At 55.3% G+C, this 461,373-nt stretch carries 431 protein-coding genes and 1 pseudogene (2 of these 432 running past the window's edge); 206 read left to right on the top strand and 226 right to left on the bottom strand.

Going from position 1 to position 461,373, the window contains the following annotated elements:
* Nucleotides 1–580, top strand: the 3' portion of a protein-coding gene (locus SIB88_RS15875; RefSeq protein ID WP_412558516.1) for a proline racemase family protein. It extends 491 nt beyond the left edge of the window; 580 of the gene's 1,071 nt are visible here — the last part of the coding sequence; its start codon lies beyond the left edge, outside the window; the stop codon is at nt 578–580.
* Nucleotides 581–704: 124 nt separating this feature from the next.
* Here SIB88_RS15875 and SIB88_RS15880 read toward each other — a convergent pair whose 3' ends face one another.
* The 5 genes from SIB88_RS15880 to SIB88_RS15900 all read right to left on the bottom strand — a co-directional run bounded on the left by SIB88_RS15880 (nt 705) and on the right by SIB88_RS15900 (nt 7,575).
* The gene (locus SIB88_RS15880; RefSeq protein WP_068518476.1) at nt 705–1,373 is read right to left on the bottom strand and encodes a GntR family transcriptional regulator; all 669 of its coding nucleotides are present in this window, start codon (nt 1,371–1,373) and stop codon (nt 705–707) included.
* Nucleotides 1,374–1,578: 205 nt separating this feature from the next.
* Nucleotides 1,579–2,580 carry a 4-hydroxyproline epimerase gene (locus tag SIB88_RS15885; RefSeq protein ID WP_101247366.1) on the bottom strand — a complete coding sequence of 334 codons (1,002 nt, stop codon included), beginning with the start codon at nt 2,578–2,580 and terminating at the stop codon, nt 1,579–1,581.
* Between the two features lie 14 nt (nt 2,581–2,594).
* A complete protein-coding gene (locus SIB88_RS15890; RefSeq protein ID WP_412558517.1) occupies nt 2,595–3,878 on the bottom strand; it encodes an NAD(P)/FAD-dependent oxidoreductase in 1,284 nt (427 codons plus the stop codon).
* Between the two features lie 190 nt (nt 3,879–4,068).
* Nucleotides 4,069–4,965 (bottom strand): dihydrodipicolinate synthase family protein, encoded by an 897-nt coding sequence (locus SIB88_RS15895; protein WP_068518479.1) that lies wholly within the window; start codon nt 4,963–4,965, stop codon nt 4,069–4,071.
* A 195-nt stretch (nt 4,966–5,160) separates the two neighbouring features.
* Complete coding sequence (locus tag SIB88_RS15900; RefSeq protein ID WP_412558518.1) at nt 5,161–7,575, bottom strand: glycosyltransferase; 2,415 nt, start codon at nt 7,573–7,575, stop codon at nt 5,161–5,163.
* 138 nt (nt 7,576–7,713) lie between these two features.
* On the opposite strand from SIB88_RS15900, the gene SIB88_RS15905 reads away from it, so the two are divergent.
* Both SIB88_RS15905 and SIB88_RS15910 read left to right on the top strand, forming a co-directional pair.
* On the top strand, nt 7,714–8,445 hold the full coding sequence (locus SIB88_RS15905) for a hypothetical protein (RefSeq protein WP_412558519.1): 732 nt from the start codon (nt 7,714–7,716) through the stop codon (nt 8,443–8,445).
* Between the two features lie 230 nt (nt 8,446–8,675).
* Nucleotides 8,676–9,827: a Gfo/Idh/MocA family protein gene (locus SIB88_RS15910; protein ID WP_412559384.1), complete on the top strand. Its 1,152-nt coding sequence runs from the start codon at nt 8,676–8,678 to the stop codon at nt 9,825–9,827.
* On the opposite strand, the gene SIB88_RS15915 is transcribed toward SIB88_RS15910, so the two are convergent.
* Both SIB88_RS15915 and glpK read right to left on the bottom strand, forming a co-directional pair.
* Nucleotides 9,828–10,772 carry an AEC family transporter gene (locus SIB88_RS15915; protein ID WP_068518001.1) on the bottom strand — a complete coding sequence of 315 codons (945 nt, stop codon included), beginning with the start codon at nt 10,770–10,772 and terminating at the stop codon, nt 9,828–9,830. It abuts the gene before it with no gap.
* Between the two features lie 166 nt (nt 10,773–10,938).
* The gene (gene glpK / locus SIB88_RS15920; RefSeq protein ID WP_412558520.1) at nt 10,939–12,435 is read right to left on the bottom strand and encodes a glycerol kinase GlpK; all 1,497 of its coding nucleotides are present in this window, start codon (nt 12,433–12,435) and stop codon (nt 10,939–10,941) included.
* 298 nt (nt 12,436–12,733) lie between these two features.
* Here glpK and SIB88_RS15925 point away from each other — a divergent pair, with 298 nt between their 5' ends.
* Nucleotides 12,734–13,276, top strand: coding sequence for a hypothetical protein (locus tag SIB88_RS15925; protein WP_068517986.1), 543 nt, complete (start codon nt 12,734–12,736; stop codon nt 13,274–13,276).
* A gap of 87 nt (nt 13,277–13,363) precedes the next feature.
* Here SIB88_RS15925 and SIB88_RS15930 read toward each other — a convergent pair whose 3' ends face one another.
* The 6 genes from SIB88_RS15930 to SIB88_RS15955 form a co-directional block, all read right to left on the bottom strand.
* On the bottom strand, nt 13,364–14,824 hold the full coding sequence (locus tag SIB88_RS15930) for an NAD-dependent succinate-semialdehyde dehydrogenase (RefSeq protein ID WP_287465855.1): 1,461 nt from the start codon (nt 14,822–14,824) through the stop codon (nt 13,364–13,366).
* Nucleotides 14,825–15,175: 351 nt separating this feature from the next.
* On the bottom strand, nt 15,176–16,306 hold the full coding sequence (locus SIB88_RS15935) for an ABC transporter substrate-binding protein (RefSeq protein WP_412558521.1): 1,131 nt from the start codon (nt 16,304–16,306) through the stop codon (nt 15,176–15,178).
* Between the two features lies 1 nt (nt 16,307).
* Entirely contained in the window at nt 16,308–17,531 is a 1,224-nt protein-coding gene (locus SIB88_RS15940; protein WP_412558522.1) for an MFS transporter, read from the bottom strand.
* Between the two features lies 1 nt (nt 17,532).
* Complete coding sequence (locus SIB88_RS15945) at nt 17,533–19,944, bottom strand: TonB-dependent receptor (RefSeq protein WP_412558523.1); 2,412 nt, start codon at nt 19,942–19,944, stop codon at nt 17,533–17,535.
* A gap of 186 nt (nt 19,945–20,130) precedes the next feature.
* Nucleotides 20,131–21,099, bottom strand: coding sequence for a FecR family protein (locus SIB88_RS15950; RefSeq protein WP_412558524.1), 969 nt, complete (start codon nt 21,097–21,099; stop codon nt 20,131–20,133).
* A 117-nt stretch (nt 21,100–21,216) separates the two neighbouring features.
* Complete coding sequence (locus SIB88_RS15955) at nt 21,217–21,768, bottom strand: RNA polymerase sigma factor (protein WP_233433115.1); 552 nt, start codon at nt 21,766–21,768, stop codon at nt 21,217–21,219.
* Nucleotides 21,769–22,240: 472 nt separating this feature from the next.
* Between SIB88_RS15955 and glpD the strand changes: the two genes are divergently transcribed.
* The 9 genes from glpD (at nt 22,241) to SIB88_RS16000 (ending at nt 31,941) form a co-directional block, all read left to right on the top strand.
* Nucleotides 22,241–23,797, top strand: a complete 1,557-nt coding sequence (glpD, locus tag SIB88_RS15960; RefSeq protein ID WP_412558525.1) for a glycerol-3-phosphate dehydrogenase — start codon at nt 22,241–22,243, stop codon at nt 23,795–23,797.
* Nucleotides 23,794–24,894, top strand: coding sequence for an ABC transporter ATP-binding protein (locus tag SIB88_RS15965; protein ID WP_206927818.1), 1,101 nt, complete (start codon nt 23,794–23,796; stop codon nt 24,892–24,894). Before glpD ends, SIB88_RS15965 begins: the two co-directional genes overlap by 4 nt.
* 14 nt (nt 24,895–24,908) lie before the next feature.
* Nucleotides 24,909–26,003 (top strand): ABC transporter ATP-binding protein, encoded by a 1,095-nt coding sequence (locus tag SIB88_RS15970; RefSeq protein WP_412558526.1) that lies wholly within the window; start codon nt 24,909–24,911, stop codon nt 26,001–26,003.
* A gap of 15 nt (nt 26,004–26,018) precedes the next feature.
* Nucleotides 26,019–26,891 (top strand): carbohydrate ABC transporter permease, encoded by an 873-nt coding sequence (locus tag SIB88_RS15975; RefSeq protein WP_068517981.1) that lies wholly within the window; start codon nt 26,019–26,021, stop codon nt 26,889–26,891.
* A 1-nt stretch (nt 26,892) separates the two neighbouring features.
* Entirely contained in the window at nt 26,893–27,696 is an 804-nt protein-coding gene (locus SIB88_RS15980; RefSeq protein WP_068517980.1) for a carbohydrate ABC transporter permease, read from the top strand.
* Between the two features lie 24 nt (nt 27,697–27,720).
* Nucleotides 27,721–27,993, top strand: coding sequence for a DUF2160 domain-containing protein (locus SIB88_RS15985; RefSeq protein ID WP_068517979.1), 273 nt, complete (start codon nt 27,721–27,723; stop codon nt 27,991–27,993).
* 139 nt (nt 27,994–28,132) lie between these two features.
* Complete coding sequence (locus tag SIB88_RS15990; protein ID WP_101247579.1) at nt 28,133–29,887, top strand: ABC transporter substrate-binding protein; 1,755 nt, start codon at nt 28,133–28,135, stop codon at nt 29,885–29,887.
* 232 nt (nt 29,888–30,119) lie between these two features.
* Nucleotides 30,120–31,004 (top strand): tetratricopeptide repeat protein, encoded by an 885-nt coding sequence (locus tag SIB88_RS15995; protein WP_412558527.1) that lies wholly within the window; start codon nt 30,120–30,122, stop codon nt 31,002–31,004.
* An 85-nt stretch (nt 31,005–31,089) separates the two neighbouring features.
* Nucleotides 31,090–31,941, top strand: a complete 852-nt coding sequence (locus SIB88_RS16000) for a hypothetical protein (RefSeq protein WP_287465851.1) — start codon at nt 31,090–31,092, stop codon at nt 31,939–31,941.
* Between the two features lie 2 nt (nt 31,942–31,943).
* On the opposite strand, the gene SIB88_RS16005 is transcribed toward SIB88_RS16000, so the two are convergent.
* Nucleotides 31,944–32,591, bottom strand: a complete 648-nt coding sequence (locus tag SIB88_RS16005) for a molybdenum cofactor guanylyltransferase (protein WP_412565920.1) — start codon at nt 32,589–32,591, stop codon at nt 31,944–31,946.
* A gap of 260 nt (nt 32,592–32,851) precedes the next feature.
* Between SIB88_RS16005 and sugE the strand changes: the two genes are divergently transcribed.
* On the top strand, nt 32,852–33,172 hold the full coding sequence (gene sugE / locus SIB88_RS16010) for a quaternary ammonium compound efflux SMR transporter SugE (protein ID WP_068517976.1): 321 nt from the start codon (nt 32,852–32,854) through the stop codon (nt 33,170–33,172).
* A gap of 93 nt (nt 33,173–33,265) precedes the next feature.
* Here the strand turns inward: sugE and hydA are convergent, their stop codons facing one another.
* From hydA to SIB88_RS16045, 7 genes are all read right to left on the bottom strand, one after another.
* On the bottom strand, nt 33,266–34,717 hold the full coding sequence (gene hydA / locus SIB88_RS16015; RefSeq protein WP_412558529.1) for a dihydropyrimidinase: 1,452 nt from the start codon (nt 34,715–34,717) through the stop codon (nt 33,266–33,268).
* Nucleotides 34,718–34,868: 151 nt separating this feature from the next.
* Nucleotides 34,869–35,855, bottom strand: coding sequence for an ABC transporter substrate-binding protein (locus SIB88_RS16020; RefSeq protein ID WP_068517975.1), 987 nt, complete (start codon nt 35,853–35,855; stop codon nt 34,869–34,871).
* Nucleotides 35,856–35,916: 61 nt separating this feature from the next.
* A complete protein-coding gene (locus SIB88_RS16025) occupies nt 35,917–37,074 on the bottom strand; it encodes an ABC transporter permease (protein ID WP_068517974.1) in 1,158 nt (385 codons plus the stop codon).
* Nucleotides 37,071–38,000, bottom strand: a complete 930-nt coding sequence (locus tag SIB88_RS16030; protein ID WP_068517973.1) for an ABC transporter permease — start codon at nt 37,998–38,000, stop codon at nt 37,071–37,073. Before SIB88_RS16030 ends, SIB88_RS16025 begins: the two co-directional genes overlap by 4 nt.
* A complete protein-coding gene (locus tag SIB88_RS16035) occupies nt 37,990–38,781 on the bottom strand; it encodes an ABC transporter ATP-binding protein (protein WP_068517997.1) in 792 nt (263 codons plus the stop codon). The genes SIB88_RS16030 and SIB88_RS16035 overlap by 11 nt, the downstream gene beginning before the upstream one ends.
* Nucleotides 38,782–39,040: 259 nt before the next feature.
* Nucleotides 39,041–39,907 carry a nitrilase-related carbon-nitrogen hydrolase gene (locus SIB88_RS16040; RefSeq protein WP_068517972.1) on the bottom strand — a complete coding sequence of 289 codons (867 nt, stop codon included), beginning with the start codon at nt 39,905–39,907 and terminating at the stop codon, nt 39,041–39,043.
* Between the two features lie 242 nt (nt 39,908–40,149).
* Nucleotides 40,150–41,481 (bottom strand): aspartate aminotransferase family protein, encoded by a 1,332-nt coding sequence (locus SIB88_RS16045; protein WP_228194129.1) that lies wholly within the window; start codon nt 41,479–41,481, stop codon nt 40,150–40,152.
* Between the two features lie 455 nt (nt 41,482–41,936).
* Here SIB88_RS16045 and SIB88_RS16050 point away from each other — a divergent pair, with 455 nt between their 5' ends.
* Nucleotides 41,937–42,614, top strand: coding sequence for a TetR/AcrR family transcriptional regulator (locus tag SIB88_RS16050; protein ID WP_101247382.1), 678 nt, complete (start codon nt 41,937–41,939; stop codon nt 42,612–42,614).
* Nucleotides 42,615–42,701: 87 nt separating this feature from the next.
* Nucleotides 42,702–43,541 carry a substrate-binding periplasmic protein gene (locus SIB88_RS16055; protein WP_412558530.1) on the top strand — a complete coding sequence of 280 codons (840 nt, stop codon included), beginning with the start codon at nt 42,702–42,704 and terminating at the stop codon, nt 43,539–43,541.
* Nucleotides 43,542–43,713: 172 nt separating this feature from the next.
* On the opposite strand, the gene SIB88_RS16060 is transcribed toward SIB88_RS16055, so the two are convergent.
* Genes SIB88_RS16060 through SIB88_RS16070 form a run of 3 tightly spaced genes read right to left on the bottom strand, consistent with a single transcriptional unit; the run spans nt 43,714 to nt 47,682 of the window.
* Nucleotides 43,714–44,991, bottom strand: coding sequence for a Zn-dependent hydrolase (locus SIB88_RS16060; RefSeq protein ID WP_287465845.1), 1,278 nt, complete (start codon nt 44,989–44,991; stop codon nt 43,714–43,716).
* Between the two features lie 24 nt (nt 44,992–45,015).
* The gene (gene preA, locus SIB88_RS16065) at nt 45,016–46,293 is read right to left on the bottom strand and encodes an NAD-dependent dihydropyrimidine dehydrogenase subunit PreA (RefSeq protein ID WP_412558531.1); all 1,278 of its coding nucleotides are present in this window, start codon (nt 46,291–46,293) and stop codon (nt 45,016–45,018) included.
* Nucleotides 46,294–46,317: 24 nt separating this feature from the next.
* On the bottom strand, nt 46,318–47,682 hold the full coding sequence (locus SIB88_RS16070; RefSeq protein WP_068517966.1) for an NAD(P)-dependent oxidoreductase: 1,365 nt from the start codon (nt 47,680–47,682) through the stop codon (nt 46,318–46,320).
* A 529-nt stretch (nt 47,683–48,211) separates the two neighbouring features.
* Here SIB88_RS16070 and SIB88_RS16075 point away from each other — a divergent pair.
* On the top strand, nt 48,212–48,631 hold the full coding sequence (locus SIB88_RS16075) for an acyl-CoA thioesterase (RefSeq protein ID WP_412558532.1): 420 nt from the start codon (nt 48,212–48,214) through the stop codon (nt 48,629–48,631).
* A 71-nt stretch (nt 48,632–48,702) separates the two neighbouring features.
* On the opposite strand, the gene SIB88_RS16080 is transcribed toward SIB88_RS16075, so the two are convergent.
* From SIB88_RS16080 to SIB88_RS16090, 3 genes are all read right to left on the bottom strand, one after another.
* Nucleotides 48,703–50,256: a DHA2 family efflux MFS transporter permease subunit gene (locus SIB88_RS16080; RefSeq protein ID WP_412558533.1), complete on the bottom strand. Its 1,554-nt coding sequence runs from the start codon at nt 50,254–50,256 to the stop codon at nt 48,703–48,705.
* On the bottom strand, nt 50,253–51,371 hold the full coding sequence (locus tag SIB88_RS16085; RefSeq protein ID WP_412558534.1) for an HlyD family secretion protein: 1,119 nt from the start codon (nt 51,369–51,371) through the stop codon (nt 50,253–50,255). Before SIB88_RS16085 ends, SIB88_RS16080 begins: the two co-directional genes overlap by 4 nt.
* Nucleotides 51,372–51,440: 69 nt before the next feature.
* The gene (locus tag SIB88_RS16090) at nt 51,441–51,962 is read right to left on the bottom strand and encodes a MarR family winged helix-turn-helix transcriptional regulator (protein ID WP_412558535.1); all 522 of its coding nucleotides are present in this window, start codon (nt 51,960–51,962) and stop codon (nt 51,441–51,443) included.
* A gap of 245 nt (nt 51,963–52,207) precedes the next feature.
* Here SIB88_RS16090 and SIB88_RS16095 point away from each other — a divergent pair, with 245 nt between their 5' ends.
* Nucleotides 52,208–53,854 (top strand): U32 family peptidase C-terminal domain-containing protein, encoded by a 1,647-nt coding sequence (locus tag SIB88_RS16095; RefSeq protein ID WP_068517961.1) that lies wholly within the window; start codon nt 52,208–52,210, stop codon nt 53,852–53,854.
* A 60-nt stretch (nt 53,855–53,914) separates the two neighbouring features.
* Here SIB88_RS16095 and SIB88_RS16100 read toward each other — a convergent pair whose 3' ends face one another.
* The 3 genes from SIB88_RS16100 to SIB88_RS16110 all read right to left on the bottom strand — a co-directional run bounded on the left by SIB88_RS16100 (nt 53,915) and on the right by SIB88_RS16110 (nt 56,242).
* Complete coding sequence (locus SIB88_RS16100; RefSeq protein ID WP_068517960.1) at nt 53,915–54,508, bottom strand: DedA family protein; 594 nt, start codon at nt 54,506–54,508, stop codon at nt 53,915–53,917.
* Nucleotides 54,509–54,593: 85 nt separating this feature from the next.
* Entirely contained in the window at nt 54,594–55,007 is a 414-nt protein-coding gene (locus SIB88_RS16105; RefSeq protein WP_068517959.1) for a DUF3830 family protein, read from the bottom strand.
* 8 nt (nt 55,008–55,015) lie between these two features.
* Nucleotides 55,016–56,242, bottom strand: coding sequence for an SLC13 family permease (locus tag SIB88_RS16110; RefSeq protein WP_412558536.1), 1,227 nt, complete (start codon nt 56,240–56,242; stop codon nt 55,016–55,018).
* A 597-nt stretch (nt 56,243–56,839) separates the two neighbouring features.
* On the opposite strand from SIB88_RS16110, the gene SIB88_RS16115 reads away from it, so the two are divergent.
* The 3 genes from SIB88_RS16115 to SIB88_RS16125 all read left to right on the top strand — a co-directional run bounded on the left by SIB88_RS16115 (nt 56,840) and on the right by SIB88_RS16125 (nt 61,785).
* Nucleotides 56,840–57,973, top strand: a complete 1,134-nt coding sequence (locus tag SIB88_RS16115; RefSeq protein WP_101247393.1) for a type III PLP-dependent enzyme — start codon at nt 56,840–56,842, stop codon at nt 57,971–57,973.
* A 23-nt stretch (nt 57,974–57,996) separates the two neighbouring features.
* The gene (locus tag SIB88_RS16120; protein WP_082817733.1) at nt 57,997–58,503 is read left to right on the top strand and encodes a GNAT family N-acetyltransferase; all 507 of its coding nucleotides are present in this window, start codon (nt 57,997–57,999) and stop codon (nt 58,501–58,503) included.
* 258 nt (nt 58,504–58,761) lie between these two features.
* Nucleotides 58,762–61,785 carry a response regulator gene (locus tag SIB88_RS16125; RefSeq protein ID WP_412558537.1) on the top strand — a complete coding sequence of 1,008 codons (3,024 nt, stop codon included), beginning with the start codon at nt 58,762–58,764 and terminating at the stop codon, nt 61,783–61,785.
* A gap of 86 nt (nt 61,786–61,871) precedes the next feature.
* Here the strand turns inward: SIB88_RS16125 and SIB88_RS16130 are convergent, their stop codons facing one another.
* The 7 genes from SIB88_RS16130 to SIB88_RS16160 form a co-directional block, all read right to left on the bottom strand.
* On the bottom strand, nt 61,872–64,454 hold the full coding sequence (locus SIB88_RS16130) for a response regulator (protein ID WP_412558538.1): 2,583 nt from the start codon (nt 64,452–64,454) through the stop codon (nt 61,872–61,874).
* A gap of 217 nt (nt 64,455–64,671) precedes the next feature.
* Nucleotides 64,672–66,240 carry a YbaY family lipoprotein gene (locus tag SIB88_RS16135; protein ID WP_412558539.1) on the bottom strand — a complete coding sequence of 523 codons (1,569 nt, stop codon included), beginning with the start codon at nt 66,238–66,240 and terminating at the stop codon, nt 64,672–64,674.
* A gap of 121 nt (nt 66,241–66,361) precedes the next feature.
* Nucleotides 66,362–67,459, bottom strand: a complete 1,098-nt coding sequence (locus SIB88_RS16140) for an ABC transporter ATP-binding protein (RefSeq protein ID WP_412558540.1) — start codon at nt 67,457–67,459, stop codon at nt 66,362–66,364.
* Between the two features lies 1 nt (nt 67,460).
* Nucleotides 67,461–68,510 carry a carbohydrate kinase family protein gene (locus SIB88_RS16145; RefSeq protein WP_412558541.1) on the bottom strand — a complete coding sequence of 350 codons (1,050 nt, stop codon included), beginning with the start codon at nt 68,508–68,510 and terminating at the stop codon, nt 67,461–67,463.
* 5 nt (nt 68,511–68,515) lie between these two features.
* Nucleotides 68,516–69,364 (bottom strand): carbohydrate ABC transporter permease, encoded by an 849-nt coding sequence (locus tag SIB88_RS16150; protein WP_068517950.1) that lies wholly within the window; start codon nt 69,362–69,364, stop codon nt 68,516–68,518.
* 2 nt (nt 69,365–69,366) lie between these two features.
* Nucleotides 69,367–70,251 carry a carbohydrate ABC transporter permease gene (locus tag SIB88_RS16155; RefSeq protein WP_068517949.1) on the bottom strand — a complete coding sequence of 295 codons (885 nt, stop codon included), beginning with the start codon at nt 70,249–70,251 and terminating at the stop codon, nt 69,367–69,369.
* A 92-nt stretch (nt 70,252–70,343) separates the two neighbouring features.
* A complete protein-coding gene (locus SIB88_RS16160) occupies nt 70,344–71,582 on the bottom strand; it encodes an extracellular solute-binding protein (RefSeq protein ID WP_412558542.1) in 1,239 nt (412 codons plus the stop codon).
* A gap of 128 nt (nt 71,583–71,710) precedes the next feature.
* On the opposite strand from SIB88_RS16160, the gene SIB88_RS16165 reads away from it, so the two are divergent.
* Nucleotides 71,711–72,925, top strand: a complete 1,215-nt coding sequence (locus SIB88_RS16165; protein WP_170310243.1) for an ROK family transcriptional regulator — start codon at nt 71,711–71,713, stop codon at nt 72,923–72,925.
* A 25-nt stretch (nt 72,926–72,950) separates the two neighbouring features.
* On the opposite strand, the gene SIB88_RS16170 is transcribed toward SIB88_RS16165, so the two are convergent.
* Nucleotides 72,951–73,862, bottom strand: coding sequence for an SMP-30/gluconolactonase/LRE family protein (locus SIB88_RS16170; protein WP_412558543.1), 912 nt, complete (start codon nt 73,860–73,862; stop codon nt 72,951–72,953).
* 299 nt (nt 73,863–74,161) lie between these two features.
* Between SIB88_RS16170 and SIB88_RS16175 the strand changes: the two genes are divergently transcribed.
* The 4 genes from SIB88_RS16175 to fhuB are packed head-to-tail and all read left to right on the top strand — an operon-like array spanning nt 74,162 to nt 78,860.
* Nucleotides 74,162–74,938, top strand: coding sequence for an ABC transporter ATP-binding protein (locus SIB88_RS16175; RefSeq protein WP_228194149.1), 777 nt, complete (start codon nt 74,162–74,164; stop codon nt 74,936–74,938).
* Nucleotides 74,939–74,991: 53 nt separating this feature from the next.
* Entirely contained in the window at nt 74,992–75,939 is a 948-nt protein-coding gene (locus SIB88_RS16180; RefSeq protein WP_412558544.1) for an iron-siderophore ABC transporter substrate-binding protein, read from the top strand.
* Nucleotides 75,940–75,942: 3 nt separating this feature from the next.
* Complete coding sequence (locus SIB88_RS16185) at nt 75,943–76,878, top strand: ABC transporter substrate-binding protein (RefSeq protein ID WP_412558545.1); 936 nt, start codon at nt 75,943–75,945, stop codon at nt 76,876–76,878.
* Complete coding sequence (fhuB, locus tag SIB88_RS16190) at nt 76,875–78,860, top strand: Fe(3+)-hydroxamate ABC transporter permease FhuB (protein WP_206927845.1); 1,986 nt, start codon at nt 76,875–76,877, stop codon at nt 78,858–78,860. The genes SIB88_RS16185 and fhuB overlap by 4 nt, the downstream gene beginning before the upstream one ends.
* A 35-nt stretch (nt 78,861–78,895) precedes the next feature.
* On the opposite strand, the gene SIB88_RS16195 is transcribed toward fhuB, so the two are convergent.
* The 9 genes from SIB88_RS16195 to kdgD all read right to left on the bottom strand — a co-directional run bounded on the left by SIB88_RS16195 (nt 78,896) and on the right by kdgD (nt 88,646).
* Nucleotides 78,896–79,306: a hypothetical protein gene (locus SIB88_RS16195; protein WP_068517942.1), complete on the bottom strand. Its 411-nt coding sequence runs from the start codon at nt 79,304–79,306 to the stop codon at nt 78,896–78,898.
* 79 nt (nt 79,307–79,385) lie between these two features.
* Nucleotides 79,386–81,785 carry a TonB-dependent receptor gene (locus SIB88_RS16200; RefSeq protein ID WP_412558546.1) on the bottom strand — a complete coding sequence of 800 codons (2,400 nt, stop codon included), beginning with the start codon at nt 81,783–81,785 and terminating at the stop codon, nt 79,386–79,388.
* A gap of 108 nt (nt 81,786–81,893) precedes the next feature.
* On the bottom strand, nt 81,894–82,961 hold the full coding sequence (locus SIB88_RS16205; RefSeq protein WP_412558547.1) for a FecR family protein: 1,068 nt from the start codon (nt 82,959–82,961) through the stop codon (nt 81,894–81,896).
* A 75-nt stretch (nt 82,962–83,036) separates the two neighbouring features.
* On the bottom strand, nt 83,037–83,561 hold the full coding sequence (locus SIB88_RS16210) for an RNA polymerase sigma factor (RefSeq protein ID WP_068517939.1): 525 nt from the start codon (nt 83,559–83,561) through the stop codon (nt 83,037–83,039).
* 148 nt (nt 83,562–83,709) lie between these two features.
* Nucleotides 83,710–84,504 carry an NAD-dependent epimerase/dehydratase family protein gene (locus SIB88_RS16215; protein WP_068517938.1) on the bottom strand — a complete coding sequence of 265 codons (795 nt, stop codon included), beginning with the start codon at nt 84,502–84,504 and terminating at the stop codon, nt 83,710–83,712.
* A 34-nt stretch (nt 84,505–84,538) separates the two neighbouring features.
* Nucleotides 84,539–85,828, bottom strand: coding sequence for a TRAP transporter large permease (locus SIB88_RS16220; RefSeq protein WP_068517937.1), 1,290 nt, complete (start codon nt 85,826–85,828; stop codon nt 84,539–84,541).
* Nucleotides 85,829–86,374 (bottom strand): TRAP transporter small permease, encoded by a 546-nt coding sequence (locus SIB88_RS16225; protein WP_101247403.1) that lies wholly within the window; start codon nt 86,372–86,374, stop codon nt 85,829–85,831.
* A 108-nt stretch (nt 86,375–86,482) separates the two neighbouring features.
* Nucleotides 86,483–87,475 (bottom strand): TRAP transporter substrate-binding protein, encoded by a 993-nt coding sequence (locus SIB88_RS16230; RefSeq protein ID WP_068517935.1) that lies wholly within the window; start codon nt 87,473–87,475, stop codon nt 86,483–86,485.
* A gap of 244 nt (nt 87,476–87,719) precedes the next feature.
* The gene (gene kdgD, locus SIB88_RS16235) at nt 87,720–88,646 is read right to left on the bottom strand and encodes a 5-dehydro-4-deoxyglucarate dehydratase (RefSeq protein WP_068517934.1); all 927 of its coding nucleotides are present in this window, start codon (nt 88,644–88,646) and stop codon (nt 87,720–87,722) included.
* A 281-nt stretch (nt 88,647–88,927) separates the two neighbouring features.
* On the opposite strand from kdgD, the gene SIB88_RS16240 reads away from it, so the two are divergent.
* On the top strand, nt 88,928–89,692 hold the full coding sequence (locus SIB88_RS16240) for a 2-keto-4-pentenoate hydratase (protein ID WP_412558548.1): 765 nt from the start codon (nt 88,928–88,930) through the stop codon (nt 89,690–89,692).
* Nucleotides 89,693–89,782: 90 nt separating this feature from the next.
* On the opposite strand, the gene SIB88_RS16245 is transcribed toward SIB88_RS16240, so the two are convergent.
* From SIB88_RS16245 to SIB88_RS16255, 3 genes are all read right to left on the bottom strand, one after another.
* The gene (locus SIB88_RS16245; protein WP_412558549.1) at nt 89,783–90,682 is read right to left on the bottom strand and encodes an SMP-30/gluconolactonase/LRE family protein; all 900 of its coding nucleotides are present in this window, start codon (nt 90,680–90,682) and stop codon (nt 89,783–89,785) included.
* Nucleotides 90,683–90,873: 191 nt separating this feature from the next.
* Nucleotides 90,874–91,590: a FadR/GntR family transcriptional regulator gene (locus SIB88_RS16250; protein WP_068517931.1), complete on the bottom strand. Its 717-nt coding sequence runs from the start codon at nt 91,588–91,590 to the stop codon at nt 90,874–90,876.
* A gap of 134 nt (nt 91,591–91,724) precedes the next feature.
* Nucleotides 91,725–92,711 (bottom strand): aldose 1-epimerase, encoded by a 987-nt coding sequence (locus SIB88_RS16255; protein ID WP_289078292.1) that lies wholly within the window; start codon nt 92,709–92,711, stop codon nt 91,725–91,727.
* A 219-nt stretch (nt 92,712–92,930) separates the two neighbouring features.
* Here SIB88_RS16255 and SIB88_RS16260 point away from each other — a divergent pair, with 219 nt between their 5' ends.
* Nucleotides 92,931–93,662 (top strand): FadR/GntR family transcriptional regulator, encoded by a 732-nt coding sequence (locus SIB88_RS16260; protein WP_068517929.1) that lies wholly within the window; start codon nt 92,931–92,933, stop codon nt 93,660–93,662.
* Nucleotides 93,663–94,054: 392 nt separating this feature from the next.
* On the opposite strand, the gene SIB88_RS16265 is transcribed toward SIB88_RS16260, so the two are convergent.
* Nucleotides 94,055–94,864, bottom strand: a complete 810-nt coding sequence (locus SIB88_RS16265) for an HAD family hydrolase (RefSeq protein ID WP_412558550.1) — start codon at nt 94,862–94,864, stop codon at nt 94,055–94,057.
* A gap of 193 nt (nt 94,865–95,057) precedes the next feature.
* Here SIB88_RS16265 and SIB88_RS16270 point away from each other — a divergent pair, with 193 nt between their 5' ends.
* Nucleotides 95,058–96,662: an FGGY-family carbohydrate kinase gene (locus tag SIB88_RS16270; RefSeq protein ID WP_114114253.1), complete on the top strand. Its 1,605-nt coding sequence runs from the start codon at nt 95,058–95,060 to the stop codon at nt 96,660–96,662.
* Between the two features lie 228 nt (nt 96,663–96,890).
* Here the strand turns inward: SIB88_RS16270 and SIB88_RS16275 are convergent, their stop codons facing one another.
* Together SIB88_RS16275 and SIB88_RS16280 are read right to left on the bottom strand one after the other, a co-directional pair.
* Entirely contained in the window at nt 96,891–100,037 is a 3,147-nt protein-coding gene (locus SIB88_RS16275; RefSeq protein ID WP_068517927.1) for an efflux RND transporter permease subunit, read from the bottom strand.
* A gap of 11 nt (nt 100,038–100,048) precedes the next feature.
* The gene (locus tag SIB88_RS16280) at nt 100,049–101,215 is read right to left on the bottom strand and encodes an efflux RND transporter periplasmic adaptor subunit (RefSeq protein WP_068517926.1); all 1,167 of its coding nucleotides are present in this window, start codon (nt 101,213–101,215) and stop codon (nt 100,049–100,051) included.
* A 136-nt stretch (nt 101,216–101,351) separates the two neighbouring features.
* Between SIB88_RS16280 and SIB88_RS16285 the strand changes: the two genes are divergently transcribed.
* From SIB88_RS16285 to SIB88_RS16310, 6 genes are all read left to right on the top strand, one after another.
* Nucleotides 101,352–102,020: a TetR/AcrR family transcriptional regulator gene (locus SIB88_RS16285; RefSeq protein ID WP_114113504.1), complete on the top strand. Its 669-nt coding sequence runs from the start codon at nt 101,352–101,354 to the stop codon at nt 102,018–102,020.
* Nucleotides 102,021–102,378: 358 nt separating this feature from the next.
* Nucleotides 102,379–103,542, top strand: coding sequence for a hypothetical protein (locus SIB88_RS16290; RefSeq protein WP_412558551.1), 1,164 nt, complete (start codon nt 102,379–102,381; stop codon nt 103,540–103,542).
* A gap of 3 nt (nt 103,543–103,545) precedes the next feature.
* On the top strand, nt 103,546–103,947 hold the full coding sequence (locus SIB88_RS16295; RefSeq protein ID WP_206927855.1) for a VOC family protein: 402 nt from the start codon (nt 103,546–103,548) through the stop codon (nt 103,945–103,947).
* A 229-nt stretch (nt 103,948–104,176) separates the two neighbouring features.
* Nucleotides 104,177–105,163, top strand: coding sequence for an ABC transporter substrate-binding protein (locus SIB88_RS16300; protein WP_068517920.1), 987 nt, complete (start codon nt 104,177–104,179; stop codon nt 105,161–105,163).
* A gap of 99 nt (nt 105,164–105,262) precedes the next feature.
* Nucleotides 105,263–106,042, top strand: a complete 780-nt coding sequence (locus SIB88_RS16305; RefSeq protein WP_228194167.1) for an ABC transporter ATP-binding protein — start codon at nt 105,263–105,265, stop codon at nt 106,040–106,042.
* Between the two features lie 7 nt (nt 106,043–106,049).
* The gene (locus SIB88_RS16310; RefSeq protein WP_412558552.1) at nt 106,050–106,973 is read left to right on the top strand and encodes an ABC transporter permease; all 924 of its coding nucleotides are present in this window, start codon (nt 106,050–106,052) and stop codon (nt 106,971–106,973) included.
* A gap of 106 nt (nt 106,974–107,079) precedes the next feature.
* Here SIB88_RS16310 and SIB88_RS16315 read toward each other — a convergent pair whose 3' ends face one another.
* From SIB88_RS16315 to SIB88_RS16335, 5 genes are all read right to left on the bottom strand, one after another.
* Nucleotides 107,080–107,667 carry a HupE/UreJ family protein gene (locus SIB88_RS16315; RefSeq protein ID WP_412558553.1) on the bottom strand — a complete coding sequence of 196 codons (588 nt, stop codon included), beginning with the start codon at nt 107,665–107,667 and terminating at the stop codon, nt 107,080–107,082.
* Between the two features lie 143 nt (nt 107,668–107,810).
* On the bottom strand, nt 107,811–110,225 hold the full coding sequence (locus tag SIB88_RS16320) for a TonB-dependent siderophore receptor (protein WP_412558554.1): 2,415 nt from the start codon (nt 110,223–110,225) through the stop codon (nt 107,811–107,813).
* Between the two features lie 190 nt (nt 110,226–110,415).
* On the bottom strand, nt 110,416–111,522 hold the full coding sequence (locus tag SIB88_RS16325; protein ID WP_412558555.1) for a FecR family protein: 1,107 nt from the start codon (nt 111,520–111,522) through the stop codon (nt 110,416–110,418).
* Entirely contained in the window at nt 111,522–111,668 is a 147-nt protein-coding gene (locus SIB88_RS16330; RefSeq protein WP_170310244.1) for a hypothetical protein, read from the bottom strand. Before SIB88_RS16330 ends, SIB88_RS16325 begins: the two co-directional genes overlap by 1 nt.
* Nucleotides 111,665–112,252, bottom strand: coding sequence for a sigma-70 family RNA polymerase sigma factor (locus SIB88_RS16335; protein WP_412558556.1), 588 nt, complete (start codon nt 112,250–112,252; stop codon nt 111,665–111,667). The genes SIB88_RS16330 and SIB88_RS16335 overlap by 4 nt, the downstream gene beginning before the upstream one ends.
* A 300-nt stretch (nt 112,253–112,552) precedes the next feature.
* On the opposite strand from SIB88_RS16335, the gene SIB88_RS16340 reads away from it, so the two are divergent.
* From SIB88_RS16340 to SIB88_RS16360, 5 genes are all read left to right on the top strand, one after another.
* Nucleotides 112,553–114,430 (top strand): autotransporter outer membrane beta-barrel domain-containing protein, encoded by a 1,878-nt coding sequence (locus tag SIB88_RS16340; RefSeq protein ID WP_412558557.1) that lies wholly within the window; start codon nt 112,553–112,555, stop codon nt 114,428–114,430.
* A 268-nt stretch (nt 114,431–114,698) separates the two neighbouring features.
* A complete protein-coding gene (locus SIB88_RS16345) occupies nt 114,699–115,085 on the top strand; it encodes a c-type cytochrome (RefSeq protein WP_412558558.1) in 387 nt (128 codons plus the stop codon).
* A 391-nt stretch (nt 115,086–115,476) separates the two neighbouring features.
* Nucleotides 115,477–116,199, top strand: a complete 723-nt coding sequence (locus SIB88_RS16350; RefSeq protein ID WP_068517911.1) for a FadR/GntR family transcriptional regulator — start codon at nt 115,477–115,479, stop codon at nt 116,197–116,199.
* A complete protein-coding gene (locus tag SIB88_RS16355) occupies nt 116,183–117,370 on the top strand; it encodes a PLP-dependent transferase (protein ID WP_412558559.1) in 1,188 nt (395 codons plus the stop codon). Before SIB88_RS16350 ends, SIB88_RS16355 begins: the two co-directional genes overlap by 17 nt.
* 32 nt (nt 117,371–117,402) lie before the next feature.
* The gene (locus SIB88_RS16360) at nt 117,403–117,816 is read left to right on the top strand and encodes an extracellular solute-binding protein (protein ID WP_412558560.1); all 414 of its coding nucleotides are present in this window, start codon (nt 117,403–117,405) and stop codon (nt 117,814–117,816) included.
* Between the two features lie 166 nt (nt 117,817–117,982).
* On the opposite strand, the gene SIB88_RS16365 is transcribed toward SIB88_RS16360, so the two are convergent.
* The 6 genes from SIB88_RS16365 to SIB88_RS16390 all read right to left on the bottom strand — a co-directional run bounded on the left by SIB88_RS16365 (nt 117,983) and on the right by SIB88_RS16390 (nt 123,171).
* The gene (locus SIB88_RS16365; protein WP_062956556.1) at nt 117,983–118,957 is read right to left on the bottom strand and encodes an ExeA family protein; all 975 of its coding nucleotides are present in this window, start codon (nt 118,955–118,957) and stop codon (nt 117,983–117,985) included.
* A 12-nt stretch (nt 118,958–118,969) separates the two neighbouring features.
* Nucleotides 118,970–120,586: a DDE-type integrase/transposase/recombinase gene (locus SIB88_RS16370; RefSeq protein ID WP_082923407.1), complete on the bottom strand. Its 1,617-nt coding sequence runs from the start codon at nt 120,584–120,586 to the stop codon at nt 118,970–118,972.
* 10 nt (nt 120,587–120,596) lie between these two features.
* On the bottom strand, nt 120,597–121,184 hold the full coding sequence (locus tag SIB88_RS16375) for a recombinase family protein (protein ID WP_062956558.1): 588 nt from the start codon (nt 121,182–121,184) through the stop codon (nt 120,597–120,599).
* A 198-nt stretch (nt 121,185–121,382) separates the two neighbouring features.
* Nucleotides 121,383–122,351: an arsenic resistance protein gene (locus tag SIB88_RS16380; RefSeq protein WP_062956559.1), complete on the bottom strand. Its 969-nt coding sequence runs from the start codon at nt 122,349–122,351 to the stop codon at nt 121,383–121,385.
* 107 nt (nt 122,352–122,458) lie between these two features.
* Complete coding sequence (locus tag SIB88_RS16385) at nt 122,459–122,902, bottom strand: hypothetical protein (protein WP_062956560.1); 444 nt, start codon at nt 122,900–122,902, stop codon at nt 122,459–122,461.
* Nucleotides 122,899–123,171 (bottom strand): hypothetical protein, encoded by a 273-nt coding sequence (locus SIB88_RS16390; protein ID WP_062956561.1) that lies wholly within the window; start codon nt 123,169–123,171, stop codon nt 122,899–122,901. Before SIB88_RS16390 ends, SIB88_RS16385 begins: the two co-directional genes overlap by 4 nt.
* A gap of 91 nt (nt 123,172–123,262) precedes the next feature.
* On the opposite strand from SIB88_RS16390, the gene SIB88_RS16395 reads away from it, so the two are divergent.
* Nucleotides 123,263–123,703, top strand: a complete 441-nt coding sequence (locus tag SIB88_RS16395; RefSeq protein ID WP_082923384.1) for a MerR family transcriptional regulator — start codon at nt 123,263–123,265, stop codon at nt 123,701–123,703.
* Between the two features lie 99 nt (nt 123,704–123,802).
* On the opposite strand, the gene merA is transcribed toward SIB88_RS16395, so the two are convergent.
* Genes merA through SIB88_RS16415 form a run of 4 tightly spaced genes read right to left on the bottom strand, consistent with a single transcriptional unit; the run spans nt 123,803 to nt 126,211 of the window.
* Nucleotides 123,803–125,224: a mercury(II) reductase gene (gene merA, locus SIB88_RS16400; RefSeq protein WP_062956563.1), complete on the bottom strand. Its 1,422-nt coding sequence runs from the start codon at nt 125,222–125,224 to the stop codon at nt 123,803–123,805.
* A gap of 1 nt (nt 125,225) precedes the next feature.
* A complete protein-coding gene (merF, locus tag SIB88_RS16405; RefSeq protein ID WP_062956564.1) occupies nt 125,226–125,477 on the bottom strand; it encodes a mercury resistance system transport protein MerF in 252 nt (83 codons plus the stop codon).
* Between the two features lie 3 nt (nt 125,478–125,480).
* Nucleotides 125,481–125,843, bottom strand: a complete 363-nt coding sequence (locus SIB88_RS16410; protein WP_341364458.1) for a heavy-metal-associated domain-containing protein — start codon at nt 125,841–125,843, stop codon at nt 125,481–125,483.
* Nucleotides 125,822–126,211, bottom strand: coding sequence for a mercuric transporter MerT family protein (locus SIB88_RS16415; RefSeq protein WP_062956566.1), 390 nt, complete (start codon nt 126,209–126,211; stop codon nt 125,822–125,824). Before SIB88_RS16415 ends, SIB88_RS16410 begins: the two co-directional genes overlap by 22 nt.
* A 75-nt stretch (nt 126,212–126,286) precedes the next feature.
* On the opposite strand from SIB88_RS16415, the gene SIB88_RS16420 reads away from it, so the two are divergent.
* Nucleotides 126,287–126,703 carry a MerR family transcriptional regulator gene (locus tag SIB88_RS16420; RefSeq protein ID WP_062956567.1) on the top strand — a complete coding sequence of 139 codons (417 nt, stop codon included), beginning with the start codon at nt 126,287–126,289 and terminating at the stop codon, nt 126,701–126,703.
* Nucleotides 126,704–126,995: 292 nt separating this feature from the next.
* On the opposite strand, the gene cadR is transcribed toward SIB88_RS16420, so the two are convergent.
* A complete protein-coding gene (cadR, locus tag SIB88_RS16425) occupies nt 126,996–127,403 on the bottom strand; it encodes a Cd(II)/Pb(II)-responsive transcriptional regulator (protein WP_412558561.1) in 408 nt (135 codons plus the stop codon).
* An 80-nt stretch (nt 127,404–127,483) separates the two neighbouring features.
* Here cadR and SIB88_RS16430 point away from each other — a divergent pair, with 80 nt between their 5' ends.
* Nucleotides 127,484–128,380 (top strand): cation transporter, encoded by an 897-nt coding sequence (locus tag SIB88_RS16430; RefSeq protein WP_062956568.1) that lies wholly within the window; start codon nt 127,484–127,486, stop codon nt 128,378–128,380.
* A 317-nt stretch (nt 128,381–128,697) separates the two neighbouring features.
* Here SIB88_RS16430 and SIB88_RS16435 read toward each other — a convergent pair whose 3' ends face one another.
* The 14 genes from SIB88_RS16435 to mntR all read right to left on the bottom strand — a co-directional run bounded on the left by SIB88_RS16435 (nt 128,698) and on the right by mntR (nt 139,639).
* Entirely contained in the window at nt 128,698–128,907 is a 210-nt protein-coding gene (locus SIB88_RS16435; protein WP_062956569.1) for a hypothetical protein, read from the bottom strand.
* Between the two features lie 126 nt (nt 128,908–129,033).
* Nucleotides 129,034–131,490 carry a heavy metal translocating P-type ATPase gene (locus SIB88_RS16440; protein WP_062956570.1) on the bottom strand — a complete coding sequence of 819 codons (2,457 nt, stop codon included), beginning with the start codon at nt 131,488–131,490 and terminating at the stop codon, nt 129,034–129,036.
* 188 nt (nt 131,491–131,678) lie between these two features.
* Nucleotides 131,679–132,419 (bottom strand): cytochrome c biogenesis CcdA family protein, encoded by a 741-nt coding sequence (locus SIB88_RS16445; protein WP_062956571.1) that lies wholly within the window; start codon nt 132,417–132,419, stop codon nt 131,679–131,681.
* A gap of 84 nt (nt 132,420–132,503) precedes the next feature.
* Nucleotides 132,504–133,151, bottom strand: coding sequence for a hypothetical protein (locus SIB88_RS16450; protein WP_062956572.1), 648 nt, complete (start codon nt 133,149–133,151; stop codon nt 132,504–132,506).
* Nucleotides 133,148–133,597, bottom strand: coding sequence for a copper chaperone PCu(A)C (locus SIB88_RS16455; RefSeq protein ID WP_062956573.1), 450 nt, complete (start codon nt 133,595–133,597; stop codon nt 133,148–133,150). The genes SIB88_RS16450 and SIB88_RS16455 overlap by 4 nt, the downstream gene beginning before the upstream one ends.
* Entirely contained in the window at nt 133,594–134,244 is a 651-nt protein-coding gene (locus SIB88_RS16460; protein ID WP_064788068.1) for an SCO family protein, read from the bottom strand. The genes SIB88_RS16455 and SIB88_RS16460 overlap by 4 nt, the downstream gene beginning before the upstream one ends.
* 62 nt (nt 134,245–134,306) lie before the next feature.
* Nucleotides 134,307–134,567: a hypothetical protein gene (locus SIB88_RS16465; RefSeq protein WP_062959163.1), complete on the bottom strand. Its 261-nt coding sequence runs from the start codon at nt 134,565–134,567 to the stop codon at nt 134,307–134,309.
* Entirely contained in the window at nt 134,560–134,976 is a 417-nt protein-coding gene (locus SIB88_RS16470) for a hypothetical protein (RefSeq protein ID WP_197482551.1), read from the bottom strand. The genes SIB88_RS16465 and SIB88_RS16470 overlap by 8 nt, the downstream gene beginning before the upstream one ends.
* A gap of 13 nt (nt 134,977–134,989) precedes the next feature.
* Nucleotides 134,990–135,592, bottom strand: coding sequence for a TlpA family protein disulfide reductase (locus tag SIB88_RS16475; protein WP_062956576.1), 603 nt, complete (start codon nt 135,590–135,592; stop codon nt 134,990–134,992).
* Complete coding sequence (locus SIB88_RS16480) at nt 135,589–136,194, bottom strand: DsbE family thiol:disulfide interchange protein (RefSeq protein WP_062956577.1); 606 nt, start codon at nt 136,192–136,194, stop codon at nt 135,589–135,591. The genes SIB88_RS16475 and SIB88_RS16480 overlap by 4 nt, the downstream gene beginning before the upstream one ends.
* Nucleotides 136,191–136,676: a c-type cytochrome gene (locus SIB88_RS16485; protein ID WP_062956578.1), complete on the bottom strand. Its 486-nt coding sequence runs from the start codon at nt 136,674–136,676 to the stop codon at nt 136,191–136,193. Before SIB88_RS16485 ends, SIB88_RS16480 begins: the two co-directional genes overlap by 4 nt.
* A gap of 147 nt (nt 136,677–136,823) precedes the next feature.
* Nucleotides 136,824–137,330 (bottom strand): DUF411 domain-containing protein, encoded by a 507-nt coding sequence (locus SIB88_RS16490; protein ID WP_336107752.1) that lies wholly within the window; start codon nt 137,328–137,330, stop codon nt 136,824–136,826.
* Entirely contained in the window at nt 137,327–138,268 is a 942-nt protein-coding gene (locus tag SIB88_RS16495; protein WP_197482552.1) for a WD40/YVTN/BNR-like repeat-containing protein, read from the bottom strand. Before SIB88_RS16495 ends, SIB88_RS16490 begins: the two co-directional genes overlap by 4 nt.
* Nucleotides 138,269–139,183: 915 nt before the next feature.
* Entirely contained in the window at nt 139,184–139,639 is a 456-nt protein-coding gene (gene mntR / locus SIB88_RS16500; RefSeq protein WP_062956581.1) for a manganese-binding transcriptional regulator MntR, read from the bottom strand.
* Nucleotides 139,640–139,818: 179 nt separating this feature from the next.
* Between mntR and SIB88_RS16505 the strand changes: the two genes are divergently transcribed.
* Both SIB88_RS16505 and SIB88_RS16510 read left to right on the top strand, forming a co-directional pair.
* Nucleotides 139,819–140,958 carry a multicopper oxidase domain-containing protein gene (locus tag SIB88_RS16505; protein ID WP_114129784.1) on the top strand — a complete coding sequence of 380 codons (1,140 nt, stop codon included), beginning with the start codon at nt 139,819–139,821 and terminating at the stop codon, nt 140,956–140,958.
* A complete protein-coding gene (locus SIB88_RS16510) occupies nt 140,955–142,163 on the top strand; it encodes a ZIP family metal transporter (protein ID WP_062956583.1) in 1,209 nt (402 codons plus the stop codon). The genes SIB88_RS16505 and SIB88_RS16510 overlap by 4 nt, the downstream gene beginning before the upstream one ends.
* Before the next feature lie 229 nt (nt 142,164–142,392).
* Here the strand turns inward: SIB88_RS16510 and SIB88_RS16515 are convergent.
* The 9 genes from SIB88_RS16515 to SIB88_RS16555 all read right to left on the bottom strand — a co-directional run bounded on the left by SIB88_RS16515 (nt 142,393) and on the right by SIB88_RS16555 (nt 149,354).
* A protein-coding gene (locus SIB88_RS16515; RefSeq protein WP_369813471.1) for an IS5 family transposase occupies nt 142,393–143,150 on the bottom strand; the annotation gives its coding sequence in 2 pieces (ribosomal slippage) (nt 142,393–142,814 and nt 142,814–143,150; 759 coding nt in all).
* A 421-nt stretch (nt 143,151–143,571) separates the two neighbouring features.
* On the bottom strand, nt 143,572–144,327 hold the full coding sequence (locus SIB88_RS16520) for a ZIP family metal transporter (protein ID WP_197482553.1): 756 nt from the start codon (nt 144,325–144,327) through the stop codon (nt 143,572–143,574).
* Between the two features lie 349 nt (nt 144,328–144,676).
* Nucleotides 144,677–145,240 (bottom strand): SCO family protein, encoded by a 564-nt coding sequence (locus SIB88_RS16525; RefSeq protein WP_231959657.1) that lies wholly within the window; start codon nt 145,238–145,240, stop codon nt 144,677–144,679.
* A 97-nt stretch (nt 145,241–145,337) separates the two neighbouring features.
* Nucleotides 145,338–145,856: a signal peptidase II gene (gene lspA, locus SIB88_RS16530; RefSeq protein WP_158586145.1), complete on the bottom strand. Its 519-nt coding sequence runs from the start codon at nt 145,854–145,856 to the stop codon at nt 145,338–145,340.
* Nucleotides 145,857–145,860: 4 nt separating this feature from the next.
* Nucleotides 145,861–147,210 (bottom strand): M23 family metallopeptidase, encoded by a 1,350-nt coding sequence (locus SIB88_RS16535; RefSeq protein ID WP_062956588.1) that lies wholly within the window; start codon nt 147,208–147,210, stop codon nt 145,861–145,863.
* Complete coding sequence (locus tag SIB88_RS16540; protein ID WP_062957281.1) at nt 147,207–147,674, bottom strand: copper chaperone PCu(A)C; 468 nt, start codon at nt 147,672–147,674, stop codon at nt 147,207–147,209. Before SIB88_RS16540 ends, SIB88_RS16535 begins: the two co-directional genes overlap by 4 nt.
* Before the next feature lie 8 nt (nt 147,675–147,682).
* Nucleotides 147,683–148,285 carry an SCO family protein gene (locus SIB88_RS16545; RefSeq protein WP_062956589.1) on the bottom strand — a complete coding sequence of 201 codons (603 nt, stop codon included), beginning with the start codon at nt 148,283–148,285 and terminating at the stop codon, nt 147,683–147,685.
* Nucleotides 148,282–148,929, bottom strand: a complete 648-nt coding sequence (locus SIB88_RS16550) for a DsbA family protein (RefSeq protein WP_412558562.1) — start codon at nt 148,927–148,929, stop codon at nt 148,282–148,284. The genes SIB88_RS16545 and SIB88_RS16550 overlap by 4 nt, the downstream gene beginning before the upstream one ends.
* Nucleotides 148,926–149,354: a disulfide bond formation protein B gene (locus SIB88_RS16555; RefSeq protein WP_062956591.1), complete on the bottom strand. Its 429-nt coding sequence runs from the start codon at nt 149,352–149,354 to the stop codon at nt 148,926–148,928. Before SIB88_RS16555 ends, SIB88_RS16550 begins: the two co-directional genes overlap by 4 nt.
* A gap of 350 nt (nt 149,355–149,704) precedes the next feature.
* Between SIB88_RS16555 and SIB88_RS16560 the strand changes: the two genes are divergently transcribed.
* The 5 genes from SIB88_RS16560 to SIB88_RS16580 all read left to right on the top strand — a co-directional run bounded on the left by SIB88_RS16560 (nt 149,705) and on the right by SIB88_RS16580 (nt 154,260).
* Nucleotides 149,705–150,136, top strand: a complete 432-nt coding sequence (locus tag SIB88_RS16560) for a MerR family transcriptional regulator (RefSeq protein WP_062957282.1) — start codon at nt 149,705–149,707, stop codon at nt 150,134–150,136.
* A gap of 293 nt (nt 150,137–150,429) precedes the next feature.
* Nucleotides 150,430–151,332 (top strand): ABC transporter substrate-binding protein, encoded by a 903-nt coding sequence (locus SIB88_RS16565; RefSeq protein WP_412558563.1) that lies wholly within the window; start codon nt 150,430–150,432, stop codon nt 151,330–151,332.
* The gene (locus SIB88_RS16570; protein ID WP_068517908.1) at nt 151,329–152,270 is read left to right on the top strand and encodes a carbohydrate ABC transporter permease; all 942 of its coding nucleotides are present in this window, start codon (nt 151,329–151,331) and stop codon (nt 152,268–152,270) included. The genes SIB88_RS16565 and SIB88_RS16570 overlap by 4 nt, the downstream gene beginning before the upstream one ends.
* Nucleotides 152,271–152,282: 12 nt before the next feature.
* Nucleotides 152,283–153,134 (top strand): carbohydrate ABC transporter permease, encoded by an 852-nt coding sequence (locus SIB88_RS16575; RefSeq protein ID WP_101247420.1) that lies wholly within the window; start codon nt 152,283–152,285, stop codon nt 153,132–153,134.
* Nucleotides 153,135–153,147: 13 nt separating this feature from the next.
* Nucleotides 153,148–154,260, top strand: a complete 1,113-nt coding sequence (locus SIB88_RS16580) for an ABC transporter ATP-binding protein (protein ID WP_068517906.1) — start codon at nt 153,148–153,150, stop codon at nt 154,258–154,260.
* Nucleotides 154,261–154,353: 93 nt separating this feature from the next.
* On the opposite strand, the gene SIB88_RS16585 is transcribed toward SIB88_RS16580, so the two are convergent.
* Nucleotides 154,354–155,271 carry an arylamine N-acetyltransferase family protein gene (locus SIB88_RS16585; protein ID WP_412558564.1) on the bottom strand — a complete coding sequence of 306 codons (918 nt, stop codon included), beginning with the start codon at nt 155,269–155,271 and terminating at the stop codon, nt 154,354–154,356.
* Between the two features lie 392 nt (nt 155,272–155,663).
* On the opposite strand from SIB88_RS16585, the gene SIB88_RS16590 reads away from it, so the two are divergent.
* The 4 genes from SIB88_RS16590 to SIB88_RS16605 all read left to right on the top strand — a co-directional run bounded on the left by SIB88_RS16590 (nt 155,664) and on the right by SIB88_RS16605 (nt 159,000).
* Nucleotides 155,664–156,518 carry a D-amino-acid transaminase gene (locus SIB88_RS16590; RefSeq protein WP_114113490.1) on the top strand — a complete coding sequence of 285 codons (855 nt, stop codon included), beginning with the start codon at nt 155,664–155,666 and terminating at the stop codon, nt 156,516–156,518.
* Nucleotides 156,519–156,671: 153 nt separating this feature from the next.
* Nucleotides 156,672–157,544: a DMT family transporter gene (locus tag SIB88_RS16595; protein ID WP_412558565.1), complete on the top strand. Its 873-nt coding sequence runs from the start codon at nt 156,672–156,674 to the stop codon at nt 157,542–157,544.
* Nucleotides 157,545–157,583: 39 nt separating this feature from the next.
* Nucleotides 157,584–158,351 (top strand): hypothetical protein, encoded by a 768-nt coding sequence (locus tag SIB88_RS16600; protein ID WP_412565921.1) that lies wholly within the window; start codon nt 157,584–157,586, stop codon nt 158,349–158,351.
* A 1-nt stretch (nt 158,352) separates the two neighbouring features.
* A complete protein-coding gene (locus SIB88_RS16605) occupies nt 158,353–159,000 on the top strand; it encodes a hypothetical protein (protein ID WP_412558567.1) in 648 nt (215 codons plus the stop codon).
* Here the strand turns inward: SIB88_RS16605 and SIB88_RS16610 are convergent.
* The 5 genes from SIB88_RS16610 to SIB88_RS16630 form a co-directional block, all read right to left on the bottom strand.
* Nucleotides 158,997–159,455, bottom strand: a complete 459-nt coding sequence (locus SIB88_RS16610; RefSeq protein ID WP_412558568.1) for a pyridoxamine 5'-phosphate oxidase family protein — start codon at nt 159,453–159,455, stop codon at nt 158,997–158,999. The genes SIB88_RS16605 and SIB88_RS16610 overlap by 4 nt on opposite strands.
* A gap of 129 nt (nt 159,456–159,584) precedes the next feature.
* Nucleotides 159,585–159,779: a hypothetical protein gene (locus SIB88_RS16615; RefSeq protein ID WP_412558569.1), complete on the bottom strand. Its 195-nt coding sequence runs from the start codon at nt 159,777–159,779 to the stop codon at nt 159,585–159,587.
* Between the two features lie 320 nt (nt 159,780–160,099).
* Nucleotides 160,100–160,984 carry a TIGR01459 family HAD-type hydrolase gene (locus SIB88_RS16620; protein WP_412558570.1) on the bottom strand — a complete coding sequence of 295 codons (885 nt, stop codon included), beginning with the start codon at nt 160,982–160,984 and terminating at the stop codon, nt 160,100–160,102.
* 5 nt (nt 160,985–160,989) lie between these two features.
* Entirely contained in the window at nt 160,990–162,153 is a 1,164-nt protein-coding gene (locus tag SIB88_RS16625; protein WP_412558571.1) for a quinone-dependent dihydroorotate dehydrogenase, read from the bottom strand.
* Between the two features lie 101 nt (nt 162,154–162,254).
* Nucleotides 162,255–162,638: a winged helix-turn-helix transcriptional regulator gene (locus tag SIB88_RS16630; protein WP_412558572.1), complete on the bottom strand. Its 384-nt coding sequence runs from the start codon at nt 162,636–162,638 to the stop codon at nt 162,255–162,257.
* A gap of 207 nt (nt 162,639–162,845) precedes the next feature.
* On the opposite strand from SIB88_RS16630, the gene SIB88_RS16635 reads away from it, so the two are divergent.
* Both SIB88_RS16635 and SIB88_RS16640 read left to right on the top strand, forming a co-directional pair.
* A complete protein-coding gene (locus tag SIB88_RS16635) occupies nt 162,846–163,958 on the top strand; it encodes an NADH:flavin oxidoreductase (protein WP_412558573.1) in 1,113 nt (370 codons plus the stop codon).
* 367 nt (nt 163,959–164,325) lie between these two features.
* Nucleotides 164,326–164,601, top strand: a complete 276-nt coding sequence (locus tag SIB88_RS16640) for a hypothetical protein (protein ID WP_412565922.1) — start codon at nt 164,326–164,328, stop codon at nt 164,599–164,601.
* Between the two features lie 132 nt (nt 164,602–164,733).
* Here SIB88_RS16640 and SIB88_RS16645 read toward each other — a convergent pair whose 3' ends face one another.
* Entirely contained in the window at nt 164,734–165,102 is a 369-nt protein-coding gene (locus tag SIB88_RS16645; RefSeq protein ID WP_206927873.1) for a DUF952 domain-containing protein, read from the bottom strand.
* Between the two features lie 37 nt (nt 165,103–165,139).
* Nucleotides 165,140–166,057, bottom strand: a complete 918-nt coding sequence (locus SIB88_RS16650; RefSeq protein ID WP_412558574.1) for a LysR family transcriptional regulator — start codon at nt 166,055–166,057, stop codon at nt 165,140–165,142.
* Nucleotides 166,058–166,130: 73 nt separating this feature from the next.
* Between SIB88_RS16650 and SIB88_RS16655 the strand changes: the two genes are divergently transcribed.
* Nucleotides 166,131–167,042: a PhzF family phenazine biosynthesis protein gene (locus tag SIB88_RS16655; RefSeq protein ID WP_412558575.1), complete on the top strand. Its 912-nt coding sequence runs from the start codon at nt 166,131–166,133 to the stop codon at nt 167,040–167,042.
* Between the two features lie 209 nt (nt 167,043–167,251).
* Nucleotides 167,252–167,641, top strand: coding sequence for a hypothetical protein (locus SIB88_RS16660; protein ID WP_412558576.1), 390 nt, complete (start codon nt 167,252–167,254; stop codon nt 167,639–167,641).
* A gap of 12 nt (nt 167,642–167,653) precedes the next feature.
* On the opposite strand, the gene SIB88_RS16665 is transcribed toward SIB88_RS16660, so the two are convergent.
* From SIB88_RS16665 to SIB88_RS16700, 8 genes are all read right to left on the bottom strand, one after another.
* On the bottom strand, nt 167,654–168,229 hold the full coding sequence (locus SIB88_RS16665) for a PIN domain-containing protein (RefSeq protein WP_250284347.1): 576 nt from the start codon (nt 168,227–168,229) through the stop codon (nt 167,654–167,656).
* 6 nt (nt 168,230–168,235) lie between these two features.
* Nucleotides 168,236–168,706, bottom strand: a complete 471-nt coding sequence (locus tag SIB88_RS16670; RefSeq protein ID WP_412558577.1) for a helix-turn-helix domain-containing protein — start codon at nt 168,704–168,706, stop codon at nt 168,236–168,238.
* 117 nt (nt 168,707–168,823) lie between these two features.
* A complete protein-coding gene (locus SIB88_RS16675; RefSeq protein WP_412558578.1) occupies nt 168,824–169,312 on the bottom strand; it encodes a 3TM-type holin in 489 nt (162 codons plus the stop codon).
* A 12-nt stretch (nt 169,313–169,324) separates the two neighbouring features.
* Complete coding sequence (locus SIB88_RS16680; protein ID WP_412558579.1) at nt 169,325–169,789, bottom strand: cell wall hydrolase; 465 nt, start codon at nt 169,787–169,789, stop codon at nt 169,325–169,327.
* Nucleotides 169,782–170,096 (bottom strand): hypothetical protein, encoded by a 315-nt coding sequence (locus SIB88_RS16685; RefSeq protein WP_068517888.1) that lies wholly within the window; start codon nt 170,094–170,096, stop codon nt 169,782–169,784. The genes SIB88_RS16680 and SIB88_RS16685 overlap by 8 nt, the downstream gene beginning before the upstream one ends.
* A gap of 339 nt (nt 170,097–170,435) precedes the next feature.
* Nucleotides 170,436–170,741, bottom strand: coding sequence for a hypothetical protein (locus SIB88_RS16690; protein WP_068517887.1), 306 nt, complete (start codon nt 170,739–170,741; stop codon nt 170,436–170,438).
* Between the two features lie 291 nt (nt 170,742–171,032).
* A complete protein-coding gene (terL, locus tag SIB88_RS16695; protein ID WP_412558580.1) occupies nt 171,033–172,592 on the bottom strand; it encodes a phage terminase large subunit in 1,560 nt (519 codons plus the stop codon).
* 56 nt (nt 172,593–172,648) lie between these two features.
* The gene (locus tag SIB88_RS16700) at nt 172,649–172,966 is read right to left on the bottom strand and encodes a hypothetical protein (RefSeq protein ID WP_412558581.1); all 318 of its coding nucleotides are present in this window, start codon (nt 172,964–172,966) and stop codon (nt 172,649–172,651) included.
* Between the two features lie 373 nt (nt 172,967–173,339).
* On the opposite strand from SIB88_RS16700, the gene SIB88_RS16705 reads away from it, so the two are divergent.
* Nucleotides 173,340–173,792, top strand: coding sequence for a hypothetical protein (locus SIB88_RS16705; protein ID WP_412558582.1), 453 nt, complete (start codon nt 173,340–173,342; stop codon nt 173,790–173,792).
* A 256-nt stretch (nt 173,793–174,048) separates the two neighbouring features.
* On the opposite strand, the gene SIB88_RS16710 is transcribed toward SIB88_RS16705, so the two are convergent.
* The 15 genes from SIB88_RS16710 to SIB88_RS16780 all read right to left on the bottom strand — a co-directional run bounded on the left by SIB88_RS16710 (nt 174,049) and on the right by SIB88_RS16780 (nt 186,606).
* On the bottom strand, nt 174,049–175,146 hold the full coding sequence (locus tag SIB88_RS16710; RefSeq protein WP_412558583.1) for a hypothetical protein: 1,098 nt from the start codon (nt 175,144–175,146) through the stop codon (nt 174,049–174,051).
* A gap of 100 nt (nt 175,147–175,246) precedes the next feature.
* Nucleotides 175,247–176,683, bottom strand: a complete 1,437-nt coding sequence (locus tag SIB88_RS16715) for a hypothetical protein (RefSeq protein ID WP_412558584.1) — start codon at nt 176,681–176,683, stop codon at nt 175,247–175,249.
* 4 nt (nt 176,684–176,687) lie between these two features.
* Entirely contained in the window at nt 176,688–177,137 is a 450-nt protein-coding gene (locus SIB88_RS16720; protein WP_412558585.1) for a hypothetical protein, read from the bottom strand.
* The gene (locus SIB88_RS16725) at nt 177,137–179,059 is read right to left on the bottom strand and encodes a hypothetical protein (protein ID WP_412558586.1); all 1,923 of its coding nucleotides are present in this window, start codon (nt 179,057–179,059) and stop codon (nt 177,137–177,139) included. Before SIB88_RS16725 ends, SIB88_RS16720 begins: the two co-directional genes overlap by 1 nt.
* 156 nt (nt 179,060–179,215) lie before the next feature.
* Nucleotides 179,216–179,794 carry a hypothetical protein gene (locus SIB88_RS16730; protein WP_412558587.1) on the bottom strand — a complete coding sequence of 193 codons (579 nt, stop codon included), beginning with the start codon at nt 179,792–179,794 and terminating at the stop codon, nt 179,216–179,218.
* A gap of 73 nt (nt 179,795–179,867) precedes the next feature.
* Nucleotides 179,868–180,461 (bottom strand): phage tail protein, encoded by a 594-nt coding sequence (locus SIB88_RS16735; RefSeq protein WP_412558588.1) that lies wholly within the window; start codon nt 180,459–180,461, stop codon nt 179,868–179,870.
* Between the two features lie 78 nt (nt 180,462–180,539).
* A complete protein-coding gene (locus SIB88_RS16740; protein ID WP_412558589.1) occupies nt 180,540–181,157 on the bottom strand; it encodes a phage tail protein in 618 nt (205 codons plus the stop codon).
* A gap of 89 nt (nt 181,158–181,246) precedes the next feature.
* Nucleotides 181,247–181,522 carry a hypothetical protein gene (locus tag SIB88_RS16745; RefSeq protein ID WP_101247451.1) on the bottom strand — a complete coding sequence of 92 codons (276 nt, stop codon included), beginning with the start codon at nt 181,520–181,522 and terminating at the stop codon, nt 181,247–181,249.
* A gap of 61 nt (nt 181,523–181,583) precedes the next feature.
* On the bottom strand, nt 181,584–182,399 hold the full coding sequence (locus tag SIB88_RS16750) for a phage capsid protein (RefSeq protein WP_068517872.1): 816 nt from the start codon (nt 182,397–182,399) through the stop codon (nt 181,584–181,586).
* A 138-nt stretch (nt 182,400–182,537) separates the two neighbouring features.
* Nucleotides 182,538–183,239 carry a capsid assembly protein gene (locus tag SIB88_RS16755; RefSeq protein WP_412558590.1) on the bottom strand — a complete coding sequence of 234 codons (702 nt, stop codon included), beginning with the start codon at nt 183,237–183,239 and terminating at the stop codon, nt 182,538–182,540.
* The gene (locus SIB88_RS16760) at nt 183,232–183,495 is read right to left on the bottom strand and encodes a hypothetical protein (protein ID WP_412558591.1); all 264 of its coding nucleotides are present in this window, start codon (nt 183,493–183,495) and stop codon (nt 183,232–183,234) included. The genes SIB88_RS16755 and SIB88_RS16760 overlap by 8 nt, the downstream gene beginning before the upstream one ends.
* The gene (locus SIB88_RS16765) at nt 183,492–185,087 is read right to left on the bottom strand and encodes a portal protein (RefSeq protein ID WP_412558592.1); all 1,596 of its coding nucleotides are present in this window, start codon (nt 185,085–185,087) and stop codon (nt 183,492–183,494) included. Before SIB88_RS16765 ends, SIB88_RS16760 begins: the two co-directional genes overlap by 4 nt.
* A 44-nt stretch (nt 185,088–185,131) precedes the next feature.
* Nucleotides 185,132–185,371 (bottom strand): hypothetical protein, encoded by a 240-nt coding sequence (locus tag SIB88_RS16770; RefSeq protein ID WP_101247589.1) that lies wholly within the window; start codon nt 185,369–185,371, stop codon nt 185,132–185,134.
* 270 nt (nt 185,372–185,641) lie between these two features.
* Nucleotides 185,642–186,178, bottom strand: coding sequence for a hypothetical protein (locus tag SIB88_RS16775; RefSeq protein WP_412558593.1), 537 nt, complete (start codon nt 186,176–186,178; stop codon nt 185,642–185,644).
* Nucleotides 186,166–186,606, bottom strand: a complete 441-nt coding sequence (locus SIB88_RS16780) for a hypothetical protein (protein WP_101247590.1) — start codon at nt 186,604–186,606, stop codon at nt 186,166–186,168. Before SIB88_RS16780 ends, SIB88_RS16775 begins: the two co-directional genes overlap by 13 nt.
* 626 nt (nt 186,607–187,232) lie before the next feature.
* On the opposite strand from SIB88_RS16780, the gene SIB88_RS16785 reads away from it, so the two are divergent.
* The gene (locus tag SIB88_RS16785; protein ID WP_206927893.1) at nt 187,233–187,547 is read left to right on the top strand and encodes a hypothetical protein; all 315 of its coding nucleotides are present in this window, start codon (nt 187,233–187,235) and stop codon (nt 187,545–187,547) included.
* A 35-nt stretch (nt 187,548–187,582) separates the two neighbouring features.
* On the opposite strand, the gene SIB88_RS16790 is transcribed toward SIB88_RS16785, so the two are convergent.
* The gene (locus SIB88_RS16790; protein WP_412558594.1) at nt 187,583–188,617 is read right to left on the bottom strand and encodes a LacI family DNA-binding transcriptional regulator; all 1,035 of its coding nucleotides are present in this window, start codon (nt 188,615–188,617) and stop codon (nt 187,583–187,585) included.
* Nucleotides 188,618–188,766: 149 nt separating this feature from the next.
* On the opposite strand from SIB88_RS16790, the gene SIB88_RS16795 reads away from it, so the two are divergent.
* From SIB88_RS16795 to SIB88_RS16835, 9 genes are all read left to right on the top strand, one after another.
* Nucleotides 188,767–189,777, top strand: coding sequence for a TRAP transporter substrate-binding protein (locus SIB88_RS16795; RefSeq protein ID WP_412558595.1), 1,011 nt, complete (start codon nt 188,767–188,769; stop codon nt 189,775–189,777).
* A 132-nt stretch (nt 189,778–189,909) separates the two neighbouring features.
* Nucleotides 189,910–190,446, top strand: a complete 537-nt coding sequence (locus tag SIB88_RS16800; RefSeq protein ID WP_228194216.1) for a TRAP transporter small permease — start codon at nt 189,910–189,912, stop codon at nt 190,444–190,446.
* Entirely contained in the window at nt 190,443–191,720 is a 1,278-nt protein-coding gene (locus SIB88_RS16805) for a TRAP transporter large permease (RefSeq protein ID WP_412558596.1), read from the top strand. Before SIB88_RS16800 ends, SIB88_RS16805 begins: the two co-directional genes overlap by 4 nt.
* A 10-nt stretch (nt 191,721–191,730) precedes the next feature.
* Complete coding sequence (locus tag SIB88_RS16810) at nt 191,731–192,270, top strand: VOC family protein (RefSeq protein WP_101247457.1); 540 nt, start codon at nt 191,731–191,733, stop codon at nt 192,268–192,270.
* 3 nt (nt 192,271–192,273) lie between these two features.
* Nucleotides 192,274–193,545: a ribulose-bisphosphate carboxylase large subunit family protein gene (locus tag SIB88_RS16815; protein WP_412558597.1), complete on the top strand. Its 1,272-nt coding sequence runs from the start codon at nt 192,274–192,276 to the stop codon at nt 193,543–193,545.
* 2 nt (nt 193,546–193,547) lie between these two features.
* Nucleotides 193,548–194,858 carry a four-carbon acid sugar kinase family protein gene (locus SIB88_RS16820; protein ID WP_412558598.1) on the top strand — a complete coding sequence of 437 codons (1,311 nt, stop codon included), beginning with the start codon at nt 193,548–193,550 and terminating at the stop codon, nt 194,856–194,858.
* A 69-nt stretch (nt 194,859–194,927) separates the two neighbouring features.
* Nucleotides 194,928–195,548, top strand: a complete 621-nt coding sequence (locus SIB88_RS16825) for a helix-turn-helix transcriptional regulator (protein WP_068518747.1) — start codon at nt 194,928–194,930, stop codon at nt 195,546–195,548.
* A 207-nt stretch (nt 195,549–195,755) separates the two neighbouring features.
* Nucleotides 195,756–198,962, top strand: a complete 3,207-nt coding sequence (locus SIB88_RS16830; RefSeq protein WP_412558599.1) for a CHASE domain-containing protein — start codon at nt 195,756–195,758, stop codon at nt 198,960–198,962.
* Nucleotides 198,963–199,095: 133 nt separating this feature from the next.
* Complete coding sequence (locus tag SIB88_RS16835) at nt 199,096–199,971, top strand: branched-chain amino acid aminotransferase (RefSeq protein WP_412558600.1); 876 nt, start codon at nt 199,096–199,098, stop codon at nt 199,969–199,971.
* 109 nt (nt 199,972–200,080) lie between these two features.
* Here the strand turns inward: SIB88_RS16835 and SIB88_RS16840 are convergent, their stop codons facing one another.
* Both SIB88_RS16840 and SIB88_RS16845 read right to left on the bottom strand, forming a co-directional pair.
* Nucleotides 200,081–200,671, bottom strand: coding sequence for a DUF4136 domain-containing protein (locus tag SIB88_RS16840; protein ID WP_412558601.1), 591 nt, complete (start codon nt 200,669–200,671; stop codon nt 200,081–200,083).
* A gap of 619 nt (nt 200,672–201,290) precedes the next feature.
* Nucleotides 201,291–201,881, bottom strand: coding sequence for a TetR/AcrR family transcriptional regulator (locus tag SIB88_RS16845; protein WP_412558602.1), 591 nt, complete (start codon nt 201,879–201,881; stop codon nt 201,291–201,293).
* A 434-nt stretch (nt 201,882–202,315) separates the two neighbouring features.
* Here SIB88_RS16845 and SIB88_RS16850 point away from each other — a divergent pair, with 434 nt between their 5' ends.
* Nucleotides 202,316–203,371: a hypothetical protein gene (locus tag SIB88_RS16850; protein ID WP_412558603.1), complete on the top strand. Its 1,056-nt coding sequence runs from the start codon at nt 202,316–202,318 to the stop codon at nt 203,369–203,371.
* A gap of 82 nt (nt 203,372–203,453) precedes the next feature.
* Here SIB88_RS16850 and SIB88_RS16855 read toward each other — a convergent pair whose 3' ends face one another.
* Nucleotides 203,454–204,215 (bottom strand): hypothetical protein, encoded by a 762-nt coding sequence (locus SIB88_RS16855; protein WP_412558604.1) that lies wholly within the window; start codon nt 204,213–204,215, stop codon nt 203,454–203,456.
* A gap of 167 nt (nt 204,216–204,382) precedes the next feature.
* On the opposite strand from SIB88_RS16855, the gene SIB88_RS16860 reads away from it, so the two are divergent.
* Complete coding sequence (locus SIB88_RS16860; RefSeq protein WP_412558605.1) at nt 204,383–205,249, top strand: LysR family transcriptional regulator; 867 nt, start codon at nt 204,383–204,385, stop codon at nt 205,247–205,249.
* Nucleotides 205,250–205,376: 127 nt separating this feature from the next.
* Here the strand turns inward: SIB88_RS16860 and SIB88_RS16865 are convergent, their stop codons facing one another.
* The gene (locus SIB88_RS16865; RefSeq protein WP_101247465.1) at nt 205,377–206,969 is read right to left on the bottom strand and encodes a lysine--tRNA ligase; all 1,593 of its coding nucleotides are present in this window, start codon (nt 206,967–206,969) and stop codon (nt 205,377–205,379) included.
* Between the two features lie 421 nt (nt 206,970–207,390).
* Between SIB88_RS16865 and SIB88_RS16870 the strand changes: the two genes are divergently transcribed.
* The 3 genes from SIB88_RS16870 to SIB88_RS16880 all read left to right on the top strand — a co-directional run bounded on the left by SIB88_RS16870 (nt 207,391) and on the right by SIB88_RS16880 (nt 210,514).
* Nucleotides 207,391–207,804, top strand: coding sequence for an MAPEG family protein (locus SIB88_RS16870; RefSeq protein WP_068517618.1), 414 nt, complete (start codon nt 207,391–207,393; stop codon nt 207,802–207,804).
* The gene (locus tag SIB88_RS16875; protein WP_412558606.1) at nt 207,804–208,223 is read left to right on the top strand and encodes a DUF1801 domain-containing protein; all 420 of its coding nucleotides are present in this window, start codon (nt 207,804–207,806) and stop codon (nt 208,221–208,223) included. Before SIB88_RS16870 ends, SIB88_RS16875 begins: the two co-directional genes overlap by 1 nt.
* Nucleotides 208,224–208,450: 227 nt before the next feature.
* Nucleotides 208,451–210,514, top strand: coding sequence for a methyl-accepting chemotaxis protein (locus SIB88_RS16880; protein WP_412558607.1), 2,064 nt, complete (start codon nt 208,451–208,453; stop codon nt 210,512–210,514).
* Between the two features lie 88 nt (nt 210,515–210,602).
* On the opposite strand, the gene SIB88_RS16885 is transcribed toward SIB88_RS16880, so the two are convergent.
* Nucleotides 210,603–211,058 (bottom strand): MarR family winged helix-turn-helix transcriptional regulator, encoded by a 456-nt coding sequence (locus SIB88_RS16885; RefSeq protein ID WP_082817715.1) that lies wholly within the window; start codon nt 211,056–211,058, stop codon nt 210,603–210,605.
* A 418-nt stretch (nt 211,059–211,476) separates the two neighbouring features.
* Here SIB88_RS16885 and SIB88_RS16890 point away from each other — a divergent pair, with 418 nt between their 5' ends.
* Both SIB88_RS16890 and SIB88_RS16895 read left to right on the top strand, forming a co-directional pair.
* A complete protein-coding gene (locus tag SIB88_RS16890; RefSeq protein ID WP_206927906.1) occupies nt 211,477–212,520 on the top strand; it encodes an alpha/beta hydrolase in 1,044 nt (347 codons plus the stop codon).
* Nucleotides 212,521–212,668: 148 nt separating this feature from the next.
* Nucleotides 212,669–213,094: an organic hydroperoxide resistance protein gene (locus SIB88_RS16895; RefSeq protein ID WP_068517610.1), complete on the top strand. Its 426-nt coding sequence runs from the start codon at nt 212,669–212,671 to the stop codon at nt 213,092–213,094.
* Between the two features lie 97 nt (nt 213,095–213,191).
* Here the strand turns inward: SIB88_RS16895 and SIB88_RS16900 are convergent, their stop codons facing one another.
* Complete coding sequence (locus tag SIB88_RS16900) at nt 213,192–214,229, bottom strand: four-carbon acid sugar kinase family protein (RefSeq protein WP_412558608.1); 1,038 nt, start codon at nt 214,227–214,229, stop codon at nt 213,192–213,194.
* Entirely contained in the window at nt 214,222–215,010 is a 789-nt protein-coding gene (locus SIB88_RS16905; protein ID WP_068517607.1) for a DeoR/GlpR family DNA-binding transcription regulator, read from the bottom strand. Before SIB88_RS16905 ends, SIB88_RS16900 begins: the two co-directional genes overlap by 8 nt.
* Nucleotides 215,011–215,220: 210 nt before the next feature.
* On the opposite strand from SIB88_RS16905, the gene SIB88_RS16910 reads away from it, so the two are divergent.
* From SIB88_RS16910 to SIB88_RS16925, 4 genes are all read left to right on the top strand, one after another.
* Nucleotides 215,221–216,225, top strand: coding sequence for a 2-keto-3-deoxygluconate permease (locus SIB88_RS16910; protein WP_412558609.1), 1,005 nt, complete (start codon nt 215,221–215,223; stop codon nt 216,223–216,225).
* 33 nt (nt 216,226–216,258) lie between these two features.
* Nucleotides 216,259–217,281, top strand: coding sequence for a 4-hydroxythreonine-4-phosphate dehydrogenase PdxA (pdxA, locus tag SIB88_RS16915; RefSeq protein ID WP_114113446.1), 1,023 nt, complete (start codon nt 216,259–216,261; stop codon nt 217,279–217,281).
* Between the two features lie 118 nt (nt 217,282–217,399).
* The gene (locus SIB88_RS16920) at nt 217,400–217,852 is read left to right on the top strand and encodes a YqaA family protein (RefSeq protein ID WP_412558610.1); all 453 of its coding nucleotides are present in this window, start codon (nt 217,400–217,402) and stop codon (nt 217,850–217,852) included.
* A gap of 259 nt (nt 217,853–218,111) precedes the next feature.
* Nucleotides 218,112–218,708 (top strand): LysE family translocator, encoded by a 597-nt coding sequence (locus SIB88_RS16925; RefSeq protein ID WP_412558611.1) that lies wholly within the window; start codon nt 218,112–218,114, stop codon nt 218,706–218,708.
* 13 nt (nt 218,709–218,721) lie between these two features.
* Here SIB88_RS16925 and SIB88_RS16930 read toward each other — a convergent pair whose 3' ends face one another.
* Nucleotides 218,722–219,753, bottom strand: coding sequence for a substrate-binding domain-containing protein (locus SIB88_RS16930; RefSeq protein ID WP_412558612.1), 1,032 nt, complete (start codon nt 219,751–219,753; stop codon nt 218,722–218,724).
* Nucleotides 219,754–220,109: 356 nt separating this feature from the next.
* Nucleotides 220,110–220,973, bottom strand: a complete 864-nt coding sequence (locus SIB88_RS16935) for an AraC family transcriptional regulator (protein WP_412558613.1) — start codon at nt 220,971–220,973, stop codon at nt 220,110–220,112.
* A gap of 101 nt (nt 220,974–221,074) precedes the next feature.
* Between SIB88_RS16935 and SIB88_RS16940 the strand changes: the two genes are divergently transcribed.
* From SIB88_RS16940 to SIB88_RS16950, 3 genes are all read left to right on the top strand, one after another.
* Complete coding sequence (locus tag SIB88_RS16940) at nt 221,075–223,849, top strand: ATP-dependent DNA helicase (protein ID WP_412558614.1); 2,775 nt, start codon at nt 221,075–221,077, stop codon at nt 223,847–223,849.
* 127 nt (nt 223,850–223,976) lie between these two features.
* Complete coding sequence (locus SIB88_RS16945) at nt 223,977–224,396, top strand: hypothetical protein (protein WP_412558615.1); 420 nt, start codon at nt 223,977–223,979, stop codon at nt 224,394–224,396.
* Between the two features lie 127 nt (nt 224,397–224,523).
* Nucleotides 224,524–225,900, top strand: a complete 1,377-nt coding sequence (locus SIB88_RS16950) for a PepSY-associated TM helix domain-containing protein (protein ID WP_412558616.1) — start codon at nt 224,524–224,526, stop codon at nt 225,898–225,900.
* Nucleotides 225,901–225,954: 54 nt separating this feature from the next.
* On the opposite strand, the gene SIB88_RS16955 is transcribed toward SIB88_RS16950, so the two are convergent.
* Together SIB88_RS16955 and SIB88_RS16960 are read right to left on the bottom strand one after the other, a co-directional pair.
* Nucleotides 225,955–227,877 carry a heavy metal translocating P-type ATPase gene (locus SIB88_RS16955; RefSeq protein WP_412558617.1) on the bottom strand — a complete coding sequence of 641 codons (1,923 nt, stop codon included), beginning with the start codon at nt 227,875–227,877 and terminating at the stop codon, nt 225,955–225,957.
* A gap of 112 nt (nt 227,878–227,989) precedes the next feature.
* The gene (locus SIB88_RS16960) at nt 227,990–228,559 is read right to left on the bottom strand and encodes an HdeD family acid-resistance protein (RefSeq protein WP_068517590.1); all 570 of its coding nucleotides are present in this window, start codon (nt 228,557–228,559) and stop codon (nt 227,990–227,992) included.
* Between the two features lie 388 nt (nt 228,560–228,947).
* Between SIB88_RS16960 and SIB88_RS16965 the strand changes: the two genes are divergently transcribed.
* Together SIB88_RS16965 and SIB88_RS16970 are read left to right on the top strand one after the other, a co-directional pair.
* The gene (locus SIB88_RS16965; RefSeq protein ID WP_068517587.1) at nt 228,948–229,394 is read left to right on the top strand and encodes a DUF2946 family protein; all 447 of its coding nucleotides are present in this window, start codon (nt 228,948–228,950) and stop codon (nt 229,392–229,394) included.
* 189 nt (nt 229,395–229,583) lie between these two features.
* Nucleotides 229,584–230,228, top strand: a complete 645-nt coding sequence (locus SIB88_RS16970) for a Crp/Fnr family transcriptional regulator (RefSeq protein ID WP_101247479.1) — start codon at nt 229,584–229,586, stop codon at nt 230,226–230,228.
* A gap of 126 nt (nt 230,229–230,354) precedes the next feature.
* On the opposite strand, the gene SIB88_RS16975 is transcribed toward SIB88_RS16970, so the two are convergent.
* Nucleotides 230,355–233,492 (bottom strand): EAL domain-containing protein, encoded by a 3,138-nt coding sequence (locus SIB88_RS16975; RefSeq protein ID WP_412558618.1) that lies wholly within the window; start codon nt 233,490–233,492, stop codon nt 230,355–230,357.
* A gap of 365 nt (nt 233,493–233,857) precedes the next feature.
* On the opposite strand from SIB88_RS16975, the gene SIB88_RS16980 reads away from it, so the two are divergent.
* The 3 genes from SIB88_RS16980 to SIB88_RS16990 all read left to right on the top strand — a co-directional run bounded on the left by SIB88_RS16980 (nt 233,858) and on the right by SIB88_RS16990 (nt 235,744).
* A complete protein-coding gene (locus SIB88_RS16980) occupies nt 233,858–234,271 on the top strand; it encodes a tellurite resistance TerB family protein (RefSeq protein ID WP_082817709.1) in 414 nt (137 codons plus the stop codon).
* A gap of 245 nt (nt 234,272–234,516) precedes the next feature.
* The gene (locus SIB88_RS16985) at nt 234,517–235,491 is read left to right on the top strand and encodes an NAD(P)-dependent oxidoreductase (protein WP_082817708.1); all 975 of its coding nucleotides are present in this window, start codon (nt 234,517–234,519) and stop codon (nt 235,489–235,491) included.
* The gene (locus tag SIB88_RS16990; protein WP_412558619.1) at nt 235,478–235,744 is read left to right on the top strand and encodes a GDCCVxC domain-containing (seleno)protein; all 267 of its coding nucleotides are present in this window, start codon (nt 235,478–235,480) and stop codon (nt 235,742–235,744) included. The genes SIB88_RS16985 and SIB88_RS16990 overlap by 14 nt, the downstream gene beginning before the upstream one ends.
* Nucleotides 235,745–235,771: 27 nt before the next feature.
* On the opposite strand, the gene SIB88_RS16995 is transcribed toward SIB88_RS16990, so the two are convergent.
* A complete protein-coding gene (locus SIB88_RS16995; protein ID WP_412558620.1) occupies nt 235,772–236,338 on the bottom strand; it encodes an SAM-dependent methyltransferase in 567 nt (188 codons plus the stop codon).
* 66 nt (nt 236,339–236,404) lie between these two features.
* Here SIB88_RS16995 and SIB88_RS17000 point away from each other — a divergent pair, with 66 nt between their 5' ends.
* The 14 genes from SIB88_RS17000 (at nt 236,405) to SIB88_RS17065 (ending at nt 249,297) form a co-directional block, all read left to right on the top strand.
* A complete protein-coding gene (locus tag SIB88_RS17000; RefSeq protein ID WP_068517582.1) occupies nt 236,405–236,623 on the top strand; it encodes a SlyX family protein in 219 nt (72 codons plus the stop codon).
* Nucleotides 236,624–236,700: 77 nt separating this feature from the next.
* Nucleotides 236,701–237,867, top strand: coding sequence for a DUF3095 domain-containing protein (locus SIB88_RS17005; RefSeq protein ID WP_412558621.1), 1,167 nt, complete (start codon nt 236,701–236,703; stop codon nt 237,865–237,867).
* A 102-nt stretch (nt 237,868–237,969) separates the two neighbouring features.
* On the top strand, nt 237,970–238,917 hold the full coding sequence (locus tag SIB88_RS17010; RefSeq protein WP_228194243.1) for a LysR family transcriptional regulator: 948 nt from the start codon (nt 237,970–237,972) through the stop codon (nt 238,915–238,917).
* A gap of 78 nt (nt 238,918–238,995) precedes the next feature.
* Nucleotides 238,996–240,261, top strand: a complete 1,266-nt coding sequence (locus tag SIB88_RS17015; protein WP_412558622.1) for an MFS transporter — start codon at nt 238,996–238,998, stop codon at nt 240,259–240,261.
* A gap of 99 nt (nt 240,262–240,360) precedes the next feature.
* Nucleotides 240,361–240,840 carry a transcription elongation factor GreB gene (greB, locus tag SIB88_RS17020; RefSeq protein ID WP_412558623.1) on the top strand — a complete coding sequence of 160 codons (480 nt, stop codon included), beginning with the start codon at nt 240,361–240,363 and terminating at the stop codon, nt 240,838–240,840.
* Between the two features lie 39 nt (nt 240,841–240,879).
* Nucleotides 240,880–241,077: a hypothetical protein gene (locus SIB88_RS17025; RefSeq protein ID WP_412558624.1), complete on the top strand. Its 198-nt coding sequence runs from the start codon at nt 240,880–240,882 to the stop codon at nt 241,075–241,077.
* Between the two features lie 103 nt (nt 241,078–241,180).
* Entirely contained in the window at nt 241,181–241,744 is a 564-nt protein-coding gene (locus tag SIB88_RS17030; RefSeq protein ID WP_197460770.1) for a cupin domain-containing protein, read from the top strand.
* A 246-nt stretch (nt 241,745–241,990) separates the two neighbouring features.
* On the top strand, nt 241,991–243,163 hold the full coding sequence (locus tag SIB88_RS17035; protein ID WP_412558625.1) for a branched-chain amino acid ABC transporter substrate-binding protein: 1,173 nt from the start codon (nt 241,991–241,993) through the stop codon (nt 243,161–243,163).
* A gap of 106 nt (nt 243,164–243,269) precedes the next feature.
* Entirely contained in the window at nt 243,270–244,190 is a 921-nt protein-coding gene (locus SIB88_RS17040) for a branched-chain amino acid ABC transporter permease (protein WP_068517571.1), read from the top strand.
* A 3-nt stretch (nt 244,191–244,193) separates the two neighbouring features.
* The gene (locus SIB88_RS17045; protein WP_412558626.1) at nt 244,194–245,345 is read left to right on the top strand and encodes a branched-chain amino acid ABC transporter permease; all 1,152 of its coding nucleotides are present in this window, start codon (nt 244,194–244,196) and stop codon (nt 245,343–245,345) included.
* A gap of 1 nt (nt 245,346) precedes the next feature.
* Nucleotides 245,347–246,132: an ABC transporter ATP-binding protein gene (locus SIB88_RS17050; RefSeq protein WP_412558627.1), complete on the top strand. Its 786-nt coding sequence runs from the start codon at nt 245,347–245,349 to the stop codon at nt 246,130–246,132.
* 2 nt (nt 246,133–246,134) lie between these two features.
* The gene (locus tag SIB88_RS17055; RefSeq protein ID WP_412558628.1) at nt 246,135–246,851 is read left to right on the top strand and encodes an ABC transporter ATP-binding protein; all 717 of its coding nucleotides are present in this window, start codon (nt 246,135–246,137) and stop codon (nt 246,849–246,851) included.
* Nucleotides 246,852–246,895: 44 nt separating this feature from the next.
* On the top strand, nt 246,896–248,029 hold the full coding sequence (locus SIB88_RS17060) for a M20 family metallopeptidase (protein ID WP_412558629.1): 1,134 nt from the start codon (nt 246,896–246,898) through the stop codon (nt 248,027–248,029).
* A complete protein-coding gene (locus SIB88_RS17065; protein ID WP_412558630.1) occupies nt 248,026–249,297 on the top strand; it encodes an amidase in 1,272 nt (423 codons plus the stop codon). Before SIB88_RS17060 ends, SIB88_RS17065 begins: the two co-directional genes overlap by 4 nt.
* Nucleotides 249,298–249,311: 14 nt before the next feature.
* On the opposite strand, the gene hrpB is transcribed toward SIB88_RS17065, so the two are convergent.
* The 4 genes from hrpB to SIB88_RS17085 form a co-directional block, all read right to left on the bottom strand.
* Nucleotides 249,312–251,816 (bottom strand): ATP-dependent helicase HrpB, encoded by a 2,505-nt coding sequence (hrpB, locus tag SIB88_RS17070; protein WP_412558631.1) that lies wholly within the window; start codon nt 251,814–251,816, stop codon nt 249,312–249,314.
* Nucleotides 251,817–251,893: 77 nt separating this feature from the next.
* Nucleotides 251,894–252,235 carry a hypothetical protein gene (locus tag SIB88_RS17075; RefSeq protein WP_412558632.1) on the bottom strand — a complete coding sequence of 114 codons (342 nt, stop codon included), beginning with the start codon at nt 252,233–252,235 and terminating at the stop codon, nt 251,894–251,896.
* 3 nt (nt 252,236–252,238) lie between these two features.
* Nucleotides 252,239–253,318, bottom strand: a complete 1,080-nt coding sequence (locus SIB88_RS17080) for a hypothetical protein (protein ID WP_412558633.1) — start codon at nt 253,316–253,318, stop codon at nt 252,239–252,241.
* Nucleotides 253,293–254,447 carry an O-antigen ligase family protein gene (locus tag SIB88_RS17085; protein WP_412558634.1) on the bottom strand — a complete coding sequence of 385 codons (1,155 nt, stop codon included), beginning with the start codon at nt 254,445–254,447 and terminating at the stop codon, nt 253,293–253,295. Before SIB88_RS17085 ends, SIB88_RS17080 begins: the two co-directional genes overlap by 26 nt.
* 136 nt (nt 254,448–254,583) lie before the next feature.
* Here SIB88_RS17085 and SIB88_RS17090 point away from each other — a divergent pair, with 136 nt between their 5' ends.
* Complete coding sequence (locus SIB88_RS17090) at nt 254,584–255,960, top strand: O-antigen ligase family protein (RefSeq protein WP_412558635.1); 1,377 nt, start codon at nt 254,584–254,586, stop codon at nt 255,958–255,960.
* Between the two features lie 270 nt (nt 255,961–256,230).
* Here the strand turns inward: SIB88_RS17090 and SIB88_RS17095 are convergent, their stop codons facing one another.
* Both SIB88_RS17095 and SIB88_RS17100 read right to left on the bottom strand, forming a co-directional pair.
* Entirely contained in the window at nt 256,231–258,357 is a 2,127-nt protein-coding gene (locus SIB88_RS17095; protein WP_412558636.1) for a GumC family protein, read from the bottom strand.
* Nucleotides 258,354–259,871 carry a WecB/TagA/CpsF family glycosyltransferase gene (locus tag SIB88_RS17100; protein ID WP_412558637.1) on the bottom strand — a complete coding sequence of 506 codons (1,518 nt, stop codon included), beginning with the start codon at nt 259,869–259,871 and terminating at the stop codon, nt 258,354–258,356. The genes SIB88_RS17095 and SIB88_RS17100 overlap by 4 nt, the downstream gene beginning before the upstream one ends.
* 168 nt (nt 259,872–260,039) lie before the next feature.
* Here SIB88_RS17100 and SIB88_RS17105 point away from each other — a divergent pair, with 168 nt between their 5' ends.
* From SIB88_RS17105 to SIB88_RS17140, 8 genes are read left to right on the top strand one after another with little or no spacing between them, the layout of a single operon-like run.
* Entirely contained in the window at nt 260,040–261,173 is a 1,134-nt protein-coding gene (locus SIB88_RS17105; RefSeq protein ID WP_412558638.1) for a glycosyltransferase family 4 protein, read from the top strand.
* Nucleotides 261,164–262,375 carry a glycosyltransferase family 4 protein gene (locus tag SIB88_RS17110; protein ID WP_412558639.1) on the top strand — a complete coding sequence of 404 codons (1,212 nt, stop codon included), beginning with the start codon at nt 261,164–261,166 and terminating at the stop codon, nt 262,373–262,375. Before SIB88_RS17105 ends, SIB88_RS17110 begins: the two co-directional genes overlap by 10 nt.
* On the top strand, nt 262,368–263,555 hold the full coding sequence (locus SIB88_RS17115) for a hypothetical protein (protein ID WP_412558640.1): 1,188 nt from the start codon (nt 262,368–262,370) through the stop codon (nt 263,553–263,555). Before SIB88_RS17110 ends, SIB88_RS17115 begins: the two co-directional genes overlap by 8 nt.
* Nucleotides 263,552–264,295: a hypothetical protein gene (locus SIB88_RS17120; RefSeq protein WP_412558641.1), complete on the top strand. Its 744-nt coding sequence runs from the start codon at nt 263,552–263,554 to the stop codon at nt 264,293–264,295. Before SIB88_RS17115 ends, SIB88_RS17120 begins: the two co-directional genes overlap by 4 nt.
* On the top strand, nt 264,280–265,794 hold the full coding sequence (locus SIB88_RS17125; RefSeq protein ID WP_412558642.1) for a hypothetical protein: 1,515 nt from the start codon (nt 264,280–264,282) through the stop codon (nt 265,792–265,794). The genes SIB88_RS17120 and SIB88_RS17125 overlap by 16 nt, the downstream gene beginning before the upstream one ends.
* Complete coding sequence (locus SIB88_RS17130) at nt 265,787–266,536, top strand: glycosyltransferase family 2 protein (RefSeq protein ID WP_412558643.1); 750 nt, start codon at nt 265,787–265,789, stop codon at nt 266,534–266,536. The genes SIB88_RS17125 and SIB88_RS17130 overlap by 8 nt, the downstream gene beginning before the upstream one ends.
* Nucleotides 266,533–267,696, top strand: a complete 1,164-nt coding sequence (locus SIB88_RS17135) for a glycosyltransferase family 4 protein (protein ID WP_412558644.1) — start codon at nt 266,533–266,535, stop codon at nt 267,694–267,696. Before SIB88_RS17130 ends, SIB88_RS17135 begins: the two co-directional genes overlap by 4 nt.
* A complete protein-coding gene (locus tag SIB88_RS17140) occupies nt 267,693–268,067 on the top strand; it encodes an MmcQ/YjbR family DNA-binding protein (RefSeq protein ID WP_250284512.1) in 375 nt (124 codons plus the stop codon). Before SIB88_RS17135 ends, SIB88_RS17140 begins: the two co-directional genes overlap by 4 nt.
* Before the next feature lie 8 nt (nt 268,068–268,075).
* Here the strand turns inward: SIB88_RS17140 and SIB88_RS17145 are convergent, their stop codons facing one another.
* Nucleotides 268,076–269,365 (bottom strand): nucleotide sugar dehydrogenase, encoded by a 1,290-nt coding sequence (locus SIB88_RS17145; protein ID WP_287465686.1) that lies wholly within the window; start codon nt 269,363–269,365, stop codon nt 268,076–268,078.
* A 134-nt stretch (nt 269,366–269,499) separates the two neighbouring features.
* The gene (locus SIB88_RS17150; protein ID WP_412558645.1) at nt 269,500–272,502 is read right to left on the bottom strand and encodes a leucine--tRNA ligase; all 3,003 of its coding nucleotides are present in this window, start codon (nt 272,500–272,502) and stop codon (nt 269,500–269,502) included.
* A gap of 452 nt (nt 272,503–272,954) precedes the next feature.
* On the opposite strand from SIB88_RS17150, the gene SIB88_RS17155 reads away from it, so the two are divergent.
* The 5 genes from SIB88_RS17155 (at nt 272,955) to SIB88_RS17175 (ending at nt 279,297) form a co-directional block, all read left to right on the top strand.
* Nucleotides 272,955–273,638, top strand: a complete 684-nt coding sequence (locus tag SIB88_RS17155) for a DUF5610 domain-containing protein (RefSeq protein WP_206927943.1) — start codon at nt 272,955–272,957, stop codon at nt 273,636–273,638.
* A gap of 551 nt (nt 273,639–274,189) precedes the next feature.
* Nucleotides 274,190–275,713: a hypothetical protein gene (locus SIB88_RS17160; RefSeq protein WP_412558646.1), complete on the top strand. Its 1,524-nt coding sequence runs from the start codon at nt 274,190–274,192 to the stop codon at nt 275,711–275,713.
* Nucleotides 275,714–275,716: 3 nt separating this feature from the next.
* Complete coding sequence (locus SIB88_RS17165; protein WP_101247504.1) at nt 275,717–276,427, top strand: flagellar motor protein MotB; 711 nt, start codon at nt 275,717–275,719, stop codon at nt 276,425–276,427.
* The gene (locus SIB88_RS17170; RefSeq protein ID WP_412558647.1) at nt 276,424–277,599 is read left to right on the top strand and encodes an HNH endonuclease; all 1,176 of its coding nucleotides are present in this window, start codon (nt 276,424–276,426) and stop codon (nt 277,597–277,599) included. The genes SIB88_RS17165 and SIB88_RS17170 overlap by 4 nt, the downstream gene beginning before the upstream one ends.
* Before the next feature lie 345 nt (nt 277,600–277,944).
* Nucleotides 277,945–279,297, top strand: coding sequence for a flagellin (locus SIB88_RS17175; protein WP_412558648.1), 1,353 nt, complete (start codon nt 277,945–277,947; stop codon nt 279,295–279,297).
* A gap of 100 nt (nt 279,298–279,397) precedes the next feature.
* On the opposite strand, the gene SIB88_RS17180 is transcribed toward SIB88_RS17175, so the two are convergent.
* A complete protein-coding gene (locus SIB88_RS17180; protein WP_412558649.1) occupies nt 279,398–280,951 on the bottom strand; it encodes a hypothetical protein in 1,554 nt (517 codons plus the stop codon).
* A gap of 142 nt (nt 280,952–281,093) precedes the next feature.
* On the opposite strand from SIB88_RS17180, the gene SIB88_RS17185 reads away from it, so the two are divergent.
* The 5 genes from SIB88_RS17185 to SIB88_RS17205 all read left to right on the top strand — a co-directional run bounded on the left by SIB88_RS17185 (nt 281,094) and on the right by SIB88_RS17205 (nt 285,121).
* Nucleotides 281,094–282,029: a class I SAM-dependent methyltransferase gene (locus tag SIB88_RS17185; protein ID WP_412558650.1), complete on the top strand. Its 936-nt coding sequence runs from the start codon at nt 281,094–281,096 to the stop codon at nt 282,027–282,029.
* A gap of 180 nt (nt 282,030–282,209) precedes the next feature.
* Nucleotides 282,210–282,962, top strand: a complete 753-nt coding sequence (queC, locus tag SIB88_RS17190; RefSeq protein WP_286889429.1) for a 7-cyano-7-deazaguanine synthase QueC — start codon at nt 282,210–282,212, stop codon at nt 282,960–282,962.
* Nucleotides 282,963–283,051: 89 nt separating this feature from the next.
* The gene (gene queD, locus SIB88_RS17195) at nt 283,052–283,408 is read left to right on the top strand and encodes a 6-carboxytetrahydropterin synthase QueD (protein WP_412558651.1); all 357 of its coding nucleotides are present in this window, start codon (nt 283,052–283,054) and stop codon (nt 283,406–283,408) included.
* Nucleotides 283,405–284,196 carry a 7-carboxy-7-deazaguanine synthase QueE gene (queE, locus tag SIB88_RS17200; RefSeq protein ID WP_412558652.1) on the top strand — a complete coding sequence of 264 codons (792 nt, stop codon included), beginning with the start codon at nt 283,405–283,407 and terminating at the stop codon, nt 284,194–284,196. Before queD ends, queE begins: the two co-directional genes overlap by 4 nt.
* Before the next feature lie 577 nt (nt 284,197–284,773).
* Nucleotides 284,774–285,121: a hypothetical protein gene (locus SIB88_RS17205; RefSeq protein WP_412558653.1), complete on the top strand. Its 348-nt coding sequence runs from the start codon at nt 284,774–284,776 to the stop codon at nt 285,119–285,121.
* Nucleotides 285,122–285,266: 145 nt separating this feature from the next.
* Here the strand turns inward: SIB88_RS17205 and SIB88_RS17210 are convergent, their stop codons facing one another.
* The 3 genes from SIB88_RS17210 to SIB88_RS17220 form a co-directional block, all read right to left on the bottom strand.
* Nucleotides 285,267–286,028 carry a methyltransferase family protein gene (locus tag SIB88_RS17210; RefSeq protein ID WP_412558654.1) on the bottom strand — a complete coding sequence of 254 codons (762 nt, stop codon included), beginning with the start codon at nt 286,026–286,028 and terminating at the stop codon, nt 285,267–285,269.
* Nucleotides 286,029–286,200: 172 nt separating this feature from the next.
* Nucleotides 286,201–287,532, bottom strand: coding sequence for a helix-turn-helix domain-containing protein (locus SIB88_RS17215; protein WP_412558655.1), 1,332 nt, complete (start codon nt 287,530–287,532; stop codon nt 286,201–286,203).
* A complete protein-coding gene (locus tag SIB88_RS17220; RefSeq protein WP_412558656.1) occupies nt 287,529–288,986 on the bottom strand; it encodes a helix-turn-helix domain-containing protein in 1,458 nt (485 codons plus the stop codon). The genes SIB88_RS17215 and SIB88_RS17220 overlap by 4 nt, the downstream gene beginning before the upstream one ends.
* 397 nt (nt 288,987–289,383) lie before the next feature.
* Between SIB88_RS17220 and SIB88_RS17225 the strand changes: the two genes are divergently transcribed.
* The 5 genes from SIB88_RS17225 (at nt 289,384) to SIB88_RS17245 (ending at nt 296,767) form a co-directional block, all read left to right on the top strand.
* Nucleotides 289,384–289,968, top strand: a complete 585-nt coding sequence (locus SIB88_RS17225; RefSeq protein WP_068517533.1) for a PadR family transcriptional regulator — start codon at nt 289,384–289,386, stop codon at nt 289,966–289,968.
* Between the two features lie 113 nt (nt 289,969–290,081).
* Entirely contained in the window at nt 290,082–291,254 is a 1,173-nt protein-coding gene (locus SIB88_RS17230; protein WP_101247510.1) for an efflux RND transporter periplasmic adaptor subunit, read from the top strand.
* Nucleotides 291,255–291,277: 23 nt separating this feature from the next.
* Nucleotides 291,278–294,481 (top strand): efflux RND transporter permease subunit, encoded by a 3,204-nt coding sequence (locus SIB88_RS17235; RefSeq protein ID WP_412558657.1) that lies wholly within the window; start codon nt 291,278–291,280, stop codon nt 294,479–294,481.
* 340 nt (nt 294,482–294,821) lie between these two features.
* Entirely contained in the window at nt 294,822–295,748 is a 927-nt protein-coding gene (locus SIB88_RS17240; RefSeq protein WP_412558658.1) for a TIGR02285 family protein, read from the top strand.
* A gap of 89 nt (nt 295,749–295,837) precedes the next feature.
* On the top strand, nt 295,838–296,767 hold the full coding sequence (locus SIB88_RS17245) for a hypothetical protein (protein WP_412558659.1): 930 nt from the start codon (nt 295,838–295,840) through the stop codon (nt 296,765–296,767).
* A gap of 122 nt (nt 296,768–296,889) precedes the next feature.
* Here the strand turns inward: SIB88_RS17245 and pssA are convergent, their stop codons facing one another.
* The 4 genes from pssA to SIB88_RS17265 form a co-directional block, all read right to left on the bottom strand.
* The gene (gene pssA / locus SIB88_RS17250) at nt 296,890–297,750 is read right to left on the bottom strand and encodes a CDP-diacylglycerol--serine O-phosphatidyltransferase (RefSeq protein WP_068517528.1); all 861 of its coding nucleotides are present in this window, start codon (nt 297,748–297,750) and stop codon (nt 296,890–296,892) included.
* The gene (locus tag SIB88_RS17255) at nt 297,750–298,448 is read right to left on the bottom strand and encodes a phosphatidylserine decarboxylase (protein WP_068517643.1); all 699 of its coding nucleotides are present in this window, start codon (nt 298,446–298,448) and stop codon (nt 297,750–297,752) included. The genes pssA and SIB88_RS17255 overlap by 1 nt, the downstream gene beginning before the upstream one ends.
* A 177-nt stretch (nt 298,449–298,625) precedes the next feature.
* Complete coding sequence (locus tag SIB88_RS17260; protein WP_206927958.1) at nt 298,626–299,744, bottom strand: Ig-like domain-containing protein; 1,119 nt, start codon at nt 299,742–299,744, stop codon at nt 298,626–298,628.
* Between the two features lie 295 nt (nt 299,745–300,039).
* Nucleotides 300,040–301,017 (bottom strand): hypothetical protein, encoded by a 978-nt coding sequence (locus tag SIB88_RS17265; protein WP_412558660.1) that lies wholly within the window; start codon nt 301,015–301,017, stop codon nt 300,040–300,042.
* Nucleotides 301,018–301,414: 397 nt separating this feature from the next.
* Between SIB88_RS17265 and SIB88_RS17270 the strand changes: the two genes are divergently transcribed.
* The 8 genes from SIB88_RS17270 (at nt 301,415) to SIB88_RS17305 (ending at nt 309,741) form a co-directional block, all read left to right on the top strand.
* Nucleotides 301,415–301,999 carry a TIGR00730 family Rossman fold protein gene (locus SIB88_RS17270; protein ID WP_068517525.1) on the top strand — a complete coding sequence of 195 codons (585 nt, stop codon included), beginning with the start codon at nt 301,415–301,417 and terminating at the stop codon, nt 301,997–301,999.
* Nucleotides 302,000–302,252: 253 nt separating this feature from the next.
* Entirely contained in the window at nt 302,253–303,266 is a 1,014-nt protein-coding gene (locus tag SIB88_RS17275; protein WP_412559385.1) for a cytochrome-c peroxidase, read from the top strand.
* 260 nt (nt 303,267–303,526) lie between these two features.
* Nucleotides 303,527–304,312: a DeoR/GlpR family DNA-binding transcription regulator gene (locus SIB88_RS17280; RefSeq protein ID WP_068517523.1), complete on the top strand. Its 786-nt coding sequence runs from the start codon at nt 303,527–303,529 to the stop codon at nt 304,310–304,312.
* On the top strand, nt 304,309–305,430 hold the full coding sequence (locus tag SIB88_RS17285; RefSeq protein WP_412558661.1) for an ABC transporter ATP-binding protein: 1,122 nt from the start codon (nt 304,309–304,311) through the stop codon (nt 305,428–305,430). Before SIB88_RS17280 ends, SIB88_RS17285 begins: the two co-directional genes overlap by 4 nt.
* A gap of 16 nt (nt 305,431–305,446) precedes the next feature.
* Nucleotides 305,447–306,712 (top strand): ABC transporter substrate-binding protein, encoded by a 1,266-nt coding sequence (locus SIB88_RS17290; RefSeq protein WP_068517521.1) that lies wholly within the window; start codon nt 305,447–305,449, stop codon nt 306,710–306,712.
* 101 nt (nt 306,713–306,813) lie between these two features.
* The gene (locus tag SIB88_RS17295; protein ID WP_412558662.1) at nt 306,814–307,698 is read left to right on the top strand and encodes a carbohydrate ABC transporter permease; all 885 of its coding nucleotides are present in this window, start codon (nt 306,814–306,816) and stop codon (nt 307,696–307,698) included.
* Entirely contained in the window at nt 307,695–308,543 is an 849-nt protein-coding gene (locus tag SIB88_RS17300; RefSeq protein WP_412558663.1) for a carbohydrate ABC transporter permease, read from the top strand. Before SIB88_RS17295 ends, SIB88_RS17300 begins: the two co-directional genes overlap by 4 nt.
* Before the next feature lie 217 nt (nt 308,544–308,760).
* Entirely contained in the window at nt 308,761–309,741 is a 981-nt protein-coding gene (locus SIB88_RS17305; protein ID WP_412558664.1) for an EamA family transporter, read from the top strand.
* Nucleotides 309,742–310,101: 360 nt separating this feature from the next.
* Here SIB88_RS17305 and SIB88_RS17310 read toward each other — a convergent pair whose 3' ends face one another.
* Together SIB88_RS17310 and SIB88_RS17315 are read right to left on the bottom strand one after the other, a co-directional pair.
* Nucleotides 310,102–311,703, bottom strand: coding sequence for a DHA2 family efflux MFS transporter permease subunit (locus SIB88_RS17310; RefSeq protein ID WP_412558665.1), 1,602 nt, complete (start codon nt 311,701–311,703; stop codon nt 310,102–310,104).
* Nucleotides 311,703–312,806, bottom strand: a complete 1,104-nt coding sequence (locus SIB88_RS17315) for an HlyD family secretion protein (RefSeq protein WP_289078089.1) — start codon at nt 312,804–312,806, stop codon at nt 311,703–311,705. The genes SIB88_RS17310 and SIB88_RS17315 overlap by 1 nt, the downstream gene beginning before the upstream one ends.
* Before the next feature lie 95 nt (nt 312,807–312,901).
* On the opposite strand from SIB88_RS17315, the gene SIB88_RS17320 reads away from it, so the two are divergent.
* On the top strand, nt 312,902–313,540 hold the full coding sequence (locus tag SIB88_RS17320; RefSeq protein ID WP_068517641.1) for a TetR/AcrR family transcriptional regulator: 639 nt from the start codon (nt 312,902–312,904) through the stop codon (nt 313,538–313,540).
* Between the two features lie 128 nt (nt 313,541–313,668).
* On the opposite strand, the gene SIB88_RS17325 is transcribed toward SIB88_RS17320, so the two are convergent.
* Nucleotides 313,669–313,839, bottom strand: coding sequence for a hypothetical protein (locus tag SIB88_RS17325; RefSeq protein ID WP_170310255.1), 171 nt, complete (start codon nt 313,837–313,839; stop codon nt 313,669–313,671).
* Nucleotides 313,840–313,915: 76 nt separating this feature from the next.
* Complete coding sequence (locus tag SIB88_RS17330) at nt 313,916–314,257, bottom strand: hypothetical protein (RefSeq protein WP_412558666.1); 342 nt, start codon at nt 314,255–314,257, stop codon at nt 313,916–313,918.
* A gap of 11 nt (nt 314,258–314,268) precedes the next feature.
* Here SIB88_RS17330 and SIB88_RS17335 point away from each other — a divergent pair, with 11 nt between their 5' ends.
* A complete protein-coding gene (locus SIB88_RS17335) occupies nt 314,269–315,483 on the top strand; it encodes an NADP-dependent isocitrate dehydrogenase (RefSeq protein WP_114113399.1) in 1,215 nt (404 codons plus the stop codon).
* 222 nt (nt 315,484–315,705) lie between these two features.
* Here SIB88_RS17335 and SIB88_RS17340 read toward each other — a convergent pair whose 3' ends face one another.
* Nucleotides 315,706–316,590, bottom strand: coding sequence for a hypothetical protein (locus SIB88_RS17340; RefSeq protein ID WP_412558667.1), 885 nt, complete (start codon nt 316,588–316,590; stop codon nt 315,706–315,708).
* A gap of 34 nt (nt 316,591–316,624) precedes the next feature.
* Here SIB88_RS17340 and SIB88_RS17345 point away from each other — a divergent pair, with 34 nt between their 5' ends.
* The 3 genes from SIB88_RS17345 to SIB88_RS17355 all read left to right on the top strand — a co-directional run bounded on the left by SIB88_RS17345 (nt 316,625) and on the right by SIB88_RS17355 (nt 319,178).
* Nucleotides 316,625–317,302 (top strand): sigma-70 family RNA polymerase sigma factor, encoded by a 678-nt coding sequence (locus SIB88_RS17345; protein WP_412558668.1) that lies wholly within the window; start codon nt 316,625–316,627, stop codon nt 317,300–317,302.
* Nucleotides 317,299–318,075 (top strand): hypothetical protein, encoded by a 777-nt coding sequence (locus tag SIB88_RS17350; protein WP_412558669.1) that lies wholly within the window; start codon nt 317,299–317,301, stop codon nt 318,073–318,075. Before SIB88_RS17345 ends, SIB88_RS17350 begins: the two co-directional genes overlap by 4 nt.
* A gap of 107 nt (nt 318,076–318,182) precedes the next feature.
* A complete protein-coding gene (locus SIB88_RS17355) occupies nt 318,183–319,178 on the top strand; it encodes a hypothetical protein (RefSeq protein ID WP_412558670.1) in 996 nt (331 codons plus the stop codon).
* Nucleotides 319,179–319,241: 63 nt separating this feature from the next.
* On the opposite strand, the gene SIB88_RS17360 is transcribed toward SIB88_RS17355, so the two are convergent.
* The 5 genes from SIB88_RS17360 to SIB88_RS17380 form a co-directional block, all read right to left on the bottom strand.
* Nucleotides 319,242–320,000 carry a substrate-binding periplasmic protein gene (locus SIB88_RS17360; RefSeq protein WP_412558671.1) on the bottom strand — a complete coding sequence of 253 codons (759 nt, stop codon included), beginning with the start codon at nt 319,998–320,000 and terminating at the stop codon, nt 319,242–319,244.
* A 176-nt stretch (nt 320,001–320,176) separates the two neighbouring features.
* Nucleotides 320,177–321,040, bottom strand: a complete 864-nt coding sequence (locus SIB88_RS17365; RefSeq protein WP_068517508.1) for a pirin family protein — start codon at nt 321,038–321,040, stop codon at nt 320,177–320,179.
* Nucleotides 321,041–321,218: 178 nt separating this feature from the next.
* On the bottom strand, nt 321,219–321,821 hold the full coding sequence (wrbA, locus tag SIB88_RS17370) for an NAD(P)H:quinone oxidoreductase (protein WP_412558672.1): 603 nt from the start codon (nt 321,819–321,821) through the stop codon (nt 321,219–321,221).
* 127 nt (nt 321,822–321,948) lie between these two features.
* Nucleotides 321,949–322,998 carry a glycerophosphodiester phosphodiesterase gene (glpQ, locus tag SIB88_RS17375; RefSeq protein ID WP_412558673.1) on the bottom strand — a complete coding sequence of 350 codons (1,050 nt, stop codon included), beginning with the start codon at nt 322,996–322,998 and terminating at the stop codon, nt 321,949–321,951.
* A 136-nt stretch (nt 322,999–323,134) separates the two neighbouring features.
* Nucleotides 323,135–324,322, bottom strand: coding sequence for a vWA domain-containing protein (locus SIB88_RS17380; protein ID WP_412558674.1), 1,188 nt, complete (start codon nt 324,320–324,322; stop codon nt 323,135–323,137).
* Nucleotides 324,323–324,498: 176 nt separating this feature from the next.
* Here SIB88_RS17380 and SIB88_RS17385 point away from each other — a divergent pair, with 176 nt between their 5' ends.
* Nucleotides 324,499–325,020, top strand: a complete 522-nt coding sequence (locus SIB88_RS17385; RefSeq protein WP_250284613.1) for an isoprenylcysteine carboxylmethyltransferase family protein — start codon at nt 324,499–324,501, stop codon at nt 325,018–325,020.
* Nucleotides 325,021–325,040: 20 nt separating this feature from the next.
* Here SIB88_RS17385 and SIB88_RS17390 read toward each other — a convergent pair whose 3' ends face one another.
* The 3 genes from SIB88_RS17390 to dctP all read right to left on the bottom strand — a co-directional run bounded on the left by SIB88_RS17390 (nt 325,041) and on the right by dctP (nt 328,346).
* On the bottom strand, nt 325,041–325,889 hold the full coding sequence (locus SIB88_RS17390) for an AAA family ATPase (RefSeq protein ID WP_068517503.1): 849 nt from the start codon (nt 325,887–325,889) through the stop codon (nt 325,041–325,043).
* Between the two features lie 97 nt (nt 325,890–325,986).
* The gene (locus SIB88_RS17395; RefSeq protein ID WP_412558675.1) at nt 325,987–326,982 is read right to left on the bottom strand and encodes a helix-turn-helix transcriptional regulator; all 996 of its coding nucleotides are present in this window, start codon (nt 326,980–326,982) and stop codon (nt 325,987–325,989) included.
* Between the two features lie 260 nt (nt 326,983–327,242).
* Nucleotides 327,243–328,346 carry a TRAP transporter substrate-binding protein DctP gene (dctP, locus tag SIB88_RS17400; RefSeq protein WP_412558676.1) on the bottom strand — a complete coding sequence of 368 codons (1,104 nt, stop codon included), beginning with the start codon at nt 328,344–328,346 and terminating at the stop codon, nt 327,243–327,245.
* A 162-nt stretch (nt 328,347–328,508) separates the two neighbouring features.
* Between dctP and SIB88_RS17405 the strand changes: the two genes are divergently transcribed.
* Entirely contained in the window at nt 328,509–329,156 is a 648-nt protein-coding gene (locus SIB88_RS17405; RefSeq protein WP_412558677.1) for a TetR/AcrR family transcriptional regulator, read from the top strand.
* Nucleotides 329,157–329,421: 265 nt separating this feature from the next.
* On the opposite strand, the gene SIB88_RS17410 is transcribed toward SIB88_RS17405, so the two are convergent.
* Both SIB88_RS17410 and SIB88_RS17415 read right to left on the bottom strand, forming a co-directional pair.
* Nucleotides 329,422–331,227: an autotransporter outer membrane beta-barrel domain-containing protein gene (locus tag SIB88_RS17410; RefSeq protein ID WP_412558678.1), complete on the bottom strand. Its 1,806-nt coding sequence runs from the start codon at nt 331,225–331,227 to the stop codon at nt 329,422–329,424.
* Between the two features lie 397 nt (nt 331,228–331,624).
* Nucleotides 331,625–332,248 carry a TetR/AcrR family transcriptional regulator gene (locus SIB88_RS17415; protein WP_206927979.1) on the bottom strand — a complete coding sequence of 208 codons (624 nt, stop codon included), beginning with the start codon at nt 332,246–332,248 and terminating at the stop codon, nt 331,625–331,627.
* 141 nt (nt 332,249–332,389) lie between these two features.
* On the opposite strand from SIB88_RS17415, the gene SIB88_RS17420 reads away from it, so the two are divergent.
* From SIB88_RS17420 to SIB88_RS17450, 7 genes are all read left to right on the top strand, one after another.
* Nucleotides 332,390–333,478, top strand: coding sequence for an ABC transporter substrate-binding protein (locus SIB88_RS17420; RefSeq protein ID WP_412558679.1), 1,089 nt, complete (start codon nt 332,390–332,392; stop codon nt 333,476–333,478).
* Nucleotides 333,479–333,624: 146 nt separating this feature from the next.
* Nucleotides 333,625–334,488, top strand: a complete 864-nt coding sequence (locus SIB88_RS17425) for an ABC transporter permease (RefSeq protein ID WP_250284618.1) — start codon at nt 333,625–333,627, stop codon at nt 334,486–334,488.
* 1 nt (nt 334,489) lies between these two features.
* Nucleotides 334,490–335,281 (top strand): ABC transporter permease, encoded by a 792-nt coding sequence (locus tag SIB88_RS17430; RefSeq protein ID WP_412558680.1) that lies wholly within the window; start codon nt 334,490–334,492, stop codon nt 335,279–335,281.
* The gene (locus tag SIB88_RS17435; RefSeq protein ID WP_412558681.1) at nt 335,278–336,399 is read left to right on the top strand and encodes an ABC transporter ATP-binding protein; all 1,122 of its coding nucleotides are present in this window, start codon (nt 335,278–335,280) and stop codon (nt 336,397–336,399) included. Before SIB88_RS17430 ends, SIB88_RS17435 begins: the two co-directional genes overlap by 4 nt.
* Complete coding sequence (locus tag SIB88_RS17440) at nt 336,396–337,127, top strand: MBL fold metallo-hydrolase (protein ID WP_412558682.1); 732 nt, start codon at nt 336,396–336,398, stop codon at nt 337,125–337,127. Before SIB88_RS17435 ends, SIB88_RS17440 begins: the two co-directional genes overlap by 4 nt.
* Nucleotides 337,128–337,195: 68 nt before the next feature.
* On the top strand, nt 337,196–338,620 hold the full coding sequence (locus SIB88_RS17445; protein ID WP_412558683.1) for an aldehyde dehydrogenase family protein: 1,425 nt from the start codon (nt 337,196–337,198) through the stop codon (nt 338,618–338,620).
* 215 nt (nt 338,621–338,835) lie between these two features.
* Nucleotides 338,836–339,687, top strand: coding sequence for a tetratricopeptide repeat protein (locus SIB88_RS17450; RefSeq protein ID WP_101247546.1), 852 nt, complete (start codon nt 338,836–338,838; stop codon nt 339,685–339,687).
* Between the two features lie 47 nt (nt 339,688–339,734).
* Here the strand turns inward: SIB88_RS17450 and SIB88_RS17455 are convergent, their stop codons facing one another.
* Together SIB88_RS17455 and SIB88_RS17460 are read right to left on the bottom strand one after the other, a co-directional pair.
* On the bottom strand, nt 339,735–340,994 hold the full coding sequence (locus tag SIB88_RS17455) for an MFS transporter (RefSeq protein WP_412558684.1): 1,260 nt from the start codon (nt 340,992–340,994) through the stop codon (nt 339,735–339,737).
* Nucleotides 340,995–341,078: 84 nt separating this feature from the next.
* Nucleotides 341,079–341,825, bottom strand: a complete 747-nt coding sequence (locus SIB88_RS17460; RefSeq protein WP_412558685.1) for a TetR/AcrR family transcriptional regulator — start codon at nt 341,823–341,825, stop codon at nt 341,079–341,081.
* 267 nt (nt 341,826–342,092) lie between these two features.
* Between SIB88_RS17460 and SIB88_RS17465 the strand changes: the two genes are divergently transcribed.
* A complete protein-coding gene (locus SIB88_RS17465; protein WP_412558686.1) occupies nt 342,093–343,487 on the top strand; it encodes a DUF2254 domain-containing protein in 1,395 nt (464 codons plus the stop codon).
* Nucleotides 343,488–343,597: 110 nt separating this feature from the next.
* The gene (locus SIB88_RS17470; protein WP_412558687.1) at nt 343,598–344,590 is read left to right on the top strand and encodes an AraC family transcriptional regulator; all 993 of its coding nucleotides are present in this window, start codon (nt 343,598–343,600) and stop codon (nt 344,588–344,590) included.
* 139 nt (nt 344,591–344,729) lie between these two features.
* Here SIB88_RS17470 and SIB88_RS17475 read toward each other — a convergent pair whose 3' ends face one another.
* The gene (locus SIB88_RS17475; RefSeq protein ID WP_114113376.1) at nt 344,730–345,170 is read right to left on the bottom strand and encodes an Lrp/AsnC family transcriptional regulator; all 441 of its coding nucleotides are present in this window, start codon (nt 345,168–345,170) and stop codon (nt 344,730–344,732) included.
* 143 nt (nt 345,171–345,313) lie between these two features.
* Here SIB88_RS17475 and SIB88_RS17480 point away from each other — a divergent pair, with 143 nt between their 5' ends.
* Entirely contained in the window at nt 345,314–346,210 is an 897-nt protein-coding gene (locus tag SIB88_RS17480; protein ID WP_412558688.1) for a DMT family transporter, read from the top strand.
* Between the two features lie 91 nt (nt 346,211–346,301).
* Here the strand turns inward: SIB88_RS17480 and alaS are convergent, their stop codons facing one another.
* From alaS to SIB88_RS17510, 6 genes are all read right to left on the bottom strand, one after another.
* Entirely contained in the window at nt 346,302–348,956 is a 2,655-nt protein-coding gene (gene alaS / locus SIB88_RS17485; protein ID WP_412558689.1) for an alanine--tRNA ligase, read from the bottom strand.
* Nucleotides 348,957–349,125: 169 nt separating this feature from the next.
* A complete protein-coding gene (locus SIB88_RS17490) occupies nt 349,126–349,641 on the bottom strand; it encodes a GNAT family N-acetyltransferase (RefSeq protein ID WP_412558690.1) in 516 nt (171 codons plus the stop codon).
* Complete coding sequence (locus SIB88_RS17495; RefSeq protein ID WP_068517484.1) at nt 349,634–349,777, bottom strand: entericidin A/B family lipoprotein; 144 nt, start codon at nt 349,775–349,777, stop codon at nt 349,634–349,636. The genes SIB88_RS17490 and SIB88_RS17495 overlap by 8 nt, the downstream gene beginning before the upstream one ends.
* Before the next feature lie 203 nt (nt 349,778–349,980).
* Nucleotides 349,981–350,157 (bottom strand): DUF1328 domain-containing protein, encoded by a 177-nt coding sequence (locus SIB88_RS17500; RefSeq protein ID WP_082817698.1) that lies wholly within the window; start codon nt 350,155–350,157, stop codon nt 349,981–349,983.
* Between the two features lie 62 nt (nt 350,158–350,219).
* Entirely contained in the window at nt 350,220–350,360 is a 141-nt protein-coding gene (locus tag SIB88_RS17505; protein ID WP_068517483.1) for an entericidin A/B family lipoprotein, read from the bottom strand.
* A gap of 238 nt (nt 350,361–350,598) precedes the next feature.
* Nucleotides 350,599–351,651, bottom strand: a complete 1,053-nt coding sequence (locus SIB88_RS17510; RefSeq protein ID WP_412558691.1) for an alpha/beta hydrolase family protein — start codon at nt 351,649–351,651, stop codon at nt 350,599–350,601.
* Here SIB88_RS17510 and SIB88_RS17515 point away from each other — a divergent pair.
* Complete coding sequence (locus SIB88_RS17515) at nt 351,650–352,852, top strand: helix-turn-helix domain-containing protein (RefSeq protein ID WP_412558692.1); 1,203 nt, start codon at nt 351,650–351,652, stop codon at nt 352,850–352,852. The two genes, SIB88_RS17510 and SIB88_RS17515, sit on opposite strands and share 2 nt — an antisense overlap.
* Before the next feature lie 11 nt (nt 352,853–352,863).
* Here the strand turns inward: SIB88_RS17515 and SIB88_RS17520 are convergent, their stop codons facing one another.
* The 3 genes from SIB88_RS17520 to nikR form a co-directional block, all read right to left on the bottom strand.
* Nucleotides 352,864–353,169: an NIPSNAP family protein gene (locus SIB88_RS17520; RefSeq protein ID WP_101247606.1), complete on the bottom strand. Its 306-nt coding sequence runs from the start codon at nt 353,167–353,169 to the stop codon at nt 352,864–352,866.
* Between the two features lie 103 nt (nt 353,170–353,272).
* Complete coding sequence (gene recA, locus SIB88_RS17525; protein WP_068517480.1) at nt 353,273–354,346, bottom strand: recombinase RecA; 1,074 nt, start codon at nt 354,344–354,346, stop codon at nt 353,273–353,275.
* Nucleotides 354,347–354,624: 278 nt separating this feature from the next.
* Complete coding sequence (gene nikR, locus SIB88_RS17530) at nt 354,625–355,104, bottom strand: nickel-responsive transcriptional regulator NikR (RefSeq protein WP_068517479.1); 480 nt, start codon at nt 355,102–355,104, stop codon at nt 354,625–354,627.
* A gap of 97 nt (nt 355,105–355,201) precedes the next feature.
* Between nikR and SIB88_RS17535 the strand changes: the two genes are divergently transcribed.
* Nucleotides 355,202–355,996, top strand: coding sequence for a DUF4198 domain-containing protein (locus SIB88_RS17535; protein WP_412558693.1), 795 nt, complete (start codon nt 355,202–355,204; stop codon nt 355,994–355,996).
* A gap of 4 nt (nt 355,997–356,000) precedes the next feature.
* Nucleotides 356,001–356,549 carry a carboxypeptidase-like regulatory domain-containing protein gene (locus SIB88_RS17540; protein WP_412558694.1) on the top strand — a complete coding sequence of 183 codons (549 nt, stop codon included), beginning with the start codon at nt 356,001–356,003 and terminating at the stop codon, nt 356,547–356,549.
* A 28-nt stretch (nt 356,550–356,577) separates the two neighbouring features.
* Here SIB88_RS17540 and SIB88_RS17545 read toward each other — a convergent pair whose 3' ends face one another.
* Nucleotides 356,578–357,477 carry a DMT family transporter gene (locus SIB88_RS17545; protein ID WP_206927995.1) on the bottom strand — a complete coding sequence of 300 codons (900 nt, stop codon included), beginning with the start codon at nt 357,475–357,477 and terminating at the stop codon, nt 356,578–356,580.
* 199 nt (nt 357,478–357,676) lie between these two features.
* Here SIB88_RS17545 and SIB88_RS17550 point away from each other — a divergent pair, with 199 nt between their 5' ends.
* A complete protein-coding gene (locus SIB88_RS17550; protein WP_156480809.1) occupies nt 357,677–358,438 on the top strand; it encodes a PH domain-containing protein in 762 nt (253 codons plus the stop codon).
* Nucleotides 358,439–358,547: 109 nt separating this feature from the next.
* Here the strand turns inward: SIB88_RS17550 and SIB88_RS17555 are convergent, their stop codons facing one another.
* The 3 genes from SIB88_RS17555 to SIB88_RS17565 form a co-directional block, all read right to left on the bottom strand.
* On the bottom strand, nt 358,548–358,700 hold the full coding sequence (locus SIB88_RS17555; RefSeq protein ID WP_412558695.1) for a hypothetical protein: 153 nt from the start codon (nt 358,698–358,700) through the stop codon (nt 358,548–358,550).
* A gap of 235 nt (nt 358,701–358,935) precedes the next feature.
* Nucleotides 358,936–359,655: a hypothetical protein gene (locus SIB88_RS17560; protein WP_412558696.1), complete on the bottom strand. Its 720-nt coding sequence runs from the start codon at nt 359,653–359,655 to the stop codon at nt 358,936–358,938.
* Nucleotides 359,656–359,778: 123 nt separating this feature from the next.
* Complete coding sequence (locus SIB88_RS17565) at nt 359,779–360,357, bottom strand: substrate-binding periplasmic protein (RefSeq protein ID WP_412558697.1); 579 nt, start codon at nt 360,355–360,357, stop codon at nt 359,779–359,781.
* Nucleotides 360,358–360,819: 462 nt separating this feature from the next.
* Between SIB88_RS17565 and SIB88_RS17570 the strand changes: the two genes are divergently transcribed.
* Both SIB88_RS17570 and SIB88_RS17575 read left to right on the top strand, forming a co-directional pair.
* Complete coding sequence (locus SIB88_RS17570) at nt 360,820–361,719, top strand: DMT family transporter (protein WP_228194322.1); 900 nt, start codon at nt 360,820–360,822, stop codon at nt 361,717–361,719.
* Nucleotides 361,720–361,804: 85 nt separating this feature from the next.
* Nucleotides 361,805–362,842 carry a sodium:calcium antiporter gene (locus SIB88_RS17575; RefSeq protein ID WP_412558698.1) on the top strand — a complete coding sequence of 346 codons (1,038 nt, stop codon included), beginning with the start codon at nt 361,805–361,807 and terminating at the stop codon, nt 362,840–362,842.
* 46 nt (nt 362,843–362,888) lie between these two features.
* On the opposite strand, the gene SIB88_RS17580 is transcribed toward SIB88_RS17575, so the two are convergent.
* From SIB88_RS17580 to SIB88_RS17615, 8 genes are all read right to left on the bottom strand, one after another.
* A complete protein-coding gene (locus SIB88_RS17580; protein WP_412558699.1) occupies nt 362,889–365,501 on the bottom strand; it encodes an ATP-binding protein in 2,613 nt (870 codons plus the stop codon).
* 237 nt (nt 365,502–365,738) lie between these two features.
* Nucleotides 365,739–367,742 carry a methyl-accepting chemotaxis protein gene (locus SIB88_RS17585; protein WP_412558700.1) on the bottom strand — a complete coding sequence of 668 codons (2,004 nt, stop codon included), beginning with the start codon at nt 367,740–367,742 and terminating at the stop codon, nt 365,739–365,741.
* 233 nt (nt 367,743–367,975) lie between these two features.
* Complete coding sequence (gene flhB / locus SIB88_RS17590) at nt 367,976–369,046, bottom strand: flagellar biosynthesis protein FlhB (RefSeq protein WP_068517468.1); 1,071 nt, start codon at nt 369,044–369,046, stop codon at nt 367,976–367,978.
* Nucleotides 369,047–369,096: 50 nt separating this feature from the next.
* On the bottom strand, nt 369,097–369,861 hold the full coding sequence (gene fliR / locus SIB88_RS17595; protein ID WP_068517467.1) for a flagellar biosynthetic protein FliR: 765 nt from the start codon (nt 369,859–369,861) through the stop codon (nt 369,097–369,099).
* 47 nt (nt 369,862–369,908) lie between these two features.
* Nucleotides 369,909–370,178, bottom strand: a complete 270-nt coding sequence (gene fliQ / locus SIB88_RS17600; RefSeq protein WP_068517466.1) for a flagellar biosynthesis protein FliQ — start codon at nt 370,176–370,178, stop codon at nt 369,909–369,911.
* 166 nt (nt 370,179–370,344) lie between these two features.
* Nucleotides 370,345–370,671, bottom strand: a complete 327-nt coding sequence (gene fliE, locus SIB88_RS17605) for a flagellar hook-basal body complex protein FliE (protein WP_341650822.1) — start codon at nt 370,669–370,671, stop codon at nt 370,345–370,347.
* A gap of 46 nt (nt 370,672–370,717) precedes the next feature.
* Nucleotides 370,718–371,125 carry a flagellar basal body rod protein FlgC gene (flgC, locus tag SIB88_RS17610; protein ID WP_044829525.1) on the bottom strand — a complete coding sequence of 136 codons (408 nt, stop codon included), beginning with the start codon at nt 371,123–371,125 and terminating at the stop codon, nt 370,718–370,720.
* A 23-nt stretch (nt 371,126–371,148) separates the two neighbouring features.
* Complete coding sequence (locus SIB88_RS17615; protein ID WP_068517464.1) at nt 371,149–371,550, bottom strand: flagellar basal body protein; 402 nt, start codon at nt 371,548–371,550, stop codon at nt 371,149–371,151.
* Nucleotides 371,551–371,831: 281 nt separating this feature from the next.
* Between SIB88_RS17615 and csrA the strand changes: the two genes are divergently transcribed.
* The 5 genes from csrA to fliP all read left to right on the top strand — a co-directional run bounded on the left by csrA (nt 371,832) and on the right by fliP (nt 374,479).
* Nucleotides 371,832–372,110, top strand: a complete 279-nt coding sequence (gene csrA / locus SIB88_RS17620; protein ID WP_068517463.1) for a carbon storage regulator CsrA — start codon at nt 371,832–371,834, stop codon at nt 372,108–372,110.
* 245 nt (nt 372,111–372,355) lie between these two features.
* A complete protein-coding gene (locus SIB88_RS17625) occupies nt 372,356–372,772 on the top strand; it encodes an EscU/YscU/HrcU family type III secretion system export apparatus switch protein (protein ID WP_114113360.1) in 417 nt (138 codons plus the stop codon).
* Nucleotides 372,769–373,104, top strand: a complete 336-nt coding sequence (locus SIB88_RS17630) for a hypothetical protein (RefSeq protein WP_068517461.1) — start codon at nt 372,769–372,771, stop codon at nt 373,102–373,104. The genes SIB88_RS17625 and SIB88_RS17630 overlap by 4 nt, the downstream gene beginning before the upstream one ends.
* 194 nt (nt 373,105–373,298) lie before the next feature.
* Nucleotides 373,299–373,664 carry a FliO/MopB family protein gene (locus tag SIB88_RS17635; protein ID WP_288348814.1) on the top strand — a complete coding sequence of 122 codons (366 nt, stop codon included), beginning with the start codon at nt 373,299–373,301 and terminating at the stop codon, nt 373,662–373,664.
* Between the two features lie 107 nt (nt 373,665–373,771).
* Nucleotides 373,772–374,479, top strand: a complete 708-nt coding sequence (fliP, locus tag SIB88_RS17640; RefSeq protein WP_068517636.1) for a flagellar type III secretion system pore protein FliP — start codon at nt 373,772–373,774, stop codon at nt 374,477–374,479.
* Between the two features lie 164 nt (nt 374,480–374,643).
* Here the strand turns inward: fliP and SIB88_RS17645 are convergent, their stop codons facing one another.
* The 11 genes from SIB88_RS17645 to SIB88_RS17695 all read right to left on the bottom strand — a co-directional run bounded on the left by SIB88_RS17645 (nt 374,644) and on the right by SIB88_RS17695 (nt 386,419).
* A complete protein-coding gene (locus SIB88_RS17645) occupies nt 374,644–375,963 on the bottom strand; it encodes an SEL1-like repeat protein (protein WP_068517459.1) in 1,320 nt (439 codons plus the stop codon).
* A gap of 99 nt (nt 375,964–376,062) precedes the next feature.
* Entirely contained in the window at nt 376,063–379,563 is a 3,501-nt protein-coding gene (locus tag SIB88_RS17650) for a tetratricopeptide repeat protein (protein ID WP_412558701.1), read from the bottom strand.
* Between the two features lie 2 nt (nt 379,564–379,565).
* Nucleotides 379,566–380,291, bottom strand: a complete 726-nt coding sequence (locus SIB88_RS17655; protein WP_068517457.1) for a flagellar motor protein MotB — start codon at nt 380,289–380,291, stop codon at nt 379,566–379,568.
* Entirely contained in the window at nt 380,291–381,175 is an 885-nt protein-coding gene (locus SIB88_RS17660) for a flagellar motor protein MotB (RefSeq protein WP_114113358.1), read from the bottom strand. The genes SIB88_RS17655 and SIB88_RS17660 overlap by 1 nt, the downstream gene beginning before the upstream one ends.
* Nucleotides 381,176–381,186: 11 nt before the next feature.
* Nucleotides 381,187–381,828 (bottom strand): protein phosphatase CheZ, encoded by a 642-nt coding sequence (locus SIB88_RS17665; protein ID WP_068517456.1) that lies wholly within the window; start codon nt 381,826–381,828, stop codon nt 381,187–381,189.
* Nucleotides 381,829–381,863: 35 nt separating this feature from the next.
* Nucleotides 381,864–382,250 carry a response regulator gene (locus tag SIB88_RS17670; protein ID WP_008890394.1) on the bottom strand — a complete coding sequence of 129 codons (387 nt, stop codon included), beginning with the start codon at nt 382,248–382,250 and terminating at the stop codon, nt 381,864–381,866.
* Nucleotides 382,251–382,467: 217 nt separating this feature from the next.
* Complete coding sequence (locus SIB88_RS17675; protein WP_068517455.1) at nt 382,468–383,211, bottom strand: MotE family protein; 744 nt, start codon at nt 383,209–383,211, stop codon at nt 382,468–382,470.
* A 149-nt stretch (nt 383,212–383,360) separates the two neighbouring features.
* Entirely contained in the window at nt 383,361–384,074 is a 714-nt protein-coding gene (locus SIB88_RS17680; protein ID WP_412558702.1) for a DUF6468 domain-containing protein, read from the bottom strand.
* On the bottom strand, nt 384,074–385,219 hold the full coding sequence (gene fliM, locus SIB88_RS17685) for a flagellar motor switch protein FliM (RefSeq protein ID WP_068517453.1): 1,146 nt from the start codon (nt 385,217–385,219) through the stop codon (nt 384,074–384,076). Before fliM ends, SIB88_RS17680 begins: the two co-directional genes overlap by 1 nt.
* 42 nt (nt 385,220–385,261) lie before the next feature.
* The gene (locus SIB88_RS17690; RefSeq protein ID WP_068517452.1) at nt 385,262–385,798 is read right to left on the bottom strand and encodes a flagellar basal body-associated FliL family protein; all 537 of its coding nucleotides are present in this window, start codon (nt 385,796–385,798) and stop codon (nt 385,262–385,264) included.
* A 309-nt stretch (nt 385,799–386,107) separates the two neighbouring features.
* Nucleotides 386,108–386,419 (bottom strand): hypothetical protein, encoded by a 312-nt coding sequence (locus SIB88_RS17695; protein WP_412558704.1) that lies wholly within the window; start codon nt 386,417–386,419, stop codon nt 386,108–386,110.
* Nucleotides 386,420–386,547: 128 nt separating this feature from the next.
* Between SIB88_RS17695 and flgF the strand changes: the two genes are divergently transcribed.
* The 4 genes from flgF (at nt 386,548) to flgH (ending at nt 390,442) form a co-directional block, all read left to right on the top strand.
* Nucleotides 386,548–387,315 carry a flagellar basal-body rod protein FlgF gene (gene flgF, locus SIB88_RS17700; RefSeq protein WP_101247569.1) on the top strand — a complete coding sequence of 256 codons (768 nt, stop codon included), beginning with the start codon at nt 386,548–386,550 and terminating at the stop codon, nt 387,313–387,315.
* 66 nt (nt 387,316–387,381) lie between these two features.
* Entirely contained in the window at nt 387,382–388,167 is a 786-nt protein-coding gene (gene flgG / locus SIB88_RS17705) for a flagellar basal-body rod protein FlgG (RefSeq protein WP_068517449.1), read from the top strand.
* A gap of 399 nt (nt 388,168–388,566) precedes the next feature.
* Complete coding sequence (gene flgA / locus SIB88_RS17710; protein WP_068517447.1) at nt 388,567–389,529, top strand: flagellar basal body P-ring formation chaperone FlgA; 963 nt, start codon at nt 388,567–388,569, stop codon at nt 389,527–389,529.
* Between the two features lie 139 nt (nt 389,530–389,668).
* Nucleotides 389,669–390,442: a flagellar basal body L-ring protein FlgH gene (flgH, locus tag SIB88_RS17715; protein ID WP_412558705.1), complete on the top strand. Its 774-nt coding sequence runs from the start codon at nt 389,669–389,671 to the stop codon at nt 390,440–390,442.
* Between the two features lie 257 nt (nt 390,443–390,699).
* On the opposite strand, the gene dksA is transcribed toward flgH, so the two are convergent.
* Together dksA and SIB88_RS17725 are read right to left on the bottom strand one after the other, a co-directional pair.
* On the bottom strand, nt 390,700–391,116 hold the full coding sequence (gene dksA, locus SIB88_RS17720) for an RNA polymerase-binding protein DksA (RefSeq protein ID WP_008890403.1): 417 nt from the start codon (nt 391,114–391,116) through the stop codon (nt 390,700–390,702).
* Between the two features lie 150 nt (nt 391,117–391,266).
* Nucleotides 391,267–391,710, bottom strand: a complete 444-nt coding sequence (locus SIB88_RS17725; protein WP_412558706.1) for a flagellar assembly protein FliX — start codon at nt 391,708–391,710, stop codon at nt 391,267–391,269.
* A 388-nt stretch (nt 391,711–392,098) separates the two neighbouring features.
* Between SIB88_RS17725 and SIB88_RS17730 the strand changes: the two genes are divergently transcribed.
* The 27 genes from SIB88_RS17730 to SIB88_RS17860 all read left to right on the top strand — a co-directional run bounded on the left by SIB88_RS17730 (nt 392,099) and on the right by SIB88_RS17860 (nt 427,057).
* The gene (locus SIB88_RS17730) at nt 392,099–393,247 is read left to right on the top strand and encodes a flagellar basal body P-ring protein FlgI (protein WP_101247570.1); all 1,149 of its coding nucleotides are present in this window, start codon (nt 392,099–392,101) and stop codon (nt 393,245–393,247) included.
* Nucleotides 393,247–393,594 carry a rod-binding protein gene (locus SIB88_RS17735; protein ID WP_101247571.1) on the top strand — a complete coding sequence of 116 codons (348 nt, stop codon included), beginning with the start codon at nt 393,247–393,249 and terminating at the stop codon, nt 393,592–393,594. Before SIB88_RS17730 ends, SIB88_RS17735 begins: the two co-directional genes overlap by 1 nt.
* A gap of 3 nt (nt 393,595–393,597) precedes the next feature.
* A complete protein-coding gene (locus tag SIB88_RS17740) occupies nt 393,598–394,059 on the top strand; it encodes a hypothetical protein (RefSeq protein ID WP_156480807.1) in 462 nt (153 codons plus the stop codon).
* Nucleotides 394,060–394,076: 17 nt separating this feature from the next.
* A complete protein-coding gene (gene flgK / locus SIB88_RS17745; RefSeq protein ID WP_286887231.1) occupies nt 394,077–396,485 on the top strand; it encodes a flagellar hook-associated protein FlgK in 2,409 nt (802 codons plus the stop codon).
* A gap of 26 nt (nt 396,486–396,511) precedes the next feature.
* Nucleotides 396,512–397,741: a flagellin gene (locus SIB88_RS17750; protein ID WP_068517441.1), complete on the top strand. Its 1,230-nt coding sequence runs from the start codon at nt 396,512–396,514 to the stop codon at nt 397,739–397,741.
* A gap of 366 nt (nt 397,742–398,107) precedes the next feature.
* A complete protein-coding gene (gene fliW, locus SIB88_RS17755) occupies nt 398,108–398,578 on the top strand; it encodes a flagellar assembly protein FliW (RefSeq protein ID WP_068517440.1) in 471 nt (156 codons plus the stop codon).
* Nucleotides 398,579–398,688: 110 nt separating this feature from the next.
* Entirely contained in the window at nt 398,689–400,038 is a 1,350-nt protein-coding gene (locus tag SIB88_RS17760; protein ID WP_101247573.1) for a flagellin, read from the top strand.
* 265 nt (nt 400,039–400,303) lie between these two features.
* Nucleotides 400,304–401,647 carry a flagellin gene (locus tag SIB88_RS17765; RefSeq protein ID WP_412558707.1) on the top strand — a complete coding sequence of 448 codons (1,344 nt, stop codon included), beginning with the start codon at nt 400,304–400,306 and terminating at the stop codon, nt 401,645–401,647.
* A gap of 344 nt (nt 401,648–401,991) precedes the next feature.
* Complete coding sequence (locus SIB88_RS17770; RefSeq protein WP_206928012.1) at nt 401,992–403,335, top strand: flagellin; 1,344 nt, start codon at nt 401,992–401,994, stop codon at nt 403,333–403,335.
* A 415-nt stretch (nt 403,336–403,750) separates the two neighbouring features.
* Nucleotides 403,751–405,094, top strand: a complete 1,344-nt coding sequence (locus SIB88_RS17775; protein ID WP_412558708.1) for a flagellin — start codon at nt 403,751–403,753, stop codon at nt 405,092–405,094.
* A gap of 551 nt (nt 405,095–405,645) precedes the next feature.
* A complete protein-coding gene (locus SIB88_RS17780; protein WP_082817738.1) occupies nt 405,646–406,992 on the top strand; it encodes a flagellin in 1,347 nt (448 codons plus the stop codon).
* Between the two features lie 97 nt (nt 406,993–407,089).
* Nucleotides 407,090–407,455 (top strand): flagellar protein FlaG, encoded by a 366-nt coding sequence (locus SIB88_RS17785; protein WP_068518003.1) that lies wholly within the window; start codon nt 407,090–407,092, stop codon nt 407,453–407,455.
* Between the two features lie 101 nt (nt 407,456–407,556).
* The gene (gene fliD / locus SIB88_RS17790) at nt 407,557–409,326 is read left to right on the top strand and encodes a flagellar filament capping protein FliD (RefSeq protein ID WP_114114002.1); all 1,770 of its coding nucleotides are present in this window, start codon (nt 407,557–407,559) and stop codon (nt 409,324–409,326) included.
* A gap of 57 nt (nt 409,327–409,383) precedes the next feature.
* Nucleotides 409,384–409,899, top strand: a complete 516-nt coding sequence (gene fliS, locus SIB88_RS17795; RefSeq protein WP_412558709.1) for a flagellar export chaperone FliS — start codon at nt 409,384–409,386, stop codon at nt 409,897–409,899.
* A 274-nt stretch (nt 409,900–410,173) separates the two neighbouring features.
* A complete protein-coding gene (locus SIB88_RS17800) occupies nt 410,174–411,814 on the top strand; it encodes a flagellar hook-length control protein FliK (RefSeq protein ID WP_412558710.1) in 1,641 nt (546 codons plus the stop codon).
* A 21-nt stretch (nt 411,815–411,835) separates the two neighbouring features.
* Nucleotides 411,836–412,600, top strand: a complete 765-nt coding sequence (locus tag SIB88_RS17805; RefSeq protein ID WP_068518008.1) for a flagellar hook assembly protein FlgD — start codon at nt 411,836–411,838, stop codon at nt 412,598–412,600.
* A gap of 50 nt (nt 412,601–412,650) precedes the next feature.
* The gene (locus SIB88_RS17810; RefSeq protein ID WP_101248081.1) at nt 412,651–414,396 is read left to right on the top strand and encodes a flagellar hook protein FlgE; all 1,746 of its coding nucleotides are present in this window, start codon (nt 412,651–412,653) and stop codon (nt 414,394–414,396) included.
* A 355-nt stretch (nt 414,397–414,751) separates the two neighbouring features.
* A complete protein-coding gene (gene fliF / locus SIB88_RS17815; RefSeq protein ID WP_068518010.1) occupies nt 414,752–416,353 on the top strand; it encodes a flagellar basal-body MS-ring/collar protein FliF in 1,602 nt (533 codons plus the stop codon).
* A 79-nt stretch (nt 416,354–416,432) separates the two neighbouring features.
* Nucleotides 416,433–418,007: a hypothetical protein gene (locus SIB88_RS17820; protein ID WP_412558711.1), complete on the top strand. Its 1,575-nt coding sequence runs from the start codon at nt 416,433–416,435 to the stop codon at nt 418,005–418,007.
* On the top strand, nt 418,000–418,362 hold the full coding sequence (gene fliN, locus SIB88_RS17825; RefSeq protein ID WP_044827611.1) for a flagellar motor switch protein FliN: 363 nt from the start codon (nt 418,000–418,002) through the stop codon (nt 418,360–418,362). The genes SIB88_RS17820 and fliN overlap by 8 nt, the downstream gene beginning before the upstream one ends.
* A 21-nt stretch (nt 418,363–418,383) precedes the next feature.
* On the top strand, nt 418,384–419,178 hold the full coding sequence (locus SIB88_RS17830; RefSeq protein WP_068518012.1) for a motility protein A: 795 nt from the start codon (nt 418,384–418,386) through the stop codon (nt 419,176–419,178).
* Nucleotides 419,179–419,266: 88 nt separating this feature from the next.
* Nucleotides 419,267–420,841, top strand: a complete 1,575-nt coding sequence (locus SIB88_RS17835) for a sigma-54-dependent transcriptional regulator (RefSeq protein WP_412558712.1) — start codon at nt 419,267–419,269, stop codon at nt 420,839–420,841.
* A 92-nt stretch (nt 420,842–420,933) separates the two neighbouring features.
* Entirely contained in the window at nt 420,934–423,096 is a 2,163-nt protein-coding gene (gene flhA / locus SIB88_RS17840; RefSeq protein ID WP_068518014.1) for a flagellar biosynthesis protein FlhA, read from the top strand.
* Nucleotides 423,097–423,153: 57 nt separating this feature from the next.
* Nucleotides 423,154–424,134, top strand: coding sequence for a GTP-binding protein (locus tag SIB88_RS17845; protein ID WP_101248084.1), 981 nt, complete (start codon nt 423,154–423,156; stop codon nt 424,132–424,134).
* A complete protein-coding gene (locus SIB88_RS17850) occupies nt 424,131–424,922 on the top strand; it encodes a MinD/ParA family protein (RefSeq protein ID WP_068518016.1) in 792 nt (263 codons plus the stop codon). Before SIB88_RS17845 ends, SIB88_RS17850 begins: the two co-directional genes overlap by 4 nt.
* A 7-nt stretch (nt 424,923–424,929) precedes the next feature.
* Nucleotides 424,930–426,561 carry a hypothetical protein gene (locus tag SIB88_RS17855; protein WP_412558713.1) on the top strand — a complete coding sequence of 544 codons (1,632 nt, stop codon included), beginning with the start codon at nt 424,930–424,932 and terminating at the stop codon, nt 426,559–426,561.
* Between the two features lie 94 nt (nt 426,562–426,655).
* On the top strand, nt 426,656–427,057 hold the full coding sequence (locus tag SIB88_RS17860; protein ID WP_068518018.1) for a hypothetical protein: 402 nt from the start codon (nt 426,656–426,658) through the stop codon (nt 427,055–427,057).
* On the opposite strand, the gene SIB88_RS17865 is transcribed toward SIB88_RS17860, so the two are convergent.
* The 4 genes from SIB88_RS17865 to SIB88_RS17880 form a co-directional block, all read right to left on the bottom strand.
* On the bottom strand, nt 427,058–427,612 hold the full coding sequence (locus SIB88_RS17865) for a prolyl hydroxylase family protein (protein ID WP_068518019.1): 555 nt from the start codon (nt 427,610–427,612) through the stop codon (nt 427,058–427,060). It lies immediately after the preceding gene.
* Nucleotides 427,613–427,757: 145 nt separating this feature from the next.
* Nucleotides 427,758–428,408 carry an ATP-binding cassette domain-containing protein gene (locus SIB88_RS17870; RefSeq protein WP_412558714.1) on the bottom strand — a complete coding sequence of 217 codons (651 nt, stop codon included), beginning with the start codon at nt 428,406–428,408 and terminating at the stop codon, nt 427,758–427,760.
* 3 nt (nt 428,409–428,411) lie between these two features.
* A complete protein-coding gene (locus SIB88_RS17875) occupies nt 428,412–430,097 on the bottom strand; it encodes an ABC transporter permease (RefSeq protein ID WP_412558715.1) in 1,686 nt (561 codons plus the stop codon).
* Nucleotides 430,098–430,103: 6 nt separating this feature from the next.
* Nucleotides 430,104–431,345, bottom strand: coding sequence for an ABC transporter substrate-binding protein (locus SIB88_RS17880; RefSeq protein WP_228194345.1), 1,242 nt, complete (start codon nt 431,343–431,345; stop codon nt 430,104–430,106).
* Between the two features lie 204 nt (nt 431,346–431,549).
* Between SIB88_RS17880 and SIB88_RS17885 the strand changes: the two genes are divergently transcribed.
* Both SIB88_RS17885 and SIB88_RS17890 read left to right on the top strand, forming a co-directional pair.
* Nucleotides 431,550–432,287, top strand: coding sequence for a TerC family protein (locus SIB88_RS17885; RefSeq protein WP_068518029.1), 738 nt, complete (start codon nt 431,550–431,552; stop codon nt 432,285–432,287).
* Nucleotides 432,284–432,763, top strand: a complete 480-nt coding sequence (locus SIB88_RS17890) for a YbaK/EbsC family protein (protein WP_412558716.1) — start codon at nt 432,284–432,286, stop codon at nt 432,761–432,763. The genes SIB88_RS17885 and SIB88_RS17890 overlap by 4 nt, the downstream gene beginning before the upstream one ends.
* 233 nt (nt 432,764–432,996) lie before the next feature.
* On the opposite strand, the gene SIB88_RS17895 is transcribed toward SIB88_RS17890, so the two are convergent.
* Nucleotides 432,997–433,425 (bottom strand): flagellar FliJ family protein, encoded by a 429-nt coding sequence (locus SIB88_RS17895; protein ID WP_068518024.1) that lies wholly within the window; start codon nt 433,423–433,425, stop codon nt 432,997–432,999.
* A 79-nt stretch (nt 433,426–433,504) separates the two neighbouring features.
* A complete protein-coding gene (fliI, locus tag SIB88_RS17900) occupies nt 433,505–435,088 on the bottom strand; it encodes a flagellar protein export ATPase FliI (RefSeq protein WP_101248091.1) in 1,584 nt (527 codons plus the stop codon).
* Nucleotides 435,089–435,492: 404 nt separating this feature from the next.
* Here fliI and ctrA point away from each other — a divergent pair, with 404 nt between their 5' ends.
* Entirely contained in the window at nt 435,493–436,188 is a 696-nt protein-coding gene (ctrA, locus tag SIB88_RS17905) for a response regulator transcription factor CtrA (protein WP_068518026.1), read from the top strand.
* A 100-nt stretch (nt 436,189–436,288) separates the two neighbouring features.
* Here the strand turns inward: ctrA and SIB88_RS17910 are convergent, their stop codons facing one another.
* The 7 genes and pseudogenes from SIB88_RS17910 to SIB88_RS17940 form a co-directional block, all read right to left on the bottom strand.
* On the bottom strand, nt 436,289–436,936 hold the full coding sequence (locus SIB88_RS17910) for a methyltransferase family protein (RefSeq protein WP_068518030.1): 648 nt from the start codon (nt 436,934–436,936) through the stop codon (nt 436,289–436,291).
* A 668-nt stretch (nt 436,937–437,604) separates the two neighbouring features.
* A pseudogene (locus tag SIB88_RS17915) lies at nt 437,605–438,414 on the bottom strand (CheR family methyltransferase); the annotation flags it as partial.
* 9 nt (nt 438,415–438,423) lie between these two features.
* The gene (locus tag SIB88_RS17920) at nt 438,424–440,142 is read right to left on the bottom strand and encodes a chemotaxis protein CheB (RefSeq protein WP_412558717.1); all 1,719 of its coding nucleotides are present in this window, start codon (nt 440,140–440,142) and stop codon (nt 438,424–438,426) included.
* A 74-nt stretch (nt 440,143–440,216) separates the two neighbouring features.
* Nucleotides 440,217–440,582, bottom strand: coding sequence for a response regulator (locus tag SIB88_RS17925; protein WP_068517188.1), 366 nt, complete (start codon nt 440,580–440,582; stop codon nt 440,217–440,219).
* Nucleotides 440,583–440,668: 86 nt separating this feature from the next.
* On the bottom strand, nt 440,669–441,175 hold the full coding sequence (locus SIB88_RS17930; RefSeq protein ID WP_068517189.1) for a chemotaxis protein CheW: 507 nt from the start codon (nt 441,173–441,175) through the stop codon (nt 440,669–440,671).
* Between the two features lie 15 nt (nt 441,176–441,190).
* Complete coding sequence (locus SIB88_RS17935) at nt 441,191–443,875, bottom strand: chemotaxis protein CheW (RefSeq protein ID WP_068517190.1); 2,685 nt, start codon at nt 443,873–443,875, stop codon at nt 441,191–441,193.
* Between the two features lie 143 nt (nt 443,876–444,018).
* Nucleotides 444,019–444,624, bottom strand: coding sequence for a histidine phosphotransferase family protein (locus SIB88_RS17940; RefSeq protein ID WP_068517191.1), 606 nt, complete (start codon nt 444,622–444,624; stop codon nt 444,019–444,021).
* A 556-nt stretch (nt 444,625–445,180) separates the two neighbouring features.
* Here SIB88_RS17940 and SIB88_RS17945 point away from each other — a divergent pair.
* The 3 genes from SIB88_RS17945 (at nt 445,181) to moaA (ending at nt 447,616) form a co-directional block, all read left to right on the top strand.
* Nucleotides 445,181–445,366, top strand: a complete 186-nt coding sequence (locus tag SIB88_RS17945) for a DUF3553 domain-containing protein (protein WP_068517193.1) — start codon at nt 445,181–445,183, stop codon at nt 445,364–445,366.
* 202 nt (nt 445,367–445,568) lie between these two features.
* On the top strand, nt 445,569–446,384 hold the full coding sequence (locus tag SIB88_RS17950; RefSeq protein WP_068517194.1) for a hypothetical protein: 816 nt from the start codon (nt 445,569–445,571) through the stop codon (nt 446,382–446,384).
* A gap of 233 nt (nt 446,385–446,617) precedes the next feature.
* On the top strand, nt 446,618–447,616 hold the full coding sequence (gene moaA, locus SIB88_RS17955; RefSeq protein ID WP_068517195.1) for a GTP 3',8-cyclase MoaA: 999 nt from the start codon (nt 446,618–446,620) through the stop codon (nt 447,614–447,616).
* Between the two features lie 418 nt (nt 447,617–448,034).
* On the opposite strand, the gene SIB88_RS17960 is transcribed toward moaA, so the two are convergent.
* Together SIB88_RS17960 and SIB88_RS17965 are read right to left on the bottom strand one after the other, a co-directional pair.
* Nucleotides 448,035–448,433 carry a GIY-YIG nuclease family protein gene (locus SIB88_RS17960; protein WP_412558718.1) on the bottom strand — a complete coding sequence of 133 codons (399 nt, stop codon included), beginning with the start codon at nt 448,431–448,433 and terminating at the stop codon, nt 448,035–448,037.
* 29 nt (nt 448,434–448,462) lie between these two features.
* The gene (locus SIB88_RS17965) at nt 448,463–448,957 is read right to left on the bottom strand and encodes a glyoxalase superfamily protein (RefSeq protein WP_068517197.1); all 495 of its coding nucleotides are present in this window, start codon (nt 448,955–448,957) and stop codon (nt 448,463–448,465) included.
* Between the two features lie 308 nt (nt 448,958–449,265).
* Between SIB88_RS17965 and SIB88_RS17970 the strand changes: the two genes are divergently transcribed.
* From SIB88_RS17970 to SIB88_RS17985, 4 genes are all read left to right on the top strand, one after another.
* On the top strand, nt 449,266–449,499 hold the full coding sequence (locus SIB88_RS17970; protein ID WP_068517198.1) for a BolA family protein: 234 nt from the start codon (nt 449,266–449,268) through the stop codon (nt 449,497–449,499).
* 168 nt (nt 449,500–449,667) lie between these two features.
* Nucleotides 449,668–450,576, top strand: coding sequence for an EamA family transporter RarD (gene rarD, locus SIB88_RS17975; protein WP_114114016.1), 909 nt, complete (start codon nt 449,668–449,670; stop codon nt 450,574–450,576).
* Nucleotides 450,577–450,669: 93 nt separating this feature from the next.
* Entirely contained in the window at nt 450,670–451,005 is a 336-nt protein-coding gene (grxD, locus tag SIB88_RS17980) for a Grx4 family monothiol glutaredoxin (protein WP_068517200.1), read from the top strand.
* A 303-nt stretch (nt 451,006–451,308) separates the two neighbouring features.
* Nucleotides 451,309–453,423, top strand: coding sequence for a mechanosensitive ion channel family protein (locus SIB88_RS17985; protein ID WP_412558719.1), 2,115 nt, complete (start codon nt 451,309–451,311; stop codon nt 453,421–453,423).
* 196 nt (nt 453,424–453,619) lie between these two features.
* Here SIB88_RS17985 and rpsD read toward each other — a convergent pair whose 3' ends face one another.
* The 3 genes from rpsD to cimA form a co-directional block, all read right to left on the bottom strand.
* Nucleotides 453,620–454,237: a 30S ribosomal protein S4 gene (gene rpsD / locus SIB88_RS17990; RefSeq protein ID WP_068517202.1), complete on the bottom strand. Its 618-nt coding sequence runs from the start codon at nt 454,235–454,237 to the stop codon at nt 453,620–453,622.
* A gap of 294 nt (nt 454,238–454,531) precedes the next feature.
* Entirely contained in the window at nt 454,532–455,314 is a 783-nt protein-coding gene (locus tag SIB88_RS17995) for an RNA methyltransferase (RefSeq protein WP_101248100.1), read from the bottom strand.
* Between the two features lie 263 nt (nt 455,315–455,577).
* On the bottom strand, nt 455,578–457,191 hold the full coding sequence (cimA, locus tag SIB88_RS18000) for a citramalate synthase (RefSeq protein ID WP_412558720.1): 1,614 nt from the start codon (nt 457,189–457,191) through the stop codon (nt 455,578–455,580).
* A gap of 307 nt (nt 457,192–457,498) precedes the next feature.
* Here cimA and SIB88_RS18005 point away from each other — a divergent pair, with 307 nt between their 5' ends.
* The 3 genes from SIB88_RS18005 to SIB88_RS18015 all read left to right on the top strand — a co-directional run bounded on the left by SIB88_RS18005 (nt 457,499) and on the right by SIB88_RS18015 (nt 459,465).
* Entirely contained in the window at nt 457,499–457,759 is a 261-nt protein-coding gene (locus SIB88_RS18005; protein ID WP_068517205.1) for a hypothetical protein, read from the top strand.
* A 208-nt stretch (nt 457,760–457,967) separates the two neighbouring features.
* Nucleotides 457,968–458,663 (top strand): DsbA family oxidoreductase, encoded by a 696-nt coding sequence (locus tag SIB88_RS18010; protein WP_068517206.1) that lies wholly within the window; start codon nt 457,968–457,970, stop codon nt 458,661–458,663.
* A 130-nt stretch (nt 458,664–458,793) separates the two neighbouring features.
* Nucleotides 458,794–459,465 carry a LysE family translocator gene (locus SIB88_RS18015; RefSeq protein ID WP_412558721.1) on the top strand — a complete coding sequence of 224 codons (672 nt, stop codon included), beginning with the start codon at nt 458,794–458,796 and terminating at the stop codon, nt 459,463–459,465.
* Here the strand turns inward: SIB88_RS18015 and SIB88_RS18020 are convergent.
* The 3 genes from SIB88_RS18020 to cysS form a co-directional block, all read right to left on the bottom strand.
* On the bottom strand, nt 459,455–460,180 hold the full coding sequence (locus SIB88_RS18020) for a DUF6064 family protein (protein WP_228194353.1): 726 nt from the start codon (nt 460,178–460,180) through the stop codon (nt 459,455–459,457). The two genes, SIB88_RS18015 and SIB88_RS18020, sit on opposite strands and share 11 nt — an antisense overlap.
* A 24-nt stretch (nt 460,181–460,204) precedes the next feature.
* Nucleotides 460,205–461,146, bottom strand: coding sequence for an aldo/keto reductase (locus tag SIB88_RS18025; protein ID WP_412558722.1), 942 nt, complete (start codon nt 461,144–461,146; stop codon nt 460,205–460,207).
* A 178-nt stretch (nt 461,147–461,324) separates the two neighbouring features.
* Nucleotides 461,325–461,373, bottom strand: partial view of a cysteine--tRNA ligase gene (cysS, locus tag SIB88_RS18030; RefSeq protein WP_412558723.1) — the 3' portion only. Its footprint extends 1,328 nt past the window's final position; only the last 49 of its 1,377 coding nucleotides appear in the window; the start codon falls outside the window, past its right edge; it ends in the stop codon at nt 461,325–461,327.

The raw sequence follows: 461,373 nt of genomic DNA on the forward strand, positions 1-461,373 counted from the left end.
CGTACCATCCTTCATGTTTGCCAGCGATCTTGCGCTTTGCCTGCCCGATGGCAGGGCCTTTAAAACCGATATCGGATATGGCGGCGCGTTTTATGCGATCCTTGATGCCGGACAGTTTGACATGACGATTACGCCTGACAATGTCGGCCGTCTGACCGCCCTTTCAGAACAGATTTGTCAGGCGGTGAATAACAGCATCACGCTTTCCCATCCCGATCATGATGATCTGGCATTTCTGTATGGCGCGATCCTGACCGACGGGCGCGACGCGTTCAGCCCCCAACCAACACGTAATATACGTGTATTTGCCAAAAATCAGGTCGATCGCAGCCCGACCGGATCAGGTGTCAGTGCGCGTCTTGCCATCCAGCATGCCAAGGGCCTGATCAAACCCGGTCAAACCCGCCAGTTTGAAAGTGTGATCGGATCAGATTTTGAGGGGTCTGTCGGGGATGTCACCACGTGTGGCCCGCATGCCGCGATTATCGCATCGGCGCGCGGACAGGCCCATTACAGCGGCAAGGCCAGTTTCTGGTACGAGGATGGTGATGATGTCGGGCGCGGTTTTATTGTCCGCTAGGTCCCTTAGCCCATCTAGGCCGCAGAGCCGATCACAGCAAAAAAGGGATGCCAGATGCGGCATCCCTTTTTAGTTATCGGACTGTATCTTTGCGATATCTTTGCGATATCTGTGCGATGATCGCCTATTCACGGGCCTTGCGCAGGCATTCCATCAGGCTGTCGGCCGAACTTTGAATGTGGTCTGCTAGCAATTCGACCGCTTCGTCGGTATTGCCGGCCTTGCAGGCTTCGAATATCTGATGATGTTCGCGTTCGGCCCGATCAGTTGCACCGGACAAGGCAAGCTGCGCCTGGGTGAAGCGCACGGTGTTGTTGCCGATCATGCGAATGATTTCGAGCGTCTTGGGACGGTTCGATGCCCGGTAAAGCCGGTCATGGAATTCACGGTTAAGCTCGCCCCATTTGGCGACATCCCCCGACCGGAAGGCTTCATCATAGACCAGCAGGATGTCTTCGACCGATTTAAGATCGGCCGGGGTCAGGCGCGGCACCGCATGACGAAGCAATTCGCATTCAAGGAGCTTGCGGACTTCGAACAATTCTTCGATTTCATCAAGCGAAAGCTGGGAAACAATTGCACCCTTGTGCGGCTGAAACGTTACCAACCCTTCGGCATCAAGACGCTGCAAAGCTTCGCGGACCGGAATACGCGATACGTTATATTCACCGGCAATGGCATCCTGTCGCAACTGGAAGCCTGCGGGGAAATCGCCCGAAAGGATACGTGCCCGAAGGTCTTCGGTCACCTGATCGGTGATGGTACGGCGGGTAAATCGCGGTGATGCGGTCATTTCAGCTCTTTATAATCTGTTACCCGAAATCATGGCGTGCGGGTCGATGTGCCGCCCAGACGGGACGAGCCCGTCTGGTAATAGTCATAACGCTGGCCCATGCAAGTCGCAATACAATTGCATACTGTATAATTTCCCATGATCGGGCGAAATACAACAAAGGGGGCATAAAGCCCCCTTTGTCGCAAACGCCATCGCAATCCGATTATTTCACAATGAAACCATGCGCATAGGGATCGCGGTCATCAATAAAGATGGTGTTATAGCCGTGCTTGCGCGCCCAGCCTTCGATGCCCGGCACCACTGCATCAAATTCCCCGACTTTGGTTTTCTCGACCACGGAAACCCGGAATTGTGAGCCGATGATGCTTTCATGTACCAGCTCGTCGGCCGGATCCCACTGCCCCTTGGCGACCAATTGCGCCAGACGGGCCGAGGAGCCGGTGCCGCAAGGTGAACGGTCAATACCCTTGTCGCCATAAAACACCGCATTGCGATGGGTGCTTTCAGGCTGGGTCGGTTTGCCGGTCCACTGAATATGGGAAAGTCCCTTGATATCGGGATGGAGCGGATGAACGAAGGTGTTTTCCGCATTCAGGCGCCGGCGCAATTCCGGGCTGATACGTTGCAGATCCCCCACGGTGAAATCGGCCATATCGCGGAAGTTTTCCTGGGGTTCGACAATCGCATAGAAATTGCCGCCATAGGCAACATCGACCTTGATCGGACCAAGATCAGGGCAATCGACCTCGATATCGGTTTTATAAAGGAAGGATGGCACGTTGGTCAGTTTGACCGATTCAACGTAATCGCCGACCTGCTTATATTCGGCGATCACCAGACCGGCCGGGGTTTCAAGACGCAGACGACCCGGGGTTTTCGGTTTGACCAGACCTTCCTCGATCGCCATGGTCACAGTCCCGATGGTGCCGTGACCGCACATCGGAAGACATCCCGATGTTTCGATAAACAGCACCGCAACATCATAATCATCAGAAGTCGGATCATAGAGGATCGAGCCCGACATGATGTCATGACCGCGCGGCTCGAACATCAGGCCGGTGCGGATCCAGTCATATTCAGCCAGAAAGTGCGCACGCTTTTCGAGCATGTTGGCACCTTCAAGTTTTGGTCCACCGCCTGCAACCAGACGAACCGGATTGCCACAGGTATGACCGTCTATGCAAAAGAAGCTGTTTTTCGCCATTATGGGGCCTGCACTCAGAAGCGATTGATACGATAGGGCGTCATGTCGATCGGCGTTTGCGATCCGGTGACAAGATCGGAAATCAAACGACCGGTGGTCGCCCCCATGGTCAGGCCAAGATGGCCATGACCGAACGAGAAGAAGACATTGCGGTGTTTCGCGCTTTTGGAAATGACCGGTTTTGAATCCGGCATAGAGGGCCGGAAGCCCATCCATTCGGTGCCGCCTTCAGCATTGAGTTTCGGCAGGACTTCCTTGCCCTTGGCAAACAGGGCCTTGGCACGGTCATAGTTGGGCGGGGCAATCAGCCCGCCAAGTTCGACCGCACCACCAACGCGAATGCCCATTTCCATCGGTGTCAGAATGATGCTGTCATCGGCACTGATGATGGTGCGTGACAGTTTGACATCATGATAGGGAACGGTGGTGTTATAGCCACGTTCTGTGTCAAGCGGCACGGGCGAGCCCAGACGTTTGGCCAGCGTTTTCGACCACGCACCGCAGGCAACCACCAGCGTATCAAAGGTAATTTGGTCGCCAGATGTGGTCATGGCCGCACGTGGCTGCCCGTCGCGATAGACGAAATCTGTGACATCTGCGGTCTGGAATTTTCCGCCGCGCTCGATGAAATGCTTATACAGACCGGTCACGATCTTGAAGGGATCAAGCACACGGCCCCAGTCTTCTTCGATCACGCCACACGGGAAGATCGGTGCCAGATCAGGTTCAAGATCCATGATCTCGTCACGTGTGATATCGCGGATTTTAATGCCCTTGCGCCGGCGCAAATCAATGCCGTATTCAGCGTCACGCCGGGTCTTTTCCGAGCGATAGACACCAAGCGCGCCTTCCTTTTTAAAGACTGCGTCATTTAGGCCAGCCTCGGCAATTACCGGCTCGTAATCTTCCCAGACGCGATTAAGGATCGCGGCCAGTTCGGTACTGATCTGTTCAACCCGGCTTTTGGAGCTTGCAGCAATGAAGCGCAAAAGCCAGGGCATCATTTTGGGCAAGTAACTCCAACGGATTGAAAGCGGACCATAGGGATCCATCAACCAGCCCGGCACATTCAGCAGCGTTCCGGGCATCGCAATCGGTGCGCATTCGGAAACCGCAATCCCGCCGGCATTGCCAAAGGAAGTCCCCCTGCCCGGCTCCCCGCGATCAAGAATGGTAACGTCATTGCCCTTTTTCAAAAGAGCCAGACCGACATTCACCCCGACAATGCCAGCACCAATGACGACGGCCTTTTTGCCATCACTTGCCGGAGTGTTGGTATCGGGTTTGGTATTGGTCATTTCGGGGCCTCGCCTGATGTGGTGCGCGTTTGGTTTCTTGTCGTGAAATGGTCGCCAGATGGCAGGAAACTCCCCCATGAATAGCCACGGGGGAGCTTACTGTTTCATCAAACCGACCCTGAATGCAATCACGGTTTTCGGGTGCGAGAGGTGTGATTGCGGTCGTTACAAAGGACCCGGAACGAAGCCCTTAGAGCGACGGGCGCGTGTCGATGGCTTTTTGAATGGTTGCCTTGATGGTTTCGAGCTCTTCCCCCACCAGCGGCAGACGCGGAGCACGCACATGCGGTTTGCCAACGCCGGTCATTTCCTGTGCCAGCTTGATGTATTGCACCAGTTTGGCATGAACATCCATGTGCAGAACCGGGGTGAACCAGCGATAGATTTCAAGAGCTTCCTTGTATTTTCCCTCAGACAGCAGCTTCCACAGTGCGACCGATTCTTTCGGGAAGGCATCGGTGAAACCGGAAATCCAGCCAACCGCACCAAGGACCTGGGTTTCCATGACAAGGTCATCCATGCCACAGAACAGAACGAAGCGATCACCACAGGCATTATAGATGTCGGTGATACGACGCGGGTCGCCCGAGCTTTCCTTGATCGCGACCAGGTTTTTGACATCGGCAAGCTGATTGAATTCTTCGGGCTTGATGTCGATGCGATAGGCACCCGGATTGTTATAAATCATGATCGGCAGCTTGGTTGCATTGGCAACCGTGCGGAAATGTTCGATATTTTCGCGCGGATCGGCGGTGTAAACCATGCCCGGCAGCAACATCAGGCCATCGGCACCGATTTTTTCGCATTCCTGGACATAGCGGATCGCCGCCCGGGTGGAGCTTTCGGCAACACCGGAAAGAACCGGAATGCGGCCCTTGGTGACTTCCACAGCAAGCTTCAGAACGGCGACTTTTTCTTCGGGATCAAGGGCAGTGTTTTCACCAACCGACCCCAGCATCACCAGACCGTCAACGCCTGCCTCGATCAGGGCTTCGATCTGTTCTGCGGTCATATCAAAATCGATAGAGCCATCTTCGTTCATCTGGGTTGCAACGGCGGGGAAAACGCCAGTCCAGTTTACCTGCATGGGAAAGTAACCTCCTGATATGTCGGGATAATTCACCTACCCCGCCATGAATGTTCAAACGGTTTGATCATGGGATCAAATGCAATTCATGTATATTGTATACAAAATTAAAAACACAGGCGCAACGAGATTCTTCCGCAAAAAGAAAAGGGCCCGAAACCGGGCCCTTTGGATGGTGGTGATGTCTGAATAATATCAGGCAAAGAATGGCAATTTTTGAACCCGCGGCGGCATCGTTTCGCCGGTCACGACAGCAAGTGTTTTGGCAATGATCACGCCATCGCACAGCTCATTCTCCACCAGCTTTCTGGCGGCCTTGCCAAATTCTGCGCGTTTTGCGTCATCTTCCATCAGCGTTTCGATGGCATTGGCCAATGCGTTTGCATCTCGTAGCGGTACCAGAATTCCGTTTTCCTGATCGCGGACAATTTCGCGACACCCGGGCACATCGGTTGCAACCATCGCAAGCCCGCAAGCTGCGGCTTCGAGCAATGCCTTTGGCAATCCTTCGCGCCAGGACGGCAGAACAGCAAGATCCGCATCGCGCAGAAGCGACGCAACATCGCTTCGTTTACCAAGCCATTCAACAAGGCCATCTTTTTGCCAAGTGACAAGATCAGCCTCATTCGCACTGTCGGGATTGGCCGGATCAACATCGCCAACCAGAAGAATACGGTAATCACGACCGCGGGATTTAAGCATGCGGGCCGCTTCTATCAGTTCTGCAAGCCCCTTTGACCACAACATGCGGGCCACAAAAATCGCCGTTTTGGGATTACCGGGCGCCTTATCAGCCGGGGCATATGCCGAAATATCAACACCAGATCCCCGCACCAGACTGACACGGTTTTCCTTAAAACCGAGCCCCTTCATCAGGGCAAGATCATCCTGATTTTGCACGATTATATGAACAGAACCAAAGCGGGCATAAACCCGCAAAATCATCGAGACGATGGCACGAACAACCGTTGCCTTGGCCCCACCCGAAACGAACAGAAAGCCAAGCCCGGTTACCATATTGACCGACCGCCTTGCACCAACCAGCATGCCGGCGCATACCGACAGAACAACACATTGAATGGCAACATTGACGATCACGTCCGGGTTTTCGCGACGGATCAGACAAGCCAATGCCTTAACGGTTTTAAGCGACTTGAGCGGGCTTAGCCCGCCACGCGCAATCGGAATATTGATCACGCGGAAACCTTCGGCACGCAGGGCCTCGGTCGCAGCCCCGGTATTGCACGCAACGACAACCTCGTCACCACGCACCAATGCCGCCCGCCCCAATCCGATCCGGTGCGAGACGAAAGACCAGTCTTCAGCACAGACAATCATGGTTTTGCGGCGGGATTTGGGTTTTCTTGTCGCAAGTAGCGCTTCACGGCGCAACAGCGCCAACGACAATGACAACAGGAAGACCCCGAACCACCATGACGTCCAGAACGAGTAATTGAACAGTCCGGCAAACCAGTATGCGGCCAGCATCATGAGCGGCAAAGCCGCCGCCCTTAGCCCGTTGCAATACACATCCGTGATCGCGGTCTTTGCAATTAACAGCACCAGCGGCACAACGACAGCAAGCCCCACCAGCCCGACTTCAAGCCAGATTTCCATGAACCAGCTATGGGGATGTCCGGGCAACACAGATTGACTGGATGTTCCCGCCATTTCATCGGCACCGGGAACCCAGGGCGATGCATTGATCCCATAGCCGATCAGGGGATGATCAAAGACGTGGCTAAAGGCAAATTTCCAGATCATCTGGCGGTGAATATCAACAAGCCAGGTCGGCAGATAGGTGTCAAAGCCCATCAGGCTGCTTGAATTGCTTGTCACCCCGCTCAACCATGTCAGGGCAATGACGCAAATACCGGCCACTCCGACCAACACACCGATTTTAAGGACGCGGGACTTGATCAGAAGCACCGCACAAAAACCAACCGCACAGGCCGCAGCCATCATCGCTGCCACATTGGCACGACCATGCGACACCTCAAGGATCGGAAGAATGCAGATTGCCGCCAGCACCGAAACATATCGACGCAATCCCTTATGGTCGACGGCATCAATAACCAGCATCATCGCCCCGAAAATCAGGAAACTGCCAAGCGGTTTAAGGCGACGGGTGATGTCAAATGCAAATTCCGGTTCACGCAGCGCTTTGAGCGACAATAATTCCGGATACACAAGAATGGAAAACATGCAGTAACCGACAACTGCAACCGCACCATATATACATGCATCCCACGCAAGCCGTGCTTTTGGTTCGATCAGGCGCATCAGATACCAGATACCCGCCATCATTGCGAAACGCCCTGTCCAGGTTTCAAGCGATTTTCCCGGCATGATTGAACAAGCAGCAGACACGAAAAAGGCCGCCAGTGCCGCGCAGACAAGCAAGCCAATAGGCGTCGCAATATCGGCACGCATTTTGCGCCAGGCTTCACCATGATCAGCAGATGCAAGTGCCGCAATCAGCGACAGTCCAAGTCCGATCCCCAAGGCCGTCCGCCCAAAGAAAAACAGCGGTGCAGAAAGACCAAACAGGATAGCGGCAAGGCCAAGCACAGTGTCGCGCCAATGCCGCGCCGGGACAGATTGTTGCATGATAAGCGGTTCCAAATTGAAGTCTGCCATCTTGCTAAACCCGCACCGTGCCCGCGTCAATCACGGATCGACCAACCCGGCCCGCATGTGGTTTAATCTTCCCAACGATATTCAACCTGTTATCGAAAAAGGATGATCATGGCAGAGATGAAAGCCCTGTTGCGATTTCCTGGCGAGCGCAAAGTCGTCCTTGCCGACTGCCCGGTTCCAATCCCGGGTGACCATGACATCCTTGTTCAAACATGCTTTAGCGTCATCAGCCCGGGCACGGAATTCACCCAGGTGCGTCAGGCAACAGCACCGCTGTGGCAAAAGGCATGGCAACGCCCCGATCTTGTTGCACTGACGTTGAAATCAATGGCAACCAGCGGTGCAAAGGCCACCGCTTCGCGCGTCACCAATCAGCTTGGCCGTCCGATGCCATTGGGATATTCGGCAATCGGGCGGATAGAACGCATTGGCGCCAAGGCTGACGGCTTTTATCTTGGCCAGCGGGTGGCGATTGCCGGAATGGGCCATGCCAACCATGCCCAATGGAACCGTGTTCCGGTCAATATGGCCTGCCCGGTTCCCGATAGCGTCCCGGACGACAAGGCGGCCTTTGCCACCCTTTATGCTCTTGCACTGCATGGCTTGCGACAGGGGCAAACAACCATTGGCGACAAGATCGCGATTATCGGTGCGGGGCTGATCGGCCAGTTGCTTTTGCAAGCGGCGCGCGCACCACCATCATCGAACCAAATCCGTTGCGCCGGCAATTTGCACAGGAAAACGGTGCCCATGGCGGGGTCGATCATTGCCGCCACGCACCCGACAACAGTTTTGATGCTGTTTATATCTGTGCTGCCGCGCGCGGCATGCATGCATTGATCGATCAGGCAGCACGCATGTGCCGGGATCGCGGCACAATCATTTGCGTTGGCGATGTCAATATCAGTGCCCATCGCAAAACCCTTTATGACAAGGAAATCTGCATTCATCAGGTCCGCTCATACGGGCCGGGCCGCTATGACCCCGCTTATGAAGAACTGGGCCATGACTATCCGCTGGGCTATGTGCGCTGGACAATCAAACGCAATATCCAGGCCGCCCTTGATTTGATGGCGGATGGCAAACTTGATCCATCCCCCCTGATCACAAGCAAGATCGCCTTTGCCGATATCGCCGATCATTTCGCAAAAGGTCCTTCGCAGGATCAACTGGCGACACTGGTAAGTTATGACATCGCATCGCAACCGACCGAGCAAACCCCGCCAACCGATCCCCGGGTGCGCTCGATCCCAAAGCTCCGTCAACCTTCCAAGCAACAACCACCAATTCGCAAAGCAAGCCCCGTGACCCTTGGCCTGATCGGCACCGGAAATTACCTTGGCAGTCAGTTGGTCCCGTATCTGAAAAACTGCGGCAATGCCGATATTGTCGCATGCTGTTCCCGTGACGGGCTTTCTGCGATGGCGGTTGCCCGCAAGTTCGCCAATGCCCGTGCGCTGACATCTGCCAACGAGATTTTCGAAAACCCCGCGATCAACAGCGTCATGATCGCCACCCGCCATGACAGCCACGCAGCCCTTGCCGCCGACGCACTGAAATCCGGAAAACATGTCTGGCTTGAAAAACCGATTGCCATAACCCGCGACGGGCTTGCCCTTTTGCAGAATTGCCAGTCGGTAATGGCGCCTGATGCGATCTTTATGGTCGGGCATAATCGCCGTTATGCTGCCATGACCGCAAAACTGAAAGACGCCCTGCCCGACGGGCCAAAGCATTTCCGTTACCGGGTGCGCGTCACCCCGCTTGCCGATCGGCACTGGCTGAACAATCCGGAACAGGGCGGGCGCACAATTGGCGAGATCACCCATTTCATTGACCTGATCGCCAGTCTGAACCGGACCGAAATCAGCGATATCCGTTGCCAGTGGCTTGATCGCAGCACCGGTGACAGCATCTGGACAATCCGGTTCGAGGACGGATCACAAGGTGACATCAGCTATCAGCACAGCACACGTCGCGAACCCAAGGAAATCCTTCAGATCGATGCACCGGGATTTGATGCGCAACTGACCGACTGGCGCAAACTTTCGATCAATGGACGCACCGTGATGCGCACATATTTCAGTCAGGACAAAGGCCAAAGATCGGCTGTTGAAACCTTTGTCGATGCCATCGCATCCGGTGGGCAGGATCAGCTGATGCCAAGCCTTGAAGATGAAATCAAGCTGATGGCACTCGTGATCAATGCCGCCGGTTATTGATCAGAAGGCGCCTGCATAAAGTACAATCAACGGCAAGGTGATCATGCTGATCACGGTGGTAATCAGAATGGTCGTGGCTGACCGGTCGATACAGACATTATAACTGCCGGCAATGATCGCCACATTCGCCCCGGATGGCAGCGCGGCCACCAGAGTCAGAATGGTCAGTTGCAAGGGCGGCAGATCAAAGATGAAATGCCCGACCGAAAAGACCAGAAGCGGCTGAACAAACATCTTGGCCACCGTACAGAGCAAGCTGGCACTCAGATTGCCGCGCACCGACTGCCCGTAAAGCCCCGCACCGACCAGCAAAAGCGCAATGGTCGGTCCGGCTGTGCGGAACCGCTCAAAGGTGCCGTCGATCATTTCGGGCATCCTGATCTTAAGCAGGGATGCCAGCACACCCAGAATAATCGCGATGATGATCGGGTTTTTCAAAACCCGCAAAACGCTGCGCAGGACTTTCGGCAACCAGTGCCCGTCACCGCCACTGCGCGATCCTTCGACGATCATGATCGTCATCCCCAGAAGACTGAGCGGATGGATCGACAAAATGATCAGAACCGGCACCAGACCTTCTTCGCCGTAAACGGCCTGCACCAGCGGAATGCCCAGAAGAACGATATTGGAAAATACCCCGCCCATCGCGGTCACAGCGGATTCATCGGTTCTGGCCTTAAGCCACAATCGCGCAATGACAAACACCACCGCAAAGTTCAAAAACACACCGGAATAATAGCTGCCCCAAAGGCGCAAATCGAAATGCGCACTGATGTCGGATTGCGACAAAGTCTGGAACAGCATGGCCGGGATAAAGGCATTCATCGCTATTTTGGCAAGGAACGGAATACCCTGACGGGAGATGATCTTGATATGGGTCAGCACAAAGCCGCACATGATCGTCAAAAAGACAGGACCAACTTTTCCAACGATCAGATCAAGCATATTCCCCCCGGCATCCCTGTAAACAAGGCGCGATAACAGACCCCAAATTCCATAAATCGCGCAAAAAGAAAGGACGGCATCAGCGATACCGTCCTGAAATAGTACAAAGCAATTTAAATGCTTACCAGCGTTACGGCACGAATGCCGGACAATGCAGCTATGCGCGTCAGGCCTCGGGATCGGTTTGAACCCGACGAACCGCATCCTTCCACCCTGCCAAAAGACCATCGCGGCGCGATGTTTCGATCTTCGGCTCGAAACTGGCATCCAGATGCCAATTGGCCGAAATATGATCTAGATCGCGGTAAATCCCGGCCTGAAGACCGGCAAGATAGGCCGCACCAAGGGCCGTGGTTTCGGTGACTTCGGGCCGTTCGACCGAAATGCCCAAAACGTCCGACAGCATCTGACACAGCCAGTCATTGGCAACCATGCCGCCATCAACACGCACCGCCTTGGGCGACACACCATCTGCCGCCATGGCTTCGAACAGGTCAAATGTCTGGTAACAAACACTTTCAAGCGCGGCACGGACAAATTCACGCGGGCCGGTATCACGTGTCAGACCAAAAATCGCCCCGCGCGCATCCGGGTCCCAATAGGGTGCGCCAAGTCCGGTAAAGGCCGGGACAAGATAAACCCCGTGATTGTCATCAAGGGACTTTGCCAATCCTTCGGTTTCGGCCGCCGATTTGATGATGCCAAGACCATCGCGCAACCATTGCACTGCCGCCCCGGCGACAAAGATCGCCCCTTCGATGGCATAGCTTGTCTTGCCATTGATGCGATACCCGACCGTGGTCAAAAGACGGTGCCGGGATGTTACGGCCTCCTCCCCGGTATTGAGGATCACAAAGCAACCGGTGCCATAGGTGCTTTTGATATCGCCCGGCTCAAAGCAGCATTGGCCAAAGGCCGCCGCCTGCTGATCGCCCGCCATGCCCAGAACCGGGATTTCGGCCCCGAACAGATCGGGATCGGTTGCGCCAAAGTCGGCCGCACAATCCTTGACTTCGGGCAGCATGGTTTGCGGCACCCGGAAGATTTGGCAAAGCGTATCGTCCCAGGCGTTTTCGCGAATGTTAAACAGGTTGGTGCGTGCGGCATTGGTGGCATCGGTCGCATGGGATTTACCACCGGTCAAACGCCACAAAAGGAAACTGTCGACCGTGCCGAACGCAAGATCACCCTGCTCGGCCCGTGCCCGCGCGCCTGATACATGGTCAAGGATCCAGGCAACCTTGGTGGCCGAAAAATACGGATCGATCAAAAGACCCGAACGTGCATTGACCGCATCCTCAAGCCCCGGATCACGTTTTTTCAAATCATGACACAGCGACGCGGTGCGGCGGTCCTGCCAGACAATGGCATTGTAAATCGCCTTGCCCGTTTTGCGGTCCCAGACAACGGTGGTTTCACGCTGGTTGGTGATGCCAATCGCTGCGACCTGTTTGATATCAACGCGTGCCAATGCCTCTTTGCAGACGGCAACAACCGTGTTCCACAAATCTTCGGGGTCATGTTCGACCCAGCCGCTATTGGGGAAATGTTGGGGGAATTCCTGTTGTGCGACGGAAACGGATCGGCCGTTTTCATCAAAAACAATCGCACGTGAACTTGTCGTTCCCTGATCAATGGCAAGGATGTAACGCGTATCGGTCATTTGTGTTTTCCTCCCGAGCCGGCAGTTTCCCTGCCCTCTGACCCTGCATGATGCCATGCGTTCTGCCCGTCTTTGCGATCGGGCGGTTGGCTTTATCGCTCTATTTAGAAAAAAATCGCACCAAAAAACAATTCGTTTTCGAAAATTTTTCACCGATTTTCTGGCATAGCCCTGTTGGGTGAGAGCCTATCACACGTTGCATGTGGCAAAAATGACCGGTTTTCGCGCGGCACGCGAATTGCAACAAATCCGGCAAGAATGAATTCCAACCGGCATCTTTTTCCCATGGAGGGCTCTTATGGGATTGTATGACACATTGCTAAGCGTCACCAAAACCGCCTATAGCGCCAAAAGTGCGGCTTCGCAGGGTATGACGATTGCCTCGAACAGTCAGCCGCTTCCTGATGACGACAAGGAAGAAAATACCGAGCTGGCCTATATCCGCGAACACGGCTTTACCACCTATGTAAAGGAAATCGAGGAACGCAAAATCGAAGAATTGCGCGCCAAAATCCTTAAAAGCATGGGGCTGGACGAAGAAGCACTGGCCAAAATGGATGCCGAAGATCGTCAGGCGGTCGAAAAAACCATCGCTGATGCCATCGAACAGCAGCTTAATGGCAATACACTTGCCAATGCGGAACTCGGTAAAAATGACGGCAAGGAATCCGAAAGCGAACGCCGTGACCGGATGCAGGCACAGATCGCCTTCAACCCGCGCATGTTTGATGTCTTTACCGAACTGCAATCGGAACTGCCGGCCGGATCGTCACAATCCATCACCGGCGAAGAAGACGATCCCCAGACATCGGGCGCACGAAAAGATCTGTTTTCGGCCTGATCATCCCGGGCGACAGACCAGCAAAATCACAAACGAAAAGGGCGCTGCGATTTGCAGCGCCCTTTTGCTTGCGTGCTCTGTCCGGGATCAGTCGTCGATCCCGCCAATGCAGACATATTTGACTTCGAGATAATCCTCGACGCCGTATTTCGAACCCTCGCGGCCAACACCGGACTGTTTGAAACCGCCAAACGGTGCGACCTCGGTCGCCATGACGCCGACATTCACACCGACCAGACCGCTTTCAAGTCCTTCGGCCAGCTTCCAGATGCGCGAAATGTCACGCGAATAGAAATATGACGCCAGACCAAATTCGGAATCATTGGCCATTTCCAGAACTTCGTCATCGCTGTGGAAACGGATCAGGGGTGCCATCGGGCCAAAGGTTTCCTCGCGGAAGACCGTCATGTCACGATTGGCATCGGCAATCACCGTCGGCTGGAAGAACGACCCGCCAAGTTCATGGCGCTTGCCACCGGTCAAGATGCGGCCACCTTTGGACACAGCATCGGCAACCTGGTTTTCAACCTTTGCCACCGCCTTTTCATTGATCAGCGGACCAATGACCACGCCGTCCTCAAAACCGTTACCGACCGGCATTTCGGCGACTTTGGCGGCATATTTTTCGGCAAATTCGTCATAGACCGCATCATGGACAAACAGACGGTTCGCACAGACACAGGTCTGACCGGCATTGCGGTATTTCGATGCAATCGCACCTTCGACCGCGGCATCGATATCGGCATCTTCACAGACGATGAATGGCGCATTGCCGCCAAGTTCAAGGCTGATTTTCTTGACCGTATCGGCACATTGACGCATCAGCAAACGCCCGACCGGGGTCGATCCGGTAAAGGTCAGTTTGCGGACTTTCGGGTTTTCGGTCATTTCCGCACCGATTTCGACCGCTTCACCGGTAACAATCGACAGCAGCCCTTTGGGAAGGCCGGCACGTTCGGCCAGGATCGCCATGGCCAGTGCGGAATAGGGCGTTTCCATTGCCGGTTTGACCACCATCGCACAGCCAACGGCCAGTGCCGGGCCCGCCTTGCGCGTGATCATTGCCGTCGGGAAGTTCCACGGCGTGATCGCGGCACAAACACCGACCGGCTCTTTCAGAACCATCACACGGCGGCCTTCGGCAAAGGTCGGGATCACGTCACCGTAAATACGTTTGCCTTCTTCGGCGAACCATTGCAGGAAGCTTGACGCATAGGCGATTTCGCCTTTGGCCTCGGCAAGCGGCTTGCCCTGTTCGGCGGTCATGATGGCACCAAGATCATCCTGATTTTCCATCATCAGGTCGTACCATTTCATCAGAATGGCCGAACGTTCCTTCGCCGTGCGCTTTTTCCAAAGCTTCTGGGCCTTTTCGGCAACATTGACCGCATGGGCAACCGCATCGCGGCCAAGGACCGGCACAGTGCCAAGCACTTCACCGGTGGCCGGGTTGGTGACCTGTTCGGTTTTCCCGTCTGGGGCATCGACCCATTCCCCGCCGACATAGGCCTGCTGGGTGAAAAGTGACGGGTCTTTAAGCGATATCATTTTAGTGCCTCCGGAATTCTTTATTGGGAGCAACTCGATCGGATATCCCACATCTAGTCTGCTCCGGGATCAATGCCACATCTTCGCGAGATATTTCTGCCTTGGCAATCGCAAACAACCATGATCACGCCCTTTGCCAGAAGATTGCAACCGATCCACCATTGACCGAATCTTTTGGCAGAAAATGCGATATTTGGCCGTCTCCCCAACCGGTTGCGATCAATTTCACCGGCCGGCTTGGCGTCACACCCTGCCTTGCAAAAACAAGGGGACGGAAACCGCTTTGCGGTTCCCGTCCCCGATTATCATCACGACTGTCCGCGAAACGCGGTCACAGTTTCACGCGATCCGTTATTCCGAAAGCGACCCGAAATATCCCGGCTGATAGTCGATTGGCAAAAAGCGATCGTGCAGGGTTCGGAATGTTTCATCCGGATCGACATCGGCAAACATGTCCGGATGGAACCATTTTGCCATCTGCTGAATGGCAACGAACTGATAGGGGCTGTTATAAAACTGATGCCAGACGGCATGAAACGCCCCGGTTTTCTGTGCCGCAATGCCAAGATAGGCCGGCCGTGTCGGATAGAATTTCAGTTTCTGGCGAATTTCATCGCGATCCGCACCCGGCCCGACCGGGACCCATCGCCCACCCGGTACGTAGGCATCCCACATTGCACTGGTGATGATGATATGATCCGGGCTTGAAACAATCACCTGTTCGGCGTTGATCTGACCGAATGTTCCGGGGATCAGGTCCTTGGCGATGTTATTGCCACCGGCAAACTCGACCATCGCGCCGAAATTGCTGTTACCAAATGAGTGGCAGCAATCCTCATAGAACCCGGCAGCACGGTCGATGAAAACTTTCGGGCGTTGCGGGTTTTCCGCTGCCAGCCGGTCTGTGATCTTGGCAATCTCAGCTGCGCGAAAATCGATAAATTCTTCGGCACGATCTTCCTTGCCAAACAGCTTACCAAACAGGCGGATCGACGGTTCGGTATTGGTTTCCGGATCATTGCGGAAATCGACATAAACCACCGGGATATTCAATCCGCCAAGTTTTTCGATATAGGCCGCTTCTTCGACCGCGCGCTTGGTTTCAAGATTAAGGAAGACGATATCGGGCTTCTGGGCGATGGTGGTTTCAATATCAATCAGGCTTTGTTCCAATCCTTCAAAGGCCGGAATTTTGCCAAATGCCGGAAACTTTTCCAGATAGGCCTGATAGGTTGCCGGATCGGCTTCGATCAAATCCTTGCGCCAGCCAACAATATGTTCGGCCGGGTTTTCACGGTCCAGGGCGGCAATGATATAAAGTTGACGTCCTTCGCCCAAAACAGCGCGTTTGACCGGTACGGTAACGTCAACCTGACGCCCGGCAATATCGGTTACGGTGATGGTTTCGGCCATCGCCGAATGATACAGGCTCATGGCTGCAATCATCGCAATGAACCACTGAACCGTCATTTTCAGCTTCATTTCAGTCTCCTGAATGTTGAACAGGCCGTGTCCGCGGGCGCATGCGCACATACCCAAACGCGCATGCAAACAACCCGACCAGATAGACAAGGCCGACAAGGAAATAGATGTTTGAAAGTCCCGCGACCTGCGCGAACCAGCCACCAAGCGCAATGCCGCAAATCGCTGACATCTGTGCCGTACTTTGTGCCAGTCCCAGAACACGCCCCTGTTGCTGATCCGGGGCAATACGCGATATCAGCGCCGTCAGAACCGGGGTCGTTGCACCCAACAAACCGCCCCAGACGAAATACATTCCGGCAAACACGAAAATCGACCCGGTCGCCCCGGCAATCAGGGTCACGATGACGCATCCACCAATCACCAGGCACATGCGTTTCAATATGTCCCGGGGGCTGCGGGCTTCGAAATAGCGTGCCCAAAACGATGCCGCGGTAACAAAGCCAAGTGCAAGCAACCCGTAACAGGCCCCGACCACCCAGTTTTCAACCTCGAAACGGCCCAGCACGAATAATGAAAAGCCCGATTGGGTCACCATGCGGGCCAGAAGCAACACACCCAATATCAGAAGAACCACGGCAATCCGGGATGGATCAGCAGGGCGGGCTTGCCGGTTTCGGGCATTACCCGCATCAGACATTCGGGTATCTGGCAGCCGGTGCTTTACCGACGGCAGGAAAATCACAACCGGCAACAGACAGGCAAAACACAGAAGACCCGCCGTAAAGTTGATCCAGAAAAAGCTGGCATGATCGAGTATCACGCCCCCGACCACGGCCCCGCCAAGTGACCCGACATTGGTTGATATCTGCAAATAGGCAAAAAGCTTTGTTCTGTTGGCCGGGTTTTCGATACTGACGCCATACGCCTGTGCTGGCGCGATATAACCCGCGCACGCTCCTTGTAAGAACCGCAAGATCAGGATCGACCAGACATCCCCGGCAAAGGCCAAAGCCATCTGGGTTGCCGCAAGTCCCAAAAGCGCGCGCAGCATCATGGATTTGTGCCCGAACCGGTCACCCATCCGTCCCCAGAATGTGCTGGTCAGCATGATGCCAACCATCGGCCCGACATAGACCGCAACACTGGCAAAGCTGAACAGATCATCAGAATGGGCCAACATGCGCAAATGAACGGGCCAGAACGGCCCGCTCATTTCCATCGCCCCCATCGCAACAAGCTGGGTGACAAAAAGCAGATGGATTTGCCAGCGCGGGGCTGTCACATCAGAAGTCCGCAGTCACAGACAACAAGGCTGTGCGCGGTGCACCAAGTGACACAAACCGCCACTGGTTGACACCCGACCAGTATTTTTCATCGGTCACGTTCTGCACGGTGGCACGCACGGTAACCGGTGTTCCATACAGTTCGGTTTTGTAACGCGCCCCGATATCAAGTGTCGTCCAATCAGGGATGGTCTGGGTATTGGCTGTATCGACAAATTGTTTGGAGGTATGGGTCACCGTGCCACTAAGCGTCAGCCCATCAACGAACGGTGTATCCCATTCCCCGACAAGGTTGATCTGCATTTCCGGTGTGCCGACCGGACGTTTGCCCTTGCTGCTTGCCGATACCGCCTTGGTGATTTCGGAATCAAGGAACATCACACCGCCAAGCAGACGAACATCGTTGGTCACCTGCCCGAAGACGTTAAGTTCAAGCCCGCGGTTGCGCTGTTCATTGTCAGCACGGAAGATATTGGTTGCCCCGTCGGTTTCACCGTCCGGCTGGGTAATCTGGAAGGCAGCAACGGAACCGCCAATGGTACCGAAATCAAGTTTCACACCGGCTTCGATCTGTTTGGCGACATAGGGCTCCATTGCCTCCCCGGCATTGGCTGCGGTGTTGGGGGCAATGTCGCCCTGATTAAGGCCTTCGATATAGTTGGCATAAAGCGAAACCGTTTCGACCGGCTTGAACACAACACCGGCCATCGGTGAAATCACGTCATCATTATAACTGCTGCTGACTGCACCACTGCTGTAGTTATCAACAGAAATGCTTTGATGGCGCGCACCAACAGTTACCAGAACCTGGTCATCCAGAAAGCCCAATGTATCGGCCAGCGCATAGCCGGTCAGTTGGGATTCAGACGTTTTCGGCTTGCTCGTCGGGGCACTGACCGCAATCGGGGCCACAGCAAGGGTGGTATAGATGTTGGCCGACGGGTTTGATCCCGCATTGCTGATCCCCTGACGCAGTTCGTCTTCGTAGCGGGTCGCTTCGAAGGTTACCTTGTGCTTGATCTCGGCTGTTTCAAATTCGGTGCGAACACCGCCACTTGCCGACCAGCGATCGGTCTGGAACCGGCGATAGGAAAGGCCACTATCGGTATAATCGCCCGCCGCGTTCTGAACCGTCGGCGTTCCGAACAGACGATCAAGTTCCGTGCGCCCGCCACCAAAACTGCCAAACACGGTAACATCCTTGATCAGGTCATATTCCGCCTGGATCATGCCGGAACGATCAACCGCATCGGACCATTCCCATTCCTGGATCAGGTTGGTTGACCCGTCCGGGGCCTCGGGGATGGCAAAACCGGAACTGAAACGAACTTCACGTGCGGGGGCGTTCAGGTTTTCGCGCTGATCAATAAGATCAAGCGACGCCCGGAAACGGTCGCCCTTATAATCAAGGGCCAGCGCACCCAGCGATGTTTCACGGGTCTGGTGATCAAGGAAGGTATCGCCATTGTGATAGCCGCCATTAAAGCGGACACCGAATTCATTGTTTTCACCAAAGCGGCGGCTGACATCGACATTGCCCCCACCCTGTTCACCACGCCCGTAGTCGGCCGTCACACGGTTAAGATCAATATCACCAGCACGTTTGGGCACAATATTGATGGCACCCCCGACGGCACCGGTCGGCGACATGCCGTTGAGCAACGCATTCGGGCCTTTGACAACCTCGATCCGTTCTGCCAATCCGGACAACACGCGATAGGTCGGTGCAACACCATAGGCACCGTTAAACGACACCTCACCGGTATTGAACAGGTTCACGCCAAATCCACGAATTTGATAGGTATCAAGGTTGGCGGTTTCTGCATTCGGTGCGCGAACCGACGGATCATATTGCAAAACATCGGCGATGGTTTCGGCCTGTTGATCGGCAATACGTTCGGCGGTGTAACTCGTGATGCTGACCGGGGCATCCATGATGTCGGTATTGCCAAGCATCCCCAGACGCCCGCCCGAGGCAACCTGCCCCCCGGCATAGGCAGCCGGAAGGTCGGCGTTCGCATTCATCGCCTCGACATACACCGGGTCCAGGGCGATTGATCCGTTTTCACCGGTTTCTGCACCCGTTGCCACCAGAATCAGTGACTGATTGCCGGCATCGCGATAGGCAAGGCCCGTTCCACGGATCAGAATTTCAATTGCGGCCGGAACCGACATCGTGCCGCGGATTTCGCGGGCACCGTCAAGATCGGGCAGATCAACCGCATAGGCAATGCGCCAACCCGATATGTCCCCGATCCGGACCACGCCGTCGGCGATCGAATTGACCGTCAGATCAAAGTCGTAAAGTGCCTGGGCGATTTCGACCTGCTGCCCGGCCAGATCGTTTGATTGGTCCTGGGCGCTTGCGATCGTGGTGATAAAACAGCCCGACATCGCAATCGATGACGACACCAACAACCCCGAAATAAAGCCGTTCTTTTTTGATATTGCCTGTTTGGAATGCAACTTCCCGCTCCATGATGCGTCTTTTCATTCAGGCAGGTCCCCCTGCTTCTGAAAGGACAAACGTGCGGGAAGAAAAACACCTCACATCAAGATCGTCTTTTTTGCGAATTTTTCGCAATCTCAGATCAAATCCTAATAGATTACGGTTAACCAGGGCGACGTTCTGATCACTTTTGCACCAACAGCAGCCGCGACAGTTTCAAGCGATCCAACCACATCGGTGGTCGGAAAACTGCCGGAAATGGTTCGTTCGGAAACATCGCCAAGTGCGACAAGACGACCCCTCGCAAAATTGTCCAGACGCGCGACAAGATCGCCGACAGTGACATTGCGAACACTTAACCGCCCCTGCATCCAGCCGTGAATTGCTGTCGGGTCGGTCTTTTCAACGTCGCCCAGCGATGCCGCTGTGCTGACCGCCACCCGGTCCCCTGCCCCCAACAGGACACCTTGCGGTTTGCCATTGCTTGAAACCCGGACAGCACCTTCTTCGACAGCGATTTCGGTATTGCGGCTAAGGTAATCGACATTAAAGCGCGTGCCGACCACCTCGATCATTGCTGGACCGGCATGAACCCGGAACCGGTCGCCATTGCGATGGGTTACCTCGAAAAAGGCCTGCCCGCGCAAAAGTTCCACATCCCGTCGACCGTTGGTAAAATCGGTCGCAATGGCGCTGTTGGCGGCCAGATGGACGATTGATCCGTCAGTCAGTGTAACATCCGTGACCGTTTCATTTTCAGTCACGATGTCAGCCCGGATGTTTTCGACCATATCGGGATTGAAGAAAAACACACATGCGCCAATTGCCACCGCACCGGCAACCCCGGCAAAGGCCCGGCCGGGGGAAAACCATTGTCTGACCTTGTCAAACCGGGGCTTTTCGCCAGCCATTGCGGTGGACATACGACGTGCCGGTTCTTCGACCTGGGCCCACAGCACACGCATCTGGTCATATGCCAGCCGGTTGCCCGGGTCGGCATTGATCCAGGCGTCAAATTCGCCTTCCTGTGCGACAGACATGGACCCGCCAGCCCGTTTAACGTGCCAGAGTGCCGCCTCATCCTTCTGTGCGTCGGTCGGTATGTGTTGGCCTTGCATCGGTTTTACTGGTGTCCACTCATGGTCAGCGGGAATGACGCCATCCCGGTTGTCAAGTCATCTCTATAAACAATAACGAACGAGGAAGAAACATCCTCAGGGCCGGGGCCGATCATTTCATTCGGGATCACGATAGGCCGCCAATCGTTCCTGACAGTGGCGCATGGTGCGTGCCAGCTGTTTTTCCACCGCACTGACCGAAATGCCGTATTTCCTGGCAAGCTTGGCGTTCGAAATGCCCTCGATACGATGCAGAAGAAACATCTCGCGTGCTTTCGGGGTCAGTTCCAGCAATGCCTGATCCAGCGCGCCAAGCGCCTGACGGGATTCTGCATGATCCTGTGGCGATGATGATTCGTTCTGCCAAAGCTGCACGGGCAAAATCCCGTTCATGACATTGGCCCGTCCGGCATTGCTGCGATGATAGTCAATCACCGCATTGCGCACCGACGCATAAAGGATTTTGGTGTTTTCTTCCTCGGTGCCGCGGTCACCGGCCTTCATCAGTCTGGCATAGACATCCTGCACCAGTTCGACCGCGGTTTCGCGATCGCTGATCCGGCGCGTGACAATTGAAACCAACTGTCGCCGATGATCTTCAAACAGCTTTGCAAGCCTGTTTTGCCAGAACTTCATGTTCAGAACTTCATGTTCAGATGTTAACGCCATCACATGGCATTGAATGCCCTCGCGGATTTCCCCAAGGATTGCCTGAAGGCATCATTGCGAACCGCACCGGCGCCCCCCCGACAGCCAGCCCACGCAACCTATCAATGATGATAATAATTTGCAATTGCAAATAACCGCACGCCATTTCCTCTTGGAAATCGTAACAACCACCGGGCTTTGCGCCTTTACAGCCGCTTCCGGCCTGATTTTCATTTTTTACCGATTCTGAGCATTCCGGGCGGAGCATGCATTATTGAAAAAATCGAATTCAAGCCAGCCTGACATGCTCAACACGCAAAAACATCACGCAATAACAAACCGTTATCTTTCGAACTATTAAGTTCGTTATCGAAAATTTAAACCGGCAATAATTTTCGCTTGCAATTATTTTTAGCCACTCGTAACGTTTGTGAAATAACGGAACGGCATCTGAGAACAGCCGTCACAAATAAGAGCACCAGGGAGGCAACGGTTGCTCAGTTCAGAAACATTCGACATTGCCATCATTGGCGGTGGCATCAATGGTACGGGCATTGCGCGCGACGCGTCGGGCCGCGGGCTGAGTGTCTTTTTGTGTGAAAAGGACGACCTTGCCAGCGCCACCTCATCGGCCAGCACCAAACTGATCCATGGCGGCCTGCGCTATCTTGAACATTATGAATTCCGGCTGGTCCGCGAAGCATTGATCGAACGCGAAGTGTTGCTGCGCGCTGCCCCGCATATCATCTGGCCGCTGCGTTTTGTGCTGCCCCATGTCAAGGGTCTGCGCCCGGCATGGATGATCCGCCTGGGTCTGTTTTTGTATGACCATCTTGGTGGGCGCGAAAAACTTCCGGGATCTGAGGGGATCCGTCTTGCATCCCATCCGGCCGGCCAGCCCTTGGTCAAGGGCATGGACAAGGCATTCGTCTATTCCGATTGCTGGGTGCAGGATGCCCGTCTGGTGGTTCTTAATGCCATGGACGCACGAGACAAGGGTGCCGATATTCGCACACGTACCGAATGTGTGTCGGCCAAACGCGACGGCGATCTTTGGAATGTCACGATCCGCAACATTGATGATGGCAGCGAACAAGTCATAAAGGCCAGATCACTAGTCAATGCCGCAGGCCCATGGTGTGCGGAACTGCTTGAAAGCCGGGTCGAGGCCAAAAAGAAACAAGGCATCCGCATGGTGCAGGGCAGCCACATCGTGGTGCCCAAACTGTTTGACCATGAATATTGCTATATCTTCCAGAACCCGGACGGGCGCATCGTTTTTGCCATCCCCTATGAACAGGATTTCACCCTGATCGGCACGACGGACCGGGATTATAAGGGGGACCCGTCCAAGGTCGCGATCAGCGACGAGGAAACGCAATATCTGTGCGATCTTGCCAACAGCTATTTCGAAAAGAAAATCACCACCGATGATGTTGTCTGGACCTATTCCGGGGTGCGCCCGCTTTATGGCGATGGCAGCGAAGACGCATCACAGGTCACCCGCGACTATGTTCTTGAAATTGATCGCGGTGATCAGCAACAGGATGGTGCACCGCTTCTAAACATCTATGGCGGCAAGATCACGACCTATCGCAAGCTTGCTGAATCAGCCATGACCAAGCTTTGCCCTTTGCTGGGGCAGAAAGACACCCGCTGGACCGCGACAAGGGCGCTTCCGGGGGGCGACATGCCGGACGCGGATTTCGAGCGGTATCTTACCGCGATGCACAAGAAATTTCCGTGGATTCCCGACGCACAAATCTACCGTTACGTGCAAAACTACGGCACACTCACCAACAGAATTGTTGGTGATGCGTCTGATCTTCAGGGGCTTGGCAGGCATCTGGGGGATGACGTTTATGAATGTGAATTGCGCTATCTGGTGGATTGTGAATGGGCCAAAACAGCCCAGGACGTTTTGTGGCGCCGCTCCAAGCTGGGGCTGCATGTATCGGATGAGACGCGTAATGCCATTGTCCAATGGTTCGCAACGGAACCGAAATCAAGAAACACCGTGAAAACGGGCGAAGGAAACAGTGGAAAATGACCCTTACGCTTGAAAACATATCCAAGACCGTGGGAGGGGAGTCCCACATCGACGATGTGTCGATGACGCTGGAACCGGGATCATTCAACGTCCTTTTAGGGCGGACCCTGGCCGGCAAGACGACACTGATGCGCATTATGGCGGGGCTTGAACCGCCAAGCAGCGGGCGCATTCTGGTCGATAATGTTGATGTGACCGGCATGGCCGTGCAGAAGCGCAATGTCGCCATGGTCTATCAGCAATTCATCAATTACCCGTCGATGAATGTCTATGACAATATCGCGTCTCCCCTGAAGCTTCAGGGTGTCGCCAAGGCCGAAATCGACAAGCGTGTGCGTTCAACCGCCGAGTTGATGCATATCGAACATCTGCTTGATCGTCTGCCACAGGAACTTTCCGGTGGCCAGCAGCAACGCACCGCCATGGCACGCGCCATGGTCAAGGATTGCAAATTGCTGTTGCTTGACGAACCGCTGGTCAATCTTGACTACAAATTGCGCGAAGAACTGCGCGAAGAAATCCCGAACCTTCTGGCCGAACGCGACACCATTGTTGTCTATGCCACGACCGAACCGATGGAAGCCCTGCTTCTGGGTGGAAAATGTGCGGTCATGCATGAAGGCCGCGTCACCCAGTTTGGCCCGACCACACAGGTTTACCACAACCCGGCCTTTGTCGAGACCGGCCTGATCTTTTCCGATCCGCCGATCAACCTTGTCGATGCCGAAGTCCGCGATGGCGCGATCTTTATGAAATCGGGTCATCAGGTACCGCTTGCCGGTCATCTGTCGGGGCTTTCGAACGGCACCTACACCCTTGGCATTCGTGCCAACCACCTGTCGGTTGATCCGACCGGCGATAACACGATCGCCATGCAGGGACAGGTCGAGCTGGCCGAAATCACCGGTTCGGAAACCTTTGTCCACGTGCATTTCAACGATGTTTCCTGGGTCATTCAGGAAGAAGGCGTTCACAACCCGCGTCTGGGCGAAGCCACGTCGTTCTATGTCGATCCGACACGCCTGTTTGCCTTTGATGCAAACGGCAAACTCGTGGCCGCCCCGCCGGTCGAGATTTCCAACGGCAAAGCGGCGTGAGGTGAGTTAGAAAAATGGCACGTATTGATCTTAAAAGCCTTGCGCATTCTTACTTCCCCGATCCGAAATCGGACGAGGATTACGCCCTTCGCCGCATGGAACATGTCTGGGAAGATGGCGGCGCCTATGCCCTTTTGGGCCCGTCGGGCTGTGGCAAGACCACATTGCTCAACATCATTTCCGGCCTTCTGACGCCCTCGCACGGGCAGGTTCTGTTTGATGGCAAGGATGTCACCCATCTGGCCCCGGAAGACCGCAACATCGCACAGGTTTTCCAGTTCCCGGTGATCTATGACACCATGACCGTATACGAAAACCTGGCCTTTCCGTTGCGCAACCGTGGTGTCGATGAAAAACGCGTCGATGCGCGTGTGCGCGAAATCGCCGGGATGCTGGATCTGACCGGCAAGCTCAAACAAAAGGCCCGTGGCCTTGGTGCGGATGAAAAACAGACCATCTCGCTTGGTCGCGGTTTGGTCCGTGATGATGTTTCGGCCATTCTGTTTGACGAACCGCTGACGGTGATTGACCCGCATCTGAAATGGGTTCTGCGCCGCAAGCTTAAGGAAATTCACAACAAACTGCGTCCGACCATGGTCTATGTCACCCATGACCAGGTCGAAGCCCTGACTTTTGCCGACAAGGTCGTCGTCATGTATGGCGGCAAGGTCGTGCAGTTGGGCACCCCGCAGGAACTGTTTGAAAATCCGGCCCATACCTTTGTCGGGTACTTCATCGGAAGTCCGGGCATGAACATCATGGATTGCAAGATCGATGATGGTGCAGCCTGGATTGACGGGCAACGGATCGGACTTTCGGACCGTCACCTTGATGCCGTTTCCAAACAAACCGGCAAGATCGAACTCGGTATCCGTCCGGAATTCCTGACCCTTGAAACCGGCACTGCTGCCAAGGGAACCGATGGTATTGAGGTTAACATCATCAAGGTCGAAGACCTTGGCCAGTACAAGATCGCGACCACCCGGTTTGGCGCATCCGAAATCAAGGTCAAGCTTGGCGAAGACGAACAGGTGATCGGACAGTCCGGCATCCTGCGCTTTGCCCCGGAATGGACCAAGCTTTACGCCGACAGTCAGTTGGTCGCGTAAGGGGGGGATGGGGAAATGAACAAGATTACCAACAACAAGGCCTGGTTCCTCGTCCTGCCAGTGTTCTTCATCGTTGCCATCAGCGCGATCATTCCGCTGATGACGGTCGTGAACTATTCCGTTCAGGACATTTTTGATCCGCAAACCCGGTTCTTTGTCGGTACCGAATGGTTCGAACAGGTTCTGGGCGACAGCCGCCTGCATGATGCGCTGATCCGTCAGATCATCTATACACTCAGCGTTCTGTTCATCGAAATCCCGCTGGGGATTGCGGTTGCACTGACCCTGCCGCGCAAGGGCTGGGGTGTATCGGCATCGATGGTTCTGCTGGCCTTGCCGCTGCTTATTCCTTGGAACGTGGTTGGCACCATCTGGCAGATTTTCGGCCGTGCCGACATTGGTCTTGGCGGTTATGTCATCAATCTTCTGGGCATTGACTATAACTATTCCCAGAACCCGATGGATGCATGGGTCACGGTTCTTGTCATGGATGTGTGGCACTGGACCAGCCTGATTGTTCTGCTGTGCTATGCCGGGTTGCGTTCGATCCCGGATGCCTATTATCAGGCGGCCAAAATTGACGGCGCATCGCGCTGGGCCGTGTTTCGCTTTATCCAGCTTCCGAAAATGCAGTCGGTTCTCGTGATCGGTGTTCTGCTGCGCTTTATGGACAGCTTCATGATCTATACCGAACCGTTCGTCCTGACCGGCGGCGGACCGGGCAATGCCACAACCTTCCTTAGCCAGTTCCTGACCCGTATGGCGGTCGGCCAGTTTGACCTTGGGCCTGCTGCGGCCTTCTCGCTGGTCTACTTCCTGATCATTCTGCTGGTTTGCTGGGTTTTCTATACCGTCGTGATGAACGCCGGAAAGCGGGAGGAACAATAAAATGCACTTCCAGAAACGTCATATCGGACTTCTTCTTTATATCCTGTTCCTGTTGCTGCCGATCTATTGGCTGTTCAACATGTCGATCAAGACCAATACGGAAATCCTGGGGGCCATGACCCTGTTCCCGGATAATCCGACCTTGGCGAACTATGCAACGATCCTGACCGATCCGGCATGGTATTCGGGTTATATCAACTCGATGATCTATGTCGGGATCAACGTGATCATTTCGCTGGTTGTGGCCCTTCCGGCGGCTTATGCATTCTCGCGGTTCAACTTTACCGGCGACAAGCATCTGTTCTTCTGGCTTCTGACCAACCGCATGGCACCACCGGCCGTGTTCCTGTTGCCGTTCTTCCAGCTTTATTCAAGTGTCGGCCTGTTTGACACCCATATTGCTGTGGCCCTTGCGCACTGCCTATTCAACGTGCCACTGGCGGTGTGGATTTTGGAAGGCTTCATGTCGGGCATTCCCAAGGAAATCGATGAAACCGCCTATATCGACGGTTATTCGTTCCCGCGCTTCTTTGCCACGATCTTCATTCCGCTGATCAGGTCGGGCATCGGGGTGACCGCCTTCTTCTGCTTCATGTTCAGCTGGGTTGAACTGCTTTTGGCCCGCACCCTGACCTCGGTCGATGCAAAACCGATCGTGGCCACCATGACCCGTACGGTTTCGGCATCGGGCCTTGATTGGGGTGTGCTGGCAGCAGCAGGTGTTTTGACAATCGTCCCGGGGGCCTTGGTGATCTGGTTTGTGCGCAACTACATCGCCAAAGGTTTCGCGATGGGTCGCGTGTAATCGGCAAACAGGAGGAATATCAACATGTCTTGGATGGCCTGGACCCCGATTACCGCTGTGTTTTTCAGCTGCATCATCTTGATGCTGATCGGAATGGGAATTTGGCAGGCGGTATCACCAACCGTCCCGCGGCGCGGCTTCTTGCCGCTGACCACCACGCGCGGTGACCGCCTTTTCATCAGTCTACTGGGTGCGGCCTATATCCATCTTGGATGGCTGGCCTTTACCGACATCGCCCTTTGGGTCGGTTCGGTGATCGCACTGGCCTGGCTCATCATTGTGATGCGCTGGGGATGATCCCGGGGAACGGCGCTGTGATCTGTCGTGGTGCCGTTCCCTTGATATTCGTCGCGGCGGGTTGTCTGTCTTCCCCTGCCGTTGATGACCGGGTTTGATCCGGATGAGCAAAAAGGAAGACAACCAGGGAGAAAACGACATGATCGTTAAAGCCAAAGGCGCTTCGAGCGTTGTTAAAGGCAGTGCCGTTGCAGTCGCTCTTGGTCTTGCTGTACTGGCCAACCCGGCCATGGCTGACCAGTATACTGACGCGGCCAAGAAATGGATCGACAGCGAGTTTCAGCCGTCGAGCCTGAGCAAGGATGCCCAGATGGCCGAACTGGAATGGTTCATCAAGGCAGCCGAGCCGTTCCGTGGCATGGACATCAACGTGGTGTCCGAAACCATCACCACGCACGAATATGAATCCAAGGTTCTGGCAAAGGCTTTCTCGGAAATCACCGGGATCAACCTGACCCATGACCTGATTGGTGAAGGTGACGTTATCGAGAAACTGCAAACCCAGATGCAGTCGAACCGTAACATCTATGACGCCTATATCAATGACTCGGACCTGATCGGTACCCATTCGCGCTATGACGCGGTTGTGCCGCTTTCCGACTTCATGTCCGGCGAAGGCAAAGACGTTACCTCCCCGACCCTTGATCTTGAAGATTTCATCGGTCTGTCTTTCACCACCGGCCCGGATGGCAAGCTTTATCAGCTTCCTGACCAGCAGTTCGCGAACCTTTACTGGTTCCGCTATGACTGGTTCCAGCGTGAAGACCTGCAAAAGCAGTTCAAAGACAAATACGGCTATGACCTTGGCGTTCCGGTCAACTGGTCGGCTTATGAAGACATCGCCGAATTCTTCACCAACGATGTCGGTGAAATCGACGGTCAGAAAGTCTATGGCCACATGGATTACGGTAAAAAGGACCCGTCGCTGGGTTGGCGCTTTACCGATGCGTGGCTGTCGATGGCAGGTGCTGGCGACAAGGGTCTTCCGAACGGTCTTCCGGTTGACGAATGGGGCATCCGCGTTGAAGGCTGCGCACCGGCTGGTTCAAGCGTGACCCGTGGTGGTGCGGCCAACGGCCCGGCGGCTGTTTACGCCCTGACCAAATATATCGACTGGCTTAAGGCCTATGCCCCGGCAGAGGCCGCTGGCATGACCTTTGGCGAAGCCGGTCCGGTTCCGGCACAGGGCCAGATCGCACAGCAGATCTTCTGGTACACCGCCTTTACCGCCGACATGGCGAAAAAAGGCACCCCGGTTGTGAATGACGATGGCACGCCGAAATGGCGTATGGCACCGTCCCCGCACGGCCCGTACTGGGAAGAAGGCATGAAGCTTGGTTATCAGGACGTGGGTTCCTGGACCCTGATGAAGTCCACCCCGCTTGAGCGCCGCAAAGCTGCATGGCTTTATGCACAGTTCGTAACCTCGAAATCCGTATCGCTGAAAAAGACCCTGACCGGTCTGACCCCGATCCGTCAGTCTGACCTGGACACCCAGGAAATGACCGATATCGCACCGAACTGGGGTGGTCTGGTCGAATTCTATCGTTCCCCGGCCCGTGTCCAGTGGTCGCCGACCGGTACCAACGTTCCGGATTATCCGAAACTGGCTCAGCTCTGGTGGCAGAACGTTGCCGAAGCTGTAACCGGCGAACGCACCCCGCAGGAAGCAATGGATAACCTTGCGACCTCGATGGACCGTGTTCTTCAGCGTCTGGAACGTGCAGGCATCGGTGGCGAATGCGCACCGAAACTGAACGAAGAACGTGATGCACAATACTGGTTCGACCAGCCCGGTGCACCGAAAGCGAAACTCGCAAACGAAAAACCGCAGGGTGAGACCGTCAAATATGACGATCTGATCGCGGAATGGCGTGCGGCTCAGAAAAACTAGGAGCCACACTACTGGGGGTGCCGGGGGTGTTTTTCATCCCCGGCCGTCCCCGATATCGCTTTATTGTTTGATCGATTTTCAGCCATCCATTTCATCACATTCACATTTCCAATGCTTTTTACCTCCCTGCAATGAGCGCACCTTACGGGACTGACTTTCCCCTTTTTGGCGGAAAGCCGGTCCCGCCTTTTTCCGCCCGGATTTGCAAACAAGGCACAGGGTCCCGACCTTCATGACATATCTGACCGATCCATTTTCAAAGATGCCGCAAACCAAACTGTTGCGCCGATCCCTGTGCGCTTTGGTGCTTGTTATTGCCGGACACGTGACCCTGTCGGCACCGGCATTTGCCGGGTCGATGCTTGATGAAGGTGTTTCGGCCTATCGCCACGGCAACTTCGAAAAATCGGCGAAAATTTTTACCCCGCTTGCCCGGAACGGCGATGCCACCGCGCAATATCTTTTGTCCTGTCAGATGATCAACGGGGCGGGTGTCAGCGCCGATGAGGCAACCGGTTGGGACATGATGCAACAGGCCACCGACAATCGGCACCCAGATGCCAGCATCATCATGGCCCGCAAACTCGAAGCATCCGGCGCCCCGACCGACCAGATCCGGGCGCTTTATCAACAAAGTGCCGATCAGGGCGAAACACAGGCCATGCTTTGGCTGGCCCTTGACGCGCTTGATCAGGGTAAACCGGACGATGCCCAGGCCATGCTTGAAAAGGCGTGGGAACTTGGCGATCCGCGTGCGGCAACCCTTCTTGCCAACCGTTTCACCAAAACCGACCGCGGCCGGTATCAATATCTTCGCTCTGCCGCCCAGCGTGGTGAAATGCGGGCCGCGGCCTATCTTGCCGAAGAAGCACGGTCAGTTGACGATACCGCAGAGGCCGTTGGCTGGTGTGCGATTGCCACCGGCCTTCCCGGTCATAACGAACATGTCGACTGGAAATCCATCGGGGATGCGGTTGAAAAGAACTGCGCAAAGTTTGACAAGGACCTTGGCGAACAGGACCGCGCAGCCAACCGCGAACGGGTCGACCAGTTCCTTGCGACCTTCTTTGAAAACTATCAACCATGGACCCCGTGGAAGCCCTGTGCCGTAAGGTAAATTTGTCGGGGCGCGGGCATCTCTTGTCTTGATAAAATGACCGGAATCCACACATACTTCGGGTAGATTTATCCGGGGATGTGGTGTGGAACGGTTTGCACGATTTATTGTAACTTTCAGATGGACTGCGATCTGTCTTTTGTTGGCAATGAGCTGTGCAGTTTCAAGCCCGGATGCCAAGGCATCCGATCACGTTCCGCTTGAAATCATCTGGCAACAGGTGCCGTCCGCCCCGGCAGTAATCACCGAAGGCCCGTCCGTTGGCGAAGGCTATTTGCAGCGCACGACCGACTGGCTGATCAGCCATCTTCCCGAATTTCACCACCAGATACGTGTGATGCCGGTGCCCAAGGTCCTTGATGAAATGGCCAAGGGGCAATTCATCTGTTCGAACTTTCTGTTCGAAAGTGCACTACGCAGCGAATATATGCTGTTCTCCGACCCGGTGATGGAATTGCATCCGATCCACTTGTTCATCGCCCCAGAAAAGCTGCCTGATTTGCGCTTTGCCATGCGTGACGGGGCGGTTGATCTGGGCCTTCTGGCCGGTCAGGACAAACTGTCGATCGGCATATCGGTGGGCTATCGCTTTGACGAGGGACTGGTGCCCGGCATCAATGACTTTTTAAACGCCCATATGACCCAAAGCGCCGGCACGACCGAAATGGTTGTTCGGCTGTTTGATGTCCGCCGCATTGACGGGTTCATCGCCTATGAGGTCAATGTGAATTACTATCGCGAAACTGCTCAGCTTGACCGTGACACTGTGGCAGTGCCGATTGTCGGGGTGCCGCGCCGCCCCCTGCCGGTGTCATGCAGCGGCGACAAACAGCAGGCCCGTAAGATCATTGATGCGGTAAATCTGTTGCTGTCCAACCCGGAAAATCGCCGCGAAATTCACGCTTTCTATACCCGCTGGTCAGAACCCGCACATTAAAATCACAGACCTTTCGACGGCCGGGCTGCCAGCATCTTTTCAAGTTCGGCCAGATCATCAATCGTATTGGCATTGGCAAACATCGAAAGATCGCCTTCCTGACGGGGAAATGTCACCGCAACCGCGGCAAGGGCCTGCAACGGGGCACGCACCCGGCGATCATCATCATCCAGCAATTTTGCAATCACCGGCGCACTTTCGCGGTGCCAGGCCGATGACAGATAATGATCACGATCGCCATGCCGGGCAAAGGCCGCCCGAACCCCGGCATCAAGGGCCGCCGATACCAGCTTGGCTGCCATATCATCAGGCACCACCGGGCAATCAACCGGAAAAGTCACCAGCCAGTCGACCCCGTCAGGCAATGCCGTCAAACCACCCAGAACCCCGCCAAGCGGCCCCTGCCCGGCCTTGGGGATATCGGCCACCACATTTGCTTTATATGCGGCGAATGTTTCGGGCGGCTGGTTTGATGAAATCATCACGGGGTCACAGTGCCGCCCGGCATTTTCAACGGCGATCGCAATCAGTGGGCGCCCGCCAATCTGGCGAAACGGCTTGTCCCCACCCATACGCCGCCCTTCCCCACCGGCCAGAACAAGACCGGCGATCGCGATCATAGGAAAGCGGGTTTGATCAGATTTCGTCACAACGTCAGCAAACCTTTGAATTGGGGCAATTAATTTGATGACCTCATCATAATCCAGAGCTTGGCAGCATGCATCTTTCGTATTGTGACAAAGGCACATTCATGACCAAACAACAATGCTGCATCGCATCATTTTTAAATTGTCGCACTGCAGTCATTGAATTAGACTGGTTACAGATAGTTCGACTTTCCACCTCGATACCGGACGACCGGTATTCCTGATCCGATCAATGGGGACGGCCCCGCAAGACAGGAGGCCCCATGGCCTGGACAGCGTTGGTTATTGCCGGATTTCTGGAAATTTGCTGGGCGATTGGTCTGAAATACACTGAAGGTTTCACCAAGCCCATCCCAAGCGCCCTGACCATTACCGCGATTGCAGCCAGCTTCTGGCTACTTTCAATCGCCATGCGTTCCATTCCAATTGGAACGGCTTATGCGATCTGGACCGGTATAGGTGCCGCTGGTGCCGTAATCTTTGGCATCCTCATGGTCGGTGAACCGGCCAATGTCGGTCGCCTGATTGCGATCTGCATGATCCTTGGCGGGATCGTGATGCTGAAACTGTTCAGCCCGGCCTGATCGCGGTCGCCATCAGCACATTCATTTTCGATACATGCAAAACGGGGCAGCCACTGGCTGCCCCGTTTCTGTTTCAACCTGCCCAATCGCGGCCTAGACGCCAGCCGGGATGCCTTTGCGTTCGACCTTGCGCGGGGATGTGATTTCTTTCCATTTGGAAAGGGCCTTGTTGACCGCCGGATAAGGTTCGCGGGCGATGAATTCGCCGTCGCCGCATTTGGCCAGAACCACGCCTTCTTCGGCGGCAATGCGCCCGCGGCTGATGGTGTAGCGCGGAAGACCGGTGACCTCGATACCTTCGAACACGTTGTAATCGATTGCCGATTGCTGATGTTTGGCGGTAATGGTCTTCGAGGCCTTGGGATCCCAGACCACAAGATCGGCATCCGCCCCGACCAGAACCGCGCCTTTGCGCGGATAGATGTTCAGGATCTTGGCAATATTGCTCGAGGTTGCCGCAACAAACTCGTTCATGGTCAGACGACCGGTATTGACCCCATAGGTCCACAGAAGCGGCATGCGGTCTTCAAGGCCACCGGTACCGTTCGGGATTTTGGTGAAATCGCCAACGCCCATGCGTTTCTGTTCGGTGGTGAAGGCGCAATGGTCGGTCGCCACCACCTGCAAGCTGCCCGATGCCAGACCGTTCCAAAGCCCGTCCTGATGTTCCTTGCTACGGAATGGCGGGGACATGACCCGGCGTGCGGCATGATCCCAATCGGCATTCTTGTATTCGCTGTCATCAAGGATCAGATGCTGGATCAACGGTTCGCCAAACACGCGCTTGCCATTGGCGCGTGCGCGACGGATGGCTTCATGGGCCGGTTCGCACGATACATGCACGATATAAAGCGGCACATTGGCCATATCGGCAATCATGATTGCACGGTTGCACGCCTCGCCCTCGACATCCACAGGCCGGGAATAGGCATGGGCTTCGGGGCCGTTATTGCCTTCGGCCAGCAATTTCTGCTGAAGGGTGGCAACCACATCGCCGTTTTCGGCATGAACAAGCGGCATCGCCCCCAGTTCCGAACAGCGCGAGAAGGATGCAAACATCTCGTCATCATCCACCATAAGCGCACCCTTATAGGCCATGAAATGCTTGAAGGTGTTGATGCCTTTTTCCTGTACGACGGTCTTCATTTCGTCAAAGACCTGCTCGCTCCACCAGGTGATCGCCATGTGGAAGGAATAATCACATACCGCCTTGGAAGATTTGTTGTCCCAGGCCTGCAATGCTTCGAGCAGCGACTGATTGGGGGCCGGAAGACAGAAATCCACCACCATGGTCGTGCCACCGGCAACCGCGGCCTTGGTGCCGCTTTCGAAATCGTCTTCGGAATAGGTCCCCATAAAGGGCATTTCCATATGGGTGTGCGGATCAATCCCGCCGGGCATCACATAGCAGCCATCGGCGTCAATCACCTTGTCCCCGGTCAGGTTGTCTCCGATCGCGGCAATCTTGCCATCTTCGATCAGGATGTCGGATTTGTAAGTCAGATCGGCGGTAACAATGGTTCCGCCACGAATAACCATGGACATGGGTGGCTCCTTGTCTGTCTGTTTGGCGAAAAGTTGCGGGCCATCCCGGCATTTCACCCTTTTCCCGGACGGGTCCGGGCCTTGTTCAAACACAAAATCGGGAGGTCAGCCCGGCGGGTCACACATCGCCGCCGGGCCGATCATGATCGGATTACATCGACGCCTTGTCGGTTACGACATGGGTCCAGGCACCTTCCGGTTCCTTGGTGATGACCGGGTCAGATCCACCCGACAGCAGGCTGTCGACGGTGCGCTGATAGGCTGCTTCGTCAAGGGCGGCACTGTCGCCCAAAAGCTTGGCAATTTCCGTCATCATGCGGACCTGATGTTTTTCGGTCTGCGCACCGGTTGCATCATTGTCCAGAACGATGCCAGCGGCTTCTTCCGGGTTTTCTTTCGCATACATCCAGCCCTTCATGCTGGCTTCAACGAAACGCGCCATCTTGTCGACAAATGCCGGGTCCTTGAGATTGTCTTCAAGAACATAAAGGCCGTCTTCAAGGGTGGCGACGCCCTGGTCTTCGTATTTGAAGACCTTAAGGTCGTCTGCCGAAATACCGGCATCAATCACCTGCCAGTATTCGTTATAGGTCATGGTCGAAATGCAATCGGCCTGCTTCTGAAGCAGCGGATCAACGTTAAAGCCCTGTTTCAGAACCGTAACCCCCTTGTCCCCGCCATCGGTCGGAATGCCAAGTTTCGACATCCAGCTCAGGAACGGATATTCGTTGCCAAAGAACCAGACACCAAGGGTCCGCCCTGGGAAGTCATCGGGGCTTTCGACACCGGTTTCCTTAAGGCAGGTCAGCATCATGCCAGATTTGGCAAAAGGCTGTGCAATATTGACCAGCGGCACACCCTTTTCACGTGATGCAAGTGCGGATGGCATCCAGTCAATGATCACATCGGCACCACCACCGGCAATCACCTGTGGCGGGGCGATGTCCGGGCCGCCCGGATTGATGGTCACGTCAAGATCGGCTTCTTCGTAGAAACCTTTATCAAGGGCCACGTAATACCCGGCAAACTGGGCCTGTGTGACCCATTTAAGCTGCAAGGTTACTTCATCTGCTGCCATCGCCGAAAACGATGTCAGACCGAAACTCAACCCTAATGCAGTCGCAAACAATTTCTTCATTCGTCGATGTCTCCTCAGGTTGTAGTCAAGTCCTCCCGGCGGGTCGTCTTTGATTGTGCCTTTAATGGCGACGTACCCGGAATGATGGATGCCATGACGTCGCTTTTCTCTCAATATAAGCCACGGCCCCATAGAAGGCGGTCCCCGCAAGGGCCGCCAAAGCGATCTCTGCCCAGACCATGTCGATGTTCATCCGCCCGACCTCGGTCGAAATGCGGAAGCCCATCCCCACAATCGGGGTGCCGAAAAATTCGGCGACGATTGCGCCAATCAGCGCAAGCGTGGAATTGATTTTAAGTGCGTTGAACACAAACGGCATGGCCGCGGGCAAGCGTAACCGGAACAGGGTCGACCAATAGCCCGACGCATAGGTCGCCATCAGGTCGCGTTCAAGTTTCCCCGCCGCATTCAGCCCGGTCACCGTATTCACCAGCATCGGGAAGAAGGTCATGATCACAATGACCGCTGCCTTTGATTGCCAGTCAAAGCCGAACCACATCACCATGATCGGGGCGACCCCGATGATCGGAAGGGCCGAAACCATATTGCCCAGCGGCAACAGACCGCGTTTGAGGAACGGCACACGGTCAACGGCAATCGCCATGACAAAGGCCGACCCGCAACCAAGCACATAGCCGCTCAATACCGCCTTCACAAAGGTCTGATAGAAGTCTGCCGCCATGATATCGGTCGAGGTCACAAACCGGACCCCGATCATGCTGGGCGGGGGCAACAGAACCTGTGGCACGCCAAAGCCAGATACCACAACTTCCCAGACAAACAGCAACCAGACCCCGAAGGCCACCGGCACAATCACGTTGGCCGCCTGCTGTTTGGCCATTTCAAGCGAACGGTAATTGGCAATCACATCAATCCCGCGCCAGACAAAAGCCCACAGCGAAATGATGAACAACCAGAACCCGGTTCCGGCATATCCGGCAACCCCGTAATCATACAGGGTCGCGATCGCCTGGCTGCACCCAAATACCGCCACCGCCAGTATGACCGCCCCGCTGATGACGGTGCGCACGCCAAGCCAAGTGAAAGCCGCACCGGCAATCACACACAGCGCCATGGCGATGGCAAGACCGGGAATATCGCCGACAAAGGCAACCTGTTTACCGGTATCGGGATCAATCCCGGCCAGCGGAAAGATCAGCGCCAGAAGGGCCGCAATCGCGCCGACCAGACAGAATTTGTCAAGTTTCATCGGGGTCATGACTTTACCCCCATGCGGGCCAGAACCCGGCGTTCAAACCACCCGACAATCACCACCATCATCGCAGCAACAAAGGCCGCGGTCAGAAGGGCTGACCAGATCTGAATGGTTTGTCCGTAATAGGAGCCGGCAAGCAAACGCGCCCCAAGCCCCGCCTGTGCGCCGGTCGGCAATTCGCCGACAATGGCCCCGACCAGACTGATGGCAATCGCCACTTTCAGGCTGGCAAACAGGTATGGCATCGCCGATGGCAGACGAAGCTGCCAGAAGGTCTGCCATTTCGAGGCATTATAGGTCCGCATCAGATCAAGCTGGATGACTTGTGGTGACCGCAGGCCCTTGACCATGCTGATGGTCACCGGGAAAAAGCACAAATAGGTCGAAATCACCGCCTTGGGCACCACGCCCTTGATCCCGATGGCCCCCAGAACCACGATGATCATCGGGGCAATGGCAAGGATCGGGATGGTTTGCGATGAAATCACCCACGGCATCAGGCTTTTTTCAAGCGTCATGACATGGACAATGCCCACCGCCAGAACGATGCCAAGAATGGTGCCAATGCCAAAACCAAGCAGGGTCGAGGAAAGCGTTACCCAGCTGTGATAGACCAGTGAACGCTTCGACGTGATCTTGGTGGCAAAGATGGTTTTATACATTTCCTGGGCCACCTGATGGGGGGCCGGCAGGATCGGGCGTTCCTGTGCCAGGGTATCTTCGATCAGCTGGCTGGTGGTCCAGGTCTGATCGGCACGGTTATATTTGTCGATCTGGGTCGGCGCATTCATGAAGACCGCACCGACATACCAAAGAACAAACAGCGCAATCAGAACAACACAGACCGGACCGGTCTGTCCCGCCATCATGCGCGACCAGATCGACGGCCCGGCAAGGGACCCGGTCATGGTGGCGGTGTTACTCGTCATTGCTGTGCCCCGCGCGCAAACCTTCGCGAACCCGATGCGCAATTTCGAGGAATTCCGGCGTTTCACGGATATCGAGATTACGTTCACGCGGGAAATCGGTTTCGATCACATCAATGATGCGGCCCGGACGCGGTGACATGACGACAATCTTGGTCGACAGATAGACCGCCTCGGGGATCGAGTGGGTCACAAAGGCCACCGTCTTGTTGGTGCGCGCCCACAGTTTCAGAAGCTGTTCGTTCAAATGGTCACGCACGATTTCGTCAAGCGCGCCAAACGGTTCATCCATCAACAGCAGATCGGCATCAAATGACAGCGCGCGCGCAATCGATGCACGTTGCTGCATCCCGCCGGAAAGCTGCCAGGGGAATTTCTTTTCAAAGCCGTTCAATTCAACAAGTTTAAGCGCGTCATGCGCACGCTTGATGCGCTCTTCCTTGGAAATCTCCATGATTTCCAGCGGCAGGGTCACATTGCGTTCAATCGAACGCCACGGCAAAAGTGCCGGGGCCTGAAACACATAGCCATAAGCCCGGTTTTCGCGCGCCTGTTCGGGCGAAACACCATTGATGGAAATATCGCCGCCGGTCGGCTTTTCCAGATCGGCAATCACGCGCAAAAGCGTGGTCTTGCCACAGCCCGACGGGCCAATAAAGGAAACGAAATCGCCTTCATTGATCGTCAGATCAACATCGGAAAGCGCATAAACCGGACCATCGGCCGTCTGGAATGTCAGCGACAGATTTTTGATATCAACAACGGCGTCCTTTGATGCGGGCATCTCGGCAACATTATTGACGACTTGTTTTAGCGTCATGGGGTTTCCCCTGATCGTATGTCTCTCTCGGAACCAGAAATGTCTCTTCTGGAACAACTTTACGGAAGCCTCCCTCAGGGACGTTGCCCTGAACCTTGCCGACATCTGATCAGACGGATGTGTTGCGTCTGCCCGGTCATTGCCGGGATTGCGGGACATTGCCCGCCGGTCGGTCAAAGCAAAACGGCGAGCAGGCCTTTGCCCGCTCGCCGGTATCATGAAATCAGTTTCCGTCCGTCAGGCGCGTATAGGTCGACGGCCGACGGTCCCGGAAGAATTGCCAGTTATTGCGAATTTCGCGCACCATCGACATGTCCATGTCATGGACCAGCAATTCATCCTTGTCGCGGGATGCCTGGGCCTCGATTTCGCCGCGCGGATTGACGAAATAGCTTTGGCCGTAAAATTCGCCAATATCCCATGGCTGTTCACGCCCGACCCGGTTGATCGCCCCGATAAAGCAGCCATTGGCCACCGCCGATGCGGGCTGTTCGAGTTTCCAGATATATTCCGAAACCCCGGCAACCGTGGCAGACGGGTTGACGATATATTCCGCCCCATTGAGTGCCAGCGCACGCCAGCCTTCCGGGAAGTGGCGGTCATAACAGATATAGACGCCAAGCTTGCAATACTGGGTCTCAAAGACCGGCCAGTCCGAAGCCCCCGGCTTGAAGAAGAATTTCTCCCAGAAACCGGCGACATGGGGGATATGGGTTTTGCGGTATTTCCCAAGATAGGTACCGTCGGCGTCAATCACGGCAGCGGTGTTGTAATACACCCCGGTAATGTCTTCCTCATAGATCGGAACAACGATCACCATTTTATATTTGGCTGCCAGTTCGCACATCAGCTGTGTGGTCGGGCCATCGGGGATTTTTTCCGCCGCGGCGTACCATTTCTTGTCCTGGCTTGGACAGAAATAGGGCTGTGTGAAAACTTCCTGAAAACACAGGACCTGCACACCTTTTTTGCCCGCCTCTTCAATAAGGGGCAGATGTGCCTCGATCATGGCCTTGCGGATTTCTTCAGGCGTCTGATCGGTTGAACCCTTAAGGCTCATTTGAATCAGGCCGCCTCTCAGCATCGACATCCGAGATACCTCCTTGATCTGATATTTTATGTCCTTGCCACTTTTGTGGTCTGACGGACTTATGTCCGAACGCGCCCCCAAAGACCCTGTTTTGTTTTATGCGGGTCTATTCCCAGAAGGGACGCGATCGAAAAAATCGCGAAACAGATGTTTCCTCCGTGGCGTTGCCGGACCATTTGGTTTTTATCAGTCCGGCAAGCCGCCCTTCGCCGGCAAGGGCGAAGGGGTATCAGTCATCGATGTTAGTCGATCTCTTTAAGCACTTCGCGCAGCGTTCCGAACAGCTGATCGATATGTGATTTTTCAATGATCAGCGGCGGAGAAAGCGCAATGATGTCGCCGGTTGTGCGGATCAGGATGCCTTTTTCAAACGCCTTGAGGAAGGCACTGAACGCACGTTTGGTCGGGAAACCGTCGATCCCTTCGAGCTCGATCGCACCGATCAGGCCAAGGTTACGGATATCCTTCACACGCGGCAGATCAATCAGGCTGTGAACTGCATCTTCCCAATACTGGCCAAGTTCCTTGCCCTTTTCATAAAGACCTTCTTCTTCATAGGTCTCAAGGGTCGCAAGGCCGGCCGCACAGGCAACCGGGTTGCCCGAATAGGTATAGCCATGGAACAGCTCGATCATGTTTTCAGGACCGGTCATGAAGGTATCATGGATTGCATCGGTCGCGAACACTGCCCCCATCGGGATCGTCCCGTTGGTAAGGCCCTTGGCCGTCGTGACCAGATCGGGCTGAACGCCGAAATAATCGACCGCAAACGGGGCGCCAAGACGACCGAAACCGGTGATGACTTCATCAAAGATCAGAAGAATGCCGTGCTTGGTGCAAATTTCGCGCAGACGTTCAAGATAGCCCTTTGGCGGGATCAGAACGCCGGTCGAACCGGCAACCGGTTCAACAATCACGGCTGCAATGGTTGACGGATCATGCAATGCGCAAATGCGTTCAAGATCATCGGCCAGGAACGCACCATGTTCGGGCATGCCACGGGTAACACCGTTTTCTTCTGGCAAATAGGTATGGCGGATATGGTCAACACCACCCAGCATCTGGCCAAATGTTTTGCGGTTGCCCGAAATGCCACCGACCGAAATGCCGCCAAAGTTAACGCCGTGATAGCCGCGTTCACGACCGATCAGGCGGGTGCGCTGGCCATCGCCGCGTGCACGGTGATAGGCAAGCGCGATCTTGAGCGCGGTTTCAACCGATTCAGAACCCGAATTGGTATAGAAAACATGGTTCAGGTCGCCGGGCATGAGCTGCGCCAGACGGCTTGCAAGCTCGAACGCCTTGGGATGGCCCATCTGGAATGCCGGGGCATAATCCAGTTCGTCCATCTGTGCTTTGACGGCTTCGACGATTTTCGGACGCTTGTGACCGGCATTGCAGCACCAAAGCCCCGCAGTCCCGTCAAGAATGTCGCGATTATCATCGGTTTTGTAATACATGCCATCGGCAGAAACCAGCATGCGCGGGGTCTGCTTGAACTGGCGATTGGCCGTAAACGGCATCCAGAACGCCGAAAGATCGTTTGGACGGCTGATTTTCGTGGTGGCTGTCATAAAAGGTCTCCCGTACCTTTTTTATTGCTTCCCTGACACCGGTCGGGTGGCGGGCACCCCTATTTCCGGCATCTGACATCTTTCATTCCGGCATCGTCTGGCAGGTCCGATCAAGTGACCAATATGTCGCACATTCAACACCCGGAACGGCCCGTTTCACAGGCACGCAAAAATCGTTAGCATGAGACACGCCCATGCACTAGAGCTTTAACACCACCGGGGAATTGTTTCGAATATTCGACCGTCAAACACCATTTCAGCGACCCTGATTTTTATTTACGGCGTCTATTTTCTGTTTATCTTTCACCGGTGCTGTTCGATATTTCGGACAAAACCGACTCTTGACCGCAATCAAGAACGACGCGCATAAAAAAGTTTCTTTTGCATATTTATGGTAGAGGTTATTTTAACCTGACCAAACGGTCAAGATAAATGACGCAAATCAGAGAGCATGAATGACCTCAGTTAAAAGCGGCTCTAAACAGGACAATCAGTTTGGTGCGAAACCCGCAGCAAACGGGGCACACAAGGCCGCAATCAGGCAGGAAAACGAAGAACAAATTCTCGCCGCTGCCGAACGGGTTTTTGCCGATTACGGCTTCAAGGGGGCGACCACCGCCCGCATCGCCGAAATCGCCAAAGTTCCAAAAGCCAACGTGCATTATTATTTCAGCACCAAGGAAGCCCTTTATCGCCGGATCATGGAAGATGTCTGTGACCACTGGCTTGAAGCGGCAATGACCTTTGACAACAGTGCCGACCCGGCAGTCATCCTGCGCGGCTATATCGAAGCCAAGATGGATCTGTCGCGTGCCCGGCCTTATGGGTCGCGGCTTTGGGCCCATGAAATCATTCGTGGTGCCAAATTCTCGTCGGACTATATTTCAACCACGGTCAAGGACTGGCTGGATACCCGTGTCGGCGTGATCCGCGGCTGGATTGCCGAAGGCAAGATGGATGACATCGAACCCTATTCGCTGATGTATATGATCTTTGCCACCACGCAGCATTATGCGGACTTTGGGCGCCAGATCGAGATATTCAACGACAACCAGCCGCTTAGCGAACAACAATTCGCCGAGGCCAAGGAAAATGTTGTTAGAATTATTCTAAAGGGTGTCGGACTTAACTGATATGCCCCCTTCCTTCGGATAGTTGCATTCCCTAATATAAAATCAAACCTTAAGAAACTGGGTCACTGTTATCGCCTGAGGCCGGAAATGATACGCATCACGCACAGCGTGCGCATCGTCTCTAACGTGTTTGCTGCATTGCTGACATCTGGATTACTGCTTGCGTCGGTCGATGATCGCGCCAATGCGCAAGGCGTGTCTGCCAGCGATGAATGCAAAAGCATATCGGTCGGCGGGGCGGATGGCTGGGAACCCGTTACCTATATCGACAAGGACGGGCGACAGGTCGGGCTTGGGATCGACATCCTTCAGGAATATGCCCGCAAGCATGGCTTTCGTCTTGAATTGCATCTTGATATTCCCTGGACCCGGTCCTTGCAGATGCTTGAAAAAGGCGAACTTGATGTCATTGCAGGGGCCTATTTCACCGAAGAACGCAATGATCTTTTCCGATACAGCATCCCGTTTGCCTATGACGAGGTCATGGTCTTTCAGCACAAGGACCGGCAATTTGCCTTTTCCGGGATCGAGGATCTGGTAAACCAGCGTGGTGCCCGCCCGCAGGGGGGCAGTTATGGCGACTTTGTCGATACCTATGCGCGCGATCATCTCGACATGATCTATTCGCCAACCGGCAACAAGATTTTCGATGTTCTTTTGACCGAACGGGTGACCTATGTGTTGCTGGGGCGCTATGACGGGTTGACCAATATCTATCGCGACAAACTTGAAAACGAGGTTTTTGCCGTCGAACCGCCGCTAGTACGCAATGACGTAAGACTGATGTTTTCGCGCACAACCCCGTGTCTTGACGATATTGCCGCCATCAATCTGCTGATTACCGAACTTGAAGAAAACGGCACCCTTGCCAGCATGACATCGGCACATCTGCACAAACTTGCCAGTGACAAGGAAAGCGGGACCTGAGGCATATCGGCAAAGGCCCGCCGCAATCACGGCAATACCCGCAAACCGTAACAACCAAACATCCCGACAGCGCCACAAACAAAAAAGCGGGGCAAGATACCCTGCCCCGCCCCGGCACACTGCATGGTCAGTGCCCGCTTTGATTGTGTGACCGTTTGTAACGGATCGATGCCTAGTCCGATTTCTGCATCACGGTTTCATCGGCCTTGGCCAGAACTGCATGCAGCAAAACCTGCCCACCGGCATCCGACCAGTGTTTGTGGACTTCTTCGATTTCGTTATGGGAAATCCCGTCCACGCACGGGATAAAGATCATCGCAGTCGGGCAAACCTGTGCGAGATAGCAGGCATCATGCCCCGCCCCCGATACGATTTCGCGGGCCGAGAACCCGCCAAGTTCCGCGCCCTTGCGCACCGCATCGACACAGGACGGATCAAACGGCACCGGGGCATAATAGAAAATCTGCTCCAACTCGGTTTTCAGGCCGATGTCAGCGGCGATCTTTTCCACTCCTTCGCGAAGGGCCTTGTCCATATCGGCCAGAACCGCATCGTCGGGGTGGCGGAAATCGACGGTAAAGAAGACCTCGCCCGGGATGACGTTGCGGGAATTCGGATGGATCTGCATCATGCCCACCGTGGCACAGGCCAGCGGCGACCGATCCAGACCGATCTTGTTGACCAGATCAATCACACGCGCCGCCCCAAGAAGCGCATCCTTGCGCGTTTTCATCGGGGTCGGACCGGCATGGGCTTCGACACCGGTGAATTTGATTTCATACCAGCGCTGCCCCTGGGCATCGGTGACAATACCGATATCCTTGCCTTCATCTTCAAGGATCGGGCCCTGTTCGATATGGGCTTCGAAATAGGCCCCCATCGGATGGGCATCAATGGTCGGCTCGTCCGGGCCCATATAGCCGATCCGTTTCAGTTCCTCGCCCATGGTTTTGCCATCGACGTCAGCCCGTGAATGACCGTATTCAAGGTCAAACACCTTGGCAAAAACGCCCGAGGACACCATCGCCGGAGCAAAACGTGAGCCTTCCTCATTTGTCCAGCACACGACTTCAAGCGGGGCTTCGGTTTCGTATTTGGCTTCATTAAGAGCGCGGATCACTTCAAGCCCCGAAAGCACGCCATAAACACCATCATATTTGCCGCCGGTCGGCTGGCTATCAAGATGGCTTCCCATCACCACTGGCGGAAGATCGGGATTGCGGCCTTCGCGACGGGCAAAGATATTGCCCATCTTGTCGATCCGGATCGAGCATCCCTCGGCCTTGCACCATTTGATGAACAGATCGCGGCTTTCGCGGTCAAGATCGGTCAGCGCCAGACGGCACACGCCATCCTTTGCGGTTTTGCCGATCTTGGCCATTTCCATCAGGCTGTCCCAAAGGCGGTCACCATCAATTGACAGATTTCGGACACTGGGTTGAAGAGTCATTATTCAGTCCTTTTGGTTGGTGGCTTATTCCGCGGCAAGGCGCATCGGGTTCAACGGGTGTTCCGGCCAGGTCATGGGCGGCTTGTCGGTTTTGACCGGTTCCATGGTGATGCAATCAGGCACCGGACAAATGTGATAGCAAAGGTTGCAGCCAACACATTCCTCGTCGACAACTTCAAACAGGCGGCCGCCTTCGGGCTTGTTGGTCATGGTGATCGCCTGATGTGAGGTATCCTCACATGCGATGTGGCAACGACCGCATTCGATGCAGTTATCCGGGTTGATCACGGCTTTGGTGTCAAAGTTCATGTTCAACTCGTTCCAGTTCGCCACCTGCGGCACGGCGGCACGGGTGAACTGTTCGACACTGGTGTAACCCTTGTCATCCATCCACTGGCTCATGCCGTCGATCAGATCATCAACCACGCGGAAACCATAGATCATGGCGGCGGTACAAACCTGAACCGCGTTGGAGCCCAGCGCCATGAATTCGACCGCATCTTTCCAGGTGGTGATGCCGCCAATGCCGGAAATGTGAAGGTTCTTCGTTTCCGGCGTGCGGGCAATTTCGGCCACCATGTTCAGTGCAATCGGCTTGACCGCCGACCCGCAATACCCGCCATGCGTTCCCTTGCCATCGACCATCGGTTCTGGGACCATCTGATCGATATCGACCGAAATGATCGAGTTAACGGTGTTAATCAGCGATACCGCATCCGCCCCGCCTTTATAGGCGGCCTCGGCCGACCACAGGATATTGGTGATATTGGGTGTCAGCTTGGTAAAGACCGGGATATCGACCGCATCCTTGACCCAGCGTGTGACCTGTTCGACCATTTCCGGCACCTGCCCGATAGCCGAACCCATGCCGCGTTCGCACATGCCATGCGGGCAACCAAGGTTAAGCTCGATGCCATGCACGCCACTTTCGGCGATCTGCTGGGCAAGGTCCTTCCAGGAGCGTTCTTCGATCGGGGCCATCATCGATCCGATAATGACGTGATCTGGATATTCCGCACGGCATTCACGGATTTCCTGAAGGTTCACGGACAACGGACGATCCGAAATCAGTTCGATATTGTTGATGCCGAGCAAACGACGGTTCTGGTCATGGTGCGCACCATAGCGCGACGATACGTTAACCACGGGCGGATCAATGCCCAGCGTCTTCCAGACAACCCCGCCCCAGCCTGCTTCAAAGGCGCGAACGACGTTGTATTTTTTGTCGGTCGGCGGTGCAGATGCCAGCCAGAACGGGTTTAGCGAATCAATCCCGGCGATTTTGCAACTTAGATCAGCCATTTTCTCTCTCCCTTTGACTGGCGGTTATGCGCTGGCGGATTTCAGGAATGCATCAATGGCAATGGCGGCCTGTTTGCCGTCCTCGACCGACTGAACCGTCAGGTCCTCGCCGCTTTTGATGCAGTCCCCACCGGCGAACACGCCCGGGGCTGTTGTCTGATAGTTTTCATCGACCACGATTTTGCCGCCGGCGATCTCCATTCCGGCAAGGTCATCGGTTTTGATTTTTTGTCCGATGGCTTTCAAAATCTGATCGGCGCGCACTTCGAAAGTTTCGCCGGTGCCAACCAGCTTGCCACTGGCATCAAGTTCGGTTTTTTCGAACTCCATGCCAATCAGCTTGCCATTGGCCTTGATCGCGACCGGCTTTGCCCAATAGCGGACAACCACACCATTGGTTTTCGCCAGATCCTGTTCGAATTCGGTCGCCGACATATGTTCGGCACCACGGCGATACACCAGGGTGACTTCATCTGCCCCAAGGCGCTTGGCCTGAACCGCGGCATCGATTGCGGTGTTACCACCGCCAATGACAATCACCTTGTCACCAACCGGCATGTCGGTTTTGGGTTCGGTCTGACGAAGCTTTTCGATAAAGCTGATGGCGTCATCAATGCCCGGGAATTCTTCGCCCTTAAGGCCGAGATTGTTGGTCGATCCAAGACCGACACCGACAAATACGGCGTCATAGGAATCTTTAAGCGCCTCGATGCTGATATCGCGGCCAAGCGCCTTGTTGTATTCAATGCGAATACCACCGATGCCAAGCAGGAATTCAACTTCGCGCTGGGCGAAATCATTGGTCATCTTATAGGCGGCCAAACCATATTCGTTCAGACCGCCCGGTTTTGCCTTGGCCTCAAACACCGTGACATTATGGCCCAGCATCGCCGCGCGATGCGCACATGAAAGACCCGCCGGACCGGCCCCGATCACGGCAATCGATTTGCCGGTTTCCGGCGCACGCTTGAACGGATGGGGCAGATCGCGCGCCATCAAATGATCAACGGCAAAACGTTGCAAACTTCCGATTTCAACAGCCGTGTCTTCGGCGACGTTACGTACGCAGGCCTCTTCGCACAGCACTTCGGTCGGACAGGCACGGGCACAGGTGCCGCCCATGATATTGGCTGACAAAATGGTCTTTGCCGCACCATCCGGGTTGCCGGTGCTGATTTTGCGGATGAAGGTCGGGATATCAATCGATGTCGGGCATGCGGTGACACAAGGGGCGTCATAGCAATAAAGACAGCGGTTGCTTTCTGCCATTGCCTGAAGGGTGGAATATGGCGGATGCAGATCGGAAAAACCGTCATCTGCGTCATTGTGGCCGATGCCGCCATGATGGGCACCGGATTTGGAAACTTGCTTGGCCTGCAAGGTGGTCATTGGTTTTGTCTCCCTGCCAAAAAGGCGTCCTCTCCTGATGTCGTCGAGAGACAAAACAAGAATGCAAAAACAGTCTGACCGTTATCGGCACGGTAATCCCGTATCGGGATTGAAGATGGAATTATGGCGTGCGCGGACGGGGCGGGCCCGACCAACTCTGGGTCTTTCTGTTCTGAACATTCTTGGCGTATCCGTTCAGCAAATGCTGAACTGTTTCCCAGTATCTAATCTGTCGTGCGGTTATGGTTTCAGGGTTATCCCCGGTTGATTACACGTACAGATGCCTCTCTCTGACGGTTACAGCATGTCCAATCCTGATCATTTGGTCAAGATTAAAAATCCGAATTGTTATTCCTGCGTCAAAACGGCTGATTTCCCCACGGAAACGCCATCTGCAACCAGCTGGCGCTTGGATTTCTTACTGCTCTCAAACATCCGCCATCACATTGATTTGGCGATATTTTACGCTGGCTTTAACCCGATGAACTAAAGTAACGTTATGTCATAAGCCCATTTCGGATCGCGCGTGATGACATCAAACGAAACTGCCACGGACACCCTTCCCGATCGTCAACCATCGGTTCGGGCCGTTGCCATGCCATCGGACACCAATCCGAGCGGCGATATCTTTGGCGGCTGGCTGATGTCGCAGATGGATCTGGCGGCCGGGACCGCGGCGGCACGCCGCGCCAAGGGCAGAACCGCCACGGTCTTTGTCGATACCATGTCGTTCCTGCGCCCGGTCCATGTCGGGGATGAAGTTTCTTTCTTTACCGAAATCATCCATGAAGGCCGTACATCGCTTCGCATCAATGTCGAAGCCTGGCGCCAGACCCGGTTTGAAGAAACATCAGAAAAGGTCACCGAAGGCGTCTTTACCTTTGTCGCACTTGATAACGAGGGCCGCCCGCGCCCGATTGATCCGGAGCCGGAAGCCGCGACAGCCTGAACCAGTCCGAACAATAAAAACGCCCGCAAACCATTGCTTGCGGGCGCTTTGCGATACCAGCGTTCAGAACGCTATTCCATGACTTCGATATGTTCGTCATCGGATGGCTTGGCCCGTTTGGGCCCCTGCATCAGCAACAGCAACGGCACCACCCCGATCACGATCCACATCATCGCCTGAAAATCATTGAGATAGGCAATCGTGCTGGCCTGTGCGGTGACAACCTTATTAAGCATCACCGCCCCGGTCTGTGTGTGCCAGTCCCAAAGATCGGGCAACCACGGGCTTTGCAGGACCATGCGGAACGGTGTCAGCTTTTCGGCCAGACTTGCATGCACCACCTGGGTATTCTGGGTCAGCATGGTGGTCATGACCGAAATGCCGATGCTTGATCCGATATTGCGCATCAGGCTGAACATCGCCGTGCCTTCGGTCCGGTAATGCGGGTTCAGGGTCGCAAAGGTAATCGTACTAAGCGGCACGAAAATGAAACCAAGCCCGATCCCCTGAATGATGCCGGTCCGGATAATCACGAACTCGCTGACATCGGTGGTAAATCCGATCATCTCGTAAAGTGACAAGGCCGTCATAAACAGACCAAACAGGATCAGAAGCCGGGTATCAATCCGCCCGACCAGTCGCCCGACCATCATCATGGCAATCATGGTGCCCACCCCGCGCGGCGCCAGCAACATGCCCGCGGTCACCACCGGATATCCCATCAGGTTTTGCAAGAATGGCGGCAACAATGCCAAAGTCGCCAGCAACACCACGCCAACCACAAAGATGAAAAACAGCCCGACGACAAAGTTCCGGTCGGCAAACAGCCCCGGTTCCAGAAACGGGTTTCTTGCGGTGAACATATGGACGATGAACATATAAAGGCACACCGCCGCCAGCGCCGTTTCAATGATGATTTCCCACGATGAAAACCAGTTCTGGCTTTCGCCGCGATCCAGCATCATCTGAAGCGCACCGATCGACAGGCTCAGCAATGCAAAGCCGAACCAGTCAAAGGACAGACCGGGCTTTTTGTCGGTTTCGGGCACAAAGGCCATGATGCCAAACAGCGCCATCAAACCGATGGGAAGGTTGATGTAAAACACCCAGCGCCAGTTATAAAATTCGGTCAGATAACCGCCCAGCGTCGGACCCAAAATCGGACCCAACATCACCCCCATCCCCCACATCGCCATGGCCGAGCCATGCTTTTCCTTGGGGTAGGTATCAAGCAACACCGCCTGTGACAGCGGCACAAGCCCCGCACCAAACGCGCCCTGCAACAGGCGGAACGCCACCATTTCTTCAAGCGACACCGCCGCCCCGCACAGCATGGAGGCAATGGTAAAGCCGGTAACAGAGACCAGAAACAGCTTCTTGCGGCCAAAGCGCGCGGCCAGGAAACCGGTCGGCGGCGTCATGATCGCAGCCGCCACGATATAGGATGTCAGCACCCAGGAAATCTGATCCTGGGTCGCGGCCATGCTGCCCTGCATATGGGGCAAGGCAACGTTGGCAATGGTGGTGTCGAGTGCCTGCATGATGGTTGCAAGCATGATCGAAACGGTGGTCAGACCGCGTTCAAGCGGCGTTGTCTCGCTGGCCGCCGTGGCGGCAGCACTCATTGTGCGGCCCCGGGCATCGCATGACCGGTTCCGGTTTCAGTTCCGGCTTCGGCCTGATTGATGCCAATCCATGACATCATGGTGGCGGCAAATGCCGGGACTTCGCGCTGGTGATGGGTGTCTATTTCGACTTCGGTGCTCATGCCGGCGCGGAGCGGCGGCAGATCATCAGCACGATTGATGGCGATGCGCACCGGAACGCGCTGCACCACCTTGACCCAGTTGCCGGTCGCATTCTGCGCCGGGATCACGGAAAATTCCGCCCCGGTCGCCGGTGCCACGGAATGCACAACCCCGTGCCAGACATGATCGGGATAGGCATCCACCTTGATGTCGGCTTCCTGTCCGGGTTCAAGATGGGTCAGTTCAACTTCCTTGAAATTGGCGTCAATCCATTGAACGTCGCTTGAAACCAGACTTGCCATCGCCGAACCGGCTTTGACATAGGCACCTTCTTCGGGCTTGTTGCTCAGCACGCCATTAAACGGTGCAATGATTTCGGTGTGTTTCAGATCAAGCTCGGCCCGGGCCAGATCAAATTTTGCCTGCTGATATTGCGGCAGATTTTCAATCGGGGTATCGGCATCCCCACCCAGCTTTGACAGGGTGGTTTTCATCGCCCGCTGATTAAGGACAATGCGCTGCTTGGCGGCCAGAAGGTTGTTCTGGGCTTCGTCAAGGGCTGCTTGTGATGCCACATTGCTTTTGCGCAGCGCCTGCTGCCGATCAAATTTCTTCTGGGCGTAATCGAGATTGATCTTGGCCAGTTCAAGACTGCCTGCCAGTTCGTCATAGCTGTGACGCAGGGCGTCGACTTCCTGTTTGATCGCATTCAGATTGGCATGGGCGCGTTCAACCGCGATCTGATAGGGGCGCGGATCAATGCGAAACAGCACGTCGCCCTTGTGGACCTGCTGGTTTTCATCGACCAGAATTTCACTGACCGGTCCGTCAATTTCCGGTGCGATGGCCACCATATCAGCATGGACATAGGCATTCTCGGTGCTGACAAACCGCCCGCCGGTATAATACCAGTAGGCCCCGCCCACCACGACGGCAAGCGGCCCGGCCAGCAAAAGCATCGGACGCAACCAGCGTTTTCTTGGTTTTGACACAGGATTTTCGTTCGCTGCCGACGGGGCAGCATTCTGATTTTGATCTGACATGATTTTCGGGGCCTTGATTTATGCGGTCTTTGAGCTGTCTGGCTTTGAACCGGCTGGCTTTGGGTCGGTTGGCGCGTCGGTGTCGGTATGCTTGCTGCCCTGTTCGACAGCGGTCAGGTTGTCATGCATCCGGCCCAGAATAGAAATCAGCATCTGCTGCATGTCCGGGGTGATCCCGGTCATGGCATCTTCGCGCGCCGCAGCCGCAACCACATAAATGCGATCAAGCAGCGGTTTGGCCGCATCGGTCACGTAAAGCTGAAAGGCGCGCCGGTCATCGGGATCGGGCCGGCGTTCGACCAACCCTTCCTCGACAAGCTTGTCAATCAGGCGTGCGGCTGTAATCGGCTGGATTTCAAGCATTTCCGCCAAGGCAACCTGACGCATGCCTTCGCCACGCGCAACATAGACAAGCGCCTGCATCTGGGCCTGGGTCAGGCCGAATTCGTCCGCGTGACGCATGAAATTGCGCCGCATCAGACGGGTCACGTCCTTCATCAAAAAGCCGATATTCTGTTTGGGATCGGTGAATTTTGGCATTCGCCAACTCTGTCAAAGTCGCATGGTTGATATATAATAAGCAATATATACTATATCACCTTGATGACTTCAAGTCAGTTGCCATCATCCCCGCCCTGCGGCAATGACATGGCTGCTGATCATCACGGGTCTCTATGCAAGCAGGGGCAAATATGCGATTTTAATCGGCACAGGCAGCAGGCTGTGATAGAAGCCGCGCCAGAGAGATTTCCCGCAGACGACCAAATAGAAAAGACCCGCAAGTGATGAGTGATCAATCGCGCCGTTCCGAATTGCTGATGCCCGCAGGCTCGCTCGAAAAACTGAAAGTGGCTGTGCTGTATGGCGCGGACGCCGTCTATATGGGTACACCCGATCTGTCATTGCGGGTCAAAAGCCAGATGTCGCTTGAAGACGTGGTCGAAGGCATTGAATTTGCCCACAGCCACGGTGTTCGCGTTTATCTGACGCTGAACCTGTTTTCGCATAACAAGGATATCGACAAACTTCCGGAATATGTCGACACCGTGCGCAAATGCATGCCCGATGGCCTGATCGTGGCCGATCCGGGTGTATTCATGTTTGTGCGCGAACATGCGCCGGAACTTGATTTGCATGTATCGACCCAGGCCAATGTCTGTTCCTGGCAGTCGGTCAAATTCTGGCAAAGCATCGGCGCCAAGCTTGTGGTGCTGGGCCGCGAGGTTTCCTATGCCGAACTGACCGAAATTCGTGAAAAATGCCCCGACATCAAGATCGAGGCATTCGTGCACGGGTCGATGTGCATGACCTATTCGGGTCGTTGCCTTCTGTCGAACTTCATGGCCGAACGCGGTGCCAACCAGGGGGCGTGTGCGAACTCGTGCCGCTGGAAATACAAAGTCCACATGAAGCTTAAGGACGGTACGGTCAAGGAACTCAAACTGACCGAAGAAAACCTTGAGATGTTTGACTTCTTCCTTGAAGAAGACATGCGTCCGGGCGAACTGATGGAAATTCAGGAAGACGAACGCGGGTCCTATATCCTGAACTCGCGTGATCTTTGCATCATGCCGAAGCTGGAAGATTACCTGAAAATCGGTGTCGACAGCCTCAAGGTCGAAGGCCGTGGCAAAAGCCCCTATTACGCCGGTCTGGTTGCCCGTGCGTACCGCATGGCAATTGATGACTGGTATGAAGACCCGGAAAACTGGTCTGCCGAAGAATATATGAAGGAACTGGCGACCATTCCGAACCGGGGCTATACCCTTGCGTTCCATGATGGCCGCCTGACCAACTACGCGCACGGCTATGACAGCAACACCAACGTTTCGGACTGGGAATTTGCCGGAATGATCGAGGAAGTCGAAGACGACGCCTTTATCATGTCGGTCAAAAACCGCATGTTGCCCGGTGACGTGATTGAAATCGTCCCGCCGCGGTCACGCCAGACCATTTTCATCCGCATGTATGAATTCATCGATGCCAAAACCGGCAAGGTCGGCGAAGCGGTTCATGCCAACACCCATCCGCGCATCCGTCTTCCGTTCAGCCTGTTTGAACAGGAAGACCCGGAATTCCTGCGTCGTGAAGTGCTTCCGATGACCATCGTGCGCAAGGAAAAGGCCCTTTCCGAGGATGAATGGCAGCGCCTGAAACTTGATCAGGAAGGCCACAAGATCGAAATGGGCAAAGGCAACGAAGACCGCTATGACGCCAAACGCGAAGCGCTTCAGACCGCCCTTGATGACCGCCAGAAGGAACGTTCGTTCCGCACCCCGCGTGTCGGCACCAAGGGGTGCTGTGGTCGTGGCTGTAACGGTTGCCTGATCTTCTGGCACGACCCGACCTATGCCAAGGCACGCGAAATCCTTGCCAAACGCAAACAGGGCGAGATGCTGGAAAAAGACGGCAAGACGATTGCCGCTGAATAAGCAGCCCTGATATCCAAACATGAAAAACGGCAGCCCCATGGGACTGCCGTTTTTGTTTGATTATTTGATTGCCTTTTCGGCCTGCTGTTCAAGCTTGTCGATGCGTTTAAGCCCGAACCAGCCAAGCCCGAGGAACACAATCAGCAAGACCGGGCTTAACAGTGTCAGATTGCGTTCAAGCAGTTCCGACATCCCTTCGCCCAGCACATACCCCAGCGCAAAATAGATCCCGATCCAGATCAGGATCGATGCGATGCTAAGCGGCAGGAACCGCATGAATGACATCGAACTCATGCCGACCGGAAATACGCTGATCGATCGGATGGTGTTGGGATAGCGGCACAAAAGGATATAGGCGACGCCATAATGTTCGAACAGGCGCAATGTCTTGCCCATCCATTTCGAAAGGGCGTCGGGCATTTTGCGGACAATCGCATCACCATATTTGCGCCCCAGCCAGAACCGCAAAAGATCACCGGCCACAGACCCGGAAATCATCGCGATCATCGATGGCCCCAAAAGAAGGCTTTCGGACACCACAAACACACCGACAAAAACCGGCAGGATGCTGGCCTTGCTCACGCAATAGGTAAAGATCAGGCTATAGACCAGCTGCTGGTGATCCTGAATCCAAAGATTGATTGTCTCGAACACGGCAAACCCGCCTGAATGATGAAGATTGCAAGCCTTCTAGGTCAATCGGCTTCAAGACGCGAGTGTGCCGGTTCACAGTATATCTTCAGGCCAGTTCAAACCGGATCGGTTGCGCCCCTTCCCAAAGCGTCATCTTGCCGAGCTTTTCAAGGTCATCAAGATTGCTGGTCACGGTGATGAAATGGTTACCCGCAAGCTGGCCGACCTTTGAGGCGAAATGAACCCCGCCATAGGCCAGCAGGATTTCGGTTTCGCTGATGCCGCCGGGATACAGGATGATCTGCCCCGGTGCCGGGAAGCTTGTGTGGTTTTCATAGCCAACGCCGAACTGGTAATCACCAAGCGGCATCCAGACGCCCTCGCCGCTCCAGCGCACATGGACGGCTTTGCTTTCGAACGGCATGCGTTCAAGAAACGCCTTGCAGGTTTCAGGGGCCTTGGCGGTTTCAAGCACACCGTCAAAGGTAAACGGGCCGGCGGTGATTTTAATCTTGGTCATGTTTGGTCCTACGCAATCAATAATATCCAGCCCAGCGCCATCCCCAGACTGATCAGGGTGACGGGCACGCCGATGCGGGCGTAATCGGCAAAGGAAATCACCGTACCGGCCTTGGCGGCCTGTTCAACGGCAATGATATTGGCAACCGAGCCGACAATCAGAAAATTACCCGACAATGTGCTGAAAACCGCCAGGGCATGCAACATGCTTTGCGACCAGTCCGGCCCAAGGGAAAGCAACATCATCACCAGCGGCACATTGCCGATGGTATTGGATCCCGCCAGCGACACGCCAAGCAGGACGGCGGGTTGATCAATGCGAAGACCAATCAGCAGATCGCGAAAAAAACCGGCAATCACGTCATCGCCCGACATCGCGCCGGTGACAATGAACAGGCCGCAAAACAGCGCCAGCAAATGCCAGTCAACACGCCCCAACACCTGATCGGTGCCAAGCTTGCGACTGAGCAACAGCATCGCAACAATCAGCAAACACCAAAGTGCGCGTTCTTCGACAAAGACAAAGATCAGGATCACCGCAATCGTTGCCACCACCGCCTTGGTCAGCATGGCACGGTTCAGGGTAATTGTTTGATCCGCATCGATACGGGGCCCGGGATTGGCAAAGCGCAACAGGTCGCGCGTGGCCGGCCCGTAAACCAGCACCAGATAAACCACCACAAGCCCGATCAGCGCCGGCACCCCGCAGGCCAGCAGAAAGGCCATGAAATCAAGCTGGCCGAATTCGGCAATCATCAGGTTTTGCGGATTGCCGATCAGGGTCGCGGCCGATCCGGCATTGGCCGCACAGGCAACCGCAATCACAAACGGTTTGGGATCAAGACCGCGTGCCACCACCCCGGCAATCAGGATCGGTGTGACCGCCCAGACCACCACATCATTGGTCATCACGGCTGACAGGCCACCACACACCATGATCACACCGGCAAGCAACCCGCGCGGCGTCAGATCAAGATGAATGATGCGATCGCCGATCCAGTCAAAAAAGCCGCTGGCGGCATATTGCGATGACAACACCATCAGGGTCAGCAAAACCGACAGGGTGGCGAAATCCACCGCGGCAAGGGCCTGATCACCATCAATCGCCCCGGCCAGCAACAGGATCAGCGCCCCGATCACGGCAATGCCGGTACGATTGATCGCAAGTCCCGGCCAGCGCCCCAGCGCCATGCCGAAATAGACTCCCCCGAATACAGCAATAATCAACCAGTCCACATCAGGCCGTCCTGTTCAAATGGATGCGCGACGCGTGCGCAATTCAAAGCGATATGTATCGTCAAACCGGTCCCGGGACACGATCAATCGGGTGACAGGATATGCACAAATTGCAATGCCCCATACCAAAATGCGTTAACTCATACCCCGGCCTGGTAAAAACACGGCCTTTTGAGCCATTTTTTGCGTTGCGGCATATGTTCTTCGACGATCCTGCGATTGTTTCAGGACAAAAGGGATGAAAATTTCACTTGCGCCGGGAAAGCAACAGGCGTAAATCCCACCTTGCCCAAAGTCGCACGTGCCTGTGGTGGTCCTGCTTACTGGAACCCGTAGGACTTACTTAAAGCAACGACGGTGTAGGGCTTTTTTGGTCTCAGGTGGCGTCCAAATCCACCGACACTAAAGAGGCACACCATCATTGCCCACGTGCGGAACGGGAAATCCCATTCCATAGCGAGGCAGACTTAACTTCGCAGTTCCGGTTGGCCCCGGAGCTTATCAGCACGCAGGTAGTCCGCGTCACGCGCCTCCACCGCGCTCATACGCATCAGGTACATGCACGCTGCCATATTCGTGGAATGGGAGAACGCCCCAATGGCAACTCAGCGTATTATTGATTTTCTCGCACAGAACCGACCGGAAGGCCCGTGCCTTGTTGTGGATCTTGATGTTGTTCAGCGCAACTACGAGACCTTTACCCGTGCGCTTCCTGACTCCCGCATTTTCTATGCGGTCAAAGCAAACCCGGCCCCGGAAGTTCTGAGCCTGCTTGCCGATCTTGGCAGCAACTTCGACACCGCATCCGTGCCCGAAATCGAAATGGCGATGGCCGCTGGTGCCACCCCGGACCGTATTTCGTTTGGCAACACCATCAAAAAAGAACGCGACATTGCGCGCGCTTATGAAATGGGTGTTCGCCTGTTCGCCGTTGATTGCGTCGAAGAAGTCGAAAAAATTGCCCGTGTTGCACCGGCATCGCGTGTGTTCTGCCGCATCCTGACCGATGGCGTTGGCGCAGAATGGCCGCTGTCGCGCAAATTCGGTTGCGCGCCTTCCATGGCGCTCGAAGTTCTTGAACATGCCCATCACATGGGTCTGGATGCCTATGGCGTGTCGTTCCATGTCGGGTCGCAGCAGTGCAACCTTGATGCCTGGAACACTGCCTTGGCAGAAGCCTCGATGATCTTCCGTACCCTGGCTGACAAAGGCATTGTTCTGCGCATGGTCAATATGGGCGGCGGTTTCCCGACCCGTTACCTGCGTGACGTACCGGCGACCGAAGCTTATGGCTCGGCGATCATTGACGCGCTTCACACCCACTTTGGCAATCACATGCCCGAAACCATTATCGAACCGGGCCGTGGCATGGTTGGTGATGCGGGCGTGATCAAAGCCGAGGTTGTGCTGATTTCGCGCAAACACGAAGATGATCCGGTGCGCTGGGTTTACCTTGATATCGGTAAATTCGGTGGCCTTGCCGAAACCATGGACGAAGCAATCCGTTACCCGATCACGACCATTCATGATGGTGGCGATGTTGCTCCTTGCGTTTTGGCCGGTCCGACCTGTGACTCTGCCGACGTGCTTTACGAGAAAAAACCTTATGACCTCCCGGTCGCACTGACCATCGGTGACGAGGTTCTGATCGAAGCAACCGGCGCCTATACCACCACTTATGCATCTGTGGCGTTTAACGGCTTCTCGCCGCTGACCGCCTATATCATCTGACCCTATTCGGGAAAGACAGATCAGTGATCACGATTGATCGCGAAGGCCGCTTTGACCACGTCGAACGTGAAAAGCTGCTTGATCGCGTCATGGGTCCGGCGCGGTTTCAGAAATCGTCTGAAATCCTGCGCCGTGATCGGCTTCCGGCGGACGGTCTTGCGTTTGTCGCCCACGACGGCAAACAACTGATCGGCACTGTCCGGTTGTGGAATGTCAATGCGGGCAACGGCGGTAGCGCGCTGTTGCTGGGTCCGCTTGCGGTCGAAAAGATCTATAGCGGATCGGGCGTTGGTGCCGGTCTGGTTTACGCAGCCCTTAACGCTGCGCAATCGGCCGGTCACCGTTCGGTTCTTCTGGTCGGAGACCCGGACTATTACGCGCGCTTTGGCTTCCAGGCAGCCCCCGCCAACGGGCTTTTGATGCCCGGCCATTTTGATCGACACCGGTTCCAGGCGATCAATCTTGGCAATGAAGACGTCCTGAGCGGCACGCACGGCATGCTTTATGCCACAGGCCAGCGTACCCACTAAGGCAAGCCAGAATAAAACTTCAAAATCCCGCGGTAAATGCTGCGGGATTTTTTTGTGCCTGTTCACTTGCAAACTACTGAAAAACAAAACAGTCTTGTCTTAAATCTACTGACAATTCATAGTGGACGTTCTGGTTGCACAGAGAAGATTTTTGCAATTGCATTGCAAGTTGAGACCCCACACACGACTTGTAATGCGTTGATCCTAAGCCGAACTGATGCTTTCGCTTTTGAAACACGAATGACCCGGGATGACTTTATGCTTGAAGGTTTGAAACAGGCACTCCTCCGTCGCAGCAGCATGCCCGTCACCCTTGCTGCAGCGGCAATCACCCTTCTGGTTCTCGGATTCAACTATTATGTGCATTTCCCGCTCAGTGAAAATGCCGAGCAGCGCGAACTGCGATCATTGACAAATCTCCTTGATGGCTATGCCAGTCAGGTCGAAGAACAAATGATCGGGGTGGAAACCACCCTTACCGCGCTTGGCAGCATCATTTATGACGAACGGTACTCGGCACGCGAAAAGCATCTTCTGCTCAAGCAGGCCGCCGACGCACTCGATATTGTCCGCGTGTTCGGTGTTACCGACATAAATGGCCGCATCATCCATTCATCGCGCAGTTTCCCGGCACCCGATGTCGATTTGTCCGGGCGTGATTATGTGCAGTATTTCCTGAAGGGCGGAGATGCGCCGCGGTTCCTGTCAGGACCGGTCAAGAACCTTGTTGATGGCCGTTGGCAACTTTCATTCGCCCGGGCTATCCGCAACCCGGATGGCCAGTTGCTTGGTGTGATTTCGACGGTGATCGATCCGGGTACGATGATTGAACGTATCGCCAAATCAACAATCCCGGTCGATTATGTCACCCTGCTGGACCGCAATTTCAATCTGGTTGCACGCAAGCCGGCAAAGGATGAGATGATCTCGAAATCCATGGCCGATGCCGAGATTTATACCGATGTTGCCAACTCGTCCGAGCGGATCGTTGCCAATGTCTATTCCAATGTCTTTACCGGTCAGGCCCGGTTTGGTGTTGCCGAGCGGGTCTTTAACGACACATTGGTGATTTCAACATCGCGTCCCTATGACTATGCGATGCAATACTGGAACGTATTTTCAACCGGCATCACCATTGCATCGGTGATTTTGCTGGTCTGCATGATCGGCATTCTTTGGACGATCAACCTGCGTGCGCTGGCCACACAGCGCTATAACAAGAAGCTGCAAACCATCAACAGCGAACTTGAAATCGCGCGCAATGACGCCGAAAAACTGGCACGGATCAAGGATGACTTCCTAGCCAATATGAGCCACGAAATCCGAACCCCGATGAATGCGATTTTCGGGCTGACGCAACTTTTGAAACGCACCCCGCTTGAACAGCAACAAAGTGAATATGTTCGCCAGATCGGGCTTTCGGGCAAATTCCTGTTGGGGGTGATTGACGAAATCCTGACATTCTCGAAGATCGAGGCCAATGAACTTGTTCTGGATCAGGAACCCTTTGTCCTGCCCGATGTGATCGACAATGTCGGGTCGATCATGTCGATGTCGGTCAATGACAAGGCCATCGAAGCGGTGATTGATGTCGCCCCCGATGTGCCGCGCTCGATCATCGGGGATTCCCAGCGCCTGCAACAAATTCTGGTCAATCTGATCAGCAATGCGATCAAATTCACCGATGCCGGAACCGTGCGCCTTGATGTTCACAAGGAACATGCACCCGAACCGATCCTGTGTTTCCAGGTCACGGATACCGGTATCGGCATTCCCGAAAATCAGCAAGCCACGATATTCAACCCGTTCACCCAGGCCGATGCGTCAACAACACGCAAATATGGCGGAACCGGGTTAGGACTTGCGATTTCCAACCGGCTGGCAACTGCAATGGGGGGTGAAATTACCCTGCGCAGCAGCCCGGGACGCGGATCGACCTTCACGTTGAAAATACCGCTGCGGGTAGGTCCCAATGACATTGCACCGCCACTTTATTTCGAAAAAGTCGACAATCTGCGAGTTCTGATCGTCGATGATCAGGAACCAACCCGCGAAGCGCTTCAGACCATTGCCCATTCGCTTTATGTCAAGGCCGACACCGCACCGGACGGTCAGACGGCGATTGACATGCTGCTTAATGCCAAGGTGCCCTATGACATCCTGATGATTGACTGGCAGATGCCCGGGCTGAATGGCCTTGAGACCATTGAACGCATTCCGGCCGACAAGCTTGAAAAAATGCCGGCAATCATCATGGTCACGGCCTATGAACGCGATCTTTTGTCGCAAACCAAAAATGCCGAAAAATACGAATTGCTGACCAAGCCGGTAACCGGATCATCATTCATGGATGCGATTACATCCGTCAGCGATGCCAGTGCGGCAATCCGTCCGGGCTGTGCCCCGGCCTATCAGATCACCGACAATGCCCTTGCCGGATTGAAGGTTCTGGTGGCCGAGGACAACATTGTGAACCAGCAGGTGGCAAAGGATTTGCTGACCTCGTTGGGTGCCAAGGTCCATATCGCCGATAATGGCATCAAGGCCGTTGCGGCGGTCGAAAAACATTCATTTGATATCGTCCTGATGGATGTGCAGATGCCCGAAATGACCGGGCTTGAGGCAACGGAACGCCTGCGCTCATCCTATCCCGATCTTGATTTGCCGATCATCGCACTCACGGCTGGCGTTCTGGAAAATGAACAGCATAAATGCCGCGAAGCGGGCATGAATGACTTTGTCGGCAAGCCTTTTGATTTCGAGCTGATTGTGTCCAAAATCCTCAAACATGTGCGGGTCGGCTCAAAATCAAACAGAAGCAACCCAGCCCCGAAACCGGCTGACGAAACGGTGCCGTCAGCCGACAGCAGTCCCGCCGATGCCGATGCCCCTGCCATTCCGGCTCAACAGGCGACGGGATCGGCATGGGATGACTTCCCCCTGCATGAGGAAAAGCTTGCAATCGAACTGACAGCAGGAAGTGTCGATCTGTATCATCGCCTGTGCAAACTCTATGACCCGCAAGCACGCGATTGCCAGACGCAGATCCATCAGGCGATCAAGGATAACGAAACCAAAACCCTGAGCGAGCAGCTTCATATCATGAAGGGGTCATCGTCGCAGGTCGCCGCAACCCGGATTTCAAAAATGTCGGCCGAAATGGAACGACTGACCCATAACGGGGAGATCGAAAAGGTTGCAGCAATGCTGGGCGAATTTGACCGCGTTCTGGACGAGACGTTGGCGATCCTTGCCACCAAGGGCGACGAAACATCCAACTAGAATAAACGCCGCCCCGGGGAATACAGGGAATGCAGGGAATGAAGTGGAATGAATTGACCGAAGGGGACGATCAGACGGCCTGATATTCAGGCCTCTTTGCCCCCTTCATTGTCCCCTTCATCGCCCGCTTCTTCTTCCAACTGTTCAAGGAACTGTTCGGTTGCCGCGATCCGGGTATTGAGCAAACCAACCAGCCCGCGACCAACATCCTGCAAGGCATTGTCGATATTGGCTGGCCCGACAGTTTCGCCCCTCTGGATTTTTTGCAACATCTCGGCATGATGTTTGAATTTAAGGGAATCTTCCACCGCCCCGACCACAGACAGCAATCCACCCAGCGCAGTCGTTTCACGCACGATGTCTTCCCAGACCTTGCGTCCATGATCGATTTCAAGCTTGTGGGTCAACCGTTTTGCATCACGGACGAATGTCTTGAGCGAATTGACGTAGGTTGACGATTGTCCGTCAAAGCGCTGTTCGATCACATCAGCATTGAAACCAAGATCCCGACCAACCTTCCATGCCTCTACCGAATGTCTGGCGTTTTTATCTGTGTTCCTGAATTGCCGGGCTCGGCCAACATATTTGGACATGGCCATGACAATTTCGCGCATTACGAACGGCTTGATCACCACTTCGTTGGCACCCGATTGAAGGCTTCGGTGATGAAGTTCGGATGTGCTGTTGGCTGTCATCATCAGGACCGGAATATCCTGATACCCCAGTTCGCGGATACGTTTGACCGCATCAAACCCGTTCAGGTCAGGCATTTGCACATCCATCAGAACGATATCGATCTCGTCGCGGTAATTCTGCACTTTGCTGATCGCTTCATAACCGCCCGACGCGGTATAGACCTGTGCCCCGTTGCGGATCATGAATTCCTTGGCGACTTCGCGGTGCATCTGGTTGTCATCAACGATCAGTACCGTATTGCCCGACAGCGGTTCGGCGCTGGTTCCAGGATTTTCACCTTCCGTCACTGGCTCCTGGACATGGGCTGTTGCATCGGCAACCGCGTCAAGCAACATGCTGAGTGTCACCGGTTTGGTCAGGAAGCCATTCAACACCCGCCCGCGGTCCTGGATATTTTTGGACAGGAATGTCCGGTTATGGGCGGATATCATAACAATGATCGGCACCTTGCCACCATTCTGAAGCTTTCTGATTTCCTCGCTGGTTTGCCAGCCATCCATACCAGGCATGCGCCAATCAATCAGAATGACGTCATATGACTCCCGCATGCCTTGTTTGAACCGGATCATATGCATTGCTGCTTCGCCTGACGCCGCAACATCAACCGTCCAGCCAAGTGCAGATGTCAGCTGCTCAAACACGGTTCGGGATGTCTCATTATCATCAACAATAAGTGCCTGAAGGTTTTTAAGATGTGCCGGGACAACAAAGCCGGATCTGAAACTGTCAATCCCTTCGACACTTGCCTGGAAATGAAGACCCGTCATTTCCAGATTTTGATGATCAAGGAACAATTCACCACCAATCGCCGGGGCGATACGCCGGGCAATTTCGAGATCCAGGTGAATTCCGCCGGACGCCCCACCACCAATCTTGTCTTTGGTCAATACTTCGACACTGAGTTCGGGGAGTTTGTCCTCACTGTCGGTCATTCGAACACGGATCAACACCGTTTTGCCGACTTCACCGCCAATGACATGCAAAACAAGATGACAAACCAGCTTTGCAACCAGCTTTTTGTGGTATTTGATCGCCTTTTCAACACTGAGATCGGTATCAAACAGGATTTCGTTATCTTCGATATCCTTGCGCTGTCCCAGCGCGAAAGAAATATCGTTTAACAGCTCATCGATACCGAATGTCTCGTAACTGCCTTCCTTGACCTGAAAATCCAGTTCAAAAAATGAAATCACGGAATCTGCGCGGTCTGCTGCTTCGCGGTATATTTTCTGCAACCCCGAAAAATAGCGTTGGGCATCGGGACCGACGGCGCTCATTTCTGCAAGATCAAGAATGCCTGACGCGTTTTGAAAGCGCGACCGCATGTCGTGACTAAGTTCACGCAACAACATCCGGTCATCATCATTCAGCTTCAAGCTGCCCTGAACACCGATCGAAACAGGTTCGCGGATGCTGCCCAGGTCTTCTTCCGGCCGGATGATGACCAGCGCATCGCTCCCCTCGCCCGTGCTGCTGCGAAGCGGAACCAGAATTACTGTCCCCGATATCGTGTGCCTGCCAATTTTCAGGGACTGGCGTTCCGAAACCAGCCAGTTTGGCCATTCATCGTCGTCCTGATCGCTCGCCCCGCCTTCTTTTCCGTTTGAAGGAAGATCAAGTTTCAACCCTGATATCGTTTCGCTTGAAAGCCCGATGATCTCACGCAGATGACCGTTACAGCCGATGATTTTATGATTGCTGTCAATCGCCAATGCCGGGACCGGAAGCATGTAAATACATTCGACCAGCTCACGCTGCAAAACCGAACGTGTGTCTTTGTGTTCCCGTTCCGCACTTTGGGTCGTATTCCGGAAAATACAGTAAAATGCCAGTATCGTCAGAAGAACGACACAACCGCCCAGAACTTCATTCACAACGGGAAGTCCAACCACATATGAGCCCAGACCAGTCAGCGCGACAATCACAACACACACGCTGATCATAGCTTTGTCCGGCTTCATATCTTCCGACATCAACTAACTCCCCCAGGCACACAACCCTGGAAACATTATTTCGCGATAAATTGTTCCTTTGGGTGTATATAGATACAGTACCAACCTATTGTAAGTCACTCATAAGAATAGTTTTACTTTGCGATGAAGGCCATTGATGGCCAAACAAAAAAAGACGCCCGAACATGTCGTAGCGTCTTTTTGAAATGTCGGGATCGACCAGCTGGATCACAATTTCCTATGAACAGGAATCCTTTGACAACCAGCCCAGAAAGACCGCGCCATCTTCAAGCCGTTGATGGCTGAAACATTTTCCGTCGGGATAGGCACTGCTGGCCGGGGTAAAGCGCACTTCGTCCTCGCCCGGCAGGATATTGGTGGTGGTTTCCACCAGTTCGGTATGAACCGTGCCCATGCCATCGGCCGGAACCAGACAGTCATAACGCCCACCAGTACCATTCACCGTCCGCACCCCGACCATGCCGTGGTTCATCGGCCAGGCCTTGAGAACCGAAACCAGATCGCCCGGATTTTCCGCAAGGCAGGCCGTAATCGCCGGTTGCAGATCGGCGAAATATTCGGTCCAGATACCTTTGCCTGATGACTTCAACTCATCGAGCTTGACCACCGGGAAGTTGCCCGGCGGCAATGCCAGACCGACCGGTGCGGCAGACACGGCACAATGGGTTTCGCCAGACGGGGTTTGCCAGATCGCATCTTCGCCCTTGCCGCGCAGTTCATATAGATCATTGGCATAGCCATATCCCGACCCGGTCGCAATACGGGCCAAAGATAGCGGTTCGCGGCCGGGGAATTCGACGGTGGCGCGATCAATGCGCTGTTCGAAGGTCACCGAAAAACGGCTTTGATCATCGCAGACAAAGACCTTTGACCCGCCAAGCTTCGCGGTATCACTGTTCATCTGGGCCAGCATCGCGTCGATGCGGCTTAATGCCACCTTGCTTTGGGCAAGGGCGCCACTGACTTCATGTTCATCGGGATTGCTTTGCACGCCATTGACGGTCTTGGTCCCCGATGAAAAGCGGCCTTGTGCGAAATCAAGCTGCAAGCTGTATTCCAGCGGCGCGTCGCTTTGCGCCCCGTCATAATTGACGCGCGTGGCATTTTCCGAAAACCGCAACAACTGACCATTGCGGTAATAAAGCTTCACATCCGAGGTGCCGTAATCACCAAGGTCGCGATGCTCGTCCACCATCATCGGTTCGCCTTCGGGCGAGACATATGCCTTGTAGGTCACGGTATGATCGGATGCGACATACTGACCGGGAATAACCCGCAAGGATGGCAGGCGGGCTTCGATTGCGGCAATGTCGTGCGCGGTATCGGCACCGTCAAATTTGCGCGCCCCGTCAGACTGGGTATGTGCCACCGGACGCACCGTAATTTCCACGTCATTTGGCGCACCACCGGTCAGCACCCGATAGACCTGATCATTGCGAAACAGCGTATCACCGTCGGAATTGACGATTTCGGCTTCAAGCGCATAGGTCATGCGCGGATCGATTTTCGATCCGTCATAGGGCAGGACAAAAACCATCGGCGGGTTTGACACCGGCTGACGCAGGGATGCGATTTCCACTGACGGCGCATCGGCACGCGATACATCCCGCAGCCTGACAACCAGAAACGCATTATCCGGCGACAGCGCAATCCGTTCGCGATAGGTCACCGAACCGGTGACCCTGGTCGTGCTGGTTTGAAATGCCGCACAGGCCGATAACAACGTGACCATGCCAATGGCAAGTAACGTCCTTACCCACATTTTCGCGGACGATATTGAGTTCATTGAGACCCCGGTTTGCTCGTTTTTTGGATTGTGCATTTATATGCGCACAATGTTGCCGCCAAAAATACCTAAAACCAAGGCCAAAAAGGGGCAAGGCACGTTATTTGCTGCTGTTTTGCGTTCAGGCTGCCCTGTCAGCAGGCGGATCAAGACGAATGCCGTCACCATCAAAAAGATGCCAGTTGTCCTGATCGGCAATCGTCAGGGCCAATTGATCGCCGATCGAAACCCGGACAATGCCCGCCAGACGCACATTGACATCCATCTGTGACGGATCGCCAATCCCGCAATGAAGCTGAACAAACGTATCCGATCCAAGATGTTCGACCGCCAAGACCGTGCCCTTCAATGCGGCATTGTCTTCGACGCACAGAACCAGATGTTCGGGACGCGCCCCCACCGTCAGCGACCGGTTGGCGGCAACATGATCGCCCATCGCCACCGCAAGTCCCGATGGCATGACAACACGCCCGTTCTCGTCACTGCGTGCATCCCAGAAATTCATCTTGGGTGATCCGATAAATCCGGCAACAAACCGGTTGGCCGGTTGCAGATAAAGATCAAGCGGCGTTCCCACCTGTTCGACAATCCCGTCACGCAACACAACAATCCGGTCCGCCATGGTCATGGCTTCGACCTGATCATGGGTGACGTAAATCATGGTGGCCCCGAGTTCGCGGTGCAGACGGGCAAGCTCCATCCGCATATCGACGCGAAGTGCCGCATCAAGATTTGAAAGCGGTTCATCAAGCAAAATGATTTTGGGATCCCGCGCAAGGGCCCGGCCAATCGCAACACGCTGGCGCTGTCCGCCAGAAAGCTGTTTGGGGGTGCGATCAAACAGATGAAGCAATTGCAAAACATCGCCGATCCCGCGGGTCTTGGCATCCATATCGGATTTCGACCACCCCGCCATCTTAAGCGGGAAGCCGATATTTTCCGCGACTGTCATATGCGGATAAAGCGCATAGGACTGAAACACCATGGCAATATCGCGATCAGACGCCGGAAGATGATCAACACGTTTATCCCCCAGATGGATTTCACCGGCGGTGATTTCTTCAAGCCCGGAAATCATGCGCAGCAATGTGGATTTGCCACAACCCGACGGGCCGACAAAAACCACAAGCTCCCCGTCCCTGATCGACAGATCCACGCCCTTGATGATGTCGGCTGTGCCAAACGACTTTGTGACATTGAACAAAGATACAGACGACATTTCAGCTATTCTCCACATGGTCGAATGTCATGATTTCTTCGCCGGTCGGCACTGGTGCGGACAGGACCGCTGCGACATCAGGGCAAAGATCGGAAATTTCGGGATATTTGCGCGGGTTGCTGGCAATGGCCTTGCCGGCGACTTCGATCCCGGCGCGCAATGCATCGGGCAAAGCGGCCTGCATCTGCAACGCCATCAAAAAGCCCGCGTTAAAGCAATCCCCTGCCCCCACGGTGTCAACAACGTCAACCGGTCCGGGTACGGGCACATGCAGGATCTTGCCACCGGCAAAAGCCGTCGCCCCCGCCGCCCCGCGTTTGACCACGATGATCGCATCGGATGGCAGTTTATCGGCAATACGGGCCAGATATGTTTCGATGTCACGGGCAAATTCGGTTTGTGAAATGCCCAGAATGCCCGATGCCTCGGCATCATTGATCAGAAGGATATCCACATAGCCCAACCAGCTTTCAAGATGGGTCTGGACATCATCGCTCCATCCGCCGGTCGGCCATGCGGTATCAAGGGCAACAATCGCGCCGCTGTCATGAAGTTCCTTCATCAGGCTGGCGCAATCAGGCAGCAGACCGGGCATCAGAAACGTTCCGACAAACAGTGTAATCGCCCCGTCGACACGGGTTTCGGCCAGCATTTCGCGCACCATTGTCGCGTCAAAGATCGAACTGTGCCCTTCGTTTGACAGGAACGTGCGTTCCTTATCAGGATGGGTCAGACCGAACGTCACCGAGGTCACGGTATCGCTGCGATGCCAGTGATCGGCAAGCGGTCCGAACTGCGTGCACAGCCAGTCGCCCATGGCGTCCTTGCCGACATTGACGACAATATGCTGATGGGCATCAAGCGCCATCAAAGCCGCACCAAAATTGCCGCAGCCGCCGCCGATCCGCATTTCATAATCGGGATAGACGGTCTCGGTCCCCGGTTGCGGCCAATGGGCAACGGGGCCCATCAGCTGATCCACATTGATCGTGCCAATCGATATGATCGGACGTGCCGGATCAGGACGAATGCCCGGATGTGATTTTGTCATGGCATTCATCCCTTTACACTGCCGCTTGCAAGTCCGGACACCAGGGTTTTCTGCATGAAGAAGGCCAGAATGACCGGGGGTACGGCCGCCAGAATTCCGGCTGCTGAAATCAGGCCGTAATCCGCCACACGCCCGGCCGCCAGATCGGCAATCGCCACCGTGATGGTTTTGGCCCGAATGTCATTGGTGAACAAAAGCCCGTAGAAAAATTCATCCCATGCCAGCAACACCGCCATCATCACCGCCGCCCCAAGGGCCGGACGGGCGATCGGCAGGATCACATACCAGATGGCCTGCAACCGGTTGGCACCATCAATGATCGGGGCTTCGTCAAGATCGCCAGGAATGGTGTCAAAGTTGCTTTTGAGAAGCCAGGTCGTGAAGGGCAAAAGGATCGAGCAATAAACAATGATCAGGGCAAAGTGGGTATTGAGAAGCCCAAGCGCACTCATCACCGTATAGAGCGGCAAAACGATTGCCACAGGCGGCAACATAAAGATCGCAATCACCGCATAAAGCAGGTTCTTGCGCCGTGGTCCGGGCAAACGCGAAAAGCTGTAGGCCGCCGGAATGGCGGCAATGATCGAAAGTCCGGTTGCGGCAAAGGCAATGATGATGCTGTTGCGAATACCATAGAGGAAACTGGCCGACGGGCTGTTTTCGGCAAACACCAAAAGATTGCGATAATTTTCAAAGGTCGGCGCATCCGGCCACCATTGCAGCGGCAAGGTGGTCAGATGGGTGGATGAGCTGATGCTCATGATAAACAGCCACAAAACCGGCACCGCAATCACGGTGGCAAGAACAAGTGCCCCCAGATAGATGCAGATCTTTTTTGTCAGGGATGCCTTCATAATCACACTTCTCCCTGCTTGCGGATCAGATACATGTATCCGGCAATCAGACAGGCACTGATCAAAACAACAATCAGCGCATAGGATGCCCCGGAACCGACACGCATATAGGCAAACGCTTCCTGATAGACATAGAAACTGACGGTCTTGGTACTGCTGGCTGGGCCACCACGGGTCATGACATAGATGATGTCAAAGACCTTGAAGGCCTCAATCGTGCGCAAAACCAGCGCGACACTAAGCGGCCCCAGAATGGCCGGAAGGGTAATGCGCCAGAACCGGTTCCACACCCCTGCCCCGTCAAGGGTGGCGGCCTCGTACAAATCCTTGGGCACGGTCTGAAGGGCGGCCAGCGCAATCAGGGCCACCAGCGGGAAGTTTTTCCAGACATCGGCCAGAATGACCATATCAAGGGCGGTTGCCGGGTCCCCCAGCCAGGAGCGATAGGCATCAAGCATCCCGATCTGGACCAGAAGCGCATTCAGCGCCCCGAAATCCGGGTTATAGATCAGCCGCCACATCATCGCGTTGACCACCGTCGGCAGCGCAAGCGGCAAAATCAGCATGGCGCGCAAAAGGGTCCGCCCGGCAAAGGCTTCGTTCAGCAACAGCGCAACCAGAACACCGATCACCATTTCCGCCCCGACGGAAATCACGGCGAAATAGGTGGTGTGCCAGATGGCTTCAAGAAACTTGGAAGAAGACAGCGCGCGCACATAGTTGTCGAAGCCGACAAAGATGCTGGTGACATCGGGCGCAATCAGTTTCGCACCGGTCAGGCTGTAATAGATCGTCTTGATCAGCGGGTAGCCACTGACCCCGACGATGATCACGATCATCGGGGTCAGTAAAAGCCACGCCGTCACCGTTTTACGATAGGAAATCATAGCGGTGCATTCGGCTCCGGAGTTTGAACCCGGACAAGCATGGAGGAGGATCACACAAGTCCGGGTTCTGGATCGAAAAGACGCTTTCGCGCTTATTGCATGTCCGAGATGGTCTCGGCTGCGTCATTCAGGGCATCAGCCGGTTTGACCGAACCAAGCATCGCGTTCTGAAGGGCTTCTTGCAGAACAGATGAGGCTTCCTGATAGGACGCCATGGTCGGGCGCGGTGCCATGACAGCAAGGCTGGTTTTGGCTGCTTCGACAAACGGTTCCTGGCCTTTGATCACGTCCGGGTTGGAATAGGATGCTTCCCATACCGGCAGGCTGAGCTTGGCAAATTTGTCCTGCACATTCTGCGAGGTCAGGAACTGGATATATTTCCAGGCTTCTTCCTTGTGACCGCTTTTGGTCGGGATCCCAAGACCCATCGAACCGTTGACAGCCGATGCCTTCGAGACACCATCAGTCCCCGGTGCCGGCGCAATGCCGACCTTGCCGGCGACCTGGCTTTCGGCCGGGTCATTGGCAAGATTATACATATAGCCCCAGTTCAGCGCGAATGCCGCCTGACCGCTGGAGAATACGCGACGCACGTCTTCTTCAAGATATTCACGGGAATTCGGGTTGGTCAGGCCGTCATCAAGGGTGCCAACCATATATTCAAGCGCCTTGAGACCGCCACCGGTATTGAAGGCCGGTTTGCCATCGGCATCAAGGAACTCACCGCCCATGCCCGAAAGGATGGTGGTGTAATCACAAATGGCGGCTTCGGACTGCGACCAGGACCAGACCAGCGGATAGTCGACAATGCCCTTTTCCTTGATGGCTGCGGCCTGTGCGCGCAGTTCTTCCCAGGTTGCGGGCGGATTGTCAAAACCGGCAGCTTTGAGCATGTCCTTGTTATAGAACAGGAACTTGGTATCGGCGATCCATGGCATGCCATACAGCGCACCATCATATTCCACCGTGGTCCAGGCACCGTCGAGAATGCCCGACCGGGTTTTGTCATCGATGCGTGACGTGACATCTTCAAGCAACTGATATTGCGCAAGTTCCGCCGGCCAGATCACGTCATACAGAACAACGTCATAGCCATTGGCACTTTGCGACAGCACGATCTTGTCATGCAGGGCTTCGTACGGAACCAGTTCGGCATTGACCTTGATGCCGGGATTGGCGGCTTCGAACTCGGCCGTCATGTTGCGAATGTCATCTTCGCTATAGGCAGCCTGCGCCATGAACAGCGCATTGAGGGTCACATCAGCATGCGCGGCACCCGATGCGGCCAGCACGCCGATCGCAGCACCCGTCATGATATTCTTGATATTCATGATTTATATCTCCCTGATACATAGGATACGACTTGGATAGACGACAAGCCTGATTGAGGACAGGCTTTATTATTAATTCAATTTGATGTAATTAATAAGTCAAAAGAAAATGGGCGGCAATGGCAAAGATGAAAAAACAACCAAAGAGCGTCACGGGAACCAACCTTTTACACGCCAAGAATCACAACAGACGTGCGGTGTTGGACGCGGTCAGACGCCATGACGGACTGTCACGGGCAGATATTACGCGCATCACCAATCTGTCGGCCCAGACGATTTCGAACCTGGTCGGGGAACTCGAAGAAACGGGTCTTCTTCTGGCTGGTGAACCGATTCGTCAAAAACGTGGCCAGCCCGCCCGACCCTATCGCCTGAACCCGGATGGCGGTTATGCCATCGGATTTCAGCTGACCGGAACACAGTTTGACGCTGTACTGGTCAATCTTCTGGGCGAGGAACGTGCACGCATCAGCCAGCAGTTCAACCATCCCAATCCCGAACGCGCGGTCGAATTGCTGATTGAGGCAACCCGCAAAATCATTGCCGATTGCGGACTTGATCCGGCACGCAATATCGGGATCGGCATTGCGATGCCGGGCCCCGTCGGCATTGCCGGTCCGACCGGCATCGCCCCGGGCTGGGAAAATTTCGATATTGTTGCGGCCATGTCGGAAAAGATCGATTGCCCGGTATTTGCCGAAAATGACGCCGATGCCGCCGCGATTTCCGAAAAGCTGTATGGCAATGCGAGAACGCTGGAAAATTTCGTCTATGTCTTTATCGGCTATGGTTTGGGTGCCGGTCTTTTCATGGATAACCAGATCATTCACGGCACCAACGGGGCGGCTGGTGAAATCGGTCATTTGCCGGTCGAACCCCATGGGCGCGATTGCCCGTGCGGACGCAAGGGATGCCTTGAACGTTATGTGTCGCTTTTGGCGCTGTATGATGAATTTGATGCGGCCGATCGCGACGCGCTTTTGAATGATACGACACTTAATCGTCTGGCCCAGTTGTCACCCGATGATGAACCGGTCAAACGCTGGATCAAACAGGCTGCCCCGCATCTGGCAACGGCGGTGCAAATCCTTGGCAGCATGCTTGATCCACAGGCCGTCATGCTGGGCGGTTTGTTGCCCGCGTCAATCCTTGATGCGTTACTTATTGAGCTTGGCCGTCTTGAATCTGCTGGCAGTCGCACCCCGCTTGGCAATGCGCTTCCTGTGCAGGCAGGCGTCGGAAACCTGCTGTCCGCGGCGATGGGTGCTGCGGCCTTGCCGATTTATCATGAACTGGTCCCGGACTTTCAGAACATGCTGAAAATCCGGGATGCCAAAGGATGAGTTAGCAGGAAAACGTCGTGCGCCCCTATCCGGCAAAGCGCGTGCAGGGCTGACCGGCAACATCTGTGCGGATCGATAACAGCGCACCTTCCAGCTCGTTGCCATTACCATCGAGCCCAACCGAGGCCGAGGTAATATAAAGCGTCTTAAGGTCCGGGCCGCCAAACACGCAACTGGTCGGCTGGGTCACCGGAAGATCAATGATCCGATCCACACTGCCATCCGGGGCAAAGCGGATCAGGCAACTGCCGCCCCAGCGCGCATTCCAGATATAGCCATCGGCATCCATCGCCGATCCGTCCATATTGCCGCGATCCTGCGGGCCAAAGAATACGCGCGGATTGCTGGGAACCCCGGTCGCCATGTCATAGTCATAGACATTCAGCGTATCCTTGATGGTGTCGCCAAAGAACATCTTCTTGCCGTCAGCGGACCAAAGCAGCGTATTGGAAATCCCGATATCAGACAGAAAACGGGTTGTTTCCCCGTCCGGCCCCACCCGGTTGAGTGTCCCGGTCGAAATCGTCACAGGAAGGTCTTCGCCATTCGGGCCGATATTGTTTTGCATGGTGCCATGCCAGAACCGCCCCGCCGGATCCACCCGGCTTTCATTGGAACGGTTGCCCGCATGGTCGCGATCTGGCGCGACAAAGGGGGTTGTTTCCCCGCTTTCGGCATCAAGAAACGCCAAACCATCAGCAAGGGCAACCAGAAGCCCGTCATTTTCGCGCGGGACAATTGCCGCAACCGGCTGATCGAATGTCCAGCTGCGCGATGCGCCATCACTTGGACGCAGGGCAAAGGCGGTCTTTCCGACAATATCCACCCAGTACAGCACGCCATCCTTGGCATCCCAATGCGGGCCTTCGCCAAGCGTGCAGCGCAGGTTTGGCAAGACGGTTTTCACGTTGGCCATGGTTTCTCCCTGATATTTCATGCGGTTTTCCGCTTTGTTCCGGTAAAGGCGGGCTGTTTGCAAAGCCCTTCCCCCATACCGGAAATACCTGATCCATATTGCTACCCGGAATGGCTACTTCTGAAAAGTCATTTTGTATGATGATTTAATTTACCGCGAAGATTTTGAACAAATGCAATCGCAACTCGGTTGCATTTTCTGCAAGTAATTGATAGGCATTCTCACATTGGGACGATTGTTTTAAATCGTCCCGGGTCGATATCCCGGCCAGCAGGTTCAAGGACTTCGGCCCGATTACAGTTTTTACGAGTTTTCAGCACATGTTCGATCTGAAAGACGTCATCTTCAAGAGTGACGGCAAAAATCCCAAAACGCTGCTTGATGACATTACGGTCAATTTTCCGACCGGTGCGTTCAGCGCCATTGTGGGCCATAACGGATCGGGCAAAAGTACGCTTTTGAAGCTTCTGGCGCGCAAGAACAAAAAGCATGCCGGCACCATCACCCTTGATGATGCGGTTCTTGAAGATCATGGCACGCGCGATTTTGCCCGCAAGGTTGCCTATTTGCCGCAAAATCCGGTGGTGCCGCCGCATCTGAGTGTGCGCGAACTGGTGGCATTTGGTCGTTATCCCTGGCGCGGGGCATTTGGCCGTTACCGCGACGAAGACCATGCCAAGATTGATCAGGCGATGGAACTGACCCATGTCACCGGCTTTTCCGACCGTCTGGTCGCAAGCCTGTCGGGCGGCGAACGCCAGCGTGTGTGGCTTGCCATGCTGCTTGCCCAGGATGCGCCGGTGCTGTTGCTGGACGAACCGACATCGGCCCTTGATGTCGGCCATCAGCGCGACATTCTGCGACTGGTCGCCAATCTGAAAGACCAGAACAATCTGACCGTGATTGCCGTTTTGCATGACATCGACATGGTCGGGCGTTTTGCCGATCATATCGTCGCATTGCGCGGCGGGCGGACCTGCTGGCAGGGCAACGCACGCGATTTCATGCAGGGCGAAACACTTCGCGACATTTTCCAAACCGACATTGATGTCATCCATCTGCCGGATCATGACCGTTTCGTCAGTTATGTCGCCTAGTGCGCTGTGACGACAGGGTTACGGATCAGCCAACAGGGATCAGGAACATTCATATGCGCACCCGTCTGATTTGCAAGTTTGCGGCAAGCTGTCTTGTAACGATTGCCGCCCTGTCATCGATGGGCGCCACCGCCCAGACCATGACCCATGAAATGGGCGACGTCACCTTTGACACCACGCCGACCCGTTTTGCCGGATCAAACTGGGCGCTGACCGAAAGTTTCCTGGCACTGGGCATTGATCCGGTTGCCGTTCCCGAAGCGGACGGCTATCGCGTGTGGGTGGTTGAACCGGAACTTCCGGCCGAATTTGCCGATCTTGGCACCCGGCGCGAACCCAATTTCGAAGCCCTGCGCGAAGCCAAACCAGACGCCATTGTCATCAGTGCCGATGTGGCGATGGCCTATGACAAGCTTTCGGCCATTGCGCCGACACTGGTCTATTCGATCTATAATACCGGAAGCAGCGAACCCGCCATTGACCGGGCCGAAACGCTGTTGCGCAATATTGGCAAGCTGGCGGGCAAATCCGAGAAGGCCGAAGAAGTCATCACATCGGTCAATGCCCGGATTGAAGCCGCGGCCAAACGCATCCGCGACAAGGTCGGCAATGATGCCAAATTCGCAGTTGTCCGTATCCTTGACGAAGCCCATTTCCGCATTCACGGCAACACATCACTGTTCGGGTCGGTTCTGGCACGGATGGGATTTGCCAATGCCTGGGATGGCGAGGTCAATGGCTGGGCATTCCATAACGGCGATGTTTCCGATCTGGCGAAACTTGGCGATGTTCATTTTGCCTATGTCGAACCGATTGCCCCGACGGTCCAAAGTCGCCTGTTTGACACCGCGATCTGGAAGGCAATGCCGTTTGCACGCAATGGTCATGTTTATACCGTGCCATCAAGCTGGACCTTTGGCGGGGTCCTGTCGGCCGCACGCTTTGCCGAACTTCTGGCCGATGCCGTAACCGGCACCCCGACCACCGCAAGCGGATCATAAACCATGGCTTTGTTGCGTACTGTTCTGAGCGGGCTTTTAGTTGCCGCTACATTTTGCGTCGTAAGTGCGACATCGGCCCATGCCGATCCGATCCGCATTGAACATGAACGCGGAACACTTGAACTGCCGGGGCCGGCAATGCGCGTTGCCACCATCAACTGGGCCTTTACCGAAACCGTGATTGCACTTGGTCTTGATCCGGTGGCGGTTGCAGATCCGGTTGATTATGTCGAATGGGTCGAAGAACCGGCACTGCCCGATAAGTTTGTCGATCTTGGGCAACGATCATCGCCCAATCTTGAAGCCCTGCGCGCGGCAAAGCCCGACCTGATCATTACCATTCCCGATATCGGGATCAATTATGAGAAACTGTCGGAAATTGCACCGGTTTTGCAATTGCGGATGTTTGAAGAAAACCGTCCGGCATTCCAGGCTGCACGCGAAGTTTTTGACAAAATCGCCAAGGCCACCGGCCGCGAAGCCGAAGGTGCGGCCTATCTGGCCGATGTCGATGCGAAACTGGCCGAATATGGGGCGCGCACCCGTGCGGCCCTTGGCCCTGATCAGCAACTCAATATCATCTATTTCTTTGATGAAAGCACGATCGGCATGTTTGGCGACACCAGCCTGCCCGGTTCGGTGATGGCCGCAATGAATGTGCCGATGGCCTTTCACGGCGAAGTCAACAAATGGGGCTTTGCCCGTGGCGGTCTTGAACTGATTGCCCCTTATGCCAAGCAAAGTGTCGTCTATACCAACCCGGTGCCCGATGCCATTCTGGACAAGATGTTCGCATCCCCGATGTGGAAATTCATGGATTTCACGCGCAACAACCGTGTCTATGAACTTCCGGTTGTCTGGATGTATGGCGGGGTTCCGTCATCACTTCGCTTTGCGAAACTTCTGACCGAAAGCATCGAGAACGGCCCGCATCAATGACCAACACCCGTTCGAACATTCCGGCTGCTTTGCTGGTCGCGCTTGGTCTGTCCTGTATTGGTATCCTGATCGCTGATTTCTGGCCGTTCCTGCAAAAAGGACTGGCAACGCAGGTCATGTTCAGCCCCGATGAAACCGACTTTGACCAGATCCTGTTTCATTACAGCACCCTGCCCCGCCTTGTGATGGCGTTTCTGTGCGGGGCGGGTCTGGCTCTCGCCGGGGCGGCGATCCAGACCGTTCTGCGCAACCCGCTGGCATCGCCGACGACACTTGGCGTCGGGGCCGGCGTTGAATTTGCCCTGACCATTTTCCTGCTTGTCGCGCCGGCATCAATGGCCATCTTTCAGGAAGCCTTTGCCCTGGCAGGCGGGATGATTGCGCTTGGTGCGGTCTATCTGATTGCATCAAAACGCGGCAATGCGACGCTGTGGCTTATTCTGGCGGGCATGATTGTCAATCTGCTGTTGCAGTCCGCATCCCAGATCGTGTTGCTGTTTAACGAACAATATCTGCAATCGGTCTTCATGTGGGGGGCGGGTGATCTGGCCCAGAATGGCTGGGAAGCCACGCAATTTATCCTGCCGCGCGTAATCATTGGCATGATTGCGGTGCTGGCCCTGTCGCGGCCGCTTGATCTGCTGGCACTGGGCGATGACACCGCCAATTCGCTGGGGGCCAAGGTCACGGTGTTGCGGTTGCTGATCCTTGGTTTTGCGGTTTTCATCACCGCATCGGTGATTTCAGCTGCCGGTTTGATCGGTTTTGTTGGTCTTGCCGTGCCCGCGGCCCTGCGGATCGCCGGACTGACCCGGTCACGTGATCTTATGATCTATTCGGTGCTGACCGGCGGGTTTGTGCTGATGGTCATTGATTTCATCGTGCGACAGTTTAACGGTCTGGGCGGGGATGTGTTGCCGACCGGGGCTGCGACCGCGCTGTTTGGCGCACCATTCATCATCCTGATCCTGCGCAAGGCACGGATCATGCCCGGCACCCAAAGCGAAGATCAGCACAGCGATCAGGAAATCGTTTCCAAGCTGGGCCTGTCGATCATTCTGGGCATCACGCTTGTTCTGGGCATCGGTTTCTCGCTGTTCATTTCGCTCGATGGCAACGGCTTTGCGGTGCTTGGTCTTGATGGTGACAGTTACGACATTCTGCTGGGCCGTTCGGAACGTACCTTTGCCGCGATGATTTGCGGGGCCGCACTTGCGGTTTCGGGCACGCTTATTCAGCGGGTCGGGCGCAATCCGCTGGCCAGCCCGGAAATCACCGGCGTCAGTTCGGCCACCGCCCTTGCCATGATCATCGCACTTGCGATTTTCGGCTTCGCACAGCGTGCCGAACTGATGGTGATCGGGGCGGCCGGCGGTATTGTATCCTTGCTGGTGCTGCTTGTTCTGTGTCGCAAATTTACCCATGCACCGCATTACATGTTGCTGAACGGCTTGGCTCTGACCGCCATTCTGGGGGCGATCGTGCGCATTGTGCTGACCCGCAGCGGTACACAGACCACCATGCTGATGTCATGGCTGGCCGGGACGACCTATTTCACCAATATGAACGAGGTCATGATCGTTGCCGGGGTAACGGCGGTGTTGCTGATTGTTGCCATTGCCCTTCGCCGTCCGCTTGAACTGGCGTCCCTTGGCACAGATCAGTCGGTTTCGCTGGGGCTTGGCATTTCGGGGTTCCAGTTTGCCATGATGCTGCTGGCGGCAATCCTTGCGGCCAGTGCCACCCTGCTTGTCGGACCGCTGAGTTTTGTCGGGCTGATGGCCCCGCATCTGGCCCGTGTTGCCGGGTATCGGCTGGCAGGCGGGCATTTGCTGGGTGCGGTCCTGATCGGGGTCAATGTGATGATGGTGGCCGAATGGCTGGCCCGTAACCTGATTTATCCGGCACAGCTTCCGACCGGACTGATCGCGGCCCTGATCGGAACCAGCTATTTCATGATTCTGGCTGTGCGCAAACGATAATCACCGCGACATCACACGCATCGGAACGGGTAATATCAACCGGGTTCGGGCGGCCAGTTTTGCGCCAGTGCAAATGCCTGATCAAGGCTTGTCACATGTTTGACCGGGAATGGCAGCATGCGGGCAAAGTTGCTGTTTTCGACGTCATGGGCATCATCAACATGCAGATGCCCGTCGCCATGGTCATGGCCTTCATCGACGCGAATAAGGCCCTTGGCGAACATGCCAAGCCGGTCGCGATTTTCCTTGAACCAGGCGGCGGCCTGTTTGCGGGTTTCGTGATCCTGTTCGGTCATGCCGGCAACCCGCAGGATCAGGATCGCCGGGTCCTGACGCCGGGCAAGGTCGTGCAAGGCTGCCAGATAGGATTGCCCGTCCGCATCACTTTGGCGGTCAACCATTTCAAACAGCACGATGTCGGCTGCGGGCTGGCTTGAACGAAACATCGCCGGTCTCCTTGTACAAAGGGCCCGGCGGGTATCCCGCCAGGCCATAAAGGTCAAATTTTGCCGTAACCGGTCGCGATCAGAATTCGCGCCGGAAACCGATGGTCACTGTGCGTCCGTGCCCGGCAACCGAATAGCCGCGAAGGGCCGATGCCGCCGGATTTTCATAGCTGGCATCAAAGATGTTCTCGACCCCGAAGCGCGCCGTCCCGCCAAGCACCGGGTAATTGCCCATCAGATTGAAAACCAGACTGGATTTGACTTTCTTGTTGTCGATCTTGGTGCGTGGCGCGGTATAGGTGCCATCAAAACGCATATTGAGATCGCCCCAGACATAGCTGTCGACATAGCCGGTAAAGCGGAACGGGGACGGGATGCGGTTATTGGGCAACCAGCTGTCAAGATCGCCATTCTTGTTACTGTCGTAACGACCTTCGACATAGGATGCCAGGGCCCCGACATAGGTATCTTCGGTCACATCATATTCGCCGGTCAGTTCGGCACCGATGATGCGTTCCTTTTGCTGGCTAAGCGCATTGGTGGAGGCATCGAACGTATCGCCGCGTTCATTGGTGCTCATGTAAACGGCACCGGTCGTGCGGAAATCGGGCCCGTTATAGCGTGCCGCCAGTTCATAGGTCTTGACCTTGGATGCTTCGACATCAAGGGCGCTGAAATTCATCGGAACGCCGTTGAAACCGGCACGGCGGGTATAGGCCCCCACATCGGGTACAGAGAAACCTTCGCTATAGCTAAGCGACGTATCGATCCGATCGGTCCAGTGCACCACCGCCGATGCGTTATAGGTCACCGCACTATAGGTCGTGTTGCCACCGGTATATTGCGCAGCGGCAAGGATCGCCTGACCCACACCGGCGTTATAGCGCATATAGTTCGGACGCAGGAAATCCTTGACCGTCAGGTCATATTTTTCATATCGCACACCGCCCGACAAATCGACAAACTGCGTCACAGGCGCGCTCAGCTGTGCAAACACAGCCCGGCCATCCTGGGTCATCGGCGCGCCAATGTCGCGACCGCTGATGGTGCGATATTTGACATCGTCATAGGTCAAATCCCCACCCCAGGTCAGGGTCAGACCATCATAAACCGGATCAAGGCTGGTATCGGTCGACAGCTTGACGCCGTATTTGACGGTATCAATCACCGACTGCCCCAGCGGGTCTTCGACCGAACCGGCATTGGAAAGCGCAACCAGTGCCGGGTTGTAGCTGGCATGGTAATCGGCGCGCGCGGCCTGTTTGTAGCTGTCATTGTAGAACAGCTTCAGATCACCGGTGCCGATTTTACCGAAATCATATTCGTACCCGGCGGTGAAATACTGGCTTTCATCTTCAAGCGGCTGCGCGGTGTAGGGATTGTTGTAATCAACCGATACCGGATCGGTGGTCAGATCAACGTTATAGTCGATATCCTGACGGAACCGCACGACTTCGGTCGAAAGGAACAGGCGATGGCCATCGGCCACCGTCACACCGGCCTTGCCAAAGACGTTCAGGTCTTCGGCATTATCAAATCCGCCCTGCCCCAGCATCGCATCCGACGGCACCTGATTGCCATAACCGTCAAAGGCATCACCCGATTTCGATGCCGTGACACTTGCGGCAAGATCGACGGCACCGACACCCCCACTGCCCGACAATGTCAGCGACGGCGAGAAACTGTCATCAATATCGTCGGTATAGCTGGTGACATGCCCGTCAACGACAAAGCTGTTATTTCCGACTTCTCCGGTTTTGGTGATGATGTTGATGGTCGCCCCGGTCGCGCCATCCCCGTTCAGCGCGTTTGAGCCCGGAATGACTTCGATGCTTTCGACCTGGGCGATATCGATCATTGAAAGGATACGGCTGGTATTTCGAAGCGGCGTGTTGCGCGATACCCCGTCAACCAGCACCTGGACATCACGCCCGCGGAAGGTTTCCGTGCTGGAAATCAGGCTTTGATCATCAAACATGAAACCCGGCACCGTGTTGCGGATGACATTGGTGATGTCGCTGCTTTTGGCCATCTGGGTTTCGATCTGATCCCGACCGATCACCACAACCGATGGCGACATGGATTTGATCGACCGACGCGAACGGGTGGCACTGACCACCACTTCGGGCAGGACCGTGGTGCCGCCATTTTCAAGCGCGCCCGAACTTGCCGGTGCGATACGCACACTGTCATCGGTGACGAATTCAAACTGATACCCGGTTCCGGTAAGCAGCAATTGCAAGGCATCACGCGCGTCAAGCGTTGCGGATACATCGCCGCTGCTCATACCCGAAAGATCACCCTGAACAATCAGTTGCAGACCAAACTGATCGGCCAGCTGATCAAGCGCGCCGCGCAGATCGCCCGCCGCAATCGAGATCCGTTGCGGTGTTGTTGTGCCTTCCTGTGCCGATGCCATCGGCACGGCTGCCATCATTAAAGTCGCGAAAAGTGCCGTGGTTCCCCAAAGACGCGACATTCCAGAATTCTCAGCTTTCAAAGCTTACCCCCATCGTTCGAAGATAATAATGCAAATCACTATTACCCTCATGACGAACCGGGTTCCGATTTGAGGAGCACATTTTTTCTATTTTCTTGAAATTATTCTGAAACCGGCGGGAAACGCCCGTTCTTCAAGACCGTAAGCTGCCAGCAAGGCATCATGTGCGCTGTGCGGTTTGCTGATATCAAAGCTGCCCGATACGGTGATATCGCCCAGACGCGGATCGCGAACAAAGGTCAGATCCCCCATCAGCGGCGCAATCCGCGCCAGCAATTCATCAATCGGCATATCATCAACAATCCAGCGCCCGCCACGCCATGGCGCAACCCGTTCGGGGGCGACTTCGGCAAAATGAAGATCCCCGTCCGCGTCCTGCCATGCCGCCCGCCCGGCCACCAGGCGCGCCAAGCGCATCTTGCGGTCTTCCAGATCGACTGTGCCTTCGGATACTTCGACCCGCGCATGCCCGCCCCATTTCGACGCGCTAAAGGCGGTGCCAACCGCAATCGCCGTGACCTGGTTAAGGTGGATGCGCAACGGACGTGATGCATCCTTTGCGACCTTGATGAAAATACCGCCTTCCAGAACGGTAATATCGCGCAGGGCGTCACTGTAATTCAGGGCGACCCGGGTTCCGGGCTCCATCCAGATGCTCGATCCATCGGGCAGGTCATGCATCTGACCAACCACCGATGCGTCTGCTTCTGCAACCAGATCGGGATCGGGCTGAAAGGCCGAATAGCCAAACAACACCACCAGCACCAGACAGGTCAGCACTGCCAGAACCGGGCGAAATGGCCGTTTGGCCGATCGCATGCCCGGCAACCGTCCACTGCCGCCTTCCAGCGCGCCCAACCGTTCAAGATCACGGCGCACACCGGCCAGATCGACCGGCTTCGGCTCATCAGCGCGGGTGTCACGCGTGGCGCTATCGGATAATGCCGCGCCGTCCTCGGCTGCGGCGATTTCCATGCTTTGCCAAATCTGGCAGGCCCGCACCAAGCGTTGCGGATTGCCCGGATCGGCATCCTGCCAGGCGCTGAAGGCAGCTTCCTCGGCCGGGGTCAAATCCGATTGATCAAGGCGGACCGCCCAGTAATCGGCAATGTCTTCATTGCTTTGGCAGTCTTCGGGATAGCGGAATTCTGTCATGGCAAAGTCGATACCCGGCTTCTGGCTGCGTGGTTTGTTATCTTGATGACGTTTAACGCAGTCATTTGAGGATGTTCAGTTTTCATGGCGCGCCAACACCTGTTTGCAATGTCTAAGCGCCTGACGCAAATGCTTTTCGACCATATTGCGACTGACGCCAAGCTGTTCGGCGGCCTCGGTCGGGCTCAGATGGTCACGCTTGCACAGCAAAAATACTTCGCGGCACCGGGGCGGCAATTCGTCAATCGCGGCCTTGACGATATCAAGACGCTGACGATCGGCACTGATCTGTTCAGGGGTGACCGATTGTGCCCCGGCCCCTTCCATGTCGCTGATTTCGGCCGGATCGGTGAATTCAAGCGGATTGCGTTTATGACGCCGCAGCGCATCAATCGCCAGATTTGTCGCCATGCGCATCATATAGGCCGGCGGGTTGGCAATCTGGGCCGGATCGACATTGCGATGGCGCAGCTGCACATAAAGATCCTGCAATACGTCATGGCTTTCGTCGCGCGTCGGCAGGTATTTCTGAACCTGACGCAACAAACGATCATGATATTGCTGAAAGATGGAATCCCAAAAACGGTCATCGACCGCCATTTTGCCGCACCTGATTTCCGATAATGATAACCGTTATCATTTTCATCTTTGATTATCTTCGATCCGGCACGCCGTCAATGCCAAAAGCAAAAAGGCCCGCAATTGCGGACCTTTTGCCAAAAGGAAAATGATCGAAGATGACGCGAAATCAGTCTTCGAAATGGCCCTTGGCGGCAAACCCGCCGCCCTGATAGATCACCGCCGGATCGTGACGGTCTTCGGGGCCAAAGGCGGCTTCGATTTCCGCGCGGAACTGTTCGGAGCTGTCTTGCGGTTTCCAGCCAAGGAAATCGGCGTGATCGTTGCTCCACCATTTGGTTTTGTTGTCCGATACCCCGTACACCACCAGATGACCGGTCATTGGGGCATCAAAGATCGCCTTCATCAGCGACAGGAAGTCACGCGGGCTGAGCCAGGTCGACAGCATGCGGCGATCGCGCGGCTTTTCAAAGCACGACCCGATACGGACCGATACCGTTTCGACATCGAACTTGTCGTAGTAATAGCTCGCCACCGCCTCGCCATAGCATTTGGTTACGCCATAGAGGCTATCGGGGCGCAGTTCGGATTTGTCATCAAGTTTGGTGGTGCGCTTGTGAAAACCGATTGCATGGTTGGAGCTGGCAAACATGATGCGCCCCACCCCGTTCTGACGCGCCCCTTCATACAGGTTATAGGTGCCCGCAAGGTTGGCCTGAAGCAGATCATCAAAGGCCGCCTCGATCGAAATCCCGCCCAGATGAATGATACCGTCGACATCCTTGGTCAGTTCGATCACGGCCGCACGATCAGACAGGTCGCATTGCACGACTTCCTCGTTCGGGCCGGCCGGGTCCATCGGGGAAATATCGGACAGGCGAATGACATCGGCATAGCCCTTAAGCCCTTCGCGGCAGATTTTCCCAAGGTTGCCACCAGCACCGGTAATCAGCAAACGTTTCATCTTTATCCTCTTTGATATGCGTGTCTGTCCGCGATCAATTGGCGCCAAATACAAGATTGGGCAGCGTCATCGAAATCGCAGGAATATAGGTTGTCAGCAAAAGCGCGCTCAAGATCGCCAGATAGAATGGCCAGATCGACTGAACCGCCTTTTCGATTTTCACCCCGCCAATCGCGCAGCCGACAAACAGGCACGACCCGACCGGCGGCGTACACAGGCCAAGGCCCAAATTCATCATCAGCACCATGCCGAACTGGATCGGATCCATGCCGAACTGAACCGCCAGCGGCAGGAAGATCGGCGTGCAGATCAGGATCAATGCCGCCATATCCATGATCATGCCGGCAATCAGCAACATGACATTGATCAGCAACAACACCATGATCGGATTGTCAGTAATCCCGGTAATCGCATCGGCCAGCGCATCGGGCACCTGATAGAAGGCCAGCATATAGCCATATGCCGATGCACAGCCGACCAGCAACATGACAAGCGCCGTTGTCTTGGCCGATTGCTTGACCGCAGCAACAAACCCCGCCCAGCTGAGTTCGCGATAGACAAGCCCGGTAATGATCAGCGCATAGGCAACCCCGATTGCACCGGATTCCGTGACGGTGAACACACCACTGAGAACCCCGCCGACAATGATCACAGCGGTAAAGAAGCCCGGAATGGCCCGCACCGCAGTCTGCCAGACCACCCGCCAGCCCGGGAACGGTTCAGCCGGATAGCCATGCTTGATCGCGACAAGCCAGGTCGCAAGACCAAGCAGCAGGCACATGATAATGCCCGGCACCACACCGGCCATGAACAGCTTGGAAATCGAAATCCCCCCGCCCGCGGCCACTGCATACAGGATCATGTTGTGGCTTGGCGGGATCATGATGCCGGCAATCGATGAGGTCACGGTGACGTTGACCGCATAATCGGCGCGGTAGCCTTCCTTTTTCATCACCGGGATCAGGATCGAGCCAAGCGCGGATGTATCGGCAACGGCCGACCCGGAAATGCCGCCAAACAGCATCGATGAAAACACGTTCACAATGCCAAGACCGCCGCGTCGGCTTCCGACAAGGGCGGTTGCAAACTGCACCAGCCGTGACGCGATCCCGCCATGAAGCATCAGCTCGCCGGCAAAGATAAAGAACGGAATGGCCAGAAGCGAAAAGGCCGAGATACCCGACCCGATGCGCTGAAAGGCGATCAGGGTTGGCAGACCTTCGAAAAAGAAGGCCCCAAGCGCTGCGATGCCAAGTGCGATGGCAACGGGCATGCCAATCAGGATACCGATGGCAAATACGCCAAGAAGAATGGTCATGCCCATTTATTCAACGTCCTTGTTCAGCAAATCGTCGTGGTAAAAACGCGCATTGGAAATGGTTTTCCAGCGGGTAATGATCTTGAGGATGTGAAGAACGCTGAAAAATGCGATCCCCGCCCCGCACACCGCCATCGGCACCGAACGCCAGCCATCGGAAATATGGATGATCGGCATTTTCTTGGCCCAGTTGAACGCCACCAGATCCATACCGCCCATCAGCATCCAGTATCCGAACCACGCCATGGCCGCATAACTGATGGCAGCGACAATCGCGGCAATTTTCGGAGGCAACGCATCGCGAAAGAACGATACCGAAAGATGGCTGTTGTCGCGCATCCCGGCTGCCGCCACAGGAAAGGTAATCAGAACGATCAGGATCAGAGAGATCTGTTCAACCCAGGTCGGCGTTTCATTAAGAACATACCGTCCGAAAACCAGCCAGGCGAAACTGGGAATAAGCGCCACAAGCGCCAAACCGCCGATCAGGTTGAGAACCCCGGCTATCCCGCCGCCCAGACGGTCGATCAAATTGATAAAGCTGGAAAACATCTATGCGCCGCCAGAAATTGATTAATCCGTATCCAAGCCGGATATGAAAGTAGCACAGACAGAAAGAAGGGCGACGATATCATCGCCGCCCTTTCAATCATTCATATTTTATTTCTGCGCATCCTGGATGGCTTTGACCAGATCGGCCAGATCCGGGTTGGACTTCAGGAAGTTGTCATAGACCGGCTGCATTGCGTCCTGGAAAGCCTGCTTGTCGGCGATCTCGTTGACTTCGATGCCCGCGGCAATGACTTTTTCCTTGGATTTTTCAGCACGTGCGGCCCATGCGGCACGCTGTACTTCAACCGATGCATCAGCGGCTTCGTGGACGATTTTCTTTTCGTCATCCGACAGGCTGTCATAAAGCGCCTTGTTGATGCACAGGCATTCCGGAAGGATCAGGTGCTGGGTCACGGAATAGTATTTCGCCGCTTCGAAATGGCCCGAGCTGTCATAGGACGGATAGTTGTTTTCCGCGCCGTCAATCACGCCGGTTTTCAGCGACTGGTAAACTTCGCCATAGGCCATCGGGGTGGCGTTGCCGCCAAGGGCTGCGACCATCTGAACATAAAGATCGTTGCTCATGACGCGGAACTTCAGACCCTTGAGATCGGCCGGGGTATTGATCGGATGCTTGGTGTTATAGAAGGAACGCGCACCGGAATCATACCAGCCAAGCGGCTGAAGGCCGGCCTTGATCAGGCCATCGGCGATCTGCTGACCGGCCGGGCCGTCCATGACCTTGTGCATGGCATCGACGTTTTTGAAGATGAAGGGCAGCGATACAACGTTCGCCTCGGGAGCAACTTCACCAAGCGGGCCGAGGTTGAACACAGCCCAGTCCAGGCCGCCAAGACGGACCTGCTGGATCGCATCAGGCTGATCGCCAAGAACACCACCATGATAAACCTTGGCTTCAAGTTCGCCGCCGGATTTTTCATTGATGATTTTGGCAAATTCTTCCATGCCGGTCGAAACCGGATATTCCGGCGGATGGATGTTCCAGCCGCGCCATTCTTTTGCCTGTGCACCCGATGCCAGCGCCACCGACACAGCAGCCGCTGCAATCGTCAGTGTCGTGGTTTTGAGAAAGTTATTCATTTGGAGTCCTCCCGAGACATTTTGTCACTTGCGTTAAAGCCTTGTTTTCCCTGATGGGAACTTCTTATTGTCGTATAATCTTACAATTCCCAACTTGTAAGGACAACTGTAAGATTAGTTAACAACTAGTCTAATAGACCTTCCGGTCCAGTGCGCGCCCGATTTTTATTTTGGCGTCGCGAATAAGGATCCCGGCAGAACCACCTGCCGGGATATCTGGCAGGCCGTGAAGGCACCGCCATGCCTAGGCCATACGCAACGCACCATCGCCATAGGCATTGCGGATGACCTCTGCCAACATGTCATGTTCCTTGTCGGTCAAATCGGTCAGCGGACTGCGCACCGGACCGGTATCGCGACCGATCACGCGCATTCCCGCCTTGACGATGGAAACGGCGTATCCTTTGCCGCGATTGCGGATATCGAGATACGGATAGAAGAATTCCTTGAGCACCCGGTTCATGGTTTCATCATCATCACGGGTCAGCGCGTCATAGAAATCAAGTGCCTGTTGCGGCAGGAAATTGAAAATGGCGGATGAATAGGTGGTCACACCAGCCGCCTTGTAGGCCTTGGCAAAGACTTCTGCGGTCGGCATGCCGCCAATATAGGACAGGCGATCACCGATCAGCGTGCAAACCTTGGTCACCATTTCGATATTGCCATGACCGTCCTTGAACCCGACCAGGTTCGGGCAAACATCGCACAGCTTGGCCAGGGTTTCGGCGGTGATGATCGAATTGTCACGGTTATAGACAATCACACCGATTTCGACCGCATCACAGACAGCCTTGACCCGGGCAAACAAACCTTCCTGTTCGGCCCCGACCAGATATTGCGGCAACAAAAGCAGACCGTCCGCACCGGCGGCCTCACATTCGCGGGCCAGTTCAACCGCCATGGCGGTGCCGTAACCGCACCCGGCAATGATCGGCGTGTCACCGGCGACTTCCTTGGCCGCACGCACAGTCTGAACGACTTCGGCCGGGGTCAGGGAAAAGAATTCCCCGGTACCGCCTGCTGCAAACAATGCCGTTGCGGGATATTGCGACAGCCAGCCGACATGCGCGCGATACGCATCAAGGTCAAGCTTGCCCTCGGCATCAAAAGGCGTCACCGGGAATGACAGCAACCCGGCACCAATGGCCTTTTTCATCTCAAGATAATGCATCAAGCGTCCTTCAAGTCTTAAATAGGTCACAACAACTATGATGACTCTATAAATTCATCATATTATTTTGTCAAACATATTACATAGTGCAACTCGAAGCCCATAAAAACTGCGCAACACAAGGGTTTTAGAGTTATATTAGAACCACTGAACTTTGGTATGACGACTTCAATTTTCGGTCATTCTGCGCGAATCGCACCAATTGATATGATGACTTTGCCCCCAAAGCCGATTAGGGTCGGGTTATCAGATCCTTACACTCACAACCAAGAAGACCGGGAATGACCGATATTTCTGCTGCCAGCCGCATTCTGGCCGATGCCTTTGTCAATCACCGCCTGATTGATCCGCTGCCTGCTGACGTCGCGCCGACCGCGTTTGACGAGGCCTATGAAATCCAGGACGCCACCCTTGCACTAAGCGGGGCAAAACAGGCGGGATGGAAGCTTGCGGTTGCCACCCGCGCGGCACAGGAAAAAATCGGCGCGGACGGGCCGCTGGTCGGGCCGCTTCTGGATGGCCGCATTCTTTCGGACGGGGCGCAACTGACCACCAATGATCTGCATTTCCCCAATATCGAGGCCGAAATTGCCGTGGTCATGGACAGCACCCCGGCCCCGGATGCCACATCAAGCGACATTCTTGATCACATCAGATCAATGCATCTTGCGATCGAAATCGCCGACAGGCGCTATCATGAAAAGCAGGACCCGATCCAGACGCTAGCGGATCTGAATTCCACCGGCTATTTCGTGCTGGGACAGGAAATTGAAGGCTGGCGTGATCTTGGCTTTATCGGTGGCAAGGTCACCACCAAAAGCGACGGCGAAATCCTTGCCAGCAATGATGATCCCGATGCATGGCCGGAAATCTTTGGCGGGCTGGAATATCTGGTCGGCTTTCTGGCCAAGCGGGGTAAAAACCTTAAGGCCGGCGATGTGATCACCACCGGGGCCTGTGCACTTCCGACCATCAGCCCGCATGGCAAGATCGAAGCGATCTTTGACGGGCTGGGCAAGGTGACCGCCGAGATCAAAAAGGTCTGATCACAAGATCACGACCCGGTACTGAAAAAGCCATGCGGGGCAACCTGCATGGCTTTTGTTTTATCGGTTCATGGCGTCAAAGGCCGGACATCAGCCCTTTTCGCGAAAGCGCGTAACCGCGACGCCGGGAACCTCGACGCGCAATGACGCCAGCTTGCCCGCATGGGGGAATTCGGCGCGTTTTTCCGCACTATAGCCTTCCTGATGGCTGGTAACATAAAGGGTTTTCATATCCGGCCCGCCAAAACATGGCATGGTCGGATTGGGCATCGGCATCGGAATTGACAGCAACAAGGTGCCATCGGGCGCAAAGCGGTTCAGATTGCCCGCTGACACCCCGGCCGACCAGTAACAGCCATCCATATCGACCGCGGCCCCATCCGGGCGGCCCAGCGTATCATCAAGATCAAGAAACCGCGTGCAGTTGGAAATGGCACCACTGGCAACATCGAAATCCCATCGATTGACCCAGGGCCCGCGTGAATCAGAATGATACATCTGCGCCCCGTCCGGTGACCAGGCGATGCCGTTGGAAATCTTGAAGCCGGTTGCCTTTTGATCAATCCTCCCGTCGGGCGTAATCCGATACAGCGACGCGATCGGCTGCTTGTCGGGATTGTCATCCATCGTACCGACCCAGAACGCCCCGTCCGGGCCGATCTTGCCGTCATTGGTGCGGCTTTTGATGCCATCTTCGATCCGGCACAAAGCAACACGTTCGTCGGTTTCGGGATCAAGGAACAGGATATCCTTGCGCAGGGCGACAATAATGCGCCCCGCATCGGTCAGGCCGAAACAGCCCAGTTCGCTGTCAAATTCCCAGACACGGCGCTGCCCCGATGCGACATCAAGGGCATGCAGCTTGCAATTCAGGATATCGGTCCAGTAAAGCCGGTTATTCCGGGCATCCCAATTGGGACATTCCGCCAAGGTAAAAGTTTCATCCAGCAGGATTTCCGGCTGATACGGCACCTGATCATTGCCCGACATTGTCACCCCCTAAAATTCATATGATCAATTTCAATGAATACTGGTGTGCCCATCCGGGGCTGTGCTTGTCAACATTATTTGCCAGCCGGGTCGGTACCCCGATCACTTGTGATGCGTTGATGCAGCAGTGCAGACGACCGGTATGCGCCGGAAATCGGCCATCAGGCAGATCGCAATCGGGCAGGAAAATTTTACATGTCGCGGGCGTGGTCGGTGACACGCTGGCGGGCCTGATGGAGGTGATAACGCATCATCAATTCGGCACTGTCGCCATCCCGGCCCAGAATCGCATCATAGATCTGACGATGTTCGGCAAGCACGCGTTTGGCGCGGTCCGCCGACCCGGACCGGGTGATGTTCAGCGCCACATTCATCGATTTCTGCATTACCCCATGCAGCGAATTCAGAATGGTCAGAAAGATTTCATTGCCGCTGGCGCGCGCGATTGCCATGTGAAAATCAAGATCGGCCTTATCGGCAATGTCACCGGCAGCCACCCCGTCTTCAAGCGTTTTCAAAGCATTTTCGATTTCACGGTGATGGCGCACACTCGCACGTTCGGCCGCCATGCGTGCCGTTGCCCCCTCGATCGCGATGCGGGCTTCAAAACACCGCAAAAGCCCGGCCACATCATTGACCCCGCCAAATTCGATCAGTCCCTGGGGCGGGCGTTTTTTCACAAAGGAACCAACGCCCTGGCGCGCATAGACCAGCCCGTCGGACTGCAATTTGCGCAAGGCCTCGCGCACGACCGGTCGCGACACGCCAAAGGATGCGCAAATCTCGTTCTCGGACGGCAGTTTCGTCCCCTCGCCCAGATTGCCCGAGACGATCTGTTCAAGAATTTGACCATAAAGCTGATCAGCAAGTTTTTCGCGCTTCTGGACCTTAAGCAGCAATTCGGTCATCCCGTCCCCCGGACGCTGTGAGTACTTGTCATCTTGTAAAACTTACTTGTAAGTTTTATCGACTATTCCCGCACGGGTAAAGCCCCCGAACCGATCACGGATCGGGGGATGATCGCGGCTTGAAAGTGGCTGGATCAATCAACCAGTGAATAGTCGCGGCTTTGCGGTGTGATGATTTCGTCATCATCGACCAGACCACTGTCAGGCTGTGCCAGCAGGGTCGGAATCAGCGTCATGGTGCCAGACAGGGTCTGATTTTTATCGAGCACCAGCAAATCACCGAATTCCTTGAATTCCGGACGGTTATGGACGTTTGGAACATGGCTTACCGGCTCGACACAGAATGTCTTGCCGTCTTCGGGGATATAGAATTGCAGGTTCGAAAACCGGTCACTTGCCAGCATCTTGAGACTGTAACCTGCATCTTCCCAAACCATGTCGGTTTCGCGGTGCCAGCCGGTATAATGCACATCGAGCCCCCGGTTATGACGGATCATCTTGCCATCGGAAAAGTCCCGCCCAAGATCAATCACCGTGCGCGTGGTCGGCAACATGTCCTCGTCCGTACCAAAGCAGTCGGTGGCAATAAACGAGACCGAAACATCATCCCCACCCGGGAACCACGGATGCAATCCGATGCCATAGGGCATCGGGGTCCGACCCAGATGGCGCACACCGATTTCAATGGTGACATCATCGGGCGTGACCTTGAATTCCTGCCAGGCGACATAGACAAAGCCGCTTTCGGGATCGTCATGCTTGTGATTGAAGCGCAGACTGTCGACGGTCGGACGTTCAATTGTCCATTCCGCAGCCCGGCCAAAACCATGGATCGCATGCGGGCTGGGCGGGCGGTTGGCCGGCACCTTGACGATGCGGCCGTCAAATTCGAACTCGGCAAAGGCCAGCCGGTTGGCAAACGGCACCATCGGAAAACAGCCAAGACTTGACGGGTTTCCCGATTTCAGCGCCTGTTCGGTGACCGGACGCAACAGATTGATGGTGCCTTTGCCATCGGGACGGATCCAGTCGATCCGCGATATCGCCCCGCCCTGGGGAACAATGCCAATCTGAAATGGGCCGCTGTTCCAGCGGTATTCCGGTTCGCCCTTTTTGGACATAAGCAGGTGCCTCAATTCCAACCAAAATCATATGATGACTTTAGGATCAGGTTTCATTAATTTGAATTCGATGACTACTCAAAATAATGAAACCTGATCCGCACACCATCCTCATACGACGATTTGAAGATGGTGTCGCCCAAAGCGCCAATTAAACTTTAACACTGAGCATCTTTTTTATATCCGGTTGTTTTATACCGGATTTATCGGACACGCAAAATGAACAAGACCAGTGCGTCAAATACGCCCCGCAAAGTTTCCCTGACCGAAAAGGTGATTGCAAGCCTGCGTTCCGAAATTGAAAGCGGACAGCGCGAACCGGGCAGCAAATTGCCAACCGAACCGGTTTTGACAGAGCGGTTCGGCGTCAGCCGCACCGTCATTCGCGAAGCCATCGCCGCCCTTAAGGCCGACGGGCTTCTTGAACCCCGTCAGGGGGCCGGTGTGTTTGTTCTGGCCCCGGAAACCCGAAGCAATGACAAATCGATTTTTGAAGTCGATTACGCCCAGGTATCGGACGTTCTGGAAATTCTTGAATTGCGTATGGCCGTCGAAATCGAGGCCGCCGGTCTTGCCTGCATGCGCAGTTCCGTCGCCCAGCAGGCCAAGATTTTCGAAGCAATGGAAAAAATGGAACGTGCCCTGGAAAAAGGGGAACCCACCGCCCCGGCCGATTTCGAATTCCACAGCGCGATTGCCGCGGCCACCAATAACCGCCGCTATGCCGAATTTCTCGAACATCTGGGCGACAAGACCATTCCGCGGGCGCAACTTCGTCGTCGTCCACCAGAAGCCGAAGATCAGAAATCCTATATGCAGATGATCCTGGGTGAACATCGGCGCATCTATGATGCAATCGCCGCCCGCGACGATGACACCGCCCGCAAGGCCATGCGCGATCACCTTAGCCTGAGCCAGACCCGCTATCAGAAACTGCTGACCCAGCGATAAGCCGATCAACTGCGCGTCATCAAACGATTTCGCACCACCGGATAAGGTCGCCCGATCAACGACCACACGCATCCGTCGATGGATTGGCGAATGAATGAAGCGCAGGCGATCCGATGCAAGGTGTCAGCGGCGCGATCCTTTGCAAACGGTCAGAAAATTCCGATCAAACCTTGCACAGGCCCTGTCGAACCGGGGTGCAAATGATGTGTCCCGGGCATCAGCGGTTCGGGGACCGAACAACACGTCACGGCATTTGGCAAACGCCGCCACTATTTTGGCCCGGCCGTTGCCCGGTCGTCAGGCAATCATCGGAGCTGCGGGTAGCCTGGGCGGTCCCGTCCGATCTGGTCGGGTCCGGTCTGGGCGCTCTGGTCTGGTCAGGCCCGATCCACTCAGTCGGTCAGGGCAGCGGCCAGAACCGTCATGTCGGAAATCACGATATCGGCCCCGGCATCATAAAGCCGGTTGGTCGCATCGGTTTCCTGACCAGCATAATGGCCGCCACCGACAAAGCCGATACATTTCATTCCGGCAGCAACCGCCGCGGTGACACCGGCAACGGAATCTTCGATGACGATGGTCGATGACGGCGAAAAGCCCATATCGGCACAGGCATGCAAAAACAGATCCGGGGCCGGCTTGCCGTTTTTGACAAAATCGGCACTATAGATCCGTTCTGCGAACCACGGGCCAAGGCCGGTAACCACCATGGTTTTTTCCAACCGTTCGACCGAGCTGCTTGATGAAATGCAAAAGGCCAGATCCCGGCTGCGCAGGGCCGAAAGCACCAGATCAATGCCACTGATCTTGGCCAGTTCCGTGTCATAGCGCGCAAACAGTTTCTGATAAAAGAACGGTTTGAATTCGGCACTGATATCGGCGCCGGTCTGGCTGCGGATATGATCGATCGGGGCCGAACTTGACCGGCCGGTGAACCGGTCGGCAACCTCGCGAAACGATAAGGGGGCGCCGAAATGATCCAGAACATCAACAAGGGTCGCAAGCGAGATCGGTTCGCTATCGACCAGGACACCGTCACAGTCAAACAGCACAACCTTGCAGCCGTCAAACAGCTTGGCTATTGATGAAGGTGACGCTGGCCCCTGTTCCGGGCGGCGTTGGTCTTCGTTTCCGGCAAAGCGTCCATCTTTGTTGCTGGCTTCGTTTCCATCTTTGTTTTCTTGTTCGTTTTCCTGGGCCATGTTGAACCTGGCTTGTTTCATTTGTCTGATGAAAGCAGCCTAGCCAATCACATGTTTCAGCGTCAACAAAAATGAACATTTGACCAACTATTGAACTTTTGATCAAATCGCGATCAATCAGACCATTCAAAACAACATCCGGCAGTCGCGGTCCCATCTGCAAAGCCGGGGAAATGCGGAGGAAAACCCGACCATGAGTCCCCTAGACACCTGTTTCATCGGCGTGGATGTTGGCACCGGCAGTGCGCGCGCTGGCGTCTTTGATGCCAATGGCAAGCTGCTTGGCAGTGCCGCCCATGCAATTGCGATGAACCGTCCCAAACCCGATTTTGTCGAACAGGACTCGGAAAATATCTGGCAGTCGGTTTGCCAGTCGGTTCGCGATGCGTTGAAAAAATCCGCTGTCGCCCCCGAAAAAATCGCCGCCATCGGTTTTGACGCCACCTGTTCGCTGGTCATCCGCGATCAGGACAACCGCCCGCTGGGTGTGACCCCGGGCGGGGGGGATAACTGGGATGTGATTGTCTGGATGGATCACCGTGCCGTGCGCGAGGCCGAAGAATGCACCGCGACCGGATCGCGGGTTCTGGAATTTATCGGCGGCACCATGTCCCCGGAAATGGAAATGCCCAAACTGATGTGGCTGAAACGCCATAACAAACCGGCCTGGGACAAGATGGGGGCGGCTTATGATCTGGCCGACTTCCTGTCATTCCGCGCAACCGGCAGCAATGCCCGGTCCTGCTGTACTGTCACCTGCAAATGGACGTATCTGGCCCATCAGGACGAACCGTGGGATCGTGATTTCTTGTCGGTGATCGGCATGGAAGACCTCAATGACAAGATCAATATGCATGATCCTGCACTGGCGGTTGGCGAACGCATCGGCACCCTTGATGCACAAGGTGCGGCTGATCTTGGCCTGACCACCGATTGCGTGGTCGGGGCCGGATTGATTGATGCCCATGCCGGTGCACTTGGCACCCTTGGCGAATATCTGGATGGCAATCTGGATCAGCATTTCGCGATGATTGCGGGCACATCGACCTGTCATATGGCCCTGTCAAAGGAACCGCGTTTCATCAAGGGCATCTGGGGTCCGTATTTCGGGGCGATTGCGCCGGGGCTTTGGCTCAATGAAGGCGGGCAGTCGGCAACCGGTGCGTTGCTTGACCATGTTGTCGCCATGCATCCATTTTCCAACGGCATGGGCCGCGATGCCCACAAGCTTGCCGGGGAAAAGCTTTTGCCACTGATGGCCGATACCACCGACCTTGCACCGCGCCTGCATGTTCTTCCCGATTTTCATGGCAACCGGTCCCCGCTTGCCGATCCCGAGGCCCTTGGGGTGATTTCCGGTCTGACACTTGATCAGAGCGAGGAAAGCTTCCTGAAACTTTACTGGGCAACTGCCTGTGCGATTGCCTATGGCACGCGCCATATCATCGATGCGCTAAATGATACCGGATATGACATCACCCACATTCATCTAAGTGGCGGCCATACCGCATCCAAAGTGCTGGTCAAACTTTATGCCGATGTCACCGGCTGTCACGTTGTGATGTCCGATTGCGAGGAGCCGGTTCTGCTGGGTTCGGCAATGCTTGCGGCCGGGGCACTTGATGCCGATGGCGGTCTGGCCCGTGCTGCGCGCCAGATGGCGGGCAAGGAAACCCTGCATGCCCCCGATGAAAAAGCCAAGGCCGATCATGACCGGCGCTATGCCATTTTCCATCAGATGCATGCCCATCGCCAGGCCCTTGATGCCATGAGCAATCCGGGCGCCAAACACGGCTGAGAATTCTTTCCCCCTGCCCCGTTCGCGGGACGCCCTAACCAAAAGGCGCTTGACGCAACTTTTGGTTAGGGTCAAAACAAAAGGGCCGATGCAAAAGCATCGGCCCTTTCTTACGCACGCGCGACGGCGGGGTCGGGGGATCATGCAGAAGATATTCATTTTCTGCACCGCCACGAGCACGATGCCTTACAAGGCCGGTCCGGTTTGGACCGGCCTTGTTTGTTCAGATTACTCAGCCGGATGTTCGTGGGCGGCCTTGACGTCACCGCGCTTTGAACGGTTCTTGGCAAAGGTCCCAACAATCAGAACAAAGAACAGCGGCACGAAGAAGATCGCAAGCACGGTCGCCGCAATCATCCCGCCCATCACACCAGTCCCCACCGCCACACGGGCAGCAGCACCGGCACCGGTCGAAATCGCCAGCGGCACAACGCCAAGGGTAAAGGCCATCGACGTCATGATGATCGGACGCAGACGCTGACGGGCGGCTTCCACCGTGGCTTCAAGAAGGCCCATGCCCTGGTCATAAAGTTCGCGGGCGAACTCGACAATCAGGATGGCGTTCTTGGCCGACAGACCGATCGTGGTCAGAATGGCCACCTGGAAGTAAACGTCATCAGGCAGATCGCGCAGCAAGGCTGCAAGCACCGCACCAAGGACACCAAGCGGAACAACCATCATGACCGAAATCGGGATCGCCCAGCTTTCATAAAGGGCTGCAAGGCACAGGAAGACCACGATCATGGACAGCGCATACAATGCCGGTCCCTGTTCGCCTGCTTCGCGTTCTTCATAGGACAGTCCCTGCCATTCAAGGCCGATGCCACCCGGAAGTTTCGCAACCATTTCTTCCATGGCCGCCATTGCATCACCCGACGCAACGCCCGGTCCCGATGCACCCTGAATATTGACGGATGCCAGACCGTTGAAGCGTTCCAGACGCGGCGAACCGTAATCCCAGTTCGTGGTGGCAAATGCCGAAATCGGCACCATTTCACCAAGACCGTTGCGGACATACCAGTGATCAAGGTCTTCAGGCATCATGCGGTATTTCGCATCCGACTGCATATAGACCTTTTTGACACGGCCGTTTTCGATGAAGTCATTGACATAGCTTGACCCCCAGGCCGCAGCCAGGGTGCGGTTCACATCCGCCAGGTCGACAGCAAGCGCGCTTGCCTTTTCCTGATCGATATTGATGTTGAACTGCGGCATGTCATTCAGACCGTTCGGACGCACACCGGCCACGCGCGGATCCTGTGCCGCCATCCCCAGAAGCTGGTTACGCGCTGCAATCAGGGCGTCGTGACCATTGCCGCCACGATCCACAAGCTGAAGGTCAAAGCCGTTTGCAGTGCCCAGCTCGATAATTGCCGGCGGGGCAAAGGCAAAGACCATGGCTTCGCGGATCTGGGCAAAGGCACCATAGGCACGACCGATCACCGCACCAACAGCCTGATCCGGGCGGGTACGTTCCGACCAGTCCTTCATGTTGACAAAGGCGATACCGGCGTTCTGGCCGCTCCCGGCAAAGGAGAAGCCGGCAACCGTGAACAGACCCTGGACGTTTTCCTTTTCATTCTCAAGGAAGTGGGTTTCCAGCTTCTTGAGAACCTCGACCGTGCGTTCCTGCGAGGCACCAGCCGGGAGCTGAACCATCGAGAACATGATGCCCTGGTCTTCATCTGGCAGGAACGAGCCCGGCAGGCGGAAGAACAAGGCCGCAAGGCCGCCGACAAGGATCCCGTACACAAACAGGTAACGCCATTTGCGATGAACAACGTGATCAACACTGCCCTGATAGAACCGGTTGGTCTTGTCAAAGCCGCGGTTGAACCAGCCGAACGGACCTTTTTTCGCAAGCGGGTCGGTATGGGTCGGCTTGAGCATGGTGGCACACAGGGCCGGGGTCAGGACGATTGCCACAACCACCGACAGCGCCATGGCCGACACAATCGTGATCGAGAACTGGCGATAAATCGCCCCGGTCGATCCGGCAAAGAAGGCCATCGGCACAAACACGGCCGAAAGAACCAGCGCAATACCGATCAGCGCCCCGGTAATCTGCCCCATGGATTTCCGCGTTGCCTCGCGCGGCGGAAGCCCGTCTTCATGCATCACACGTTCGACGTTTTCGACCACGACAATCGCGTCATCGACCAGAAGACCGATGGCAAGAACCATGGCAAACATGGTCAGCGTGTTGATCGAATAGCCGAATGCGGCAAGGATACCGAATGTCCCGAGCAGAACCACCGGCACCGCGATCGTCGGGATCAGGGTCGCCCGCCAGTTTTGCAGGAACAGCAACATCACCAGGAAGACAAGAACGATTGCCTCAAACAGGGTGTGAACCACTTCTTCGATCGAGACCTGCACGAACGGGGTCGTGTCGTACGGATAGACGATCTCAAGCCCTTGCGGGAAGAACGGCTTGAGTTCCGCCAGACGGGCCTTTACGGCCTCGGCGGTGTCAAGTGCGTTGGCCCCGGTCGCAAGATAGATACCGATACCCGTTGCAGCCTGTGCATTATAGCGGGCCACCACGTCATAGCTTTCGCCACCGATTTCGATGCGGGCCACATCGCCAAGACGGACCTGCGACCCATCGGTTTCGACCTTGAGCAGGATGTTGGCGAATTCATCAACCGTCTGCAATTTGCTTTGGGCGGTGATGGTCGCGTTGATCTGCTGGCCCGGAACCGACGGGGCACCACCGATCTGACCGGCGGTGACTTCGGTGTTCTGGGCTTCGACAGCCGAACTGATATCGGACACCGTCAGGTTATAGGACAGCATCTTGTTCGGATCGAGCCAGATGCGCATTGCATGCTGCGCACCGAACACGGTGACCGAACCGACACCATTCACACGCCCGAGCGGATCTTCAACCGTGGAGACGACAAAGTCGGACAGATCTTCGGCATTCATCGAACCATCAGCCGACACAAAGCCGACAACCATCAGGAACGATCCCGATGACTTGCTGACAGTCACGCCCTGCTGCTGCACTTCGGTCGGAAGCGACGACATCGCAGCTTGCAGTTTGTTCTGTACCTGAACCTGTGCGATGTCGGGATCGGCTTCGGGTTCAAAGGTCAGCTTGATCGATGCCTGACCGTTTGACGACGAATTCGATGACATATAGCGCAGGTAATCCAGCCCGTTCATCTGTTGTTCGATGACCTGGGTCACGGTGTTTTCCACCGTCTGCGCGGACGCGCCCGGATAGGAAGCCGAAATCTCGACCGATGGCGGTGCAATTGACGGGTACTGTTCCACCGGCAACTGCCACAGGGAAAGTCCCCCCGCCAGCATAATCACCAGGGCAACAACCCAGGCGAATACGGGGCGGTCAATAAAGAATTTTGCCATTGAATAAACCCTTATTCGGCGGCTTTGGCGGTTTCGACAGGCTGGGCTGCAACAGGTGCGCCCGGCCCGATACGCTGAAGACCATCCACGATCAGCTGATCGCCATCTTCAACGCCAGCCGAAACCAGCCAGTTCTGTCCCTGGGACTGTTCGATGGTGATGTCTTTTGACGCCACTTTGCCATCGACCACGACATAGACATAAGCCGATCCATCCGGACGACGCATCACGGCCTTTTGCGGCACAAGGAATGCGTTTTCAAGATGGCCCTGACGGACCTGACCGCGCACGAACATGCCCGGCAAAAGCGTTCCGTCCGGGTTCGGGAAGACCACGCGCAACCGGATGGTGCCGGTGGTTTCATTGACCGTCACATCCGAGAATTGCAGCGTGCCCTTGTGCGGATATTCGGCACCGGTCGAGTCAATGATCAGGGAAACTTCGACCTGACCGTTTTCAACACCCTTGATGCGGCCATTCTGGATGGCCTGCTTGATCTTCATCAGACGTCCCCCGGCCTGGGTGACATCAACATAGATCGGATCAAGCTGGGTGATCGTGGTCAGTTTCGCAGTCTGGTTGGCGGTTACCAGCGCGCCTTCGGTGAAATCGGATGATCCGATCTGACCGGAAATCGGTGCGGTAACAGTGGTGTAAGCCAGATCGATGCGGGCCTGTTCCAGTTCGGCACGGGCTGCTGCGACTGCGGCCTTGCCCTGTGCTTCGGCGGCGACTGCATCATCATAGGTCTGCTGGCTGACGGCCTGCGACTTGATCAGCGGATCGTAACGCTTGCGGGTTTTGGTGGCCTGATCAAAGGTGGCGATCTGACGGGCAAGTTCGGCCTGTGCGGCATCGACCTTGGCCAGATAGACATCCTGATCAATCATATAAAGCTGCTGACCGGCTTCAACAAAGGTGCCTTCGGTGAAGTTGCGTTCCTTGATGATCCCGTCGACCTGCGGACGGATATCCGCCTGACGGAAAGCAATCGTACGCCCGGGCATTTCTTCGACAAGACCGACGGTCTGGGCTTCAAGGGTAACGGTACCAACCTGGGTTGCAGGTTGCTGCTGCGGTGCAGCGGCCTGTTTTTCAGCGCCTTCATTCTGCTCGCTGCAGGCAGCGACCATCAAGGCAAGTGCTGCCACACCGGCAAATTTCAAACAAGATCGCATGGACAAATTGCTTTTCCTTCTAAGTCCCGAGCAATGAAAACGGGAACGCTTTGTCATTGCTTTTCGAAATACTGTACGGTACAGTACACATTGTGCACTGCACGATCAAGAGCCAAAAACAACAGAATCAAGAATCATGAGTGAAACGCCAGAAAAGCTTGAAAAACAATCCACTCGCGGGTCTGCAAGACGGCGCGCCATGATGGATGCGGCCTGGAAACTTTTGCTGGAGCGGGGGTTCGCTGGCGTCACACTTAATGATGTCATTTCGCAATCGGGTGGCTCCCGTACAACCCTTTACGAAGCATTCGGCGGAAAGGACGGCCTTCTTGAAGCTGTCATGAAAGAACGCTGTCAGGAATTCTCCGCGGAATTACACATCTCGCTGGAAACCGATCTCCCTCCTCGTCACGCACTGACGGACTTCGGCACCAAACTGGCGCACAAGATAGTAACCGAGGAAGTCGCCCGCTTCACTCAAATTCTGTATTCCGAAGGCCAGAACTTTCTACCCCTGATCGAAAAATTCTTTGAAGTCGGTCCGGACAGCACACGCAAACATCTTGCCGATTACCTTTCGCGCCAGCAAAAGCTTGGCCGCATCAGCATCAATGATCCCGACCATGCGGCTGAAATGTTCGAAGCCATGGTGATCGGCGACTGGCAATCACGCATCATGAAACATCATCCAAGACCCCCGATGACCGACCGCGAGATTGAAGACCGCGTGTCGCGTGCTGTGCAGATTTTCCTGTGTGGCATCACCACCGACGAACATCGCCAAACGGTCGGATGTGACAGTTGATCACGACGGCTTTGCGATGAAAGTCAGCTACTTGTAACCTGCCGCTCCTGACAGCATCCTGTCAGCAACCCGGGTGACCGGATGGTAAACGCGCCAAACCGCGCCCTAACTTCACCAAAATTGACCTTCAGGATGCCTGACAAGACCGGATCCGGTTGCTTTGGCAGGGCGTGACATATGTGATGTCGCGCGCCATCGGATGCGTGTTTGGCGAACCGGCGTTGCGGTGCCGCAATCGGGGCATGCCCCGTGATTGATTGCAACCGTTCCAAACAGTTCACCAAAGATGCGCAAAACCGATGTAAACTGAATGCAACAGGGTCGCGTTTGTCACCATTCCAGAAGCAGGGGTTTTCTGATGCCCGGACGTCGTGTTTTTGTCGGTTTTGGCTTGTGCGCCACCTTGATGCTTGCGCTTGCCCCGCGTGCGCAGGCCATTACGGTCGACAAGGCCCGCACCGCCGTTGAAGCAATCCTGATGCAATCGGGCATCACGGCAACCGAAAGCGATGCCCGCACGGTTGACGGCGATGGCGTGGTTCTGACCTATGATGGCGTCTATCTTGATCTTCGCGGCTATTCGACCGACCGCGCGCTGACCATGGACGGGGTCACGGTTACCGTGCGCGACACCGATCAAACCAATCAGATTGATCTTGATGTCAAATTGCCCGAACGCGCGCGGATGGAAGCCGAAGCCACCAGTGACCAGCGCGATCTGACCATGCGCAATGCGGGGGGCTATCTGCGCTGGGACACTGCGCGCAACATCCCGGTGACCTTTGACGGCTTTGCCGATTTCCTGATCGGTGACGAACCGGTGACGCGCAAACACTGGATGATGAATGGCCTGATGATCCAGTGGCTGCCGGAACTGGCCCGCATTGCCTGGCAGGGTGCCGAATGGACCGGTCCCAACCGCGAAAAAATGGGGGCGGTCAAATCGGCAAGCTTTACCCTTTATCCCGGCGAAAACGGTGAAACCCATCTTGATTACGCCCATGACGGTTTATGGCTGCCCAGCCTGTTCCAGCCGCGCACCATGCGCGTCAAAAGCAGCAGCACCGGCCTGCCCTGGCGCGAAGCCAAACCGATCATTGAAAAAGGCTTCCACGATATCCTGACCGGCACCGCCCCCAGATTTGCCCGCCGCCAGATCGGTGATGCGCTTTGGCAAAAGGCCGCCCAGAACGGAGCCCCGGTCAAGGTCGAGGAATTCTACGTTGAATCCCGCGGGCTTGAGGCCCTTGGTTCCGGCGAATTCATGGCCCAGGCCGCCGCACGATATGGCTTTACCGGTGATTTTGATTTCAAATTGCTGGGCCAGGACAAGCTGGTTGACCTGCTGGGCACGCCTGACAGCCCGACCCTTCTTGGCGCCCTGCTGCCCTTTGCGGTGAACGGCCTTGCGGTTGGCCGTCCCGGCCAGCAAGGCACAACCGAATATGACGGTCAACTGCTTCCAGATGGCCGGATTGTTGTCAACGGCCTGACAGTCTATCGCACGGCTGATGGCAGTTAGATCATGAATGCACCATCTGCCTCCGATCCCTCGGACCTTGTTTCAGGGCCGTGCAATCGCATTGTGATCTATTGCCGGGATGTCGAGGCAATGGTGTCATTTTACAGCACCTATTTCGGATATCAGGTCGTTGCACGACCACAAGATCGCATCACCGAATTGCGCCGGGCGGACGGCGGGTTGGTCCTGATGCTGCATCCGGCAAGCAAGGGGCAGAAAGAAGGTCAGGCTCTTATCAAGCTGGTCTTTGACGTGCGTGATGTTGTCGCGTTTCGCGCCCATCTGCTTGCAGCCGGACTGACTGTCGGTCCGGTCCATGAGGCCGATAACTATCAGTTTGCCAATCTCAAAGACCCGGCGAAGAATTCGGTTTCGATATCAAGCAGGGCCTTTTGCACAGGCTGATCGGCATTTGGTTAAACCATGGATCGAAACAAGCCTGCATTTCCAATACGGCCCTACTCTGTGGCCTGGACACCCCGTTCTATGATTGCTGCGCATTCATGCAGATTTTCACGGCCGCGTTGGTTCGAAAAAATACATATTATTGACGTTCATCTCGGAACTTCGCATGATCCGCATTCAAGGTCGGCGCAGCGAATGCCGGCCCAAAAGAATCAGGGAGTTTCAGGTAATGAAAATGAACAAATCGGGCCTTCTTTCCGGACTGGTCCTGGCAGGCAGCCTTTTTGCGTCCGTCTCAAGCGTATCGGCCGAGGAAATCAAGGTCGGGATCGCCAATTTCGGCGAACATCCGCAGCTTAATGCGGCGATTGCAGGCTTCAAGGAAGCCATGGCTGAAAACGGCTTTGTTGAGGGCAAAGACGTTTCCTATTCCGAAAGCCACACCAACTTTGACGCATCCCTGGTGCCCCAGATGATCACCAAGCTGCAATCCGAGAATCCGAAACTGATCTATACGATCACCACCCCGGTTTCGCAGATCGCCAAACAGGCGCTGGCAGGGTCTGGCATTCCGATCGTCTTTTCGGCTGTGACCGATCCGGTTGCCGCCAAGCTGGTCCCGTCATGGGAAGCCGGTGACGAAGGTATGACCGGCGCGTCCGATCTTCAGGATATCGCAGCGGTTCTGGAATTCACCCGCAAGCTTCTTCCTGATGCCAAGCGCCTTGCCCTGCCCTACAACCCGGGCGAAGCCAATGACGTTGCCCTTCTTGAAAAGGTCGAAGCATTGGCACCGGCCGCTGGTTTCTCGGTCGTTGCGGTCGGCATTGATAACGTCAATGACATCCAGCAGCGCATCACATCGGTCGCAGGCAAGGCAGACGTCATCTATACCCCGGCATCGAACCTGATTCAGCCGGCCATTGCCGCCGTGTCAGCCGCTGCCCGCCAGATCGGCGTTCCGATTGTCAACTCTGACAGCTCGGCTGTTGCCAATGGCACCGTTCCGGCCAGCTTCTCGGTCGATTACAGCCAGGTCGGCCTGAATGCCGGCAAGATCGCCGCCGAAATCCTTAAGGGCAAATCACCGGCAGACATTCCGCCGTCCGCCCCGTCCTATGAAACCCATGCACCGATGATTTCAAAATCGGCTGCTGCTGCCTTCGGGATCGAAATTCCGGCTGAATTCAACGATTGCGGCTGCATCGTCGAATAATTTCGTCCAGACCTGAACACACATTGGCGCCGCAAGTGGTCATTCCCTTCGGCGCCAATGCCATTTCGCCATGTCACACATGGCCCAAGGAGAAGACGGATGCTTGAAATCCGATCTGCACGCAAAACCTTTTACGCCGGACAACCCGACGAAAAGGTCGCACTTGATAATCTTGACCTGACCTTGCAAACCGGCGAATTCGGCGTAGTCATCGGATCAAACGGGGCAGGCAAAAGCACGATGCTGAACGCCGTGTCTGGCGCGCTTCCCCTTGATAGCGGTCAAATCCTGATTAACGGGGATGACGTCACCAACACCCCGGTTCATAAACGCGCCACCCGGATTGCGCGCGTGTTTCAGGACCCGATGCTGGGAACTGCGGCCAGCATGACGGTTGCCGAAAACATGCTTCTGGCCGAATTGCGCAGCAAAAAACGCACCCTTGCGCGCGGGCTTAATGCCAAACGGCTTGCCGATTACAAGGAACGGTTATCCACCCTGGGGCTTGGTCTTGAAAACCGCCTGAACACCAAGGTGGAACTTCTGTCTGGCGGACAGCGCCAGTCATTGTCGCTGATCATGGCGGTTGGCGGATCGCCCGATCTGCTGTTGCTGGATGAACATACCGCCGCCCTTGATCCGCGCACCGCCGATCTGGTGATGCAGGCAACCGTTCGCGCGGTCGACAGCCTGAAACTGACGACATTGATGGTGACCCACAATATGCAGCACGCTGTCGATTACGGGCATCGCGTCATCATGCTTGATGCCGGCCGCGTCAAACTTCAGATCGGTGGCGACGAAAAAGCAAATATCACCGTGGCAAAACTGGTCGATCATTTCGCGGTCAAGACCGATGCGATGATGTTGGGGGCTTAAGAATACTATGGAATTTCTGTCTTCGACCTTTACCAGCTATGTCGCGCTTGTGCCGGTGACCCTTGCCCAAAGCCTTATTCTGGCCTTTGTGGTTCTGGGCATCATGATCCCGTTCCGCACCCTGCATTTCCCCGATCTGACCAGCGAGGGCGCATATCCGCTGGGCGGGTGTGTTTGTGGTGTTCTGATTGCCGCGGGCATAAACCCGGCGCTGGCGATCATCGTGGCCCTGTTGTGCGGTTTTCTGGCTGGCTGCTGTACGGCCCTTATTCATCTGCGGTTCCGCATTCACACCCTGCTTGCCGGTATTTTGATGATGACGATGCTTTACAGCATCAATCTGCGCATCATGGGCAAATCGAACCTGTCGATCTTTGGCTCGGACAGTGTCTATAACTGGGCACCGTTCGTTACCCCGGGCTTCCCGGTCAGCAAGATCATCATTGCCGGGATCATTGGTGCGGCTGTGTTTCTGGCCCTGAACTGGTTTTTCAAAACCGAAAAGGGCACGGCCCTTCGCGCGGTTGGCTCCAACCCCGCCATGGCCGAGGCACAGGGCATTTCGGTCTGGGTTTCCACCATTGTCGGTGTCGGTCTTGCCAGTGCCTTTTCGGCGACCAGTGGCGCATTGATGGTCCAGTCACAAGGCTTTGCCGATGTGAATATGGGGCTTGGTATTCTGATCAATGGTCTTGCCGCCTTGATGATCGGCGAGGCGGTCGTCGGCAAACAAAGTGTGTTTCGCCAGCTCCTCGCCCCCTTTGTCGGGGCGATCATTTATTATCAGCTGGTGTCGCTGTGTCTGGCGGCCGGCATGCCACCGCCCGATCTTAAACTGGCGACCGGGTTGTTTGTTCTGGCCATGCTGGCCCTGCCCAGCCTGAAACGTGGACGCGGCGGCGCACCCGCACGCGAGAAATTGCGCGAATAGCCTTCGCGCGGTCTGCGTCACTATGCAACCGGTCTGAAAACAAAACGGCCGCCCTTCCCATCCGGAACGGCGGCCGTTTTTCATATCAGGTCATCGCGGACTGCATTCACGCCGCAAGCAGGAAAACACCCGCTGCTGCGATGGCACCGCCGCCGGCACGCACGGCAAATGGGGCGGCCTTTTCGGCCAGCTTTTTAACCGACATGCCAAGACCAAGTCCGATGGCATGAAGTGCCGCCGTCGCAACAGCAAAGCCGATCCCGTATTCGATGCCGCTGGCGGTTGCCGGCATTTCTGTGCCATGGGCATGACCATGGAAAACCGCGAACAGACCAACCAACGCCATCGCCGCACCGGTCGGCAGATGTTTGCCAAGGGCAATAACCGCGCCCAGCACAATCACCGAACCGACAATGCCAAGCTCAACAAACGGCAGGGCAACATTGGCAACGCCCAGAATGCCGCCGACAATCATCATGCCGACAAAGGACAAAGGCAGAAGCCAGACCGACTTGCCCCCTTGCTGGGAGGCCAGAATGCCGACCGCAACCATCGCCAGCAAATGGTCAAGACCACCGATCGGATGCCCGAAGCCCGATGCAAAACCCGAAACCGTGCCCGCCCCGGTATGGGCCAGTGCCGGCGTTGCCGCCAAAACCGCCATGGCAAAGGCAACAAGCGATGAATGCCGCATTCTGAATTCTCCTGTATGATCTGAAACTCGAACTTATGAAGTTTTTAAAAATTATCATACAAGTCGTTCAATGCCAATATCCCAAACGAAAAGGGCGGGGAAAATGCCCCGCCCTTTTGCCAGAAGATAGGTTGGATCAGCTGTTACCAGCTGTATTTAAGGGTCGCCAGAACCGTGCGGCCATCACCGTAATAGCGGCTGCCAAAGGTATTGGAAGACACATATTCGCGGTCGGTCAGGTTGGTGGCATTGACCGACAGGCTGACATCATCGGTCACCGCATAAATGACCGCTGCATCAAACAGCGTGTATCCGCCAAGCGTTTCGGTATTGCCGTCATTACGTGCACGTTCGCCGGTATAGCGCATGCCCCCGCCAAGGGTCAGATCCCCAAACCAGCCCTGCCCCGGAATGGTGTAATCAAGCCATGCGGATGCCTGATGTTCGGGAACGTTTGCCGGGCTGTTGCCGATATTGGCTGCTGTAATGTCGTCTTTGATTTCCGCATCCAGATAGGTATAGGCAAGCGTCAGGTTGGTCTGTTCATCAAGTGACATTTTGCCTTCCAGCTCAAGCCCGCGCGAATTGATTTCGCCGATCTGCTTATAGCTGCTGGTGCTTGAATTCCACTGCGACACGTTTTCCTGTGTCAGGTCAAACAGGGCCGCGGTAAACAGCGCATCAAAGGTTTCGGGCTGATATTTCACACCGATTTCATATTGCGTGCCTTCCTGCGGCTTGACCCCATCGGGGCGCGACGCCAGACCGGAATAGACCGGCTGGAAGGATTCCGAATAATTGCCGTAAATCGAAACTTCGTTGGTCGCCTTATAGGTCAGACCAAGGCGCGATGTGAATTTGTGATCATCGCGTTCGGCCGTGGTGCCGCTGCTGATGGTGTCGGTGTCACTTTGAACATAATCAAAACGCCCGCCAACCGTCGCAATCCAGTCATCGGCAATGGTCAGCTGTTCCTGCAGATAGGCACCATAGGTCGACTGGGTGATTTCGGTGTCGGAACTGCTTGTGAATGTGATGCATGAAAGCCCGCAATAGGACGGGTTGTACGGATCAATTGCCGATGCCGTACCGTCGCGGCGGAATTCGCGGTTCCGGTCACGGTTGAAATCGATCCCCATCAGCGTTTTGCTGTCAAAGGTATCGTTGATCGCCGTGTCATATTGCAGCTGGTTGTCGATCCCGAAGCGGTCAAGTTCACCATAAATCGCAAAGGCATTACGATTGCCAAGCGGCGTGCTGTCATTGAGATAGATGGTTTCATAGGTCAGATCGACATGGGTGTAACGCGCGCTCTGACGAAATTCGAGCTTGTCGGTAATCTGGTGGGAAAGCGCATAACCGATATTGGTTTCTTCGGTGTCGAAATTGTTGAAATCCGGTTCCCCAAAGAATGCATCACGGCTGGTTTCGATCCCGATCGGATAGCCATAGCCAAGGCCGCTGTCGCGTTCGCTGTAACTTGTCAGAAGGGTGACTTCGGTGCCTGCCTTGGGCTTGTAGGTAAAGGCCGGCGCGATATAAAGACGGTCATCCTGCGAATAATCCTGGCTGCGTTCGGCATCCTGCCAAAGGCCGGTCAAACGGTATGTCCAGTTGCTGCCCTCGACCACAGGGCCGGTGACATCCCCGCCACCGCGCAAGTGATTTTCACCAAAGGTGGTAAAGACTTCGCCGCCGGCTTCGTCTTCGGGACGTTTGGTCGTCATATTGACCAGACCGCCCGGACCATTCAGGCCAAACAGGCTTGATGTCGATCCCTTAAGCACATCGATCTGCTGCAAACCATACGGTTCGGGACGGCTGTTGGTGAAGTTGTAGATACGAATGGGAAGACCATCGCGATAACTGCTAAGCGACGTCTGGCCAAAGCCGCGAATACGCACATAGTCATAGCGATAATCCGACCCGTATTCCGCGGCCTGGACACCGGCGGTATAGGAAACGGCCTGCTGGATGTCCTGAACGTTGCGGGTTTCCATTTCTTTCTGGGTGATCACGGACACGGCCGATGAATCATCAAGAATTGGCGTGTCGGTTTTCGATGCCGTGCGGCTGCGCGATGCGACAAAGCTTTCGGTAATGGCAACATCCGGACCCGATGCTTCTGCGCCATTCGCCTCAACCCGGATCGGGTCAAGAACTTCGCCCTGTGCGGCCCCGCCGGTATTGACCGCTTCGATCACCACGGTTTCGTCATCGGTAATGTCGTAGCTCAGTCCGGTTCCGCGCAGCAATGCTTCAAGTGCCGTATCTGCACGCATGGTACCGGAAACGGCACTGGCCTGCACATTACGGGCAAGCGCGCCATCCACAGTCACCTGAAGCCCGGTCTGAACACCGAATTGCGCAAGCGCACTGGTCAGCGACTGGGCCGGAATGTCAAAGGCATATTGACCATCAATGCCGTTTGCCGCGACCTGGGCGGTCGCATCGCTTGCAAACATGACGGGCGCCAAGGCGGTCGTCATCATCAAGGCACTGGCTATAACTGCAACACGTCCACGATTACGCAGCGTGTCTGCACCCCCACTCTTCATTCGTCTTAATCTCCGTTTTACGTCATATGCCCCAACCAGACTGAGAATGCAAACGCTTCTCAATGGCGAGATATGAAACAAAACGGATCGGCTGAGTGTTTTTTCAAAAAAAGTTTCAGAAAATTCAAAATCGGCCTGAAAGCCCCGGTTTTAGGCAAATTTCCCGACGCGTTTCATGATCCGGATTTGATCAGGACGGCGACACGACAAGCAACCAAGGGGTGATTTCACGCACCGTTGCCTTTTGCGCACGGGCCATGCCGCGCAGGGCTGATACCGGATCATCAAGGCGATAAACCCCGGTCACTGTCTGACGGGACAGTTCGGCATCGGTAATGACGATGGTGCCGGTATAGTACCGGCGCAACCGGTCAACGATTTCACCCAGCGGCTGATCCTGGGCAATCAGCTGATTGTGGCGCCATGCGGCGATCTGGCTTGCCGGGGCGGTTGACCGGCGAACCTGTCCGTCGCGGCTGACCCGGGCCTGTTGTCCGGCTTCAAGCAATTCTGACACTGGCGGTACGGTCGGGGCATTTTCAACACGGACCAGGCCATGTTCAACCGCGACACTTGACCGACCCGCCGTATCAGACACATCAAACCCGGTGCCCAGCACGGTTACGGTCACGGCATCGGCACCGACGGTAAACGGTTTTTGCGGATCGGGGGTGACTTCAAAAAACGCCTCCCCGCTTAGCAATTCAACAAACCGGGTGGTGCCATCCATCCGCACCTTGATCGCGCTTTCAGGTGCAAGGGTCACTGTGCTGTTATCGACCAGCGTCACCGTGGTAATTTCGGCTGTCTTGGTGAAATGATCAGCCTGCATTTCGGTTGCAATCCGCGGCCCGATTATTGCCGCAACCAGGGATGCGGCAATGGCAAGCCCGCCAAGACCAATCCCGCGCCAGGATGTATTGCCGCGTTTTTTAAACCGGCTTTGGGCGGCGATAACTTTGGCGGTTTCTTCGGCCCGGGCTGCGATGGCATCTTCGCCAGCAGCAGTTCTGACATCAGCCAGATCGTCTTCGGATGCCCGTCTGGCATCCAGAAAACGCTGCCAGTCGGCCTTGCCGTCTTTGGCCTGATCCGCCCCAAGCGGTGCGATCCCCGCCATCAGATCGGCGGTGCGTCTGGTCGCATTCCAGGCATCAAGATGCAGCGGATCCTGCGCGCACCAGGCATCAAATTCTGCCTTGAGTTCGCGGTCCTCGGGCGCTTCGTGCAACCGGATAATCCAGTCGGTTGCTTCTTTTGCTGCCTTGGCTTGCGCCGGGTTTGTCATCCCTGTCATCACACCATTTCACCGTCCGGGCGCACAATTTGATCGGCCGTGCCACGGACATATCTTGTCAGCAATCGCATCTGATCACCACCCAGACGGGCAGCAATGCGATCTTCTACACTGAAAAGAATGACCGGGTCATGCATTACCTTCATGGCCAACCGCCCAGACGTTCGCGGCAATGGTCAATACCATCCGCCACCAGCTTGTGGGCGAGCGGAACAGAAATATCGAGGAATTCGGCAATCTCGCGCAGCTTGGCCCCGCCAAAGCGATGCATTTCGCAGGCAATCCGCGTTCTTTCGGGAAGCTCGGCCAGGGCCTGCATCAGGGTGGCATAGTCATCCTTGTAAAGAACGATGGTTTCCGGGTCCGGCGTCTGTGCGGGCGAAATATTGGCGATCACTTCATAGTCAGCCGCCCCGGTAACACGGCTTTCCTGTGCATCGCGCCGTTTGCTATCAAGGGCAAGATTGCGCACGATCCGGTAAAGATACCCGGTCGCGTCTTCCAGAAACCGGCCTTTGGACGCCTCGTCAAATCGCAACCAGGCTTCCTGCACCAGATCTTCGGCCAACACACGGTTGCCGATGATCGAACTGGCATAGTTCACAAGCGCCGGTCTTTGGCGCATGAACAAAACCAGTGATGTCGCGTTTGAAGTCGCGTTTCCGGGCAATCCGAACGTCCTTTGCGGCAAGCGGACAGGATCAGACAGGATCGGGTCCGCGCGGGCCATCACGATTATCGCAAATGATACTGATTATCAATACTATATTTTGTACCCTCCCCGTCAACCGAGGACAGATTACGCGACTTAGGCAAACGTCGACATTCACGACACGCTTGATTTCTGAGGTTCACGTTTGAACTCCCAGTGTCCCGAACCACGGTTTTCACTTATGAGGCAAAGGCAGAAACAATAGTTCCACACAGTCAAAACACAACCTGTGCGTTTAAGTTTGTTGACATTTCCTCTCGCAGATTACAAAACAATATCAAGTGGTTGAGGGATCATGAAATTGTGGGGGAAGTGCGTGTGAGACGCGGGACAAGCAGAGTTGCCAATGAAACAGCTAGAATAGTTAAAAACTTCAAAGTAACGCGATGTAAAGCAACAAACTCGGCGACCAAGTTAAAAAACCACGCCGTGGGGCTTTGTATTGCAGCACTGTTTTTGCTTGTCACCGCCCATAGCGCATATGCCTATAGCGTAACGGACGACAATGGCACTGCAGCGACAACAAAGACGATTACAAACGAAGCCATCGGAACATTTGGCGGTGATGAGATCGCGTTTTTTCATGACGCCAATCCGGCCCCAGCCGGTTTTGCCGCAGGTGACACGCTAGAGATTTCATTGAGTGGCGGGGCGACTTTTGCTGATGCCAATATGGTCTTTGAAGGCATGCACGGTGGCGCAGGTAACGGAGATCTGACTTGGGTAACCTTTTCGGGTTCTCCGCAAGGCAAGTCATCGATCAGCCTTACAATCAAACAAGGCACGAACCCGGCATCATTTGCGCTATTTGACGGCTTGGTTCTTAGCGGCGACACATTTGCAGGCCAAAATACAAACTTCAATCTTCCCCAGATTGCCGGGCGCGATATCTTTATTACTTTCACCTTGCGCGACTCTGGCGGCACGCTTAAGGCAACGGTAAAACACAAGCTGTTTGACAATACGCTTGCCCCGGCTGGCGACCTTGAAGAGTCGCAGTCAGCAATTAAAAGCGTTATCGGCACCCATATCAGAAACATCACCTCGCAAAGTGTCGGACTTTCCGGGCTCTTGACCGGACGCGGATTTGGTCGTGGCGGCGGCAGCCTTGGCGGCCTGTTTGGCGACAATGCCGCATTCGGAAATGCCTTGGCAGAGTCGACAGGCCTGACATTGCCTGTTGATATGGAGTTAAACGAAGGACGGGGCAGCTTTGCGGCAAACCTCAACAGCGTGATGAATTGGACCGGCGAACTTGCCGCCGGAGAGCAAAATACAAATGGCCTTCCGCCCAGCCAGTTTTCCAATTTTGAAAGTCCCATGAACCTTTGGGTCAAGGGCAGATGGGAAGGCATTACTGACAGCCGGGGCGGCACGACCGGAGATAGCGATTTCGGTCTGTTTATGACCGGCGTAGATTATCGTCTTAACAAAAACACCATGATAGGCCTGCTTGGCCAGTATGACCTTTATAAATCGACGGCCACCGGCCAAAACAGCCAAGGCAAGGGACATGGCTGGATGGTCGGACCCTATATGGTGTCGCGACTGGATGAAAACCTGATCTGGGATGGGCGTGTTGCCTGGGGCAGGTCAAAAAACAAGATCAACCCGGTCGGTCGCGGTTGGGACAAGTATGATGGTGAACGTTCGCAAGTGGAGACAAATCTAACCGGCGACATCCGCACCGATGAGTGGGAGTTCTATCCTCAGATCGGCCTTAACTACTTCCGTGAGGAACAGAAGTCGTACACCAATTTCGGCGGAGAACGGATCGACTCCCAGACCATATCTTATGGAAACCTTACATTCGGCCCGGAAATTGTGCGCGTCCTGAAAGTGGAAGATGGCCCGACCTATCGCCCATTCGTGGCCCTTCGCGGCATCTGGGATTTCCAGGCACCGCCAATTGAGCACGCGAATGGCAGCCAAGTAGATACCGAAAAATTACGTGCCAAAGCCGAGTTTGGCGGCGACATCACATTCGCCGATGGCGGCAGCATCTATGCCAAATATGCCTATGACGGTATTGGTCTGGCGAACTACTCGTCACATAGCTTCGAAGTGATTGCCAATACACCCGTCACATTGGGTTTCCTGCCGGACAATACGCAATTCAAATCATCCTTCAATCAGGCAATGAATGCCACCCAGACAAGCACATTCAGGGTGGGACTTGATATACCGCTTAATTGAACGGATCCTTGAAACGAAATGGGGTGGCTTTGTGCCACCCTTTTTTCTAAGCGTCCTGCGCCGGTCGGACGGAATGATCATTACCCGTCAGAAAGCCGGCAACGTAAACGTAAGCTGTGGCTGTCACGCCAGCACCCAAACAAGTAAGGCGCGTATAAATTTCCCCATAGCGCCATCACAATGCAACGACCATACTTTAGGAAATTGGTTACCTTGATCGTCTAGTGTGCGATGTAATCGATAAAAACACGCCTTTGGGGAGCTAACCATGCAAAAAACCAGCTTTATCATTCTGGTAACCGGCATTGTCGCGGCTGGAATGTGGGGCATTGGTGACTATTTGGGCCGCAAGGGCGAAGAACATGGCGATATCACGCGTGGCCAGTCCATTGCCGAGCAAACCTGTTTGCGGTGTCACACCAAGTTTGACGGCGACCAGGCCCCGGATCCGGCCGTTGCCGATGCGCCGTCCCTGGCAAGTTTCGGTCTGCGCTGGCCGCTTGAAAACCTCGAAGAAGCACTGGCAGAAGGCATCACCGTATCGCATGACAATATGACGATGCCGGAATTCACCCTGACACCGGAAAGCATCGCCGATCTTCTGGTCTATATGGAATCCTTAAGCCAGGAAGCGCGCGCCAAAGCCGGAAAATAACCGCGCTCCTGACCCGCGCTGTCATCTCGCATTTCATCCTGGCCGTCATCCCGCCTTATCATTGCCGGACCAAACCCGCCCGATTCCCCGCCGGTTTCGCCCCCGAAGGCCATAAAAATCCGGCGCATGATCAAACCTGAATGCGTGTGCGTATGTGCGGGTCGACCATCATGCCCAATCCCCTTGAAAACCGGCGCATTTCGCAATTTCGCGCCTGCACAAACCAGCCGAGAATTAGTCTGCAAATCCCCCCATAAATCACCGGTTGGTTGAATTTGAACTTGACTTGAACCGATTCAACGCAAAAATTGGTCTGACGTCTGATGACTGACCAGATTGAACAGTTCACCCCGGCAGTCCGGACCTGTGATGACAAACAAGAAGGTGTGATGTGCCGCACGCGGACGGAGCGACCATTCGACCCATTGAAACATCGGGACGCCGTGATGCGATCCTTGAAGCCCTGACCGATTTCATCGTCAGTTCCAAACTGGCACCGGGTGACCGGTTGCCGCCCGAACGCGAATTGATGGCGGGCCTGAAAGTCGGCCGGTCAAGCATTCGCGAAGCCATCGGCCATATGCAGGCATTGGGTGTTGTCGAAATCCGGCGGGGATCGGGCACCTATCTGAAGCGGCAAGTCAGTGAAAAGACCCTGTTCATGCCGCTTTCGATCGCCACCCAGCGCGACGGGTTGTTGCAAACCCTTGAAGTGCGCCGCGGGCTGGAAGTCGAAGCCAGCATGCTGGCCGCCAAACGCGCCACCGCACAGGACATTGATGAAATGCGCGCCGCCCTTGATGCGATGGAGGCCGAACATCTTGAATTCGGCACCGCTGGCGAGGCCGATCTGGTGTTTCACCTGTCGATCTACAAGGCATCGGGCAATCCGTTATTCGAACAGCTTCTGGGGCAAATGCGCGAAGCATTCGAAAGCTTCTTTGCCCAGCCGTTCAACCGCCCCGATTTCGCAAGTTCATCCTTTGAATTTCACCGCATGCTGTTTGACGCCATCGTTGCCGGCGATGCCGAACTGGCCCGCCAGCACACCCTTGCCATCCTTGAAGTCGTCGAGAACGACATCGTGAGAATGTCTGATGAAGAACAACAATAATCCGAACAATCACAAGCAAACTGTCAGCAGCCCCGAAAGCGTCGTGGCCTATGACGCGGAACATTTCGCAAATGCCGTGGTGCCGCCCATTTTCCAGAATTCTCTGTTCACATTCGAGAATTTCGACGAAATGGTCGAAACCTATGCCGGGCGCAAAACCCGGCCGGTCTATTCGCGTGGGCTGAACCCGACGGTCCGTGCCTTCGAAGAAAAGATCGCCGCCCTTGAAAAGACCGAAGACGCCCTTGGCCTGGCAAGCGGCATGGCCGCTATTTCATCGGCTGTTCTGTCGGTGGTCAAACCGGGCGACCGGATTGTTTCGGTCGAACATTGCTATCCCGATGCGTTCCGGTTTTTCGAAATGTTCCTGCGCGACATGAATGTCAGCGTCGATTACGTCGATGGCCGCGACCTTGATGCGGTGCGCGCCATTCTGCCCGGGGCCAAGGTGCTGTATCTTGAAAGCCCTACCAGCTGGACCTTCCACACCCATGATATCAAGGCCCTGTGCGAGATCGCGCGCGATCATGGTGCGGTTTCGATGATTGATAACAGCTGGGCATCCCCGGTCTTTTGTCAGCCCGCCACCCTTGGCTGTGATGTGGTCATTCATTCGGCATCGAAATATATCGGCGGGCACAGCGATGTGGTGGCCGGTGTCATTGCCGGAAGCACCGATTTCATCGGCCGGGTGCGATCAACGATCCTGCCTTATCTCGGGGCGAAACTCTCGGCCTTTGACGGGTGGTTGCTGTTGCGCGGATTGCGCACGCTTCCGGCACGCATGCGCGAACATCAACGTTCGGCCATGATCATTGCCCGCAAACTTGCCGATCATCCCAAAGTAACCGCTGTTCACTATCCCGGCCTGATGGATCCGGCCGCCCCGGGATTAAGCGGTTCTTCCGGACTTTTTTCATTCGAATTCGCCCCCGAGGTCGACATCCCGACCTTTGTTGATGCGCTGCGCTTTTTCAAGATCGGCGTGTCCTGGGGCGGACATGAAAGCCTGATTGTCCCCGCACTGGTTACGCGGGCGCAAGTGGGCGGGCCCAATTCGGCGATGCGCTTTGGCGTGCCCGAAAATCTGGTCCGCCTGCATATCGGTCTCGAAAGCGCCGACGACCTCTGGTCTGACCTGGCGACCGCAATCGAGGCAAGCCTGAAGTAAGAACACTATCGTTTAAAACAGGGAACTTCACCATGAACTGGAAAACAACGCTACTGGCAGGTGTAACGACTATTGCGCTAACAAGTCAGGCCTATGCCGACACCACATTGAAGCTGGTCGAAGTCATCACCAGCCCAGAACGCACCGAGACCCTCAAAGGGCTGGTCGCGGAGTATGAGGCCGCCAACCCCGGTGTGACGGTTGAAATCACGTCCCTGCCCTGGGGGCAGGCATTCGAAAAATTCGCCACCATGGTTTCGGCCGGTCAGACCCCCGACATTGTCGAGATGCCCGATACCTGGCTGACGCTTTATGCCAATAATGGCGCGCTTGAAAGTCTTGAACCCTATCTTGCGAAATGGGACGGCGCAGAAACGCTGAATGATCGCGCCCTGGAATTTGCGCGCTCGGCCGGGAATACCGCCTATATGCTGCCCTATGTATAGAGGATTGCACTTATAATCCGTCAAACTTGCACTTATCGCGCTTTTCCGGCTCAAATTAAGTGATTTTATCACCGGTACCCAAATCACATTAACTGCGAATGTGATCAGATTATTTGCCACCAGACCGCAATCATCACCGTGAAATCACATTATCTGCCACTGAAGATTATATCGGCAATCCGGCCTGTCGCATCATCTGCCCCAGTTCCTGGGTCCGTTCGGAATCCAGGTGTCCTTTCAGGAACTTGCGCATTTCCGGAAGCCGGGTATCGAATTGCTCCGCCAGTGTCTTGGCATTGTATCCAAGCCGTGCCAGTCGGGCATCCAGATCGTCATAGCCGATCGCAATTGTTTCTTCGACAATTTCCCGGGTGACAGGCTTGGCGCCAAGCTTGTAGGCTTCGGTGAAAGCGCGTGTCAGATGTTCGGTAAACTGAAGCGGTGTTGACAGGCGCTCGACCATCAGATCCAGCGCATCGTCCGCAATAATGTCTCCTTGCCTAGTGTTTTTGGTCCGGCACTGCTTCAGCAGCCAGTCGAGATATTTGCGACTGTCATCGCCAAGCCCCTGAAACATGATCTTGGTGGTTCTATGCCCGATCTCTTCCATTGTCGCCTTGTTCAGATCATTCCGCAGGCGGGGATGGCCAACCAGAACGACAGACAGAACCCCGTCCCCTGCCTGGACAATTTCCATCAGACGCTTGAGACCGGTCAGCGTGTTTCCATGCAGGTCATGAGCTTCGTCGATGAACAGAACGACGGTTTTTCTCATTTTCCTGATGAGGTCCTGAAGTTTGCGTTCCCGCTTTTCGGGTTGTGTCGGCACTTTGACATCCGCATCACCGGAGACATCGAGAAAGATTGCGGTCAGAAGGGCTGGCAGAACAACACGCGGTTTGTCGATCGACAGGCTGCGGGCCACGAGAATATCTTTGCTTGCGGACAACTCTGTCTGAAGCCTGTTTAGCATCATGGTTTTTCCGACACCAACTGATCCTGTGATGGCAACCAGCCGACCGGCCAGAATGGCCGCCCGCAGGTCGGCCATCATCTGGCGGTGCCATTCCGTTTCGAAAAAACCGGCCAGCGCCCAGTCCTTCTCGATGCCATAAAATGCCCTGACATCCGCTGTTAGCATGACAGCCTCCTGCTATGTTTTAGGGTTCTTGCCGAACCGTGTTTTGATCGCCGTAGAAATTTCACGTTTGTTTGTCGTGGTGGTGACAAGCTCCTCGATGAATTCAAGGTCTTCGGCACTCAACCGCGCCAGCGGTTTTTCCAACAAATCCGCAATGCCGCGACGCGCATCGAGGGTGCTGGCATAACTGAACTGGTGCCACGGGTCCGGATCTTCAAACGTTGCTTCAACGAGGGGGATAATCTCTGCGCTGGAAAACACCTGTTCCGACCCGGCAAAGGCCGAACGCGGTACCGATATTCTGGCCGCCAAGTCGGCTACTTTGTCGGCACGCTTCTCGCGGGGCGATTTGGCCTGTTTGCGATAGCGGTGCAAAGGTATCGGTCCACCGACCGGGCGATACGGGCCATAGCGTTTATTGCCAAACTCGACAAACAGTTCTTGATCGAACAATCCCCACCACAATAAAACTTCTTCACCCGCCAGATCCGGGTCTACCTCATAATAGGCTCCCTTCAGATGAATGCGGGCGTCCGCTGCAACCGTTCGACGTTCCGGTTCCCGGGCAAAAGCGCAATACCGTTCCCAGGAACACATTTCGCGCAGGCCCTGCGCGGGCAAGTTTGAACACCAGTCTTCCGTTCGGCTATGGGCTTCATGGCGATGCGGTTTGTCATTGTAGCGGTTAATAAAGTTCAACAACCAGCTATTGGCTTCGGCCTCTGTTTTGGGACGATGAAAGTGATACAGGGTTTCATGAGCTTCCTTGACGGTCAGGAACGGACGTTCAACCTTGCCCTTGGATCGCGCCGTAACCCGTCGACCGTCCGAGCCGCGAGGCATGTGAGTACGCCAATCAACACCAAGATGTCCCATGACGGTCTGGAACACGATGCTTTTGGCAACTGGTCCATTGTCGAGATACAGTCCTAACGGTCTGCCCTGAAGTGTGGTGCCTTCTTTGGCTGCCATGGCGTTGAACAGGAACCGCAAGGCAGATTCCGCATCCTCACCATACACACAGCGATATTCCTGATAGGAAACACCACTACGATCATCTACCACGCTATAGAGCATCAGGGTTGGTGCTCCGCGTCCGGGTTCAATCCATTCCGGCTGGTCAAGTTCCTTAAGGTCGGACGGACTCATGTCGAAATGCCAGAGTTCGTTGGAATATCTGGCCTGAAACCGAACCGCAGCCGGGCCGCGTATCATCCGGGGATGATCATATCCCCAGTTCCGAAGCCACCGGTTCAGGGTAGATGTCGCCAGCGTTCCTTTAGGGGCTTGCACATAACCTTCGGGCGTCTCAATACCGTGATCCTCAAGCAACCGGATGGCTTCATTCGTCGACAACTTGTGACCTTTGCCATTCTCAGTTCTGATTTTCAGGGCGGCAACGATCTCGCAATATCGCTCCATGTCTAACCGCGACATGACCCTCGGCTCGCCGCTATCAGAACGCTGCATGCCTTTCGGGCGTTGCAAGTTTCGTAACTGGCGATAGACCGATGATATACTGAGACCATATAATTCGGCTGTTCGTGCAACAGCGCTGGCCCGGCCAGGATCTCGCGCGGGCAGAGAAGACAATCTGGTCCGAAGCGCCAGAAGTGCCTCGGCCGGTATGCGTGCGGCCCTACCTTTCATTGTCGGCCTCGCCATCAATGCTATCGGCAAATTCCGCGACATAGGTATAGACGGTTGCCCGCGACACACCCATCAGATCGCAGATCTCTTTAATACTGTGCTGTCTTGATCGATACAGGTCCACGACGTGTCGACGCTTGTCTTTGGTCAGTGCCTTACGGCGACCGCCTTTCCGGCCGCGCGATCTTGCGGCTTCCAAACCGGCTTTCGTTCGCTCCCGGATCAGGTTGCGTTCGAATTCAGCCAAGGCTGCAAAGATATGAAAGACCAGCTTGCCGCCGCTGGTGGTCGTATCAATCGCTTCGGTAATTGATCGCAGACCGATTTGTCGTTCGGCCAGCATCTCGGCGTGCGCAATCAATTCCTTCAGGGACCGTCCAAGGCGATCCAGACGCCAGACAACCAGCACATCGCCCTGACGTAATTCTTCGAAGGTGCGATCAAGCCCTGGACGATCAGTTTTGGCGCCGCTCACCTTGTCCCGAAAAATGCGCTCACAACCGGCTTCCCGCAAAGCATCATTTTGCAGGTCAAGATTTTGATCGTCGGTCGAGACACGTGCATAGCCGATACGCATGGCGCACCGTCCGGAAAGCCGTTTTTGAGGAGCAGAATATTACGTTGATTTCAAGACGCGGTATACAGACAAATTAACAGTTTTCAATCGGAGATTGGCATTCGGGCTTTCACCTGTCTGGAAAACGTTCGTTTCCAAAACGGCGCCCAATCAATGTCGATATTTTCGACAGGATACATCACTTTGGACAATTCGTACTCACCCACCACGTGTTGGTCGTGAAGCCATCAGGGTCGGAACAAGCCTTATATAGGCAAGCTCGGCCAGTAGTTCGACGAGTGTTTGTGTCACGACAACACCAGCAACAAGGCTCCCGTCAAACGGGGCTGCGAGTGCCAGCGGCAATACGACCAGAGAATTTCGGGTACCAGTGCTAAACATCACAGCCCGACCAGCATCAGCATCAAGATGTGCGAACCGGGCAATAGCCCAGCCGATAAGTGGCGAAACCACAGCATAGACAATATAGATCGCTACAATGCTCAAGACGATGTCTTGCGCCTCCCTGATCCGGGGAAGCTCCGCACCGATAACCAGAAACAATGTCAATGCCATCAGGGGAACAGGACCCAACGTCATGGAGGCGGTAAACTTTTGGCTGGTTGTATGACGTCTGGCCAAAAGCTCCGTCAACCAGGCTAGGACCAGAGGCACCGCAATAAGCCACAGGAACGCTGCGAGGAAAGGACCGGGGCTTAACAGTTCTGCTGTGTTTGGCCCCAAAAAAAGCCAGAGATAAAGCGGGAGCAGCAGGATTTGCACGATAAGAAGAATGGGCGTGGCGGCAAGTATAAGACGTGCGTTTCCTCGCCCCATATGCGTAAACACAACGACATAGTCGATGCACGGCGTCAGCAGGACGAGAAGTACGCCAAGTTGCACGGCGGAATGATCCGGCACCATCTGGAACAACAACCAGACGAACACGGGTATGACGAGAAAGTTCGCCAGTAGCAATGCCGCAAGAAAGCGCCGGTTGGTCATTGCGCCGCGAAGATCGGCTAGCGGCACTTGCAAAAAGGTCGTGTAAATGAGTGTAGCCAAAACTGGCGTAATGACACCTTCGAATGCCACTGACATTTGAGGCGCCGTTATGCCGATAACCACCCCCAGACCAATTGCAACGAAGTAAACAATAATCTGACGCGATTCCAGCCAATCACGCATTGCCGTTGCCTTCACCGATCATACTCCTTTATTTAAACCGACAACTTCGTTGCATTCCGGTCGACTTTTTGATTTTTGTTGTAACTAGTCGATTACACCACACAACGCTATTTGAACATTCCCCGGCAGAGCGCCCAAAGAAAAATCGAAAATAGCAAATGAGGGATAAGTGCCGCGACGATAAGTTTGGAGCTTACCGCGAGACCAAGGAAACCCCAGCCCACAATGGGGAAAAATGCAACAAGAACAAGAAGCCAGAGCCCCATACCAAGCAACAAGGCGTTCCGAAATCGTAAATCGTTTCGAAACAACACAACAAACAAAACAGACCAAAATACCACATAGGCAATGTGGAATATTAGGCCAACCGGCAGCGGAAGTGAACGCCCCATAACCGTTTCGGCAAATGCAAGACCAAGCGGCTTGGGCAATGGCGAGATGCCGAATTTTGAGGCAGGCACCATCACCGCAGACAGCAAAATGGCAGTTACAATGCCGATACCAATAGCCTTGAACCAATCTCGTAAATCAACTTTGCCGAACTGCATCATTGGCTTTCTCCCTGTTTAACCGAGTGGCAACTTTTGCACCCGCATGCTTTTTGCATGCGCATGGTATTGCTGCGGCGCATATAAATGTATCCTCCCATACTGATAAGTACGAGCACACCAAGCCCGACCTGTCCAAACACGGTAAGTCCAACGTTACTTGCTGCAACAAGTGCAAGCAGTGGCGGAATAACAAGCGGCGCACAACAAACAGCGCAAGCAGAAATTGCGAAACCGACGGCGATCTTTTTGGAATTATTGGCTTCAACCATTGCAAATATCCTTCTTCATGACTCTATTTCTCAAAGCACTGGCGAAAGCCTAAACCTTCAAGTAACTTGAAGGACAACAGGAGATTTTGCCATGAATAGTCGTTCGGGTATGCTGAGTATCGGCACCCTTGCCAAGGCGACCGGAGTTGCTTCGCCGACGATCCGGTATTACGAGGACATAGGTCTGTTACCCAAGCCGCGTCGAACTACAAGCGACCAGCGCATCTATGACGAAAGCGACAAAGAGCGTCTGATCTTTATCAGGCGATGCCGAGACTTCGGCTTTTCCATCAACCAGGTTCGGCTTTTGGCGGGTTTGTCGATTAGCCCCGATCAGAATTGCAGAGAAGTTCGGGACATTGCTCACGCACACCTAACAGATGTCCGCGCAAAACTTAAAGAACTTCGTGCGCTGGAGAAGAGCCTGACTGGGTTTGTCGAACAGTGTGATGCGGCCTGTTCAGGTGGCCCTGGTCGGGAATGTCTGGTGTTTAAAGACATTGCGAAACCCGAGAACAATAAATGCTGTTGATTATCGACTTATCGTTCCCGTCCAGCTTCGGAAGCAAAAGATTCTCGGGCTCCGAAGAGATGAGCGTTCGCAAGGCAGGATTCTCATATCTTGATCAGACTATCCCGCGCAGCAGGATAGTTTCGACACATCCCTGTTGAATGTTTGGGCAGCCAATTTAAGCCCTTCTACTGTTGTCAGATATGGGAAGATTGTTTCCCCCAGTTCTTTGGCGGTCATCCCGAAGCGTATGGCCAGCGCCATTGTCTGAATGCTGTCACAGCCCTCGGGTGCCAGTATCTGAGCGCCCAGCAAGCGGTCAGTTGCTTCATCTGCAATGAGTTTTATCAAACCGCGTGTATCACGGGCGGCAAGTGATCTGGGCACCTGATCAAGCGGCACGACAGATGTCTTGACCACAAAGCCCCGTTTCTGTGCCTGAACCTCGGAGAGACCTACGCCAGAAACTTGTGGATCGGTGAATACAACCCAGGGCATCGTTGTGTTGTCATATGTCTGTTCGTCACGGTTATAGGCATTTATTGCCGCAAGTTTGGCGCCATAAGCTGCCATATAAACGAACTGGTCGCGCCCGGTCACATCGCCCGCAGCATATACATCAGGACGCGTCGTCCGCATGTACGCGTCCACAACAATTCCGCCATTCGAATTTACTTCAATTCCAGCCGTTTCGAGGCCTAATCCGTTTGTATTCGGCTTACGGCCTGTCGTTACCAGGATCTGTTCAGCAAAAAGAACCTCGGCTTGGCCTTCGACATTAATGGTCAGTTCCGTTTTATCATTCTTCCGTTCAACCCTCTCGTAGGTGAGGCCCGTGCGAACGGATACCCCTTCATTCCTTAACTCCTGAGTGAGCGATGCAGCAATTTCCGGTTCTGCTTCGGGAAGAAGCCGTGACCGTGTCACCAGCGTAACCGAGCTGCCGAGCCGTGCAAACATCTGAGCCAGTTCACAACCGATATATCCTCCGCCAATCACGAGAAGTGATCGTGGCTGCTTATCAAGTTCAAGTGCCGTTGTACTGGTCAGACAGGGGACATTCTCAATGCCTGGAATATCGGGAAATGACGGGGATGTGCCGGTTGCAATGATTGTCTTTCTTGCAACAAGCTTTTTGCCGTCAAGCAGAAGACCGGTGTCATTAAATACAACATCCCCTTCGAGATAATCGATGCCATCATATTCGGGCAGCAGATCGATATATTTCTTCTGACGCAAACCGGAAACCAGATCCTCTTTAGCCTTGATCAGGGACTGCCAGTCAGCGACATGAGCGTTTCCGGAGAGGCCGGGAAAACGCGCAGCACCCGCTGCGCCATGCACGGCCTCTGCGGCACGGATCATGGTTTTGGAGGGAACACACCCGACATTGACGCATGTGCCGCCAATCATTCCCTTGCCGATAAGTGCGACCCTTGCGCCCTGTTCAGCGGCCGTAATCGCCGCCGAAAAACCGGCCGAACCCGCGCCGATGACAGCAAGGTCATATTCCTGTTTGTCGGTCGAACAACAATTGTTCATATTATTTTCCTTTCCGGGTGGTTGGTTGTGTATCGGTCTCGCAGCAAGCGCGCGCACGGGTTCGTTGTCGGTAGCCGTACAGTGCCAGGGCAATGAACAGGAGTAATCCGGGTATGAGGACATAGTCTATCCAGCCCAGCCATGCCGAGAGTCCAAGGGCCCCGAACGTGACAACAAGGATTGGTGTGAAACAGCAGATCACAGCAAAAATTGTTCCGACGATCCCGGTTTTAAAAATGGTGTTGCCACGCATTATTTAATCCCGCGCCTTGGCCGGATAACCGGCATTTGTCGAAGCGATCCCGATGGTTTCCACATTGGCGACTGACGGGTCGAAGGTGACAGTTGCGGTTTTTTTATCGAAGTTGACGTCTACGGCCTCTACGCCGGTGACGGCTTCCATCGCGGTTTTGACCGTCACCGGACACAGGGCGCAGGTCATGTTTTCGATGTCGAAAACGGTTGTTTGTTCATCCTGCGCTGTGGCGCTGGCAGCAAGCGCCGCAGTTGGGAGGTAGCCTCCCGGATATATGACAGCCAGTCCCAGGGCAAATGCCCCGGCCAGAATAATGCCTGTTCGTTTCATCTCGATTTCTCCTAATAGAACAGCGGTGCCCACCAGTTGATTGTCAGGGCCAATCCCACCAGCACGGTTGAGAACCACAGGGCGGCTTTGGTGATCAGTGCGGATTCCGGACGGGCGCAGTAAGACCCGTCGTCACAAGCTGGCTTGGTCTTGAAATAGACCTGCCAGAACCCCAGCCCGATAAATATCAGAGCCACCGTCGCGAAGAGTGGTTTGTAAGGTTCAAGAGCCGTCAGATTGCCGATCCAGGCCCCCGACACCCCCAGCATCAGAAGCAGGAGTGGTGCGACACAGCAGGCGGATGCAAGAATGGCTCCGACCACTCCACCAGTTGCAAGCAGACCTCTTTTTGTCTGCTTCCCGTCATCCGACAACAGGTCGTCCGATTTGATATCGTTCATGTGATTTACCTCGAATTCGATTCGCAGTTAAGATACAGTCTGTAGCTGCTACAGATTAAAGAAGGTTTTGATCACATGGACGATCACAATTCCGGGAGGCGACTAAAGCGAGCAGAATTGTCGAAGGTGACAGGCTGTCATCTTGAAACGATCCGCTATTATGAAAAGACCGGCATGATGCCCGATCCGCGGCGCAGCAAAACGGGTTACAGGCTGTATGACGAAACACATGTTTCCCGGTTGCGGTTTATCCTGCGCGCCCGTGATCTGGGTTTTTCGATTGAAGATATCCGGGGGTTGCTGACTCTTATAGATGGTCAGTTGCAAACATGTTCGGAGGTCAAACAGCGTACGGAAAGCCATCTTGCTGACGTGCGCACAAAAATTGATGACCTGAAACGGATCGAACAGGTTTTGGCGGAAACGGCAGCTCAATGTTCAGGAAAAGATGTGCCTGAGTGCCCTGTTCTGGAAGCCTTGTTCCACGTTTGAAGTAGTAGCTTGTGAGTTCGGCTTCATCAAAAGGACAAAGAGGCCAGTTATCAATTTTTACAACATTGTCAGCATGCCAACAAATGAAGTAAATTTCAATTATTCCCAAATCCTTGAGCTAAATATCAACAAAAACTTATGATGGAATGCCAGATTACAACAAAGGCTACGCCCCAAGAATAGATAAGATAGGAAGTATTTTGTAAGAAAACCAAAAAAAGCTGCTGTTTATATAATTGAATCGGCAAGAGTAAAATCTTGGTTTTTCGGGTTGGTCGACTGGAAAATCCCTCTACCTCTTATGTGTTTCTTTCTCATTGATCCCAGAAAGAACGCCACATTCCTCTACATCCCGTCCATCTTTGCAACTTTCTCTTAGTGAAACGAGTTGTATTTCTAGCGCTTGTAGAGTGGCAATCTGTGATTGCACATGAGATATGTGATCATCAAGTAAAACGTTGACCGCATTACAAGGCTGATGAGGCTCATCCTGATGCTGCTGTAGTTCGGAAATCTCCGCCAGAGATAGACCCAGAATTCTGCAGCGACGGATAAATCTCAACCGTTGACCATGCTTTTTGGTATAGACGCGGTAGCCGTTTTCTCTCCGCCCTACCGACGGCAATAGGCCCTGCTGTTCATAGAAGCGGATTGTTTGTGTGTCGATCTCTACTAACCGTGCCAACTGACCAATGCGCATTTGTCCTCTCCACCCTATTGACCTTATAGTTACTATATAGTTTTGAATGGTAACACTGTAATTTAAAGTGGAACCATGTCATGAGTATATTCTGTGATAGCCTTTCTGGTAGTGATGCACCTCCGCCATCGAATACCGATGAACCGAACGCCTTCGAAGCATCAGAGCAATGGATCAGTATTTATGCAGTGCCAAAAATGGACTGCCCGTCAGAAGAACGAATAATCCGCCTCGCCCTGAATGGCCTTAAGGAGATTCAGACCTTGTCCTTCGACTTGTCGAACCACCAGTTGGAGGTCGTACACAATGGCGAAGTTGCCGCTATCACTACAAAGTTGGAGACCTTGGGGCTAGGCGCTACGCTTCAGGAAAGCACCGCAGCCGATCCAGAGACCATCAAGACCGCCGAAGCCTCAACTACCTCTATCAAACAAGAAGCAGGCACCCTGCGCTGGTTGCTTGGCATCAATGCACTCCTATTTCTAATAGAAATGATTTCCGGCCTGGCAGCCCAGTCCACTGGCCTAATTAGTGAGTCTCTTGATAATTTCGCAGATGCGGCGGTATACGGGCTCGCCCTTTATGCTGTTGGGCATAGCATAAGAATGCAGGTGCGTGCCGCGCATCTTGCTGGTGTTCTGCAGCTAATTCTGGCTGTTGGAGCACTAGCGGAGGTGGTGAGACGCTTTGTATTTGGCAGTGAGCCTGAATCGTTGGTGATGATGGCTATCGCATTCGTCGCATTGATTGCCAATGCCAGTTGTCTGCTGCTCATATCCAAACATCGGGAGGGCGGGGCGCACATGAAGGCAAGCTGGATATTCTCGGCCAATGACGTGGTGATCAATCTGGGGGTCATCACCGCCGGCGTTTTGGTCGCGTGGACCGGGTCCAATTATCCGGACCTGATCATCGGCACCATCGCCGGGGTCATTGTACTGAACGGCGCCAAACGCATTCTGGCTATCAAGGGTTAAGAGCAGTGTCCGTTGCGGGCAAAAATCGCTCACGGCATGACCTATTGCCCATTTCTGGCGTACTTCCTGCGTCGGATCAGGCGATAAAATGTCTGGGGCAACAATCAATGGCCTATGGCGAGTCTGTTTCTGTACCCCGTTCTTTAATTGGGTGCAGACATGGAACACCTGTGCTGCATTCAGTTGCCAATTGAGAAAACCACCAACTCTTCTTCACACGAATCAAGCCGTGCCATGTGAAACTCGGTTTGCTGAAAGATGAAGGATACTTTGAAATGTTAATTCAAGTGTTCCAATTGACCTTACCACCCCAGCTATCAATTATTGTGATGCTGTGAGCTTGCCGTCAAATCACGATACGCATCCATCAATGGACGATCCACGGTGTCATGTTCCGTTCGCTCCTGATCAAGCTTTTCAAGGGCTCTTAGCATAAATTCGGCAATATCAAGCCTTTCGCAGCTGCAGGCATGTTTGAAAGCATGCAAAACTACATACTCCAATTGTTCATCACTTGAGGTCGTCATTTAATCGCTCCTTAATCCGGTATTGGGTAAGAGAGGTTCTTGCCGAGAAGAACTTCTCCTACCGGTACTTTGACGCACTCACGATCTAATAGAACTTTTCAGTTCTTTCTCAATCCAATCACGCGATCACAACATACGCATTACCGGCACAATTTTACGGAGCCGCAATGCATTTGTTAAAACAAAGACCGAAGACAACGCCATTGCGCCTGCTGCGAGAACAGGAGTGAGCAGAATTCCAGAGAAAGGATAAAGCAGACCTGCAGCAACAGGGATAAGTGCGGTGTTATAGCCAAAAGCCCAAAACAGATTTTGCTGAATGTTTCGCATCGTCCGGTTGGATACTTCAAAGGCATTGATGACGCCGCCAAGATCGCCAGACATCAGAACAATATCTGCCGACTCAATTGCCACGTCAGTGCCTGTGCCTATCGCGATCCCAACATCGGCATGAGCGAGAGCAGGTGCGTCATTAATACCGTCACCAACAAATGCAATCTTCCGCCCCTCTCCACGAAGATCATTCAAGGCCGCAACCTTGCCGTCTGGCAACACTCCAGCAACTACATGATCAATTCCAGTTTCCTCTGCAATTACCTGTGCAGTCTCAAGACTGTCACCTGTTATCATTGCGACTTTCAGGTCAAGGCTGTGAAGCGCTTTTATCACGTCCCTGCTTGAAGGCTTTACAGGATCTGACACTCCGATAACAGCAGCAACCTGTCCGTCAATTGCTGCGTACAATGCTGTTCGCCCGTTTCGTGAGAGCTTTTGAACAACTGCAGGAAAATCTTTGAGATCAATCTGTTCTCGTCGCATCAGGCGTTCAGTTCCAACTAGGACAGTTGCATCATCAACCTTTGCTCGGACGCCGTAACCAGTGAATGAGGTGAAATCTGTAACTGGTTGGTCTGCGTCAATATTCTCACGGCGCGCCGTAGATACGATTGCGTTGGCAATCGGGTGTTCCGATCTGGCTTCAACAGCAGCTACATACCTTAAAACTTCAAGTTTTGTGAAGCCTTGAGCAACCACAAAATCGGTTACCTCTGGCCGTCCTTCCGTCAAAGTACCAGTCTTGTCGAGCGCAACGATCTGAACGGAACGAAGTTCCTGAAGTGCGTCTCCCTTGCGAAACAAAATACCCATTTCAGCTGCACGACCTGTTCCAACCATGATGGAGGTTGGTGTGGCTAACCCCATTGCGCAAGGACAGGCTATTATTAGAACAGAAACACCTGCCACCAACGCCATTGTAACGGCTGGCTCAGGACCGAACAAAAACCATGCCAAGACACTTAGTGCAGCAAAAAACATGACTGCAGGTACAAACCATTGAGTTACGCGATCAACCAGACTCTGAATGGGAAGTTTGGTGGATTGGGCTTCTTCAACCATCCGAATTATTTGCGATAATGTTGTGTCTTCACCAACACGAGTTGCGCGAAAACTGAAGCCTCCTGCACCATTCACGGTTCCTCCTGTGACTTTTGAATCAGCTTGTTTGGCAACAGGAATTGGCTCGCCCGTTATCATGCTCTCGTCAATATGACTGTTTCCCTCAACAATTACACCATCAACCGGGATTCGTTCACCCGGGCGCACTATAATAACATCGCCAACTTGAAGGTCATCAACAGGAACAATGACGCTTTCGCCATCGCGTTGTACTCGTGCTTCTATAACTTGAAGTCCCAGAAGTTTTTGGATCGCCGCTCCAGTCCTCCCCTTTGCACGGGCTTCCAGAAAACGGCCAAGCAGGATGAGAACAATGATGACTGCTGCGGCTTCGAAATATACTGCGCGAACTTCCACAGGTATAAGTTCAGGAAGAAATGTGGAAACGGTAGAGAATATATAAGCCGCTCCCGTTCCGAGTGCGACCAGACTGTTCATATCTGGAGAACCTTTCAGAAGAGAAGGGACACCTCTGATGAAGAAGTATCTGCCCGGCCCGGCAAGAATTGCTGTTGTTAAGATAAATTGCAGCGTCCAGTAAGTTTGCTGCCCGATCGTGCTTTCGATAACATTAGCAAGTTCCGGGATGATATGACCGCCCATTTCGGTCAGAAAAATAGGCAGAGTTAGCAAAGCAGCCCAAAGCGTACGGTAGGCTATTTCACGCGCAACCTGTTTATTCTTGATAGAACTGTCCGTTGTTTCTTTGATCTCAGATGGATAACCGGAAGCAGTCAGTTGGGAGGACAATTCAGTCGGAGAGACAACATTCTGTAGGAATTTCACCGCTACAGTCTCAGTTGGAAGGTTGACGGCTACGTCTATTACGCCGGTGACTTGGCCAAGCGACTTTGAGATGCGATTAACACAAGAGGCGCATGACATTGAATTCACACTTAGAGTTACGTTGCCATATTGGGGGGCATAACCAAGTTTCTGAAGCGCTTGAGCAATCTCGACAAGCCTTTGCGCCTTGTCGACCTTCATTCGGGCCGTCTCATTCGCCTGATTGACCGATACTTCTCCGACACCTTTCATCGCGGATAGAGTTTGCTCGATTCTTGCTACGCAAGAGGAGCAGGTTATCCCATCAAGTTTTATTTGCACGTGATTATGGTTTTGCATCTGAACCTCTGATTGTCTGCTGTTTAAGCAAGTATGAAGGTTCCAGTCACTGGAAGGTCAAGTATTTTGTTCGAAGTGTCTCACACGACGTGTACTTTGCTGTTTTCTTCCAATTTTTCGGCAAAAAATAGCGCGCACAAGTCACTACTAAGAAAGCCATTAACTGTTGGAAGGTTCTTCCTGGCCCGTCAACCAATGCGCCCCAAAAGCGGGAATGTTTCCAGCAGCCAGAACGCAAAGGCGGACATATAACCGGTCATCATGGCAACTCCCATGGCGATCATGATCAAGGCCGCCGCTGCACGGAGATAACGCCCAAAGCGTCCTATGGATTTCAATCTGACAGACAGGCTCTCGGTAAACAGTGCTGCCAAGAGAAACGGCACTCCAAGCCCCACGGAATATACGATCAACAAAGCAATACCATCGCTGACAGTTGCCGACGAGGCGCTGACAGTCAGAATGGCACCGAGAATAGGACCGATGCAGGGTGTCCAGCCGAACGCAAAAGCAAGCCCAAGAGTATATGCCGAAACCACACGTCCACCAGGCAGATCAAGATGAAAGCGCGCTTCACGCATCATCCACGCCGGACGGAGCGTTCCCAGCATGAACAGCCCGAACAGAATGACAATGCCGCCACCAATCAGATTCATCTCGAACCGGTACCCGAGCAGGACCTGACCAAGTGCTGTTGCACTGGCCCCCAGAAGGACGAAAACCGTGGTGAAGCCCAAAACGAAACACAGGCTGAAACCAAGAGATGACAATCGACCAACTCGGATTGCCTCCGTTCTGGTCGAAAGAGAGGCACCACCCGCGATATAGGAGATATATCCGGGAACCAGAGGCAGCACGCATGGCGAGAGAAACGATATGAGGCCTGCGGCGAACGCGCTTATTATGCCGATATTGGAAAGTTCAGGCATTAATCTGTATTCCGTAAAATCAGGAACCAAGTATTCAGAGAACAGGAAGGTCAGCTAACCAAACAGTGCTAAGCCTATCTTTGTTCAGGGCTCTTTTCCTACTTTTGAGAACCAGTCTGTTAACTGATCGAGCCACCCCTTTTCAACAGGCGGCTTTGGGGGGTGGACAGCGTTTGTCAATCCGTTCACGTAAAGGATCAGATTCATCTGATTGAAACTCGTGCCGTGAAAAATACCGGCATGGCGGGTATTCCGATCGATAATATGAATCATCGGCGCAGACCCGTCACGCTGGCTCAATTTGGCGAATTTATCGGCAACAGTTACAGCACTGATATCCGAAGACGGCATAACAGGCCGCCAGTTCACCAGATCCCAAGAAGGAGTATCTGAAAAATCTTCGGAATGAACGGTAATGAACGTGACCATTTCCCGCATCGGGCTAATATTCAGCCTCGCCTGAGAGGACGCCAGTAGGGTTTGCTGTTCTGCACAGGCTGCACCACAATCCCTTGGCACAAAACTTAAAATAAGTATCTGATCATCAAGGTCGCTCAAATTAAAGCGACCTTGATTTTGGTTAAAAAGTTCTATCTCTGGAACCTTTCCGGTGTTTGTCACCTCAAAATATGGCTCTTTATCCGCCATCACCTCGTCAAGGTGTTCACCGGGATGATTCGCAAAAGCTGGTGAGGCCGTCAACGCCAGGATCAAAAACAACCACCGGATCATTCTGTTTCCCCCTGCGGCCCGGCGGCAGCTATGCCAAGAATGGCGACGTCAATGCTAATCTCGCCTGCGTTTTCAAAGCGCAATGTCATGGGAAACTTCTCACCTTCACGGAGTTTTTCATGCAATCCCGTCAACATGAGATGCATTGCCCCCGGCGCCAGAGTGACCGGGCGGTTGGCCGGAACATCCAGAGCCATGACATGTCGCATCCGGCGAACATCATCGACCGTGACGACATCATGTATCATCACATGGTCGGCCACAGCTGTGGTGATTTCCAGAAGGCGGTCGGTCGCAGCGCTTGTGATCGTAAGATATGCCACACCCGGACGGGATGTCAGAATCGTGGCACGTGCCCAGGCGTCAGATATTTCGACAAGGTTTCCGGCAGAAACCGGTAGTGCTGATAGCAAGGTCATGACGAGGGCGATGGCTGTTCTTTTCATATTGTACTCCCATTCATGATCGCGAGAATCCGGATTGCCATGTCTTCTGCCGGCTGATCTCCTTCACGAAAGACAGTCAGGTAACGCCCATCCGGTGCCATCAGATAAAGATGCCCGGAATGGGCCATCAAATAGCCGTCCGGTGCTGTATCGTCGTCCAACTTTTCGTAATAGACCCGAAAAGCCTCGGCGGCTGCAGCGACATCCTCCTTACTACCGGTCAATCCGATCAGCGCCGGATGAAAGGCCTCGACATATTCCGCCATGACGTCAGGTGTATCGCGTGCCGGATCAATTGTAATGAATATCGGTGCCACGCTGTCGGCTTCACGCCCCATGCGGTCAAGCGCATCCGCCATATAGGCAAGTGTGGTCGGACAAACATCAGGACAATGTGTGAAACCGAAAAAGACAAGCTGCCAACGCCCCGGGAAGCTTGCTTCACTCACACGGTTCCCCTGATGATCGGTCAAGGAAAAATCAGAGTGAATGGCGGCTTCTCCCGTCCCTTCGGCCCCCGACGACATTTGCTTGCGGTCGGAAGCCTGGAAGATATATGCGCCGCCAAAGAGCAGTACAGCAAGGACAACCATCCCCCACAATAGGGAACGGATGAAACGTAACCGGTTGAAATTATTCGATGTCATGAAACGATCCCGTGGAAAATCCCGCCCGGGTATTTGTCCCGGGCGGGTGTCATGTCACGATGTTATTTGTCGGAAGGCTGCGGCATGTGATCGGTCATAGCAGCCATCATTTCAGTACACTGCTCCATCATCGGCCCCATCTGGCTCATCATCTTCATCATACCCATCATGCCCTGCATATCCCCCATGCCTGAATTGCCATCATGCTCCATCATCGGGGATTGCTTGTCCGGAGTTTGGGCTTCCTGGGCATATAGGGCTGTTGTCGCCAGTCCCGCGACCATCATTGTGGCAAACGCGGTGAGTTTGATTGATTTACGCATCTCTAACATTCCTTTCGGTTGTGGACTCATGTCCCGACTGGGGTGTTACAGACGCTATATTTGCGCCTGATGCAGCCGGGGACCTTCCGGCCTCGTTGCCGGGAAGACTGTTTTTCGGGGTTTCATCGGATGAAGGGGCGATATCGCTGGCGCTCTTTTTCGACGAACAGGCCTTTTTGTTCATGCATAAACCCAGCGCACACATGGCTACGCAAGGCAGAACAGAAAGGAGCAAAGGTGCAATGCCGACCGCAACCATCCAGCTCCAGTTAAATGCAAGCCCAGCGACAAGGGCAGTTCCAGCCAGCACAAATACACCGCGACGTCCCTTCAGGTAATATCGAACGGCATGAACCACGTCATGCCCAAGCGAGGTATTACCGGATTTGGCTTGTTGTATCTCGGTCATAGGAGTTCCTTCCTCAATCGGTGTAGATGTGGGATTTAAGAAAATCTATCATCTCTGCTGTCGCCCATTCGGTCGGTCCGACAAGTCGACCAAGCTCGCGGCCGTTCCTGTCAATCAGAAGCGTCGTCGGTAAACCGGGGATGCCCAGAGCCGTCGTGGTTTTCATGGTTGGATCGATGAAGAGGTCCAGATTCCGGATGCCGATTTCGCTATAGAAATCCTGCACGACATCCGCTCCGGCCCGGTCGATCGACAAGGCAACGACTTTGAACTCCGAACTGCCGAGTTCGGCCTGCAGGGCATCCAGGGTCGGCATTTCCTCGCGGCAAGGAACACACCAGGTAGCCCAGACATTCAGCAAGACGACCGTTCCCTCGAAATCACTCAGTGTCATGGGTTGACCTTCGGCGTTTTCGAACCCGAATTCGGGAAGAGGCCGGGGAACGTCATGCATGACAAACGAGCGCTGTTGTCTCTGCCTTACATTGTCCGCTGCCTGATCGGTGACATTCTTCTCGTTGCGTAACGAAACTATGGTCAATGTGGTAACAACCACCAGTATGATGCCAGCGGCAAACCCCACTTTCAGGTTCATATGCACCAAGAGGCTCTTCATCGAGGTGCCTCCGCAGTTCCGGCACCTGAGGCCTCATTACGCAATTTTTCGACCCTTGGCAGAATGGTCTCGGCCAACACTTTTTCCGTTACCGGCCCGACATGCTTGTAAGCAATGTTCCCTTTTGCATCGACAACGAAGGTCTCAGGGACGCCATAGACGCCCCAGTCAATTGCCACACGCCCGTTAATGTCCGCACCTGTTCTCGTATAGGGATCGCCAAGGCTATCGAGCCATTCTGCAGCGTCGTCAGGCTGATCCTTATAGTTCAGACCATGCAGTGGAACGGTGCCGTCGCGGGCCAGTTTCATGAACACGGGGTGTTCTTCACGGCACGCGACACACCAGGAGGCAAAAACATTGACCAGCGACACTTCACCTTTGAGATCCGTACTCGACAAACCTTGCATCCGGCCTTTTACCGGCGGAAGGTCAAATTCGGGGACCTGTCTGCCCAACAGGGCCGAGGGGAGTGTGTTGGGATCAAGAGTCAATCCCTTCGCCAGGGCCACACCCAATATCAAGGCGATGCCAAGCGGCAGAAAATAGATCAGCCGGTTGAAGTGCTTTTGCGGGCGATGTTCTTTGGGGACTGCACTCATTTCGCCCTCCCGTCTTTAGGATTCAGATTGTGCTGGAATGCGCGTTCCTCGTCCGACCAGACACTCTTGATATAGCCAAGTACAGCGATGATCTCCTCATCACTCAGAACATCCTCGAATGCAGGCATATCGCTCTCATATCCCGGCACGACAGCGCCAATCCCGAACTTGGTCATCGCATAAAGTTCCAGGTCGCTATGGCGCCATGTATGACCACTGGCATCGTGCGGCGGCGCAGGCATCCGCCCGGTATCAAGGCGGCGCTTCCAGTTTTTCTGCCCCTCAAGATTTGCACCATGGCACGATGCGCAGAATTCAGCATAGACATCGTTGCCCAGTGCAATCTGTTCCGGAGTGATCGGCTTTTCCAGAAAAGTCAGATTCTCGGGCGTTGATCCAGCATCCGCTACCCCGGACAACAAAGCCATGCCGACGCCAGCCATTAATCCGGTGACCAATGATCCAGGCGATACAGCGATCATTTCCTGCCCCGCAGATATTTAAACAACGCGAGAACACTCATGATCAGGATCGCAAGGATCAGAAGAAACACAAGACCGCCTCCTGCCATCATCAGCATCATCATCGGGCCCCCCATCATCGAACCATCCATCATCTGTCCAAAACACTCATTCATTGGCGTAAACGGCAATGCCGTCCTCTCCGAACGCATAGGTTTTCAGCGTCCCGGTTTTTTCACGTGCCATGCCCGGCGCATTTGGTGGCATGCCGGGCAGCGTGATACCCGTTATATCCGGGCGTTCATCAAGCATCCGTTCAATGATCTCGGCGGGAACCAGCCCGCTTACGACATATCCGTCAATCTCGGCCAAATGGCAGCCCAGCCCTTGCTCCGGGACACCGGCGGCAACGGATCGCTTGTCGAAATCGCGATCATCGACACGGGTAACCTGATATCCATTGGTCTCAAGATATTCGCCATAGGCATCACAGCATCCGCAGTTCGGATCCCGATAGATTGTGATCGATTTGCTTCTCTCACCAGCTACTGTCACGTTCGTTTGCGCCTCTCCTTTTCCCGGAGCAAACATTGTAAATGCAGCACTTCCGGCAACAGCCAGAATCGCAACACCTGTCACAATCACTAATTTTCTCATCTGTTTCTCCATCATCATATGTTCGCAATGGCGGTCCACGTCCTGCCACCGTCTGGGCTTTGTAAAACCCCGTCGTTATTCACAATTACGAGATCATCAGCGCGTAGCGGATGAACCGCGAGTGCTGTTGCGATAACTTCTGAACGCTTTAACCAGGTGACACCCGCATCGTGCGATTGCCAAATTCCGGATGGCAATCCGGCATAAAGTGTGGCCGGTCGCGATACCGCACTGACCAGCGCACTCACAGGTTCACCCTCAGGTAAGGGTACTTTGGGAGTTGCCTGCTTTCCGGACGCAAGAGCATCCATGGCATCGCCCGGCTGAACATCCTGCCAACGGCAGAAACAATCCGGCACACGCGTTACACCGGTATCGGTTCCGGCATATAGCCAGATCCCACCCATTCCGGTTGCCAGATCGACTGAAGACAGTGCTGTCAGATCTCGCTCGGCATTCGCTAACCATGGCCGGTCCATGACAAACACCCATGACTGACCAGCATCATCGCTCTGCCATAAGCCGTCACCGCGAATGGCGGCATATATGGTATCTGGGTTTGTCACCGCCGTTGTGATGGCAGTGACGGCAGCTTCTGGCAGTCCTTGCCCGCGCACGTCCCAACTTTTCCCGCCATCGACAGACAGAACAATCCCGCCGGTATCCAGACCGCCAACAATGCGGCCCGGCCTTTCCGGATGTGTTGTAAAAGTGAGAATGGTGCCTTCCGACACCTTCGGCAGCGCTGTCCAGTTTTGGCTCCCATTGCGATAAAGAAGCGAGGTACCGCGCGCAACAATCAGCGAATTGCCGTCAAAAACGATTGCACTGCTTGTGCTTTTGCTAATCGCGGCAAAGGCCGTGGCTGGCAACAGGTAGAGGCCGGCACCCGCCATGAGACCGCGAAGCAGCACACGTCTGGAAACGGCGCCACCCACTATGGTGTTTCTCTTCATATGCCTGTTTCTCAAGGAGTTGGAGCTATCAGACCGTGATACGGAACCTGCTCACAATGATCCTATAAGGTTTGATCTTCAGGGGTCGGGCTCCCGTAAAAATGGGGCGCTCAAGGCAGGGGCGGATTGCCGCCTGTCCATTGAGTGAAGCCGTGCTTTTGGGCCTCGTAGATCGGAAAACATGATTTCCGACCCTGTCTGAAGAAGCTCTCAAGCCCGCAATAAAAATTGCGGGCACGAAGCAGCACGTCATGAGAAATCGCGGTGATGCCCCATGACACTGATATCCTCAAACCAAAACGGATTAAGGAGATATCAGTTCAGAGTGTTGGTTCTGGGAGGGAATGGATCGGGAGAGTTTGAGCGGCCGGTAAGGCTGCCTGTCGGCCCGAAATGCTCGACTGAGGCGAGTGCAGGTATTGCAACTTGTACAGGCGAAATTGCGATAGTTGATACCTGAGGGCACGCAATATCGCAGTCCGGCATGATGTCGCCGCTGCCAGAACAATTCTGGCAATTGTCCATTGCCATGTCCGCCATCGGCATCCCGACATCCATAACAGCAGCGTTGACCGTCTGGAGACTTGTCCCGACGGCAAAAGCAGCGATCAAAAGTATGGTCAGAAGCCTGATACAAGCTAGCATACTTATAGTCTTATCCCAAGAATGAATATCTGTCGATAATAAATTCCCGTGAACATTCCTCTGTCAATCAAGAACATGTCTCTGCGCATAGTCCAGATGGGAAAGTCAGTGGGCTGCCCGACCTTCAAGAGGAAATGACCGCACTACATTTATCGACAGATTGCCCGCAAACTACGCTGGCAGATAGAGGAACAACTCATTGTGTCTACTCATCATTGGCAGGTTCGTGGTTCGGAAGCAATAAGTGCCTTCCTTTGTTGTTAAGGCCGTTTATTTCCGATTGGCCAGATAATCCCTAAAAACCAGAAGGGTTTCTTCGCTAGCATAGTGTTCCATACCTTCAGCGTCAATTCGAGCCGTCTCCGCACTAATACCAAGGGCACAAAGAAAACTTTCGACAATCTGATGGCGCTCCCGGCTTTGTCGGGCGAGCTTGCGGCCTTGGGCTGTCAGGAAGATACCACGGTAGGGTCTCTGTTTGATATATCCGTCAGAAGCGAGGCGCTTGAGCATTTTGGCAACGGTAGGTTGCGCAACGCCGAGCCTGCGAACAATATCGACCTGACGAGCTTCTCCGCCATCAGTTATCAGGTCGGCAATCAGTTCGACATAGTCCTCAACCAATTCATTTCGGCGACTATTCCGCGTTTGCCGAAAACTCTCTACTTGTACGTTTTCATCAACAAGGGCACTCGAAGGCGCTTCTTCTGTCTGATCGGTAAGCATGCGATTTCCTTGGTAGTTATCAGCAATAAGGTATAGCTAAAGCTATACCTTATTGCAATACAGCAAACTGTTGTCTGATTTAACAGGAACTGACGTGGTGATCTGTTTTAACATAGCTATTGCTATATTATAGAGTAAGTGCTTTTATTGATTGAAACCCCTGTATTAAGGAAACTCTCATGCGTCGATGGCTACCAGTAGTTCTTAACCGTCGGAGGTTCCTCGGAGCTGGCATCATCGCAACTGCGGGGGCGACCTTGGCTGCTCGGGAGACGCTTGGCCAATCGGACACATCACAGGGCACGAAGAACCATGATGGCGACAGATTGGGTAGCGGAAATATGTCGGAAATGCCGGGCCATGCTACTAACCATGGAACGATGATGACCGTTGGAGATGTCGACGAGGTGCGCAATGGCTTCGACACCTCAAAACTTCTTACCGATTGGGATACAGGAACGATCTCGCAGCTACCTGATGGACGGCGTCTGCGTACTTTCGAAATTGATGCCATCGACAAGGAGATCGAAATTGCTCCCGGTGTCATGTTCCCCGCATGGACATATAATGGCCGGGTACCAGGTCCGGCATTGCGAGCAACTGAAGGCGAGCGACTCAGAGTCATCTTCCGCAACTATGGCTCTCACCCGCACTCGATCCACTTCCACGGGATTCATTCGGCTCGCATGGACGGTGTGCCCGGGGCCGGAGTGGTTGGCCCAGGAGAAGAGTTTATCTATGAATTCGATGCCGAACCGTTCGGCTGCCACCTCTATCACTGCCACGCACTCCCCCTAAAACGGCACATCCATAAGGGGCTTTACGGGCTCTTTATCATTGATCCTGACCCGGGACGACATCCCGAAAATACTGATATCGCCAGATCCAGACTGCTAGGGACAAAGGAGAACAATCAGTGGCAGGAATTCGCAATGGTAATGAATGCCTTCGACACCAACTTTGACGACGAGAACGAGGTCTACGCGGTCAATACTGTTGCACATGCCTACATGAAGCGACCTATCCCTGTGAGACGCGACAGACCGGTCCGCATTTACCTTGCCAATCTCGTCGAATTCGATCCGATCAACTCGTTTCACCTGCATGCGAACTTCTTCAACTATTTCGATCACGGCACCACACTAACGCCGACACAACTGACGATTGATACCGTCATGCAGTGTCAGGGGCAGCGAGGCATTATCGAGTTCTCGTTCGAGAATCACGAGCCTGGGCTCTACATGTTTCATGCGCACCAGTCCGAGTTCGCCGAACTGGGCTGGATGAGCTTTTTTGATGTTCAGGAGGCCAGAGCATGAGTGACACGGACCCTTTAGCCCCAAACATCGATGCTCGGGATGCTTCACCTCGCAACAAGCTGGCTCTGATCTGGCTGGTCCTGCCACTTGCAGCACTTGCCGCCGCTATTGCATGGCTCGTTACGAGCGATCTTTTAGGCAGTTTTGACAACGGTGTACCACCAGTAGAGAATTTAACCTTCGAGCGGACAATTCTGTCCTCGGACGGCATTGCCACTCGAGTTCGCGCCAGTGGTTCTGATCCGATGATGATTGCTCAGGTACTTGTGGATGATGCGTATTGGCAATTCGAGCAGACTCCTCCGGGACCCTTGAGCCGGGGGCAGAGCGCATGGATTCATGTGCCATATCCCTGGGTTCAGGGAGAAGCGCATGTGATCAAGACAATTACGAATACAGGGGCAACATTCGAGCATGAGATCCCAGTGGCGGTGACGTCGCCAACCCAGAGTAATGGCACGTTGCTCTTCCAAACCCTTCTTGGCGTCTTCGTCGGTATCGTGCCGGTATCTATTGGCCTCCTGTTCTATCCCGCCTTGCGCGGCGTCGGCCAGCCGGGCATGAACTTCCTGCTCGCCATGACTGTTGGCCTGCTTGCTTACCTCATGATCGACGCTGCAGGAGAAGCGTTCGAACTCGCCAGTCAGTCTGCTGCCATCTTCCAAGGGCAGATCATGGTTGTCTTCGCCTCGGCGGCAAGCTTTCTCATACTTATGGCTGTTGGTCGACGACATGGTGCGCCGACGGGTTTGGCTCTCGCCACATTTATTGCTCTCGGGATCGGGTTGCATAATCTGGGAGAAGGTTTGGCTATCGGTGCCGCCTTTGCGGCTGGCTCGGCCGGGCTTGGTACGTTCCTGATCTTGGGTTTTGCCATCCATAACATCACGGAGGGCATTGGAATTGCGGCTCCCATTCTCAAAAAGCGACCGTCGTTAATCACTTTCCCGGCTCTTACCCTTCTTGCAGGAGGACCTGCAATCATTGGTTTGTGGATCGGAAGTCTGGCAGCGGCACCGCAATGGTCGGCCCTCGCCCTGTCCATCGGAGCGGGTGCCATCTTGCAGGTTATCATCGAGGTCGGTTCCTATCTGGCCAGAAGCAACGGACGCGGCAGTGCAGCGCTTTATTCGCCTTCAGTGTTGAGCGGATTGATTTTTGGCGTTGCCTTCATGTACGCAACGGCAATGCTGGTGAAAATCTAAACCTTTCACTGTCGAATACAGCGCCTTCATGCATTCAGACGTGGCTCGAACACATGATAGAGCATTTAAAGGCAGTAGATTGACGATTGCATGCCCGGCAATCACAATCATCTTTGATGACAAGTCGCCGAATGCTTCCATAACGACTGCTATTGCACAGATGACAAAAGTCCCGGCCATTGGCAGACGTAAAAAATATACATGGAAAAAAACTAGGGCTTGTTGAGTATCACCGTCCATTGATAATGGCAGCGACAGCATAGATCATGGCGCAGAAGCTATCATCTGTCTTGTCGCTCCGCATGGCGATGCGTTTGAACTCTTTGAGTTTGCAAAAGAAGTTTTCGATCGGATGCCGCCATTTGTACACTTCAAGGTCGATTTCCACGGGTTCGAGGCGCTGCGGGCGCTGTGATATGCAAATCATGGCACCGCGTTCATTGAGTTCATCTATAATCCAGTTGCAGTCGAACGCCTTGTCGGCCAGCAAGCCGCCGAAGTCGATGCCGTGGATCAGAGGTTCAACGCCAATTGTGTCGTAGCGATTGCCGGGCAGAAGCTCAAAACGAACGAGATTGCCAAGCGCATCGGTGAGCGCCAGGGTTTTCGTCGTCCAGCCCCCTTTAGATTTGCCTACAGCCTGGCTTTGAGTCCCCCTTTTGAGCCTTGACCATGACGATGAACCTTGACGATTGTGGCATCGATCATCGCGTATTCAATGTCCGGTACACCGCTTAAGGCATTGAACATACGATAGAATACATCGCGCTTGACCCATTCGCGAAATCGCTTGAACACCGTGTTCCACTTACCAAAGCATTCTGGTAAATCCCGCCATGGGCTATCCGTGCGCGCAACCCACAAAACCGCTTCCATAAAAAGTCGACAATCACCGCCGGTACGCCCGGGATCAGTCGGCTTGTCCAAGCAATGTGGTTCCATCAACACCCATATTCGATCCGTGATCACAAACCGATCTTCATTCATCAAAACCTCCTCAAAAGGAAGCTTGAATCACATTCGAACCGATTTGTGAATCCCAATACTCAACAAGCCCTACACTGACGGGTGAAGAATCTGTCAGAGCCGCCGCTATTAAAGTAGACAGAATAGGTGGGGCAGTTTCTTGTTCAGGTTACTTGCCCCAAACCGCAATCATCTGCGGAAGATCAGATTATACGTCATTGAAGATCATATCGGTAAACCTGCCTGCCGCATCGACTTGCTCCACAAGTGCCTTGGCAAGGTTTTGCGAGTTTTCGGGCAATTAGCTTTGAACACGGGCGTCATCTTTTTTGGTATATGACAACATTTGTAGTTAGGATGCCGTTTGCTGAAGCGTAAGCTGGGGAATGCTTTTCATTTGACTGTTCCGACAGTCGCTGTGTTAGAGATGAGGCCATTGGCTTCATGGCATTACGCTTCCCAACCCCTCCGATACCAGAACGAACAGGACAAAGCCGCCGATGAAGGCCAAAGGTGAGATGTGGGTATCTTCTCCGCTTCCGTGAGCCTCGGATATCATGTCCTCGATGGCAGCGATCGTGAGAAGGCCTGCCGTGAACGTCAATGCCGCTAGTTTAAGCGCTTCTGATTGGTTCCTGAGCACGAAGTAAGCGAAGACGGTCGCCGAGAGTACAGGAATTGCAAAGGAGGCAGAGATCAACAGGCGTTTGCTGCGGGAAATCCCTTTGTCTTTCATGTTGGCGATCGTCGCGAACCCTTCAGGAACGTCCGCGAGGACTTGTCCTGTCGCAAGAACTATTGCAACCGACGGCGAGACTGCCGACCCTGCTCCGATCAGAAGACCATCACTGAACAGGTCAATGGACACTGCGATATAGATCATCCAGACACTTGTCTGACTGTTGTCTTCCTGCTTGCCTCGTCGCGTGTAGAGAGACTCCACGAACTTCTCGATACCTGTGTAGGCGATACCACCCAATGCAAAAGCAACGGCTATTACCCAGCCTGAAAGGTTATCTAGTGCACGTGGCATGATTTCAACAGCCACTACAGCAATTACAAGGCCAGCGGCCCCATGAAGAGCGTAGTTGAGATGGCGTCCTGTGACTCGAGATACCTCCGCGGCAAGACCACCACTAAAGTTCCCCAAGGCGGGAAATAGCGCTAGACCGAGGACCAGCCAGATACTATCCATCATCCTTCTCCCTTTATTAATTCCTGGGAGCGCCAATTTGAAACCGCAATCTTTCGCTACTCGTTGTTGTTCCGGTCTGACTTGGATGTTAAGGATTGTAACGATAGATAGCGAAACACAACCTTATCCATTTGTCCGGCTCACATCGATTTTCATTGCCAAAGCCAAACTCATACCATCAGCAAATGAGATAAGACAGTTGCTGCCAGATCGCTATCATCTCCGCGAAATCAGACTCTAAATTGGAGTGACTGCCGGAGACATTGATAATGGTTAGGGCGTTGCTATTCTTCTGATCTGGAAACGGTTCTTTCTGGCAAACCGTTCGGGCGTCCATATCACTTCGTCACAGTCACAGTACCTGTCTGATTTTGGGAACGGCTATGTCCCTTGACTCGTGAAAATCGATAACGCCAGCGAAAATTCCATCGGCGTCATAGACGAAAACACCTGCGGTATGATTCATCGTATAGCCGTTTTCTGTTGGAACTCGTTCGTATTTGGCCCGAAAAGCCCTTGCCGCTTTATCGATTTCATCAAGAGGACCGGTATAACCTTTGATGGAGGGATGGAAATTACGAACATATTCGGCCATTGCCTGAACGGTATCTCGTTGAGGATCGACCGTGATGAAAACCGCATGCAACCGCGAGGCATCCTCTCCGAGTTGTTCGAGCCAGCGAGTTATGTCGGATAAGGTCGTCGGGCAAATATCGGGGCAATATGTGAACCCGAAAAACACGAGTGTGGGGCTACCGATCCAATCTTCCGGGCCGACTTTCCTGCCGGAATGGTCTGTCAGTTGAAAATCCATCTCAGAAAAGGGAAGAGGCAAAGCGCTGATGCGTGTTTGACGCTGAGGGGCAGCTGGTCCATCCACCCGCCACCATCCCGTCAGCAAAGTTGCTACGAGCATGCTGACCGCTCCAGCAGCAGTCCAAACCATCTTACGCCTTGAGACAGGCATCGTTTACTCCTCTAATATGGCGTTAAAATGGGTTCTGTTTTCCAGCCTAACTGGAGTTTTTACGTGCAACATCCGTTCTTTTTCCAAGGTCGGGTAAGAGCAAGCACAATGCCCCGATCGTAATGAAAACATCTGCGCTATTGAAAACGGGCCAATGGTATTGACCAACGTAAAGATTAAGAAAGTCTGTCACTGCATCGTCATAGAGACGGTCTATGAGATTCCCTATGGCGCCGCCAATGATCAAAGTGATGCCGATGATCTCGTTCATCCGTTGCGCCCGCCAGAGCCAAATAATCAGGACACCGACGATTCCAATCGCCAGGCCAGATAGAACGATGGGGCCCCAACGACCAAGGTCATCAAGAAGACCGAAACTGACACCTCGGTTGAAGACGAGGACGAGATCGAAGAAGGGCAGGAGAGGAATACGGTGCGGCGGATCCATGATGATCGTCTCTACGGCCCACTTTATCGTCAGATCCACTACCGATAAAAAGGCGGCTCCCGCCAAGGAAAAGACGAATACAGGCAACTGCAACGGATATTTGCGGTTCTTATCCATTGCCTCATCCCTCTTCCAGGATATAGGACTCATCCTGTGCTGTATTTTTCGGAGCTTTGATTTTCAGATCCTGCAACAATCGTTTAGCGGTCCGCCGGAACCGTGCAAGCTCGTCATCTGTCAGTATCTGTCGTGAGGATAGCTCAACGGTCATCGGATTTACCTGCTTACCGTCTTGCATAACCTCGTAGTGCAAGTTAGGACCGCTGACCAGGCCGGTTGCGCCGACATATCCTATGACTTCGCCTTGCCGAACACGGCGCCCCTGCTCAACGTTGTCCTTGTACTTGCTGAGATGAGCGTAAGCTGTGGAGTATCTGTTATCATGCCGGATACTGATATATTTCCCAAAACTTCCTTTGCGTTTCAGCTGGGTAACAATACCATCTCCTGCTGCGAGCACCGGCGTCCCCCGCGGGGCAGCAAAGTCTAGACCTTTGTGCATCCGTGTGTAACCGAGCACAGGATGTTCTCGCTGGCCAAACAGCGATGAAAGTTGTCCACCATCAACCGGGGTCTTTATCAGGTTCGTTTGAACGCTGTTACCTTTAGCATCGAAGAAGCCGGTAAAGCCTTCTCTGGTTTTATATCGGAAGTAGCTCAGTTTACGGTCGGCGAGGGTAACAGAGACGTAACTTAGCTTCCCGGGATGAGCTTGCTCATAATCGCCATCATCAAATCTTTCATAGCCCAGCGCGAAGCGATCACCTTCGCGAATATCGCGTTGAAAATCGACGGCCAGCCCCATAACATCATATAATTGCAACAGAATAGACTGTGGTACTTCTTGTTTGCGTACTGCTTCGTAAAGACTGGTATCCACCACGCCTGAAACAGATATCAATCTGGCGGAATGTTTGATTTGTTGGGTTTGTGCATCAAAACTATTGGAACTGGTGCGCTGGACAAAAATCAGACGATCTGTCTCGGGTAGCAGAGTCAAATTTTCGAGGCGGCGTTCTTTCGCTTTTTCGGAGACTATACTGACAATCAAATCCAGTCTTTGCCCCACCTTTAGCGTACGGAGGTCAATCAATCCCTTCAGCCTGTTTATAGCCGCATATGCTTCGCTAGTGGGAATGCCGGCTTCGGTCAGCACGCCCAGCAGCGTATCCCCGGGGGCCAGAACCAGAGGTATGGTCATTTTGGTCGCCTCTTGCCGGATGGATGTCTGTTCTGGACTTGTATCTTCCCGCTGGGCATGATCAGTATCAAGGAACGCTGCGGCGGATGCCGACACATTCTGTTCTTTGATGTCCGGGTTTCGGGAAAAAGGCCACTCCAAAAGCATTATGATTGCCGTGATCCCCATAACTCCAAAACCGGTTAGACCATATACTTGAGTAGGCATCATTCCTCAGGCCCTGAAGCACCCAGACTGTAGATTGGAACCGACACGTTTACCCGGCCTGCCTTCTCGAAAATCAAGGTCATTGGAAACCGTTCACCTTCTACCAACGCTCTTTGCAACCCAATGAGCATTATATGCAACCCTCCAGGAGCCAGTTTAACAGCATCCTTCGCGGGTATTTCCACCGGACCAGCTGGCGACATTGTGGAAACGTTATCATTGGTCTTTATCTCATGAACTTCCGGCATGCTGGAAATTTCGGTTTCAATGCCGGTCAATACGTCGGCTGATGATCCTTCGTTTCTGATCGTGATATAAGCAGCTGATGGGCGAGATGTACCAATAGAAGCGCGGGCCCAAGGTGCTTCAACAACCAGATCTCCACCCCTAACAGACTCAGCAGTCGCCGGAAATGCAAACAGAAGGAATAACAATGACGAAAGAGTGTTGAATAAAACTCGAGACATAGTGAACCTCATAATCTCTGTTGGACGTCTGCTGCAATTTTTTCCGGAGACGTTCCGTAGCTGTAAGTACGGACAAATACACCTTCTGGCGAAATCAAATATACTGCGGAAGTGTGACCCATGGTGTAGCCATCCGGAGCAGTTTCCTGTGGCAGCTTCTCGAAAAAAGCCTTGAAAGATTTAGCCGTCGCCGTGACTTCAGTCTCGGTCCCGGTTAACCCCACGATGGACGGATGAAAAGCAGAGACGTATTCTGCCATTGTTTCTACCCGGTCTCGTTCAGGATCAATTGAAATAAACAACGGTTGGGTCTTTTGGGCGTCCGGGCCAAGCAGGTCCATCAATTGTGCAAGTTCACCAAGTGTCGTCGGACAGATATCCGGGCAGTTGGTAAACCCGAAAAAAACCAGAAGCCATTTGCCACGATAAGTTTGCTCCGTGACGGCATTTCCCTGGTGATCGGTTAGCGAAAATTCCGGACGAAGTGTGTCCGTGTTTTGCGATAACTCACTCACAAAACGTTGATTGCTACCCTGCGATGTGTACAGCCAGAGAAAGGCTGCCGATGCAACGACGACAGCTCCCCAAAGGGTAAGGCGTACAGTTTTCAATTTTTTTCCACCTCTGCCTTGACCAAATCATTCAGTTGTTGAGCACCGAACTCTGTCAGCGGCTTCCCGTTCACGAAGAATGTTGGCGTCTTGTTCACGCCGACTGCGCTGACATCCATCGCATCCATGTTCATCGTTCCCACAATATCGGGCATTTTCGCATCCGATTTTGCTTTTGGGATATCAAGACCTGTGCCATCCAGAACTGTCCACGCGCTATCCGCAGGTCTTCCATGGGGCGCCCATCGAGGTTGAGTTTCCATGAGGCGTTCAAGAACCGGTTCAAATTTACCCTGCAACCGAGCGGCTTCAAGAATACGAACGACTTCCTCCGATGTTGGGTGAAACGCCGCATATCGAAGTATCAGGCGCACCTTGTCAGGATACGTCGACATGATTTCCTTGACGACGGGATAAAATGCCCGGCACGCTTCGCAGGCAGGGTCAAAAAATTCGACAATGGTAACTGGCGCGTCATCAGGGCCCAGCATAGGAGCGTGCGGTCGCACAAGTGGCGCGCTGTTTGCGTCCGAAGGTAAAGGGGGCGACAGGTTGTCACTGACAGGTTGATAAAACATCGCGCCGACGGCAAAAGCACCAAGAGCGACGACGGCAGTACCTGCTACAAAGGTTCGGCGGTTCATGTCGAGGCCTTTCTGAATGGAATGGTGAGCAAAAGAATAATTGCGGCAAAGGCAGCGACCGAAAGAAACGGTAACGGCAAAGCTCCGAACAAGGTCTGCTCATTTCCGGTACAGGACGGTCCTCCTCGTGAACAGGGTTGCACCGTCTCAGGTATAATTCCCAAAAACAAAAGACTGTGCCACAGAGCTACAAGGCCTCCAATCACTGCTATCGGCAATGCATAACGGCGAACTGCGTTGTCAGACAGGTAGGCAGCAATACCTAGTATAATGGTGAGGGGAAACATTGCGATGCGCTGGTACCAGCACAGAACACACGGTGTCCGTCCCATGATCTCGCCAAGGAATAGCGCGACAAGAGTAGATACAAGCGCGACTAACCAAGCCATATAGAGAGCGTTTTTTTGTGTTTGCACGGTAGGCATCTGATCATTTGTCCTAGTCGGCAGAATCAGTTTCAACGGAATATCGGCTTTCGCGAACTGCCTGCGTAATAATCTGCAACGCTGACCAAAGGAAAATCCTGGTCGTTACGCCAGCGACGACCAAGTCCGGCCATGCGGTGCCTGTAACAAAGACGCCGCTGGCTGCTAACAAAACGGCAACATTTCCAATAGCGTCGCGGAAACCTTCTGACGCACCCTAGAATTTTGGTTCGTTATCATCGCAGCTGGCAGATATGATTGTCTCAAAACTCTTTGATACATTCCCAATTCTCACGAAAGGTACTATCTCTAGTAGCTATAGGTTCAAGGAGAAAATAAGAATGATGAACTTGCTCACAATCGGCCGCGCGGCTGAAGCCGTCGGTTGCAAGGTGCAAACAATTCGGTATTACGAGCAGATTGGCCTTTTGCCATCTCCATCCCGATCCGGAGGCAATCAACGACTGTATGACGAAGAAGCAATCAGACGGCTTAGTTTCATTCGTCATGCGCGAGAGCTTGGCTTCCCATTGCAAACCATTCGGGATTTGATAAGCCTTGCTGACAATCCCGAATACTCGTGCGAGGCAGCGGATGCGATAGCAAAAAAACAGTTGGAGGATGTTGATCGGCGTCTAAAACGACTTCAGGCGCTTCGACGCGAGCTTGAGCGTATGGTGGAGCAATGCAAAGGAGGGCGGATTGCAAATTGCCGAGTGATAGAGACGCTTGGCGATCATACTCTGTGCGAAGCCAAGAATCATGACATACCTAAAGTTTGACCATGACAATTCCTTGCAAAATCACTCTTTGCGATGTCGCTATTGATTGATACAGGCTGTAAGAAGTTCTGCAGCTATTCCCTTATTGATTGGTGTGATATGACATTCGTTTTCATTAGCGAGGTTAGGTGTCAGTAATAGGAGCGTTTTCCGGTCTAATCGTCAGTGGCACATAATGTGATTTCACGGCGATGATTTCGATCTGGCGGTTATTAATCTGATCTCGTTCGCAGATAAAGTGGCTTTGGCACACGTGATAAAATCACTTAATCTGAACCAGAAATGCGCGATGAGTGCGAGTTTGGCCGCCGATAAGTGCAATCCTCTACACCTATGGTTTCTATCTTCGTGCGATGTTCTATAACAAGAAACTGTTCGAAGAAGCCGGTGTGACCGAAATCCCCGAAACCCTCGAAGATTTCCGCGCTGCGGCCCAAAAGGTATCGGATCTTCCGGGCAAATACGGTTATTGCATGCGCGGCGGGCCGGGTGGCCTGAATGGCTGGGTGATGTTTGGCGCGGCCATGGCCGGTTCGAACGACTTCTTTACCGAAGACGGTCAAAGCACCTTCAATTCCGATGGCTGGAAAAATGGTCTGGAATATCTGGTCGATATCTACAAGGACGGCCTGGCACCGAAAGACAGCCTGAACTGGGGCTTTAACGAAATTGTGGCCGGTTTCTATTCGGGCACCTGTGCGATGCTTGATCAGGACCCCGACGCCCTGATCGCCATTTCAAGCCGCATGAAAGAAGAAGATTTTGGCGTGACCACCATGCCCAAAGGCCCGTCGGGCAAGGCATTCCCGACCATCGGTTATGCCGGCTGGTCGATGTTCTCAAACAGTGAACATAAAGACGAAGCCTGGAAACTGATTGCCCATCTTGAATCCAAGGACAGCAACCTGACCTGGAACAAGCGCATCGGTGCCCTTCCGATCCATAACGGTGCCGAAAGCGATCCGTTCTTTGCCAGCCCGCAATTTGCCGGATGGTTCGCCGAACTGTCCGACCCGGACGTTCATCCGACCGTCATGCCGACCCATCTTGAAGAATTTGCCTTCTTCAAGGACAGCCTGGTCATCCGCACCAGTCAGGAAGCCATGCTGGGCCGGATCACCCCGGAAGAACTGGCCAATCAGTGGGCAGAATATCTGACCCCGGCACAGAAAAACTGGATGCAGGCAAATCAGTGACCACTGTAACCCAAACCGGAAAACTCCCCGTCGAAAGACGGGGGGGCTTCTCACGGAAGATTTCCGGGATCATCGAACCGTATCTTTATGTCTCGCCGGCCCTTGTCCTGATCATCGCGGTGATGTTGATGCCGCTGATCCTTGGACTGAGCTACGCGTTCCGCGACATCCGCATCCTTAATCCGTTCAGCGGCGGTTTTGTCGGCACGGCCCATTTCGAAGCCCTGATTTCCGATCAGGCATTCCTGGGCGCGCTTGCCAATACCGCATGGTGGACATTCGGATCCCTGCTGTTTCAGTTCAGCCTTGGCCTTATTCTGGCACTTTTGCTGAACCGGCAGTTTCTGGGCCGTCGGCTGGTGCAGGCACTGGTGTTCCTGCCATGGGCGGTGCCGACCTTTTTGTCGGGTCTGAACTGGGCATGGATGTTCAACCCGGTGGTCGGCCCGCTGCCGCACTGGATGACGTCGCTTGGCCTGATGGCCGAACCGTTCAATATCCTGTCTGATCCCGACCTTGCGATGTGGGGGCCGATCATTGCCAATATCTGGTTTGGCATTCCGTTCTTTGCCATCACCATGCTGGCCGCCCTGCAATCGATCCCCAAGGAACTCTATGAGGCAGCGTCCATTGACGGCGCAACCACCCGACAGCAATTCATCAGCATCACCCTGCCCTTCCTTGCGCCCACCATTGCCATCACGCTGATGTTGCGCACCATCTGGATTGCCAATTTCGCCGATCTGATTGTCGTCATGACCAATGGCGGCCCGGCAGATTCCACCCAGATCGTTGCCTCCTACATCTTTACCCAGGCCTTCCGCCGGCTTGATTTCGGCTATGCCTCGGCGATTGCTGCGGTGCTTCTGGTTCTGTTGCTGGCCTATGCGCTCAGTGTGATCGCGCTGCGCCGTGCCATGACCCATGCCGATAGTTAGGAACCCCGCCCCATGACCCTGACCGGACAAACTTCAACGCGCAAATGGCTCTATTGGGGCAGTCATTATCTGATGATTGCCGCCTTTGTGATCTTTGCGCTGTTTCCGCTTTACTGGTTGCTCAAGGTTTCGGTGACGCCCAACGACATCCTTTATACCGAAGGGGTCCGGATGTGGCCGTCGCGCACAACCTGGGAGAACTACACATTCGTTCTGACCCAAAGCAACTTTCCGCACTATTTCCTGAATTCCGTGATTGTCGCGGGCACGACCGCCATTGTCACAACTCTGGTGGCCGCCCTTACGGGATATGCGTTTTCGCGCTTTGCCTTTCGCGGCAAGGTGATCATCGTCGCATTGATGCTGATTACGCAGATGTTCCCGCTGGTGATGCTGATTGCGCCGATCTTCAAAATTCTGGCCCCGCTTGGCCTGACCGACAGCCTGACCGGGCTGATCATTGTCTATACGGCGTTCAATGTGCCATTTGCGACCTTTTTGATGCAGTCCTTCTTTGACGGCATCCCCAAGGATCTTGAAGAAGCCGCGATGATTGATGGCAATACCCGGTTTGAAGCATTCCGGGCCATTATCCTGCCGCTCACACTTCCGGGTGTTGCCGCAACGCTTGGCTTTGTCTTTACCGCCGCCTGGAGCGAACTTCTGTTTGCGCTGATGCTGGTCAGCAGTGAGTCCGCATCGACCTTCCCGGTCGGGCTTCTGTCATTCGTTTCGAAATTCAGTGTCGATTTCGGCCAGATGATGGCTGCCGGTGTGCTGGCACTTATTCCCGCCTGTCTGTTCTTCCTGCTGATCCAGCGTTATCTGGTGCAGGGGCTTACGGCTGGCGCGGTCAAAGGATAAGAGGACGTTTCATATGGCTTCCATTCAAATTGCAAATGCACGCAAAAGCTATGGCGCGGTTGATGTTTTGCACGGCATTGATCTTGAAATCTCGGACGGGGAATTCATTGTCCTTGTCGGTCCGTCGGGCTGTGGCAAATCGACGTTGCTGCGCATGATTGCCGGGCTTGAAGACATCACATCGGGCGATATTTCGATTGCCGGAACCGTGGTCAATGAATTGCAACCCAAGGACCGCGACATCGCCATGGTGTTTCAGTCCTATGCCCTTTATCCGCACATGTCGGTGGCCGAAAATATGAGCTACGCCCTGACCTTACGCAAAACCCCCAGGGAAAAAATCGCCGATGCGATTTCAGGCGTTGCAGAAATTCTTGGCCTGACCGCCCTTCTGGAACGCCGGCCCAAGGCACTTTCGGGTGGGCAGCGTCAACGTGTTGCCATGGGGCGTGCGATTGTGCGCAAACCCCAGGCGTTCCTATTTGATGAACCACTCTCAAACCTTGATGCCCGGTTGCGTGAACAGATGCGTACTGAAATTCGCAAACTGCATCGCCGCCTTGGTGCCACATCGGTCTATGTCACGCACGATCAGATCGAAGCCATGACAATGGCCGACCGGATTGTCGCCATGCATGACGGCATCATTCAGCAGGTCGGAAGCCCGGTCGAAATCTATGACCGGCCGGCCAACATCTTTGTTGCCAGCTTCATCGGCTCACCAGCCATGAACTTCCTGGAAGGAAGCTATGAACAGGTCGGGGAAAACAGTGCGGGCATCCGCCTGACTGACGGTGCGCTGGTACCGGTTTTGCCCGCGCGCGATGCCCAACACAATCAGCCGGTGACACTGGGTGCGCGCCCGGAACATATCACCATCGTCTCTGACGGGGAAAACGGCCTTCCGGCCAAGGTTGAGCTGATCGAACCGATGGGGCTATCGACCCTGGTCCATGTGACGCTGGCAGGCAAACCGATCAAGATTTTCACCATGGATCGCCCGGACTATGCGGTTGACAGTTTCATCCATATCGCCTTTGACATGACAAAGGTCCATGTCTTTGACAGCGCATCGGAAAAACGTCTTCCCCCGGCAAGCGAACCGCATGGTGATCATCGTGACTGAAAGATAAATTGAAATATAAACAGGGCGGGGAGCCGACAACTCCCCGCCCTTGATCATTCACAGGCGGCATAAACACCGCACACTCGTTTATCCCTAACCGTGATTGACCAATCTTGCAAAGGCCCAGCGCCATGCCGGATCAGGCGCAATGCCAAAGATGTCCTGTAAAGTTTGCGGGATGTCACCGACACTAAGGGTATGTTGCTCTTCCTCGCCGGTGACAAGCCGGATGGTCAGGCGATTGTTCAGAAGTGTGAACCGCGCAAACGGTGCGGATCGCGCCACCATCAGAGTTTTGCAAAACCCGCTGTCAGGATGGTCGGATGCGTACCAGTTCATGACCTCGTAATCGATGTCGGCCACCGGTGCGATATCGATCTCATGCACTGCCTTCCACACACCATCACGTTCAAGTTCGACAAAATAGCTGTGCTCACCCTTGGTCACGCGATAGGTGTCATGCGGGGCGACCTGTGGCATGGCAGTATCAAGCAGCAAGGGCGCGGTCGGCACACATCCGCCAAGACCAACATCGGCCAGCCATGCCTCGCCATCGATGGTCACCCGGTTGGCCATGTGGCAGCGCGGACGTGGCAGATCATTTTCGCCATATCCCCACAACACCCGTCCGGCTAGACCTTCGACCGCAAAGCCAAGGCTGCGCAGCACCCGGCGGAACAGGGAATTTTGTTCGAAACAATATCCGCCCCGCCCGTCATGGATCAGTTTCTGATCCACATCTTCGGGTGCGATGCTGATGGGTTTGTCATTGAAGACATCAATCGCTTCGAACGGGATATTGGCCGGATGCAGGGCATGCAGGGTTTGCAAGACTTCAAGGGTCGCTTCGCGCGGGCCGTCATAACCGATCCGGGCGAAATAGGCATCAAGATCGACTTCCTGAACCGGTATGCGGACCGGCTTTGCCCCACTGACATTGACCCAGCTTTGCAAAAAATTGTGATCATTGGCGGGTGTGACGTCACGGCGTATTGGCTGGGGACTGTTCATCAATCGGCTCCATATTCCTGATGATATTTTCATCTCATGGAACAGGACGATAGAACCTCAACCAATGTTAAGGTCAAAAGGAAAAAATTGTCTTTTTGCTTTTTGGCTTCGAAATCGAACAATCTTCGACAATATGACGATATTCGGGACCACATCACAACAATGACCGACCATAGCCGCCCCACACAAGCAACAATCAATCAATTAGACGCATGATCCACAGCTTTTGCACGACAGCGCCCCTCATCCTGTGATAATCAGTAGCTAAATCGATTTTAGACGGTCGCCGGGACCAACCCGCCACGGAAAAATGTCCGGGCAGACCGATGGAAACGTCGCCATATCAAACAAAGACGGATAGCCATATCCGTTCCTGACCCAGGAAAGTTGCCATGCGTACTGTTTATGTGAACGGCGAATTTTTGCCGGAAACCGAAGCCAAGATTTCGATCTTTGACCGATCCTTCCTGTTTGCCGATGGCGTGTATGAAGTGACCTCGGTGCTTGATGGCAAACTGATTGACTTCATGGGTCATATGAAGCGTCTTGAACGCTCGCTTTCCGAACTCAAATTTGCCTTCAAGCCTGATATCGATCAGCTGCTTGAAGCCCACCGCGAGCTGGTAAAGCGCAACGACATCACCGAAGGCCTGATTTATCTTCAGGTCTCGCGGGGGTCGGCTGGTGATCGTGATTTCGCAATCAACCCGGAAACCACGCCGACCATCGTTATGTTCACCCAAAGCAAGTCGCTGATCAAATCAGCCCTGGCCGAACGTGGACAGAAAATCGTCACCTTCCCTGATATCCGCTGGCGCCGGTCCGACATCAAGACCGTGCAGCTGCTTTATGCGTCGCTTCTCAAAACCGAAGCTGCATCCAAGGGTGCCGATGATGCATGGATGGTTCTCGATGGCTTTGTGACCGAAGGATCGTCAAACAATGCCTATATCGTGACCCAGGACGGCACGATTGTAACCCGCGAACTTTCGACCGACATTCTGCATGGCATCACCCGCGCATCGGTCCTGAAATGTGCCGAGGAATTGCAGCTCAAGATCGAAGAACGCCACTTCACGATTGAAGAAGCCCAGAATGCAAAAGAAGCATTCTCGACCTCGGCCTCGGCCTTTGTCTGCCCGGTGGTTGAAATCGACGATAAGAAAATCGGCGATGGCGTTCCCGGTCCGATCGCCAAGCGCCTGCGCGAGATTTACATCGAAGCCAACCGCGCCACCGCACTCTGATCGGCTCTTACATCTGCGTCCCAACGCAAACGCCGCCTGTAACCGGGCGGCGTTTTTCTTTGTGGCCTAACCTGTCCTTTTCCCCTAACACTCGAAGGCAGATGGCAAAACGCCCCAACAAACATGCCATCAAAAGGGAAAGCGCCACCAACCATGAATGCTCAACAGCCCCAACATAACATGACCGGCATCATCCTGATGTGTGCCGGTGTCGCCCTGCTTTGTGTCAATGACGCCTTGGCCAAGGGATTGATGGATCATTATTCGCCGATCCAGATCATCTTCATGCGCAATTCGATTGCGCTTCCCGTTGCCACCCTGCTTGCCATCAGGATGGTCGGGCTTGGCGGGCTTCGGTCCAACCGGGTTGGCGTGCATTTCATGCGCACCATCATCTGGATCACCGCCACCATCATGTTCTTTACCAGCATCCATCTGATGGGCCTGGCCGAGGCAACAGCACTGGCCTTTGTCGCCCCGCTTTTCATCACGGCCATTTCATCGGTGCTGATTGCACGGGTTGGCTGGCGGCGCTGGCTGGCCGTCATGGTCGGGTTCATCGGGGTCCTGGTGATTGTCCGCCCGGGTGCGGCAACGTTTGAACCGGTGTCGCTTCTACCCGTCGCGACGGCCTTTACCTATGCGCTTTTGATGCTGAGCGCCCGGTTGCTTGATGCCCGCGAAAGCATGTGGACGCTTTTGTTTTATCTAAGCTTCACCAGCACGATCTTAAGCGGTGCGGCCGTCTGGTATTTCTGGACCCCGATCCGGGTCGAGGATATCGGGCTTTTCATCGCCATTGCCTTTGTCGGCACCGGCGGCATGACCATGATCACCCAGGCCTTCCGGGTTGCCGACGCCCCGACTGTTGCGCCCTTTGACTATACCGCCCTTGTCTGGGCAACCGGGCTTGGCTGGTTCTTCTGGGGCGAAACACCCGATCTTCTGACCTTTGTCGGGGCGGCAATCATCACCGCCAGCGGCATCTTCATCATCTTCCGCGAAAAGCGCGTTGCCGAAAGCTGATCCGACGACAAACGTGTAGTATCCGCATTATTGCTCGTCATGGTAGAATTTGTTATCTACAGTTTATCACCTATTCGTCTTCAAGTGATCGAGCTCCTCACAATGCAATATCTTCAGAGCCTAGTCAGCCAACTAAAGCCAACAATAGCTGGCCAGTTTGGAAAAGTGGCACTGTTTGTTTTTCTTGGAATCCCCGTTACATATGCGCAGTCGCAGGACCCTGTTGAACCATATTCGAACAGCGAAGAACTATTCCCAGACTATCAGGAGCCATTGTTTATCAGCGATCAAGTTGATCGAATTCTCAAGACCCATGCAGGAAACATCCTGTATCCAGATGATGTTCCTAACATAGATCTTTCTGATATTTCATCGAACTTCACTCGTGTTTACTTCTCCACACTGAGCGGGCGAACAGAAGTAAGGTTCAGCCATATAGAAGATGGCTATCATTACTTCACTTCCCGGAATGAGGTCCTCCCAAACCGAACAAACGAGTTTCGCATCAAGGGACGGATTTATGAGGTAAAAGTGGAGGATCGTGGCTTTATAAATGTCCGCGATGAGTGCTTTTTCGAGTTAGGGAACTGTGACCTCAGGGCCAATCCGAACCAAAAATATGGCATTTTCGACCGCAAGTTTCTTAATGGCGTTTGGGTCATTCAGCGAAAAATCATCGGACACCGGGGTGCTACTTACCAGAATCTCATTTTTGATAAGAACGGCATGACGCTTTATGCCTCAAAAGCATACGGTTCAGGGAAAGAAGGCTATGACTATGATATACTTGAAGAAACAGAGAAATAGCATGCTCCCCACGAAATTAATGAAAATTGCCTTCATAGTTTGTATTGGAACTGCCCTCCAAGGATGCATGCAATACCAGCTCAAAAAGGGTCCGCAAAACGCTGCTGCACACGACATGAAACTTACGCAAACACTTGCTATATCAAAGGAAACGTTGCTTTCCCCAAAAGACAGCTCAAGCATCGCGGTTACCGAAGACAGCATCCCCAAACGATACCGTCTGGTAAGAAACGACGGAAAATCTTGGAACTACGATTATCTGTACAAGCTCGGAGATTATTACTACTACAAAGTCACCGCGATACCCGGCTCTGGTAAAACTCACCGCATGCGCACCAACGGGACTATTGTGTCCTATTCCAACACTTCCTATCCATTCCATTTGGCGCCCAGACCTGAAGATCGATGCAAATTTGTACTTGGTAACTGCAAGTATCAAGAAGACAACGGCAGTATCTCCGAGATATTCAACAGCTATGATGACGGTGTTTGGACCACTTCTCGCGATTTAAAATCACTTGGTGTCGGCACTCGGATTACACGCTCTGTGTACAACAAAAGTGGCTTCGAACTTTTCTCGTCCACCGCTTACTCTAGAGATCCTGGATCGTACACTTTTTACTATATCGAACAGCTGCCATTGAACTAATCTGTCGGCTTTACGCCATAGCTGATCATCGCACCAGCCCGCATGGTGGCTTCGTCCATATCGGGATTAAAGCGATAGCTGGGTGCAAGGATTTCCTTGGCCTTGATGACGCGCACATCGATCAGCGATCCAACCCGAAACGCATCGCCTGCCATGCCTTGCAAAATGGCGTGGCAATGGTCATAGCCCTCATCACGCGGGCGCATCAGGACGGCCTCGCCATAAAGCTGCCAGCCCTTTTGCGAAAACACATCGACGAAACTGACGCAGACACGCGGATCACGTGCAACATTCTGCACCGATTGCGGGGATGCGATATTGGCAATGATGACCCGGTCTTCGCCATAACAGGCAAAGATTTCCTTCGGGCTGACCGACGGTCCGTCTTCGGAGCTGGTCGCCAACCAGCACAGGACCGAGCGGTTGGCATAATCACGGATTTCATCACTGAGCATCGGGCATTACTCGCACGTCTTTATGGCCGGATTGCCACCACACTTTGACAGCTCAATTGCGCACTGACCATAAAAACAAACCCGCCTTTCATCGGAAAAGCGGGTCAAACACATCCATATGCACAGGGACTAGTACTTGGCCTTGAACGGCGGCTCTTTACCACGCTCCGCCGCAGCGGCCGCAATATTGCGCAGAAGTGCGCGCTTGCTTTCGGTGCGGTATTCCCCGGAATTGCGCGCAACATAATCCTGCCCGGAATAGCCAAGTTCGGCTTTCTTCCGCTCAATGGATTGTCCAAGCTCTTTAAGAGTTGTTCTGCGCATTCTTCAGCGTGTGTGGCAAGCGTTACAACAATAGAAGCAACCGTCGACATTTGCATAACCCTTGGCTCTTGCCGCAGCTATAGCTTCTCTGCAATTCGTGTAGCTACCAAGATTAGCGCGATTTGGTACGTCCGGCAAATGTCCACACGTGTTCTCGTGAACTTCATGTTCTCCGGTAGGCTGTGCATTTCGGTTCACAAGATAGTACGGCATTTCTTCCTCCCGGTGAGTAACGGAAGGGAAATTAGAAATAAATAATGTAAATATTAACAGAGGAAACACTCATACCTACCCTCGATTGGTAAACCGAAAGTAGCGTATTACCAGCAAAAATCCCCAATCGCATAGGTGATGTGACGGCCCGTCGCGGCCAGAAGGGCATCAAGCTTTTCCCGTTCCGGCAAGGTGCCGCGCGGCGCGTCCAGTTCGGCGGCGTGAATGCCGCCGGTAACAAGGGCGACATCAAGTCCGGCATTGTTTGAGCCGGCGATGTCGGTCGAGATGCTGTCGCCAACCACCAGAAGCTTGGCATCCGGGCCCTTATCAAACATCTGCAGGCAGAAGTCATAGGCACTGGCAAACGGCTTGCCTTCCCAGCGGACATCACCGCCCAGTTCTTCGTAGCGTCCGGCAATGGCACCGGCGCAAATGATACGCTCCCCACCCCGGATCACTTCGCGGTCCGGGTTCGGGCACAGAACCGGAAGGTCGCGCGCCTTAAGCGCATGCAAAAGGTCTTCATATTTCGAAACCGGATCATGGTCCTCGTTCGGGCCGGTGATCAGGACCCAGTCGGCATCCTCGACCGTTTTGACGATTTCGACATCCTGATGCTCAAACATCGACATATCGCGCACCGGACCGACCATAAGCACCTTCCGGCCCAGTTTCGCATACCAGGGATCGGTGCGATCCACCAGCTGGCGATAGGCGATCTCGCCCGATGCCACCGCCGGACCATAAAGATCACGCGCAATGCCCATATCTTCCATCCGGCCCGTGACGACCGATGAACGACGCGGCGCATTGGACAAAAGCGCCACTGGAATGCCGGCATCCTTGAGCGCCTTCATCGCCGGGATCGAGCTTGGATAGGGATCGACACCGTCATGCACCACCCCCCAAAGATCAAGGATCACGGCATCATATTTGCCGATCACTTCCGAAAGGCCATTGATCATTTCATAGGGGGCGGCTTTGCTCATTCCGGTCAGTCCTTTTTATCTTCTTTGTTGCCCGATTTGGCATCAGTTTTGGCATCAATCGCTGCCTTGGCGTCGCGGGCCTCATCGACCGGGATGCCCTTGCCCGAAATTTCCGGGAAGGCGGCACCAACTGCATCGGATACATTGGCAAAGCCATCCTTGCGCAGCCTGCGGGCAAGGTCTTCCTTGATATCGGTGACAAGTTCAAGCCCGTGATAAACCAGCGATGAATATAGCTGCACCAGCGACGCGCCATTCAAAATCTTTTCATAGGCATCCTTGCCCGATGCAATCCCGCCAACTCCGATCAGTGGCACCTTGCCCTCGGTCAGGCGGTAAAAATCGGCAAGAACCTTGGTCGATGGTTCCATCAATGGCGGGCCGGAAAGACCGCCTTTTTCATCCTGGTCATAGGAATTAAGCCCGACCGGCCGGTCAATCGTCGTGTTCGAGACAATCATGCCATCGATTTTGACCTTAAGCACAACACTCGCAATGTCGGATTTGTCTTCATCGGTCAGGTCCGGTGCGACCTTAAGCAACACCGGCACACCCTTGGCGAATTTGTCGCGCGCCGTCAGCACCGATTTCAAAAGCTTTTCAAGCGGGGCACGCCCCTGAAGGGCGCGCAGGCCCGGCGTATTGGGCGATGATACATTGACAACAAGGTAATCGGCATAGGGGCCAAGTGCCTCTACCCCCTTGGCGTAATCATCGGCGGCATCTTCGGAATATTTGTTTTTGCCAAGATTGGCCCCAAGGATGCCACGGCGCGCACGTTTGCGCAGCCTGTTTGCCACGACCTCCGCCCCGTCATTATTAAAGCCCATGCGGTTGATTACCGCCCGGTCGGAATAAAGACGGAAAAGACGGGGCTTGGGATTGCCCGGTTGCGGCAAAGGTGTCACCGATCCGATTTCAACAAATCCAAACCCGTGTGAAAGGGCGGCATTGGGGACCTCGGCATTTTTATCGAACCCCGCAGCAAGCCCGACCGGATTGGCAAATTTGCGCCCGAAAACTTCGGTTTCAAGGATCGGGGTCGCGTCCGTTGCGTCATCCGCACGCGGCACCAGATTGTTTTTCAAGGCCCATATGGCAAGACCATGTGCGGTCTCTGCATCGATCCAGCGGACAATCGGCAAAACCAGTGACTTGTACCACCCCACGCGACAGGCTCCTTTTGCGTTTGACAACCTGTCCTGTTCTTACGCGCCCCGGCCCCGATGGGCAAGGATCAATGCAGCATCAACCATACCGGCCGGGTTGGTCAGACGTCCTCATTCATCCGTTCGTCAAACGCCGCACGGGCGGCCTCAACCTCGGGCATCTTTTCCTTGGTCCAGAGATAAAGCGCCTTGAACGGGCCAATAAGGGTGCGGCCAAGCGGGGTGATTTCATATTCGACCGCCACGGGTGATGTCGCAATCACATTGCGCGCGACAATGCCGTTGCGTTCAAGTTTGCGCAATGTCTGGGTCAGGGCCTTTTGCGTGATGCCCTCAAGCCCGCGCTTGATCGCGTTAAAGCGCAATGGCCCATCGGCCAGAACCGCCAGGATCATCATCGACCATTTATCGGCGATCTGGTCAAACAGGCCGCGACACGGGCAATCGGCGCGGAATTCCTTGATCGAGCATTCCTTCATTTCCATGACCTGTCCTTTTCCGTCCCTTTTTGCTTGTTCTTTCCGGATTACCCTTCCGGCACCGGTTTTTGCGGTTCAACTTTTTGCGGCTCAACCACGGATGTGCGGTTTCCTTGAGTATACCTGGTTTCGTTCAGGTGCCTCATTGACACCAGGTATATATCATATATCTAGTCACCATCATAGACTTTCAAAAGACGGAGATTTCCGCACATGACCAACACAGATGTTCTGTTTCAACCTTTCAAGCTTAAAACCCTTGAGCTTCCCAACCGCATCGTGATGGCTCCGATGACCCGCACCAAGGCCGAAAACGGCATTCCCGGTGCGATCAATGCCGAGTATTACCGCAAGCGCGCCGAAGGCGGCGTTGGTCTGATCCTGTCAGAGGGCACCGTGATAGACCGTCCGGCATCGCGCAATGATCCGGGCATTCCGTTTTTCCATGGTGATGCGGCAATTGCCGGCTGGAAATCGGTTGCCGATGCGGTTCATGCCGCAGGCGGCAAAATGGGCCCGCAGATCTGGCACACCGGATCAACCCGTGCCTTTACCGAATGGGAACCCGATGCCCCGGTCGAAAGCCCGTCGGGCCTTCTGGCGCCGGATCAACCGCGCGGCAATGCCATGACCGATGCCGATATTGCCGATACCATTGCCGCCTTTGCCAAGGCCGCCCTTGATGCCAAGAATGCCGGTTTTGACACCTTTGAAATCCATGGCGCACACGGCTATCTGATTGATCAGTTCTTCTGGTCGGGGACGAACCTGCGTACCGATCGCTTTGGCGGTAAAACCATTGCCGAACGTGCAACCTTTGCCCGCGAAGTCGTGGCTGCGATGCGTGCCGCGGTTGGTCCGGATTTCCCGATCATCCTGCGCGTCAGCCAGTGGAAGCAACAGGACTTCACCGCCCGCCTTGCCACCACGCCTGATGAAATGATATCCTGGCTGGCCCCGCTGGTCGAGGCCGGTGTCGATATCATCCACGCATCCCAGCGTCGTTTCTGGGAACCGGAATTCCCTGAAATCGATGGCGAAAAGGGCCTTAACTTTGCCGGTTGGGCCAAAAAGCTTACCGGCGCACCGACCATTTCGGTGGGCTCGGTCGGGCTTTCATCGGACTTCATCGGCGCGTTTTCGGGCGAAGCATCCGAAAAATCCAACCTTGACGGTCTGGTCGAACGTATGGAACGCGGCGAATTTGATCTGATTGCGGTTGGCCGTGCGCTGATCACGGATGCCCAGTGGCCCAACAAGGTCGCCAAGGGTGCCTTTGACGAGCTTGAGGATTTCAACCCTGCGGCCCTGGCCGAGCTCGTCTGATCAAAACATCCCCCGACCCCGCATATGCGTATCCCCCATACGCAAAAAGAAACCGGGCAGCGCCATCATCGGCGCTGCCCGGTCTTTTTGAATGCAACCATCACTGCGGCTTCCATCCATCGGATTCGTTCTTCTCACCCCTGTTTCGGGGTCTGACGGCACTATACCTATCCTCATCGGCATCACCCTATACCATCACGAAAACCGCAGAAAACTGCGATTTTTGGGCGAACTTTAATTTTTATAAATATACATTGGTATAGTTTTCTTGATCTTTGGGATAGTATTTGGTATTCCATAGATCAGGAACAGCAATCATCACAGCCGCCGGAACGGGCTGGGAACCGATAAAAAGAAGTTGATGGACATGAAGACAAACATGGCAACCCCGGAAAATACCAAAGAACGCAACCGCGTTTATCTGCCGGAAAACCGGCATCGTTGGGCCTCCAATGATGAGGTCGAAAAGCCGAGCGTTATGCTGCGTGGCCCCAACATTCTTGTTGATGACGACACCAAATATCAAAACCGCCTGAAAAGAAGCCCTTTTCCCAATCTTGCGGCTTTTACTCTGTCGGGTGTCACCGTGCTGGTGATCCTGGCCGGGGTCTGCTTTGAAGTTTCGACACTGCTGAACGGCTAGTCCAATACCAAAATAAAAACGACCAAAGTAAAAACGATACGACGCAAACTGAACACAAGACAGAACGGGCAGTGCTGATCACAGCACTGCCCGTTTGCTTTTGGCGCATTTTCACGCCCTATGATCGTCTGATCACTGCGTCTGTTGCAGATCTTCGGGCAGGATGTGAACACCGTTCGCATCAAGGGGCAAATCATCAACCCGCGTTACATGTGCAACGCCCAGCACATCATAAAGATGGGGGAACAGCGTACCACCGCGGGCCGGTTCCCATTTCAGCTTGGCCTTGATCGGTGCGACCGGCACATGCAAAAGCTTCAACCCGTCGCGCTTGGTGTAATGCAGCGCAAGTGTTGCCGCCAGCGTATCAATGGTCGAAAAATGGATAAAGCCATCGGCAATATCGTGCGGCGCACCGGCATACTGCCCGGATGCCAGGGCTTCCGCCCATTCATCCGATCCCAGCACGCGGTAAATGATTTCATGTTCTGTATTTGTCATGCGCGGAATTTAGGCAGGCCCGCCCAAAACGGCAAGCCTATTTCATCTGGCCTTTAAGCCAGCCCAGAAGCGTCGCATAGCGCTCCGTCCCCGCAAAATCGGAACCACACACCAGCCAATAGGCCGACTTCATCGCAACCGATGGTCCGACCGGCACAAGGAAGCCCTGGGCAATATCACCCTCGATCAACAGGGTCCGGCCAAGCCCGATGCCCATACCGTTGATTGCGGCCTGCAACACCAGATCGGCACGATCAAAGGCAATGTGCCGCGCATCCGTCTCAAAGCTTAGCCCCGCCTGATCCTTGTAATAGGCCCAACTGAAATCGGTATCATCCCGCTCGCCCGCGACGTCTTTAAAAAATGTGGTCGATGGCAAACCGGCAATCATTTCAAGGGTCGCACCGGGATCACAATATCCCGGCCGGGCCACCGGCATTATTTCAGCCTTTTTAAGCAGGGTCGAATGCAGCCCCGGATAGGGCCCGACACCAAAACGGATGGCGGCATCAATCACGCCCGCCCGGAAATCAGCCGGGCGATCATTGACATCAAGAGCGATTTCAAGCCCCGCCTCCGCCGCACGTCCCAAATGCGGCAACACCCATTTCATCGCCAGCGACGATGACACCGACAGGCGCACCGCCCCCCGGTTTTCGAACTTTTCGAGACGATCAAGCGCCCCGTCCCAGACCGCCATGGCCTCAATCGCCGCGGCACAAAGAATACGCCCATATGCCGTCGGGGTGATCTGGCGCGTGGTGCGATCAAACAGCGAAAAGCCAAGTGCCTCTTCCAAAAGATTGACCCGATGACTGATTGCCGATTGATGCACGCCCAGTATTTCGGCCGCCTTGCTGAAACTGTTTTCCCGCGCAATCGCCGCCAAAAGCGGGGCATTCTGATTGGCCTTGGCCATCAGGCCCGCACGCGACTTTTCATGAGATTTCTTCATTTATATATGAATTCATAATCTGTGAATTTGTGCCTAAAATCGGCTTAACAAAGATTTTAGCAGGAAAAGAGTTATGAGCATACATCAAGAAATTACCCGGACCGTTCCGGTTCAGATCGTCAATGCATTTGTCAAAGATGGCGCGGGCGGCAACCCGGCCGGGGTCGTGCTGGATGCCGACCGCTATAGTGACGATGAAAAGCTTTTGATCGCGCAAAAGGTCGGGCTGTCGGAAACCGCCTTTGTCTCGAAATCCGAGACCTGCGGCATCAGGCTTGATTTCTTTACGCCGACCAAACGCATCGCCCATTGCGGTCATGCCACCATCGCGACCTTTTCCTATCTGGCCGAACTTCAACGCTTTGGCGATGGCGAAACATCCAAGGAAACTGTCGATGGCCCGCGCAAGATCATCCTTGATCGCGGCATGGCCTATATGGAACAGCTTGCACCGACCTACACCCCTGCGGCCAACTGGTCTGATAAGGGCGTCACACTTTGCGATGTTCTGAAATCACTCGGCCTTGCCAGTGATGATCTTGATGACCGCGCCCGCCCTGTTCTGGTCAATACCGGCAATAATTTCATCGTGCTGGCGGTCAGGGACCAAGCAATCCTTAAAAATATCACCCCCGATCAGGACGCCATCAACGCGATCAGCGAAAAGCTTGATCTGATCGGCTATTACATCTTCACCACCGAAACCGATGATGCGGATATCGATGCCACCACCCGCATGTTCGCCCCGCGCTATGGCATTGCCGAAGAAGCCGCCACCGGCATGGCCGCCGGCCCGCTTGCCTGTGTGCTTCATGATTTTCTGGACATAAAAAAGGACACCTTCCTGATCGCCCAGGGCGCATTCATGGCCCAACCCTCACCAAGCCAGATCAAGGTTACGCTGGACCTCAAAGACGGCCGCATCACCGGCCTTCTGGCCGGCGGTCAGGGCAAGGCGATGAAAAACCTGAACATCACTCTTTGACGCGCCCCGCTTATCGGGTGCTTCTGCCTCCATCGCCGAAGCACCCGAACTTTACCTATGGGTAAACAAACTCCAGAAACCAAGCCACAAACAGCAAATCTTTACCCACAGGTAAACCTGATGGCGACGCTAACAGCCCAAGACAGGACATCATCGTTGACGACGCCCCACGGCCGCTGCGACGATTGGCTGACACAATGCGGATAAGCATGATGGATGATGAACTGACATTACCGCCTGGCATCGGCCCGCATAATGACCGCGAACTGGAATTGATGCTGGCCGGCACCAAGCCGATGGCAATGTTTTCAGACGCGCTTCATGTCAGCGACTATTTCCCCGACGCCGATTTCGCCCCGCATGTCGCAGCAGGCACCATCATCCGTGTTGAAGAAATCATCCCGCGCCCGCCCTTTGAAATGCGCCACCTGTTCTTCGCCCTGCCCGGCGAAGAATGGCGGATCGAGGAGGCATTGGTCATGTCGCGCAATTTATGCGCCGGAACGGTCAAGGATCACGACGCAGATTCAGCGCGGATGGGGGAGCTTTTGGGGTATGCACCCGAAGATATTGACACATTTCTAAAGCACACCAGATGACCTAGGTGACGATCACCAATATTGCTCATATTCCTTGAGCAAGAGCGCCGTCGACAGCAGACTACGGCTTTCCGCAAACTGAATGATCTTCCCTGTCGTAAGGGCCGGGTTTTGGTAGCGCGCCCGCATGGCTTTGATCGCACCGAACGCTGTCTGTTCATGAAGTGTGATCGTATCCGCGATGAATTCGTCAGATGACTTTAACTCGATTCCGAACTTCGCCAGTTCATCGGGCGGAAAATCCTTGAGGTTATCTGTCACCAGAACCTGCGCCTTGGTGTGAATTGCCGCTGCCAGAACATGGCGATCATCTGCATCTGGCAACGTCACCGCCGGGATGAGCGCTTCATACCCGGTCACGCAGGCATCCCGAAATGCCCGCTCAATTGCCGCACGCTGCTTTTTGCCATCAGCTTCACCCTTGGTAATTTTCAGGATCGCCCGTTCGGTCTCATCAAGGATTTGGGTGCTCCAGCGCGGACGAAAAAGCTCAGCTCGCGCCAGACTGAGTAGCAAGTTCCGCTTGAACACATCGGCCAGAACACAGGCATCAAGAAGCGCTGTAAAATGATCTGCCCGATATGTCATACGCGCTCAGTATCCTTTCAGAAGAAGCTCTGCGTCCATCTTCGCCAACTCAGACAAAGCATCGTCGCGCTCTGCATCCCGCCGGGCTTTATAGGCAAACAAATCCTCTGCCTTGATCCGGCGATGCCGTCCAACGGTCGCATACGGGATATCGCCCGCTTCAAGCAGCTTGATCAAATAGGGCCGGGATACATTCAGCAGATCTGCCGCCTGTTGTGTCGTCAGTTCTGCCGACAGCGGAATCATCTGAAAACCCTGACGGCCAGAAACAAGGCGCAACAAATTCATCAGGCTTTCCGTCAGGGCCGGGCTGAGGGTGATGGTTTCCGCCCCGCCCTCTCCACGCATCACAGTCAGCTTGGTATCCTCGCCCTCCTTTGCCTGAGAGGCAATAATCTGGCGAAGCTGGTCTGCTGTTGCGCTTTCGATCTGCGTTGGCAAGCGGCCACCAAAATCATCTTTTCGTATTGCCGACATTGCGCATTCTCCATTTCCCGCGACATCCCCCTTCCGCATCTGATCAAAAGGGGGTGCCCAATATATAAGACAAGACCTCAATAAACGCAATATTCGAAACAATCGAAATATTCGAAATCACGTAATCTTCTTATCCGCACTCCTCTTAACCACACTCACCCCCAACACCCCAAGCGCGATGCCCCAGATCGGGCTGGTATTGACCAGTGCGGCGATGATCGCGGGGGCCTGGAGTGGGGTTAAGATGATCGCATAGGCGATGGCGCCCATGGTCATGATCCAGGTGAGTGCGACGGCATAGCCGAAGCTTGGCCGCCAGCGCCGCACGAAGACATCTTCGCTGGCGACTTCGGCCCGGATGGTGCGATTGACCGATTTTAGCGTTTCGGTATCGCGGGCCAGTTCGATTTCGGCCATGCGTTCCGTGTGGCGGTTGGCTTCGAGGATTTGGGCCGGTGTAACATCGCCTTTGCTGACGGCTTGTTCGACCTGCTTGAGGCCTTCGGCAGCCGTCTTGGCGATCGGATTGTCGATATGATCAAGCCCCGCACCCACCGCCTTGATCAAAAGCGGCAGGCCGATCTGGGCAAGCAATGCCGGGATCACGTGATACCTCCCCTATCCAATATTCTTGTAAAATATGTGATGGCCGATCTCTGCAACCGGCACCTGCCCGCGCGCCCAATAGGGATCAACCGCATGGGTGTGATAATGCGTCGCCCCGTCGGTCTGATCGGCAAGGTCGCCCGCCACTGCGCGCTTGGCAATGCGTTTGCACAGCCGATAGGCCGGGTCGCGCGGGTTGATCGCCAGCAATTTCTTGCGGTTCGGATCACTGGCGTTCCAGCAGGAAAACTGACCGGGTTTAAGGCACACCGATCTGATGTCATTGCCCCACCAATAACGCCCGCGTTTGCGCGCAAAGGCCACACGGTTGAGGATCACTGACGCCACCGCCTCGATCCCGGCAAGGTCTTCGCCGCGGGCCTCGCCATAAAGGGTGCGGGCAAGGATTTCGGCCTCTGGCAAAGTGTCAGGCAAGGCTTCGGGTTCAACAATCGGGCGGATCATAAGATCAGTCATGGACCGGTTCCTTTTTAAGCGGGCTGTCAAGTTTGGCCTCGATCCGGAGCAAATGCCCCGTCAGGCGTTTTTCAATGTCCTTGAGATACGGGATCGAGACATAGTTGCGCGCCACATCAAGCTTGAAGTCGGCAAGATCGGCGCGCAGATCGCCGCAATCGGCATCATGGCGGCTGCGCTGATCCTCGATCCGGGTCAGCAATTCCGATCGCATCCGCCAATGCAGCCAGAACAGGCTGGCCACAGCCGGAATTTCGACCGCGGTGATCCACCAGATCACATCGACAGGCTGGGCAAGCTCGGTCATGTTCCGGGGCCTCGTGATTTCGATAAAAAAAGACCCGCAAACCGGTTGGTTTGCAGGTCAGTTCAAGGAGGTCATCACGACCGGAGCAACACCCCCGGCTTAGATGATCGGCATAAAACTTGTATAGGCGGGGTGCACCGATCAGGCCGCACCATCCATGCGCAGTCTCTGTCCCGTTGTGGCATCACCCGGGCGCCATCCGGCGCCATTCCTGTGCGTGTGCCAGTACCAGCACCAGTACCAGTGCCCGTGACCGTGACCGTGACCGTACCAGTGACCGTGACCGGTTCCCAAGCCAAGGAAGACCGTTCATCACGGCCCCGAAAGGTAGAGGCAGTCCTAGGCAGCAGGTCCCTTGATCTTTGCTTCAAGATCCTGCCAGGCCTCGCCGGAGGCCACCAGGCAACTTGGCCCGGACGGATAGGTAAACAGGATCGTCCATGTCTGCCCGTCCGGTGCCTTGAGCACCTCGATCACGCCACCGTTCGAGGTCACGCCAACCGCAACCGGTTCCTCGGAATATTTGGCACTCAGGCTGTCGATAACCTTGCTGCGGTCACCACAAACCGGAGACGCCTGTGTTTCCGGGATCGCAACTGCAACGGCACCTGCCATTACAGCCATCAAGCTTAGTTTCTTCCACATGGTCAGGCCTCCTGACAGTCAGGTGCGCCCACAGGGGCGTCTTGTTGTCCTGGACTGCTAAATTGATCAACAAATCGATCTGGCCGTTTCCGGGTTTATAAACTTGTTTTGCGCGACGAACTCTACGCTTTGGTATAGGTTTAAAAACTCTCTACTATTCTTTCATATAATAAACGTAGGGATCAAAGCTGAAAATTCCATGAATATTTCACAAATGTGATACACCGCCGGGCTAACTACTTGGCATTGCGAGAAAGTTTTTTTCTCCCGTCAGGGTTTCCAAGCCGACCTTTACGGATTGAAACGGTTTTCCGCCCGGAAAACCCCGCCATTTCGCCGCCAGTCGGCCCGAAGCAGCGGCATGTCGACCCGCGGCAAACGGACCGGCTCGGCCAAAATGCATCCCGCCACCGCATCAAGCCCGTCATCATGGCCAACACGATTATGCCCAGCAATGTTATGACCGGCACTGTTATGACCAGAACTGGCGGGATGCCATTCGCGCAACTGTCGCAGGAACGGCGTTTTGACCACAGCCGCCCCGACATGAAGCAGCCCCGCCCCCATCACCGCGCCAAAGGCATCCTCGATCCGGGCTACCTTGTTGGTGGCTTCATAATGTTCTACGACGCTTGCCGCCCAGCCGATCGCTTTAAGTTCGCGCCGCAGGATATTGGGCAAAAACCGCCCGATGCCATTGGTCTCGATCCGCACCGATGGCAAATGGTTGCGCGCCATGAATGCCCCGACCTGCGCACAAAGCTGGCTTGCCTCGTCACGCCACGGGGCATCGCCTTTTTGCCCGCCCTCATGCGGGCTGGTTGCCCGCAACCAGGCGATATCATGAAGCCAGTATTCCCCCTGATCACAAATATAGACGCAGGCCACCACCGCCCCGTCGCCCTTGGCTGCGCCGAAGCTCGGATCAAAGTGGCAGGCACTGGCGACCATGGTGCGATCCCCGATGCCAAGCCGCATCCGGCCATTGGCATATTCGATTTCGGCCAGATCGTCGTAATAATGCAACCGCGCCGGATCAAACGGCCCGGCATTGGGGGCAACCATTTCAAGCATCATCTGGCTTTGAAACTTGTGGGCTGGCGTGCGCGCCCTGATCGCGGCGATTGCCGCCTGATCAAACCGTTCGGGCCAGTTTGATGTCCCATGCTTATTGACGATGGGCAGCACAAAACGTGAGAAACCATTTAAAAATGGCGCGACCTCGCCGGTTTCCGGGCGCACTTCATCGGCATAGATCGAATAATAACTGTGCGGAGTTCCGACATAAAGCTGTGCGCCGCCGGGCGACAGGACATAGGAAATCTCGGACAGTTTTTCGCGAAGCTCGTTGCGCTTATGAGCCGTGTCGCTGTTTTTGGGAACTTCGACATCATCGCAAATCACGATATCGGCGCGCGATCCGGTGATATTGCCGCCAATGCCAACAGCCTGCATGGACGGATCGCGCAACACACCGGGCCGCGCCACGGTGAACCGTTCACTGCCCCAGTCGATCAGACGGTCGGGCACAATCCCCGCCAATAACGGGTGGCGTTCGACAATGCGTTTGACGTTGCGCACCATCTTTTTGGCCAGATCAAGGTCGACCGCCAGAACCAGAATGCGCAAATCGGCATCCCGATAAAGCAACCAGGCACAAAACAGCCCGACAATGGTTGATTTCCCCGAATTGCGAAACGCCATCAGCAACATCTCGCGCCGCCCGGCGTTCCAGCATTCCTCCAGCCAGTCTGCCATTTTCCGATGATGGGATGGCAAGCCAAGCCCCAGAACCTGATCCCAGATCCAGACAAATTCGGCGAAGCGCGCGGATTGCATTTGCGCCGTCATTCCACACCCCTCCCCGTCAAACAACCGTCATTCCCGTGAAAGCACGACCCGCGGCGTCACGCATCTTGTAATGTACGTCTTGCATCCGTAATCAGCTGATCAACGGTACGTACCGTGCCACCTTCCGTATCGGCTGCCGAACTTTCCGCCCCCTCACACGCCCAGCGCAGCAACTTGATCAGACTTTCAAGATGACCAAGGGCGGCTTTGCAGGCCGCCTGATGCGTGTTGAAATCCTTCGCTTCGCGTAAAAGGGCTGCCTGCTGTGCCGCTCGGCGATAGGCATTGCGCACCCGTTTGATATCCTCTGGTAAATCACGCAGCAGTTCCGCCCGCAAGGTCGCAACTGGATCGCGGCTTTCCACCTCACACATTGCTCATCCTCAAGAAGGTTAAAAGCGCTGAAAGCCTTTTAGGCTAGCAGGCATGATTGCGCAGGGGCTTATTCATCGCCTCATGTACGCTGCAACATGATCCCAGCGCGAAGTTGCCGAAATTGCGTGGAATGGCAAAGCGATCTACTGCTTCCAAAACTTCTGTTGAAGGCTGCTCCCTGGTCCGGATTTCAAGGAATCCGAGCGCTGCCTACCTACGGCCCGAAGAATACAGCGGCCTGCGACAATGCAGAAAAACACACGCCACACCTTTAATACGATAATTTCATGACACAAATTAAACTTTAGGTTGCTTTGTTTGATTTTTTTTTACTAATATTGCTCTCATCAAAACAACTTTGGAGATCAATCAATGACGCGGTTAACCTTTAAAACTTGGAACAAGTACGACACACAGACCAAGACAACGGCCCTCGGGCTACTCCAGGTTGAAATGTCTTATCCTCCCATAGCTGTCGGCGCTGAAGAAAAAAATACGGCACCCTCGCTGGAAATCACGGTCAAAAATATCTCCCAAATGACTTTGAAAGACATAGCCATCACGTATGATGTAGATGACACTCTCATCAACTGGGACGTAAGTTTTGTTCAGGGACGTCATGACCTTACCAAAGTCGACAGTCCTGTAACCGTTCAGATCGGAACGCTTCTTGCTGGCGATCAATCTTCAGTAGTGAAACAGTATTGGGATGGGTTCTCTTTAGATGGCAACCCGTTGTCAAAATCTGGCACTTACGCATTCAATGCATCAGTTACATATACCGTAACGGAATCGGTTCAATGCACTGGGACTGCCAATCCTTGATACAAGGCGGGAACCTTATTTTCTGGGTTCCCGCCAACAAACCCCAAATTATCCGCACATGTTCATTCGCCCCATTAATCAATCACCCAACTGATGATCCATCTGGGCATTACTTACTTCAGCATGCTTCTCTCATGTTTATTGCAGCACCTTCCAAGATGAATGAGCCCAATATTGAACCCAGTACATCAGGTGGTGATACAGATCGTGTGCGACGCGAGATGATCAGGCTTTGAGCATTTCGATATCGTTACATTTAAACCACCGAAAGTTCAGACAATCGCGCATCCGAAAGCCTGACCGGCCAATAGGCCAGATTGCGCAGGTAGCCGTTGATATGCTTGTCCGTTCCGCCAAAGGATCCCAGCACGATATTGGAAAAATTGCGCGGCATGGCAAAGCCCGACGGGGTTTTCAGAACGCTGCCGCCAAGGGCCACTGCAATAACGTCATCCTCCCAGGCCAGCGCAATGCGATGGCGGGTATCTGGTGACAGCGTCCCGTAAAGCGACTGGGTAACGATCGGCACGCCATCCCGGCGCAAGGATATGCGCAACTGACCGGCATCGCTGTCATAACCAAGATCAAGATGATCATCATTGAGACTACCGGAATAAAGCTGCACGATCCGCCAAATGCCAACCCATGCGGCGGTAGTCTGCAGATCAAACACCATTGTCCCGACCCCTTGGGCAAACCAGTCAGCCGGATCAAGCGTCACGTTATCGGCGGCCCGCGATGCCGGGATGCCGTTGCTGATGATATCGGATGTCGGTGCGGGTCCGGCTTCAAGCTGCCCATTCCAGATCAGAACCGATGCCGGAAGGTTCGAGATCGCCGTACTGATTTTCGGATAGCGCGTGGTGCCCGATGCCGGTTCAGAGATCCACACACGTTGCCAGGTTTCATCAAGACTGATGTTATGGCTTGATGGCCCGTTGATCCCGCCAAGGGTGACATCAACCGTTCCCGAAACCGCGCGCATCCAGATGGCAAAACAATAGACATCCCCACTGCTCAGCGATCCGACATTCTGATAAAGGCCATCGGCCCCGCCCGGAAGGTCAAGCAACATGGCGTCCGAACTGCCATCCGGGGCGGCAACCGCACTTGGCGCAACAGTTACACCGGCGTTCTTTTCCCAAAGTGCATTGGAAAAATCGCGGGAATAGCGCAGCAAGTTGGTTGCCGCCCCTTCGATCAAAAGCCCCTTGCGCCGGCCAAGCCGGTCATGATCAAACCCCGGCTGATCATTGCCGAGGGTCGTGATCAATCCGTTTTCACCGCCGATCATTTTGCTTGATGCCCGCGCCACCGTCATGGCGGCCGCAAGCGGCTGATACCGCAATCCCATTGGATGCATCTCCTTGAAATCAAATCAGGAATTTCTGCCCGCCCCCCAGGCAAACAGGCAATCAGGTAAGCAGGCAAGCAATCTCGCCACACAGGCTTTGCTACCCGCCAATGCGGTGCAGATGCCACCAGCTCAGAAGATCACTGGCCGCGATCATGCGGGTCACATCATCGCTGTGGCGCAACCGGATCCTGAGCCCGCTTGCCCCGCCCGGGGCAATGCGCACCACACCGCCAAGCCGCAAGCTGTGATTGGCGCCGCTTCCGGTCGCGGTGATGTCATTGGATTGCAGATGGATGTTCCAGTCCGTGCCATTGTACCGTTCAAGTGACAGGGTGGTCATCACCGCTTCGCTGGTGACCGGAAAACTCACCCCGACATCGATATGGTAAAATCCCGGCGCCATCCCGGTCAGGCCATGACTGGCGGCGTCATAAAGCCCGTGGCTGTCTTCGACCACCTGATCCCACTCAATCAGGAACGCACCCCCGGCCGGGATGCTTTGCGATGCGGTGCGCAACAGCTTGACGACCGGTCCGCTTTCGCGCACCGGACAGGCAAACCACCGCCCGCCGGAAATTCCGTCACAGACAAGGTCAGCCATATCGCCCCGGATCGGCAGCGGATAAATCCCGCCTTCTGCCCCGCCATGAACCGGTGCAATCACATCCCCGCTGGCCGCTGCGATATCGACCTGTGTGCCATCCCCGTTAAACAGGCGATAACGCACCCCGTTGCGCGCAATCGATGCATCGGGCAATGTCACCCGCGCCCCGTTTGACAATCGCACCAATGCGCCGGTTTCACGGATATCCATGATCCGGTTCAAGGGTGCATCAATCACCGGCTGGCGGCGCTCATCCTCCCAGCTCAGGGCATTGCCGCTGCGAAAATCAAGATCAAGCATCGCACCGGCATGATCACGCCCAAAGGATGCCAGGGCTGTTTGCGACCGGGCATCGGCGGCCTCGGCCCGTTTGGCCGCCGCCTGCGCAAGGGTCGCATTGCCCGCCACATTGGCGATATCCTTGGCATCCGGGCCATTGGCAAGACCATCCCCCTCGTCATTCCAGATCAGTACACGCCCCGGCGCGATCGCCGGAAGTTTCGCCGATGCCTGATCGCGATCGGCCGCATCAAGGTGCAAGGCCCCCGAAAGCGCCCGGTCAATATCGCCGATTGCCACGGTCACAAAATCAAGATCACGGTCAATCGCATCGCCGCGCGGTACCGACATGGCGTCATAGGAACTCAGGCGGCGCAACCGCAAGGACCGCGCGATATCGACCCGGACACCCGATGCCGGTGCGGTTTCAAATTTGACGATACCGCCCGCCCCCCTGGCCGCTGCCGATCCCGCACCTGTCCCGGATCGGCCAAGGGTGACGTGAAACCCGGTCTCGACAGTTTCGCCATCAAGACTGATTGCGACATCGCCGCTGTCAAACACGTCAAAATCGAATGGAAATTCATCGCGCGCCCCATCGCCTTCGAACTGGCGTGATGCGGTGATCTGATTGGTAAAGACCGTTCCCATATCCTTATCCCCCCAACCCGTCACGCCGCGCGAACCAGGCACTCAGTCGGGCGGTCGTATCATCCTGTGCGGTGCGCAACAGCGACTTTTCGCGCCAGCTTGCACTGGCATTGATCTGATTGCGTTTGCGACTGGCCTCGGACGCATCTGCCTGCTGATCGTCGCGCGCGGCCTTTTCATAACCGGCCAGCACCGCACTGGCAGATCCGCTGCCACCGGCCATCAGTCCCGATGCCCCCTGTCTGGCGCGCAGGGTCGCCTGCCTGCGACGCAGAGCATCTTCGCGATCGGCATCCTTTTGTTTTTGGTTTGCGTCAATTTCGGCCAGCTCGGCCTTGCGATCGGCATCAAGCATGGCAATCCGGCTTTGCGTACTGGCCTGATTGGCCTGGATCTGTTGTCCGGTCTGCAAGGCCGATGCCGCCAGCGGCACGATTGATGTAAAGCCACCCATCAGTCATTCACCCCCATTTCCGATGCACATCCCAGCAATAAAAAAGGCCGGGGAAAATCCCCGGCAACCCGCCATAACCCCGAATGGATGGTCCCCCCGCTTCCGCGCCGCCATCCAAGACTTCGCAATGTGATATCCCCGCTATAAAGCCCGTCCGGGTCATCCGGCGGCACCGGCAATGCAACATCGCGCAGGCCGCGCCCGGTATCCACACGAAGCTGCCCGCTTTGTTGCAACCGCAAAGTCAGCGACACCAGACGCACCGCATTGCCCCCATGCGGGCGGCTGCCATCCGATGCCGCCGGTGGCAGGGTAAAGATTTCATGGGTAAAGGCCAAACCGGCATCAAGTGTCGTGACCGCCCCGACATCGCCGGGCAAAGTCACCGTGCCGCCCGCCACCACAAGCCCGGGGATCAGAACACCATCGCCCCAGGCATTGATTTTCATCCCTTCAAGCGCGCCGAGCTGCCCCCAATGCCGGCGCGGTTCTTCGCCCGCTTGGACCGACTGGCTGATTTGCAGGTCAAACCCGCATGCCTCATCAAACAGGGCCAGAAAGTAGCGATCCCCGCATTTCAGGCTGACATAAACATCCCCGCCCGACACCGCGACCGATGTAAAATCACACCCCGCCACCTGCTGTGCCGACCAGGCGGTAATGGTCTCGGACCGGTAAAGGGTCAGGGTGGCAAGCGATCCATCTGCCATCACCACATGCAACAACCGTCGATTGGCATCAAAGGCCTGATCAATCGGGTCTTTGACCAGATGACGTGACAGCAATGCCAGATCGGCCGATCCATAGGCCTGCTCGACATCGGTAAACAGGAATTCGCGAATTTCGCGCCCGCTGCGCCCGGCAAATACCGTCGCCCCGTCAATATTGACCAATGGCACGGTGCGATGGCTTTGACTGCCGATGCGGGTTTGACGGGTGACCTGAATATTGGCCGGTGTCAGGGGATCCCCCGTCACCATCCATTCCGATCCGCTGGTAAAGACCTGAAGATGGCGACCGGCGAAAATCCCCGTAATCGCATTGACCTGATCGGCCAGAAGGGCGAACTCAATCGCCTCGTCATCCAGCCCCTCGCCCAGTTCGAAATTGAACAGATCGCCCGAATGCGACATCCACAGCCGGTTGGGCAAATCACGTGACCCGCCAATCACCAGCCGGTCCTGATGGAATGTCACGCTGCGCGGCCAACCACGGACATCCGAAAAGGCCTGCTCGGCAAAATCGACCGTGGCATTGCTATCCGCCAGACTGCCCTTAATAGTCATGGTCGCGGTTTGGGCGTCGCCAACGGCGGTTATTTCGCCCTCGACCCCGGCAATCCGCCACAGGGTCCCGACATGGTTGGCGTCAAACATATCCATGCTGGCAACAAGGGTCACCGATCCACTGGTGGCGGATGGTGTGATGGTTGCTGCCGGGTCGATGAATTTGTAAAACGGCTGGCTTGTGACCTGATCGGTTGCCCGCCAGGCCCAGGAAGTTACCTGCCAGCTTCCGGCCTGTGTGCGGCTGATGCGCACCGGCGGGGCATCGGGATGAACCACCAGAAGCGTATCGGCACTTTGCGTCCAGTTCAAAAGATCATGATGTTCCGGCCCGAACGGGGTTTCAAACCACACGGTATTGACCCCGTTTTCAAACACAAAGGCCTTCCGATCACCAAAGGCCAGGATATAGGTCTGCTCGGTATTGAATTCGAACTGAACAAGACGCACCGGCCCGTCAAGCTCGCCAACAAGACGCGTGCCCGGACGGCGCCTTACCCCGCCGGACGGCTCGATAAACACATTGCGCAAACGTGCCGCCCCGTTGGCATAGGCATTCAGATCCGAACGCCCCCACAATTCCGGTGCCAGCTCCCCGGTCGAAAAGGTGTTTTTCTCAAGAACCCTGCGGGCCATTGACCGCTCCCTGCTTGACTGTCGCGTGTGATGATGAACTTGCGGATCAGGTTCCCCGCCAGTGCGGGATCGACGTTGGCCCCATGTATCGGTTGTGGCCCCTGTCATCGCCGCGCAAGCGATCCGTGCTTGCCTATCCCGGGACTATCCCCGGGCCTATCCACGGGCCGATATCAGTGAGAAATCATCAATCGCATGCGGGGTGGATTGCTGGGCATCGGCAAGGCGGGCTTCGCGAAACTGGTCTTCCGATCGCTTGAACAGATATTCCGCCCTGGCACTGCTTTCGGTCAGTGGCAGGCAAAATTCCGCTGCCAGCCGCCCAATCAGGGCCAGATCAAACCACGGCGGAAAACTGCCCTCGGCCAGTCGGGCGACATAGGAAAGATGCGCTGTTTCCCCCGCACACAGCACGGCCCGGTCGCGTAGTTCGAACCGGGTGATTTTGCCACCCTCATTTTCGAGTGACAGCAACCGGATGAAATCGCGTGGCAGGGCAAACAACGCGCTGCCATCGCCGGGATCGCGTCCGTCATTCGCCGCCGCCAATCGCGCAAGCCACGCGCCGCGCGCGGCAAACCGCCACGGATAGCTTGCCAGCATCCCGTCGCGGATCGTCGGATAGAGCAGCCGGGCAATTTCGGCCTCGGCACTGTCTTCGTCAAAGGATGAGACCGGACTTGCCCCGATCATCACCATGGCGCGCGCGCAAAGCGCGATATCACCGAGTGCCATGAAAAAACCTCCGCAAAAGAAAACGGAGCCCGGAAATCCGGGCCCCGCAAGGCTTGTCACTGTCGTGCGACAATCACACCTTGATGATGTAATTGATCACCACAAACGGCTGCATGTTGTTGTGCGGCTGATCGCCGCCAGCATCGGAAACCGAATACCATTCCTGCGAAGTCGGATTGACACCGCGCTCAGCAAAAGAGCCCATGCCATAAGTTTGCAGGTGGGGTGCACCGTACTGATGCGTGTGGTTCGGCATCTCATCGACACTCAGCTGATGCATTTCCGCGCCACCAATCGCGCCGATGGCACGCTCCGTCAGGCCATCGCCCTGCCCGGCACCGACCGGAACACGGCCACGCAGATCGGGAAGCTTGAAACTGCCGGCTGCCTGACCGGCGCCATAGGTAATACCGATCGCTGAAAACAGGTTTTCGAACTCGCTTGCCAGCAATTCGGAACCGTCACAGATCAAAAAGCCATCCGGCGCCACAGCCCCGGCAAACGGCAACACCGTCGCCACCGGAACCGAACCGCCACCGGACGTACCACCGCCAAACAGGGCTTCCAGCGCCTGCAAAAGCTGGGTGTCATCCATGCGGTCAGGAACAATGTCCGCGGCCAGAACGACATTGAGAACTTCACTTTCAACCGGGCTCAAACACTGCATATAAATTCTCCAATCGTGGGGCAAAAAGAACCCCGGCAAGCAACGCCTGCCGGGGCGGGAACAGTTAAAAACCGACGCTTACTGACTTGTCGCAGCCGTCGGATAGAACGCCTTGATCACATAGGTCATCGCCACGTTGCGCGGGCGGGTTTCAGCCTCTCCATTTAGCGATGTCTTGTACCGATCCGGATCAACATTTCCATTCGGCCAAATCCCCTCTTCGCCGGCTGTGGTATAGGGGGCACCCGCATTTCGGGATGCACCAATTGCCGTGTGATCATGTTCCTTGAATGCATCGGCTTGAGAGGAGCCGAACACACGACCCGCATCCACACCGCGACCATCATCAAAGCCACGGACAAATTCGCCGCGCAGATCAGGAAGATTGAATGTGGAAATCTCGTCGCCGGCACCCCAGACGGTACCAATCGTAGCAAACAGATCGGCATAGTCGGTGCGCGAAATGGCCGAACCATCACAGACCAGCCAGCCTTCCGGTGCTGTCGGCATGGCAAATGCCGAGACCGTGCCGATTTCGCTGCCAATGATAACGGTGTTACCACCGCCATTGCCGCCGCCGGAAATCAGGGTATTGATCGCCTGAAGCAGCTGGGTTTTGTCATCACAATCGGGCCAGATGCCAGCCCCCTGAATGACATTGAGGATTTCACATTCGACCGGGCTATTACCCTGCATGGGCAGTCTCCTTGCTTGGAAAAAGAAAACCCCGATGGCCGATACCACCGGGGTCGCGTCGAGGGAGGAAGATGGAAAAAGATGTTGGCTCAGTCGGTATTGGACGTGCCGACCGCGGTCATGTCGCGGACATCAACGCCCGCCGCACCGGAACTTGCGACCACGAACAGGCCGCCGGACATGGTGGCGTCGCGATTGGTGTTGGCGATGATGAAATCACCGACGCGCAGCATGTCGCGCGCATCGGCAAAATAACCCGATGTATCAACATCGGCGGCAAGATCGGGGGTGATGTAATGCCAAAGGGTAAAACCGTTGGCATAGGCCAGAACACTGAGGTTTCTAGCTTTGAAACCTTCTGCCATTCAGGGGCTCCTGTGTTTTTCAATGGTAAGAAAAGTTAAGGTTGCTAATGCACCTGACGACCTATTCCTTGGCCTGCAGGCAGGTCACGCCATCCCCGTCAACAAGGGCTGCCCCCTGGCTCATCGAGTTATTGACGAAATGGGCCGCATGATCGCCATGCCAGGTGATATCGGACTGCACTTCGGACCCGATGGCATGGCCAATCGCGGTACGGTGATACCAGAAACAGGACCGAATGCCGCTTGCCACCGGAAGACCCGAATGCGGCATCCACAGCGTCCCGAGCCAGCGTTTGGCCTGCGTTCCCTTCCATGGAAGGTCATCATCCCCGATATAATCGGCATTGGAAAATTCATCGATCTGAAGCAGTTCCGACCACTGTTTCCAGCCGACAATCGCATAACGCTGCCCGTCATCGGGGACATCGCGTTCGCCAAGTCCTTCGAATGCCATCATGACTTTTTCAAGTGTCATGCCCTCGGCATTATCGGGAATCAGATCGTCGGTCTGCACCAGGGCATTGATGATCAGTTCGTCGGTTTTGCGGCCCAGCGCATAGGCCCCGGCATTGGCCAGAACCATCTTTTCATCATGGTTGATTTTAAGTTCATCAAGCGCATCAACCCAGTCCCCGGCATAGTAATCACGCAAATCGCAGCGTACCGCTTCGTGATCGACATTCATCACCGGCACCTTGCCATGGCGGGCCTTGGTGGTTGCCGTGCCCTTGCCGACTTTCTGGAAAACCGTGGTTGCGCCTTTGACCGCGTTCTTGACCCGCACCGTATTGCGCAGTTTCGAGCCCATGCGCTGATAGGCCTGATGCACATCGGCCTGAAAATGATCAATGAAACTTTGATCGATTGTATCGCTCATTATCACTAACCCCCTGTATCAAATGTGAGATATCCCAAAACAGGATTCGTGGAATTCATGATCGGGACACACGGCCCCGATCACCAAAGGCGTCTGCCCGTGATGTCGTTTTCAACCCCCGTCAAAGCAGGTAACTGATCAGGTATTGTTAAGGCGGGCGAACCCCGCCTGGACTTCGGCAATCAGGGCCGGATCACGATCCCGCCAATAACGCGGATCATTCATCTTGGCCCGGATTTCCGAGCGCAGATCGGACGGATCACCATCGCCGCCCCCCTGCCCCAGACGGGCCTCACCGGCCTGTGTCATCATGCGATGAAGGGCCAGCACCCCGTCACGGGTCTGACAGAGCGTATCAAATGCCGCATCGGGCAAATTGGCCCGCCCCCATTGTTCGATCCGCGGGGCCAGCTTTTGCCATTGCGCCGCACCGCCAAATTGCTGGGCAAGGGACGCACGATCGGCTGCCCGCCGGGTTGCCTGATCCATATCGGCCATCATCGGACCGAGGATTTCACCAGCCAGATCATAAACCAGCTGGGCCTGATCATTGCTGAACCCGGCCGCATGCAGTCGCGCATTCAGATCGGCATCCACACCGCCAAGCACATCATCGACCGAAATCACATAATCCTCGGCACTGGCAGGAACTTCCGGAACACCTGACCCATCAGACAAATCTTGCGGTTCATCCCCCAATAGCCCCGTATTGGCCGAGTCTGTTTGCGGGCTCAAACTTTGTGATGCGGAAATGTCGGTTGCGCCGGAACCGGCATTCGAACCGTTATCGGAAACATCATCCCTTTCGGGCATCCGGGTGTGTGATGCTGCGTCAGTCATCTGCGATTTCCCCTTTTATATCGGTCCTGGCAAAACGTTTGATCTGCAAGACCAGTGCCCTTTGGCCTTCGCGCATCCAGATCGCACTGGCCGGGGCATCCGGGCCAAGGGCGGTTTGCAAGATCTGACGTTCAAGTTCACGGATAACCTTTTGCCCGGCATCACTGGCAAAGCACAATTGCCAGTGATCGCGACCATCTTCTGCCGATCCGTCATCTTGCGGTTCGAACCAGTCCCAGCCATTGATGCGGCTCATGCCAGTTCCTCCGTCACAAGCGGGGGTAAGGCAGGCTTTAACAAATGGTCGGGCACGCCAAACTGATCGGCAAGCCAGCGCACCATGACCGGTAGATCAACCTCGCCCAGCGCATCGGGGCCAAGGGTTGCGATCCGTGATAACCAGTCAAGCGCCTGACCCGCCTGCACCCGTCTTGGCAATTGTGCCAATGGTGCGGAATGGCGCAAAACCACCACATCACCGTCAATCGGAATGTCGGGCAGTTCCCCGGTTCGGGTCAGGATATAAAGCGCACGCCGGATCAAAGGATAAAGCAATTCCGCCTGCAACCGGCCATAGGTCGCCCCCAGAAGCCGCGCGTTTTCCGATGCCCGTTCAAGCACCTCGGTCGCGGTCATGCCCGGTTGATCCACCTGTCCCAACCGGTCGGCCAGAAGGCATCGACGAATGCGATCGCGCAAATCCGACAACACCAGATCGGACACATCAAACCGGCCCGGCGCATCAAGCGGCTTGAGCCCCGCTGATCCGACGGCCTTGGGGATGATGCTGCCCGGAATAAGCCTTATGGTGGCCGGGTTCAGCACCCCGTCATCATCAGCCTGCCAGATGCCGGTCACCGCGATCGACGCGTTTTTAAGCACCAGCTCGACCACCTTGTTGGCGGTCTTGATATCAGGAAGCGCCTTCATCACCGGCGATCTGCCATAAATCTCGCCCGGGGCCTTCATCCAGCGAAAGGCGATGTAGGGCGATACATCAAACTGCCCGCGATAGATCAGATCGCCATGCGATGCGCTGCCTTCTTCGCGAAAGACACAAATATCGTATCCCGATTGCCCGTTTGCGGCCGGAATAACCGCCTCGATCACGGCAAAGCGTTTCTGGCTGTCGGCATCGTCCCGGGCGGTTTCGTGGTCGGGAATATTTACCGCATTCGGCCAGTTGGTTCTGATTTTGTCGCGGGTCAGTGATAATTTGCGAAATACCGCATCCATCTTGCCGTCTGATCGTTCTTCAAACGCCAGATCGCGTAACGGTACTGCGGTAAAGCGAAAGGCCGACGGGCTGTGCAGATCGGCCTTTTCAAGGCGCAGGCACGCCGTTCCCGCCGTCACCAGATCCAGAAAGGCCTGATGCATTTCGACCGCAAAGTTTGACCGGTCAAAATGCCCCTGAAGAATACGGACCGCGCGGCCAAGCTGTTCGGTCAGAACCTGTCGATCATCACCGGGAACATTGCCCCCCGGTTCCAGATCAAACCAGCCACCGGCCGGCGGGGTGATTTCGGCCATCAAACTTGCGGCAAGCTGTTCGACTGCGTCGGGAGCAGTTGCATCAAAAACCCGGTCAAGGCGCTTGCCCCCGCTTGTCTGTTCGGCCGCGCCATTGCGTTGCGGCAGGGCAAATTCATAACATTCCTGCCAATGGGACAACCAGTTGCGCCGTCTTGCCACGGCCTTCTGATACCGGTTGCGCAGGCCGGAAATACTGATCTGTCCGCCGCCGTTGTTACCCGCATCCGAACCGGCCCCGGACATATGCCCCAGGCCCGGGTCATCGGCCAAACCGGCATTCGCGGTTGCGTTGCTGTGCGTGGCTGGCGGCACCGCCCGGGCCCGCCGTCCTACATGTCGCGATCTTTTTGCCATCCCTATTCCCCCAACAGATTTTTGCCACCACCAAGCCCGCTGATCCGGTCATTCAAAAGACCGCGAAAACTTGTAGTGATCAGGCTCGAACGCCCATATCGCCGCCGTTCAAGGGCTTCCTTGCGGGCGTCGCTGGCCGCTGTTTCGGCACTGGCTTGCGTATCGGTCCCGGTTTCACTGCTGGTTGCTGCGACCGGGTTGCCAAACGCTGTTGGCTTTGGCGTTGAAAACAGGCTTCCCATTGCGGTCTCCGGGTTATGAAGTTTGGTGATGGTTGCAAACGTGCATGCTGCACCGTCCCCCGCCTTTGCGGGGGTGAGCGCGCCCAAAACAGCAGCGCGAAAGGAACGAAGATCCGCCCGCAAAGGAGCAAAGCCCGATCCAGAATCTTGTGGCCAAAATCTTGCAGCCAAAAGCATGGGGCCAAACACAAAAACGCCCGCAAGGGTCGAAACCCTGCGGGCGCAGTTCTGGCGTTGATTTGTCTCTTATAGCACCACAAAAAGAACAAATCAAGAACATTTTTCAGAAAAATAAACCTGCCCCGTTCCGGCCGCCTGTTCACCTTGTTGCAACAGATATCGATAAAGCTGCCAGGGCGTGACAATCCAGAAGGCCGAAATGCCCAGCAATCGCTTGACCAGCTCGACACAGCTCATCGGGCCGAACCGGACCTTGCGCGGGACGATTTGCGGGTAATGCGCCCAGATGCAATGATGTCCGATCCCGCGGTAATAGGCTGCCGGATCAAAGATCGGGGAATAGCACCAGCTTTCGCATTTCACCCGGTGGCTTTGCGGATCAAGACAGATCCATTCCCCGGCCCGCAGCCCCGATACCAGAACGAAACAATGGCGGAATCCGGGTTTCAGCATCCGCAAGAACCGCTTTTCCGGGGCATCGGCAAACACCACCAGAACCGATACTTCGCGCTCGGATGTGGATTGGCTAACCCATTGATCAAGTGGCGTTCCGGCATCTGCGCGCCCGTCAATTGACGCCCCGGAAAGACCGGCCGTCCGGGCCTGTTCAAAAATCAGATTCCGCATGGTGACAAATCCCCGCCCAGTTCGACCATCACCTCGTCATGATGGAAATCCTCATCCCGGCGGCGCGTCACAATGCCCCGGCTGATCAGCACATTTTCAAGCGCCGCCATCGCATGGCGCCACAGGCCGTCCTTGCCCTTTTCGCGCGGGTCACGGGGATCAGGTTCGCGTTCGACCAGCCCGAAATATTCCAGAACCTGCAAATGCCGGTCGGTCAATGTTCCGGCCTGTTTCAGACGCATCACCGCATTATAGACATCATCGGGATCGCATGGACGGACCACCTCGCCGGCATCGGCCACCACGCGCGCCCCTTCGATCCGTGCGGTTTGACATCGCACGAACCAGAACCACGCCTGCCGGGCACTGGCAAAGGGCGTAATTTCACGTTCTGACAATGGTTTGGGAAAAAGTCGTTGTTCGGTCACGTCGCCCTCCTGCTTGCTGAATTCTCCTTGCAACGCCGACCATGCAATCCCCCGGGTGCCGTCCCAGACCCGTGCCGAACCCCTGATCGGGCCGTAACCGGCCTGAAAAAGGCAAAGACATCCCATCGCACGCACAAGACGTGCGCGTCGCATCGATGGATACAGGTTTGTGATTTCCCCACAGACGGTCAAACCGCCCAATTCCGGCAACGGTTCAAGCCCGTTGCATTATCAAAGCTGCCCCTGTCCGTCAGATCGACAGTTCAGCCCCTATTTCTGGATGCAGTTCCGGTGTTGATGCACAAGCTATAATCCCTTTTTGTTCTCATTGTAAAGGATTAATTTCCTATTCAAAAGAACAGACTCCACTACCAGATCAGAAATACCGATGCCCGCAAATCCATCAACCTGTTGAAATAAAGATGAAATTTCCCGTTCCCCAAAAAAACCCGAAGAAAGGCAAGGAAAGGCATCGTATCGGGCATTCGCACAAGACAGGTGCGGCACAATCAGTCAAACCCGGCTTGCGGATCTGCAAGCTTGGGCTGGCCGTCGCCTTCTAAATCTCGATTTGATGTAGCTTGTATGCGACACTTGCGTGGGAAACCATGTCAGGCGGGGCAGTTATGAAAGCATTCGTCTTTGTTGTACTTCTGGCTTTGGCAAGCTGCACCAGCCAGGCCATGAACGGTTACATTGGCGGTTCGATCACAGAACCGATTCTTGATTACGGGCCACCGATAAATATTCTGGAACTTGACGACGGGCGACGCGCCTATCAGTGGAATGTGATCACCAGCGGCTATGTCCCGGTGTCAGGGCCAGGCACAACAACCTATGTCCCGTATTCGGATTCGTGCATCCACACATTGACCGCGCGAAAAGTCGGGGACGACTACATTGTCGATGGATACCGCAGGACCAGCTTTTTCTGTGATTAGGAAGGGCCAGCAATTTCACGCGGGATTGCTGGCAATCACGGCAGGTTTTCTTTTACCACCACTTCCATGGTCAGCTTGGCGACGTCGCGGTCGGCCGGATGGCCGGCGCGCAGGTTTTCAAAGATTCGCAGCACATTCTGAACAATCACACCCGGGCTTTGGGTGATGACGACATCCATGATGTCTTCAAGCAGGAAGCGGCGTGTATCGGGTGTAAGTCCGTGACCGATAAAGACAATATCGCGCCCCCGACCACTTTCGCGCAAGGCGCGCGCCACCCCGTCCGAGGCCCCGCCGACGTTATAAATCCCGACCAGATCGGGATATTCTTCAAGCAGGGATTTGGTATGCAAATAGTTTTCGCTGCGATCATCATGGCCTTCGCGGGCCGCGACCACGCGCAGTTCGGGAAATTCTTCTTCCATCAGGCTTAAAAAGCCCATTTCACGTTCTTCATGGGCGCGATAGGTGCGGCTGGCCGCAATCATCGCCACCCGGCCACGTTTCTGGCCGTTAAAACGGCCCAGCAAATACCCGGCTGTCCGCCCCACCGCACGGTTATCAAGCCCGACATAGGCCGCGTGCGGCACCCCCGAAATATCGGAAACCACCGTGATCATATGCTTTCCGGCATCCTGAAGTTCGGACACGGTTTCACGCACCAGCGGATGATCAATCGCCATAAAGGCAATGCCATCGGCCTTTTCGCCATGTTGGCGGAGTGCCTCGGACAGAAGTTGCGGATTGAAACTGTCGATGAAAAAGCACTTTGCGCGGATGTTATAGCCCGTCGTTGCCTCGGCCGCGGCCTTGATCCGGTCGCCCAGCAATTGCAGATACGGGTTCGTGCCCGACGGTAACAAAAACACCACGCGCATCGGTTTGGGCCGGAACACTTCGGCCATGTCATTTTCGGGCAAATAGCCAAGTTCGCTTGCGGCCTGCAAAACCCGTTTTGCCGTGCGTTCACGCACCCCCGGACGTTTGTTCAAAACGCGGTCCACCGTTGCCGGTGAAACACCGGAAAGGTCAGCAATATCCTTGATTACAGGTCCGGTTGTCTTTGGCATTCCATCCTCAAAAACATCAAAACGCATCATTTTATGATGTTTGATGAGGCAAAATGTTTCACGTATTCTGCAACTATTCAAGGGAAAACAAAAACACACCCGAGCAGATTCAGGTTAAAAGCACTCATAGACCATCACGGGAGGAAACCATGGTCATCCGGAAAAAGTTTCGCCATCTCGCCACGACCCTTGCGGCTGCCGCATCCCTTACGGTCATGGCACATGCCGCACAGGCGCAGGAATATGAACTGAGCTACGGCCACATGAATTCCCCGACCAGTGTTGTCGGCATGCAGGCCGACTGGCTGGCCGAAGAAGTCGCCAAAAACACCAATGGCGCGGTCAAGATTGATGTCTATCCGTCATCCCAGCTTGGCAAAATTCAGGAACTGGCCGAAGGCGTTTCGATGGGTTCGATCGCGCTGTCGCACAATACGGCTGGTGCGATCAGCTCGCTTTACGAGGATTTCGGCGTTCTTGATACCCCGTATCTGTATCGCGATTACGATCACCTGATGAAAGTGGTCGATATCAATTCCCCGGTGATGGCCGATCTCAATCAGGGCCTGATCGACAATACCGGCATGCGCGTTCTGTATGCGTTTTATTTCGGCACCCGTCAGCTGACCGCCAATATGGCGGTAAAGACGCCTGCTGATCTGTCGGGTGTGAAAATCCGCGCCATTCCGTCCCCGGTTTACCTGACCGCGGTCGAAGGTCTGGGTGCGGCACCGGTTCCGGTTGACTGGTCGGAAGTCCCGACCGCCCTTGCCACCGGCATCGTTCAGGGCCAGGAAAACCCGGTAAACGTTGCGGTTGACCACAAACTTTATGATGTTCAGACACATATGATGCTGACCGGCCATATTTCGGCGGCCGAAATCGTCGTGATCAACGAAGACCTGTGGCAGAGCTTCCCGCAAGACATCAAGGATGCCATCAACAAGGCGGCCGAAACCGTCCGTCAGAAAGCTTCGAAAATGATCCTCGAAAACGAGGCAAGCGACCTTCAGAAGCTGAAAGATGCCGGCATGACCATCATTGGTCCGGATGACGGCCTTGATGTTGCAGCCTTCCGCGCAGGTGTGGAGAAACTGGTCCACGAGCGCTTTGACGAAAAATACAGCAAGTATTTCGAAGAAATCGCTGCTGTAAAATAAGACGATCAGGGCGACGTCAGGGAACCTTGTGTTCAAGGATGTCGCCCGCCCTTTTCCCGCTTTTATTCAGGTATCGTTATGCCGTACAGGAATTCCCCGATCTACCGGGGACTGGACCGCATCTGTCGGATCATGACCGCTTTGTCCATGCTGATGCTGGGTCTAATGGCAGTGCTGGTGGTCGGTCAGGTGATCTTGCGCAATCTGTTTGATCTTGGCCTGCCCTGGGCGGATGAACTGTCGCGCATTTCCAATATTGCCCTGGTGTTCTTTGCCGTTCCGGCCCTGATGCTGCACAACCGCCATATCGCGATTGATCTGCTTTATAGTGCGCTGCGCCCGGCTGGAAAGGCGATCCTGCGGTTTTCGAACTATGCGCTGATCACCCTGTTTGCCGCGATTTTCACATTCGGTCTTTACAAGTTTCTGATCCGTGCGGGCAAATTTTCCACCCCGTCGCTCAAACTGTCGAACTATGCGGTTTATGCCCCGGTTCTGGTTGCGATTGTGCTGCTGCTGGTGATTGCGATCTATCGTCTGGTCACGCGCACCGAACCGGCAACCGATTATGAAACCGAAGACGCAAGCAACCCGATTGCCGATGCCATCGCCGAAGAAATGGCCGATCACGTTTCGGCAAAGACGCCTTCTGGGGATTCCCGCAAATGATGAGTGCAACCCTTCTTATCCTGTTTCTCGCACTCATGACCATCCGGGTGCCGATTGCGGTCTGTCTTGGCCTGTCATCGGCGGTTGTCATGATCCTGTTCAACCTGCCAATGGCGGTATTGGCCCAGCGCACGGTCAATGCCCTTGATTCAACCCCGCTTCTGGCCGTGCCGCTGTTTATCTTTGCGGCCAATCTTTTAAGCCTGTCAGGCGTGACCAATCACCTGTTTGAACTGGTGCGTATGCTGGTTGGCTGGATCCGTGGCGGCACCGCACAGGTCAGTGTTCTGGTCAGTCTGATTTTCTCGGGCGTGTCGGGTGCGGCCCTTGCCGATATCGGTGCACTGGGTGCGGTTCAGATCAAAATGATGCGCAAGCAGGGTTATTCGTCCGAATTTGCATCGGGCATCACCATGGCGGCTGCGACCATCGGTCCGATCTTCCCGCCCAGCATTCCGTTGATCATTTTCGCATCGGTATCGAACGTTTCGGCGGTCAAGCTGCTGATTGCCGGGATCGTGCCCGCCGTTCTGATCACCATTCTTTTGATGGCGCAGGTTGCGGTGATGGCGCGCATCTACAAGCTGCCGCGTGACGAGGTCAAATTCAACATTGCCGCCTTTGCACGCAAATTCGTGATTTCGCTGCCCGCCCTTGCCGCCCCGGTTCTTTTGATTGGCGGCCTGGTATCTGGCTATTTCGGCCCGACCGAAGTTGCCGGTGTGACGGTGGCCTATGCGCTTCTGATCGGCAAATTTATCTACGGCCAGCTTGATCTCAAACGGGTTCTGACCGCGGCACGCGACAGTGTCGATGCCACGGGCAATGTTCTGTTTATCGTTGCCACTGCGGCGCTGTTTGCCTGGGTTCTGACCATGGACCGCCTGCCCGCGACGGCAAGCGAATTCCTGCTCGGCCTGTCAAGTGATCCACTGGTACTGCTTTTGATCGTCAATGTGTTGTTGCTGGTGGTCGGCATGTTCCTGGAATCGATTGCCGCCATCCTGATCATTGCACCGATCATTACACCTGCCATGACGGCCGCCGGTGTTGATCCGCTTCAGCTTGGCATCGTGTTTGTTCTCAACCTGATGATCGGGCTTCTAACCCCGCCGGTCGGCATGAGCCTTTATATGGTCAGCATCATCGCCAAGATGCCGCTGCACCGGGTGATCCGGGGTGCCCTGCCCTTCCTGTTACCGCTGTTTTTGTCGCTGCTCGCAGTGACCTGCATACCGGCAATCTCTGTGTGGTTGCCCAACCTTCTGGATTAAGTGAGGAAACATGAGCAGATTTCTCGGCGAAATTCGCCAGCTCGGTTATGTCGTACCCGATATCGAAGCGGCCATGGAATATTGGTCGACGACCATGGGTGTCGGCCCCTGGTATTATAACCCGCGCGTGCCGATCGAGGATTATCAGTATGACGGCAAGTCCCATGACGTGCACAACTCGGTCGCGCTTGCCAATTCCGGCTATGTCCAGGTCGAACTGATCCAGACCCGCAATGACGCACCGTCCATGTATCGCGACTTCCTGCAAGCCGGTCACACCGGTCTGCAACATGTTGCCTACTGGACCGAAAAGTTTGATGACGACCTTGCCCTGATGGAAAGCAAGGGCTTCAACGTCAAAATGAGCGGCAAGGTCGGTGACAATGGTCGCTTTGTCTATTTCGACAAGGAAATGCATCCGGGCACCGTGATCGAACTGTCCGAAGTGGTCGGCCCGAAAGGCCGCCTGTTCAAGTCGATCTACGAAGCCTCGATTGACTGGGATGGCTCCGATCCGATCCGTCCTTTCCCGTCGCTTTCGGAAATCTGAGCCATGGATTTGATCGAAGCCCGCTATCTTATCGAAACGCCGATGGACCCTGAAAAGATCGCCACCATCATGGCTGGCGAACAAAGCAGCGGGACATTCGTGCGCGTGGCTGGTGAAACCGATGAATTGCGCGAACGCTGTGCTGCACGCGTATTGTCGATCCGCGAACTGACCCCGGTCAATCATCCCAGCCTGCATAGCGCCTATCTGGCAGAACGTGGCGTCACCGGCCCGTATCGCCGGGCTGAAATCCGCATTGGGTTCCCGACCGGCAATATCGGTCATAACCTTGCGACACTGGCAGCAACGGTGTCGGGCAATCTTTATGATCTGGGCGAAGTTACCGGGCTTAAGCTGATTGATGTCACAGTGCCCAAGGCCTATCGCGATCTATATGATTATCCGGTTGCCGGGACCAAGGGCACGCGCGATCGCATGAATGTGCAGGACCGCCCGTTCTTTGGCACCATCATCAAGCCGAATGTCGGCCTGCGCAGTGACGATATCGCCAATCTGGTCGATCAGCTTTGCGAAGCCGGTGTGGATTTCATCAAGGATGACGAAGTTTGCGCCAATCCGGCATCGGCGCCGCTTGCGGAACGCATTCCCGCCGTCATGGACCGGGTGCGCCGGTATCGGGATCGCACCGGGCGCGATGTGATGATTGCCTTTAACATCACCGATGAAACCGATGCCATGCGCCGCCATGCCGACCTGATTGAAAAAGAAGGCGGATCGTGCGCCATGGTCAGCATGAACTGGGCGGGTCTTTCGGCCCTTCAGACCCTTCGCAAATCAACAAGCCTTGTCCTGCATGGGCATCGCAACGGGTTTGGCGCATTGTCGCGTCATCCGATGATCGGCATGGCCTATCCGGCCTATCAGACGCTGTATCGTCTGGCCGGTATGGATCACATGCATGTCCATGGCATGGGCGGAAAATTCTGTGACGAGGACAGCGAAGTCGCATCTTCGGCCCAGTTGTGCGGCGAACCGCTTGCCGCTGGCAACGGCGATGAAGACCGCGTTCTTCCGGTCTTTTCATCAGGTCAGTGGGCCGGAACCGTTCCGGCCACATACAAGGCCGTCGGGTCGGCCGATTTCATGTTCCTGGCCGGTGGCGGCATTCTTGCCCATCCGTCCGGCCCGGCCGCGGGCATCACCAGCCTGCGTCAGGCATGGGAAGCCTGCGAAGCCGGTATCAGCCTTGAACAACATGCCAAAACCAACCCGGCCCTGTCAGAGGCACTGGCATTTTACGGGGCACGAGGCTGACAATGACCAAACTCGTTTTCTGTGCCGATGATTTTACCGGGGCGTCCGATACGCTGGCAACGCTTGCACGTGCGGGGCTTTCTGCGCGTCTGTATCTGAATGCGCCCGATATGTCTGACCACAAAAACGATGATGGTCACGGGTCGTCGGGTTCTGACCCGGACAGCCTTGATGCCTTTGGTGTTGCAACGTCGCTTCGTGCTATGGGGGTCGAAGACGGCGTTGCCACCATCGGCGAACTTGCCGGTCAGCTAGCAAAAGCCGATTGCGGCCTCTATCATTTCAAGATCTGCTCGACCTTTGACAGTGCGCCCGAAACCGGCAATATCGCCGCTGTTGCCGATCGCTATGCGCAATCGGTCGGGGCGCGCTGGAAGGCAATCATTGGCGGGCAGCCGTCACTCAGACGTTATTGCTTTTTGGGCAATCTGTTTGCCGCCATGGGATCGGGACAAATCCATCGCATCGACCGCCATCCGGTGATGGCGAACCACCCGGTCACCCCGATGCGCGAAGCCGATTTGCCAAGCCATCTGGCCAATCAGGGCTGGGCAAAAGTCGGGCTGATTGATTTCACCATCATCGCGCAGGGGCGCGTGGCCTTGATTGCCGAAATCAGACGCCGTATCGCCGATGGGGAAACCGAAACCCTGTTTGATGTCACCACTGAAAACGATCTTTTGACCATTGGCGAAGCCCTGCGTGATATTGCCCGCTCCGAGGTCATCCTGTGCATTGGTGCAAGCAGTGTCGCACAGGCTCTTTTCCCGTCCTTTGCCCCGACACCACCGTCGCCACGGGCGCTTCGCCGCGATGGCCCGGTCTTTGCCTTTGCCGGAAGCCGATCACCCCTGACCGCCGAACAGGTCGCTTTGGCCACCAGATATGAAAAGATCGAAATATCGCCATCCGATCTTGGGGACCGCGATGCCCGCAATCGTGCCCGGACCGACTGCCTGTCGATCCTTGAAGCTGGCAAGAACCTTCTGGTTGCGGTGACCGATGATCGCAATCACCAGATCAGCAGCCACGATCTTGCCCGTGCCAGCGCACAGTTCATCGCCGATATCAGCCGATCGGTATCGCTTGGATTTTTGCTGATTGCCGGGGGCGATACATCAAGCCTGGCGGTGCAGGCACTGGGAATTGAAAGCCTGTCCTTTGTGGCGGATTTCGATGCCGGTGCACCGATCATCCGCGCCCATGCCGATCAGAAAAACCTTGATCAGCTGCCCATGCTGCTCAAAGGCGGACAGATGGGAAAACCCGGTCTTTTTGATAATGTCGCCGATCTTGCCACCGCCCGCGCCTAGCCGCGAAACGCCCGCGAAATCAGGAATAAATTCCTTCGACGCGATGCTAATCCCCTGTTAGGATGGGCCATGATCCGACATCAACAAATATGGGCCGCCCTTGACCAGATTGCCGAGGACCACGGTTTGACCCCGTCGGGACTGGCGCGACTGGCGCAGCTTGACCCGACCACATTCAACCGGTCCAAACGCACCACATCGCAAGGCAAGGCGCGCTGGCCTTCGACCGAAAGCATTTCCAAGGTACTGTCGGTCACCGATGTCAGTTTTCGCGAATTTTCCGAACTGGTCGATGGCAACGGGGCCGGACGCATTCCGGTGATCGGCTTTGCCCAGGCCGGCAATCAGGGATTTTTTGACGATGCCGGTTATCCGGTTGGCGGATCGTGGGAAGATATCACCTTTCCGGCCCTGCATGATCCGACGGCCTATGGCCTTCGCATTTCAGGTGATTCAATGGCCCCGGTTTTCCGTGACGGCGATCTGATCATTGTCAGCCCGGCATCAAATATCCGTCCCCATGACCGCGTGGTTGTCAAAACGATCGAAGGCGAAGTCATGGCCAAGGAACTGGTACGACGCGGCGCACTTGGCGTTGAGTTGAAATCATTCAATCCCGCCTATGAAGACCGCTTTGTCCCGGCTGATCAGATTGACTGGGTGGCGCGTGTTTTGTGGTGCAGCCAGTAGAACCGGCTTTCCCGATATGTTCATGCCGGATGTTTGGCGGGGTCACGTCAAACGCCCGGTTTGGTCGCTTTTGCGTGATCCGCACCACATGGTTGCAGGAAAAAGACCTTTGATTACACAAAGGTCGTCTTCAAATTCGCGTTGCACGTCCTTACATTATGGCAAAAGGCACACATACGTGCCCCTTATGGGGAAAAGGAACATCGTTTGACGCTGCAACGCCAGTATATTTTACGCACCTTGGTGATTGCACTTGGCTATTTCCTGACAGGCTATGCCGGTTTGCAACTGCCATTCTTTGGCAGCAGTGTCACGCTTGTCTGGCCGCCATCGGGCATTGCGCTTGCCGCATTGATTGTCTGGGGCTGGCGCTATGCGCCTGCGGTATTTATCGGTGCCCTTCTGGTCAATCTGGCAACGTCGCCGTCAGTGACCGTTTCCATTCTGATTGCGGCGGGCAATACGCTTGCCGCCCTTGGTCCGGCGCTGATTATTCGCCAGATTTGCGGCAACTATCCGCTTGACCAGTTCCGCAAGATGGTGGTGTTCCTTGTGCTTGGCGGGCTGTGCAGCCCGGCCTTGTCGGCATTGCTTGGCACCACATCGCTCAGCCTTGTGGTCATTGGCGATTTCAACAAATTCACCGATATCTGGCAGGGCTGGTTCCTGGGTGATCTGGTTGGGGCAATTGTTGTCGGGCCGCTTGTCATGCGCCTGATGCAGTGGCGGACATCGCCACGCTCAATGTCGCAATACGGGGAATTGGCGCTGATCTGTATCGCGTCCATTGTCATTGCCTCTGCGGTTCAGACCACGCCGCTGATTTCCAAGCCGGAATTTCTGTTTATCTTTGTCTCCCTGCCCTTTGTCATCTGGGGTGCGACCCGGTTCGGGTTGCTGGGCGCGACATTGATCAATGCGATCATTGTCGCTGATATCATTGTTTTTGCCGCCTTGGGCAACAACACCTTTGCCACGGTGGGCATCAATGCCGGGCTGCGCAATCTGTATGGCTATGTGATTGCAATCTCGGTTGGCACCCTGTTCCTTGCCGGGGGGATGGAACGGATATCATCGGTCACCACCCGGGCCCGTGACGGTCGGCTGTCTGATGATGTGCATCGCATGCGCCGCACCCTGTCGGTGGTGATCGGGGTGATCGGTTTTGGCGTTTCGGGTCTGGCATCCTGGTACACCTATAACCAGCTTGTCACAGCCGATCGCATTTCGACCGAACAATACCGTCTGGCATTTGAAGCATCCCTGCGCGAGGAACTGGGCCGCGCGACCGATGCGCTGATTGCGGTCAAGACGCTGTTTGATGTGCATGGCAGTGTGTCTGCCAATACCTTTGATGCGATGATCGCGCCCTGGATCAATCGCCGTCCCGGTGTTGCCGCCCTTGAATGGGCCCCGTTTATCGAAGGACGGGCTCGTGCCCTGATCGAAGAAAACGCGGCACTGCGCGGGGTTGAAAACTTTGCCATTCGCGAAAAAGTTGACGGCGAAATGCAACCTGCCGCACAGCGCGACGGCTATTACCCGGTATTCTTTGTTTTTCCGCGTTCGGGCAATGAAGCAGCCGTCGGATTTGATCTTGCCAGCGAACCGACCCGCCGGCGCGCGCTTGAAACCGCCCTTCAAACCGGCAACCTCACCCTGACCGAGCCGGTCCGGCTGGTACAATCGTCATCGGCGGTTGTCACCTCGCTTGCATTCTTGGCGGTGGAAAACCGCCGCAACCCCAACGGCCCGGCGCTTGGGCTGGCGGTTGGGGTGTTGCGCCTGACCGATATGATCACCCGCGCGGCCCGGGTTGCGCGCATCCCGCTTGGTTTTGAAATTCATCTGGCTGACCTCAAATCCGAAGGCGCCGATCAGCTGATCTATACCAACCGTCAGGCCGATTACGCCGCGGAGCATATCCGCTCGGAACTGGAAAGCCCGTTCAATCCGAATGTCTCGAACTTCACATTCGGCTATCGCGACTGGACGATTGTCCTGCATCCGTCCCATAGCGGATTTGCCAGCCTGTATTACTGGCAGCCCTGGGCGATCTTTGTCTTTGGCAGCATGGTCAGCATCCTGTTGCTGATTTATCTGCGCTCGCTCAACCGCACGGAAAAATATGTCGTTGATCTGGTCGCACGCCGCACCAAAGAACTTGAAGACGCCCGCGAGGCCGCCGAACGGGCCATGAACCAGGCACAGCAGGCCGACCGGGCAAAATCCGAATTCATCGCCCATATGAGCCACGAATTCAGATCGCCGATGACCTCTATCCTTGGCTATACCCAGCTTGCCAGCGACAATCTCGACAAGGATTTCTCGGTCGATACGCTGCGTGATTATCTGGCAACCATTCGCGGGGCCGGGCGACATGTGCTGTCGCTGATCGGCGATATTCTTGATATCTCCAAGATCGAGGCCGGGCGTCTTATTCTTGAAGAAGTACCCTTTGATCTGCACCGGATTTGCGAAGAAGTCACCTCGATGATGCTTGTCCCGGCGCGGGCACAGGAAAACCAGCTGCATCTAGAAATCCCCGCAGACATTCCGCGCTGGGTGATTGGCGATCCGGTTCGCTTCAAACAGGTTCTGACCAACCTTGTTTCCAACGCCATCAAATTCACCAAGTTCGGCAACATCCATCTGACCGTGACCCCGAAATCGGTGACCGATGATGAATTGTCATTCCGCATTTCCGTGCGTGACGAGGGCATCGGCATTCCGTCAAACAAGCTTGAAACCATTTTCGAAGCCTTCGCCCAGGTCGATACATCGACCTCGCGGCGCTATGGCGGCACGGGGCTTGGACTGGCGATTTGCCAGCGCATGGTCAAGGCCATGGGTGGCAAGATCAAAGCCGAAAGTATCGAAGGTCGCGGCAGTGAATTCTGGTTCGAATTGACGCTTCCGCGCAGCTCGGCCGAGGCCGTCGCCGCCATCGAAAAAACCGAAGATCAGGATATTGACGGTCAGGACAAGGAACGCGTGATCGGCTGGAACCTGCTTCTGGTTGAAGATATCGAAATCAACCGCATTCTGGCCCAGAAGCTCCTTGAACAGCAGGGCCACACCATCACCCCGGCCGCCAACGGGCAGGATGCGCTTGAAAAACTCGCACAAGATGATTTTGACGCGGTCCTGATGGACATTCACATGCCCGTTCTTGACGGTGTCGAAGCCACCCGCCAGGTCCGGGCCTTTGAAGACCCGGTCAAGGCAACCATCCCGATCCTTGCGCTGACGGCCGATATTTCCAACGACAATCTGGCGACATTCCGGGCAGCGGGCTTTGACGCCCACTGCACCAAACCGCTTGATATCAAGGCAATCAACCGCGAACTGATGCGCCTCGAAAGCCGAATGCTGATCCGCCGCCGGGAAGCACTGTCCTCACAAGACGAATAGCAGCCATTCGCACGCAAGGTTTTCTTTGACCCGCCTTGGGCAAAAACCCTATTCTGACGCCCGGATTTGACCGCCCCACAGGCAAAGCCGGGCCAGTCCCCGGCTCCCACCAAGAATAATCAGGAGTACAAGAATGGGTCACGCCGCCACAGACAGCACCCCCACCACCTGGACCTGGTATAACGGCGAATGGTACGAAGGTAACCCCAACATCATGGGGCCGCAGACCCATGGTGTATGGATGGCATCGACCGTGTTTGACGGGGCGCGCCGCATGAATGGCAAGATGCCCGATCTTTATCCGCATTGTGCCCGTGTGCTGCGTTCGGCGCAGTTGATGGGGCTTAAACCGTCGATCACCACCGATGAAATCGTTGCCCTGGTCAAGGACGGCGTTCAGAAATTTGATCCGGAACTGGCCCTTTATATCAAGCCGATTGTCTATGGTGGCGACGGCTTCCTGGCCCCGAACCCTGATAGCACACAATTCGTTCTGTGCATTTCGGTATCCGAAATCCCGGCCGCCATCGAGACCGGCTTTACCGCGCGCAAATCAAGCTTCCGCCGCCCGTCACCCGAAAGTGCACCGACCGAGGCAAAGGCCGCCTGTCTTTATCCGAACGTCGGCCGTGCGGTGACCGAGGCCACCGATGCCGGTTTTGACACCGGCGTGATGCTTGATCCGATTGGTAATGTTGCGGAATTTTCCTATGCCAACCTGTTCTTTGCCAAGGATGGCACGGTTTACACCCCGGCGATCAATGGTACGTTCCTCAATGGTCTGACCCGCCAGCGCGTGATCACGCTTTTGCGTGAAGACGGCGTCGAGGTGGTCGAGAAAACCTGCAAATACGAGGAACTCGAAGCCGCCGACGAAATCTTTGGCACCGGCAACTATTACAAGGTCGCACCATGCGTCAAACTTGATGACCGCAACCTGCAACCGGGCCCGATCACGCGGCGCGCCCAGGACCTTTACATGGCCTTTACCGCCGCCAGTGCTGACTGATCATCCAGCGCCGACTGACCACAAGGCGATATCGACTAAAAAAGGGCCGGTTTTCCGGCCCTTTTCTGTTTGGTGGTTCTTCTTGGCAATTTGTCGACGAACAGTTGGATTACTGTACCGGTGGCACGGCAACGCCACTGCCCGCGACATAGGGATATTGCGCAAAGATCGATGCCACGGCGTTGCGCACCGTTTCGTTCGGGGCTTCGCGTACCGAGCTTGTGACGCGCGCAACAGCCGTGCCTTCCCAGACCATCTGATTGGTACGGCGATTGACCATATCAACTGTCAGCGTGCCCTCGGTATAGGTATCGACATAGCCCGGCTCGACATAGCCCGGCCAGCCGACATACATGCCGCTGCGATATCCGTAATAGCCGCCAACATAAACCGGCGGGGAGCTTCGGGTTTTTTCCTGGGTCTTGAGATGGAAGTTGATCAGGATATCGGGATTGTGGATATCCACCCGATAACCGCGCGCCTCAAGGGCGGTGCTGATTGCATCCTCGATCCGCTGCCCCGATAGGGTCTGATACTGGGCCTCGGCGTTTTTGCCCGCTTCTTCCATGAAGGCGAATGTGCGGAACTGGCTGAAATCCGCAGCCGGATCAACATCGGTATAAATCCGCGGACCGCTTGCGGCACATGCCGAAAGCATCAGGGTCATCACGCCCGCGATGACAAGTTTCATCTTTGTCATGTCCCGTATCCTTTGTCCTGTTGCGGCCTTTTCTGGCTACTTACTATGACGTTTCACAACAGGAATTACACCATCATAAATTGCCAAAATAATGGTAAGCGCATGCTGACAGTATGTGTTTTTCGATCAATTGCGCCCGCTTCGGTGCCCCCACCCAACAGCCCCAGCCTCGCCCGGGTTTGATGGCAATCGGCAAGCCGAGTGACAGGCGCAGTCATAGAGAACTTGCCTGATCCGGCCTTAAGGGCGCACGCTTGGGGCGTGGGGCGTGGGGCGTGAGGCTTGGGCCTCAAACTTCTGGCTTCGCGCTTCCGACAGCGAGCTTTGAGCGTGAGCGTGGGCGTGAGCGTGGGCGTGAGCGTGGGCGTGGGCGTGGGCGTGGGCGCGGGCATCCGACATAATCGGTGCGCAGGACCCAATCGGCTGTAACCGCCCGGTGGTGTGCGGGCCATCAGCGGCCACTTCGCCGCCTTGGCTCAGGGCATGGAGACGCTGCGGCGTTGTGGTGCTGTGGTGCTAACGTGCGTGGTGCTAAGGTCCGGAGGCGCTGATGGTCCGCAGCACTACGCCCCGGGCAGTCGGTACCTCTGACAGCACCCTGCCGCGTTTACCTGCCCCTTTACGCCCCGTCGATCAGCCGGTTGGCGGTATCGCGCAGGTCACGGATTTCATCATCAAGGATCGCGCGGTCGGCCATGGAATGGGCAAGGATGATCGCCCCCTGCCAGCGCAGGATCATCCGGCGACCTTCGGTCTTTGCGCGTTCATCAGCCATGCCGGCCCTGGCGAGTTGCCCGGCGACCCAATTGATCAAACCGTCAAACACCGCCTGCCCGGTCTGACGCGCCGGGTCAAAGGCCCCGTCAGCCGGAAGATCAAGCATCAATCTTGCCAGCGGGCAGCCATGGCTGACCCGGCGCGGGGTCATCGCATCAAGATAGTCAAAAAAGATCGACAGCCGTTGGCGCACCGTGCCATTGGGCGCGATGCTGGCCAAAAGCGGCGTGAACTCGTTTTCCATGGTTTCAAGGGCGGCCTGGGCAAGATCGTGCTTTTTGGGAAAACGATAAAACACGCCCCCGGCCGGCAGGCCCGCCTCGTCAGCGACGGCCTGGATGGTGGCGGCATGATACCCGTCACGCCAGATCACATTCATCGCCGCACGCGCCAGTTTCTGGCGCTTTTCCCCGGAAGTCAGTTTGCCTGCCATCAATTCAGTCCCATTAAAGTCAGTTAACTGACTTATACACGAAATCAATAAAAAATCGTCAATGCCGACCATCCGGTTGCGCGACGCAGGGGGATTGGTCGATGACGCGCTCCCCAAACGGCCTCAAAGACGATGCCAAAAAAAACGATGCCAAAAAACGATGTTCCAAACACGGCGTTCCGGAAACGGTGTTCTGGAAACGATGCGCCTAAAAGAACATCCCGGAGACGACACCCTGGCGACAATGTGCCATCCGCGACGCTTTGGAAACCAGGCCCCACCCGGCGTTGTGGCAAAGCCGCACCGCAACCACAGCGGAACCGCATCACGTGAAATTGCGATTTTTCTGATATTTCGTAAAAATTGATCCCGTCGGCATTGGGCGCTATCAACAAGGCGTCCGGACATTAAAAACCAACGGAACCACGCGCCCCATGAAAAACCGACAATTTTCCATCGCTGAAATCAGGAACGCCATCGCGGCTGGCGTCATCAGCGAAGAATCCTTTGCCAGACTGGAAAGCTTCCTGATCGCGCAATCGCACGAAGCCGCCGAGACCGAGAAATTCACCCTGTTTCGCGGAATGAATGACATTTTCATCGCCCTTGGCGTCGTCGCACTCAGCATTGGCTGGTTCATTCTTTGGGGCATGCTTGCCGCAAGTCCGGCATTCTGGGTGGCACCGCTTGTCGCGATTGCCGGTTATGTGGTGCTGGCGGAATATATCGCCGGCAAGCTCAAGGCGGCATTGCCATCGATTGCGATCATGGCATCGCTTGGCGTGACCATCATGCTCTATGCGGTTGCGATCTATATGTCGCTGACCAGCACGCCCGATCAAATGTCGGGGCTGGATGATGTCGTTGATTTCGGCAAACGGTCGAGCAATGTGCTTGTTGTGGTTTCGGTGATCGGCTTTGCCTTTCAGGTCGGCTTTTTCCTGCGTTACCGGTTGCCGGTTTCCTTTGCGCTGATTGCCGCAGGCATCCTTGGCGTCCTGTGGTCGGCATTGACCGCCGCCATCGGCCCGGCCATCAGCAGCTATTTGCATTACCTGATCACCGCAACCGGACTTTTGCTTTTGGGGCTTGGGGTTTTCATCGACAGTCGCGATCCCGATCGCATCAATGGCTGGGCGGAATGTGCATTCTGGCTTTATGTCATGGGCGCACCGATGACCATCCATTCGGTCGCCATTGCCTTTGACGCGTCGCCCTGGGTGATGGTGCCGGTCATTGTTCTTGCCATGCTGTTTTCGCTGATTGTTGATCGCCGGTCCCCGATCATCAGCGCACTGATCTATGTCGGCTATTTGCTGCAATCCGGGTTCGAAGGCGTTTCCATCGATCCGTCGATCACCATTGTTCTGGTCTGCTTTATCATTGGCGGGCTGGTCATGGCATTTGGCGTTGGCTGGCAAAAAGCCCGTCAGACCATTCTTGCCCCGTTCGAAACCCATGCCTGGCGGCGCTATCTTCCGCCAAGTTAGGCATTGCAAACCAAAGGCCCGCCTCATCATGAAGCGGGCCTTTGTTATCTGGCATATCGTGATCCCGGTTGGCAAAGCGGCATCACTTGATCGCCAGGATGTCATAATTCCGGACATTGGCGACAACCCCGTCGGTCCAGCCACCCCGGACAAGATCGCCCGACTTTTCCATCAACAGTCCCGCGACCTGCCCGTCAAAATGCGCCGCGCGACCAGCCTCATCGGCGAAAATGTCAAAGATGGCAAAGGTCGTCTTGTCGATCTGCAACCCCGCCCAGAACAAGGTGCCCGGTTCGGTTTTGGCAACAATTGGCCCGGCCGCGCGCAACAGGGCCGCCAGCTGGCCACTTTGCCCCGGTGCGGCCTCGATCATGATGAATGTTGCGGTTTTTGCGCTGTAAAGATCGGTGGCATCCTTGGTCGAAAGCACGTCGGCATTGCGGATATTGGCAACAACCCCGCGATCCCAGCCACCGGCAACCAGATTGTCAGCATTGTCTTTGAGCGCCGCGGCCACAGCACCGGCAAAATGCGCATCGCGCGCCGATGCATCAACAAAGACATCAAAGATTGCCAGCCTGTCTTGTGGCTTGTCCTGTGACTTGTCTTGCGGCGTGTCTTGCGCCTTAAGCGCAAACCAAAGGGCGGTTCCCGGTTCGCTCTGTTTCACCAGTGGCGCGGCATCGGCCAGAAATTCGGCAAAGGCATCGGCCTGACCGGGTGCGGCCGGCATTTCGATAAAGCTGGCGGTACGGTGATCGGCGGCATTTTCCTGTGCCCGAACCGGCATGCCGGCCACAACAAAGGCCAAAGCCGAAACGATTGGAAGGATGGCAGCTTTCATGGTCAGATCTCCTGAATATTGGTGGTTAACCGGGGCATATCCCGTGCCACACTTGTCCCATGACGTGCCGGGTTTGCGCCAATTCCGATGCCCTATTTTACGATAGCCATTGACTATGGTTATTGATCGGAAGACCCTGTCAAAGGTGACAAAATCGGGAGACTGTCATGGAGATGAACCAGATCCGCTATTTTCTGGCGGTATGCGAACATCGCAACTTCACCCATGCGGCAAATGCATCGAACGTGTCGCAACCGTCCCTGACCACTGCGATCAAAAAGCTTGAAGATGAATTGGGCGGCCCCCTGTTTATCCGCGATCGGGCCGGGTGCCGTCTGACACCGCTTGGCAAACTGGTCAAACCGCGCCTGACCCGGGTTCTTGCCGAAACGATCGAAGCCAAGGCCGACGCCATCCGCCATACCCGATTAGACAGGGTCCCGATCAGCATCGGCATCGGCGAGACCATTGGTCATAACAGGGTTTCCAGGGCGGTCGAACGGTTCAGAACGCGCATCCCACAGGCCGAAATCGAACTGATCATCGCACCGGCTGACGGGTTGTTTTCCGGGCTGCGTGATGGTGATTTTGACATTGTCATCACCGCCCAACCGGCCAGTCCGACGCTGTATCGCATAGATAGTCTCTATCGTGAGGACTATAAACTTGTCGTCGCCCCCCATCATCCGCTTGCCCGGTGCGATGGCGTTTCACTTGGCGATCTTGCCAGTATCAACATGCTGGACCGGCCCAATTGCGAAATGCGCGATACCCTTCATGCCGCCTGTGCCGATCAGGGGCATGTGCTGTATGCGGCCTATCGTTCCAATCGGGTGGATTGGCTGATTGAACTGGCGCGTCAGGGATCCGGGGCCGTGATCCTGCCGGCAACGGCAATTCCGGCGGGGGACGGTCTGGTATCCTTGCCGATCCGCGATATGGAAATCACGCGCGATGTGGTCGCCCTGCGCTATCGCCATCAGATATCAAGACCGGAAACCAATGAACTGATCGCCGAATTCGCCCGGTGTTGACAGCCAACCTGAACGCAACCGGCGGCAGGTAGCATCTAACAAGCGACAAACCAGCGCCCCGAAACAAAAAGGCCCGCATCACAACGATGCGGGCCCTTGTCATGCTTGGTAACGGGTCGGCCTGAAATCAGGCCCCCAGATCTTCACCGGCCAATGCACGGTCGATCAGGGCAACGCTTTCTTCAAGACCATACAGGGCAATGAAGGAGCCCATGCGCGGGCCCTGTTCCTGACCCAGCAGGATTTCATAAAGCGTTTTGAACCAGTCACGCAGGTTCTCGTAATTGTGGTTTTTGCCAACCGTGAAGACTTCGGTCTGGATGTCTGACGGATCGGTGCCCGGTTCGATTTTCGACAGCGCATCGCGCAGATCGCGAAGGGCTGCTTGCTCGGCCTCGGTAGCAGGACGGTATTTCTTCGTCGGTTTGACGAAGTCACGATAATAGTTGATCGCATAGCCGACCAGCTTGTCGAGATACGGCGCACTTTGCGGGGTTGCACCGGTGGCATAGCGCGAAATGAACTTCCACAGCAGATCACGGTCATCGGTGTTACACACCGAAACCAGGTTCAGCAAAATGCCAAACGACAGCGGAATGTCGCGATCCGGGGCCGTACCGGCATGGATGTGCCAGGCCGGGTTCTGAAGGATTTTGGCCGGATCGGTTTCAGTTTTGAGCTTTTCGGCAAAGGTCAGATATTCATCCACGGTTTTCGGGATGACATCGAAATAAAGACGCTTTGCGGTTTTCGGCTTCTGGAACATGAACAGCGACAGACTGTCTTCCGGCGCATAGGTCAGCCATTCTTCAACCGACAGGCCATTGCCCTTGGACTTGGAAATCTTCTGGGCGTTTTCATCGAGGAACAGCTCGTAATTGAAGCCTTCCGGCGGGGTACCGCCAAGCGCCTTGACGATCTTGTTGCCAAGTTCGACCGACGGAATAAGGTCCTTGCCGGCCATTTCGTAATCCACACCCAGCGCATACCAGCGCATCGCCCAGTCGGGCTTCCACTGCAATTTGCAATGACCGCCGGTAACCGGGGTTTCGACCAGCTTGCCGGTTTCGGGATGTTCGTAAACGATGGTGCCGCTTTCGGGTTTCAGCTCGGTGACCTTGGCCATCAGGACCTTGTTGGTGTCCTGTTCGACCGGCATGAACGGGCTATAGGTCGCACGGCGTTCTTCGCCAAGGGTCGGCAGCATGATTTTCTGGATCGCGTCATAGCGTTCCAGAACGCGCAGCAACGCATCATCAAACATGCCCGAACGATAGCATTCGGTCGAAGATTTGAATTCATATTCAAACCCGAAACCGTCAAGGAATTCACGCAGTTTGGCGTTGTTATGATGGGCAAAGCTTTCATGGGTGCCAAACGGGTCAGGAACGGATGTCAGCGCCTTGCCAAGATGCTGGGCGACCATGTCCTTGTTCGGGATATTGTCGGGCACCTTGCGCAGGCCATCCATATCATCGGAAAAGCAGAAAAGCTTGGTCGGGATATCGCACATGGTTTCAAACGCGCGGCGGACATAGCTTGTGCGCGCGACTTCGCCAAAGGTGCCGATATGGGGCAAACCCGACGGACCATAACCGGTTTCAAAAAGGACATAGCCCTTTTCAGGCGCCTTCTGTTTATACCGCTTGACCAGCTTGCTGGCTTCCTGAAAAGCCCAGACGTTGCTGTTAAGTGCGGCATCTCGAAGATCGGCTGTCATTTTTGAAACCTTGTTTGTCAGTTGGATCGTTAAATTAACGTGGAAAACCAATGCACGGCAGATCACCCGGATCGCGTGCGTGCGCGAAGCTATACCTCACCACCGCCCAAGATCAAGCATCTGTTGCGCATGGCTGCCAAATAATCGCGGAATTCGTCATGCCTGCGACCTCATGCAAACCCGTTTGCCCCGTCCCTGCCCCGCACCGGCCCCGCCGGGCCCGGGCGCTACAGCCACATCGGCCCGGCTTTGCCAAGCCTGCCCGATAATTGCCGTACATTCCCGATAGATCATTGCAAAGCCCCGATCTTTTCGGGGTGGCCAGCGTCCCGATACCGGCATTTTGTTGATAGCAACCCGAATGCATGGTTGTATGGGACGTGATCTTTGCATCCTGTGCCATCAGACAAGGAATTTGCCAATGCTGCCCCTTCCTGTGACCGTCTGTACCGTTGCGATTTTTGCCCTGATGCTTACGGGGCTGAGTTTGTTTGTGTCGCTGCGCCGCCGTGATCTGGGGATCGCGACCGGTGATGGTGATGACCGCATCCTGCGCCGGCGCATTCGTGCCCATGGCAATTTCATTGAAAATGCACCGCTTTGCACCTTGCTTGTGCTTGCGCTTGAGGCCGTTCTGGCAACGTCTGACATTATCTGGGTGGTTGCGATCATTCTGATTGCCGCGCGCATCATGCATGCAATCGGGACCCTGAACTGGTCAAGCAAACGGCTGATCCCGCCGGCCATGGTGATGCAACATGCCACCATGGTGATTTGCGGTATCTGGTTGCTGGTTCAGACATTTGGCAATCTGACCATGGCTGCTGGCATGTGATGGGCATTGACCAAAAATCGCCCGCCATAACGGCAAAAATCGCGCATTTCCCCGACCCGGCCCGCGAAAAGATCAGCCGGATCCGCGACATGATCCATGATCTGGCTGCCGGGCTGGACGGGGTTGGTGCGATTGAGGAAAGCCTGAAATGGGGAGAACCGGCCTGGCGCCCGATATCGGGATCGGGCACCACCATTCGTGCCGACTGGAAGGAAAAGACACCCGATCAGGTGATGATCTTCCTGGATTGCAAAACCGACCTGATTGACCGCGCCCGCAGCCTTTTGCACCCCGAACTGACCTGTTCGGGCAATCGCGCGGTCATCTTCTCCCTTGATCAGCCGCTTCCTGAAAATGCGATCAGAACCCTTTTGGGATGGGCGCTGACCTATCATCTGGACCGCAAAAAGCGCGCCTGATGGCGCGACATACAGCCGGTTAAAAAAAATAAGCCTGAAAAAACACCCCAAAAAAACGCCTGAAATACCCCTGAAACGCCCGTGTGCCGCGCGATGGCGGTGCGTGGTTGTATGAGTGCGGACAAATACCTCCCCATATGAGGGTATATTACTATCCTATGGTATTATATACCTATGGGTAGTTTCCTATACTTTTACAGATAGAACTACATCGGGGATAAAGGTCAATGCCAAGCGTTTTCAAGAATTTACGTATTTCGCACCGGCTTTACAGTCTGGTTGGAATGCTGGTCGTGTTCATCGGCATTCTGGGTGCCGTGGGTGTCTACACCATGTCGGTTATCGGGCATGAGCTCGAAGAAGTCGCCCATCGCGACCTGCCGCTGAATGGTATTCTGGAAAAAATCACGCAGCATCAGCTTGAACAGGCCATCCTGATGGAAAAGGCATTGCGGATCGCCAATATTTCCGCCCATGACAAAAGCGAAACCTTTGAGTCCGTGCGCGCGCATTTCACCGAAGTCGCCCACCTGACCGACGACGAAATCGCCACCGCCCATCAGATGGTCAAGGATTTTCTGGCCGGTGATCTCAGTGATGCGGCGCGCACGGAATTTGAAAAAGTCCTGATCGCGCTTGAACGGATCGAAAAAGAACATCTCGATTATGAACTTCATATCGAGGAAATCTTTGATCAGGTCACCACCGGCAATTATGACGCCGCCACGTTCGAGCAGGCCGTCATCAAGGTCGAGGAAGAACAAAGCGTCCTTGATCACGAAGTCGAAGCCCTTCTTTCGGAAGTTTCCGCCTTTACCCGTGCCTCGATGGAAGTTGCCCTTCAGGATGAAATTCGCGGTCAGACAATGATCGCCATCCTTTCAAGTGCGGCGACCGTGCTTGCCATCATCTTGTCGGTTCTGCTGGGACGCAGCATTTCCGGCCCGATGAAGAACCTGACGTCGGCACTTGGTGCGCTGGCTGATGGCAAACTCGATACCCCGATCCCGGCCAGCAAGTATCGCGACGAGGTTGCCGATATCGGCGATGCGATGAAAGTGTTCCAGGCCAACATGATCCGCGCCCGCGAACTTGAAGAAGAACAAAAGAAAATCGATGCTCTTCAAATGCGCCGCCAGGATGAACGCAACCATCTGGTCAGCGTGTTCGGGTCCTCGATCGGTGCGGTTTTCGGCCGTATCCTCAACAGTTCCGAAAGCATGGTAAACCGTGCAAGCGGTGTGCGTGACAATTCGGGCCGGACCTATGACCTGGCCCTGACGGTCGCCACCGAAGCCGAACAATCGTCGGGCAATGCAAGTTCGCTAAGCTCCGCGGTCGAGGAAATGGTGGCATCAATCGAAGAAATTTCGAACCATGTTTCGAACTTTACCGATGTGTCGCGTGATGCCGTGCGCCATTCCGAAGTCTCGCGCGAAGAAATGAAGAACCTTCAGGAAGTGGCGAGCGAAATCGGCGAAGTGGTCAGCCTGATCACCTCGATCGCGCAACAGACCAGCATGCTGTCACTCAACGCCACCATCGAAGCCGCCCGTGCCGGTGAAATGGGCAAAGGCTTTGCCGTCGTCGCAGGCGAGGTCAAAACCCTTGCCAAACAAACATCAAACGCCACCGATGAAATCGCCCAGCGCATCACCCGCATTCAGGAAGTCGCCGACCGTTCGGCCCGTGCGATTGGCGATGTTGCCGCCGTGATCGAAAGCATCGATGAATATGTCACCGGGATCGCCGGGGCCGTCGAACAGCAAAATGCCGCAACCCGCGAAATTTCGCGCAACGTGACTTTTGTATCGGAAAGCGCGACACGGGTGGCCGGCAATATGGGTGAAATCCGCGGTCAGGTCGAAGATGTCAGCGGCAATGCATCCGAAGTCCACACCGTTGCAGAAACCACCGCCAAAGAAGCCGCCCTTCTGAGCCGCGAGGTCGATATTTTCCTGGCTGCGGTACAGAATTCCGACATTCATGACGACACCTACAGCGTCCATGACATTAATGTCGGCGGCAGGATTACCTTTGGCGAACAGGCGATGAATATCACCCTTTCGGAAATTTCCTGTGCCCATGTCCGGATTTCGCCGTCACCGGATCTGCGTCCGGGCGAAGTGGTCGAACTGGTGATTGATGGCATCAATCAGCCGATCAATGCCCGTGTTGCCCGCCATGAAGACGGACACAGCATCCTGCAATTCCCGCTTGATGGTGACCATCTTGCAGTGATGCGCGCCCATATCGATACACTCACCACACACAACAAACAGGCTGCATAATCATAAAATGAATTGGGAGTGGTGGCGAAACGGGGCGGTCATATGACCGCCCCGTTTTGGTGTGCCGACACTTGCGCAGACCAGATGATCAGGCGCGGCGCGGTTTTTCGATCTGATCGCGCAATGCCCGCAAGTCGCGATTAAGGCGCTTGGCAGTTTCAATATCAAGGCCGGTGGCCTCAAGAATGCAGGTCGGAATTTCTTCGGCCTTTTCGCGCAATGCCTTGCCTTGTTCTGTCAGGCGGATGCGCACAGACCGTTCATCATTGGGATCACGGTTGCGCATGACCAGACCATTGGCTTCGAGCCGCTTAAGCAACGGTGTCAGGGTGCTGGATTCCAGATACATCTTTTCACCGATGCTGCGAACCGACTGGTCGTCTTCCTGCCACAGGCTGACCATCACCAGATATTGCGGATAGGTCAGGCCAATCTGGTCAAGCAGCGGCTTATAGATCCGGTTAAAGGCATGGCTTGCCGAATAAACCGAAAAGCACAGAAACTTTTCAAGCTGCAAAAAGTCTTCCTTGGACGTGTCTTTCATCGGTTCATCCTGTCTGAAACTGTCGGGCATCGCGTCTTTGTCAGATCACCACACGGTGTCCTGACATCTATATATATGGTGCCCTGACATATAGCGGGCGGCGGTTATGGTCAAACCCGCGGCCCGACCTTTGGGCGACGTCACAGGATCACTTTCGGCTTTCCTGCCGGTTTCCTGCGGGTTTTTCTGCTTTTTTCTTAAGCTTTCTGCCGTTTGCTTCACGAAACCTTCGGTGCAATCTGGATCGGCTTGAAACACAAAGCCCGATAATTTATATCGTTCACGATTTAATTACAAGCGATTCATTTGCATGCCTGCTATTTCATTTTTTATATCGTGCGCGATTAAATTGTGTGCGATACATAATTCCACACAGACACACAGCGCCCGCTACCGGGCCGATCAAAGGAACAGACCCATGAGCCCATTGAAATCAAAAATTGCCACCGCCGCAGTATCTGCCGCACTGGCCTTTTCGACCGCGATTGCCTCTTCTGCTGCTTTTGCTGAACCGGTTCTTGAACCGACCACCCGGAACTTCATCAATGCCCTGGAAGCATCGGGCGGCCCGGCGATCTATACCCTGACCCCGACCGAGGCCCGCAATGTTCTGTCCGGTGCCCAGTCCGGCAAAATTGCCAAACCGGCCGTCGATATTACCGATACCGTCTTTGGCGTCGGTCCTACCGGCCAGACAAAAGTCCGCATCATCCGCCCGGCCGGAAATCAGGATCGCCTGCCTGCAATTGTCTATTTCCACGGCGCTGGCTGGGTGATGGGCGATACCGGCACCCATGACCGCCTGGTCCGTGAACTGGCCGTGCGCGCCAATGCCGCCCTGGTCTTTGTCGATTACGAACGTTCACCCGAACAGCGTTATCCGATCGCCATCGAACAGGATTACGCCGTGACCAAATATGTCGCCGAACATGGTGAACAGCTTAATATCGATCCGACCCGCCTTGCGATTGCCGGTGACAGTGTCGGGGGCAACATGACCGCGGTGGTCTCGCTTCTGGCCCAGGAACGCAAAGGTCCGGCCATCACCGCCCAGGTCCTGTTCTATCCGGTGACCGATGCCGATTTTGACAATGGCTCCTATCGTGCCTTTGCCAATGGCCCATGGTTGACCAAACCGGCAATGGAATGGTTCTGGAACCAGTACCTGCCTGAAGGCGTTGATCGTAAGGACCCGAAAATAACCCCGATCCATGCCAGCGCCGAACAGCTTTCCGGACAGGCACCTGCTCTTGTGATTACGGCTGAAAATGACGTGCTGCGTGACGAAGGTGAAGCCTATGCTCGCAAACTGTCCCAGGCTGGCGTCGATGTCACGGTCACCCGATATAACGGAACGATCCATGATTTTGTCATGCTTAATGCCCTTGCCGATACCCCGGCCGCCAAAGGCGCGATTGCCCAGGCAGCCCAGTACCTGCACACGGCCCTTCATGGCAACTGATCACCCGGTCTGACACGAAACCTTCACACTCTCTTTCGGGTAGGCGCGGTTGCGCCTGCCCACCCCCGGCGACATATGCAAGAAGATGCGATGGACAGCCGGGTCGTCAACCAGAACTGAAACACGGTTCAAACAAAGGATGAAAACCATGTCTGTAGATGTCAAATACACCGCACAAGCTTCTGCAACCGGTGGCCGCGATGGTCGCGCCAAAACGGCTGATGGCTCGCTTGATGTCAAGCTGACCACGCCCAAGGAACTTGGCGGTGCGGGTGGCGACGGCAACAACCCCGAACAGCTGTTTGCCATGGGGTACTCGGCCTGCTTCATCGGTGCGATGAAATTTGTATCTTCCCAGGGCGGCCCGAAAATCCCGGCCGATGTTTCGGTAACCGCCGATGTCGGGATCGGTCCGCGTTCGGCCGGCGGCTTTGGCCTTGCCGTCACCCTGACCGTCTCGCTTCCGGGCCTTGATAAGGCCGAGGCCGAAAAACTGGTCGAAGAAGCCCACAAGATCTGCCCGTATTCGAATGCAACGCGCGGCAATGTCGATGTCAAATCGGTCATTGCCTGATCACAAGGCTCCCCCCTGCTGATCGGCACTCCCCCCGAAAGCTGATCGGCGTTGCAAGGCCCGGTGTCCCCCGCACCGGGCCTTTTTTATGGCGTACTCAGGCGATCATGCGTTCGATCAAGGCTTCGTCGCCAAATCCACCGGATTTCGTCACGATATCGACACCGTCAAACTGTCCGCCCAGAATGCGCGACACCGGCAATCCCGGCCCGACTTCGCCAAAACATTCCATCGATTGGGCGCCGCTGGCCGCAAGAATGGCCGACAATGTATCCCCGCCAATCACCATAAGACCAGTTCCCGGATGCACCGAAAGTTTCGGGACTTCTTCCATCAGTGCGGCGACTGTTTCCTCGGCGTTTTTTGCCGTCGGCACCGGATCAAGCAGGACCGGCCCGTTCGCGACGGATCCAAGACCGTGACGCACGGCATTTGCAATCTGTTTTCGGGTCACCGGATGGGCCGTACCCGCCACAATGACGGATAACCGCGGTTGCGGGCGGCTTGTGAATTCCGGGGTCAGTGCCTGTGCAAGTCCGCGACTTCCCGCCCACAGGATGTCGGGCACATCGCGACAGCGCGCCACCAGCACATCAAGATCTGCTTGCGTCACCGCATTGCCGATCACAACGCCTTTGACCGGGCTCTCGGGTGAAAATATCTGTGCTTCGACACCAAAATCGGCAAACGCCTGGCGCAAATCATGGACCGATGCCGGTTCCCAGTCATTGCCGGACCGCACTTCATGCATGCCATCGCGTGTCCGGCGGCCCATTTCGGGAAAGGCCGGTGCAAAGATACAGGTCGAAAACGCCCCGCATCGCATCATCTCGATGGTTTCAAGGATCGAATTGCCGCGCAGGACACTGTCGACCTTTTTAAACCACAGGGCCCGATCCTGCCCCGTGCGGTTCACATTATCCCCGCCATCGCCAAGCAACTGAAAGGCCCGCCCGACCGCGGCCCGGCTTTGATCTTCGGGCAGATCGCGGCTTTCGCTGCTGATCGTCACCTTGGCGCCAAGCATTCCGCCATCCGACAAAATCAGGCGCACCGGCGCATCAGGCGATGCAAACGGGGCTGCGGCATCAAGTGCACCGGTCAAATCATCGGCCAGAATACGCACGTCACTCATTGGGCACCTCTTGCGATACCGTTTCGACCGGTATGTTTCTTTGTTTCAGTTCCTTGAGCATGTCCGGGCTGATCCGGTCATCGGTAATGATCAGTCCGATTTCCTCAAGACCGCCAAACAGACTGAAGCTGCGGCTGAAAAACTTGCTGCTGTCGACCAGCAGAACCACGAATTCCGCCGCCGAAATAATTGCGCGTTTGACTTCGCACAATTCGATTGAACTGTCCGAAAGACCATCGTTTGAAACCGCATGGGCCCCGATGATCGCGACATCGGCGCGAAGCTGTTCGATCATGCGCACGGCCGACGCCCCCAGCAATGTCGATGACCCGGGGCGCACATTTCCACCCGCGACAAAGGTATTGATCGTGTTGCTTTGGGAAAAAACCGACGCAATCGAAAGATCGTTTGTAAAGGCGGTGAAAGGCACATCGCGTTCGACCATGGCATGTGCCGCGGCAAGGGTGGTTGTTCCACTATCTACCAAAACGGTCTGACCGGGCTGAATAAGTGCAGCCGCGCGTTGGCCGATGCGGTTCTTGGCATCCCTTTCCAGTTCGGATGAAATCGCGGCTTCGGGTTCGAACCCCTTGCGGTCGCTGACATTCATCATCGCCCCGCCATGGGTGCGTGTCAGATGCCCGGTGGAACACAGATATTCAACATCGCGCCGGATCGTGGACACCGACATGTCCAGCCGTTCGGCCAGTTCCTTGAGTGACGCCATTTCCTCCCGGCGCAGGAATTCGATAATTCTGGCACGTCGCTTGGCTGGCAACATGAACGCCTCCTTGGTTTTTTCTTTGTGTTAGCACATCTCCGCACGCCAAGACGAGCCAATATCTACCAAAATCACCCAACGGATACAAATTTTGGATATTTTTATGAATATTTTCTTCCAATAAATTCCATTTAGTGTCAATTTCTCCCACGATCAATCAAAATCAATCGGGAAATTAATTTCCCCACAGCGGTCCTTCGGGAGGAACCCATGAAAATCAAACACACACTCGAACGCATTCCTGGCGGCATGATGATTGTCCCGCTTTTGCTTGGCGCGACCATCAATACCTTTGCGCCGGACTTGCTGCGCATCGGCAATTTCACCGAAGCCCTTTTCGTCAATAGCGCGGGTGCACTGATCGCACTCTTCCTGCTCTGTGCCGGTGCACAGATCACCCTGTCAAATGTCGGAACGGCTGCGGCCAAGGGCGCGACCCTTCTGGTTGTCAAATGGATTGCCGGTGCTGCGGTCGGTCTTCTGGCCTATGCCATGGCCGATAGTGGCGGTCTGTTCTTTGGCATGGTGCCGATTGCCATCATCGCGGCAATGACCAACTCGAACGGCGGACTTTATGTCGCGATTGTCGGTCAGTACGGACGCGCCGATGACAAGGCTGCCTATTCGATCCTTGCTCTGAATGACGGTCCTTTCCTGACCATGATCGCGCTGACGGTCTTTGGTGCGATGGGCTTTGTCGAAGGCTTCTTCTCGATCATTTCGTTTATTGCCGTGTTGCTGCCGATTGTTGTTGGCATGGTGCTTGGCAACCTTGATCATGAGCTGCGCGCATTCCTTGCCAAGGGCAGCGACATGCTGATCCCGTTCTTTGCCTTTGCCCTTGGCATGGGCATCAATTTCCAGGCCATCATCGAAGGCGGCCTTGCCGGTATTCTGATCGGCATCCTGACGGTCTTTGTCACCGGTACTGCGGGCTATATCGTGTTCCGTGTCATGAAATGGAACCCGATTGTCGGCGCGTCCGAAGGATCGACCGCCGGTAACGCTGTTGCCACACCGATGGCGATTGCTGCGGCCAACCCGCTGTTTGGTCAGCTGGCCGATCTTGCAACCGTCCAGGTCGCGGCCTCAACCGTGACAACGGCCATTTTGCTGCCGATCTATATCTCGTTCCTTGTTCGCCGCACCGACTTGACCGGGATGACCGACCAGCAGGCAGAAACCACAACCGGGTCGGGCGAAACCACCGCCTGATCACCCGGCACGCAGATAAAAGAAGGTAAAAACATGAAACCGATCGTAGCAATCACCATGGGCGATGTTTGCGGTGTAGGTCCGGAAATCGTTGCACGCACCGTTGCCGATCCGCAAACTTACGAAATGGCCCGCCCGATCGTTATTGGCGATGCCGGCAAACTGGCCGTCGCCCGCGATATCGTCGGTGCAAAATTCGACATCAAGACGTTCCTGCCAACCGATCCGGTTCCGCAAGAACCGGAATTGGGCACCGTTCTTTGTGCCGATCCGGGCTTTGATCTTGCCGATCTTCCGTTTGGCGAAGTCAATGCCAAGGCCGGTCATGCCGCCTTCGAATATCTGAGTGCCGCCATCGATATGGCCAAGGCAGAGCGCGTGGCAGCAATTGTCACCGCTCCGCTCAACAAGGAAGCCCTGCATGCCGGTGGCCATATCTTCCCCGGCCATACCGAAATCCTCGCGGAACTGACCGGGACCGAAAGCTATTCGATGATGCTGGCGACCCCAAAGATGAAGGTCATTCATCTGACCACCCATGTTGGTCTGATCGAAGCCATCCGCCGCATCAACCCGGAACGGACCTATCAGGTGATCCGGCTGGCTCATGACACCCTGTCCAAGGCCGGTCAGACATCGCCGCGCATTGCCGTTTGCGGCATCAACCCGCATGCCGGTGAAAACGGCCTGTTTGGCGAGGGCGAGGAAGAGGAAAAACTCATCCCCGGCATCGAACGCGCCCAAAAGGAAGGCATTGATGTTCAGGGCCCGCTTCCGGCCGATACCCTGTTTTACCGTGCGACACGCGGTGATTTTGACGTCGTGGTGGCCTGCTATCACGATCAGGGCCACGGCCCGGTCAAGGTGCAGTCGATTGACGAAGGTGTGAACATCACCGTCGGTCTTAAGGGCGGAATTATCCGCACGTCGGTCGATCACGGCACCGCATTCGACATCGCCGGCAAGGGCATCGCCCGTTACGAAAGCCTGATCGCAGCCATCCGTTATGGGGTTCAGCTGGCACCAAATGATCGCGCTATCGGTCCTGCGGCCTAATCTGTTTTTCAGATTATCGCTTCTGGGGGTGGACCGACCAAAGCCCGGCGTCAATGCGCCGGGCTTTTTTATGTCTTCGATGCTGGACCGCGCCGCAAAAGCAGGCTAATCCGGTGCGATGACAACCGATATCGCCCTTTTTGCCGGGTTATTCTTTTCTGCCCTGACCTCGGCCACCATCCTGCCCGGCACGTCCGAGGCGGCATTGGGCGCCCTTGTCGCCAAGGGTGATCACGCGGTCTGGCTGCTTGTCATGATTGCGACTGCGGGCAATGTCATCGGATCGATCATCAACTGGGCGTTTGGCCTTTATATCGACCGGTTTCGCGATCGTCGCTGGTTCCCGGTATCGGGCGCGGCACTTGATCGTGCGGCACGATGGTTTTCGAAATACGGGCTGTGGTCGCTGCTTCTGGCCTGGCTTCCGATCATTGGCGATCCGCTGACCCTGTTTGCCGGGGTGATGCGGGTCCGTTTCATCCCGTTTCTGATCCTGGTCACCATTGGCAAGGCCGCGCGCTATGCCATGATTGCCGGTGGGGCATCGGCACTGGCTTCGATGCTGTCATAATGCCATCACCTCATACCCTGCATTGATGCGGACCATCGGCTGGGGCCACCGGCTTGAGAAATCCGCTTGGGTAATCGGCATGAGCAATCGTCACGGGCAATAGGCACTGGCAATCCGCTTGGGCACTGCGTCGGCCGGGGCAAAATTCCCGACAGGGCAATATCGTTCAATAAATCACGGCAAAACGGCCTCATCCTGCCTGCAACAGTTTAACCGCTCCGGCCCCACAAAGCGGACACCAGCCAGCAGGAAACATCCGATGACCGCCACCCTCAGCCTTTATCTTTCCATGGCAAGTTTCGCGCTTGCCGCCTCGATCACGCCGGGCCCGGTCAATATTCTGGTGCTGAGTTCCGGCGTCCAGTACGGGTTTCGCCCTTCGCTTCGTCTTGTCTTCGGGGCAACGGCGGGCTTTTGCCTTTTGCTGCTTTTGATCGGGCTTGGCCTGCATCAGTTGCTTGAAACCTTTCCGCAGCTGACCACGATCATTCAGTGGGCCGGTGTTGCCTTCTTGCTGTTCATGGCCTGGAAGCTGTTTTCATCAAATGGCGAGTTGGGAAAATCCGATGCCGGCACGGGTCCGTCGGTCATGACCGGCGCGGTGATGCAATGGCTTAACCCCAAGGCGTGGCTGGCATCAATCGCCGGGATGGGCGCCTATGCCGCGTCCGGTGCGCCGACCCTGATCTGGGAATTTAGCGCGATCTATTTCGTGATCTGTTTTGCTTCTGTTGCCTGCTGGGCCTATGCCGGGGCGTTTTTATCGCGCTTTTTGGGGGATCCTGCCCGCATCCGCCTGTTTAACCGCATCATGGCGGCCCTGCTGGCGGCGAGTGCGATCTATCTGACACTATAAGCCGACCGTGCGATTACTGGGTGTCGTCCTTGTTGCTGTAGGCATCCTCCCCGATAAAGTGCGGCTGAACAATCGGCAGATCGCCCAGCACCTTGTCCTGGGTTAGCGACACCAGATAGTGATAGACAACATTGCCAAGGTTATAGAAATCAATCGCCACCAGCCCGTCGACCATTTTATCGCGCAGGATCGACACATGTTCGGGTGTTGGCGCGCCTGTCCCGCCAATCAGGATCAACGGCCGGTTCTGGCGTGCGTCTGCCGGCAAATTGCGAAAGGTCTGCACATATCGCTGCGGATCATGCAACGGCCATGACCCGACCGTGATAAAGGCATCAAGCCTGTCATCCAGCATGCTTTGGCGGAACTGCGTCATCGCCAGATCAAGATTGTCCTTGTTGAACCACGGACAGCGCGGGCTTTCGAACCAGCCGCCACTGCCATTTAACGGCGGCTGACTGCCCAGACCGGACGTCTTTCTGATTTCGCTTCGAAACCCGTTGATCCGTTCATTCAGATTGGGGTCATAGGGCCCGGCACTCATCAAACAGACATTCCCGCCAAATGGCAGGCGGTTTTGCAATTCACGGGCAAGCATCCGCCCGATCAGGTGGTTTTCCACACCGATAAAAGCCTGTCTGAGATGGTGAAACGGCGCAATCAGATCGGAATCAAACGTAATGACCGGCACACCGGTTTCAATCAGCTTGGGCAAACCGTTTTCTGCAATGAATTCCGATTTGGTGACCGAAATGGCAACCCCGCTATAACCTTCGCCAACCGCATCTTCGATCGCGCGGTTCTGGGCCCTGAAATATCCCAGATTGTCACCGCCCAGATGCACACACCGATCCCCCTTGATGCGCGCAGCATCATTGCATCCGCGCCAGGCCTCGATGAAATTGGGATCACCGACATTCTTGGTGATCAGGGCAAACACCCGCTCGGCCATGGCATGCCGCGACGGGCCTGCTAAAATGCTGATCGTTGCAACCACCAGCAACAAGGACTGAAGACCAAAACCGGCCCTGACACAGGAAATCATTCCAAACGGTCTCCTTTTCGGCGCGGCTGGTTTTTGGCACCCCGATCCATGCCAAAAGCCGCGCCCGATTTATCTGCTCGCCCCTTCTTTAAAATAGAATAACTAAAATGAAACACGTTTTGGTTGATTAAGATCAAGGAGATTTAAATCAAAACCAACCAAACGCTGAACCCGACCCTGACCGCATCCGCGCCGCCCCACGACCGGCATCAGACAGGCCCCCAGACACCACCTCGCCACCCCCGGCCTCATCCGGGACCACCGGGCCATATCGGATTACACACGATTACACCAACGCACACCGGGCTTGACCGGGTATCGCGTCAACGGGTCATTGCGGCGGAAGATCAGGAAAATCAGGCGGCCTGCACGCGCGCATATTGGCGTGGTGTGGTTGCCATCAGACGTTTGAACATGCGTTGAAAATGCGCCTGATCGGCAAAACCGGTTTCAAGCGCGACATCAACGATCTTTTCCCCGCGCCTGAGCGCATGACGGGCGCGCTGCACCCGGCAATTGATCAGATAGGCATAGGGGGTCATGCCAAAGGTCTTTTTAAACGCCCGCACCAGATAGGACCGCGAATAGCCCGCCAGTTCGGCAAGATCATCCAGACTGATGGTTTCGGCATAATGGGTCTGGATATAATCGCCGACCCGGATCAATTTGCGGTCATGCACCGACCCGCCCGACCCGCCTGCCCTGCCCGATCCGTCCAACACCCCGCGCCGGTTCAGCCGCACATGCAGATCGCCAAAGAACGACACCAGTGCCGTTTCCTTGCCAAGAATATCAATATCCGCAGTGACCAGCGTATCGGCCAGATCAAGCAACCCGCCATAAAGATGGGGATCATGGCTTAGCGTATCGGAAAACATCGCAAACTTGCCGGCCGCATCGGCATCGATTTCGATCTGCAAATCCAAAAGCCAGTCCGGATCAACAAACAGCATGTCATAGCACCAGTCAGCCCCCTTGACCGGGTTGCAGCCATGAACATCCTCGGGATTAAGGATCACCACCGATCCTTCTTGCGTTTCATGGGTTTTGCCACGGTTCCAATAGGTGCTGTAACCGTCCTTCACCGTGCCGATCGAAAAGGTATCGTGGCTGTGGCGCTCGTAACAAACCGCATGCCCGTCCGCCACACGCCGCAATTCGACAAACGGCAAAGCCGGATCGCGCCAGAAATGCTGATTGCGGGTGTTGGGGGCACTCATGCGGTGTGATCTTCTTGCGATTACAGTCAAGCTCGATAAATTCCAAGATAGGTCAATTTCCCCGGTAGCGCCACTGCACGTGCGCCCTTATAGTGCCCCAAATGTTCGATGATCGTTCCGAAGAAGCCCAGCCGCGTTTCATGCCGCCCAATGCACCTGTCATGGTCGTTGGATTGCGTCATGCTGTGTTTCTGTCACCCGATGGCGAGATCGAGGAACTGCCGCACGGGGCCGCGGCCAAGCGGGCACGCGCAACGCGGCCCATTCTGGTCCACACCCCGGCCTGTGCGCGGCGTTTGAAAATTGATCCGTTTGCCGCACATGATTTGCTCGAACTGTTTGCCTTTGTGCGTCCGGCACAGTTTTGCGTACCGACCCCGCGCGGCATTGCGCTGGCCACCGGGCAAAAGCCCGCCGATGACCTGATCGGTCAGGCCGAGGCCCTTGCAGAAGCCATGAAACGGCTTTTGCAGGAACTTGCCACCCTTCATCGTAACAAGCGCGGCCCGGCCCTATCCATCGCGTGGCCGATGGCACGCGGGCATTGGCCGTGGGGTGTTTCGGTTCTGGCCGCCCTTGGTGCGGATGGGGATGGCCCGCATCGCTATGCGGTTTATGAAGGGCTTAAAGTCTGGAAAAAGCTTGGTGAATGGGCCGAACATGCCCCGCCACCGCCACCCGCCAATTATCCGGTTGATCCCAAGGATGCGCGCAAGCGCCTGAAAGAACTTCTGGGCGAAGGAGCCGAGGAACGCCCGCAACAGGCCGATTATGCATCGTCTGTCTGTTCGGCCTTCGGCCCGCGCCTGCATGATGGCGCCCCCAATATCGTTCTGGCCGAGGCCGGAACAGGCACCGGCAAGACGCTGGGCTATGTCGCACCGGCATCGCTTTGGGCACAGAAAAATGACGGGGCAGTGTGGATTTCGACCTATACCCGCAACCTGCAACGTCAGATCGATCAGGAACTGGATCGGCTTTATGATGACCCCAAGGACAAGCGCCTTAAGGCCGTGGTGCGTAAAGGTCGGGAAAACTATTTCTGTCTTTTGAACTTCGAAGAAGCCCAGCGCCCGCTGACCCAGCAACCCCATCAGGCCACCCCGCTTGGCCTGATTGCCAGATGGGCATCGACCACGCGCGATGGCGATATGGTCGGTGGGGATTTCCCGGCCTGGCTGACCGAACTTCTGGGCAATCGCTTTACCGGGGCGCTGGCCGATCAGCGCGGCGAATGCATCTATGCCGCCTGCCCGCATTATTCGAAATGCTTTATCGAGAAGACCGTGCGTCGCGCCCGTTCGGCCGAAATCGTGGTTGCCAACCATGCCCTTGTTATGGTGCAGGCAGCTCTTGGCGGGCTTGATGACAGCTCGATGCCGACGCGATACGTCTTTGACGAAGGCCATCATTTGTTTGATGCAGCCGATAAGGCATTTTCATCCCACCTGACCGGGCAGGAAGGGCAGGAATTGCGCCGCTGGCTGCTTGGGGCCGAGCAAAAGGGATCATCGCGTGCGCGTGGCCTGAAACAGCGGCTTGAAACCCTGATCCATGATCGCGATGAATTGCGCGATGCGGTCAATGCCGTGATTGTTGCCGCCCAATGTCTTCCCGAACAGGGATGGCTTGGCCGTATTCACGACGGATCGCAACATGCCAAAGGCCCGGCAGAAGTATTTCTGGCCCATGTGCGTGCACAGGTGATGGCACGGTCCGCTGATGGGGATCGCGGCTATTCGATTGAAACCGATTGCAAACCGGCCTTGAACGAAGTCCTGGCCAGTGCGGCCGACCTTGACCGCGCGCTTGAAGCGATGGAAAAACCGGCCAGATCGCTGATCAAGATCATCGCCCATATGCTTGATGAAAAGGCCGATGAACTTGACAGCGCCGAACGCCAGCGCCTTGATGCCGCGATCCGATCCCTTGAACGCCGTGCGATCATGCAGGTCGCGGCATGGCGTGAAATGCTGGCATCGCTGGTCGAAGAAACACCGCCAACCTTTGTCGACTGGTTTGCGATTGAACGCCAGTTTGGCCGGGACTTTGATGTCGGCATGCATCGTCATTATCTTGACCCGACCTTGCCGCTGACATCGGCACTGGCCCCCACCGCGCATGGCATGGTGGTGACGTCCGCGACCCTTCGCGATGGCACCGGGGACGAAGATTTTGACTGGGCCGTGGCCGAGGACCGCACCGGGGCATCGCACATGCCGCTTCCGGCCATCCGGGCGGCAATGAAAAGCCCCTATAATTACCGCGAACAGACCCGCGTTTTCATTGTCAATGATCTGGGCCGTGATAACCCGGACCACATTGCCGCGGCCTATCGCGAACTGTTTCTGGCCTCCGGTGGTGGCGCGCTTGGCCTGTTTACCGCGATTTCACGCTTGCGCGCGATTTACGAACGGTTGACCGGGCCGATGGATGATGCCGGCCTGCAATTGCTGGCCCAGCATATTGACGGCATGGATGTTTCGACCCTGATTGATATTTTCCGGGTTGAACGTGATGCCTGCCTGCTGGGCACCGATGCGGTGCGTGACGGGGTCGATGTCCCGGGCGACAGCCTTCGTCTGATCGTGTTTGACCGCGTGCCATGGCCGCGCCCCGATATCCTGCATCGTGCGCGCAAATCGGCCTTCCACGGCGCACGTTATGACGACATGCTCACGCGCCTGCGCATGAAGCAGGCCTTTGGCCGCCTTGTCCGCCGTGCCGAAGATCGCGGTGTGTTTGTCCTGCTGGATAACCGCATGCCATCACGGCTTCTGGGCGCCTTCCCCGAAGATGTCGAAGTCCAGCGCGTTGGCCTGCGCGAGGCGATTGAACAGACCAAAGAGTTTCTGGGCAACAAGCCGCAATCGTAATGCACATCACCCGCAAGGTTTTGACAGCAGCTCCCAAACCCCATAAACAGCATCATGGTCAAACCGTGATGGAACGCGATACGTGCGACGCTGCTGGCATATCAGCCTGATCTGCAGACAGTGCCTTTTGGCGCTGGTCAGCGTCCTGTTCCTGGCCAACACCATCATGTTCGGCTTCATGCATATTCCGATGGCCAAGGCCAACGGGGCGTCGCTGGCATCCATGATGGATGGCGTGGTCCGTATTCCGATTGTGATTTGTACCGGCTCCACCTTCAAAACCATTCTGGTCCGTGCCGACGGCCTGCCCGATGAACCGGCCGAAAATGCCGATACGCCAGATGGTTATGAATGCGCGCTATGTGGTTTGGGCAATTATGCCTTTGGCATGCCCGTCGCACCGGAATTGCCCAAGCTTGCCGCGATCGAGCTTAGCAACGCCGTCACCGCCCTTCATATCACCGCGACAATGCATGGCTTTTGCGCCATTGCCCCGTCACCGCGTGCCCCGCCTGCTGTTTCCTGTCCTGTGACCAAGCACGCCTGAGAAAACGCACCCGATCGGACCAGATCCATCGGTCGTGGCGTTTTCCGGTCTGCTTTTCCTGAAATTCAAGTGCCTTTACCGGGTCGACAAAGTTTCGACCGGGAATGCACGCATCTGGACAAGAAACATGACCAACAATTCCCGATCCCCTGAAAACCAGGGGAATACAAGCCTCTATCGCGCTGTCTGGCGCTGGCATTTCTATGCCGGTCTTTTGATCCTGCCCTTCATGATCCTGATGGCGGTCACCGGCGCGGCCTATATTTATCGCGATGAAATTGACGACTGGTATCACGCCGATCTTAAATTTGTTGAAGCATCCGGCAATGCCGCCCTTCCGATCAGTTCACAGATCGACGCGGCCCTTCTTGCCGTTCCGGGCACCCCGGTCAAGGTGATGCCGCCCGCCGATCCGACGCGCAGCACCGAGATCGTCATTGCCGCCGATGCCGGCGGACGGCAGGCGGTTTATATCGATCCCTATCGCGGGGATGTGCTTGGCTATATGCCGGATCGCACCACTTTGATGTGGGTGGTTCGGCGTATCCACAGTCTGGCCGAGTTCGGCACGATCCCGAACTATGCGATTGAAATCGCATCGGGCTGGGCCATCCTGCTTGTGCTGACCGGCACCTATTTGTGGTGGCCGCGCGGTGATCAGAAAGGCGGTGTTGTCACACTCCGCGATACGCCCAAACGTCGTCGCTGGTGGCGTGATGCCCACGCGGTGACCGGCATCTTTATCGGCATTTTCATCATCTTCATGGCCGCAACCGGCATGTTCTGGTCGGTCTTCTGGGGCAAATATGCCAACGAATTTGCCAATGGCACACCCAATGGCTACCCATCCGGGGTGCGGGTTGACGTGCCGCTTTCAACCATCCCCATGATCGAGGCCTTTGGCGAAACCAGCTGGACCAACGAAAACATCCCGCTGCCGCAATCGGTTGATGGCGGGATTGGGCAAACCGCCAATCTGGCCCCGATTGGCATTGATCGTGCGATGTCGATTTTTAACGAAATGGGTCTGACACCGGGCTATGCCATCTCGCTCCCGCGCGGGGAAACCGGCGTTTACTCTGCTTCGATCTATCCTGATGATCTGTCCCTGCAACGGGTCATTCACCTTGATCAATATTCCGGCCGACCACTGATCGACATGGGATATGACGATTACGGGCCATTTGGCAAAATCATGGAGTTTGGCATCAATGTCCATCTGGGACAGGAATTTGGCATCGCCAACCAGATCCTGTTGCTGGTGATCTGTGCTCTGATCATTTTCATGTCGATTTCTGCGGGCGTCATGTGGTGGAAACGCCGCCCGTCGGGAACGCTTGGCGTGCCCCCGCTTCCACGTGATACGACCAGAATGAGGGTCGTTGCGGCAATTCTTGCCATTGGCGGCATCATCTATCCGATGGTCGGCGCATCAATGATCGTGATCTGGCTGCTTGATTACCTGTGCGTTGTCCGTCCGCAACGCAGGCAAAGAACTGCCTGATCCCGCACGAAAACAGGTGCAGCCCGGGTCACACTCGGGCTGCGCATCGCACCATCAAAATCTGGTTTCCTCGACAATATCGGCATCAATATCGTGCCGGATCGCCAGCCTCAGCGCATTGAGGATCGCAATCACGTCAATGCCTTCCTGCAACAGCGCACCGGCGACCGGGGTGATATAGCCTGCGGCGGCAAAGCCCATGGCAAGGATGGATAAAACCATACCGCCAATCACGCTTTGCAAAAGGATGCGGCGCATTGCCATGCTGATGTGAAGAAGCTCGTCAACCGTGACAAGGGATGCTTCGGGGATTACGGCCCCGGCCGCGTCCGCGGTCACCGCACTTTCCTTGCCAAAGGCAATACCGACCGTGGCGACCGCCAATGCCGGGGCGTCATTGATGCCATCGCCCATGAATAGGGTCGGGGCCTTGGCGGCCTCGCCCCGGACGATGGCGACTTTCTGTTCCGGGCTTTGCGAGGCAAGGCTGTCGCGGATGCCAAGAAGGTCGGAAAGATAGCTGACCTCGCTTTCGCGATCGCCCGACAGCAGCATGACTTTCTTGAAATGATGGATCGCGCCCAGATGCCCGACGAAATTTTCGCCCTCGGCCCGCGGGGTATCGCGGAAACGAAAAGTCGCGCCATACTGCCCGTCAATCAGCACCACGCATTCCAATCCCGCCGCCGTTTCCGGCAGAAGGGCTGCGATGTCAGGATCGGATTTCACCAGCTTGTTGCGATGGGTCACCACCACATCATGGCCGTCGACCTGCCCGCTTAGACCCTGTCCGGGTTTTTCGGATGCGTGGGCGACTTCATCAAGCGGCAAATTGCGAAGTCGGGCTTCTTTGAGAACCGCCGATGCCAGCGGATGCTTGGAATAACGTTCAAGCCCGGCCGTCAAACGCAACACCAGATCGGCATCAAAATCCGGCCCCGCCAAAACATCAACCAGTTCAGGCCGGCCATAGGTCAGAGTGCCGGTTTTATCGAAAATCGCGGTCTGACAGGTCGGCAATCGTTCAAGCACGGTCGGGTCGCGAATAACGATACCCCGCCGTGCGGCAATCGAAATTGCACTCATTACCGTGATCGGAATGGCGATCAGAAGCGGACAGGGTGTCGCCACCACGAGGACCGCCAGAAACCGCGATGAATCCCCGCTCAGATAACCGACAATAATGGCAAACAACAATGCCGCCGGGGCAAACCACGCCCCGATCTGATCACCAACGCGGCGGATATGCGGGCGTTTTTGTTCGGCCTCGGCCATGACATTCATGATCTGGGCATAACGGGAATCACGTGCGCGTTTTTCCGCCCGGATGATCAGGACCGCCTCGCCATTGATCGCACCTGAAAGGACTGCCGTTCCCGGTGCCTTTGACACGACATAGGGTTCCCCCGTCAGATAGCTTTCATCCATCGTGCCATGCCCGTCGACAACCGTGCCATCGACCGGGGCGGTTTCATGGGGAAAGACCGCAATCAGGTCATTGATTGCAATATCATCAAGGGCAATATCCGAAATTTCGCCATCGGCATTTTTGCGATGTGCGACACTGGGCATGCGGCGTGCCAGCGCATTCAGGGCCGAGGATGCCTTGCGCATGGCAAAGCTCTCAAGAACCTGCCCGCCGGTCAGCATCAGAATGATCAGGCTGGCCGCCAGATATTCATCCAGCACAATGCCCGTGACAAAGGAAATCGCGGCCAGAAAATCCGCCCCCATTTCCCGTCTGAGCAACTTGATGGCAAGCTGCCCGAGGATCGGCAACCCGCCCAGTACAAACAGGATCAAAAGTGGAATGTCGGCCGTTCGATATGCCCCGATCTGCTCGGGTGCGCCCCACATCAGGACAAAATGCCCCGCCATGGCAATCAGCGTCACCGCCAGAATGGCCCGGTTCAGCGCGGGCGCAGACAGGGCGTCATCAATCCGCACAAGAACCCTGTCAATTGCGTGATCCGTCATGCCGCCTCCGAACATCATTACATTATCATGGCGTAAAATGAATGATAACGCCAGCGTTCAGAAGACAGCAAAAAGGCGGTCAGAGACGGATCAAAGACCGATCAAATCCCGGTCAGACGCGCGCGACCTTGCCCATTGCCATCGACACCATCAAATAGCTGAAGCCCGAAGACAACAGATTGATGCCCAAAAGCAATCCGATCGCCCAGGTGGCCGAACTTGGCAATTCGGCAAAGATCAGGATACCGGCAAGAATGGCGATCGCGCCTGAAAACAGCATCCATTTCCACCCGGGAAACTGTTGCAGCCACATCCCCATGACAAGCTCGAACAAGCCATGCAGGATAAAGCCGATCGCCAGCAACACGGTCAGTGTCACAATCCCGCCAAGCGGCAGGAACGCCAGCCACACACCGATCACGCCAAATACAAGCCCCTGAATGATATCAACACCGCGGCGCGTCGGGGTATCGGCGTTCCAGGCCCCGTAAAAATGGCCAAGTGCGCCAATGATAAACAGCCAGCCAATAATCGTCTTGAACGCAATCGTGGTCGCAAACGGAAACGCCACCGCAAGGATCCCCAGCACCAGCATGACCACGCCAATATTGCGAAGCCGCTTGCGGCCTTTGTCAAGAAGTCCGCGCATTTCCGGGGTGCCGTCATTTACGATCTGGGTCATTGGCTTGCTCCTGCCTGACTGCGGTTTGTATCAACAGCTTCAACTCAAAATAGTTCATTTTGTTCCGACTGAATACAAAAGTTTATGAATTGCAATATGTTGGGAAGCTGTGATTGGCGGTGTTTCCAACCAAAACCGGGGTGAAAAACCGGCCCTGAAACCGCCCCGGCAAGGTCTTGAAACCCGGCCTTTGGCGAAAAAATTTCACCCCTGTTTTGCGCCGTCTGTTGGTCATGCGGATGCGCAGGGTACGGGTGGCCTGCCATTGCGGGGCTTTCTGGAAGTATTATAAAGAAATAGTGATAACTGGTTCACAAATGCAGGCTTTGACAGGCCGGTTTCAAAGGTCTATTGAAAATCCGTATCTTTCCAATCTGGATAGAAAGCCGTGAGAACCACCCGAAACACCATACCGGTCGTTCGACGCACACTGTCACTCTTTGTCGGGTGGCTGTTGCTGGTGAATGCCCTGATGTTCGGGTTCATGCATGCGCCTGTCGCCCTTGCATCGGTTCCAAGCGGCATTGAAACTTCCGATGTGACCTATGTGCCGTTGATCATCTGTACGGCAAACGGCATCAAAACCATTTCGGTTCCCGCCGAGATCGCCAAGGATGGCGGCACATCGCCGCACAGCTCGGACGCCTATGAAGGCTTCCAGTGCGCCAGTTGCGGTCTTGGCAATCATGCCGTGGGCATGCCCGTCGAACCGGAACTTCCGCAAGTTCACCGCATCCGGCTGTCAAATCAGGTTACGGCCCTTCATATCACGGCCCGCCTGCATGATTTCTGCCCGATTGCGGCATCACCGCGCGCCCCGCCCGCTTTGATCTGATTTTGTTTCGGCTGCGTTGGGCGGTTTTGCGCCACTGATGTATCCAGACGCCCGGAATCCGTGCCTGAAACAGTTGTCCTTGCCCATCCAATCGGGCCATCCCGGATGCCATGCCGGGTCAAAAGACTGGTGTCGATACGCGACCCCGCACTTGCCGCGTATCCTGATTTTGCCAATGGGGGACAACCCATGAACAAACAAGACGCCTTTGAACTGCTTGAAAAACTGGCGGAACCGGCAGCTCTTAATCTGCCCGCAGATGCCAGCATCGGCCACCATGCCGAAGATCAGACCTATATCTATCTTCTGGCAAGCGGCCTTGCGCTTCGGTGCAAATATACAGAAGACGGCGAAAGACAGGTCTGCCGGGTTTATCGCCCCGGTGACTTTATCGGGCTTGAGATGCTCGCAGTCAGTGATCCGTCACTGGTGATCGAAACCATTGCACCATCGATCATCAAACGCCTGCCGATCCAGCGGGTGCAAGCAGCCCAGCAAAAGGATCGGCATATACAGGCCGCTGTCATGTCACTGCTTGCGACCGAAGTCATGGACGCCCAGCAGCTTAAAATAAGCTTTGGCACCGGATCGGCGATGCGGCGCATCTGCCGGTTCCTGCTTTGGGCATCGCACAAGGATCAGGTCGCCCTGCCCAACCGTGAAAAGCTTGGCAATATCATTGCGACCACGACCGAAACGGCCAGTCGCATGATCGCCAATCTCAAACGTGAAGGGGCCATTTCCAAAAGCCCGGCCTTGCCGACCGTCATGCAGATCAATCGTGACAAGCTCTGCAAGGGGGCGGGCGAAGCCCCGCAACAATCTGCGGCCTGAACTACGGTAAGGGCCATCCAGGCCGATCCGGTCAAACCAAAAGGTGCATGGCATTGTGTCATGCACCTTTTTTCATGTTTTTTCGGAGAATGGCCCGCGGCACTATTGGCTTGGCAGGCTAACGGGCTAGTGGGCGGTATTGCCATGACCGCTAAGCGGGAAGTGGGTCGGCGCGATCTTGTTGGCCTTGAGCAACGCTTCCATGTCGGTTGCCGAAACCGGCTTGCTGAAATAGAAGCCCTGAACTTCGTCGACCCCCTCGGATGCGATATGTTCAAGCTGGGTTTCCGTTTCGATGCCTTCGACATTGACCGCCATGCCAAATGACCGCGCCAGGAACACCACCGCACGCACAATCGCGGCATTGCCGTCTGAACTGTCGATATCAATAATAAAGGACCGGTCGATCTTGATCTTGTCGACCGGGAACCGTTTCAGATAGGCCAGCGACGAATAGCCGGTGCCGAAATCATCAATCGCGATCCGGATGCCCTGATTGCGCAAGATGCCAAGGGTAATGGCGGCTTCGCGCGGATTGTCCATCACCGCACCTTCGGTGACTTCGAATTGCAGCTGACGCGGATTAAGCCCCGACCGCGACAGAACTTCGCCGACACTTTCGATCAGATCTTCATGACGGGCCAGTTCAAGCGGCGACAGATTGACCGAAATCGTCAATTCGCCATATCCGTCATCGCGCCAGGCGCGGGTCTGTTCACATGCACGGGTCAAAACCCATTTGCCGATATCGCCGATAATGCCCATGCGTTCGGCCACCGGGATGAAATCGACCGGACTGACCGGCCCGCGCGACGGGCTGAACCAGCGTACAAGTGCCTCCATCCCGATGATGCGATGCCCGCCCATATCAATGATCGGCTGATAGAACAGTTCAAGTTCATCATTTTCGATCGCATGGCTCAGATCGCGTTCCATCGCCTTGCGTTCCTGGACCTCGACCTGCAATTTCGGTTCAAAGAAATGATACCGGTTGCGGCCTTCGGCCTTGGAGCAATAAAGCGCCAGATCGGCATTGCGCAAAAGGTCCTTTTCGTCGCGACCATCTTGCGGATACATGCAAATCCCGACCGATGTCGATGCCTGCACCTCGTTACCATCAAGCATGAAGCGCTCGGAAACCCGTTCAATCAGGCGCTGGGCAACAAAGGTAACTTCCTCGACCGAGCCCGGTTCATGGATCAGAACCGCAAATTCGTCCCCGCCAAGTCGGGCCACCACATCCTCGTTGCGCAGACAGACGCGCATGCGCTCCCCCACCCCCTGTAAGAGTAGGTCGCCGATAGGATGACCAAGCGTGTCGTTGATATCCTTGAAGTTATCAAGATCGAACATCATCAGCACAAAATTGCGCCGTTCGCGTTTGGACCGTTCGACCGCCGCGGCAAGGCGTTCCTGGAACAGGGTGCGGTTGGGAAGCCCGGTCAACCCGTCATGATGGGCCAGAAACTGAATGCGGGCTTCGCTGCGTTTGCGGTCGGTAATGTCGGTGATCGATCCTTCGATCAGGCTCGGCCGGCCCTTTTCATCGCGGACCAGACGGGCATTTTCCTCGACCCAGATGATCTTGCCATCCGTGCGGCGCAGTTCGGTTTCAAACCCGTGGATCGCGCCATCGCGCATCAACCGCCCCGTCAGGCGCAACCGGCTTACCGGATTAAGGTAATGATGCTGAAGCTCCTCACCCTGGGCCATCAATTCATCAACGGATTCATATCCGAGGATCGACACAAAGGCCGGGTTGGCCGACAGGACCGGGCCAAGCGGCCGGCTTTGATAAAGACCTTCGGCAGAGTTTTCGAAAATCCCGCGGAATTTTTCCTCGGCATGGCGCAGCGCGCGTTCAACCGCAAGCTTTTCGGTCACGTCCTGCCCGATACAGATCACACCGGCAACATCGCCATCCTCGCCGAAATGCGCACGCGCATTCCACTGCAACAGGCGGATTTCCCCGTCGCGCCGTTTGAACGAAAATACTTCATCCTTGATGATTTCACCCGATAACAGGCGGCGCACAGCCATACGCACCCGTGCACGGTCGCTTTCGATCAACAGGAAATCAAAGAAGTTCTGACCGGCGGCCTCCATCCAGGAATAGCCAAAGGTCCATTCGCATTCGCGGTTATATTCAAGAATGCGTCCTTCGGAATCCAAAAACAGGATCACGCTGCCCGCGGTCTGAACCAGCGCGCGATAGCGTTCCTGACGACGGCGCAGATCATATTCCGCCTGCCGACTTTTGGTGATGTCGGTAATTGTGACGCTATATCCCAGAAGCCCGCCGCCCTCGCCACGGATTTCGGTTGCGTTGAAACGTACCCAGATCTGACTGCCGTCCGAGCGGCGCATTTCAATATCGCGGGCCTGAACACCGATGCCGTTCGCCAGATCACGGCGCAACTGGATGCGGTCGCTGTCCTGGGCATAGAAGGATTCCGGACGGCGCAAATAGGCCTGCATGACCTCGCGCACGGAATCATAATTAAACAGGCTCGCGGTTTCTTCGTTCACACTGGTAATAGTGCCATCGGCACTCAGTTCAATGATCCCGTGAACCGCATGTTCAAGCGCGCGGCGATAGCTTTCCTCGCGGGTGCGTTCCTGTCCGAACAGAACCACGAAATCGGCCCCGAACAGCGGCATGCATTGCCATTGGAAGAAACGCTGTCCGTAATGGACCGTGCGCGAATTTTCCGCATCAAATTGCGGTCCGTCATGATCGACAAGGGCGCGCTGATCGCTGGGATGGGCCAAGGCAAACGGGGTGACAAACCCCATTTCAAGCGCAACCTGTTCGGCCGCACTGTTGGCACAGCGCAACGCACCGCCACGTTCAAAAATCAAAACCGGTTGCGGCGATATCAGGCTGCCCATGCCCGAAGACACATCATCATCCATCACCAGCAGACGGATATAATCCTGTCCGCCCACGGTCAATTTCCAGCCAAACAGAACCCTGTCGGTGCCTTTGACCTCTGATGTGCGGCTGTGATAACCGCCTTTTTCAAGGATTTCGTCTGCCAGATCGGGCAACAGTTGCGCCAGGCAGCCAAGATCATCGATCTTGTGCCATTCGGACTCTTGCAGTGCCTTGTCGAACCAGGGAATCCATAACGAATTGACAAGAAGTCGCTTGCGGACAGGATCAAACAATCCAGCCGGCATACGCAGGTGGCTGATCAATGCCGCCAATGTGTCGACGGAATTGATTGCTTTGATGTCTCCCATATCCGCTTTAATCGTCATATTCGTTATCGCTGCGAGACCATAACTGCTACCCCATGCACTGCAAAGTGCAATTTTTCCCCAAAGAGAGCAGGCAGCCATTTTATTTCGCTATTATTTTGATCCGACGTGTTTTTTTTATTTTGCCCGAGACACGTGCGTCATTCGACGCATTTTTAACCCCCGCGTGACCGGCGCAAACAGATTGCGCCAGATTTTCCTACGCAATCATTAAAATCCAAAAAATTTAATTGCTTAACTGTTGCCCGTAAATTGTTATCAGCTTACCATTTGAACGCCTAATGGTTGTCACAGTTTGGCGGTATCCCCGTCAAATGTCCGCAGAGACGCGTTTCTGACACCCATATTGGAAAGGAGTAACCAACGTGATTTCGCATCAGGACGCCTTGATCTACACAATGGTTATGGTTTCGGCCGCCGATAACGACATTACCGATGCCGAACTTTCTGCGATGGGACGCCGGGTGCGTTACCTTCCGATTTTTGCCGGGTTTGACAATGACGGGGTGACCACGGTTGCCCGCGATTGCGCAAGTCTGCTTGGCGAAGAAGACGGGATGGACCGTGCCCTGACGATGATTCGCGACGCCCTGCCGCGCAAATTGCGCGAGACCGCCTATGTCTTTGCCTGCGAAATTGTTTTGTCTGACGGTGAAATCAGCCAGGAAGAATTGCGTATCCTTGAACTCCTGCGTCACCGGCTTGATATCGATCGGCTTGTGGGTGCGGCAATCGAACGGGCCATGGCCGCCCGCTATGTCCGCCCCGGCGATTTTTAAGTCCGACCCGGCACACCAGACTGTATGCTCACTGTTATGCTCAATGTATGGTCCGGATCGTCCGGCTCTGCCGACCGTAACCGTCCCGCACGGGACAATACAAAACACAACATTATAAATCAGCATTACCTGAAAGAACGAGGCCCCGTCTGATTGAAGTTGTGGCATAACAAGCGCGTTTCGGGCATGGTCCCCTTGAAATCGCAGCTTTCATCCATGCCGCAATGTGATATGGCCTTGCCAACATGTTTTGCCGCACATGTGCCCGTCCGGCGCAGGTGCGGTTGCGTATCGACGTAACTGTTTTCGCCCACCGCCAAAAAGGGACTGCTGTCATGACTGCTCTTTCCGGGGAAAAGATTGCCTTTATCGGACTTGGACTGATGGGGCGCCCGATGGCGCTGAACCTTGAAAAGGCGGGTGCCCACCTGACGGTCAATACCCGCAATCCCGAAACGCTCAATGCCTTTGAAGATCTTGGCATTGCAACGGCCGGCACACCGGCCGATGCCGTGTCCGATGCCGATATCGTCATCATTTGTGTTGCCAACACCCCGGCCCTTGAAAACGTCCTTCTGGGCGAAGACGGGGTTATTGACGGCATGGAAGAAGGCACAATCGTCATCGATATGGGCACCACGGCAGTTGATGCGACACGCCGGTTTGCCGATGCGGTCGAAGATGCCGGTGGCAAATGGATCGACGCCCCGGTATCGGGCGGAACCCATGGTGCGGAAAACGGCACATTGTCGATCATGGTCGGCGCTGATCCCGAAGATTTCGAACGTGCCCACCGCGTCTTTGAAGTTCTGGGCGCCCGCGTGACCCATGTTGGCGATGTCACATCAGGTCAGATCGCCAAGGCCGCCAACCAGATGATTGTCGGCATTACCATCGGCGCTGTTGCCGAAGCCTTTTCCATGGCTGATGAAGCCGGTGTCGATCTTGGCAAGCTGCGCTCGGCACTGACCGGGGGCTTTGCTGATTCTGCGATCTTGCAGAAACATGGCGAACGCATGATCGAACGCAATTTCGAACCGGGCGGCAAGGTCGTCACCCAGCGCAAGGACCTGTATCAGGCGCTTGATTTCTCCGAAGGCGAGCTTGGCCTTGAATTGCCGATCACCCGTCTGGTGATGGAACTGTATGACGAAGTCATCGCCATGGGGGACGGTGACCTGGATCATTCGGCCCTGATCAAAGTCTATGAAGAAGACTGACGAAAACCGCATCGAACTGACATCGGTACTGACCTGTCCGGAATGCGGTCATGTCAGTGCCGAAACCATGCCGACGGACGCCTGCCAGTATTTCTATGACTGCACGGGATGCGGTGCGGTTTTGCGCCCGCTTCCGGGGGATTGTTGTGTGTATTGCTCATACGGCACCGTCCCCTGCCCGCCGGTGCAGCTGCATGGCAAAAATGCCGATTGCTGCGCCCCGACCCCGTCAGGTGTTCCACCGCACGACTAGGCTGTCACAGGGTTTTCCCCGCCATTATCAAGCCGGTTTATGTTTGCCGAACCGATACAGGTAAAGGCGATCGGTGTTGGTTTTCATCGGCACTTCGCCAAACGCCTGCCATCCGGGAATGGCAAAGCCGCGCGATATGACAATCGCCCCGTCGCGCAGGCGCTGCGAACAGACATCACCGACATCGGTCATCACACGCGGATCAATAAAACACACCACAACATCCCCGGGATCGCGATCAAGTTTGCGAAAATCACCGCGGATAAAACGCAGGTTCGGCTTGCCCGCCAGAACCGCGCGCATCCGGCTGATTGCATAGGGAACAGGCGAAAGTTCAATCCCGGTGACCAAAATATCGGGACGGGCCCGCGCAATCGCGATCGCCAGATCCCCCCAGCCCGACCCGAAATCGGTCACCGACCGGACATCGGCGGGGATATAGGCGATCATTTCATCGGCCGCAGAACGCAAAGTCGGCATCGGCACCGATTGCAGGCGAACCGAATAGATCGCAATCAGCGCCAGAATGATCACAACAAAAACAAGTACCGATAAATCCGTCATATATCCGCGAAATATGTTACTGTCCGCCATGGGTTCCGACCCAGGTTCAATCACAGTCCTGCCATATGGCGGCATCCAAATCCAGAAGATACAAGCATGCATAACGACGATACGGAAAACCGCATCACCGAACTTGAAACCCAGCTCGCTCACATGGATTCCGTGGTAAGCGACCTTTCTGACATGATCAAATCCCAGTGGGACCGCATCGATCTTCTCGAACGTCAGAACAAACTGATGTCTTCTGATATTAAACGCATGATCGATTTTCTGCGTACAGCCCCCGAAGACGACGCCCCGCCGCCCCATTATTAAGGCCGGGCTTCTTTTCGCGCGATCTTTTGGCTGTGCCCTGATCGATCGCGCCCCGCCACCGAGTTTGCGAGAAAGACGTGAACAACCCCAAAGCCAACCCCTATCTCGACATTCCCGTCTTTGACGACTTTGCCAAGGTTCTTGACGGGTCTGTCTATCGGTCCATTCCCGATGACTGGTGGGTTGGCACATCCGATATTGTGGGATCGACCGGGGCCATTGCCGCGGGCCGGTTCAAGGATGTCAATATGGTCGGGGCATCGGTGATCTGTGCGGTTGGCAATGCGCTGGGCCATTCCGACTATCCGTTCATGTTTGGCGGCGATGGTGCAAGTTTTGCCTGTGCGCCCGACCGCATTGATGCGGTCCGTGACGCAATGGCGGCAACCGCGACATGGGCGCGCGAAACCCTTGGCTTTGAATTGCGCATCGCGCTGGTGCCGATTGCCGATATCCGCGCGACCGGCCGCGATGTGCGGGTAGCGCGCTTTGCCGTTTCACCGCCGGTATCCTATGCCATGTTCAATGGCCGTGGCCTCCGATGGGCCGAAGACCAGATGAAATCAGGCCATAACATGATACCGCCAGCCCCGCCGGGCACCCGGCCCGATCTGTCGGGTCTGTCCTGTCGCTGGTCACCGATCCGCGCAACCGGCAGCGACCATATCCTGTCGATCATTGTCCATCCCGCCGATGACCGCGCCCGGTTTGATCATGTCGTCACGGGCCTTTTTGACATTCTCGATGACAGCCCGCGCAAAAGCAGCCCGATCCCGGCGCGTGGTCCCGACTTTTCCTTTCCGCCCAAGGGCCTGAAACTCGAAGCCCTGGCGACCCAGCATAAGGAAGGCGGCTATATCAAGGCCTGGCTCAAGGCGCTTTATATTTCGCTGATTGCGCTGGTTCTGATGAAAACCGGCTGGAAACTGGGGGAATTTGACCCCAAACGCTATCGCGATTTTACCGGCTACAACACCGATTTTCGCAAGTTCGGGGATGGACTTTGGATGACGGTCAATTGCACGGTACAGCGTAGCGAAGAAATCGATGCCTTTTTGCGGGCAGCCGAAGATCGCGGCGATATCCGCTTTGGCCTTCATCGTCAGCGCACTGCAATCATGACCTGTATCGTGCCGTCCATCACCAATGATGCCCATTTCCATTTTCTGGATGGCGGCGAAGGCGGTTATACTGCCGCCGCATCGGCCTATAAGGCCAAAATTCCCGATGCCGACCCTGCATAACATGCATGAAATGCATCAATCATTTCGAACCAATAGATTGATTGCATCGCGATAAAAAATCCATGACACTGTCGCGACCCTTGGCAGCTGTGGATATGGATCATGGATACCCGCGAACTCGAAGCATTGATTGCTGTTGCCGATGCCCAATCCTTTCACGGGGCGGCGAACCGGCTGGGCCTGACCCAGCCTGCGGTGACCCGGCGTATTCAACGCCTTGAAGAACGCATCGGCACATCGCTGTTTGACCGTTCGACCAAGCCGCTGCAACCCACGCCGGCCGGTCATCGTGCCCTGACCGAGGCCCGAGATCTGTTGCGCAGGCTTGACGGGTTCAGTGATTCCGTCACCGGCATGGCGCGCTGTCATGGTCCGTTCCGCCTGGGCGTCAGTCACGGTGCCGCCCCGCTGCTTGCCGCCCGCGAATTGCGCGATCTTCATCAGGCATTCCCCGACATGTCACTCACGATCAAAAGCGGCTGGTCGGCGGAACTTCTGCCGCTTTTGCGCCGGGGTGAAATCGATGCCATGCTGTCGCTTGATGGCCCGCACGGCATTGTCGGCGGTGTTCAAAGCCGCGACCTTCCGGCAAGCTTGCTGCCGGAAACCCTGCTTGATGATCATATCGTTGCCATCGGCCCGAAATCGGCGCGTCAGCACCCGACCACCATCGCCGAACTTGCCAGACACCCGATGGTGCTGATGCCCGAAGGTTGCACTTTTCGCGCCCTTGGGAATGCCTGGGCCCACAAGAACGGGGTCGAATTCAATTCCGTTCTGGAAGTATCGGCACTTGAACTGCAAATCGAAATGGTCGCCGCCGGGGCCGGTTATGGCATCATGGCACGGCGTTTTTGCATGCACAGTCCCGCCCATGACCGCATCCGCATTCTTGACATTCCCGGCATGAACTGGGGCATGGCAATCACGCTGATTAGGCGGGCCTCCAGCGGGGATCTTAATGACATTATCGACAAGGTTGGTGAAATCGTCATTCGGGCCGGCGAGATGTCCAACCTCGATCATGCACGAATGTTATCAGCATCATGAACCGAATGAATTGGACGCATTGACGATCCGCCGCCACAATCGCCACCAACTTGCAATCTGCCTTTCGGAGGACACCTGATGAGCCCCACCCAAAGCCCGCAAAACAGTCCGGGACGCATGACCATCATGCGCGCGACCAAATGGTTCCCGTGGCTGGTTCTGCTTTGCGGCTGCCTTGTTCTGTCGCTGAACCTTGGCGTGCGACAGTCGCTTGGCCTGTTCATTCCCGACATGCTCAATGATACCGGCTGGAATGCTGCCACCTTTGGTCTGGCCTTTGCCATCCAGAACCTGATGTGGGGGATTTCGGCCCCGATCGCCGGGGCGCTGGCCGACCGGTTCGGCACCACGCGTACCCTGATTGGCGGATCAGTGTTATATGGTCTTGGCCTTTATATGATGGGCACGTCATCATCGCCCGGCGAATTGCACCTGACCGCGGGCTTCCTGATCGGGACCGGGGTTGGTGCCACCAGTTTCCCGGTGATCCTTGCTGCCATCAGCCGGGTATTCAGCCCGGAACGCCGAAGCTTCGCCCTTGGCCTGGCATCGGCCGGTGGTTCGGTTGGCCAGTTCATCATGGCCCCGACTGCACAGGCGCTTAACGGATCGCTTGGCTATGTCACGACACTTGCCATTCTTGCCGCGATTTCGATGCTGATTGTTCCGGCCGCCTTTGCGCTGACCGGCAAGGCCGAAGGCAACAGCCCGACCGCGACCCCCGATCTTGGCCCGCAAGGATTGGCCGCGGCTTTTCATGAGGCCCGCAAACATCGCGGCTTCCTGCTTTTGAACGCCGGGTTCTTTGTGTGCGGTTTCCATATTGCAGTGATCGCCACCCACCTTCCGACCTTTACCGAACTGTGCGGCTTGCCGCGTTCTGTCGCCGCCGAAGGCCTGGCACTGGTCGGGCTGTTTAACATCTTTGGCACCCTGACGGCGGGTTGGGCCGGTGGCAAATGGCGCAAGAAAAACGGCCTGTCGGTGATTTACGGCATGCGGGCCCTTGTGATTGTCGCCTTTATCTTTGCGCCCAAAACATCTGAAACAATCTTGCTGTTTTCGGCATCAATGGGCGCATTGTGGCTTTCGACCGTGCCGCTGACCAGTGGCCTGATCGCACAGGTTTTCGGCCCGCGCTATATGGCGACCCTGTTTGGCATCGTCATGCTGTCCCATCAGATCGGAGCATTCTTTGGCGCGTGGATGGGCGGGATTGTCTATGACCTGACCGGCAATTTCGATGCGGTCTGGTGGGCGTCGGTTGCGCTTGGCATCTTCGCGGCCCTCGTCCATATGCCGATTGATGACAAGGAATTGCGCAGCACGGCCAAAGCGGCCTGATCGCTGTCCGAATATCTGAAAACCGGGGCGATCTGTTTTGGCAGGTCGCCCCTTTTTTACGGTCTTTTCGCGTCAGGTTCTTTGGGGTAAAAGCCGGTCATGGACAGACCGATTTACATCACGCCCGAGGGCCTCGACGCCCTTAAATCCGAACTCGACCACCTTTGGAAAAAGGAACGGCCCGAAGTGGTTGCCGTTGTGCACTGGGCGGCGGGCAATGGCGATCGTTCGGAAAATGGCGATTACATCTATGGCAAAAAGCGCCTGCGCGAGATTGACCGCCGGGTGCGCTATTTGCGCAAACGGATCGAGGATGCGGTGGTTGTCCGTCCCGAAGAACAGCCCGATCATTCCCGTATTTTCTTTGGCGCGACGGTGACTTACGTCAATTCCCGTGACGAGGAAAAAACCATCCGCATCGTCGGCGAGGACGAGGCCGACAGCCTGAATGGCAAGATCAGCTGGATTTCCCCGGTCGCCCGCGCCCTGATGAAGTCGGGTGTCGGTGATGTCGTGACGGCCCGCACCCCGGCTGGCGAGGACGAACTCGAAATCCTCGATATCCGCTATCCTGCCTGACCGGCAAGAATTTCTGCATCAATTGCCCGTAATCGGCACATGCAGGCCCATGTTCAGCCTGTCGCTTTTCTGGCCGCTTTTCCCGGCAGCTTTTTCTGGCAGCTTTTTCTGGCAAAAGTTGCATATCTTTTGTCAGAAAAAGGCGTCATGAATGGACGTCAAATCGTTACTTTGGCGGGCAAGATGAAACAATTTGTGCTGAGAAGTCTTGCGCAATCAATCAATTCGCGCCCATGATTGGGTCGTAAAACGCGGCGGATTGAAGATGGATTTCTTCCCCCGAAACACGTGATTTCTGACGAACTTTATCGACATTCAAGAAAACGGCCGGAAATTGAAAATGAGTGATTCTACGTTCCCGATTGGCATGAAACTGCGCCATGCACGCAAGCTCAAAGGAATGAGACTGTGCGATCTTGCCGATCAGGTCGAATGCTCCGAAGGCTTCCTGTCAAAACTTGAAAACGACAAGGTCAAACCGTCACTGCAACTGTTGCATCGCATTGTCGCGGTGCTGGAAACATCCATCAGCGCCCTGTTCAGCGAAGCCAGTGACAGCATCGTTTCGCGTGCGGGAACAAGACAGGTCCTGCATACCAGCAACATCCGTCCGGGCGAAGGTGTCAGCCTTGAAACGCTGGTTTCCCCGTCTTCGGGGCATCTGTTGTTTGGCACGATCCATATTGTCCGCGCCGGTGGCGGCAGTTCGGGCACCATCGTTCACGAAGGCGAAGAACTTGGCTATGTGCTCGAAGGTGAACTTGATCTGAATGTCGATGGCGTCGAATACCATTTGATGCCGGGCGACTCATTCTTCTTCCCGTCCAGAATGCCACATGGCTATCGCAATCCGACGGATAAGGAAACCCGGGTTCTCTGGGTCAACACGCCGCCGACCTTCTGATTTTTCAGGCCTAAGTAAAATTACTTGCGTATTAGGCAAGTGACTTGACCAATAGGAAAGACTTGGTCAGTATGCCCCCTGCTGGCTAACTCGCAAACCCACCGCACACAAGGTGGCCAGGTCAAAATGACCCAGGTTCGGGAAGAAACATAACTCTCGCATCGATGTGGCTGGCGAAACCTCGGAACCCTTTTCAAAGGGTCTTTCCGGGCTGTTTTCAAAAAAGCCAACAGGGGGCTTATCTTTATGAAATTTCTAAGCAAATCGGCTGTTTCTGCGATTGCATTCTCGATGGCGCTGACCGCTGGCGCGCATTTCGCCGACGCCAAAGACAAGGTAAAAGTTGCCTTTATCGGCCCGCTGACCGGCGGTGTTTCCGCAGTGGGTGTGGGTGGCCGTAACTCGGCAGAACTGGCAGTTCAGCTTCGCAATGCCGACCCGAATGCCAAATACGAGTACGAGCTGGTTGCAATGGATTCCGAATGCAAACCGAACGTTGGCGTTCAGGTCGCAACCAAAATTGCCGCAGACAGATCGATCATTGGCCTTGTCGGGCATTATTGTTCGGCGGTCGCAATGGGCGCGGTTGATATCTATCACAAATTCAACCTGCCAATGTCGGTCTGGGGTGCGGTTCTGCCCGATGTCACCTATGGCAATGACTACAAGGAAATTCACCGTGTCAACGGCACGATGATCAACCAGAACGATGTTGCGGCAAAGTTCATGACGGAACAGGGTTACAAAACCTGGGTCATCATTCATGACACGACCGATTACGGCAAAGGCCACGACAAGTATTTTTCTGAATACCTGACCCAGAACGGTGGCGAAATCCTTGCTGATTTCGGTGTTCCGGCCGATCAGCAGGACTTTACCGCCGAACTGACCAAAGCCAAGCAGCTTAACCCGGATGTCATTTATTTCGGCGGTCTGACCCCGCTTGGCGTGCGCATCCGTGCCCAGATGGAAAAACTTGGCATCACTGCACAGTTCCAGGGCGTTTCGGGCATCAAGTCTGACTCCTTTATTGACGGTGTCGGTGCCGACCTGTCCGAGGGCGTGGTCAGCTTCCTTGAAGGTGCACCGGTCGACAAACTGCCAGGTGGCCAGTATTTCACCGAAAAATACAAGGCAGCCGGTTTTGCTGAATCCGAAGAAGCCTATGGACCGTTTGCATTTGCGGCGATGAACCTGATCCTTGATGGTATCGAGGAAGTCGGGCCGAACCGCAAAAAACTGACCAAATACCTTGGTGACATCCATGGGTATGAGTCAATTGTCGGCGAAATCTCGTTCGACGATCACGGTCAGAACACCGTTGCGGCCATCACCAAATATGTCGTCCAGGACGGCAAATGGGTTGTCTGGGAAGACAGCGAATACGCAACAGGCAAGCGCAAGCTCGCAAGCAAATAAGCCGGTTGAAACGCTCCCTTCCCTGTCGGGTTGTTCCTGACGGGGAAGGACGGGCTGTTTTCTTCGCAAGAAACTCAACTAATCAAATCAAAGAGGTAGGTTGGCCATGGATGTGGGCCTTCTCGGTCAGTTTGTTGTTAACGGCATGATGCTTGGCATGATGTATGCCCTTGTTGCTGTTGGCTTCACGCTGTTTTTCGGTGTGCTTGATGTCATCAAGTTTTCTCATGGTGATGTCCTGATGGTCGGCACCTTTGCGGGTTTTTCGACCTATCTCGGTATGACCGCGATCGGGATCGATAACGCGTTCATTCAGCTTGTCGGTGTTCTGGTGATCGCCGTCGGGTCGATGGCCATTCTCGGGGCCATTATTGCGCGCTATCTTGTGCTTCCGCTTAAATCGGCACCGCCGCTCAATACGCTGCTGGTGACACTTATGCTTGGCACCGTCCTGCGCGAAGCGATCCGTCTGTTTTATCCTGACGGTTCCAACCCCAAACACTTCCCGTCGCTATTGCCGACGGAATCCTGGTCTCTGGGATCTTTCACATTGCGCGCTGACAGCGTGATCCTTCTGATTGGCGGGCTTCTGGTCATTATTGGCGTGAATGTGCTGATCAACCGCACCCGTCTTGGTCTGGCGATCCGTGCTGTGGCCCAGGATGAAGAAACCGCCAAATGCATGGGCATCAATTTCAAGATGATTGTGCTTCTGACCTTTGCGCTGGGGTCCGGTGTTGCCGCCTTTGCCGGGGTGATGAACGGTCTTTACTACAATGAAATCAACTTCGGCATGGGCCTTCTGCTTGGCGTGATCGGCTTTAGTGCCGCCATCGTTGGCGGTCTTGGCAACATTTATGGCGCCATTCTTGGCGGCTTCCTGTTTGCCGGATTGCAGACCCTTGGTGCCGTTGCCCTGCCCTTTGCCAGTGCATACAAAGACGTTTTCGCGTTTGCAGTGGTCATTGCCATCATCGCCTGGCGCCCGACCGGCCTGATCGCCGAAAAAACAAGCGAAAGGGTCTGATCAATGACGCAATCGTTTAAAGACAAGGCCGTGATTGTTTTGCTGGCCGCTGCTGCGGCGGCGTTCACGATCACATTCATCGCCATCGAAGAACAGGTCGAGATTTTCGCACTGATTTTATTCGCCGCTGCCCTGGTCTTTGCCGGTGCAAAGTTCGGCTTTACCCGGTCAATCGCACAATCGCTTTCGCGTAATGAACGACTGATGAATATGGCGGTGATTGCCGCGACCCTTGTGGTTATTTTCTGGTTCCGCGAAGACCATTTCCCGTTGCTGATGATCGCGACTGTCATGCTGTACGTGATTGCCTGTTGCGGGCTGAACATGCAGTTCGGCTATACCGGTGTTGTTAACTTTGCCGGTGCGGCCTTCTTTGGGGTTGGCTGTTATACCGCCGCTGTTCTTGGCGATACATCCATTCCGCTTTTGCTGGTCATCATTCTGGGGGGCGTCATCGCTGCCATTGTCGGATCGGTGCTGATTATTCCGGTTCTGCGTACACGTGGCCATTATGCGGCGGTTGTCACCATTGCCTTTGGCCTTCTGTTCCGCACCTTCCTTGAAGTCAATGACACGCTTGGCGGTCCGCAGGGACTGGGCGTTTCGGGCATGAACCTGTTTGGTTGGGATTTCAACAACAACATCGAAATCACCGAAAGCATCGAACTTTCATTCTATCTGAACTACGTGATCCTGGCTCTTGTCATGGTCATTCTGACCTTTGTTCTGATGCGTCGTATCGAACGGTCGTGGATCGGGTTGAATTTCGATGCCGTGCGTCTTGATGAAACTGCTGCTGCCTGTTTTGGCATCGACATCAAACGCTGGAAAATTGTTGCCTTTACCCTTGGCAACTTCCTGGCCGGAACGGCTGGCGCGCTTTACGCCATGATGCTTGGCTTTATTGCGCCGTCGAACTTTGCATTTTCGGACTCCCTTATTCTGGTTTCGATTGTTCTGCTTGGCGGGATGGGAAGCCTGTGGGGCACGATCCTTGCTGCCGGTCTTGTCGTTCTGCTGCCTGAAAAGCTTCAGGTCATTCAGGAATACCGGTTCCTGATCTATGCGGTGGTGATGATTCTGATCCTGCTGTTCCGTCCGCAGGGCATCCTTCCGCGTGGTTTGCGTGCATATATTCCAGGCTGGAGAGGTTGATATGGCCCAGCAACAAGAAACCGTACTGGCCTTTCGCGAACTGACCCGGCGTTTCGGCGGTGTCGTCGCACTCAACAAGTTCGACATGGAACTTACCAATGGCCAGATCCTGGGCCTGATCGGGCCGAACGGATCGGGTAAAACCACGTCGTTCAACGTTTTGACCGGCATCTATGAAGCCAATGACGGCAGCATCGAATTTCTCGGACAGGACATCACAAGCTGGCCTGCCCAGAAAGTCTACGAAGCCGGCGTTGCCCGCACGTTTCAGCGTTCGCGCCTGTGCCTTGAATTGTCGATTTTTGACAACATCATGATCGGCAATCACAAGCGCCTTGATCAGGGATTGCTTTTCAACATTTTCAAGCGCAAGGCCCTTCGCGAACAGATCCGGGAAAATCACGAAGAAGCCCGCAAGCTTCTTAAGATTTTTGATCCGGCCCTGGCCGACAAGATGTTTGATCCGGTCGGAAGCCTGCGCATGATTGATCGTCGCCGCATTGAAATTTGCCGTGCGCTGATCAGTCACCCGCGCCTGTTGCTGCTTGATGAACCGTCCGCCGGCATGACCCACGAAGAAACCCGCGAATTGATGGATGATATTCTTGAAGTCCGCGAAATGATCGATGGTCTTTCGATCATTCTGGTCGAACATGAAATGGGCATGATCGAACGTGTCACAGACAAATGCATTGTCTTGAACTTCGGACAGAAAATTTGTGAAGGCGCCTATCGTGACGTCGCCTCGGACAAGCTTGTCCAGGAAGCCTATCTGGGGGGAGAATAATCATGGCCACGGCAAGTGCACTTGAAGTCAAAGACATCTATGCGGCCTATGATTCCGCCGACGTTCTCGAAGGCGTGTCGCTTAAGGTTCCAGCAGGCAAAATCACCTGCCTGCTGGGATCAAACGGTGCGGGTAAATCGACCATCATTCGCGCCATTCTTGGCCTGACGCCACCGCGTTCCGGTGACATCCAGATTGACGGCCAAAGCCTGATCGGGCTTCCGACCCACAAGATCATTTCAGCGGGCATCGCCTGCATTCCCGAAGGCCGCAAGGTATTTCCGAAAATGACGGTGGTCGATAACCTGCGTCTTGGCGGTTATCAGGAAAATACCGAAACCGTCCTTCGCGATCGCATGGATCAGGTGTTCGAGATTTTCCCCCGTCTCAAGGAACGCCGCAATCAGTTGGCCGGCACGATGTCGGGTGGTGAACAGGCAATGGTGTCCATCGGGCGTGGGCTGATGGCGGCCCCCAAGGTCCTGTTGATTGATGAACCGTCCCTTGGTTTGTCGCCGCTGTTTGTCAAAGAAAACTTCAACATCATCAAACGGATCAACGATCAAGGCATCACTGTGTTCCTTGTCGAACAGAATGTGCACCAGACGCTGGCCATCGCCCATTACGGCTATGTGATGTCGCAGGGGCGTGTTGTCGCCGAAGGCACGGCACAGGAGCTGTCGGAAAACAAGGAAGTCCACGAGGCTTATTTCGGCTGATCCAAATTCGAAATTCAGCGCCCAAAGAACGCAGAGGAAACAACGTGCCCAACACCAAAATTGATGCGGTCGAACTGACCCGTCAACTGATCCGGTTTGAAACCGTCAATCCGGTCAATCCCGAAAAGGATTGCGTCGAATATGTCGGCAAGCTTTTGGCCGAAAACGGTTTTGACATTTCCTACCATGACTTCGCACCGGGTCGAGCCAATCTGATTGCCCGGATCGGCGGGTCGGAAACCTGTCCGCCGATCTGCTTTACCGGCCATCTTGATACCGTCCCGCTGGGTCACACCGAATGGTCGATGGCGCCATTCGATGCCGATATTGCGGATGGCAAACTTTATGGTCGCGGATCAAGCGACATGAAATCGGGCGTGGCGGCATTTGTCGCCGCCGTGATTGAAATCGCCAACGATCTGGCCAAGGGGCCCGGTGTGGTTCTTTTGATTACCGCGGGCGAGGAAACCGGGTGCGAAGGTGCGGCCTATATCGCGGGTCTTGGCGATGTGATTGGCAAGGCCGGTGCCATCGTTGTCGCCGAACCGACATCGAACTATCCCTATGTCGGGCACAAGGGGGCCTTGTGGATGAAGGCCGTGACCGATGGTGTTACCGCCCATGGTTCGATGCCCGAACTTGGCGTTAACGCCATCTATAAGGCATCGCGTGCGATCACCAAGCTTGAAGACTATGACTTCAATGTTGCCCGCCATCCGGTCATGGGTCCCGCGACCTTAAATGTCGGGACGGTTGATGGCGGTATCAACGTCAATTCCGTGCCCAACCGGGCCGAAATCGGCATCGATGTGCGCACCATCCCTGGTCAGGATAATGATGTCATTCTGAAACAGCTCGCTTCCTATCTGGGGGATGAGGTGACCTTGACCCCGACGGTCAATCTGGAACCGGTCTGGACATCGCCGGAAGATCCGTGGATGCAGTCGGTATTCGAGGTGGTTGCACCGCTTCATGACGACCCGATTGTCAACAAGACCGCGGCCTATTTCACCGATGCGTCGATTTTCACCCGTGCCTATGACTTTGCCCCAACCGTCATTCTTGGCCCGGGCGAAGCCGCCATGGCCCATCAAACTGACGAGTTTTGCTATGTCTCGCGGATCGAAGAGGCGGTTGGCATTTACCGGACACTGGCCGAAAACTGGAACAATCAATGATGTCACAGCCAAACAGATTGTCGCTTCTCGATGCGGCGAGTGCGATTTCCGACGGTCAATTGATGCCGGAAACGCTTTTGGCATCCTGCCTGGATCGCATTTCCGAACGTGAAGGCGATATTGGTGCATGGATGCACATCGATGCCGACAGCGCCAAGGTACGGGCAAGTAATCCTTCCCTTGGTCCGCTTTCGGGTCTTCCGATCGGGATCAAGGACCTGATTGATACCGCCGACATGCCCACCGGCTATGGATCATCGATCTATGACGGCCATCAACCGGCACAGGACGCCGCATGCGTTGCAACCATCCGCAATGCCGGCGGGATTGTTCTTGGCAAAACCGTTTCGACCGAATTTGCCTATTTCCAGCCAGGCAAAACGGCCAATCCCAATGACCTTGGCCGTACACCGGGCGGGTCATCAAGTGGCTCGGCCGCGGCCGTTGCCGATTACCATGTTCCGGCCGCCTTGGGCACCCAGACCGCCGGTTCGATCATTCGTCCCGCATCCTATTGCGGGGTTGTTGGCTATAAACCCAGTTACGGCTTCTTGCCGTTAACCGGCATCCGTCCCCTCGCGCCATCGATGGATCACCTCGGGGTTATGACCCGCACGGTGAAGGATGCCGGTTTCCTTGCTTCTATCCTTGGGCGTCGTCCCGAACTCGCCATTCATCAGGATAGCGATGATTTCGTCCCCACCATCGGTTTTTGCCAGACACCGCAATGGGACGCGGCCGAGACATCGACACAGTCGCTTCTTGAAGATGCCGCAACCGGATTGGGCAAGGCCGGCGCGAAAGTTTTCAGCTTTGCTCTGCCCGAAATCTTTGAAACGCTTGCCAATGCCCATGGCCTGGCGATGGATTACGAAGTCAGCTTCACCGGTCTTTATGATGTTTCAAACCACCCGGATCAGGTCAGCGCAAAGTTCCGCGAACGATTTGATGCCGGGATGAAGGTTTTGACATCTGATTATGACAAGGCACTGGAACAGGCCAAGCAAAGCCGCACGGCCCTTGCCGATGCCATGGGCGATTATGACATCCTGATCTGTCCGAGCGCCCCGGGCGAGGCCCCGCTTGGCCTGAACGCCACGGGTGATCCGGTGTTTAACCGTATCTGGACATTCTCTGGCGTGCCCTGCATCAACATTCCGGGCCTGTCTGGCCCCAACAACATGCCGGTCGGCTTGCAGGTGATTGGCCGCTTTGGCGATGATGCCCGCATGCTTAAGGCGGCGGACTGGGTTTCCCGTCATCTTTGATTTCGGGCGGGAACCTACATACGGCTTTTAACCCGGCGTGTGGGTTCCGCCTGAAGCGGGTCATCGGGCCAGTAATGTTTGGGATAACGTCCCTTCATCTCGGCTTTGACCTGCGCATAGGACCCGTTCCAGAAGCCTACCAGATCACTTGTGACCTGGATCGGGCGCTGGGCCGGGGACAGAAGATGCAAGGTCACGGCAACCTTGCCACCAGCGACCTTTGGCGTTTCGGTCGCGCCAAACATTTCCTGCATCCGCACCGGCAAGGCCGGCTTTTCACCGCTATAATCAATGCGGATATTTGATCCTGTCGGCACTTGCCAATGGGTCGGTGCAAGGCGGTCCAGTTCCTGACGCTGGTTCCAGTCGATCCCGGCCAGTATTGCCTCGGACAGATTGATCTGTTTAAGCTGCCCGCGTTTGGTAATCCCGGTCAAATAGGGCGCGATCCAGTCTTCAAGCGATCCCAGCAACCCGTCATCAGACATATCTGGCCAATGATCGCCATCGACCCGATGCAGGAAGGATAACCGTTGGCGCAGGCCTTCCGATGCTTTGTCCCATGGCAGGCAATGCAGGCCGATCTTGCGAATGCCTTCGATCATCGCGGTTGCAATCGCATCGGGATCGGCTTCGTCATGGGTGGCCTTTTCATCCAGCACCAACGCACCGATCCGGCGTTGCCAACGGGCCTGAACCGCATCGGATTGCGTATCCCAGAAAACCTCGGTGCCTTCGCAAATCTGATCGGCGAAATGGGTTTCAAGGGTTGCGCGCGCCACCGGCGCGGCAAGATATATCTTGGCCTCACGTGCCTGCCCGTCCAGTTCGGCAACGGCGATATAGGCCTCACTCGCAAGGCTGTCTTCATTGGGCAAAACGCCACCGCGCCCGCCCGACAGGCGATAACGGGCATCGGTCCCCTTGCGCCGTTCCCCAATCCGGTCGGGATAGGCAAAGGCCAGAAGCAACCCGACCTCGTCGGCACGATCAACCTTTGTATCCTTGCCTTTTGGAAGGTTGGCCTGGCGCATGACATCGCCAAGTCTGCGCGCAAGCTGCCTGGCGGCCTCGCTGATCATTTTGGGTGCATGGCCGCGCAGGATGGCGTCAATCCGCAACCGCAAATCCGCCCCGCGCCCGCGCATGAAATCCCGATCCGAAAGAAGTGCGGCCAGCGCACAGGCAACCTGATCAAGTCCCAAGGCCGCACCGCGCAACATCATATGCGCCAATCTGGGATGGACCGGTATGCCCGCCATCGCCGTTCCCATCGCAGTGATGCGGTTTTCATGATCAATCGCTTCCAACCCGCGCAGAATATCGCGGGCCTGATCAATTTTGGCGGCTTCGGGCACATCAAGCCACGGCAGGCTTTTGGGATCGGTGACACCCCAACGCGCCAGTTCCAGCGTCAATGGTGCCAGATCGGCCTCGGCAATTTCCGGCGCGGTAAAGGGCGCGCGCGCACGTTGTTCGTTTTCCGCCCACAGACGATAACAGATACCCGGTTCCAGACGTCCGGCACGACCACGGCGTTGTTCGGCACTTGCCTGTGATGATTTCACCGTGATCAGGCGGGTCATGCCCGATGCCGGATCAAAACGCGGCAGGCGTTGCAACCCGCTATCGACCACAACGCGAATGCCATCAATGGTCAGCGACGTTTCGGCAATCGCGGTTGCCAGAACCACCTTGCGCTTGCCATCGGGTGCGGGCTGGATCGCGATATCCTGTGCCTTGGCATCCATCGCACCAAAAAGCGGGGCGATGATGATATCGCTACCCACCGCCTCTTTCAGTGCCGCCTCAACCCGTGTGATTTCCCCCTGACCGGGCAAGAAGGCAAGGATCGATCCGCTTTCCTCGCGAAGGGCGGTTTTGATCGCGGCGGTCATTTCCCCGTCAATGCGGATATTGCCCCATTTATCGGGCTTGGGCGGGAAATACCGGGTTTCGACCGGGAAGGCGCGCCCTTCGGACGTGATTACCGGACAATCGCCCATAAGCGATGCAATCGGCCCGCCATCAAGGGTTGCCGACATCACAAGAATGCGAAGATCATCACGAAGCGCGCCCTGGGTTTCCAGTGCCAGCGCCAATCCAAGGTCGGCATCAAGGGATCGCTCATGGAATTCGTCAAACAGGATCGCGCCAATGCCTGAAAGCTCCGGGTCGTCCTGAATCATCCGGACCAGAATACCTTCGGTCACGACCTCGATCTTGGTCCTGGCCGATACCTTGCTGTCAAACCGGACGCGATAGCCAACCTGCTCGCCAACCCCTTCGCCCAAAAGCTGCGCCATACGGCGCGCAGCCGCACGGGCGGCTAGCCTTCGGGGTTCGAGCATGATGATCTTCTGATCACCAAGCCATCCACTTTTACGCAACGCCAAGGGAACCTTGGTCGTTTTACCCGCGCCCGGCGGGGCCTGCAAAACCGCATTGGTCCCGGTTTCCAGCGCCGCACACAGATCGGGCAGGACGGTATCAATCGGAAGGGCTGGAAATTCGGGCATGTTGGCTTTCATCGGTCAGCAGGGTTCTGGCTGTTTATGACGCAAAGCCGCCCTACCCGCAATATCAGCGCGCGGGACTATTTTCCGGCTTCAAACGTCTTGACGATTTCGGCTTGCCCCATCTGATCAAAATCACCGGGCACTTCAATCCCCGCCCCCGTCAGAAAGCCTAAGCGTGTTGCCTTAAGAATGATCCCGCGTTCCCCGCCAATCCGTTGCAGGGTCTTCATGCCACGGGTCAGGCCATAAAGGGCCTCCATATCGCCGGCGGTTTTCATGCGCGTGGCCTCGGCCCGCGTGATTGCATAAAGCGCGCGAAAGGCATCCTCGGACACGGCGCGCAAAGCCGCCTCCTTTGCCGGGCGGTCCGGATCGGGATGGGCAAATGAAAGCGGTGCGGTTGGATCAAATTCCGGCATCGGTCATTCTTGCTGCGTGGGTTTCATTGCTTCTATCACGATTGACAGCCCCCAGACCATCCAGGCCTGTGTCCAGCGCATATAAACGCGCCTATCGCGCCCCAATCGCCCAATCCCGGCATAAAACACATCGCGTTTGCGATCATAAAGGGTCTGCACCGCCCATTCTGCCACATGGATTGCCCCACCAAGATCGCCAAACCGGCACAGGCTTGCCATTGCCTGTGCGACCGCATGGGCATCAAGATTTCCGCCCCGACCGGCATAGCTGCGCGGGATGCCAGCATCGTCAAAACAGGCTTTGCGATAAAATGCCCGTCCACGTGCAATCGCATCATCAAGGCCATCCACACCCGCCGCGCGGAACCGGTCCAAAAGATCAAGCACATAGCCGGTGTGAAACCCGTCAACAAAACCATGATGGCCGCGCGTGCCATAGACCCAACTGCCGTCAGCTCCTTGGGCATCGACAACCCGGCGCAACGCGCATTCCGATTTCGCATTTCCCGGCCTGATGCGGTTCAGGGCAAAGGCCGCCCACAGGCTGGCATTATGGATTTCGGTATCATCATGGGCGAAATAGGCGAAATACCCAGCCCGCCAAAGATCCCGTTCGATGAAATCTGCCGCCCGGATCAGGGCGGGGTCATCGGGGGTGACGCCGCCCTTGCAGATGCTGTCCATGACAAAGCTTGTAACGATTGCGTTGCTTTGATGTCGCTTGGCGTGAAAGGCGCGCGCCTGCCATTCAAATGGATAAGCCCACCCGCCATCGGCTTGTTGCATGGAACGCAACCGGTTCGAAAAATCACCAAGCCTGATGCCGTCGCCTGCCCCGTTCAGCAATGCCAGTGTCTTGGGATTGATCATCGGGGCAATATCGGCCAACAGGCGCAAAAAGCGTGGTCCGCGCTTGATCGTCTGAAGCCAGATCAGTCGGCATGCCCGAAACCGGCCAAGCCCGCTTGCCGCAAACAGGCGGCTTTCAAGCCCGTCAAACGGATCAGCACCGGCAAAATCGTCTTGCGCCATTCTGGCCAAAACCCGATCGCGGATATCAATCATTTCGGACCGGTTCACCATTCTTTCCTTCTTGCGCGCTGATCCCGGCCGCAATCGCACAACAGATCAGATAATGCCCGTAATTCAGACTGTTGTCCGTAATCATGGTGACAAAAACCGACAGCAAAATGCAAACCGCCAATCGCGTCTGGCGCACCATCGAAATCACGACAGCCCATCCCGTCCCCCACAGCAGCGCGCCGACAATCCCGGTTTCAAACAGAATACGGAAATGATCGTTGTGAAGTGCGCCAAATGATCCGAACGATGCGGTCTGAGACAGGATTTCTTCCACCGACCCGGCCCCGAAGCCAAGCCACCTTTGGCCGTCCGATCCGTCACGCCAGATTTCGGCAAACATCTTCCAGAATGCCAGTCGTCCGCTGTCATGGGTCATCACAAGACGGGGCAGATACGCCATCACACCCCCGGCCACAATGCCGACAAGGATCAATCCCGCAATCCACGTCATCGCCCGTGAAAACCGGATCATGCCGACGGCATTGATCAGCATCGCAATCACGGCAATCCGGGTTTGGGACAGAAAGACCGCACCCGCAGTCGCCATCATCAACCAGCGCCGATGGCCGAATTTGCAAACAGAACAAAGGGCAAAAAACCCCAGAAACAAAAAGGCATGATTAAGCCGCGTCCCTTCATGGGTCAGATAAAACGAACTTGAAAGGATCAGGTAAAACAGCATGGCGGGCATCAGGATGCGCAAACAATCGCGCCCGATCACCGCCCCGGCCACAAGCCCGACCGGCACCATCATCAGATTGCCGATCAGGCGGATCTTTTCATCACCTCCGCCACCTGTGCCATTCCCGAACATGATCAGGCTGGTCAACCCGGCAAGGATCAGCAAACCGGTCAGCAAACCGGGACCAAGCCGGATCGTGCGGAGCGAACCCGCCACCATCAGCACCCAAAAGACCAGCAAAACCAGCTTGGCCAACATCCCCCCGGCCCCAAGCAACCAGAATGATGTTGCCATCACCCCGTTGCCCGCAATCACCACCCATATCGGCAATCGACGCCGGGCATTCTGACCGGAATGCCGATCGGTTTTGCCAAAGTGTGGTTTGCCAAGGTGTGGTTTGGCAATTCCCGGTTTGACAAATGATGCCGTCGTCCTATTTCCGTTCATGGCTATCCCCACGCTGCTTGTGGTCAGGATTGCCGGTTTGGCTGGCGACAGGCCGATCAAATTGGGCTAGGGTCATCTCCTTCATTTTAAAGCAGATTGGCACAGGTCGATGGTGCGACTGGCGCAGTTTTGTCTGATGGCGGAAATCATTCTTGCCCCCGTGATGCTGGGCGGGGCTCGGCCTTGGGCAATTTCGGTTCTCACCATCCTGACCGGGGTCGGGTTGATCGCCATGTGCGGACGAATGCGCACCATATCCCTGCCCCGCTACGTGATCGGTGTCTGGCTGTTTGCCGCCATTATCGTCATCTGGATGATCATACAGGCATCCCCGGTCTGGCCGGATCAAGCCTTTCCGTTTGATGTTCCCTTTGTTGCCCTGTACCCCGCGGCCTGGATCAATCACACCTTTGATATCATCTGGCTTTGCACGACCGTCACCCTGATATCCCTGATCGCGCAAAAGGCCCCCAATGGCGGGCTTTTGCCAATTTTGCATGCCATCATCATTGCTTGCACCCTTCAGATGGTGCTGGCGCTTGGCAATGCGGCTTTTGACGCACAGACAACATTCTGGTTTGCCAAGACCGCCCATATCGGGGACTGGACCGGAAGCCTTGCCAATCGCAGTGCGTTTGGCGGATTGATGGGGATCGGATATATCGCCAGCATCTATCTGTTTGTGGCCCCCCATACCAATTACCCTCATGCTGGCGCTGATGCTGGTGCCCGTCATCATGTGCCGATTGGACGACGCCTTGATCAGTCGGGCGGCTATCTTGCACTTGCCATCCTGTTTGTCGCAGCCCTGACCCAAAGCCATTCGCGCCTGGCATTTGTCGTGGTTCTGATCGTGACCTTTTTCATGATCGGCTTTGCCCGGCATCCGGGCAGATCGACGCACGCGCGGCATTGGGGAAAGCTGCTTTTTGCCGGTTTCTGTGTGATCGGCATCGGGCTTGTCACGTCGGTTAGTGTGCCTGAACTGGTATCGCGGTTTCATGATCTGACGCGCTTTGACCTGATCCAGCGCGATGATGCCTGGGCGACGGCCCTTCGGGCCATTTCCGATCGACCATTCACCGGCTTCGGACCAGACAGCATTGCCCTTGTCATGGGTCATTTTGCGACCCCGGAACTCAATAAAGATGCCAACTGGTTCAGTACGCATAACCTGTGGCTTGATGGTGCAATTATCTTTGGGGTGCCGGTCGTTTTGGCACTGGCAATTGCCGTGATTTTCAGTGCAGCCTTGATCATGCGCGCCACATGGAACCAGCCATTTCGGGGGCTTATGATAGCCGTGATCAGCCTGTTTCTGACAAGCACGATATTTGACTGGGTCATCGGCCTTCCGGCCCTGATTTTGCCGATTGTCGCCATTCTGGAGGCCGGGTTTGAAGCATCAATTGTCCGGCATCGCGCATCTTCCTTATCCGCCGGTCATGCGGGGCAAGCAACAAGGCCCGGTCAAACAGGGCCGCACGCCGTTGCAGATCATGGTCATCCCTAACCATCCCCGACAGGGCGGAAACCGCCATCAAAAACGGATCGAACGGGGCATGACTGCGCTGATCGGTGATGGTTTGATCAAGGAATTTCGGGTCCCCCGTCGCCAGTGCCTTGTGCAATGCCTCGCTGCGAAGGGCGGCTTCAAATCCGTTTGCATTGGCAAATCCGGCTTGCGGGTCATCAAGTTTGCGAAATGCCGCCGCTTCTGTCGCCAGTTGCCAGCCGGCATAAAGGATCACGGCCAGTGCCCCGGCCATCACAACCGTCCGCATCATGCCCGATCGCCCATCGTTTGGGGCATATCGGCCCGTCCATAGGCCGGTCGTGCCGGACCGCCATTCAAGACAATGCCGCTGGCAACAATCCCCGCCGTGGCAAGACGATCAAGCGCGTCTTTGGCGTCGCGCTTTTTGCTTGATCCGTGTCGCAAAACAAACAGCCTGACATCGGCAAGCCCCATGGCAACCAGCCCGTCCGCAACCGACAGGATCGGCGGCGTATCAAGGATGATGTAATCAAACTGATCACGCAATTGATCGACAAGCGGTCCCAGACGTCGCTCAATCAGTGCGGTCGCGATGGATCCGGGCACCGCCATCCTTGCCCCCAGATGCCAATATTGCCCGGTTTGCCCGTCGGCCTTGGCGGCGCCGTCTTTAAATCCGGTCACATCTGTCTCGCCGGAAAGAAGGGCGACCAGATCGGCAAAGACGCGGTTGGTATTTTCCGCGCCGGTCGGATCATGAAGGTCACCATCAATCAGCAGGGTTTTGTGACCAAGCCCGGCAAAGCGTGATGCAAGTGCGTGGGCGATGTGGCTTTTGCCTTCGCCGGTTTGTGCCGATCCGATGGCGATGATCTGCGCGGTTGATCCGGTTGGCGGCGGTTTTCGGTTCTGATCAACGATGCGCATCAAAACCGCCAGATGGCCGATTGCTTCATCACCCCCGCCATCCGTCGCAAGCCCCCTGCCATCCGTCAGGTTGCGGGCGGGGATGCGCGCATAAAGCGGCACGCCCAAAACATCTTGCGGTTCGAAATCATCGGCAATGGTTTGATCGAAATAGTGCCGCAACAAAGCGGCAATCACCGCGGCAAACAATGCCACCATGATGGCCAGCGCCATCAGATCGCGTTTGGCCGGAAATTCCGCCGACACCGGAAGGGTCGGTGATTGCAGAATTTCCAAATCGCCGCGAAAGGATGCCAGTTCACGGCGCGATGTCTGAACGTGCCGGGAAAGTTGATCGACATTGTCACGCGCCAGTGCCACCGCACGCTGCAATTGCCCCTGACCTTGTGTGCGGGCGTGGCGGTCATTCAATCGGCTTTGCCAAAGATCACGTTGCCCGGTGATCAGACGAAGCCTTTCCCGCGCACTGGCAAGTGCATCCCCCATCTGCCCCGATACCGTCATCGCCGCATCCACCAGTTGCGCATAAAGATCATCAAGCACCTTCTGGCGGCCTTGCATTATCGGGTGTTTGGGTCCGTAACGCTGATCAAGTCTGTCAAACTCCTGACGTTCGGTTTCATAGCGTTGCGAAAGCTGTGCGACCATCGGATGCCCGGCGATATCGGGAATGGCCAAAAGATCGTCAAGCCCGTTTGCCATTGCCCGGCGACGGGCCGCAAGTTCAAGGGTTGCAACCTCCTGACCGATTTTTTCGGCCTGCTCGTCAAGCGCATAGATCCGCTCAAGCATCAATGCGCCTTCTTCCTGATCAAGCATCCCGGCCTGTTGTTGCCAGGCCAGCAAATCACCTTCACGGGCAAAAAGGTCTCCTCTGGCGGTGGCAAGCTGATTGTCCGCATCCTCAAGACGGGATCGAATGACGTGTTTCTGGCGATCTTCACGCTGCCAGACATAGCTTTCGACAATTGCCTGAAGGGCGGCCTGACTGACGGTCGCATCCGTTGCGACAAAGCTTGCCTCAATCACGGCGGAATGACCGATCCGTTCGGCCCCGAACCGGGCACGCAGCCAGTTGATTGCATCCGTTTCAGATGTCCCTGTTCGGGGCGCAGGATCATTTGCCAAACTGTTTTCGACACCAACCGGATCGAAACCGATGCCCGCACCACGCAGGACCGCCAGGGCAGTCGCCAGGGTTTCCTCGCTGCGCATTTCGGCAATCACGGTTTCGATTTGCTGGGCGGTCAATTCACCGGTTCGGGGAGCTGCGCCGTCACTGGCGCGATCGCCAGATGCCGTGACAACCGGAATCAGGCCGACTTCCGCCGTCGCACGATATCCCGGTTGCCAGTTGGCAATAACGCCAAGCAGCGCCACCAGCACAATGACAAAGGCAAGAATTGCGACGCCACGTCGCCGCCACAAGATCGCAACCAGTTCACGCAAGGACGGGTCAAACTGTTCAAATGATGGGCCCGTCATCTTGGACTGACATCCTCCTGCTGAAATGTCACATCGCCAAGCTCGTCTACCAGATCCTGCCAGACCGGGCTGGCCTGCCCGCCCGTCTGCACAACGCGGTAAATCACGTCATAGGAAACCGCCTGTCGAACTTGGGCGGGCAGAACGGTTATGCCCGATGACGGGGTGCTTATCCCTGTTTCAACAACTGCAATATCATCATCAAAGCTGTCATCTCCCGGTGCAAACCGAACGGCCCCGTCACCGAAAAAGCGTGATGCAAGGGTCGGCACATCATTTTCAATCATGCGGGTCAGGCGGCTTGGTTCAGGATGCAGACCAAAAAGCTGCTTTAACACGCCGCCAAAAACCGCCTCGACCAAAAAGCTGTTTCCCCCCGCTACACTCAGGATCACCTCCATCATTTTAAGCACCGCCGAAATCGTTGCATCCGCACTCTGCCAATCGATCTGACGGTTATCGATCTGACGGGCATCGGTCTGATCGGTCATTTCCGCCGTCTCGCCAAACAGTGCCAGATCAAGCAGCCGATCAATCACGTCCCGGACGTCTTGCGGGGTGGTAAGGGCGCTGATCTTTTGTGCGATCTGCGTGCGCATTTCCGGGGTTTCAATCCCGGGGGGCGCATCGGTGGGCACGGCGGGGGATACATCGGGGGCGGGTGTGACGACTTGGGAACCGGCATCACGCGCAAACAGGATCACCGGTGTTGCCAGTGTGATCATTGCCGCCAGCCTGACCCAACCGGGCATGTGCCCCACGCGATGGGCAATGATTTTCGGCATCACCAGCCGCGCAAACGCCCAAAGCCCGCGCCCGTATCGTGGCAACATGTATCGGGGCTGACAGGCAATGCGCCACAAAAACTCCAACCCGGCCTTTTGCATGACAACCGGCGCCCGCCTTATTTGGCCCGACAGAACATCAAATGCCCCGCCAACCCCCATGATAAAGCCGCACCCGGTCTGTTCACCGAACCGGTCAACAAAGATTTCCTTGCGCGGCGATGGCAGGGCAACAAAGACCGCATCCGCCCCACTTTGCCGGACAATCGCGGCCAGTTTGGCATCATCGGGATCAAATCCGTGATGAATGCCGGCGATCTGAAGATCGGGATAACGATGCATCAAGCGCGCCCGAAGTTCGCGCACAACACCGGATCGCGCGCCAAGCAGGAAAACCCGCACCCCCTGTTTTTCAAACCGGGGCAACAATGCGGTCATGACGTCAATGCCGGTCACCCGTTCGGGCACCTTGATGCCCAAAAACCGCGCGGTCCAGACAATGCCCATGCCATCGGCATTCAGGCTGTCGGCATTTGCCAATGCCCGGAACAACCGGGCGTCACCGCGTGCCTGTGGCAATTTCAATGCATTCAGGGATTGCTGTCGAAAACAGGGACCATTGGCATACCGGTCACGAGATGCCAGCCAATTACAGATATCTGCGCATAGTTTTTCGCGCTGCCTGAGATCAAGACGCAACCCGAAAATCGCAGCTTTCCCCTGTCGCATTCATCGTCCCCGCCAGTCCAGAACCAACTGCCCGGAAATCCAACCAGATCACATTTTTTTCAGCATCCATAGATACTTATGCCCATGGCTGCACTTTTGTATCGTTGATGGAAAAGGTAACTTATGATTGATTAAACAGCAATAACAGCATCCACGTATGAGCTTCTGGTGAAAATAGCGTTGCTGACCAACATTGTTGCGCCGTACCGGTTTGACAGTTACAGCGCCCTGCATCACCACGCCCGAAACGCCGGTGGCGGCCTGACCGTTATCTGCACCAACCGCACCGAACCGCAACGCAACTGGCCCGACCGCACGCCCCCCTTTGCGCAGATCAATCTTGCCGGTTTGAATATATATCTCGGTGAAAATCGCAATCTCACTTTTCCGGTTGGCGTCACAAAGGCCATCCGGCAAACAAGGCCCGATATCCTGATCCTTGCCGGATTTGGCATGGCGCAATGGCGGGCACGAAATCTGGCCGCACAATCTGGCATTCCCGTCATTGTCCAGTTTGACGGATGGTCCGCATCGGACGCCCTTTATGACAATCCGGTACGTCGTTACATCCGCCGCCAGATGGTCCGCACGGCTGATGGCCATATTGCTGCCAGCACACGCAGCAAAGACTGGTTTGCCACCCACGGCGCCAAAGCCGAAGATATCCTTGTCTCGCCGATACCCGTGTCCTTTGGCAATGATGCAATCCCGGTCACCCTTTCCAATCGCGGCTTTTTTGAACGCCCCTTTGATCTTGTGTGGTGTGGTCGGACAACCCGTCGCAAGGGCTTCGACACCTTCCTTGAAATTGCCGCGACACTGGTGCGATCAAACATTGTGCATAAGATCGGCATTGTCGGATGCACCGATACCGCGCAGATCAAGGATCGCCTTCGCCGTACAGGTCTTGCCGACATTACCCAAACATGGGGTCAGCTTCCCCCGGCACAGCTTCCCGCACATCTTGGCGCGGCCAGGCTTTGCCTGTTTCCAAGCCACAATGATGCCTATGGCCTTGGCGTGGTTGAGGCGATTGCATGTGGCGCGGTCGCACTTGCCAGTGATGCTGTCGGGTGTGCCCTCGATATACTCGACCCCGATGACACCCTTTTGGCGAACGCGCCTTCGGCATGGGTATCGGCTTGTTCAAACCTTCTGCGCAATCCTGATCTTTGGCGTCAAACCCGGCAAAGACAGGCAAGCCGGATTACCGCCAACACCGCCCGACATCATGCCGAAACCCTGTGGCAGGCCGTTTGTCACGGCATCGCCAGGAACCGGGGTCATTGCCAATGGAATTGATCCACCCGGTTCCGACATCGTCCAAAACCGGCCCATCTGTGTGGATGGTCAGCCGGGTTGATCAGTCGGCAATTCTGGCAGGTTACCTTGCCCGCCAGAACCGCCTGATCCGCTGGGACAGTTTCTGGCGACATGACGGGCATGGCTTTCCAACCCCGCCATCGCGCGCGACCGACCCCGTCCTTGCACAAGTTCCCGGTCGGCATTTGATGCCCGATCTTATGGGGCAGGTCGCCCGAAAATCGCGCCTGCCGGCTGCCAACCTTTATTCCGACATTCCGTTGTCGGTTCTGGCATCGCTTCACAATCCCAAGGCCGATATTTTCCACGGTCAGGGCAATTACAGCCTTCCTGCCATGCGCCGTGCCAAGGCACGCGGTATGGTGACCATTGCCGATATTACCGGCCAACTGGCCCCGGTCCGGTATCGCCAACTTGCCGCGGAATATCAGTCACATGGCCTGACATATCGCGAAATTTCCGCATTCCTTGCCCGTCGCAGAACCCGTGAAGCACAGTTTGCCGATGCGGTTCTGGCACCATCCGATGCGGTCGCATACGGTCTGCAAACATGTGGCATCAATCCGGACAAGATTTATCTGGTGCCCTTCATATCCCCGCAATGCCAGGAACTGGTCCACCGCGCCCGCCCGGCCCGCACCGGGACGGTTATCCGGCTGCTTTATGTTGGCAATCTGTCACTCGCCAAGGGAATTGCGCATCTTCTGCGCGCCTGGTCGACCCTTCGGGCCAAATATCGCCTGCGTGTCCGCCTGACCCTGATCGGGCCTGCGCAACCTTGTGCCAGACCGCTTTTGGCCAACCTGCCAGACGGCTGTGAGTGGCTTGGTCCCCAACCCCGATCCGTGGTCGCCGACCGGATGCTCGGCTCTGACATCTTTGTGTTTCCCAGCCTGTCAGAAGGCAGCAGCCTTGCCGTGATGGAGGCCATGGCAGCCGGGTGCGCCATTGTCACCACCTTTGATGCCGGAAGCCCGGTAATCAATCACATAAGCGGCCTGATTATTGCGCCACGCGATGCCGATGCAATGACAACCGCCCTGTCGGCCCTGATTGAAAATCCGGCCATGCGCAAAAACCTGTCGCACACTGCCCGGGATCAGATCAGCCGCGACCTTGTCACCGGCTATGGCAATCGGGTTGACCTGGCCTATGAAGCCGTGTTGTCACGCCATGGATAAAGCCAGCGTTAAAGTCATTGATAAAATCATCCCGGCAATAACGGCCAATCTGTTTCCGTTATGGATGGTCGGGGCGAACCTGATCGCCAGACTGGGCGGCATGATCATTCTTTTGCTGATCGGGCATGGTTTTGCGCCAGACATCCTTGGCGGGTATTTTGCGATACTGGCAATGACTGGACTTGCCGTTACCGCGACACAGGCGGGCACCGGCCCGCTTTTGATCCGGCTGGTTCAGACCGGGGCGCACACCGCCGCTATTCTCGTTGTCACTTTCCGGCTTTTGGTTTCCTTTGCCGCGATTGCGCTGCTTGTGACCCGGCCGGAATTTGACCTTCCAATCCACTGGCCGTTCGTGATCATGCCGATTGCCGCGGCCCTGTCGCCCGACTGGATCATTACCGGACGGACCGCGTTTTCCCGTCTTGGGCAGATTGCCGTGATCGCCCAGCTTGCCGGTATCGGGGCTGCATTTTTGGCCGTCGCAACGAACAACAATTTCATTTTGTTTACCATCGCACCGGCGATCTCGGTCGCGGCCTTTATTGCATCAATCTGCTTTGCTGCGCGCTTGCGCAGCAAACCGCAAACGCGTTTGGTCGCGCCCGCACCTGATATCAAACAGACATGCGGTCTGATCGGCTTTACGCTTCTGGCCGGTTTCCTGCCCAATCTTGATTTTGTGTTGTTGGGGGATGGATCGCACGCGCTGTTCCTTGCGCAACGTGTTTTTCTGTTCTGTGCCGGTTTGATAACTGCGATTGCGGCCACCCTGTTTGCCAAACGCCAGGAAGGGCTGATACGGGAATTCTGGCTGTTTGTGCCGATGGCATCTGTCACCATGTTGCTGCTGTTTTTCCCCGACCTGATCGCACATCTGATCTATGCAGCACCGGACACGCTTCTTGTCGCAATCCTGCGCACCGGCGCGTTCTGGCCGCTTCTTTTGGCCATCATCATTCGCCAATGCCTTGTCTTGCAGGAAAGCGGTCGGGTGATCTGGCTGGGGTGGTTTCTTCTGATCTTGTTGTTTGTAACGCTTCCGCTGCTTTCCGAACCAATGAAAACACCGGGCTTGTTGGCAAACCTTATGATCATTGCCCAGATCAGGCTCGGCGTGTTGGGCGTCATACTGGCGGGCTGCCAGGCCTGGCTGATGCGCAAGGATGTGCGCACATGAGCAAACTCGACGTCACGATTACCGATAACCGGGTTATGGATGGCCAATTTGGCGATATCTCGTTTGCCGATTGGGGCATTGAATGTTCGGATCGGCATTCCTTTGTCACCCTGACCGATACCCCGCGTAATGCCCATAACACCGGCAATATCTGGCATCTGTCGGGCGGGCGGTTAAAGATTGATCTGAAAACGCATCTTATGCCCCCCCGATGCCTTGCCGTGTCGGCAAGTTTCACTGCGCTCGATGACATCATGCTTCAGGATGCGGTGATCCGGTTTGTCTTTGCCAAAACCGGTATTGATCACGGCATAATTGCCGATCAATCGTTTAAACATACCAATAGCGACAAATACCGTCTTTACCCTGTCAGGCAGGCCGAACTGGTCAGCCATGTCAACCATCGGGCAGTCCTTACCCTTACACGATCTGATGGCGCGGGGCGGTTTGATCCGTATCTTTATCTGCGTGATCGCGATGATCACTGGATCATTCATGCCCGCCTGCTGCCCTCCGGCCCGGTTGATCAGGTCTGGCTGCGCTGGGCCAACCGGTTCTTTACCCTTTCCGCCCCGGATTGGGTTGCCAAACGACTTTGGGGGATTGGACCGGTTCGGCGATTTTTATGGCGACTTCGCGAACGTCGGGGCCGACATTGCCCGGAAATTCAGGCCGTACCGCTTAACCGGCTCAAAGCTGGTCAGACACTCGGGATGGAGGTCACATGTTACTTCCACTGACCCATGCCGGGATGACCGACCGCTGTCTCAGACTGGCAAAAATCATTGCCGATGAATTGGTTCGCCGTCAAAAACCTGATGGCGATTTCGTGCTTCCCGATTTTTACGGCAAGGCCTTTGCCTGCGCGCTTTGGTCCGGGCTTGATCGCGATCAGTATCATCGTCAGATAACCCGTGCACAAATCGCCCTTCAACGCGAAATTCCCGACAAAACCTATCACCGTGAATTCATCGAACATGCCTTGCTTTCAATGCCAGGCATGTCGGCAACCGCCCGTCGCGCCATCCTGAAAAATTCTCGCAATCAAAATCCCGATGTTGCAAACTGGCAGATCCTGCAATTGCGCAACCGTCAGGCAAAAACGTCGGGCGCATTCAGCCGGCTGTTTGCTTCCTTGCATCGCTGCTTTATTCGCATGCGTTATTGGCGATCCGATCTGTTTCTTGATCGACCCGGATGCTTTTCCGCGCAATATCATGCCTTTTGCGCGGCCCTGCTGTCGCAAAGCCCCAACCGGACCGATCAGGCACTGGCACGCAAGGCAACGCATCTGATTGCCATCTTATGCCAAAACCACGGATATGCGAATTTAGCTGGTCGCGGTGCGGGGCAAAGCTTCGGGGCGGTCTGTGCGTTTTATGTTCTGTTGAAATACGGTTTTCATGATGCGGCTGATGCGGTTCTTTATCGCATCGAAGGTGCCATGCTAAATGCCGCGACCTTGCCGCTCAATCTTCTTGCACCGTGCGCTGTTCCCGAAAATCCCGGTCCGACCAACCGTTTAACACCGGGATGGTATGGTTATAACCGTCATGACGATTATCTGGCTTTTGGCGGTTACTGGCTGTTGCAGGCAGCCGGACTTTCACAAGAAACGCCGCAAAACAAGCCGCCCCATCATCCACACCAATCCCGGATGCTGTTTACCACCACATCGGCACATTATGACGCACAGATGCTTCTTTCTGGCGCCCGGGTTTTTGATGTGACGCCCTCACCTGTCATTGTATCGGGAAAGGGGAGCAGTGCGATGATCCTGTTCCCGCCAACCGGCGGTGAACAGGATCAGCCAAGCCTGTATGTCCCGGCAACCATACCGCTTCCGACGACCCGGGATGGCACGGTTGCACGTTTTATCAGTGCCACGTGCCAATCGGACCGGCGGGTTGTTGTAACCTTTCAATTGGCGGAAACAACAGGCCAGCGGATCATTGATTTTGACGATGCCGAAATCCGGATTACAGACAGCTGCGATGAACGTCTTTCACCAAAACCCGACTTGCTGCGCGTTCTTGCCAGCGCGGATGCAAAGCTGACCCGCGTTTCCGATACCGAACTGTCCATCGCACACACCGGCATTCGTTTGACGTGCGATCACCCGATCATGGTTGATGACAAGGACGCGATCACGGTTGCGGGCCCGGCCCAGCGCATCACGGCCCCGAAGACAAACAAGGCAACCCTTATCATCGGGTGGGAGAACGGGCAAAATGACTGATCCGGTCACGGTCATCACAACCATCTATAACGGATCGCGTTTTATCGACGGATTTGCCCGCAACCTTGTTCAAACACTGCGCACGCAAGATCGCGCCATTCTGCTTGATGATGGATCAAATCCGCCGCTTGTCTTGCCAGAAATCCTTCGTTCAGATCCCCGGATAAAGCTGATCACAGCCAAACGGATTGGGCGCGGGGCGGCCTTGAATCTGGCCATCAGCAATTGCAAAACCGGCCTGATTGCCATTCAGGACATTGATGACCTGTCACTTCCCGGTCGTCTCGACGCACAGGCGGACTTTCTTGCCGCCCGACCGGACGCGCTGTCATTCACCCCGGCGCAATCGGACCGGCCAATCATCCGTTGTAAAGGATCACGGAAAATTGCCCCGTCCCGCCTTTTTGTCAGCAATCCGTTCCATCACTCATCCCTGGCGTTTCACCGCGATATCTGGGTGGGTGCGGGCGGCTATGACACAAACCTTCCGTGCTGTATCGATCTTGATTTCTATTTGCGCGCGGCCTGCCGGGTTGGCGCGTCGTTTTGGCAGCTCGACACCCCATTCATTACCCGCAACCTTGATCCCGCCGAACGTTTTTATGCCGCGATCCCGTCTGATATCTATCGGGCGACCTTGCAAACTGTTCTGGACCGTTATCGGGCCGATGTCGGGTTTTCACACTGGATGATACTGGCCATGATGCGTACAAAATTTGGCTTTGTGCGGGGGACCGGATGATGACAAAACGCAACCGGCTTGTTGCCATGGTTCAATTGCCCCCGCCCATGCACGGGGCAGCCAAAATGAACCGGCATGCGATTGATGCGCTGTCGGAAAAGTTCGACACGCATGTCATCGAAATGCGCTTTGCCAACAAGCTTTCAGACATCGCCCGACCAACTGCAGGAAAAATCCTGCGTGCGCTTTGGCTTGCCATCCGGCTTGTTTTTGTCCTTCCCGGTCGGGATGCCCTTTATATCTGCTTTGCCCCGACGGGCGGGGCCTATTACCGTGATTGCCTTTATGTCTTGCTGGCCAGATTGTTTGGCGTTCCCGCCATCATCCATCTGCATGGCCGTGGTCTTTGCGCCATGCGCCAAACCGCGGGATCAGCATGGTTTCAAAAACGGGTCTTTTCGGGCCAGACCGCCATTTTGCTTGGTGAAACGCTGCGTTCTGAAATTGCCGGTCTGGATTGCACTTCCGTTATCATTGCCAATTGCCTGGATGATGATGCCTTTGCCGGGCCGCCCGGCCCTGATTGGTATCCGGCATCGCCTGTGCGCATTTTATGGCTGTCCAATCTGTTTCGCGCCAAGGGGATTGAAATCCTGATCGCGGCGTGTGCGCTGCTCGGTAAACGTGGTGTTTCCTTTAACCTGACCATTGCCGGGGCACCGGGTGATATGACCACGGCTGAACTCGACACCCTTTTGGCATCCTGTGGCATCAGAACATTTTCAAATTATGTCGGTCCGATTGCCCAGAATGCGCGCACGGCCCTTTATCAAAACTGCGATCTGTTTGTGTTGCCAACCAATTATGCCAACGAAGCCCAGCCGCTTGTCGTGATTGAGGCGATGGCAGCGGGCATTCCCGTAATTACCAGCGATATCGCCACATTGCCGGAATTTGTCATCCCGGGTCATACCGGCTGGCTATGCCCGCCAGGCGATCCCGATCTGCTTGCCCGTGCTATCATCGACGTGACCCGTGATCCCGCCCGCACCGACACGATCCGTCGAAATGCCTGGACGCTGTGCCAGAACCGCTTTCACCGCGCGCGGTTTGCCGATCAAATCCAGATGACGGTTATGGATGTTTTGCAAAACACACTTCCCATCACCGGCACCACCCATCAGAATGCCGGGAACCCCAATCCGGATGACCGAAAATGACCCGCGAAGAATTCAATGCCTTTTGCAAATCACTGCCCCACACCACGCATGTTGTGCAATGGGGTGGTGCCGATGTCTGGAAGGTTGGCGGCAAGGTCTTTGCCATTGCCGGATGGACCCGAAACGAAACCCTTGGCATCACCTTCAAGACATCTGAAATCGGCTATGAGGTGCTTAAAGAAATGCCGGGGCTGCGCCCTGCCCCCTATCTGGCATCAAGGGGCATGAAATGGATCCAGCATCATGATGCACCGGGTCTTGGCGATGCTGATCTTTGCGATCATATAAAAAGCTCGCACCGCATTGTCGCCAAGGGTTTGACGAAGAAAATGCAGCGCGAGCTTGATCTTTATCAGGATGACGCTGATTAAGGCCGGGCTTACAGACGCCAGAGATCAATACCCGCCGGAACAGCGTCACGCGGCAGAACCGCACGCACATCGGCGACAAAGCCCTTGCCGTCTTTCAGAAGCCCCGAAACAAGCGGCCAGCCCTTGGTGACATATTCCTTGTGCGACACTGCAAGGACAAGCGCATCTGCCGGTTTCAGATCATCATCACCACACAGTTTCAAACCGTCAAATTCGTGGGTGACTTCCTCGGCATCGGCATGAACATCGTGGACCTGAACATTGATCCCGGCATCTTCAAGCGAACGGATGATGTCAATCACGCGGGTATTGCGGATATCAGGAACATCTTCCTTGAAGGTCAGGCCAAGCACGGTCACGGTCGGGTTCTTGGTCGCCCCTTCACGCAGCAAGGCCCGGATCACCTTGTTGGCGACAACTTCGCCCATGCCGTCATTCACGCGACGACCGGCCAGAACCACCTGCGGGTAATAGCCCAGCTCTTCTGACTTGTGGGTCAGGTAATAGGGATCGACACCGATGCAGTGACCGCCAACCAGACCCGGGGTAAATTTCAGGAAGTTCCACTTGGTGCCGGCTGCTTCGAGCACATCACGGGTATCAATGCCCGCCCGGTCAAAGATCAGCGACAGCTCGTTCATCAGCGCGATATTGAGGTCGCGCTGGGTGTTTTCAATCACCTTGGCGGCTTCGGCGGCCTTGATGGTCGGCGCCTTGTGAATGCCTGCGGTGACGACACTGCCATAAACCTCGGCGACAATATCAAGGGTCGCCTGATCCTGACCCGATACGACCTTGGTAATGGTGGTGAAACGATGTTCGCGATCACCCGGGTTGATGCGTTCGGGGGAATAGCCGACCGTGAAATCGGTCCCGGCCGTAAGGCCCGAAAGCTGTTCCAGGATCGGAACGCATTCTTCTTCGGTCGCCCCGGGATAAACCGTGCTTTCATAGACCACGATGTCACCCTTTTTCAGGATGGCACCAACGGTTTTCGATGCCGAACGCAACGGCGAAAGATCCGGGCGGTTCGACCCATCAATCGGGGTCGGCACGGTGACGATATGGAAATCGGCCTGACGCAGATCTTCGGGATTGTCACTTAACAACAGGTCGGCTGCTGCCAGTTCGTGATCATCGACTTCGCCCGTCGCATCATGTCCGGCCTTGAGCTGGGCAATACGGGCCTTGTTGATATCAAAGGCAACAGTGCGCCCGATCGACGTTCCGAATGCAACCGCAACCGGCAACCCGACATAGCCCAAACCGATAACAGAAATCTTGCGCCCGTGGCTCATTACTCAACCCTTACTAAGATATGCTGAACTGACTTCTAGCCAGCCTCATCTCAACCGTCAATAATCGAGATCAAAAAGCAACAGGGCATCAGAATTTCTGATGCCCTGCCTTGAAATCGCTGCGTGAACGGGACTTACCCCTTCACGACAATATTGACCAGTTTCGGTGTCGGCTTGGCGACATAGATCACCTTGACGATCTGCATGCCTTCAAGATGGCGCGCAACATTCGGGTCCGCCTTGGCAAGGGCTTCGACCGTCGCCTGATCGGCATCGGCGGCCACCATGACAGAACCGCGTTTCTTGCCATTGACCTGAACCGGGACTTCGAACTCGTCATCCTTGGCCTTTTCGGCATCGAATTCCGGCCAGTCGAACTTGATCACCGATTTCCTGGCACCGAATTCATCCGAAGCCATCCGGCTCATCAGTTCCTCGCCCAGATGCGGCGCAAACGGTGCAACCATCAAGGCCAAAGCCTTGGCATGGTCATCGTGAACCGCATTCTGCTTGGTCAGCGCATTGGTCAGTTCGATCAAGGCGGCAATCGCCGTATTCAGACGAAGATCGGCAATATCGCCGGTCACCTTGGCAATGGTCTTATGCACAAGCGTTTCGATCTTGCCGTCAACGCTGTCAGTGCGTTCCATCTGGGTGGTAACTTTCCAGACATTGGACAGGAACCGCATCATGCCGACAATCGCATCGGACTGCCACGGCTTGGAACTGTCAAGCGGGCCCATATACATCTCGTACGTTCTGAACGTATCGATGGTGTACTGGTCGCAGATTTCCTCGGGCGGGATGCCGTTTTTATACCGTTTGCCCATCTTGCCCGGCACGGTCGTCAGCTGCTCGTCCGTCTTGGCATTGAACGGGACTTTCTTGCCATCGACATCGCGCATTTCGACATCATGAATGTCGACATAAACACCGCGCGCATCGGTATAGGCATCAGCCGTGATCATGCCCTGGTTAAACAGCTTCTGGAACGGCTCGGGCGTTGCGACATAGCCAAGATCAAACAGAACCTTGTGCCAGAAACGCGAATACAGCAGGTGAAGTACTGCGTGCTCCGCCCCGCCGACATAAAGGTCAACCGCCCCCGGAAGTGCCTTGCCATCCTTGTCGGTGCTGTTCGCCCAATAGGCTGCCGCATCGTCTGACGCGAATTTCGCATCGTTCTTGGCATCGAAATAGCGCAGATAATACCAGCACGACCCCGCCCAGTTCGGCATGGAGTTGGCGTCGCGTTTGAACGCACGCACTTCATATTCCGCACCGTCATGGGCGTATGTTGAACCCACAGCCGCATCAACCGGAAGAACCGAACCATCGCCAAGGACAATACCGGTGACTTCCATCCATTCCTTGGCACGTGCCAATGGCGGCTCCGGCTCGGAATTCGGGTCTTCGTTCGATTGCGGTTTGAAATCGGTCATTTCCGGCAGAACGACCGGAAGCGCTGCCTCGGCAATGCCGTGAACCTGATCGGTTTCCTTATCAAACAGAACCGGGAACGGCTCGCCCCAATAACGCTGGCGCGAAAACAGCCAGTCACGCAGTTTATACTGCACGCGACCGCGCCCAATGCCCTTGGCTTCCATCCATTCGATGATTTTGGCCTTGGCATCGGGGGTCGAAAGACCGTTGATCGAAACCTCGTCATTGGCGGAATTGATCGTCTCGCCAATTTCGGTCTGGGCTGTTTTGAAGCTGCCCGGATTTGCTTCATAAAGCGCCGCCAACGCAGCCCCGTCAAGATCACCCGCATCGGCCGGTGCATTATCCTTAAGCCAGCTCTCGGACGGCTTGGTGGTTGCCTTGATCGGCAGACCGAATTTATGGGCAAATTCAAAGTCGCGCTGATCGCCGGCCGGAACCGCCATGATCGCCCCGGTGCCATAGCCCATCAGGACATAATCGGCAATCCAGACCGGAATTTCTTCACCCGTCACCGGGTTGGTCGCATATGCGCCGATAAACACACCGGTCTTTTCACGTTCGGCATCATCCTTGGCCGAAACGGCCTTAAGCTCGGAAGCCTGCGCACGATAGGCAGCAACATCGCCCTTTTTATCCTCGGCACACAGCTTGTCCACCAGCGGATGTTCCGGTGCCAAAACCATATAGGTCGCACCAAAAATCGTATCCGGACGGGTGGTGTAAACGGCGATTTTCTCGTCCGAACCATCAACGGTCTTGACCGGGAAATTGACCCGCGCGCCAACAGAACGACCAATCCAGCCCTTCTGCATCTCGACCACGCCATTGGGCCAATCAAGCCCTTCAAGGTCCGCCACCAGACGATCGGCATAATCGGTAATGCGCAACATCCACTGTTTCAGCGGACGTTTGTAAACCGGGTAATCACCACGTTCGGACTTGCCTTCGTTGGTGACTTCCTCGTTCGACAGAACCGTGCCCAGCATCGGGCACCAGTTGACCGGAACTTCATCGACATAGGCCAGACGCCCGCGATCAATCGCCCGGTCGATCTCCTTGCCTTCGGCCTTCACACCTTCGCCGATCACGGATTTCGGCTGCGGCACGCCATCTTCGTCAAGAAGCCACTCACCACTTTCCAGAAGCGGGCGCAGCTCGGCAATCGGGCGGGCGCGGCCGGTGATGGTCTGACCCTGCGGGCCTTTCCATTCGACAGTCGGGTCATAGAAGCTGTTGAAAAGCTGAAGGAAAATCCACTGCGTCCATTTGTAATAATCCACATCGGTGGTGGCGAACCGGCGATGCGGATCATGGCCAAGGCCAATCACCTGAAGCTGACGCAGCATATTTTCGATATTGGCTTCGGTCGTGATGCGCGGATGCTGACCGGTCTGGATGGCGAACTGTTCTGCCGGCAGGCCAAAGGCATCAAAGCCCATGGAATGCAGAACATTGTGACCGCGCATGCGCTCGAACCGCGCCTTTACATCGGTCGCGATATAACCCAGCGGATGACCGATATGCAGGCCAACCCCGCTTGGATAGGGGAACATATCAAGGATGACGCTTTTCTTTTTCGAAGCATCAAAGTCGGCATCTCCGGGATTGGGGGTACGATAGGTATCGTTTTCCCGCCAATATTCCTGCCAGCGCTTTTCAAATTCCCGCGCACTTTCCTGATAGTTCGCCACGCTCTCTCAACTCCTGCCTGTCACACCCGTCGGTGGCCCGGGCACCGCTTCACATCGCGCCCGCCATCCCAAACCGGGTTTTAAAATAATATTGGGTGCCAAACTCTTTCACATCATGCCGATCCGTTTGCGCGACCGTCATGTGAACAAGTTTACGCCCTCAGCAGTGTTCATAAGCGCGCTTTGATCACTGTGCAACATCAGATCGACTGAAATCAGCGGAAATACAGACGATTTTCGCGCAACAGCCATGACAATCTGCACAGCTCCCTCGCGTCCCCATCAACCCCGACTTGTGTGTCAGGACTGGATTTTTCACCCATACCATGCCATATTAGGGGGCGAAATTCGCCAGACAGCTGATCGCGCATGAAAAATTGTGCATTTTCTGTCTGGCAAAAGTGCTGATTGCCAGCACAGCTCTCAAAAGACTTCGTCCAGGGAGGACGATTATGGATATCACCATTGGCGGCCTCACGTCCCAGCAATCGGGTGCCCAGTCCGGAAACTCCGTGCGCTCGGCCCAATCCTTTGTTCCCGGTCAGAGTGATTCTGAAAAAACCGGCAATAACGGAACCTCGGCCTTTGCTGCGGCAACGTCGGTTTCCCTGTCATCCGGTTCGGCCAACCGCCTGACCACGGATCAGATCGTCTCTGCGATTAACGAAAGCCTGTCTTCGACCGGCATTTCAATCGGCAATGTCGATCCGGGCGAATACACCCCCGAGGCCGTGGCTGACCGCATTCTTGCCCGGGTTGGCGACCTGATCGCATCAAACGCCGATTCAGAAGCCGAAGCCCGCGAGATTTTCGACAAGGCCAGCGAAGGCATCCAGAAGGGTCTTGATGACGCCCGCGAATTCCTTGAGGGCCTTGGTGCCCTTAACGAAGAAATCAACGGCAACATCACCGAGACCGAAGAACGCCTGAATGAAGGCCTCAAATCGATCGAGCAGCGCCTGACCGAGCTTTATAACTCAAGCGCGTCAGAAGAAGCCGCCGAATCCATAACGCCTGAACGCGATGAACAGGTCCTGCAATCGCAGATCACCCAGACCGCACAGGCAAGCCAGGCCTACGCCGAAGCCGGCACCAACGCCCAGCGCAACACCCCGCGCTACGGCACCACTGGCTAACATCTCTCTATAAGACATCTTAAAAGAACAAAACCGGCGACATGTTTCGCCGGTTTTATTTTTCAGATAATACGGAACAGATTCCACAAGTTGATGGGTCGTAAGACTTCAACAATTTTCCGGATGTCATAGAGCAGCCCCCCAATTCCTCGCGCATCCCGGCTTCGGCTATCCCCTCAAGGTTAGACAGGCCCAGGACTTCCGTTTGGTCGAACGCCAGCCCTCTGACCAAGCAGATCCTACTGAATATGAGCGGCTATGCCGAGAAACAGTGAGAGCGCAAATGGAACTGAAGACTCTGGCGCCAAATATCACTGGGCCTGGCAAATTTCACTGCTGCCACATCCCGACATTGATAGGCCTCATCTAAAAGCCATGCATAATAGGGTGTAAGCACCTCAATCCATTGCTCCGCGATGAATGACTAAACCCGATATACTAAACGCAACAAACACCTACCCTTACGAGCAGCAACGGAGCTATTTTCAATCTTAGAAGGTCGGTTTATGTATGAAATCTGAACTACTGATAAACCGAATTGAGGGAACAACATGCTCTCTTATGTTCTTGCGCCAATCGACGATCCTGTGTCGTTCAAGTTCATCCTTATAATGCTTGCGATTTTTGTAATCGCATTTGTATCAGGGGCCTTCAAAATTGAGCGACTTCAGGGATTTGCGCGCTACGCACCAAACGCGCTGACCACAATTGGTGTGATCGGCACTTTCACCGGCATTTACATCGGCTTGGTTCAGTTTGACGTCCAAAACATTGACGAAAGCGTTCCTGCTCTACTCTCTGGAATGAAGATTGCCTTCTCCACAAGCATTTTGGGGATGTTTCTGGCTGTTGTTCTAAAACTATCCCAAACCGTTGAGTTCAGAAAGACAGCGCCCTCTGACGTTTCTGCGGCTGCATTTATCGCGGTATTGCATGATCTTCTTACCGAAACGAAGACGGGCAACTCCAAGATTGACGGCAACCTTAATGAACTTAAATCCGTTATTGTCGGCGATGCAGACAGCTCGTTGATCACACAGCTACAAAAACTGAGAACATCCGTTCAAGATACAAGCAGCGATCAGGTGAAATCCATCAATGCCGGTTTTGAAACACTGGCGGCGGAGTTTAAGGCATTTGCAGAGAAGGTAGCCGAGGACGGTTCCGAGAAACTGATCGAGGCCCTAAATAACGTCATTCGCGACTTTAACGACAAGATCACGGAACAATTTGGCGAAAACTTCAAACACCTCAATGAGGCAGTCGGCAATTTGCTCGCCTGGCAAGATGAGCACAAGCGACAAATGAGCGACTTGATCTCCCAAATTGAACTGTCACAGGAAGCCATTTCGAAATCGGAAACGTCTCTTGTCGCCATCCGGGAATCTGCCGAAGAAATTCCGAACTCAATGGATAATCTGAAGGAAGTGATCGGCCTTACTGCAACCCAGCTAAACCAACTTGAAGATCACCTGTCTTCCTTTGCTGAAATTCGCAACCAAGCAGTTGAGGCCTTGCCGCAGATCGAGAATACAGTTTCAAAACTAACCGTCGACTTCAGTAATGCAGTAACGGAGGCTGCTGAAACTACCGCCTCGACACTGTCGCGCCAGACAGAAACCATCACCCGCGCAATCGAAACATCAGAAAGCGCTTTCAAACAAACAACAGAAAAATACGAAGAAGCACTTGAAAATCTTCAAACTCAAATGACCGCCCTTCCCTCTGCACTCGATCAATCTGCCCAAGCACTACACAGCACTGTGGAGAAAATCGGAACCCAACTCTCAGAAGAACTTTCACGGGCAATCACAGAGCAAACTGGAGAAATGCGCAAGACCATCACTTCACTGCAAGAAAGTGTGGTCACAAACATGTCAGAGACGAATGGAGTCATCAAAGAATCATTCAGTACCTTTGACCACCAGATGCAAGAAGAGATCAAACAAACCATTGAGGCGATGGGCAGTCATCTTACCTCTCTCTCCAATCAGTTTGTGCAAGACTACGCGCCGTTAACTGAAAAACTTCGCGAACTGGTTAATGTCGCCTCAAGAGCACCGTCGCGAGCGTAAACGATGGCAATCAATCATCTTTTCCAAAATCGCCGTCAAAACGACGAAGACCATTGGATCTCCGTTTCAGACCTGATGGCTGGACTTATGGTGGTTTTCCTTTTCATCGCTATTAGTTACATGAAAGATATCGTCACCGAGAAAGAGCGTATCGAGGCTATTGCCGTCACTTGGAACGAGACGCAGAACGCGCTGTATAATGACCTCAGCGAGGAGTTTTCAGACGATCTTCCCAAGTGGGATGCCTCGCTAGATCGAGAAACTCTGTCTATCCGGTTCAAGGAACCAAGTGTTCTGTTCTCATCGGGTGAGGCTGTATTAAACGATCAATTCAAAGACATCCTGCGGGACTTCTTCCCGCGCTACCTAGCTGTGCTCGACCAATACCGAAACGAGTTAGCGGAGGTACGCATCGAAGGTCATACTTCCTCTGCATGGAACGGAGCAACGAGCCCAATCGACGCCTATTTCAAGAACATGGAACTGTCGCAAGGCAGAACACGATCTGTCCTGCAGTTCGTGCTCGAACTTCCCGAGATCGCGGCATACCGGACTTGGGCGATAGCGAACATCACCGCGAATGGCCTCTCGTCAAGCAATCCAATTTTGGATGAACAAGGTGAAGAACTCGCCGACTTGTCCCGGCGTGTAGAGTTCCGCGTAAGAACCAATGCTGAACAGAAGATCGTGAATATCCTGCAGGCAAGCGAATGAAACTAGACATCAAATTTCCGGAACTTGATGCCCTCGTTCGTAGGATGGGTGCTACCGCTATCAAATGGTCAAGCAATGCAGCAAAACTTGCGGCACCTGATATTCGTCAGATACTCTGGCAAAGTCTCGAAGTTAATATCGAAGAAGTAGAAACTGGACCGCTTGGTCTTCTGACCTACAAAGGAGAGCAAGTTCTACTTTACATTCTTCAACCGAGACGATCAGAATACACACTGCTAAACGAACCGGAAAACTCCCCGAAATTTCACGTCGCAGAGTGTTCAACACTCGACAAAATGCGTGGCCAGGGAAGATTTGATCGATACGTAGTCACATCCAATACATCTGGCACGTTCAATGTAGAGTTTGAAGAAGACTATCCTCCCAGAAAGGGACGCGTCCAAGCAGATCTTCATGCTTGCAAGAACTGTATGAAGAAACTGAACTACAAAAACTACAACAGCTTGCAGCAACGTGCCCGAAACGAGTTAGTCGCCAATTTTGACATCGCGGAGTTCTTCGAAGAATACCGTTCGCTCTTCAAGTCGAAACCAAAATATAGCGACGTTACAGCTCCTCCTATTGGTTACTCTGATGACTGGCAGGATCTCTCTGCAGAGCTAAGAAGAAAGACAGGCTGGACTTGCCAATCATGTCACGTTGATTGCTCTGCGCCGGAGAACAGAAAACTGCTTCACGTGCATCACAAGAACGGTGTACGGGGCGACAACTCTCCGTCAAACCTCGAAGTACTCTGTGCACTCTGCCATGCTGAACAACCAATGCACAAACACATGCACGTCAAGCCTGAAGTGCGTTCAACAATTACAGACCTTAGACGGAACTCTAAACCCGGCTCAAGAAAGAAGCCGAAGCATTCCTCCGCAAGCCGAAAAGCTGCGCCGAGGGCAGCCCGTCAGTCAGCATCAGTGGCTGAAGTGCGCCAGGAGCTGATAAATCTCCGTACAAAAATCGCGAATAATCATCCAGATGTCGAACCGTCCAAGGGAATTTTGCGCAAAACGATGCTCGCGACATTTCTAGATCAGAAAATCACCTCTCACGAAGACTATAAAATGAAAGTATCTGGAGTGGACCGGGTGAAAACATCCCCCACCCATACAGTATACTTGGAAGAGATTTTCGCGATCGTCTCAAAACTAAAAAAATGACGCGAAGAATGAAGTCTGTGCACATCTGGGAACCTGTACCACCGCACGATGGTTCCTCCAGATCATCTCCCCTGACAGACCACCTTCTGCAAAACACAAGACCGGTGACCATGGTCACCGGTTTTTTTTGGGGGAATATGGATTTCACGCGGCCTACACTCAAGAATAGTCCTGAATTAAATCATTAAAAATCAAAACCTTATACTGGTACTTTTGAAATACTATACACTTGTATTCCCGAACAAAGTCACGTAGGGTCTAGATGCAAAAACGCTCATGTAGGGCGTTGCACGTTATTTATCGTAATCTTCTTTACGCCTTGCTTGTTCAGGTAGGAACTGCGTCATGGCTTTGAATATAATATCAAACTATGCGGCGAACCTTGCCCATCGGAACCTTACGGCGTCCGATGCTGCGGCAACCCGTTCGCTTGCCAAACTTTCTTCGGGAACGCGTGTGGTTTCCGCGCGTGATGATGCGGCTTCGATGGCAATTGGCGCGCGCCTGAATGCCACGGCCCAGGCCCTTAAAACCGCCACCGTCAATGTCGGTCAGGCCAATTCGATGTTGCAGATCGCCGATGGCGGCATGGCGACCATTGACGATATTCTGGTGCGGATGAAGACGCTTGCGGTGCAGGCATCGTCGGGCAACCTGTCCGATACCGAACGCGGCTTTCTCAATGACGAATTCACCCAGCTGCGTGACGAAATCGACCGTATCTCGTCCTCGACCAATTTCAACGGCATTCAGTTGCTGGGCGATGGCGGCGATGTGTCGCTTGACTATGCCAACCTGAATTCGGGCAACCAGGGCGAAGATATTTCGCCGGCCAACGGGTTTGATGGCATTGCGATTACCGACAACAATTACTGGGCGACGGATGCCAACAGTAACGGTGTCAATGACAACTCATTCAAGCTTCATTTCGTCAAGGTCGGGAATTCGGCACTGATCAATGTCATCACGACGATTGATGGCGTGAATGACCGGGTGCAAAGCATTGATGTCACCGATTTTGCCACCGGCGGGACCAAGGCCCTGTCGGCCGGTGAAAAGACAACACTGACCTTTGACGAGCTGGGGTTAAGCTTTGATCTTAACAACAATATCAGCACCATCATCGCCAACACCATCACCCTTGGTTCCGACGGGGCCGGGGCGGACGGTTTTGCCACCGCACAGGTGATTGGCGGCGGTGCGACGCCCGGCGATAACAGCACCGTGCGCATGCTGGCCGATAACGGACAGAAACTGCCGGCCAATATCTCGTTCCAGATCGGGGCGGGCAATACGTCCAATGACCGCTTGGCGATCTCGTTTCAGTCGGTTGACAGTGCGGCCCTTGGCACCGGGGCGGCCGGCACCGAAGACGGGCTTGATGATCTTGGCGTCAATGCCATTTCAACCGCGGCATCGGCCCAGAACGCGGTCGAGGTCGTCACCCGTGCGATTGACGATCTGCAACGCGCGCGTGCCAATGTCGGCACCTATCAGAACCGGCTTGATTTCGCGGGGCAGAACCTTGCCACCATGCTTGAAAATGTCGAAGAAGCCCGTTCCACCCTGCTTGATCTGGATGTCGCAGCCGAAATGACGATCTTCACATCAAAGCAGATCCTGGTGCAGTCCGGCGTTGCCATGCTGGCCCAGGCCAACCAGATGCCGCAAAATCTTTTGCGCCTGCTGCAAGGCTGATCGCGCCGTTTTTCGACCGGTTTCTCGCCCCGCTAAAGCGTGCCTGCATTTATCCAACGAAACTTCAACCGGCGTCATTGCACGCCGGTTTTCTTTTGCCTTATGGCGTTGGTGCATCGGGATTTTTGGGGTCGTGATTGCCTTCGTCACCGGGCATGCGAAAGATCTTTTTGCCGGCAAACTGGATGCGCGCAAAGGCATCCTCGGCCATAAAGCCCGAAACAAACGCCATGAAGGTCACCAGAAACGGGCTGATATCAATCTGTCCGGTACCATCCGGTCCGCCCTGGCTGACCATCAGCATCCCGGCCTCCGCACACAGGAAAATGGCCATGGCGGCTGCTATGCCTTCTCCGGCCATGACAAACAATCGGGCGGCGGGCAACACCCGTTCCCCCAGATGTGTCCAGCCCTGTCTTTGCATATCCGTTCGGCCCGTATTGGCAGTTAGGGCATCAGGATTACGGGTATTTGCATCATGAATACCGTCATCCGGCACCGCACCAGAACCGGCGGGATATGGCCCGATCGGGCGGCCGAAATTCTGCCGGGTAAAGGCCACCACCGCACCAAGCCCGCCTGCGGCCACGGTGACCAGCAAGGTCAGCATGATGGTCGGAAGCTGGATCAGATAGGACAGGATACGCCCGACCGGATGTTGAAACAGCGCGACAAGCGACTGCATTTCAAGACGCAGATCATCACCTTGATGGATGAATTGCGCCTGTGTTTCTTCAAGCTCGTTTTCCAGACTTTTGCGCAAAAGTGCCACATGCCGGTTTTCCGAATGAATATTTGCCCATTCGACCTGTGCGCGGGCATTTTTCTCGTCATAACGGATCATCGCGGCGCGAATGGCATCGACTTGCAGATTGACCTGTTCGACAAGGGCCGGTGAGGCATCCTTGGTAAATTTCGGCTTATCAAGCAGCACATGCAAACTGGCCATCACTTCGGCGGCCTCGGCCTGGCGCGTTGTGTCGGTTGTGATTTCATCGACCAGAAAATCCGGTGGTGCCACATCGCCGCCGGATTGATCGGCACTGCCCGCACTATCAGCACCACCAACGCCAATGCCAACGCCACCCGCATCAGAAGCACCACCAGCAGCAAAAGGATTGCCGGCATTCCCGGCAATGGCGCTACTACTGGCCCTGTTTTGCGGTGTGGGCGCCCCGTCCATGGTGACGGCCGATTTCTGGTCCGACACCAGTTGATAGGCGGAATTCATGACATCGGAAAAGACCGCAGTGAAGTCGCTGTCAAAGGACGCCCGGTGTTTTGTCACGGTCGCGGCCAGTCGGGAATAGCCGTCAAAGGCTTCCCACCAGGCAAGTACAGCGTCCTTTTGCATGATCAGGCCGTTGCGTGTGTCCTGAAGGGCGCGGGCGTCAAGTTCGCGGATGCTGGCGCGCAATCTTGCCTGTTCCTCAAGGGCGACGGCCTCGTGATAGGCCTGAAGCACCAGCCGTTCCAGCGTCCCCGGGGACGATGCCCCCAATTCCCGGCGCAGTGCATCGCGCTGAATATCGGCAGTAAATCCGGCAAAAAGCGTAATCACAAAGCCGAAATAAAAGGCGCTTGTCAGCGCGATCAGAATGATCGATCCGGCCATTCTCCAGATATTGAAACCATCCTCTTGTACCTGACCCATCTGTTACCTGCCATCGCTGCGAACCATTTATCGACGGACAGGCGAAATGCTTGTGAGGGCACAAAAATCCCGTTGCAGGCTTTGCGTCCGGCAGGATTTGACCCTATTGTCAAAACCACAATCAGAAAAAGACCGGATCGACATGACCAACAATTCCCCGAACACCTGGCAGCACCTTTCTTCTGACTGGATCAACTGGGCGGACCGGCTTGCCCCGGCGGCCGAGAAAATAAACCGCCATATGATCGAGGCGGCAGATCTCGAGACCCTGGCGCGGTTGCGCGGTGGTGCGCTGCTTGATGTGCTTGATCTGGCATCCGGGGTTGGGGAACCGGCCTTTTCCTTTGCCCGTGCACTCGCGGCACTGACCGGCGAAACGACGACGGATGGCGGGGCCGCGAATGACGCAGGACCGTCGAATATCAATGATGTTAGCGCTAACACACCCCACGCATCAGGGCATGTAACCGCATCCGATATCGTGCCTGAAATGTGTGACGGGCTGGCCGCGCGCGCAGAAGAAGACGGCATCGCCAATATTTCCGTGATCCCGGCGGATATGGAAAATCTGCCATTTTCCGATCAAAGCTTTGATGTGGTGTCCTGTCGGTTTGGCGTGATGTTTTGCAATGATCCCGACCGGGCATTGCGGGAAAGCCACCGGGTGTTGCGGCCCGGCGGGCGGGCGGTTTACATGGTGTGGGCACCGATGGTTGATAACCCGCTTTTTGCCGCGATGGATGCGGTTCTGGGCAATATTCTGGGCATCGGGTTTGATCAGGCCGGGCTTGATCCGTTTTCGTTTGGCAATATCGATCAATCCATGGACCGGATGGAAACGGCGGGCTTTACCGGCATTACCGCCACCACCCGCAGCCCGGCCGGACGCATCCCCGAAAAGGTCCCGTTCTGGAAACCGCAAATGGACATGCTGTTTGGCAATGTGCTGCGCGATGCATCGGATATGGACCGCGGCGCGATTGATGCGGCGATGTTTGAAACACTTTCACCCTATATCGAAGACGGCCATTTTCAGGTTCCGATTTGTTTTCATGTGCTTAGTGGCAAGCGGGCCTGACAGACACCCGCCTCCCATCACATGACAAGGCCAAAATCACAGCATTCCTGCGCCAAACGCATGGTTGCATGCGGTGATTTTTGCTTGCCTTTTGGCGGCCATCATGGCACATGCCCGCCCTGAAGCGATGATTGCTTCCCTGTCGTAGCACCAGGTTAAAAACACGAAAGACATATGATTATGAAGACGATTGTCGTCTGCTCTGGCGGACTGGATTCCGTCACGCTGGCCTACAAGGTTGCGGCCGAGCACAATTTGCATTCCCTGATTTCGTTCGATTATGGCCAGCGCCATAAAAAGGAACTCGATTTCGCTGCGCGCACTGCACGCGATCTTGGCGTCAAACATCACATTGTTGATCTGACCCCGGTTGGTGCCCTTTTGACCGGATCGTCACTGACCAGTGATGATATCGACGTGCCCGATGGCCATTACGCCGAAGAAACCATGCGCGTCACCGTTGTGCCCAACCGCAATGCCATCATGCTGGCGGTAGCCTTTGGGGCGGCGGCCAGTGCCGGGGCCGATGCGGTTGCCGCCGCCGTTCACGGCGGCGATCATTTTATCTATCCCGATTGCCGTCCCGATTTCATCAAATCGTTCCAGGCCATGCAGGACCACGCCCTTGAGGGGGTTCGCGACGTCACCCTTTATACGCCGTTTGTGAATGTGTCCAAGGCCGACATCGCGCTTGAAGCCGGTCGGCTTGGCGTGCCGGTTGATCTGACCTGGTCATGCTACAAGGGCGGGGAAACCCATTGCGGTCGTTGCGGCACCTGTGTCGAACGGCGCGAGGCCCTTGAACTGGCCGGGGTCAAGGACCCGACCGTTTATGTCGATCGCGATTACTGGAAACAGGCCCGCGCCGATCACCGTGCGCGTCAGCTTGCCGCACATGAAACGGCATCTGCATCCAATAACGCCGCCGAATAATTCCCGAAATACCGTGATTTGACCGGGCTTGCGCCGATGGATTTCCATCCGGCATGCACCCGGCCTGTCGCGCCATGAAAGACAGATTGATGTTCACCATCACCAAACAATTCGCCTTTTCCGCCAGCCACCAACTGGCCGGACTGGATGCCGATCATCCCTGTTCGCGCCTGCATGGCCATAATTATATCGTCGAGGTCGAGCTTAAAGGCGCAAACCTTGATGCCCGCGGCTTTGTGCGCGATTACCGCGAACTTGGGCCGCTTAAACGGCTGATTGATGATGAATTTGATCATCGTCACCTGAACGAAGTACTGGGCCATGATCACCCGACCGCCGAAAAGCTTGCCCTGTTCTTTTATGAATGGGCGCATGATCGCTGGCCCGAAGTCAGCGCCGTGCGGGTTTCCGAAACCCCGAAAACCTGGGCGGAATATCGTCCATGACGGTGATTGATCGCAATCTGGCAGCCATGTCGGACACGGCCGAGCATCGCGGCAAAATCCGCATATCCGAGATTTTCGGCCCGACTGTTCAGGGCGAAGGCGCGCTGATCGGGGTGCCGACCGTGTTTGTGCGCACCGGTGGCTGTGATTTTCGCTGTTCCTGGTGCGATACGCTTTACGCGGTTGATCCGGCCTTCCGGGCTGACTGGAAACCGATGAGCGCGACCGAAGTTCTTGAGGACGTCAAAAAACTTTCGGGCGGCAAGCCGATCCTGATCACCCTGTCGGGTGGCAACCCGGCGATCCAGCCATTGGGCGCACTGATTGCCATGGGCAAGCAGGAAGGCTTCACCTTTGCCATCGAGACCCAGGGCAGCATCGCCAAGGACTGGTTTGCCGACCTGAATTACCTGACGATCAGCCCGAAACCGCCCAGCGCCTCAACCAGTTTTGATGCCGATGCCCTGGCCGCATGTATTGATGCCGCGCAGTCACGCGGGATGCTCGATGGTCCGGCAATTACGTTGAAATTCCCGGTCCGTGACGAGGCCGACCTGATGTTTGCCGATTATGTGAGGAACCTTCACATTGGTATTCCGGTCTGTGTGCAGCCGGTCAACACAACCCCCGCCGAACCGCATCCGGATGGCAAAGACGGCGTTGATATCAAGGACCTGACCGCACGCTATCGCTGGCTGGTCGATGAAATCGCCAGACGCCAGTGGTTCGATGTGCGTGTTCTGCCGCAATGGCATGTCCATGTCTGGGGCAATCTGCGCGGGGTGTAAGTGTAAGTCGGCAACTTGTAACGGGCGTGCTGTGCCCGGAAAGAGCACAACGCACCCGGCACGCCAAGCCCGGCATCTGTCACTTGGCACCTGTCACTCGGCACTCGGCACTGGATACACAGACACGGCACATGGGACACTTGCTGAACCTCAGCAAACGATGGCGGAGGCATCAGCATCGTACATGATGCATCGTGCTTGGGGCGTGGGAGTGGGAGTGGGAGTGGGAGTGGACGTAAGCGTGGGCCCAGCGGGGCGTTGCTTGGGACTTGTTGAGTGCAGGCCTAGCTTGGAGCTTGGCCTTGGCTTGGCTTGGCTTTGGCTTGGCAACACCACAGCGCCAATTTGCGTTTTGGCAATCACCATACCATATATAATATGCAAGCCCGGTTGTGCCGGAACGGTGCGCGGGTCTTGCAGGTGCTTTATCATCAGCCCGACGGTTTGAGCAGCCGGACGGTCACAGCACCCGGTTTCATTGCCGGACCCTGATCGCCCGCAAGGGGGCGCATTCACAATAAAAACCAGATCAGCCCCGCACGCGGTCATCTTCCGGATGCTCGAAGGAGCCATGATCATGAGCATTACCCGCACAACCCATCGCACGGTGACGTTCTTTCATCCGTTCCATCTGTCCTGCCATGACGGATTGCTGTCGGCGGGTGAATATGACGTCGATACACTTGAAAAGCTTGATACAGAGGCCGCAACGCGCAGCTATATCAAACTGGAATGCCATCTGCATCTTTGGTCGGATGGCGACACAAAGCGGACCGGAAAGCAGGATCAGGGCGAAAAGGTCCTGACGGTCAGTCCGCGCGATCTTGAGGCGGCCCTGGCCCTTGATTCCGATCCGCTACGCGAAGATGAACGCAACAAGATGATCAAGTCATTTGGCGGATTGCCCGAAAATGACGCGGCGTAACGCGCCCGCACGATGCTGCCTATCGCGCCATCGACATCATTGAAAACTGCGCCATCGCGTCCCGGCGCATCCCGGCTGATTTTTCGCAGTCATTTCTGGCCTTTTTCCGAGTTTTCGGACTTTACCGGCCCAAAACCGCCTCCCCCTAGGGCACATGAATGACCGGCACGATCCAGCCGTGATCCTGCAAAATCTTGATCCCTTCAAACACCGGTATTGCCATCAAAAACCAAAGCGCATCGCGCGTGGTCGTCAAAAAAAGCGATGGCCGGCACGACAGATCGGCCTCGTCACGCCAGCGATGCCAGGTCGGGCGAAACCGCGGCACAAGGTTTTTATAGCGCGTGAATGCAACCCCGAACCGGGCGGCAAGATGGGCCTCTTCGCGCAGGACAACCGCCCGAAATACCAGCCAGCACAAAATCGCAAACAGTATCGCGATCACGAGGCTTCCGGTCTGAGCACCAATGCCAAACGCGCCGATGATGCTGAAAAGATATAGCGGATTGCGACATATCGAATAAGGGCCGGTTGTCACCAACTCGGTCTTTTTGCGCCCGCCAATATAAAGCGAACACCACCCCCGTCCGAAGATACAGATCGCAATGGCCGCAAGGCCGATGGCCTCGACCCCGTCATGGGCGGGACTGTCCACCGGTAGGACAGACCGGCTGAGCAACACAAGCAGCAAAAGCCCGCCAATCCCGACCCGGATCACGTTTTTGCGCCGGCGCTGAAGACGTTGCAAATCGGCATCCCCGGCGGACGGGTTTGCCATTTCGCGGTGATGGGCATCGCAGCGGGCAATGGGTGGTAACGGCAATGGCGTTTGGCACGACAAGGCTTGTGCGCGCTCGTCGGTTGTGACCGGGGAAAATAATGCCGGAGAAAATGATACCGGGGACATTTGCGGGCTCCTGTGAATTTGTGACACAGAATCCCTATTCCCTGCCCGGTCCATCTGGCGTCCGGTGCTGCGTATCCGGTCGTTCGGATGCCGGTTCGGTCGCAGGCAACGGCGTTGATTGCCGAATTCCCCGCCAAAACCACCGCCGCCTTTTTGGGACGGGCGGACAGCGTTATCCGGCGGTGTTGTTCAAAGCAGCTTCGCGCACCGCACTTGGCGTTTCGCCGGTAAATTTCCGGAATGCCAGATTAAAGGTCGATTTGGAATTGAACCCGACACTCAGCGCGATATCAAGGATCGTTCTTTCCGGTTCCAGCACAAGCACTGCACGGGCTTCTTCGATCCGGGTCTGATTGACGAAATCAAAGAAATTCTGCCCCAGATGCCGGTTCAGAACATAGGAAAGCTGATTGGGTGACACCCCGACCGCACGGGCAAGCTTTGGCAAGGATACCAGCGGATCAAGCAACAATTCCCGCCGTGCCCGGATATCGGCCAGCTTGGCAAGTGCGCGTTCCACCCCGTCATCATCAAGCAGCGACCGTGCGGCGTCCAAAGGTGTCGGCCGGACGTCAGATGCCGTCGCACGTTCCGGTCCACCAGTCAGGCCACCATGCAGGCCAGCATCCGGGCTGTCACGCACCTCATCCCCGGCGTCATCGCCCTGATTATTAACCGGGTTTGGCGATGCGGCTTGTGCCCGGCCGGTGGTTGCGGGGATTGCTGGTGTGGTTGCGCGTGCAGATGCGGTTTTGCCTGCGTCACCATCGGGCCAGTCGGCCATGACAAACAGCGCCGGTCTGGTGGCAATCACATAGGTCATGGCAAACAGAACCAGCACAAAGGCAAGGCCGGTCCCGGTCATTGCCATCGATTCCGGAATGTAAAACGCGATGATGCGGCTCAACAGGACGGTCACGAAAATCAGGCAAACACCGCCCAGAATAACGGCAATCCAGCGCCGCATGGCCCGGCGGTCTGCGCCAAGCTGTTGCTGGGTCTGACGGAAATAGGTTTCTGACAACCGCCACAGGCGATGGATATAAAACGCCGCCTGCGCAAAAATCGCCAGCCAGCACACCGCCTTGACCGTTTCGACAATCACCGACTGTTCGTTTGTTGCCGGAACCGCCCCGAAACCATCAATGGTGAACAGCCAGGCCAGCAGATTGAAAATTACCGCGGCCGGAACAAAATGCACCCACGCACGACGATCCGGGGTCCCGGACAGTTCCCGGAAATAAAGATAGATCGCCGGACCAATCACGAAATTGGATGGAAAGAAAAACAGAACAATCAGGTCCTGCACCTGATCGGATCCGAATGTGTCGCCGACATCGGCCAGAAGATTGAGCATCAGACAACACAGAAACAGCATCATCCACCGGTTGGCGGCAAGTGCGCGCACGCCTTCGGATCTGAGCAAAAGACACAAAAACCCGCCCTGCAACAGCCCGACCACGGCAATTGTCACATCAAGATAATCCAGCACCCCGTTGCTCATGATTTGCCAACTGCACCTTGTGCTGTGTCCCCGTTGCCGGGATTGGGGCCGGAACCGGGATTGGCAAGCACGGCTGCCTTTTGCGCCAGTGACGCGGCAATCTTGGTCGCGGCTGGCTGATCAGCCGGTTGATCGAGGGACTGATCCGCGGGGGACGCAACAGCATTGTCGCGCCCGGCTTCGCGAAATGCACTTGGCGTTTCGCCGGTGATTTTCTTGAAGGCCAAATTGAAGGTCGATTTCGAATTGAACCCGACACTCAGCGCGATATCCAGAATGGTGCGATCCGGTTCGAGCAACAAAACAGACCGCGCTTCGGCGATGCGCGCCGCATTGACGAAATCAAAAAAGCTTTGCCCGATATGATGGTTCAGAACATAGGACAGCTGATTTGGGGTCACCCCGACCGCGCGCGCAAGCTTTGGCAGGGAAACCAGCGGATCAAGCAATATGTCACCGCGATTTTGAATGTCCGTTAACTGGGCAATGGCGCGTGCCAGCCCCTCCTCGTCAAGAAGCGGACGCACCGGACTGGTGACCGGGTTTGTGGCTGGGCTGGTGATCGGGTCATCGGTTTTTTGGGCTGTCTGCCCCTGCGCCGATGCAGGTGCCGATGCCGATACCTGTGTCGATGCCGGAGCCGGATCAGGATGATTTGATCGCAAGAAGCGGTCCTGACGGATGATGACCGGCCCTTCATCGGCATCATCGATATCGGTGTCAGATGGCCAGTCAGCCATCACAAACAGGGCCGGCCTTGTGGCGATTTCATATGTCATGGCAAACAGAACCGCGACAAAGGCCATTTCAGTGCCGAACATTTCGGTACTGCGCGGCAGATAAAGACCCACAATCTTGCCAATCGCGACCGTGACAAAAACAAGCGTCAAACCGCCAAGAATAACCCCGATCCAGCGCCGCATCAGATCACGGTCAGCCCCGAGCTGTTCCTGGGTTTGCTGGAAATAGCGGCATGCGACACGCCACAGCAGCGCAATATAAAGTGATATCTGGACAAAAATCGCCGTCCAGCAGAACACGGCAATCAGTTGCCGCACCGTATAGCCACCATCAAGGGCAATGGTCCGCCCGCCGTCATGGGTGATGATCCAGGCAATCAGGTTAAACACCACCAACGGCAAAATCGCATGGATCCATGGTCGCCGCGATGGCTTGCCCGAAATTTCGCGAAAATAAAGATAGATCGCCGGGGCGATGACAAAATTGATCGGACCGAAAAACAGTTCAAGCGCCCGATCGACATCGGGGGAGACAAAATGTTCGATAACGTCTTCGATCAGGTTGCAGGCAATCGCAAAGATGAAAATCATCATCCAGCGGTTCGCCCCGAAGGCACGCGCACCTTCCGAACGCAGAATAAGACACAGGAAAACTGCCTGTATCAATCCAACGACGGCCACGGTGATACTTATATATTCCGTCCAACCGGTCATTCCGGTGTGCTCCTGATCTTTGCTGCGGTCTGCTGTTATCCGGGTTTGGCGCAAGCTTACCGCACAAACCGACTATATCGTTTCAATAGACACAATCGGACACAAAAGGCGTCCGACTATGCACAGACGGACGCATCGCACACCGCTTTGCGTCACATTCCCGAACAGACACCGACCCGATGCGGCCGGTTGATGCGCGATCCTGTTATGTAACAGATCGCCCGCACCAATCGTCCAGGTAGAGTCCGTGTCATAAAAATTTCTATCATATTCGATTGACTGTATCGAACTGATATATGATAGTCCGACATATATCGGACTGATATAACGATTTTGGCACCTTCCCCCGCCATGTCGTGATCAGTCCGGGGGAAGAAACAAGGACACAGAACAGAAGATGGACGTACGCACACTCTGTCTGGGCGCCCTGATGGGTGGCGAGGCAACGGGATATGAAATTCGCAAGATGTTCGAAGATGGCACTTTCAGCCATTTTCAAATCGCATCCCTTGGCTCGATCTATCCGGCCCTGACCAAACTGACGCAGGATGGCCTGGTTACGTTTGTCGAACATGAACAGGAAAACCGCCCGGACAAGAAGGTCTATCAACTGACCCAGGAAGGCCGACGGACATTCCTGCGTACCCTGCTGCAAACGCGCCCGGCAGAGGATCGTTATCGTTCGGACATTCTGTTCATGCTGACCTTTGCCGAAGAAATGCCGATCGAATTGACCGAAGCCCTGATTGATGAATTTGCCGCCCGTCATGAATTGATGAGCCACCAGATCGATCCGGACAACGAAGACAAGCAAGGAAGCCCGTCAACTTATGGCCGTGATGAAAATGGCAATCCCAAACCGGGATGCTGTTTTGTTGCCGGACTGGGACAGGCGATGTGCGACGCGACGTTGAAATTCATCCGGGAAAACAAACAGGGCCTGCTTGATGAATTGCGAAACTTCAAGGCGCGGAAACCCTGATCGCCATATGTGATCGGGAAACAGCCCGACCTGCTGCGAATTGACGCAAAAAGACGTGCCTGCCAAGTGCCAAGGACGCATTCCGTCACCGGAATATTTGAGGGAACAAGAACATGAACGCTTCACGCCTGATCGCAATTTTACTGGTCTTGGGGACCGTTATTTGGATCGGCAGCGCCTATCTCGGTGAAGATTCCGCAGAGGCCGCAAACCCGTCCGAACAACACGCGACCGAGGAAACCGCCAAACCGCGCGCCTCTGTCCGCACCATTACCAGCAAGGCGGTCGATCATGTCGATTATCTGCGCATTTCCGGGCGGACCGAAGCGGTCATTTCCGTTGATATCCGCGCAGAAACCGAAGCCCGCGTAATCGAAATCGGCGCCACCAAAGGCCAGGCTGTCAAAAAGGGTGACCTGATTGCCAAACTTGCCGTTGATGACCGGCTGGCACGGGTCGAAAAGGCGCGCGCCCTTGTCGCCCAGCGCGAACTTGAACATTCGGCGGCCAAAAGTCTGGCCGAAAAGAACTATCGCTCCAAAACCGGTGTTGCGCAGACTTTGGCATTACTTGAAGAAGCCAAGGCCGATCTGACCATTGCACGGACCGAGCTGAACAATACCGAAATCCGTGCGCCATTTGACGGTATCGTCGAAACGCGCCCGGCCGAGGTCGGCGATCTTTTGTCGATCGGCGATGCGGTTGCGACCCTGATCCAGACGGACCCGATGCTGGTGGTTGCCCAGGTTCCCGAACATTCGATCGGTGCCATCGAACTGGGCCAACTTGCCAGTGTGACGCTTTATGACGGCACCCGTCATGATGGCATTGTGCGCTATACCGCGCGGGTTTCTGACAACAATACCCGCACATTCCGGGTCGAAGTCGAAATCGACAATCGCGATCAGCATATCCCTGACGGCATGACGGCCGAACTGCAAATCCCGGTCGGCACCAAACGCGCCCATCAGGTTTTGCCATCGGTTCTGACCCTTAATGATGCCGGTGAACTTGGTGTGCGGGCCGTGACCGACGGCAACAAGGTCGTCTTCCTGCCCGCAGAATTGCAGGGCGGATCGCGTGACCGCGTCTGGATCGGCGGCCTGCCCCAGGAGTTCGAGCTGATCGTGGTTGGCCACGACTGGGTCAAGGAAGGTGCGATTGTCGATGTCGTGCATCTGGAAACCGATGAAAACGGTCTTCCGATTGCACCGGCACCGGCGGCGGCATCCGCGACCGGAAATGCCGATACCGCCACGACACTTTCGGAACGGACCGCGCAATAAGCGCGTGCATGAGGAGATAGAAAATGTCCCTGATTGATCACGCGTTAAACAGGTCGCGAACCGTCATCCTTGTTCTAATCCTGCTGCTGGCGGCGGGCTGGGTTGGCTATAACACCATCCCGAAAGAAGCCGATCCGGACGTCCAGATCCCGGTTCTTTATGTCACCATGCATCATGACGGCGTTTCGCCCGAAGATGCCGAACGGCTGTTGCTGCGCCCGATGGAGCAGGAATTGCGTTCGATCGAAGGTGTCAAGGAAATGAGTTCCCAGTCCTATCAGGACGGGGCATCGGTGACGCTTGAATTCTATTCCGATGTTGAAATCGACGAGGCATTGGCAGATGTCCGCGAACGGGTCGATATCGCCAAATCCGAACTGCCCGAAGATACCGACGATCCCGAAGTTCACGAAGTGAACCTGTCGCTGTTCCCGGTTCTGGTCGTGACCCTTTCGGGGGATGTGCCCGAACGTGCGCTTCTGCGCATGGCCCGCGACCTTAAGGATTCAATCGAAGGCATCCCGGCGGTTCTCGAAGCCAATCTTGCCGGTGACCGCGAAGAACTTGTCGAATTTGTCATCGACCCGATGAAGGTCGAGGCCTATCGCCTGAACGGCATCGATATCGTATCGCTGGTGCGCAATTCCAACGCGCTTGTCGCCGCCGGTGCGGTCGATACCGGCACCGGACGGTTCAACATCAAGGTGCCCGGCCTGTTTGAAAGCGTGTCCGACATTCTTGACATGCCGCTGATTGTTGACGGGGATTCCGTGATCCGGTTCCGCGATATCGGCGATGTGCGCCGGACCTTCAAGGATGCCGAAAGCTTTGCCCGCCTGAATGGCGAACCGGCAATCGCGATCGAGGTTTCCAAACGTGTCGGTGAAAACATCATCGAGGTCATCGATGCGATCAAGGCCACCACGGCCGAGGCACAGCAAGCCTTTCCGCCCAACCTGACGGTCAGCTATTCACAGGACAAGTCATCTGACATCCGCACCATGCTGACCGATCTTCAGAACAGTGTGATCCTGGCGATCCTGCTGGTGATGGTAGTGGTCATCTGGTCGCTGGGCTGGCGGTCGGGACTTCTGGTCGGGCTGGCCATTCCGGGGTCGTTCCTGACTGCGATCCTGATCCTTTGGGCGCTGGGCATGACGGTCAATATCGTCGTTCTGTTCAGCCTGATCCTTGCGGTCGGGATGCTGGTGGATGGCGCCATTGTTGTCACCGAATATGCCGATCGCAAAATGATTGACGGCCTGCATCGCAAGGAAGCCTATCCGCTTGCGGCAAAACGCATGGCATTGCCGATCATTGCATCGACCGCCACCACGCTTGCCGCCTTCCTGCCGCTGGCATTCTGGCCCGATATCGTTGGCGAATTCATGAAATTCCTGCCGATTACGGTTCTGTTTACCCTGTCGGCGTCGCTTGTCATGGCGCTGATCTTTGTCCCGACGGTCGGGGCATGGTTTGGCAAACCGGGCAGTGAAAGCAATGAAAGCCTAGAAGCCATTGCAGCTGACCATGCCGATGACATTCACAAGGTCAAGGGCGGCACCGGGCTTTATGTCCGGATGCTCAGGACGTCACTTCGCTTCTATTGGCTGGTGGTGCCTGCGGCCTTTGTTATTCTGATTGTGGTCTGGGGTGCGTTTGGCGTGCTGGGCAAGGGTGTTGAATTCTTCCCGGCGGTCGAACCGGAAGTCGCCGTTGTCCAGGTCCGTGCGCGCGGCAACCTGTCTTATTATGAACAGGATGCGTTGCTCAAAGAGGTCGAGGACCGCATTCTTGACCTTGATGCCCGTCACGAAGGCGAACACTGGTTTGATACGGTCTATGCCCGGTCGGGCAAGAATGCCGGTGGTAATGAGGCGTCCGAAGATGTGATCGGTGTCGTGCAGCTTGAATATGCCGACTGGCAGAACCGCCCCAAGGCAACCGAAATCGAAAAACGCATTCTGGCCGAAACGGCGGATCTTGCCGGTATCCATGTCGAAGTCCGTGCCCAGGAAGCAGGTCCGCCCCAGGGCAAGGACATCCAGATACAGCTGCGTTCCTTCTATCCCGAACTTCTGGATGAAACCGCGACCATGCTGGTCAACGGTTTGCAGGAAATGGGCGGCATGTATAACTTCGAAGACGGCAAATCGCCCCCGGGCATTGACTGGGAATATACGGTTGACCGTGCCCAGGCGCTTAAATTCGGGGCCGATATCAACCAGATCGGCAATGTCGTCAAGCTGGTGACCAACGGCATCAATTTCTCGACCTATCGTCCGGATGATTCAACCGAGGAAATCGATATTGTCGGGCGCTATCCCGCACAGTACCGGTCGCTTGATGAACTTGAAAACCTTCAGATCGTCACCGACAAGGGTTTGGTACCGCTGTCGAACTTCATCACACGCACCCCCAAACCCAAAACCGGGACCCTGACCCGTGTAGACAGCCGTCGTGCATTGACCGTCAAGGCCGATGTTCAGGACGGGGTGCTGGTTGATACCAAACTGGGCGAGGTCAAGGAATGGATGAAGACGCTTGATATCGATCCGCGGATTTCGGTCGAATTCAAGGGACAGGACGAAGAACAGAAAAAGTCTGCGGACTTCCTGATGAATGCCTTTACGGTCGCGCTGTTCATCATGTTCATCATTCTGGTAACGCAGTTCAACAGCATCTCGAGCTCGCTTCTGATCATGATCGCAATCATCATGTCGACGGCGGGTGTGTTCCTGGGGCTTATGATCACCGGGCAGGCCTTCTCGATCGTGATGAACGGTATTGGCGTCGTCGCACTGGCCGGGATTGTTGTGAACAACAATATCGTTCTGATCGATACCTTTGACCGGCTTAAACACACCGCCGGCAGCATCGAGGCCGCCATCCTGCAAACCGGTGCACAGCGTTTGCGCCCGGTGATGCTGACCACGGTGACCACCATTCTTGGTCTGGTGCCGATGGTGCTTCAGATCAATATCGACTTTGCCGCCCGGGATGTTTCAATCGGCGCACCGTCAACCCAGTGGTGGGTACAGCTTTCGACCTCGATTGCATTCGGTCTGGCCTTTGCCACGGCCCTGACCCTGATCTTTACGCCCTGCGCATTGATGATGCGTCACAAGCTTGGCGGCAAGTTCCGCCATCTTGGCCCGTGGGTAAAATCGGTCAGTGCGACCTGGCTTGGTCGTGGTCCCAAAAATCAGTCCGGCCCTATGGCCTGATCCGCATAGCCGCGCGACTTTTTCCCCCGACCCCGCCGCGCGGTTACACCGGCCCCCTTCCCCGGGGGCCGGTGCTTTATTTTGGTGATTTATTTTGGTGATTTATTTTCCGGCCAAGAAAACAGGGACCCTAACCATTTGCCTTCAAGACAATATATCGAAATATACGTATAAACGAATTCACACGTGCAATCAGGGTTCTGCCTTCGACAAAAGGCGTAGACAGGCCGTTATTGCAATGCAATGCCGGGCAAAGCTAATACACACTTTGCTAAGGAAGTTGCGTGTATCGTTAAACAAAATACAAAAAAGAATTCGTAATCGGGAACAGGGGATTGCAATGGCGAGGGGTAAACTCGGCCCGACCAGCTTGTGCATGCTGGCTGGGGCATGGCTGTGCATATTGCTGGCATCCGGTGATGTCCGGGCGCAAAACAGTCCGACATTCACATGGGCTGTGCCGCCCTTTGCCCCGGCCTTTATCACAGATCAAGACGAACTGACCGGATACGCCGCCGATACCCAGAACTGGTTTGCCCAGCGTCTTCCGCACTATCACCACGAAATCCTGCAAGTACCGCTTGCCCGGTTGCTGGCCGAAATGAAAAGCGGCGATGGCGAACTGCGCTGTTCGGCGCCCCTGATCCCCACCCCGGAACGCCGCGAATATATTACCTTTGCCAAGACGATCCTTTTGCATCTGCCGATTTCGGTTGTCATCCGGGTCGAAGACCAGGACCTGTTTGCGCCCTATCTTGATGATGCCGGCCATGTCGAACTGTCGCGTCTTGTATCGGATCAGCATCTTACGACGGCGATCCGCATCGGCCGGGCCTATGGCACCCAGGTCGACAAACAATTGATGGCCCATCGCAATGATGTCCATGTCATGCAGGTCGCCGATGACACCAAATTCCTGCGCATGCTTGAACTTCATCGCATTGACTGGACGCTGTATTTCCCGTCAGAGGCCGAATTTTACCGCCGCGACCAGACCCCGGACCTTAAAATCAAGGCGCTTCCGATTGCCGGCAGTACCACCTTGCTCGAAGCGACCATCGGCTGTGCCAACACCCCGGCCGGACGCAAAGCCATTGCCGAAATCAACAGGATTGTCGATGACCACCCGTCCATGCCCTGGACCGATTTCTATGCCGAATGGCTAAGCCCGCAGGACCGCGACTGGTTCAAGGCCGCGCGCGATCAGTTCATCAATCCCAACCAGTTCGAAGCCCGGCTGCAATATCACCACCGGCCGGAAAAATAGAATTTTACCAATAAATATTTGCATTTAGCGCCCCGAATTCCCTTATAAGTAAGCAGTTGAATTTCCTGCTTGAACGGGGAGAAATGATAATGCGCCCCATCGGGAACCGTCATGTGCGCCGGGTTGCGCGATCCAGTTTTGCTGTGCTGTTTTTGGCAATCTGCCTGACCTTGGTCGGGGCGGGAATGTCCGCCCATGCCCAGACCAAACAACCCGTCACCTGGGCGCTGACACCCCTGCCGCCCGCGATGCTTGAAAAGGACGGGGCGATTGTCGGTTACGGGGTGGACATTCTGGACTGGTTTGCCGCCCGTCTTCCCGACTATCAGCATCAAAAGGAAATCATTCCCCTGCCCCGGCTGGTCAAAACCATTACCGGGCCGGGCACCTATTGCAATATCGGCATGAACCCGACCGAAGAACGCAAAAAGTTCCTGCATTTCAGCGAAGCGGTGCTCCCACACCTTCCCGTCAGTCTGATCACAAACCCGCACCGCGAAGAACAGATCAAGCCGTTTCTCAATCCGGACGGGGAAATCGATCTTGAACGCATGATCACGTTTGGCAAGCTTAATGGTGCCTTGCGCTCGCAGCGTTCCTACGGGGCAACGATTGACGCAATCCTGCGGCGAAACATCAACAACCCGGGCCTGAGCTTTATTGGCAATGACGCCAATTTCTTGCAGCTTATTGCGCTTGGCCGGCTGGACTGGACGCTGTATCTGCCCGCCGAAGCAGAATATTACCGCCGCACCAAACTGCCCGGTGAAATCTTTTCAAGCTGGCATATCGCGGGCAATGACCATCTGATGCCAGCATCGATTGCATGCAGCAAAACCGTGGTCGGTGATGCGATTGTTGCCGCGATCAATACCCTGGTCAAAGACAATCCCGACATGCCCTGGACCCGGTTTTATGCCTCGTCGCTGTCCGAACAGGACCAGATCCGCTATCAGCAGAAACTGCGCAACTATCAACGTGCGCCCGGTTCAAGCCTGTCACAGGTAATTGATCAGTAAGCCGGATGACGCCTTTGCGTCCCGATACGTTTCCGCCTTCCCACACAGCTTCCACAGCCTTCCCAGCCATCACAAACGAAAAAAGCCGACAAGACTGTCGGCTTTTTGCGGATCAATTCGGATCAGTTCTGATGGACGCGATTAAGTCCCTCGTCGGGGTCGTCATCGGGTTCGCCATCGTCATCTTCTTCGTCCGGGGTATCCTGTTCCTGCTGATGTTCGACACCCATGCGGCGATAGGAACGATAGGATAGCGGGAAGGTGATGAAATAGATCGCGGCAATCGCCGAAAGCGTCAGCCACGGCGAGGACACCAGAAACGCCACCGACGCCCCGAAGGCCAGCATCAACGGCAATACCCATGCGCGCGGGACCTTGACCTTCTTGAAGCTGAAGGTCGGCAGGCGCGACACCATCAGACCGGCAATCAGCACACCATAAGGTGCAACGATATAGGGGCTGTCAAAGATGCCTTCGCCAAACTGGAAGGTCAGGACAATCGGCCACATGGCAAGGGCGGCTGCCGCCGGGGCCGGAACCCCGGTAAAGAAGCGATAAGCCCAGGTCGGCAGTTCCGGTTCACCCAGCATCTGGGTGTTAAACCGTGCCAGACGCAGCATCATGCAAACCGCAAACAGCAGCGACAAAGCCCAGCCGATGCCACCGAATTCATGAAGCGACCAGAAATACAGCATCATCGCCGGTGCAACGCCAAAGCAGACAAAATCCGACAGACTGTCGAGTTCGCCGCCAAAGCGGCTTGACGCGTTAAGCATCCGGGCCAGACGGCCATCAAGGCCGTCAATGATCCCGGCAATCAGAATGGCGGCAACCGCGGCTTCCCACCGATCCTGCATCGCAAAGCGGATCGAGGTCAAACCGGCACACATACCCATGATCGTCGCCACATTGGGCACCAGCCGCGTAAGCGACATCGCCTTGAAACGACGCGGACGACGGGTCGGTTCGATGCCGCCAGCCATTAGCGGATCTCCCCGACGGCGGCTTCCTTGCCCTTGACCGAAACATCGGCAAGAACAGTTTCACCGGCAATCGTGGTCTGACCGACAATCACGTTCGGCGACACACCTTCGGGCAGATAGACATCAACGCGCGAGCCAAAGCGGATCAGGCCGAAACGCTCACCAGCCTTAAGCTGCGATCCGGTACCGACATCACACAGAATACGACGCGCGACCAGACCGGCGATCTGGACAACACCGAATTCGCGGCCTTCCTTGTCACGGACAAGCAGGATCTGGCGTTCGTTGTTTTCCGATGCCTTGTCGAGTTCGGCATTGACGAATTTGCCCGGAACATAGGCCTCGCCAACGACTTCGCCATTCACCGGGCAACGGTTCACATGGACATTGAAAACGTTCATGAAGATCGAAACGCGGGTGCGCGGGGTCTTGTCGTCAAGTTCCAGTTCCTTGGGCAGCGGCGCCTGCGAAATCATGCAGACACGCCCGTCGGCCGGCGAAATCACGAGATTTTCATCGGTCGGGGTGATGCGGTCCGGATCACGGAAGAAATAGGCACACCACAGCGTCAGGATCACGCCGATCCAGCCCAATGGTTCCGCAATCAGGAACAAGCCCACAGTAATTGCCGCGAAAATCGCAACGAATTTCCAGCCTTCAGGATTGATCGGTACAAGAACGGATTTCAAAGTCTTAATTCCCTGGTTGCCATGGATCGGGCATATCAAATCGATACCATCGGTATCATGCGGGCGCGTTCTTAGCATCTAGTGATGACAAAGGGCAACGCAACCCGACAAAACTGTTCGCCAAAAAATCGAAAGGCGCAAAACACACTTATCATGTGTTTTGCGCCTCGAAAAGAAAAGCGATGCTTACTGAGCTTTTTCTTCGTTGGGCAGGGCGAAAATCTGGCCCGGATAGATCAGGTCAGGATCGCGGATCTGCTTGCGGTTCTGGTGATAGATCACCCAGTATTTCAAACCGTCACCATAGGTGCGCCGTGCAATCCGCCACAGGCTGTTGCCCGGCTGAACGACATAGCGTGATCCCGGCTCAAGAATTTCATCAGGACGTGCACGTTCAAACGGAATTTCAACACGCGCGGTCACCTTGCCGGTGTCATCAAGCTGATCGGCACGCATGGTGTAATTGCCCGGTTCAATCGGCTCGCCAATGGTCAGCGCCCAGTTGCCGTTTTCATCGGCGGGGGCGGTCCCGACATGCTGGTTATCAAGATAGACCTGAACGCTGTGGTTCATGTCAGCCTTGCCCGACATGGCAACGCGGCCCTGTTCGTCATAATCGACAACATCGATCGACAGGCGCGGCATGCCCGGTTCGTCAGTGCCGACATCTTCGCTTTTGGCATCGACCGGTTCTTCAAGCTTGGCCGGGCCCTGAAGTACGGTTGCGGCACCGTCGCCTTCGGATGGAACCTTAAGGGCGATGATCGGTGCGCTTTCTTCCTTGGTTTCCGCCGTTTCAGCGTTACCTTCCGATCCGCCGTCCGCCGTTGCGGCATCGGGTTTGGCATCGGGGATCAGCACCACGACCTTGTCGTCGGCTTTGGCAACCGTGCCGCTGGCATCTTCGGATTCAAGGGAAAGTTCGCGGTCGCCACTTGCCAGCGGCTTGCCCGGCAGAACGACCCATTCGCCACGCTCGTCAGCTGTTGCTTCGCCGATGACTTCTTCGCCTTCGCGGATGCGGACCTTGCTGTTGGGGGCGGCACGACCGGCGATCACGGCATTGCCGTCCGGACCGATGCGCACAACATCAAAACTTGGATTGGTGATTTCCGGTGCCGAAGATTCCGGCGATGCTGCCGGTTCCGGAGCCTTGACCTCAGAGGTATCTGTGGTCGTAACCGCGGGCGCCTGTGTGACCGGCGCAGTGTCTTCATCTGCACTTTGGGTCAACATGTAATTCAGCGCAATCGCCGCAATGATCAGTACAACGCCGACAATGACGAGGATATAGGGTCGTTTCACCGGAAATATCCTTGAACGATGTTTATGTTATCAGGGTTTTACCCCCATGGTCGCGGCCAAATCGTTGGAATTGCTTGCCATATTCCCCTCAAACAACCCCTTTGGACGCGTTAATTAGAAACTTGTACTACTTTCAGATCACAGTTTCCATAACGTAACGAACAAACGATATCGCGCAACCGTTAGGTAAAGATGAATAGAATCAGTCTGTTTGCTTAAATAACAGAATGCTTAATCAGTCAAATCGCCACAGCAATCATCAATCACCGGTCACGCGCCACCGCCCGGATCCCGATTACAGGCTGCTGGCCATCTGGGCTGCAACATAGGCAACCAGTGCCGTCATGATCAGGGGCAGAACCAGCACCCCGAACCGGATCACGCTGCGCACCAGCACGGCCTGTGCCGGATTGGCATCGGGCACCAATGCGCCAAGCCGGGCCGCACCGCGCCCGGCCGACACCACCAGCAACAACACCGCAAAGGCAAAGCATGATGCCGGCATCAGGATCATCATCGCCGCGGCACTGGCCATCAGGGTCCCGACAACGCCCAGCCACACCGTCGCACGATATTGCGGGGCGGCCTTTTCCGACACCAGGGCAACCACCAGTGCGATCCACAAGGCGGCCTGAAACACCACATGCTGGCCAAGGCCGAATTGATGGGCAATGATCCCCTGCCCCAATGCCAGCGTCATGAGCATGGCAACCGGGCCGGGCTTGGCATCGCCCGCGGGACCCGCTCCGGCATCCTGGGTCGATGATTTGGTATTTCGGGTTTTGGCCGTCTTGGATTTTTTGCCCCTTGCCGGTTTGTCGGAAGGGTCGTCATCCTGATCAAAGTCCGGGCGCGTCACCCACAAGAAGCAGCCGCCAATAATCAGAAAGGCCAGCCATGCCAGGATCTTGATCCCGCCCGGATGATAGGAAAGCCCGCTGATCGGGGCCGCAAGCACAAGCCATGCCCCCAACAGCAGCAATACCGCCGAAACCACCAGACATACACGTTCGGACAATCGCGAAAAATCAAGGATCGCGCCACAGACACCACCCAGAACCAGCATCAGCAACGCCGCCCCGACACCCCCGCGCGCAGTATCGGGAAGCCCGATTGCGGCTGGCACGGCAACCGCAACCGCCGGAATAATCGCGCCCAGAACAAGGCGGCGCGCCACCGCCCGCTCAAGGCCAAGCCACAGCGCAAGCATCAGAACCGCGGCAATAATGCCCGATACCAGAATGGCAAGTAATAAGGGATTGTCGACAAACACGGTGGGCGATCCTGCCTTCTTTTCGTTGGTTGGTTATCTGTTGCTTTTGCCGGGCACGATGATGTGCACAGCATTACCCATCCCACAATCAGGTTCATAACTTGTTAACTCTCGTGCGAATTCCGCACAGCGCAAGCAGCGCGCGTGATCAGCCCGTTATGTCGAACAGTTGGCCCGATCACCGGATCGTTTCACCAGATTGCCGGATGGCCGGGCCGTTGTGACAAACAAAAGCAACGGAAATACGACGCAATAGCGTCATTGAAATTTAAATTGCTGTCATGCGGAAATTCCTGACCTCTTGGCGATTTGATCGGCTATGTTCAAATTCCGTACGGGGCGACAGCACCAAAATCGCCCCGCTACCTGCGAAACAAGAAACAAAAGGCAGGTCGCCATGACTAAAGTAAAATCAATCTGTGTATTCTGCGGCGCTTCGAACGGGAAAAATCCCCAGCATATGGAAAATGCCATCACCTTTGGCAAAATGATGGCTGAACGGGGCATCGCGCTGGTTTATGGCGGGGGCCGTATCGGCCTTATGGGGGCTGTTGCCGATGGCGTCATGAAAAATGGCGGCGAAGTGATCGGGATCATCCCCGAACATCTGCATGATATCGAAGTCGGCCATACCGGGCTTTCGGAACTGATTGTCTGCAAATCCATGCATCAGCGCAAAGTTGAAATGTTCCGTCGTTCGGATGCCTTTGTGACGCTGGCCGGCGGTCTTGGCAGCCTTGATGAAGCATTCGAAGCCATGACCCTGCGTCAGCTTGGCATTCATGACAAACCGATGGTGTTCCTGAATGCGCTTGGCTATTGGGACAAGTGCTTTGACATGATTGACGGCATCATTGACGAAGGCTTTGCCCGCGAAAGCCACAAGAATCTTTATACCGTCGCCAACACGCTTGATGAAATCTTTGAACAGCTTTCCGCCGAACCGGCACCGAAATTCGACCCGCGCGAAAAGCTTTTCTGATCCGGTCATGCCAATGGGCCGGTTGCGGTCCATTGGCAATATCCGTGATATTACAAGAACAAGCCGTAAAATATCGATTTAGTCAAATTTAAACTAACTTGTTGATATTAAATAATTTTCTGAATCTTGATGTAAATCACCACACGCCGACGTAGAATTTGATCTTGTACTTTCTCCACCAATTGGGAGAGAGAACATGAGACCGCATCAATTTCTCGCGACGATCCTGATATCTGGCGGCACACTGGTTGGCATGAGCAATGCCGCATTTGCCGTTGATCCCGCCCAGCTCCGCGAAAGTGCCAAAGACTATTTCGAAGTCATTCCATCGATGGTTCCCGCCATCGCCGGAAATGCCGTGACCCGCGAAAAAGTCGATCTGGGCAAGAAGCTGTTTTTTGATCCGCGCCTGTCGGCCAGCGCGATCATTTCGTGCAATACCTGTCACAATCTTGGCATGGGCGGCGATGACAATCTTGAAACATCGATCGGGCATGGCTGGCAGAAAGGCCCGCGCAACGCCCCGACCGTTTACAACGCCGTCTTTAACGAAGCCCAGTTCTGGGACGGTCGTGCCGAAGACCTCAAAGCACAGGCCAAGGGCCCGGTTCAGGCTGGGGTCGAAATGGCCAGCACACCCGAACGGGTTGTGACGGTTCTGAATTCGATGCCCGAATATGTCGCACAATTCAATGCCGCCTTCCCCGGGCAAAGCGACCCGGTCACCTTTGACAATATGGCAATGGCGATCGAAGCATTCGAGGCAACCCTGATCACACCGGCATCGCGGTTTGACCAGTTCCTTGAAGGCAATGACACCATAATGACCGAAACCGAGCTGGCCGGGCTTGAACTGTTCATCGATACCGGCTGCGCATCCTGTCACAACGGGGTGAATGTCGGCGGCACCGGTTATTATCCGTTCGGCGTTGTCGAACAGCCCGGGGCCGAAATCCTGCCGCCCGATGACAAGGGACGGTTTGCAGTTACCCAGACGGCGACCGATGACTATGTCTTCCGGGCCGGGCCGCTGCGCAACATTGCCCTGACCGCCCCCTATTTCCATTCCGGCAAGGTCTGGAACCTTGAACAGGCGGTGGCAATCATGAGTTCGTCCCAGCTGGGCACGGAACTGAATGATGCCGAAGTCCAGGCCATTACCGCCTTCCTGCAAACCCTGACCGGGGAAACGCCAAGCGTTGAATATCCGGTTTTGCCGGTCAGCAGCCCGACAACCCCGAAACCCGCAGCGATGATCGCGAACTGATCATCACGTCCCCCAGAGCCCGGATCGGTTGTCATCCGATCCGGCAACCTCAAGGCCGCCCGCAGCAAGGCGGCCTTTTTTTATGTTCACCTGCACAATCGGCAGGCGCATTTGCACAACAGGCATCAAAAATCCGCATAATTCCGCCAATTCAACGGGTTCCGGCAACATTCATATGAATGTCATGCTTCTGAAATCTTAGTGACAACGAAGCCGCGTATGATCGTTTTCATGTTCAAAGCAACAAATTGAACGATCAAATGAATATTTCTGCAAGACAACGCGACATCATCGACATTCTGCGCCGTGACAGCTTTGCCTCGATCGACAAGCTGGCGGCCCATTTTGACGTCACGCCGCAAACGGTCCGCCGCGACGTCAATATGCTGAGCGATGCCAATCTGGTGCGCCGCCGCCATGGCGGTGTTGAATATGCCGGGGAACCGGGCATGAACCTGTCCTATGACAGTCGCCAGGTCACCAATATCGCCGCCAAGCACGCCATATCGCTTCATGTCGCCAATATGATCCCAGACGGGGCATCGATCCTGATCGGGATTGGCAGCACGCTGGAACTCGTCGCACTGAACCTTGTTGAACATCGTCATCTGACGGTGATTACCAACAATCTCAATGCGGCCATGGCCCTTGGCAACAATACCGGCAACCGGATCGTCATTCCCGGCGGGACGCTGCGCCTGCCTGATCGTGATGTCATCAGCCCCGATGCCGAAACGATGTTCAACAATTACAAGGTCGATTACGGCCTGTTCGGGGTTGGCGGCATCGAACCCGATGGCACGCTGACCGACTTTGACCATCGCGAAGTGTCGTTGCGTCAGGCCATTGCCGGCAATTGCCGCAATTCCATCCTTGTTGCCGATCAATCGAAATTCGGCCGCCCGGCCCCGGCCAAGGGCGGACATATCACCGACCCGGACGTGATTGTTGTCGATGGCATTCCCGGCGGAGTGTTCGACCCGCTGTTCAACCGTCAGGACGTCCGCGCCCGTCTGCAAATTGCAAAAAGCGAAACTTCAAAATGACTGCCCAAACGCCTTTCATCCAGATCAGGTCCGTCTCGCGCGTTTTTAACGGCGGCAACGGGGTCCATGATCTGTCCGTCGACATTCCGCGCGGCAGTTTTGTTGTGTTGCTGGGGCCGTCGGGCTGCGGCAAATCAACCACACTTCGTCTGATTGCCGGTCTTGAAACCGCCGATCATGGCACAATCGCCATTGATGGCAGGGATGTCACAAATGTTCCGCCGTCAAAACGCGGCCTGTCGATGGTGTTTCAATCCTATGCGCTGTTCCCGCATCTGAGCGTTGCCGAAAACATCATCTTTGGCCTCAAGGTCCGCAAAACCGGCAAGGACGAAATCAAGTCCCGCCTGACCGAGGCTTTGAATGTCACCGGGCTTGAAGGATATGAAGACCGCAAACCGGCCGAACTTTCCGGTGGCCAGCGCCAGCGCGTTGCCCTTGCACGCGCCATTGTTGCCGGGCATCCGCTGTGTCTGATGGATGAACCGTTATCAAACCTTGATGCCAAATTGCGCCATTCGGTGCGCAAGGATATCCGCGATCTGCAACAGCGCCTTGGCATTACGGTTGTCTATGTCACCCATGACCAGACCGAAGCCATGAGCATGGCCGATATCGTCATCCTGATGAAGGATGGCCGTATCGAACAGGCGGGCAATCCGGCCGATCTTTATCTGCAACCGGCCACGGCCTTTGCCGCCGGTTTTGTCGGAAGCCCGCCCATGGCACTGCTTCCGGCCTCTGCACTTCCCGATGCGGTCATCCCGCCAAAAACCGATGCCGGACGCCTGACATTTGGCATCCGCCCCGAGGACCTGGTTCTGAGCACAGACACCAGCACGAAGGCGTGGGGCATTTCCGCCACGGTGACCGGCAGTGAATTTCTGGGCGCAGAGACATTTGTCTATGTCGCGATCCCCGGAACATCCGGGGCCACCGCCCGCCTGCCCGGTCAGGTCCATATCGCACCGGGCACACAGGTTTCGCTCAGTTGGGCTGGCGCTGCGGCCCACTGGTTTGGCGAAGACGGTCAACGTCTTGCACCGACGGCGACCCGAGAAGCAGCGCGCGAACCAAATACCTCCTTCGACACTGACACTGCAATTCCGAGTTTGTAACAGGGAAAACAATTCCATGCGGAACATCGTAACCAGTGCCGCCTTTGCGGCCGGACTGATGGCAACGGCGGTATCACCGGCCTTTGCCGCAACCGAACTGACCATGTATTACCCGATCGCGGTTGGCGGCCCGCTGACCGACGTTATTGACGGCATGATCGAAGGTTTTGAATCCGAAAACCCGGATGTCAAAGTCAATGCCATCTATGCCGGCAACTATGACGATACCCGTCTGCGTGCGGTTTCCGCCCTTAAAAGCGGCGATCCGGCACAGCTTTCGGTCATGTTCTCGATCGATGTCTATGACCTGATCGAACAGGACCTGATTGTACCGTTTGATGATGTTGTCAAAACCGCCGAAGACAAGGAATGGCTCAACTCGTTCTATCCGGCCCTGATGGCCAATGGTGAAGTCGATGGCAAAACCTGGGGCATCCCGTTCCAGCGTTCAACCATTGTCATGTACTATAACAAGGACATGTTCCGCGAAGCCGGTCTTGATCCGGAACACGCACCGGCAACCTGGGAAGAACTGGTCTCGGCTGGCAAGGCCCTTTCAAAGGACGGCAAATGGGGCCTTATGGTGCCGTCGACCGGCTATCCGTACTGGATGTTCCAGTGCTTTGCCATCCAGAATGGCAAGGAACTGATGAGCAAGGATGGCACGGAAACCTATTTCGATGATCCGGCCGTGATCGAGGCGCTTGAATTCTGGCGCGGTCTTGCCACCAAAGAAAAGATCATGCCCGAAGGCACGATTGAATGGGGTACGCTGCGTCAGGCCTTTGTTCAGGGCCAGACCGCAATGATGTGGCATTCGACCGGCAACCTGTCGGCTGTCAAACGCGAAGCCAAATTTGATTTCGGCGTTGCCATGCTTCCGAAACACAAACAGCCCGGTTCACCGACCGGTGGCGGCAACTTCTATCTGTTCAAAAACTCGACCGATGCACAGAAAGAAGCATCCCTTGCGCTGATCAAATACATGACCGCGCCGGAACGTGCCGCTGAATGGTCGATTGCCACGGGCTATGTTGGTGTCACGCCGGACGCCTATGAAACCGATGCCCTGAAATCCTATGCGGCCGAATTCCCGCAGGCCGTTGTTGCCCGTGATCAGCTTGAAGTCGCGATCCCGGAATTCTCGACCTATGACACGGCACGCGTCCGCGAAGGTCTGAACAATGCCATTCAGGCGGCTTTGACCGGTGAAAAATCACCGAAAGAAGCCCTTGAAGGTGCACAGGCCGAAGCAAACCGTCTTCTTCGGGCGTTCCACTAACCCGATCTGCACGCCGAAGCAGGCCCCCAATGCCTGCTTCGGCACTTTTGTTTTGTGATTTTGCATAATCCATTTTGACGGACGTGCCGACCATGAATGACATGGCAAGACTTCAAAAACAAAGGCTTGCGCTTTATGGCTGGATGCTTGCGGCACCGGCCCTGGCATTGATGAGCCTGTTTGCCTTTTACCCGGCCATTGCAACATTCTGGCACAGCCTGTTTACCCGGGGCACGACGCGCCGCCCGTCGGTTTTTGCCGGGTTTGAAAACTATGCCGATCTGTTTGCCGATCCGACATTTGCGACCGTGGTGTGGAACAATCTGATCTATGCCGGGGTGACCATTCCGGTCTCGATCATTTTTGCGCTGATCATGGCGCTGTGGGCCAATGCCCATATTCCCGCCCGATCATTCGTGCGCAGTGCCTATTTCACCCCGACCATCCTGCCGATGATTGCGGCGGCCAATTTGTGGCTGTTTTTCTATACGCCCGATCTTGGGGTTATTGATCAGATCACCGGATTTTTCGGGGCGTCGCCGACCAACTGGCTGGGGCAGCCCGACACCGCCCTTGCCGCGGTGATTGTGGTGACGATCTGGAAAGAGGCCGGGTTTTTCATGATCTTTTACCTGGCAGCCCTTCAGACCATTCCGCCTGATTTGCGCGAAGCTGCCCGGATCGAAGGGGCTGGTCGCTGGACCTATACACGCCGTGTGCTTTTACCGCTTTTGATGCCGACCACGATCTTTGTGTTCGTCAATGCGATGATCAATTCGGTCAAACTGATCGACCATCTGTTCATCCTGACCAAGGGCGGGCCGAACAATGCATCCAAACTGATCCTGTACTGGATCTGGGAAATGGCATTTGCCTATTTCGACAGCCCGCATGCGGCTGCGATGACCATCCTTGTTCTTCTGGCACTTGGCCTTGTTGCCGTTGCGCAGTTCCGACTGGTTGAAAAACGGACCCATTACCGATGAATACTGCATTTGCTTCGCATCCTGCCAAACGCGCCCTGCCCGATTTTGACAAGGTTCTTGATGCCCTTGGCGCCTGGGTTCTGGCGATTGTCTGGATTTCGCCGCTTCTGTTTGCGACATGGGCAGCCTTGCAGCCATCGGGCACGGCACTTGGTCTGGATTTTTCCAATCCGCTGACATTCGAGAACTTCACCTATGTCTGGAATGCAGTGCCGTGGATTGGCTATTTCACCAATACGGTCATTCTGGTTACCCTGATCCTTGCCGGGCAGCTGGTTCTTTGCACGCTGGCGGGATTTGCCTTTGCGCGCTTTGAATTCAAAGGCCGCGATACGATCTTTATCCTCGTATTACTGCAACTTTTCATCCTGCCCGAAGTCCTGATTGTCGAAAACTATGCCATTGTTTCCAAGCTTGGCCTGTTTGACACCGCCCTTGGCATCGGGTTGACCTATATGGCCAGTGCCTTTGGCATTTTCCTGTTGCGACAGGCCTTCAAATCAGTCCCGATCGAACTTGAAGAAGCCGCCCGGATCGAAGGATGCAGCTGGATGGGCGTTTTGTGGAAGGTCTATGTCCCGGCGGCCAAGCCGGTCTATCTGGCCTATGCGCTGGTCTCGATCGCCACACACTGGAACAATTTCCTGTGGCCATTGATTGTCACCAATTCACCCGACACCCGGCCCTTAACCGTCGGCCTGTCGCTGTTTGGCGCGCCGGAAACCGGGGTCGATATTTCAGTGATCAGTGCGGCGACCATCATGACCATCGCGCCGCTTCTGATCGCGTTTTTGATTTTCCAGCGCCAGTTTATCCAGGCCTTCCTGCGCGCGGGCATCCGATAAGGGGCCTGTTCCCCCGACCCCGTCAAACAAGCAGGACACAATACCCCGTCGCGCCCCAAGCCGCGGCGGGGTTTGCTTTGATCGCGGCATCGTTTTGCGTCACAGGATTCTGGCCGGACTTCTGCTCAGGCTTCTGGTCGGATTAAATTTCCGTCGTCAAAAACGTGCAATTCATGCATCATGACCCTCGCCATCATAATTTTTAAGAATTCTTCATATGCCTGTCCTGTTCCTGCTGTTTGGCACCACATTCATCTGGGCCATGCTTCTGGTATGCAACCGTATTGCGCTTACCAGTTTTGATATTGATCCCTATGCCATGACCTGCTGGCAGCTGGTGTTTGGCGGGATCGCGCTTGTGCTTCTGGCACCGGGGCGCAGCATCCCGTGGCGGCAATTCACCCTGCCGATCAATTGGGCATATGGATTTTTGCGTGTCATGACCGGGGTTACCTGGACGGCGTCGCTTTTATATATCAGCGCACCGGAAAGCGGCATTTTGTCCCAGACCGGCATGCCGTTGGCCGCCCTTGCCGCGACCTTTGTTCTGGGCCGGGCGCCCGGGCGATATGAATGGTTTGGTCATGCGACCCTGATTTGCGGGGCGCTTTGGCTGGCCTGGCATCTGCCGGGCGGGTTTGGCAATCCTGCGGTGTTGCTGATGCTGGCATCCGAGGTCACGGCGATTTCATCATCGGTTCTGGCCGAACTTCATCCCGACAACCAGATCAAGGATACCTGGGCGCATCTGCGCTTTACCGGGGTGCTGTTGCTGATTACCGCATCGATCTTTCTGATTGTGCCGCCCCTGATCGCGCTGATCAGTCCGGTGCCGATCCCCTATATTTCGACTAGGGGATTGTTTGGCACCGAAACGCTGATTGCCGGACTTCTGATCGGGATCCTGTTTCGCGGACCGGCGATGGTGCTGTCGCTGCGATCGATCAAAACCGCCGGCATTGAAAAATACATCCTGTCGACCAGCGTTCTGCCCTTTGTGCTGCTTGGCCTTGAAATGGTCGCGGCCCAGTTCGCGCTTACCCCGATGCCGACCCATGACAGTGTGTTCTGGATCTCTTCCCTTCTGGTGATGATCGGGATTATTCAGATAACAGTATCAAAACATCGTCATGCGGCCAAACGCAGGGCACAGGACCGGATCGCGGCGGCGGCCGCAACACCGGAAAATGCAGGCTAACCCAAATATGCCGGGGCCCGATCCCATTGCATTTTGGCGCATTTTTTGGCACGGCTTTTGGCGCGGTTTTGACCTGTTGCTTTTTGTGTTGTCGATCCCTGCAAGATGCGTGTCGCCTTGTCCCAGGGTGGCACCAAACGACTTCCCCGGTCGTTACGTGCCAATCGCATCTTGTCCCTTTCGGAGTCTCCCCCGAAAGGTCGAAACGCCCGGGTCCCCACCCGGGTGTTTCCATTTCCAAGACAAAAATGCCGGTCCCCGGGGGACGGGGACCGGCCAGGCCGCACTCGAGCGGGAAAAGCTCGCGGGGTCGGGGGAATTCTTGTGCGGCCTGATTTCGGCTTTTTGGATCCTTTGTGATCAGTGTGCACCACCACCGCCACCCGCAGTTGCCCGCGGCGGACGGGCAAGAGGCAACAGCAAGAAGGCAATAAAGAAGGTAGCCGCCATCGCAAGATAGATATCGTTAAACGAAATGATCGATGCTTCGCGGGTCACCAGATTGACGATGAATTTCATTGCAGCGGCCTTGGGATCGGCGATGCCCATTTCCGAATAACGCGCCATCATGGTGGCCAGATATTCCTTGAAGGCGGTGCTGGCCGGATTGATATGTTCGGACAGTAACGAGAAATGATAATCAATGCGCTTATCAAGCAGCGTATTGATCGCCGCCATCCCGATTGCCCCGCCAAGATTGCGCATCAGGTTATAAAGCCCGCTGGCATTTTTGATCTTTTCGGGCGGCAAGGTCCCAAGGGCCAGATTGGTCACCGGCAACATGCAGAACATCAAAGCAGCACCACGCACGATCTGCGGCAGGATCAGTTCGTTGAACGACACTTCGCTGTTATTGAAACCATGCATGGCAAGACCGGTGGCAAACAGACCAAGCCCGATGCCAAGAACCACCCGTGGCGGATATTTGGCTGTCATTTTCCCGGCGATCGGTGCCGACAGGAACTGCGCAATCCCGGTCACCGCCATGATCATGCCGATTTCAAGACTGTCATAACCGCGCACCCGGCTTAACATCAGCGGCATGATATAGACACTGCCATAAAGCCCGACGCCGAGTGTAAAGCTGAACACGCAGCCCATGGTAAAATTGCGATCGGCAAAGGATTTCAGATCAACAATCGGCTTGTCATAGGTAAACATCCGCCAGAAGAAATAGATGCCGGCAATCACGCATACGATAGTGCCATAGATGATCGCGGGTTCATCAAACCAGTCATCTTTCGGGCCTTCATCCAGAACATATTCCAGACTGCCCAGAAACACCGCCATCGCCAGAAGCCCCCAAAGATCAAACCCTTTGAGAAGCGATGGGTCCCCGCGGTCAACGCGCAACGTCATCGCCACCACAGCGGCAATCGCAAGGCCGGGCAACACATTGATCAGAAACAGCCAGTGCCATGAAAGCGACTGGGTCAAAAACCCGCCAAGTGTCGGACCGATGGTCGGCGCCATGGTGGCAATCAGCCCGATCATCACCGATGCAGTGTTCCGCTTTTCAGGCGGGAAAATGATATAGGTCGTGGCAAACACGGTCGGGATCATCGCCCCGCCAAGGAACCCCTGGGCGGCGCGAAACCAGATCATGCTTTCAATCGACCAGGCAAAGGCCGAGGCCACCGACATCACCGTGAACCCGATGGCCGAAATCACAAACAGCCAGCGCGTCGACATCAGCCGCGACAAGAACCCCGAAAGCGGGATCATCACGACTTCGGCAATCAGATAGCTTGTCTGAACCCAGCCGATTTCATCGGGGCTTGCCGACAGGCCTGCCTGAATGTTTTCAAGCGAACTTGCCACGATCTGGATATCAAGGATCGCCAGAAACATACCGACAACCATAGCCACCCAGCCAATCAGCTTGGCCCGGTCGACATGACCGGCATGATCGCCCGCCTGGGGCATGGCCGACGGGTTACCGGTATTGGTGGCGCTGCTCATCAGTTAAGCTCCGATACTTCCGTTGCCGGAAGCACATTCTGCGCAAGGCCGCTGCCCGCCACATGCTGCGACCCGTCAGGATCGCGGGTATCGACATCGACCACCACCGAAAGACCGGGGCGCAGGGCAGCCGCCCATTTGCTGTCATCAAGCGAAATACGGATCGGCACACGCTGGGTGATCTTGGTGAAGTTGCCCGTGGCATTTTCCGGGGGCAGCAGGCTGAATTGTGCGCCGGTTGCCGGGGCAAAGCTTTCGACCGTGCCGGTGATATCGGCATTGGGGAAGGCATCAACCGATACCTTTACCTTCTGGCCATGGGCCATGTGTTCGATCTGGGTTTCCTTGAAATTGGCGACCACATAGACACCGGGCAGCGGCACCAGAACCAGAAGCTGTTCACCGGGCTGCACCAGCGCGCCGGTCTGAACCGACCGGTTGCCGACAACCCCGTTAAACGGCGCATAGATTTTGGTATCTTCAAGGGCCTGCATCGCGACATCGCGGGCAGCCCGGGCCTGGGTTACCGCGCGTTCGGCCTCGATCTTTTGTGCGCGCAGCACACCAAGCCGGCCTTTTTCGACCGACAGGGTCGCATTGGCAGCAGCAACCTGTGCCTGTGCCTTTTGACGGTCGGCCTTGGCATAGTCGAATTTCTGACGGCTGGCCGCACCCTTTTGCACAAGATCCTTGTAGCGTTCGTAATCTTCTGTCGTGCGGTCGAGTTCGACCTGGGCAATGCGCAGATTGGCCTCGGCCTGCGAGATCGCGGCTTCCTGCAAGGCGATCTGTTCATCCATGGTCGTGACCGCGGACTGGCGGGCTTCAAGCGTTGCGGTCGCCTGTGCGACTTCAAGCCGGTAATCTTCGTCCTTGATGGTCAGCAACAGGTCGCCCTTGCGCACCGGCTGGTTTTCGGCAACAGCCAGCTCACCGACATAGCCCGATACCTTGGGGGAAATGGCGACTTCATCGGCCTGCAAATAGGCATTGTCGGTACCTTCGAAGTACTGACCCTCGGTCACCCAATAGAACCCGTAATATCCACCGCCACCGATAATCGCCGCTGCGATCAGGGGCAGAATGATTTTCTTCACACTCATCGTCTTGGTAAATCCTTTTGGTATTGATCAGTACCATTTGTGTCTTTATGGTACCAATCAGTACCAACCGTCAAGTGCCGAATTGGAACAAACGTTTGTCTGAAGCCAAAAAGATCGATCCCAGAACGCTCAAACGCCGCGAAGCCATGATCGAGGCCGCGCGGGAATTGTTTTGCGAACATGGGCTTGCGGGAACGACACTGGAAATGATCACGGCCGAGGCCGGCGGGTCACGTCGCACGATCTATGAGCTGTTTGGCAACAAGGACGGTGTGTTCGAAGCGGTCATTCGCGATTGCACGGGACGAGTCACATCGATCATGGCGGATCTGGAACTGTCGCAATTGCCGCTTCGCCAGGCATTGATCCATTTTGGCGAAACATTGATGACGCTTCTGACCACGCCCGACACCATCCGGTATATGCGGCTGTTTTTATCGGAAGTTCCGCGTTTCCCGCATCTGGGCAAGGTGTTTTATGAAAGCGGCCTGATGACCGGTCGGCGGATCATCACATCCTTTTTCGAACGCCAGATGGCAGAAGGCAATTTTCCGAAAAACGATCCGAAACAGGCGGCTGTGTTCTTTACCAGTCTGCTCAAGGCAGATTACGATTTCCGGCAGATGACCTATGTCGGCTGGGAACCGCAGGCCAAGGATTTGCATGCCCATGTGATTGCCGCAGTTGACATGTTCCTGCGCGGTTACGGGCTTGATCCCCAAAAAATGGAATAACCCCAGTTGCGGGTTTGATATTCGGGCCAAGACATCCGGCAACATGGCCCCCCGACCCTGTTTTGCCATCTGTTGTGTGCCCTTTTTATGATTGCGCTTGCCTGATTGTTCTTTGCTGGATGTCCGGCTCAGAACAAGGTCAGCAAGCGATAGGCAATCGGACCCAGCATGGTGACAACCCCAACCCACATCAGGGCAACGCCCCAATTCTGATTGCGGTTGTTAAAGCCGAACCCCAACAGACAAAAGCCGATCACACATACGACAAGAATGATGATGTTTTCGGTCGTCATGATCATGTCTATCCCCTTTTTTCTGATGTGACGATATCGGAGTCTTGATCTGTTTCCCGTCACGCCATCACTTTAGACCTGTTTAAAGGACGGCTTCCTTGATCCTGATCACAGGGGGCGTGAAAATGATTGCACGACACATTTTCAAATTCCCCGAACCGGTTTTTGAAAAAGAACCGCGTAAATCACGGACAAACTTACCCTTTTTCACACGCTCAAAGCGCGCAAAACCGGCGCTTCCGCACGCAGAAAGCGGCGATTTCATCAAAGAAAGTAATGATGTTGCGTCGCCCTCTTTGATTTTCTGGTGGCTTCCTGTATGTTGCGGGCTCCCGACGCGGCCAGGGCGCTCCCTCGCGCGCCGGAAGACAAAGATTAACCATCTTGAATGGCAGCCGCGCTGCAAGTCGGCAGCGGCCAGCAAGGGAGTATTCTATGAGCAAGATTCAAGTTAAGAATCCGATCGTCGAACTTGACGGCGATGAAATGACCCGGATCATCTGGGACTTCATTAAAAACAAACTGATTCTGCCGTATCTCGACGTTGACCTGAAATACTACGATCTTTCGGTTCAGAAACGTGACGAGACCGACGACCAGATCACCATTGATGCGGCAAATGCCATCAAGGAACACCGCGTTGGCGTCAAATGCGCAACCATCACCCCCGATGAGCAGCGCGTCGAAGAATTCGGCCTGAAAAAGATGTGGAAGTCGCCGAACGGCACCATCCGTAACATCATCGGCGGTACCGTTTTCCGTCAGCCGATCATTTGCTCGAACGTTCCGCGTCTGGTTCCGGGTTGGACCCAGCCGATCGTTATTGGCCGTCACGCATTCGGTGACCAGTACCGTGCGACCGACTTCAAAGTTCCGGGCGCAGGTAAACTGACCATCAAGTTCCAGCCGGCAGACGGCGGCGAAGCCATCGAACACGAAGTCTTCGACTTCCCGTCTTCGGGCGTTGCGATGTCGATGTATAACCTTGACGATTCCATCAAGGGCTTTGCACGTGCTTGCATGAACTATGGTCTGTCGCTCGGTTGGCCGGTTTACCTGTCGACCAAGAACACCATCATGAAAGCCTATGACGGCCGCTTCAAGGACCTGTTCGAAGAAGTCTTCCAGACCGAATTCAAAGACAAGTTCGAAGCAGCAGGCATCACCTACGAACACCGCCTGATCGACGACATGGTTGCATGTGCGATGAAATGGAACGGTGGCTTCGTCTGGGCTTGTAAGAACTATGACGGCGACGTTCAGTCCGACACCGTTGCACAGGGCTTCGGCTCGCTCGGTCTGATGACCTCTGTTCTGATGACCCCGGATGGGCAGACCGTCGAAGCAGAAGCTGCACACGGCACCGTGACCCGCCACTACCGTCAGCACCAGCAGGGCAAAGAAACCTCGACCAACCCGATTGCGTCGATCTTTGCCTGGACCCAGGGTCTTAAGTACCGTGGCGAGTTCGATGGTACCCCGGAAGTCGTCAAGTTTGCCGAAACCCTTGAAAAAGTTTGCGTCGACACCGTCGAAGCCGGCTTCATGACCAAGGATCTGGCCCTGCTGATCGGCCCGAACCAGAAATGGCTGACCACCACCCAGTTCCTCGACAAACTGGACGAAGGTCTGAAAGCTGCAATGGCCTGATCTATCTGATCAGACTGGCAGTTTGCCAAAATAAAGAAGCCCCTGCCGGGAAACCGGCAGGGGCTTCTTTTTTCGACGGTTTTCCTGATTGGCAATGATGTCTGTTTGGTCCGAACAAAAAAGGACCCCGTCGGCCGGGGGGACCTGACGGGGTTTCCAGTTTTGCGACCCGGATACAGGCCGCGGCGGTCAAAGCAGGATCAGCTGCCTTGAGTGGGATTGTTATGCGGCAGTTTCGCCAGTATCTCCGGTGTCACCTGTATCACCGGTTTCGCCAGTGTCACCTGTATCGCCCGTGTCACCTGTATCGCCCGTGTCACCTGTATCGCCCGTGTCACCGGTATCGCCGGTATCCCCAGTATCCCCCGTATCGCCGGTGTCACCCGTATCACCAGTGTCCGGTTCGCCATCGTCTGGCGTATCACCATCATCACCAGCGTCGGGACGGGTCAGTTCTTTCCAGCCATGGTTAATGATTTCCTGTTCGACATCAGGATCAACGTCAGGACCAGCCGGTGCGCCAAAGACACGCTGGATACCGGGAGGAAGCGCACCCGCAAGACCCGGTGCGTTGGTAATGCCACGTGGCATCGATTTTCCATTAAGCTCGGCTTCCTCGCCTTCTTCACCTTCGTCTGTTGTCGCAGCACTACGACCTAAACCATTGGACTGAAGACCCAGGCTCTTTGCATTGGACCGTGCAGCGGCACTGTTGCCCGGACCATCCGCGCTATTGCCATTTCCGTTACCACCGCCATTACCATTGCCACCAGCATTGCCGCTGTTACCCGGACCATCGAGGCCGCCAGAACCGCTGTCGCCATTCGCGCCACCGCCGTTGCCGCCACCATTACCATTTCCGTTGCCGCCGCCATTGCCACCGGAATTACCGTTGCCATTGCCGCCACCGTTTCCGTTTCCGTTTCCACCGCCATTACCGTTACCGCCGCCATTGCCATTACCTTGCGCAAAGGCTGCGTTATCGGTCAGATCCATTTTCGAGATATCAAAAGAGACCGGCGCGGCAATCAACGCAAAAGCGCCAAAACCAAGGATTCCGGCCGTCACAATCTTGGTGCGAAGTGATTTTTTCATTTCGGTCGTCATCTTCAGGCTCCTGTCCATTGTCCGGGATTTCGCATTGTTTGCAGGGACAACGCACCGGCTGAACAATTTCTTCCGCACCCCGGCAAATAATTTCCAAATATTTTTTTTCATCTGTGACGGAAGAAATAGCCACATGCGGGCGTTATCTAGACAACAGGACCACAAATTCGGAAATGGGACTTTTGGTTTGGAGACTGCACTTCGCTCAGAATTGACCGGCCTACTCCCGCGTGCCATGCGATTTGCAAGGTCTCTGACTCGCGATACGGTGGCTGCAGAGGATCTGGTGCAAACTGCTTATATCAAGGCCGTCGAACGTATTGATCAGTTTGAGCCTGGCACCCGGCTTGACAGTTGGCTGTATCGCATCATCCAGACAAGCTGGATCGATGAGAAACGTCGCGACCAAAGACGCGGCAATGTTGTTTCGTTTGAAGATGCCCGTGACACCGTCATGCCCATGCAAAAACATGGCGGAACCGACCGGATCTTTTTGCAATCTGCCATGGCATCACTGGTCGAAGATCAGCGTGCGGCCATGACACTGGTTTTGATTGAAGGGTACAGCTATCGCGAAGCGGCTGACATTCTGGGCGTGCCCGATGGAACCGTGATGAGCCGCGTTGCACGGGCCCGCAAGACACTTGCCGCCCTGCATGACGATGATAGCAATTTGACAAATAATGACGGCATCCAAAGAGGTTCGCCATGACCACTGAACTTATGGAACAGGATTACATTCTGTTGTCAGCCTATATCGACGGCGAACTTGCACCGGCCGAGTGCCAAAAGCTTGAAGACCGGATCGCCAATTGCCCGGAGCTGAGCCGCCAGTTCAATATCATGGCCGGACAGGCAGTTGTTCTGCGCAACCAGTCCAATCGACTTCTTGATGATCACGTCTATCCGGAGCTGAGCAAAAGCATCCAGGATATCCTTGATCAGAAGCCGGTTGAAAAACGTGGCACCATGCATGACGCAGGCAATGTGCATCCGGCACCGCGTGCCGCGAACAACAATAGTGCAATCTGGACCGGTATCGGTGCGGCCGCCGCTGTCCTGATCGCATTCGTTGGTGGTAACTGGTTTAACGAAAATCTTGTCAATGACCCGCAGGCAAACGGATCACAAAACGCGGCACAAATGACGGCCTTTTCCCCGATCGGCAATCCGGTTCTTGATCAGGAAATCAGCCTGACTTTGGAAAAGACACTCAGCGGTGAAATTCGCCATGTAGCACTGGATAGCGACCAGAAAGGCGGTTCCGAAACCTTGATCGAGCCCCTTCGAACCTTCAGACAAGGAGGCCGTTTCTGCCGCGAATACCAGGTCAGCTTCGTCGGTGATCAGATAACGGGCAGTGAAACAGCTTTCTACGGGCGGGCATGTCGTACCGGCGAAGGTCAATGGGAAACGGTTTATCGCCTGATCCCGGGCGTTGATTTGCCTGATCTGGAACCGGCCGTACCAGATCATAAATTGTAATTTCCCGGTTGGGACGAAGGCGAGGCTTCGTCCTTGTCCGTCATACTGAACGACACAACAAAACACGACGCAAATATAGACCAAAAAGAATAAGCAGGATCAGGACTATGAAGATGCCGACACTTTCGCGTCACTTCGGGGCGCTTTCATGCGTTTTGGGCCTTTCATCATTGGGGGCCTGTCAGACCCTTGATGATTTTGGTGCCAAGCTGAATGAACTGAATGACGGTATGGGGCAATATGCCGAGAAGACGGTAAATACTGGTCCCGCACTGGCGCCCGCCCCCCTCCCCGATTTCGGAATTGGTGATGCCTTTGTCTTTGACAGTGGTCGTGCCATCTATGTCGAAAAAATAAGCGGCGATAACTTTGTCTGGAATGGTGGTGGCGACTATCGCTTTGAAACCAGTGCCGATTTCACCGGCCCCAATCTGGAATGGTCCTATACCGACAAGGAAGACCGCAAACGGTCGGGCACCACAACCATCAAGGAGGGCTCGCAATCCCTGTGGCCACTTGAATATGACAAGATGGTTCGGATTTCGACCAAGTCGGAAAACATCGATCCCGACACCGGCAAGGTCAACAGCTATGACCAGTGGCTGACCTGCAAGGTGCCCGCAACCGAACGGATCGAAGTCCCTGCCGGCACCTTTGACACCTATGTCATCGAATGTTCGCGCTATTATAAGCAGTGGTGGATGCAAACCACCAAATGGTGGTATGCGCCCGAGATCGGCTTTTATGTCAAACGTGATCGTTCCTGGAATTCGGGAACCGATCATAGCGAGGAACTTCTGACCTATGGCCCCGCACCAACAAAAATAGTGAAAAACGCACAAGAGCAGTTGGCCAAAACCGTTCAAACCGCACTTGAGAACAATAATTCGGGCGACGCAGAAAAAACGCATGCCGGATCAATCGAGATTGTGGTCACCCCCATCAAAACCGTTCAAACCGACAAAGGCATCTGGTGCAGAACGTATCGTCAAGAATTGACCGCCCGCAAACGTACCAGCCAACAGGTCAAATCGGCGTGCCGTACGGAAACGGGTTGGGTGATTGAAGATCAGGTTGCTGAAGTGAAGGCAACAGAGATGTGAAATCGGCCGGTGCCTTGAACTGGATGCAAACCGGATCCGGCGCATTTTCGGCTGCCCTGCCCCTCAATATTCCGCCGTGGCCAGGATGCTGGCCAGTTCGCCGCTTTGACGTAGTTTCAACAGACCGACATTGAAATCGGCGATGATTTTTGCCGCATCTGCATTGTTTTTGCCGACAATGAAATGAAGCGGCATGTCCGACAGGCCTTCTTCGATATGGCCGAAATCGTCAAAGGGCAGTCCGGCGGCCTGGATTGCGCCCAGGGCTTCGGGGATCGGGCTGATGACGCTGTCAACGCGCCCGGCATCAAGCAGTTTGAAACAGGTTTTCATATCGGGTGGCGACACACGTTTTGCCTGTCCATTGCCAAAAAGCCGCCCGGCATAGCCAAGTTCGGCATAGCCCAGCGGCAGGCACAGGCTTTTGCCCAGAAGATCGACCTTGTCATCAAAACGTACCCCGTTGCGCGAATACCAGCCATAGGCCTTGAGGCTGGTGATCGGGTCGGAAAACAGCACCGATTTGGCGCGGGTACGGGTAAAGGCATAGGGGAATGTGCCATCGACATTTCCCTCGACCGTCAATTCATATCCCTTAAGCCATGAACGCCAGATGATGGTGACGGTTTCATATCCGGCGCGTTCGAACACCGTGCGGACGATCTCGGTAACAATGCCGCCACCCGCAATATCGCGGTCGGTAAAGGGGGGAAAGGCATCGCCGGTGACAAAGCGCAACTCCCTGGCCTGGGCGGAGACGGCAAGGATGCTCCCCCACAGGATCAAAACCCATTTCAATGCGCGCCAGTGCGACCTGTTCATGCGGATCGCTATCCTTTTGTTGCGTTCCTTTTACAGGTTAGACAGCAGAGGCACGGTTTCAAGGCAACAGCCCCGCACCCGATGCTATCCTTTAGCCGCATGCAAAACGCCCTGATCGCGAAAATCAGGGCGTTTTGCGTTGAATTCATCGGGAAATTTTTTCGATCAGCGCATCATCACGATGCCGCCTTGCGCACGAAAGTGCCGCGCTGATAATCGTCAAAGGCCTGCATGAGTTCCTGTTTGCTGCTCATGACGAACGGGCCATAGCGGACCACCTGTTCATTGATCGGACGGGCTGCAATCACCAGCATACGCCCGCCGTCCGAACCGCCCTTAAGGGTCACGCCATCACCATCGTCAAGAATGGCCAGATGATGGGTCGGCACATCCTTGCCGCCAACCACCGCATCGCCGATAAAGACATAAACCACCGCAGTGTGCCCTTTGGGTAGCGGCACGGTGACTTCGGCCCCGGCATCAAGTTTGGCATCGACAAAGACCGGATCGGTCGAAATGCCGTTGATCGGCCCGGTTGCCCCATGCATCGATCCCGCAAGCAAGCGCAATTGCGCCCCCGCCACCGGTTCGATTTCCGGTAATTCATCGGGTTCCATATTCTGATAGCGCGGATCAATCATCTTGTCCTTGGCCGGCAGATTGATCCAAAGCTGGAAGCCCTGCAAAAGACCGTTTTCCTGTTCGGGTGTCTCGGAATGCACGATGCCGCTGCCAGCTGTCATCCATTGTCCGCCGCCCGACCGCAGGATGCCTTCATTGCCCATGCTGTCCTTGTGGCGCATGGCCCCTTCGACCATGTAGGTCACGGTTTCAAAACCGCGATGGGGATGTTCGGGAAAGCCCGCAATATATTCATCGGGATTGTCGGTCGACAGGGAATCAAGCATCAGAAACGGATCAAGCATATCAAGCTGCGGCGTTCCGATTGACCGTTTCAGCGACACTCCCGCACCATCAGATGTATCCATGGCGCGCAAAACCCGTTTGACGGCGCGTGCATTTGCCACTGTGTCAGACATGTCAAATCTCCTGTGCGTGCCGGTGCAGCCACCGGGTGAATTTCATATCCATCACTGTCGCACAAAACTGTCGCCAAACAAGACGTAATCAGGCATCTGATTGTTTACCGAACGGCAACAAAAAAAATGGCAGCACCGGAAACCGGCACTGCCATTTGATCGTGATAAAGCCGAAAAATCAGCCCGCCAGTTTGGCGGCGAGTTCGGCAACGTGTTTGCCCTGGAATTTGGCAATATCAAGTTCGTTTTCAGACGGCTGACGCGATCCGTCGGCCCCGGCAAGCGTTGTTGCACCATAGGGCGAACCACCGGTAATTTCGTCCATCTTGGTCAGGCCCGAACAGCTATAGGGCACACCGACAATCACCATGCCATGATGCAAAAGCGTCGTATGGGTCGAGGTGATGGTGGTTTCCTGACCGCCATGCTGGGTGCCGGTCGATGCAAACACCGAACCGATTTTGCCAATCAATGCGCCCTTGGCCCAAAGACCACCGGTCTGATCAAGGAAATTGCGCATCTGGGCGGACATGTTGCCAAAGCGGGTCGGCACGCCAAAGATGATGGCATCATATTCCGGAAGATCGGAAACGGATGCGACCGGTGCCACCTGATCAAGTTTCGCGCCGGCGGCCTTGGCCGCATCTTCGGGCATGATTTCAGGAACGCGTTTGACATCGACCTGCGTTCCGGCAACGCCACGTGCGCCTTCTGCCACGGCATTTGCCATGGTTTCGATGTGACCATACATCGAATAATAAAGAACCAGTACCTTTGCCATTTCTGCCTCCTTGGTTGAATTTCATGAACAGCAATGATGACTTGCCTGTGCCTGTCTGATAACGCTCAGATTGGAAACAGACTGCTTCGAAAATCGAAAATATCGTGCGAACCGGCGCGCCGACCGGTCAGGATGCCGGATTGCGCGCCAGGAACTGGACGACCTGATCAGGGAAATCGGTGAAAATGCCATTGATCCCGGCATCGTCAAAAATCGCTGTCAGGGCAATGTTCATATCCCCGGCCCATTTCGGCAGCTGATCGGCACGCAGGGTATAGGGATGAACAAGCAGTTGCGCGCGCTGGGCGGCAATCAGGGTCGGGGTCATGGTGGCCTTACCGTTTTCACCAAGGCCTGAAATCACCTGTGGCAACCACGGACCGATGCCGTCGACCACCTTGGCCATTTCAACAATGCCTTCGCCCGATTTCAGATAGTCATAATCGGTTCCCGCCGGTGCGCCCCAGCGGTTCTCGCCCAGAAGCTGCACCAGCTTGCCCTGGTAATGCAGTTCGTTGCGAATGCGCTGGGTCTCGGCCCAGTCAAAACATTGCACGAACGAATTCGAATTCGGGTTGTTATAGCCCCATTTTTCAAGAACCGAGATCACGGTTTTGGCAATATCCTGACCTTCGCCACGATGGAATGCCGGGTCCTTGATTTCCGGATAAATGCCGACATCGCGGCCGGTCGAGTGATTAAGACCCTGAATAAGTTTGATTTCTTCTTCAAGGGTCGGGATTTCAAACATGGCGAAATCACCGGGGAAGCGGTTTTCATAGACCTGCTTGCCGCTATCGGCCTTGAACCGTTCGGTCACCGTCAGGGATTTGAGCTCCGCCAGGGTGAAATCAATCACGTAATAACGCCCGTCTTCCCGTTTGCGATCGGGGAATTTGCGGGCAACGTCGGTGGTTGTATCAAGATGAATATCATGCAGGACCACAGGGACCCCGTCCTTGGACAGCACCACATCCTGTTCGATGTAATCAGCCCCCATGCCATAGGCCAGCGCCTTGGCCGGAAGTGTATGTTCGGGCAAATAGCCCGATGCGCCGCGATGGGCGATCACGACCTGCTCGGCCTGAATATCCTGGGCTTGGGCAAGGCTGACAGAACCAGCCATCAACAGACCGACGGCCAGAACACTCGACTTGATCAAATTTTTCACCGGCATCCCAGATTTCCTTTTTATCACGGCCCCCTTTTTCGGGGATTCTGGACTATAGGCGCGGTTTCACGGCTCAGAAATCCCTGTCGGGCATTCCGAGGCAATCTTCATGAAACTGTTACTCTATCCGGGTAACGCGGGCCTAGCGGTTAAGTTCCCCGGTCATGCGATCCAGTCCATCAAGTGTCAGCGGGAACATCCGGCCTTCCATCAATTTATGCATGATCTGGATCGACTGATGATGGCGCCACCAGTTTTCCGGTTGCGGGTTGATCCAGGCCGCATGGGTGAAATGTTCAAGCAGTCTTTGCATCCAGACCGCACCGGCTTCCTCGTTCCAGTGTTCCACCGCCCCGCCGGGATAGGTGATTTCATAGGGGCTCATGGTTGCATCCCCGACAATCACCAGCTTGTAATCCGCGCCATAGGTATTGATCACATCCCATGTCGAAACCTGTTCGTTCCAGCGCCGGGCATTATCCTTCCACAACCCTTCATAGGGGCAATTGTGGAAGTAATAATATTCAAGATGCTTGAACTCGGTTTTGACCGCAGAAAACAGTTCCTCGCAGACCTTGATATGATCATCCATTGATCCGCCAACATCAAACAACATCAGCACCTTGACCGCGTTGTGACGTTCCGGACGCATCTGCACATCAAGCCATCCCTGACGTGCGGTTGATGTGATGGTACCGGGCAGATCAAGCTCGTCCGCCGCCCCGGTCCGCGCCCATTTGCGCAAACGACGCAGGGCCACCTTGATATTGCGCGTGCCGATTTCGACACTGTCATCAAGGTTCCTGAAGTCTCGTTTGTCCCAGACCTTGACCGCGCGCCGATGCCGGGATTTGTCCTGTCCGATCCGCACCCCTTCGGGGTTATAGCCATAGGCACCAAACGGCGATGTTCCGGCCGTACCGATCCATTTATTGCCGCCCTGATGGCGGCCCTTTTGTTCCTCAAGACGCTGTTTAAGCGTCTCCATCAGTTTTTCCCAACCGCCAAGGGCTTCGATTTCGGCCTTTTCCTCTTCGGTCAGGAATTTCTCGGCCAGTTTGCGCAGCCATTCTTCGGGGATTTCAGTTTGGGCAACTTCGTCCATGCCCGCAGCCAGATCGGCAATGCCTTTGAAATGTTCGGAAAACACCCGGTCGAACTTATCAAGATGACGTTCATCCTTCACCAGGGCCGCGCGCGCCAGATAATAGAAATCCTCAACCGAATAGCCCGCCAGTCCCTTTTCCACCGCCTCAAGCAGCGTCAGATATTCGCGCAGCGAAACCGGGATACGCACATCCTTGAGCTTATAGAAGAAGCCGGTGAACATTACTTACACTCCGATCCAGCAGAGGCAAAAGGCGCGACTGAAACTTTTGCGATACAAAACATCAATCCATGCAACCCATTTCTGGACAAGTCAGTCCCCATCGGGCACTTTGCGCCCGCACATACCGGGCGTGACTGCCGCGGCTTATCAAAAACAAACGCACGAGCATTCTTTTCATGACTGATTTTCTGTATGGCTTTGTTGCCATTGCCATCATTGCCCGATTGGTTTCCTTGGCCATTTCCAAACGAAACGAAGCGCGTTTGCGTGCGGCCGGCGCCACCGAATATGATGTTGCCACCACACGCATTCTGACCATCGCCCATGTCGGATTTTATGTTGCCTGCATTATCGAAAGCGAATTCAAAGCAGCCCCGATCAGCACCATGACCTATGCCGGAATTGCGATCTGGACGGTTTCGATCATCATGCTTGCAGGCGTGATTGCCACGCTGCGTGACCTTTGGACGGTCAAGCTTTTCATCTCGCCCAATCACGAGATCCGCACCAGCATCCTTTATAAAATCTGCAAGCATCCCAATTACTTCCTGAATATTGCCCCTGAACTGATCGGCTTTGGTCTGGCCCTTCAGGCATGGGGAACACTCATTGTCGGTTTGCCGGTATACGCCGCCATCCTGTGGCGTCGTATTCGGGCGGAAGAAGCGGCAATGAAGGCAACCTTCCCGGCCTATTAAGGCCGGGAACCACTCTGCATCTAACGCCCTTCGCGGCGCGCCATGAAGGCCAGCCGTTCAAACAGATGCACGTCCTGCTCGTTTTTAAGCAACGCCCCATGAAGGGGCGGAACGGCTGTTTTGGCATCCTTGGCGCGCAGGGCCTCGGGCGGAAGGTCCTCGGCCATCAGAAGCTTCAACCAGTCCAGAAGCTCGGACGTTGACGGCTTTTTCTTGAGCCCCGAAACCTCGCGGATGTCATAGAAAAGGTTAAGCGCCTCGGCGACCAGACGTTTCTGGATGCCGGGATAATGAACCTCGATAATCTCGGCCATGGTATCGGCATCGGGAAAGCGGATGTAATGGAAGAAACAGCGCCGCAGAAAGGCGTCTGGCAGTTCCTTTTCATTGTTTGACGTGATGATCACGATCGGGCGATTGGTCGCCTTGACCGTTTGCTGGGTCTCGTAAACAAAGAATTCCATGCGATCGAGTTCCTGCAACAGATCGTTGGGAAACTCGATATCGGCCTTGTCGATCTCGTCAATCAGCAGAACCGGGGCTTCACCCTCGGCCTCGAATGCTTCCCACAGCTTGCCCTTGACGATGTAATTGGCAATGTCATGAACGCGTTCATCGCCCAACTGGCTGTCGCGCAGACGCGAAACCGCGTCATATTCATAAAGCCCCTGCTGGGCGCGGGTGGTGGATTTGATCGACCAGGTGATCAGTTTTTTGCCCAGTGATTTGGCAATTTCTTCAGCCAGCACCGTCTTGCCGGTACCGGGTTCACCCTTGACCAAAAGCGGACGCTGCAACGTGATCGCGGCATTGACTGCCACCATCAGATCTTCGGTTGCGACGTAATTTTCCGTACCCTGAAACTTCATTTTTGCCCTGCAACATAAGTTGACGTTTACGTTAACCTAGGGGGTTAAAGCGACTTGAGCAAGAGGGCAAAGATATGCGGGAACCCCAGAACCACAATCACCCGCTGCTGCGGTTAAGTGCCTGAGCGGGGCTTTCGCCGTACCAGTCACGATAGGATCGTGAGAAATTGCTGACATGGTTAAACCCGACAGCGGCTGCGACCTGTTTGACGTTGCTATCACCAGCTGCCAGAAGCTCCTTGGCCCGCTCCATACGTTTGGAACGGACGAAATCAGCGCATGTTTTGCCGGTTTCCAACTTGAACAAGCTGTTCAACCGGCTTTCGGTCATGCCTGCGGCAATTGCAAGTTGCGCAACGGAAAGCGGTGCTGCCAGATCATTGGTGATCTTTGAAATTGCCTCTTCCGTAACGGTCTGCTCAAGAACACTTGGTTCCGGCGTCTTTTCACTGCCTGCGCACAGCAGGCAATAGGCATCAATCATCTCAGCCAGAAACAGGGTCGATAAACCTTCAAGCTTGAACTTGCGGCCCAAACCGGTCATTTGCGCCGAGAACATTGCACTGACGATACTTCTGATCTTGTTGTTCAGGGCAAGCGGTCTGACATCAATTACATCGTGACTATCAGAAAGAAACGGCGTCAGGGCATCCGGCATCCCGTCACCAAATCGGGCACGCAATGCATCAAGGTCAATGGTCACCCCGGCATGGCGGATCAATTGACCACCGGGTAGGAAATATCGGGTGCCGGGCGGGTCTACCCGCATCATCAATCCGGTTGCGGGTGACATGGTATGTTGCTGGCCATCCGGACATTCAAAATCGTGACGCCCCAGAATGTTAACCGACCCCGCCAGCCATCCGGGTGGCAAGGCATTTTGCACATCAAATCTGGAATCATCGCGGACATTGAGCTCCGCACGGTGCAAACAAACACCATTGCCAAAATCGATCCGTTCAAGACGCCCGCTGACACCGGGCAATTCGAACAAATCCCCGTCGGCAAGCCTTAGCTCACCAACGCCATCTGGGCAGTCATCGTTTGAAAATATGCCAAACGCATCTGCCGCGCTTTTCCCCGGCTTGTGCATATTTGCGGTTTCCTGACAACTTGCTCGTCGCACCCGCACCAAACCGATTGGTTGATGCGGGGCCTTTGTCCGTGGTGTCCATGGCACCATTCGCCCGCACACCTTATTGCCACTTTTTAACAATGGCTTATGTTGCAAACAGCCTAGGCTGTCGGTCGCAATAGGGCAAGTTTTCAAAAAGAGATGCAAGGAACACAAATCGTGCTCCTTGCATCGCCGGGGTTGGCCGGGGTCGGCCGGGGATGGGGTGATGGCAGTGCTTAACCGCCTGTTGCCATCACTTGTTTCATAATTGCAGTGACCTCGCCCATTACCGCACCGGCTTTGACATTGCCGCTGGCTTCCTTTTCTGCCACCCAGGCCGCCTGAACATCCTGATAACGGGTTGCCTTGGCGAAACTTTGGACCTCGGATAGGTCAAGCATCCGGACATGCGCACCAGCTTCGCGCAACCTTTCGAGCTGAGCATCAAAGCTTCGGGTCATAACATCGCCAAGGGTTTCATAGGCCTTGCTTGTCGCGCGATTGATCGCGTCCTGATCCTCGGTGCCAAGACTTTCCCAGACATCCTTGTTCATGGTCAGCGGATAGACGTGACCAAGCCACAGGTCATAGGACACCAGAATATTTGGCGCCACGTCGTGGACCTTAAGGAAATAACCGCTGTCTACATTGACCATCAGGCCGTCAAGTTCACCGGATTTCATCGCTTCGTAAACTTCCGGACCCCAGTGGACACGCACTGGCGTCGCACCGGCATTTTTCAGAAAATCAAGATGCCAGAAACTGGCCGAACGCCATTTTTGCCCTGCGATCCCAGACAGGTCAGAAAGCGGTTCGGTGCTGTAAAACGCCACCGGATAGCCGGTTCCGAAAAAGATCGGCACGATATTGTTATCGGCCAGTTCCTTGGTGAATGCGGGTACTTCGTCATAAACGCGGCGGAAAAACGCGATCTGCCGGTCATCTTTCGGCCCGACGATGAAGCTTTTGAAAATCTGATAAAGCGGCAATTCCTTGGCGGTGTATTCCGGCACCGTGGTTGCCAAATCAACAAGGCCACTGCTAACAGCCCCCAATGCGTCATAGGCCTGCGCCAGTTCACCATCCCAGTGATCTTCGATTTTCAGGCGTCCATTTGATTCCGCCTCGATCAGTGGAAAGACCACTTCGCGCAAAAAGCGTGTTCGCATTCTGTCAGCCGGCTGATGATCACTGAATTTCAAAATGCGCGGTGATGCATGTGCCTGTTGGGAAAACCCGCCGACCGTCCCCACCGCCAACACAGCAGCCCCAAGGACAGAACCCAGAAACATTCTGCGCCCGATTGCGATGACCTTTGTGGTTTGGAAGCCTTCACGCATATGCATCACTCTCTGTCTTCGCGGTTCATCAGACCGCGTTGTTCATCCTGTCCCGGACGGGTGGTGCAATTCACACACATCCGGGGAATATTGCGCGCCCTTCTTGTCGGAACGCGATGAAATAAATATATCTGAACAATCCTTCAGTTTGGAATTCGCATATTGAAAGCAGCCACCACAGACGGCCTAAAGCCCCGAAAACAGCCGATCCAAAGCCGGTCAGGTGTTACGGTCGAAGCCATTCACGAAGCAACCATTCAGGTTTTGCTGGCAGAGGATATGGGACGTTTCACCACCACGCGCGTAGCTGAACGGGCGGGTGTTTCAGTTGGCACCCTTTATCAATATTTCCCCAACAAGGAAGCATTGCTTTACGCGATCTTGCTGAACCATTTCGATGCAATGGCGACGGAATTCGAACGGATCGCCAACGATGCCGCACCAGCGCCCCTGACCGATCTGGCGACCAGTATTGCGGATGCCTATGTGTCGGTGAAAATGCGAAATCCCGAAGCAACCAAGGCCATGTACCGGATTGCCGGTGCCATCAATCAGGTCAGGTTAACCTCGGATGTATTTGCGCGCATGGGACGGGCCGTCGCCCAGATCCTTGGAAAGGCAAGTGACGCCTCCTTTGACGATCCCAAGACCGCAACTTTCACGGTTCTGTCCGCACTGGCCGGGATTGCGCGCGGAAGTTTTGGCGAACTGGGTGAAGATCACAGCGCACTCGATAACCTCGGCATTGAAAGCCGGCGGCTTTCGATTGCCTATTTGCATGCGGCTGCAAACAGAAACATGGGAAATTAGGCGCTTTGCGTCACCAGCTACGCCAAAGAAATGTTCTGGTCTGTCATAAAAGACTTCTAAGACACCCCTTGATGGGCAAAACAAGCTGATATCGTGAAACCGTTTTTTCTCAGGGCCTTTTTTCGCGCAGATGTATGGCAGTCCGATGTGTGCGCACTCAAAAGCCCCGGCGCGCAATCATCTTGCTGACACCGGCGACGTGTTTCACGCCGCCGGTGTCACAGATGCGCCTGCATCAAACATACCGGTTTGAGATGCCCCGCCCCTAGAATGCAAGAGTGATATTGATCTCTGCGACTGTTTCGCGAGACGCAACCGCATTGGTGTGGGTCAGGTTAACTTCGGTGCTAAATGCTTCATCTTCGGCGGTGAAGGTAAAACCGGTCCCGAATGTCTGACCGCTGTCGGGGGTGAAGTTGCTGCGAACATAGGGCGAAACGACACCAAGTGAAGCGCCCTCGCTGCCATTGACGCTAAATGCATACGCGATCAGGCCACCAATGGTGTATTCGCTATAATCATCGGTGCCCAGTTGCTGTTCACCTTCGATAGAACCGGAAAGCCCGGTTGCACCGGATATGATGCGAAGCCCCCAGCCCAGATTGAATGCCGTCTTGTCACCGTTTGTTTCATCGGTCATGTCATAGACGAAATCTGTTTTGGCGAATGGCTGCAAGATTGTCTCTGCGGCATCAAAGCTATAGGCCGCCTCGATCCCCGGTTTAAGGCGGCGGGTGTTGGACACGGTTTTGCCAACCTGTGTGCTGTCACTTTCGGTATAGGCATCAACGGTTTTGCGCGCCGCCAAGAAGCTGACATTAACGGTCACATCCAGTGGCAATGTTTCTGACGGACGCATGGCATATGCCCCGCTGAGCGACCCGAACCACATATCTGACTCTGTATCACCTGTGACCGAGCTATCGCGACTAAGGTCAATATCGCCAAGGCTGTAGCCAATAATGCTCGAAAGCGTCACGCCTGCGGCCGGCTGATAGACAATATAGGGCGAAAGCGTCCAGTTGGTTTCATCGTAATAACCGGAATTGTAGGTCGTGGTCAGGGCCGTTTGCGAATATCCCATCGAGATACCGCCGACCAGTTCCGGGCGCAAACGCACATCAAACCCCAGATTATAGCCCCACACATCCCCGTCATAGCGGCTGTCGCCCGTGGCATTGTTCCGGTCATTGTTAACCGAGGTATAAGACCCGTGTCCCCAGACGGTATAACCCTGCTGTGCCAGCAGACCCAGGCTTTGCTCGATCCCGCGCAACGGATCATCGCCCGCGTTCGCATCACCGGCCGCTGACAGCGTGGTTTGCGAGCTGTCAAATGAGGCCTGCATGGCCAATTCACGCAGCGAGGTGCCACGCGACTTCATGACCATCGCTGGCTTGGCCAGGGTCGTCGAACCGGTATGGCCCGAGAAACTGCTGGACGAAGGTTGATCACCGGTCGTCGGAGCAGGCACACCACCCGTATTGGGTGCTGCGACATCACCCGTGGTGGGGGCCCGCGAAATGGCAAGAACGCGTGCTTCGATATTCTTGCCAACAACCGCCGCCTGAGACCGCGATACAGAAGCCTGCAATTCGTGGGATATAGATTCGTTCGATGACGAAGATGATGATGATTCGTCGTCAGGGAGCGAAACACTGGCAGAGGTAATATCAACGTCAGTCCCGACAACCGTAAAGTTTACCGTCATTGTGGCGACAACACCGGCGGAAACATTGGCCTTAAGAGTGTTTGCATAGGTTCCAGGGGCCACAGACCCGTCATTACATGTCCCCCCGGCCGTCACCGTACCCAAATCACCGATGGTACATCCGAGATGATCTGTAAGCTGCGGTATCCCATCTAAACTGCTATCGCCAAAGAATTGGGCGTTATTGACTCCGCCAGATGTCACAAACAGAATATCACCTGTGTTCTGGGTTTGCGTATTATTGGCAATGGTGCACGTCTTGCCCGCAGCAGAATAAAGAACAGATGTTACGGTTGACGGGTTATCGGCCGCGGCACCGGTGCAAGTAACGGTTGCGGCATGAACGCTGCTTGGCGCCATGCCGAGGCCGGCAACAAGACAAAATATTGTCAGAACAAACAAATTCCGGACGAAATCCCCACCTCGACCGGACATGCTTTGCATGCATGATGCCGCTTTCACGCGACGCACAACATGCTCTTTTACAACTGGCAAAAGAGACATTGCATAAGTACCCCCTTGAATAATATCTATTTTTTAGGGGCAACTATTTATATTAGCAAGATAATTCACGATTTCCCGCAAAACATGCAAAAGAAATTGGCTGTGCTCCGAAGGCCGGGATAACGAATTGGTTTAGCGAAAATTTTCCGGTCAGGCGCGGATAACACCGAAATCGGTATGGAAATCTGCGCCCATCCGCCAATGCGATGCATTGGAGAAGGCCGATGATTTTCCGGACAAACTTAATGGCAGGTCAGTCCGCACCAACAGATATCAGCGATGCCACAGGCAAATTTTGCTTTGCCACGCTTGCCTTAAGGCCATCAACATCCATCTCCTCGTCTTTGACAAACTCGATGAACATCATGTTCACATTGTTAAAGACAAGCTCGCCCAGTGCCGTGCAATCGACATCCTTGCGGACAATGCCGCGATCCTGCAACGACCGAAAAAGGTCGCAGACCTGTTTGGAAAGCCGGTGGTCAAGCGCGGTATAGCGTTTGGAAAACGGGGTTTCGGGTTGGGCAATGGAAAGCGACATCGCCGTTCGCCACATTTCCTTGGACAGATAGGTCAGGGAATGGTCGTAATATTTACCGATCAGATCAAACAGGGCCGATGCGACCTGATCATGCTTTTTGGCAATGATCCCCTCGCCTGCTGCCAGCACTTCCTCGACCTCCATCGAGACCGTCGCCATCAGCATATCGCCCTTGTTTTTGTAGTAATTATAAAACGTTCCGACCGATACCCCGGCCATTTCGGCAATGTCTTCGATGCGCGCACTGTCATAGCCGACCTTGCGAAACAGCGTTGTCGCCGCTTCGAGAATACGGCGGTTCTTGTCGGCTTTCTTCTGGGCGCGCAGACCTGACATGGTCACTCCGAAAAACTGAACGGGTTCAAAAATTACATTGACTCAAAAAATGAACGCGTTCAATATTTTTTCAACGGTGCCAGAATGAGTGCCGAGTTACCCAATAAAAGGGAGGCCTCAATATGAAATCAGGGAGAGCCTATGTTTCGTCACGTTTCCACGGGGAAAACCCGCAATAAGCTTTTGGGCAGTGCTGCGACCTTCTTGCTTAGTGCCATTGCCGTTGCAAACAGCGCACAGGCCACAGAAGAACTCAACGCGCTTGTCTGGTGCGATCATACCGACCCGGCCTTGATCGAACCGTTCGAAAAGAAATACGACGTCAAAGTCAATCTGAAGGAATATGAAGGCACAGGTGCGGGCCTTTCGATCATCGAACAGTCCCGTCCGGGGGACTGGGACGTGTTTGTGATTGACGGCGTTGATGTCCATCGTGCGGTTGAAATGGATCTTCTGGCCGAAATTCCGGCCGATGCCCTTCCGACTTCCGATCTTTTCCCGGAAGTCGTGATGGCCGAAAACAATGTGGTTGATGGCAAAACCTATGCCGTTACCGAAAAGTTCGGCTACAACACCATTTCGTTCGACAAGACCAAGGTCGACCCCAAGGACATGGAAGACATGTCGGTGATCTGGTCGGACAAATATGCCGGGCGCATCGCGATTTATGATTACTACCTGCCGGTTATCGGCCTTGTCGGGCTGGGCCTTGGCATTGATACGGCCGATCTTGGGGCGGACGATATGGACGCCATAAAGGAAAAGCTGTTTGTGATGAAAAAGGTCTCCAAACAGGTTGGCGAAGTGGTTTCCTCCCAGACGGCTTTGGCCACAGGTGAGGTCGATATCCTTGTGGGTGGTGGTGAATGGATCACGGCGGTTCTGTCCGAAGACAAACCGAACCTTGATTGGGTCATCCCGAAACAAGGCGGCCTGCGCTGGGCCCAGTCGATCGGCGTGATGAAGGAATCTGCCAAGCCCGACCTTGCGCTGAAATTCGTGCAATATATCCTGAGCCCCGAAGGTCAGGCGCGTCTTGCGACATCGTCCTGTTACTGGGGCATGCCTGCCAATTCCAAGGCCGGGGAAAACCTGTCCGACGCGCAAAAAGCAGCCCTTCGCTGGGATGATCAGCCCGAATATCTGAAAAACTCGCAGCTTTATCCGATCCCGGATGCCGATCTGGACGCCCAGATGCAGGATGCCTGGGTCGAGATGCTCCAGCAGTAAGCATCCCTTGCTTATTGCCACCCGCCATTGCCCCGCTTTTTGCGGGGCAATGGTTCTGCTAAGCTTGCCAAAACGGCGACCAACCTTCCACGACACCAAGACTGGCAACCGGGCAAACTGCCTGTGTTGCGACAAAGGACACCGTGATGGCCCAAGCCACCCTTGAAACACGCGAAAATCGCCGCGCATGGGGATTTGTCACCCCGGCACTTTTGTGGACGGTCGCGTTTTTCGTCATTCCGTTTGTTGTCATGGCCGCGATCAGCCTTGCCACCCGCAAGGGCCGCGACATCGTGATGGCCTGGAATCTGGATAATTACATTACGTTTTTTGAAAAGGCCCATCTGCTCAAGGGGCTTTTTGTCTCGCTGGAAATCACGTTTACCGTCACCATCATTTCGGTGATCCTGGCCTATCCGCTGGCCTGGATCATTGCCGAGCGCGTCCCGCAAAAATGGCAGCGCATGGCATTGATTTTGGCGATCCTGCCATTCTGGACCAGCTATGTGGTGCGGTCCTATTCCTGGCTTCTGGTTCTGGCCAAAAACGGCGTGATCAATAATGCGCTTTTGCATGTCGGTCTGATTGCCGAACCGCTCGAACTGGCTAGCACGCGCACCGCCACCGTGATCGGGTTCGTACATTTCTTTGTCATGCTTCTGACCCTGACCATCTATGCCAATCTGGTGCAGATGCCGCCAAATTATCGCCGGGCGGCGGCAGATCTGGGCGCCAACGGGTTTCAGGTATTCTGGCATGTGGTCTTGCCGCTGACCTTGCCGGGCATCATGGTTGGCGCGTTTCTGACATTTGTGCTGTGTATCGGCGATTACATCACGCCCCAGATTTTGGGCGGCAATAATGAACTGGCCCTGCCACAGGTCATCATGTTGCAACTGGGCCGTCGGGCCGATTTCCCGATGGCGGCAACGCTTTCGATCATTCTGATGGTGGTGGTGACGCTGGCCTATATTGCCTGTGCGCGCTGGCTCAAGATGGAGAGAACATAAAATGATCTCTTCACGCCTTTCCAAAATCGCTTCCTGGGCTTATCTGGCGGTTCTTTACGGCTTTATCTTTTTGCCGGTTGCAGTCCTTGTGCTGTTTTCATTTCAGGACGGGCGCCTTCCCGTACCGCCATTTAACGGTGCGACCCTTAAATGGTATGGCGAGGTTTTTGCTGACAGTCGCCTGATGTCCGCCCTTGGCAATTCCTTGATGGTGGCCATCGGGTCGTCACTTGTTGCCTGTGTGCTTGGTTTCTGTGCCGCTTACGGGCTGGCGCGCTTTGTTCTTCCGGCATCCCGGCTTCAGCGCGGGCTTCTGGTGGCGCCGATGACAGTCAGCTACCTGATCATCGCCCTTGGTTTGCTGTCGACCTTTAACTGGGTGGGGGTTTCGCTGTCGCTGTGGACGGTTGGCATCGGGCATGTGGTGATCAATTTGCCGCTGTGCTTTGCCATCATTTATGCATCTATGGGCGATCATCAAAAAAACATCGAACGGGCCGCACGCGATCTTGGTGCCGCTGAATGGCAGGTGATGACACAGGTGTCTGCCCCGATGTTGATGCCATCGATTTTGGCGGCATTTTTCCTGTCGGTCACGTTCAGCTGGGATGAATTTATCATCGCGTTTCTGCTGTCACGGTTTGACGTCACCCTGCCTGTTGAAATCTGGAGCATGCTGCGATCGGGCCTGAACCCGAAAACCAACGCGGTCGGAAGCGTAGTCTTCCTGGTATCGGTTGCGCTGCTGCTTATTCTTGAACTGATTGTCTTTAGAAGGACGGCAAAGAAATGACCGCCCCTGTTTCCATTCGCAATGCCACCAAAACCTTTGGCGATTTTACAGCACTTGATGATGTCAGCCTTGAAATCGCGGCGGGTGAATTCATCGTTCTTCTGGGCCCGTCGGGCTGTGGCAAGACCACCTTGCTGTCGCTTCTGGGCGGGTTTCTGTCGCCAACCCATGGGGTGATTGAAATTGACGGGCGCGATATGGGATCCGTGGCACCATCCAAACGCCCGACCACCACGATGTTTCAGGATTACGCCCTGTTTCCGCATATGACCTTGCGCGACAATGTCGCCTTTGGCCTTAAGATGCGCAAGGTCGGCAAGGCCGAACGCCATGCCAGGGCCGAAGAACTTCTTGATATGGTTGGCCTTAAGGCGTCGGCATCCAAAAAACCCCACGAGCTTTCCGGTGGGCAGCGCCAGCGCGTTGCCCTTGCCCGTGCGCTTGCGGTTGAACCAGATGTACTGTTGCTTGATGAACCGCTTGGCGCGCTTGATCTGAAACTGCGCCGTCAGATGCAGGATGAGCTGAAAGCCATCCAGAAACGCGTTGGCACCACCTTTGTTCATGTTACCCATGATCAGGAAGAAGCCATGGCAATTGCCGACCGCATTGTCGTGATGAATGCAGGCAGGATCGAAGATGTCGGTCGCCCCGAAGAAATCTATATGCGACCCAAAACCGTGTTTTCGGCAAGCTTCATGGGCGAGGTCAATTTCATTCCTGGCACGGTTGATGCCAAAACCGATGACGGCATTCACATCAATACGGTTCTGGGCGCGATCAAACTGCCCGAAACGGCACTGGCCGATCCGGCCATTTCCGCCGGACAGAAAATCACCCTGGCCATTCGCCCCGAACATTTCCGCGCCAGTACCGGGGCCGGCCCGCGCATCACGCTTGGCGCTGCCAAGATCGAAGACGGGTCGTTTTTTGGCACCCATCACCGTGCGCATCTAAGTCCGGCTGATTATCCCAACATGACGATCACCGCCCATATGCCGCAATCGGCAACGATCGAGCCCGGCGCATGGATTGACCTGACCATTGATCCGTCATCGGTGGTAATTCTGCCCGGTCACGCGACCCCCGCCCAGCAGCAGGAGGCCGTGGCGTCATGACCCTTGAACATGCCAAACCCGAAGACTGGTACAGCACCAAATCCGTTGGCGATGATGTCACCTATATCGGTGAACCGTTTATCGAGGAATTTTATCGCTGTAATATCTGGCACATTCGCGGGCGCGATGGCGACATGCTGGTTGATAGCGGCATGGGTGTGGTGTCATTGACCGACTGGGTACCACTGGTCACCGAACGCCCGGTTCAGGCGGTTGCCAGCCATACGCATTTTGACCATATCGGCTGCCATCACGAATTTGAAAACCGCATCTGCCATCGCTGCGAGGCAGACCTTCTTGCCCACCCGACGCGCCAAAACACCCTTGCCGATCCCTATGTCACCGACGAGATCTTTACCAAATTGCCACCGCTTCCCTACGCCTCGACCACCTATGCGGTCAAGGCCGCCCCGGCAACCCGGATTGTCGAAGATGGCGACGTGATTGATCTTGGTGATCGGCATTTTGAAGTCATCCACACACCGGGCCATTCGCCGGGCGGCATTGCCCTTTGGGAAGCATCGACCGGCATCCTGTTTTCGGGCGATATCGTTTATGATGGACCTTTGATCGAAGACACTTATCATGCGAATGCAAAGGATTACGTGCGATCGATGGAACGGCTTTATGACTTGCCGGTTCGTATAGTCCATGGCGGACATTTTGCCAGTTACAGCGGCGAACGCCACCGCGAGATTATAAACAGCTGGCTGAGGGAACGGACCTGAAGATACCGGTTTGATGCCGACCGCATCAGACCGCGCCAGATACACCCATACGATCAGGAAGGCTTCCTATGGAAAACGCAGGCAAATTTTACATCAATGGCAAATGGATTGATCCGATTTCGTCCGAGAAAATGGATGTGATCAACCCGGCCACCGAAGAAGTCATCACCCAAATCACGCTGGCCAGCGAAGAAGATGTCGATCTTGCGGTTGCCGCGGCCAAACGCGCCTTTGCAACCTATAGCCAGACCACCATTGAACAGCGCCTTGGCTGGCTTGAAAATCTGCTTGCGATCTATAAGCGCCGCTATTCCGAGGTCGCCGATACCATCACCGCCGAACTTGGCGCGCCCACAACCATGGCCCATGAACAGCAGGCCGCGGCCGGAACCGACCATCTTGCCGATTTCATTGATGTTTTGCGAAAACTCAAGCTCGAAGAAACCCTGCATAACGGGGAAACGCTGTTGCGTGAGCCGATCGGGGTTTGCGGCCTGATCACGCCCTGGAACTGGCCGATCAACCAGATCGTTCTGAAAGTCATCCCGGCTCTTGCGACTGGCTGCACCTGTGTTCTCAAACCATCCGAATTCACCCCGCTTAATGCAACGCTTTATGCCGAAATGATCCACGAGGCAGGCTTCCCCGCCGGGGCCTTCAACCTTGTGCAGGGCGCGGGTCCGGTTGCCGGTGCGACACTTTCACGCCACCCCGATATCGCGATGATGTCCTTTACCGGATCGACCCGCGCGGGCAAGGCCATCACCAAGGATGCGGCCGAAAACGTCAAACGCGTTACCCTGGAACTGGGTGGCAAATCGCCAAACATCGTGTTTGACGATGTGGATGTCGAAGACCGCATCACATTCAGCGTTCTTGATGTTTTCAACAATTCCGGCCAGACCTGCGATGCACCGACCCGGATGCTGGTTCAGCGATCAATTTATGACGAGGCCGTCAAGATTGCCAAACGCGTCGGCGATGCCGCCAAGGTTGGCGATCCGCGGGTCAAAGGCGATCATATCGGCCCGCTGGTCAGCCACATCCAGTTTGACCGGGTGCAAACCCTTATTCAGGCCGGCATTGACGAAGGTGCAACCCTTCTGGTTGGCGGGGTTGGCAAACCCGACGGGGTGAATGAAGGCTATTTCGTCAAACCGACGATCTTTGCCGATGTGGACAATAACATGCGCATCGCCCGCGAAGAAATCTTTGGCCCGGTCGTCGCGATGATCCCGTTCGACACCGAGGAAGAAGCCATCAAAATTGCCAATGACACGCCCTATGGCCTGGCGGCCTATATCCAGACCCCCGATGATGCCAAGGCCGACCGCGTTGCCCGCAAACTGCGTGCGGGCATGATCCGCATCAACGGTGCCTTCCCCCGTCCGGGAAGCCCGTTTGGCGGCTATAAACAATCGGGCATCGGGCGCGAAGGCGGCCTGTTTGGTCTTGAAGATTTCATGGAAATCAAAATGCTGCATAAGCCGTGATCTGCACGGCACGTATTCCGGCACATTGCACATTGCAGCGGGCTCCGGACAATTCCGGGGCCCTGTCTTTTTTGCAACCAGCAGGTGCCATCGCCGTAAAAAGTTCCCAAATGACATAATAGTGGCAATGCCCGGCCCGGCCATTATAATCCCATCGTAAATCGATAAATCTGATGATCCGGGGAACGGATTTCGTATGGATTGGGAGACGAAAAATGAATGCCATGTCCTTTGCTGACATGGGGCTTGCTGCCTTGAAAAGGCGGCAATATAACGCCGCCATCAATATGCTTCGCCAGGCACTTGGCGAAGATATGGACAATCTTGAAGCACGGTTTGGTCTGGCCCGTGCCCTGCATGAAAAAGGTTCGATTACCGAAGCACTCGGCGAATATCGCACGGTGCTGCAATCTGATGGGGACAATGCCGATTGCCTCTATCACATTGCACGCGCCCTGCTTGAAAACGGTGATGCGCGCGACGCGCTTAATCATGTCGACATCGTTTTGCGCGCCAAACCGACCGACCCGGAACTTCTGACCCTGCGCGCGCAGGCATTGCTTGAACTTGATCAAAGTGACAATGCCCTTTCCGCCCTTCAGACCGCGGCACATCACAGTCCGGGATCGGAAACCATTCACCGGCTGATGGCGGCGTGCTATCGCGCCAGTGACGATCTTGAAGGGGAAAGACGCGCTGTTGAACAATTGCTGCGCATTGATCCATCATCACTGACCGCATCAAACGATCTTGGTGTGATCAATCTGCGCGAAGGTCACCTGATCGCAGGTTTTGAAACCTTTGAACAAATCCTTTCGCAAGATCCCGAACACCGCGAAGCCACCCTTAACCGCGCCATCACGCTTACCGTGATGGGCGGCATGGATCATGATGCGATCTGGGGCCGGGTCATGGAAATCTGTGGCGATATGGAAGATCTGGACGATATCCGCGCCCTTGCCGATCAGGTGGCAAAGCTGCCCGATAAAAACCGTCAGGAAAATGATACCGCCCAGGCATTGATCCGGCGTGCGGCACTGGCCCCGCATGATCCGACCGATATCTGAATTGAAAACGCCCGCATTGATTTGCGGGCGTTTCATTTTCCGGATATCTATTCGGCTGTGCCATCCGCGCGGGCCGGGATCAGGGCGGATGACTTCACCCAGCCCAGAATGCCGATCATGCAAATCAATGCCGCGATCCCGCCGACCATGAAGGGCGATGTCTTATCAAGCCCGGCCAGAACCCCGCCGGTCAAAACTGCTGCGGCTTCGGCCAAAACGTGGACGGACCGGTAAATGCCCAATGCCTGCCCCTGCTCATGGGCACCGGCCCCGTTTGAAATGAACAGGCTGGTGGTAACTTCGCACCATGCAATCCCGAAGGCAGCAATACACATCGGCACAAACACCCAGACCAGCCCGTCAGGCAGGACAAAGGTAATCAAACCGATGGCCAGCAACATATGCCCAAGGGCCGCCACCCCGCGAAGGCCCATCGGGCGCTGCGCACGTTCCACGGTCAATCCGGCCAGAATAAGCGGGATCGAAATGATCGCCGAGCACATGCCAAGGAAACTGCTGGTCACATCACTGGTCTGTACCAGGTAAACCCCGAAGAAGCAGAAAAACAGATAGATCGCGAAATAGCTGGCAAATGAAACCGCGTAGCCCGGCAACAGCACAGGATCGGTCAGGGTCGCCCAGACAGTCCGCCCGGCAATCGCCTGATCATCCTTGGTCCGTCCGCGACGGCGGGCATATTCCGGAATATGCAGGACCACCGCAACGACCAGAAGGTTGAAGCCATACATGCCCGCGGCAAAGAAGAACGGCCAGGACACGTTAAAGGACGGATGAATGGACGGGTCCGAGAAAAAGCCCCCCATCAACGGCCCGACGATCCAGCCGACATTGATCGCCACCGTGATCAGGCCGAAATTACGGACCTTGTTTGCCGGGGTGCTGATATCCGATGCAATCGACTGGGCAATCGCCATATTGCCTTCGCACAGGCCCGATACAAACCGCCCGATCAGAACCAGCGGCAAATTGGCGCTCGCCACCCCGATGGCAACAACGATATAGCCACTGGCCGCCCCGAACAGCGATGCCATCAAAACCGGTTTGCGGCCGACCCGGTCCGATAACCGGCCAAGCCATGGCGCACCGATAAACTGCCCGATGGGATAAAGCGCCATGGCCACACCCAACAGGATGGTGCGATATTGTTCGGGAATGGATGGATCAAGAAAACCAAGTTCAGGTTTCAGAAACATGGGTCCAAAGACCGGATAGGGCAAACTGAACCCGGCAAAGCCGAACAGAACGGTCAAAAAGACCGCCGACATTGCCTTGTTTTCTTGCGACATGGGGAACTCCGTGGGGCGCTGCGCTGGTAAGCGACGATTGTATGGGGCTATTGGTGGCAAAAGGGCGATAGAAGTTAGTTCAATTCATCGGTCAAAACCGGGGGCATCGACATAGGTGGCGGCAAGGGCACGGACCTTGGCCCTGGCATCATCGACCTGCCACCCCGCCCCGATCATAAGATCGGCCAGACCGTCGCACAGGATACTGACCGCATTCTTGCGCAGTTCCTGTCCATAATGACGGTCGGTGATTTCGGATAGAACCAGCACATTGATCCCGTAACCAAGCCCCCAACTGCCAAGGTTAAGGTTGCGGCTTCGGCTGGTCATATCCGGGGCGATGCCAAGTTCATCCTCCCCCTCGGTCAGGAAGGTCTGAAACATCGTGGTGATGGCATTGATCTGATCAAGCTGGGCCTGATGGCGGGCCGGGGTTGCACGTTTCCAGACCGACGACGCAAGGGCAAGATATTCCGCCTCGAACAATTGCGGATGATCGATGGAAAAACCCAGATCCAGCAGATTGGCGATGATGTATTTTTCAATCGCGCTGCCATCATGATTGCGCGCGATATCAAACTTTTCGGCGCGTTTGGCACCGGCCATGACCGCAAGCCCGATCAGCAAATCTTCCTTGCTGGCGAAATGGCCATAAAGGGTACCGACCGAAATGTCACAGACCCGCGCAATATCCGACATCTTGAGCTCGAAAAAGCCAACTTCTGAAATCAGTTTCCCGGCGGCATCAAGGATCATTTCTTCGCGTTGCTGGCGTTTTTCCATGCGGTTTTGCGCAACCATGCCAATGCGGCCTTCTACCCGTTGGATCATTTTTGACGTAAAATCGAATTTGGTTCATTTTTCAACCACGGGCAATCGTGATTTTTGCATAGGTGTCATTCCCCCAAAAAGTCAGGAGACATTGCCCCCAATAACCGGCAAAAATGATCTGCGCGATATCGACCCGGACCAGCACAACAGCAAACCGGGAACCGGCCACAGTTCCAGACGTTTATATGTTGATCGCTGTCCCGGTCCGGTTTTGCCGACGGGCGGCATTTGTCGCCCGGGCACGCATTCACAACAGGATCACGGCACATGTTTCACCGCTTTATCCGAATATGGGAATTTGTCGGCCACAGCCTGTGGTTCACTCCGTTGCTTTATGCGATTGGCGGTGCGGTGCTTTCACTGTTGGCCATCCGGTTGCCGGGCGAAGATATCATTGCCAGCCTGCCCGATTTCTGGCCGCGCTTTGAAACGGTTGAAACGGTCCAGGATCTGACATCGACACTGCTGGCGACGCTTGTGACGATGACCACCTTTGCGCTGTCGGTCACGATGGTGGTGCTTACCCTTGCGGCCGGTTCGCTGGGGCCGCGCACCATTCGCAACTTCATGGGGGATCCCAAAACCCAAAATGCGTTGGGCAGTTTCGTCGGCACGATCCTGTTTCTGATTACAGGCCTGGTCCTGATGGGCGGGCAGACCGATGATGGCGCGGTCCCGCAGATCGCCGCCATGACCGGCATTGCGCTGTTTGTCGTCAGTCTGTTTGTGCTGATTTTGTTTGTCCATCATCTGGGACGTTCCATCGTTGCCGATCACGTGATCCAGAAGGTCGGCGCCAATCTTGAAGAAACGATTTCCTCGTCGCTTGAAACCCTGTCGGGGCCGATTGACAATGCCGCCACGGAAAGCTGCACCCTGCCCGATGCGGGTGCCAACACGTCGGATCGCACGATCACGGCGGCAAAATCGGGCTATGTGCAGGGCATTGATTATGACGACCTGCTTGATGTTGCCATCAAGCACGATATTCGTGTCGCACTCACTGTCCGCGCCGGACAGCATGTGATTGCCGGTGATATTATCGGTGAAATCGGCAAGGATGAAAACAACGACACCAAGCCTTCTGGCACCGGGCATTCTGACACCGGGTATTCTGGCACCCGATCAGATGCAATACATGACGCCATCGCCCAACAGATCATGATCGGCAGTCAGCGCACCGCCATGCTTGATATCGAATTTGCCCTGCGACAACTGGTCGAGGTCGCCTTGCGCGCCCTTTCCCCCGGGATCAATGATCCATTCACCGCAATTGCCGTGATCCATCGGCTCGGTCGTGCCTTGCCACAGGCGATGGATTTCCATTATCCGATGGGACTTTGGCGCGATGATCAGGGACAGGAACGCATCTGCGCCCATCTGTCGGATTTCGGCGGCATGATGAACGCGGCATTCAACCAGATCCGCCAATCGGCCAGTGCCAAACCCGACGTCCTTTTGCCGATGGCAGAGGTCCTTGAAAGCCTGACCGGCCTTGCCAAACATCCAAAACATCTGGAAATCCTGCGTGAACATGCACGCCTGATCGGTCGGGCCGCTGCACGTGATATTGCGGACGCTACTGATCGCAAGGTCGTCGAACGCGCCGTTAACCGCGTCTTGCGCCAACAACAGGCCAAGGATGATTATTCGGTTTCCTGACGCATCCCGACCAACATGCTGTCAGCTCGGCACAGGACCACATTCCCGTATCTCCGAACACCCGAAACAAATCCGCAAGATCGGTCAGGTATTGGTCAGCGGATTTGTGCATGATGGCACAGGATCAAGCCCGTAATCAGCAATCGCAACCGTCAGGCCACGCCATCATGAATGCCCCGGCAAAATCAGACATCGCCCGCCGTTTTGACCGGGTCATTGCCCATATTGATACAAGTCTTGATACCAATCTTGATACCGGCCCTGATGCCAGTTCCGAAATTCGGGATGACAAGGCCCTGTCGCTTGAAACCCTGGCCGGCATTGCTGCCTTTTCGGTCTTTCATTTCCATCGGCAATTTGCGGCATTTTACGGGATGAATGTCGGGCAATATATCCGCCTGATCCGGATGCGCCGTGCCGCCCATATGCTGGCCTTTCGCCAAGACGTCCCGGTTTTGCAAATCGCCCTTGATGCCGGGTACGAGGGGCCGGAATCCTTTGCCCGCGCCTTTCGCCAGATCCACGGGATCGCCCCGCGCGACTTTCGCAAATCCACCGATTGGGACAATTGGCAGGCCCCCTATGACGGGTTGCTGACAATCAGGAGAAACACGATGACCAGCCCCGATCACACTGCGGTTTCAATCATCGACTTCCCCGAAACACCAACCGCCTGTCTGGATCATGTCGGCCCGCCTGCGCGCATCGGCGAGACCATTCAACGTTTTATTGCCTGGCGCAAAATCCATCATCTGCACCCGTCAAAACACGCGACATTCAATATTGTCTGGTGCAATCCCGATGATACGCCGCCCGATGATTTTCGCATGGGGCTTTGCGTTGCCACAACACAGCCCCTGACAGCCGAGGATGAAAAAGCCGGTCTTTATCCCCTGATAATCCCGGCCGGGCGATATGCGAAATTGCGTCATGTCGGAAGCGACCAGACACTTGGTGACAGCGCGCTTGCACTCTATCGCGACTGGTTGCCGCAAAGCGGTGAAACGCCCGGCGACTTCCCGCTTGTTTTCCAGCGCGTCGCCTTTTTCCCCGACGTCCCGGACCATCAGGCCGTTACCGATATCCTGCTGCCACTGGCATAGAACACCGTGCGCACAGGCAACGCATGAGGCATCACACATCGCACGTGACGCATGGCGTTTAGCGTATGCGAATGGCGAATGGCGAATGGCGAATGGCGAATGCCAACTGGCACCGGATGCCTCGCACAAGGCCGCACACTCATTTCGGCGAAAGTGGCGGCATCCGGCGTTCGACCGGCTTGGATTTGACGATGGCGGTGTTGGTTTCGGCCTTGTCGACAATCTGGTCCAGCAACCCGTCCAGTTCCTTCATCGACCGAATATAAAGCCGTGCGACAAAGCAATCATCGCCGGTCACCTTGTCACATTCGCCAAATTCGGGAATTTCGGAAATCAGTTGCTGCACGATATGCAATTTTCCGGGCAAGGGCCGAATGCGCACAATCGCCTGCAACGGATATCCCAGGGCTTCGGGGTCAATATCAATGGTGAAACCGCGAATGACCCCGCGTTCTTCAAGCCGCCGGACACGCTCGGCAACACCGGGGGCGGAAAGTCCGACCTTGGCGGCCAGTTCCTTTTGCGAAATCCGGGCATCACGCATCAGGATTTTCAGAATCTTCTGATCGATCTCATCCATGACTTTACAAATTCCACAAAATTGACGATCCGGCCTTGATTAAAAAGGCTACATGCCAAATTCACCTTTCACAAGCCATATAAAACCCGGCCCAAAAAGCGGAAAGTAATCCCATCAAATGATTTCCTGAACGGAGCTTTGCGATGAAAGAACAAGTCCGCGGCACGGTCGAAATGACGGCTGCCATGACAATTTTGGGCACAATTGGCTGGTTTGTTGTGATGGCGGACCGCCCGGCCATGGATGTGGTTTTCTGGCGCTGCTTCTTTGGGGCGCTTTCGCTTTTGGTGATCTGTGCGACCATGGGGCTTTTGCGCGGGCTTTTGAATGTGCGCATGCTGGGCTGGGCCGCCCTTGGCGGGGTTGCCATCGTCACCAACTGGTACATGCTGTTCCAGTCCTATTCGATGGCCTCAATCTCGGTCTCGACCGCGGTTTATAACACCCAGCCCTTTATGCTGGTGTTGTTTGGGGCAGCTTTTTTCGGTGAAAAACTGACCATCAACAAATTCGTCTGGCTGGGCATTGCCTTTGCCGGTCTGCTTTTGATCATTTCTGGCAAACCCCGGGGCGGCCTTGGCGGATCGGATTATGCCGGTGGCATTCTGATGGCGCTTGGGGCGGCGCTTTTCTGGGCGACAGCGGCGATCATCACCAAAAAGCTCAAAGGCACCCCGCCCCATCTGATCGCCCTTGTTCAGGTCTGTGTCGGTATCGTGATGCTTGCGCCATTTGCCGATTTTGAAAATCTGCCAACCACGGCAATCAGTTGGGGTTCCCTGATCACGGTCGGGGTGGTCCATACCGGGATCATGTATGTGTTGATGTATGGCGCGGTTCAGAAATTGCCGACCCATCTGCAAGGATCGCTCAGCTTCATCTATCCGGTGGTGGCGATCATTGTTGACCTGATCGCTTTTGGCTATCGCCCCGATACCGCTCAGATCATCGGTGCCATCGCCATCCTGCTTGCCGCAGCAGGCATGAACCTTGGCTGGCAAATCATCCGCCCCCGCACACAACGCAATGTGGCGCCCTGACAATCCCCGACCAGATCGCAATCATCAGACAAAACAAAAGGGCCCCGTTCGGAGCCCTTTTTATTCGTCATACTTTTGATCGCGGATCGCGTCAGCCGGCGATATGTGCCTCGATCGCGGCCAGTGCGGCATCGGCCTGCGACGGGTCAGAACCACCGCCCTGTGCCATATCCGGACGGCCACCGCCGCCCTTGCCGCCGAGTTTCTCAACCCCGATCCGGACAAGGTCAACCGCGCTGAATTTCGCGGTCAGGTCATCGGTCAGGCCAACCACGATGGATGCCTTGCCACCATCGCCCGAAACAAGGGCAACAATACCAGAACCCATCTGGTCACGCAGTTCGTCAACCATGCCTTTGAGTTCCTTGGCTGGAATGCCGTCAAGCGAACGCAGGGCCAGTTTGACGCCATTGACTTCCTTGAAGGCATCTCCGCCCGAAGCACCGCCGGAACCGGCAGTCGCAAGTTTCTTGCGCAGGTCGGAAACCTCGCGTTCCAGACGACGACGTTCTTCCTGAAGCGCCTTGACGCGCGCCGGGACATCTTCGGGGACGGCCTTAAGGTCGGCTGCAACCGTTGCCAGCACGTTTTCACGGGCCGCCATGTAATTGGCAGCATCGGCACCGGTCAGGGCTTCGATACGGCGAACCCCGCTTGAAACCGCACCCTCGGACACGATTTTGAACATGCCGATGTCACCGGTGCGTTTGACATGCGTACCGCCGCAAAGCTCAAGCGAGTAGGCATGTTCGTTGCTTTCGGGAAGGCCCATGGAAACAACGCGGACTTCATCGCCGTATTTTTCACCAAACAGCGCCATCGCACCCAGTTCAATCGCCTCGTCCGGGGTCATCAGACGGGTGGTGACTTCGCTGTTTTCACGAATCAGACGGTTGACGTCTGCTTCGATCAGGGCGGCTTCTTCGGCGGTTACGGCCTTGGGATGTGAAACGTCAAAACGCAGGCGATCCTGTGCAACCAGCGAGCCCTTCTGGGTGACGTGATCGCCAAGATGCTTGCGCATCACCGCATGCAGAAGGTGGGTTGCCGAGTGATTGGCACGCAAGCTTGAACGGCGGGCATGATCAACACGGAATTCAGCCGCATCGCCAACCGAAACGTCGCCTTCGACAACCTTGCCCAGATGCACATGCAGCGCGCCGAGCTTTTTCTGGGTGTCGGTGATTTCAATGATCGCACCCTTTTCGGTTTTGATCACACCGGCATCGCCCTGCTGACCACCGGACTCACCAAAGAAGGTGGTCTGGTTGGCAAGAACGGCAACCTCGTCACCTTTTGATACGGTTTTGACCTCGGCACCATCCTTGATCAGGGCGGTGATAACACCTTCGGCGGTTTCGGTTTCATAGCCAAGGAATTCGGTCGCGCCATCACGGTCATTGATGTCAAACCAGACTTCTTCGGTCGCTGCTTCGCCCGACCCCGACCATGCGGCACGTGCCTTGGCCTTCTGTTCTTCCATGGCGGAAGTAAAACCGTCTTCATCAATGCCGATTTTGCGTGCCTTGAGCGCATCGGCCGTCAGATCAAGCGGGAAGCCATAGGTGTCGTAAAGCTTGAAGGCGACCTCGCCCGAAAGGGTGGCACCTTCGTTCATGCCGTCGGTCGCGTCATCAAGCATCTTGAGACCGCGATCAAGCATGGTTTTAAAGCCCTGCTCTTCGAGCTTAAGGGTTTCTTCGATAAGTGCCTGGGCACGGACCAGTTCCGGGAACGCCCCACCCATTTTGCGGACGAGTGCCGGGACCAGTTTATACATGACCGGATCCTGGGTGCCGACCATGTGCAGGTGGCGCATTGCACGGCGCATGATACGGCGCAGAACGTTACCGCGACCGGCATTGGACGGCAGAACACCATCAGCAATCAGGAAGCTGGTCGAACGCAGATGGTCGGCAACCACACGGTGCGACACGTTATGCGGACCATCCGGATCAGTATTGGTGGCATCGGCCGAAGCTTCGATCAGGGCGCGCATCAGATCGATGTCATAGTTGTCGTGCTTGCCCTGAAGGACAGCGGCAATACGTTCCAGACCCATGCCGGTATCAATCGACGGCTTGGGCAGATCAATGCGATCGCCATTTGCCATCTGTTCATACTGCATGAAGACGAGGTTCCAGATTTCAATGAAACGGTCGCCGTCTTCGTCGGCACTGCCCGGAGGGCCACCCCAGATGTGATCGCCATGGTCAAAGAAGATTTCCGAGCACGGACCACACGGGCCGGTATCGCCCATCGACCAGAAGTTATCGGAGGTCGGAATACGGATGATGCGGTCATCAGACAGACCGCCAATCTTTTTCCAAAGACCATGGGCCTCGTCATCGGTGTGATAAACCGTGACCAGAAGCTTGTCTTTGGGAAGACCATATTCCTTGGTGATCAGGTTCCAGGCGAATTCAATCGCGTTTTCCTTGAAATAATCGCCAAACGAGAAGTTGCCGAGCATTTCAAAGAAGGTGTGATGGCGGGCGGTATGACCGACATTTTCAAGATCGTTATGTTTGCCACCGGCACGCACGCATTTCTGCGAGGTGGTCGCGCGTGAATAATCGCGATGCTCTTGACCGGTGAAAACGTTCTTGAACTGGACCATCCCGGCATTGGTAAACATCAGGGTGGGGTCATTGCGCGGCACCAGCGGGCTGGAGGAAACGACTTCGTGGCCGTTCTTGCGGAAGAACTCCAGAAACGTGGTGCGGATATCGTTAACGGTCTGCATATCTCTCCAACCCGGAAAACGCGGAACAAATTCATCCGCCATGTTGGCGGACGGACTGCCCTATTTAGCGGCTCGGCCCTGCCCTGTCCAGTCAGGCGAAGGGCTTGGGCGGCAAATGTATCAAGTTTTATGAATTGCGTGATTGCAACAAGGCAAAAATCGACGCGCGCTAGGCCCGGTCAATCATCAGGCGAAACCGGTTGCGGTTCATTGACGCGACAAAACCGATCTGCACAAACCCCAATCGGGACAACAGCTTGGCCGATGGATGATTGTCGGGATGGGCAAAGGCACCCAGCATGCGGCAGGATGTTCGGGCCCCCGCAAAGGCGATGGCGGTTTCGGCAAGTTCACGGCCAAAGCCGCGACCATGATGGTCGGGATGAAGGAAATAACCGATTTCCGGTCCCCAGTCGGGATCGAACGGGTCGATATAAAGCCCGCCCCATCCGATGATTCTGTCCGTTTCCCTGTGCCGCACGACCCAGGGGGCAAAGCCATCCTGATTGCGACGCGATTCAAAGGCCAGCAATCTGGTCTGGCAATCATCAAGCGATTGATCGCAATGGGTAAAGCGCATTGCCGCAGCATCCCCCAGAAACACAAAAAGGTCGCCAATATCGGCGACCTTTACCGGGGCATAATATAACCGTTCGCTGGCAAGGGCGGCCGAACGGTTACTCATTCACGCTTTCCTGGATCTGCTGACCCAGCTTTTCCATATCGCGGCCAAATCCTTCGGCGGTTTCGCAGGCCGACAACGCCATGCCAAAGCCAAGAACCATCGCAACTGCCAACAGACGTTTTGTGATCGTTACCATGTTTGTTGAATGCTCCAACGCTGTGCGGTTCGGATACCGCCTTTGAGTATATACGCCATTTTGGCGCGACCGGTTTTTGGTTGCAACCGATATCGCCATTGCCCGGCCCCGTTCAGACACAGCAAAAGGACGCCAATATGGCGCCCTTTTGTGTGCTCGTCGGTTCGGTTTTTATCCCAACCCTTTTTGTCTTTCGTTGCCGGTTACATTGGCGGGCGGCGGCCACGCAATGCATTCACCAGAAGTGAAACGGCAAACAGCACGATGAAGACAAAGAACAGAATCTTCGCAATGCCAACGAAAGTCCCGGCCAAGCCGCCAAAACCCAATACGGCGGCAATCAGGGCAAGGATCAGACAGAATACGGCCCAACCAATCATGGGAATTCTCCTGCAGTTATTGGGTGCTTTGAGGGTAAAGCGACCTGTTTAATCAGCCCGGATCACGAAGCACTGTCCTGGATGGCTTCACCGGCATCTTCGACGTCTTCGCCGAAACCTTCGGCGGTTTCGCAGGCCGCAAGGCCAAGACCAAGACCACCAATCATCAGAACGGCGAGAATTTTTTTCATCAGGTCTGACATGTTTGTTCTCCTGTTTGCTCGTGATGTGTTGCTCACAGGATATCAAACGGGGACAACTCAAAATTGTTCCGCCCCCATATCATTAAAGGGGGGTTTCCACCCCATTCGACACCATTTAATGATATATCTTTCATATAGTTATGCGAAATCGTGATCATTTTGGGGCACCGGAAAGAAACCCGTCACACGGGCCGCTTTCCGGGGGATGATCCGTGATATCCGCCATCAGATGCGCCAATCAGGATGGCGACATGCCAAGGTCGAGAAACCCGCTGATTTCATCAATGATCTGTTGGTGGATATGACCGCGATCGGTGCCCGCCGGGTCCGAACAGACCGGATCATCATCCATCCGCGCCAGAAGTTCGGCCGCACCGGGCACACATTCCGCCAGAAACGTCAAATGGTCAGCCGGGGCAAAAACCGCATAGGCCGGATGATCAAGCTTGCCCAACAAGTTGCTTCCGGTCCTTTCCAGATCAGCAGCCGGCCAGCCATGTTCTTTGCCAAGCCGGATGAACAGCACATCCTGATCGGTGTTTTTCAGGCTGCTGTCATCAACCGCATAAGTCATGCCAGGTTCGATCGCGACAAATCGCGAAATCCGGGGGTCTTTGGCATCGATGGCAATGTCATCAGACAGATGATCGAAATCGACGCCGCCACGTTTCAAAAAAACGCAATCCTGCATCGCATCGCCATGTGTCTTGCAAAAATCACGATACAGGTCGCCATCAAACCGTACCCCCGCCAGATTAAGAACCGTTGTCCCCCCCAACGAAAAGCCGACCGTCGAAATCCGGTCCCGGTCGATATAGGGGGCGAAATCCGGATCGGCGAGAACCTGGTCAAGCAGGGCCGTGATATCGGCCGCACGCGGCGCCAGATGAATGGTGCGCCGGGGCGATGAATCCCCCGATGTCGTGCCGGGATGATTGACCGCAAGCACCATTGCCCCGCGAAGTGCCAATTGCGATGACAGCCAGCCCAGCGCATCCATATTGCCGCCCGATCCGTGCGAGAGCAGGATCAGCGGGTGTTTTCCCGGTGCAATCGCCGCCCCGATATAGGCATCCGTGCTTTGCCAGATCGCGCTTTTGGTGACCGGCGCACGATAGATATAAGTCCCGGCCGGATACCAGATGGATGCAGAAAGCGGCATGGATCTGTGTGATGCGGTGACATCGAACCGGTCATAGCCCGCCAGTTCCTGTGCCGCGGACGGGGTCGCCATGCAAGGAACGCTGGCAAGACCAAGTGAAAGAAGGGCCGCAGAAGTTACATGTTTCATGATTTCAATCCGTGTTTTAATCTTCACCGGGTTGAAATTGCTCCTGATTTCGGGGGCTGGCGTCCTTGAACCGGTTATAGGACGTGCAAAACCGGTTTTCGGACGTTTTATGATCGGATCGCCACAAGACATGATCGCACTTCCCGTACCTATGATCGTCGCACTGTTGCTGGGTTATCTGTTTTTGCGGGCGATCCTGTTTGAAAAGACCAGCCGGTTGCTTGCCGCCTTGCTGCTGGCCTGCGCCTGTCAGAGTGTGACGGTGTCGCTTGTTCATTATTACGGGTTTGATGCTATCCGGCTGTTGCAGCCGGTCATGGCATCAATGATCCCGGCGCTGGCCTGGATGGCCTTTTTGCAAAGCAGTGTGCGGTCGCGCCTTGTCGGCACCGATCTTTGCCATGTTCTGGCCCCGGTGGTGATGGTGATCGTGATCCTTGCCATGCCGGTTCTGATTGATGCCCTGCTTGGCGCGCTTTTTGTCGGCTATGCGTCTGCCATCCTGATTGCACTGCATCGTCAGGGCAATGATCTGGCCCATTCGCGTCTGGCATCGGGGCATGTACCGGCATTGATCTGGCGGGTGATTGCCATTGCGCTGATTGTTTCGGCCTTCAGTGATCTTTTGATCGCAGCAGCCCTGCAATTCGGGGCAGAAGGCGCGACGGGTGTGATTTTAAGCATCTTTTCGTCGCTGGCAGTGCTGACCATCGGGTTTCTGGCGCTTTCCCCAGATCTTGCCATCGGATCGGGCGATGATGACAACGGGGGTGATGATATCGAACCGTCAAGCGCGCCTGACAAAACCGCGCCCGATACGCCCGATATCCCGGTCGATGAAATCATGGTGGCAGTTGATCAGCTTATAAGCGGTCAGAAGCTGTTTCTTGATCCCGATCTGACGCTGGCGCGGATTGCGCGGCGACTGGGCTATCCGTTGAAACAGGTATCCACAGCGATCAATCAAAGTACCGGGGAAAATGTGTCGCGCTATATCAACAGGTTCCGGATTGATCATGCCTGCGGGGAACTTGCGCGCGGACAGAATATCACAACCACCATGCTTTCAAGCGGCTTTAACACCAAATCGAATTTCAATCGCGAATTCCTGCGCATTACCGGCCAAACACCCAGCCAGTGGCAACAGCAGCAAATCCCGGCAGCGGCAGTGGCGACGACCGCAATGCGGCGCGGATCATAGCCCGCCCGCCCCTAGTCCAGGACCGGGCGCATGAAGCTGCGTTCATAGGAAATGATGCTGCGATTGCGGATTTCCATATTCAGAACATCCTGACATTCGCGGTCGTCAGCCATGCGGTTGCGGTAATCCTCATACTCGGCAAGGCTTGGAAAACTGAACAGTGCATAGGCCACGTTACTCGCCCCTTCATGGGGCAGGAAATACCCGTGATGGGTCCCGCCCATACGATTGACAATCGGAATCCAGCGTTTGGCATATGCCTCGAACTCGGGAATTTTGTGACTGTCGATAATATATTTCAAATAGCAGGTAATCATGGCTGCACCTTTGAACGGGGTGAAGGATTTGATGGCCCAAACAAAAAAGACGGGCCGAAATCACGGCCCGTCTTTTTAAAATCATCGTACAAAAACAGCGCGATCAATCGTCATTGACCGGGTCATCTTCGCTCATATTCGTCATGCTTTCGGCGATCAGGCCGGCACTTTCGCGAATGCTGTTTTCGATTTCCTGGGTCATTTCCGGATTCTCGCGCAAGAAGTTCTTGGCGTTTTCACGACCCTGACCGATCCGGGTCGAGTTATAGGAGAACCAGGAACCGGACTTTTCAACAATGCCTGCCTTGACACCAAGATCAAGGATTTCACCCATCTTGGAAACGCCTTCGCCATACATGATGTCAAATTCGACCTGTTTGAACGGCGGGGCCATCTTGTTTTTGACGACCTTGACGCGCGTCTGGTTACCCACGACTTCGTCGCGGTCCTTGATCTGGCCGATACGGCGGATATCCAGACGAACAGACGCATAGAACTTGAGCGCGTTACCACCGGTGGTGGTTTCCGGGCTGCCGAACATCACACCGATTTTCATACGAATCTGGTTGATGAAGATCACCATGCAGTTCGACCGCGACACCGAGCTGGTCAGTTTACGCAAGGCCTGGCTCATCAGGCGGGCCTGCAGACCGACATGGGTATCGCCCATTTCACCTTCGAGTTCGGCCCGCGGAACAAGGGCCGCGACCGAGTCAACGACCAGAACATCAATCGCACCGGAACGCACCAGCGTGTCGGCAATTTCAAGTGCCTGTTCACCGGCATCGGGCTGTGAAATCAGAAGTTCGTCGGTATTCACGCCAAGCTTGCGGGCATAGCCCGGGTCAAGCGCATGTTCGGCATCGACAAATGCACAGGTCCCGCCAAGTTTCTGTGCCTCGGCAATGGTGTGCAGGGCCAGGGTCGTTTTCCCGGAACTTTCCGGGCCATAGATTTCGATGATACGGCCACGCGGAAGACCACCAATACCAAGTCCGATATCAAGACCGAGTGATCCGGTTGAAATGGCTGAAATGTCAACGGCGCTTTCCCGCTGACCCAGCTTCATAATCGAACCTTTGCCAAATGCCCGTTCGATCTGCCCAAGGGCGGCTTCGAGTGCCTTCTGCTTATCCATAGTATCCTTATCCACCAAATGCAGCGCGGTCTGAATCATTGCTCGAACTCTCTTATTCCACAGGGCCGGGTAGGATGCAACGCAGGCGGTTCCCCGGACCTAAATGCGGAACGCCACCGCTTGAAGAACCTGCTGCCCAGACAGACTAGTTTCCCTGTTCACGTCAGCAGCCGAATTGAGAACATAATGCGAACACTGTCATAAAATTTTGGATGTTGCAAGTTTGTTCTCATTCCCGGGAACAAAAATCGCGTTTTCAAACGACAACAGCCCGGCCCTGTCCGGACCGGGCTGCTCCATACCGAACGGCAATTTTATCAGGTGGTAATTTTGAGATGTTCGTGGGTATGGGCCGCGCCGTGGTCTTCATCCCCGTGGTGATGGGATTCAATGTGTAGTTCCCCCGGAACGGAATAAAGCTGCCCGTGGCGCACACCGGGCTGTGCCAGGACTTTGTCGGCAAAGGCGCGAATTTCGGCAAGCTTCCCGCGCAGGGTCACGCTTTCAAGACAGGTGTCATGATCGATGTGAAAATGCACGGTCGACACCGTCAGATTGTGATGTTCATGCTGGGTGCTCATCAAACGCGATGCCAGCATGCGTTCCTCATGGTCATAAACATAATTCAGAACGGCAATTCCCACCCCGTTGGGGTCTTCGTCAAGCTTGGCATTCTGAAGCTTTTCACGGATCAGATCACGGAATCCTTCGGACCGGTTGGTATAGCCCCGCCCTTCAAGGAAGGTGTCGAACGCTTCCATCAGATCATCTTCGATTGATACCGTCACGCGGGTCATATCAATTCCCTTTCAGAATCATCAGCTTGACTCGTATGAACAATTTTGAAAAGTTCATACTGTCATTTCATAGACCTAATTTCCCAAAGGATAGCAGATGTTTCAATCAAAGTTCGCACGCGCCCTGATAATTGGCATGACCGGTTGCCTGATCAGCAGTGCGACAACCGCCCATGAATTCATCGCCAGCACCGCACAAAGCACCATTGCGCCGGGCCAACCGGCAACGATATTTCTAGATTCGACCCATCAGTTCGGCGCGCCTGAAGAAGCCGAAGCCATCGAAAATGTGCGCGCCCGCCTGATCACCGATGCCGGGCAGAGCGAACTTGATGTCACACCAAATCCGAACGCCCCGAACCTTGTTGCATCTGTTAACGATCATGCGCAAACCGGCTGGATTGCCGCCCATCGTTTGCCGGTTGTCTGGTCACAGACGCCCGATGGCTGGCAGGAAGGCGGGCTTGAACAACATCCCGATGCCCTGACCGCTTCGCGTTACGAGAAATTTGCAAAACATCTGATCGGCCCGCAGGCATCTGATGGCAATGCCGTGGTCACGACCCCGCTTGGTGATCGGCTTGAAATCGTTCCGCTTGGCGATCCGCGCCGGACCAAAATCGGCACGGACGCCGAATTTCGCATCCTGCTTGACGGGCAGCCTTTGACCACCACCGTTCTTGCGACCTATGCCGGGTTTACCCAAACCCCGTCTTCCTGGGCCTACTATACCGAAACCCTTGCCGATGACCGCGGCAGTGCCATTGCCAAGGTTCGCATTTCGGCACCCGGCCTGTGGATCGTGCGGGTTGCAACCGATATCCCCGATGCCGCGGACGGGGTACGGGTTCATAACCTTCGTGCGACACTAAGCTTCCATGTGGACGGCTAGGAAAATGCATCTAGCGGGTATCAGCCGGGTGCCGGTTCTTGTGGTTCTTGTGGCGTTGTCGGTTCTGATCATATCGGAACCGACAGATGCCCGTGCCCACGGGGCTGGCTGGCAGGCTGTTGGCAATGAGAATACGGTTCGATACCGGTTTGGCTATACCGACGGCAGTCCCATGGGATTTGCCGAAGTCATCGTCACCGCCCCTGATGGCAAGATCTGGCAAAAGGCGCGCACCGATCGCAGCGGCCATTTTGCCTTTGCCCCGGATCAGCCGGGCCATGACATGACACAACCGCAAAACTGGCACATCCGGGTGGGTGATGGCATGGGGCATGTGGTGCAACTGACCCATCTGAGTAAACCCGACATAACGTCCGACCCACCAGACCCGACTGCCCCGACCGTGCCAGTTGCCAACACAAAAATGCGCGGCACGGCGGCAATGTTTGATTTGCCGATCTGGGCGGGGATGTTGTTCGGGCTAAGCGTGCTGGCGAACTTTTATGGCGGGTTGCTGTTGTGGGGACGCATGCGAAAGGCACATCAGTCCTAAATGCCTAAACACCTTGATCTCTTGATCTCTAATGCAGGAACAGTAACGCCACCCCGGCAAAGGCAAGGCAGGTCCCGATAACGGCCTGCCAGCCCACAGGCCGGCGCAGGATCGCGCCTTCATAGACAATCAGCAAAACCGGCGGCAAGGCCATCAGGGTCGATGCAATCCCGACATTGGCATTCTGAACCGCCAGCATGGAAAGCCAGACCCCGACCGCAGGCCCGATCAAAGCCCCCAGCAACAGCCACTTGCCGACATCCGGGGCAAGGCACGCAGTCACCGTGCGGCGCACCCGCCCGAAGACAAGGGCAATTCCCCACATGGCAATTACCGCAACAAGGGTACGGATCCAGGTCGCGGACAATGCGGAATAGCCATCAATCAACGCATATTTCGCCGTGATCAGATTGGCAACCTGACCAATGGCACCACCCAGTCCGAACAGGATACCGATCACATAGTTGCGCCCGACCAGCCCGACCGGGCGGCCCTTTTTACCCAGAATGACAATCAGAACCCCGCCCACCCCACAGGCGATGCCCAGAATTTCAATCGGACGGAGCGTTTCATCAAACAGCACCCATGCCAGTACCGCCCCCATGATCGGCACTGTCGACATCAACAACATCGACAACCGTGCCCCGATCAGGACAAAGGCCTGAAACAGCATGGCATCACCAATCACCAGCCCGACAATCGATGACAGGCTAAGCCAGCCCAGCTGTTCCCAGGTAACTGATTCGGGCCACGGTGTTCCCAAAAGAAGCCAGTGCAGAACCGTCAGACAAAAAATCGAACAGGCCAGACGCCCGCGATTGACGGTCTGCGCACCGGCCTTGCCGCCAATATTGGAAAAGATCATGCTTGATGTTGCCCAGCACAGGGCAGCGGTAAAGGCGGCGGCCTCACCAAACAGGGGGATCATGGGGCGCGTTTCCTGTCATTGTTGTTCCGGCGATGTACCGGTTTGTGGCCATGGTGGCGTGGCCAATAAATCTATAAGCGCAAATTTTCAGGCATTTGTAATCAGAATTATCGCCGGTCAGAATTCGAAAATTTGCAACTGCTTGCGATTTTTTGCCCGCACCGTATGTTCATGAAATTGCGTGCAAAAGGAAACCGGCATGACTAAGGCCCAACAGACCGACAATAACGGCAAACCGTTCAAGGGAATTCGCCGCTATCTTCAGGATGGTGAAGTGGTGATCATGGATTTGCCGATTGCCCCGGTATCGGTGCTGGTTCCCGGCCTGATCAAGATTGTCTGGATCGCGGCCCTGATTTACGCATCCTATCACTGGCGCGAAATTTACAATTTCCTGATGCCGCAATTTCGAAATCTTTTGACCGGACCCGAAGCCTTTTCAGCCCTTGATGAAATCTGGGAACAGTATGAATTCGTGTTTTCATTTGCGCTGATCGGCTTGATCCTCGCAGCAATTTCGATTGTCTGGAGCCTTCTGCGCCGCGTGCTTGGCGCATCGACACGCGCAGCAAAGGACAGTCTTCTTTTGCCGCTGACTGCGATCCGCGATCTGTTCTTTTTTGAACGCGTGATTACCAGCAACCGCATCATCACGCGCAGCGGCGTCCTGCGCAAGGATCAGGATGATCGCGGGTTCGAAGCCATCAAATCAACCCGCATCAGCAAAAGTGTCGTTGGCAATATCTTTGATTATGGCGATCTTCATATTACCGATCGCATCGGCCACAAATTCACCCTGCATCAAGTCAGCCAGCCCGAAGATGTCGCCAAGAAATTGTCGGACTTTTTCGGGCGCGTCTATGCCAACCGGGATACAAACACGCCGATCGACATCACCCATCTGGGATCGGATCAGGCCATTGAATCCCAGATCCAGACACCGGACAAGACAGACCTTTGATCCAGGAAGGTCTGATCACGCACAGGCTGTGTGCAAAGTGCCAGGTGTCAGGTCCCTGGTGCTTTGTCCTGTTGGCGATAACCGATTTGGCAATGCAGGCCGTCGGCAGTTATTTCTGAACCCAGGTAATGGCTTTTGCCGGCTGGTTTGCGGCATCGGCCTGAGCCGAGGGCAGCAATTCAAATGACAACAGCAATGCCGTCACGAAAATAGCAACCACCATACAGGATCGCACGATCCCGGTTGATTTGCGCTTTACCATTCAAACCCCCAAGCCGATATCACGCCTGGTTCTTTGATGAACCTTGTGCCGATACCGGGCCTCGCCTGTTGTGCCGGTCAAGTTGTCATGACCGGAATTCTTCATTGTTCATTTTAACCCACAGCCGCCGTTTTTCTGTCTGCTGTGCTGATCAACTATAGATAAAAAGAAAAGACATATGCAAGAAATCTAAACAAACATTTTCGAATTTTTCACACCCGTCACGCGCCGGGCGTCATGATGCCTTTTTCCGCCATTTCTTCAGGATATCGACATAGGCCTGATTGCCTTTTTCAATAAGTGGCAAATAGTCGGAAAATTCGGCACGCAGCCAAGTATAGACTTCAAGTTCCATCACCGGGATCGACACAAAGCCATCGGGCAAGCCGCCCGTCAGGATCAGTGAAAATTCATTGATCAGCATGGCATCAAGCCGCCCGGCACGCATCAGTTCCTGCATCATTTCGGGACCGGCCGGACAGCGCATCACATTGGGGTACCCCGCCATCAGCTTTTCAGCCCAGCTTGAACCAAGCCAGATCCCCACCGCCTGATCGGTCAGATCATCAAGCGATTTGATATCGCCGTCGCGTACAACCAGCACGCCAGATACCGCCCCGACCGGAAGATCCCCGCGGATCAGCGGACGACCGACCTGTTCGGCAAAATCATCAAGACCGGCAAATACACCATCGACTTCGCCATTGCGCATGGCAACCACGGAACGCGCATTGGGCATTGATACCGGAATAATACAAAGCCCGGCATCGGCCATGGCCCGGCGATAGGCTTCGACACCAACCGCATCACGTGTGACTTCGGGCATCGCCATGCGAAGACAGAATTCATCGGCCCACGCACCGGATGACACCAACAAACTGCTCAGCCCGGCCAATCCGAAGCCGATGGCAAACAGACAGGCCCTGAACACTCTGAAATTCAGATCACGCGTCATTCATACCCCCACGGCTTTTTGCATTTTCCGCAAATATGCCGGGTGTCAAACACCGGCACGCGGGCGGTATTTCTTGCATTCTGGTGATCCGGTCCGGTTGTTTCACATCACGCATGGCCCTGCCTATTCTTCTTCCTGCACGGCCTTGAGATAGGCCCGCGTTCCCTGATCGAATTTCGGGATATGTTCGGCAAATTCCGCACGCAGCCAGCTGTGAACCGTGATCGTTGCCACGGGTATGGCCTTATAACCATCAGGCACCCCGCCGGCCCAGTTCAGGGAATAGCCATCAAGCAACATCGCATCGATCCGCCCTTCGCGAAGCATTTCCTTTAACATTTCCGCCCCGCGCGGCACCCGGACAATATTGGCATAGCCTGCAATCAACTTTCTGGGCCAGGTCGCGCCAAGCGGCACGCCCAGAACTTCATTGTCCAAATCATCAAATCCGGTGACCGGGCCTTTGCGCACAATCAGAAGTCCCGGCAATTTCCCAAGGACGACCTCGCCTGGCACGACCGGAATATCAACAAGTTCGGGAAAATCATCCTGCCCGGCAAACACCCCGTCAATCTTACCCGCCCGCAGGGCCGCAACCGCCCGGATCTGTGGCAGTGATGCGGGTTCGACACACAGTCCGGCATCCGCCATCACGCGACGATATTGCGCCATATTTTCCGGGCTGACATGAATTTCGGGCATTGCAATCCGAAGACAGGCATCCTTTGCCTGCACGGACGGGACCAAAAGAACGGACAGGATAAATCCGCGCAAAAGATGCGCGCACAAGCCCCAAGGTCGATGCGACCCATCGCAAATGACGACTGCCATAAATTCCCATTACGGCACCCGATACCGGTATGCCGCCCACTCCGCAATCGGTTTCCATTCCGGATGAAAACCTTGTTTGTCAGACCTTTTTGATCTGTTGTCTGAAACGATACTCAGGATTGCCCGGTTTGCCTATAGGCTTAAGGGAACTTTTGCATCCCGGACGTGCATTTCGCGCTTGACCGGAAACGAGGCCGGTCGCACCATCAGGCCCGCGGTCAGCCGGAATATCGGGCCTCCGCGCCACCTGCTACCAGCCACCACCCGATTTCCCGTCAACATCGCCTGCGCATCAACAAAGGATGCTCACGCCCCGTTTTAAGTGCATCACAAATGAAACCAGGGGATATCGCCCGCTATCTGTTCCTTGCCGTCGTGTGGGGACTTTCGTTTCTTGTCGTCGTAAAGGTTGTTGATGCCTTTGGCTGGGTCGGGGCGGTAACATTCCGCGCCCTGATTGCGGCCGGGTCGCTTTACCTGGTTGCCAGGCTTTGCCGTCGCAAACTTGATTTCAGCGCGGGCTGGCGGCCCTTTGCCATTGTCGGAGCGACCACCGTTGCCGGACAGCTGATCGGGTTGTCCTATGCAGCACCACGCATCGGAACGGCGATGACGGCGATATTTGTCGCGGCCATCCCGCTTTTTTCCATGATCATCAGCCAGTTCTGGGGCATTGAACGCGCAAGCAAACAAGGCTTCGCCGGTCTGGCACTTGGCATTGGCGGGATTGTGCTTCTGGTCGGGTTTCCCGCGGTTGCCGTCACACCGGAATTTGTCCTTGGCTGCGTGGCATCGATCCTGTCGGCCCTTTGCGCGGCCTTTGGCAGCAATTATGCCAGCCGTCATTTGCGCCAAAGCGGCAACTGGGAAACCACAATCGGTGCGTTTCTGTTTGGCGGGATCGTGACCTTGCCGATGATCTTTGCCGTGCCGCTTGAACGCATTCCGGTTGCCATGGACTATTTGTATCTGATCATTGCCGCCTGTTTGATGAGTGTTTGCACCTATATCGTTTATTTCCGGCTGGTGGCATCAATCGGTCCGACCCGCGCGATCAGTGTCGAATTTCTGGTTACCGTGATTGCGGTGCTGATCGGTGCGACAGCATTGGGCGAAAGGCTTTCGGCCATGCAGCTTGTCGGCGGGATCACGATCATGGCGGGATGTGCGCTTGTTCTTAATCTTGTGCCGGCCTGGATGCGGCCGCGGCCAAGCATTCCTGAAATCCCCTGAGCCAACGCAAAGACAGCAGCCGGGGAACAAGCTACCCTGTCGGAAGTTACACAGTGTAGTCTTCTTTGATCACGGAAAGCATTGCATGCCCTTTGACCTTGGTCAGCAGTCGCTCGGCGTTATTGTCGCGACCTTTACGGTCTGCACATTGATCATCATTTTTGCCGGTACCAGACTGGCCAGCATTGCCGTCAAACTGGCTGAACGCACCGGCATGGGACAAATCATCGCCGGCGCCCTGTTTGTCGGCATGTCGACCAGCCTGCCGGGCAGCGTGTTATCTGTGACCACCGCCTGGCAGGGGCATACCGATCTTGCGATTGGCAATGCGCTTGGCGGGATTGCTGCCCAGACGACGTTTCTGGCGATTGCCGATCTGTTTTATCGCAAAGGCAATCTTGAACATGCCGCGGCCAGCGCCACCGGCCTTGCCCAGACCACCCTTTTGCTCAGCATGCTGTCCTTGCCGCTGCTGGCCTATGCCGGGCCGGACTGGATGATTTTTCACATTCACCCGGCATCCATCCTGCTTCTGGTGATCTATCCGCTTGGCCTTAATCTTTTATCGGCGATCCGTGATGAACCGATGTGGCTTCCCAAGAAAACCGATCTGACCGAAGAAGACGCCAAACATGACACCGCCGATACCCACCCCGAAAGCACCGCGCGCCTGTGGGGCGAATTCCTTGCCTTTGCGCTTGTGACAGCGATTGCCGGCCACATTATCGGTCAGGCCGGCCTTGCGATTGTTGCCGTGACAGATATCAGCGAAACCGCTGTTGGCACCTTCCTGACCGCGATTTCAACGTCCTTCCCGGAATTTGTCTCTGCAATTGCGGCGGTACGCATGGGGGCTGTCAATCTGGCGGTTGGGGACATTATTGGCGGCAACGCCTTTGACGTGCTGTTTCTGGCGGCATCTGACATCGCCTATCGCGAAGGATCAATCTATGCCGCCTTTAGCCAACAGCACGTCTTTACCATCGCACTGGTCATATTGATGAGTGGGGTGTTGCTGTTGGGGATGCTCAACCGTGAACGGCGCGGCATTGCCAATATCGGCTGGGAAAGCTTTGTGGTTCTGGCCCTTTACGGGGCGTCGGCATTTTATCTTGCCAGCTGAAGCCGGTCACCCAGCGACAATAATGCCGCCTGCCCGGCCCCAAACCTTACAGGACTTCCTTGACCTTGGTGGCCAGATCCTTGAGCGAGAAGGGCTTGGGCAGGAAGTGAACACCGTTTTCTTCGTCCAGCTCGTCGCGATAGGTATCTTCGGCGTAACCGGAAATGAAGATGACTTTGAGTTCGGGTTTCTTTTCGCGCAGCATGCGGACAAGTGTCGGGCCATCGATGCCCGGCATCACGACATCGGAAATCACCAGATCAATCGTCTTGTCGGTATTATTCAGGACCTCAAGCGCGTTGTCGCCGTTATTGGCTTCAAGCACGTCATAGCCCTTGCTGCGCAGGGCGCGCGCGCCGAATGTGCGCACGGCATCCTCATCCTCGACCAGAAGGATCGCACCGGTTCCGGTCAGATCGCGTGACGGGGCTTCTTCGGTGACGGCCTGGGTTTCGGCAAGCTCCTGTTCGGTTGCCTCATAGCGCGGCAGATAGATGGTAAAGGTCGTGCCTTTGCCTTCTTCGCTGTTGACCGCGATAAAGCCGCCGGTCTGTTTGACGATGCCATAAACGGTCGAAAGACCAAGACCCGTTCCCTCGCCGCGTTGCTTGGTCGAGAAGAAGGGTTCGAAAATCCGCGTCAGATTGTCCTTGGGGATACCGATGCCGGTATCGGTGACCTTGATGCCGATATAGTCGCCCGGCGGGATGATTTCAGTGCCGGTTGCGGTCGGTTCATCAACAATTTCGCTGCTGGTCTGAACCGTCAAAGTCCCGCCTTCGCCGGCCATGGCATCGCGCGCATTGACGACAAGGTTAATGATCACCTGATCAAGCTGGCCCGGATCGACCTTGACCAACCCGATATCGCGCCCGTGACTGACCTTGAGATCGATCTTCTCGCCGATCAGGCGGCGCAGCAGGTTCGACATTTCAGCCAGTGCATCGGTGATATTGATGATTTTCGGCTGAAGGGTCTGACGACGCGAGAACGCCAAAAGCTGCCGGACAAGGTTGGCAGCACGATTGGCATTCTGTTTGATCTGCATGATGTCGGCAAAGCTCGGATCACCCGGCCCGTGGCGCGACAACAACAGATCACAGAACCCGATCATCGCCGTCAGAAGGTTGTTGAAATCATGCGCCACCCCGCCGGCAAGCTGACCGACAGCCTGCATTTTCTGGGACTGGGCAAATTGTTCCTCAAGATTCTTCTGTTCGGTCGTATCAAGGAAGTTCAGAAGCAGCGCGCCTGCTTCGCCCGAACGACCCGCAACCCGTTGCAGATAAATCTGGGCCGCAACACCGCGCGCGCCCGCAAGACGGGCTTCGATCTGACCGCCCTTGCCCATGCCCATCACGGCCTTGGACAGATAACGCGCCACTTCGTCGCGGTCTTCGGGAACAATCAGTTCAAGGATCGAACGTCCGACCACATTGGCATGGTTCTGCCCGGCGGTTTCGATAAAGGCGCGGTTGGCGTCGGTAACCGTGCCCGACATGTCGGCCAGAACAATCGAAAGCGGGCTTTCATCAAAGAACCAGCGCACCCGGCGTTCGGTTTCGGCCAGCGCATGTTCCCATTCATGAGCGGGCATCGGATCAGGGAAGATCACGGCCTGACTGCGGACCGGACCAGTGCCCGGCGCATTGATCGAATGGGTGACAAAGCACCGGATCGGTTCGCCCCCGGCAACCTTGAATTTGACCTCGCCATTGATACCGTCACCAACGATAAGGTCGGCCAGTTCCACGGTGCCGTTATTGAAGTCTTCGGGTTCACCGCCAAGCCAGCTTGCCAGACGGCGGTTGAGATAAAGAATACGGCCTTCTTCATCAAGGCCACAGACCCCGACCGGCAGCCGTTCGATCATCTGATCGGCATGTTCAAAGCCGCCAGCGGCCGCCGAAACCGGAAGATTGGCAACAAGGTCGGGTGCCACCGGTGCCGAAAGCGCGAATGCAGACGGGCTTTCACCCGATGGCAACAACATCGATGCATCGGCATCCGCCATTACGGACGGATCAACACCGTCAACAGTCCATAACATCTGACCGGCACGTGCATTGGCCTCGGCCACGGAAATGCGCAAACAGGTTGCCCGGGATGATGTTTTATCATCCGAAGCCGCGTCATCACCGGGGGCGGGATTTTCGGCCCCGTCAGTTGCCGGGGCTTGCATTTCACCATCGGGCTGGTTTGCAAATTTTTCAGAACGCGACAGATCGACAAACATCTGCCCGCCTTCACCGCGCATCGCACGGGTGCGCAATTCGGCCAGTTCGTCACTGCCAATGCCAAGGAAAGACAGGCGCGCTTCAAGCGCGGACAACATGTCCGATCCCGGCTCGATACCCAGTTTTCTTGAAAAGGCCGGGTTGGCATAGATCGTCCGGCCATAGGCATCAATTAGCGCAACGCCGATATCGGATTTGCCAAGACCGGCGATCAGCGGCCCAAGTTCGGAATGCCCGCCATTACGCCAGCGCGCCGACAGTGAAAGGGCTGCGACGGCAATAATTGCCACACCGGTGACCATTGCACCGATGATCCACATTAAACGCGCATCAAGGCCCGCCTTTGCCAGAACATCCATCAGGACAAAGACAAACGCAACGAATGCGACACTTACAGCAAGGATGAGCCCCCGAAACAGCACGCGACCGCCTTTAACGACAATAACTTATCAATATAGTCTATACTTTTAGCTGGTTATCACGCGACTGGCTACCGACAAGTTTTGTCCCCCGCATCGAGCGGGTTTTGTACCGGGTCGACCATAAAAGACACCCTGTGCGGACTGCCATCGGCAAAAAGGCAGGAACCGTTTCCGGCCCTGCCTTTTGTTCAGATTGTTCGGCAAACAGGCTGTTTCAAGCCCGGCCAGATCATGCGCCTAGCGGGCCAGACGTTTGATCTGTGCCTCGTCAAGTGTGGTGCCATCGAATTCAACGCTGACATTGCCATCCCCGACATTTCGCACAATTGCCCGAACCGGCCCCGGAATCCCGGGAAGATCAAGTTCGATCCTGCTGCTTTTGGCGAAGTTTTCATCGGTATGGAGCAACGCCCCCTTTTCCGAGACGTTTTCAAGACGCACACGGCAAGAATTGCTGCCTTGGCGTACCGCGACCTCGATCGCGGTGCGATGGCGTTTTGATCGGCGGCGATCGACATCGGATGTCGATGTACGAACGACTTCGACCAGAACAAGCCGCAAGTCACGTACAGCCCCGGCAACCTGATCGGCAAGAGTTCCGACCTCGGCGGCCATTCGGCCGGTTTCCGATGCCTCGCTTGAAACTTCACTGATGCGCAGGGAAACTTCGCGCGACGCGGCGGCCGTTTCGCTGACATTGCGGGCAATTTCACCCGTGGCAGCACTTTGTTCTTCGACCGCGGCGGCGATTGCTGTCGATACTTCGTCCATTTCGTGGATTTTTTCGGCAATCGTTGCCACCGCATGCACCGCAGAATCGGTGACCGACTGAATTTCCGCGATCTGACGGGTGATTTCATCGGTTGACCGGCTGGTCTGGGTCGCCAGATTTTTAACTTCCTGGGCCACCACGGCAAAGCCCTTGCCCGCATCCCCGGCGCGCGCGGCCTCAATCGTGGCATTAAGAGCCAGCAGGTTGGTCTGTTCAGCGATTCCGGAAATAAGTTCGACCACCTCGCCAATGCCACGCACGCTTTCGGCCAGTTGGGAAACCGTGCTTTCGGTTGATCGGCTTGCCTCGACGGCGTCTTCGCTGACACGGTTGGCGCGCGCGATCTGGCTGTTGATTTCACCCAGTGATGAATTGAGCTCCTCGCCCGCGCCGGCGACGGCTTCGACCGTTGCCAGTGCCTGGGTTGAGGCCGACGCCACGGTTTCGGAATTGCCCTGCACCAGATCGGCAGAAGTCGACATGCGCTGTGCCGCATCGGCCAGTTCGTTGGTCTGACCCGAAATGGTATCGACAACGCGACGGGTTTCGCTTTCGACGCGTTCAGCCATCTGCATCAGGGATTTCTGACGCTGTTTTTCGGCTTCTTTCCGGTCGGCTTCCTGCTGATCGCGCATCTTGATGTTATTCACGCCGGTCTCGCGGAAGATATGCATCACCCGCACAAGATCGCCGATTTCATCACCGCGGTCGGATTTCTGAAGTTTCAGGTCGTAATTGCCATCGGCAAGCTTGGCCAGAATGCCGACACTTTCGGCGACCGGCTTGGAAATCCGGCGATGCATCACCCAGGCAATCAGCGCACAGATCACGATCGATGCAATCGTCACCCCGGTCGTCAGCCAGAAGATCGACTGGACGCTTTCATCCAGGGCCACCAGCTTGTCGACCAGTTCGGTCTCGACCGAAATCGCATAGGCATCGGTGTTTTCGACTGCCACTTCCAGGGCTGCGGCAAGTTTTGCCGCTTCGGCGTCGAAATTCGCCATCATCTTGTTGCCGACTTCCGGGCCGCCATCAATGTAGCCTTGCGCCATTTTCTTGCCTGCGGCGTAATATGCCGGGAAGGCAGCATCGACGGCCTTAAGCGAACTCAGAAGTTCGGACTGCCCCAGTTTGCCGGCAAGCGACTTTGCGGTCGCAAGGTTTTCACCCAATCCCTTTGCCGCGGCCTCGGCTTCGTCAAAGCCGTCATTCAGCCCATCAAGTCCGCGTGTGGCCGAAATATCGGTCAGCCATTGCTGAACCTGGATCACATTATAACGCGCACCTTCGATGCTTTTGATCAGGCGCGGAATATCGGTACTGGCGACAACCCCGATTTCGGCGGCTTCGTGCGTTGCCTTGCTGCCATCCGAGTTCACCACCCCTATACCGACAGCGACCACGATCAGCATGACCACAATGATCGCGTTCGACAGGGCAATTTGCCCGGCAATCCTTAATTTCATGAAATAATCCCCGTTAATCCCATTGCTGCCCCTGCACAGAAGGACAGCACCCTTTGCCATTCGTATAGTATCTGTACGAAACAAAGGGAACTCTATTTTTCAAACTACACCGCTGATCTGCCAACCGGGTTGATCTGGATCGTCGCGGACTGGAATTTCAAACGACTTTTCTAGGGGAAAAAGATGACAGGCAGCTGAAAGAAACCGGCAGCACGCCGGTCGCCCGGATGGCCTTAGCCCAGCTTCTTGCCTTTTTGGCGGAACACGAACGAAATGATTTCGGCCACCGCCTTGTAATGTTCAGGCGGGATTTCCTGATCGACCTCGACGGTTGCAAACAGGGCACGCGCCACCGGCGGGTTTTCCATGATGGTGATGTTGTGTTCTTCGGCAACCTCGCGGATTTTAAGCGCGATATTGTCCTGGCCCTTGGCGACACAGACCGGGGCGGCCATCGCACCGACATCATATTGAAGTGCCACCGCATAGTGCGTCGGGTTGGTGATCACGACGTCGGCCTTGGGAACGTTTGACATCATGCGCTGCTGGGCGCGTTCCATCCTGATCTGGCGGACCTTTGCCTTGATTTCCGGGCTGCCTTCGGTCTGTTTGTATTCGTCCTTGATCTCCTGCTTGGACATTTTCATCTGTTTGTTGAACTCGTATCGCTGATAGGCGAAATCGAGCCCGGCAATCACCGCCGTCAGTGAAATCGTCGCGATCAGCAGGATCACGATCATGTCGTAAAGCCGTTCAAGGGTCAGCCCCAATGACATCTGGGGATAGAGTTCGATATCAAGCATTTCTGGCATGATGACCAATGCCAGAACCACCCCGACCAGAACGATCTTGCTGACATTCTTGGCAAATTCGACCAGCGTCTTGAGAGAAAACTGGTTTTTCAGCCCGTTCAGGGGATTGAGCTTGTCGGGTTTGGGTTCGATACGTTCAACCGCAACAACGATGCCGTTTTGCACCAGATGCCCGGCCGCGGCAAAAAACACCAGCAGCACAAACGGAATGCCCAGCACCCAGAGCATACCGATAATGATATCCTTGAACAAAAGAGGCAGCCCGGCATCGGACACATCATACATGTGCGGATGTTCGATAAAGCCGACAGCAAGATCACGGACACTTTCGGCCATGGTCGGGCCCATCATCACCGTAACCAGACCACCACCAAACAACAGCATGAAGTTGCCGACTTCCTTGGAAACCGGCACCTGACCCTTTTTTCGGGCATCCTCAAGCTTTTTACTTGTGGGGTCTTCTGTCTTTTGGCTGTCGTCTTCTTCTGCCATTGGCTAACCCGTGCTTGGCGGACAGTCGCGCTTTGCTGCGCGGCACCGCCCTAGGGATTGAGAAACGCCTCAAGCCCGTTCTCGAAATAACCGAGATAGACCATCATCATGGATGGCAGGGCCAAGGTCAACAGAAGCAAGGCCAGCGCGATCTGAATCGGCATGGCCACAAAGAATACCGGCAATTGCGGCATCAGCTTGTTCAACAAACCGAGCGCAATCTGCAAGCAGATCGCCACAATCAGAAACGGCGCGGATAACTGGGCGGCGATGATGAAGCTGTCATTGAGCGCATTGGCGAAAAATTCGCTCATATCCCCGACCGGCAGCACCCCGCCCGGCGGAAACAGTGAATAGCTTTCAAAAACCGCCTGGATCATCAGATGATCCATCCCGGTCGCAAACAGCAAAACCAGCCCGACCTGCATCAGGAAATTGCCGGTTACCGCACTTTGCGCCCCCGATAATGGATCGGCGGTAAAGGCGTTTGCCATTGATGACAAATAGGCAATGATCGACCCGGCAGTCTGAAGCCCGGCCATCATGACCTGACCAAACAGGCCAAAGAACAGGCCAACCGTAACCTCATAACCGATAAACAGCAAAAGCGACGGCGCATCGGCCGGTTGCGGCGGGAAAAGCGGCCCTGCCAGCGGCGAGATGACCACCGCAACCCAAAAGGCAAAAATCAGCCGTGCGCGCGCCGGAACCGTGCGTGCCCCGATGCCCGGCATAAAGGCAAAGGCCGCCCCGACCCTGGCAAATGCCATCAGGACAACATAGACATTAAGAGTAAGAAGCTCCTGAAGATCCATATGTCTTCGACCGCCTTACATCAACGCGTCAGCCCGGCGTTTCGCCGCTAATTGGGCAGGCCAATGAAATGGTCCACCATACGCCCCATGAATTCGGTCATTTCCGTAATCATCCAGGGCAGCAACACCAGAAGTGCAATGAAAATCACAAGGATTTTCGGAACGAAGGTCAGGGTCATTTCCTGAATCTGTGTCAGGGCCTGAAACAGCGCGATGATCAGACCAACCCCAAGCGCAATCAACATCAGCGGTGTGGTCACCTTCAGCAGCGTCCATACTGCATCATAGGCCACATCCATGATTTCAGCTTGATCCATTGGTCTTCCCGCCTTCACATTCACGCAGTACCTTGAAGTACCACTGTTATTCATACAGGATTTGGCAAGGCCATTGCCATGATTTCCTGATCGGCAAACCGGTATCGGCAAACAAAAAACCGCACGAATGACGTGCGGTTTCGTTATCAGGCCGGGATCACAGGGATCAGACCGGCATGTTCAGGATGCTCTGATATGCTTCCACAGCCTTGTCACGGACCGAGACCACCGTGCGCAGGGTGACTTCGGCGGCCGAAACGGCGGTCACCACTTCATGAAGTTCCGCATCCCCGGTAACCGCCTTCTGGGTCATCTGTTCGCTATTGACCATGGTTGCGTGGGCATCATGTGCCGCACCGCGTACCATGTCGGCAAAACTTTCCCCCGGGTTCACCTTCGTGCCGGTGCCGGTTACGGTTTCCGCAACGGTATTGGTCTTGCCCGCAGCCGCATTGCGGTAGGCAGAAATGGCATCGTTGAAGCTGGAGACCATGGGTATCAATCCTTAAACTTCTTCAGTCCTGCTTGATATCGCGTGCTTACTGCAGAATATCAAGGGTCTTGAGCAACATGCTGCGCGATGACTGGATCACATTGAGGTTGGCCTCATAAGACCGCTGGGCTTCGCGCATATCCATCATTTCGACAAGCGTTTCAACATTCGGGGTCTGAACATAGCCCTGATCGTTGGCTGCCGGATGGCTTGGTTCGTATTTCATACCAAAATCGGAACGGTCTGGCATTACCTTATTGACCTTGACCATTTCAACACCGACTTCGCGGTCCATGACATTCTTGAACGTCAGAAGCTTGCGGCGGTACGGGTCCTGGCCCGGTGCGGTCGGAAGGCTGTCGGCGTTGGCAACGTTTTCCGCGGCAATGCGCAGACGGGTACCCTGGGCACGCATGCCAGCAGCAGAGATTTTGAAAGCCTTGTAAAGTTCCATGTTTCTAACTCTCTATGCTTGGATTACACGCGGCCAAGGGCCGAAATGAACATTGATTTCTGTTTGGCATACAGACGGGTCATGGTCTGATAATCGACCTGGTTCTCGTTCATCTTGACCATCTGTTCTTCAAGGATGACGGCGTTTTTGCCCGGTGCGACTTCGTAGTTCTTGCGCACTTCCTCGTCCTTGAAGTTCTGCGGTTTGTTCAGACCCTGGCTGTGGCCCGGCGTGGTCGCCTGCATGGCCAGAATGAACTGGCGGTCACGGCCGATATTGTCCGGATCGAATTTCTTGAGATCATTGGCGCGGTAGTTCGGCGTATCGGAGTTGGCGATATTCTGCGCAATGACTTCCTGGCGCTGGGTGAGCCAGTCCATCTTTTCCTTGAGATTGGCGAACATGCCAAGTTTGCCGATATCCATTTCCTGCTCCTTGTCTGCGCTTTCGAGTATTGATCGCGCGGGTAAAGCCGACGTTAACGCCATCGCCCTGATCGGGGCCCGATCGCCCGGACGGTTGATTTTGCCGCCCCTGATGATCCTGCCAAATGAAATGCATGAAGCGTGCCAAAGAATGAAAGAGCTTTGAAATCCCCCGGATTGCGGGCAATTGACGGCGGGTACTAGACCCCGCGTTTGAAAGCAGGCATATTGTGACCGATCTGGCAAATTGAGGTTGCCATCTATCGAAACCGGGACACTGTATGCTCTATCTCACACGAAAAGTCGGCGACTCCGTTGTCATTGACGACAATATCGAAGTCACCGTCGTTGAGGTCCGTGGCAAGACCGTCAAGCTTGGCTTTACTTTCCCCGAAGATGTTCAGGTTCTTCGACGCGAACTTTATGACCGTATTCAGGAAGAAAACCGTTCGGCTGCGGTCAGCGAAGACATCATCCGCCATCTCGGAGGATCAAACAGTCCTGCCAAGGGCAGCAGCGACAAGGAATCAGATACCGACGAGAATGTTGGTAACAGCTGATTAATCCACGCAATGCCGGGATGTCCGGCGCGCAAGACAAACATATCGCCTGATTTCAGGCACCGTCATCTTCCAGGCAGGTAGCCCGGATATTGACCTTCATCTCGCTCTCACTTGGCATTTATCACTGATTTTGTTGTGGCTGGCGATCTGCTGTGCCGACAACGATTTGTTGACCATCTTTGATCTATGGTCGACGCTTGATCATGACAGCCAGGCACCTGTGTCCTGAATAGAAGGGCCTTATGAGCGGGAAAAAGCCCACCTATGACATTACCGATACACCGGCAAGCAAGACGGAAAATCTTGCCGCACCGGGCGAGGACGGCCAGAAGGCCGTCGCACTTCGGTATGCCCATGGGCGTGACAATGCCCCCATATTAAGTGCCAAGGGCGAAGGCAGCGTTGCGGAACAGATCTTGCAAGTCGCCTTTGCCAACGGGATCAAGGTCCGCAAAGATACGGATCTGACGGAAATTCTGATGGCCGTGGATGTCGACAGCGAAATCCCGCTGGAGGCCTTTGCCGCGGTCGCGGAAATTCTGAACTATATTTACCGGATCAACCGCATTTACGGTGGTTCGTCACGCAGCCAGACCGAGCCGAAAGACGAGGTCGCGGCAACGACATCATTTGATCGCAACGGGGAAGGCCAATCATGAGCCCTGAACAATTCAAGCCCGATCAGTTCAAGAAAGATCTCAAGCGCGTTCTGTCCCTGATCCGGACCGGGCAGCGTTATCTGGAAGACGGCAAGGTTGTCGAACTTTCGGCCCTTGAACACCGGATTGCCGATCTGTGTGATCAGGCCCGCGCGATGGGAACCGAGCAACGCCGTGAAATTGCCCCGTTGCTGGCGGCTCTGACCGATGAACTGGGCCAGCTCGAAAGCAACATGCAGCAGGAATATTCCGATATTCAACGTCAGCTGCGCGGCATCAGCAATACCGCACAGGCAACAAATGCCTATGCACAGGCTGCACGCACGAAATAACCGCTATCAGGCCGCGAAAAGTCCGCCAAAGGACTGATTTCAAACGGCCCGGCCAAGCCATTTGTGCCGATGGCAACTTGCCTGCGTGCAAGGGGCACGGTAAACAGAATGATCAAAGGCAGCCAATGGTCATGATATGGCCCGGCTGTCGGGCCTGATGGCCTTTACAGGGTGTTGACGGGGAAAGATACCTGATGGAATTAAGCGCCTATTACCGGTTTGTTGCCGCCCTGGTGTTTGTGCTGGGGATCATCGGTATATTCGCGCTGGTGGCGCGGCGCATCATCCCCGGTGCGCGTAACATCAACCGGCGCGGGGCAAAGCGCCGACTTTCGGTGGTCGAAGTTGTTCCCGTTGATACCAAGAGACGACTGGTTCTGTTGCGGCGTGATGACACCGAACATCTGGTGATGCTTGGCCCGCAGGGCGATACCGTGATTGAACGCAATATCGGCACACATTTTGTCGATCTGATTGATAGCGACATAGCCGCCGATCACACCACCGACAGCAACAGCACACAGGATTCCGATCCCAACGACAGGAAAAACCCTGCATGAGCCGCACCGAGCAACATTCCCCGTCAACCCCCGCCCCGCGTCCGGCCAAAACCGGATGGCGCGCGCCGCGCTGGTTGACGTTATGTGCGATCTGGTCACTGATCCCCATGATCGCATTGCTTGCCGGTGGCGACACGGTTCAGGCCCAGACATTCAATTTTGATCTGGGCGATGGACCGGGGGTTACATCCTCCGGGCGCTTGATCCAGCTGATCGGCCTGATCACGGTTCTGAGCATCGCCCCGGCCATCCTGATGATGGTGACGTCCTTTACCCGTATCATCGTGGTCCTGAGTTTGCTCAGAACGGCATTGGGTATTCAGCAATCCCCGCCCAACCAGGTTCTGATCAGTCTGGCGATGTTTTTGACCCTGTTCATCATGATGCCGACCCTTGAACGCGTCTGGGACGAGGGGCTGGAACCGATGATCAATGGCAATATCGACGAATTCGAAGGGTTCGAACGTTCCGTCAAACCGGTTCATGATTTCATGATGACGCAGGTTCGCGAACGCGATCTTCAGCTGTTTGTCAATCTGGCCGGGGTTGAAGTCACGACACCCGAAACCATTCCGTTGCGGTCGCTGATCCCGGCCTTCATGATCAGTGAATTGCGTCGCGCCTTTGAAATCGGCTTCCTGTTATTCATTCCGTTCCTGATCATCGACATGGTGGTGGCGAGTATCCTGATGTCGATGGGCATGATGATGTTGCCCCCGGTCATCATTTCCCTGCCCTTCAAGCTGATTTTCTTTGTGATGGTTGATGGCTGGTATCTGATTGCCGGATCGCTGGTCGAAAGTTTCGGCCGTTAGCGGGCGCATAGCCCCTGCCAACCACAGACAAGACACCGGAATTATAAAAGCCGCCAAGCACAAGCTGGCGGCTTTTTTGCGGGCTTTGCCCATTGGTTCCCTAGACTCAGGCACTCCGGCTTTTGCCAGATGGCGGTGCGCACAATGTCAGTGTGCGAAACCTGTCAGGACCGCCGTTTTGCAGCCTTGAACACATCCTGTTCAAGCGGCTTCAGGCCAAAGCTGCCCCGGCGCGGCCCCGGGTTGTCGGCAACAAACTTTTCGGCGATCTGGCGTTCGCGTTCGGTCATGCGGGCATGAATCGCGCCCATTTCACGCTGGGCCTGGCTGCCTTCGGTCGGTGAGGACATGCGCAGCCAGTAATAAGCCAGAATATTATCCTGCTCGACACCGCTTCCGATCGCATAAAGCCGACCAAGTGCGGCCTGACCATTCGACGATCCCTTACGCGCGGCACGTTCATACCAGCTTGCAGATCGCGCCATATCAACCGGCACACCAAGGCCATGTTCATACATGACCCCGATCAGGTGATAACCGCCCGGATGGCCAAGTTCTGCAAGATCCATGGCAAGATCAAGCGCACTGGCATAATCGGGTTCGCGATGCGGCACCCCAAAGATCAGGATTTGCGTCATCTGATATTTCGCAGATGCATCGCCCTGATCACAGGCATTCATCAACATCGTCCAGCCCCGGTTGAACAGTTTCAGTTCCGGGGAATGACAGAAATACATCGCAAGATTGGCCTGCGCATAGGCATCGCCTTCGCTTGCGGCCAGTTCAAACCAGCTGATGCTTTCGGCAATATTGCGTTCCGCACCAAGCCCGACCCCCAGCGCATAGCCAAGGGCGGATGCGGCTTCAATGCTGCCGGCACGGGCGGCACGCATGTTGAATTCAAATGACTTGGCCGGATCACGGTTCACACCGCGCCCTTCAAGATAAAGATAGGCAAGAACACTGGCCGCGGACGGATCGTTCAGATCGCTTGCGCGCTCGAAATATTCGATGGCCTTTTCATCATCCTGGGCAACGCCCCAGCCATTGAGATAGCAAACACCAAGATTATAAAGGGCTGCAACCGATCCGTATTCGATGGCTTCTTCGAACCAGTGCGCGGCGGTCTCGGCATTTTCCTGAACACCAAGGCCCTTGGCATAGAGATAGCCAAGATTGTTGGCCGAAATCGGTTCGCCCGATGATGCTTCTTCGTGGAACCAGTAAGCCGCTTCGCGGTACCATTGCTGGCCTTCGCCAAGGTCTTCGGAAACCCCGAGTCCCTTGCTGCGCATATAGCCATAGCAAACGGCGGCAAACGCACGGCTTTGACGGTGAATCTGGTCAAGAATACGACGGGTCGCGGACTCGTCACGCGGCATGCCATCGCCCTGAAAATGCTTTTGGGCAAGCGAAAGCTGCGCGAAAATGTCCTTTTCGACATTCGCCTCATCGTAATAGACCATTTTAAGAGCACGATCCATCACAGCACGACACTCGCAATCACACGTTCAAACCAGCAGAAAACGGGCGCAAACTCCACAGTTTGGCGAAGCTCACCCACGTTACAGATTTATCGAACGTTAATTTATAGCACTAAGCTGCGACTTTTCCAACTGATCGCGATAGGTCGCAAGGAAGCCCTGGAAGTTTTCGACCTCATCCACCTTGTCGGCAAGGGTGCGATAGTCAATCAACCCCTGCGTTGGTGATGACGTAATCAGGTTGAATGCCTCGGCAAACGGGCTTTGTGCCATGCCTTCGCCATAGCGGCGTTTAAGCATGTTAAGCGTGCGTTCCTGCCCCGCCATGGCAAGGTTGACCGCCCAGTTCAAAAGATAGCGCGCCCGTTCGTCATTGATTTCGCCGGTCGGACTTTTTTCATCATCGCCCACCAGACGCTGGAAGGTTTCGGCCGCCGACATATAGTCACGGGTCTGGCGGTAATAATCAACGCGGAGCAATTCCGCATTCTTGGAAAAATCACCGTCAAGCGATGCGATGGCCTCTGCCCCGCGATCGGTATCAAGCAAGGCACGCGCCTTAAGATGGCGGCGCTGGGTTGCCAGTTCTTCGGATATCGCCGGATCGTCGGTGTTATCAATGACGCGAATGGTTTCTTCGGGTTTGCTATCAAGCAGATAGACAAGACCAAGGCGCGCGCCCACCCGGGCCTTTTCCACCCCCTGAAGGCGGAAATCGACCTGATGTTCCAGAAGGCTTTCGGCGCGTTCAAACAGTTCGACATCCACCATGCGATCGGCAAGACGCCGGATCAGTTCATCGCCCTTGTCACCGGCCGGGGTCAGTTCACGGAACTCGTCATACAGGGCAACCGCCTTGATCGCCGAGATATTGTTGATGTCTTCGCCAAGGTACAGATTTTCAAACGTCTTGTGCATCAGGTCGGTGGCCTCGGCCGCGACCGGCTTGTTCGGGAAGAAGATCGCCACCTGACGAAGCGTATTCAGCCCGTCGCGGAAATCCTTGTTCTCGATCTGAAGTTCGCCAATCCGTTTAAGCAACGCCATTTCGAACCCGTCACCACGCCATGCAAAACGCAGTTGCTGAAGCTGTTCAATCGCGTCTTCCACCGTCAGGCGCTGCAAGCGCATCAGCAATTCCGTGCGGTCAAAGATCGCATGGGCGCGGGCTTTGCGGTTGTCGCCTTCGGCCACCTGGTCCCAGGTTGCGACCGCCTGTTCAAGTTCGCCGGCTTCTTCTTCGAAGAACCCTTTGAGATACTGCACATCCATGATTTTGGATTCTGACAGCCCGTCGGTCACCAGCATCTTTTCGATCAGATCCATACCCGCATCCGGGTTGCCGACAATAAGCGCCTGTTCAGTCGCAAGCGGTCCCAGCCGCGACAGCAATTCCGGCGGATAGAAATCAAGAATATGGAAACTTTCAAGCAGGTCACGCGCCCCTTCGTTGGGACGACCAAGGGCCGCAAGGGTCACCGCCCGCCACAGCTTCATTTCCGGAATGGCACGCAGGCGTTCGTCTTCAAGCAACCGGGCGGCCTCGGCATAATCCCGATCCAGGAACTTGACCGCGGCCTTAAGGGCGCGGAACTGCAATTTCTGGGCAATCAGTGGATCGTCACCTTCCATGGCCGATACAACCGCGTCGGCCTCGGGACCAAGGCCATTGGCCATGTAATACTGCGCCAGATCAAGCCGGGCCTTGTTGCGGTGTTCATCCCCGCTTTCTGCAATTTCACGGCGCAACTTGCGGATCGATTTATTGAAATTGTCAAGTCCACCCCGGCGCCAGGTATCCAGATCAAAGATCAGACCTTCGCGCCCGTCACCCGTACTGGCGCGGACCCCGGTGGCCGATGCCAGCAACCGTGCGCCTTCGGGCGAGATGTTCAAACCATCGGCCGCGGTCACAATAACCGCCTGCCCGTCATCGCGATCGGCAACCTGGACACTTTCATTCATCGGGGCAACGACTACGCCCTGCACCGATGGCAGGACTTCAAATTCCGGATAACGCAGGGCAACTTCAATGCCGTAACCCGATTGCGTGGTGGTCACGACCCGCAAAGTATCGCCGACTTCGGGATCATCGATCGGAATGATCGGTCCGACATCTTCAAGCGGCACAATCAGGCGCGCCCGGGTCTGGTCATCAAGTTCGATCGACGGGCCAAGTTTTTCAACCGGCTGCATGGTGCCCTGTTGCAGGGTCACACGCCAGTCCCCGGTCGGGGTTCGTGTGGTATAAAGGCCAATCCCGTCAGGGATGGTCATGCGCAATACCGTGGCATAGGGGCTGTCGATCTGTTCGATCACGCCGATGATCTGGGCGGCTTCCTGACGGACGGTATCAAGATCAAGATTTGCCCGCACATCAAAGGCCATCCACAGGAACCCGGCGCGCGACCAGACAGCCGCCCCACCCTGCTGCCCGAACGGGAAGCCAAGGGTCATTTCCGTTGTCGTCTGCTCGACCGTTACCGACAGGTCGCCAATGCTTGCCTGTTGTTGTGGTTGGCCATTTGCGCCCGGGGTGGCGGTCTGTGCCGCATCGGCTGCCTGTGCCGCAGGCGTGTCAGGCGTTTCGCCGGTATCTGATGTAGCTGTACCGGTCCCTGTCGCGTTCTCTGAGGCGGTTTGGGTGGCCGGTTGGGGTGCCGGTGCGTTTGGTGCGGCAGGGGCAGCTGGCGCATCCGTCCCGGTCGCCGCATTATTGCCGCGCGTCTGGTTTGTCGGACGCGTCTGTGCCGTTTCTGCCGCCGGGGCGCGCTGCGCACCCATGATATCGACCACAACCTTGTTGCCCGACCGGAAATGGCGCAGTGGGCGGGCCGGATTTGTTTCAATCACAACATCAAGCGGGCTGGTGGCCGCCTGACGGATGCGGACCCCTTCGGGCAGACGGCGTGACAGACCGGTCGCATCAATCCGTGCCGGGGCGTCAAAGGCAATGTTTTGCACCCCCTGATCGCCTTCAAGGGCGTAATCGGTCCGGTTTGGCCAGTCAAATACCAGCCGGTAAAATGTCGGATGGCGGCCGACCCGCACATCAAGAAGGTTCGCCGCCGCATCTGATGCCGCCGGTGCCGTATTTTCGGTCGCAACGGTTTCAACCGGACTGACCGGGGCCGGGGTGATTTGCGGTGTTTGATCGGAACCGGGCCGGGTTGGCGGTGTGGGGGCCGGGGCTGGTGCAGCCTGCGGTTTGTCAAGAATATCGAGTACGACGTTGCTGCCGACATTAAAGGCGCGCACTTCGTAATCGTCACTCAGCACAAAGGCGACGGTCCGGCCATCCGGATCAAAAAAGCCGTCCGAAACATATTTGGAAACCGGGTTCAAAACCCCGCGCAAGGATGCCACAAGCGGTTCGTCGAAACGCACGACAAGCTGGTTGCCGATGATTTCAGCGCTGTAATTGACCGGCTTGTTCCATTGCAGAACAATTCGTCCATAACCGCTATGCAGCCCGGAGCGGATAATAACAGGATCCACTACCTGGGCCATTGCAGGGCGCATTCCGCTAACGGGCAACAACATTGCCGTGGTGGTCGCGACTACAACCGCCAGCAGGACGCGCACGGCAAATTTTGCCATACTTACGTGCCTCCGATACCGCTTCCACCATGCGGCTCGATGACAATATCAACGCGTCGCGCCATCACAAAGCGCGCCTCTTCATCAAGCAGCTTCGGAAGCTGGTCGTACCTTGATGCCGCAAATCCGTAAATATTTATGTAATCTGTGTAGCCCGATCTTTTCAACTCGTTGGCGACTGCCCCGGCACGGGCCAGTGACAGTTCCCAGTTCGAGGCATATTGCCCCCGCCCGCTTAGCGGTCGCGGATCGGTATGGCCCTGCACACCAATGCGGTTGCCGATATTGCGCAAAACACCGCCAAGCACGAACAAGGCCTGTTTTGCCTTGGGGGTCATATCCGAACTGCCCGAAACAAAAAGAATGTCCCCAGGAAGGGAAATGACCAGTTTGTCGGCATCGCGCGACATGCGCGCATCGCCAAGTACCGGGTTGTCATCAATCGCGTCGTCAATCACCGCACTGAGATAATCAAGGTTCATCGCCGGTTTGCGATAAACACGCGGGATGTTCAGACTTGCCATCGGCTCGTCATTTTCTTCCTTGGGGGCGGGTTTGATGCTTTGCGACAGCGCATCAACAACCTCGTCCCAGCGGTCGATCTTGACCTTGGACATGGCAAACAGCATCACAAAGAATGTCAGCAGCAGCGAAATCAGATCCGCAAGGCTGAGCATCCAGACCGGTGGCCCGTTGGGTCCGGTATCCTTTTTGACTTCATCGCTCATCAGCCACCTCCTCCGGCCTGCGGTCCAAGCGGAATAGGCTGGTTCACGGCGGGCTGATTGTTACCCGGCAGCGGAATGGCCATTTTCGGCGGGATCATCATCTGGCCCGGTGTACCGCTTGGCGCACCGTTGCCTGCACCGTTTGACGAACCGTTGCCGTTGCCCGACCCGGCAGGCAGGTCCGAGCCATTGGCATTGGTGCGTTCAATCGGGGTTGGCGGCTCTTTCGGGCCGAAATTCCAGAAGAAACGGAATGTGACAATGAACGGGTCCGCCCCGGGATCAATGCCGACATAAAGATGATCTTCGGGCGCGCCGACATCAATCAGTTCGCGGGCAAACGATCCGGCCCGCGCGATCTGAAGATTGTTGTCGATTTCAATCACGCCCTTTGATTCGATCTGGCTGCCCATCACCATTTCCATCTCGTAGGAGGCATAGCCTTCGTCATCGGCCAGAACCGCGGCAAGCTGTTTCATAAAGCTTGCCTGACGTTCGCGGATCAGAATGGAATTGGGATCAAACAGCTGATCGACATGCATGATGATTTCCATCAGTTTGCCGGGCTGAATCACTTCAACCCGGACAACCTTGATGGCGGTCTCAAACAATTGACCAAGCTTTTCCTGCACATCCTCGGCGGCAACAACCGGACCTTCGATCGAGGTCACGGTTTGCAGGCTGGTGGTTGGTGGCAGGATGGCTGCAAAGGCAGAGGAAAGGCTTTCCTGCACTTCGCGGGTTTTGACCTCTTCAAAGGTCGAAATAGTATTGAGCAGAATAAAAAAGGCAAGCAGCAAAAGATAGAGAGCCAGAAACAGCGCCACCGCCCCGTTCGCAGGGGGGGATGGTGGTGTTGGTCCGTCGTCCTCTATCTCCGCCATGTCAACGCCACTTAATTGAACATCGCGTCGATGTCAGCCTGCGAAACGCCTTTGCCCTCAAGCTGCGGCCCGTTGAGCAATGCTTCTTCGCCTTCCGGTTCTTTTTTCTGCTTTGGGTTGGCGGCGGCATATTTGGCAATTTCGTCGCCAAATGCGGTCACCAGACCCTCAACCCGTTCTTCGATGGATTTCAGCGCCTTGATCACCTTGGTCGTGCGCTGACCGGTGATGTCCTGGAAGTTACAGGCTTCATAGACACGCATTGTCGCATCGGTAACGACTTTGGCCTGTTCGGGCGGCAAGGTCGTGGCGAATTCTTCCAGCGCATCCATGGCGTCAAGGATTTCATGCGTGGCGCCGGCCGTCGCATCCACGATGGCATCAAGCTCATCGGTGGCGTTCGGGATATATTCGGCCTTGATGTCATCGGGACGAAGCGATGCGATTTCGGACTTCATCTTGCGGATGATGCCCGACAATTCATCAAGTTCACCAAACAGACGTTTCTGATCGTCGGACGGCGCATCCCCCATAAAGCGAGACAGCTGATCCATCAAATCAGACAGTTGCTCGACCTTCAGATCGTCACCATCAAGGCGCGCACGGAGATCGTTAAGCAACTTCCGGAGTTCGTCCTTGGACGCTTTGGACATAGCGGTATCGCGGGACACAGGCCCCGCGCTCCTGATCAGAAATCGCCAATAACCGTTTTCATTTTGCCTTTCAACGTTTCAGCGTTGAACGGCTTCACGATGTAATTGGAGACACCGGCCTTTTTCGCCATAACGACGTTTTCGGTCTTGGCTTCGGCGGTAATCATGATGAAGGGCATATCCTTCAACTTGGCATCGGCACGGACTTCCTTCAACAGCTGAAGGCCAGTCATCGGCTCCATGTTCCAGTCGGAAATCACAAGACTGAACGGAGCTTCACGCAGCTTACGAAGCGCCATGCTACCATCGGTCGCTTCTTCAATATTCGTAAAGTTGAGCTGCCGCAGAAGGTTACGGATGATACGCAACATCGTTTTGTAATCATCCACAATCAGGATCGGCATATTCGGATCGACGGCCATTCACAACTCCATCAGCTATCTGATCTCCCACCCTTGCCGCATATTCCTACGAATACAGACAAGGCCCCTAATAATCGTGATGTACATATTTAATATTGGTTAATCAAGGTTTTTAACCAGAGATCAAATCATCTCATCACATTGACTATTCTCGAAATTTTGGCTGGTTCTTCACTTGAAACAGGCGAAGATCCACCCCAACGTCTTCTCGTTTGCCCTATTGCAATGGCAGCATATTGATATCTTGCTTATATGCCAGTTCGGCTGTCAATGCCCGCGCGCGTTCCGGCGTCATCTGCGACAAAACCGCCGCAGTATTGGCTTCTCGCATGCCAAGGGCAACCTGCAACAGGATATCCATATCCAGATCGTTCCAAATCCTGGCCGCGTCTTTGGGTTTCATCTTTTCATAGACGCTGATCAGTTTCTTGATCCGATCATCTTCCTGGGCTTCCTTGGTTTCGACCAGTCCTTCGATGGCCGTTTTCAAGGATTTCATTTCTTCGATCTTGGCATCGATCCGGGCTTCGGCGGCGGCAATCAGGCTTTCGCGTTCATCAAGACGCTGTTCCTTGCGGTCAAGCTCGCCACGACGCACCGACAGATTCTGAAGCAGATCAATCTCTTCCTGGGTGAACAGGGTCGGGTCACCGCCAAGGGTCGGCGCGATATCGTTCGGACCGCCTTCACCTTCAAGCGGGGTTCCTTCCATCGTCAGTCCGGCCGGATCATCCAGCCCCGGACCCGCAGCAGACACATCTGCCCCCTGGCCTTCCGGGGTTGCGCCCGGGGTCGGTGCCGGTGCCTGGGCCTGTGCCATCTGGACCATGCTGACACCAGCTGGCTGGGACTCAGAAGTTGTCGCAACTTCCCCGCCGCCGGAAAACAGGTTTACCACCCGCATTGACAACACCATCAGCCCAACCAGGACAACCAATGGCAAGATACGCACACCAGACATCTATTCACCTAAGCAATGCGGCACCTTGTGCCCATGCTCCTTCACGCTCGAACTATCTTTATTCTGTCAGAATGACCGATCACTCTTTAGATATAAAGAAATGTCATGATCTCAAGACCGGAACCGCAATCCCGGCCAAATTCCGTCTCCTATCGAACCGAACGCAATGCTGCGAGAAGCTCGCGCTCGGCCTCTGAACGACCGGCATCTTCGTCCTGATCATACAGATCAGACCCGCCATTGCCGTCGCCATAACTTCCCGAACCATTGCCACCCGATGCCGGACGCGATCCGTCATCACGATCGGTCATGGCATTGCCGCTGCGTTCAAATTCGCCAACCATGCGCGCAGCCAGTTCCTCGGCGCGCGTTTCAACACCGACACGATCACGATCATCAATCACATCAGGACGATCCGCACCACCGCCCATCATGCCCCCAAGCCCGGCACCGCCAGACTTGCCGGCACGCGCCCCATCAGATGCACCAGCCCCCGCACTGGCAGAAGCCGCCGCCCCCGAAACACCGGACCGGCGAACCGCGTTGGCGTCACTGGCGGCCTTTTCAAGACGGTTGGCAATGCTTTCGCCGCGATCGACCATGAAGCTCAGATCTTCGTTCAGACCGCTGGCCTTTTCGATATTTTCGCGCAGTTTTTCGCCAGACTGTTCCGCCATGTCCTTAAGGGCGGTGATCGAGCTTTCAGCCCGTTCATTGGCCGCGTTAAAGGCGGTCAGGAAATTCTGCATGTCTTCACGGCTGCGGCGGAATGCCGCGAGCTTGCGGTTCAAAATGATCGCATAGACGATCGTCACCACCAGCAGGACGATCATCAAAAGATCCAGGTAGAACGCGAAGTCCATCACTTGTCTTCCTCGGTTATGCGCGCACGATCACGCACCTGAATGGCGATACGATCACCTTTACGTCCCATCATGCCCTTGAACAGAGGGACATCGCCACACCGAACCTCAACCGGCGAGGTCGGACTGGTATTAAGAACCAGACGGTTGCCAACTTCAAGATTGAGCACATCCCCAAGTGACATCACCTGTTCGTCCAGCACTGCTAACAGGTTAACATGGGTTTGCCACAGTTCGTTTGCGAGGTGGTTTTCCCAAATTGAGTCACGGCCGAACTTTTCACCCATGAACATCTGAAGCAGAAGTTCACGAACCGGTTCGAGCGTTGCATACGGGATCAGCAGTTCAAGCCGCCCGCCACGGTCTTCCATGTCGATGCGCAACTTGGCCACGATGGCGGCGTTGGCATGACGGGCAATGGTGGCAAAACGCGGGTTGGTTTCAAGTCGTTCAAACCGGAAGGTCACCGGGCTTAGCGGATCGAACGCAGCCGAAAGGTCCCCAAGGACCACATGGATCATCCGTTCGACAAGGTTGCGTTCAATCGTGGTATAGGGACGGCCTTCAATACGCATTGCCGCCGTACCGCGACGCCCGCCCAGCAGCACGTCCACGATCGAATAGATCAGGGCCGAGTCAACCGTCAGAAGCCCGTAGTTGTCCCATTCTTCCGCCTTGAACACGCCAAGCATCGCAGGCAGCGGGATCGAGTTCAGATAATCACCGAAACGCAGCGACAGGATGTTATCCAGCGACACTTCGACGTTGTCGGATGTGAAGTTACGAAGCGATGTCGACATCATACGCACAAGGCGGTCAAAGACGACTTCGAGCATCGGCAGACGTTCATAGGCCACCATCGACGAGTTGATGATCGCCTGGATGCCCGATTGGTCACCCGCACCAGAGCCATCGTCAAAGCCAAGCAGGCTGTCGATTTCGTCCTGGTTCAGAACACGCGCAGAACCGCCGCCCATTTCGGCGGCCATGTCATCGCCGCCACCGTCGTCTTCATCGTCATCGCCGAGCATGGATTCCCATTCGGCGGCCATATCCTCGCCGCCGTCGTCTCCACCCTCGTCATCTCCACCCGCCATGGCTTCCCATTCAGCGGCGAGTGCATCATCATCTTCTTCATCAGCCATCAGCGATTGCTTCCTGATTTTGGCATTCGCGCCGGTACAGGCTTATTGTACCAGCATTTCCTTAAACAGAACGTCGTTAATTTTTGCAGGCTTAGCCGCCGCACTAACCCGGATCAGCAATTCTTCACGCAACCGGAACATGCCTTCGGAGCCAGACAGATCTTCGGGCCGCAATTCCCGAAGATAGACCTGAAAATTGTCAACAATGCGCGGCATCATCTGTTCGACCTGCGGCAGCATTGCCTGATCGGCAACTTCAAGGCTGACACGAATTTTCAGATAGCTTTGCTTGCCTGCGCCAGTATTGAGGTTGACCAGAATTTCCGGCAAATCCACAAAGCCGACATTCTCGGGAACGCCCGGTGCTTCTTCGATGGAATCTTCGGAAATCACTTCTTCGGTCTGCGCACCGTCACCGCCGGTCAGCATATCAATCACCGGCTGAAGCAGCCCGGTAAAATAGGCCGCAGCCGCACCACCGAGAAGCAGCAACACAAGCAGGATCACCACAACAAGCATCTTCTTGCTGCGGCCACCGCCACCTTCATCCATATCGATTTCGTCGACGTCGTCGCCCATAGCTTCGCAAATTCCTGCGCTTGAAGTTATGCCGTTATATCCAGCAAACACTGTGCCGGAATACCAGCCATAACGCTATCACGTTAAAAATCCGTTTCGTTTCCCATAGCTTAGACCATGAGTTGCATCACGGTTTGGCACCATGGTTTGGCCCCATGGTTCGGCTTTGTCATTTCGCCTGTCAAAACCGTCATCAGGTGAAATTTGCCGATCGGTCACTGCCATCGCCAAAGGGCCACGCATACCGACCAACAATTCCATGCCATCCCGCCCCGGCGCCCCGATGACCTGATGGCGACCACAGGACCATCAATCGACCACGATGCTGTGACGGACGATGCCATAATCACACACGCGTTCGGTCGCCCAACGCGACACCCGGCCCATCGAACCGCGCAGTCTTACCGCGCCATCTGGCCGCACCATCTGACCACTACCATCAATATGGGCATGCGTTCCTGCTGATTTGAGCGGGCCCGGATAAACAAAATACCGTTCCCGACCCCGTTCCTGCCCCTTTCCGGGCGACATCCGGGCGACATCGGAAAGAACTGCCGCGCGGCCACCCGGAAAACTTTGTCCCTGCTTGTCGTCCTGATCACGGCAGTTTCTGCCAGACATGGTGGAATCCACCCCGGCAACAAATGCCGAATTCAAATTTAATTGTTATTTTTCATACACTTAACAACTCTGGCACGGCTTTCGCATTTGAGTTGGGCAAATCACTGCCCCCAAATGGGATACTGACTATGGAAAACGTTTCATATATCGCGCTGTCTCGTCAGAAGACACTTCGCAGCATGATGAACAACATCTCGCAGAACCTGGCGAACATGAACACGACCGGGTACAAAGAAGAGCGCATGATGTTCACCGACTGGATTGCGAAAAACAAAGACGCTCCGTTCCGCGGCGAACGTGAAATTTCCCTTGTTCAGGACATTTCCCAATATCGCAATACAACGGTCGGCAATATTGAACATACCAACCGCCCGCTTGATGTCGCACTCAGCCAGCCGGACATGTTCTTTGCTGTCGAAACCCCGTCGGGCGTTCAATATACGCGCAACGGCAATTTCACGCTGGATCCGGGCGGGCAGCTGATCACCAATGACGGCTATCCTGTTCTGAGCGATGCCGGTCAGCCGCTTTTCTTCAATCAGGCGGATGGCCAGATTGAAATCAAGGGCGATGGCACCGTTTCGACCGATATCGGCCAGATCGGCAAATTGCAGGTCGTATCGGTTGATAACGTCCAGCGCATGGTGGTTACCGGAAACACCCTTTATCGCGCCCCCAGCCTGCAGGCTGGCGATGACCAGGAAGTCACCATCGAACAGGTCGACAATGCCGGCATTGTTCAGGGCGCACTTGAAAAATCAAACGTCAATCCGATCAGCGCCATGACGCAGATGATCGACGTATTGCGGACCTATCAGTCTGTTACCCGCTCTCTTGAAAGCGAGAACGAGCGCATGCGTAACATGATCAGCAAACTCGGGGATGTTCGCGCCTGATCCGGTCGCTGAACCCCTTTTTACGGAAATTAAGCGCACAAACAGCGCAAGCCAAGGAGAAGACAGATGCGGTCACTTGATATCGGTGCTTTGGGGATGCAGGCCCAGTCCACCAACGTGGACGTCACATCGCACAACATCGCCAACATGACCACCACCGGCTATAAACGCCAGCGCGCCGAATTCCAGGACTTGCTGTATCAGGACCTGCGCCGTGCCGGTTCGCCGTCATCTGATACCGGCACCATTGTGCCCACCGGCGTCCAGGTCGGTCTGGGTGTCAAGACCGCGGCAATCGGCCGCTATATGGGTCAGGGCACTTTGACCCTGACGGAAAACGAACTTGATATCGCCATTCAGGGCCGCGGATATCTTCAGATCGACCTGCCAAGTGGTGAAACCGCCTATACCCGTGACGGTACGCTGAAACTTGATGCCAATGGCGCGCTGGTCACCAAGGATGGCTATGCGGTTCAGCCCGGCATCACCGTGCCCAGCAACGCAACATCCGTGACCATCAACACCAACGGCGAAGTCTATGCCGAGATCGATGGTCAGGTCGCGCTTTCCAATCTGGGTCAGATCCAGCTTGCAACCTTTATCAACCCGGCCGGTCTTGATGCGCTGGGTGATAACCTTTTCCTTGAAACCGAGGCATCGGGTCAGGCCAATACCGGCGCACCGGGTGATGTCGGATATGGTACGGTCCAGCAGGGATATCTTGAATCATCGAACGTCAACGTGGTTCAGGAAATCACCAACCTGATCAAGGCACAGCGTGCCTATGAAATGAATTCCAAATCCATCTCCACGACCGACGAAATGATGAGCGCAGTCAGTAACCTGCGTTAATTTCGCGATATCGGTAATGCAGTTTGTGTGCGCAAGTCGCGGTCTGATCCATCGCGTACTTGCGCAAACTGTATTTACGCCACGTATACTGTTCCATGCTATAGTGGCCAGATCCAATGCCATCCGATGCAATGGCAACCGTTATGTTTGCAAGCCCCGGGTACGTTGCCCGGCAACGCCCCGAATACGCCACAAAACCGGGTTTTCAAACATAATGGCTGTCTGCAAAGCCGGTCGGATCAGCACGGGTTGACTGGTCGCAAGATCCCGAAAGATCATATCTTTTTTGCGGTTTTGCTTTTTAAGTCAGCGCAAACCTGATTGACTGTCACACGAAAACAAACAGGCCCTGACCCTAGGCGCATGAAAATAAAGAAAATAATCCTCTCGCTCGCGATTATGTCGCTTATTGTTCCGGTCGGGACGGCCTTTGCGCAATCCTCGAACGGTGGCAATTCGCGCAATAACAGCCAGCAACTCGAAGCCAACATCCTTCTGAAACCAGATGCGCTGGTCGAAGGACAGTATGTGACGCTGGGGGATTTGTTTACCGGCATTGATCCGCAACAGGCCGATATCGCCGTTGCCCATGCGCCGCAACCGGGCAAGCAGGTTGTTCTTGATTACCGCTGGCTCTATGGCATCGCCCAGCGCCACAACATCAACTGGCGTCCGCGCACCACCGCCGATCAGGTTCTGGTAACACGCGCAAGCCAGATCATCACCATTGATGAAATCCGCGATGCGGTTGAAATCGCCCTGGTTGACCATGGCATCCAGCGCCCGTTCACGGTTGACCTGTCGAGCGAGAATTTCCAGATCCATCTGCCGGTCGATGCGCTGAACAATGTTGATGTGACCGCACTTGAAGTCAATTCGCGCACCCAGCGTTTTGTCGCCAGCGTCACGGCGGCCGCACAAACCGCACAGCAACGCACATATCGCATCAGCGGCAAATATTACCCGCTGTCATCCGTGCCGGTTCTGGTCGAACCGGTTTCACGCGGCCAGATCATTCGCCCTGACCAGGTCGAATATCGTGATTTCCGATCCGAACGCGTTCCGTCCGGGGCGATCCGCGATATCAATGATGTGATCGGCAAGGAAGTTGTGCGGGCCGGCACACCGAACGAGCCGCTTTTGTTCCGCGATCTGACCAATCCGATCCTGGTGCGCCGCGGTGCATTGGTCACCATCCGGCTGGTGACGGCAAACATGTCACTGACCGCCCGCGGCAAGGCGCTTGAAAACGGGTCAAAAGGGGACGTGATCCGCGTGGTCAATCAATCAAGCAACAAAACCATCCAGGTCGAAGTTGTTGCCGAAAACGAAGTCCGCGCCCTGCCCGCCATGTCGCAATAGGGCGCACCTGCTCCGCACTCCCCGTACCGTCGTGTCCTGCCACGTTGTCCCTGCACCACCCGGCAAGCTTTTCCCAGATCAGGGCATGCGAACTGGCATGATCCTTGCGTAAATAGGCGCAGGAACCCAGGAGGACCTCATGCCTATTAAAACCACACAGAATTCTTGGCGGCGCCTTGCGCTTGTCACCGGCCTGATCGGCGCAACAGCGCTGCTTTCGGGCTGCAATGCGATGAAACGTCTTTCGGAAGTCGGCGAACCGCCGAAACTGTCCTCGATCGACAATCCGACCCAGTCGGAAAGCTATCGCCCGGTCAGCCTGCCGATGCCTGCACCGCAACTTGCCGAAAGCAACCCGAACTCGCTGTGGCGGGCCGGGGCACGGTCATTCTTCAAGGATCAGCGCGCCAATCAGGTTGGCGACATCCTGACCGTTGTTGTCGACATGTCTGACAGTGCGGCACTGGCCAACACCACAACCCGTTCGCGCACCAACAGCGAAGACCTGGCAGTGCCGAACCTGTTCGGACTTGAGTCCGAATTCACCAAAGTTCTGCCCGAGACAATTGATCCGAGCAACATGTTCAATATGGACAGCAACACGTCCAACCGTGGTACCGGGTCGCTTGACCGAACCGAAGCCATCGATCTTCGCGTTGCGGCCATCGTGATTCAGATCCTGCCCAACGGAAACTATGTCATCCACGGGCGTCAGGAAATCCGGGTAAACAGCGAAGTTCGTGAAGTCCAGATTGCCGGGGTCATCCGCGCTGCCGATATCAGTTCAGCCAACGAAGTCAATTATGACAAGATCGCCGAAGCCCGCATTTCATACGGCGGACGCGGCACCATTTCCGATGTCCAGCAGCCGCGCTATGGTAGCGAAGTGCTTGATATCATTCTGCCGTTCTAAGGCAGCGTCTATGACCCCTGTCTGATCCGCATTCCCGGGTTCCTGTCAGACAGGATATAAAAGACGACCACGACATCCAAAAAGACCGCCCTTTGCCGGCGGTCTTTTTTGTGTCCGGTTCAAAAACGGGAAAAGCCCGGCCAAAGGGCCGGGCTTTTGAATTTGGTTATCCCTAACCAGTAATCTCCCACAAGACCATGATGTTACATGGTAAGGGCCGACTTTGCGGCTCCTGATCTTTTGGTCACCCGGCGCGATCAGTCGTCGCGACGCGTGCGCTCCATCCGTTCGTGGCGTTCCTGGGCTTCAATGCTCAGGGTTGCAATTGGACGAGCTTCAAGTCTTTTCAAGCTGATCGGCTCGTCGGTTTCTTCACAGTAACCATATGACCCGTCTTCAATTCGACGCAAAGCAGCATCAATTTTTGAAATAAGCTTGCGCGCCCTGTCACGAGTGCGAAGCTCAAGCGCCCTGTCCGTTTCAGCCGACGCACGGTCGGTCAGGTCAGGTTCTTGCAGCCCGCCATCTTGCAGGTTCGCTAATGTTTCCGAAGATTCGTGCAGAAGTTCTGCCCGCCAGGTCAGAAGTTTCTGCCGGAAATATTCCCGCTGGCGCGGGTTCATGAACTCTTCGTCCTCAGCAGGACGATAGTCAGGTGGTAGTGTGATAGTCATGTATGCCCTCTATACAGGACTCATCGATCGCGCGGCAATATAGAGGGAGCCAGCGGGTGGTGCAAGCCGATTGAACAAATAAATCGTAAATTGCCACCAAACGGGCAGAAAACTGCGATTTTCAGCTGAAAAATACTGTAAATTAAACAGTCAGATCAGGCCTGAAACCTCAAGTTTTGCAAGTTCGACCCGTGCCCGCAGGTCAATCTCGTCGAGAACCGCGGAAAGTTCAGGATCATCAATCATTTCGCGCTGTTGATCCATCAGACCGACAAGTTGCTTGAGACGCGGACCAGAAAGCGCCCCGCTTAGCAAACCGTCCCGAACAGCTTCGAGCTGTTCCAGCAGACTTTTGGCACGCAGCACGGCGGCCTTACGCGGGGAGTCCAATGCATCCCCGCTTTGCTGAAGCGCAAGCAGGGCATCAAGGGCGCTGACACTGCCCGTACTGTGGACACCGACAGAACCACCGGCATCGCCCGACGAGTCAAGCGAACGCATGGTATCGGCAAAACCGCTGCCGCCAGATGACCCTGACGCCTTTTTGCGTGATGTTCCGCTCGTCCCGGTTGTTTTGGACCCGCTAACCTTCATGACCCGTATCCGTCTCGTTGTGGTAAGATCATATTCATTATCGCAAACAGGCACCCGGTTTCTGCCACATCGGCATTGCGCGCCCTGTTCGCCAGACTGAACATAACCGTTTACCGTTCAGTTCACTGGAAAAGTGGAGTCTCCCTCAATCGCGGGACGCGCGCAACGGGAAAAAAATGCCGGGTTGGGCGAAACAATCGCCCCGGCGCAGGCCCATATCTGCATATGGACATGTTTTGCCGCCATTTTCTGCGGGCTTGGTCCGATAGCGCGCGGAAAGCCTCACTTGGCATGATTTTCGCAGAACAGCTGACAAACGCGGTTCACATCTTCAATCGCACCATTTGCCGGATGCAGTTGCATCCCACGTCAAAGCGGAATTGAGAATATGATCACAGGTCTTGGCAAAACAGCACGCAAAGCGACAATGGTCGTCGCACTTGGCTTGTTCGCCGTCTTGCAGCTTGGCACTGCACCGGCACAGGCCCAGTCACGTATCAAGGATATCGCCGATTTCGAAGGCGTACGTGACAACATGCTGGTTGGTTACGGTCTTGTGGTTGGCCTGAACGGCACCGGTGATGATCTAGGCGATGCCGACTTCACCCGTCAGAGCCTTGTGGCCATGCTTGAACGTCTTGGCATCAATGTGCGCGATCAGATCGACGACCTTGATTCTGACAATATCGCTGCTGTTATGGTGACCTCGACCCTGCCGCCATTTTCCCGTCAGGGTTCGCGCATCGACGTCAATATCAGTGCAATCGGTACGGCTGAAAGCCTTCAGGGCGGTACACTTCTTGTGACCCCGATGGTGGGTGCGGATGGCGAAGTTTACGCCGTTGCCCAGGGCAATCTGGCGGTTGGCGGCTTTTCGGCCGGCGGAAATGCCGAAACGGTTGTCAAAGGTGTTCCGACCTCGGCCCGCATTGCCAATGGCGGGATTGTTGAACGCGAAATCGATTTCAACCTGAATTCCATGCAGGACATGTCTGTTGTCTTGCGCAACCCTGATTTTACCACTGCGCGCCGCGTATCGGATGCAATTAATGCCTATCTGGGCGAAGTTGCCGCCCGCCCGAGCGATCCGGGCACCGTGCGACTGAGCATCCCGGAACGCTATAATCAGAATGTGGTTTCGCTGCTGACCGATATCGAACAGCTGCGTGTTGAACCTGACCAGATTGCCCGCGTGGTGATTGACGAAAACACCGGCACCATTGTCATGGGCGAAAATGTCCGGATAAACCGCGTTGCCATTGCGCAGGGCAATCTGACCATCCGGGTCACCGAAACCCAGCAGGTTTCCCAGCCGTCGCCCTTCTCGCAGACCGGCACCACCCAGACAGTTGATCGCACCAATGTTGCGGTTGACGAAGGCGAAGACAACCAGCTTGGCATCATGGATGGCGGTGTCAGCCTTCAGGAACTGGTCAATGGTCTTAACAGCCTTGGCGTCGGGCCGCGCGACATGATCACCATCTTGCAGGCGATCAAGACGTCGGGCGCCCTTCAGGCTGAAATCGAGGTGATGTGATGATGACCGACGGCGCAACTGCCCTGATGGCCCAGGCCCAGGCCAGCGCACAATACGGCACCCAGAACAATATGGCCGCGCGGATGAATTCGCTTACGGATGGTCACATCAAGACCGAAGCCGAAGCCCGCAAAGCCGGTGAAGAATTTGAATCCATGTTCCTCGGCCAGATGCTGAGCCACATGTTTTCCGGGATCGAAACCAACGAAATGTTTGGTGGTGGTCACGGCGAAACGATGATGCGCTCCATGCTTGTTGATGAATATGCCAAAGAAATGACCCGCGCAGGTGGCATCGGAATTGCAGATGCTGTCACACGCGAGATCCTCAAAATCCAGGAGGGGTAAAAAATGACCACTCAAGAGTTGGTTACAGAACTGAAAAGCGTCACCTATGACCTCATGTCCCTGCTGGAACGTGAAACCACGGGGCTGCGGACGCTGTCACGCGGCGAATATGAGCAGTTCCTGTCGGAAAAATCTGCCCTGTCGATGCAGTATGAGCAACTGGTCGTGAAATTGCGCGGCCGCGGTGAAGAACTTCGTGCCATGCCCGAAGAAGACCGCGCTGAACTGCGTGAACTCCAGGCCGAGTTCCAGGAAGCCGCCCGTCGCAACATGACGGCACTCCAGGCAGCCAAGGCCACCAATGAACGTGTCGTTCAGGCCATTGTCCGCGCTGTAAATGACAAGGCCAAGGAAGACTGCACCACCTATAACCGGTCGGCGAAGACCAGCAAGGCATCGCTTGGCGGTTACGGGCGTACGTTGAACAAATCCGGCGGCGCATACAGCGTCAATGAAACGCTCTAAGTGTAAAGGCGCGTATCATGTCACTGACCCAGGCACTCAATACTGCGATTTCCGGCCTCAACACGGCCCAGGCACGCATTGCCATCACGTCTTCGAACATTTCGAACGTGAATACCGAAGGTTATTCCAAAAAGATTGCCGGGCAGGAAACCCTGACACTCGATGGCACGGGTGCCGGATCCCAGATCGCCGACATCTATCGCAACGTCAATGAAGGCCTTCTGCGCGAAGTTCGCGGTGAACTGGGCAAAGCCGGTCGCGAAGAAGCGCGCTACGAGTTTTTCCAGCGTGTCCAGACGCTGTTTGGCACGGTTCAGTCTGATGCAGCGATCAGTCAGCGCATCAACGATCTTGCCGATGCGTTTGAACAGCTTGGCGTCACCCCGGACCAGAATTCACCCCGGATCGAGGCCATCGAAAGCGCCATTCAGGTTGTTGAATCCTTCGAGAAGCTGTCAAGTCAGCTTCAGGATATGCGCGATGACATCGACGACCAGATCACGGACGAGGTCAATTCCGCCAACACACTGCTCAGCCAGATTGCAGATCTGAATACCGGCATCATCCGCCTCAAGAACCTTGGACAGCCGACCACCGAGCTTGAAGACCAGCGCGACCAGAAACTCAACGCGCTATCCAAGATCATTGATATCACCACCTTTAGCCGCAGCGACGGTTCGATGGTGATTTATTCGGCGGCAGGTGCAAATACCCTGCTTGATCGCACGCCGAACAAACTGACCTTTACCCAAACGGCCGGCTTCGAACCTGGAACCGGTGGTTCTGGTATCACCCTAAATGGTGAAGACATCACGGACACCCTGCGTACCGGTACGCTGAAGGGCCTGTTTGAAATGCGTGATTCTGAAATCCCGGCCATCAACGATCAGGTGAACGAACTTGCCGGCGAATTGCGTGATGCCCTGAATGAAGAGCATAACAAAGGCACCGCATTCCCGCCCCCAGCCAACCTTTCCGGTAACCGTATCGTCGCAGCCAGTGACCCGCTGACTGCGACCGGTGCGTTTCGTGTCGCGGCACTGGATGCCGACGGGCAGCTTGTCGCAAGTGACAGCTGGGCCGATATCGCATTGCCGACGACCCCGGCGACAGTTCAGGGCATTGTTGATGCCATCAACAACTCTGACGCAGGCAGCTATCTGACGGCGTCGCTGATTGACAACAAGCTTGTCATCGAAGGCACAGATGGCAACCGTGTTGCCATCAACGAAATGGACAGTCAGATCACCACCGGTGACGGTCGCAAACAGGGCATGTCGCACTATTTCGGCCTGAACGACTTTATCGCGACCGTCAAGCAATCGGACACCATTACGACGTCCGCACAACGCAGCTCGACCGACGCGCTGAATATTACGGCCAATTCCTTTACGATCTCGGCTGGGTCCGGCGTGCTGGTTGGCGGGGTCACCGTCAATTACACGGCAACAGATTCCCTTGAAGACATCCGTGACAATATCCGTACCGCCCTGCAGGGGGCGGGCATGACAGTCGCGGATTCAGAGTCTACGGCCTTTATCGTCGAGGATGGTGATCGCTATCGTCTTGTCATTGAATATAACGCCAACTTGACGGTTACCGATTCCGGTACCCTGTCAAGCAAGCTTGGCCTGACAGAGGATCAACCGAACCTTTCCGGGAATATGAGCGTTTCCTCGGCCATTCAGAACGACCCGTCACGAATTGTGCGCGGTCAGATGAATGCCGACACCTATGAAACCACGACCGCAGTGGTCAATCCGGACAATGCCATTCCCAACCTGGGTCCGCTGGTGCCGCCGCCCCTGAACTATACCCTTACGGTCAGTGGCGAGTTCACCGATGTCAACATCACCTATGACAGCACCTCATCGCTTCAGGATATCGCCGATGCGATCAATAACAGCGCGACCCTGACCGATAACAACATTACCGCCGAAGTCGTGTTTGACAGCCAGATCGGCGGCTACAAGCTTAGCGTCACCGATGCCGATGGCGATGCATTCTATTTCACCGACAGCGGCCTGCCGAATGCGGACGCCCTGACCACGGTGCTTGGACTTGGCATTCAGTTCGGTGTCCATGAAGGCGACAACAGCGCGGCCCTTTCGCTAAGCCACGCCTTTGAACGCACCGATATCGATTTCGAAGCAACCGACGGTCTGTCTGGTGAGCGCACGTCGCTGACCGATTATGCAGCCGGCATCGTTGCAACCGCTGCGACCAAGACCAAGGTGGCTGAAAGCTCCTATGAATTCCAGTCCGGACTGGTCACGGATCTGAGCACCCGCATCCAGAACGAAGCAGGCGTCAACCTTGATGAAGAGATGTCAGACCTCATCATCTTCCAGCGCGCCTATACAGCATCAGCCCAGGTGATCTCTACGGTTGATGAAATGTTTGATGCATTGCTCAATGCAGTTTAAACTGCGGCTTATAAAGTGAGGATATCATGGTATCTCGTGTCGCAACCTATACAAACCATACCTTGTTGTCGGATCTGGCCATCCGGAACGCGGCCAAGGTAACGGATTTGCAGAACCAGGCATCGAGCGGTTATAAATCGCGCGACTATGCCGGTATTGCCGACAGTGCGCAGCGCCTGCTCAATCTTGAGGGCGAATATACCCGTACCGAGCAGTATCTGCGCAACACGACACAGGCCAAGCTGCGTTTGCAAAGCATGGAAACAGCTGTTGACAGCATGCTGGAAATTGCAACCCAGATGAAGACGCTGCTTATTCAGGCAAGTTCGGCCCAGCAGGCCGACGACGTCAACATCATGGACGAGGCCGAACAGGCCTTGCAGCAGATCGCCAACCTGCTCAATACCAATCTTGACGGGCGCTATTTGTTTGCCGGTGGCCGTTCCGAAGACCCGGCTGTCGATATCGACAAGATCGGCGCGCCCGACAACTATATGAGCAACCTTGACGTTGCGCTGACCGGCACGACGACCCTTGCCGCACTTGGCGTTACCACCGGACAGCTTCAGATCGTCAGCACCGATGTTGACGGCAACAGTGTCACAACCAACGTCAACTATAACGCTGCGACCGATGACATTGACGATATTCTCGATGCCATCAACAGTGTCACGACCAATGGCGCGATTGCATCGCTGCGCGGTTTTGGCGGTGAAGGCAATCCGTTGCTCAATATCGAAAATGTCGGCAACGGGACAATCACGATCACCGAAAGCGGTGCGGGTGATTTCCTGACCAAACTGGGGATGGAAAAGATCCCGAACCCGCGTCCGGATGCCGATTATTATGATGGCGACAAGCAAATCCTCGAAGTGCGTGTCGATGAACAATACAACGTCTCTTACGGTATTCTGGCCGACAATCCTGCATTCCAGAAACTGATTCAGGGGCTTGGTATTGCAGCCGGCACCGAAGATCAGGATGCAATGACGGTTGCGATCGGCTTTATCAACGAAGCCATCAACGATCTGCCCAACGTTCAGGGCCAGATCGGGCTTGATATCGCCAATGTCGAACGGTTTGAAACACGCCATCAGGACTTCAAGGTTTTTGCTGCCCAGGCAATCAGTGACATTGAAACTGTTGACGTGCCGCTGACCCTTGCCGAACTGTCGCAGTATGAAACTGCCCTGCAGGCAAGCTTTATTGCCATTTCGCGGGCGTCAGATTTATCTTTGGCTAACTATTTGCGTTGATTATTCAACGGGTCAGACCTCATTAACATGAATGTGATGACAACCGCTATTTTCGAAAACATGCCACCGTTTCACGGCATCCGGGCAATCATTCCGGGTTCACGGATGGTGGCAAAGGTTTCGAAAAGTGCGGTTGTTCTTTGAAATGACGGGGAATTCGGGGGAACATTCAATTGCAAGTTTTTGAAAGAATGCGATCTTTCTGATATCTTGCCTGAAGCATCTTTTGAATTCTGATCTGCCATTGCAAGCATGTTAATGGGGGCTGGGCCTCGATATTTAATTGCTTCTTTAACTGTTTTGTCCGCTTAATAGCGCATAACGTGCAAGCAGACAGAACTTTTCGACCGCCGGAGTATAACGGGAATGGATACCGAAAACGTCGCCGAAAACGGAACACCTGAATCCGTCACAGTGGAAACACGCTTTGGCGATATCGAATTCAGTTGGGACAAGGGCATTTATATGCCGGTTGGCCTTCTTGGCTTTCCTGAACATCATGTCTTCGGTCTGGCGAATATCCCGAACACGTCGCTTGATCAGTTCAAACTGTATCAAAGCCTGACGGACGCCAATCTGTCCTTCATCGTCGCACCCTATAATATGGAAAGCGGCGTTTACGCTGAAAAAGACCTTACGAATGCGCAAAAAAGCCTGGCGATTGACAGCGCGGACATGGCCATTCTGATGGTTGTGACGATCCGCAGCGCACCGGGCGGCCAGGGCATCACGATGTCAACCAACCTGCGCGCCCCCATTCTTGTCGATACCGGCCGTCAGGTCGCCTGGCAGCATATTCTGCCGAATGAAAAATACTCCGTGCAGCATGACCTGTAATTTTTGCCTAGCATAACTGGCACGCGCATTGCTTTGATGTTCCACAAGGCAATGTAGCCGAGAGATCGAATGGCCGGGCCATTCAGTCTTATCCGTGTAGGAGGAAAAAAATGGCTCTCAATATTATTTCCAACTATGCAGCGAACGTCGCCCATCGCAACTTGACCAATTCGGACACGATGGCGACACGGTCGCTTGCAAAGCTTTCTTCTGGTACCCGTGTTGTTTCCGCACGTGACGATGCAGCGTCGATGGCGATTGGCGCCCGACTGAATGCAACGACACAGGCACTTAAAACGGCAACGGTTAACGTCGGCCAGGCCAACTCGATGCTGCAGATTGCAGATGGCGGCATGGCAACCATCGACAACATCCTTGTGCGCATGAAAACGCTGGCCGTTCAGGCATCGTCCGGCAACCTGTCGGACACCGAACGCGGCTTCCTGAACGACGAATTCGTTCAGCTGCGCGAGGAAATCGACCGTATCGCCTCCTCCACCAACTTCAACGGCATTCAGTTGCTCGGTGATGGTGGTGACGTTGCACTTGAATACGGCGACCTTGCTGCCGGTCAGGGTGGTGAAGCCCTTGTTCCGGTGAACGGCTTCGACAACTTTGCCATCACCGACAACAACTACTGGGCAACGGACGCCAACGCAGGCGGCGTGACCGATAACAGCTTCGAGGTCAATATCAATTACGGCGCTGGCGACCAGGTCATCATGACCGTCACCAGCACCATTGATGGCGCCGCTGACCGCACCCAGTCGATCGATATCACTGATTACCGCACGGGTGGAACGACCGCGATCGGTGCCGGTGACAATGCGACACTGAACTTCGATGAACTCGGCCTGACCTTTACGGTCAACACCAACTTCTCGGCTTCGGTCGCTGCAATCCGCGCTGACAACACCGGCGCATCCGACTTTGGCACCGACACGGACTTCAATGGCTCGGGCCTTGACTCTGCTGCTGGCAACGTCGTCACCATGGCGGCCGACAACGGCCAGCAATTGCAACAAACCGTCGACTTCCAGGTTGGCGCTGGCAATACGGCAAATGATCGTCTGGCAATTTCGTTTACCGCGGTCGACTCTGAGACTCTTGGGTCCGGTTCCGCCGGCACACAGGACTCTATTGCAGATCTTACCGACAACGCGATCGATACTGCTGCAAATGCACAAAGTGCTGTTGAAGTTATCGGACGTGCAATTGACGACCTGCAACGCGCACGCGCCAATATCGGCACCTATCAGAACCGTCTGGACTTTGCCGGTCAGAACCTTGCGTCCACGCAGGAAAATACTGAATCGGCACGCTCCACCCTGCTGGACCTTGATGTGGCCGCGGAAATGACCGCCTTCACCTCCAAGCAGATCCTGGTTCAGTCCGGTGTGGCCATGCTCGCACAGGCAAACCAGATGCCGCAGAACCTGCTGCGTCTGCTGCAGGGATAACATCGTACTTAGTCTTAATCGACCTTACAAAGGGGGCGGTCATAACCGCCCCCTTTTTCATTTTCATGATTAATGATCAAAAGTACCCATTAATGGTTGCTTAAGTTTTTCATAGACAACACATCAACCTTAAGTATAGCATGATAAAGCTAGGCTTTGCTTAGTGCAGTCAGGATGACTGCGCAGGCTGCAATTGCAGCACTGGCGCTTGCCAGACTCTTTTGGTGGACATGTCCACCAGAGCTATCCATGTAGGAGTTACAATATGGCTCTCAATATCATTTCGAACTACGCTGCGAACGTTGCGCACCGTAACCTTTCCGCATCTGACGAGATGGCGACCCGTTCGCTGTCGAAACTGTCTTCTGGTACCCGTGTTGTTTCCGCACGTGACGATGCCGCCTCCATGGCCATCGGCGCACGTCTGAACGCAACCACCCAGGCACTTAAAACGGCAACGGTTAACGTTGGTCAGGCCAACTCGATGCTCCAGATCGCCGATGGCGGCATGGCAACCATCGATGATATCCTGGTTCGTATGAAGACGCTGGCTGTTCAGTCTTCTTCGGGCAACCTGTCCGATACCGAACGCGGCTTCCTGAACGACGAATTCACCGAACTGCGTGACGAGATCGACCGTATCGCATCCTCCACCAACTTCAACGGCATTCAGCTGCTGGGTAATGGTGGCGATGTCGCTATCGAGTTCGGCGACCTTGCTGCCGGTCAGGGCGGTGAAGCCCTTGTTGCCGTGAACGGCTTTGACAACTTTGCCATCACCGACAACAACTATTGGGCAACGGATGCCAACTCCGGTGGCGTTACCGATAACAGCTTCACCGTGAACATCAATTATGGCGCAGGCGACCAGGTCATCATGACCGTCACCAGCACCATTGATGGCGCCGCTGACCGTACCCAGTCGATCGACGTGACCGACTTCCGGACGTCCGGCACCACGGCGATTGGCGCAGGCGAAAGTGCAACCCTGAACTTTGACGAACTTGGTCTGAGCTTCACGGTTAACACCAACTTCTCGGCTTCGGTCGCTGCAATCCGTGCTGATAACACCGGCGCATCCGACTTCGGCACCGACACCGACTTCAATGGCTCGGGCCTTGACTCTGCTGCTGGTAACGTCGTCACCATGGCAGCTGACAATGGCCAGCAGTTGGCAAACAGCATCGAGTTCCAGGTCGGGGGCGGTAACACCGCGAATGACCGCCTGTCGATCAGTCTGACATCTGTTGACTCCGGATCTCTTGGAACCGGCGTTGGTGGCACTGAAACAGCCCTGAATGACGCAACTGTTGATATTGCAACTGCTGCTGCCGCTCAGAACACTGTTGAAGTTGTTACCCGGGCGATTGACGATTTGCAGCGCGCACGTGCTGCAGTTGGTACCTCGCAGAACCGCTTGGACTTTGCTGGTCAGAACCTTGCTTCCACGCAGGAAAACACTGAATCGGCACGCTCCACCCTGCTTGACCTTGACGTGGCTGCGGAAATGACCGCCTTCACCTCCAAGCAGATCCTGGTTCAGTCCGGTGTGGCCATGCTCGCACAGGCAAACCAGATGCCGCAGAACCTGCTGCGTCTGCTCCAGTAATCCTGGCGACTTGAAATGCATTGATAAAAGGCGGTCTTCGGATCGCCTTTTTCATTATGAAAAGCCGAAAAATGGATTCGCCAAATTGAAGGCGCCCTTGCTATTTCGGGCGACAAACAACTGCAGCCCTGAAAGGCAAGACTGCAAAAATCATAATAACCAATTGAAATTATTAAATTAGATTACACTAAAGAATCTTCTGGACAGGATACACATACTTACGTATATTAAGACTACTCGAATGGACCCGTCTGATCAGGAAGATCTTCAAGTCCGCTTTCGGCAAGAGGCCGAAAATTTATGGTGGCAATGCCACTATGAGCTATCCAAGTAGGAGAGATAAAATGGCTCTTAATATCATTTCGAACTACGCTGCAAACGTTGCGCACCGTAACCTTTCCGCATCTGACGAGATGGCGACCCGTTCGCTGTCCAAACTGTCTTCTGGTACCCGCGTTGTTTCCGCACGTGACGATGCCGCTTCCATGGCCATCGGCGCTCGTCTGAACGCAACCACCCAGGCGCTTAAAACGGCAACGGTTAACGTTGGTCAGGCCAACTCGATGCTGCAGATCGCTGACGGCGGCATGGCAACCATCGATGACATCCTGGTTCGCATGAAGACGCTGGCTGTTCAGTCTTCTTCGGGCAACCTGTCCGATACCGAACGCGGCTTCCTGAACGACGAATTCACCGAACTGCGTGACGAGATCGACCGTATCGCATCTTCCACCAACTTCAACGGCATTCAGCTGCTGGGTGACGGTGGCGATGTCGCTATCGAGTTCGGCGACCTTGCTGCCGGTCAGGGCGGTGAAGCGCTTGTTCCGGTGAACGGCTTTGACAACTTTGCCATCACCGACAACAACTACTGGGCAACGGACGCCAACGCAGGCGGCGTGACCGATAACAGCTTCGAGGTTAATATCAATTACGGCGCCGGCGACCAGGTCATCATGACCGTCACCAGCACCATTGATGGCGCAGCTGACCGTACCCAGTCGATCGACGTGACCGACTTCCGGACGGGTGGCACCACGGCGATTGGAGCAGGTGAAAGCGCAACCCTGAACTTTGACGAACTTGGTCTGAGCTTCACGGTTAACACCAACTTCTCGGCTTCGGTTGCGACCGTCCGCGCAGATAACACCGGCGCATCCGACTTCGGCACCGACACCGACTTCAATGGCTCGGGCCTTGACTCTGCTGCCGGTAACGTCGTCACCATGGCAGCTGACAACGGTCAGCAGTTGGCAAACAGCATCGAGTTCCAGGTTGGTGGCGGTAACACCGCAAACGACCGCCTGTCGATCAGTCTGACATCTGTTGACTCCGGATCCCTTGGAACCGGCGTTGGTGGCACTGAAACAGCCCTGAATGACGCAACTGTTGACATTGCAACTGCTGCTGCTGCCCAGAACACCGTTGAAGTTGTTACCCGTGCGATTGACGACTTGCAGCGCGCACGTGCTGCAGTTGGTACCTCGCAGAACCGCTTGGACTTTGCTGGTCAGAACCTTGCTTCCACGCAGGAAAACACTGAATCAGCACGTTCCACCCTGCTTGACCTTGACGTGGCTGCGGAAATGACCGCTTTCACCTCCAAGCAGATCCTGGTTCAGTCCGGTGTGGCCATGCTCGCACAGGCAAACCAGATGCCGCAGAACCTGCTGCGTCTGCTCCAGTAATCCTGGCGACTTGAAAATTCACGAAAAGGCGGCCTGTTGGCCGCCTTTTCTTTACCACCTATCGAAGGCCACTCATTCCACACGGTCGCCGTCACAGGGCATCCCGACCATTCTACGCCAGGCAAAGAAATGGCCGTTGAAAAACTATAGGTTCGAGTGTCTTCGATTCGGCTTGATCCCGCCCTACGAGCAGAGAAACTCGATTTACGCGACCTCGTTCTTCAAAATTTATTTATTTATTTTCAATTATTTAACATCATTATCAGCTGTCGTTTGATTTTTTTGTAGACGACAAAAGAAATTCGATTATCAATATCTGACACGGTTCCCATAAATGTTGTTCAAGAAGAACTTCAGGGTTCCATTCTGCTGTTACATGTCGTTTCAGCACTCATTCCAAGTAGGAAGATGAAAAATGGCTCTCAATATCATTTCGAACTACGCTGCCAACGTTGCGCACCGTAACCTCACCGCATCTGACGAGATGGCGACCCGTTCGCTGTCGAAACTGTCTTCTGGTACCCGTGTTGTTTCCGCACGTGACGATGCCGCCTCCATGGCCATCGGCGCACGTCTGAACGCAACCACCCAGGCACTCAAAACGGCAACGGTTAACGTTGGTCAGGCCAACTCGATGCTCCAGATCGCCGATGGCGGCATGGCAACCATCGATGACATCCTGGTTCGTATGAAGACGCTGGCTGTTCAGTCTTCTTCGGGCAACCTGTCCGATACCGAACGCGGCTTCCTGAACGACGAATTCACCGAACTGCGTGACGAGATCGACCGTATCGCATCTTCCACCAACTTCAACGGCATTCAGCTGTTGGGTAATGGTGGCGATGTTGCTATCGAGTTCGGCGACCTTGCTGCCGGTCAAGGCGGTGAAGCCCTTGTTCCGGTGAACGGCTTTGACAACTTTGCCATCACCGACAACAACTACTGGGCAACGGACGCCAACGCAGGCGGCGTGACCGATAACAGCTTCACTGTGAACATCAATTACGGCGCCGGCGACCAGGTCATCATGACCGTCACCAGCACCATTGATGGCGCCGCTGACCGCTCCCAGTCGATCGACGTGACCGACTTCCGGACGGCCGGCACCACAGCAGTTGGCGCAGGCGAAAGCGCAACCCTGAACTTTGACGAACTTGGTCTGAGCTTCACGGTTAACACCAACTTCTCGGCTTCGGTCGCTGCAATCCGCGCTGATAACACTGGCGCATCCGACTTCGGCACCGACACGGACTTCAATGGCTCGGGCCTTGACTCTGCCGCCGGTAACGTCGTCACCATGGCAGCCGACAACGGTCAGCAGCTGGCAAACAGCATCGAGTTCCAGGTTGGTGGCGGTAACACCGCAAACGACCGCCTGTCGATCAGTCTGACATCTGTTGACTCCGGATCTCTTGGAACCGGCGTTGGTGGCACTGAAACAGCTCTGAATGCCGCAACTGTTGACATTGCAACTGCTGCTGCTGCTCAGAACACTGTTGAAGTTGTTACCCGTGCGATTGACGACTTGCAGCGCGCACGTGCTGCGGTTGGTACCTCGCAGAACCGTCTGGACTTTGCTGGTCAGAACCTTGCTTCCACGCAGGAAAACACTGAATCGGCACGTTCCACCCTGCTTGACCTTGACGTGGCTGCGGAAATGACCGCTTTCACCTCCAAGCAGATCCTGGTTCAGTCCGGTGTGGCCATGCTCGCACAGGCAAACCAGATGCCGCAGAACCTGCTGCGTCTGCTCCAGTAATCCTGGCGACCTGAAAATTCACGAAAAGGCGGCCTGTTGGCCGCCTTTTTTTATTTCGTGGTGACCAACACCACCTTCTGGCCTTGGCGCGCATGAGCTCCGCAGGGAACGACTACAGCTCCTCGCCCCTCGCGCCCCGTTGACGTCACACCATCACCGAATACGAAACTGCCCTGCTGCTTGCCTCGAAATTGTAAACCGACTGCAACCGCACGACACAGTACCCACAACCAGAACAGCCACAAGCATACCTATACGAATGACGTCTCCTGCATTGCAGCATACAGCACCCGAGTAAATCCAGCTCGGATTCGCCTTGCAATCTGCGACTTTGCCAATCGGTCAATATTTTTCCGCCCACTAACCTTTTGTTTTTTATGATTAACTACAGATTAATTTTTCACTGGACAGGCAACTAACCTAAAAGTATATTTCATCTTACCTGTAGTTTCGCTTTTGTTGCCATGTAGGACAGCAAAAGCAGTTCTGGCAAATGTGCCGGATACGAACAGCAAGATGTTGTTCAGAGCTGTCCAAGTAGGAGATGCGTCATGGCTCTTAATATTATTTCGAACTATGCTGCGAACGTAGCACACCGTAACCTTTCGGCTTCTGACACGATGGCGACCCGTTCGCTGTCGAAATTGTCGTCCGGTACGCGTGTGGTTTCCGCGCGCGATGACGCAGCTTCCATGGCCATTGGCGCCCGCTTGAATGCGACGACCGAGGCCCTTAAAACCGCTTCTGTTAACGTTGGCCAGGCCAACTCGATGCTCCAGATCGCCGATGGCGGCATGGCAACCATCGATAACATCCTTGTGCGTATGAAAACGCTGGCTGTTCAGGCATCCTCTGGCAACCTTTCCGACACCGAGCGCGGCTTCCTGAACGATGAATTTGTTCAGTTGCGTGAAGAAATCGACCGTATCGCATCATCGACCAACTTCAACGGCATCCAGCTGCTGGGGGACGGTGGCGATGTGGCGTTTGAGTTCGGTGATCTGGCAGCCGGCCAGCAAGGTCAGGCCCTCGTCCCCGTGAACGGTTTTGACAATTTTGCCATCACCGACAACAATTACTGGGCGACTGATGCCAATACCAACACAGTCACTGACAACAGTTTTGAAGTGAATATAAATTACGGCGTAGGCGACCAGGTCATTATGACCGTCACCAGCCTTATTGATGGCGCCGCTGATCGCACGCAATCAATTGATATCACGGACTTCAGAACCGGTGGCACGACTGCAATTGCCGCCGGCGGAAATGCGACGCTTAATTTTGACGAGCTGGGTCTGACTTTCACAGTCAACACCAACTTCTCGACGTCTGTTGCTGCTATTCGCGCTGACAATACCGGCGCATCCGACTTTGGCACCGATACAACATTTGGCGCGAGCGGCATCAACTCTGCAACCGGCAACATCGTATCCATGGCAGCCGATAACGGTCAGCAGCTTCAGAGTTCCATCGAATTCCAGGTCGGTGGTGGCAACACCGCAAATGACCGTCTTTCGATCACCCTGAACGCGGTTGATTCCGATACGCTGGGTGCCGGTGCGCTGGGAACCCAGACATCGTTGCAGGACCTTGGCGCGACCGCGATCAGCACCGCGGCCAATGCGCAGTCTTCGGTTGAAGTTGTCACCCGCGCGATTGACGATCTGCAGCGCGCACGTGCAGCCGTGGGTACATCCCAGAACCGTCTGGACTTTGCGGGACAGAACCTTGCAACCACGCAGGAAAACACTGAATCCGCCCGTTCGACCCTGCTTGACCTTGATGTTGCGGCCGAGATGACCGCCTTCACCTCCAAGCAGATCCTTGTTCAGTCCGGTGTAGCAATGCTTGCGCAGGCAAACCAGATGCCGCAGAATTTGCTGCGTCTGTTGCAGTAAGCACGCTGTCTCACTTGGGCACGTCCATGTTGGATTGCCTTTGTAATTCAACAAGACATCCTGCTGTCACAGGATGGCGGCTTAGGAGCTTAGGAAAATGGAAGTTGTAAACAACAGTTATAGTTCACCGGGTTCAGCGGGCAGCAGTTACGCTGCTGCGTCGCCTGCACCTGCCCCGAAAATCGACACGACCGCGGCAAGCACTGCTGCGAAGTCGGCAGAAAAGCAGTCTGCTGTTCCCAAGGAATTGCAGGACGCACTGGCAAGTCTTGATCTGCCTGATGTCGCTGACGGATCGGCACGTGTCGAGCTGAACTTTAACCAGGACACCGGTCGTGTTGTCGCAAAGGTTACCGATCGCGTAAGCGGCGATGTCCTGCGTGAAATCCCGTCCAAAGAGTTGCAGCAACTGTTTTCCCAGATGCGCGAATATCTTGGCAGCTTCGTGGACGAAGAAATTTAACGGGACCAGCGGGCACATCAGGCACGGTTTTTGCAAACATTTCGGACAGATACGTCCGCACATAGGCAAAATCGACCGGGCGCGCCCAAGGAGCTAAACCAATGAGCAGCTTGAATTTAAATAACATCTATGTTGGCGATAACGGCCGCGTCCAGTTGTCTGGCGGCTCATCCAACATCGATTTCGTCGACACCGTCGACCAGATGATTGCTGCCCGTCGTATTCCTGCGGACAATCTTGAAAAACGCATCGAAGCAAACGACGAAAAAATTGCCGCCCTGAAAGAGCTGCAAACCCTTGTTGGTACGCTCAAGGATTCCATGGCGAACCTTTATGGTGCGACCAGTTTCGACAAATCGAAGAACATCTTCGAAGCAAAACAGATTTTCGCCGCCTCGAACGGCAGCGACGCCGGCTCCCTGATGGGGGTTACCGCGACCAATGCAGCGGCGACCGGAAGCTATAAGTTCGAAATCGTCGATGTCGCAAGCAAGCACAAACTGTCCAGTGATACCCAGGCCGTCGCGGCAAGCGCAGACGTCACCGGTCTTACCGGCACCGGCAGCTTCACCGTTACCGGTGGTGTGGGCAGTTCGTCGATCACGGTTTCGGCTGGCGATACGCTTCAGGATATTCGCGACAAGATCAACAACGTCAAGGACACCACCGGCGTTCAAGCGTCTGTTATCAAGGTTTCAGCGACCGAAAGCACGATCATCTTCACCTCGACCGAAGAAGGCGTTGATAACCGGATGTCCTTTAGTGACGATACCGGTAACGTCCTGCAAAGTCTGGGTGTTCTGACCGATCCGACCACGATCAACGCAGCCAATGTGATTGATGATGGCAATGATGCCTCCATCACCCTTGACGGCATTACCGTTACCCGTGGCACCAACGAATTTTCCGATCTGATCGATGGCCTGACCATCAGCCTTTATGATGCCGAACCGGGCACCGAAATCACGATCGAGATCGAACAGGACCTGAACCAGGCGAAAACGGCAATCCTTGACTTCGTCGATGCCTATAACGCGGTTCAGACCTTTATCAACGAAAAGACCTTTGTCGATCCGACCACCGGCGAAGCATCCGAAGACGCGATTCTGCTTGGCAATACGTCTGTCAAAAGCATTGAGTCCGCACTTCAGCAGATTGCCGGCTCCTTTGCCAATGGTGTAACCGACCGTGCGGGCAAGGATGACTATTCGGTACTGGCTGAAATCGGTCTGGATTTCGTGGCCTATGGCTCGAACGAGGACCCGCTTGTCAGCAAAACCATCGAAGTCGATGAAGCAGCTCTGAATGCGGCCCTGCTCAATGAGCCCGATGAGGTGATGGAACTGTTCCTGTTCCGCGGGAAATCGAACAATTCCGACGTCACCATGACCGGCTTTAGCAACAAAACCAATGCCGCGACCTATGATTTCAACATCAATGCGTCCGGCGGCGCCATCACCAGTGTGACCTATGACATCACGGTTGATGGCGTGACCACGACGGGCAAAAACGCCGTTGTGACCGGGAACAGCATTCGTACAGCCGATGGTCTTCGCCTGATTTATGGTGGCGATGGTCTGGCAAACGACACGGCTACTGTGACCACATCTGTTGGTATTGGTGCGCAGTTCTATTTTGAACTCGACTCAATCCTGGATGATGAAAACGGCACATTGACCCAGGCAATTTCGGATCTCGAAACGCAAAACACGTCCTATGACGAAAAAGTTGAGCGGATCGACGACCGCCTCTCCCGACAGCGAGAAGTCCTGATGGATCAGTTCATTGCGATGGAATCTGCCCTCGCACGGATGAAGAACATTCAGAGCTCTCTCGACGAATTGATGGCTGCAGGTAAAGATAGTAGTTAACTTTTCCATGCCATACATGCACACTAAAGAGACGCGTCGCATACCAAGGAGTGTCGCATGAATGAACACGCCGCCCAAACGTACAAGCACCAGCAGGTCAATACAGCTTCACCCGCCAAGATGGTGTATATGCTGTTCGAAAAGACCCTGTCGCGCTTGCAAGAGGCAAAGAACGCGATTGAGCGCAACGACATTCAGGGGCGCTGCAACGCCAATTGCAGCGCACAGGAACTGATTGCCCATCTTTCAAATACGCTGGATATGGAACAGGGTGGCGAAATCGCCGCCAATCTGGAGCGCCTTTATGCGCATTGCCTGATCCGCTTGATGGATGTTGATCGCAAGAATGACCCGGCACCTGCCGATGAAGTCGCCCGTCTTCTGACACCGCTTCGTGATTCCTGGGCTGCCTTGGCTGAAAAAAGCGAAGGCGAACTGCGTCAGGCCATCATGATTGCCCAGCAAGACCGCCCGGCACCCGCCGCATCCGAACAGATCGAAGCACCGGATACGGCATCGAGCACCGAAGAAGCCCCGGCACCGGCAAAATCGGGCCTGTCAATTTCTGCCTGATCCGCAAAGCGGAACCGAATTTGGTCATCTGACCCGCATAAAGGCCCCGACATATTTGTCGGGGCCTTTTGCATGTCTGAGCCAAGCCATTCGTTGCGGCCTTCCCGAAACAGGATCATTTTTGCCCGGTCCCGGGGGATAGACAGGTCGGGCAAAAATTTCCCCTGTCGGCAACAGCCCGCTAAGGCGCTGAAATTCTATACAATTTGTTAACGCCCGAAACTGGCCCGGCGCTTGCACATGTTCTGACACTGTTTCCAAAAGGACCAAGGTCATGAACAGCTCTGCGATTACAAACAGCACCATGCCAACCATCTCCATTCCGGGCTCAACCGCCAGTGAAAGTGCGGGTTCGGGCTTTGGCGATGTCATGGCATCGATCACGGAAAACTGGTCGGAGCGCAAAAGCCAGATCAAATATGACACGGCAAAATCTGCCCAGAGCACCTGGGACGATAGCCGCGCAGACAGGCATGCCGATCGCAGCATTGAAAATGACGATGCCAAAAGTGCATCACGTTCCGATGACAAACGCGATGATGAACCGATGCGCGCAGAGCGCAATGACCGCGACGATCATGGCAAAACCGATGATCGCAAGGCCGATGACAATCGCGATGTCGATACCGGCAGCCGCGATGCCGACCGCGCTGAGGATCAAACCCAAAGCGCTGATAGCGATCAGCCTTCTGACGAAAATGTCGCGGCCTCTGATGATGATGGCGCACCGTCGGAAGATGGAAAATCTGCCGCTGGCGATAAAGAAACTGCCGAAGGTGACGACACCCAGGTCGAGCTTGCCGTAACCGATCCCAATCAGCCCGCCCAGACCGTCCCGCTTCCGGGATCCCAGCAGGCGATTGATCTGGCCAAAGCACAGGCCGCCGCATCGCAATCAATTAATGCAAATGCCGGCACCAACGGCCAGAACGGCACACCGGCAAACGGTCAGGTCAATCCGGGAATGGCCGCCAATGCCGCTGCCAGCGATGGCACGACCGACGGTCTGATGAGTTCAACAGCACTCTCGCAGCCGGCCGCCGCTTCATCGGCAAAAATGGCGATGAATGGCGTGGATACGACCGCCGGTGATGATGTCTCGTCTGATAAATTCCTGTCGCGCATTGTTGATGCAATGAGCGCCGATGGCAAAGCCAAAACCGACGCAACAGGCATCACCAACGCAACGGTCAATGGCCAGTCGGCAAACGCCAATGGTGCACAGTCAACCGCAACCAACCCGGCACAAACTGCACAGGCAGCACAGCAAGCCATGGCCGCAGCAGCCGGTGCCCAGAACATGCAAAATGCAGCTGGCAGCCCGCAGGCACAGGCGAATGCCGCTGCAAATGGCACGGTAACAGCAGCCGGCGCAAGCGAAGCAACCGCCCAGACCGCGCCGGGACAGCTCAACAGCACCAACAGCCTGCATCAGACCAATACCGGTGGCCAAACCGCACAGACCGCGCGTCAGGCCCCCGCCCAGCAGGTCCAGCAGCAGGTTGCCGTGTCGATCAAAAACGCCGCCAGTGACGGTGTTGATAAAATTTCGGTCCAGCTTCGCCCTGAACATCTCGGGCGGGTGGATGTGAAAATGGAGATCGGCCACGATGGCCGTATCCAGGGTGTCATTCAGGCAGATACACGCGAAACACTGGACATGTTGCGCCAGGATTCCCGTGCATTGCAGCAGGCTCTTAAGGATGCCGGCCTGAATGCAGACAGTCAGAGCTTCACCTTTGAACACAGAGATCAAGGTGGCCGGGGTCAGGAAGGCCAGAGCCAATCTCGGATGACCGCCAACCAGGGCAGCAGCCCGGGCGATGGCGACATCCTGAGCGGAGCCGAACTCGCCGAACATGTTGGCATTGGCTATGGGATCAATCCCAACGGCCTTGTCGATATTCGGATCTAGGAAAGGTAGAGGGAACTTCCCATGGCCATTTCATCCCTAACCAACGTTGGTCTGTCCCAAAGCGATACCAACGCCGCGTCCAGCAGCTCGGCAAGCCAGCTTGCGCAGAACTTTGATACGTTTCTGACGCTTCTGACCACCCAGCTCAAGAACCAGGACCCGACCTCGCCGATGGAAAGTGATAAATTCACCGACCAGCTGAGCCAGTTCGCCCAGGTTGAACAGGGTATCCAGAGCAACAAGAACCTCGAAGACCTGATTGCGATGCAAAGTCAGCAGCGTCAGCTTTCTGCCCTGTCCTATGTCGGGGCCGAAATCGAAGCCGTTGGTGATACCAACTGGCTCGAAGAAGGCGGCGAGCTGAAATACAAATACAACGTTTCGCCCGAAGTTCCGCGTCTGCAACTGCAGATTCAGGATCAGAGCGGCAAAACCATCTATTCCGAAGAACTTACCGACGTGTCCGGCCTGCAGTCCTTTACCTGGGACGGCAAAAACAATAGCGGCGTCGAACAGGCAGCCGGGGCTTATACCCTGGTTCTCAAGCCGATGGCCGCAAACGGCGACACATTCCAGACTGACAAAGGCAAACCTGCATCTGTTGCCATTGGCATCATCGGGTCTGTCGATAGTGTCGATATCGACGATAGCGACATCTATCTCCGCATTGGTGACGTCTCTGTACCGTTCTCCACCCTTACCAACGTCAAGCTGGGTGCGAGCTCTACAGATACGAACACTGGCGGCAATGATACCGGAAGTGACGAACAGGACGAAGCAGCCTGAGGGCTTTCTTCCGATTTTGATCAACACCCTGTAAGTGCAGGAGAAGAAAAATGAGCCTTTTTGGTGCAATGATTTCCGGTGTATCCGGCCTGAACGCGCAGTCACAGAACCTGGGCGTCATTTCGGACAACATCTCGAACCTTAATACCATCGGGTACAAGGGTACGGTTGGTCGTTTTTCGACCCTGGTGACTGAATCCGCCACCAACACCCGTTACACCCCGGGCGGTGTCTTGTTCCACCCGACTGCCCTGATCAGCAAGCAGGGCTTGCTTCAGGCAACGTCATCGACCACGGCGGCCGCAATTTCCGGCGACGGTTTCTTTATCGTCCGCGATAATGCGAACCCGGGCACGAATGACGAACTGTTCTTTACCCGCGCCGGTGACTTCAAGCCTGATGATGACGGCTATCTGCGCAATACGGCGGGCTACTATGTTCAGGGTTGGGCAACCGACCGTGAAGGTACGCTTCTTGATGCAAATGGTAACACCACGACATCAAACAGCTCGGCTGTTACGGATCTTCAGGTTCTCGACATCAACTCGATCCTGACGGCTGCGGCTTCGACGACGTCGATCGAGTTTGGTGCGAACCTTAACGCTGACGAAACCGCTGTGACAGGTGGCACCGCCACCTCGACCACGACCGGTATCGACTATGACACCACCGACCTGACCACCCTTGCCGGTATCAACAACGGTGACCAGTTCAGCATCACCCATAACGGTACGACAACCAACATCACGATCAGTACCGGTGACACGCTTGAAGATCTGGCCGCTGCCATCAGTGCCGTGACCGGGATCAATGCGACAACCACCACAACCGGCACCAACGATACCCTGACCCTGACGGCGGCCTTTGCCGATCAGGGCGTGACCTTTGCCAACGTGACCGGCACGCCGTTCAGTGCAACCGGCATCACGGTTCCGGGTGTGCCGGGCACCCTGGCACCGACCTATGTTGCTGGTAACCTTGCAACCGGCACTGTTGCCGAAGACAACACCATGCCTGTCACGATTTATGACTCGCTGGGTTCGGCCCATACGGTCAACCTTCAGGTCGTGAAACTTGGTCAGAACCGCTGGGGCTTTGAGCTGACCGGCAACACCACAGCTGGTGAACTCGACGCGACAGATCACCCGAACGGTCTTATTCAGGCCGGTATCATCACCTTTGACGGGTCGGGCAACCTTCAGACCTTTACCGGTGTTGCAGCAACCATCGGCGGTGTAACTGTCGGCACGACCGGTGACCTTGACGATGCCGATATTTCTGCGGAATGGACCAATGGTGCCGATGACAGTACCTTCAGCCTTGATTTCGGGACCATCGGCCTTGGTAACGGTATCACGCAGTTCGCTGCCGGTGCCGATGCAAACGGTAACCTTGTCAATTACACCACCCACTTCATCAACCAGAACGGCGCACAGGCCGGGACCATGGTGAACTACGCCCTGACCGAAGAAGGCTTCCTGCAAGTCGAATTCGCCAACGGTGTGAAACGCCCGGTCTACAAGCTGGCAATCGCCACCTTCGAGGCGCCCGATGAAATGGAAAACCACACTGGTAACGTTTATCGCCAGACACGTGAATCGGGTGACTATCTGCTGCGTGAACCGGGCCTGAACGGTGCGGGTAACGTTGTGGCATCCGCCCTTGAAGGGTCGAACGTCGATCTCGGTGAAGAATTCACCAACATGATCGTGACCCAGCGTGCCTTCTCGGCGAACACCAAGACGATTACCACGACCGATGAAATGCTCGACGAGCTGATCCGGATCAAACGGTAATTGATATCTGTTGCAGGGCGTTAGCCCGCCCTGCGATGTTCTGCTTTTACAGGGACTCGCCCGGCACTTGTGCCGGGCTTCTTTTTGGCACAATGACTCACTACATTAAACGCAGGCCAAACCGGTCAACAAAGATACAAATGATTCAAATCACTGGTGAATTTGAATCACGCAACTGGGCAAAAATTGCCGGTTGTTAACCTGTTCTTCAGCATGGAGAACTATTCGTTGTTGATGCTGGTCGAATTCCGTATGGACCGACCCGCATCGGGGACAGTGGTTAAATTTGGTTTCGGAGCAGTCGAACGTGGGCGGCTTGTTGCAAACACTCAAGAGTCTTGGACCTACACGTCTGATGGCCATCAGCGGCGTGGGTGTGTTGCTGCTTGTATTCTTTGCCTTCCTGATTTTGCGTGTATCCGCGCCGAATATGGAACTGCTTTATCGCGATCTGTCGCCGGCTGATGCCAGCCAGATCGTTAACCGTCTCGAAGATCAGCAAGTCCAGTATCAGCTTCTGAATGGCGGCACGGAAATTCTGGTTCCCGCCGATCAGGTCAACCGCATGCGCCTGAGCATGGCCGAAAGCGGCCTGCCCGCCGGCGGTTCTGTCGGCTATGAAGTTTTTGACAATTCCGACGGTTTTGGCGCCACCAGCTTTGAGCAGAACATCAACCATGTTCGTGCCCTGGAAGGCGAACTGGCCCGCACCATCGCATCGATCCAGTCAATCCAGCAGGCGCGTGTGCATCTTGTTCTGCCAAAACGTCAGATGTTCTCGCGCGAAACCCAGGAAGCCAGTGCATCGATCGCAGTCAAGATGTCCGGTGGTGAACTCAAACCCGAACAGGTTGTCGCCATCCAGCATCTGGTCGCGGCCGCCGTTCCGCAGTTGCAGCCAAGCAAGGTTTCGATCATTGACGAACGTGGTCGCCTTCTGGCGCGCGGCGATGGCGAACAGCAATCATCGACCTTCCTGACCCAGACGGCCGATGAAATGCGCATCCGCACCGAAAGCCGCCTGCGCAACACGATCGAAGATCTGCTGTCACGGTCGCTTGGATATGGCGAAGTGCGTGCCGAAGTTTCCGTTGAAATGGACTTCAACAAGGTCACCACTGCCGATGAACGGTTCAACCCGGATGAACGTGTGATCCGTTCAAGCCAGACGATCGAAGAAAACTCGACCAATTCCGAGACCGAAGGCACCGATCCGGTTACCCTGCAAAACAACCTGCCCGATCCCAACCTTGGCGGGGCCAACGGTGCCGGCGCCCAAAGTCAGGAAAGCCGGTCAGAGGAAACCGTAAATTACGAAATTTCCAAAACCACGACGACCCAGGTCAAGGAAATCGGCGAAATTTCACGCGTTACTGTCGCAGTCCTTGTCGACGGGACCTATACCACCGACGAGAATGGCGAACGTCAGTATCAGGAACGCTCCCCCGAGGATCTCGAAAAGATCGCGGCCCTTGTGCGCAGCGCCATCGGCTATGACCCGCAGCGCAGCGACCAGGTCGAAGTCATCAACATGCAGTTCGCCGATGCCGGTGATCTGTTCCCGGATGAAGAAATCGAGACCTTCCTTGGTCTGGACAAAGCCGAGATCTTCCGCATTGCTGAAATGCTGGTTCTGGCCATTGTCGCCATCCTGGTCATCCTGCTGGTGGTTCGCCCGCTTCTGACCCGTGCGTTTGAAACCCTGCCAAGTGCAGCGGACATGGCCCAGCGTCAGCTTCTGGCAGATGACATGACCGCCGAAGGCACACCGGCCCTTGAAGGACCGGCACCGGTTCCGATGGCCCCGGGCATGGATGACGGCGAGGAACTGATCAACCTGTCGCAGGTCGAAGGCCGCGTTAAGGCATCCTCGGTCAAGAAAATCGGCGAGATCGTGGAAAAGCATCCGGAAGAAGCTCTTTCGATCATTCGCAACTGGCTGTATCAGGAAAATTGATGTTCCGATCAGTCGACGGCTCACTGGCAGCCCTTTGGCTGCCTTCCTTTTGTCGCTCAAGGCGGTTTAACAGTTCGATATGACGGCCATTGAAAAGTTCACTTTTGCCCTAAGCTTCGACGACGCAGACAACGTGATCCGTTCTGCCGGCGATGATGATGAGCATTACGAGCTGGGCAAAAAGAAGAAAAAGAAAAAAGACGACACGCCACCGCCGCCCCCGGCCGTCTATACCGAAGAACAAGCCGCCCAGATGGTTGCCGAGGCCGAACAGAAAGGCCACGAGCAAGGCTATGCCGAAGGTCACGCCAAAGGGCTTGAACAAGGCTATCAGGAAGTCATGGCATCTGTCGAAAAGGCCATCGGCGATGTTGAATCCGTAATTGCCGAGAAGCTGGGCCAGATCGACGAACAGCAAAAACGCGCCAATGCCAAAATCAACGAAGACGCCATTCACGTTGCGCTTGGTGTCATTCGCAAACTGGCTCCGGCCTGGTCAAAGCAATATCAGCTTGTCGAAATCGAAGACATCATTCGCCAATGTCTGGCCAATCTGTTTGACGCCCCGAAAGTGATGATCAAGGTCAATCCGGAGCTTGAAACCCAGTTGGTCGAAGTCGCCCATCGCATTGCGGAATCGCGTGGCTTTTCCGGCAAGGTCGTCGTTGTTGGCGAACCCGATGTGGCGGTTGGTGATTGCATGGTGTCGTGGGGCGACGGAACCGCTGTGCGCGACAGTGCGCGCGTCTGGTCTGAAATCAATGGCATTATTGAAAATGCCCTGGCCCTGCATGCCAGTGAACACGACCTGCCCGAAAGCGACATGGGTGACCCGGAAATTCAGGCCACACCCGCGCCGGAAAAACCGGCATCCCAAAACGCGCAGTCCGCACCAGACCAAGCGGCGACACCAACGCCTGCGCAAACATCTGCGCAAACCCCGGCAACAGCCGCACCGGAACAAGCACCCACGGCACAACCCACCCCTGCCACAGCGCAGCCTGATCAGCCTACTCCGCCCGCCCCGGCTAGCCAGCCTTCGCAGCCTGCGGCAACCGCACCTGCGGCACAGGCAACACAATCAAACAGCGCACCCGCATCGCCCCAACCGGGCCCGGCGGCACAGCAAACCGGACCACATAACGGCCCGGCTGCCACGCCAGCACAAACCCCGGTACAAACCCCGGCGCAGCCCGCCCCGACCCAGGCGTCTGGCAATGCGAAACCCGATATGGCAGCCGTGAATGCCGGTCCTGCACAAAATAGTGCAACAGGCCAAAACACCGCGCCCAAAGAAGGCGATGGCACCGACGCGCGGAATGTGCAAACATCGACAGATAATGCAATACCGAAACCTGACAACGCACTGGAAAACCCGGCAGATCAGGCAAAAGCATCCGCACCTGGTACCCAACCGGCATCAGGATCCGCGGGCGAGACAAAAAACAACGAAGGGCAACCCACAACCGGACCGCAGGGCACTGGGGACACGACCGCCATGCAATCCGGACCGCAGGCCGCGCCACAGGCATCTCAGGGGCAGAACCAACCGCCTCGAAATGCTGCAACAGAACCGGCTGCGACGCCGACCGACGCCGAGAAGCAGGCTGCTGTGAAGCAACCGACCAAAGACGCAGGAGACGAAAATGGCTGATGATGACGATCTCGAACTCTCGGAACTCGACGACGATCATATCGAGTTGGAGGGCGAAGGTACCGAACTTCTTGCCGCTGCCGAAGCCGGAAGCGAGCAAATGAAGACATCCAAGGACCTTGAAGCCGTCTATGACATTCCCGTCCAGGTTTCTGCCGTCCTTGGAAAAGCAACCATGCAGGTCAGTCAGTTGCTGAAACTTGGTCGTGGTGCTGTCGTAGAGCTTGACCGCAAAGTTGGTGAAGCTATTGATATCTATGTGAACAACCGTCTGGTCGCACGTGGCGAAGTGGTGGTTGTGGAAGATCGTCTTGGTGTGACCATGACGGAAATCATCAAATCTGAGAAAAGCTAACGTAAGAGAGGATCTGCGACTATGGCCGAAGGGGGGACTAAAACGTCGTTTGACATTGCGACAGTCGGGGGACTGATCATCGGTTTTGCGCTGGTGATTGCCGCGATTATTTTCGGCGGCTCGCCGGGTGCCTTTATCGATATCCCTTCTGTGCTGATTGTTATCGGCGGTACGGCTGCGATCACCGCGGTCAGTTTTGCACTGGGCGAGTTTCTTGGCTCGGGCAAGATCCTGATGCGGACGATTTTCCATAAGTCGCGCAATCCTGCGGATGCGGCGCTGCAAATCCTGCAGCTGGCCGAAATCGCCCGTAAAGGTGGCGTGCTTTCCCTTCAGGGGCATCTCGACAGTCTGCAAAGCGAAGAATATCTGTGGAAAGGCCTGTCGCTGGTTGTTGACGGCACGCCGGCCGAAGAAGTCGAAGCGATCATGCGCAAAGACATGAATGCCACCATCGGCCGCCATCAGAAAGGTGCGAACATCATGAAAAAGGCCGGTGACGTTGCCCCGGCCATGGGCCTGATCGGGACGCTGATCGGTCTGGTGCAGATGCTTGGCAACCTTGATGATCCGTCGTCAATCGGTCCGTCCATGGCGGTTGCGCTTCTGACCACCTTCTATGGCGCGGTTCTGGCCAACATGGTGTTCATGCCGCTTGCCGGTAAACTTGAACGTAACTCGAGCGACGAAGAACTTCTGAATTCGGTCTATATGGTCGGCGCTGTTTCCATCGGCCGTCAGGAAAACCCGCGCCGTCTGGAAATGCTGATCAACTCGATCCTGCCGCCGTCAAAACGCGTCAGCTATTTCGATTGATCTGAAACGTGAATATTCCGGCCCCGAAAACCGTCCATATGGGCAGGTCGCCGGGGCCATCTGGAAATGATCGGAAAGAGATGAGACTATGCAGGTACTGATCGTTGGTGGACTGGGCGGACAGATAGGCGCAGCCAGCAAGATCGCAATGGCGCGCGGCGCATCGGTCCAGTTGGCCGAAAGCGTCACGACTGCGCTTAATATCCTGCGGGCAGGCAACCGCATTGATCTGGTCATGGCCGATATCGCCCTTGATGTGGCTGCCCTGATCGATGCGATCAGCAAGGAACGCATCAATGTTCCGGTGGTTGCGTGCGGCATTGGCAATGACGTCAATGGTGCGGTCAATGCGATCAAGGCCGGTGCCCAGGAATTCATCCCCCTTCCGCCCGAAGCAGATCTGATTGCGGCCATCTTCGAAGCTGTGACCGAAGAAAGCCATGCGCTGATCCATCGCGATGCGCGTATGGCCGAAACGCTGCGTCTGGCATCCCAGGTTGCCAACAGTTCGGCCTCGATCCTGATTACGGGGGAAAGCGGCACGGGTAAGGAAATCATTTCACGCTATGTGCACCGTAAGTCCAACCGCGCGGACAAGCCGTTTGTCGCGGTGAACTGTGCTGCCATCCCTGATAACCTTCTTGAATCCGAATTGTTCGGTCATGAAAAAGGGGCCTTTACCGGCGCACAGGCTCGGCGTATCGGCAAGTTTGAAGAAGCCAATGGCGGGACCCTTTTGCTTGATGAAATCAGCGAAATGGATGTCCGTCTTCAGGCCAAGCTTCTGCGTGCGATCCAGGAAAAGGAAATCGACCGGCTGGGTGGCAAAACCCCGGTCAAGGTTGATGTCCGAATTCTTGCGACCTCGAACCGCAATCTTGAGGCCGAAGTCAATGCCGGCAACTTCCGCGAAGATTTGTATTTCCGCCTGAATGTCGTCAATCTTGATATTCCGTCCTTGCGCGAACGCCCCGACGACATTCCGGTTCTGGCCGAATTTTTCGTCAAGAAATACTCCGATGCCAATGATGTGCCGATCCGACCGATCAGCCCGCTGGCCATTCAGCGCCTGTTGTCCCATCACTGGCGCGGCAATGTGCGCGAACTTGAAAACACCATGCACCGTGCCGTTCTGATCGCCGGTCCCGATGAAATCGGGCCCGAGGCCATCATGCTGTCGGGCACCGGCAGCAGCGAACCCGCACGCACCCAGACAAGCCCGGATGCGCAATCGCCCGCACCGGCGGCCCCTGCTTCCCCGGCATCCCCGGCATCAGCACGCGCAAGTTCGGCCTATGCCAATGCGAATGCGGCCTATGGGGCGGCGTCATCGGCCTATCAGTCCGGCACGCCGGCACCAGCACAACCAACGCCACAGGCCCCGGTCGAACCGGCACATACCACGCCCGATGAAAATGGGTCCGATGCGAATGACACCGACACGGGCAATGGCAATGACGGGTCCATGACCGCCGCCCTTGTCGGGCGCACCGTTGCCGATGTTGAACGCGATCTGATCATTGATACCCTGAAACATTGCTTTGGCAACCGTACGCACGCGGCCAATATTCTGGGCATTTCGATCCGCACATTGCGCAACAAATTGCGCCAATATACCGACGAAGGTCTGGCAGTTCCCGCCCCGGGTGATGGCCAGGACTGACGATGACATCCGGCTTTGCGCGCCCCATATCAAAGGGAACCAACAAAAGCGCAAGCGACACAGAGCAACCAACAGGATAACAAGCAAACACCATGGCCGAAGGTCAAGATATCACACCGACTGGTTCTGGCGGCTCTGACGGCCAGGGTGGCGGTGCGTCCGGAGGCATAAATTTCGGCGCCGTGCAGTCGCGTGTTGCATCGGCAATGAAGCGTGGCGATATCGCCATGGCGCTTGGATTTATCATGATCCTTGTGGTCATGATGTTCCCGATGCCGCCATGGCTGCTTGATTTCATGCTGGCATTGTCGATCAGTTTTTCCGTGCTGATCCTGATGACGTCGCTGTTCATTCAAAAGCCGCTTGAATTCAACTCGTTCCCGACCATCCTTCTGGTCGCGACATCGCTTCGACTGGCTCTGAACATTGCGACCACGCGTCTGATCCTTGGTCATGGTCACGAAGGCACACATGCCGCCGGTGCCGTGATCGAGGCCTTTGGCAGCTTCCTGATTTCGGGCAATTTCGTCATCGGGATCATTGTTTTTGCCATCCTTGTCATCATCAACTTTGTCGTGATCACCAAGGGTTCTGGCCGTATCGCCGAAGTTGCCGCCCGCTTTACCCTTGATGCCATGCCCGGCAAACAGATGGCGATTGACGCCGATCTGTCATCGGGCCTGATCAACGAAGAACAAGCCAAGGCACGCCGTAAGGAACTCGAAGACGAAAGTTCGTTCTTCGGTTCCATGGATGGTGCATCCAAATTCGTTCGTGGTGATGCGGTCGCCGGTATTCTGATCACCTTTATCAACGTGGTTGGCGGCATCATCATCGGTACCGCACAGATGGGCCTGTCGCTGGGTCAGGCAACGGAAACCTATACCATCTTGACGGTGGGTGACGGTCTGGTATCGCAGATCCCTGCCCTGATCGTCTCGACTGCGGCCGGTCTTCTGGTCACCAAGGGCGGCCTTGATGGCGCAACCGAAAAGGCCGTCTTTGGCCAGGTCAGTAACTACCCTGCTGCCCTTGGCGTTGCCGCCGCCCTGATGGCGGGCATGTCGCTTTTGCCGGGTATTCCGATGGTCTGGTTCCTTGGTCTGGCGGTCGGCCTTGGCTATCTGGCCTATTACATGGGCAAACGCCAAAAGGCTGCCGTCGTCCAAGAACAGATGAAGGAGAGCCAGGCCGCCGCAGAAGCCGCCGCCCCACCGCCCGAAGAACCGATCGCCAATGCGCTTCGCATGGATTATGTGCGGCTTGAACTGGGCTATGGCCTGCTGTCGCTGATCAGTACCGAACGCGGTCAGAAACTGACCGACCAGATCAAGGCCCTGCGCCGTCAGCTTGCCGGTGACATGGGCTTTGTCATGCCCTCGGTCCGTATTCAGGACAATATGCAACTTCCGGCCAATACCTATGTGCTGCGCGTCAAGGAGATCGAGGCCGGCCGTGGTGATTTGCGCCCGAACATGTTGCTGGTGATGGACCCGCGCGGCGAGGAAATCACCCTGTCGGGCGAAAAGACCATGGAGCCGACCTTTAACCTGCCGGCCATGTGGATCGAACAGGGCATGAAGGAAGAAGCCATGTTCCGCGGCTATACCGTGGTTGACCCGCAAACCGTGATCACGACCCACATTACCGAAGTGATCAAGGACCACATGCCCGAATTGCTGTCTTATGCGGAAACGCAAAAGCTGCTTGATGAACTTGATGAAGACCAGAAGAAACTGGTCGAAGACATCGTTCCGGGTCAGGTATCGGTTGGTGGTGTTCAACGCGTGCTTCAGAACCTGTTGACCGAACGCGTATCGATCCGCGATCTACCGACCATCCTTGAAGGCATTGCCGAATCCACCGCCTTTACCCGCAACCCGACCTTCATGACCGAACATGTGCGTTCGCGCCTTGCGCGCCAACTGTCGGATGTGAACACCAATCAGGATGGCGTCATTCCGCTGGTGACCATGTCACCGCAATGGGAACAGATCTTTGCCGAAAGCCTTGTCGGTTCCGGCGAGGAAAAGCAGCTTTCCATTCCGCCAAGCCAGCTTCAGGAATTCATCAACAAGGTCCGCACCACGTTTGAACGGCTGGGCATGATGGGGGAATCACCGGTTCTTTTGACCAGTCCGGGCATTCGCCCCTATGTGCGCTCGATCGTTGAACGGTTCCGCCCAAGCACCGTGGTCATGTCGCAGAACGAAATTCATCCCAAGGCACAATTGAAAACATTGGGGCAGGTCTGATGATCAACAACATCATGACCACCGGCATTGTGGTCAGGGAAATGACAGGGGGGATTGATGCGTCTTAAGACCTTTACCGCCCCGACAATGACCGAGGCCATGGCCCTTGTAAAAGAGCACATGGGCGCAGATGCCATCATCGTTTCGACACAGGACATCCCGGGAAGCGGCGTGCGCCTGACTGCGGCCCTTGACCGCGATCCTGATTTTGATGACGACATTGCCCCTGCCCCAGCCTTGCAGGAACAGCTTGAAACCGCAGAAGCCGCCTTGACGCGGCATAATTTGCCGGAACGGCTGCGCATTCGCCTGTGTGACATCATGGCGCGCGAAACCGCGGCCGCATCTGCGCAGCAACTTCTGGCCGGGGCGCTTGATGAAATTTTTGATTTCTCGCCGCTGCCTGAAAAAAACACGCCGCGCGCCCTGGCCTTTGTCGGCCCGCCCGGTTCGGGCAAGACGCTGGCCGTTGCCAAAACAGCGGCGCGTGCGGTGATGAAAAAACGCAAAGTTGCCGTTCTTTCAACCGATTACAAACGGGCTGGCGGCATTGCACAGCTTGAAGCTTTTACCCGTATTCTCAAGGTCGAGCTGCTTCAGGCAAAGTCACCCGATGAACTTAAATCGCGCTTTGCCGATATCCGCGAAGCCGATGTGATCCTGATCGATACGGCAAGCTGCAATCCGTATCTTGAAACCGATATTGGCACGCTTTGTGAATTCATGAAGGCAATTCCAAGTGAACCGATACTGGTTAACCCGGCAGGGATTGATGCCTATGAGTCAGCCGATATCGCCAATGCCTTTGCTGATGGGGGGGCGACGCGTGTCATGATATCGCGTCTTGATGTTGCCGCCCGCCTTGGTGGTGCGCTATACGGTGCGGATTCAGGAAATCTTTCCCTTTGCAATGTCAGTATGACAGCCCAGGTTGCGGACGGCCTGACCGCGCTAAGTCCCCTTGCCTTGGCTAAACTTCTGATACCGTCCCATCGCGCTGACACCGCAAAACCGAGCTTCTCCGAGGTCGTGAAATGACTACCAAGTCTGATGCTGTACCCAAAACTGCCCCGCGCACCAGAGGCCGCAATGTTCTTGCCGTCGCGTCTGGTAAAGGCGGCGTGGGCAAGACCTGGTTTTCCATTACGCTCACCCATGCAATGGTGCTCGAAGGGCATAACGCGCTTCTGTTTGACGGCGACCTTGGTCTGGCCAATATCGACATTCAGCTTGGCCTGATGCCCAAGCATGATCTGGGCGGTGTCATTTCCGGGCGCATCAGCCTGAAAGACGCCATCACCCATTTCCCCGATGGCGGTTTTGACATCATCGCCGGTCGCAGTGGTTCGGGCAGTCTCGCCAACCTTCCGGCCAGCCGTTTGCAGGCCCTTTCCGACGATCTTCTGCAAACCGGGAAATCCTATGACAAGGTCCTGATTGACCTTGGTGCAGGCGTTGATCAGGGCGTGCGCCAGATGACCGGCCTTGCCAATACCGTGATTGTCATCACCAATGGCGATCCGACGTCACTGACCGATGCTTATGCCTTTATCAAGATCACCCACATGGCCCGTCCGAAAACCGATATCCGGGTGGTGATCAATATGGCCAAGGACAAAAAAGAAGGTCAGGCGATCTATAACAAGCTGCTCAAGGCGTGTGAGGGCTTCCTCAAAATTTCGCCACCGCTGCTTGGCGTTATTCGGGCTGATGCGCGCGTTTCGGAATGCATTCGCAATCAGACGCCGCTTTTGACCCGTCATCCGAATTGCGATGCCGCCCGTGACATAGAAGCCATCGCCCAGACCCTCCTGGACGAGGAGTAACCTTGTCATGACCCTCCCGCCACAGGCTATCTCGCCCGGAACCGCGGTCGGTGGGCAGGCCTCGGCGGGCGGAACGACAGGACAGGCATCCCAGGGCTCGGTCCCGGCCCAGGTCACGGCAACCGTGACCAGCGCGACCTCGCAACAGGTTGCCGCTGCCCTTGCAAAGCTGCCGGTTGAAACGCTGCTTCAGGCATCCGTCCAATCACAATCGGGCAATCAGCTGACCCTTGCCACGGCACTTGGGCAGGTTACGGTCAAACTTCCCAGCGCCTTGCCAACCAATCTGGGTGATCTGCTTTGGGCGCGCTTGCCGACATCAAATGCCGCCACCAGTTCGGCAACAATGGGTGCGACCAATCCCGGCGATGGCTTGCGCCTGCAATTGCTGCCGCAAACATTGATGCCCGGATCATCGGCTATGTCGGGCAGTCTGGCATCTGGCAATATCGGTGCGACCACCCTTACCCCCGGTCAGACATTCAATGCGGTTACCACCTCTGTCCTGACGATGCCAAATGGCACGCAATTGCCCGCCGGCAGTCAGACACAGGTGATTTTTCTTGGTCAGGGCACGGTCACGGCCCAACAGGCTGCCAATGTTCTGAATGCGGCCGGTGGAATAGCGGGTGGAATGGCCGGTGGCACGGTTGCCGGGGCAACAGCGGGGGCTGGCATCGCCCCGACAATTGCCGCACAAACCGCAGCCGGACAGCCACCGGGCTTGTTGCTGAGCGGGACGGTCTTGCCACCTGACAGTGCCGAGGCCCGCCTGCTGCCACAGGGATTTACCGCCCTTCGGACGTCAGCCGGGATTGTCGGCATCAAATTGCCGGTTCCGGCACCGACCGGGGCGACCCTGTCATTCAGTGTTGATGCCGCGGGCAGCGGTCGTGTTGTCACATCCATGCCGATGACCGAGGCCGACCTGATCCTGCGCGGGCAAAATGCGGCTTTGACCCATGATTGGGACAGCCTGCAAAAGGCGGTTCATGCCCTGCAACAGCATGACCCGGGTGCGGCGATGAGCCTGTTGAACAATCTGCCACAACCCGGCCCGAAATTGACAACCACGATGATGTTCTTTTTTGCCGCGATGACCGGCACAAAGGGCGGTTTGCGTGGCTGGATCGGGGATCGTGCCGCCAACAGTCTTTCATCCCTGTCCGAGGCCGATGGTGGCGGGTTAAAACGTCTTGAAGGTGATTTTGGCCAGTTGCGCACCATGGCAGCCGACGAACGCCCCGATGGCTGGCGTGTCATGGCGATGCCGTTCAATATGGGTGGCAAAATCGAACAGTTGCAATTTGGCTGGCGCCATGGCGATCGCGAAGACGATCCCGAGAAAAAGGACGATCAGGGCACGCGTTTCCTGCTGGATCTGTCCTTCAGCGTCGTGGGTCATACCCAGCTTGACGGCCTTGTCAAAGGCGAAGACAGCAAGTTCGACCTGATCATTCGTACCGAAAACCCGTTGCAGTCACATAACCGCGATGACATTCGCGGCATCTTCCGCGAGGCACTTCAGATTTCCGGTTATAGCGGGCATATCCTGTTTCAGGACGGATCGCGTTTTGTCCATATCGCCCCGCCTGCCGACAGCAGCGGCCCCAATTCCCACAGCGGGATTCAGGCGTAATTCACGACAAGCTTATGAAATGAATGCTTTTACTGCCCGGTGCACAAGCGTATCCTGATCGTCTGATTTTCATATATAAGAACGGTTAAACGTCATGCTTGAAATTTATCAACGTCGCAATCTGATCCTGACCGAAGCCAACCCGGGACCACAGGTCGATTATGTGGTGACGTTGCAAAGCAACCTGACGGGTGTGGAAAATGTCTTTCCGGCACGCATGACGCTGCGCTATGTGCCCGACAGACTGATCCTGAAAACCGACTGTCTGGCGGATTATTACGCCGAAATTTCCACCATCACCTTCGAAAGCTTCGAGGCAGCCGCCGTGTTGTTGATGGATGATTTCAACAACGAACTGGTGCCGCGCTGGATCAGCCTGCGTCTTGATAAACAGACCGCGGACAATGATCAGGTCTTCCATCACGAAACCGCCCTTGAAGACCGTCAGCCGAAATGGGGCAACCCGCGCCTGCTCGATCGTCTGGAACGGTACTGATCAGCGGAACGGGTTTCCGTGCACCCATTGGGTCAGCGAATAGCGCAGACCCGCCGTTGTCGGCGCCACACGGTGCAGAACAAAGCTCGGGAAAAAGATCGCGGTTCCGCGTTCCATCGGCGCATCCAGGAAATTCCCCGCCGGGTTAAGCTGCAACTGACCGCCTTCATACTGGTCGGGTTCGGATAGCTGGATCACCATGGTCAGTTTGCGCCGACGGGCGACTTCGGATGCGCCAACATCACTGTGCCAGTCATAATGACCGCGCAAGTCGCCCGCATAACAGGCGATCTGGGCTTCTTCGGCAAAATCGGTCAGGGCAAAGTCAAACACATTGCGGTTCACATCGGCCACAAGGTCGATGATCCTGCGGCAAACAACCGGTTCCTGTTCTTCGTTGAACCAGGTGATTTTTGACCGGCGGATATGGGTTGCGGTTTGCCCCTGTACGAGGCCGCCTTCGTCCATTTCATGCGCAAAGCCCGCGATCAGACGATCACAGGTGGCTGCGTCCAATGCGTTCGGGACGATGGCAAACATTTCTTCTGGAAACATTCACGACATTCTCCATGCCGCACAGGACCGGTATTTGTTGCCCCGGCCCCAAAGACAATTCTTTGCGGTGAATTGCTATTACGACCAAACTCCCCCCAATACCAGCAAATTTGCCGCTATTGGCCATGACATAATTCACAGCGATCTATGCAAGATTAATCACCCTTCCGCCCGCGGCACTGCCGTCTTCGGGATCGTGGGTGACCATCAAGGTCGGAAGGCGGTTTTTACGGCATTGTTCAAACACGAATGACCTGAACTGACCGCGCAATTCGCTATCAAGTTTCGAGAACGGCTCATCAAGCAACAGCGCACAAGGTTCGGACAACAAGACGCGCAACAGGGCCACACGCGCACGCTGCCCGCCCGACAGGGTTGCCGGATCGCGATCGGCAAACCCGTCCATATCCGCATTTTTCAGGGCGTTCTCAACCAGCATGCGTCGCTTGGCTTTGCCGTTGATTGATGCCGGTAGCGCAAAGGCCAGATTGCCGCCAACCGACAGATGCGGAAACAATAAATCATCCTGAAACAGAATACCGACATGGCGATCCTGGGGCGGGCATCCATCAAGGCACCTGCCATTCAGAACGACCTGTCCTGAAACATCAAACTGCGCGGGCAAGGTGCCACAGATATGGCCAAGCAAACTTGATTTGCCAGAACCGCTTGGCCCCATCAGGGTGACGATTTCACCAGGCGCAATCACAAGATCAACCGCAAGCAGTTCCTGCCCGTCCAGACGGATACTGACAGTGCGAAGTTCTAGCCCGGTTTCGGAATGATCCGATGGCATTTTCTATCCCCTGTTCTGTGCATTCATGCCCCGCCGATGGCGGAACAGGATAGCCGGTATCAGCAATGCACAGGCAAATCCGGCAAATGGCAAAACCATCTGCAACAATCCGTATATCCCGATCATGCGGCGGTCGCCCCCCGATGCCAGTGCCACGGCCTCGGTCGTGACGGTGGCAAACCGCCCCGCCCCGATCAGAAGTGTTGGCAAATATTGCCCCACCGTCACCGCCAGCCCAACCGCCATCGCGGTCAGAACCGCACGGGTCAGCAATGGCAAACGCACGTACCAGAATACCCGCATTGGTGATGCCCCAAGACAAAGTGCCGTCTGCCCGTATCGCGGATCAAGTGCCCGAAACGGATCAGACAGCGACAGGAACACATAGGGCAACACAAACACCAGATGCGACAGCACAACCGATATCAACGTCCGTTCAAGCCCGATCAGGGTAAAGAATACCTGTAATCCGAACATGAAGCTGATCTGCGGCACAATCAGCGGCAGGTAAATCAGCCAAATCGCCCCGCGACCGGGTTTGTGACGGCTTCTGGTTTCGTGCTCCAGACATCCAAGAACAAGCGCAATTGCAATCACAACGGTCGGCACCGCGATCAAAAGCGTGGTGGCAAGGCTGCTTCCGATCGCGTCATATTCGCGCTGCCAAAGACGCAGACTGAAACTGCGGGGCAAAATATCGGGAAATCCCCAGAACCCGGCAATACTCCAGATCAGAAGAACCACAAGCCCCAATATCAGGGCCCCGGCCGACAATCCGGCCAAAACCGCGCTTCCGGCGCGCATGCCGCCATCATGGCGGAACCGTTGGCCATTGGCGGCGATCTGGCGTCCGGCCAGTGCGATGATCCGTTCCCCGGCCACCCAGATCCCGATGGCCACCACAACGACAAGCAACTGCAAGATTGCCGCACTTGATGCCATGAACCGCAATGCGAGATCAGGATCGGACAACCACCCCAATATCCGAACCGCCAGCGGTGCCGGTGTTGTCGGACCCAGAATGATCGCAACATCAACAACCGACGTCGAATAGGCCAGAACCGCCAATACCGGCAATCTGATTTGCGGGTAAATCCGTGGCAATGTCGCCTTGAACCATCCGGCAACCCGGCCATAGCCCAATGTGGCGGTAATCTGGGCGGTGCGGTCGGTATCGGCCTGCGGCAAGGCTGCAAGGGTCATCAAAAACAGAAACGGGATTTCCTTGGCGACCAGCCCGGCAATCATCGCAATCCCCAGCGGATCGTGAATGATCGCGATATCGGGCGGGCGATCCCATCCGGCAAACTGGGCAATCACACGTGCAATCCAGCCCGACGGCGCAATCAGAAACGCCAGTCCGAATGCCGCGGTCGCGTGCGGAACCGCCAGGATCGGTGACAATATCCGCTGCATGGCCCGAAAAATCCGGGTGCCCTGCCAGGCGGCACAAAACAGCATGACAATCGCAACCGACACGAAACTTGCAATCAGGCCGTTGACCAGCGACAGCCGCACTGACTGCCAGATCCCCGGTTGCGCGAAAAGGGCGGCCCACGGATCAAGTCCGGGCTCAGTTCCGCCAAGTGCTGGCAAAATGCCAAATGCCGGCAACAAAGTGCCAATCAGCCCGGCAGATACCGGGCCGATCATAAAGGCAATCGTGATGATGGGGACAAATCGCAACATGCGCGATTATTGCACCACGCCGTAATGTTTCTGCCATTCGGTTTCGACCAGCTCCATCCAGCTTGGATGGGGTTCAGGCAAAACCGTGCCACGTTCAGCCGGTGCAAGGGATGCAATGCCAAGATCAAGATTGGCAAAGGCTTCCTGCATGTCGGCAGGCAGCTTATCCATCGCAAGAACCGTATCAGCCCCCCAATATTGCGGGTCCTGTTTGCGCAGCTGGGCTTCTGGTGACATCAGGAAATCGGCCAGAACCACTGCACCGGCCTTTGCCGATGCGTTATAGGGGATGGCCACAAAGTTGGTATTGCCCAATGTGCCATTGTCAAACACGTAGGATCGCACCGTATCGGGAAGCTCGAACGCCTCGATCGCCGATGACACTTCGCCCGAGCTGAATGAAAACGCGATATCGATTTCGTTATCGCCAAGCAGGGTCCGCATCGCCGCCCCGTTCTGCGGATAGGCCTGACCATTGCGCCACAATAGCGGCTGCAAATCTTCAAGATATCCCCAAAGCGGTTCAAGAACCGCCTTGGCATCAACTTCATCAGCCGGTTGCTGCAAGACCTTGGGGTCTTTGACCAGTTCGGTCAGGATCTGTTTCAGGAAGGTCGATCCCATATAGTTTGGCGGCTGCGGATAGGTAAAGCGCCCCGGATTTTTTGCCAGCCATTCCAGCAAGGCTTGCGCAGATTTCGGCACGCTATCAAGTTTGGCGGTGTCGTAATAGAAACTGACCTGTGCCATGCCCCACGGCGCTTCTAGCCCGTCGGTCGGAACGGTAAAATCGTTGACCACCGTGGGTTTGCCTTCAACATCGACATATTCGAAATTTGGCGTTTCTTCGACCCACGGACCAAACAGCAATTCATTGCGCTTCATCGCGGCAAAGTTTTCACCGTTAATCCAGATCATATCAACCGCACCGCCATCATTCACCCCGGCGGTCTTTTCCGAAAGCACCTTGGTGACGGCATCGGCGGTATCGGTCAGTTTGACCTGAACGACCTTGACCCCGTAACGTTCAAAAACCTGATCACCGGCCCAGGCAATGTAATCATTGATGCGCGGCTCCCCGCCCCATGCATGCCAATAAACGGTCTGCCCGCGGGCCTGATCAAGAACCGACTGCCAGTTCCCGACATCGGGGGCCGGGTCCGCATATGCCGGCAATGACACCGATGCTGTTGCAATGCCTGTCGCCAGGGCCAACGCAGAGACAAAAGCACGCATTCTTGAACGCATATCGGACAATCCTTTTCACCTGATGACCTGTCATCATACCCCATTTTGATATGGGCATGACCATGGTTAGCCGTTTGATTTTAGTGTTGGCATTTTTTAAGCCCGCCTTGGGTAAAATCAATTCACGCTTGCGTTAGAACACGATGAGCCACACCTTATCTGCGGTCAATTTTTGTCTGTGCTGCCTGTTACGGGGTTTTGATGATGTTTGAATGGATGAGCGACCCGCACATGTGGATGGGTCTTGCCACCCTGACCGCGCTGGAAATCGTTCTCGGGATCGACAATATCGTTTTTCTGTCAGTGATCGTTTCCAAACTGCCCCCGAACCAGCAGGCATCGGCACGCCGGGTCGGGTTACTGGCCGCGATGGGCATGCGACTTGGACTTCTGGCCGGGATCGCCTGGGTCATGCAACTGACCGCCCCGCTGTTTTCCGCCTTTGGTCAGGAAATCAGCGGACGTGACCTGATACTGATCATTGGCGGGCTGTTCCTGATTGCCAAGGCATCCAAGGAAATTCATCACACCATTGACGAACCCGAAGAACACGGGCCGGGCAAAATCATGTCGGGCTTTGCCATGACCATCGTACAGATCATGCTGCTTGATATGATTTTCTCGCTCGACAGCGTGATTACCGCTGTCGGTCTGGTTGATCACATCTCGATCATGGTGATCGCCGTCATCCTGTCGGTTCTGGTGATGCTGGCCGCGGCCAAGACCATTGGCGACTTTGTTGAAAAGCATCCGTCGGTCAAAATGTTAGCGCTATCATTCCTTATTCTTGTCGGGTTTGTGCTGTTGCTTGACGGTGTCGAAATTCACGTCCCCAAAGGGTACATCTATTTCGCGATGGTCTTCAGCCTTTCGGTCGAGACGCTTAATCTTCTCAACCGTAAACGCAAACTGAACCGTCGCGCACAAGAGACAGGCCAATGAAAAAAGTTTCTCCGCCGCAATGTCTGCAAAATGCGTTTGATGCCAACAATCTTGGTCATGTTGACGTATTCGAATTCCCCGATGGCACCCGATCCGCGGCCGACGCGGCAAATGCCATCGGCTGTGACATCAGTGATATCGGGAAATCTCTGGTCTTCATGACCGAAGCCGGCAAACCGGTGCTGATCATCATGAACGGGGCCGATCAGGTTGACCTGAACAAGGTCGCAAGCCTGATCGGACTTTCGATCCGCAAGGCCGATGCCAATGAAGTCCGCGAACATACGGGTTACGCCATTGGCGGCGTCCCGCCCTTTGGTCATGCCCATCCGGTTGAAACCCTGATTGATGCCAAATTGCTGGCAAAGAAGACCATCTGGCTTGCTGCGGGCACACCCAAAACGGTCTTTGCTCTGACCCCGGATGAATTGCGCAACGTTACCGGCATTGAAACCGGGGTCACGATTGCCGCGTGATCCACGGACGGTATTTGCAAGAAAGCATGTGCGGGGTGTTGAAACCCGCCTGATCGTCACCTGACCGCTTTGATATTGTGCGGCTTTGGGTGGGCCGGATGTTTTACTTGCCCACCAGTCAAGGAACGCGGTCTCAGTGCCGTGTGCTTTGCGTTTTGTTCCTTGTCAAAGCGCGTTCGCCAGGCACTGACAAAATCGCTTAAGGCGCATCAGCCCGGGCCTTAGATCAGGCGTTAAATCAGGCCATCATCGCGGGTTGCCGAACGGGTGCCGATTTCATCGAGCTCATCCTGTTCTTTCTTTTCTTCTTCTGCGCGTTCGGCTTCGGCCCGGTTGCGTTCGGCGATCTCGGCTGTTTTCAATTCCTTGAAGGCATCGGCAACTTCATCGCGAAAAGCATCGATCTTTTCTTCCTGCTGGGCGATCATTTTTGAAATTGCTTCGCGCTCGGCGATCACTGCATTGGCAAACCCGCCATAGGCAAATCCGGCCAGTTCGGGATTTTCCGCCGCAATTCGCTGTTCGTTGATCACTGCCTGTTCAAGTGCTTCTTTCTCAGCTTCCAGTTTGCCAAGAACACCCAGCATTTCACCAAGTTCACGCTGCTTGTCATCAAGCGCCCATTTGCGCATGCGCACCAGTGTTTTGAAATCCTTGGCCATGGATTATGTCCTGCTGTTCAGGCTGCTCAGACGACCCGGACGGCCGCGCCGGTCATGTTGCATCCCCATCATCGGCGCACTAGCCTTCTTTTTTGTCACGGCGCAGGGCGCGTTTGGCATCATTGAGTTCGCGTTCGCTGCCAGCGCGTGACCGGCTGTTGACCTTTGGCCCGCGATTGATCTTCGGACCAATCGACGGCGGCGGAGCCGGCGCGGGTGCGGGCATTTCATCGGGGATACCGTGTGGCGCGCCGCCAGCTTGGGCGTTTTGTTGTGCGGCCTGCGCCTGTTGGGATTGGCGCCCCTTGGCGATACGGGGGTCTTCGGGTTCTTCGGCCAGAAGATCCAGACGACGGGCCAGTTCGACATATCCTTCATTCAGGCGCGTGCATTCTGTTTTGCGCTGTTTCAGGAATTCCTCGATCAGCGGGAAATAGTGGATCGCCTCGTCAACTTTGGGGTCCGTCCCCTGACGATAGGCCCCGAGCCGGATCAGTTCGGCCATGTCTTCGTAGGTTGCCAGCAGTTGGCGGGCACGCGCCACGATCTGGTTTTCTTCCTCGCTGTTGCAGCCGGGCATGGTACGCGACACGCTGCGCAGGATATTGATCGCCGGATACCGCCCCTGTTCGGCGATTGATCGATCCAGCACCACGTGCCCGTCAAGAATGCCGCGCACCGCATCGGAAATCGGTTCGTTATGGTCATCACCGTCAACAAGAACGGTAAACAGGCCGGTAATCGATCCCTGCCCCGGGCCACCGGGGCCGGCACGTTCCAAAAGACGCGGCAATTCTGCAAATACGGTTGGCGTATAGCCCTTTGATGCGGGCGGCTCGCCAACCGAAAGACTGATTTCGCGCTGGGCCATGGCAAAACGGGTCACGGAATCCATCATGCACAAAACATCACGCCCGACATCGCGGAAATATTCCGATATCGCCATGGTCATATAGGCCGCCTGACGACGCATAAGCGGGGGTTCGTCCGATGTCGCCACCACGACCACGGACCGGCGCAGGCCTTCTTCGCCCAGATCGTCTTCGATGAATTCGCGCGCTTCGCGGCCACGTTCCCCGATCAGACCGACCACCGACACATCCGATGTCGTATGGCGTGTCATCATGGATAAAAGACTGGATTTACCGACCCCGGACCCGGCAAAGATGCCCATACGTTGCCCGCGACAACAGGTCAGAAACGTATTCATCGCCCGGATGCCAAGATCAATCTTGCCCGCGACACGCTGTCGCGAATGGGCCGATGGCGGCATGTTGCGGATCGGATAGGCCTTGTTGCCCTCAGACAGCGGACCTTTGCCGTCCACCGGCTCGCCAAAGGCATTGACCACCCGCCCCAGCCAGCTTTCATCGGGATAGACCTGTGGTTGGGTATCCCCCAGTTCGACTTCGCAGCCGATCCCGATCCCGTCAAGGATGCCAAACGGCATCAAAAGCGCGCGTTCATTGCGGAAACCGACGACTTCGCAAATCACCGCCTTGCCGTCGCGTCGCTTTACCTTGCAGCGGTCGCCAACCGACAGAGCCCCTTCGACACCGCCGATCTCGACCAGAAGGCCGAGCACCGCGGTTACGCGCCCGACAACCCGGTAATCGGGAATGCGTCTGAGTTCTGCGATGATGTTGCGACCAATCTGAAACACGCCCCGGACCTTCTCAGCCAGCAGTTGATTTCAATTTTTTCCAAGCAGGCGATTTTGATCCCCGAACGTGACATGGGGGTGGCAAATCGCGCCGCGTCGTACCAAATATATTGGCATAATCGATGTTAAAAAGCTGTGTAGACAGCAAATCGCAAATTTTTTTGTTTGCGCGCCCCATGACGGTTAACGCCGCAAACCGTTGGGAAAACTCGCATTCCGGCCCCGAGTCGCTTCTTGTGATGAAAAAAAGTTAACGAGATGCGACTCGCCTGCTTGCCACGAGTCGCAAAGCAACGTATCGTTAACGGAATGGGAAAAAATTTCCCACCGACAAACGTTGGGGCGCTTGTCAAATATCCGGATTAACACGGACTTATTGCGGAACACGGTAACGGAGCAGAAACATGCGGGTGCTGCTTGTTGAGGATGACAACACCTATGCTGATAGCATCGAACTGATGCTTAAGTCGGAAGGCATGGTGATTGACACAACCGACCTTGGGGAAGATGGTCTCGAGATCGGCAAGCTGTATGATTACGATATTATTCTTCTGGACCTGATGCTGCCAGATATTGACGGCTATGAGGTTCTCAGACGTTTGCGCGACGCACGCGTCGACACGCCGGTCCTGATCCTGTCGGGTCTGACCGAAACCGAAGACAAGGTCAAAGGCCTTGGCTTTGGCGCTGATGACTATCTCACCAAGCCGTTCGACAAGGTCGAATTGCTGGCACGCATCCAGGCGATCGTCCGTCGCTCGCGTGGGCATGCCCAGTCGATGATTTCGACGGGCAAACTCAACGTCAACCTTGATGCTCGCACCGTCGATGTCGACGGATCGCCGCTGCATCTGACCGGCAAGGAATATGGCATCCTTGAATTGCTGTCGCTGCGCAAAGGCACGACACTGACCAAGGAAATGTTCCTCAACCACCTTTATGGCGGTATGGACGAGCCGGAACTCAAGATTATTGACGTCTTTGTCTGCAAACTGCGCAAGAAAATCCAGTCGGCAACCAAAGGCGACAACTACATTCATACGGTTTGGGGCCGGGGCTATGTCCTGCGCGATCCCGACACCAACAGTGCTGCGGCCTGATATCTGACCTTTCCTGTCCAAGCGCCCGGAAACGTCACAGCAGTGCTCGTTACACAAAACGCCCCGGTTCTGCACCGGGGCGTTTTGCATTTGCCACCTGTCAGGGCAAATGCACAAGGGGATGAACAATCCCGCTGACCTGCAACCAGTCAAAAAACTCGAACAAAGGCACGGCCAGGAAAAAGGCCAGCCCGTCGCGCAAGGTCCGCCACAGAAGCTTCGGACGCACTTCGATGGCGTCCATATCCCTCCATGCCGAAAAACGCGGGCCAAACCGGGGAACCCGGGCCTGATAGCGTTCGAATTGCGGACCGAACAGCTGCGCCAGGGCCCGTTCCTCGCGCAGGATGACCGGCAGGAAGACCGCAACAGCGCCCAGAACAAAGATGGCCGAAATCACAAGGCTTCCGGTTTGCGCACCAACACCGGCTGCACCGATAAAGCTGAAGACATAAAGCGGATTGCGGCTGATGGAATAGGGACCACGATCGGTAAGCTGCTGTGCCTTGCGCCCGCCGATATAAAGCGTACACCAGGCGCGGCCGAAAATCGCCACCGCGATCAGGCCAATCCCCCCCAGTTCGATCCCCTCGTGAAGCGACATCTGAACTTTGGCAACAGACTGGATCAGCGGCAATGTACCAAGCAACACCAGCGCAAGCGCCGCAATAACCAGCTTGCGGCGGCGCTGCAAAACAGTCAGCGCCTGACGCGGGGCTGCGACGGTCTCGGTCAATTGTGGGATCATATTCATTCCCGACGTTTCGGTTTAACGGAAACAGTCGGGGTCACACCGGCTGCCGACTACTTTTTGTCGTCCGGTTTGCCAAAACGTGATCGATCAAAGGTCGAGGACGGGCGTGTCGTTCCGGAAGAACCGCTTGTATTCCCGGTGCCTGTCGTCGGCCTTGATGTCGTGCCACTGCTACCTGTGCCGGTACCAAGCGGCCGGCGATAGGTCGAACCGGTGGTACCGGTCGTTCCTGTTGTCCCCGGACGGGTTGTCGAACCAGTACCAGTCGAACCTGACGGTTTGCTGAACGAACTTCCCGTGGTGCCGGTCGGACGCGTGGTCGACCCTGCCCCGCCCAGCGGACGTGGCGTTGTCCCGGTGGTGCCACCTGTCGTGCCTGTGGACCCGGTGGTTCCGGTGGTACCAGGACGCGTCGTGCTGCCAAGCCCGGACGTTCCGGTTGCAGAGATCGGGCGAATGCCGGTGGTACCGGTAGTGCCAGTTGTCCCCGGACGTGCCGGGGTCGTCCCCGCACCGGCGGTTCCGGTGGTCCCGGCGCCGGTTTGCATATGTTTCGGTTTCGGGAAGGCAAAGCCCCCCGCCGCAGCCCCGCCGGCCGCAGCAGCCGCGGCACCGCCTGCCTGCACCTTTTCAAGTGCGGTCAGATCGACATCCGGCGCGCCGGGACGGTTCAGCTGGTAAATACCGCGCTGACGGGCAAGCGGCTTGAATTTATCGGAAATGCCAAGAACCGTTTCCGCCCCGCCAAGGAACAGGAAGCCGTCATCAGGCATCAATGCCGACACACGCGCAAGCACATCGCTTTTGGTCGGCTGATCAAAATAGATCAGCACGTTACGGCAATAAACCACGTCAAACTGGCCGAGCGGACGGAAGTCCTCAAGAAGGTTGAACTCCTTGTATTGAACCTTTGACCGGATTTCCGAGGAAATCTGCCACTGGTCTTCCTTTTTCTGGAAATACTTGACCAGAAGCCCGATCGGAAGGCCCCTTTGGACTTCGAACTGGGAATAAAGCCCGGCCCGTGCCTTTGCCAGAATTTCACGCGAAATATCGGTGCCGATGATTTCAACCCGCCAGCCAGACAGCTGGGTTTTGAATTCATCAAGGATCATCGCCAGCGAATAGGGTTCCTGACCCGATGACGCCGCCGCACACCAGATACGCAGATGGCGCTTGGACGCGCGTTCCTTGATCATGTGCGGCAAAACGACATGACGGAACTGGTCAAACGGCTTGGTATCGCGGAAGAAGAAACTTTCATTGGTCGTCATCGCATCGACGACTTCTTCGACCAGATTGCGGTCACCGCCACGCAATGCGCCAATCAGTTCGCCCAGATCCTTAAGGCCACGCTTGCGCGCAATCGGCATCAGCCGGCTTTCGAGCAGATAAGTCTTGTCCTCGCTCAGAACGAGCCCGGACTTGGACTTTATCAGTCTGCTTACGAAATCGAAGTCTTCCGGCTTCATCATTGTGGGTTAACGACCCCCCGCAAATTTTTTGATATAGGCCGCAATTCCGCCAACCGGCAGAACAGCAGAACAAATGCCCGCATGCGCAGCAGCACCAGGCATCCCCCATACAACACTGCTTTGTTCGTCCTGCGCAACGACCATGCCCCCGGCATTCACAACGTCACGGCCTCCCAGCATACCATCCTGTCCCATTCCGGTCAGTATCGCGGTTAGAATATTTCCACCATAACTTGCCACCAGACTGCGCAACATCGGATCGACAGACGGGCGACAGAAGTTCTCTGGCGGGTTCTGATTAAGCATAAGATGCCGCGAACCGCCACGTCCTTCTACTGTCATGTGGTAATCGCCGGGCGCAAGATAAACCTGTCCCCCCACAATCGGCATGTTGTTCTTGCCTTCCTGACACTTCAACCCGGTCAGACGGGTGATATGTTCGGCAAGAATTGTGGTGAAAGTTGCAGGCATATGCTGGGTAATAAAAATCGGCTGACGCACGCCATTCAGGCCGCGCAAAACTTCAAACAATGCCTGGGGGCCACCGGTCGAACTGCCGATCGCGATGGCTTCGACATTGACCCGCTTTTCCGGCAACAGCGAAATTGCCCCGCGTGACGCCTGTCGACGGACCGGCGCCGGTGCGGAACCACCCCGTGCGGTTTTCGCACGGGCTGCTTTCGCGCCTTCCGGGGCATTGCCCGCCGCCCGTTTGGGGGCGGCAACGGTTCTTGCCGCTGCCGCAGTCGGCGAACTGCGTGTTGACGTTTGTGCCGCTGATTTGTGACCGCCCCCCGCGGCAATCGCCGCATCGCGGATCAAACGTCCCGGATCACGGGCCGGTGTCTGCGGGCGGGTCGGCATCGGATTGGCTGCCGCCGCACTGCGTGCCGTGCGCGGGGCCTCGGTCGCGTTGCTGTCTGCTGCGGCCTGGGACGGCGGTGCAGACTGGCTTTGCGCGGCCGGGCTTGGTTGTGGCTGGGCCGGACGCATCTGAACCTGTTGCGGACGCGGATGCTGTTGCATCGGACGCGGGCGCAGTTCGGCGGTAAATCTTTTACGCTGGATCCGGCCAGGCTTATGGAGCTGCTGATGTTCGATCGACATTTCAGCACGGAAGGTCGTTGACTTTCCGTCCTGATCGCCGTCACCATCGCGTTCAGGCTCCGGTGCGGCTTCTGGCGCGGTCTCAGCCGCTGTCTGTGCGGCTGCTTCCTGCGCAAGCTCTTCCTCGTCCTCAAGCTGGGCCTCGGCAGCAGCAGCGGCAGCTGCCGCCTGCTCGACTTCCAGCATCTTGCGACGCTGTTCGGCCCATGCCTTGACCTTGTCCAGAAGCTCGGCCCGGAAGCCTGCCCCGACATTGAGGTCCTTGGACGAACTTGGTTTGGGAATGTAATCCACCGCCCCAAGAGTCATGGCCTGGAAGCTGATATCGGCGTTTCGCTTGGTCAGGGTAGAGGCCATGATCACCCGAACGGTCGGATCGATTTCCAACAGTTTGGGCAAGGCGGTCAGGCCATCCATGACCGGCATTTCGATATCCAGAACAATGACTTCGACGCCACCCTGTTCCATTACCGATAATGCTTCTTCGCCATTATTGACCGATCCGACGACGTCAATATCGCTGTCTTCGGTCATCATGCGTGTCACAAGTCCGCGCACGATGGCGGAATCATCCACGATCAGAACTTTGTATGGCGAATGGATAGGCGTGTCTTCCACGTAGCAGCGTCCCCGCTTGAGTCACGAGATCAATTTCAAAGTCCCGGCATGGCACAGAATCTGTGCCACCCGGACTAGATCAGGCCGACCTGTTCGAACTTCGCCTGAATGATCTCGCTGTCGAACGGTTTCATAATGTATTCGTTCGCACCAGCTGTGATTGCTTCCTGGATATGTTCCAGGTCGTTTTCCGTTGTACAGAAGACGACGACTGGCTCATCTCCTCCCGGAGTTGCGCGCAGGTCACGCAGGAAATCGATCCCGCTTTTGACCGGCATGTTCCAATCAAGCAGAACTGCATCAGGCATGGATTCGAGACATTTGTCCAATGCCTCCTGTCCATCCACCGCCTCTACGACCGCAAACCCGATTTCTTCGAGGATACGGCGCGCCACCATTCGGATGACTTTCGAATCATCGACGACGAGACAACTCTTCATCGACTTCCTTCTCGTTTCTTTAGGTCGTTAAGCCACTAACGGCAGAATACCGGGCGCATTGCGCGCCCGACATATCAAGATATCGGTTACCCAGCCTGCTTGATCGATGAGGTAAAATCAAGCAGACGCGTAACGTCCAGAATAACCAGAAGTTTTTTATCCAGACGGAAAATACCGTCGGAAAATTCACGCCAACGCGGATCAAGCGTTGCCGGATTCTGCTCGAACGCTTTCTTGGGAACGCTAAGAACCTCACCCACCTGATCAACCATCAGGCTGTAAAGTTCCCCACCCTGATCGACGACGATGCTCATACCCGGATCATCGTCATCCTTGTCGCGCAAACCAAGACGTTTGCGGACATCAATCGCCGTCACAATACGCCCGCGCAGGTTAAGCGACCCTGCGACTTCGGGCGGAGACAGCGGAATACGGGTGATACGCTGCGGACCAAGAACGTCCTGAACCGTCAGAACCGGAATACCGAAAAGCTGTTTGCCGATATTCGCGGTGACGAAATCCTGGCTATCACCGCCAAGATCCAGTGCGCCGCCTCTATCGTGGCTCGGGACGAGTGCGTTACTATCGCTCATTGGACTTTCTCCCGATTAAACGTTGCTCAAGGTCTGGACCAAGGTCGAGACAAGGGCATCACGATCAAACTTCGCGACATAGTCGCTGAAACCTACCTGACGGCCGCGTTCGAAGTCTTCTTCGCTGGTGTGCGAAGACAGGGCAATGATCGGAACTTCGCCCCACAGCTCGTCATTCTGAAGCGCCTCGGCGAATTCAAAGCCGTTCATGCCCGGCATTTCGATATCGCTGATGATCGCATCAAACAACTGGCCACGGTTCTTGAGTTCCATCGCCTGTTCGGCGGTCTCGACTGCCGTTACCCGGAAACCTGCAACCGACAGCATCGGTGTCAGCAGGTTGCGGAAGAACGGGCTGTCATCGATCAGAAGAACACGCTTCTTCTCGCCGCCATTGTCTTCGGTCCCGAACCAGTCACTGAAGGCCAGTTCAAGATAGTAACCGGCATCAATCAGGTCGGTCGCCTTGCCGTCGATCACGGCCGAGCCAACCAGCCCGTCCTGATCTGCGGTCAATTCAACATTAAGCACGTCATCGACAATGTCGACGATCTCGTCCACCACAAGACCCATGGTCCGTTCGCGATCCTGGAAGACCAAGGTCGGCTGGCGGCCTTCGGCCTTCATCTGATAGCTGCCGTCAATAAAGACCAGCGGCATCAGTTTGCCACGATACTGAACCAGCGGACGTCCGTTGGAATGTTCGATATTCTCGACATCGATTTCTTCAAGACGGGCAACAAGGGCCAGCGGAACCGCACGGACTTCGCTGCCACCGGCGCGGAACACCAGCATCGAGGTGGTTTCACGATCGGACGCGTCGGTTTTGGCCTTGCCTTCAACACCTTGCGAACCACCGACGGTGATTTCACCTGTACGGGTCGCGATGCCGTTCGGATCAAGGATCATGATCACGCTACCGTCGCCCAGGATCGTGTTCCCCGAGAACAGCGACAGATCACGCAGGATCGGTGCAACCGGTTTGACAACGATTTCCTCGGTGTCGAAGACGCGGTCAACGATGATGCCGAACGAATAGGTCCCGACCTGGGCCACAACGATGAATGCTTCTTCATCGACACCCTCGTCGGTGGCCTCCTTGGTATCGAGACCGAGGATTTTCTTCAGCGTCACCAGCGGCAACAGACGGTTACGCAACCGCAGGACCGGGGTGTCGTGAATGCGTTCGATCGAATGTTCGGAATTGTTCGATGCACGAACAAGTTCCAGGACGCTGATCTGCGGAATGGCGAAGCGTTCGCCGCCACTTTCGACAATCAGGGCCGACACGATGGCCAGGGTCAGCGGGATCTTGATGATAAAGGTCGAACCACGGCCTTCGACCGATTTCAGTTCAACCGTACCACCGATCTTTTCGATGTTGGTACGCACGACGTCCATACCCACACCACGACCGGAGACCGAGGTGACTTTTTCCGCTGTCGAGAAACCGGCCTTGAAAATGAACTGCTGGATCTGCTGATCAGCCATCCCTTCCAGTTCGCTTTCGGTGGTCAGGCCGTTGGCAATTGCCTTGGCCTTGATGCGTTCAAGGTTCAGACCGCGACCGTCATCGGAAATCTCGATGATGATGTGACCGCCTTCGTGATACGCATTAAGGGTAACCGTACCGGTTTCAGGCTTGCCGGCGTCACGACGGCCCGGGATATCTTCCAGACCATGGTCGGCAGAGTTACGCACCATGTGGGTCAGCGGATCCTTGATCAGTTCAAGAACCTGGCGATCCAGTTCGGTATCGGCACCGATCATCTGAAGATCGATCTTCTTGTTCATTTCAAGGGCAAGGTCGCGAACAATACGCGGCAGTTTTGCCCAGGCGTTGCCGATCGGCTGCATACGGGTCTTCATCACGCCTTCCTGAAGGTCGGTCGTAATGTGCGACAGGCGCTGCAACGGAACGGTAAATTCACTGTCATCCTTGCCGCGAACCATCTGCAACAGCTGGTTACGGGTCAGGACCAGCTCGGAAACCAGCGTCATCAGGTTTTCAAGCAGCTCGACATTCACGCGAATGGTCTGGGCTGCAACCGAGCTTTCCTTGGCTTCGCCGCGCGGGGCTTCTGCCTTTTGCTCGGCCGGTTTCTTGGCCGGTGCGACTTCCTTGGATTTTGCAGCAGCAGGCGGTGCTGCGGCCGGTGCCGGGGTTTCCGGTTCGGAGGAAGTGGCAAATTCGGGATCAACTTCTGCGGCATCGAATGCCGCCTGAAGCGCGTCGCTATCAACAGCGCCGCCTTCGGAAACTTCTTCGATCGGCGGTTCTTCGACCGGTGCGGCTGCCGGTGCAGCGCCGCCCATCATCGTGCCGGTATCGGCAAAATGGTTGAGACGTGCTATCAACTCGGCGTCATTGCCATCCGGCTCTGCCTCGTTCTGCTCAAGCTCACCCAGCAGATATTTGATGGTGTCGATGGATTCAAGAACCAGCGTCACGGCTTCCGGTGTGACCACCAGTTCACCGTCGCGGATCTTGCCCAGAACGTTTTCGCCGGCATGCGCGACCGCTTCGAGGCGCGGCAGGCCAAGGAATCCACACGTCCCTTTGATGGTATGCACCAAACGGAAGATGTTAGACAGAATGTCCGGATCATTCGGGTTCTGCTCGAGCTTCACCAGCTCAACGTCAAGCGTCGAGAGACTTTCCGAAGTCTCGGTCAGAAATTCACTTAATAGATCGTCCATATACCCCCTCCAAATCTCCGGCAAAGCTAGATTTACCGGAACCGGAACTCCCATTTAACACGCGCATGGCGAGAAACGTATGTTACATCGGTTACTTACGTAGAAGCTACCACACGTTATTACCAGACCCACAGGTCAATTTTTTATCCATAGATCAATGCAATATTTGCATCCTGTTGCAAGACCGAAAGCGCCCCGCCCGTCCGATTGGCCAGATTTCTCACGAAGAATCCGTGCACTGTGCGTGGATCAAGTGCATCTGCCGACACGTCTTTTTCCAACACCTCCATGACTTCCGGACGGAATGCGGCACGTTTGCCTTCTGCCAGAACGGTCGTGCGACCGGATTCGTGCGAAACAGTGATCGTCCCCCCAAAAGGCAGAGCCTCGCGGGCGAGCATCACCATATTCAATACGACTCGTCCATGAGCTGGATCAATCGGAAGATCCGCCCAGTCCAGGCTGACCTTGCCTTCGGCTTCATAGGTCTGGCGCGCAGCATCGCGCATGGACTTGGTGTCCACGCTGTTGCCCGCCCGGCCAAAGGCCAGCCGGAACAGTTGCAGACGGCGGGCCGCTTCAAGGCCGCTTTTGCGCATCAGCGCAAGCGCCTCGTCATCGGCAACACCGTCTTCGCCCATAAGTTCCGCCCCGGCATTGACGGCCCCGACCGGACCGACAAGATCATGACAAATGCGCGAACTGATCAACTCGATCAGCGTCATTTCAAGGGCGATGTCCTGAACCATTACGCGGGTTCTCCAAGGTATTTCTATTTATTCTTCAAAGCATCACATCCCCAAACATGATGCCCGGTCTCTGTCCCCCGCCCGATTTTATCACCGGTGGCGTTCCGTGACGGGACGACGAAATATCGCGCCCTCAAAGCGGGTCTCTGATGCCCAAGATTGACCGTGATATGTTAAGAGCTTATTTAGCCAGAACGAAATTTAGACCCGACCCATCGCGATTTTGCCATTCCGGCCATCGACATGGCAAAGAAGCCCGCACCGATCCCAACCAATCCCCCATTCGGTAAAACCGGTTTGACTTCTGATCGAACCGACGCCTTGATGATGATGGTATTTGAAAAATGCCGGGCGCATTCTGGCGATTGGTCCCGACAACAGAAAACACCCGCACCGGCCCGCCCGGAAGTCTGATGACAGACCGCCACCCGACCCGGCAATTTTTGCCGACCGACGGCCGAAACACCGACCGGATCGGGTTTTGCAATCTGTGAAATTGTGGATCGGCGGCGTTTGACCTATATGTAAACAAGATACACTGAACACAGAGCACCCCATGGATTTCTTGCTGACACCGGGCACCATCGTTCGCCACCCCAACCAGCCCGATTGGGGTCTGGGCCGCATTCAGGCAGTCGATGGTGACAGAATCGCCGTCAATTTCGAGGAAGCCGGTCGCCAGATCATCCGGCCCCGCCATGTCGTGCTTGAGATTGTCGAGGCCGCGGTCGGCTACGAATAAGGGGCCGTTTCCCCCGGTCGCGCCCGATCAGGGGGATCACAGACCGGTTTGGCCCGTGTCTGGCTGTCCTTGGCACACGATTTGCTGACATCAATTTATTAATAAATTCGGCGTATGCAGAATCAGGGCCGCATGGATTCCATCCCCGCCGATGGATCTGCCTGATCATGCACAACCGTCATAATCAAGGTCTGGACACTTCATGATTGCAGCCAACAAACCACCCCAAGACACCTTCAAGCAGCGCCACCATGTCGCTGCCTTTACGGTACTGGAACAATTTACCCAGGGGCTGATCCATTACGCGCGCAACCACGGTGGTTCGATTTCCGAAGAACAGATCATCAAGGCCATCGACGGCATCCGCGAAAAGGAAGACCTGTTTGATGCGGCCTGGGCCGTGCTTGAAAGCGATCTCGAAGCCATCAAGGCCCGCGAACATGCCGCCGTCCGCCACGATCCGTTCGGGCGTTTGCTGGTATCGCGCTTTGACCACCTTCTGGAAGGCAATGCCGCAGGCAGCATCGAAGACGGCGCACTGTCGCGTGAAATCCTGCAACCGTTCTTCAAGGTCATCCGCATGATGGTCGGCATGGACATGCTTCAGGAAATCGACCGCGAGATTCACGAAATCATCGAAGCCCATGCCGAAGACGAGGACGAGCTGCGCAACCCCGCCGAATATTGGGACCATCTGGCCAAGGAACCGGCGGTCAAGCTGCGCATCAATCTGGTATTTGCGCGCATGGCGCTGCATTTCCGTGAATATGAACGCCGCAAGAAATGGCTGCTGCAACTGGTCAATGACAATCTGCCATCGGGTGAAGTGCACTGGTCCTTTACCGAGGCCCATTGTGTGCGCCTGCTCGATGCCCTGTTCAGTGACGTGCGCGAAATCCTGACCGTTCCGCAACATTCGGCCGAACTGGTCGCCAAAATGGGCAGTGAAGATGTCGCAACCCTGCGCGAAGTCATGAAGTCAATCGACGCCGACGTCGCCGCACACGCCAACAGCTGACCGGCGCAGGACAACCGCCAAGCATTTACCCGACGGTTACCCGGTAAACAGCAATAGTCAAAGCCGCATGTTCGATATCTTCGGGTATCGCCTGCGGCTTTTTGTTTTCATCTGACGGAAAGGTGATGTGCTGCGGTCTAAACAGGCTGGTCAAAACCCGGTCTGCTGTGCCACAGTCACCTTGCAAGAAACAACGCCCCGCGACAACCACGACACTGTTTCAAATCAACGCCATGACCAAACCACTGATCGACAAATATGGCCGGCATGTCTCCTACCTGCGCGTTTCGGTAACCGATCGCTGCGATTTTCGCTGCACCTATTGCATGGCGGAAAACATGACCTTCCTGCCAAAGGCCGAAGTTCTCAGCCTTGAAGAACTTGATCAGCTCTGCACGGCCTTCATCAATCGCGGTGTGCGCAAATTGCGCCTGACCGGGGGGGAGCCGCTGGTGCGCCGTGGCATCATGGATCTGATTTCCGATCTGTCGCGACACCTTAAAACCGGCGCGCTTGATGAACTGACCATGACCACCAATGGAAGTCAGCTCGCCACCTATGCCGATGATCTGGCGCGGCTTGGCGTCAAGCGCCTCAATATCTCGCTCGACAGTCTCGATTCCCGGAAATTCACCGAAATCACCCGTCGCGGCCGCCTTGAACAGGTTCTGGCCGGGCTGGAGGCCGCCAAGGCCGCCGGCATCAGCATCAAGATCAATACGGTCGCGCTGCGCAACTTTAACGAAGATGAAATGTCGCGTCTGGTGTCATGGTGCGGGAAGGAAGGCTTTGATCTTTGCCTGATCGAAACCATGCCGCTGGGCGATATTGACGGTGATCGCACCGACCAGTATTTGCCACTGACCGTGGTGCGTGAACGCCTGGAACAGGAATTCACCCTGATCCCGTCCGACCATGTCACCCCCGGCCCGGCCCGCTATACCACCGTGGCTGAAACCGGCGGACGTCTGGGCTTCATTACGCCGCTCACCCATAATTTCTGCGAAGGTTGCAACCGCGTGCGCGTAACCTGTACTGGCACGCTTTACATGTGCCTGGGCCAGGAAGACCATGTTGACCTGCGCGCCGCCCTTCGTACCGGCGATCCGCGCTCTCTTGATCAGATGCTTGATGCCGCCATGGACCTCAAACCCAAAGGCCATGACTTCGTCATCGACCGCAAAGGCCAGAAACCGGCCGTTGGTCGTCATATGAGTATGACGGGTGGATAACCCAATTCAGAACTTTATTGTGTGATATTTTCAATCTAGAATAGCGCCAGCCCTCATATGAGGGGGTTGAAAGGATATCGCGATGCGAAGCTTTTTTCAGCTCCCAAGCTCACGGCGGCAAGACTGGTACTTTTGCCGGAAACACTTCTAGGGGGCTGTCAGGCTAAAGGCTGTACAGTATGGCGGGTTGGTACCAGCTTCCCGTTTCGCGAATCAAGCTGCATCAATTCTTGGAAAGTCTGCGGACCCATTTCAAGAATCCAGATCTGGGGTCAGCTCCCCTGCGGATACGGTCGGAGATGGTTCGCTGAAGTGTTTCTAGCGACCGTGGTCAGCACCCACTCAGAAGAGTGGACAGGCGCACGAAATGTTGCTGCCGAAGTGAGAGCGAACCATCGTGGCCTTTTGAAAACTCCAACTACAATTCTACTCTCTGATCGGTGAGGCCTATCAAATGTGCAGGGCAATTTGCGCAATCACTGCTCCCAAATCCGGGGGCAGGAATACCGCCATCAGGCCCTTGCAAATGTGCGCGAAGCTCGCACTCATTCCCACCCGGCACCACCAGCACCGAAACAACCCGCCCGGCCCCGTTTGATGTCAGTTCATCAACATGCCAGTGGGGTTTCTTGGTTGCCTTGCAGTGGCGTTTGACGCGGGCCGCAATGCCGCCCGGACCCTTGGCAGAACCGCAATAAAGATAAGTCCCTTTGGGCAAAATGGTTCCGGCAAAGCGTTTGTTTTGAAGGGTCAGGTCGGCCGCAAGCTCGATCACCAGAACATACGCCCCGGCAACTTTTGGAAGCTGCCGGAGCATTTCGTCATTTATCGTTTCGATAAACCCGGTCACTGGCCGTCTTGATCACGCAAAAGCAGATCAATCGAAAGCCCCGGTCCGGCCATACCGTTGGTCAGGACCGGTTCGCAATGTTCGTTGATCCGGGCCGCGATGCGTTGGCGAAAGCCGGTAAAGCGTTTGGATTCCACCACATCAACCGGTTCATCAAGATGCACCTCGACCCGGAACACGCCCGGTGTCGGGGTCGCGGTCACAGACCGGATCAGGCCGGTCACCGCATGACCAAGGTATGATCCGGCAAAGCGTTTTCCGATCCCAAGGTCGGAAACATTGGTCGGGATATTGCGACGTGCCATGGCAACGGCGGTGTTCCAGTCGCGAAAGCCGTGGCTTTGGGCCAGAAGTTCAAGCGACCCGGCATGTGATATCGCAACATCACGTGCAGCCAGGGCCTTGCGCAGGCGTTTTGCCTGTGCCTTGAAGCTTTCGGTCGGGTCGGTTTCGATATCCGCACGACCGATATTCAGACTGTTTGAAGTCATTTTCGTCTCCACACAGGAGGCCGGGTGTCCGCATTGCCGGGCCGTACCCTGATCGGGAAACGGGTCCGAAAGATTTCAAAGCACCACTTTACCAAAGGATCAACCTTGCGGACGGCAGGTGTGGGCAACCCAAGGCAGGCTAATTACCCCAATATCGGGCGCAAGACAAGCCTGCGCGCAACTTTGCGAGATGTTTGGGCAGTGCTGTTGCGCAGAAATTGACAGCCCCCGGGACAACAACATATACCAGAGAAAACAGGTTTTACCGGGCCCGTCCGGGCACCGGTCCATTATAAGGAATAAACGCCATGGCCATGGAAGCCTATGAAATCGAAAGCATGATCAAGGAAGCTCTTCCTGATGCTGAAGTCCGGATCGAAGATCTGCGCGGTGATGGCGATCACTATGCTGCAATTGTGGTGTCTGAACAGTTCCGCGGCAAAACCCGCGTGGTTCAGCACCAGATGGTCTATTCCGCGCTGAAAGGCAAAATGGGCGGCGATCTTCATGCCCTTGCCCTTCAGACCTCTGCACCGGAATAAGTCCCCGATTGCCCCGATTACCAGACGCGCAAGCCACCCTTTGATGCGCGATGATGATTTTTTCGGGCGCCGACCATCCATCGGCGCCCGATCCCGTCAAGACCGGATTTGCCGCCACCCGACGACATCCGGCATGACCAGCCCCATTAACTGACCACGGCTCATCAAATGTCATCACAAGATAAGCCGGCCCTGATCGGTGCCGGACCGCTCGCCGGACTTGGTGCCTTTACCATCTGGGGCATTTTCGGGCTGTATTTCAAAATGGTATCCTTTGCGGTGCCGCTTGAAATCCTGTCACACCGGATCATCTGGTCGGCGGTTTTGACATTTGCGATGATCTTTGCCCTTGGCCGGCGCAAGCAACTCTGGGTGCTGATTTCATCGGCCAAGACGATTGGTCTTCTGTTTCTAAGCAGCCTTCTGGTGGCGGGCAACTGGGTGATTTACATCTGGGCGGTCAATACCGGCAATGCGCTTGAAGCAAGCCTTGGCTATTACATCATGCCGCTGATCATGCTGATCCTGGCGCGCATTTTCTTTGCCGAAAAGCTTAACCGCGTTCAGATCCTGTCTGTGGGTATTTGCGCACTCGGGGTTTTGAACCTTCTGGTTTCCTATGGGCATCTGCCCTGGATTGCGCTTAGCCTGTCGTCGCTGTTCGGGTTTTATGGCGTGATCCGCAAATTTGTTCCCGCCGATCCAATTGCCGGGCTTTTCGTCGAATGCGCGCTCATCACACCGATTGCCCTTGGTTACATGTTCTGGCTTGGCGCGCAGGGTGAAATGGCATTTGGCCATACCGGCATGACCAACGATCTGTTGTTTATCGGACTTGGGGTCTGCACCACCATTCCGCTGGTTCTGTTTGCCTATGCCGCGCGCAATATGAAGTTTTCCGTGCTTGGTCTGATGCAGTATCTTAACCCGACCCTGCAATTCATTGTCGCGGTTCTGGTATTTGGCGAAACCTTTACCAGCGCGCATATGGTGACCTATGGGCTGGTGTGGTTCGGACTTGGCATTTTCACGTGGGATAACCTGCGCACTGTGCGCAAAAACCGCCGCAACAGTTGACAGAACCACAGGTTCCAGCCATATCTTCGGCCATAAAAGTTTAACCCGTTTTTCGCGGCCGAGAGATCGCCGCCCAAGCCAAGGACAATCATTATGACCGACAATCCGGTTTTCGATCGCATCCAGAAGGACATTGACGATAACGATATCGTTCTGTTCATGAAGGGTACTGCAATGTTCCCGCAGTGCGGTTTCTCTGCTGCTGTGGTTCAGGTCATGGCTGAACTCGGTGTTCAGTTCAAGGACGTGAACGTTCTGGTCGACCCGGCAATCCGTCAGGGCATCAAGGACTTCTCTAACTGGCCGACCATTCCGCAGCTTTACGTCAAGGGCGAGTTCCTTGGTGGCTGTGACATCGTCCGTGAGATGTTTGCATCGGGCGAACTGGCCCAGCATCTTAAAGACAAGGGCGTTGCCGTCGCTGCCTAAGGCGCGACCAGCCCGACATCAAACGCGCTGCGCGACGATCGCCAGCGCGTTTTTTTGTGCCTGCGATCCATCCGGACATATCCCGGGCACATCCCGGGCACATCTTTTGCGTTCATTACAGTCACCCTCGTAAAACTATTTCTTGATGCTTGGCGCGCTCTCCCCCATCCTTGAGGGATGCTATTCTTCGCGCAACAGGGGAAGTGACCGGGGATGAAAGCAGCAATCAAATCAATAGCATGTCTTTTGCTAATTTTCGGCTTGGCATGGCTTGCCAATCCACCGGCCCCCGCACAGGCACAAATGGCTGCAATTGCCGCCATCAGCGGATCGGACGATGCCCAAGCCCCGGCCCCGGATACCACAACCAATGGCGCACCCGACACCGTAGTTGCCGAAACGTTTAGCTATTATGCCTTCCTTGACGAAGGCATTAACCGCACCCAGGCCCATATCGACGCGACCCTGCGCGGACTTGAAGCCTTTCCGCATGAAGTTGCCGCCACTCTTGATCTGATATCATCGGATGTCGGCAAGACCGGGTTGATGTGGATTGCCCTGTTTACCGCGATATTTGTTGGTGTGGGCATTGTTGCCGAAGTGATATATCGCCGTTTTTCGGCATCGATATGTGCCTATCTTGAACGTCAATCCCCGCAAAAGTTTTCCGACCGCCTCAAACAGATGGCGGCCCTTTGTGTTTTATCGCTGCTGTCACTTGGTGTGTTTGCCATCGGGTCGGTGGGCACATTCCTGATATTTGATTGGCCACCGATCATGAAGGCCGCGATCATGTCGTTGCTGACAGCATTCTTCCTGCTGCGCATCATCATGATTGTCCTGCAATTCCTGTTCGCGCCCAAGGCCGACGGTCTGCGCATGATCAATGTCGATCCGCAAACCGCAAGCGCCCTGACCGGAAGCCTGGCCTGGGCAGCGGGGATTTCGCTGTTTTCATTTGGCATTGCCGGGGTTTTCAGTGCCGCCCCCACCATGGTTCAGGGCGATATCATCCTGTTTGACCATGCCGTGGTGATTTCGGTGGTTTCGTTTTGTGTTGCCACCTGGTGGCTGGGCCGGTTCTTTGCCCGCCATCAGTCTGGCGACGGGATCGAAAAGATTGCCCTTCCGACCTCGATTGCGCGGCTTTGGCCGGTGATTGTTTCGGCCTGGATCATTCTGATGGGCGGGGCTGCGATCATTGGTGCGGAACGCATTCTCAAGGCGCTGATCGCGATCGGGCTTGCCTGTGTGTTTGATGTGGTATTTCGCAACATCATCGAAGGCCAGCACCGCATCAAGGTCAAAACAGCCCAACAGGAAGCAGACGCCCAAAACGCCATCGCACAGGCCGCAGCCCTTGAAAACGATGCCGAATTCGAACCGGTCGCCCCCAAACTTCCGGTCTTTACCAAGGTTCTCAAACGCGGGGTAAGGTTGCTTGCGCTTGTGTTTGTTCTGGCCAGCATGTGGCGGATCTGGGGACTTGACCGGCTGGCCATGGCCGAGGATGCCGGCATCGTTGCCCGCGTCATTGATGCGTCGACCGAAATCATCATGATCCTGCTGATTGCCGATCTGATCTGGTCATTGATCAAGGCATTCCTTGATGAACGCATGAGCGCGTCAAACGCCGGCCATGGCGGGGATGAAGGCGGCGGATCGGGGCTTTCGCGGGTTGAGACCCTGTTGCCGTTGCTAAAAAACTTTGCCCTGACCGTGATTGTCATCATGGTGGCGATGGTAACCTTGTCATCGCTTGGCGTTGATATCGGGCCGCTGATTGCCGGTGCCGGTGTGGTCGGCCTTGCCCTTGGTTTTGGCAGTCAGGCGCTGGTGCGCGATGTGGTGGCCGGGGTTTTCTTCCTGCTTGATGATGCCTTCCGGCTTGGCGAATATATCGAAGTCGATAACCTGCGCGGGCGCGTTGAAAACATTTCAATCCGGTCCATGCAATTGCGCCATCATCGCGGCCCGCTTCAGACCATCCCGTTTGGCGAAATCAAATCCATCGTCAATCACAGCCGCGACTGGGTGATCGTCAAACTGGAATTCCGGGTGCCGTTTGATACCGACGTCAACAAGATCAAGAAACTGGTCAAAAAACTGGCGGCGGAACTTTTGAATGATCCGCTGATCGGTGACAGCTTCATTGAACCGCTGAAATCCCAGGGCGTGCGCCGGATGGAAGAATTCAACATGGTGATCGGACTGAAATACACCGCCAAACCCGGCGAACAATTCACCATCCGCAAGACCGTCTATCAAAGCGTGCTTGCGATGTTCAAGGAAAACGGCATCCAGATGGCATCGCGTAACGTCAAGGTCGACGTCCCCGCCGATGCCACCCCCGAACAGAAACACGAAGCCGTTGCCGCGGCCGCCCAACAGGCGTCCGAGCAGCTCAACAAGCCATAGGCCACAAGAAAAGCCACAAACAATAGACCGGCCGGCCCCGAAAAGCGGCCCCAAATACCAAAACCCCCGATGCATGATCCGCATCGGGGGTTTTATGGTCGGTCAGCGGCAATTTTACCAACGATCCGGACAAACAAAAACGCCCGCTGTTTCCAGCGGGCGTCTTCGTATCGTTTCGTCGCGAAATCCGTAAGGATTAACGCGAGTAGAATTCGATGACCAGGTTCGGCTGCATCTGAACCGGGTACGGAATTTCTGCGAATTTCGGAACGCGAACGAAGGTGCCTTTGAAGGCTTTCGCATCAACGTCGAGATATTCCGGAATGTCACGCTCTGCAAGGTTGGCAGCTTCGAGAACCATCGGGATTTCACGCGAAGCGGATTTCACTTCGACAACGTCACCTTCTTTAACAAGGTAGGACGGAATGGTTACTTTCTTGCCGTTGACAAGAATGTGGCCGTGGTTAACGAACTGACGTGCAGCGAACACGGTCGGAACGAATTTCATGCGGTAGATAACTGCGTCAAGACGCTGTTCGAGAATACCAACCAGATGCTCGGAGGTATCGCCCGGACGACGCGATGCTTCTTTGAAGTAACGCAGGAACTGTTTTTCGGAGATCGAACCGTAGTAGCCTTTGAGCTGCTGTTTAGCGAACAGCTGGGTACCATAGTCGGTCGGCTTCTTACGACGGGTTGCGCCATGCATGCCCGGTGCGTATTCGCGCTTGTTCAGCGGCGATTTTGCACGACCCCAAAGGTTCACGCCAAGGCGGCGGTCAATCTTATGCTTTGCAGCAATACGTTTCGACATTTTGTAACTCTCTTTTTTTAAAGATCACTTATTGTCCCGATAGTTTCCAACCGCCCGAATAACGGACATGCGGAACGGGGACGAAAACACCTGTTTCGACCCACTTTCTCGGAAGTGAGGCGCAATATAGAGATGATTGATCAAGAGTCAAACATTAATCGCCGCACCGGACCTGCATGGAAGCCCTGCATTTCTGCGATCTTGGGCGATCTGGCAGATCGGGCCGATCACACCGCCCGCGCCGACCGGGCCATATCGCGGTTAACCGTCTGGAAGATATCGGCTTTGGTTTGATCAATCCTTGGATTTGTATTTGCCACCGCGCATGGCAACAATCATCCCGCGCAGGGTTTGCACTTCCTGATGGGTCAGGTTGGCACGGTTGAAAATGTTGCGGATATTGCGCTGCATGTTCGGACGCTTTTCCTCGACCCGGAAGAATCCCGATGCATCAAGCTCAGCCTCCAGATGCACAAACAGGCGCTCCATATCGTCCTTGGTCGCCGGGAAGGTGTCATTCATCATCATCTGATAATCGGGCACATCGACACCGGCCTGCCACCATTCATAGCCGATCAGAAGAACTGCCTGCGCCAGATTAAGCGACGTGAAACCGGGATTAAGCGGCACGGTCACCACCGCATCACCCATGGCGATATGTTCGTTACGAACGCCGGTCCGTTCCGGGCCGAACATCACACCGACCTTTTCACCGCGCGAAATCACATTGCGCATTTCCGGTGCCAGCCCCTTGGGGGTAAAGACCGGTTTGATCGCATCGCGCGTGCGTGCCGTTGTCACATAGACACGGTTCAGATCGGCAAGCGCATCTTCTTCGCGCTCGAAAACCTTGGTGTTATCAATCACGATATCGGCACCCGATGCATTGGCCGTTGCCCGTTCATTGGGCCAGCCATCACGCGGACGGACCAGACGCAGGTCAACCAGACCACAATTCAGCATCGCACGCGCTGCCTTGCCGATATTATCGCCAAGCTGCGGTTCAATCAGAATGATTACGGGCGGGTTGGCAATGCCACCGGTTTCGGGTTTGGCACTCCCTACGGCGTCGCTCATCGGGTCAGATCTCCGGTCGTGATATGCGGGTTGGTGACGGATATTCCCGTCCATATTGGCGCTTACTTAGCAAAAGCCAACCGCTTGCGCCAGTCTCCTTAAGCCGGTCTTAATAAGCCCGTCGCCCTGCACCCGTCGCCTGACGCCAATCCGCAAGCATCACGCCCCTTGCGACGCGGAGGCGGACCTTACAAGCCCGGCCAAATCAAAACGGCCGGGGCAATTCCCCCGGCCGTCATATGCATCATGCCATTCCAAACCGCTCAGCCGTGCTGGCTACGCACGCCGGATTTGAACAGCTTATAGGTAATGGAATCCCGAAGCGCGTTATAGGATGCCTCGATAATGTTGGTCGAAACGCCGACTGTCGCCCAGTTATTGCCATCGGCATCGCGGCTTTCGATCATGACACGGGTCACCGCACGCGTACCGTCGCCGCGCGTTATGATGCGGACCTTATAGTCGATCAGTTCGATCTGCTCGACCGCTTCGCGATATTCCGGCACCGTCACCAGAACCTTGCGAAGTGCCGCATCAAGGGCATTGACCGGGCCGTTCCCTTCGGCGACCGACATATATTGTTCGTCACCGACCACAACCTTGACGGTGGCCTCACTCATGGTGATGACCTGTTCGTCCTGCTCATCAACCCAGCGCCGTTCGTCAATCACGCGGAATGATGTCACACGGAAATAGCGATCAAGTTCGCCCATGGCCTTGCGCGCCAGCAATTCAAAGCTGGCCTCGGCCCCGTCATAGGCATAGCCGTCAAATTCACGCTGTTTGACCGTTTCAACCAGTTTGCCGACTGCTTCGGATTTCGGATCAACTTCAACACCGATCTCGCGGAACCGGGCCAGAATGTTTGAACGCCCCGCCTGATCCGAGACCAGGATATGGCGCTGGTTGCCGACCAGTTCCGGTTCGACATGTTCATAGCAGGCCGGGTTCTTTTCCACCGCCGAGACATGCAAACCGCCCTTGTGAGCAAAGGCACTGTCACCGACATAGGCCGCCTGACGCAGCGGTTCACGGTTCAGGCGTTCGTCCAGAATATGGGAAATCCGGCGAAGATGGGTCAGTTGTTCGCGCGAAACACCAACATCATACCCCATCTTGAGCATCAGGGTCGGGATGATCGAAATAAGGTTGGCATTGCCGCACCGTTCGCCAAGGCCATTAAGCGTCCCTTGAACCTGTCGCGCACCGGCGCGGACCGCGGCCAAGGAGTTCGCAACCGCATTCTCGGTATCGTTATGGCAATGAATGCCGACATTGCCGCCCGGAATGACCGTGCAGACATCGGTCACAATGTCAAAAATCTCGTCGGGCAAGGTGCCGCCATTGGTGTCACACAGCACCACCCAGCGCGCACCGGCATCATAGGCCGATTTGATCGCCGAAATCGCGTAATCACGGTTGGCCTTATAGCCGTCAAAGAAATGCTCGGCATCGAACATGACTTCCGAAACCTGTGATTTCAGATGGGCAATAGAGTCCGAAATCATCGCCAGGTTTTCATCAAGCTCGATCCCGAGTGCCTCGGTCACCTGAAAATCCCAGCTTTTGCCGACCATGCACACAATCGGCGCATTCTGCGCCAGGCTGGCCAGCCCCGGATCATTCGATGCCGAACGACCGGCACGACGGGTCATGCCAAAGGCAGTCAGTTTGGAATTTTTAAGCTTGGGCGGATTGGCAAAAAATGCATCATCGGTCGGGTTTGCCCCGGGCCAGCCGCCTTCGATATAGTCAATCGACAATTCGTCCAGTGCCTTGGCAATCGCGGTTTTGTCCGCGGCCGAAAAATCCACGCCCTGGGTCTGCTGCCCATCGCGCAAGGTACTGTCATAAAGATAGACGCGCTTGTCTGACATATTCATTCCAACTGATCGATCATCTCTCTTCGGGATCCGGGCTTTACGTTACGGCAGCCCTGATCCGCAAACGGGTCTGGCAAATTGCCGCAAAACACCCCACAGCGCAACAGCATTACGCAAAATGGGGTTTTCGGGCAATTTCACACCCTATCCCCTCCCTAACCCATCTTTAGGATAGCGGACCTGTCCCCTTGAATGATTGTAACCCCCACCTATCAATGCTTAACTCTACTATACATTGCAAAGTGGCCGGGGACTGCTCCATAAATTGAAGTCGCCCGGTTGCGGTCTAGGGACATCGACGATGGCACATGAAGCCACCACCAGCGTTGATTTAATGATGCTTGCCGGACTTACCTGGGAACGTACGGGTAAGAATTGCTGGACAGCTTCTGACAGGTTCGCCCATTACACCATTTTCCGCGATATCGACGAACGTTGGTACGGGGAATGGGAACGCGATGGCGAACGCATCCGCGCGAACTGGTCCTGTCCGATCCTTGAAACCTTTGCCGAATATATGGTCGATCACGCCCGGCGCAGCCCGACGGACGATCTGGACTGACTTTTTCCACACTTCACCCTGTTTATCCTGTGTCTGTCAGGCGGATTTTTTTGGCCCAATCCGGTGATATTTGCGCCCGCGTGATCAGGGGCATTTGGCATGCTGTGCCGGCCCGTTTTCTGACAATCGATTGCGATCAGTTCTTGCGTTTGGAGGCGGTTGCATTATGTGATGGGCAGGATCACACGAATAAACGCAAGGCTTACCAATGACGAACGCCATTCCCATGCAGATCGACATCGTTTCTGACGTTGTCTGCCCCTGGTGCATTATCGGGTATAAAAACCTTGAAGATGCCATCAGCCGTCTTGATGGCGAGATCGACGTCAAACTGCGCTGGCATCCGTTCGAACTGAACCGTGACATGCCGCCAGAAGGCCAGGACCTCGCCGAGCATATCAAGGAAAAATACGGCCTGACCGCCGATCAGAGTGCCGATAACCGTGCGCGCATCACCATGATGGGTGAAAATGTCGGCTTCCCGATCCATTTCAGCTCGGACAGCCGCATCTACAACACCTTTGATGCCCACCGCCTGCTCTATTGGGCGGGTAAGGAAGGCGAGTACGGACAGCAGACCGCCCTTAAACTCAACCTGTTTGCCGCCTATTTCCAGGGTGGCGACAATATGGCTGATCACGGTGTTCTCAAACGCGCGGTCGAGGAAGTCGGGCTTTCGCCGGACCGTGCCGCAGAAATCCTTGCCAGCGACGAATTCGCCAAGGAAGTCCGTGCCGAAGAAGACGAGTTTGGCGAAGCAGGCATCAGCTCGGTCCCGACCTATGTCGTCAACGGAAAATTCGCCATTTCCGGTGGTCACCCGCCCGAAGTCTTTGAACAGGCCCTTTCCGAAATCGCCCGTCAGGGGGATGAAATCCTCGCAGAAGCCGAAAGCGAAGCCTGACGGACCTTTTTCTGTATAAGTGATCGACTAACTAAAGCCCCGACCATCTGCGTCGGGGCTTTTCGTTTCGATCGACAGTATAACAGTATTGGCTTACTGTTCTTTTGCCACCAGCAAAGGAACCTGCCCCATGCCGTCACTTGCCGAGATCGGGCTGTATTTGCCCGGAATATTGCTATCCTATGCCGCCCTTCTGGTCGGATTGATCAGCCCCGGCCCTGCTCTTTTGGGCCTGATGGGGGTATCGCTTGAACAGGGACGCTTCGCCGGACAGCGTTTTGCGCTGGGCATTGGAACCGGGTCGTTTTCCATCGGGCTTTTGACCCTGACCGGGTTGTCGGCGGTTCTTGCCGCCTATGCCGATGCCATGACCGCCATTCGCATTTTTGGTGGCCTGTATTTGCTGTGGATGTCCTATCGGGCGTTTCGCACCGCCTTTCGCAAGGCCGCACCTGCCGATCCACAAGGGACAGGCAACGCGACCGATGGCAGGTCATCACGCCAGATTTCCGGACGCGGATATTATTTCCGCGGGCTTGCGCTTCATCTGACCAACCCCAAAGCCATCCTGACCTGGATTGCGATCATTTCGATCGGCTTTCACCAGGGTGCCCCGTTATGGGTTGGCGCAGCCATCGTGATCGGATGCGGCATGATTTCGACAAGTATCCATTTGCTTTATGCCACCGCCTTTTCGACGGCCCCGGCCATATCGATCTATCGCCGGGCAGCCAACTGGATCAACGGGGTGCTTGGCGTATTTTTTGCCGTGGTTGGATTGCGGCTGCTGGTCAATCGCTGACTGGCGGGGGATCGGCCAGTTCGGCCTTGGTCAGCCGACGGGTCGTCACCCCGTTTTTAAGATCAAGCCAGCCCGAAAATATCGTCAGCCAAACAGCAATCAGCATGACATAGGCAATCTGCTGATCCATCACCCAAAGCGTGGCCGCAGCAAAGGCACACCAGATCAGCGGCACCGGCAGAAGTAACCAGCGCCAAGTGCCGCGCGCCATCAGAACAAACCCCAATGTGCCCAGTGCGGTCGGATCGGCTGCACTGCCAAACAGTTCCGCCTGTATCAGATCACGCCCTTCAAGCAGTCCGACAAACGGATAGATCACGATTGCCACAACCATGATCGCAGCCCCGACATAAGATGTCAGATCCCCGCGCCAGCCAAACCGCAACGGCAACGGACGGGCGGCAAAAACCAAAAGCAACAGGACCTCGATCACAAAGCCCGGCAGGATATAGGCCACCGCCCAGTTGATCGGCTGATAATATTGCCAGACAAAGCCATAGCTGGCCCAAGCCCAGATCAGCGACAGCAAAACAAGGATCACCCGGTTGCCGCGATGGCCATGGCGCATCGCCATGCCAGCCGCCACCAGACCGGCAACAAAGGCCGCAAGTACCGCCATCCACCACACGCTGTTCATGGTTTCAAACAAACGGTAATAAACACGCGGCGAAAACAGCAGAAAATCCGCCAGTCCGTAATCCCACCATTCGGTCATGCCAGCTTTCCCATATCCTGTTTCCTAGATCAGAACGCCGATAACCGCTGCGATCTGTTCGCGCATCTTGTCATCGGGCAAACGTCCGGTTGCTGCGCGCATGTTTTCCGCCGCGTGGGCCGGGTTGGTCGTGGCCGGGATCGGACAGGTCACGGACGGATGGGCAATCAGATATTTCAAAATCAGCTGAGCCCAGCTTTCCACTTCAAGCTCGGCGGCAAATTCCGGCAAAGGTTCACCTTCCAGCTGATCAAGAAGACTGCCACCGCGAAACGGACGATTGACGATGACGGCAATGCCCCGGTCATAGGCCAGCGGCAGCAAATATTCCTCGACCTTACGGTCGACCGGGTTGTACGTCACCTGAACGAAATCAAGCCGTTCGTTTTTCATCACCGCAATCAGGTCTTCGGTCCGCCGCCCGTGGGATGTCGTCACCCCGACATAGCGCAACTGCCCTTCATTCTTCAGGCGGAAAAGAAGCGGCAGATTATCATTGATCCCCAAAAGATTATGGACCTGCAAAAGGTCAAATTTTCGGGTGTTCCAGCGTTTGCGTGTTTCGGAAATCTGATCAAGCCCGTCCCCGGACGTCCAGACCTTGTCGGTTGAAAACACCCGGTCATGGGCCCCCAGTTTATCAAGACAATAACCGATAACTTCCTGGGCCGATCCATACATAGGCGAACTGTCGATCATCCGCCCGCCGGCATTGAAAAACGCCGATACCACATCCGCGCACTGATCACGCAGGGCCATGTCATTGCCGACATTGAACGTGATCCAGCTGCCAAGTCCGACCGCCGGAATTGCTTCGCCGGTGGACGGTACCTGTTTGCGGATAATGTCGGGAACATCCTTGCGCAGGGCGCCATGCGCCACACCGGGCATCAAGCCCCCCAAAGAGGCCGACAGGCCAAGCGCACCGGCCCCTTGCATAAATCTGCGACGGTCAATTTCAGACATGAAAGACGTTGCCTTCCTGTTGGGTCCAATCCGTTCCGAACCATGATCCAACATGAATTGGGCAGAAATCTGCCCATTCGCAACCTTTGGTATTTATAGCCCGTCTGTTGCCCGCCCAAACAAAAAGGCCGCAAGCACATTGCTTGCGGCCTTTTGTGATTTAAAGCTCGGATATGCCTTATACGCGCTTCCAGCTAGTACCTTCCTTGAAGTCTTCAAGGATGATG

The sequence above is a fragment of the Thalassospira sp. MIT121401 genome, assembly GCF_047125595.1.
Taxonomy (GTDB): Bacteria; Pseudomonadota; Alphaproteobacteria; order Rhodospirillales; family Thalassospiraceae; genus Thalassospira; species Thalassospira povalilytica.

Coding starts and splice junctions, on each gene's coding strand:
- SIB88_RS15880 (WP_068518476.1), bottom strand. CDS start 1,373: ATGACCGCATCACCGCGATTTACCCGCCGTACCATCACCGATCAGGTG.
- SIB88_RS15885 (WP_101247366.1), bottom strand. CDS start 2,580: ATGGCGAAAAACAGCTTCTTTTGCATAGACGGTCATACCTGTGGCAAT.
- SIB88_RS15890 (WP_412558517.1), bottom strand. CDS start 3,878: ATGACCAATACCAAACCCGATACCAACACTCCGGCAAGTGATGGCAAA.
- SIB88_RS15895 (WP_068518479.1), bottom strand. CDS start 4,965: ATGCAGGTAAACTGGACTGGCGTTTTCCCCGCCGTTGCAACCCAGATG.
- SIB88_RS15900 (WP_412558518.1), bottom strand. CDS start 7,575: ATGCAACAATCTGTCCCGGCGCGGCATTGGCGCGACACTGTGCTTGGC.
- SIB88_RS15905 (WP_412558519.1), top strand. CDS start 7,714: ATGGCAGAGATGAAAGCCCTGTTGCGATTTCCTGGCGAGCGCAAAGTC.
- SIB88_RS15910 (WP_412559384.1), top strand. CDS start 8,676: ATGGCGGATGGCAAACTTGATCCATCCCCCCTGATCACAAGCAAGATC.
- SIB88_RS15915 (WP_068518001.1), bottom strand. CDS start 10,772: ATGCTTGATCTGATCGTTGGAAAAGTTGGTCCTGTCTTTTTGACGATC.
- glpK (WP_412558520.1), bottom strand. CDS start 12,435: ATGACCGATACGCGTTACATCCTTGCCATTGATCAGGGAACGACAAGT.
- SIB88_RS15925 (WP_068517986.1), top strand. CDS start 12,734: ATGGGATTGTATGACACATTGCTAAGCGTCACCAAAACCGCCTATAGC.
- SIB88_RS15930 (WP_287465855.1), bottom strand. CDS start 14,824: ATGATATCGCTTAAAGACCCGTCACTTTTCACCCAGCAGGCCTATGTC.
- SIB88_RS15935 (WP_412558521.1), bottom strand. CDS start 16,306: ATGAAGCTGAAAATGACGGTTCAGTGGTTCATTGCGATGATTGCAGCC.
- SIB88_RS15950 (WP_412558524.1), bottom strand. CDS start 21,099: ATGCAAGGCCAACACATACCGACCGACGCACAGAAGGATGAGGCGGCA.
- SIB88_RS15955 (WP_233433115.1), bottom strand. CDS start 21,768: ATGGCGTTAACATCTGAACATGAAGTTCTGAACATGAAGTTCTGGCAA.
- SIB88_RS15965 (WP_206927818.1), top strand. CDS start 23,794: ATGACCCTTACGCTTGAAAACATATCCAAGACCGTGGGAGGGGAGTCC.
- SIB88_RS15970 (WP_412558526.1), top strand. CDS start 24,909: ATGGCACGTATTGATCTTAAAAGCCTTGCGCATTCTTACTTCCCCGAT.
- SIB88_RS15975 (WP_068517981.1), top strand. CDS start 26,019: ATGAACAAGATTACCAACAACAAGGCCTGGTTCCTCGTCCTGCCAGTG.
- SIB88_RS15980 (WP_068517980.1), top strand. CDS start 26,893: ATGCACTTCCAGAAACGTCATATCGGACTTCTTCTTTATATCCTGTTC.
- SIB88_RS15985 (WP_068517979.1), top strand. CDS start 27,721: ATGTCTTGGATGGCCTGGACCCCGATTACCGCTGTGTTTTTCAGCTGC.
- SIB88_RS15990 (WP_101247579.1), top strand. CDS start 28,133: ATGATCGTTAAAGCCAAAGGCGCTTCGAGCGTTGTTAAAGGCAGTGCC.
- SIB88_RS15995 (WP_412558527.1), top strand. CDS start 30,120: ATGACATATCTGACCGATCCATTTTCAAAGATGCCGCAAACCAAACTG.
- sugE (WP_068517976.1), top strand. CDS start 32,852: ATGGCCTGGACAGCGTTGGTTATTGCCGGATTTCTGGAAATTTGCTGG.
- hydA (WP_412558529.1), bottom strand. CDS start 34,717: ATGTCCATGGTTATTCGTGGCGGAACCATTGTTACCGCCGATCTGACT.
- SIB88_RS16020 (WP_068517975.1), bottom strand. CDS start 35,855: ATGAAGAAATTGTTTGCGACTGCATTAGGGTTGAGTTTCGGTCTGACA.
- SIB88_RS16025 (WP_068517974.1), bottom strand. CDS start 37,074: ATGACCCCGATGAAACTTGACAAATTCTGTCTGGTCGGCGCGATTGCG.
- SIB88_RS16030 (WP_068517973.1), bottom strand. CDS start 38,000: ATGACGAGTAACACCGCCACCATGACCGGGTCCCTTGCCGGGCCGTCG.
- SIB88_RS16035 (WP_068517997.1), bottom strand. CDS start 38,781: ATGCCCGCATCAAAGGACGCCGTTGTTGATATCAAAAATCTGTCGCTG.
- SIB88_RS16040 (WP_068517972.1), bottom strand. CDS start 39,907: ATGTCGATGCTGAGAGGCGGCCTGATTCAAATGAGCCTTAAGGGTTCA.
- SIB88_RS16045 (WP_228194129.1), bottom strand. CDS start 41,481: ATGACAGCCACCACGAAAATCAGCCGTCCAAACGATCTTTCGGCGTTC.
- SIB88_RS16050 (WP_101247382.1), top strand. CDS start 41,937: ATGACCTCAGTTAAAAGCGGCTCTAAACAGGACAATCAGTTTGGTGCG.
- SIB88_RS16055 (WP_412558530.1), top strand. CDS start 42,702: ATGATACGCATCACGCACAGCGTGCGCATCGTCTCTAACGTGTTTGCT.
- SIB88_RS16060 (WP_287465845.1), bottom strand. CDS start 44,991: ATGACTCTTCAACCCAGTGTCCGAAATCTGTCAATTGATGGTGACCGC.
- preA (WP_412558531.1), bottom strand. CDS start 46,293: ATGGCTGATCTAAGTTGCAAAATCGCCGGGATTGATTCGCTAAACCCG.
- SIB88_RS16070 (WP_068517966.1), bottom strand. CDS start 47,682: ATGACCACCTTGCAGGCCAAGCAAGTTTCCAAATCCGGTGCCCATCAT.
- SIB88_RS16075 (WP_412558532.1), top strand. CDS start 48,212: ATGACATCAAACGAAACTGCCACGGACACCCTTCCCGATCGTCAACCA.
- SIB88_RS16080 (WP_412558533.1), bottom strand. CDS start 50,256: ATGAGTGCTGCCGCCACGGCGGCCAGCGAGACAACGCCGCTTGAACGC.
- SIB88_RS16090 (WP_412558535.1), bottom strand. CDS start 51,962: ATGCCAAAATTCACCGATCCCAAACAGAATATCGGCTTTTTGATGAAG.
- SIB88_RS16095 (WP_068517961.1), top strand. CDS start 52,208: ATGAGTGATCAATCGCGCCGTTCCGAATTGCTGATGCCCGCAGGCTCG.
- SIB88_RS16105 (WP_068517959.1), bottom strand. CDS start 55,007: ATGACCAAGATTAAAATCACCGCCGGCCCGTTTACCTTTGACGGTGTG.
- SIB88_RS16115 (WP_101247393.1), top strand. CDS start 56,840: ATGGCAACTCAGCGTATTATTGATTTTCTCGCACAGAACCGACCGGAA.
- SIB88_RS16125 (WP_412558537.1), top strand. CDS start 58,762: ATGCTTGAAGGTTTGAAACAGGCACTCCTCCGTCGCAGCAGCATGCCC.
- SIB88_RS16130 (WP_412558538.1), bottom strand. CDS start 64,454: ATGTCGGAAGATATGAAGCCGGACAAAGCTATGATCAGCGTGTGTGTT.
- SIB88_RS16135 (WP_412558539.1), bottom strand. CDS start 66,240: ATGAACTCAATATCGTCCGCGAAAATGTGGGTAAGGACGTTACTTGCC.
- SIB88_RS16140 (WP_412558540.1), bottom strand. CDS start 67,459: ATGTCGTCTGTATCTTTGTTCAATGTCACAAAGTCGTTTGGCACAGCC.
- SIB88_RS16145 (WP_412558541.1), bottom strand. CDS start 68,510: ATGACAAAATCACATCCGGGCATTCGTCCTGATCCGGCACGTCCGATC.
- SIB88_RS16150 (WP_068517950.1), bottom strand. CDS start 69,364: ATGAAGGCATCCCTGACAAAAAAGATCTGCATCTATCTGGGGGCACTT.
- SIB88_RS16155 (WP_068517949.1), bottom strand. CDS start 70,251: ATGATTTCCTATCGTAAAACGGTGACGGCGTGGCTTTTACTGACCCCG.
- SIB88_RS16160 (WP_412558542.1), bottom strand. CDS start 71,582: ATGAATATCAAGAATATCATGACGGGTGCTGCGATCGGCGTGCTGGCC.
- SIB88_RS16165 (WP_170310243.1), top strand. CDS start 71,711: ATGAAAAAACAACCAAAGAGCGTCACGGGAACCAACCTTTTACACGCC.
- SIB88_RS16170 (WP_412558543.1), bottom strand. CDS start 73,862: ATGAAATATCAGGGAGAAACCATGGCCAACGTGAAAACCGTCTTGCCA.
- SIB88_RS16175 (WP_228194149.1), top strand. CDS start 74,162: ATGTTCGATCTGAAAGACGTCATCTTCAAGAGTGACGGCAAAAATCCC.
- SIB88_RS16180 (WP_412558544.1), top strand. CDS start 74,992: ATGCGCACCCGTCTGATTTGCAAGTTTGCGGCAAGCTGTCTTGTAACG.
- SIB88_RS16185 (WP_412558545.1), top strand. CDS start 75,943: ATGGCTTTGTTGCGTACTGTTCTGAGCGGGCTTTTAGTTGCCGCTACA.
- fhuB (WP_206927845.1), top strand. CDS start 76,875: ATGACCAACACCCGTTCGAACATTCCGGCTGCTTTGCTGGTCGCGCTT.
- SIB88_RS16195 (WP_068517942.1), bottom strand. CDS start 79,306: ATGTTTCGTTCAAGCCAGCCCGCAGCCGACATCGTGCTGTTTGAAATG.
- SIB88_RS16200 (WP_412558546.1), bottom strand. CDS start 81,785: ATGTCGCGTCTTTGGGGAACCACGGCACTTTTCGCGACTTTAATGATG.
- SIB88_RS16205 (WP_412558547.1), bottom strand. CDS start 82,961: ATGACAGAATTCCGCTATCCCGAAGACTGCCAAAGCAATGAAGACATT.
- SIB88_RS16210 (WP_068517939.1), bottom strand. CDS start 83,561: ATGGCGGTCGATGACCGTTTTTGGGATTCCATCTTTCAGCAATATCAT.
- SIB88_RS16215 (WP_068517938.1), bottom strand. CDS start 84,504: ATGAAACGTTTGCTGATTACCGGTGCTGGTGGCAACCTTGGGAAAATC.
- SIB88_RS16220 (WP_068517937.1), bottom strand. CDS start 85,828: ATGGGCATGACCATTCTTCTTGGCGTATTTGCCATCGGTATCCTGATT.
- SIB88_RS16225 (WP_101247403.1), bottom strand. CDS start 86,374: ATGTTTTCCAGCTTTATCAATTTGATCGACCGTCTGGGCGGCGGGATA.
- SIB88_RS16230 (WP_068517935.1), bottom strand. CDS start 87,475: ATGAATAACTTTCTCAAAACCACGACACTGACGATTGCAGCGGCTGCT.
- kdgD (WP_068517934.1), bottom strand. CDS start 88,646: ATGCATTATCTTGAGATGAAAAAGGCCATTGGTGCCGGGTTGCTGTCA.
- SIB88_RS16240 (WP_412558548.1), top strand. CDS start 88,928: ATGACCGATATTTCTGCTGCCAGCCGCATTCTGGCCGATGCCTTTGTC.
- SIB88_RS16245 (WP_412558549.1), bottom strand. CDS start 90,682: ATGTCGGGCAATGATCAGGTGCCGTATCAGCCGGAAATCCTGCTGGAT.
- SIB88_RS16250 (WP_068517931.1), bottom strand. CDS start 91,590: ATGACCGAATTGCTGCTTAAGGTCCAGAAGCGCGAAAAACTTGCTGAT.
- SIB88_RS16255 (WP_289078292.1), bottom strand. CDS start 92,711: ATGTCCAAAAAGGGCGAACCGGAATACCGCTGGAACAGCGGCCCATTT.
- SIB88_RS16260 (WP_068517929.1), top strand. CDS start 92,931: ATGAACAAGACCAGTGCGTCAAATACGCCCCGCAAAGTTTCCCTGACC.
- SIB88_RS16265 (WP_412558550.1), bottom strand. CDS start 94,864: ATGGCCCAGGAAAACGAACAAGAAAACAAAGATGGAAACGAAGCCAGC.
- SIB88_RS16270 (WP_114114253.1), top strand. CDS start 95,058: ATGAGTCCCCTAGACACCTGTTTCATCGGCGTGGATGTTGGCACCGGC.
- SIB88_RS16275 (WP_068517927.1), bottom strand. CDS start 100,037: ATGGCAAAATTCTTTATTGACCGCCCCGTATTCGCCTGGGTTGTTGCC.
- SIB88_RS16280 (WP_068517926.1), bottom strand. CDS start 101,215: ATGCGATCTTGTTTGAAATTTGCCGGTGTGGCAGCACTTGCCTTGATG.
- SIB88_RS16285 (WP_114113504.1), top strand. CDS start 101,352: ATGAGTGAAACGCCAGAAAAGCTTGAAAAACAATCCACTCGCGGGTCT.
- SIB88_RS16290 (WP_412558551.1), top strand. CDS start 102,379: ATGCCCGGACGTCGTGTTTTTGTCGGTTTTGGCTTGTGCGCCACCTTG.
- SIB88_RS16295 (WP_206927855.1), top strand. CDS start 103,546: ATGAATGCACCATCTGCCTCCGATCCCTCGGACCTTGTTTCAGGGCCG.
- SIB88_RS16300 (WP_068517920.1), top strand. CDS start 104,177: ATGAAAATGAACAAATCGGGCCTTCTTTCCGGACTGGTCCTGGCAGGC.
- SIB88_RS16305 (WP_228194167.1), top strand. CDS start 105,263: ATGCTTGAAATCCGATCTGCACGCAAAACCTTTTACGCCGGACAACCC.
- SIB88_RS16310 (WP_412558552.1), top strand. CDS start 106,050: ATGGAATTTCTGTCTTCGACCTTTACCAGCTATGTCGCGCTTGTGCCG.
- SIB88_RS16315 (WP_412558553.1), bottom strand. CDS start 107,667: ATGCGGCATTCATCGCTTGTTGCCTTTGCCATGGCGGTTTTGGCGGCA.
- SIB88_RS16320 (WP_412558554.1), bottom strand. CDS start 110,225: ATGAAGAGTGGGGGTGCAGACACGCTGCGTAATCGTGGACGTGTTGCA.
- SIB88_RS16325 (WP_412558555.1), bottom strand. CDS start 111,522: ATGACAGGGATGACAAACCCGGCGCAAGCCAAGGCAGCAAAAGAAGCA.
- SIB88_RS16330 (WP_170310244.1), bottom strand. CDS start 111,668: ATGAAGGTAATGCATGACCCGGTCATTCTTTTCAGTGTAGAAGATCGC.
- SIB88_RS16335 (WP_412558556.1), bottom strand. CDS start 112,252: ATGGCCCGCGCGGACCCGATCCTGTCTGATCCTGTCCGCTTGCCGCAA.
- SIB88_RS16345 (WP_412558558.1), top strand. CDS start 114,699: ATGCAAAAAACCAGCTTTATCATTCTGGTAACCGGCATTGTCGCGGCT.
- SIB88_RS16355 (WP_412558559.1), top strand. CDS start 116,183: ATGAAGAACAACAATAATCCGAACAATCACAAGCAAACTGTCAGCAGC.
- SIB88_RS16360 (WP_412558560.1), top strand. CDS start 117,403: ATGAACTGGAAAACAACGCTACTGGCAGGTGTAACGACTATTGCGCTA.
- SIB88_RS16365 (WP_062956556.1), bottom strand. CDS start 118,957: ATGCTAACAGCGGATGTCAGGGCATTTTATGGCATCGAGAAGGACTGG.
- SIB88_RS16375 (WP_062956558.1), bottom strand. CDS start 121,184: ATGCGTATCGGCTATGCACGTGTCTCGACCGACGATCAAAATCTTGAC.
- SIB88_RS16380 (WP_062956559.1), bottom strand. CDS start 122,351: ATGCGTGATTGGCTGGAATCGCGTCAGATTATTGTTTACTTCGTTGCA.
- SIB88_RS16385 (WP_062956560.1), bottom strand. CDS start 122,902: ATGATGCAGTTCGGCAAAGTTGATTTACGAGATTGGTTCAAGGCTATT.
- SIB88_RS16390 (WP_062956561.1), bottom strand. CDS start 123,171: ATGGTTGAAGCCAATAATTCCAAAAAGATCGCCGTCGGTTTCGCAATT.
- SIB88_RS16395 (WP_082923384.1), top strand. CDS start 123,263: ATGAATAGTCGTTCGGGTATGCTGAGTATCGGCACCCTTGCCAAGGCG.
- merA (WP_062956563.1), bottom strand. CDS start 125,224: ATGAACAATTGTTGTTCGACCGACAAACAGGAATATGACCTTGCTGTC.
- merF (WP_062956564.1), bottom strand. CDS start 125,477: ATGCGTGGCAACACCATTTTTAAAACCGGGATCGTCGGAACAATTTTT.
- SIB88_RS16415 (WP_062956566.1), bottom strand. CDS start 126,211: ATGAACGATATCAAATCGGACGACCTGTTGTCGGATGACGGGAAGCAG.
- SIB88_RS16420 (WP_062956567.1), top strand. CDS start 126,287: ATGGACGATCACAATTCCGGGAGGCGACTAAAGCGAGCAGAATTGTCG.
- cadR (WP_412558561.1), bottom strand. CDS start 127,403: ATGCGCATTGGTCAGTTGGCACGGTTAGTAGAGATCGACACACAAACA.
- SIB88_RS16430 (WP_062956568.1), top strand. CDS start 127,484: ATGAGTATATTCTGTGATAGCCTTTCTGGTAGTGATGCACCTCCGCCA.
- SIB88_RS16435 (WP_062956569.1), bottom strand. CDS start 128,907: ATGACGACCTCAAGTGATGAACAATTGGAGTATGTAGTTTTGCATGCT.
- SIB88_RS16440 (WP_062956570.1), bottom strand. CDS start 131,490: ATGCAAAACCATAATCACGTGCAAATAAAACTTGATGGGATAACCTGC.
- SIB88_RS16445 (WP_062956571.1), bottom strand. CDS start 132,419: ATGCCTGAACTTTCCAATATCGGCATAATAAGCGCGTTCGCCGCAGGC.
- SIB88_RS16450 (WP_062956572.1), bottom strand. CDS start 133,151: ATGATCCGGTGGTTGTTTTTGATCCTGGCGTTGACGGCCTCACCAGCT.
- SIB88_RS16455 (WP_062956573.1), bottom strand. CDS start 133,597: ATGAAAAGAACAGCCATCGCCCTCGTCATGACCTTGCTATCAGCACTA.
- SIB88_RS16460 (WP_064788068.1), bottom strand. CDS start 134,244: ATGACATCGAATAATTTCAACCGGTTACGTTTCATCCGTTCCCTATTG.
- SIB88_RS16465 (WP_062959163.1), bottom strand. CDS start 134,567: ATGCGTAAATCAATCAAACTCACCGCGTTTGCCACAATGATGGTCGCG.
- SIB88_RS16470 (WP_197482551.1), bottom strand. CDS start 134,976: ATGACCGAGATACAACAAGCCAAATCCGGTAATACCTCGCTTGGGCAT.
- SIB88_RS16475 (WP_062956576.1), bottom strand. CDS start 135,592: ATGAAGAGCCTCTTGGTGCATATGAACCTGAAAGTGGGGTTTGCCGCT.
- SIB88_RS16480 (WP_062956577.1), bottom strand. CDS start 136,194: ATGAGTGCAGTCCCCAAAGAACATCGCCCGCAAAAGCACTTCAACCGG.
- SIB88_RS16485 (WP_062956578.1), bottom strand. CDS start 136,676: ATGATCGCTGTATCGCCTGGATCATTGGTCACCGGATTAATGGCTGGC.
- SIB88_RS16490 (WP_336107752.1), bottom strand. CDS start 137,330: ATGATGATGGAGAAACAGATGAGAAAATTAGTGATTGTGACAGGTGTT.
- SIB88_RS16495 (WP_197482552.1), bottom strand. CDS start 138,268: ATGAAGAGAAACACCATAGTGGGTGGCGCCGTTTCCAGACGTGTGCTG.
- mntR (WP_062956581.1), bottom strand. CDS start 139,639: ATGCTTACCGATCAGACAGAAGAAGCGCCTTCGAGTGCCCTTGTTGAT.
- SIB88_RS16505 (WP_114129784.1), top strand. CDS start 139,819: ATGCGTCGATGGCTACCAGTAGTTCTTAACCGTCGGAGGTTCCTCGGA.
- SIB88_RS16510 (WP_062956583.1), top strand. CDS start 140,955: ATGAGTGACACGGACCCTTTAGCCCCAAACATCGATGCTCGGGATGCT.
- SIB88_RS16520 (WP_197482553.1), bottom strand. CDS start 144,327: ATGATGGATAGTATCTGGCTGGTCCTCGGTCTAGCGCTATTTCCCGCC.
- SIB88_RS16525 (WP_231959657.1), bottom strand. CDS start 145,240: ATGCTCGTAGCAACTTTGCTGACGGGATGGTGGCGGGTGGATGGACCA.
- lspA (WP_158586145.1), bottom strand. CDS start 145,856: ATGGATAAGAACCGCAAATATCCGTTGCAGTTGCCTGTATTCGTCTTT.
- SIB88_RS16535 (WP_062956588.1), bottom strand. CDS start 147,210: ATGATGCCTACTCAAGTATATGGTCTAACCGGTTTTGGAGTTATGGGG.
- SIB88_RS16540 (WP_062957281.1), bottom strand. CDS start 147,674: ATGTCTCGAGTTTTATTCAACACTCTTTCGTCATTGTTATTCCTTCTG.
- SIB88_RS16550 (WP_412558562.1), bottom strand. CDS start 148,929: ATGAACCGCCGAACCTTTGTAGCAGGTACTGCCGTCGTCGCTCTTGGT.
- SIB88_RS16555 (WP_062956591.1), bottom strand. CDS start 149,354: ATGCCTACCGTGCAAACACAAAAAAACGCTCTCTATATGGCTTGGTTA.
- SIB88_RS16575 (WP_101247420.1), top strand. CDS start 152,283: ATGACCCTGACCGGACAAACTTCAACGCGCAAATGGCTCTATTGGGGC.
- SIB88_RS16580 (WP_068517906.1), top strand. CDS start 153,148: ATGGCTTCCATTCAAATTGCAAATGCACGCAAAAGCTATGGCGCGGTT.
- SIB88_RS16585 (WP_412558564.1), bottom strand. CDS start 155,271: ATGAACAGTCCCCAGCCAATACGCCGTGACGTCACACCCGCCAATGAT.
- SIB88_RS16590 (WP_114113490.1), top strand. CDS start 155,664: ATGCGTACTGTTTATGTGAACGGCGAATTTTTGCCGGAAACCGAAGCC.
- SIB88_RS16595 (WP_412558565.1), top strand. CDS start 156,672: ATGAATGCTCAACAGCCCCAACATAACATGACCGGCATCATCCTGATG.
- SIB88_RS16600 (WP_412565921.1), top strand. CDS start 157,584: ATGGTAGAATTTGTTATCTACAGTTTATCACCTATTCGTCTTCAAGTG.
- SIB88_RS16605 (WP_412558567.1), top strand. CDS start 158,353: ATGCTCCCCACGAAATTAATGAAAATTGCCTTCATAGTTTGTATTGGA.
- SIB88_RS16610 (WP_412558568.1), bottom strand. CDS start 159,455: ATGCTCAGTGATGAAATCCGTGATTATGCCAACCGCTCGGTCCTGTGC.
- SIB88_RS16615 (WP_412558569.1), bottom strand. CDS start 159,779: ATGCGCAGAACAACTCTTAAAGAGCTTGGACAATCCATTGAGCGGAAG.
- SIB88_RS16620 (WP_412558570.1), bottom strand. CDS start 160,984: ATGAGCAAAGCCGCCCCCTATGAAATGATCAATGGCCTTTCGGAAGTG.
- SIB88_RS16630 (WP_412558572.1), bottom strand. CDS start 162,638: ATGGAAATGAAGGAATGCTCGATCAAGGAATTCCGCGCCGATTGCCCG.
- SIB88_RS16635 (WP_412558573.1), top strand. CDS start 162,846: ATGACCAACACAGATGTTCTGTTTCAACCTTTCAAGCTTAAAACCCTT.
- SIB88_RS16640 (WP_412565922.1), top strand. CDS start 164,326: ATGAAGACAAACATGGCAACCCCGGAAAATACCAAAGAACGCAACCGC.
- SIB88_RS16645 (WP_206927873.1), bottom strand. CDS start 165,102: ATGACAAATACAGAACATGAAATCATTTACCGCGTGCTGGGATCGGAT.
- SIB88_RS16650 (WP_412558574.1), bottom strand. CDS start 166,057: ATGAAGAAATCTCATGAAAAGTCGCGTGCGGGCCTGATGGCCAAGGCC.
- SIB88_RS16655 (WP_412558575.1), top strand. CDS start 166,131: ATGAGCATACATCAAGAAATTACCCGGACCGTTCCGGTTCAGATCGTC.
- SIB88_RS16660 (WP_412558576.1), top strand. CDS start 167,252: ATGATGGATGATGAACTGACATTACCGCCTGGCATCGGCCCGCATAAT.
- SIB88_RS16665 (WP_250284347.1), bottom strand. CDS start 168,229: ATGACATATCGGGCAGATCATTTTACAGCGCTTCTTGATGCCTGTGTT.
- SIB88_RS16670 (WP_412558577.1), bottom strand. CDS start 168,706: ATGTCGGCAATACGAAAAGATGATTTTGGTGGCCGCTTGCCAACGCAG.
- SIB88_RS16680 (WP_412558579.1), bottom strand. CDS start 169,789: ATGACTGATCTTATGATCCGCCCGATTGTTGAACCCGAAGCCTTGCCT.
- SIB88_RS16685 (WP_068517888.1), bottom strand. CDS start 170,096: ATGACCGAGCTTGCCCAGCCTGTCGATGTGATCTGGTGGATCACCGCG.
- SIB88_RS16690 (WP_068517887.1), bottom strand. CDS start 170,741: ATGTGGAAGAAACTAAGCTTGATGGCTGTAATGGCAGGTGCCGTTGCA.
- terL (WP_412558580.1), bottom strand. CDS start 172,592: ATGACGGCGCAAATGCAATCCGCGCGCTTCGCCGAATTTGTCTGGATC.
- SIB88_RS16700 (WP_412558581.1), bottom strand. CDS start 172,966: ATGTGTGAGGTGGAAAGCCGCGATCCAGTTGCGACCTTGCGGGCGGAA.
- SIB88_RS16705 (WP_412558582.1), top strand. CDS start 173,340: ATGACGCGGTTAACCTTTAAAACTTGGAACAAGTACGACACACAGACC.
- SIB88_RS16710 (WP_412558583.1), bottom strand. CDS start 175,146: ATGGGATTGCGGTATCAGCCGCTTGCGGCCGCCATGACGGTGGCGCGG.
- SIB88_RS16715 (WP_412558584.1), bottom strand. CDS start 176,683: ATGGGAACGGTCTTTACCAATCAGATCACCGCATCACGCCAGTTCGAA.
- SIB88_RS16720 (WP_412558585.1), bottom strand. CDS start 177,137: ATGGGTGGCTTTACATCAATCGTGCCGCTGGCGGCATCGGCCTTGCAG.
- SIB88_RS16725 (WP_412558586.1), bottom strand. CDS start 179,059: ATGGCCCGCAGGGTTCTTGAGAAAAACACCTTTTCGACCGGGGAGCTG.
- SIB88_RS16730 (WP_412558587.1), bottom strand. CDS start 179,794: ATGGCACTCGGTGATATCGCGCTTTGCGCGCGCGCCATGGTGATGATC.
- SIB88_RS16735 (WP_412558588.1), bottom strand. CDS start 180,461: ATGCAGTGTTTGAGCCCGGTTGAAAGTGAAGTTCTCAATGTCGTTCTG.
- SIB88_RS16740 (WP_412558589.1), bottom strand. CDS start 181,157: ATGCAGGGTAATAGCCCGGTCGAATGTGAAATCCTCAATGTCATTCAG.
- SIB88_RS16745 (WP_101247451.1), bottom strand. CDS start 181,522: ATGGCAGAAGGTTTCAAAGCTAGAAACCTCAGTGTTCTGGCCTATGCC.
- SIB88_RS16750 (WP_068517872.1), bottom strand. CDS start 182,399: ATGAGCGATACAATCGATCAAAGTTTCATTGATCATTTTCAGGCCGAT.
- SIB88_RS16755 (WP_412558590.1), bottom strand. CDS start 183,239: ATGACTGACGCAGCATCACACACCCGGATGCCCGAAAGGGATGATGTT.
- SIB88_RS16760 (WP_412558591.1), bottom strand. CDS start 183,495: ATGAGCCGCATCAATGGCTGGGACTGGTTCGAACCGCAAGATGACGGA.
- SIB88_RS16770 (WP_101247589.1), bottom strand. CDS start 185,371: ATGGGAAGCCTGTTTTCAACGCCAAAGCCAACAGCGTTTGGCAACCCG.
- SIB88_RS16775 (WP_412558593.1), bottom strand. CDS start 186,178: ATGCGGAATCTGATTTTTGAACAGGCCCGGACGGCCGGTCTTTCCGGG.
- SIB88_RS16785 (WP_206927893.1), top strand. CDS start 187,233: ATGAAAGCATTCGTCTTTGTTGTACTTCTGGCTTTGGCAAGCTGCACC.
- SIB88_RS16790 (WP_412558594.1), bottom strand. CDS start 188,617: ATGCCAAAGACAACCGGACCTGTAATCAAGGATATTGCTGACCTTTCC.
- SIB88_RS16795 (WP_412558595.1), top strand. CDS start 188,767: ATGGTCATCCGGAAAAAGTTTCGCCATCTCGCCACGACCCTTGCGGCT.
- SIB88_RS16800 (WP_228194216.1), top strand. CDS start 189,910: ATGACCGCTTTGTCCATGCTGATGCTGGGTCTAATGGCAGTGCTGGTG.
- SIB88_RS16805 (WP_412558596.1), top strand. CDS start 190,443: ATGATGAGTGCAACCCTTCTTATCCTGTTTCTCGCACTCATGACCATC.
- SIB88_RS16810 (WP_101247457.1), top strand. CDS start 191,731: ATGAGCAGATTTCTCGGCGAAATTCGCCAGCTCGGTTATGTCGTACCC.
- SIB88_RS16815 (WP_412558597.1), top strand. CDS start 192,274: ATGGATTTGATCGAAGCCCGCTATCTTATCGAAACGCCGATGGACCCT.
- SIB88_RS16820 (WP_412558598.1), top strand. CDS start 193,548: ATGACCAAACTCGTTTTCTGTGCCGATGATTTTACCGGGGCGTCCGAT.
- SIB88_RS16825 (WP_068518747.1), top strand. CDS start 194,928: ATGATCCGACATCAACAAATATGGGCCGCCCTTGACCAGATTGCCGAG.
- SIB88_RS16835 (WP_412558600.1), top strand. CDS start 199,096: ATGGGTCACGCCGCCACAGACAGCACCCCCACCACCTGGACCTGGTAT.
- SIB88_RS16840 (WP_412558601.1), bottom strand. CDS start 200,671: ATGACAAAGATGAAACTTGTCATCGCGGGCGTGATGACCCTGATGCTT.
- SIB88_RS16845 (WP_412558602.1), bottom strand. CDS start 201,881: ATGGCAGGCAAACTGACTTCCGGGGAAAAGCGCCAGAAACTGGCGCGT.
- SIB88_RS16850 (WP_412558603.1), top strand. CDS start 202,316: ATGAAAAACCGACAATTTTCCATCGCTGAAATCAGGAACGCCATCGCG.
- SIB88_RS16855 (WP_412558604.1), bottom strand. CDS start 204,215: ATGAAAGCTGCCATCCTTCCAATCGTTTCGGCTTTGGCCTTTGTTGTG.
- SIB88_RS16860 (WP_412558605.1), top strand. CDS start 204,383: ATGGAGATGAACCAGATCCGCTATTTTCTGGCGGTATGCGAACATCGC.
- SIB88_RS16865 (WP_101247465.1), bottom strand. CDS start 206,969: ATGACAGCCGATCTTCGAGATGCCGCACTTAACAGCAACGTCTGGGCT.
- SIB88_RS16870 (WP_068517618.1), top strand. CDS start 207,391: ATGCTGCCCCTTCCTGTGACCGTCTGTACCGTTGCGATTTTTGCCCTG.
- SIB88_RS16875 (WP_412558606.1), top strand. CDS start 207,804: ATGGGCATTGACCAAAAATCGCCCGCCATAACGGCAAAAATCGCGCAT.
- SIB88_RS16880 (WP_412558607.1), top strand. CDS start 208,451: ATGCCAAGCGTTTTCAAGAATTTACGTATTTCGCACCGGCTTTACAGT.
- SIB88_RS16885 (WP_082817715.1), bottom strand. CDS start 211,058: ATGAAAGACACGTCCAAGGAAGACTTTTTGCAGCTTGAAAAGTTTCTG.
- SIB88_RS16890 (WP_206927906.1), top strand. CDS start 211,477: ATGAGCCCATTGAAATCAAAAATTGCCACCGCCGCAGTATCTGCCGCA.
- SIB88_RS16895 (WP_068517610.1), top strand. CDS start 212,669: ATGTCTGTAGATGTCAAATACACCGCACAAGCTTCTGCAACCGGTGGC.
- SIB88_RS16900 (WP_412558608.1), bottom strand. CDS start 214,229: ATGAGTGACGTGCGTATTCTGGCCGATGATTTGACCGGTGCACTTGAT.
- SIB88_RS16905 (WP_068517607.1), bottom strand. CDS start 215,010: ATGTTGCCAGCCAAGCGACGTGCCAGAATTATCGAATTCCTGCGCCGG.
- SIB88_RS16910 (WP_412558609.1), top strand. CDS start 215,221: ATGAAAATCAAACACACACTCGAACGCATTCCTGGCGGCATGATGATT.
- pdxA (WP_114113446.1), top strand. CDS start 216,259: ATGAAACCGATCGTAGCAATCACCATGGGCGATGTTTGCGGTGTAGGT.
- SIB88_RS16920 (WP_412558610.1), top strand. CDS start 217,400: ATGACAACCGATATCGCCCTTTTTGCCGGGTTATTCTTTTCTGCCCTG.
- SIB88_RS16925 (WP_412558611.1), top strand. CDS start 218,112: ATGACCGCCACCCTCAGCCTTTATCTTTCCATGGCAAGTTTCGCGCTT.
- SIB88_RS16930 (WP_412558612.1), bottom strand. CDS start 219,753: ATGATTTCCTGTGTCAGGGCCGGTTTTGGTCTTCAGTCCTTGTTGCTG.
- SIB88_RS16935 (WP_412558613.1), bottom strand. CDS start 220,973: ATGAGTGCCCCCAACACCCGCAATCAGCATTTCTGGCGCGATCCGGCT.
- SIB88_RS16940 (WP_412558614.1), top strand. CDS start 221,075: ATGTTCGATGATCGTTCCGAAGAAGCCCAGCCGCGTTTCATGCCGCCC.
- SIB88_RS16950 (WP_412558616.1), top strand. CDS start 224,524: ATGACCAACAATTCCCGATCCCCTGAAAACCAGGGGAATACAAGCCTC.
- SIB88_RS16955 (WP_412558617.1), bottom strand. CDS start 227,877: ATGACGGATCACGCAATTGACAGGGTTCTTGTGCGGATTGATGACGCC.
- SIB88_RS16960 (WP_068517590.1), bottom strand. CDS start 228,559: ATGACCCAGATCGTAAATGACGGCACCCCGGAAATGCGCGGACTTCTT.
- SIB88_RS16970 (WP_101247479.1), top strand. CDS start 229,584: ATGAACAAACAAGACGCCTTTGAACTGCTTGAAAAACTGGCGGAACCG.
- SIB88_RS16975 (WP_412558618.1), bottom strand. CDS start 233,492: ATGACGATTAAAGCGGATATGGGAGACATCAAAGCAATCAATTCCGTC.
- SIB88_RS16985 (WP_082817708.1), top strand. CDS start 234,517: ATGTTTTGCCGCACATGTGCCCGTCCGGCGCAGGTGCGGTTGCGTATC.
- SIB88_RS16990 (WP_412558619.1), top strand. CDS start 235,478: ATGAAGAAGACTGACGAAAACCGCATCGAACTGACATCGGTACTGACC.
- SIB88_RS16995 (WP_412558620.1), bottom strand. CDS start 236,338: ATGGCGGACAGTAACATATTTCGCGGATATATGACGGATTTATCGGTA.
- SIB88_RS17000 (WP_068517582.1), top strand. CDS start 236,405: ATGCATAACGACGATACGGAAAACCGCATCACCGAACTTGAAACCCAG.
- SIB88_RS17010 (WP_228194243.1), top strand. CDS start 237,970: ATGGATACCCGCGAACTCGAAGCATTGATTGCTGTTGCCGATGCCCAA.
- SIB88_RS17015 (WP_412558622.1), top strand. CDS start 238,996: ATGAGCCCCACCCAAAGCCCGCAAAACAGTCCGGGACGCATGACCATC.
- greB (WP_412558623.1), top strand. CDS start 240,361: ATGGACAGACCGATTTACATCACGCCCGAGGGCCTCGACGCCCTTAAA.
- SIB88_RS17025 (WP_412558624.1), top strand. CDS start 240,880: ATGCAGGCCCATGTTCAGCCTGTCGCTTTTCTGGCCGCTTTTCCCGGC.
- SIB88_RS17030 (WP_197460770.1), top strand. CDS start 241,181: ATGAGTGATTCTACGTTCCCGATTGGCATGAAACTGCGCCATGCACGC.
- SIB88_RS17035 (WP_412558625.1), top strand. CDS start 241,991: ATGAAATTTCTAAGCAAATCGGCTGTTTCTGCGATTGCATTCTCGATG.
- SIB88_RS17040 (WP_068517571.1), top strand. CDS start 243,270: ATGGATGTGGGCCTTCTCGGTCAGTTTGTTGTTAACGGCATGATGCTT.
- SIB88_RS17045 (WP_412558626.1), top strand. CDS start 244,194: ATGACGCAATCGTTTAAAGACAAGGCCGTGATTGTTTTGCTGGCCGCT.
- SIB88_RS17050 (WP_412558627.1), top strand. CDS start 245,347: ATGGCCCAGCAACAAGAAACCGTACTGGCCTTTCGCGAACTGACCCGG.
- SIB88_RS17055 (WP_412558628.1), top strand. CDS start 246,135: ATGGCCACGGCAAGTGCACTTGAAGTCAAAGACATCTATGCGGCCTAT.
- SIB88_RS17065 (WP_412558630.1), top strand. CDS start 248,026: ATGATGTCACAGCCAAACAGATTGTCGCTTCTCGATGCGGCGAGTGCG.
- hrpB (WP_412558631.1), bottom strand. CDS start 251,816: ATGCCCGAATTTCCAGCCCTTCCGATTGATACCGTCCTGCCCGATCTG.
- SIB88_RS17075 (WP_412558632.1), bottom strand. CDS start 252,235: ATGCCGGAATTTGATCCAACCGCACCGCTTTCATTTGCCCATCCCGAT.
- SIB88_RS17080 (WP_412558633.1), bottom strand. CDS start 253,318: ATGGTGAACCGGTCCGAAATGATTGATATCCGCGATCGGGTTTTGGCC.
- SIB88_RS17085 (WP_412558634.1), bottom strand. CDS start 254,447: ATGAACGGAAATAGGACGACGGCATCATTTGTCAAACCGGGAATTGCC.
- SIB88_RS17090 (WP_412558635.1), top strand. CDS start 254,584: ATGGCGGAAATCATTCTTGCCCCCGTGATGCTGGGCGGGGCTCGGCCT.
- SIB88_RS17095 (WP_412558636.1), bottom strand. CDS start 258,357: ATGACGGGCCCATCATTTGAACAGTTTGACCCGTCCTTGCGTGAACTG.
- SIB88_RS17100 (WP_412558637.1), bottom strand. CDS start 259,871: ATGCGACAGGGGAAAGCTGCGATTTTCGGGTTGCGTCTTGATCTCAGG.
- SIB88_RS17110 (WP_412558639.1), top strand. CDS start 261,164: ATGGAATTGATCCACCCGGTTCCGACATCGTCCAAAACCGGCCCATCT.
- SIB88_RS17115 (WP_412558640.1), top strand. CDS start 262,368: ATGGATAAAGCCAGCGTTAAAGTCATTGATAAAATCATCCCGGCAATA.
- SIB88_RS17120 (WP_412558641.1), top strand. CDS start 263,552: ATGAGCAAACTCGACGTCACGATTACCGATAACCGGGTTATGGATGGC.
- SIB88_RS17125 (WP_412558642.1), top strand. CDS start 264,280: ATGTTACTTCCACTGACCCATGCCGGGATGACCGACCGCTGTCTCAGA.
- SIB88_RS17130 (WP_412558643.1), top strand. CDS start 265,787: ATGACTGATCCGGTCACGGTCATCACAACCATCTATAACGGATCGCGT.
- SIB88_RS17135 (WP_412558644.1), top strand. CDS start 266,533: ATGATGACAAAACGCAACCGGCTTGTTGCCATGGTTCAATTGCCCCCG.
- SIB88_RS17140 (WP_250284512.1), top strand. CDS start 267,693: ATGACCCGCGAAGAATTCAATGCCTTTTGCAAATCACTGCCCCACACC.
- SIB88_RS17145 (WP_287465686.1), bottom strand. CDS start 269,365: ATGAGCCACGGGCGCAAGATTTCTGTTATCGGTTTGGGCTATGTCGGG.
- SIB88_RS17155 (WP_206927943.1), top strand. CDS start 272,955: ATGGATATCACCATTGGCGGCCTCACGTCCCAGCAATCGGGTGCCCAG.
- SIB88_RS17160 (WP_412558646.1), top strand. CDS start 274,190: ATGCTCTCTTATGTTCTTGCGCCAATCGACGATCCTGTGTCGTTCAAG.
- SIB88_RS17165 (WP_101247504.1), top strand. CDS start 275,717: ATGGCAATCAATCATCTTTTCCAAAATCGCCGTCAAAACGACGAAGAC.
- SIB88_RS17170 (WP_412558647.1), top strand. CDS start 276,424: ATGAAACTAGACATCAAATTTCCGGAACTTGATGCCCTCGTTCGTAGG.
- SIB88_RS17175 (WP_412558648.1), top strand. CDS start 277,945: ATGGCTTTGAATATAATATCAAACTATGCGGCGAACCTTGCCCATCGG.
- SIB88_RS17180 (WP_412558649.1), bottom strand. CDS start 280,951: ATGGGTCAGGTACAAGAGGATGGTTTCAATATCTGGAGAATGGCCGGA.
- SIB88_RS17185 (WP_412558650.1), top strand. CDS start 281,094: ATGACCAACAATTCCCCGAACACCTGGCAGCACCTTTCTTCTGACTGG.
- queC (WP_286889429.1), top strand. CDS start 282,210: ATGAAGACGATTGTCGTCTGCTCTGGCGGACTGGATTCCGTCACGCTG.
- queD (WP_412558651.1), top strand. CDS start 283,052: ATGTTCACCATCACCAAACAATTCGCCTTTTCCGCCAGCCACCAACTG.
- queE (WP_412558652.1), top strand. CDS start 283,405: ATGACGGTGATTGATCGCAATCTGGCAGCCATGTCGGACACGGCCGAG.
- SIB88_RS17205 (WP_412558653.1), top strand. CDS start 284,774: ATGAGCATTACCCGCACAACCCATCGCACGGTGACGTTCTTTCATCCG.
- SIB88_RS17210 (WP_412558654.1), bottom strand. CDS start 286,028: ATGTCCCCGGTATCATTTTCTCCGGCATTATTTTCCCCGGTCACAACC.
- SIB88_RS17215 (WP_412558655.1), bottom strand. CDS start 287,532: ATGAGCAACGGGGTGCTGGATTATCTTGATGTGACAATTGCCGTGGTC.
- SIB88_RS17220 (WP_412558656.1), bottom strand. CDS start 288,986: ATGACCGGTTGGACGGAATATATAAGTATCACCGTGGCCGTCGTTGGA.
- SIB88_RS17225 (WP_068517533.1), top strand. CDS start 289,384: ATGGACGTACGCACACTCTGTCTGGGCGCCCTGATGGGTGGCGAGGCA.
- SIB88_RS17230 (WP_101247510.1), top strand. CDS start 290,082: ATGAACGCTTCACGCCTGATCGCAATTTTACTGGTCTTGGGGACCGTT.
- SIB88_RS17235 (WP_412558657.1), top strand. CDS start 291,278: ATGTCCCTGATTGATCACGCGTTAAACAGGTCGCGAACCGTCATCCTT.
- SIB88_RS17240 (WP_412558658.1), top strand. CDS start 294,822: ATGGCGAGGGGTAAACTCGGCCCGACCAGCTTGTGCATGCTGGCTGGG.
- SIB88_RS17245 (WP_412558659.1), top strand. CDS start 295,838: ATGCGCCCCATCGGGAACCGTCATGTGCGCCGGGTTGCGCGATCCAGT.
- pssA (WP_068517528.1), bottom strand. CDS start 297,750: ATGGCTGGCGGCATCGAACCGACCCGTCGTCCGCGTCGTTTCAAGGCG.
- SIB88_RS17270 (WP_068517525.1), top strand. CDS start 301,415: ATGACTAAAGTAAAATCAATCTGTGTATTCTGCGGCGCTTCGAACGGG.
- SIB88_RS17275 (WP_412559385.1), top strand. CDS start 302,253: ATGAGCAATGCCGCATTTGCCGTTGATCCCGCCCAGCTCCGCGAAAGT.
- SIB88_RS17280 (WP_068517523.1), top strand. CDS start 303,527: ATGAATATTTCTGCAAGACAACGCGACATCATCGACATTCTGCGCCGT.
- SIB88_RS17285 (WP_412558661.1), top strand. CDS start 304,309: ATGACTGCCCAAACGCCTTTCATCCAGATCAGGTCCGTCTCGCGCGTT.
- SIB88_RS17290 (WP_068517521.1), top strand. CDS start 305,447: ATGCGGAACATCGTAACCAGTGCCGCCTTTGCGGCCGGACTGATGGCA.
- SIB88_RS17295 (WP_412558662.1), top strand. CDS start 306,814: ATGGCAAGACTTCAAAAACAAAGGCTTGCGCTTTATGGCTGGATGCTT.
- SIB88_RS17300 (WP_412558663.1), top strand. CDS start 307,695: ATGAATACTGCATTTGCTTCGCATCCTGCCAAACGCGCCCTGCCCGAT.
- SIB88_RS17305 (WP_412558664.1), top strand. CDS start 308,761: ATGCCTGTCCTGTTCCTGCTGTTTGGCACCACATTCATCTGGGCCATG.
- SIB88_RS17310 (WP_412558665.1), bottom strand. CDS start 311,703: ATGAGCAGCGCCACCAATACCGGTAACCCGTCGGCCATGCCCCAGGCG.
- SIB88_RS17315 (WP_289078089.1), bottom strand. CDS start 312,806: ATGAGTGTGAAGAAAATCATTCTGCCCCTGATCGCAGCGGCGATTATC.
- SIB88_RS17325 (WP_170310255.1), bottom strand. CDS start 313,839: ATGATCATGACGACCGAAAACATCATCATTCTTGTCGTATGTGTGATC.
- SIB88_RS17335 (WP_114113399.1), top strand. CDS start 314,269: ATGAGCAAGATTCAAGTTAAGAATCCGATCGTCGAACTTGACGGCGAT.
- SIB88_RS17340 (WP_412558667.1), bottom strand. CDS start 316,590: ATGACGACCGAAATGAAAAAATCACTTCGCACCAAGATTGTGACGGCC.
- SIB88_RS17350 (WP_412558669.1), top strand. CDS start 317,299: ATGACCACTGAACTTATGGAACAGGATTACATTCTGTTGTCAGCCTAT.
- SIB88_RS17355 (WP_412558670.1), top strand. CDS start 318,183: ATGAAGATGCCGACACTTTCGCGTCACTTCGGGGCGCTTTCATGCGTT.
- SIB88_RS17360 (WP_412558671.1), bottom strand. CDS start 320,000: ATGAACAGGTCGCACTGGCGCGCATTGAAATGGGTTTTGATCCTGTGG.
- SIB88_RS17365 (WP_068517508.1), bottom strand. CDS start 321,040: ATGTCTGACACAGTGGCAAATGCACGCGCCGTCAAACGGGTTTTGCGC.
- wrbA (WP_412558672.1), bottom strand. CDS start 321,821: ATGGCAAAGGTACTGGTTCTTTATTATTCGATGTATGGTCACATCGAA.
- glpQ (WP_412558673.1), bottom strand. CDS start 322,998: ATGCCGGTGAAAAATTTGATCAAGTCGAGTGTTCTGGCCGTCGGTCTG.
- SIB88_RS17380 (WP_412558674.1), bottom strand. CDS start 324,322: ATGTTCACCGGCTTCTTCTATAAGCTCAAGGATGTGCGTATCCCGGTT.
- SIB88_RS17385 (WP_250284613.1), top strand. CDS start 324,499: ATGACTGATTTTCTGTATGGCTTTGTTGCCATTGCCATCATTGCCCGA.
- SIB88_RS17390 (WP_068517503.1), bottom strand. CDS start 325,889: ATGAAGTTTCAGGGTACGGAAAATTACGTCGCAACCGAAGATCTGATG.
- SIB88_RS17395 (WP_412558675.1), bottom strand. CDS start 326,982: ATGCACAAGCCGGGGAAAAGCGCGGCAGATGCGTTTGGCATATTTTCA.
- dctP (WP_412558676.1), bottom strand. CDS start 328,346: ATGCGTGAAGGCTTCCAAACCACAAAGGTCATCGCAATCGGGCGCAGA.
- SIB88_RS17410 (WP_412558678.1), bottom strand. CDS start 331,227: ATGGCGCCAAGCAGCGTTCATGCCGCAACCGTTACTTGCACCGGTGCC.
- SIB88_RS17415 (WP_206927979.1), bottom strand. CDS start 332,248: ATGTCAGGTCTGCGCGCCCAGAAGAAAGCCGACAAGAACCGCCGTATT.
- SIB88_RS17420 (WP_412558679.1), top strand. CDS start 332,390: ATGTTTCGTCACGTTTCCACGGGGAAAACCCGCAATAAGCTTTTGGGC.
- SIB88_RS17425 (WP_250284618.1), top strand. CDS start 333,625: ATGGCCCAAGCCACCCTTGAAACACGCGAAAATCGCCGCGCATGGGGA.
- SIB88_RS17430 (WP_412558680.1), top strand. CDS start 334,490: ATGATCTCTTCACGCCTTTCCAAAATCGCTTCCTGGGCTTATCTGGCG.
- SIB88_RS17435 (WP_412558681.1), top strand. CDS start 335,278: ATGACCGCCCCTGTTTCCATTCGCAATGCCACCAAAACCTTTGGCGAT.
- SIB88_RS17440 (WP_412558682.1), top strand. CDS start 336,396: ATGACCCTTGAACATGCCAAACCCGAAGACTGGTACAGCACCAAATCC.
- SIB88_RS17445 (WP_412558683.1), top strand. CDS start 337,196: ATGGAAAACGCAGGCAAATTTTACATCAATGGCAAATGGATTGATCCG.
- SIB88_RS17450 (WP_101247546.1), top strand. CDS start 338,836: ATGAATGCCATGTCCTTTGCTGACATGGGGCTTGCTGCCTTGAAAAGG.
- SIB88_RS17455 (WP_412558684.1), bottom strand. CDS start 340,994: ATGTCGCAAGAAAACAAGGCAATGTCGGCGGTCTTTTTGACCGTTCTG.
- SIB88_RS17460 (WP_412558685.1), bottom strand. CDS start 341,825: ATGATCCAACGGGTAGAAGGCCGCATTGGCATGGTTGCGCAAAACCGC.
- SIB88_RS17465 (WP_412558686.1), top strand. CDS start 342,093: ATGTTTCACCGCTTTATCCGAATATGGGAATTTGTCGGCCACAGCCTG.
- SIB88_RS17470 (WP_412558687.1), top strand. CDS start 343,598: ATGATGGCACAGGATCAAGCCCGTAATCAGCAATCGCAACCGTCAGGC.
- SIB88_RS17475 (WP_114113376.1), bottom strand. CDS start 345,170: ATGGATGAGATCGATCAGAAGATTCTGAAAATCCTGATGCGTGATGCC.
- SIB88_RS17480 (WP_412558688.1), top strand. CDS start 345,314: ATGAAAGAACAAGTCCGCGGCACGGTCGAAATGACGGCTGCCATGACA.
- alaS (WP_412558689.1), bottom strand. CDS start 348,956: ATGCAGACCGTTAACGATATCCGCACCACGTTTCTGGAGTTCTTCCGC.
- SIB88_RS17490 (WP_412558690.1), bottom strand. CDS start 349,641: ATGAGTAACCGTTCGGCCGCCCTTGCCAGCGAACGGTTATATTATGCC.
- SIB88_RS17495 (WP_068517484.1), bottom strand. CDS start 349,777: ATGGTAACGATCACAAAACGTCTGTTGGCAGTTGCGATGGTTCTTGGC.
- SIB88_RS17500 (WP_082817698.1), bottom strand. CDS start 350,157: ATGATTGGTTGGGCCGTATTCTGTCTGATCCTTGCCCTGATTGCCGCC.
- SIB88_RS17505 (WP_068517483.1), bottom strand. CDS start 350,360: ATGTCAGACCTGATGAAAAAAATTCTCGCCGTTCTGATGATTGGTGGT.
- SIB88_RS17515 (WP_412558692.1), top strand. CDS start 351,650: ATGATTTCAATCCGTGTTTTAATCTTCACCGGGTTGAAATTGCTCCTG.
- SIB88_RS17510 (WP_412558691.1), bottom strand. CDS start 351,651: ATGAAACATGTAACTTCTGCGGCCCTTCTTTCACTTGGTCTTGCCAGC.
- SIB88_RS17520 (WP_101247606.1), bottom strand. CDS start 353,169: ATGATTACCTGCTATTTGAAATATATTATCGACAGTCACAAAATTCCC.
- recA (WP_068517480.1), bottom strand. CDS start 354,346: ATGATTCAGACCGCGCTGCATTTGGTGGATAAGGATACTATGGATAAG.
- nikR (WP_068517479.1), bottom strand. CDS start 355,104: ATGACCCGCGTGACGGTATCAATCGAAGATGATCTGATGGAAGCGTTC.
- SIB88_RS17535 (WP_412558693.1), top strand. CDS start 355,202: ATGTTTCAATCAAAGTTCGCACGCGCCCTGATAATTGGCATGACCGGT.
- SIB88_RS17540 (WP_412558694.1), top strand. CDS start 356,001: ATGCATCTAGCGGGTATCAGCCGGGTGCCGGTTCTTGTGGTTCTTGTG.
- SIB88_RS17545 (WP_206927995.1), bottom strand. CDS start 357,477: ATGATCCCCCTGTTTGGTGAGGCCGCCGCCTTTACCGCTGCCCTGTGC.
- SIB88_RS17550 (WP_156480809.1), top strand. CDS start 357,677: ATGACTAAGGCCCAACAGACCGACAATAACGGCAAACCGTTCAAGGGA.
- SIB88_RS17555 (WP_412558695.1), bottom strand. CDS start 358,700: ATGGTAAAGCGCAAATCAACCGGGATCGTGCGATCCTGTATGGTGGTT.
- SIB88_RS17560 (WP_412558696.1), bottom strand. CDS start 359,655: ATGACGCGTGATCTGAATTTCAGAGTGTTCAGGGCCTGTCTGTTTGCC.
- SIB88_RS17565 (WP_412558697.1), bottom strand. CDS start 360,357: ATGCCCGAAATTCATGTCAGCCCGGAAAATATGGCGCAATATCGTCGC.
- SIB88_RS17570 (WP_228194322.1), top strand. CDS start 360,820: ATGAAACCAGGGGATATCGCCCGCTATCTGTTCCTTGCCGTCGTGTGG.
- SIB88_RS17575 (WP_412558698.1), top strand. CDS start 361,805: ATGCCCTTTGACCTTGGTCAGCAGTCGCTCGGCGTTATTGTCGCGACC.
- SIB88_RS17585 (WP_412558700.1), bottom strand. CDS start 367,742: ATGAAATTAAGGATTGCCGGGCAAATTGCCCTGTCGAACGCGATCATT.
- flhB (WP_068517468.1), bottom strand. CDS start 369,046: ATGGCAGAAGAAGACGACAGCCAAAAGACAGAAGACCCCACAAGTAAA.
- fliR (WP_068517467.1), bottom strand. CDS start 369,861: ATGGATCTTCAGGAGCTTCTTACTCTTAATGTCTATGTTGTCCTGATG.
- fliQ (WP_068517466.1), bottom strand. CDS start 370,178: ATGGATCAAGCTGAAATCATGGATGTGGCCTATGATGCAGTATGGACG.
- fliE (WP_341650822.1), bottom strand. CDS start 370,671: ATGGTCTCCAGCTTCAACGATGCCATTTCTGCCTACCGCAATGCGGCT.
- flgC (WP_044829525.1), bottom strand. CDS start 371,125: ATGGAACTTTACAAGGCTTTCAAAATCTCTGCTGCTGGCATGCGTGCC.
- SIB88_RS17615 (WP_068517464.1), bottom strand. CDS start 371,550: ATGGATATCGGCAAACTTGGCATGTTCGCCAATCTCAAGGAAAAGATG.
- csrA (WP_068517463.1), top strand. CDS start 371,832: ATGCTCTATCTCACACGAAAAGTCGGCGACTCCGTTGTCATTGACGAC.
- SIB88_RS17625 (WP_114113360.1), top strand. CDS start 372,356: ATGAGCGGGAAAAAGCCCACCTATGACATTACCGATACACCGGCAAGC.
- SIB88_RS17630 (WP_068517461.1), top strand. CDS start 372,769: ATGAGCCCTGAACAATTCAAGCCCGATCAGTTCAAGAAAGATCTCAAG.
- SIB88_RS17635 (WP_288348814.1), top strand. CDS start 373,299: ATGGAATTAAGCGCCTATTACCGGTTTGTTGCCGCCCTGGTGTTTGTG.
- fliP (WP_068517636.1), top strand. CDS start 373,772: ATGATCGCATTGCTTGCCGGTGGCGACACGGTTCAGGCCCAGACATTC.
- SIB88_RS17645 (WP_068517459.1), bottom strand. CDS start 375,963: ATGGATCGTGCTCTTAAAATGGTCTATTACGATGAGGCGAATGTCGAA.
- SIB88_RS17650 (WP_412558701.1), bottom strand. CDS start 379,563: ATGGCAAAATTTGCCGTGCGCGTCCTGCTGGCGGTTGTAGTCGCGACC.
- SIB88_RS17655 (WP_068517457.1), bottom strand. CDS start 380,291: ATGAGCGATGAAGTCAAAAAGGATACCGGACCCAACGGGCCACCGGTC.
- SIB88_RS17660 (WP_114113358.1), bottom strand. CDS start 381,175: ATGGCGGAGATAGAGGACGACGGACCAACACCACCATCCCCCCCTGCG.
- SIB88_RS17665 (WP_068517456.1), bottom strand. CDS start 381,828: ATGTCCAAAGCGTCCAAGGACGAACTCCGGAAGTTGCTTAACGATCTC.
- SIB88_RS17670 (WP_008890394.1), bottom strand. CDS start 382,250: ATGGCCGTCGATCCGAATATGCCGATCCTGATTGTGGATGATTACAAA.
- SIB88_RS17675 (WP_068517455.1), bottom strand. CDS start 383,211: ATGTCTGGTGTGCGTATCTTGCCATTGGTTGTCCTGGTTGGGCTGATG.
- SIB88_RS17680 (WP_412558702.1), bottom strand. CDS start 384,074: ATGGACTTCGCGTTCTACCTGGATCTTTTGATGATCGTCCTGCTGGTG.
- fliM (WP_068517453.1), bottom strand. CDS start 385,219: ATGGCTGATGAAGAAGATGATGATGCACTCGCCGCTGAATGGGAAGCC.
- SIB88_RS17690 (WP_068517452.1), bottom strand. CDS start 385,798: ATGGGCGACGACGTCGACGAAATCGATATGGATGAAGGTGGCGGTGGC.
- SIB88_RS17695 (WP_412558704.1), bottom strand. CDS start 386,419: ATGTCTGGCAGAAACTGCCGTGATCAGGACGACAAGCAGGGACAAAGT.
- flgF (WP_101247569.1), top strand. CDS start 386,548: ATGGAAAACGTTTCATATATCGCGCTGTCTCGTCAGAAGACACTTCGC.
- flgG (WP_068517449.1), top strand. CDS start 387,382: ATGCGGTCACTTGATATCGGTGCTTTGGGGATGCAGGCCCAGTCCACC.
- flgA (WP_068517447.1), top strand. CDS start 388,567: ATGTCGCTTATTGTTCCGGTCGGGACGGCCTTTGCGCAATCCTCGAAC.
- flgH (WP_412558705.1), top strand. CDS start 389,669: ATGCCTATTAAAACCACACAGAATTCTTGGCGGCGCCTTGCGCTTGTC.
- dksA (WP_008890403.1), bottom strand. CDS start 391,116: ATGACTATCACACTACCACCTGACTATCGTCCTGCTGAGGACGAAGAG.
- SIB88_RS17725 (WP_412558706.1), bottom strand. CDS start 391,710: ATGAAGGTTAGCGGGTCCAAAACAACCGGGACGAGCGGAACATCACGC.
- SIB88_RS17730 (WP_101247570.1), top strand. CDS start 392,099: ATGATCACAGGTCTTGGCAAAACAGCACGCAAAGCGACAATGGTCGTC.
- SIB88_RS17735 (WP_101247571.1), top strand. CDS start 393,247: ATGATGACCGACGGCGCAACTGCCCTGATGGCCCAGGCCCAGGCCAGC.
- SIB88_RS17740 (WP_156480807.1), top strand. CDS start 393,598: ATGACCACTCAAGAGTTGGTTACAGAACTGAAAAGCGTCACCTATGAC.
- flgK (WP_286887231.1), top strand. CDS start 394,077: ATGTCACTGACCCAGGCACTCAATACTGCGATTTCCGGCCTCAACACG.
- SIB88_RS17750 (WP_068517441.1), top strand. CDS start 396,512: ATGGTATCTCGTGTCGCAACCTATACAAACCATACCTTGTTGTCGGAT.
- fliW (WP_068517440.1), top strand. CDS start 398,108: ATGGATACCGAAAACGTCGCCGAAAACGGAACACCTGAATCCGTCACA.
- SIB88_RS17760 (WP_101247573.1), top strand. CDS start 398,689: ATGGCTCTCAATATTATTTCCAACTATGCAGCGAACGTCGCCCATCGC.
- SIB88_RS17765 (WP_412558707.1), top strand. CDS start 400,304: ATGGCTCTCAATATCATTTCGAACTACGCTGCGAACGTTGCGCACCGT.
- SIB88_RS17770 (WP_206928012.1), top strand. CDS start 401,992: ATGGCTCTTAATATCATTTCGAACTACGCTGCAAACGTTGCGCACCGT.
- SIB88_RS17775 (WP_412558708.1), top strand. CDS start 403,751: ATGGCTCTCAATATCATTTCGAACTACGCTGCCAACGTTGCGCACCGT.
- SIB88_RS17780 (WP_082817738.1), top strand. CDS start 405,646: ATGGCTCTTAATATTATTTCGAACTATGCTGCGAACGTAGCACACCGT.
- SIB88_RS17785 (WP_068518003.1), top strand. CDS start 407,090: ATGGAAGTTGTAAACAACAGTTATAGTTCACCGGGTTCAGCGGGCAGC.
- fliD (WP_114114002.1), top strand. CDS start 407,557: ATGAGCAGCTTGAATTTAAATAACATCTATGTTGGCGATAACGGCCGC.
- fliS (WP_412558709.1), top strand. CDS start 409,384: ATGAATGAACACGCCGCCCAAACGTACAAGCACCAGCAGGTCAATACA.
- SIB88_RS17800 (WP_412558710.1), top strand. CDS start 410,174: ATGAACAGCTCTGCGATTACAAACAGCACCATGCCAACCATCTCCATT.
- SIB88_RS17805 (WP_068518008.1), top strand. CDS start 411,836: ATGGCCATTTCATCCCTAACCAACGTTGGTCTGTCCCAAAGCGATACC.
- SIB88_RS17810 (WP_101248081.1), top strand. CDS start 412,651: ATGAGCCTTTTTGGTGCAATGATTTCCGGTGTATCCGGCCTGAACGCG.
- fliF (WP_068518010.1), top strand. CDS start 414,752: ATGGCCATCAGCGGCGTGGGTGTGTTGCTGCTTGTATTCTTTGCCTTC.
- SIB88_RS17820 (WP_412558711.1), top strand. CDS start 416,433: ATGACGGCCATTGAAAAGTTCACTTTTGCCCTAAGCTTCGACGACGCA.
- fliN (WP_044827611.1), top strand. CDS start 418,000: ATGGCTGATGATGACGATCTCGAACTCTCGGAACTCGACGACGATCAT.
- SIB88_RS17830 (WP_068518012.1), top strand. CDS start 418,384: ATGGCCGAAGGGGGGACTAAAACGTCGTTTGACATTGCGACAGTCGGG.
- SIB88_RS17835 (WP_412558712.1), top strand. CDS start 419,267: ATGCAGGTACTGATCGTTGGTGGACTGGGCGGACAGATAGGCGCAGCC.
- flhA (WP_068518014.1), top strand. CDS start 420,934: ATGGCCGAAGGTCAAGATATCACACCGACTGGTTCTGGCGGCTCTGAC.
- SIB88_RS17845 (WP_101248084.1), top strand. CDS start 423,154: ATGCGTCTTAAGACCTTTACCGCCCCGACAATGACCGAGGCCATGGCC.
- SIB88_RS17850 (WP_068518016.1), top strand. CDS start 424,131: ATGACTACCAAGTCTGATGCTGTACCCAAAACTGCCCCGCGCACCAGA.
- SIB88_RS17855 (WP_412558713.1), top strand. CDS start 424,930: ATGACCCTCCCGCCACAGGCTATCTCGCCCGGAACCGCGGTCGGTGGG.
- SIB88_RS17860 (WP_068518018.1), top strand. CDS start 426,656: ATGCTTGAAATTTATCAACGTCGCAATCTGATCCTGACCGAAGCCAAC.
- SIB88_RS17865 (WP_068518019.1), bottom strand. CDS start 427,612: ATGTTTCCAGAAGAAATGTTTGCCATCGTCCCGAACGCATTGGACGCA.
- SIB88_RS17870 (WP_412558714.1), bottom strand. CDS start 428,408: ATGCCATCGGATCATTCCGAAACCGGGCTAGAACTTCGCACTGTCAGT.
- SIB88_RS17875 (WP_412558715.1), bottom strand. CDS start 430,097: ATGTTGCGATTTGTCCCCATCATCACGATTGCCTTTATGATCGGCCCG.
- SIB88_RS17880 (WP_228194345.1), bottom strand. CDS start 431,345: ATGCGTTCAAGAATGCGTGCTTTTGTCTCTGCGTTGGCCCTGGCGACA.
- SIB88_RS17885 (WP_068518029.1), top strand. CDS start 431,550: ATGTTTGAATGGATGAGCGACCCGCACATGTGGATGGGTCTTGCCACC.
- SIB88_RS17890 (WP_412558716.1), top strand. CDS start 432,284: ATGAAAAAAGTTTCTCCGCCGCAATGTCTGCAAAATGCGTTTGATGCC.
- SIB88_RS17895 (WP_068518024.1), bottom strand. CDS start 433,425: ATGGCCAAGGATTTCAAAACACTGGTGCGCATGCGCAAATGGGCGCTT.
- ctrA (WP_068518026.1), top strand. CDS start 435,493: ATGCGGGTGCTGCTTGTTGAGGATGACAACACCTATGCTGATAGCATC.
- SIB88_RS17910 (WP_068518030.1), bottom strand. CDS start 436,936: ATGATCCCACAATTGACCGAGACCGTCGCAGCCCCGCGTCAGGCGCTG.
- SIB88_RS17925 (WP_068517188.1), bottom strand. CDS start 440,582: ATGAAGAGTTGTCTCGTCGTCGATGATTCGAAAGTCATCCGAATGGTG.
- SIB88_RS17930 (WP_068517189.1), bottom strand. CDS start 441,175: ATGAGCGATAGTAACGCACTCGTCCCGAGCCACGATAGAGGCGGCGCA.
- SIB88_RS17935 (WP_068517190.1), bottom strand. CDS start 443,875: ATGGACGATCTATTAAGTGAATTTCTGACCGAGACTTCGGAAAGTCTC.
- SIB88_RS17940 (WP_068517191.1), bottom strand. CDS start 444,624: ATGGTTCAGGACATCGCCCTTGAAATGACGCTGATCGAGTTGATCAGT.
- SIB88_RS17945 (WP_068517193.1), top strand. CDS start 445,181: ATGGATTTCTTGCTGACACCGGGCACCATCGTTCGCCACCCCAACCAG.
- SIB88_RS17950 (WP_068517194.1), top strand. CDS start 445,569: ATGATTGCAGCCAACAAACCACCCCAAGACACCTTCAAGCAGCGCCAC.
- moaA (WP_068517195.1), top strand. CDS start 446,618: ATGACCAAACCACTGATCGACAAATATGGCCGGCATGTCTCCTACCTG.
- SIB88_RS17960 (WP_412558718.1), bottom strand. CDS start 448,433: ATGCTCCGGCAGCTTCCAAAAGTTGCCGGGGCGTATGTTCTGGTGATC.
- SIB88_RS17965 (WP_068517197.1), bottom strand. CDS start 448,957: ATGACTTCAAACAGTCTGAATATCGGTCGTGCGGATATCGAAACCGAC.
- SIB88_RS17970 (WP_068517198.1), top strand. CDS start 449,266: ATGGCCATGGAAGCCTATGAAATCGAAAGCATGATCAAGGAAGCTCTT.
- rarD (WP_114114016.1), top strand. CDS start 449,668: ATGTCATCACAAGATAAGCCGGCCCTGATCGGTGCCGGACCGCTCGCC.
- grxD (WP_068517200.1), top strand. CDS start 450,670: ATGACCGACAATCCGGTTTTCGATCGCATCCAGAAGGACATTGACGAT.
- SIB88_RS17985 (WP_412558719.1), top strand. CDS start 451,309: ATGGCTGCAATTGCCGCCATCAGCGGATCGGACGATGCCCAAGCCCCG.
- rpsD (WP_068517202.1), bottom strand. CDS start 454,237: ATGTCGAAACGTATTGCTGCAAAGCATAAGATTGACCGCCGCCTTGGC.
- SIB88_RS17995 (WP_101248100.1), bottom strand. CDS start 455,314: ATGAGCGACGCCGTAGGGAGTGCCAAACCCGAAACCGGTGGCATTGCC.
- cimA (WP_412558720.1), bottom strand. CDS start 457,191: ATGTCAGACAAGCGCGTCTATCTTTATGACAGTACCTTGCGCGATGGG.
- SIB88_RS18005 (WP_068517205.1), top strand. CDS start 457,499: ATGGCACATGAAGCCACCACCAGCGTTGATTTAATGATGCTTGCCGGA.
- SIB88_RS18010 (WP_068517206.1), top strand. CDS start 457,968: ATGACGAACGCCATTCCCATGCAGATCGACATCGTTTCTGACGTTGTC.
- SIB88_RS18015 (WP_412558721.1), top strand. CDS start 458,794: ATGCCGTCACTTGCCGAGATCGGGCTGTATTTGCCCGGAATATTGCTA.
- SIB88_RS18020 (WP_228194353.1), bottom strand. CDS start 460,180: ATGACCGAATGGTGGGATTACGGACTGGCGGATTTTCTGCTGTTTTCG.
- SIB88_RS18025 (WP_412558722.1), bottom strand. CDS start 461,146: ATGTCTGAAATTGACCGTCGCAGATTTATGCAAGGGGCCGGTGCGCTT.